Annotated in this window: 430 protein-coding genes, 4 tRNA genes and 2 riboswitches; of the genes, 226 read left to right on the top strand and 208 right to left on the bottom strand. The window is 57.3% G+C overall.

Annotated features, from left to right (window positions below):
* Positions 1–266: 266 nt before the first annotated feature.
* Positions 267–1,028: an NAD kinase gene (locus tag AC2FH2_RS04810; RefSeq protein WP_142632779.1), complete on the top strand. Its 762-nt coding sequence runs from the start codon at positions 267–269 to the stop codon at positions 1,026–1,028.
* Between the two features lie 262 nt (positions 1,029–1,290).
* On the opposite strand, the gene AC2FH2_RS04805 is transcribed toward AC2FH2_RS04810, so the two are convergent.
* The 3 genes from AC2FH2_RS04805 to AC2FH2_RS04795 all read right to left on the bottom strand — a co-directional run bounded on the left by AC2FH2_RS04805 (position 1,291) and on the right by AC2FH2_RS04795 (position 7,232).
* Positions 1,291–2,730 carry an amidase family protein gene (locus AC2FH2_RS04805; RefSeq protein ID WP_496693339.1) on the bottom strand — a complete coding sequence of 480 codons (1,440 nt, stop codon included), beginning with the start codon at positions 2,728–2,730 and terminating at the stop codon, positions 1,291–1,293.
* A 73-nt stretch (positions 2,731–2,803) separates the two neighbouring features.
* Complete coding sequence (gene prpE / locus AC2FH2_RS04800) at positions 2,804–4,693, bottom strand: propionate-CoA ligase PrpE (protein ID WP_496823039.1); 1,890 nt, start codon at positions 4,691–4,693, stop codon at positions 2,804–2,806.
* A gap of 265 nt (positions 4,694–4,958) precedes the next feature.
* A complete protein-coding gene (locus tag AC2FH2_RS04795; RefSeq protein WP_282027863.1) occupies positions 4,959–7,232 on the bottom strand; it encodes an NADP-dependent malic enzyme in 2,274 nt (757 codons plus the stop codon).
* A 186-nt stretch (positions 7,233–7,418) separates the two neighbouring features.
* Here AC2FH2_RS04795 and AC2FH2_RS04790 point away from each other — a divergent pair, with 186 nt between their 5' ends.
* The 7 genes from AC2FH2_RS04790 to upp all read left to right on the top strand — a co-directional run bounded on the left by AC2FH2_RS04790 (position 7,419) and on the right by upp (position 13,804).
* Positions 7,419–8,111: a hypothetical protein gene (locus AC2FH2_RS04790; protein ID WP_271948030.1), complete on the top strand. Its 693-nt coding sequence runs from the start codon at positions 7,419–7,421 to the stop codon at positions 8,109–8,111.
* The gene (locus AC2FH2_RS04785) at positions 8,086–9,177 is read left to right on the top strand and encodes a cupin domain-containing protein (RefSeq protein ID WP_142632789.1); all 1,092 of its coding nucleotides are present in this window, start codon (positions 8,086–8,088) and stop codon (positions 9,175–9,177) included. Before AC2FH2_RS04790 ends, AC2FH2_RS04785 begins: the two co-directional genes overlap by 26 nt.
* A gap of 102 nt (positions 9,178–9,279) precedes the next feature.
* The gene (locus AC2FH2_RS04780; RefSeq protein WP_142632791.1) at positions 9,280–9,672 is read left to right on the top strand and encodes a cytidine deaminase; all 393 of its coding nucleotides are present in this window, start codon (positions 9,280–9,282) and stop codon (positions 9,670–9,672) included.
* Between the two features lie 4 nt (positions 9,673–9,676).
* The gene (locus AC2FH2_RS04775; protein ID WP_496823051.1) at positions 9,677–10,984 is read left to right on the top strand and encodes a thymidine phosphorylase; all 1,308 of its coding nucleotides are present in this window, start codon (positions 9,677–9,679) and stop codon (positions 10,982–10,984) included.
* Positions 10,981–12,192 carry a phosphopentomutase gene (locus tag AC2FH2_RS04770; protein ID WP_281994361.1) on the top strand — a complete coding sequence of 404 codons (1,212 nt, stop codon included), beginning with the start codon at positions 10,981–10,983 and terminating at the stop codon, positions 12,190–12,192. The genes AC2FH2_RS04775 and AC2FH2_RS04770 overlap by 4 nt, the downstream gene beginning before the upstream one ends.
* The gene (locus tag AC2FH2_RS04765) at positions 12,189–13,175 is read left to right on the top strand and encodes an adenosine deaminase (RefSeq protein ID WP_496823036.1); all 987 of its coding nucleotides are present in this window, start codon (positions 12,189–12,191) and stop codon (positions 13,173–13,175) included. Before AC2FH2_RS04770 ends, AC2FH2_RS04765 begins: the two co-directional genes overlap by 4 nt.
* Entirely contained in the window at positions 13,172–13,804 is a 633-nt protein-coding gene (gene upp, locus AC2FH2_RS04760) for a uracil phosphoribosyltransferase (protein WP_496692450.1), read from the top strand. The genes AC2FH2_RS04765 and upp overlap by 4 nt, the downstream gene beginning before the upstream one ends.
* 6 nt (positions 13,805–13,810) lie before the next feature.
* On the opposite strand, the gene AC2FH2_RS04755 is transcribed toward upp, so the two are convergent.
* Positions 13,811–14,824 (bottom strand): hypothetical protein, encoded by a 1,014-nt coding sequence (locus AC2FH2_RS04755; RefSeq protein ID WP_496823035.1) that lies wholly within the window; start codon positions 14,822–14,824, stop codon positions 13,811–13,813.
* Between the two features lie 152 nt (positions 14,825–14,976).
* Between AC2FH2_RS04755 and AC2FH2_RS04750 the strand changes: the two genes are divergently transcribed.
* From AC2FH2_RS04750 to AC2FH2_RS04740, 3 genes are all read left to right on the top strand, one after another.
* A complete protein-coding gene (locus AC2FH2_RS04750) occupies positions 14,977–15,912 on the top strand; it encodes a DMT family transporter (protein ID WP_142632801.1) in 936 nt (311 codons plus the stop codon).
* On the top strand, positions 15,909–16,556 hold the full coding sequence (locus tag AC2FH2_RS04745) for a sulfotransferase family 2 domain-containing protein (RefSeq protein ID WP_496823033.1): 648 nt from the start codon (positions 15,909–15,911) through the stop codon (positions 16,554–16,556). Before AC2FH2_RS04750 ends, AC2FH2_RS04745 begins: the two co-directional genes overlap by 4 nt.
* Before the next feature lie 187 nt (positions 16,557–16,743).
* A complete protein-coding gene (locus AC2FH2_RS04740; RefSeq protein ID WP_496823031.1) occupies positions 16,744–17,472 on the top strand; it encodes a Hint domain-containing protein in 729 nt (242 codons plus the stop codon).
* 67 nt (positions 17,473–17,539) lie between these two features.
* Here AC2FH2_RS04740 and AC2FH2_RS04735 read toward each other — a convergent pair whose 3' ends face one another.
* The 8 genes from AC2FH2_RS04735 to AC2FH2_RS04700 form a co-directional block, all read right to left on the bottom strand.
* The gene (locus AC2FH2_RS04735; RefSeq protein ID WP_496677960.1) at positions 17,540–19,741 is read right to left on the bottom strand and encodes a 3-hydroxyacyl-CoA dehydrogenase NAD-binding domain-containing protein; all 2,202 of its coding nucleotides are present in this window, start codon (positions 19,739–19,741) and stop codon (positions 17,540–17,542) included.
* On the bottom strand, positions 19,734–20,222 hold the full coding sequence (locus AC2FH2_RS04730) for a cupin domain-containing protein (RefSeq protein WP_496693341.1): 489 nt from the start codon (positions 20,220–20,222) through the stop codon (positions 19,734–19,736). The genes AC2FH2_RS04735 and AC2FH2_RS04730 overlap by 8 nt, the downstream gene beginning before the upstream one ends.
* A complete protein-coding gene (locus AC2FH2_RS04725) occupies positions 20,222–21,433 on the bottom strand; it encodes an acetyl-CoA C-acetyltransferase (protein WP_142632809.1) in 1,212 nt (403 codons plus the stop codon). Before AC2FH2_RS04725 ends, AC2FH2_RS04730 begins: the two co-directional genes overlap by 1 nt.
* 10 nt (positions 21,434–21,443) lie before the next feature.
* Entirely contained in the window at positions 21,444–22,082 is a 639-nt protein-coding gene (locus AC2FH2_RS04720) for a glutathione S-transferase family protein (protein ID WP_142632811.1), read from the bottom strand.
* 79 nt (positions 22,083–22,161) lie between these two features.
* Positions 22,162–22,374 carry a hypothetical protein gene (locus AC2FH2_RS04715; RefSeq protein ID WP_142632813.1) on the bottom strand — a complete coding sequence of 71 codons (213 nt, stop codon included), beginning with the start codon at positions 22,372–22,374 and terminating at the stop codon, positions 22,162–22,164.
* 51 nt (positions 22,375–22,425) lie between these two features.
* A complete protein-coding gene (locus tag AC2FH2_RS04710; RefSeq protein WP_496823029.1) occupies positions 22,426–24,207 on the bottom strand; it encodes an acyl-CoA dehydrogenase C-terminal domain-containing protein in 1,782 nt (593 codons plus the stop codon).
* A 48-nt stretch (positions 24,208–24,255) separates the two neighbouring features.
* Positions 24,256–24,657 carry a MerR family transcriptional regulator gene (locus tag AC2FH2_RS04705; protein WP_142632817.1) on the bottom strand — a complete coding sequence of 134 codons (402 nt, stop codon included), beginning with the start codon at positions 24,655–24,657 and terminating at the stop codon, positions 24,256–24,258.
* A 298-nt stretch (positions 24,658–24,955) separates the two neighbouring features.
* Positions 24,956–25,324, bottom strand: coding sequence for a MerR family transcriptional regulator (locus AC2FH2_RS04700; RefSeq protein WP_142632819.1), 369 nt, complete (start codon positions 25,322–25,324; stop codon positions 24,956–24,958).
* A gap of 113 nt (positions 25,325–25,437) precedes the next feature.
* Here AC2FH2_RS04700 and AC2FH2_RS04695 point away from each other — a divergent pair, with 113 nt between their 5' ends.
* Genes AC2FH2_RS04695 through AC2FH2_RS04685 form a run of 3 tightly spaced genes read left to right on the top strand, consistent with a single transcriptional unit; the run spans position 25,438 to position 27,698 of the window.
* On the top strand, positions 25,438–25,857 hold the full coding sequence (locus AC2FH2_RS04695; RefSeq protein WP_496823028.1) for a PaaI family thioesterase: 420 nt from the start codon (positions 25,438–25,440) through the stop codon (positions 25,855–25,857).
* Complete coding sequence (locus tag AC2FH2_RS04690; protein WP_271948008.1) at positions 25,857–26,375, top strand: PaaI family thioesterase; 519 nt, start codon at positions 25,857–25,859, stop codon at positions 26,373–26,375. The genes AC2FH2_RS04695 and AC2FH2_RS04690 overlap by 1 nt, the downstream gene beginning before the upstream one ends.
* Before the next feature lie 6 nt (positions 26,376–26,381).
* On the top strand, positions 26,382–27,698 hold the full coding sequence (locus AC2FH2_RS04685; protein WP_496823026.1) for an MATE family efflux transporter: 1,317 nt from the start codon (positions 26,382–26,384) through the stop codon (positions 27,696–27,698).
* Here the strand turns inward: AC2FH2_RS04685 and arsC are convergent.
* The 4 genes from arsC to AC2FH2_RS04665 are packed head-to-tail and all read right to left on the bottom strand — an operon-like array spanning position 27,695 to position 29,854.
* Positions 27,695–28,036, bottom strand: coding sequence for an arsenate reductase (glutaredoxin) (gene arsC, locus AC2FH2_RS04680; protein ID WP_142632827.1), 342 nt, complete (start codon positions 28,034–28,036; stop codon positions 27,695–27,697). The two genes, AC2FH2_RS04685 and arsC, sit on opposite strands and share 4 nt — an antisense overlap.
* Complete coding sequence (locus AC2FH2_RS04675) at positions 28,033–29,091, bottom strand: quinone-dependent dihydroorotate dehydrogenase (protein WP_496714387.1); 1,059 nt, start codon at positions 29,089–29,091, stop codon at positions 28,033–28,035. The genes arsC and AC2FH2_RS04675 overlap by 4 nt, the downstream gene beginning before the upstream one ends.
* Positions 29,088–29,519 (bottom strand): DUF1330 domain-containing protein, encoded by a 432-nt coding sequence (locus tag AC2FH2_RS04670; protein WP_496693346.1) that lies wholly within the window; start codon positions 29,517–29,519, stop codon positions 29,088–29,090. The genes AC2FH2_RS04675 and AC2FH2_RS04670 overlap by 4 nt, the downstream gene beginning before the upstream one ends.
* Entirely contained in the window at positions 29,516–29,854 is a 339-nt protein-coding gene (locus AC2FH2_RS04665) for a DUF952 domain-containing protein (RefSeq protein ID WP_496693347.1), read from the bottom strand. The genes AC2FH2_RS04670 and AC2FH2_RS04665 overlap by 4 nt, the downstream gene beginning before the upstream one ends.
* A gap of 107 nt (positions 29,855–29,961) precedes the next feature.
* On the opposite strand from AC2FH2_RS04665, the gene AC2FH2_RS04660 reads away from it, so the two are divergent.
* Positions 29,962–31,539 carry a bifunctional metallophosphatase/5'-nucleotidase gene (locus AC2FH2_RS04660; protein WP_271948004.1) on the top strand — a complete coding sequence of 526 codons (1,578 nt, stop codon included), beginning with the start codon at positions 29,962–29,964 and terminating at the stop codon, positions 31,537–31,539.
* Positions 31,540–31,604: 65 nt separating this feature from the next.
* Here the strand turns inward: AC2FH2_RS04660 and AC2FH2_RS04655 are convergent, their stop codons facing one another.
* Positions 31,605–33,263 (bottom strand): tetratricopeptide repeat-containing sulfotransferase family protein, encoded by a 1,659-nt coding sequence (locus AC2FH2_RS04655; protein ID WP_496823024.1) that lies wholly within the window; start codon positions 33,261–33,263, stop codon positions 31,605–31,607.
* A gap of 55 nt (positions 33,264–33,318) precedes the next feature.
* Between AC2FH2_RS04655 and AC2FH2_RS04650 the strand changes: the two genes are divergently transcribed.
* Positions 33,319–33,984, top strand: a complete 666-nt coding sequence (locus tag AC2FH2_RS04650) for an SOS response-associated peptidase (RefSeq protein ID WP_496823022.1) — start codon at positions 33,319–33,321, stop codon at positions 33,982–33,984.
* Between the two features lie 44 nt (positions 33,985–34,028).
* Positions 34,029–35,081, top strand: a complete 1,053-nt coding sequence (gene mnmH, locus AC2FH2_RS04645; protein ID WP_496823020.1) for a tRNA 2-selenouridine(34) synthase MnmH — start codon at positions 34,029–34,031, stop codon at positions 35,079–35,081.
* Here mnmH and selD read toward each other — a convergent pair.
* The 7 genes from selD to AC2FH2_RS04610 are packed head-to-tail and all read right to left on the bottom strand — an operon-like array spanning position 35,072 to position 43,167.
* A complete protein-coding gene (gene selD / locus AC2FH2_RS04640) occupies positions 35,072–37,231 on the bottom strand; it encodes a selenide, water dikinase SelD (RefSeq protein ID WP_496823018.1) in 2,160 nt (719 codons plus the stop codon). The genes mnmH and selD overlap by 10 nt on opposite strands.
* A gap of 5 nt (positions 37,232–37,236) precedes the next feature.
* The gene (locus tag AC2FH2_RS04635; RefSeq protein WP_142632844.1) at positions 37,237–37,623 is read right to left on the bottom strand and encodes a Na+/H+ antiporter subunit G; all 387 of its coding nucleotides are present in this window, start codon (positions 37,621–37,623) and stop codon (positions 37,237–37,239) included.
* 7 nt (positions 37,624–37,630) lie between these two features.
* The gene (locus AC2FH2_RS04630; RefSeq protein ID WP_496688625.1) at positions 37,631–37,900 is read right to left on the bottom strand and encodes a K+/H+ antiporter subunit F; all 270 of its coding nucleotides are present in this window, start codon (positions 37,898–37,900) and stop codon (positions 37,631–37,633) included.
* Positions 37,897–38,397, bottom strand: a complete 501-nt coding sequence (locus AC2FH2_RS04625; RefSeq protein WP_496692434.1) for a Na+/H+ antiporter subunit E — start codon at positions 38,395–38,397, stop codon at positions 37,897–37,899. Before AC2FH2_RS04625 ends, AC2FH2_RS04630 begins: the two co-directional genes overlap by 4 nt.
* Complete coding sequence (locus AC2FH2_RS04620) at positions 38,394–39,938, bottom strand: monovalent cation/H+ antiporter subunit D (RefSeq protein WP_496823016.1); 1,545 nt, start codon at positions 39,936–39,938, stop codon at positions 38,394–38,396. The genes AC2FH2_RS04625 and AC2FH2_RS04620 overlap by 4 nt, the downstream gene beginning before the upstream one ends.
* Positions 39,935–40,294, bottom strand: a complete 360-nt coding sequence (locus tag AC2FH2_RS04615) for a Na+/H+ antiporter subunit C (protein ID WP_142632852.1) — start codon at positions 40,292–40,294, stop codon at positions 39,935–39,937. The genes AC2FH2_RS04620 and AC2FH2_RS04615 overlap by 4 nt, the downstream gene beginning before the upstream one ends.
* A complete protein-coding gene (locus AC2FH2_RS04610; protein WP_496823049.1) occupies positions 40,294–43,167 on the bottom strand; it encodes a monovalent cation/H+ antiporter subunit A in 2,874 nt (957 codons plus the stop codon). Before AC2FH2_RS04610 ends, AC2FH2_RS04615 begins: the two co-directional genes overlap by 1 nt.
* 226 nt (positions 43,168–43,393) lie before the next feature.
* Between AC2FH2_RS04610 and AC2FH2_RS04605 the strand changes: the two genes are divergently transcribed.
* Positions 43,394–43,867 carry a rhodanese-like domain-containing protein gene (locus tag AC2FH2_RS04605; protein WP_496823015.1) on the top strand — a complete coding sequence of 158 codons (474 nt, stop codon included), beginning with the start codon at positions 43,394–43,396 and terminating at the stop codon, positions 43,865–43,867.
* Entirely contained in the window at positions 43,864–44,679 is an 816-nt protein-coding gene (locus AC2FH2_RS04600) for a CE1 family esterase (protein WP_496792372.1), read from the top strand. The genes AC2FH2_RS04605 and AC2FH2_RS04600 overlap by 4 nt, the downstream gene beginning before the upstream one ends.
* On the opposite strand, the gene mdoH is transcribed toward AC2FH2_RS04600, so the two are convergent.
* The 7 genes from mdoH to AC2FH2_RS04565 form a co-directional block, all read right to left on the bottom strand.
* Positions 44,680–46,548, bottom strand: coding sequence for a glucans biosynthesis glucosyltransferase MdoH (gene mdoH / locus AC2FH2_RS04595; protein WP_496823013.1), 1,869 nt, complete (start codon positions 46,546–46,548; stop codon positions 44,680–44,682). It abuts the gene before it with no gap.
* Positions 46,545–48,044, bottom strand: a complete 1,500-nt coding sequence (locus AC2FH2_RS04590) for an OpgD/OpgG family glucan biosynthesis protein (RefSeq protein ID WP_496823012.1) — start codon at positions 48,042–48,044, stop codon at positions 46,545–46,547. The genes mdoH and AC2FH2_RS04590 overlap by 4 nt, the downstream gene beginning before the upstream one ends.
* A complete protein-coding gene (locus tag AC2FH2_RS04585) occupies positions 48,041–49,258 on the bottom strand; it encodes an OpgC family protein (RefSeq protein WP_496823011.1) in 1,218 nt (405 codons plus the stop codon). Before AC2FH2_RS04585 ends, AC2FH2_RS04590 begins: the two co-directional genes overlap by 4 nt.
* A 34-nt stretch (positions 49,259–49,292) precedes the next feature.
* Complete coding sequence (locus tag AC2FH2_RS04580; protein ID WP_271947985.1) at positions 49,293–50,663, bottom strand: tetratricopeptide repeat protein; 1,371 nt, start codon at positions 50,661–50,663, stop codon at positions 49,293–49,295.
* Between the two features lie 181 nt (positions 50,664–50,844).
* Positions 50,845–52,029, bottom strand: coding sequence for a CaiB/BaiF CoA transferase family protein (locus AC2FH2_RS04575; protein WP_142632866.1), 1,185 nt, complete (start codon positions 52,027–52,029; stop codon positions 50,845–50,847).
* Complete coding sequence (locus tag AC2FH2_RS04570) at positions 52,016–53,635, bottom strand: thiamine pyrophosphate-binding protein (RefSeq protein ID WP_496823009.1); 1,620 nt, start codon at positions 53,633–53,635, stop codon at positions 52,016–52,018. The genes AC2FH2_RS04575 and AC2FH2_RS04570 overlap by 14 nt, the downstream gene beginning before the upstream one ends.
* A gap of 77 nt (positions 53,636–53,712) precedes the next feature.
* A complete protein-coding gene (locus AC2FH2_RS04565; RefSeq protein WP_496714375.1) occupies positions 53,713–54,171 on the bottom strand; it encodes a DUF302 domain-containing protein in 459 nt (152 codons plus the stop codon).
* Positions 54,172–54,239: 68 nt separating this feature from the next.
* Between AC2FH2_RS04565 and AC2FH2_RS04560 the strand changes: the two genes are divergently transcribed.
* On the top strand, positions 54,240–54,653 hold the full coding sequence (locus AC2FH2_RS04560; protein WP_496688612.1) for a DUF1636 family protein: 414 nt from the start codon (positions 54,240–54,242) through the stop codon (positions 54,651–54,653).
* On the opposite strand, the gene AC2FH2_RS04555 is transcribed toward AC2FH2_RS04560, so the two are convergent.
* The 9 genes from AC2FH2_RS04555 to cbiE form a co-directional block, all read right to left on the bottom strand.
* Positions 54,650–55,144: a hypothetical protein gene (locus AC2FH2_RS04555; RefSeq protein WP_281994378.1), complete on the bottom strand. Its 495-nt coding sequence runs from the start codon at positions 55,142–55,144 to the stop codon at positions 54,650–54,652. The genes AC2FH2_RS04560 and AC2FH2_RS04555 overlap by 4 nt on opposite strands.
* A 66-nt stretch (positions 55,145–55,210) precedes the next feature.
* The gene (locus AC2FH2_RS04550; protein WP_142632874.1) at positions 55,211–55,909 is read right to left on the bottom strand and encodes a CbtA family protein; all 699 of its coding nucleotides are present in this window, start codon (positions 55,907–55,909) and stop codon (positions 55,211–55,213) included.
* Between the two features lie 4 nt (positions 55,910–55,913).
* Positions 55,914–56,084 carry a CbtB domain-containing protein gene (locus tag AC2FH2_RS04545; protein ID WP_142632876.1) on the bottom strand — a complete coding sequence of 57 codons (171 nt, stop codon included), beginning with the start codon at positions 56,082–56,084 and terminating at the stop codon, positions 55,914–55,916.
* A 37-nt stretch (positions 56,085–56,121) separates the two neighbouring features.
* Positions 56,122–56,330: riboswitch (cobalamin riboswitch) on the bottom strand.
* A 43-nt stretch (positions 56,331–56,373) separates the two neighbouring features.
* Entirely contained in the window at positions 56,374–57,117 is a 744-nt protein-coding gene (cobF, locus tag AC2FH2_RS04540; RefSeq protein ID WP_496823007.1) for a precorrin-6A synthase (deacetylating), read from the bottom strand.
* Positions 57,110–57,838, bottom strand: coding sequence for a uroporphyrinogen-III C-methyltransferase (gene cobA, locus AC2FH2_RS04535; RefSeq protein ID WP_496823005.1), 729 nt, complete (start codon positions 57,836–57,838; stop codon positions 57,110–57,112). Before cobA ends, cobF begins: the two co-directional genes overlap by 8 nt.
* Positions 57,835–59,157 (bottom strand): cobyrinic acid a,c-diamide synthase CobB, encoded by a 1,323-nt coding sequence (locus AC2FH2_RS04530; RefSeq protein WP_496823004.1) that lies wholly within the window; start codon positions 59,155–59,157, stop codon positions 57,835–57,837. Before AC2FH2_RS04530 ends, cobA begins: the two co-directional genes overlap by 4 nt.
* Positions 59,144–59,938 carry a precorrin-4 C(11)-methyltransferase gene (gene cobM / locus AC2FH2_RS04525; protein WP_496823003.1) on the bottom strand — a complete coding sequence of 265 codons (795 nt, stop codon included), beginning with the start codon at positions 59,936–59,938 and terminating at the stop codon, positions 59,144–59,146. Before cobM ends, AC2FH2_RS04530 begins: the two co-directional genes overlap by 14 nt.
* Entirely contained in the window at positions 59,935–60,303 is a 369-nt protein-coding gene (locus AC2FH2_RS04520; RefSeq protein WP_496823048.1) for a cobalamin biosynthesis protein, read from the bottom strand. The genes cobM and AC2FH2_RS04520 overlap by 4 nt, the downstream gene beginning before the upstream one ends.
* On the bottom strand, positions 60,300–61,499 hold the full coding sequence (gene cbiE, locus AC2FH2_RS04515; RefSeq protein ID WP_496823001.1) for a precorrin-6y C5,15-methyltransferase (decarboxylating) subunit CbiE: 1,200 nt from the start codon (positions 61,497–61,499) through the stop codon (positions 60,300–60,302). The genes AC2FH2_RS04520 and cbiE overlap by 4 nt, the downstream gene beginning before the upstream one ends.
* Between cbiE and AC2FH2_RS04510 the strand changes: the two genes are divergently transcribed.
* Complete coding sequence (locus tag AC2FH2_RS04510) at positions 61,498–62,247, top strand: cobalt-precorrin-6A reductase (RefSeq protein WP_496822999.1); 750 nt, start codon at positions 61,498–61,500, stop codon at positions 62,245–62,247. The genes cbiE and AC2FH2_RS04510 overlap by 2 nt on opposite strands.
* On the opposite strand, the gene cobJ is transcribed toward AC2FH2_RS04510, so the two are convergent.
* From cobJ to AC2FH2_RS04470, 8 genes are all read right to left on the bottom strand, one after another.
* The gene (cobJ, locus tag AC2FH2_RS04505) at positions 62,220–62,972 is read right to left on the bottom strand and encodes a precorrin-3B C(17)-methyltransferase (protein WP_496822997.1); all 753 of its coding nucleotides are present in this window, start codon (positions 62,970–62,972) and stop codon (positions 62,220–62,222) included. The two genes, AC2FH2_RS04510 and cobJ, sit on opposite strands and share 28 nt — an antisense overlap.
* Entirely contained in the window at positions 62,969–63,697 is a 729-nt protein-coding gene (locus AC2FH2_RS04500) for a precorrin-2 C(20)-methyltransferase (RefSeq protein WP_142632892.1), read from the bottom strand. The genes cobJ and AC2FH2_RS04500 overlap by 4 nt, the downstream gene beginning before the upstream one ends.
* Entirely contained in the window at positions 63,694–64,323 is a 630-nt protein-coding gene (locus AC2FH2_RS04495) for a precorrin-8X methylmutase (protein ID WP_496822996.1), read from the bottom strand. Before AC2FH2_RS04495 ends, AC2FH2_RS04500 begins: the two co-directional genes overlap by 4 nt.
* On the bottom strand, positions 64,323–65,450 hold the full coding sequence (gene cobG / locus AC2FH2_RS04490) for a precorrin-3B synthase (RefSeq protein ID WP_496822994.1): 1,128 nt from the start codon (positions 65,448–65,450) through the stop codon (positions 64,323–64,325). The genes AC2FH2_RS04495 and cobG overlap by 1 nt, the downstream gene beginning before the upstream one ends.
* Positions 65,447–68,740, bottom strand: coding sequence for a cobaltochelatase subunit CobN (cobN, locus tag AC2FH2_RS04485; protein WP_496822992.1), 3,294 nt, complete (start codon positions 68,738–68,740; stop codon positions 65,447–65,449). Before cobN ends, cobG begins: the two co-directional genes overlap by 4 nt.
* Before the next feature lie 3 nt (positions 68,741–68,743).
* On the bottom strand, positions 68,744–69,799 hold the full coding sequence (cobW, locus tag AC2FH2_RS04480; RefSeq protein WP_142632900.1) for a cobalamin biosynthesis protein CobW: 1,056 nt from the start codon (positions 69,797–69,799) through the stop codon (positions 68,744–68,746).
* Between the two features lie 2 nt (positions 69,800–69,801).
* Positions 69,802–70,176 (bottom strand): DUF1636 family protein, encoded by a 375-nt coding sequence (locus AC2FH2_RS04475; protein WP_496688588.1) that lies wholly within the window; start codon positions 70,174–70,176, stop codon positions 69,802–69,804.
* A 94-nt stretch (positions 70,177–70,270) separates the two neighbouring features.
* Positions 70,271–70,477, bottom strand: a riboswitch (cobalamin riboswitch).
* Between the two features lie 351 nt (positions 70,478–70,828).
* Positions 70,829–70,902: transfer RNA gene (locus AC2FH2_RS04470), tRNA-Cys, on the bottom strand.
* A gap of 228 nt (positions 70,903–71,130) precedes the next feature.
* On the opposite strand from AC2FH2_RS04470, the gene AC2FH2_RS04465 reads away from it, so the two are divergent.
* From AC2FH2_RS04465 to AC2FH2_RS04455, 3 genes are all read left to right on the top strand, one after another.
* Complete coding sequence (locus AC2FH2_RS04465; protein ID WP_496823046.1) at positions 71,131–71,784, top strand: protein-L-isoaspartate O-methyltransferase family protein; 654 nt, start codon at positions 71,131–71,133, stop codon at positions 71,782–71,784.
* Between the two features lie 95 nt (positions 71,785–71,879).
* Entirely contained in the window at positions 71,880–73,298 is a 1,419-nt protein-coding gene (locus AC2FH2_RS04460; protein ID WP_271947946.1) for a TolC family outer membrane protein, read from the top strand.
* Positions 73,299–73,373: 75 nt separating this feature from the next.
* Positions 73,374–74,090, top strand: coding sequence for a hypothetical protein (locus tag AC2FH2_RS04455; protein WP_271947944.1), 717 nt, complete (start codon positions 73,374–73,376; stop codon positions 74,088–74,090).
* Between the two features lie 3 nt (positions 74,091–74,093).
* Here AC2FH2_RS04455 and AC2FH2_RS04450 read toward each other — a convergent pair whose 3' ends face one another.
* The gene (locus AC2FH2_RS04450) at positions 74,094–75,551 is read right to left on the bottom strand and encodes a cobyric acid synthase (protein WP_496822990.1); all 1,458 of its coding nucleotides are present in this window, start codon (positions 75,549–75,551) and stop codon (positions 74,094–74,096) included.
* A 204-nt stretch (positions 75,552–75,755) separates the two neighbouring features.
* A complete protein-coding gene (locus AC2FH2_RS04445) occupies positions 75,756–76,076 on the bottom strand; it encodes a DUF6280 family protein (RefSeq protein ID WP_108785849.1) in 321 nt (106 codons plus the stop codon).
* A gap of 218 nt (positions 76,077–76,294) precedes the next feature.
* On the opposite strand from AC2FH2_RS04445, the gene efp reads away from it, so the two are divergent.
* Positions 76,295–76,858 carry an elongation factor P gene (gene efp, locus AC2FH2_RS04440; protein ID WP_142632922.1) on the top strand — a complete coding sequence of 188 codons (564 nt, stop codon included), beginning with the start codon at positions 76,295–76,297 and terminating at the stop codon, positions 76,856–76,858.
* A gap of 63 nt (positions 76,859–76,921) precedes the next feature.
* Here the strand turns inward: efp and AC2FH2_RS04435 are convergent, their stop codons facing one another.
* Complete coding sequence (locus AC2FH2_RS04435; protein ID WP_271947939.1) at positions 76,922–77,860, bottom strand: ABC transporter transmembrane domain-containing protein; 939 nt, start codon at positions 77,858–77,860, stop codon at positions 76,922–76,924.
* A 106-nt stretch (positions 77,861–77,966) separates the two neighbouring features.
* Positions 77,967–78,704 carry a CAF17-like 4Fe-4S cluster assembly/insertion protein YgfZ gene (gene ygfZ / locus AC2FH2_RS04430; RefSeq protein WP_496822988.1) on the bottom strand — a complete coding sequence of 246 codons (738 nt, stop codon included), beginning with the start codon at positions 78,702–78,704 and terminating at the stop codon, positions 77,967–77,969.
* 73 nt (positions 78,705–78,777) lie between these two features.
* On the opposite strand from ygfZ, the gene AC2FH2_RS04425 reads away from it, so the two are divergent.
* Positions 78,778–79,452: a TIGR04283 family arsenosugar biosynthesis glycosyltransferase gene (locus AC2FH2_RS04425; RefSeq protein WP_496822986.1), complete on the top strand. Its 675-nt coding sequence runs from the start codon at positions 78,778–78,780 to the stop codon at positions 79,450–79,452.
* Positions 79,453–80,290: 838 nt separating this feature from the next.
* Here AC2FH2_RS04425 and AC2FH2_RS04420 read toward each other — a convergent pair.
* On the bottom strand, positions 80,291–81,160 hold the full coding sequence (locus AC2FH2_RS04420; protein WP_142632930.1) for a MurR/RpiR family transcriptional regulator: 870 nt from the start codon (positions 81,158–81,160) through the stop codon (positions 80,291–80,293).
* A gap of 156 nt (positions 81,161–81,316) precedes the next feature.
* On the opposite strand from AC2FH2_RS04420, the gene AC2FH2_RS04415 reads away from it, so the two are divergent.
* The 9 genes from AC2FH2_RS04415 (at position 81,317) to AC2FH2_RS04375 (ending at position 91,801) form a co-directional block, all read left to right on the top strand.
* The gene (locus tag AC2FH2_RS04415) at positions 81,317–82,072 is read left to right on the top strand and encodes an N-formylglutamate amidohydrolase (RefSeq protein ID WP_496688570.1); all 756 of its coding nucleotides are present in this window, start codon (positions 81,317–81,319) and stop codon (positions 82,070–82,072) included.
* 8 nt (positions 82,073–82,080) lie between these two features.
* Complete coding sequence (locus tag AC2FH2_RS04410) at positions 82,081–82,653, top strand: TRAP transporter small permease subunit (RefSeq protein WP_185956598.1); 573 nt, start codon at positions 82,081–82,083, stop codon at positions 82,651–82,653.
* Positions 82,650–83,969 (top strand): TRAP transporter large permease, encoded by a 1,320-nt coding sequence (locus tag AC2FH2_RS04405; RefSeq protein ID WP_496822985.1) that lies wholly within the window; start codon positions 82,650–82,652, stop codon positions 83,967–83,969. Before AC2FH2_RS04410 ends, AC2FH2_RS04405 begins: the two co-directional genes overlap by 4 nt.
* Before the next feature lie 52 nt (positions 83,970–84,021).
* Positions 84,022–85,056, top strand: coding sequence for a TRAP transporter substrate-binding protein (locus AC2FH2_RS04400; RefSeq protein WP_142632938.1), 1,035 nt, complete (start codon positions 84,022–84,024; stop codon positions 85,054–85,056).
* Between the two features lie 146 nt (positions 85,057–85,202).
* Positions 85,203–86,888 carry a Na/Pi cotransporter family protein gene (locus AC2FH2_RS04395; RefSeq protein ID WP_142632940.1) on the top strand — a complete coding sequence of 562 codons (1,686 nt, stop codon included), beginning with the start codon at positions 85,203–85,205 and terminating at the stop codon, positions 86,886–86,888.
* Positions 86,889–86,945: 57 nt separating this feature from the next.
* A complete protein-coding gene (locus tag AC2FH2_RS04390; RefSeq protein ID WP_496822983.1) occupies positions 86,946–88,307 on the top strand; it encodes a glutamine synthetase family protein in 1,362 nt (453 codons plus the stop codon).
* A 130-nt stretch (positions 88,308–88,437) separates the two neighbouring features.
* Positions 88,438–89,820 (top strand): aldehyde dehydrogenase family protein, encoded by a 1,383-nt coding sequence (locus AC2FH2_RS04385; RefSeq protein ID WP_496822981.1) that lies wholly within the window; start codon positions 88,438–88,440, stop codon positions 89,818–89,820.
* The gene (locus tag AC2FH2_RS04380; protein ID WP_271947920.1) at positions 89,817–90,962 is read left to right on the top strand and encodes an iron-containing alcohol dehydrogenase; all 1,146 of its coding nucleotides are present in this window, start codon (positions 89,817–89,819) and stop codon (positions 90,960–90,962) included. The genes AC2FH2_RS04385 and AC2FH2_RS04380 overlap by 4 nt, the downstream gene beginning before the upstream one ends.
* 59 nt (positions 90,963–91,021) lie before the next feature.
* Positions 91,022–91,801 carry an alpha/beta hydrolase gene (locus AC2FH2_RS04375; protein WP_496822979.1) on the top strand — a complete coding sequence of 260 codons (780 nt, stop codon included), beginning with the start codon at positions 91,022–91,024 and terminating at the stop codon, positions 91,799–91,801.
* An 868-nt stretch (positions 91,802–92,669) separates the two neighbouring features.
* Here the strand turns inward: AC2FH2_RS04375 and parE are convergent.
* Both parE and AC2FH2_RS04365 read right to left on the bottom strand, forming a co-directional pair.
* Complete coding sequence (parE, locus tag AC2FH2_RS04370) at positions 92,670–94,628, bottom strand: DNA topoisomerase IV subunit B (RefSeq protein ID WP_496688559.1); 1,959 nt, start codon at positions 94,626–94,628, stop codon at positions 92,670–92,672.
* Between the two features lie 214 nt (positions 94,629–94,842).
* Positions 94,843–95,403 carry an NYN domain-containing protein gene (locus tag AC2FH2_RS04365; protein ID WP_246097118.1) on the bottom strand — a complete coding sequence of 187 codons (561 nt, stop codon included), beginning with the start codon at positions 95,401–95,403 and terminating at the stop codon, positions 94,843–94,845.
* A gap of 265 nt (positions 95,404–95,668) precedes the next feature.
* Here AC2FH2_RS04365 and AC2FH2_RS04360 point away from each other — a divergent pair, with 265 nt between their 5' ends.
* Positions 95,669–96,277, top strand: a complete 609-nt coding sequence (locus AC2FH2_RS04360; protein WP_496713706.1) for a carboxymuconolactone decarboxylase family protein — start codon at positions 95,669–95,671, stop codon at positions 96,275–96,277.
* A gap of 3 nt (positions 96,278–96,280) precedes the next feature.
* Here the strand turns inward: AC2FH2_RS04360 and AC2FH2_RS04355 are convergent, their stop codons facing one another.
* Complete coding sequence (locus AC2FH2_RS04355; RefSeq protein ID WP_496677910.1) at positions 96,281–97,156, bottom strand: alpha/beta fold hydrolase; 876 nt, start codon at positions 97,154–97,156, stop codon at positions 96,281–96,283.
* Positions 97,157–97,266: 110 nt separating this feature from the next.
* Between AC2FH2_RS04355 and ppk2 the strand changes: the two genes are divergently transcribed.
* Together ppk2 and AC2FH2_RS04345 are read left to right on the top strand one after the other, a co-directional pair.
* Complete coding sequence (gene ppk2, locus AC2FH2_RS04350; protein ID WP_142632960.1) at positions 97,267–98,193, top strand: polyphosphate kinase 2; 927 nt, start codon at positions 97,267–97,269, stop codon at positions 98,191–98,193.
* 104 nt (positions 98,194–98,297) lie between these two features.
* Positions 98,298–99,662, top strand: a complete 1,365-nt coding sequence (locus AC2FH2_RS04345; RefSeq protein ID WP_496677908.1) for an MATE family efflux transporter — start codon at positions 98,298–98,300, stop codon at positions 99,660–99,662.
* A gap of 7 nt (positions 99,663–99,669) precedes the next feature.
* Here AC2FH2_RS04345 and AC2FH2_RS04340 read toward each other — a convergent pair whose 3' ends face one another.
* Both AC2FH2_RS04340 and AC2FH2_RS04335 read right to left on the bottom strand, forming a co-directional pair.
* Complete coding sequence (locus AC2FH2_RS04340) at positions 99,670–100,071, bottom strand: hypothetical protein (RefSeq protein WP_281971859.1); 402 nt, start codon at positions 100,069–100,071, stop codon at positions 99,670–99,672.
* A gap of 11 nt (positions 100,072–100,082) precedes the next feature.
* Positions 100,083–101,285, bottom strand: coding sequence for a pyridoxal phosphate-dependent aminotransferase (locus AC2FH2_RS04335; RefSeq protein WP_496822978.1), 1,203 nt, complete (start codon positions 101,283–101,285; stop codon positions 100,083–100,085).
* Positions 101,286–101,377: 92 nt separating this feature from the next.
* Between AC2FH2_RS04335 and AC2FH2_RS04330 the strand changes: the two genes are divergently transcribed.
* The 3 genes from AC2FH2_RS04330 to AC2FH2_RS04320 all read left to right on the top strand — a co-directional run bounded on the left by AC2FH2_RS04330 (position 101,378) and on the right by AC2FH2_RS04320 (position 102,599).
* Positions 101,378–101,767: a helix-turn-helix domain-containing protein gene (locus tag AC2FH2_RS04330; RefSeq protein ID WP_142632968.1), complete on the top strand. Its 390-nt coding sequence runs from the start codon at positions 101,378–101,380 to the stop codon at positions 101,765–101,767.
* A 32-nt stretch (positions 101,768–101,799) separates the two neighbouring features.
* Complete coding sequence (locus AC2FH2_RS04325; protein WP_281971861.1) at positions 101,800–102,024, top strand: succinate dehydrogenase assembly factor 2; 225 nt, start codon at positions 101,800–101,802, stop codon at positions 102,022–102,024.
* Positions 102,025–102,101: 77 nt separating this feature from the next.
* Complete coding sequence (locus AC2FH2_RS04320) at positions 102,102–102,599, top strand: MarR family winged helix-turn-helix transcriptional regulator (protein ID WP_271947897.1); 498 nt, start codon at positions 102,102–102,104, stop codon at positions 102,597–102,599.
* Here AC2FH2_RS04320 and AC2FH2_RS04315 read toward each other — a convergent pair.
* The 3 genes from AC2FH2_RS04315 to AC2FH2_RS04305 are packed head-to-tail and all read right to left on the bottom strand — an operon-like array spanning position 102,593 to position 104,447.
* Positions 102,593–103,321, bottom strand: a complete 729-nt coding sequence (locus tag AC2FH2_RS04315; protein WP_496822976.1) for a DUF1194 domain-containing protein — start codon at positions 103,319–103,321, stop codon at positions 102,593–102,595. The genes AC2FH2_RS04320 and AC2FH2_RS04315 overlap by 7 nt on opposite strands.
* A complete protein-coding gene (locus AC2FH2_RS04310; RefSeq protein WP_496822974.1) occupies positions 103,318–104,022 on the bottom strand; it encodes a DUF1194 domain-containing protein in 705 nt (234 codons plus the stop codon). The genes AC2FH2_RS04315 and AC2FH2_RS04310 overlap by 4 nt, the downstream gene beginning before the upstream one ends.
* On the bottom strand, positions 104,019–104,447 hold the full coding sequence (locus AC2FH2_RS04305) for a VOC family protein (protein ID WP_142632976.1): 429 nt from the start codon (positions 104,445–104,447) through the stop codon (positions 104,019–104,021). The genes AC2FH2_RS04310 and AC2FH2_RS04305 overlap by 4 nt, the downstream gene beginning before the upstream one ends.
* Before the next feature lie 175 nt (positions 104,448–104,622).
* On the opposite strand from AC2FH2_RS04305, the gene thyX reads away from it, so the two are divergent.
* Positions 104,623–105,534: an FAD-dependent thymidylate synthase gene (gene thyX / locus AC2FH2_RS04300; RefSeq protein WP_496822972.1), complete on the top strand. Its 912-nt coding sequence runs from the start codon at positions 104,623–104,625 to the stop codon at positions 105,532–105,534.
* 436 nt (positions 105,535–105,970) lie between these two features.
* Here the strand turns inward: thyX and AC2FH2_RS04295 are convergent, their stop codons facing one another.
* Positions 105,971–106,177 carry a cold-shock protein gene (locus AC2FH2_RS04295; protein WP_142632979.1) on the bottom strand — a complete coding sequence of 69 codons (207 nt, stop codon included), beginning with the start codon at positions 106,175–106,177 and terminating at the stop codon, positions 105,971–105,973.
* Positions 106,178–106,393: 216 nt separating this feature from the next.
* On the opposite strand from AC2FH2_RS04295, the gene AC2FH2_RS04290 reads away from it, so the two are divergent.
* Entirely contained in the window at positions 106,394–106,711 is a 318-nt protein-coding gene (locus AC2FH2_RS04290) for an ArsC/Spx/MgsR family protein (RefSeq protein ID WP_142635075.1), read from the top strand.
* Positions 106,712–106,752: 41 nt separating this feature from the next.
* Positions 106,753–107,121, top strand: a complete 369-nt coding sequence (locus tag AC2FH2_RS04285; protein WP_142632981.1) for a hypothetical protein — start codon at positions 106,753–106,755, stop codon at positions 107,119–107,121.
* Position 107,122: 1 nt separating this feature from the next.
* Here AC2FH2_RS04285 and AC2FH2_RS04280 read toward each other — a convergent pair whose 3' ends face one another.
* The 5 genes from AC2FH2_RS04280 to thrS form a co-directional block, all read right to left on the bottom strand.
* A complete protein-coding gene (locus tag AC2FH2_RS04280) occupies positions 107,123–107,641 on the bottom strand; it encodes a DoxX family membrane protein (RefSeq protein ID WP_281971865.1) in 519 nt (172 codons plus the stop codon).
* Entirely contained in the window at positions 107,638–108,399 is a 762-nt protein-coding gene (locus AC2FH2_RS04275) for an HvfC/BufC N-terminal domain-containing protein (RefSeq protein ID WP_496822970.1), read from the bottom strand. Before AC2FH2_RS04275 ends, AC2FH2_RS04280 begins: the two co-directional genes overlap by 4 nt.
* On the bottom strand, positions 108,396–109,253 hold the full coding sequence (gene bufB, locus AC2FH2_RS04270; RefSeq protein ID WP_496822968.1) for an MNIO family bufferin maturase: 858 nt from the start codon (positions 109,251–109,253) through the stop codon (positions 108,396–108,398). The genes AC2FH2_RS04275 and bufB overlap by 4 nt, the downstream gene beginning before the upstream one ends.
* Before the next feature lie 74 nt (positions 109,254–109,327).
* Entirely contained in the window at positions 109,328–109,630 is a 303-nt protein-coding gene (locus tag AC2FH2_RS04265) for a BufA1 family periplasmic bufferin-type metallophore (RefSeq protein ID WP_142632987.1), read from the bottom strand.
* Positions 109,631–109,851: 221 nt separating this feature from the next.
* A complete protein-coding gene (gene thrS, locus AC2FH2_RS04260) occupies positions 109,852–111,810 on the bottom strand; it encodes a threonine--tRNA ligase (RefSeq protein ID WP_496822967.1) in 1,959 nt (652 codons plus the stop codon).
* 218 nt (positions 111,811–112,028) lie between these two features.
* Between thrS and AC2FH2_RS04255 the strand changes: the two genes are divergently transcribed.
* The 4 genes from AC2FH2_RS04255 to AC2FH2_RS04240 all read left to right on the top strand — a co-directional run bounded on the left by AC2FH2_RS04255 (position 112,029) and on the right by AC2FH2_RS04240 (position 115,202).
* Positions 112,029–112,778, top strand: a complete 750-nt coding sequence (locus AC2FH2_RS04255; protein ID WP_281971870.1) for an alpha/beta fold hydrolase — start codon at positions 112,029–112,031, stop codon at positions 112,776–112,778.
* Entirely contained in the window at positions 112,778–113,758 is a 981-nt protein-coding gene (locus AC2FH2_RS04250) for an alpha/beta hydrolase (protein WP_496822965.1), read from the top strand. The genes AC2FH2_RS04255 and AC2FH2_RS04250 overlap by 1 nt, the downstream gene beginning before the upstream one ends.
* 28 nt (positions 113,759–113,786) lie before the next feature.
* Complete coding sequence (locus AC2FH2_RS04245; protein ID WP_496700637.1) at positions 113,787–114,401, top strand: hypothetical protein; 615 nt, start codon at positions 113,787–113,789, stop codon at positions 114,399–114,401.
* 84 nt (positions 114,402–114,485) lie between these two features.
* Positions 114,486–115,202, top strand: coding sequence for an alpha/beta fold hydrolase (locus AC2FH2_RS04240; protein ID WP_496822963.1), 717 nt, complete (start codon positions 114,486–114,488; stop codon positions 115,200–115,202).
* On the opposite strand, the gene AC2FH2_RS04235 is transcribed toward AC2FH2_RS04240, so the two are convergent.
* Complete coding sequence (locus AC2FH2_RS04235; protein WP_496822961.1) at positions 115,193–115,777, bottom strand: DUF6151 family protein; 585 nt, start codon at positions 115,775–115,777, stop codon at positions 115,193–115,195. The genes AC2FH2_RS04240 and AC2FH2_RS04235 overlap by 10 nt on opposite strands.
* 5 nt (positions 115,778–115,782) lie before the next feature.
* Positions 115,783–117,054 (bottom strand): polyhydroxyalkanoate depolymerase, encoded by a 1,272-nt coding sequence (gene phaZ, locus AC2FH2_RS04230; RefSeq protein ID WP_496688533.1) that lies wholly within the window; start codon positions 117,052–117,054, stop codon positions 115,783–115,785.
* A gap of 111 nt (positions 117,055–117,165) precedes the next feature.
* Between phaZ and AC2FH2_RS04225 the strand changes: the two genes are divergently transcribed.
* The 3 genes from AC2FH2_RS04225 to phaR all read left to right on the top strand — a co-directional run bounded on the left by AC2FH2_RS04225 (position 117,166) and on the right by phaR (position 120,240).
* Positions 117,166–118,968: a PHA/PHB synthase family protein gene (locus AC2FH2_RS04225; protein WP_496822959.1), complete on the top strand. Its 1,803-nt coding sequence runs from the start codon at positions 117,166–117,168 to the stop codon at positions 118,966–118,968.
* 134 nt (positions 118,969–119,102) lie between these two features.
* On the top strand, positions 119,103–119,549 hold the full coding sequence (locus AC2FH2_RS04220) for a phasin family protein (protein WP_142633002.1): 447 nt from the start codon (positions 119,103–119,105) through the stop codon (positions 119,547–119,549).
* A gap of 136 nt (positions 119,550–119,685) precedes the next feature.
* Positions 119,686–120,240, top strand: coding sequence for a polyhydroxyalkanoate synthesis repressor PhaR (gene phaR / locus AC2FH2_RS04215; RefSeq protein ID WP_142633004.1), 555 nt, complete (start codon positions 119,686–119,688; stop codon positions 120,238–120,240).
* 62 nt (positions 120,241–120,302) lie between these two features.
* On the opposite strand, the gene AC2FH2_RS04210 is transcribed toward phaR, so the two are convergent.
* On the bottom strand, positions 120,303–121,517 hold the full coding sequence (locus AC2FH2_RS04210) for a DegT/DnrJ/EryC1/StrS family aminotransferase (protein WP_496822957.1): 1,215 nt from the start codon (positions 121,515–121,517) through the stop codon (positions 120,303–120,305).
* A 212-nt stretch (positions 121,518–121,729) separates the two neighbouring features.
* Between AC2FH2_RS04210 and AC2FH2_RS04205 the strand changes: the two genes are divergently transcribed.
* Positions 121,730–122,707 (top strand): formylglycine-generating enzyme family protein, encoded by a 978-nt coding sequence (locus AC2FH2_RS04205; RefSeq protein WP_496822955.1) that lies wholly within the window; start codon positions 121,730–121,732, stop codon positions 122,705–122,707.
* Positions 122,708–122,728: 21 nt separating this feature from the next.
* Here AC2FH2_RS04205 and AC2FH2_RS04200 read toward each other — a convergent pair whose 3' ends face one another.
* The 6 genes from AC2FH2_RS04200 to AC2FH2_RS04175 form a co-directional block, all read right to left on the bottom strand.
* Positions 122,729–124,033 carry an NAD(P)/FAD-dependent oxidoreductase gene (locus AC2FH2_RS04200; RefSeq protein ID WP_496708592.1) on the bottom strand — a complete coding sequence of 435 codons (1,305 nt, stop codon included), beginning with the start codon at positions 124,031–124,033 and terminating at the stop codon, positions 122,729–122,731.
* 6 nt (positions 124,034–124,039) lie between these two features.
* Positions 124,040–125,398: a glutamine synthetase family protein gene (locus tag AC2FH2_RS04195; RefSeq protein ID WP_496688525.1), complete on the bottom strand. Its 1,359-nt coding sequence runs from the start codon at positions 125,396–125,398 to the stop codon at positions 124,040–124,042.
* On the bottom strand, positions 125,398–126,078 hold the full coding sequence (locus AC2FH2_RS04190; RefSeq protein WP_142633014.1) for a type 1 glutamine amidotransferase: 681 nt from the start codon (positions 126,076–126,078) through the stop codon (positions 125,398–125,400). The genes AC2FH2_RS04195 and AC2FH2_RS04190 overlap by 1 nt, the downstream gene beginning before the upstream one ends.
* Positions 126,079–126,137: 59 nt before the next feature.
* Positions 126,138–127,457 (bottom strand): glutamine synthetase family protein, encoded by a 1,320-nt coding sequence (locus AC2FH2_RS04185; protein WP_496822953.1) that lies wholly within the window; start codon positions 127,455–127,457, stop codon positions 126,138–126,140.
* Between the two features lie 110 nt (positions 127,458–127,567).
* Positions 127,568–129,754, bottom strand: a complete 2,187-nt coding sequence (locus AC2FH2_RS04180) for a molybdopterin cofactor-binding domain-containing protein (RefSeq protein WP_496822952.1) — start codon at positions 129,752–129,754, stop codon at positions 127,568–127,570.
* A 3-nt stretch (positions 129,755–129,757) separates the two neighbouring features.
* The gene (locus AC2FH2_RS04175; protein ID WP_496688520.1) at positions 129,758–130,222 is read right to left on the bottom strand and encodes a (2Fe-2S)-binding protein; all 465 of its coding nucleotides are present in this window, start codon (positions 130,220–130,222) and stop codon (positions 129,758–129,760) included.
* A 139-nt stretch (positions 130,223–130,361) separates the two neighbouring features.
* On the opposite strand from AC2FH2_RS04175, the gene AC2FH2_RS04170 reads away from it, so the two are divergent.
* The 5 genes from AC2FH2_RS04170 (at position 130,362) to AC2FH2_RS04150 (ending at position 134,501) form a co-directional block, all read left to right on the top strand.
* Positions 130,362–130,973, top strand: coding sequence for a TetR/AcrR family transcriptional regulator (locus AC2FH2_RS04170; RefSeq protein WP_496822950.1), 612 nt, complete (start codon positions 130,362–130,364; stop codon positions 130,971–130,973).
* 126 nt (positions 130,974–131,099) lie between these two features.
* Entirely contained in the window at positions 131,100–132,095 is a 996-nt protein-coding gene (dusA, locus tag AC2FH2_RS04165) for a tRNA dihydrouridine(20/20a) synthase DusA (RefSeq protein WP_496688516.1), read from the top strand.
* A 38-nt stretch (positions 132,096–132,133) separates the two neighbouring features.
* Positions 132,134–132,958, top strand: coding sequence for a sulfite exporter TauE/SafE family protein (locus AC2FH2_RS04160; protein ID WP_281971883.1), 825 nt, complete (start codon positions 132,134–132,136; stop codon positions 132,956–132,958).
* A gap of 23 nt (positions 132,959–132,981) precedes the next feature.
* Positions 132,982–133,737: a phytanoyl-CoA dioxygenase family protein gene (locus AC2FH2_RS04155; RefSeq protein WP_246097119.1), complete on the top strand. Its 756-nt coding sequence runs from the start codon at positions 132,982–132,984 to the stop codon at positions 133,735–133,737.
* Positions 133,738–133,772: 35 nt separating this feature from the next.
* Positions 133,773–134,501: a SpoIIAA family protein gene (locus tag AC2FH2_RS04150; protein ID WP_142633029.1), complete on the top strand. Its 729-nt coding sequence runs from the start codon at positions 133,773–133,775 to the stop codon at positions 134,499–134,501.
* A 257-nt stretch (positions 134,502–134,758) separates the two neighbouring features.
* Here the strand turns inward: AC2FH2_RS04150 and AC2FH2_RS04145 are convergent, their stop codons facing one another.
* The 3 genes from AC2FH2_RS04145 to ccmI are packed head-to-tail and all read right to left on the bottom strand — an operon-like array spanning position 134,759 to position 136,693.
* The gene (locus AC2FH2_RS04145) at positions 134,759–134,992 is read right to left on the bottom strand and encodes a DUF1289 domain-containing protein (protein WP_496822948.1); all 234 of its coding nucleotides are present in this window, start codon (positions 134,990–134,992) and stop codon (positions 134,759–134,761) included.
* Between the two features lie 16 nt (positions 134,993–135,008).
* A complete protein-coding gene (ruvX, locus tag AC2FH2_RS04140; RefSeq protein ID WP_271947775.1) occupies positions 135,009–135,473 on the bottom strand; it encodes a Holliday junction resolvase RuvX in 465 nt (154 codons plus the stop codon).
* Positions 135,470–136,693 (bottom strand): c-type cytochrome biogenesis protein CcmI, encoded by a 1,224-nt coding sequence (ccmI, locus tag AC2FH2_RS04135; protein WP_496822947.1) that lies wholly within the window; start codon positions 136,691–136,693, stop codon positions 135,470–135,472. Before ccmI ends, ruvX begins: the two co-directional genes overlap by 4 nt.
* Before the next feature lie 195 nt (positions 136,694–136,888).
* Here ccmI and AC2FH2_RS04130 point away from each other — a divergent pair, with 195 nt between their 5' ends.
* The 4 genes from AC2FH2_RS04130 to AC2FH2_RS04115 all read left to right on the top strand — a co-directional run bounded on the left by AC2FH2_RS04130 (position 136,889) and on the right by AC2FH2_RS04115 (position 142,168).
* The gene (locus tag AC2FH2_RS04130) at positions 136,889–138,133 is read left to right on the top strand and encodes a sarcosine oxidase subunit beta family protein (RefSeq protein ID WP_271947765.1); all 1,245 of its coding nucleotides are present in this window, start codon (positions 136,889–136,891) and stop codon (positions 138,131–138,133) included.
* Between the two features lie 88 nt (positions 138,134–138,221).
* Positions 138,222–138,551, top strand: coding sequence for a sarcosine oxidase subunit delta (locus tag AC2FH2_RS04125; protein WP_142633040.1), 330 nt, complete (start codon positions 138,222–138,224; stop codon positions 138,549–138,551).
* Between the two features lie 43 nt (positions 138,552–138,594).
* Complete coding sequence (locus tag AC2FH2_RS04120) at positions 138,595–141,609, top strand: sarcosine oxidase subunit alpha family protein (RefSeq protein ID WP_496822945.1); 3,015 nt, start codon at positions 138,595–138,597, stop codon at positions 141,607–141,609.
* The gene (locus tag AC2FH2_RS04115) at positions 141,602–142,168 is read left to right on the top strand and encodes a sarcosine oxidase subunit gamma (protein ID WP_281971888.1); all 567 of its coding nucleotides are present in this window, start codon (positions 141,602–141,604) and stop codon (positions 142,166–142,168) included. Before AC2FH2_RS04120 ends, AC2FH2_RS04115 begins: the two co-directional genes overlap by 8 nt.
* A 60-nt stretch (positions 142,169–142,228) precedes the next feature.
* On the opposite strand, the gene AC2FH2_RS04110 is transcribed toward AC2FH2_RS04115, so the two are convergent.
* Entirely contained in the window at positions 142,229–142,624 is a 396-nt protein-coding gene (locus tag AC2FH2_RS04110) for a hypothetical protein (RefSeq protein WP_142633046.1), read from the bottom strand.
* Positions 142,625–142,724: 100 nt separating this feature from the next.
* Complete coding sequence (locus AC2FH2_RS04105) at positions 142,725–143,486, bottom strand: FkbM family methyltransferase (protein WP_281971889.1); 762 nt, start codon at positions 143,484–143,486, stop codon at positions 142,725–142,727.
* Positions 143,487–143,587: 101 nt separating this feature from the next.
* Here AC2FH2_RS04105 and AC2FH2_RS04100 point away from each other — a divergent pair, with 101 nt between their 5' ends.
* The 3 genes from AC2FH2_RS04100 (at position 143,588) to AC2FH2_RS04090 (ending at position 145,735) form a co-directional block, all read left to right on the top strand.
* Positions 143,588–144,187 carry a superoxide dismutase gene (locus tag AC2FH2_RS04100; protein ID WP_142633050.1) on the top strand — a complete coding sequence of 200 codons (600 nt, stop codon included), beginning with the start codon at positions 143,588–143,590 and terminating at the stop codon, positions 144,185–144,187.
* Positions 144,188–144,191: 4 nt separating this feature from the next.
* Positions 144,192–145,073, top strand: coding sequence for a metallophosphoesterase (locus tag AC2FH2_RS04095; protein WP_496822944.1), 882 nt, complete (start codon positions 144,192–144,194; stop codon positions 145,071–145,073).
* 209 nt (positions 145,074–145,282) lie between these two features.
* Entirely contained in the window at positions 145,283–145,735 is a 453-nt protein-coding gene (locus AC2FH2_RS04090; protein WP_496822943.1) for a host attachment family protein, read from the top strand.
* 36 nt (positions 145,736–145,771) lie between these two features.
* Here AC2FH2_RS04090 and AC2FH2_RS04085 read toward each other — a convergent pair whose 3' ends face one another.
* Positions 145,772–146,335 (bottom strand): LOG family protein, encoded by a 564-nt coding sequence (locus AC2FH2_RS04085; protein ID WP_142633054.1) that lies wholly within the window; start codon positions 146,333–146,335, stop codon positions 145,772–145,774.
* Positions 146,336–146,461: 126 nt separating this feature from the next.
* Here AC2FH2_RS04085 and AC2FH2_RS04080 point away from each other — a divergent pair, with 126 nt between their 5' ends.
* The 3 genes from AC2FH2_RS04080 to AC2FH2_RS04070 all read left to right on the top strand — a co-directional run bounded on the left by AC2FH2_RS04080 (position 146,462) and on the right by AC2FH2_RS04070 (position 150,078).
* Positions 146,462–147,739 carry a LysM peptidoglycan-binding domain-containing protein gene (locus AC2FH2_RS04080; RefSeq protein WP_496822941.1) on the top strand — a complete coding sequence of 426 codons (1,278 nt, stop codon included), beginning with the start codon at positions 146,462–146,464 and terminating at the stop codon, positions 147,737–147,739.
* A 77-nt stretch (positions 147,740–147,816) separates the two neighbouring features.
* Positions 147,817–149,622 carry an ABCB family ABC transporter ATP-binding protein/permease gene (locus AC2FH2_RS04075; RefSeq protein ID WP_496822940.1) on the top strand — a complete coding sequence of 602 codons (1,806 nt, stop codon included), beginning with the start codon at positions 147,817–147,819 and terminating at the stop codon, positions 149,620–149,622.
* Between the two features lie 51 nt (positions 149,623–149,673).
* On the top strand, positions 149,674–150,078 hold the full coding sequence (locus AC2FH2_RS04070) for a DUF2147 domain-containing protein (RefSeq protein ID WP_496822939.1): 405 nt from the start codon (positions 149,674–149,676) through the stop codon (positions 150,076–150,078).
* Positions 150,079–150,110: 32 nt separating this feature from the next.
* On the opposite strand, the gene AC2FH2_RS04065 is transcribed toward AC2FH2_RS04070, so the two are convergent.
* Together AC2FH2_RS04065 and AC2FH2_RS04060 are read right to left on the bottom strand one after the other, a co-directional pair.
* Positions 150,111–153,890, bottom strand: a complete 3,780-nt coding sequence (locus AC2FH2_RS04065; protein ID WP_496822937.1) for an efflux RND transporter permease subunit — start codon at positions 153,888–153,890, stop codon at positions 150,111–150,113.
* Positions 153,887–155,119 carry an efflux RND transporter periplasmic adaptor subunit gene (locus tag AC2FH2_RS04060; protein WP_496708580.1) on the bottom strand — a complete coding sequence of 411 codons (1,233 nt, stop codon included), beginning with the start codon at positions 155,117–155,119 and terminating at the stop codon, positions 153,887–153,889. Before AC2FH2_RS04060 ends, AC2FH2_RS04065 begins: the two co-directional genes overlap by 4 nt.
* A gap of 225 nt (positions 155,120–155,344) precedes the next feature.
* Between AC2FH2_RS04060 and AC2FH2_RS04055 the strand changes: the two genes are divergently transcribed.
* The 5 genes from AC2FH2_RS04055 (at position 155,345) to AC2FH2_RS04035 (ending at position 160,620) form a co-directional block, all read left to right on the top strand.
* Positions 155,345–156,016: a hypothetical protein gene (locus AC2FH2_RS04055; RefSeq protein WP_142633066.1), complete on the top strand. Its 672-nt coding sequence runs from the start codon at positions 155,345–155,347 to the stop codon at positions 156,014–156,016.
* A gap of 38 nt (positions 156,017–156,054) precedes the next feature.
* Positions 156,055–157,377 carry a PQQ-like beta-propeller repeat protein gene (locus AC2FH2_RS04050; RefSeq protein WP_142633068.1) on the top strand — a complete coding sequence of 441 codons (1,323 nt, stop codon included), beginning with the start codon at positions 156,055–156,057 and terminating at the stop codon, positions 157,375–157,377.
* Positions 157,378–157,425: 48 nt separating this feature from the next.
* Positions 157,426–158,889 carry a ribosome biogenesis GTPase Der gene (gene der / locus AC2FH2_RS04045; RefSeq protein WP_142633070.1) on the top strand — a complete coding sequence of 488 codons (1,464 nt, stop codon included), beginning with the start codon at positions 157,426–157,428 and terminating at the stop codon, positions 158,887–158,889.
* A 165-nt stretch (positions 158,890–159,054) separates the two neighbouring features.
* Positions 159,055–160,041, top strand: a complete 987-nt coding sequence (locus AC2FH2_RS04040; protein ID WP_496822934.1) for a fatty acid desaturase — start codon at positions 159,055–159,057, stop codon at positions 160,039–160,041.
* Positions 160,042–160,080: 39 nt separating this feature from the next.
* On the top strand, positions 160,081–160,620 hold the full coding sequence (locus tag AC2FH2_RS04035; protein ID WP_496688494.1) for a helix-hairpin-helix domain-containing protein: 540 nt from the start codon (positions 160,081–160,083) through the stop codon (positions 160,618–160,620).
* 57 nt (positions 160,621–160,677) lie between these two features.
* On the opposite strand, the gene serS is transcribed toward AC2FH2_RS04035, so the two are convergent.
* Both serS and AC2FH2_RS04025 read right to left on the bottom strand, forming a co-directional pair.
* Positions 160,678–161,970: a serine--tRNA ligase gene (serS, locus tag AC2FH2_RS04030; RefSeq protein WP_496822932.1), complete on the bottom strand. Its 1,293-nt coding sequence runs from the start codon at positions 161,968–161,970 to the stop codon at positions 160,678–160,680.
* A 72-nt stretch (positions 161,971–162,042) separates the two neighbouring features.
* A complete protein-coding gene (locus tag AC2FH2_RS04025) occupies positions 162,043–163,701 on the bottom strand; it encodes a mechanosensitive ion channel family protein (protein ID WP_496693381.1) in 1,659 nt (552 codons plus the stop codon).
* A gap of 226 nt (positions 163,702–163,927) precedes the next feature.
* On the opposite strand from AC2FH2_RS04025, the gene yajC reads away from it, so the two are divergent.
* The 10 genes from yajC to AC2FH2_RS03975 all read left to right on the top strand — a co-directional run bounded on the left by yajC (position 163,928) and on the right by AC2FH2_RS03975 (position 170,891).
* Positions 163,928–164,215 (top strand): preprotein translocase subunit YajC, encoded by a 288-nt coding sequence (gene yajC, locus AC2FH2_RS04020; protein ID WP_142633080.1) that lies wholly within the window; start codon positions 163,928–163,930, stop codon positions 164,213–164,215.
* A 33-nt stretch (positions 164,216–164,248) separates the two neighbouring features.
* Positions 164,249–165,910, top strand: coding sequence for a protein translocase subunit SecD (gene secD, locus AC2FH2_RS04015; protein WP_496822930.1), 1,662 nt, complete (start codon positions 164,249–164,251; stop codon positions 165,908–165,910).
* Position 165,911: 1 nt separating this feature from the next.
* Positions 165,912–166,886 carry a protein translocase subunit SecF gene (secF, locus tag AC2FH2_RS04010; protein WP_142633084.1) on the top strand — a complete coding sequence of 325 codons (975 nt, stop codon included), beginning with the start codon at positions 165,912–165,914 and terminating at the stop codon, positions 166,884–166,886.
* Positions 166,879–167,625 carry a TSUP family transporter gene (locus AC2FH2_RS04005; RefSeq protein ID WP_496822928.1) on the top strand — a complete coding sequence of 249 codons (747 nt, stop codon included), beginning with the start codon at positions 166,879–166,881 and terminating at the stop codon, positions 167,623–167,625. Before secF ends, AC2FH2_RS04005 begins: the two co-directional genes overlap by 8 nt.
* A gap of 9 nt (positions 167,626–167,634) precedes the next feature.
* Positions 167,635–167,988 (top strand): Mth938-like domain-containing protein, encoded by a 354-nt coding sequence (locus AC2FH2_RS04000; protein ID WP_142635082.1) that lies wholly within the window; start codon positions 167,635–167,637, stop codon positions 167,986–167,988.
* A gap of 113 nt (positions 167,989–168,101) precedes the next feature.
* Positions 168,102–168,716, top strand: a complete 615-nt coding sequence (gene ccmA, locus AC2FH2_RS03995; RefSeq protein ID WP_142633088.1) for a heme ABC exporter ATP-binding protein CcmA — start codon at positions 168,102–168,104, stop codon at positions 168,714–168,716.
* Positions 168,713–169,369: a heme exporter protein CcmB gene (gene ccmB, locus AC2FH2_RS03990; RefSeq protein ID WP_142633090.1), complete on the top strand. Its 657-nt coding sequence runs from the start codon at positions 168,713–168,715 to the stop codon at positions 169,367–169,369. Before ccmA ends, ccmB begins: the two co-directional genes overlap by 4 nt.
* A 61-nt stretch (positions 169,370–169,430) precedes the next feature.
* A complete protein-coding gene (locus AC2FH2_RS03985; RefSeq protein WP_142633092.1) occupies positions 169,431–170,204 on the top strand; it encodes a heme ABC transporter permease in 774 nt (257 codons plus the stop codon).
* The gene (gene ccmD, locus AC2FH2_RS03980; RefSeq protein ID WP_281971899.1) at positions 170,201–170,359 is read left to right on the top strand and encodes a heme exporter protein CcmD; all 159 of its coding nucleotides are present in this window, start codon (positions 170,201–170,203) and stop codon (positions 170,357–170,359) included. Before AC2FH2_RS03985 ends, ccmD begins: the two co-directional genes overlap by 4 nt.
* Complete coding sequence (locus AC2FH2_RS03975) at positions 170,352–170,891, top strand: DsbE family thiol:disulfide interchange protein (protein ID WP_142633094.1); 540 nt, start codon at positions 170,352–170,354, stop codon at positions 170,889–170,891. Before ccmD ends, AC2FH2_RS03975 begins: the two co-directional genes overlap by 8 nt.
* A gap of 199 nt (positions 170,892–171,090) precedes the next feature.
* On the opposite strand, the gene acnA is transcribed toward AC2FH2_RS03975, so the two are convergent.
* Positions 171,091–173,781 carry an aconitate hydratase AcnA gene (gene acnA, locus AC2FH2_RS03970; RefSeq protein ID WP_496822926.1) on the bottom strand — a complete coding sequence of 897 codons (2,691 nt, stop codon included), beginning with the start codon at positions 173,779–173,781 and terminating at the stop codon, positions 171,091–171,093.
* Between the two features lie 227 nt (positions 173,782–174,008).
* Here acnA and AC2FH2_RS03965 point away from each other — a divergent pair, with 227 nt between their 5' ends.
* Positions 174,009–174,710: a DUF1223 domain-containing protein gene (locus tag AC2FH2_RS03965; RefSeq protein WP_496750407.1), complete on the top strand. Its 702-nt coding sequence runs from the start codon at positions 174,009–174,011 to the stop codon at positions 174,708–174,710.
* Here the strand turns inward: AC2FH2_RS03965 and AC2FH2_RS03960 are convergent, their stop codons facing one another.
* The 4 genes from AC2FH2_RS03960 to purB form a co-directional block, all read right to left on the bottom strand.
* Positions 174,711–175,634, bottom strand: coding sequence for a lysophospholipid acyltransferase family protein (locus AC2FH2_RS03960; RefSeq protein WP_282021833.1), 924 nt, complete (start codon positions 175,632–175,634; stop codon positions 174,711–174,713).
* A 106-nt stretch (positions 175,635–175,740) separates the two neighbouring features.
* Positions 175,741–176,832 carry a flagellar motor switch protein FliG gene (locus AC2FH2_RS03955; RefSeq protein ID WP_496822924.1) on the bottom strand — a complete coding sequence of 364 codons (1,092 nt, stop codon included), beginning with the start codon at positions 176,830–176,832 and terminating at the stop codon, positions 175,741–175,743.
* A gap of 69 nt (positions 176,833–176,901) precedes the next feature.
* Positions 176,902–177,447, bottom strand: a complete 546-nt coding sequence (locus AC2FH2_RS03950; RefSeq protein WP_142633104.1) for a tetratricopeptide repeat protein — start codon at positions 177,445–177,447, stop codon at positions 176,902–176,904.
* A 182-nt stretch (positions 177,448–177,629) separates the two neighbouring features.
* Positions 177,630–178,934: an adenylosuccinate lyase gene (gene purB, locus AC2FH2_RS03945; RefSeq protein ID WP_496822922.1), complete on the bottom strand. Its 1,305-nt coding sequence runs from the start codon at positions 178,932–178,934 to the stop codon at positions 177,630–177,632.
* Between the two features lie 89 nt (positions 178,935–179,023).
* Between purB and AC2FH2_RS03940 the strand changes: the two genes are divergently transcribed.
* The 5 genes from AC2FH2_RS03940 to AC2FH2_RS03920 all read left to right on the top strand — a co-directional run bounded on the left by AC2FH2_RS03940 (position 179,024) and on the right by AC2FH2_RS03920 (position 181,481).
* Positions 179,024–179,356: a hypothetical protein gene (locus AC2FH2_RS03940; protein WP_496822921.1), complete on the top strand. Its 333-nt coding sequence runs from the start codon at positions 179,024–179,026 to the stop codon at positions 179,354–179,356.
* Positions 179,353–179,775, top strand: a complete 423-nt coding sequence (locus AC2FH2_RS03935; protein WP_496713757.1) for a DUF6314 family protein — start codon at positions 179,353–179,355, stop codon at positions 179,773–179,775. The genes AC2FH2_RS03940 and AC2FH2_RS03935 overlap by 4 nt, the downstream gene beginning before the upstream one ends.
* Positions 179,776–179,850: 75 nt before the next feature.
* Positions 179,851–180,438, top strand: coding sequence for a biotin transporter BioY (locus AC2FH2_RS03930; protein WP_142633110.1), 588 nt, complete (start codon positions 179,851–179,853; stop codon positions 180,436–180,438).
* Positions 180,439–180,574: 136 nt separating this feature from the next.
* Positions 180,575–181,132, top strand: coding sequence for a hypothetical protein (locus tag AC2FH2_RS03925; RefSeq protein ID WP_271947673.1), 558 nt, complete (start codon positions 180,575–180,577; stop codon positions 181,130–181,132).
* Between the two features lie 10 nt (positions 181,133–181,142).
* Positions 181,143–181,481: a hypothetical protein gene (locus tag AC2FH2_RS03920; RefSeq protein WP_271947672.1), complete on the top strand. Its 339-nt coding sequence runs from the start codon at positions 181,143–181,145 to the stop codon at positions 181,479–181,481.
* A 6-nt stretch (positions 181,482–181,487) separates the two neighbouring features.
* Here AC2FH2_RS03920 and AC2FH2_RS03915 read toward each other — a convergent pair whose 3' ends face one another.
* A complete protein-coding gene (locus AC2FH2_RS03915; protein WP_271947669.1) occupies positions 181,488–182,702 on the bottom strand; it encodes a bifunctional alpha/beta hydrolase/OsmC family protein in 1,215 nt (404 codons plus the stop codon).
* Positions 182,703–182,934: 232 nt separating this feature from the next.
* On the opposite strand from AC2FH2_RS03915, the gene AC2FH2_RS03910 reads away from it, so the two are divergent.
* Positions 182,935–183,117: a hypothetical protein gene (locus AC2FH2_RS03910; protein ID WP_271947667.1), complete on the top strand. Its 183-nt coding sequence runs from the start codon at positions 182,935–182,937 to the stop codon at positions 183,115–183,117.
* Positions 183,118–183,121: 4 nt separating this feature from the next.
* Here the strand turns inward: AC2FH2_RS03910 and dddP are convergent, their stop codons facing one another.
* Positions 183,122–184,465 carry a dimethylsulfonioproprionate lyase DddP gene (gene dddP / locus AC2FH2_RS03905; RefSeq protein WP_496822919.1) on the bottom strand — a complete coding sequence of 448 codons (1,344 nt, stop codon included), beginning with the start codon at positions 184,463–184,465 and terminating at the stop codon, positions 183,122–183,124.
* Positions 184,466–184,587: 122 nt separating this feature from the next.
* Here dddP and AC2FH2_RS03900 point away from each other — a divergent pair, with 122 nt between their 5' ends.
* Entirely contained in the window at positions 184,588–185,331 is a 744-nt protein-coding gene (locus tag AC2FH2_RS03900; protein WP_496693392.1) for a heme-dependent oxidative N-demethylase family protein, read from the top strand.
* A gap of 37 nt (positions 185,332–185,368) precedes the next feature.
* On the opposite strand, the gene AC2FH2_RS03895 is transcribed toward AC2FH2_RS03900, so the two are convergent.
* The 5 genes from AC2FH2_RS03895 to AC2FH2_RS03875 all read right to left on the bottom strand — a co-directional run bounded on the left by AC2FH2_RS03895 (position 185,369) and on the right by AC2FH2_RS03875 (position 189,865).
* On the bottom strand, positions 185,369–186,283 hold the full coding sequence (locus AC2FH2_RS03895) for a hypothetical protein (RefSeq protein WP_496822918.1): 915 nt from the start codon (positions 186,281–186,283) through the stop codon (positions 185,369–185,371).
* Positions 186,284–186,480: 197 nt separating this feature from the next.
* Positions 186,481–187,269 (bottom strand): lytic murein transglycosylase, encoded by a 789-nt coding sequence (locus AC2FH2_RS03890; RefSeq protein WP_496822916.1) that lies wholly within the window; start codon positions 187,267–187,269, stop codon positions 186,481–186,483.
* 65 nt (positions 187,270–187,334) lie between these two features.
* Complete coding sequence (locus AC2FH2_RS03885; protein ID WP_496822915.1) at positions 187,335–187,979, bottom strand: MSMEG_1061 family FMN-dependent PPOX-type flavoprotein; 645 nt, start codon at positions 187,977–187,979, stop codon at positions 187,335–187,337.
* A gap of 105 nt (positions 187,980–188,084) precedes the next feature.
* Positions 188,085–189,491 carry a type I glutamate--ammonia ligase gene (gene glnA / locus AC2FH2_RS03880; protein ID WP_142633127.1) on the bottom strand — a complete coding sequence of 469 codons (1,407 nt, stop codon included), beginning with the start codon at positions 189,489–189,491 and terminating at the stop codon, positions 188,085–188,087.
* A 35-nt stretch (positions 189,492–189,526) separates the two neighbouring features.
* Positions 189,527–189,865, bottom strand: a complete 339-nt coding sequence (locus AC2FH2_RS03875) for a P-II family nitrogen regulator (protein WP_142633129.1) — start codon at positions 189,863–189,865, stop codon at positions 189,527–189,529.
* Positions 189,866–190,034: 169 nt separating this feature from the next.
* Here AC2FH2_RS03875 and AC2FH2_RS03870 point away from each other — a divergent pair, with 169 nt between their 5' ends.
* The 3 genes from AC2FH2_RS03870 to tig all read left to right on the top strand — a co-directional run bounded on the left by AC2FH2_RS03870 (position 190,035) and on the right by tig (position 194,652).
* A complete protein-coding gene (locus AC2FH2_RS03870; RefSeq protein WP_496822913.1) occupies positions 190,035–191,741 on the top strand; it encodes an NAD(P)H-hydrate dehydratase in 1,707 nt (568 codons plus the stop codon).
* Positions 191,742–192,012: 271 nt separating this feature from the next.
* A complete protein-coding gene (locus AC2FH2_RS03865) occupies positions 192,013–193,137 on the top strand; it encodes a porin (protein WP_496705912.1) in 1,125 nt (374 codons plus the stop codon).
* 183 nt (positions 193,138–193,320) lie between these two features.
* On the top strand, positions 193,321–194,652 hold the full coding sequence (gene tig, locus AC2FH2_RS03860) for a trigger factor (RefSeq protein ID WP_142635092.1): 1,332 nt from the start codon (positions 193,321–193,323) through the stop codon (positions 194,650–194,652).
* Positions 194,653–194,749: 97 nt separating this feature from the next.
* Here tig and AC2FH2_RS03855 read toward each other — a convergent pair whose 3' ends face one another.
* From AC2FH2_RS03855 to rpsF, 6 genes are all read right to left on the bottom strand, one after another.
* Entirely contained in the window at positions 194,750–195,607 is an 858-nt protein-coding gene (locus tag AC2FH2_RS03855; RefSeq protein ID WP_142633135.1) for an acyl-homoserine-lactone synthase, read from the bottom strand.
* A gap of 97 nt (positions 195,608–195,704) precedes the next feature.
* A complete protein-coding gene (locus AC2FH2_RS03850; protein WP_185956601.1) occupies positions 195,705–196,406 on the bottom strand; it encodes a helix-turn-helix transcriptional regulator in 702 nt (233 codons plus the stop codon).
* Between the two features lie 191 nt (positions 196,407–196,597).
* Positions 196,598–197,074 carry a transglycosylase SLT domain-containing protein gene (locus AC2FH2_RS03845; protein ID WP_496676153.1) on the bottom strand — a complete coding sequence of 159 codons (477 nt, stop codon included), beginning with the start codon at positions 197,072–197,074 and terminating at the stop codon, positions 196,598–196,600.
* A gap of 152 nt (positions 197,075–197,226) precedes the next feature.
* Positions 197,227–197,847, bottom strand: coding sequence for a 50S ribosomal protein L9 (gene rplI / locus AC2FH2_RS03840; protein WP_142633139.1), 621 nt, complete (start codon positions 197,845–197,847; stop codon positions 197,227–197,229).
* A 12-nt stretch (positions 197,848–197,859) separates the two neighbouring features.
* Positions 197,860–198,087, bottom strand: coding sequence for a 30S ribosomal protein S18 (rpsR, locus tag AC2FH2_RS03835; protein ID WP_005608650.1), 228 nt, complete (start codon positions 198,085–198,087; stop codon positions 197,860–197,862).
* Positions 198,088–198,115: 28 nt separating this feature from the next.
* Entirely contained in the window at positions 198,116–198,469 is a 354-nt protein-coding gene (gene rpsF / locus AC2FH2_RS03830; protein ID WP_142633142.1) for a 30S ribosomal protein S6, read from the bottom strand.
* Positions 198,470–198,754: 285 nt separating this feature from the next.
* Here rpsF and AC2FH2_RS03825 point away from each other — a divergent pair, with 285 nt between their 5' ends.
* A complete protein-coding gene (locus tag AC2FH2_RS03825) occupies positions 198,755–199,273 on the top strand; it encodes a hypothetical protein (protein ID WP_142633144.1) in 519 nt (172 codons plus the stop codon).
* Positions 199,274–199,399: 126 nt separating this feature from the next.
* Positions 199,400–199,972, top strand: a complete 573-nt coding sequence (locus AC2FH2_RS03820) for a YceI family protein (protein WP_281971916.1) — start codon at positions 199,400–199,402, stop codon at positions 199,970–199,972.
* A gap of 58 nt (positions 199,973–200,030) precedes the next feature.
* Here AC2FH2_RS03820 and AC2FH2_RS03815 read toward each other — a convergent pair whose 3' ends face one another.
* Complete coding sequence (locus tag AC2FH2_RS03815; protein WP_496822910.1) at positions 200,031–201,257, bottom strand: cytochrome b/b6 domain-containing protein; 1,227 nt, start codon at positions 201,255–201,257, stop codon at positions 200,031–200,033.
* 171 nt (positions 201,258–201,428) lie between these two features.
* Between AC2FH2_RS03815 and fabD the strand changes: the two genes are divergently transcribed.
* The 7 genes from fabD (at position 201,429) to mltG (ending at position 207,748) form a co-directional block, all read left to right on the top strand.
* Positions 201,429–202,367 (top strand): ACP S-malonyltransferase, encoded by a 939-nt coding sequence (gene fabD / locus AC2FH2_RS03810; protein ID WP_271947631.1) that lies wholly within the window; start codon positions 201,429–201,431, stop codon positions 202,365–202,367.
* Positions 202,368–202,394: 27 nt separating this feature from the next.
* A complete protein-coding gene (gene fabG, locus AC2FH2_RS03805) occupies positions 202,395–203,132 on the top strand; it encodes a 3-oxoacyl-[acyl-carrier-protein] reductase (protein ID WP_496822909.1) in 738 nt (245 codons plus the stop codon).
* 209 nt (positions 203,133–203,341) lie between these two features.
* Positions 203,342–203,575 (top strand): acyl carrier protein, encoded by a 234-nt coding sequence (locus AC2FH2_RS03800; protein ID WP_005982462.1) that lies wholly within the window; start codon positions 203,342–203,344, stop codon positions 203,573–203,575.
* A gap of 138 nt (positions 203,576–203,713) precedes the next feature.
* Positions 203,714–204,253, top strand: coding sequence for a GNAT family N-acetyltransferase (locus AC2FH2_RS03795; RefSeq protein WP_142633154.1), 540 nt, complete (start codon positions 203,714–203,716; stop codon positions 204,251–204,253).
* Positions 204,254–204,373: 120 nt separating this feature from the next.
* Positions 204,374–205,117, top strand: a complete 744-nt coding sequence (locus AC2FH2_RS03790) for a 1-(5-phosphoribosyl)-5-[(5-phosphoribosylamino)methylideneamino]imidazole-4-carboxamide isomerase (protein ID WP_496822907.1) — start codon at positions 204,374–204,376, stop codon at positions 205,115–205,117.
* Positions 205,118–205,321: 204 nt separating this feature from the next.
* On the top strand, positions 205,322–206,587 hold the full coding sequence (fabF, locus tag AC2FH2_RS03785) for a beta-ketoacyl-ACP synthase II (protein WP_496822905.1): 1,266 nt from the start codon (positions 205,322–205,324) through the stop codon (positions 206,585–206,587).
* Positions 206,588–207,748, top strand: coding sequence for an endolytic transglycosylase MltG (gene mltG, locus AC2FH2_RS03780; RefSeq protein ID WP_496701318.1), 1,161 nt, complete (start codon positions 206,588–206,590; stop codon positions 207,746–207,748).
* 33 nt (positions 207,749–207,781) lie between these two features.
* On the opposite strand, the gene AC2FH2_RS03775 is transcribed toward mltG, so the two are convergent.
* Together AC2FH2_RS03775 and AC2FH2_RS03770 are read right to left on the bottom strand one after the other, a co-directional pair.
* Positions 207,782–209,044, bottom strand: a complete 1,263-nt coding sequence (locus AC2FH2_RS03775) for a DEAD/DEAH box helicase (RefSeq protein ID WP_496822903.1) — start codon at positions 209,042–209,044, stop codon at positions 207,782–207,784.
* Positions 209,045–209,361: 317 nt separating this feature from the next.
* Positions 209,362–209,898 carry a winged helix-turn-helix transcriptional regulator gene (locus tag AC2FH2_RS03770; RefSeq protein WP_142633164.1) on the bottom strand — a complete coding sequence of 179 codons (537 nt, stop codon included), beginning with the start codon at positions 209,896–209,898 and terminating at the stop codon, positions 209,362–209,364.
* Between the two features lie 40 nt (positions 209,899–209,938).
* Between AC2FH2_RS03770 and AC2FH2_RS03765 the strand changes: the two genes are divergently transcribed.
* From AC2FH2_RS03765 to AC2FH2_RS03670, 20 genes are all read left to right on the top strand, one after another.
* Entirely contained in the window at positions 209,939–210,316 is a 378-nt protein-coding gene (locus AC2FH2_RS03765) for a VOC family protein (protein WP_271947618.1), read from the top strand.
* A 206-nt stretch (positions 210,317–210,522) separates the two neighbouring features.
* Complete coding sequence (locus AC2FH2_RS03760; protein ID WP_281994458.1) at positions 210,523–210,867, top strand: hypothetical protein; 345 nt, start codon at positions 210,523–210,525, stop codon at positions 210,865–210,867.
* Positions 210,776–212,146 (top strand): DNA-packaging protein, encoded by a 1,371-nt coding sequence (locus tag AC2FH2_RS03755; protein WP_496822901.1) that lies wholly within the window; start codon positions 210,776–210,778, stop codon positions 212,144–212,146. The genes AC2FH2_RS03760 and AC2FH2_RS03755 overlap by 92 nt, the downstream gene beginning before the upstream one ends.
* 119 nt (positions 212,147–212,265) lie before the next feature.
* Positions 212,266–213,078, top strand: coding sequence for a class I SAM-dependent methyltransferase (locus AC2FH2_RS03750; RefSeq protein ID WP_496822900.1), 813 nt, complete (start codon positions 212,266–212,268; stop codon positions 213,076–213,078).
* A gap of 167 nt (positions 213,079–213,245) precedes the next feature.
* Positions 213,246–214,409: a phage portal protein gene (locus tag AC2FH2_RS03745; RefSeq protein WP_496822898.1), complete on the top strand. Its 1,164-nt coding sequence runs from the start codon at positions 213,246–213,248 to the stop codon at positions 214,407–214,409.
* Positions 214,402–214,620: a GTA head formation protein, RCAP_rcc01685 family gene (locus tag AC2FH2_RS03740; protein WP_142633175.1), complete on the top strand. Its 219-nt coding sequence runs from the start codon at positions 214,402–214,404 to the stop codon at positions 214,618–214,620. The genes AC2FH2_RS03745 and AC2FH2_RS03740 overlap by 8 nt, the downstream gene beginning before the upstream one ends.
* A 14-nt stretch (positions 214,621–214,634) precedes the next feature.
* Positions 214,635–215,192, top strand: a complete 558-nt coding sequence (locus AC2FH2_RS03735) for an HK97 family phage prohead protease (RefSeq protein WP_142633177.1) — start codon at positions 214,635–214,637, stop codon at positions 215,190–215,192.
* Positions 215,193–215,227: 35 nt separating this feature from the next.
* A complete protein-coding gene (locus tag AC2FH2_RS03730; protein ID WP_496822896.1) occupies positions 215,228–216,406 on the top strand; it encodes a phage major capsid protein in 1,179 nt (392 codons plus the stop codon).
* Positions 216,407–216,577: 171 nt separating this feature from the next.
* Positions 216,578–217,177 carry a head-tail connector protein gene (locus AC2FH2_RS03725; RefSeq protein ID WP_271947603.1) on the top strand — a complete coding sequence of 200 codons (600 nt, stop codon included), beginning with the start codon at positions 216,578–216,580 and terminating at the stop codon, positions 217,175–217,177.
* The gene (locus tag AC2FH2_RS03720) at positions 217,174–217,512 is read left to right on the top strand and encodes a phage head closure protein (protein ID WP_271947601.1); all 339 of its coding nucleotides are present in this window, start codon (positions 217,174–217,176) and stop codon (positions 217,510–217,512) included. Before AC2FH2_RS03725 ends, AC2FH2_RS03720 begins: the two co-directional genes overlap by 4 nt.
* On the top strand, positions 217,509–217,922 hold the full coding sequence (locus AC2FH2_RS03715; RefSeq protein WP_282027347.1) for a DUF3168 domain-containing protein: 414 nt from the start codon (positions 217,509–217,511) through the stop codon (positions 217,920–217,922). The genes AC2FH2_RS03720 and AC2FH2_RS03715 overlap by 4 nt, the downstream gene beginning before the upstream one ends.
* Positions 217,923–217,942: 20 nt before the next feature.
* On the top strand, positions 217,943–218,356 hold the full coding sequence (locus tag AC2FH2_RS03710) for a phage major tail protein, TP901-1 family (protein WP_142633188.1): 414 nt from the start codon (positions 217,943–217,945) through the stop codon (positions 218,354–218,356).
* Positions 218,357–218,358: 2 nt separating this feature from the next.
* A complete protein-coding gene (locus AC2FH2_RS03705) occupies positions 218,359–218,679 on the top strand; it encodes a gene transfer agent family protein (RefSeq protein WP_142633190.1) in 321 nt (106 codons plus the stop codon).
* Positions 218,676–218,885, top strand: a complete 210-nt coding sequence (locus tag AC2FH2_RS03700; RefSeq protein WP_271947596.1) for a rcc01693 family protein — start codon at positions 218,676–218,678, stop codon at positions 218,883–218,885. The genes AC2FH2_RS03705 and AC2FH2_RS03700 overlap by 4 nt, the downstream gene beginning before the upstream one ends.
* Positions 218,872–219,534 (top strand): RcGTA-type gene transfer agent tail tape measure protein, encoded by a 663-nt coding sequence (locus AC2FH2_RS03695; protein ID WP_271947594.1) that lies wholly within the window; start codon positions 218,872–218,874, stop codon positions 219,532–219,534. Before AC2FH2_RS03700 ends, AC2FH2_RS03695 begins: the two co-directional genes overlap by 14 nt.
* A gap of 15 nt (positions 219,535–219,549) precedes the next feature.
* A complete protein-coding gene (locus tag AC2FH2_RS03690; protein WP_281971926.1) occupies positions 219,550–220,182 on the top strand; it encodes a DUF2460 domain-containing protein in 633 nt (210 codons plus the stop codon).
* Positions 220,182–221,069 carry a phage/gene transfer agent baseplate hub protein gene (locus tag AC2FH2_RS03685; RefSeq protein ID WP_281971927.1) on the top strand — a complete coding sequence of 296 codons (888 nt, stop codon included), beginning with the start codon at positions 220,182–220,184 and terminating at the stop codon, positions 221,067–221,069. The genes AC2FH2_RS03690 and AC2FH2_RS03685 overlap by 1 nt, the downstream gene beginning before the upstream one ends.
* The gene (locus AC2FH2_RS03680) at positions 221,066–221,512 is read left to right on the top strand and encodes a C40 family peptidase (RefSeq protein ID WP_496822893.1); all 447 of its coding nucleotides are present in this window, start codon (positions 221,066–221,068) and stop codon (positions 221,510–221,512) included. The genes AC2FH2_RS03685 and AC2FH2_RS03680 overlap by 4 nt, the downstream gene beginning before the upstream one ends.
* The gene (locus AC2FH2_RS03675) at positions 221,513–225,475 is read left to right on the top strand and encodes a baseplate multidomain protein megatron (protein WP_496822892.1); all 3,963 of its coding nucleotides are present in this window, start codon (positions 221,513–221,515) and stop codon (positions 225,473–225,475) included.
* A gap of 5 nt (positions 225,476–225,480) precedes the next feature.
* A complete protein-coding gene (locus AC2FH2_RS03670; protein ID WP_496688410.1) occupies positions 225,481–225,777 on the top strand; it encodes a DUF7742 family protein in 297 nt (98 codons plus the stop codon).
* Here the strand turns inward: AC2FH2_RS03670 and AC2FH2_RS03665 are convergent.
* On the bottom strand, positions 225,758–226,096 hold the full coding sequence (locus AC2FH2_RS03665) for a TraR/DksA family transcriptional regulator (RefSeq protein WP_496688408.1): 339 nt from the start codon (positions 226,094–226,096) through the stop codon (positions 225,758–225,760). The genes AC2FH2_RS03670 and AC2FH2_RS03665 overlap by 20 nt on opposite strands.
* 84 nt (positions 226,097–226,180) lie before the next feature.
* On the opposite strand from AC2FH2_RS03665, the gene cysE reads away from it, so the two are divergent.
* Entirely contained in the window at positions 226,181–226,990 is an 810-nt protein-coding gene (gene cysE / locus AC2FH2_RS03660) for a serine O-acetyltransferase (protein ID WP_142633207.1), read from the top strand.
* Positions 226,991–227,050: 60 nt separating this feature from the next.
* Here the strand turns inward: cysE and AC2FH2_RS03655 are convergent, their stop codons facing one another.
* From AC2FH2_RS03655 to AC2FH2_RS03635, 5 genes are all read right to left on the bottom strand, one after another.
* The gene (locus AC2FH2_RS03655) at positions 227,051–228,355 is read right to left on the bottom strand and encodes a pyruvate dehydrogenase complex dihydrolipoamide acetyltransferase (protein WP_281994465.1); all 1,305 of its coding nucleotides are present in this window, start codon (positions 228,353–228,355) and stop codon (positions 227,051–227,053) included.
* 15 nt (positions 228,356–228,370) lie between these two features.
* On the bottom strand, positions 228,371–229,741 hold the full coding sequence (locus AC2FH2_RS03650) for a pyruvate dehydrogenase complex E1 component subunit beta (RefSeq protein WP_271947583.1): 1,371 nt from the start codon (positions 229,739–229,741) through the stop codon (positions 228,371–228,373).
* A gap of 15 nt (positions 229,742–229,756) precedes the next feature.
* Positions 229,757–230,746: a pyruvate dehydrogenase (acetyl-transferring) E1 component subunit alpha gene (gene pdhA / locus AC2FH2_RS03645; RefSeq protein ID WP_142633213.1), complete on the bottom strand. Its 990-nt coding sequence runs from the start codon at positions 230,744–230,746 to the stop codon at positions 229,757–229,759.
* Between the two features lie 175 nt (positions 230,747–230,921).
* The gene (locus AC2FH2_RS03640) at positions 230,922–231,221 is read right to left on the bottom strand and encodes an FtsB family cell division protein (RefSeq protein WP_185956602.1); all 300 of its coding nucleotides are present in this window, start codon (positions 231,219–231,221) and stop codon (positions 230,922–230,924) included.
* A gap of 126 nt (positions 231,222–231,347) precedes the next feature.
* Positions 231,348–232,538 (bottom strand): phosphoglycerate kinase, encoded by a 1,191-nt coding sequence (locus AC2FH2_RS03635; protein WP_496693403.1) that lies wholly within the window; start codon positions 232,536–232,538, stop codon positions 231,348–231,350.
* A gap of 133 nt (positions 232,539–232,671) precedes the next feature.
* On the opposite strand from AC2FH2_RS03635, the gene AC2FH2_RS03630 reads away from it, so the two are divergent.
* Together AC2FH2_RS03630 and AC2FH2_RS03625 are read left to right on the top strand one after the other, a co-directional pair.
* On the top strand, positions 232,672–233,178 hold the full coding sequence (locus tag AC2FH2_RS03630) for a peptidylprolyl isomerase (protein WP_271947577.1): 507 nt from the start codon (positions 232,672–232,674) through the stop codon (positions 233,176–233,178).
* Entirely contained in the window at positions 233,171–233,719 is a 549-nt protein-coding gene (locus AC2FH2_RS03625; protein ID WP_142633219.1) for a peptidylprolyl isomerase, read from the top strand. The genes AC2FH2_RS03630 and AC2FH2_RS03625 overlap by 8 nt, the downstream gene beginning before the upstream one ends.
* Before the next feature lie 59 nt (positions 233,720–233,778).
* On the opposite strand, the gene aqpZ is transcribed toward AC2FH2_RS03625, so the two are convergent.
* On the bottom strand, positions 233,779–234,465 hold the full coding sequence (gene aqpZ, locus AC2FH2_RS03620; protein ID WP_271947574.1) for an aquaporin Z: 687 nt from the start codon (positions 234,463–234,465) through the stop codon (positions 233,779–233,781).
* 153 nt (positions 234,466–234,618) lie between these two features.
* Between aqpZ and AC2FH2_RS03615 the strand changes: the two genes are divergently transcribed.
* Positions 234,619–235,416, top strand: coding sequence for a hypothetical protein (locus AC2FH2_RS03615; RefSeq protein ID WP_496822891.1), 798 nt, complete (start codon positions 234,619–234,621; stop codon positions 235,414–235,416).
* 77 nt (positions 235,417–235,493) lie between these two features.
* Here AC2FH2_RS03615 and AC2FH2_RS03610 read toward each other — a convergent pair whose 3' ends face one another.
* The 4 genes from AC2FH2_RS03610 to AC2FH2_RS03595 all read right to left on the bottom strand — a co-directional run bounded on the left by AC2FH2_RS03610 (position 235,494) and on the right by AC2FH2_RS03595 (position 238,883).
* The gene (locus AC2FH2_RS03610) at positions 235,494–235,994 is read right to left on the bottom strand and encodes a bactofilin family protein (RefSeq protein ID WP_271947570.1); all 501 of its coding nucleotides are present in this window, start codon (positions 235,992–235,994) and stop codon (positions 235,494–235,496) included.
* On the bottom strand, positions 235,984–237,309 hold the full coding sequence (locus AC2FH2_RS03605; RefSeq protein WP_281971933.1) for a M23 family metallopeptidase: 1,326 nt from the start codon (positions 237,307–237,309) through the stop codon (positions 235,984–235,986). The genes AC2FH2_RS03610 and AC2FH2_RS03605 overlap by 11 nt, the downstream gene beginning before the upstream one ends.
* Positions 237,310–237,519: 210 nt before the next feature.
* Positions 237,520–238,392, bottom strand: coding sequence for a ferritin-like domain-containing protein (locus tag AC2FH2_RS03600; protein ID WP_496822889.1), 873 nt, complete (start codon positions 238,390–238,392; stop codon positions 237,520–237,522).
* A gap of 29 nt (positions 238,393–238,421) precedes the next feature.
* Positions 238,422–238,883, bottom strand: a complete 462-nt coding sequence (locus AC2FH2_RS03595; RefSeq protein WP_496822887.1) for a peroxiredoxin — start codon at positions 238,881–238,883, stop codon at positions 238,422–238,424.
* A gap of 68 nt (positions 238,884–238,951) precedes the next feature.
* Here AC2FH2_RS03595 and AC2FH2_RS03590 point away from each other — a divergent pair, with 68 nt between their 5' ends.
* From AC2FH2_RS03590 to AC2FH2_RS03575, 4 genes are all read left to right on the top strand, one after another.
* Positions 238,952–242,335 carry a YhdP family protein gene (locus AC2FH2_RS03590; RefSeq protein WP_496822885.1) on the top strand — a complete coding sequence of 1,128 codons (3,384 nt, stop codon included), beginning with the start codon at positions 238,952–238,954 and terminating at the stop codon, positions 242,333–242,335.
* Positions 242,336–242,379: 44 nt separating this feature from the next.
* Positions 242,380–243,426 (top strand): tRNA preQ1(34) S-adenosylmethionine ribosyltransferase-isomerase QueA, encoded by a 1,047-nt coding sequence (gene queA, locus AC2FH2_RS03585; RefSeq protein WP_282027353.1) that lies wholly within the window; start codon positions 242,380–242,382, stop codon positions 243,424–243,426.
* 111 nt (positions 243,427–243,537) lie between these two features.
* Positions 243,538–244,812: an MFS transporter gene (locus AC2FH2_RS03580; protein WP_496822883.1), complete on the top strand. Its 1,275-nt coding sequence runs from the start codon at positions 243,538–243,540 to the stop codon at positions 244,810–244,812.
* A 108-nt stretch (positions 244,813–244,920) separates the two neighbouring features.
* On the top strand, positions 244,921–245,499 hold the full coding sequence (locus tag AC2FH2_RS03575) for a DUF924 family protein (RefSeq protein WP_496822881.1): 579 nt from the start codon (positions 244,921–244,923) through the stop codon (positions 245,497–245,499).
* Here AC2FH2_RS03575 and AC2FH2_RS03570 read toward each other — a convergent pair.
* Entirely contained in the window at positions 245,496–245,930 is a 435-nt protein-coding gene (locus AC2FH2_RS03570) for a hypothetical protein (RefSeq protein ID WP_496822879.1), read from the bottom strand. The genes AC2FH2_RS03575 and AC2FH2_RS03570 overlap by 4 nt on opposite strands.
* A gap of 214 nt (positions 245,931–246,144) precedes the next feature.
* Between AC2FH2_RS03570 and lpdA the strand changes: the two genes are divergently transcribed.
* The gene (lpdA, locus tag AC2FH2_RS03565) at positions 246,145–247,539 is read left to right on the top strand and encodes a dihydrolipoyl dehydrogenase (RefSeq protein ID WP_496822877.1); all 1,395 of its coding nucleotides are present in this window, start codon (positions 246,145–246,147) and stop codon (positions 247,537–247,539) included.
* Between the two features lie 109 nt (positions 247,540–247,648).
* Here lpdA and AC2FH2_RS03560 read toward each other — a convergent pair whose 3' ends face one another.
* Positions 247,649–249,034: a M20/M25/M40 family metallo-hydrolase gene (locus AC2FH2_RS03560; protein WP_496822876.1), complete on the bottom strand. Its 1,386-nt coding sequence runs from the start codon at positions 249,032–249,034 to the stop codon at positions 247,649–247,651.
* Positions 249,035–249,358: 324 nt separating this feature from the next.
* Between AC2FH2_RS03560 and hemA the strand changes: the two genes are divergently transcribed.
* The 4 genes from hemA (at position 249,359) to AC2FH2_RS03540 (ending at position 254,841) form a co-directional block, all read left to right on the top strand.
* The gene (hemA, locus tag AC2FH2_RS03555; protein ID WP_271947553.1) at positions 249,359–250,582 is read left to right on the top strand and encodes a 5-aminolevulinate synthase; all 1,224 of its coding nucleotides are present in this window, start codon (positions 249,359–249,361) and stop codon (positions 250,580–250,582) included.
* 128 nt (positions 250,583–250,710) lie between these two features.
* Positions 250,711–251,922 (top strand): helix-turn-helix domain-containing protein, encoded by a 1,212-nt coding sequence (locus tag AC2FH2_RS03550; RefSeq protein ID WP_142633252.1) that lies wholly within the window; start codon positions 250,711–250,713, stop codon positions 251,920–251,922.
* 70 nt (positions 251,923–251,992) lie between these two features.
* Entirely contained in the window at positions 251,993–253,114 is a 1,122-nt protein-coding gene (gene ispG / locus AC2FH2_RS03545; protein ID WP_142633254.1) for a flavodoxin-dependent (E)-4-hydroxy-3-methylbut-2-enyl-diphosphate synthase, read from the top strand.
* A gap of 305 nt (positions 253,115–253,419) precedes the next feature.
* The gene (locus tag AC2FH2_RS03540) at positions 253,420–254,841 is read left to right on the top strand and encodes a pectate lyase family protein (RefSeq protein WP_142633256.1); all 1,422 of its coding nucleotides are present in this window, start codon (positions 253,420–253,422) and stop codon (positions 254,839–254,841) included.
* 39 nt (positions 254,842–254,880) lie between these two features.
* Here AC2FH2_RS03540 and AC2FH2_RS03535 read toward each other — a convergent pair whose 3' ends face one another.
* Positions 254,881–255,639 (bottom strand): DsbA family protein, encoded by a 759-nt coding sequence (locus tag AC2FH2_RS03535; RefSeq protein ID WP_271947549.1) that lies wholly within the window; start codon positions 255,637–255,639, stop codon positions 254,881–254,883.
* A complete protein-coding gene (locus AC2FH2_RS03530) occupies positions 255,636–257,018 on the bottom strand; it encodes a M48 family metalloprotease (RefSeq protein ID WP_496822874.1) in 1,383 nt (460 codons plus the stop codon). Before AC2FH2_RS03530 ends, AC2FH2_RS03535 begins: the two co-directional genes overlap by 4 nt.
* Between AC2FH2_RS03530 and AC2FH2_RS03525 the strand changes: the two genes are divergently transcribed.
* The 3 genes from AC2FH2_RS03525 (at position 257,017) to AC2FH2_RS03515 (ending at position 262,052) form a co-directional block, all read left to right on the top strand.
* Positions 257,017–258,180 (top strand): pyridoxal phosphate-dependent aminotransferase, encoded by a 1,164-nt coding sequence (locus AC2FH2_RS03525; protein WP_271947547.1) that lies wholly within the window; start codon positions 257,017–257,019, stop codon positions 258,178–258,180. The two genes, AC2FH2_RS03530 and AC2FH2_RS03525, sit on opposite strands and share 2 nt — an antisense overlap.
* Before the next feature lie 66 nt (positions 258,181–258,246).
* Entirely contained in the window at positions 258,247–259,467 is a 1,221-nt protein-coding gene (locus AC2FH2_RS03520) for an N-acetylmuramoyl-L-alanine amidase (protein WP_142633265.1), read from the top strand.
* A gap of 95 nt (positions 259,468–259,562) precedes the next feature.
* Positions 259,563–262,052: a penicillin-binding protein 1A gene (locus tag AC2FH2_RS03515; RefSeq protein WP_496688377.1), complete on the top strand. Its 2,490-nt coding sequence runs from the start codon at positions 259,563–259,565 to the stop codon at positions 262,050–262,052.
* Here AC2FH2_RS03515 and AC2FH2_RS03510 read toward each other — a convergent pair.
* Positions 262,046–262,879: an aminoglycoside phosphotransferase family protein gene (locus AC2FH2_RS03510; protein WP_496688375.1), complete on the bottom strand. Its 834-nt coding sequence runs from the start codon at positions 262,877–262,879 to the stop codon at positions 262,046–262,048. The genes AC2FH2_RS03515 and AC2FH2_RS03510 overlap by 7 nt on opposite strands.
* Positions 262,880–262,956: 77 nt before the next feature.
* On the opposite strand from AC2FH2_RS03510, the gene prfB reads away from it, so the two are divergent.
* The 4 genes from prfB (at position 262,957) to AC2FH2_RS03490 (ending at position 267,089) form a co-directional block, all read left to right on the top strand.
* Complete coding sequence (prfB, locus tag AC2FH2_RS03505; RefSeq protein ID WP_142633271.1) at positions 262,957–264,084, top strand: peptide chain release factor 2; 1,128 nt, start codon at positions 262,957–262,959, stop codon at positions 264,082–264,084.
* 14 nt (positions 264,085–264,098) lie between these two features.
* Positions 264,099–264,791 carry a M50 family metallopeptidase gene (locus AC2FH2_RS03500; RefSeq protein ID WP_496693413.1) on the top strand — a complete coding sequence of 231 codons (693 nt, stop codon included), beginning with the start codon at positions 264,099–264,101 and terminating at the stop codon, positions 264,789–264,791.
* 94 nt (positions 264,792–264,885) lie between these two features.
* Positions 264,886–266,280, top strand: a complete 1,395-nt coding sequence (locus AC2FH2_RS03495; RefSeq protein WP_496822871.1) for an amidase — start codon at positions 264,886–264,888, stop codon at positions 266,278–266,280.
* Positions 266,281–266,309: 29 nt separating this feature from the next.
* A complete protein-coding gene (locus AC2FH2_RS03490) occupies positions 266,310–267,089 on the top strand; it encodes a DUF2189 domain-containing protein (protein WP_496822869.1) in 780 nt (259 codons plus the stop codon).
* Positions 267,090–267,105: 16 nt separating this feature from the next.
* Here AC2FH2_RS03490 and AC2FH2_RS03485 read toward each other — a convergent pair whose 3' ends face one another.
* From AC2FH2_RS03485 to AC2FH2_RS03470, 4 genes are all read right to left on the bottom strand, one after another.
* Positions 267,106–267,849: a helix-turn-helix domain-containing protein gene (locus AC2FH2_RS03485; protein WP_496822867.1), complete on the bottom strand. Its 744-nt coding sequence runs from the start codon at positions 267,847–267,849 to the stop codon at positions 267,106–267,108.
* Between the two features lie 285 nt (positions 267,850–268,134).
* Positions 268,135–268,695, bottom strand: a complete 561-nt coding sequence (gene ilvN / locus AC2FH2_RS03480) for an acetolactate synthase small subunit (protein ID WP_496822865.1) — start codon at positions 268,693–268,695, stop codon at positions 268,135–268,137.
* 6 nt (positions 268,696–268,701) lie between these two features.
* Positions 268,702–269,094 (bottom strand): hypothetical protein, encoded by a 393-nt coding sequence (locus AC2FH2_RS03475; protein WP_496691088.1) that lies wholly within the window; start codon positions 269,092–269,094, stop codon positions 268,702–268,704.
* 8 nt (positions 269,095–269,102) lie between these two features.
* Positions 269,103–270,854, bottom strand: coding sequence for an acetolactate synthase 3 large subunit (locus AC2FH2_RS03470; protein WP_496749575.1), 1,752 nt, complete (start codon positions 270,852–270,854; stop codon positions 269,103–269,105).
* A 422-nt stretch (positions 270,855–271,276) separates the two neighbouring features.
* Here AC2FH2_RS03470 and AC2FH2_RS03465 point away from each other — a divergent pair, with 422 nt between their 5' ends.
* The gene (locus AC2FH2_RS03465; protein ID WP_496688365.1) at positions 271,277–272,122 is read left to right on the top strand and encodes a HalD/BesD family halogenase; all 846 of its coding nucleotides are present in this window, start codon (positions 271,277–271,279) and stop codon (positions 272,120–272,122) included.
* A gap of 75 nt (positions 272,123–272,197) precedes the next feature.
* On the opposite strand, the gene AC2FH2_RS03460 is transcribed toward AC2FH2_RS03465, so the two are convergent.
* Both AC2FH2_RS03460 and AC2FH2_RS03455 read right to left on the bottom strand, forming a co-directional pair.
* Entirely contained in the window at positions 272,198–272,845 is a 648-nt protein-coding gene (locus AC2FH2_RS03460; RefSeq protein ID WP_281994485.1) for a response regulator transcription factor, read from the bottom strand.
* Positions 272,842–274,275, bottom strand: coding sequence for a cache domain-containing protein (locus AC2FH2_RS03455; protein ID WP_282027358.1), 1,434 nt, complete (start codon positions 274,273–274,275; stop codon positions 272,842–272,844). Before AC2FH2_RS03455 ends, AC2FH2_RS03460 begins: the two co-directional genes overlap by 4 nt.
* A gap of 245 nt (positions 274,276–274,520) precedes the next feature.
* On the opposite strand from AC2FH2_RS03455, the gene AC2FH2_RS03450 reads away from it, so the two are divergent.
* The 3 genes from AC2FH2_RS03450 (at position 274,521) to AC2FH2_RS03440 (ending at position 279,021) form a co-directional block, all read left to right on the top strand.
* Positions 274,521–275,603, top strand: coding sequence for a TRAP transporter substrate-binding protein (locus AC2FH2_RS03450; RefSeq protein WP_142633295.1), 1,083 nt, complete (start codon positions 274,521–274,523; stop codon positions 275,601–275,603).
* Positions 275,604–275,722: 119 nt separating this feature from the next.
* A complete protein-coding gene (locus AC2FH2_RS03445) occupies positions 275,723–276,649 on the top strand; it encodes a TRAP transporter small permease subunit (protein ID WP_271947526.1) in 927 nt (308 codons plus the stop codon).
* A gap of 17 nt (positions 276,650–276,666) precedes the next feature.
* On the top strand, positions 276,667–279,021 hold the full coding sequence (locus AC2FH2_RS03440) for a TRAP transporter large permease (RefSeq protein ID WP_281971950.1): 2,355 nt from the start codon (positions 276,667–276,669) through the stop codon (positions 279,019–279,021).
* 135 nt (positions 279,022–279,156) lie between these two features.
* On the opposite strand, the gene AC2FH2_RS03435 is transcribed toward AC2FH2_RS03440, so the two are convergent.
* From AC2FH2_RS03435 to AC2FH2_RS03420, 4 genes are all read right to left on the bottom strand, one after another.
* Positions 279,157–279,546, bottom strand: coding sequence for a VOC family protein (locus AC2FH2_RS03435; protein WP_271947522.1), 390 nt, complete (start codon positions 279,544–279,546; stop codon positions 279,157–279,159).
* A gap of 6 nt (positions 279,547–279,552) precedes the next feature.
* Entirely contained in the window at positions 279,553–280,377 is an 825-nt protein-coding gene (locus AC2FH2_RS03430) for an arginyltransferase (protein ID WP_281971951.1), read from the bottom strand.
* A gap of 75 nt (positions 280,378–280,452) precedes the next feature.
* Complete coding sequence (locus AC2FH2_RS03425; RefSeq protein ID WP_496823045.1) at positions 280,453–280,884, bottom strand: RDD family protein; 432 nt, start codon at positions 280,882–280,884, stop codon at positions 280,453–280,455.
* A gap of 63 nt (positions 280,885–280,947) precedes the next feature.
* The gene (locus AC2FH2_RS03420; RefSeq protein WP_142633305.1) at positions 280,948–281,370 is read right to left on the bottom strand and encodes a DUF2852 domain-containing protein; all 423 of its coding nucleotides are present in this window, start codon (positions 281,368–281,370) and stop codon (positions 280,948–280,950) included.
* 282 nt (positions 281,371–281,652) lie between these two features.
* Here AC2FH2_RS03420 and AC2FH2_RS03415 point away from each other — a divergent pair, with 282 nt between their 5' ends.
* The 4 genes from AC2FH2_RS03415 to AC2FH2_RS03400 are packed head-to-tail and all read left to right on the top strand — an operon-like array spanning position 281,653 to position 286,481.
* The gene (locus tag AC2FH2_RS03415) at positions 281,653–284,442 is read left to right on the top strand and encodes a [protein-PII] uridylyltransferase family protein (RefSeq protein ID WP_496688358.1); all 2,790 of its coding nucleotides are present in this window, start codon (positions 281,653–281,655) and stop codon (positions 284,440–284,442) included.
* Positions 284,429–284,701: a hypothetical protein gene (locus AC2FH2_RS03410; protein ID WP_496822861.1), complete on the top strand. Its 273-nt coding sequence runs from the start codon at positions 284,429–284,431 to the stop codon at positions 284,699–284,701. Before AC2FH2_RS03415 ends, AC2FH2_RS03410 begins: the two co-directional genes overlap by 14 nt.
* A gap of 38 nt (positions 284,702–284,739) precedes the next feature.
* Complete coding sequence (locus tag AC2FH2_RS03405) at positions 284,740–285,942, top strand: RSP_2647 family RNA methyltransferase (protein ID WP_496822859.1); 1,203 nt, start codon at positions 284,740–284,742, stop codon at positions 285,940–285,942.
* Positions 285,939–286,481 carry an RSP_2648 family PIN domain-containing protein gene (locus AC2FH2_RS03400; protein WP_496700506.1) on the top strand — a complete coding sequence of 181 codons (543 nt, stop codon included), beginning with the start codon at positions 285,939–285,941 and terminating at the stop codon, positions 286,479–286,481. The genes AC2FH2_RS03405 and AC2FH2_RS03400 overlap by 4 nt, the downstream gene beginning before the upstream one ends.
* Positions 286,482–286,552: 71 nt before the next feature.
* Here the strand turns inward: AC2FH2_RS03400 and AC2FH2_RS03395 are convergent, their stop codons facing one another.
* Positions 286,553–287,239, bottom strand: a complete 687-nt coding sequence (locus AC2FH2_RS03395) for a M48 family metallopeptidase (protein WP_496695738.1) — start codon at positions 287,237–287,239, stop codon at positions 286,553–286,555.
* A gap of 171 nt (positions 287,240–287,410) precedes the next feature.
* Between AC2FH2_RS03395 and AC2FH2_RS03390 the strand changes: the two genes are divergently transcribed.
* Positions 287,411–288,895: an inorganic phosphate transporter gene (locus tag AC2FH2_RS03390; RefSeq protein ID WP_496691098.1), complete on the top strand. Its 1,485-nt coding sequence runs from the start codon at positions 287,411–287,413 to the stop codon at positions 288,893–288,895.
* A 36-nt stretch (positions 288,896–288,931) separates the two neighbouring features.
* Here the strand turns inward: AC2FH2_RS03390 and AC2FH2_RS03385 are convergent, their stop codons facing one another.
* From AC2FH2_RS03385 to AC2FH2_RS03365, 5 genes are all read right to left on the bottom strand, one after another.
* Complete coding sequence (locus AC2FH2_RS03385; protein WP_281971955.1) at positions 288,932–290,116, bottom strand: vWA domain-containing protein; 1,185 nt, start codon at positions 290,114–290,116, stop codon at positions 288,932–288,934.
* A gap of 3 nt (positions 290,117–290,119) precedes the next feature.
* Positions 290,120–290,290, bottom strand: coding sequence for a hypothetical protein (locus AC2FH2_RS03380; RefSeq protein WP_185956603.1), 171 nt, complete (start codon positions 290,288–290,290; stop codon positions 290,120–290,122).
* 16 nt (positions 290,291–290,306) lie between these two features.
* Positions 290,307–291,659, bottom strand: a complete 1,353-nt coding sequence (locus AC2FH2_RS03375) for a DUF2927 domain-containing protein (RefSeq protein ID WP_496822857.1) — start codon at positions 291,657–291,659, stop codon at positions 290,307–290,309.
* Positions 291,656–292,105: a GNAT family N-acetyltransferase gene (locus AC2FH2_RS03370; RefSeq protein WP_271947502.1), complete on the bottom strand. Its 450-nt coding sequence runs from the start codon at positions 292,103–292,105 to the stop codon at positions 291,656–291,658. The genes AC2FH2_RS03375 and AC2FH2_RS03370 overlap by 4 nt, the downstream gene beginning before the upstream one ends.
* Before the next feature lie 115 nt (positions 292,106–292,220).
* Positions 292,221–293,066, bottom strand: a complete 846-nt coding sequence (locus tag AC2FH2_RS03365) for an AAA family ATPase (protein WP_271948074.1) — start codon at positions 293,064–293,066, stop codon at positions 292,221–292,223.
* Between the two features lie 373 nt (positions 293,067–293,439).
* Here AC2FH2_RS03365 and dksA point away from each other — a divergent pair, with 373 nt between their 5' ends.
* Together dksA and AC2FH2_RS03355 are read left to right on the top strand one after the other, a co-directional pair.
* Complete coding sequence (dksA, locus tag AC2FH2_RS03360; RefSeq protein WP_271947500.1) at positions 293,440–293,862, top strand: RNA polymerase-binding protein DksA; 423 nt, start codon at positions 293,440–293,442, stop codon at positions 293,860–293,862.
* Positions 293,863–293,932: 70 nt separating this feature from the next.
* Positions 293,933–295,084: an FAD-dependent monooxygenase gene (locus AC2FH2_RS03355; RefSeq protein WP_496822855.1), complete on the top strand. Its 1,152-nt coding sequence runs from the start codon at positions 293,933–293,935 to the stop codon at positions 295,082–295,084.
* A 4-nt stretch (positions 295,085–295,088) separates the two neighbouring features.
* Here AC2FH2_RS03355 and xth read toward each other — a convergent pair whose 3' ends face one another.
* Together xth and AC2FH2_RS03345 are read right to left on the bottom strand one after the other, a co-directional pair.
* Positions 295,089–295,868, bottom strand: a complete 780-nt coding sequence (gene xth / locus AC2FH2_RS03350) for an exodeoxyribonuclease III (RefSeq protein ID WP_496822853.1) — start codon at positions 295,866–295,868, stop codon at positions 295,089–295,091.
* Positions 295,869–296,150: 282 nt separating this feature from the next.
* Positions 296,151–296,474, bottom strand: coding sequence for a HesB/IscA family protein (locus tag AC2FH2_RS03345; protein ID WP_142633331.1), 324 nt, complete (start codon positions 296,472–296,474; stop codon positions 296,151–296,153).
* A 75-nt stretch (positions 296,475–296,549) separates the two neighbouring features.
* On the opposite strand from AC2FH2_RS03345, the gene AC2FH2_RS03340 reads away from it, so the two are divergent.
* A complete protein-coding gene (locus AC2FH2_RS03340) occupies positions 296,550–297,722 on the top strand; it encodes a deoxyguanosinetriphosphate triphosphohydrolase (protein ID WP_496688343.1) in 1,173 nt (390 codons plus the stop codon).
* On the opposite strand, the gene AC2FH2_RS03335 is transcribed toward AC2FH2_RS03340, so the two are convergent.
* Complete coding sequence (locus AC2FH2_RS03335) at positions 297,704–298,255, bottom strand: putative pterin-binding protein (protein WP_271947491.1); 552 nt, start codon at positions 298,253–298,255, stop codon at positions 297,704–297,706. The two genes, AC2FH2_RS03340 and AC2FH2_RS03335, sit on opposite strands and share 19 nt — an antisense overlap.
* 131 nt (positions 298,256–298,386) lie before the next feature.
* Here AC2FH2_RS03335 and argS point away from each other — a divergent pair, with 131 nt between their 5' ends.
* From argS to AC2FH2_RS03305, 6 genes are all read left to right on the top strand, one after another.
* The gene (gene argS, locus AC2FH2_RS03330) at positions 298,387–300,132 is read left to right on the top strand and encodes an arginine--tRNA ligase (protein ID WP_496822851.1); all 1,746 of its coding nucleotides are present in this window, start codon (positions 298,387–298,389) and stop codon (positions 300,130–300,132) included.
* A gap of 87 nt (positions 300,133–300,219) precedes the next feature.
* Positions 300,220–301,284 carry an SPOR domain-containing protein gene (locus AC2FH2_RS03325; RefSeq protein WP_281971960.1) on the top strand — a complete coding sequence of 355 codons (1,065 nt, stop codon included), beginning with the start codon at positions 300,220–300,222 and terminating at the stop codon, positions 301,282–301,284.
* The gene (gene nagZ / locus AC2FH2_RS03320) at positions 301,281–302,288 is read left to right on the top strand and encodes a beta-N-acetylhexosaminidase (protein ID WP_496822849.1); all 1,008 of its coding nucleotides are present in this window, start codon (positions 301,281–301,283) and stop codon (positions 302,286–302,288) included. The genes AC2FH2_RS03325 and nagZ overlap by 4 nt, the downstream gene beginning before the upstream one ends.
* Positions 302,278–303,072 carry a segregation and condensation protein A gene (locus AC2FH2_RS03315; protein ID WP_142633343.1) on the top strand — a complete coding sequence of 265 codons (795 nt, stop codon included), beginning with the start codon at positions 302,278–302,280 and terminating at the stop codon, positions 303,070–303,072. Before nagZ ends, AC2FH2_RS03315 begins: the two co-directional genes overlap by 11 nt.
* Positions 303,065–303,712 carry an SMC-Scp complex subunit ScpB gene (gene scpB, locus AC2FH2_RS03310; RefSeq protein ID WP_496749598.1) on the top strand — a complete coding sequence of 216 codons (648 nt, stop codon included), beginning with the start codon at positions 303,065–303,067 and terminating at the stop codon, positions 303,710–303,712. The genes AC2FH2_RS03315 and scpB overlap by 8 nt, the downstream gene beginning before the upstream one ends.
* 64 nt (positions 303,713–303,776) lie before the next feature.
* Positions 303,777–304,019: a hypothetical protein gene (locus AC2FH2_RS03305; RefSeq protein WP_142633348.1), complete on the top strand. Its 243-nt coding sequence runs from the start codon at positions 303,777–303,779 to the stop codon at positions 304,017–304,019.
* Here AC2FH2_RS03305 and AC2FH2_RS03300 read toward each other — a convergent pair whose 3' ends face one another.
* The 8 genes from AC2FH2_RS03300 to AC2FH2_RS03265 form a co-directional block, all read right to left on the bottom strand.
* Complete coding sequence (locus tag AC2FH2_RS03300; protein ID WP_281971964.1) at positions 304,020–305,099, bottom strand: 2'-deoxycytidine 5'-triphosphate deaminase; 1,080 nt, start codon at positions 305,097–305,099, stop codon at positions 304,020–304,022.
* A 61-nt stretch (positions 305,100–305,160) separates the two neighbouring features.
* Positions 305,161–305,237, bottom strand: a tRNA-Pro gene (locus AC2FH2_RS03295).
* A gap of 61 nt (positions 305,238–305,298) precedes the next feature.
* Positions 305,299–305,898, bottom strand: coding sequence for a MerR family transcriptional regulator (locus tag AC2FH2_RS03290; protein ID WP_496822846.1), 600 nt, complete (start codon positions 305,896–305,898; stop codon positions 305,299–305,301).
* 18 nt (positions 305,899–305,916) lie between these two features.
* Positions 305,917–306,219 carry an integration host factor subunit alpha gene (gene ihfA / locus AC2FH2_RS03285; protein ID WP_037316145.1) on the bottom strand — a complete coding sequence of 101 codons (303 nt, stop codon included), beginning with the start codon at positions 306,217–306,219 and terminating at the stop codon, positions 305,917–305,919.
* 96 nt (positions 306,220–306,315) lie between these two features.
* Positions 306,316–307,287: a beta-ketoacyl-ACP synthase III gene (locus AC2FH2_RS03280; RefSeq protein ID WP_281994500.1), complete on the bottom strand. Its 972-nt coding sequence runs from the start codon at positions 307,285–307,287 to the stop codon at positions 306,316–306,318.
* A 21-nt stretch (positions 307,288–307,308) separates the two neighbouring features.
* Positions 307,309–308,397: a phosphate acyltransferase PlsX gene (plsX, locus tag AC2FH2_RS03275; protein ID WP_142633356.1), complete on the bottom strand. Its 1,089-nt coding sequence runs from the start codon at positions 308,395–308,397 to the stop codon at positions 307,309–307,311.
* Positions 308,398–308,419: 22 nt separating this feature from the next.
* Complete coding sequence (rpmF, locus tag AC2FH2_RS03270; protein ID WP_037316137.1) at positions 308,420–308,626, bottom strand: 50S ribosomal protein L32; 207 nt, start codon at positions 308,624–308,626, stop codon at positions 308,420–308,422.
* A gap of 206 nt (positions 308,627–308,832) precedes the next feature.
* Positions 308,833–309,369, bottom strand: a complete 537-nt coding sequence (locus AC2FH2_RS03265; RefSeq protein WP_281994501.1) for a YceD family protein — start codon at positions 309,367–309,369, stop codon at positions 308,833–308,835.
* Positions 309,370–309,454: 85 nt separating this feature from the next.
* On the opposite strand from AC2FH2_RS03265, the gene AC2FH2_RS03260 reads away from it, so the two are divergent.
* The 3 genes from AC2FH2_RS03260 (at position 309,455) to AC2FH2_RS03250 (ending at position 312,614) form a co-directional block, all read left to right on the top strand.
* A complete protein-coding gene (locus tag AC2FH2_RS03260) occupies positions 309,455–309,931 on the top strand; it encodes an outer membrane protein assembly factor BamE (RefSeq protein WP_496822844.1) in 477 nt (158 codons plus the stop codon).
* Between the two features lie 98 nt (positions 309,932–310,029).
* Positions 310,030–310,764: a GNAT family N-acetyltransferase gene (locus AC2FH2_RS03255; protein WP_281994502.1), complete on the top strand. Its 735-nt coding sequence runs from the start codon at positions 310,030–310,032 to the stop codon at positions 310,762–310,764.
* Positions 310,765–310,805: 41 nt separating this feature from the next.
* Entirely contained in the window at positions 310,806–312,614 is a 1,809-nt protein-coding gene (locus AC2FH2_RS03250) for an ABC-F family ATP-binding cassette domain-containing protein (protein ID WP_496822842.1), read from the top strand.
* Between the two features lie 81 nt (positions 312,615–312,695).
* On the opposite strand, the gene AC2FH2_RS03245 is transcribed toward AC2FH2_RS03250, so the two are convergent.
* Positions 312,696–313,451, bottom strand: coding sequence for a 3-hydroxyacyl-CoA dehydrogenase (locus AC2FH2_RS03245; protein ID WP_496822841.1), 756 nt, complete (start codon positions 313,449–313,451; stop codon positions 312,696–312,698).
* Positions 313,452–313,649: 198 nt separating this feature from the next.
* Between AC2FH2_RS03245 and AC2FH2_RS03240 the strand changes: the two genes are divergently transcribed.
* Positions 313,650–314,405 (top strand): hypothetical protein, encoded by a 756-nt coding sequence (locus AC2FH2_RS03240; protein WP_496822840.1) that lies wholly within the window; start codon positions 313,650–313,652, stop codon positions 314,403–314,405.
* 81 nt (positions 314,406–314,486) lie between these two features.
* Here the strand turns inward: AC2FH2_RS03240 and tyrS are convergent, their stop codons facing one another.
* Complete coding sequence (tyrS, locus tag AC2FH2_RS03235) at positions 314,487–315,734, bottom strand: tyrosine--tRNA ligase (protein ID WP_142633369.1); 1,248 nt, start codon at positions 315,732–315,734, stop codon at positions 314,487–314,489.
* Positions 315,735–315,917: 183 nt separating this feature from the next.
* Here tyrS and AC2FH2_RS03230 point away from each other — a divergent pair, with 183 nt between their 5' ends.
* Positions 315,918–317,042: an anhydro-N-acetylmuramic acid kinase gene (locus AC2FH2_RS03230; protein ID WP_496822838.1), complete on the top strand. Its 1,125-nt coding sequence runs from the start codon at positions 315,918–315,920 to the stop codon at positions 317,040–317,042.
* Here the strand turns inward: AC2FH2_RS03230 and AC2FH2_RS03225 are convergent.
* Both AC2FH2_RS03225 and AC2FH2_RS03220 read right to left on the bottom strand, forming a co-directional pair.
* Entirely contained in the window at positions 317,008–317,898 is an 891-nt protein-coding gene (locus AC2FH2_RS03225) for a fatty acid desaturase (protein WP_496822836.1), read from the bottom strand. The two genes, AC2FH2_RS03230 and AC2FH2_RS03225, sit on opposite strands and share 35 nt — an antisense overlap.
* 3 nt (positions 317,899–317,901) lie before the next feature.
* Entirely contained in the window at positions 317,902–318,321 is a 420-nt protein-coding gene (locus AC2FH2_RS03220) for a cupin domain-containing protein (protein WP_496822834.1), read from the bottom strand.
* Between the two features lie 85 nt (positions 318,322–318,406).
* On the opposite strand from AC2FH2_RS03220, the gene AC2FH2_RS03215 reads away from it, so the two are divergent.
* The 6 genes from AC2FH2_RS03215 (at position 318,407) to AC2FH2_RS03190 (ending at position 324,005) form a co-directional block, all read left to right on the top strand.
* Positions 318,407–319,825 carry a protein adenylyltransferase SelO gene (locus AC2FH2_RS03215; RefSeq protein ID WP_496822832.1) on the top strand — a complete coding sequence of 473 codons (1,419 nt, stop codon included), beginning with the start codon at positions 318,407–318,409 and terminating at the stop codon, positions 319,823–319,825.
* 127 nt (positions 319,826–319,952) lie between these two features.
* The gene (locus tag AC2FH2_RS03210; protein WP_496823044.1) at positions 319,953–320,657 is read left to right on the top strand and encodes an endonuclease/exonuclease/phosphatase family protein; all 705 of its coding nucleotides are present in this window, start codon (positions 319,953–319,955) and stop codon (positions 320,655–320,657) included.
* 73 nt (positions 320,658–320,730) lie between these two features.
* Complete coding sequence (locus tag AC2FH2_RS03205) at positions 320,731–321,144, top strand: Fur family transcriptional regulator (protein ID WP_142633379.1); 414 nt, start codon at positions 320,731–320,733, stop codon at positions 321,142–321,144.
* A gap of 136 nt (positions 321,145–321,280) precedes the next feature.
* On the top strand, positions 321,281–322,162 hold the full coding sequence (locus tag AC2FH2_RS03200; RefSeq protein WP_142633381.1) for a DMT family transporter: 882 nt from the start codon (positions 321,281–321,283) through the stop codon (positions 322,160–322,162).
* Between the two features lie 124 nt (positions 322,163–322,286).
* The gene (gene eno / locus AC2FH2_RS03195; RefSeq protein ID WP_496701208.1) at positions 322,287–323,564 is read left to right on the top strand and encodes a phosphopyruvate hydratase; all 1,278 of its coding nucleotides are present in this window, start codon (positions 322,287–322,289) and stop codon (positions 323,562–323,564) included.
* Positions 323,565–323,837: 273 nt separating this feature from the next.
* Entirely contained in the window at positions 323,838–324,005 is a 168-nt protein-coding gene (locus tag AC2FH2_RS03190) for a hypothetical protein (RefSeq protein ID WP_185956604.1), read from the top strand.
* A 51-nt stretch (positions 324,006–324,056) separates the two neighbouring features.
* Here AC2FH2_RS03190 and AC2FH2_RS03185 read toward each other — a convergent pair whose 3' ends face one another.
* The 3 genes from AC2FH2_RS03185 to mazG all read right to left on the bottom strand — a co-directional run bounded on the left by AC2FH2_RS03185 (position 324,057) and on the right by mazG (position 326,365).
* Positions 324,057–324,506 carry a GNAT family N-acetyltransferase gene (locus AC2FH2_RS03185; protein ID WP_142633385.1) on the bottom strand — a complete coding sequence of 150 codons (450 nt, stop codon included), beginning with the start codon at positions 324,504–324,506 and terminating at the stop codon, positions 324,057–324,059.
* Entirely contained in the window at positions 324,503–325,444 is a 942-nt protein-coding gene (locus tag AC2FH2_RS03180; protein WP_496822830.1) for a nucleoside hydrolase, read from the bottom strand. The genes AC2FH2_RS03185 and AC2FH2_RS03180 overlap by 4 nt, the downstream gene beginning before the upstream one ends.
* A gap of 63 nt (positions 325,445–325,507) precedes the next feature.
* A complete protein-coding gene (mazG, locus tag AC2FH2_RS03175; protein WP_496823043.1) occupies positions 325,508–326,365 on the bottom strand; it encodes a nucleoside triphosphate pyrophosphohydrolase in 858 nt (285 codons plus the stop codon).
* A gap of 66 nt (positions 326,366–326,431) precedes the next feature.
* Between mazG and AC2FH2_RS03170 the strand changes: the two genes are divergently transcribed.
* The 4 genes from AC2FH2_RS03170 to AC2FH2_RS03155 all read left to right on the top strand — a co-directional run bounded on the left by AC2FH2_RS03170 (position 326,432) and on the right by AC2FH2_RS03155 (position 330,058).
* A complete protein-coding gene (locus tag AC2FH2_RS03170) occupies positions 326,432–327,595 on the top strand; it encodes a M20 aminoacylase family protein (protein ID WP_142633389.1) in 1,164 nt (387 codons plus the stop codon).
* A 12-nt stretch (positions 327,596–327,607) separates the two neighbouring features.
* Positions 327,608–328,573: an agmatinase gene (gene speB, locus AC2FH2_RS03165; RefSeq protein WP_271947448.1), complete on the top strand. Its 966-nt coding sequence runs from the start codon at positions 327,608–327,610 to the stop codon at positions 328,571–328,573.
* Between the two features lie 63 nt (positions 328,574–328,636).
* The gene (gene speB, locus AC2FH2_RS03160) at positions 328,637–329,584 is read left to right on the top strand and encodes an agmatinase (RefSeq protein ID WP_281971979.1); all 948 of its coding nucleotides are present in this window, start codon (positions 328,637–328,639) and stop codon (positions 329,582–329,584) included.
* A 69-nt stretch (positions 329,585–329,653) separates the two neighbouring features.
* Positions 329,654–330,058, top strand: coding sequence for a DUF1499 domain-containing protein (locus AC2FH2_RS03155; RefSeq protein WP_496712993.1), 405 nt, complete (start codon positions 329,654–329,656; stop codon positions 330,056–330,058).
* On the opposite strand, the gene AC2FH2_RS03150 is transcribed toward AC2FH2_RS03155, so the two are convergent.
* Complete coding sequence (locus tag AC2FH2_RS03150) at positions 329,999–330,286, bottom strand: hypothetical protein (RefSeq protein WP_142633397.1); 288 nt, start codon at positions 330,284–330,286, stop codon at positions 329,999–330,001. The genes AC2FH2_RS03155 and AC2FH2_RS03150 overlap by 60 nt on opposite strands.
* 63 nt (positions 330,287–330,349) lie before the next feature.
* On the opposite strand from AC2FH2_RS03150, the gene prfA reads away from it, so the two are divergent.
* The 3 genes from prfA to AC2FH2_RS03135 all read left to right on the top strand — a co-directional run bounded on the left by prfA (position 330,350) and on the right by AC2FH2_RS03135 (position 333,060).
* Positions 330,350–331,405: a peptide chain release factor 1 gene (gene prfA / locus AC2FH2_RS03145; protein WP_496749623.1), complete on the top strand. Its 1,056-nt coding sequence runs from the start codon at positions 330,350–330,352 to the stop codon at positions 331,403–331,405.
* Entirely contained in the window at positions 331,402–332,247 is an 846-nt protein-coding gene (gene prmC / locus AC2FH2_RS03140; RefSeq protein WP_496788386.1) for a peptide chain release factor N(5)-glutamine methyltransferase, read from the top strand. Before prfA ends, prmC begins: the two co-directional genes overlap by 4 nt.
* Positions 332,248–332,484: 237 nt before the next feature.
* A complete protein-coding gene (locus AC2FH2_RS03135) occupies positions 332,485–333,060 on the top strand; it encodes a DUF4167 domain-containing protein (RefSeq protein ID WP_496691122.1) in 576 nt (191 codons plus the stop codon).
* 59 nt (positions 333,061–333,119) lie between these two features.
* Here AC2FH2_RS03135 and rsmA read toward each other — a convergent pair whose 3' ends face one another.
* The 5 genes from rsmA to lptG all read right to left on the bottom strand — a co-directional run bounded on the left by rsmA (position 333,120) and on the right by lptG (position 339,512).
* Complete coding sequence (gene rsmA, locus AC2FH2_RS03130) at positions 333,120–333,962, bottom strand: 16S rRNA (adenine(1518)-N(6)/adenine(1519)-N(6))-dimethyltransferase RsmA (RefSeq protein ID WP_496822829.1); 843 nt, start codon at positions 333,960–333,962, stop codon at positions 333,120–333,122.
* Positions 333,963–334,046: 84 nt separating this feature from the next.
* Positions 334,047–335,009 (bottom strand): 4-hydroxythreonine-4-phosphate dehydrogenase PdxA, encoded by a 963-nt coding sequence (gene pdxA, locus AC2FH2_RS03125; protein WP_496822827.1) that lies wholly within the window; start codon positions 335,007–335,009, stop codon positions 334,047–334,049.
* On the bottom strand, positions 335,006–336,259 hold the full coding sequence (locus tag AC2FH2_RS03120; protein WP_496822825.1) for a peptidylprolyl isomerase: 1,254 nt from the start codon (positions 336,257–336,259) through the stop codon (positions 335,006–335,008). The genes pdxA and AC2FH2_RS03120 overlap by 4 nt, the downstream gene beginning before the upstream one ends.
* Complete coding sequence (locus AC2FH2_RS03115) at positions 336,250–338,412, bottom strand: LPS-assembly protein LptD (RefSeq protein ID WP_496822824.1); 2,163 nt, start codon at positions 338,410–338,412, stop codon at positions 336,250–336,252. Before AC2FH2_RS03115 ends, AC2FH2_RS03120 begins: the two co-directional genes overlap by 10 nt.
* The gene (gene lptG, locus AC2FH2_RS03110) at positions 338,412–339,512 is read right to left on the bottom strand and encodes an LPS export ABC transporter permease LptG (RefSeq protein WP_142633419.1); all 1,101 of its coding nucleotides are present in this window, start codon (positions 339,510–339,512) and stop codon (positions 338,412–338,414) included. Before lptG ends, AC2FH2_RS03115 begins: the two co-directional genes overlap by 1 nt.
* A gap of 246 nt (positions 339,513–339,758) precedes the next feature.
* Here lptG and AC2FH2_RS03105 point away from each other — a divergent pair, with 246 nt between their 5' ends.
* Genes AC2FH2_RS03105 through AC2FH2_RS03095 form a run of 3 tightly spaced genes read left to right on the top strand, consistent with a single transcriptional unit; the run spans position 339,759 to position 342,764 of the window.
* A complete protein-coding gene (locus tag AC2FH2_RS03105) occupies positions 339,759–341,225 on the top strand; it encodes a leucyl aminopeptidase (RefSeq protein ID WP_496822822.1) in 1,467 nt (488 codons plus the stop codon).
* Positions 341,226–341,229: 4 nt separating this feature from the next.
* On the top strand, positions 341,230–341,688 hold the full coding sequence (locus AC2FH2_RS03100; RefSeq protein ID WP_271947429.1) for a DNA polymerase III subunit chi: 459 nt from the start codon (positions 341,230–341,232) through the stop codon (positions 341,686–341,688).
* A 29-nt stretch (positions 341,689–341,717) separates the two neighbouring features.
* On the top strand, positions 341,718–342,764 hold the full coding sequence (locus AC2FH2_RS03095; RefSeq protein ID WP_142633424.1) for an aldo/keto reductase: 1,047 nt from the start codon (positions 341,718–341,720) through the stop codon (positions 342,762–342,764).
* Between the two features lie 68 nt (positions 342,765–342,832).
* Here the strand turns inward: AC2FH2_RS03095 and AC2FH2_RS03090 are convergent, their stop codons facing one another.
* On the bottom strand, positions 342,833–343,819 hold the full coding sequence (locus AC2FH2_RS03090) for a GlxA family transcriptional regulator (RefSeq protein ID WP_496822820.1): 987 nt from the start codon (positions 343,817–343,819) through the stop codon (positions 342,833–342,835).
* Between the two features lie 131 nt (positions 343,820–343,950).
* Between AC2FH2_RS03090 and bcoG the strand changes: the two genes are divergently transcribed.
* The 4 genes from bcoG to AC2FH2_RS03070 are packed head-to-tail and all read left to right on the top strand — an operon-like array spanning position 343,951 to position 347,648.
* The gene (gene bcoG / locus AC2FH2_RS03085; RefSeq protein WP_142633428.1) at positions 343,951–344,865 is read left to right on the top strand and encodes a 3-dehydrocarnitine:acetyl-CoA trimethylamine transferase BcoG; all 915 of its coding nucleotides are present in this window, start codon (positions 343,951–343,953) and stop codon (positions 344,863–344,865) included.
* A gap of 7 nt (positions 344,866–344,872) precedes the next feature.
* Positions 344,873–345,427, top strand: coding sequence for a lipocalin/fatty acid-binding family protein (locus tag AC2FH2_RS03080; RefSeq protein ID WP_496822818.1), 555 nt, complete (start codon positions 344,873–344,875; stop codon positions 345,425–345,427).
* Positions 345,427–346,893: a carnitine 3-dehydrogenase gene (locus AC2FH2_RS03075; protein ID WP_496822817.1), complete on the top strand. Its 1,467-nt coding sequence runs from the start codon at positions 345,427–345,429 to the stop codon at positions 346,891–346,893. The genes AC2FH2_RS03080 and AC2FH2_RS03075 overlap by 1 nt, the downstream gene beginning before the upstream one ends.
* Positions 346,890–347,648, top strand: coding sequence for an SDR family oxidoreductase (locus AC2FH2_RS03070; protein WP_496675922.1), 759 nt, complete (start codon positions 346,890–346,892; stop codon positions 347,646–347,648). Before AC2FH2_RS03075 ends, AC2FH2_RS03070 begins: the two co-directional genes overlap by 4 nt.
* Before the next feature lies 1 nt (position 347,649).
* On the opposite strand, the gene AC2FH2_RS03065 is transcribed toward AC2FH2_RS03070, so the two are convergent.
* Positions 347,650–347,832, bottom strand: a complete 183-nt coding sequence (locus AC2FH2_RS03065; RefSeq protein ID WP_271947417.1) for a hypothetical protein — start codon at positions 347,830–347,832, stop codon at positions 347,650–347,652.
* Between the two features lie 79 nt (positions 347,833–347,911).
* Positions 347,912–348,781 (bottom strand): helix-turn-helix domain-containing protein, encoded by an 870-nt coding sequence (locus tag AC2FH2_RS03060; RefSeq protein WP_142633438.1) that lies wholly within the window; start codon positions 348,779–348,781, stop codon positions 347,912–347,914.
* A gap of 107 nt (positions 348,782–348,888) precedes the next feature.
* On the opposite strand from AC2FH2_RS03060, the gene AC2FH2_RS03055 reads away from it, so the two are divergent.
* From AC2FH2_RS03055 to AC2FH2_RS03045, 3 genes are read left to right on the top strand one after another with little or no spacing between them, the layout of a single operon-like run.
* A complete protein-coding gene (locus AC2FH2_RS03055; RefSeq protein ID WP_271947413.1) occupies positions 348,889–349,092 on the top strand; it encodes a DUF2061 domain-containing protein in 204 nt (67 codons plus the stop codon).
* The gene (locus tag AC2FH2_RS03050; protein ID WP_496822815.1) at positions 349,085–349,969 is read left to right on the top strand and encodes a fatty acid desaturase; all 885 of its coding nucleotides are present in this window, start codon (positions 349,085–349,087) and stop codon (positions 349,967–349,969) included. The genes AC2FH2_RS03055 and AC2FH2_RS03050 overlap by 8 nt, the downstream gene beginning before the upstream one ends.
* 21 nt (positions 349,970–349,990) lie before the next feature.
* Positions 349,991–350,893 (top strand): EamA family transporter, encoded by a 903-nt coding sequence (locus tag AC2FH2_RS03045; protein WP_496712936.1) that lies wholly within the window; start codon positions 349,991–349,993, stop codon positions 350,891–350,893.
* On the opposite strand, the gene AC2FH2_RS03040 is transcribed toward AC2FH2_RS03045, so the two are convergent.
* From AC2FH2_RS03040 to AC2FH2_RS03030, 3 genes are all read right to left on the bottom strand, one after another.
* Positions 350,890–352,263 (bottom strand): DEAD/DEAH box helicase, encoded by a 1,374-nt coding sequence (locus AC2FH2_RS03040; RefSeq protein ID WP_281994523.1) that lies wholly within the window; start codon positions 352,261–352,263, stop codon positions 350,890–350,892. The genes AC2FH2_RS03045 and AC2FH2_RS03040 overlap by 4 nt on opposite strands.
* Positions 352,264–352,447: 184 nt before the next feature.
* Positions 352,448–353,389, bottom strand: coding sequence for a glycosyltransferase family 2 protein (locus tag AC2FH2_RS03035; RefSeq protein ID WP_281971992.1), 942 nt, complete (start codon positions 353,387–353,389; stop codon positions 352,448–352,450).
* Between the two features lie 18 nt (positions 353,390–353,407).
* Entirely contained in the window at positions 353,408–355,015 is a 1,608-nt protein-coding gene (locus AC2FH2_RS03030) for a peptide chain release factor 3 (RefSeq protein ID WP_281971993.1), read from the bottom strand.
* 109 nt (positions 355,016–355,124) lie between these two features.
* Between AC2FH2_RS03030 and AC2FH2_RS03025 the strand changes: the two genes are divergently transcribed.
* From AC2FH2_RS03025 to AC2FH2_RS02990, 8 genes are all read left to right on the top strand, one after another.
* Positions 355,125–355,487: a nuclear transport factor 2 family protein gene (locus tag AC2FH2_RS03025; RefSeq protein WP_142633450.1), complete on the top strand. Its 363-nt coding sequence runs from the start codon at positions 355,125–355,127 to the stop codon at positions 355,485–355,487.
* Positions 355,488–355,561: 74 nt separating this feature from the next.
* Entirely contained in the window at positions 355,562–356,341 is a 780-nt protein-coding gene (locus tag AC2FH2_RS03020; protein ID WP_496728527.1) for an SDR family oxidoreductase, read from the top strand.
* 2 nt (positions 356,342–356,343) lie between these two features.
* On the top strand, positions 356,344–357,456 hold the full coding sequence (locus tag AC2FH2_RS03015) for a DNA alkylation repair protein (protein ID WP_496728525.1): 1,113 nt from the start codon (positions 356,344–356,346) through the stop codon (positions 357,454–357,456).
* Positions 357,457–357,546: 90 nt separating this feature from the next.
* Entirely contained in the window at positions 357,547–358,593 is a 1,047-nt protein-coding gene (locus AC2FH2_RS03010; RefSeq protein ID WP_496822814.1) for a methyltransferase domain-containing protein, read from the top strand.
* An 80-nt stretch (positions 358,594–358,673) separates the two neighbouring features.
* The gene (locus AC2FH2_RS03005; protein ID WP_496822813.1) at positions 358,674–359,759 is read left to right on the top strand and encodes an ABC transporter ATP-binding protein; all 1,086 of its coding nucleotides are present in this window, start codon (positions 358,674–358,676) and stop codon (positions 359,757–359,759) included.
* A 121-nt stretch (positions 359,760–359,880) separates the two neighbouring features.
* Positions 359,881–360,663 carry a 5'/3'-nucleotidase SurE gene (gene surE / locus AC2FH2_RS03000; RefSeq protein WP_496822812.1) on the top strand — a complete coding sequence of 261 codons (783 nt, stop codon included), beginning with the start codon at positions 359,881–359,883 and terminating at the stop codon, positions 360,661–360,663.
* Positions 360,660–361,310 (top strand): protein-L-isoaspartate(D-aspartate) O-methyltransferase, encoded by a 651-nt coding sequence (locus AC2FH2_RS02995; protein ID WP_496712946.1) that lies wholly within the window; start codon positions 360,660–360,662, stop codon positions 361,308–361,310. The genes surE and AC2FH2_RS02995 overlap by 4 nt, the downstream gene beginning before the upstream one ends.
* Positions 361,311–361,373: 63 nt before the next feature.
* Positions 361,374–362,525 carry a peptidoglycan DD-metalloendopeptidase family protein gene (locus tag AC2FH2_RS02990; protein ID WP_496822811.1) on the top strand — a complete coding sequence of 384 codons (1,152 nt, stop codon included), beginning with the start codon at positions 361,374–361,376 and terminating at the stop codon, positions 362,523–362,525.
* A gap of 63 nt (positions 362,526–362,588) precedes the next feature.
* On the opposite strand, the gene AC2FH2_RS02985 is transcribed toward AC2FH2_RS02990, so the two are convergent.
* Both AC2FH2_RS02985 and AC2FH2_RS02980 read right to left on the bottom strand, forming a co-directional pair.
* Positions 362,589–363,260: a helix-turn-helix transcriptional regulator gene (locus AC2FH2_RS02985; RefSeq protein WP_496822810.1), complete on the bottom strand. Its 672-nt coding sequence runs from the start codon at positions 363,258–363,260 to the stop codon at positions 362,589–362,591.
* 21 nt (positions 363,261–363,281) lie between these two features.
* Positions 363,282–363,587, bottom strand: coding sequence for a hypothetical protein (locus AC2FH2_RS02980; protein ID WP_142633465.1), 306 nt, complete (start codon positions 363,585–363,587; stop codon positions 363,282–363,284).
* Positions 363,588–363,806: 219 nt separating this feature from the next.
* Here AC2FH2_RS02980 and AC2FH2_RS02975 point away from each other — a divergent pair, with 219 nt between their 5' ends.
* From AC2FH2_RS02975 to AC2FH2_RS02960, 4 genes are all read left to right on the top strand, one after another.
* Complete coding sequence (locus tag AC2FH2_RS02975; RefSeq protein ID WP_142633467.1) at positions 363,807–364,022, top strand: twin-arginine translocase TatA/TatE family subunit; 216 nt, start codon at positions 363,807–363,809, stop codon at positions 364,020–364,022.
* 6 nt (positions 364,023–364,028) lie between these two features.
* Positions 364,029–364,487, top strand: coding sequence for a Sec-independent protein translocase protein TatB (gene tatB, locus AC2FH2_RS02970; protein ID WP_281971998.1), 459 nt, complete (start codon positions 364,029–364,031; stop codon positions 364,485–364,487).
* Positions 364,484–365,401 carry a twin-arginine translocase subunit TatC gene (tatC, locus tag AC2FH2_RS02965; protein WP_142633471.1) on the top strand — a complete coding sequence of 306 codons (918 nt, stop codon included), beginning with the start codon at positions 364,484–364,486 and terminating at the stop codon, positions 365,399–365,401. Before tatB ends, tatC begins: the two co-directional genes overlap by 4 nt.
* 117 nt (positions 365,402–365,518) lie before the next feature.
* Complete coding sequence (locus AC2FH2_RS02960) at positions 365,519–366,361, top strand: ATP-binding protein (RefSeq protein ID WP_496693451.1); 843 nt, start codon at positions 365,519–365,521, stop codon at positions 366,359–366,361.
* A 60-nt stretch (positions 366,362–366,421) separates the two neighbouring features.
* Here AC2FH2_RS02960 and AC2FH2_RS02955 read toward each other — a convergent pair whose 3' ends face one another.
* The 10 genes from AC2FH2_RS02955 to alr all read right to left on the bottom strand — a co-directional run bounded on the left by AC2FH2_RS02955 (position 366,422) and on the right by alr (position 376,252).
* Positions 366,422–367,066: an SDR family NAD(P)-dependent oxidoreductase gene (locus tag AC2FH2_RS02955; protein WP_496688285.1), complete on the bottom strand. Its 645-nt coding sequence runs from the start codon at positions 367,064–367,066 to the stop codon at positions 366,422–366,424.
* Positions 367,067–367,108: 42 nt separating this feature from the next.
* Complete coding sequence (locus tag AC2FH2_RS02950; protein WP_496688283.1) at positions 367,109–367,357, bottom strand: hypothetical protein; 249 nt, start codon at positions 367,355–367,357, stop codon at positions 367,109–367,111.
* Between the two features lie 252 nt (positions 367,358–367,609).
* Positions 367,610–369,133, bottom strand: a complete 1,524-nt coding sequence (gene purF, locus AC2FH2_RS02945) for an amidophosphoribosyltransferase (RefSeq protein ID WP_281994533.1) — start codon at positions 369,131–369,133, stop codon at positions 367,610–367,612.
* 616 nt (positions 369,134–369,749) lie between these two features.
* On the bottom strand, positions 369,750–370,355 hold the full coding sequence (locus AC2FH2_RS02940) for a CvpA family protein (RefSeq protein ID WP_142633482.1): 606 nt from the start codon (positions 370,353–370,355) through the stop codon (positions 369,750–369,752).
* A gap of 41 nt (positions 370,356–370,396) precedes the next feature.
* On the bottom strand, positions 370,397–371,758 hold the full coding sequence (radA, locus tag AC2FH2_RS02935) for a DNA repair protein RadA (protein ID WP_142633484.1): 1,362 nt from the start codon (positions 371,756–371,758) through the stop codon (positions 370,397–370,399).
* A 121-nt stretch (positions 371,759–371,879) separates the two neighbouring features.
* A complete protein-coding gene (locus tag AC2FH2_RS02930) occupies positions 371,880–372,659 on the bottom strand; it encodes a DNA repair protein (protein ID WP_142633486.1) in 780 nt (259 codons plus the stop codon).
* A gap of 148 nt (positions 372,660–372,807) precedes the next feature.
* A complete protein-coding gene (locus AC2FH2_RS02925) occupies positions 372,808–373,260 on the bottom strand; it encodes a paraquat-inducible protein A (protein WP_496822807.1) in 453 nt (150 codons plus the stop codon).
* 435 nt (positions 373,261–373,695) lie between these two features.
* Positions 373,696–374,442: an ABC transporter ATP-binding protein gene (locus AC2FH2_RS02920; protein ID WP_496693454.1), complete on the bottom strand. Its 747-nt coding sequence runs from the start codon at positions 374,440–374,442 to the stop codon at positions 373,696–373,698.
* Positions 374,439–375,221, bottom strand: coding sequence for an MlaE family ABC transporter permease (locus AC2FH2_RS02915; RefSeq protein ID WP_142633494.1), 783 nt, complete (start codon positions 375,219–375,221; stop codon positions 374,439–374,441). Before AC2FH2_RS02915 ends, AC2FH2_RS02920 begins: the two co-directional genes overlap by 4 nt.
* On the bottom strand, positions 375,218–376,252 hold the full coding sequence (gene alr, locus AC2FH2_RS02910; RefSeq protein ID WP_282027372.1) for an alanine racemase: 1,035 nt from the start codon (positions 376,250–376,252) through the stop codon (positions 375,218–375,220). The genes AC2FH2_RS02915 and alr overlap by 4 nt, the downstream gene beginning before the upstream one ends.
* A gap of 232 nt (positions 376,253–376,484) precedes the next feature.
* On the opposite strand from alr, the gene AC2FH2_RS02905 reads away from it, so the two are divergent.
* The gene (locus tag AC2FH2_RS02905) at positions 376,485–377,027 is read left to right on the top strand and encodes a GNAT family N-acetyltransferase (protein WP_271947370.1); all 543 of its coding nucleotides are present in this window, start codon (positions 376,485–376,487) and stop codon (positions 377,025–377,027) included.
* A gap of 3 nt (positions 377,028–377,030) precedes the next feature.
* Here the strand turns inward: AC2FH2_RS02905 and AC2FH2_RS02900 are convergent, their stop codons facing one another.
* The 6 genes from AC2FH2_RS02900 to AC2FH2_RS02875 all read right to left on the bottom strand — a co-directional run bounded on the left by AC2FH2_RS02900 (position 377,031) and on the right by AC2FH2_RS02875 (position 382,986).
* Positions 377,031–378,521, bottom strand: coding sequence for a replicative DNA helicase (locus AC2FH2_RS02900; protein ID WP_496822804.1), 1,491 nt, complete (start codon positions 378,519–378,521; stop codon positions 377,031–377,033).
* Positions 378,522–378,746: 225 nt separating this feature from the next.
* Positions 378,747–379,427 (bottom strand): orotate phosphoribosyltransferase, encoded by a 681-nt coding sequence (locus AC2FH2_RS02895; protein WP_142633501.1) that lies wholly within the window; start codon positions 379,425–379,427, stop codon positions 378,747–378,749.
* A gap of 128 nt (positions 379,428–379,555) precedes the next feature.
* Positions 379,556–380,737 (bottom strand): ammonium transporter, encoded by a 1,182-nt coding sequence (locus tag AC2FH2_RS02890; RefSeq protein ID WP_281972005.1) that lies wholly within the window; start codon positions 380,735–380,737, stop codon positions 379,556–379,558.
* Positions 380,738–380,885: 148 nt separating this feature from the next.
* Positions 380,886–381,365 carry a CinA family protein gene (locus AC2FH2_RS02885; protein WP_496822803.1) on the bottom strand — a complete coding sequence of 160 codons (480 nt, stop codon included), beginning with the start codon at positions 381,363–381,365 and terminating at the stop codon, positions 380,886–380,888.
* Entirely contained in the window at positions 381,362–381,859 is a 498-nt protein-coding gene (locus AC2FH2_RS02880) for a phosphatidylglycerophosphatase A family protein (protein ID WP_496822801.1), read from the bottom strand. Before AC2FH2_RS02880 ends, AC2FH2_RS02885 begins: the two co-directional genes overlap by 4 nt.
* Positions 381,856–382,986, bottom strand: coding sequence for a bifunctional 2-C-methyl-D-erythritol 4-phosphate cytidylyltransferase/2-C-methyl-D-erythritol 2,4-cyclodiphosphate synthase (locus AC2FH2_RS02875; RefSeq protein ID WP_496822799.1), 1,131 nt, complete (start codon positions 382,984–382,986; stop codon positions 381,856–381,858). Before AC2FH2_RS02875 ends, AC2FH2_RS02880 begins: the two co-directional genes overlap by 4 nt.
* A 184-nt stretch (positions 382,987–383,170) precedes the next feature.
* Between AC2FH2_RS02875 and dusB the strand changes: the two genes are divergently transcribed.
* The 5 genes from dusB to ntrX all read left to right on the top strand — a co-directional run bounded on the left by dusB (position 383,171) and on the right by ntrX (position 390,422).
* Entirely contained in the window at positions 383,171–384,154 is a 984-nt protein-coding gene (gene dusB / locus AC2FH2_RS02870; RefSeq protein WP_425596233.1) for a tRNA dihydrouridine synthase DusB, read from the top strand.
* A complete protein-coding gene (locus AC2FH2_RS02865; protein WP_142633514.1) occupies positions 384,151–385,218 on the top strand; it encodes a two-component system sensor histidine kinase NtrB in 1,068 nt (355 codons plus the stop codon). The genes dusB and AC2FH2_RS02865 overlap by 4 nt, the downstream gene beginning before the upstream one ends.
* 42 nt (positions 385,219–385,260) lie before the next feature.
* Positions 385,261–386,628, top strand: a complete 1,368-nt coding sequence (locus tag AC2FH2_RS02860; RefSeq protein WP_496822797.1) for a response regulator — start codon at positions 385,261–385,263, stop codon at positions 386,626–386,628.
* A 99-nt stretch (positions 386,629–386,727) separates the two neighbouring features.
* Positions 386,728–389,016, top strand: a complete 2,289-nt coding sequence (locus AC2FH2_RS02855) for a sensor histidine kinase NtrY-like (protein ID WP_496822795.1) — start codon at positions 386,728–386,730, stop codon at positions 389,014–389,016.
* Positions 389,013–390,422: a nitrogen assimilation response regulator NtrX gene (gene ntrX / locus AC2FH2_RS02850; protein WP_142633520.1), complete on the top strand. Its 1,410-nt coding sequence runs from the start codon at positions 389,013–389,015 to the stop codon at positions 390,420–390,422. The genes AC2FH2_RS02855 and ntrX overlap by 4 nt, the downstream gene beginning before the upstream one ends.
* Before the next feature lie 11 nt (positions 390,423–390,433).
* Here the strand turns inward: ntrX and AC2FH2_RS02845 are convergent, their stop codons facing one another.
* On the bottom strand, positions 390,434–390,817 hold the full coding sequence (locus tag AC2FH2_RS02845) for a hypothetical protein (protein WP_282027378.1): 384 nt from the start codon (positions 390,815–390,817) through the stop codon (positions 390,434–390,436).
* 192 nt (positions 390,818–391,009) lie between these two features.
* Here AC2FH2_RS02845 and trkA point away from each other — a divergent pair, with 192 nt between their 5' ends.
* From trkA to hflX, 4 genes are all read left to right on the top strand, one after another.
* Positions 391,010–392,386 (top strand): Trk system potassium transporter TrkA, encoded by a 1,377-nt coding sequence (gene trkA, locus AC2FH2_RS02840; protein WP_142633524.1) that lies wholly within the window; start codon positions 391,010–391,012, stop codon positions 392,384–392,386.
* Complete coding sequence (locus AC2FH2_RS02835; protein ID WP_142633526.1) at positions 392,386–393,924, top strand: TrkH family potassium uptake protein; 1,539 nt, start codon at positions 392,386–392,388, stop codon at positions 393,922–393,924. The genes trkA and AC2FH2_RS02835 overlap by 1 nt, the downstream gene beginning before the upstream one ends.
* Positions 393,925–394,050: 126 nt before the next feature.
* Positions 394,051–394,290, top strand: coding sequence for an RNA chaperone Hfq (hfq, locus tag AC2FH2_RS02830; protein ID WP_010440340.1), 240 nt, complete (start codon positions 394,051–394,053; stop codon positions 394,288–394,290).
* Positions 394,290–395,561 carry a GTPase HflX gene (gene hflX, locus AC2FH2_RS02825; RefSeq protein ID WP_496822793.1) on the top strand — a complete coding sequence of 424 codons (1,272 nt, stop codon included), beginning with the start codon at positions 394,290–394,292 and terminating at the stop codon, positions 395,559–395,561. Before hfq ends, hflX begins: the two co-directional genes overlap by 1 nt.
* A gap of 52 nt (positions 395,562–395,613) precedes the next feature.
* Here hflX and AC2FH2_RS02820 read toward each other — a convergent pair whose 3' ends face one another.
* From AC2FH2_RS02820 to hemB, 4 genes are all read right to left on the bottom strand, one after another.
* Positions 395,614–396,006 (bottom strand): SgcJ/EcaC family oxidoreductase, encoded by a 393-nt coding sequence (locus tag AC2FH2_RS02820; RefSeq protein ID WP_496691158.1) that lies wholly within the window; start codon positions 396,004–396,006, stop codon positions 395,614–395,616.
* A gap of 106 nt (positions 396,007–396,112) precedes the next feature.
* Positions 396,113–398,575, bottom strand: a complete 2,463-nt coding sequence (locus AC2FH2_RS02815) for a penicillin acylase family protein (protein WP_496822791.1) — start codon at positions 398,573–398,575, stop codon at positions 396,113–396,115.
* A gap of 173 nt (positions 398,576–398,748) precedes the next feature.
* A complete protein-coding gene (locus AC2FH2_RS02810; RefSeq protein WP_142633534.1) occupies positions 398,749–399,324 on the bottom strand; it encodes a lipid-binding SYLF domain-containing protein in 576 nt (191 codons plus the stop codon).
* A gap of 141 nt (positions 399,325–399,465) precedes the next feature.
* Positions 399,466–400,464, bottom strand: a complete 999-nt coding sequence (hemB, locus tag AC2FH2_RS02805) for a porphobilinogen synthase (RefSeq protein WP_281972015.1) — start codon at positions 400,462–400,464, stop codon at positions 399,466–399,468.
* 119 nt (positions 400,465–400,583) lie between these two features.
* Here hemB and AC2FH2_RS02800 point away from each other — a divergent pair, with 119 nt between their 5' ends.
* Together AC2FH2_RS02800 and mfd are read left to right on the top strand one after the other, a co-directional pair.
* Positions 400,584–401,111 carry a component of SufBCD complex gene (locus tag AC2FH2_RS02800; protein ID WP_142633539.1) on the top strand — a complete coding sequence of 176 codons (528 nt, stop codon included), beginning with the start codon at positions 400,584–400,586 and terminating at the stop codon, positions 401,109–401,111.
* Positions 401,112–401,129: 18 nt separating this feature from the next.
* Positions 401,130–404,585: a transcription-repair coupling factor gene (mfd, locus tag AC2FH2_RS02795; protein WP_496822789.1), complete on the top strand. Its 3,456-nt coding sequence runs from the start codon at positions 401,130–401,132 to the stop codon at positions 404,583–404,585.
* Here the strand turns inward: mfd and AC2FH2_RS02790 are convergent.
* The 5 genes from AC2FH2_RS02790 to AC2FH2_RS02770 all read right to left on the bottom strand — a co-directional run bounded on the left by AC2FH2_RS02790 (position 404,582) and on the right by AC2FH2_RS02770 (position 410,426).
* Complete coding sequence (locus tag AC2FH2_RS02790; RefSeq protein WP_496675835.1) at positions 404,582–405,250, bottom strand: SH3 domain-containing protein; 669 nt, start codon at positions 405,248–405,250, stop codon at positions 404,582–404,584. The two genes, mfd and AC2FH2_RS02790, sit on opposite strands and share 4 nt — an antisense overlap.
* A complete protein-coding gene (locus AC2FH2_RS02785) occupies positions 405,247–406,911 on the bottom strand; it encodes a hypothetical protein (protein ID WP_496822788.1) in 1,665 nt (554 codons plus the stop codon). The genes AC2FH2_RS02790 and AC2FH2_RS02785 overlap by 4 nt, the downstream gene beginning before the upstream one ends.
* Positions 406,912–406,968: 57 nt before the next feature.
* A complete protein-coding gene (locus AC2FH2_RS02780) occupies positions 406,969–408,177 on the bottom strand; it encodes a multidrug effflux MFS transporter (RefSeq protein ID WP_496693464.1) in 1,209 nt (402 codons plus the stop codon).
* A gap of 75 nt (positions 408,178–408,252) precedes the next feature.
* A complete protein-coding gene (locus AC2FH2_RS02775; RefSeq protein ID WP_142633547.1) occupies positions 408,253–408,912 on the bottom strand; it encodes a DsbA family oxidoreductase in 660 nt (219 codons plus the stop codon).
* Positions 408,909–410,426, bottom strand: coding sequence for a class I adenylate-forming enzyme family protein (locus tag AC2FH2_RS02770; RefSeq protein WP_496822786.1), 1,518 nt, complete (start codon positions 410,424–410,426; stop codon positions 408,909–408,911). The genes AC2FH2_RS02775 and AC2FH2_RS02770 overlap by 4 nt, the downstream gene beginning before the upstream one ends.
* Positions 410,427–410,491: 65 nt before the next feature.
* Between AC2FH2_RS02770 and AC2FH2_RS02765 the strand changes: the two genes are divergently transcribed.
* Entirely contained in the window at positions 410,492–411,115 is a 624-nt protein-coding gene (locus tag AC2FH2_RS02765) for a helix-turn-helix domain-containing protein (protein WP_142633550.1), read from the top strand.
* Here AC2FH2_RS02765 and AC2FH2_RS02760 read toward each other — a convergent pair.
* Positions 411,104–411,340 (bottom strand): hypothetical protein, encoded by a 237-nt coding sequence (locus AC2FH2_RS02760; RefSeq protein WP_142633552.1) that lies wholly within the window; start codon positions 411,338–411,340, stop codon positions 411,104–411,106. The two genes, AC2FH2_RS02765 and AC2FH2_RS02760, sit on opposite strands and share 12 nt — an antisense overlap.
* 368 nt (positions 411,341–411,708) lie before the next feature.
* Here AC2FH2_RS02760 and AC2FH2_RS02755 point away from each other — a divergent pair, with 368 nt between their 5' ends.
* Positions 411,709–411,864 carry a hypothetical protein gene (locus AC2FH2_RS02755; protein ID WP_496822785.1) on the top strand — a complete coding sequence of 52 codons (156 nt, stop codon included), beginning with the start codon at positions 411,709–411,711 and terminating at the stop codon, positions 411,862–411,864.
* Positions 411,865–411,903: 39 nt separating this feature from the next.
* Here AC2FH2_RS02755 and AC2FH2_RS02750 read toward each other — a convergent pair whose 3' ends face one another.
* Positions 411,904–413,730: an extracellular solute-binding protein gene (locus AC2FH2_RS02750; RefSeq protein ID WP_281972021.1), complete on the bottom strand. Its 1,827-nt coding sequence runs from the start codon at positions 413,728–413,730 to the stop codon at positions 411,904–411,906.
* Positions 413,731–414,021: 291 nt separating this feature from the next.
* On the opposite strand from AC2FH2_RS02750, the gene AC2FH2_RS02745 reads away from it, so the two are divergent.
* Both AC2FH2_RS02745 and AC2FH2_RS02740 read left to right on the top strand, forming a co-directional pair.
* Positions 414,022–414,795 (top strand): 3-hydroxybutyrate dehydrogenase, encoded by a 774-nt coding sequence (locus AC2FH2_RS02745; RefSeq protein WP_142633555.1) that lies wholly within the window; start codon positions 414,022–414,024, stop codon positions 414,793–414,795.
* A gap of 18 nt (positions 414,796–414,813) precedes the next feature.
* Positions 414,814–415,839, top strand: a complete 1,026-nt coding sequence (locus tag AC2FH2_RS02740) for a patatin-like phospholipase family protein (RefSeq protein WP_281972022.1) — start codon at positions 414,814–414,816, stop codon at positions 415,837–415,839.
* Here AC2FH2_RS02740 and AC2FH2_RS02735 read toward each other — a convergent pair whose 3' ends face one another.
* The 4 genes from AC2FH2_RS02735 to AC2FH2_RS02720 all read right to left on the bottom strand — a co-directional run bounded on the left by AC2FH2_RS02735 (position 415,840) and on the right by AC2FH2_RS02720 (position 419,063).
* On the bottom strand, positions 415,840–416,517 hold the full coding sequence (locus tag AC2FH2_RS02735; RefSeq protein WP_142633557.1) for a DUF502 domain-containing protein: 678 nt from the start codon (positions 416,515–416,517) through the stop codon (positions 415,840–415,842). It abuts the gene before it with no gap.
* 64 nt (positions 416,518–416,581) lie between these two features.
* Positions 416,582–417,496: a pseudouridine-5'-phosphate glycosidase gene (locus tag AC2FH2_RS02730; protein ID WP_496822784.1), complete on the bottom strand. Its 915-nt coding sequence runs from the start codon at positions 417,494–417,496 to the stop codon at positions 416,582–416,584.
* Complete coding sequence (locus AC2FH2_RS02725) at positions 417,493–418,386, bottom strand: PfkB family carbohydrate kinase (RefSeq protein WP_281972023.1); 894 nt, start codon at positions 418,384–418,386, stop codon at positions 417,493–417,495. The genes AC2FH2_RS02730 and AC2FH2_RS02725 overlap by 4 nt, the downstream gene beginning before the upstream one ends.
* 56 nt (positions 418,387–418,442) lie before the next feature.
* Positions 418,443–419,063, bottom strand: coding sequence for a thiamine phosphate synthase (locus tag AC2FH2_RS02720; protein ID WP_496822782.1), 621 nt, complete (start codon positions 419,061–419,063; stop codon positions 418,443–418,445).
* Positions 419,064–419,216: 153 nt separating this feature from the next.
* Between AC2FH2_RS02720 and AC2FH2_RS02715 the strand changes: the two genes are divergently transcribed.
* The 4 genes from AC2FH2_RS02715 to AC2FH2_RS02700 all read left to right on the top strand — a co-directional run bounded on the left by AC2FH2_RS02715 (position 419,217) and on the right by AC2FH2_RS02700 (position 423,334).
* Positions 419,217–419,960, top strand: coding sequence for an RNA methyltransferase (locus AC2FH2_RS02715; protein ID WP_281972025.1), 744 nt, complete (start codon positions 419,217–419,219; stop codon positions 419,958–419,960).
* 62 nt (positions 419,961–420,022) lie between these two features.
* A complete protein-coding gene (gene ctaA, locus AC2FH2_RS02710) occupies positions 420,023–421,168 on the top strand; it encodes a heme A synthase (RefSeq protein ID WP_496822780.1) in 1,146 nt (381 codons plus the stop codon).
* Positions 421,169–421,173: 5 nt separating this feature from the next.
* Positions 421,174–422,643 carry a carboxypeptidase M32 gene (locus tag AC2FH2_RS02705; RefSeq protein WP_496822778.1) on the top strand — a complete coding sequence of 490 codons (1,470 nt, stop codon included), beginning with the start codon at positions 421,174–421,176 and terminating at the stop codon, positions 422,641–422,643.
* A 196-nt stretch (positions 422,644–422,839) separates the two neighbouring features.
* The gene (locus AC2FH2_RS02700; protein ID WP_271947312.1) at positions 422,840–423,334 is read left to right on the top strand and encodes a hypothetical protein; all 495 of its coding nucleotides are present in this window, start codon (positions 422,840–422,842) and stop codon (positions 423,332–423,334) included.
* A 140-nt stretch (positions 423,335–423,474) separates the two neighbouring features.
* On the opposite strand, the gene gyrA is transcribed toward AC2FH2_RS02700, so the two are convergent.
* Positions 423,475–426,171, bottom strand: coding sequence for a DNA gyrase subunit A (gene gyrA / locus AC2FH2_RS02695; protein WP_496823041.1), 2,697 nt, complete (start codon positions 426,169–426,171; stop codon positions 423,475–423,477).
* Between the two features lie 224 nt (positions 426,172–426,395).
* Here gyrA and AC2FH2_RS02690 point away from each other — a divergent pair, with 224 nt between their 5' ends.
* Positions 426,396–426,665 (top strand): usg protein, encoded by a 270-nt coding sequence (locus AC2FH2_RS02690; protein ID WP_142633572.1) that lies wholly within the window; start codon positions 426,396–426,398, stop codon positions 426,663–426,665.
* A gap of 103 nt (positions 426,666–426,768) precedes the next feature.
* The gene (locus AC2FH2_RS02685; protein WP_496822776.1) at positions 426,769–427,464 is read left to right on the top strand and encodes a lipid-binding SYLF domain-containing protein; all 696 of its coding nucleotides are present in this window, start codon (positions 426,769–426,771) and stop codon (positions 427,462–427,464) included.
* On the opposite strand, the gene AC2FH2_RS02680 is transcribed toward AC2FH2_RS02685, so the two are convergent.
* Positions 427,465–428,418, bottom strand: a complete 954-nt coding sequence (locus AC2FH2_RS02680; RefSeq protein ID WP_496691174.1) for a radical SAM protein — start codon at positions 428,416–428,418, stop codon at positions 427,465–427,467.
* 163 nt (positions 428,419–428,581) lie between these two features.
* Between AC2FH2_RS02680 and zwf the strand changes: the two genes are divergently transcribed.
* The 4 genes from zwf to AC2FH2_RS02660 all read left to right on the top strand — a co-directional run bounded on the left by zwf (position 428,582) and on the right by AC2FH2_RS02660 (position 434,087).
* The gene (gene zwf, locus AC2FH2_RS02675; RefSeq protein ID WP_496822774.1) at positions 428,582–430,030 is read left to right on the top strand and encodes a glucose-6-phosphate dehydrogenase; all 1,449 of its coding nucleotides are present in this window, start codon (positions 428,582–428,584) and stop codon (positions 430,028–430,030) included.
* Positions 430,027–430,698 (top strand): 6-phosphogluconolactonase, encoded by a 672-nt coding sequence (gene pgl, locus AC2FH2_RS02670; protein WP_496822772.1) that lies wholly within the window; start codon positions 430,027–430,029, stop codon positions 430,696–430,698. The genes zwf and pgl overlap by 4 nt, the downstream gene beginning before the upstream one ends.
* 4 nt (positions 430,699–430,702) lie before the next feature.
* On the top strand, positions 430,703–432,316 hold the full coding sequence (gene pgi, locus AC2FH2_RS02665) for a glucose-6-phosphate isomerase (protein ID WP_496822771.1): 1,614 nt from the start codon (positions 430,703–430,705) through the stop codon (positions 432,314–432,316).
* Positions 432,317–432,467: 151 nt separating this feature from the next.
* Positions 432,468–434,087, top strand: coding sequence for a long-chain-fatty-acid--CoA ligase (locus AC2FH2_RS02660; RefSeq protein WP_496822769.1), 1,620 nt, complete (start codon positions 432,468–432,470; stop codon positions 434,085–434,087).
* Between the two features lie 83 nt (positions 434,088–434,170).
* On the opposite strand, the gene AC2FH2_RS02655 is transcribed toward AC2FH2_RS02660, so the two are convergent.
* The 3 genes from AC2FH2_RS02655 to AC2FH2_RS02645 all read right to left on the bottom strand — a co-directional run bounded on the left by AC2FH2_RS02655 (position 434,171) and on the right by AC2FH2_RS02645 (position 436,228).
* A complete protein-coding gene (locus tag AC2FH2_RS02655) occupies positions 434,171–435,634 on the bottom strand; it encodes a flavin-containing monooxygenase (RefSeq protein ID WP_496693476.1) in 1,464 nt (487 codons plus the stop codon).
* A 317-nt stretch (positions 435,635–435,951) separates the two neighbouring features.
* Positions 435,952–436,026 (bottom strand) — tRNA-Asn (locus AC2FH2_RS02650).
* A 127-nt stretch (positions 436,027–436,153) separates the two neighbouring features.
* Positions 436,154–436,228, bottom strand: a tRNA-Asn gene (locus tag AC2FH2_RS02645).

The raw sequence follows: 436,228 nt of genomic DNA, 5'->3' as shown, positions 1-436,228 counted from the left end.
CGCTGACGGCCCAGCTCGGACGTGATCGAGCCGAACAGCTCTGGGTCGCGCTCTGAGAGAGACTGGGTGAAAAAACCGGTATCACGTAGATTGGCGTTCATGGGGGCTCCACAATGCTGGGATTTCTTGCGGATTTCCTATCGGAAACGGGGCATCGGCAAAAGGCTTAAAGCGACGATTTGGCCAACGGTGGCGTCAAGTCTGGTCTATAGGGGAAAGGTATGATTGTTTCGGAACCAAATGTGCAGCACTGGAAACCACAATAGATGATTCAAAGAATCGCTTTTCTTGCCAGCGACGCCAAGGTGGCTCAAACCGCACGCGACAAACTGGTCAGGCGCTATGGCAATGCGGCGCCGCGTGATGCAGGTGTAATTGTCGCGCTGGGTGGGGACGGCTTTATGCTGCACACTTTGCACAACATGCAGCACCTCGATACGCCCGTATATGGCATGAATCGTGGAACAATCGGGTTCCTGATGAACGAGTTCCACGAAGAAGATCTGATGGACCGTCTTTCCGCCGCTGAAGAAGAGGTCATCAACCCGCTGGCGATGCGCGCGATGGATCAGTCCGGAAAGATCCATGAGGCGCTAGCCATCAATGAGGTCTCTTTGCTAAGGGCAGGCCCTCAGGCGGCGCGGCTGAGGATCAGTGTGGACGGTCGCGTGCGCATGGATGAATTGGTTTGCGATGGCGCTTTGCTGTCAACGCCAGCAGGATCGACGGCTTATAACTATTCCGCGCATGGGCCAATCCTGCCGATTGGATCGGATGTTCTAGCCCTGACAGCGATTGCAGCCTTTCGTCCGCGACGCTGGCGGGGCGCGCTGCTGCCCAAAATCGCCCAGGTGCGGTTCGATGTGTTGGACGCGGACAAGCGGCCGGTCATGGCGGATGCGGATTCAAATTCATTTCCGGATATTGATTGGGTCGAAATTCGATCTGAACCGGCGATCCGGCACCGTATCCTGTTCGACCCGGGCCACGGCCTGGAAGAGCGTCTGATTTCGGAGCAGTTCACCTAAATGAAAGGCCAGGTATGAATTAATCGCGCTTGTGTGAACCAGTTCACACGAATCCGATTAACATTAAGGTACTGTGAACTTGCCTGGAGAACACGCCATGGTGGAAGTGAGTGGCCATCAACGGCGGTTTCGAAATGAACGTGCAGTTTATGTGCGGGCGAGGGTAGGTGGTGCTACGCTCGTTATCGGATTTCTAGGCATATTTTAGAAAGCGGACCCCGGGTACAAAACCCCGGGGTCAATTTTTTTGGACAACGTTTATTTAGAAGGACGTCCCCATTTTCTTCCACAATGGCAGGCACATTTGCCCCACCCGGTCTTCTATTGCCGCGGCGGCGTCTACCGCCATATCCTCGCGCCATCTGCGGGCTGCGATCTGGATGTTGATCGGCTGCGGCCCATGCGGCAGCTCGGCCAGCCGCGCCGGAACGCATGCCGCGGGCAGGCCGATGAAGTTCATCGCATAGGAATAGACCGCACAGCCCAGAACTTCATGCACGCCCTCGGCGCCCTCGGTGTCTCGGTCCGGTTTGAAGAACGGCTGTGGCAGGAATGGTGACAGGACCAGAGGATAGTTTTGCATGAACAGAGACCACTCGCGCGCATAGTTGCTGCGCTTGGCCAGCATTTTTATAAGGTCTGTGCCAACTATGGGTGGGAATTCCTGAAAGTAGACCTCGAATATGTCGCGGATTGTTTTTGATCCCGCAGCCTCGATATCGGCTTTCAACAAGGTCAAAACTTCGCCCATCAGGGCGCGGTACCCGCCACGACCAGCTTCAAAGATATCGGGTGGTGCGACCTCTTCCACTACATAGCCTGCTTCGATCAATGCATCGCGTGCCGTATCCAGAGCCTTGTCGACTTCGGGATGCAAATCGTATCCAAAGGTCTGCTTGGTGAAGGCGACCTTGATCGGGCCGGTTTGGTCCTCACCCCGCCACGGCATCGGCACGTGAAACGGATCGCGCGGATCGGGCGCGATCAAGCTGGGCATGGACAGGTGCAGGTCCGCTGCGGAGCGCGTGATCAGACCCTGCACCGACATCGATTGTGCCAATATGCCCCGTTCTGCCGATTGGCTGGGATTCCACGCCGGAACACGACCCAGACCCGGTTTGACGGTAACCGCCCCATTGGCGGCGGCAGGAAATCGCAGACTGCCCCCTATATCGTTGCCATGGGCCAGCGCACCGATCCCAGCCATCACAGCTGCGCCCGCGCCACCAGAAGATCCCCCGGGCGAGATATGACGTCCCCAGGGGTTATGCGTGCGGCCATGCAGTTCGTTGTCTGTGTCAGCACGGAATGAAAATTCGGGCGTGTTGGTGCGACCGATGACGATGGCGCCCGCCTTTTGCAGGTTGGAAACAACCGGCGCATCATCCGGGGCGATCACGTCTTTCAGGGCAACGACCCCATTCGAGGTCGCATGTCCTTTTTGATCGACGTTGATCTTGATGGTGACCGGCACACCATGCAGGGGGCCGGGCTGCTCTCCGTCACCGACCGCCTTGTCCAGATTTCGCGCACGGTCCAGCGCTTGTGAACTCAGATCTTCAACAACCGCATTCAGCGCAGGATTGACCTGTTGCATCCGGTCGATGGAGGCTTTGACGGCCTCTTCCGCGCTGATTTCCCTGTTGCGCGTCAACGCGGTCAGATCGGTGGCGTTCAGACGCCAGATGTCGGTTTCTGTCATGGGGCCTCACTGTCTTGGTCAGACAGTAGAGGCCCGGTGTCAGGTTGCAAGAGGCGGCAGGCGCGCCGATTTTCTACTGGGCGTAGCCGATGGATTTGAGGGCCTCGGTGATCTCGTCCAGAATCGCCGGATCGTCGATGGTGGCGGGCATCTTGTAGTCCTTGCCATCCGCAATCGAGACCATGGTTCCGCGCAATATCTTGCCCGACCGCGTCTTGGGCAGCCGGTCGACAACCACAGCCAGCTTGAAGGCAGCGACCGGTCCGATCTTTTCGCGAACCAACTTGACGACATCCTGAACGACGTCACCATGGTCGCGGTCACAGCCCGCATTCAGACACAGGAAACCAACCGGCATCTGGCCCTTCAGCTGGTCCGACACGCCGATCACGGCGCATTCGGCAACGTCAGGGTGTTCGGCCAGAACCTCTTCCATGCCGCCGGTGGACAGACGATGGCCGGCGACGTTGATCACGTCATCGGTGCGCGCCATGATATAAAGGTAGCCGTCCTCATCGACCATGCCCGCATCGCCGGTTTCATAGTATCCGGGGAAGTGGTTCAGGTACGAGCTTTTGAACCGGTCTTCGGCGTTCCACAGCGTCGGCAGGGTGCCCGGGGGCAGGGGTAGTTTCACCGCAATCGCACCCAGCTCTCCGGGTTTCATCGGGTGGCCACCTTCGTCCAGGATCTGCACATCGTAACCGGGCATCGGCTTGGCAGGTGACCCTAGCTTGGTTGGCAGTTCTTCAATCCCCAGCGGATTGCCCGCGATGGTCCAACCGGTTTCGGTTTGCCACCAATGGTCGATGACCGGAACGTTCAGCGCGTCTTTGGCCCATTCGATCGTGTCGGGATCCGCCCGCTCTCCGGCCAGAAACAGGGCTCGCAGGCAGGAGAGGTCGTATTCAGGGATTAATTCCCCCTTGGGATCTTCACGTTTGACCGCGCGGATTGCGGTGGGAGCAGTGAAGAAACTGCGAACATTATGCTCGGATATCACCCGCCAGAAGGTTCCTGCGTCTGGGGTTCCAACCGGCTTGCCCTCGAACACTATCGTGGTGTTGCCGTGGATCAGCGGCGCGTAGCAGATGTATGAGTGGCCAACGACCCAGCCGACATCCGAGGCCGCCCAGAACACATCGCCGGGGTCTACGTTATAGATGTTCTTCATCGTCCAGTTCAGCGCGACCAGATGACCGGCAGTTGGCCGCACAACCCCTTTGGGCGCTCCGGTCGTGCCCGATGTATACAGGATATAAGCTGGATCATTGCCATCGACAGGAACACATTCCGCAGGCTCAACACCGTACTGGAACCCGTGCCAGTTGAAATCACGCCCCTCGATCAAATGCGCAACCTCTTGTTCGCGCTGGAATATCACGCAGAAATTGGGCTTGTGGCTGGCAAGTTCGATGGCACCGTCAAGCAGCGGTTTATAATGCACCACACGGCCCGGCTCCATCCCGCAAGAAGCGGCGATGATTGCTTTTGGTTTGGCGTCATCAATACGGACCGCCAATTCGTTGCTTGCAAAGCCACCAAACACAACCGAGTGCACCGCACCCAGCCGGGCACAGGCCAACATCGCCTCAAGCGCTTCGGGGATCATCGGCATATAGATGATAACCCTGTCGCCCTTTTCGACACCTTTTGCCCGCAATGCCCCGGCCAAAGTAGCGACCCGATTGCGCAGTTCGACATATGAGATCTCGCGCTTGGTGTGGGTGATTGGGCTGTCATAGATGATGGCCGTCTGTTCACCGCGACCATTCTCGACATGGCGATCAACTGCATTCCAGCAGGTGTTGACCCTGGCATCACAGAACCATTCATAAAGAGGAGCATTGTCGTCAAACAAAGCCTTGCTGGGTGGCCGAACCCAATCAATTCCTTTTGCAGCTTCCATCCAGAATGCCTCTGGATCGGATTTCCAGCTCTGGTAAACGTCCTGATATGCCACTTTGGTCTCCTCCGAAAAATCCCTGCACCGTGTCTAGGGCGGGGTATAGGGGGCAGACAAGCGGTCGAAGTGACGGGGCGTCACTTTATCGCAAAATATTTGCAGATGTATAAGAATTTCCCTGCAAATTTTTGCAAACCTGTCGGCAATTTATGGATTTTGCGCGCCGAATTCACAGTTTTGCAAAACTGCAAATGTATTGGTGCAAATATGAAGGAATCAGTCCGGGCACCTGTTTCGGTGCCCGGAGGGGATCCGTGACCCATTACCCGTAATGAGCGACAGGCGTTCCTGCGATCGCCGCCATGTTCAGTAACCCGCGTGCGGTGATCGAGGGGGTCACGATATGTGCCTTGTTGCCCATACCCATCAGGATCGGGCCAACTTCCAGCGCGTTGGCCTTCATCTTCAGGATGTTGCGCACACCGCTGGCGGCATCTGCGTGGGCAAATATCAGGACGTTGGCGACACCTTCTAGACGTGAATGCGGGAAGATGCGCGACCGCAGTTCAGGGTCAAGCGCTACGTCCAGATTCATCTCACCCTCATATGTGAAATCGCGCGGCTCCGAGTCCAGAATTTCCAAAGCGGCCCGCAGGCGCTTGCCCGAGCCTTCGGCCTGATTGCCGAATTGAGATTGCGAACAGAACGCGATTTTTGGCTCCAACCCGAAACGCCGGACATGACGGGCCGCGCCCAGGGTGGTTTCGGCAAGCTCTGCAGGCGTTGGTAATTGCCGCACATGTGTATCGGCAATGAACAAGGGGCCGTCCTCAAGAACCATCAGAGACAAAGCGCCATGTGCGCGCAGGTCGCCATTGGCCAACACCTGTTCGACATAGCTTAGGTGCCAGCGGTATTCGCCAAAGGTTCCGCAGATCAGGCTGTCGGCCTCGCCACGCTGGACCATGATCGCCCCAATGGCTGTGCTGTTGGTGCGCATGATGGCCTTGGCCAGATCAGGGGTGACACCGCGGCGCTGCATGATCTGGTGATATGAGGTCCAGTAATCATAGTAGCGATTGTCATGTTCAGGGTTCACGATCTGAAAATCCTCGCCGGGACGCACGGTCAGGCCCAGGCGCTCGCATCGCGCTTCGATGACTTCGGGACGTCCGATCAGGATCGGTGTTTCCGTGGTTTCTTCCAGAATGGCCTGAGCGGCGCGCAGCACACGTTCGTCCTCGCCCTCGGCAAATACTATTCGGCGCGACGCAGCTGCTGCGGCCTCGAAAACCGGGCGCATGATCAGGGCGGATTTGAAAACAGTCTGGTTCAGGCGCTCTTTATAGGCCTCCATATCTGGAATCGGACGCCTGGCAACGCCACTGTCCATAGCCGCCCGGGCCACTGACGAGGACACAACAGCGACGAGGCGCGGGTCAAAAGGTTTTGGGATCAGATAGTCAGGTCCGAATGTCAGTTGCTCGCCCTTATAGGCGGCGGCGGCTTCTGCACTGGTCGTTGCCCGGGCCATATCAGCGATACCGTCTACGCAGGCGATCTGCATAGCGTCGTTAATTTCGGTCGCACCAACATCCAGGGCGCCCCGGAAGATGAAAGGAAAGCACAGAACGTTGTTCACCTGATTGGGAAAATCACTGCGACCCGTTGCGATGATCGCATCGGGGGCCACTTCGCGAGCTGCGTCCGGCAGAATCTCGGGCGTCGGGTTGGCCAGCGCGAAGATGATTGGTCTGTTGGCCATTTTCGCGACCATTTCGGGTTTCAGGACATTCGGTCCGCTAAGCCCCAGAAACAGATCGGCATCCCCGATCACGTCATCCAGCGTGCGCAGATCAGTCTTTTGCGCGAATTGGCTCTTGTGCGGGTTCATGTCCTCGGCTCGCCCTTCATAGACAAGCCCGTGAATGTCACACAGCCAGATGTTTTCACGTTTCACACCCAGCTTCACCAGCATGTTCAGGCAGGCGATCCCAGCCGCGCCTCCGCCGGTCGAGACGATTTTGATATCCTCGAACTTTTTCCCGGCAACGTACAGCGCGTTCTTGGCAGCGGCGCCCACGACGATTGCGGTGCCGTGCTGGTCATCGTGAAAAACGGGGATGTTCATCCGCTCGCGGCACAGTTTTTCGACAATAAAACAATCGGGTGCCTTGATGTCTTCAAGGTTGATTGCCCCGAACGTGGGTTCCAGCGCGCAAACGATATCGGCCAGCTTTTCGGGGTCGGATTCGTCAACCTCGATGTCGAAACAGTCGATCCCTGCGAATTTCTTGAACAGAACCGCTTTGCCTTCCATCACCGGCTTAGAAGCCAGAGCGCCTATATTGCCCAGGCCCAGCACTGCTGTTCCGTTCGAGACTACGCCAACAAGATTGCCCCGCGCGGTGTAAAGCTCGGCGTTGGATGGGTCGGCCTTGATTTCCAGGCTGGCCTCGGCGACGCCAGGCGAGTAGGCGCGCGCCAGATCCCGACCGTTGGCCATGGGTTTCGTAGCCCTGATTTCGAGCTTTCCAGGCTTTGGGTGAGCGTGATAATCAAGCGCGGCCTGTCGCAGGTTGGGAGTGTCAGACATAGGCAATTCATCTCCGTTCCGAATTTGGTTGAAGGGTTAAACTATTTCTGGCGCCTTGGCTACGTGACGTCACTTCATAAATGGATTTTTGCCAAACACGGCCGTAGGTTGAATTATGTTCTAATATGGTTACGGTCGCGCATCTTCATATTCGGCACCGCTTCCACAGGAGATCGAAGGCCCAAGATGACCCCGGAAAAACAATCTCAGTCGATACCCGTCACAACCGATACCAAGCGGTCCTTTGGGCTGGACCAGCCGCTGTTTCGTGCAGCGATTGGAGTTGCGTTGCTGATCTTGGTGGTCCTCTGTATCTGGCCGGTGCAGGCGATGTCCCTCAGCCATGAGGGCGGCCCGTTCGAATCCATTTCGGCCGCGGCACTTGTTCTGGCCGGGGGCATTGCGCTTTTCCGGTATCGCGGGATTTCCCGTCTTTATATCGGTCTCGTCTGTTTGCTGCTGGCAGAGCGCGAACTTGCTGCGGATATCTATGCCGTAGATAGCTTGCCATATGGGATTCTGAATGGGCTGGACACGCTGCTTGATATGAACGCGGTTCGCGTCATCCTGGCTGTTTTGGTTCTGGGCGGCTTGCTCTGGCACGGGGTGCCAAACGGGTGGCGTGCGTTCAAGCATCGGGTCCCGTTTCTAATGGTGTTCTTTCTGGCCGGTATGTGTGCGGTGGTTGCACAGGGGTTGGAAGAAGTCAGTGGCGCACTGAAAGACGACCTATCGGACCAGATGATCATGCGTTTGTTTGTGTTGGAAGAAACGCTTGAGATGTTCTTTTCGATTGGCATTTTGGCTTCTGTTCTGATCGGATGGCCCAAAGCCACGACCGAAGAGAACTTGAATGACCAGCAATCAGACCAAAGCTGAGATTCGTCTGCCGACGCAGGAATTACGTGACGACATCCCGTTTTTTACCAAGGTACTGGGGATGCGGATGGATATGATCTATCCGGCTGATGACCCTCGGGTCGCCGTGTTCTCGGGGCATGGATTGCGATTACGGATCGAACAGGATGCACCCGAGGCGCCCGGAATGTTGCGCATTCTGACCGAAAATCCGGATGAGTTTGCGGCTGGCCAGCGCAGTTTGGTCGCGCCGAACGGGACGCGTGTTGAAATTGATGAACTGAACCCGCCGATGGTGATGCCGGATACCGTGCATTCCTTTGTCGTGCGCAGACTCAAGGATCAGGCCCCGTGGGTCATCGGGCGCGCCGGAATGCATTATCGCGATCTGGTACCCGATCGCTTGGGCGGGTCGATCATTGCCAGCCATATCCGCATTCCTGATGGCGGTCCGGTTCCGGACATGGTGCATTTCCACAAGGTCGGGTTTCAGTTGATTTTCTGCATCCATGGCTGGGTCGATGTGGTTTACGAGGATCAGGGCGATAAGATGCGCCTGACCGCCGGCGATTGCTTTATCCAGCCGCCCGAAATCCGCCATCGTGTGTTGGAGGCATCGGACAATGTGCAGGTGATCGAAATTGGTGTTCCTGCCGAACATGTCACCGAAATCGACCACGAAATGCAGTTGCCGACCCCGCAATACCGCCCGGATCGCGAATGGCAGGGCCAGCGCTTTGTCTACAACCGGGCCGAGGGAGCAGAATGGGGGCCGTTCCGTTTGCCGGGCTATATCTGTCGCGACACCACGATTGCCCAGAACACGATGGGTGTCGCAGGCGTTCAGGTGGTGCGTCGGGGGCAGGGTGACACCGCCTGGGCTACACATGATACCGATATTCATTTCACCTTCGTTATGAACGGTGAGTTGACGCTCGAAGGCGAGGGGCGTGACCCCTATCGGCTGGAACAGGGCGATGCCTTTGTCATCCCGCCGGGTATGCGCACACGCCTGTCTGATCCGACCGATGATGTTGAACTGCTTGAGGTCACGCTGCCTGGCGTGTTCAATACGGTTCTGGATTAAGCATTTTGGCTCAGGAATTCTGCGCTCGGGGCTTCAATTCCCCGGGGGCTTTCATTTAGGGTATGACTTTCTGACCAGATGATCAAAAAATAGGGAATCGCCATGAGCTTGAAAGACGCAGCCTTGTCCGTGCGGGAAAACGCCTATGCGCCTTATTCCAATTTCAAGGTCGGCGCGGCGATCCGGTCCCTGTCGGGGCAGATCTACTCCGGTTGCAATGTGGAAAACGTGGCCTATCCCGAAGGCACTTGCGCCGAGGCCGGAGCCATTGCCGCCATGGTTGCTGCTGGCGAGCAGGAACTGACCGAGGTTTACGTGGTCGCGTCGTCTCCTCAGCCAGTACCGCCGTGCGGGGGGTGCCGCCAGAAACTGGCCGAGTTCGGCAAGCGTGACGTCAAGGTGGTATTGGCCAGCTTGGACGGGGCGGAGTTGAAAACCACTATCGGGGATCTGCTGCCAGGCGCATTTGACGCCTCGCATATGGAGGATGTCTGACCCCATGGACGCCCGCTCGATCATCGCAAAGTTGCGCCGCAAGGATATACCCTCCGCCGAGGAACTGCACTGGTTTGCCCAGGGGCTTGCCGATGGTGGGGTCAGTGACGCGCAGGCAGGGGCGTTTGCGATGGCGGTTTGCATGGGTGGGTTGGGCGCGCAGGGCCGTGCCGATCTGACCATTGCGATGCGCGACAGCGGCGATGTCCTGAACTGGGATGTGGAAGGTCCGGTAATCGATAAACACTCGACCGGGGGTGTGGGCGACAGCGTCAGCCTGGTACTGGCCCCCGCACTGGCCGAGCTTGGGGCCTATGTGCCAATGATTTCTGGCCGGGGACTGGGACATACGGGCGGCACGCTGGACAAGCTCGAATCCATCCCCGGTGTGACCACCCAGATCAGCCAGGACCGGCTGGTGCAGGTGCTGAACGAAACGGGGGCAGCCATTGTCGGCGCCACCGGGCAAATCGCGCCAGCGGACAAACGGCTTTACGCCATTCGGGATGTCACGGCGACAGTTGAAAGCCTCGACCTGATCACCGCTTCGATCCTGTCGAAAAAGCTTGCGGCCAGCCCGGATGCGCTGGTGCTGGACGTTAAGGTTGGCAGTGGGGCCTTTATGAAAACCCTTGATGACGGGCGCAATCTGGCACGGGCGCTGACGGAAACCGCCAACGCTGCAGGGTGTCGGACCTCGGCAGTCATAACCGATATGAACCAGCCGCTTGCCTCTGCGCTGGGCAATGCACTTGAGGTGGATGAGGTCATGAAGGTATTGACCCAAGCGCCTGACGCGCCGTTGGCTGTGATCTCTGCCGAACTGGGTGGGGTTCTGTTGGCTGACGCCGGTATGTTTGCCACTTCAGATGAAGGCCGGGACAAAATCGCCAAGGTCATCCGCGATGGCCGTGCCGCAGAACGGTTTGGCCGCATGATGGCCGCAGTTGGGGCACCCATTCACTTTGTCGACGATTGGTCGCGCTATTTGCCCGAAGCCAGCGTGATCCTGGAAGTGCCCGCTCCCGCTGCGGGCTATGTAACCACGATAGACGGAGAGGCGCTGGGCCTTGCGGTTGTCGAATTGGGTGGCGGACGTCAGGTTGAAAGCGATGTGATCGACCCTGCGGTCGGGCTGTCAGATCTGGTGCGACTGGGCGACCGGGTCGAAAAAGGCGTTCCATTGGCTGTCGTCCATGCCGCCCGCGAGGATGCCGCGCGACGTGCGGCTGATGCTGTTCAAAAGGCGATCACGCTTGGAACGGGTAAACCAGTGGTGCCATCCCTTGTCCACGAGAGGATCACGCCATGAGCCGCGCCTTCCTTGTGGTGATGGATTCTGTGGGTATCGGCGGCGCGCCCGATGCTGATCAGTTCTTTAATGGCGACATGCCGGATACTGGGGCAAACACTCTGGCCCATATCGCGCAGGCTTGTGCACAAGGTCAGGCGGAAGAGGGGCGATCCGGGCCTTTGCATCTACCGCATTTGGATGCGCTGGGGTTGGGTGCTGCGGCACGGCTGGCCTCGGGTGCGGAAACGCCGGGTTTGCTGGCCCAGCCGACAGGTCTGTGGGGCTGCGCCTGTGAGGATTCTCCGGGCAAGGACACGCCATCGGGGCATTGGGAGCTAGCAGGGCTGCCTGTGCCGTGGGACTGGCATTACTTTCCCAATACAACACCATCATTTCCGGCTGATCTGAGCAAGGTCGCAGCCGAGGCCGCCGGAACCGAAGGGGTTTTGGGGGATTGCCACGCCTCGGGCACCACGATCATCGCCGAATTGGGGGCCGAGCATATGCGAACCGGTTGGCCGATCTGCTATACCTCGGCCGATAGTGTCTTTCAGATCGCCGCGCATGAAGAAAGTTTCGGCCTAGACCGTCTGCTTGACCTCTGCCGCGCGCTGGCCCCACGTTTGCACCAGATGAAAGTGGGGCGTGTGATCGCACGGCCCTTTGTCGGCTCGCCCGAACAAGGGTTCACCCGCACGACCAACCGCAAGGATTTTGCCATCGTGCCGCCCGCTCCGGTGCTGACGAACTGGTGTCAGGATGCGGGCCGCCGTGTTCATGCAGTGGGCAAGATCGGCGATATCTTTTCCATGCAGGGAATCGACACGCTGCGCAAAGGGTCGGATGCTGACTTGATGGGTCATCTGTCCGATCTGGTCGATGAGGCCGAAGAGGGCAGCCTGACATTCGCTAATTTTGTCGAGTTCGACAGTCTCTATGGCCATCGGCGCGACATCAGCGGCTATGCCCGCGCGCTGGAATGGTTTGACCAAGAGATAGGTGCAATTCTGACCCGGTTGCGCCCCGATGACCTAATGTTGTTGACCGCTGATCACGGCAACGACCCAAGCTGGATCGGCACCGACCACACGCGTGAGCAAGTACCTGTCCTGATTGCAGGGCAGGGTGCGGGGCAGATCGGTCAGGTCAAATTCGCCGACATTGCCGCCAGTATCGCACATCACCTGAATATCCCGGCACAAGGGCCGGGGCGGAGCTTTCTATGACTGTCGCTGACCTACCCAAGATCGAACTGCACTTGCATCACGAAGGTGCCGCGCCGCCTGCCTTCATCCGTCAGCTGGCGCATGAAAAGCGCATCGACCTGAGCGGGATTTTCAAACATGACGGGTCTTATGATTTCCGGGATTTCGCCCATTTCCTCAGCGTATATGAGGCCGCCTGTGAAGTGCTGAAATCGCCCGAGGATTTCCGCCGTCTGACGTTGGCTATTCTTGAAGAAAGCGCGGCGAACGGGGTGGTGTATTCGGAAAGCTTTCTGAGCCCCGATTTCTGTGGCGGTGGCGATTTGGTGGCCTGGCGCGACTATCTAAGTGCCATTCAGGATGCCGCTGATGAAGCCGAGCGGAAATACGATATCACTCTGCGCGGCGTGGTGACCTGTGTCCGGCATTTCGGACCCCAACAGGCCAAGCTCAGTGCATATTGTGCTGCTGAAACTGCGGGCGACTGGATTACCGGGTTCGGTATGGGGGGCAATGAATCCATGGGGGTTCAGGGCGACTATAAGTGGGCGTTTGACTGCGCGCGCGAGGCCGGACTATGCCTGACCACCCATGCCGGAGAGTTCGGTGGGCCGGATAGTGTCCGCGATGCGATCCGTGATCTGGGAGTTGAACGCATCGGCCATGGCGTGCGTGCGATCGAAGAACCCGACCTTGTGCATGAGATCGTTGATCGTGGTGTGACGCTCGAGGTTTGCCCAGGCTCGAACGTGGTTCTGGGCCTGTTTCCTGACTTTGCCAGCCACCCGATTTCCAAGTTGCGCGAGGCAGGTGTCAAGGTCACCGTGTCCACCGACGATCCGCCGTTTTTCCATACCACAATGCGGCGTGAATATGAGATGTTGGCCAAAGCTTTCGGTTGGGAGGCCGAGGATTTTGCCGCCCTGAATGAAACCGCCCTGAATGCGGCTTTTTGCGATGAAGCGACCCGTGCGCGGGTCAAGAAAAGACTGGAGATATCATGAGCGAACACCTGACCGTCGTCGACCACCCGTTGGTGCAGCATAAATTGACGCTCATGCGGGACAAGGTCACTTCGACCGCCGAATTCCGTCAGTTGCTGCGTGAGATCACCTTGCTTCTGGCCTATGAGATCACGCGCGAAATGCCATTGACTACCCGGCACATTGAAACCCCGATGGAAGAGATGGACGCCCCCATCCTGGCAGGTAAGAAACTGGCGCTGGTTTCTATCCTGCGCGCCGGTAACGGAATGCTGGACGGCGTTTTGGAACTGATCCCCTCGGCCCGTGTTGGCTTTGTTGGCCTGTACCGCGATGAAAAGACTTTGAAGCCCGTCCAATATTACTTCAAAGCCCCTGAGGGGTTGAAGGACCGTTTGGTCATTGCTGTCGACCCGATGCTGGCAACCGGCAACAGTTCGGCCGCTGCGATTGATTTGCTGAAAGAGGCGGGCGCGACGGATATCCGTTTCCTCTGCCTGTTGGCTGCCCCCGAAGGTGTTGCCCGCATGAAAGAGGCGCACCCGGATGTTCACATAGTCACCGCCGCACTGGACCGTGAGCTGAACTCAAAAGGCTATATCATGCCGGGTCTGGGCGATGCGGGCGACCGGATGTTCGGGACCAAATAAGCGGGCTTATCCGCCGCATATATTCTGCAGACGGACCCATTCGCGATCTGGCAGTATCTGTTGCAGGGGCTGGCCCGCCATCGGGTCGGCCTCGATCAGGCCCAGCACGGTTTCACCTGTGACGTCCGTCGCATAAGCAAAGGGGACTGAGGGCAAAGCTGCCTCGGCAAAAATTTCCAGCAGGTTCTCGTCGGGTACAGTCGGACGGGGTTCTGATAGAACTTCTTCGGTATAACTGTCGACAATCTGAGGTGTCAGCTCACCGGTTGTCAGCAGGCGGAACGCAGATCTGATGCCAGTACGGTCCAGCAGATCATCCAGTGGGTCCTGTGCCTGCACACGTGCACGTTCCGCAAGGATGTACCCGGCCACGACCGAGGGGTCTTCGTGATCTTCGACCAGAGATCGGTTCAACAGGACAATTCCTCCCGGCAGGGTCAGGCTGGTCTGAACCCCGGCAGGCAGGATAACAACCGCGCGTACGCCGGTTCTTGCCGCCAGATGGTCCAGTGCCTCTTGGGTGCCTTCGGAGGCGCAGGCGCGGCCCGACACGCGTTCAATGCGCTTCAGGATCGTGTCGCCGATGTCGATACGCTTGATTTCGGGCACAACGGATACGACATGTTTTTGCAGTGCCGACGGCAACCACAGAAGCATCAGCGCGGCCACAGCAGCCACAACCCCGGCCACGCTGAACCACCGCAAACGCCCGGGGTGGGGGCGTGACCAGTCGATGGCACGCTGCAGACGGTCAATGGCTTCGATCATCGTGGTTTCGGATTGGGCCAGTTCCAACGTCTCTTGTGGGTCGCCATCCGGGTGGTAAATTGCAGGGAAAACACCGGGGTTCTGGCGCTCTAGCGCAGCCAGCGACCAATGAGTCAGGGCCCGGTCGTTGAAATCCGATATCGTCAGCGTCGCTTCACCAATCGACACAACAACCTCGCGCCGCTGAACATCGGGCGAGGGGCGCCACAGACCGGTGGCTTCGATCCGCTGGAACTGTTTCAGTGCCGTCATCGGGGTGATGTCTGCTCGTTCTTAATTGGAGCCAGCTTAACACGCTAAATTCAACCGGCGCAAACCTGTTGCGCGACGTTCAGGAAATGTGCTGGATACCTAGACGAGCGGAATATTCTGTTACCGCTCTCCATCATGCCGCGGGGAAAATGATGCAGGCGGACACCCAGACTTCACCGGTTTTGGCCTCGGTGCTGATGGTCAGTGCTATGGCAATCATCGGCGTGATTGATAATGTGGTCATCTTGGTGGCCGAAACGATCGGTCTGTGGCAGTTCCATTTCAGCCGGGCACTGCTCATGCTACCGCTGATAATGGGCCTGTCACTGCTTGGGCTGGGCCGCTTGCGCCCGATTAGGCTTGGCCCCGTGATCCTGCGTAGTGTTCTCATCACATTGGCCATGTTGTTCTATTTTGCCTCGCTTGCGCTGATGCCGATTGCGCAGGCGTTGGCGGGTTTGTTCACGTCGCCGATCTTTGTGCTGTTGATTACAACCGTCGCCATGAAGCAACGGATAGGCCCATGGCGTATTCTGGCCGTTGCAGTAGGGTTTGCCGGGATTTTGTGCGTGTTGCAGCCGAATCCCGGCGAGTTTGATGCAAAAACGCTGTTGCCGGTCGCCGGAGGGCTGTTCTACGCGTTCAGTTCAGTCATCACCCGAAGCCACTGCGCGCAGGAAAGCACGACGGCATTGCTGGCGGCTATGGTGACAACCTTGGGAGTGGCCGGAGCGGTAGGGCTGATCGTGTTATCCTTGTTTCCGGGGGTTCCGGTCGCTGGGCCGGAGGGCTTCGTCACCCGTGGCTGGGTCTGGCAAATGGGACCGGCAATTCCTTGGATTATAGTTCAGGCAATAGGGTCGACGATTGCGGTATTCATGCTGATCAAATCCTATCAGATCGGTGAGACCTCTTATGTGGCGGTGTTTGAATACTCGGTGATGATATTTGGACCCTTGTTCGCCTGGAGGGTCTTTGGGCAGAATATCGGTGTTCTGCAGATCCTCGGCATATGCCTGATCGCAACGGCCGGAGTTCTGCTGGCCTGGCGGTCCACGCGTCCCGCCGCTACAGAGGCCGCATCGTGATCATTTCGCGCGGTCGCTCTTATATCTTCGTCCACATTCCCAAAACTGGAGGGACATCTTTGTCGCTGGCTTTGGAACAGCGCGCGATGAAGGATGATATTTTGCTGGGAGATACGCCCAAGGCAAAGAAACGCAATAGGCGGATCAAACAGCTATCGGCGCGTGGCCGCCTTTGGAAACATTCAACCCTCGCCGATATCGAAGGTGTTCTTTCACCGGATGAGTTGTCGGGGATGACAGTCTTTACCCTGGTCCGAAATCCCTGGGATCGGCTTGTCAGCTATTATCACTGGCTCAAGGTGCAAGGCTTTGATCACCCCGCAATCGCGCTGGCCCGCGCCCATTCGTTTGAAGGATTTGTCTGCCACCCTGCGACGCAACAGTCGCTCCGTCAGCATCCGGCGCGGCACTACGTGACGCGAGCCGATGGTATTGAACAATGCCAGGATTTCATCAGGCTCGAAGCGTTTGATCAGGACGCAGAGCCTCTGTTTGACCATTTGGGGTTCCGGATCACGCTGCCGCACCTGAATCGATCAGAGCGGGCGAAAGATTACCGCAGCTATTATTCAGCCGCATCACAGGAGACCATCGCCGAGGCTTGCGCTGAAGATATAGACAGATTCGGATACTCTTTTGATTAGATGACAGAAATATAGTTTCCGTGCGGGACTTAATACCGGGCGATTACAGATCGTTGTTCCGTTTTTAGCGTTATCCAACGGGGTTTGGGACCCAAATCAGGCTCAAATGTGTCAAAATTTGGACGCGTGATCGGTTTGGATGCTAATGAATATCTATTGTTTTTGGTGCCAGCAGGGGGGGAGGCACGTGTTTGAAGTAGTGAGTGACATGGGTATTTCAGATGTTCCGGAAAGCCGGACACAATTCGAAACCAGAGTAGAACTGAACGCGCGCCGTGGCGGCTTGATCCACGGGACCAGGGTTTCAACTGTCGACGGCTGGACGCCGATTGAAGACATTCAGCCTGGTGATCTGATCCGGACAGTCGAGAACGGCTTTAAGGTAGTAAGGCGCATTTCTGTCGATACGATTTCGGTTCCTACTGAAGAAAGTCGGATCGAGTATTTGCCAGTCCGCGTACCCCCAAGTGCCGTCGACAGCCCAGGTACGATTTGGATCATGCCTGAACAGGGTATAGCATTGGAGCATGGCACCGCAGATCTGACTGTTGTGGCAGCACGAAAGTTGAGCGGTTTGTTCCGCATCAAGTCGGACGTCCCGGCATCATCATTCGATGTCAGCGCACTGTTCTTTGACGAGGATGAAGTGGTCTATATGGAAGGCGGCATGCGCGCCTTCTGCCCGTCAGGGCGATTCGGCGGCCACAGCGGCACAAGTGCGGGCTATCAAATTGCCGAAAGCGAAACAGCGGCGGAATTGGTCGAAGATATACGAACTGAGGGCCGCGTGGCAGCCCTTGCCAACCCGTTGGGTGCGCTGCCTGCACCCATCTCACTGGAACAAGTTGTCCCTTTGAGACCCAGCAGGGGTGCGCGTCGCCCGGGTCGTCCGGGTCGGCCTCTCCCAGTGATCTGAACGGCAGGCCAACCAAACACGATAAGCAGGGTGCTGGCGTAAGGTATCTTACGCCAGCACCAACTGTTTAGGCAGCCTTGGCTTCGGGGTTGAAACGCCCGTAGAAGCTTTGGCCTTTATCTGCCATCTCACGCAGCAGCGGCGGGCAGGTAAACCGTTCCCCATATTGTGCGGTCAACTGATCGCAGCGCTCGGCCGCATAAGGGGTGCCGATGATGTCCAGCCAGCTCAGCGGGCCACCTGACCAAGGTGCAAAGCCCCAGCCCAAGATTGCGCCGACGTCACCCTCGCGGATGTCTTCCAGAACGCCTTCTTCCAATGCGCGGACGGCCTCCAGAACCTGAGCGAACATCAGGCGTTCCTGCACTTCGATCAGGTCGGGCTGATCCTCTGCCAGCGGATACTTGTCCTGCAGACCCTTCCAATATTCGACGCGCTTGCCTTTTTCGTCATAGTCGAAGAAGCCCGCGTTTGCCTTGCGGCCCAGACGGCCCTGTTCTTCCATCCAGAAGATCAGATCATCGGACGGGCTTTCAGGATATTCGTTGCCCATCGCGGCCTTGGTCGCGCGTGCGATCTTGGCACCCAGATCAATCGAGGTCTCATCAGTCAGCTGGATCGGCCCGACAGGGAAGCCCAACTGGCGTGCCGCGTTGTCGATCAGAACCGGGCTGACGCCTTCGGTCACCATCCGGGCACCTTCATTGATGTAGGGAATGATGCAGCGGTTGGCGTAGAAGAAGCGGGCATCGTTGACCACGATCGGCGTCTTGCGGATCTGACGCACATAGTCCAGCGCCTTGGCCACTGCGCGATCACCGGTTTCCTTGCCTTTGATGATCTCGACCAAGAACATCTTCTCGACGGGCGAGAAGAAGTGGATGCCGATGAACTGATCCGCACGCACCGAAGCTTTGGCCAGGTCGCTGATCGGCAGGGTCGAGGTGTTCGAGGCAAAGATGCAGTCCTCGGGAATGATCGCCTCGACCTTTTTGGTCATCTCGGCCTTGACGCCCATGTCTTCGAAGACGGCTTCGATGATCAGGTCACAGCCCTTCAGATGATCAAGGTCAGGGGTCGCGGTGATGCGGCCCAGCATGGCCTCTTTCTTTTCAGCCGTAACCTTGCCGCGCTTCATACCTTTGTCCAGGTACGTCTCGGTATAGGCTTTGCCTTTGTCTGCTGCTTCCTGATCGCGGTCGACCAGAACAACTTCCATACCGGCCTGCGCCGACACAAGTGCGATACCCGCACCCATCATGCCAGCGCCCAGAACACCGATCTTCTTGACTGACTGATCCGGTACGCCCGCAGGACGCACGGCGCCTTTTTCCAAGGCTTCCTTGTTCAGGAACAGTGATCGGATCATGGCACCCGAAGACGGGTTCATCAGAACGGAGGTGAACCAACGGGCTTCGATCTTCAGCGCGGTGTCGAAATCAACCAGCGCACCTTCGTAAACAGCGCTTAGCAACGCCTTGGCGGCAGGGAACGCACCCTGAGTTTTGCTATTCACCATTGCCGAGGCGCCGACGAAGTTCATGAAACCGGCAGGGTGGTAAGGCGCGCCACCGGGCATTTTGTAACCCTTGGCATCCCAAGGCTTCACAATGTCCGCATCTTTGGCGTTCAGCACCCAATCTTTTGCCGCGGCAACTGGATCCTCTGCGATCTCATCGATGTAGCCTGCACTTTTCGCCTTTTTGACGTCCAGCATCTTGCCTTCCAGCAACAGCGGAGCGGCTGCAATCGCACCGACCTTGCGGACCATACGGGTGGTGCCACCAGCGCCGGGGAAGATGCCAACCATGATTTCAGGCAGGCCGTATTTCGCCTTTGGGTTCTCAGCTGCAAAGATGCGATGCGTCGACAGCGGTAGTTCCATGCCAATGCCTGCGGCTGTACCGGGCAGGGCGGTTGCAATCGGCTTGCCGCCTTTCTTGGTCTTGGGGTCCATGCCCGCCAGCTCGATCTTGCGCAGCACGCCGTGCATATTCATGGTGCCTTCGAACAGGCCCTTGGCTGGGTTGTCGCCCGCCTGTTCTTTCATCACCGCAAGCAGGTTCAGGTCCATGCCACCGGCGAACGATCCTTCTTTCCCGCTGGTGATAACGATGCCTTTGATCTCGTCATCGGCAAGTGCCTGATCGATGCAATCGCTCAACTGTGCGAAGCCGTCAAAAGACATCACGTTCATGGATTTTCCTGGAACGTCCCAGGTGATAATGGCGACGCCGTCCGCGTCTTTGCTCAGAGTGAAATCAGTCATTGTCATCTCCAATCTGGTCAGCCGCTAGCGGGCTGCCATCTTTCCGGGTGAAGGAGAATCCGTTCTCATCATCCTTCACCATCATGTCTAAGTCGCTGTAATAGCCGGTCTCGTTCGGGGTCCGTGTGCCCACCACCAGAAAGGTCGCAGGCGCATCGGTGTTGTTCACAAGGTGATGGCCGTTGGCTTCACCTGCGGGCCATGCGGCGCAATCGCCGGGCTGCATTTCATGCTCGCCATCGTCGTCGATCAGCGTACAGGTGCCGCTTAGCATGATTGCAAACTCGTCCTGCTCCATATGGTAATGGCGCAGCGAGGACATGCCCTGCGGTTCCAGCCGCACGATGTTCACACCGTACTGGGTTAGCCCGCCCGCATCACCGAGGCGCTGAACAAAACGGCCTGCGGTCGCCTCGGCCAGCTTGCCGGGATAGGCCGAGCCGCCCTGAAACGGAATCTGAGAGAGATCCAGCTTTGGCATCAGACGCGCTCGATGATCGTTGCTGCACCCATGCCGGATGCGATGCAAAGCGTGGCCAGCCCGGTTTCCTTGTCCTGACGTTCAAGCTCATCCAGCAGGGTGCCGATGATCATCGCGCCGGTCGCGCCCAGCGGGTGGCCCATTGCAATCGAGCCGCCATTGACGTTGACCAAAGCCGGATCGACATCGAATGCCTGCTGGAAGCGCAGAACAACCGAGGCAAAGGCTTCGTTCACTTCGAACAGGTCGAGATCGCTGATTTTCATGCCGTTGTCGGCGAGGATTTTCTCGGTCACCGGAACCGGACCGGTCAACATAATGGTGGGGTCGGTGCCAATCTTGGCCGTGGCCTTGATGCGTGCGCGCGGCTTCAGGCCGTATTTCTCGCCGAATTCCTTGTTGCCGATCAGAACTGCCGCCGCACCATCCACGATGCCCGAGCTGTTACCCGCGTGGTGGATATGATTGATCTTTTCCAGATGCGGGTATTTCAGCTTTGCGACGTTGTCGAAGCCGGGCATTTGCTCGCCCATCATCTGGAATGCGGGGTTCAAGCCACCCAGGCTTTGCATGTCCGTGCCGGGGCGCATGTATTCATCATGGTCCAGAATGGTCAGGCCGTTCTGATCCTTAACGGTGATGACCGATTTCGAGAACCGGTTGTCGTCCCACGCAGCTTTTGCACGGCGCTGCGATTCCATCGCCAGCGCATCAGCCTGATCGCGTGTGAACCCGTATTCGGTCGCAATGATATCAGCCGAGATACCCTGCGGAACGAAATAGGTGTTCATCGCCAGTGAAGGGTCAGCCGCAATCGCAGCGCCATCGCTGCCCATCGGAACACGGCCCATCATCTCGACCCCGCCTGCAATATAGGCGTCGCCTGCGCCGCCTTTGACCTGGTTGGCAGCCAGGTTCACAGCTTCCATGCCCGAGGCGCAGAACCGGTTGATCGCCAGCCCGGGGATCGATTCATCCAGATCAGAACCCAGCACTGCGGTTCGTGCCAGACAGCCGCCCTGTTCCATAACCTGGGTTACGTTGCCCCAGATGACGTCCTCTACGGCGTGGCCCTCTAGATTGTTCCGCTCTTTTACGGCGTTCAATGTCAGCGAGGACAGGCGCGCCGAAGTCAGCTCGTGCAGGCTACCATCCTTGCGGCCTTTGCCGCGCGGAGTACGCAGGGCGTCATAGATATATGCGTCGGTCATAGTTTTCTCCTTAAGCTCGATCCGGCACAGAGCCGGGCATCAGGTCGTAGGGGTGTTTCCAGCCAGGCTGCTGGGACAAGCGTGTCAGCCAGGCGTCGATATTTGGCCATTCGGTGCGGTCAAAGCCGAAGGGTTCAGGATAGTAGAGATAGCCACAGCAGCTGAGATCAGCATTGGTTACACCGTCCCCAACGATCCAATCGCGACCGTTCAGATGTGCATCCAGGACTTGATACGCAGCCTTCAGACGACCCTGGTTGAATGCGATCACATCTGGGTTGCGATGTTCTTCCGGCAGAAAGTTGATCAAAAAACGGGTCAGGCCTGCCATCGAGCTGAGTTTGTGATTGTCCCACAGCACCCAGCGCAGTACCTCGTATTTCTCTTCCTGTGTCTTTCCTCCGAACATGCCTGTCTTTTCAGTTATATAAGTCTGAATGGCCCCGGACTGACTGGTGCGGAAGTCGCCATCAATCATGACGGGCGCTTCACCCATTTCGTTGACAGTGGCACGAAATTCGGGAGTGCGTGTCACTCCTTTGAAGAAGTCGACTTCGACGGCTTCCCATTCTAACCCTGATAACTCCAGAGCCAGCGCCGCCTTGTACGAGTTTCCGCTGACGCCGAAACAATGCAGTTTGATGGTCATCATTTGCCTCCCTTGGCACATGAGTCAGTGCGATGTGCTGTATCACGTAGCCCGCCCTTTTTCGGGCGGGTCTGGTTTCTTATCGTTTGCGCTCTTCAAGTTCGGAATTGAAGATACGCAAACGGTGCGTCAGGCTCTCTTCGTCGATGACGCTGTTGAAGTTCTCGAACAGGAATGACAGTGCCTCACCTTCGTCCAGACCAGCCTCGCGCGCGAACCCTCTGAGTTTGCGATAGCCGTCTTCGGTCATGGCGACCGGGAAACGGCGTGTCAGGCGAAATCGTTTTGGCATATCGAGCCTTTCGAATGGCCGGCCCCAAGATGGTCTGGGGCCGGTCAGAGATCAGAAGCTTGCCGCGTCCAGGCCCATGACAGTATCCGCACCGCTCTGGATGCGTGTCAGATGAAGACCGGTGGCTGGCAAGCGACGCGCCATGTAGAACTGGCCGGTGGTAATCTTTGTCTCGTAGAACTCGGTGTCCGAAGTCCCGGCTTCAAGTGCGGCATAAGAAGCTTTTGCCATCTGTGCCCACATCAGGCCCAGGCAGACATGACCGAACATGTGCATGAAGTCATTCGACCCAGCCAGCGCATGGTTGGGGTTCTTGGTGCCGCTTTGCATAAAGTACATGGCAGCGGCCTGCAGATCCTTGGAGGCCGCTTTCAGCGGTTCGATAAACGCCGTATCATAGGCTTCGTTCTGACCTGCGTTTTCCTTGCAGAATTTTTTGACCACTTCGAAAAACGCCATGACGTGTTTGCCGCCATCCTGGGCAAGTTTACGGCCCACAAGGTCAAGCGCCTGAACGCCGTTTGCGCCTTCGTAGATCATCGCGATCCGGGCATCGCGGGTATATTGCGACATGCCCCATTCTTCGATGTAGCCGTGGCCACCATAGACTTGCTGGGCCTTGACCGTCATGTCATAGCCTTCGTCGGTCAGGAACCCTTTGAGGACCGGCGTCAGCAGTGAGATCAGGCCATCGGCGGCATCGTCACCAGAGCGGTGGGCCTTGTCGATCATGGTGGCTCCCCACAGAACAAAGGCACGGGCACCCTCGGTAAAGCTCTTCTGATCCATCAGGCTGCGGCGGATGTCGGGATGCACGATCAGCGGATCGGCTGGACCGTCCGGATTTTTCGCGCCGGTCACATCGCGGCCCTGCAGGCGGTCCTTGGCGTATTCCACCGCGTTCTGATAGGCCGCGTCGGCCTGGGACAGACCCTGCATGGCTACACCCATACGAGCTTCGTTCATCATGGTGAACATCGCGCGCATGCCTTTATGCTCTTCGCCCAAAAGATAGCCGGTTGCCTCGTCATAGTTCATGACGCAGGTCGAGTTGCCGTGGATGCCCATCTTTTCTTCGATGTTGCCGACCGATACGCCGTTGCGTTCACCCAGGCTGCCATCTTCGTTCACCATGAATTTAGGAACGATGAACAGGGATACACCCTTGATGCCTTCGGGGCCGCCCACGATCTTGGCCAGCACCAGGTGAATGATGTTGTCGGCCATGTCGTGTTCACCAGCCGAGATAAAGATCTTCTGACCGGAAATCTTGTAGGAGCCATCCGTTTGCGGTTCAGCCTTGGTGCGCATCAGACCCAGGTCGGTGCCGCAATGCGGTTCGGTCAGGTTCATGGTGCCGGTCCAATCGCAGCTAACCATGTTCGGCAGATAGGTTTCTTTCTGCTCTTGGGTGCCGTGCGCCAGAATGGCCGAGGCTGCGCCGTGGGTCAGACCTTGATACATGGTGAACGCCTGGTTCGAGGCGGAAAACATCTCGGCCACGGCAGAGCCAATGACATAAGGCATGTTCTGGCCGCCGAACTCTTCGGGCATGTCCAGGCCGGTCCAGCCGCCTTCCTTCATCTGATCGAATGCGTCTTTAAAGCCAGTAGGGGTATATACCACACCGTTTTCCAGACGACATCCTTCGGTATCACCGATTGTATTCAGCGGGTGCAGAACATTTGTCGCCACCTTACCGGCTTCTTCTAGGACAGCGCCGGTAAAATCAGGTTCAAGCTCGCTATAACCCGGGATGTCCGATCCCGATACATTGAGCACTTCGTGCAATACGAACTGCATGTCTTTGGTTGGTGCATTGTATACGGGCATTGGGAACTTCCTTAGTTTCGCTTGTCCGGTGGGTGGGTGCCGCCGGGGTTATTCTGCGGCCTTTTTGTCGCTCTTGATCGAGGCGATCACTTTCTCGCCCCATCTCAACTGTTCTTTTAGATCGTCAATGGCCTGGGTCAGCTCTTCACGCCGGGATTCCATATCGGCAAGCCGCTCGCACGCGATCTCATAGGTGCGGGTCATCTGTGTAACCTGCTGATCACCTACGTGATACAAATCAAGAAGCTGGCGAATTTCTTCCAGGCTGAAGCCAAAGCGTTTGCCTCGCAGGATCAGCTTGAGACGCGCCCGGTCGCTTTTGGTGAACAGTCGTTTCTGCCCTTCGCGGATCGGAAACAAAAGTTCCTTTGCCTCGTAAAAACGTAATGTGCGCGGCGTGACATCATAGGTCTCGCACATTTCACGAATGGTCATCAGATCTTCGGTCATGGTTTCTGCACTCTTGTAACTGGCCTTCGTTAAGCTGATTTGCGCAGTCGATGCGCGTCTTACAGCACGTAGATGCCGTTCACGTAACGCGAACGCTGCGTCACAAATAAGTTGACGTAACTTCCGTTCGCGTCAAGGTTTCTACTGCAGGGAATTTCAGGACGTCACGTCAGATCACCTTCCAGATGCAATTTCCCAAACACGGAAAAGCATGCTGAAAGGGTAAAAGAGCCCAGGAAGGGTCTGTTTTTGGCTTTGGCAAATCCGATAGTAAACGCGGTCAGCTGGGCAGCAATGCCTAGTCTAACAATTTCGCGGTCTGGTCACGCATTTGTTCCAAGGCATCTATGGCTTCATCTAACTGTTTTTTCTGATTGTTCAGTTCGACAAGCTGATGTTCGGCCATTTCGATGAAGGCCTTCATCTGTGCCTGATTCCCCTGATCTTCGTAGATCAGCAGCCACTGGCGGATATCTTCCAGAGGAAATCCGTATTTCCGTCCCCGCATGATCAGCGTCATCCGAGCGCATTCCCTAGGCCCGTAAAAGCGAGTTCGGCCTTCGCGGTCAGGCTGCAGAAGTTCGATATATTCATAGTAGCGCAGGGTACGTGGAGTCACGTCAAACTCGGCGCACATCTCTTTGAATGACAAACGGTTGTCGGGCATTCCTGGTCTCCTTCGAAACAGCGTAGGACGTGGCGACTTCAAGCGCAACAGGCGGGCTTGCTCTTTTGCTAGCCTGACGCTCATAAAGGGAGAAACAGAGAGGACACAAGTAGATGGTCGACAAAGCTGCTATAGCACGACAGTTTATTGAGGCCATTCCGCATGCCAAAGCTTTGGGTTTGACACTCACCAAAATGGGTAATGGCGAGGCCGAGATTTCGATGCCCTACAAGGCCGAACTGATCGGTGATCCACGCACGGGTGTGATCCATGGCGGGGCGGTTTTTGCCCTGCTTGACACCTGCTGCGGTTCCGCGGTCATGTGCCATCCTTCTTCGCCCGGCGCCACCGCGACAATAGATCTGCGGATAGACTACATGCGCCCGGCGACGCCAGGACAGAGCATTACGACACATGCTGTCTGTTATCACATCACCAGAAACGTGGCCTTTGTCCGCGCAACTGCGAAGGATGAGGACAAGGACCTGCCCGTGGCAACCGCCACCGGTTCATTCACAGTGGAGAGCCGATGATGTCACGACCTCGGCCCGAAGCCATGCAGCTCATCGAACAGCGTCGCGATGCAGCACTGAAGGCAATCGTGGATGGTGTTCCATATATTCAGTTTCTCGGAATCGAATTTGACCGGCGGGGAAATGAGTTGACCGGGGTACTGAACTTTGACCAAAAGCTGATCGGAAACCCGATGCTTCCGGCGCTTCATGGTGGTGTGACGGCTGCCTTTCTGGAAGTAACCGCGGTTATCACCCTGAGTTGGGAGTATTTCTTTCCCCGGATCGAAAACGGCGAATTGGATGCCAGCACGGTCTTTCAAGATGAAACCATCATGTTTCCAAAAACAGTAGATTTTACCGTTGATTACCTGCGATCGGGCTTGCCACGGGATGCCTATGCGCGTGCCTTTGTTCGCCGATTAGGGCGCCGGTATGCGTCGGTTCGTGTCGAAGCGTGGCAGGACAATCATCAGCGTCCTTTCGCACAGGCCAGCGGGCATTTTCTGATGCCGCAGTCCAAATCGAAAGCTGAGTAGATTTCCATGCAAGACGCCTCGGCACCCATCACGCACAGGCGCGTGCTTAAAATTGCAGCGCCCATCGTGCTGTCGAATGCCACGGTTCCGATCCTTGGGGCCGTGGATACTGGCGTAGTCGGGCAGATGGGTCTGGCTGCGCCGATTGGGGCTGTTGGGATGGGGGCCGTGATTCTGGCCTCGATCTACTGGATATTCGGCTTTCTGAGGATGGGGACCACCGGCCTGGCGGCGCAGGCGCGCGGGGCAGGTGACACTGCAGAAACCGGTGCGCTGCTGATGCGGGGCATATTGCTGGGCAGTGCGGCAGGTATGGTTTTCATATTGGCCCAAGTCCTTTTGTTCAAAGGGGCTTTTGCCCTTTCCCCCGCCAGCCCCGAGGTTGAGGCGCTGACCCGCGACTATTTGCGGATACGCATCTGGGGTGCGCCGGCAACGATTGCGCTGTTCGCCATCACTGGCTGGTTGATTGCGATTGAACGTACGCGTGGGGTCTTTGTCCTGCAGGTCTGGATGAACGGGCTGAATATTCTCCTGGATCTGTGGTTTGTGCTTGGTCTGGGTTGGGGCGTCGAGGGGGTGGCCATCGCGACGCTCATCGCCGAGTGGAGCGGGCTGGCACTGGGTCTCTGGCTGTGCCGCAGTGCTTTTACCGGGAATCAATGGCGTGACTGGCCGCGAATTTTTGATCCCACGCGTCTGCGTCAGATGATGCAGGTGAATGGTGACATCATGGTCCGTTCGGTATTGCTGACCGGCGCCTTTACCACATTCCTCTTCGTCGGATCGGATCTGGGGGATGTTAATCTGGCAGCCAATCAGGTCCTGCTGCAGTTTCTCGAAATTACCGCCTTTGCGCTGGATGGATTCGCCTTTTCCGCCGAGGCTCTGGTCGGCGGCGCCATCGGTGCGCGGGATCGGCATCAGGTGCGCCGAGCCGCGGCCATGGCTTCGCAATGGGGGGTAGGGGGTGCATTTGTACTCGGTGCGGTTTTCTATCTGGCCGGACCAGCGTTGATCGACCTGATGTCAACCGCACCTGAGGTGCGACTAGCCGCACGCGAGTATCTGGTCTGGGCGGCGCTGGCGCCGGTGATCGGAGTGGCAAGCTGGATGTTTGACGGCATCTACATAGGTGCGACCTGGACGCGCGCAATGCGCAATGCGATGATCCATTCGGTTGCGATTTATGTTTTGGCCCTATTCATACTGGTGCCTGCGCTGGGCAATCACGGCCTTTGGGCCGCGCTGATGATCTTGAACATCGCGCGCGCCTGCACGCTGGGATGGCGATACCCCAAGCTTGAGGCTTTGGTCGCCTAAAGAAGGTCCAGAAGGGATTCAGTAGGGCGACCAATGGCTGCGTTGTCCCCTTTGATTGCAAGCGGACGCTCGATCAAAATCGGATGGGCCGCCATTGCTGTGATCAGGTCATCCTGAGCGGTATTCTTGGTTAGGCCCAGTTCCTTGAAAAGCTTTTCGCTAGTCCGCATCAGGTCGATGGCGGGGATATCAAGGCGTGTAAGTACGGCCCGGATTTCGTCTGCCGAAGGCGTGTCCTCAAGGTATTTGCGAATTTCGACCTGCGCTCCGTTTTCCTCAAGCAAAGCGAGCCCTGCGCGAGACTTGGAGCATCTGGGATTGTGCCAGTATTCGATCATATCCAGTCCTGTCTTTTGCTTCCAACGGCCTGCGCAACTGTTTCAAACCCGTCGCGCGCCAGCAAGTCATCCAAGCCTCGCGCGATTTCCGCTGCAAGTGAGATACCACCGAAAACCATCGCGGTGTAGAATTGCACGGCCGAAGCACCGGCGCATATCTTGGCATAGGCCTGTTCTGCTGTGCTGATGCCACCAACGCCGATCAACGGAATCTGACCGTCGGTCAAATGGCTAAACCGGGCAAGAACGCGGGTGGATTTTTCGAACAAAGGCGCGCCGGACAAGCCGCCTGCTTCGTCTCTGTGTGCGCTGCGCAACCCATCGCGCGACAAAGTGGTGTTCGAGGCGATGACCGCATCAACGCCCGATTCATGGGCCACTTCGGCGATATCCCGCAGCTCATCCTCGGTCAGATCGGGGGCGATCTTGAGGAATACTGGTAGAGGGCGCATTAGGGTGTTTCGGGTTTCGATCACGCCGCTCAACAGAGCGCTCAGCGCCGCTTTGCCTTGCAAATCCCGCAGCTTTTCAGTGTTCGGAGATGACACGTTGACCGTAGCGAAATCCAGATGCGCCCCACAATGGGCCAGTACCTTGGCAAAGTCGCCGGGGCGATCATCGCTGTCTTTGTTCGCACCAAGGTTCAGTCCGATCACCGCATCCCTGGGGCGCGCCGCCAGACGACGGGCCATGGCCTCCATCCCTTCGTTGTTAAAGCCAAAGCGGTTGATGGCAGCCTTGTCTTCGGTCAGGCGGAACAGGCGCGGCCTGGGATTGCCGGGCTGCGGGCGTGGGGTAACGGCACCGACTTCGATGAACCCAAACCCGGCGCGGGACAGGGGGCCAAGAACCTCTCCGTTCTTGTCGAACCCTGCGGCCAGACCAACCGGATTGGGCAGATTCAGCCCGGCGATTTTGGTCTGCAAACGCTGTGACGTGACCGGCCCTGGTGCAGGCGCAAGCCCTGCCTTCAGGGCTTTGATCGACAGGGCATGTGCAGTTTCCGGGTCCAAGCGGTGCAGGGCAGCCAGCCCCAGCTTTTCAGTCAGTTTCATCCAAACATTTCTCCGCCTTCGGTCGGCGCGCACCGGATCAGGCGAGAGGTCTTCACCGCAGCCTGACGATGCACGATCGCCTGTTTGTAATCAGGGTCGGATATCATTTCCAGAAAGGCATGCGCCGATGGGTAACGCGCGATAAATACCGCGTCCCATGCCTCATCCTTCGGGCCAATCAACGTATTCTGAAACGCGCCGCGCCAAATGATCTTTGCCCCAAGGCGGGTAATGATCGGCGCGGTTTCTATCCCATAATTTCGATAGGCCTGAGCGCCCGACAGACCGTTTCTGGCCAGTTCGTGCCCCGATGGATATTCGGCCCGGTTGCGGAACCTCACCAGGTTCAGCATCTCAATAGGCTGGTCACGATCCAGTACCTTGAAGGCCTCAAACTGGGCGCGATCCGGGTCGATATACCCCGTCATTTCATGTCGTCCGGGAAGTGATGCGCCTTGCCGTCAAAGGGCAGGGGGCAAGACCAGATAATGTCGGTCATACGGATTTGACGGTAGAGATGCGGAAACAGAGCCTCCCCCCGCGAAACCTCCCATTTCAGGTCCTCGCCCATCGCGTCAGCATCGCAGGCCAACAGCGTCAAACCTTCGGCGCCAGCAAAATGCTTGGCAGCGGTTTCCGCAGCTTGTTCAGCTGTCGAAAAGTGGACAAAACCGTCCGAAACATCAATCGGAGCACCATCCGTGGCGCCATCGGTCTGCAGCGCCGTCCATTCGTTGGCGCGGAAAATCTTGTAAATCAGCATAGAACGGTCATGCCCCGCGCTGCGGCTAGATTCAAGCCGGATTTCCCCCTTTGACTCTTTGCTGAAGGCGGCGCAACATCTTGGCAATTAACAAAGGGAGTTAAAATATGTTCACCCGTTTCCTAGCCTCGGCTGCTGTGCTGGGTTTGACTGCAGGAATGGCCGCCGCCGAATATAAACTGACCATTCTGCACACCAACGACTTTCATTCGCGTATCGAGCCGATCAACAAATATGACAGTGGCTGTAGTTCAGATGACAACGCCGAAGGCAAGTGTTTTGGCGGATCTGCCCGTCTCGTAACAGCAGTGGAAGAAGCCCGCGGACGTGCCGAAAACTCGATCCTGGTAGATGGCGGCGATCAGTTTCAGGGCTCGTTGTTCTATACCTATTACAAGGGCAAGGTCGCGGCCGAGTTCATGAACAAACTGGGCTATAACGCTATGACCGTGGGCAACCACGAATTCGATGATGGCCCGGAAGTCCTGCGCGGCTTTATCGACACGGTTGATTTCCCGGTGCTGATGTCGAACGCGGATTTTTCCGGCGAAGAATTGCTGAGTGGCAAGATCAAAAAGTCTACAGTGATCGAAGTCGGCGGAGAAAAAGTCGGCCTTGTTGGCCTGACGCCGGAAGACACGCATGAACTGGCCTCTCCTGGCCCGAACATCACATTCTCGGACCCGGTTCCCGCGGTTCAGGCCGAAGTGGACAAGCTAACCGCGGAAGGCGTGAACAAGATCATCGTTCTCAGCCATTCGGGATATGCTGTCGACCAGCGTGTTGCACAGGAAACGACCGGCGTTGACGTAATCGTAGGTGGGCATTCCAATACATATTTGTCCAACGTTTCTGACAAGGCTGTTGGCCCCTATCCGACAGTGGTCGATGGCGTGCAGATCATTCAGGCCTATGCCTATGGCAAATTCCTGGGCGAGCTGAATGTCACTTTTGATGACGACGGAAATGTTGTCGCGGCGGCTGGTGAGCCGCTGATCATGGACAACAACGTGGCCGAAGATCAGGCCTCGCTGGACCGTATCGCGGAACTGGCCGCTCCTTTGGACGAAATCCGCAATAAGGTCGTGGCCAGCACGTCTGAGGCGATTGAGGGTGACCGTTCGATCTGTCGTGTTCAGGAATGTCAGATGGGCAATTTGGTCGCTGATGCCATGCTTGCGCGGGTTGCTGATCAGGGCGTTCATATCGCGATTGCGAACTCTGGCGGCTTGCGTGCTTCGATTGACCCTGGCGACGTGACCATGGGTGAAGTTCTGACCGTGCTGCCGTTCCAGAATACGCTTTCAACCTTTGAGATCAGCGGACAAGGCATCGTTGACGCGCTTGAAAACGGCGTGAGCCAGGTAGAAGAGGTCAAGGGCCGCTTTCCGCAGGTTGCCGGTCTGACCTTTGTTTGGGACGCATCGGTGGCACCAAACGAAGGGCGCGTATCAGAGGTCATGGTATCCAACGGCGATGGGCTTACCCCGATTGATCCGGCGGCGACTTACCTTGTCGTTACCAATAACTACGTCAGAAATGGCGGTGACGGGTACAGTATGTTCGAAGGCGACGATAAAAATGCCTATGACTTTGGCCCGGATCTTGCAGATGTCACGGCGGAATACCTAGCCGAAAACGCGCCTTACCAGCCTTATCTGGACGGTCGCATCAAGCAAAAGTAAGGCGACCAGAGCGAAACGAAAAGGGCCGCACCTTGGGATGCGGCCCTATTTCATTCAGCTAACCTTCAGCCTTGATCAATATCGTATTCCGGCCAAAGCCCTGTATCAAAACCCGCAAGCATGGGCTGGATATGTTCCGACACAGATCGCCATCCCCCAATGGATTTGGTTGAGATTTTGTTGCGAACCTGGTCGATACTGGCAGTCCGGACCTGTTTGGTATTCTCTTCCGGATGCATCATCGTCTCGGTCCATTCGAGGTCGCAGAAAGCGGCGACCTGCTTGCTATAGGTTTCGGGGTCCGCGACAAGCTTTTCATATGGAACGGTCAGGATCTTGTCGCCAAAAACAGCATCCCAATGCGCCATATAGCGACGATACAGGTTGGCAGAATGGGCGATGGTTTCAAGATTCGAGGCATAGTTCATGCCCCCCGCAGGGAACCGGCGGATCCATTTCGAAAGACCGACATCGCGCGGATCACGCAGCATGTTTATTATCTTGGCGTTTGGGAATGCCGACAACAGGAAGCCGACCCGCTGAAAATTGTGGGGCATCTTGTCAACAAAAGCGGTTGAGCCATCGGGGATCGGCGGCATCAACTCTCGGAACTCTTTGGCATATTTCGCTGCGGCAGTGGAATCGAAGGTCTTGCGATGTTGTGCGTAGTCGCGCGAAAGATCGGCCCCAACCGTCAGTTCGCCGCAGCCAGCAATGTCTGGCGCTGAGCTCAGCATCATTTCCATGAGCGTTGTGCCAGAGCGCGGCTGGCCCAGAACGAAGATCGGAACCGGCTGATCGGTTTGTTCGGACCAAGGAACTCTTCCCCCTACAGGGAACAGGCCAGTGATACGTTCGAACTTCTGTTCTTCCGCCTCTAAATCATAGGGTTTGACGTTGTGTTGGATGGCATTGGCACGTGCAAATTGCGGCAGTGCTGCGCCAAGACTATCGGTTTTTTGGATCAGGTGGGCCTTGGCAAATTCCAGTTCCGACAGCTCGTGTACGCTTTCGGATATCGCTGCTTCTACCGCCTCCATCAGTTTCGGGGCGTCCTCTTTGCTGGACATTGTCGAAAGCTGAAGAAGGGTGGCAACATGGAAGGGTTCTTTGGCGTAGATGCCCTGCAGAATATTGGCGCATCCCTTTTTGTCGCCACTCTGGTGCAGATTTACGGCTTTTTGAAAGGCTATCTTTTCGTTGTCCGGTGCCAATTCATACGCCTTGGTTATATCGCGTGAGTTGTGCTCGATATAACCGATGCGGCCATAGGCGCGGGCACGAGTCGACAACAGGCTGACATTTTCAGGGTCGCTTTGAAGTTTTTTGGTCACGTGATCAATGATCAGACGCCAGTTCTGTCCTTTCAGCGTAATCTCATCAATGACCCGGTTCAGTTCCTTGCTGGCTGGGAACTTTTCGGCCTTGAGTTCGGCATAATCCAAGGCTTTGGCCATCTGGCCGGTTTGCATAAGAGCATTGGCGAGGTTTTCGACGAATTGCGGATCGTCAGGTTTCATCCGCGCGGCTTCGACAAAATGCGGGATCGACCTTTTATACTGTTTCATCTCGGTCAGAACAAAACCGGAAATGGCATGAAAATCCGAGTCGGTCGGAAACTTTTTTACGCCAAGTTGAGCCTTTTTCAGCGCAGCCTGGAATTTGCCTTCTTCCAGCGCTGCGACAGCTTTGACTTTTAAGGTTTTCGCCGTTTGATTTTGCATATGACCCCGTGAGAACCTGTGCCTGTAGAAAACGATTGTTGAAAGTTCATTACCTATGTGCGGACGGTTTGCAATAACCCTTCCAAATGATGCCATGGCCCAGTTGTTTTCTGCGCGCCCGGCCAATGCTCTGCCTGTTGTCCCGAATTTCAACGTTTGTCCGACATGTCAGGTGCATGTGGTCAGGGCAGGCGAAACCGGGCGTCAGCTGGATGCCTTGCGTTGGGGGTTTTTACCACACTGGTACAAGTCCAAAACCGCTGGGCCATTGTTGATCAATGCCCGCGCCGAAACGCTAGCTGAAAAACCGGCTTTCAGGGCGGCCTGCAGAGAACGCAGATGTCTGATCATTGCCAGCGGGTTTTATGAATGGACCAAAACCGAGAGCGGAGACCGGCTGCCCTGGTATATTTTCAGAAAAGACGGGGCCCCGATTGCTTTTGGCGGGGTATGGCAAGATTGGGGACCCGAGGCCGATAAGAAGGGAACATGCGCAATCGTTACGACACCAGCGAACCGCAATCTGGGCAGAATTCATCACCGCATGCCCCTGATTGTTGAACCCGAAAACTGGCCTTTATGGTTGGGTGAAGTGGGCAAAGGGGCTGCGCGGCTGCTGTCTCCGGGGCAGGAAGATATTCTTGGCTTTCATCGTGTCGATCCGAGCGTCAATTCCAATCGGGCCAGTGGACCGACGCTTGTCGATCCCATCGCAGGTTGACACCGTGCCTTTCCATCCGGTTCAACGCGGGTTAGATCGTTGACATGGTTCTGAAAATCACCAGCCTTCAGCAATTATATGCGCATGAGTTCGACACGACCATAGACGTGCGCAGCCCGGCTGAATTTGCCGAGGATCATTTGCCCGGGTCCATCAACCTGCCAGTTCTGGATAACGACGAACGGGCGCGCGTCGGGACGATTTATGTCCAGGAAAGCCCGTTTCTGGCCCGCAAGCTGGGGGCGGCTCTGGTTTTCAGGAATGCGGCCAACCACATTGAACACAGCCTGTCCCATCACGAAGGGGGGTGGAAACCCCTTGTATATTGCTGGCGCGGTGGGCAGAGATCTGGTTCGTTTACCTGGATGCTACAACAGATTGGCTGGCGGGCCGAGGTTGTCGAGGGCGGCTATCGGGCTTATCGCCGCTTGGTGAGCCGGTATCTGTATGACGATCCGTTGCAGTTTCAATTCGTCCTTCTGGATGGGTATACGGGCACAGCAAAGACCGAGCTGCTTACACACCTTCAGCAACGTGGTGTCCAGGTTCTGGATCTCGAAGGGCTTTCCAATCACCGGGGGTCGTTGCTGGGGGCAATGCCGGGCGGACAACCCAGTCAAAAGGCATTCGAATCCGCGCTGGCCGCAGAACTTTGTGGTTTTGACCCCACCCGTCCCGTCGTAGTCGAAGCGGAATCGTCCAAAATCGGCTCTTTGATCCTGCCGCCGAGGCTTTGGTCCGCCATGTGTGCGGCCGTGCGCATTCAGATTGATGCCCCGATAGAAGCGCGCGCGGAATATCTGGTCTCGGCATATGACGATGTCCTCAGCGATGCCGAGCGGTTGAAAGATCTCCTGTCGCCGCTGAGGTCTCACCGTGGGCATGAGGTGGTGGATGGGTGGTTTGCGCTGATTGACGGCGGTAACAAGTTGGCCCTTACACGGTCACTTATGGAACAGCATTACGACCCGGCTTATGCCAAGTCGGCGCGCGTACACAGCGCCGAAATTGTAGCCTCGATCCAGGTGCCCTCGCTGGCAAGTACCGGTCTGAAAGAGGTCGCTTTGCGGGTCGAACAGGTCCTGGATCATCTCTGAAGTTTTAAACCCGGCGTATCGTCGATCATGCCGATGATTGCTGCCGGATATCCAGCCGCACGTAGGTCTGCACACAGGCCTGGCGCGTCATCGGCTTGGACAGCGGCCAATAGCCCTCCGGCGGTTTGAGGATCGAAAAGAAGATCAGCCTTGGGTCCATTGATGAGTTCAGGCGCGATGGCGCGGTTGTCCTCGAAGATCGTGGACCGAACGCCGCTTGCGCTGAGTTCTACGGCCCCGGCCATCACGGGAACCGCATCCAGAGCAACTACCGCACCGCAGCCCGAGGCACCGCAAATACCCTGCAGATGCCCTACCAGACCAAACCCGGTCACATCGGTCATCGCATGGGCGCTGAACAGAATGCGCGCGGCTTCGCCCTGGGGCTGGACCATGTGGCGGAACGCCTCGGCGACCCAGATGCCATTGGCCAAACCGGCCATTTCGGCGGCCATGATCACGCCGCTGCCAATCGGCTTGGTCAGGATCAAAGCGTCGCCCTTGCGGGCTCCGGACAGGATGATCGGGTCGTTTTCGCACAGGCCGGTCAGAGTGAACCCGATGGTCATCTCATCCCCCATCGAACTGTGGCCTCCGACGATTTCGGCTCCGGTTGCGCGGATGACGTCACTGGCGGTGGCCATGATTTCTGCCATGGTACGTTGTTGCAGTGCGGGTGACATCCGAGGCAGAATAATCGTCGCGGTGGCGGCCTGCGGTGCCGCACCCATCGCCCAGATATCACCCAACGCGTGAATGGCCGTGATCCGTGTCATCAAAACCGGATCATTGGTAAAGCTGCGCAAATGGTCCGAGGTCATCACCTGTCGCGCGCCGCCGGTGAGAAGCAAAGCCGCATCGTCACCTGAAAGCGGTATAACGTCTTGCCGATCGGGGGGCGGCAAATCAGACAGAACACTGCGCAAAGCGCGACGCCCAATCTTTGCGCCGCACCCACCGCACATGGGTTTTTCACCCAGGACTTCTGGCACGCCCAAAGCGTGGTCGCGGGGCAACTCGGCTGCTTTCATCTGCGGCAGATTCCGGAATTTATTCATGAAATTCTGGTCGATATGGTTCTTCCATTTCCACATCAACGGACCACTGAGCGAGGTTCCCAATCGCTCGGCCAATGCGGATTTCCCACCCAGCGATATCAGCTTGAGGTAATCTTTTTGCGGATGATAGGGGCGCATCTTTCCGACACCCAGCGAGGCCCGAAGATTGTCATAAAGAATCGGGGCTTCTCGGACGGCATAGACACCTGCTTTTGGTCTGGGGTTTTCTGACAGATGGGCACAATCGCCGGCTGCGAACACAAAAGGATTGCTGGACTGCAGCCTGCTATTCACCGTGATATATCCATCGTGAAGATCCAGCCCGGACTGCGCCATCCAACCATAGGGTTTGGCCCCCGCCGCCCCCGTCACGAATCCAGCCGCAATCTGGCGCCCGTCCTCCAACCGGATGTGATCCGCATGAATTTCGACGATGGCGGCCTGTTCGATCACGTCGATGCCAAGGTCAGCCATCGCATTGCGAATGATTGAGGCCGCCTTAGCGCCAATCGCGGTCAGGGCCCGAGCATTGTCGATCAGGGTCAATCGGGCGCTGCGGTTTGCGGAACGCAGAGCGTGCGCCATCGCCATGATCAACTCGACACCGGCAACACCACCACCGATCACGGCAACCGAGGCGGCGCCTGCGCCAGATTGGTACTCGGCCCACCTGGCGGCAAAAGACCCTAACGGTTTTGCGGGGACCGCATGGTCGGAAAATCCAGGCAGGGCCGGCATGTCGGATGTAATGCCAACATTAATCGAGGCTACATCATAGGCGACGGGCGGTCGGCCGGGCACATGTACCTCTTGCCGGTCAGGGTCTAACCCTTCGACGGCACCCAATATCACCCGTGCCCCGGCAAAGCGAGCCAGACGCACCAGATCAATATCCAGGTCACCCCGGCGGTAATGACCGGCAACGAAACCGGGCAGCATCCCTGAATAGGGGGCTGAAGGCGTGGGGTTGATGACCGTCAGGCGCGCGCCAAGCAGGGGGTTCATCCCCCATTTTCGCAACACCAGCGCGTGCGTATGACCGCCGCCGATAAGAACCAGATCGCGGGTCAGGGGTAACGGAGGTCTATGCATATGTATCAGGTGTTTCTGTGATCAGGAACGTCTTCGACTTGTTCGACCGCATGTGTGGCCCAGATTTTGTCCTCACCCGCGTCCGGCAGATCCTGGGGCTTTTCATGGCGGTGAATATGCCATTTGGCAATAAACAGGGCCGTGATCGGAGCAGTCAGGAACAGAAACAGCGTGATCAGCAGCTCGTGCAGAGACAGATGATGTTCGATCAATACGGAATGGATGATTGAGGCGATCAGAACGCCACCCACCCCAAGCGTTGTCGCTTTGGTGGGGGCGTGAAGCCTGGACATCGGGTCCTTTAGCTTGATCATCCCGTACGATCCGACAAAACCAAATATGCCTGAAACAACCAGGAAGAAGGCGACCAGAAATTCAAAGATTACCGACATGTCGCCCTCACTCGATGATATTGCCGCGCAGCATAAAGCGCGCGTAGGCCACAGTTGAGACAAAGCCGAGCATTGCAATGATCATCGCGGCCTCAAAAAAGATCTCGGTCCCCAGAAACAGCCCGTAAAGTACCATAAGGGCAATTGTGTTGATCACCATCGTGTCCAGCGCCAGAACCCGGGTGCCCACTCCATCGGCCGTAATGATCCGCCACAGGCACATCATGATGGCTGCGCCGAAACAGGCAAAGGCAAAGTAGATTGCTAGGTCGATCATTCGAAAATCTCCTTTAGCCTGCGCTCGTATCGTTGCTTGATTTGATCGCGTACTTCGTCCGGGTTTGGCGCATCGAGGCAGTGGACCAGCAGGTTGTGACCCTGCGCGGACAGATCGCAACTGACGGTGCCGGGGGTCATGGTGATTGTCCCGGCCAGAACCGTGATCGCCTCGGGTGTGCGCAGTTCCAGCGGAATGCAGACCCAGTTCGGTTCACGGTCGGAATCCCGTTTGAACAGGATGATCCTGGCAACTGTCATGTTGGCGACAACAATGTCCCATAGAACCACCAATATGTATTCGGTGATCATCGGCCAATTCCGAAGAACGGGCCGGTCTGGCCAATACGGCTGTGTGACGAAGGGGATGATAATCCCCAGCACAAGGCCAAACACCAGTGAATTCAGCGATGGTGTGTTTGCCAGCAAAATCCACACGACCGTCAGCAGGAAAGTCAGATGCGGGTGCGGGAATATCCGGTGAAGCAGTTTTTTCATTCTTCCACCCCTAACACGGCCGAGATGTAGTTTTCGGGTGCAAACAACTGTTCCGCTGTGCTGGTAGCGTAGTTCATTGCAGGCCCGGCAAACAATGTCAGCATGACCAGACCGATGATCAAAGCAAATACCGACGTGAAGGCCAACCCGGGCGAAGGTTCTGGGGCTGCCTGAAAGGCGGTCTCGCCGTCAGTTGTATCGGCTTGGTCGGTGGCCAAGCTGGTGTCATGGCTTTTCCAAAAGATCAAAGTTCCGGCGCGGGCCAGTCCTACTATGGTTACAAATGAGCCGATCAATACCACAGCCCAGACCGTATTTGCGTCTGGTGCATCTCGCGCGGCGTCCAGGACCAGCAGTTTGCCAATGAACCCGGACAGGGGCGGCATCCCGGCCAAAGCAATCGCACCAATAAAGAACAGTGCGGAAATCAGTCCGGTCTGTGCCATTGGGTGCTTTGGGGCAATTGCGCCTCCGCGCCGCTCGATCACCAGATCAGCAATCAGGAACAACAGCGCCGTCGCAAGCGTCGAATGGTAGATATAGAACAAAGCGGCAGCAGTGGCCGTTTCGGTGAACAGGGAAATTGCGATCAGCAGCGTGCCCATCGACGCGATGGCACAAAAGGCTACAAGGCGCGCGATGTGTCGTGAGCCCAATATGCCGATTGTACCAACGGCCAGAGTTACCAAAGCGGCAGGTTGCAGCCAGTTGATCACAAGATCATGCGCAACCAATACCTCGGGGCCAAAGCCAAGCGTGTACATGCGCAAGATCGAGTAGGCCCCGACCTTTGTCATGATCGCAAACAGCGCTGCAACTGGCATAGGAGCATTCGCATAGCTGGCCGGTAGCCAGAAATGCAGCGGCAGAACTGCAGCCTTAATGCAGAATACCAGCAGCAACAGGGCAGCACCCACTCTTATCAGAGCGGTGTCTTCGAGCGGAAGCTCGGCAATCCGTACAGCCATATCCGCCATGTTCAGCGTGCCGGTCACTGAATAGAGCGTGCCAAGGGCAAACAAAAACAGCGTTGAGCCCAAAAGGTTGTAGGCGACATATTGCACGCCTGCCTTGAGCCGAACGGCTCCACCGCCGTGCGTCATCAAACCGTAGGACGCGATCAGCAATACCTCGAAGAACACGAACAGGTTAAAGGCGTCACCTGTCAGAAAGGCACCGCATACGCCCATAAGCTGAAAGTGAAATAAGGGATGAAAGTGCTTGCCGCGTGCATCCCATCCGGAGGCAATCGCATAAAGCACTATCGGAAGGGCTAAAAGCGCGGTCAGCAAGACCATCATGGCAGATAACCGATCCAGCACCAGCACGATTCCAAAGGGCGCTGGCCAGTTGCCCAACTCATAGACCAGAATGTCTCCACCTGCGGCCTGTGCGGTGATTGTCAGGGCGATGCCAAGCAGTGCCACGACACCGGCGACCGAGAATATGCGCTGCAAATCAAGGTGGTATCGCAGGACCATGATGATGAACGGAGCCAGAATCGCGGGCAGGACGACTGGCGCAACGATCCAATGGTTCATGCGTCTTCTCCCGGCGCGTCCGTATTGTCATGAGCGGCCATGTCGATGTGGTCATCCTTGGCCGACAGGTAAGCCGAAAGCGAGATCATCACGATCACCGCAGTCATCCCGAATGAAATCACGATGGCGGTCAGCACCAGGGCCTGCGGCAAGGGATCGGTATAGGCGACCTCTTCATATTTGTTCAGAACCGGCGGCGCGTCCAAAGCCAGCCGCCCGGTGGCAAACAAAAAGACGTTCACCGCATAGGTCAGCAGCGACAGGCCCAGAATGACCGGAAAAGTCCGGCGACGCAGGATCAGGAAAATCCCGGCGGCGGTCATCACGCCAACCGCAGAGGCTACGAGCGCTTCCATCAGACCTGCTCCTTTTCTTCTTGTTCTTCTTCAGGCGGATCGTCCCGCAGCGGGTTGATATCCATCGGGAATTCCTGCGCCATGCCGGGCTGCCAGGCCAAGCGGGACAGGCTATCCAGTGCCAGCATCACCGCGCCCAAAACCGCAAGGAACACGCCAGTATCGAACAGCATGGCGGTTGCCCATTCAAACTCTTCCAGCGGCGGCCACGTCAGATATCCGAAATCACTGGTCAGGAAGGGACGTTCATTGAACCATGCGCCAATTCCAGTTGCTGCGGCGATCAGAACGCCCCAGCCGATTGTGCCGTGATAATAGAACCGTTGCCGTTCGATGGCCCAGGTATAGCCGCTGGCCATATATTGCATCAGATAGGCGATGGCGACGACCAGACCGGCGATGAACCCTCCTCCTGGTTGGTTATGGCCGCGGAAAAAGATATAGGCCCCGACCATCAGCGCGATCGGCATCATCACTCTTGTCGCCACGACCATCATCAACGGATGAGAGTCACCCGATTGCGGCCAGTGCGGTTTACGGTTCAGCAAATACCCCCGGACATTGGTTTCCAGAACCGCCTCGGTCAGGGCAAAGATGATCAGGGCGGCAATGCCCAGAACGATGATTTCGCCGAAGGTATCAAAGCCACGGAAATCCACCAGGATCACGTTGACCACATTGGTGCCTCCGCCGCCCTTATACGAGTTGGCCAGATGGAATTCGGAAATGCTCGGGAAACCGAAATCCCGCAGCATCAACGCGTAGATCAACGCACCTGATCCGATGCCTGCCACGACCGAAATTGCCGCATCCCGCCAACGCCGCGCCGCGCTGCTGTCCCAGGGTGTGTCCGTGGGCAGGAAGTTAAGTGACAACAACAGCAGGATCATCGTCACTACCTCGACAGAAATCTGTGTCAGGGCAAGGTCGGGTGCGGACAGATAGTTGAAGGCCATCGAGACGATCAGGCCCACGACCCCGATCAGCACCAAGGATAACAGCCGGTTGCGGTGAAACCACATGATGGCCAGTGTCGCGGCGATCAGGCAGATCCAGCCAATGAACGGAATGATCTGAACGGGTAGGGGCGTGCGTGTTTCAACGCCAATAGATCCGGTGGCGAATGCATAATATCCCAGCCCAACCGTAAAGACGATCAGGATGGCCGCATACCGGCTGAGGACCCCATTATGCAGAGTATCTGTGACCCAGCGGCTGGTTGTCGTAAGCGCAGCGATCACTGCGTCAAAAATGGTTTTCGCCTCGGGTCTGGGCAGGGCATTCCAGATGAACTCACCACGCCGATGCTGTGCCAGAAAGGCTAGGCCACCCAGTGTGGCGAACGCGGACATATACAAGGCAGGCGTAAACCCGTGCCAGAGTTTCAGCGAATAATAGGGCAGCTTCTCGCCCCCGATTACCGCACTTGAAACAACCGCCACCATCGGACCTACGATGGCGTTGGAATAAAGACCGATCAGGACGACAAGCACGACCAGGAAAGCGGGTGCAAGCCAAAGCCCGGCCGGTGGGTCATGTGGATGGGTTGGGTAATCGTCGCGTACTGGACCAAGGAACACGTGACCAACAAAGCGGAACGAATAGGCTGCAGAGAACAAGGCCGCCAGCAGCGCCAGTCCGGGCACAAGATAATGCGAATGCAGCCAGGTTGTGTGGACCGTTTCCTCCAGCATCATCTCCTTGGACAGAAACCCGTTCAGCGGAGGTAGACCGGCCATGGAAAGTGCGGCAATCGTCCCGATGGTGAAGGTGATGGGCATCAAATGGCGCAATCCGCCCAGTCGCTTGATGTCGCGGGTCCCGGCCTCGTGATCCACGATACCGGCGGTCATGAACAGGGCTGCTTTGAACGTCGCATGGTTGATGATGTGGAAGATGGCAGCAACGGCGGCGATCTTGGTTCCAAACCCCAGCAGCATGGTTATCAGGCCCAGATGCGACACGGTCGAAAACGCCAGCAGCGCCTTGAGATCGTCTTTGAACAGGGCGATGCAGGCCCCGATCAGCATGGTTACCAGGCCGGTTGTGGCCACAATGTAGAACCACGCATCAGTACCCGCCAGAACGGGCCACATGCGGGCCATCAGGAACAACCCTGCCTTTACCATCGTGGCCGAGTGCAGATAGGCTGATACTGGCGTAGGGGCGGCCATCGCGTGTGGCAGCCAGAAATGGAAGGGGAACTGTGCCGATTTGGTGAAACACCCCAGCAAAATCAGGACCAGCGCTGGCATGTAATAGGGTGAAGACTGGATCAGCTCTTTGTTCTGGAGAATGACGCTTAGGTCATAAGAGCCAACGATATTGCCCAGGATCAGCATCCCCGCAATCATCGCCAAGCCGCCAGAGCCGGTCACAGCCAGCGCCATACGTGCGCCCTGTCGTCCCTCGGGGAGGTGTTTCCAATATCCGATCAAAAGGAATGAACTAAGCGAGGTAAGTTCCCAGAATATTAGCAAAAGCAGGATATTGTCCGACAGAACGATTCCCACCATCGCGCCCTGAAACAGCAGCAAATAGGTGTAAAACTGCCCCATTGGGTCTTCGCGCGACAGGTAGAACCGGGCGTAGAGGATGATCAGCAAACCGATGCCAAGGATCAGCAGCGCGAACAGAAACCCAAGGCCGTCCAACATGAAATTGGCGTTTAGGCCCAGTGCCGGAATCCAGTCGAACCGGGCGGTAACGACCTCGCCGCGCATCACGGTTGGGATGTGAATCAACAGCCCCATCAGCGCCAGAAAAGTGGTCAACCCAGCGGCCGAGGCTGCTGCGTTTCGTCCAGCCCGGATCAAAAGGGCTGGGAATACAGCTCCGAGGAAGGGAAGGGCCGCGATGAGGAATAGGGACAACTGCGATACTCCGGTCTGGGCGGTCAAAAGTGCTATTGATTTTGTAAGGATAATTCGCGGAGTGTCCAGCGATTGCAAGCCATTCTGCCTGTTCAGGGGCCCCAAGGCAGAGGATGGTACAGGTAAAGCGGCGATGACACGAACTTGAACAGGCAGGTTAATTTCGACGCGGAACTGGATAAGCTGCTGTGATACATAGGACTGCATCGGATCAGGAGGGATTACAGTGGCTGCTGGGGCAAACCGGACACGGCGAAAGGTTCTGCTGTTTGGTGCGGCTGCTGTTCTGGGCGGTTTTGCAATCCGTGAATACCGCCTGATCCCGCAGAGCTATGCGGGCGGTCGGATCAGTGTCGGGGATGCGCATCAGCAAGCTAGGCTGGGAGATATATTTTTGGTGGACATCCGTACCCCACGCGAATGGGATGCCTCGGGCGTGGGCGAAGGCGCGCATCCCCTAGACATGCGTCGCGATGATTTTGATGAGGCGCTGCTGCAGATTGTCAGCGGAGACCACGATGCTCCAATCGCCCTGATCTGCGCGCGCGGTGTGCGCTCGGCCCGGCTGAGCAACCGGCTGTCCGAGGCGGGGTTCGCAAATATCATCGACGTGCCCGAGGGTATGTTAGGCTCAGCAGCAGGGCCAGGCTGGGTTCGCGCAGGCCTGCCGGTTCAACACTATGATGGGAAAGCAGAATGATCCGAAGCTTGTTTCTGTCGGTCGGGATGGCCGTGATCGCGAATGCAGGAATGGCCGCCTGTGTCGATCAGGAAGACATGTGCGAAACTCCGTCGGGTGGGTACCATATCGAACTTCCCGAAACCGAAAACCCACCGCTGGTGGTGTTTCTGCACGGTTATGGCGGGACTGCGACCGGAACGCTGAAGAACCGCAGTATGGTTGATCCTCTGCTTGCTCGCGGATATGCGGTTATGGCACCGGAGGGGTCCGAGCGTAACGGCCGTCAAAGCTGGAATTTCTTCCCGGGTTGGGAGGGGCGTGACGAAACGGCTTTTCTGCGCGAGGTGGTTCAGGATGCGTCGGACCGGTTCGGGGTCGATGATGACCGCGTCGTGTTGGGCGGGTTTTCTGCGGGGGCCTTCATGGTCTACTACCTCGCCTGCGCGGCGCCGGATACGTTTTCGGCCTATGCTCCGGTTTCAGGTGGGTTTTGGCGACCGCATCCCGAGGCCTGTGATGGCCCGGTGCGCATGTTTCACACCCATGGCTGGACCGACAATGTAGTCCCGCTGGAAGGGCGCCTTTTGGGCGGCGGTCGATTCCATCAGGGCGATATCTTTGCCGGTCTGGAAATCTGGCGGGCCGCAAACGAATGCGCCGATACCAAACCCAGCGGATTTTCCACGACCGGGCAATTCATGCGCCGCAGATGGACCGGATGCGCCGATGGCGCGATGTTGGAATTCGCACTTTTCCCCGGTGGTCACAACGTGCCGCAGGGATGGTCGGATATGATGGTAGAGTGGTACGAGGGCCTGCCGGGTGGTTGATCACTCGGCAGGAGTCATGACAGTTTTGCCTTCGACCAGGCGCTTCAATTCATCCCTGTGGAGACGGGCGGACCGGGTGATTGCCGGTTCCTGAACATCTTCTTTCATTCCGACCATGCGCCGCGCCGGTGAGGTTGAAACGCCGCTGAGTGCGGAAAGCGGGATGGCAAAGGCCAGGCTTATGGCAATCGGAGCCAGCCAGATTGACACCAGACCCGATAGGATGCCGGCGCCCAAGGCTATACCGCTGATGGTTTCCAGCGCGTGACATAAGATCAGCGTCCGCAGGCCATAGCTGCCACCATCCCGCGCCTGGGGAGACCAGCCTTTTTGAATACCAAGAATTGTCCGGAAGACGGCGATCATCTGTTGCACCATAAGGATCGGCGCATAGAGGATCGACAGGATGACTTCCGAGATGAATGAGGTCATGAATTTACCTGCGCCACCGAAATCCGCATAGCGCACACCGCTAAGAGGCAGGGCAAGCACGCCAAGTACCTTGGGGGCCAGCAACATGGCATACATGACCAGAATGATCAGCACGTGGCGGGTTTCCGACATCTCGGGCCATTGCGGGAACAGCGGATTGTCGGGGCTGAAATAATGCAGGACCGAGGCATCCTCGCCCTGACCGATCAGCGCCCACATCACCAGCAAGGCAAACCACAGCGGCGACATCAGATATCCGACTGCTCCATGGAACATGTGGAACCGCGACACAGCGCGGAATCCGGTTGAGCCCAGCAACTTCAGGTGTTGCAAATTGCCCTGACACCAGCGCCGGTCACGCAACGCGTGGTCGATCAGCGTTGGTGGGGTTTCTTCATAGGATCCTCGGATGCGCGGTAGGAACCGCACGCCCCATCCGGCGCGACGCATGAGGCCGGCCTCGACGAAATCGTGGCTCATGATCAGTTTTTCCTGACCATTCATTGCGCGCAGTCTTGGCAACCCCGCGCAGTTGGCAAAAGCCTTGGTGCGGATGATCGCGTTATGGCCCCAATAGTTTCCTTCCTGACCACACCAGCGGGCCAGACCTTCGGCGAAGGCGATACCATAAACACCATTGGCAAATTGCTGCATCCGGGCAAAAACCGACTGAGCGCCAATTAACTGAGGGTAACTCTGGATCAGGCCCGCACCGGGGTCGCGCGCCAGAGAATCCGTCAGGCGCAGGATGGCGCGGCCGGTCATCAGGCTGTCGGCATCCAGCACGAGCATCGCATCCCAATCCGCACCCCAACGGCTGACCCAATCTGCGATATTTCCGACCTTGCGGTCTGTGTTCTGTTCTCGCCGGCGGTAATACAGTTCCAGTCCCGGCGCGAGGGTGGTGCGCAACGCTTCGACGCTGGCTTGTTCCTGTGCCGCGATCTCGGGGTCGCGGGTGTCAGAGAGGATGAACATCGCATAGTGGTGCTGACCATCCCGCGCGCGCAGGTCTTCCAGCATCGTGCGGGCGTTGCCCAGCACGTTCCAGGGTACTTCATTATAGACCGGCATAAGAAGCGCGACGCGCAGCGCCTGTGGGCGGCCCTGACGTTTGGGCTGTTCCTGCCGCGACAGGGAAATCATACCCAACAAAACGGTGCAGACCGTGAAAGAGATCCAGAAAAAGTTGAATGAGATCAGAGCCAACAGAATCGCTTCGATCAGATTGATCCCTTCGGCTCCGAACCAGTCGGTCATGACCCAAAGCAAGCCCAGCGTAGCCGCCATCGCAGGCGAGAACGCCAGCGCACGCCAGAATCCCGCAGATGCCTGCCTGCTGCGGGGCGCCTGAGCGTCACGGAACCCAGCGCTGAAATTCTGCTCCGGCATCGCCAGGGGTGCCTCAGGCGGCATGATATGCAGATCGTTGCTCATGATGTCCAACGATACAGCCAGACTTCGGAGGCAGGCTGCTTGTCTTTCAGCAACTGTGCGCGCAGTTCCACATGGTTCCGGTCTCCCGGCTCGAAGGAAAAGGCCAACCGCAGGCCGCCAGTATCGGGGTTGCGCTGTAGGACGCCTTCCGAGGTCTCTGCATGGGGCGAGTCCACAAAGATCGTCATCGCCTCAGGTTCGTCGAATAGCTCGCTGGCCTCAAAGTCGATCACCGCCAGACGGCCCTCGCCAAATGTATTGTCACCCATCGCGGTGTTGATCACGCGTGGCATCGGGGTGCGCTCTGGTTCCTCACCCCAGATAAGGCGGTAGGACAGGTCCACCTGGCTTCCGGCCGCATAGGGCTCCATCGGGCGCCAATAGGCGACGATATTGTCGTAGATTTCCTGATCAGCCGGGATTTCGACCAGAGTGACCGCGCCTTTGCCCCAATCGCCGGTTGGCTCGACCCAGAGGCCGGGGCGTTTGTGGTAACTCGCCTCAAGATCGGCATAATCCGAGAACGCGCGTTTCCGCTGCATCAGGCCAAACCCGCGCGGGTTCATGTCAACAAAGGACGAGAACTGCAGGCGGGTCGGGTTTGCCAAAGGCCGCCACAGGACCTCGCCAGCGCCGTTGCGGATCAACAGCCCGTCGCTGTCATGCACCGCAGGGCGGAAATCGTCGAAACGGCTGTGATTGGTCTGATCGAACAGGAACATCGACGTGCCGGGCGCAATGCCGACATGGGTCAACTCGGTGCGCGGGAAGAGCGTCGCCTCGACCTCCATCACGCAATCAGCGCCTGCCGTGACATTGAACCGATAGGCCCCTGTCACGCTCGGGCTGTCCATCAGGGCGTGAACCACCATATTGCGCTGACCGGGCTTGGGACGTTCCAGCCAGAAACGAATGAATTCGGGAAATTCTTCGCCATCCGGATCGCCGGTTTTCAGCGCCAGCCCCCGGGCCGACAGGCCGTAGACCTCGTGAAGGCCGATCGCCCGGAAGTAACTGGCGCCCTGAAACACACAGAACTCATCGGTTTTTCCGGAGCGGTGCATTTCAGTCCGCAGGCGCAGGCCCGAAAAACCCAGCGTGTCGTCGACGGGCAACTGAGGGACCTCGGTCGACTTGTCAAACATCGACAGATCGAAGGCTACGGGTTTTGCCATGCCGTTTTCGACGGTCGAGACCTGAACCGTACGCGGAAAATAAAGCCCGGGCGTAAAGAAATCTACGTTGAAAGGCGTCTCAGATTCGAACCAAAGCGCACGATCCAGGCGGAACCGGATCGAGCGGTATTGCTCATAGGTCAGGTCCTGCCATTCCTGCGGGACCATCTTGCGCTCGGCAAAGGGCTTTGCGGCCAACTCGCGGGCCAGCGAGATCACGTCACTGCGGTCAAACGGGACCTCTCCGCCCACGGCAAAGGTGGCCGGGGCGAAGGCAAGCGCCGAAGTCGTGGCCAGAAATGCGCGACGTGTGAATTTCATTTCTTTGATTTCCAGGGTTGTGACTTAAACCACGCGGCCAAATAGGCCACGGTGATGATCATGGCAAAGCCAATCATATTAGCGACAAAGACAGTGGCAAAATCCCGCCCAAACAAATCGAGCCCAACGCCGATAAGTCGTGCTGCTGCCATGGAAAATACGAATACGGCAAGTGATTGCTGACCCACTTTGGTGACCAGGGTCAGCACGATTTGCCAAGCTTTGGCGCCTGCGCTCTGACCGGTTGCGATCAGGCGGTGTCCATGCTCGCCAGCAGCGACCCAGCCCAGATAGGCCAGCGACAGGAAATGCATGTAGCGAAACAGACCGAAATCGGTCTTGTCGCGGAATTCCTTCGTGATGGGCCAGACTTTGCGGATTTCATCGGCCAAATCCGGGGCTGCGGCATTCACCCATGTGAACACTTTCCACGACCCGAAAGGCATTGAAAAGATCAGGAACAGCGCCGCTGCCCAAATCAACGTTTTTGACACCGGAGGGGCAGGGATCCAGCCGCGCATGAATGCAAAGCCAGTAAAGAAAAGCAACTGCCAGCCAAAAGGGTTAAAGAACCACTGACGATCCGACCAGGGCTCGGCGGGCAGGTCCAGAACGTCGGTCTGCGCCACGAGCCAGATAGCAACGGATGTGGCTGCAACCGCCCAGAATCCGATGCGGGACAGGCCCATGAACAGCGGCATCATTGCAAGTACCACCAGATACATAGGTAGAATGTCGAAATAATTCGGCACATAGGTCAGGGTGAACAGGCCGACGATCTGCGGAGCAGGATCATTGAAGAAATGCTGCAGGTTCAGGGACGAGATGTAGTTCTTCTCAAACAGGCCTGATTGATTCAGCGCAGCCATCGTCATCGCGACAAAGAAGAACAGGCCGATATGCGCCCAGTAAACCTGCCAGATCCGGTATGATACCCGCGCAGTGCCCATCCACCAGCCCTTGCGCAGGAACGCGCCGCCAAAGGCGATGGCCGAGGCCATGCCCGAACAAAAAACAAAAATCTCGGTTGCATCCGAAAAACCAAACCGGGCAGGGATCCACTTGGCCCAGGGGTCGTTGGGAATATGCGCAATCAGGATGATGAACATCGCAATTCCGCGATAGAAATCCAGACGCGGGTCGCGCGTACTAACAGGGGCGGCCGAGGTGGCTGCCACAGGTGCAAAATCAGAAGCGGGCGATAGAGTCGCCATACGAGTTCTGTCCTTCTTCAGTCTTTTTGTTTTGTTATTCTGCCGGAACGCTTTGTGCGTCTTGGTTATCGCGGGCCGCATCGATCAATGCGCGGCGCGCCATAGCATAATTGTCCTCACCCCCGGCCCGCTTGGCACGGCGGTCGTCTAGAATGCGCTCGACAGCATCCAAACGGCCGGCACGCAGGCCGGAATCAATAGTGATGCGCTCGAATACATCACGTTGGGCGTGGCTACCACCGGCCAGTTGCATTCCGTCCCGTGCATTCGACAGGAAATCAAATGCTTCGCCGTAAAGGCCGTCGCCAAAAGCCTCAAGCCCTTTGGCTGCGGCAATACCGGGATCCGACATCCGGATCGGAGTGTCGCCCTGATTGCGCTGGGCATCTTTCTGGATGCGCTGCAGCATTTTGCCGGTCGCTTCGGTCCGGTTGTCGCCGGTCAGGGCCAGCAGATAGTGAAGATCGGCGAAGATCAGGCAGCCATCTTCGGTCCGGGCGGCGCTGAGGTCGGCCAGTTCCTCCCAGCGGTTTCCAACTTTGACGCCCTCAAGCTCGAGCCGGGACAAAAGCGACGTGGCATTCGATATGTCACGGTAATCGTCGGTTTTGTCCTGCCGGACATACTGGTCATACAGTTCCATAACCTGATCGACCTGGCCCAGGTCCAGATGCATCAGCGCCTTGTGCCACCAGACATGATAGCGAAAGTTGTTGCAATGCGCCCAGGCATCCTCGCGTCCGGCCAGCCAATCAAGACCTTGCTGCGCATTGCCGGTCATCTCGTGCACATGGGCCACTGCGTGCAGACCCCAGGCATCATCCGACACCATCCACAGTGCCTGACGTCCGGCGATTTCGGCTTTTTCATAGGCCCCGGTTTCCTCAAGCGCGAAGGAATGGCACCCCAGAAGATATCCGCGGCCGGCGTGGTCGGGTTCATAAGCAGGCAGGACACGTTCGATCGACCGTCGCATACCAGCGGCATCTCCCAAGACAAACCGTGTTGCATGGCTGAGTTTCATCGCCAGCGAGTCCTGTGGGTGGAGGCGCAGAATTTCTTCAAACTTCTGGATTGCATGTGAGGGCAGGTCGGACAGGTAAAGGGCCAACGCGTCGACATAAAGCCGCTCGCGCTCAGTTACCGGTTGGCGATCCATAGCGGTGTTGGCAGCATTCAACGCTTCCGCTGCAACTGGCATCATCTCGCGCCGACCCAGCAGGACCAGGAACAGACCTTTGATGGCGTGACCAAGCGCGAAATCGGGCTCAAGCTCTAGCACTTTGCCCAGATGCTGGGGTGTGACAGCTGAATGCGCCATGAAACCAAGCAGAACACCATTCCACGCCTCGACACTGGCCGAATGGCAAAGAGTGTTCATCTGTCCGAAAACATCTTGTTTCATGCGCGGGATCCAATCCATTTGCGATTTATTACTTTATTCGATTTAGCAGAGAGTCAGGCGGGGTCGTATCAGTATCGGCCCTGCTCTCGAATTGGTGAAAAGCTGTGTGTGGAAAACGTGAAAAAATCCGCCGATTCAACGGCATGTTTCAGCAATATGCCGCCTAGTAAGGCATTGTGTTTCAATCTTCAAATGGGTTCTTAGCGTTCAGGACTGCTGCAGTGTCCGCTCCGAATTGTGGCGGAGCCGTCCGGTAGGTAACCGGTGTCCGCGACAATTTCAGCGGGTTTCCGATCAGTTTTACCTCGGCCGGGGCAGCCTGCATCGCGATCTGCATTTGCCGCGCCGCGACCTGCTCGGTGTCAAAAACCTGATCCAGGGTCTGGACCGGCCCAACTGGTACTTTGCGTGCCTCAAGTTCTGCGATGACGGTTGTTGTGTCATATGACTGAACCGCAGGGCGCAATAGGGCGTTCAACGCATCCCGGTTTTCCAGCCGCGCCGGATTCGTCGCAAAGCGGACGTCATCCGCCAGATCAGGTTGGTCGATGAATTCGCAGAACCGGCGGAACTGACTGTCATTACCTACAGCAAGGATCACATGGCCATCGGCGGTTTCATAAACGTCATATGGAACAATATTTGGATGACCATTCCCACGGCGTTGTGGCACATTGCCGGATGTCAGATAATTCACGCCTTCATTGATCAGCCACGCAATCTGGGAATCGACCAGAGCCAGATCAATTTGCTGTCCCTCTCCGGTCTGGTCCCGGTGGCGCAATGCTGCCAGAATGCCAACGCAGGCATACATACCGCACATGACATCAGCGATACCAACTCCAACTTTCATCGGCGCCCCTTGGGGATCGCCGGTCAGAGACATGACACCGCCATAGCCCTGCGCCATCAGATCATATCCGGGCTTTGATGCGTTAGGCCCATCCTGCCCGTAGCCTGAGATCGAACAATAGACGAGGCTAGGGAATTCCTGCGAGAGCGATTTGTAATCCAGCCCGTATTTCGCAAGCCCGCCGGGTTTGAAATTCTCGATCAGGATGTCCGCAAACGAGGCCAGCCGCCGAATTTCCGCCTGACCTTCGGGTGTGGTGATGTCGATGGCGACCGATTTCTTGTTGCGGTTGGCTGACATGAAATAGGCACTAAGATCCGATGGAACCCCGTCGGCATCAGCGACATAGGGTGGGCCCCACTGGCGCGTGTCGTCCCCTTTAGTGGCAGGGTTTTCGATCTTGATAACGCTGGCACCCAAATCGCCCAGCAACTGTGTGCAGGTCGGTCCGGCCAGAATGCGGGACAGGTCCAGAACCTTGACGCCCTTCAGCGGCCCTTCAGATCCGGCCATCATATCCTCCGCGGTCAATCTCAGCAGCGATTACGGTGAACCTATCAGACTTGGTTGCCGCTTCCAGAGCATCCCTCAGTTCGGCGCGGGTGCGCACCGTGTGACCATTCCCACCGAAGGCCCGGCCCAAAGCTGCAAAGTCGTGGCGGTCGAAATCGACGCCTACGTTCCCCATTTGCCGCTGACGCTGTTTCAATTCTATCAGGGCAAGGCTGGCGTCAACGAACACCAGGAAAATCGGGTTACCCCCCATCTCGGCAACGGTCGACAGTTCTCCGGCGACCATCAGGAACCCGGCATCACCGGAAAAGCTGATGACCGGGCGCGTGGGTTCGGCCAGCTTCAGCCCGATGGCCATTGGCAGAGCGCAGCCCATGGTGCAGAGCGCCGAAGATTGGATCAGCCCGCGTTCTTCGGAACATCCCCACATCTGGCTGAGAAGGATGCGATGCGCGCCACTGTCAGCGGTGGCCAATGTCTCGGCAGGAAGAACCGCGCGGGTTTCCGCAATTACCGCGGCGGGACCCCATACGTCATCAGTAGGGAAGGCTCGCGCCAGGGCGGCCCGAACCTGTTCGGGTTCGCTGCCGGGCCAGGTGGCGCGGGCAGGGTTGCCCTTTGCAATGGCCTCGAGGGTCGCGCCGGTATCAGCCACCAGGTTCAACCCGGCCTGATGCATGTAGTGATCGTTCGGAACCGCCGAAATGTCGATGACGCGCTTTTCTTCGGGGTCCCAAATCTCGCGCCAGCCTGGGCGCATTTCGATCGGGTCATAGCCCAGACACAACACCAGATCGGCCTGTTCAACCAGCGGCACCAGATGGGTGTCAGCAAGCGGCGACAGGCCCGCGCCGCCAAGGCACAGTGGATGATCCTCGGGAACCACGCCCTTGGCCTTGTAGGTTGTCACAAAAGGAATGCCAAAATGTTCAAGGAACGCCTGCACCACATTGCGCGAGTCGTCATATAGAACATCCAGGCCGATAATCGCGATGGGCCGTTCGGCCTGTGCCACCCAGCGGCGGGCTTTTTCAACGCAATCCCCCTCGGGCGCGACGGCGGCAGGTTTGACAAGACGGCGGCGTTTGACATCGGTCACAGGCGCATCCGCAACCGAAATCGGCACGTCGATATGCACCGGTCCTGGGCGCGGCTGATTGGCCAGCGATACCGCTTTGTCTGCGATAACATCCGCGCCTTTAGCGGTCAGCATGAACGTCCCTTTGGTGATCGAGCGATAGACCCGTGCGTGATCCATGACCTGATGGGTGTATGTCAGCGCCTCATCTGCGTCGACACAGCCGGTCAGCACGATCATTGGCACCCGGTCCTGCAACGCATTGGCGACCACATTGATCCCGTTCATTGCGCCTGGGCCGAGTGTGGCCACCAGAATGGCTGGGGCACCGTCGCGGTGATGCACCGCCTCGGCCATAAAGCCAGCCGCGTTCTCGTGTTTGGTCAGGTGAAAGGTTATTCCCGCCTTTTCCAACGCATCCACTAGGGTCAGCACCTCGCCACCTGGCATGCCAAAAGCGTGGCGGCAGCCAGCCTCATAAAGCCGTTGGGCCAGAATGTCCGCAGCGCGGGGCGACGAGTCCTGCATCAGTAAAGCTCCGAAAACTGTTTCAACGCAGATTGCGGAGGACAGACCCGGACGCAAGGCGCATCACGCCAGTGTGACTATTTGACAGCGGCTTCGGCCACGATCTGAAAGGTGTCATCCAATTCCTGGGCAATGTCCCTCAGGGGGTCTCCTCCCTCATAGATATAGGGCGCGAATACAAAGCTGGGCGTTTTATAGGACAGGGTGGCGGTACCGTCCTCGTTTTCAGTCACGTAAAACCGGATCGGTGCTTCGATCATTGCGCGCACCGAGGTTTCCAGCACGCGCACCGCATAGTCATTGTTGAAGGCGCCGATCACCAGATTGCCTGGGATTGTAATTCCCCGCGCGGCGGCGGCTTTGGTGGGGCCGGCCTGCGTGACCACGATCAGACCGTTTGCCTTAACCGCCGATTTGGTGTCCGAGACCAATTCTTCATAGCTTTTGCCCGTAGGATACACGGCCCATCCCGAGAGCGGTTCGTCGGCCCAGGCGGGCAGGGCCAGCAGGGCGAAGACGGTCCAAAGCAGTTTCATCCAGAGGCCTCCTTTTAAGGTGTCTGCAGGAATCCTGCCAGAAATGTGAGATCGTCGCACTCACAATCTTGTGCGCATTCGGGATTGCGCCGCGCCGCTTAAAGCCGCAGAAACGGGCGCAGGACGAAGGGAAAGGTCTGGATCGGATGCGCCTGATGATCTGCAAAACCTGTGGCACCGCACGTGATCGGGCGGCCGAGGTGCAGGCTGTGCAGGACGCACTGAAAAGGGCCGGATTTACGGATCAGGTCGAAGTGAGCGAACACGCCTGTTTCAGCGGCTGCGCGGAACCCACGGCGCTGGCTATACAGGCGCAGGGGCGCGCATCTTATGTGTTTTCGGGTGTCGATGTGGTGGCGGATGCCGCGGATATCGCTGAAACTTGCCGTACTTACCTGAACAGCCCGCAGGGCTGGATTGAAGACGCCCGACCCTGCGGGCGGCTTCGGATGTGTTTGCGTGCGCGTATTCCGGCGCTTTAGTCGACCTGAACCGTAACCGCAGCACGAACCGGCACGTTATCGACCGAAAGCGGGCTATGGCTGTTGGAATTCAGTGAAACCGAAACCTCGACCTCGCCTTTGGGCAACTGATCAAGATGCATCCAACTGCCGTAAAGCCGGGCGAGCTTTTCTCCGTTGATGTAAACATGCGCGTGCCCTTCGCCTGCCAAGTCTGCGGTCGATGCGTTCTGCGGTGCGAAGGTAAAGTTTTTTGGCATGACATGCAGGTTCCAGCCAGACATAGGATCCTGTGTCAGAGCGATGTCCAGTGTAGGTGCATCTGCGCCTGCCGGTAGGTTCAGGGCCGTGGAATGATCGTGGGCCATGGTCTCAGTGTGTGAGGCTCCGTGAAGAGACGGATCAGAATGGTCGTGGCCATCAAATGTGACGCCATTTGCAGCAGCAATTACAAATCCTGCACCGCCGCCAAAGACCAGACCGATCACGAATAGAGCAAGTGAACGGGTCATTGTATTTCCTTGAAAACATAGAGAAACGCGCCAAGTTTACACCCGGCGCGTTCATTCGAAGTGCGATCAGGCCGTTGCTTCGGAAGGTTGCGCTTCTTTCTGCCAGAAATAGCCAGCGAACGCGCCAACCAGAACCCATGCAACCAGACCGATTCCAAAAGCTCGTGCCGCGAACAATGCGCCAATTTCAGTCGGCACAGGGCCGGTGAAAACATCGGGCTCGGGTGCACCGATAAGATGTGGCACCAACAGAAGTACTGCGGCGATCACATAGCTGATCAGGTTACCTCCAAAGGCGATCAACCACATGGCGACAAGGGCTGCTGCAACCGTTGCGAACCACCAGACCTGACGTGCATAGACATCGGCTGCTGCGACACCCGGCACTTCGGGCGCCAGGGTGAAACCTGGTGCAAGGTGGAAGGCGATAAATCCGGCCAACCCCCAAAGAACGCCGGTCCGGCCATCAATCTGATGCCCTTGACCTTCGGCTACCGACATCAGCGCAACCATCACCAGCGCATAGCCGGTATAGGTCAGCATGGTAAAGATGACACTCAGCGCATCACGCGTCAGTTCAGAGAACATGCGCGGCAGCTCGGGATGAGCCGATACGGTCTCGCCCCCGAAATGCACCAGCTCTCCGGATTCATAAAGCTCGGCATGCAACAATACTGGTTGCACAAATACCAACTGCAGCAAGGCGGCAATCAGCCCCGCTGCAGCACCAGCGAACAACGCGCTGGTCAATATACGACTGAACACGGTCTTAGTGGCAGGGGAAGCCGGTCGCGTGACGCACGTCATGCGCTGCATCATGCAGGGCCGCTGCCTGAACGTGACCGGTCAGCGTGATGAGGCCCAGACCCAGAACCACTGCAAACATGACCGGAACAAAGCCTGTACGCGCGGCGGATGCTGTTTTCGTTTGTGTTGCCATTTTGTATTCTCCTCTGCCGCCGCACCCGACGGCCGGTGTTTCGTTTTTTCGCCTGGCAGGTCTCCTGGCTTGCGGGTCGATGCCTCTGTTCGCCTTCCCCCCGGATAACCGGGAGTGGCTGGTTGAACAGGGGCTCTCCGCTTACAGTCGCGGGGGCGGCTTTGGAGTTGACCACCGAGGCAGTCGCACCAAATTCCCTCTTAGCATCCGGATTTCTCCGGCAGGACCAGACACCCCCATTTAGCCGCTATAGCTGTGGCGGTGCAATCATCATTTGCGACGTATTGTGTCAGATTATGCGCTTTTTCAGCAAATAAATATCCATGATCCAACCATGGTCGGCACGGGCATGGGCGCGGCGGTCCAGAATCTGCTGGGCAACCTCGGCCAAAGGGCCTTTGATCAGGATTTCCTCTTTCATGCCGACATATGCGCCCCACCAAATGTCCAATTCTTCCATGTCCAGGTTTTGGAAGGAACATTCGCCATCCAGCATCACCGCCACGTTTTCTGCGGTTTCCGGCCATCCTTCGTCCCGGATGCGACGACCAGTTGTTACGATATAGGGCGCGCCCAGTTCGTTGATCGGAATCGCATGGGCCGCCGTCAGCGCTTGCAGCGCGGTGATGCCGGGAATCACCCGTGTTTCTGGCTGAGGGGTCAAACGTGCCGCGATTCGCAGCGAACTGTCATACAGCGACGGATCCCCCCAGATCAGCAGCGCCACATGGCGGGCCTTCGGGTGGGCTGCGATGACCTCCTGCCAGCGCAATGCAATCGCATCGTGCCATTCGTCCACTCCGCGTAAATAGCCATCATCGGCACGGCGTTTGGGAATGTCGAAATACGCGATTTGCGGAAGAGTATCCGCGACCTGAGCGATGATCTGCTCGCGCAGCCCTGCCAGATCGGCCTTGTTTTCGCCCTTGCGGGGGATCAGGATCAGGTCCGCCGAACGGATCGCCTGCGCCCCTTGAAATGTCACATGATCCGGGTTGCCGGTGCCAATACCGATCAGCGTCAGGTCAATCATTTTCGAACTCTGCCAGAGGTCCATACAGGATCAGGGCCGGGGCGGTGCCGATCTCGGTTTCCAACTGCTGCGACAAGGCACCGATGGTCGAGCGTTGCAGCTTTTGTTCGGGGCTCGAGACGGATTCGGCCATCAAAGCAGGTGTATCCAGCGAAAGGCCGTGGGAATGTAAGGCCCTGACCAAAAGGGGAAAGGTGCGCTTGCCCATAAACACGACGGTCGTAGCCTGTGGATCAGCCAGTGCTGCCAGGTTCAGATCTTCGGGCAGTTTGCCGCTGACATCGTGGCCGGTGACGAATTGCACGCGCCGCGCGGTCAGTCGCCGGGTCAGAGGAATGCCCGCCGCTGCCGCCGCCGCTACCGCCGAGGGGATGCCGGGGATGATTTCATAGTCGATCCCGGCCTCTTGCAGGGCCACCAGTTCTTCTTCAAGCCGGCCGAACATGCCGCCATCACCGGATTTCAACCGCACAACATGCTGACCGGTTTGTGCATATTCGACCAACAAGCGGCTGACGTGATCCTGCCTGGGCGAGGGGCGCCCGGCGCGTTTGCCGACACCAACCAGATCAGCATCCTCACGCGCGTGGCTCAGGATCGGGCCACTGCTGAGGTCATCAAACAGCACCGCATCGGCTTTCTGCATCCTGTCTACCGCCTTCAGTGTCAGCAATTCCGGGTCGCCGGGGCCTGAACCGATGAAGGACACAAAACCACTCATGCCGAGGCCTCGGCGATCAGATGAAAGAATGTCCCGGTGACATTGTTTCGCACCGATCCGGTTTGCGGGCCTTCCGCGCCTTCGGCGTCGAACACGCGCGCCAGCGGGGCGTCAGGCTGTTCGATGATCGAGGAATAGTGGAACTCATGCCCGCGTAGCGCTGTGCCTTCGGCAAATCCGGCCATTGGGGCCAATAATTCCGCCTTGCGATAACCCAGGTTGAACTTGCGCTTTTCATAGGAGGTCACAAGGCCCAGAAGGCCCGCCATTTCGTGCCGGGCACCCTCTTTGTCGATCAACGCCTGACCCAGCGCCATGTAGCCCCCGCATTCGCCATGCACAGGTCTTGTCTCGGCATGTTTGCGCAGCCCAGTCTGGAAGGTGTTGGCGGCGGCCAATGTGCCTGCGTGCAACTCGGGATACCCACCCGGCAGCCAGACCAGATCGGCATCCGGGGCAGGGGCTTCATTCGCCAGTGGTGAAAACGGTAGGATTTCTGCACCCGCCGTGCGCCAGCCTTCCAGCAAATGCGGATAGGTGAACGAAAACGCAGCATCCCGGGCCAGTGCGATCCGCTGCGCCGGAGGGCGCGGCAGCACGGCTGACGATGGCCTATCTGGGCTTGAGGAAGCCGCCCGCTTGATCGCCTCCAGATCGACATGTTCACGCAGGAACGCAGCATAGCCGACAATGGCGCTTTCCAGATCGGGATGTTCCACCGCCTGGATCAAACCTAAGTGCCGCTCGGGAAGTGTCAGGTCTCCGCGTCGTGGCAGAACGCCCAGAACCGGCAGGCCTGCACGTTCCATACCCAACCGGGTCAGACGCTCGTGGCGCGGGCTGGCGCAGCGGTTCAAAATTACCCCGGCAAAGGGCAGGTCGGGGTTGTACATCCGAAACCCCAGCGCCGTGGCTGCAGCTGATTGCGCCTGACCGCCGACATCCAGAACCAACACCACAGGCCAGCCCATACGCTGCGCGGTTTCCGCGCTAGAACCATGGCCAATCTCACCGGGTTTGGCGACACCGTCGAACAGACCCATCGATCCTTCGGCTACGACGATATCCGCGCCGTCAGCCTGTGCCGATATTGCGTTCAGCAGAGGATCGCCCATCGCCCAGCTGTCCAGATTGAACGAGGCGCGCCCAGCCGCCGCCCGGTGAAAGGCCGGGTCGATATAGTCAGGGCCGCTTTTGAATGGTTGGACGGTCAGGCCATCCTCGGCCAGCGCACGCAGCAGGCCCAGCATCACGGTGGTCTTGCCAGTCCCCGAAGACGGTGCCGAAATCAGAATGCCCGGAGGGTTAGTCATCACCATGGCTCCAGCTTGACCAAGGGCTGTCCGCGCTTTGCGGGCGATACCGGCGGTCGTAATCCTTAGAATACAGGCAGCTTTCGTCAAACCCTTCACCAGCCAGTGCTGGACCCACCATGATCAGCGCCGTGCGTGAGATGCTCTCGTCCAGCGCGTCTTTCAGCGTCGCCAGCGTCGCACGGATGATCCGCTCATCGGGCCAGCTGGCACGGTAGACCACGGCCACCGGGCATTCGGCGCCATAGGCCGGGGTCAGATCGGCGATAACAGTGTCCAGATTGCCGATCGACAGGTGGATGGCCAGCGTCGCCCCGGTACGCGCAAAATTCGCCAACGTCTCGCCCTCGGGCATCGACGATGCGCGTCCCGGTGTCCGGGTCAGGACCACTGATTGCGCAAGTCCGGGCAGGGTCAGTTCCGTGCCCAGTGATGCAGCCGCAGCGGCAAAAGACGGCACGCCGGGGGTCACGCTGACCGGGATGCCCAATTCCTTGAGGCGGCGGATTTGTTCACCCATCGCCGACCAGACCGACAGGTCGCCGGAATGCAGTCGCGCAACATCCAGACCGGCCTGATGTGCGGTCTCGATCTCGGCCATGATTTGATCCAGATCCATCGCCGCCGTGTTCACGATCTTGGCGTCGTCGGGGCAATGGTCCAGAATTTCCTCTGGCACCAGCGAACCCGCATATAGGCAAACCGGGCAAGCGGCGATGATATCGCGCCCCCGTAAGGTCAGCAGGTCGGCGGCACCCGGTCCGGCGCCAATGAAATGAACGGTCATGTCTGTCCTCCGATGGCGATGGCGCAGGTGGCCAGCCGGTCGTCTGAAATCTGTCTGGGTGAGATCAGCCGCGCACCAGTTCCGGCGGCGGCAAGGGCGGATGCTTCGGCGACGCTGCCGGTGCCATAGGTGGCGCGGCTGCGGGTCGAGCAGGTGAGGGTGCGCTGTCCGGCCAGATCGGGGGGGGCAATGAAATGCAAGGGCAGGGCAATGGCCGAGGCAAAATCTGTTAGTGCGGCGTGGCCTTCCTTGTCGGCTACCGTGGCAAGCGCGTCCACAGCGTGACCGGCACTCGCCTGATCATAGGCGGCGCGCAGGCTGTCCACTGTGGCGGCCGAGGAAAATCCGATGCCTGCGACGATCATAACGTGACGCTCCATTGCACCACCGGATAGGCCGATTTCCAACCGCGCCGTGGCCCCAGAGCTGAGGCCTGTGCCAATTCGATCCGCAGCAGCTCACCACCCAGCTTATCCTGCCACTGCGCCAGCAGCGCTTCGCTCTCCAGTGTCACCGCGTTGGCCACCAGCCGCGTGCCGGAGGGCAGGGTTGTATGCAGCCATTGCAACAGCTCACTGCTCAGCCCGCCGCCAATGAACACGACATCGGCTAGGGGCAGGCCGTTCAGCGCATCCGGGGCGGTGCCGTGCACCACCTGCAGCCGGTCCTGACCCAAAGCGTCGGCATTGCGGCGAATACGCTCGGCGCGGTCATCGCGGGGTTCGATCGTTGTGGCGCTGAGCGTTGGATCACACATCAGCCATTCGATGCTGATTGACCCGGTGCCACCGCCAATGTCCCACAGATGCTCGTCCCGCTGCGGGGCCAGCGCCGATAGGGTCAGCGCACGGATAGGGCGCTTGGTTATCTGCCCATCGGTCTCAAAAATCTCATCCGGTTTGCCAGAGGCGCGCGGAAAGGCCTGCCCGCCGCCAGCAACTTCGAGTCCGACGCAGACCGGGTGATCGAACCCACCCAGCAGCGCCTCGGTCAGCGAGACACTGCGCGCCCGTTCGCGCGGGCCACCCAGGGCCTCCATCACATGTAGGTGTGTGTCGGCAAAGCCGGTGTCAGTCAGATAGGTGGCAAGTTCCGTCACGGCCTTACCATCGCGCAACAGCAGAATCGCGCGCAGGCCGGGGGCCAGATGCGGGCGCAGCCGGGTCAGCGGGGCCGCGTGCAGACCAAATGTCTGCGTGCTTTCCAGCGGCCAGCCCAACCGCGCAGCGGCTAGCGAAAACGTCGATTGGCCGGGCAGGGCGGTCCATTCCCCGGCCTCGAAATTCCGCGCGATCACGGATCCGGCGCCGAACCAGAACGGATCGCCCGAGGCCAGAACCACGGTTGATCGCCCGCGAAAACCGGTCAGGATCGGCAGACCATCGGCAAAGGGCACAGGCCATTCCACCTGCTGGGCTCCGAAATCGGGAACCAAGGACAGGTGTCGCGGTGGCCCCATGATGATTTCAGCGCGTTCCAGCACTTGACGGCTTGCGGGGGGCAAGCCATCCAGTCCATCTTCGCCCAAACCCAAAACGGTCAGCCACGGAGCTTCAGACATGTCCAACCTCCTGATATTGGGCGGCACGACCGAGGCCAACGCGCTGGCAAAAGCCATTGCCGACTGGGGTATTCCCGCGACCTACTCCTATGCAGGACGCGTGGACAACCCGCGCCCGCAACCTCTGTCGGTGCGTATTGGCGGGTTCGGTGGGGCCGAAGGGCTGGTGAAATATATCCATGACCACAGCATAAGCCACGTGATCGACGCGACCCATCCTTTTGCCGCCGGGATGAGCCGTAACGCGATTGAGGCCTGCCATGAGGCACAGATTTCGCTGGCCGTGCTGACTCGGCCCGAGTGGACACCGCAGCCCGGCGACATGTGGCAGCGCGTCCCGGATATCGCCGCAGCCGTGGCAGCTTTGTCCGGCGACCCGCAGCGCGTGTTTCTTGCGGTCGGGCGCATGCATCTCGAAGATTTCGTCAGCCAGCCCCAGCACCATTACCTGTTGCGGCTGGTGGATGAACCCGATTTCCTGCCCTTGCCGAATTGCGAGGTTGTCGTGGCGCGCGGACCCTTTGCCGAGGCTGATGACCGGGCGTTGATGCAGCGCCACGGCACGCAGCTGGTGGTATCCAAGAACGCGGGCGGCGCCGGCGCGCGCGCCAAGCTGGACGCCGCGCGGGCTCTGGACATACCGGTGTTGATGATCGACCGTCCAGCCCTGCCGCAGCGGCTGGAACTGTCGAGCGTTCCGCAGGTTCTGGACTGGCTGGCTCATTCCGGGGTGAACCTCGGCGTATAGACGATCGGGTCACCGGCGCGTTCTATCACGCGGGTCAGCGATGAGCCGACGATGACAACGGTCTGCATATCGGCCATATCAGGCGTGGCCTCGACCAAGGTTGAAATCCGGATTGCCTCATCCGCCCGGCTGACAGCGCGGGCGAACAGGATCAGCCGCTCGGGTTCACATTCTTCGCGCAGGATTTCCAGCGTTTTGACAAAGCCTTCGGGGCGGGATTTCGAGCGGGGGTTGTAAAACGCCATCGCGAAATCCGCTTGCGCGGCCAGACGCAGGCGCTTCTCAATCAGAGGCCAAGGTTTGAGGTTGTCACTCAGGTTGATGGTGCAGAAATCATGCCCCAGCGGGGCACCAGCGCGGGCGGAGGCCGCAAGCATCGCAGTGATCCCGGGCAGCACCTCAACCGGTAGGTCGCGCCAGTCACGGGGGCCGTTTTCCAGCGCTTCGAACACCGCTGCTGCCATGGCAAATACGCCCGGATCGCCCGAGGATACGACCACTACACGCTTCCCTTCGGCCGCCATTTGCAACGCATGCTGAGAGCGGTCGATCTCAACCCGGTTGTCGCTGGCATGCAGAGTCAGGCCGGGGCGTTCGGCGATGCGCGCGACGTAAGGAATGTAGCCGACGACATCCGTCGCCTCAGCCAGCGCAGCGGTTACTTCGGGCGTCACCAAAGCCTCGTTTCCTGGCCCGAGTCCTGCGATCTTGACCCAACCGCTCATGGCCGCCGCCCTTGTCCGTGAACGATGATGATCGAGAAATACGGAGTGATCCCCTCGCAATTTTCCGACAATTTGCACACGCGTTGATTGGGCATCTGAGCGTATTCCACGATCCAAGCACGGTCATACAAACCGGCCGTCTTCAGGGCCCGCTTCACTTTGTCGATATTGCGCCCGATCTTCATCACTACCAGCGCGTCGGTTTGGGCCATTCGGTGGGCCAGATCGTCTTCGGGCAATGTGCCGACCAGCACGGTCAATACGTCGTCTCCCCAGGTGATGGGGTCGCCGGTTGCGGTCCACGCGCCGGACATACCGGTGATCGCAGGCACGACTTCAACTTCAGCTTCGCCGCGTAGTCGATTGTAAAGATGCATGAATGATCCGTAGAAGAACGGATCACCCTCGCACAGGACCACCACGTCTTCGCCCTGATCCGACAATGTCTTCAGATGCGCGGCACAATCTTCATAAAACGCCGAGAGCAGCTCATTGTACCGCGGATCACTCAATGGAATTTCTGTGGTCACGGGGTATTCCATCGGGAATTCCACCGCGCCTTCGGGGATCATGCCATTGACGATCTTGCGCGCCTGACCACTGCGACCCGGTTTGCGGAAAAAGGCCACGTGGCGGGCAGTGCGCAGTAGGCGGTCGGCCCGGACGCTCATCAGGTCCGGATCGCCGGGGCCGAGGCCGACACCGTATATCTTGCCCGCGTTCATTCGGCGCGGCTCGCGATGGCGTTGATGGTTGCGACTGTGATGGCACTGCCGCCGAGGCGGCCCTTGACGATGCAGGACGGCACTGGCTGCGCCTCCCACAGAGCGTCTTTAGATTCGACCGCACCGACAAAGCCCACCGGGCAGCCGATGATGGCCGCAGGGCGCGGGCAGTCGGGGTCTTCCAGCATGTTCAGCAGGTGGAACAGGGCGGTGGGCGCATTACCGATGGCCACCACGGCGCCTTGCAGATGCGGGCGCCACAACTCCAGCGCAGCGGCGGACCGGGTGTTGCTCATCTCGGCAGCCAGCAGACGCACACGTTCGTCGTGCAGGGTGCAGATCACCTCGTTATCGGCGGGCAGGCGGAACCGGGTCACACCCTCGCTGACCATGCGGGCGTCGCACAGGATCGGTGCTCCGTCTTCCAACGCGGCACGGGCTGAGCTCACAAAACCGGGTGAGAAATGCACGAACTCTTCCAGCCCCACCATACCTGCCGCGTGGATCATCCGGACGGCGACTTGTTCCTCATCGGCGTCGAACCGTGCCAGATCGGCCTCGGACCGGATGGTGGCAAAGCTTTGTTTGTAGATCGCCGCGCCGTCGGTTTCGTATTCATAGGGCATCAGGAGAAGTCCATGGTCATAAGTGTTTCGGGGCTTAACCCGCGCAGGTTTGGCTGATCTCCCGCGCGGCCTTGTTTGACAAGATCAAATCGACCATCGTGGCCGACCAGGGTGACATCAGCTGGTCCCATGCGCGCGCATCCTTTGGCACAGCCCGAGACATGCAAGTGGCCGGGAATACGCGAGGCAAGCGCGCGGGCGATATCGCGGGTCTCCACCTGCGCCTGCGGGCAGAGCGGGGCGCCGGGGCAGGCGTCAGTGGTCATCAGCGGGTCGGTGCCATCGGTGACGAACGCTGGGGCGGGTATCGCCGCCCCGCCTTCCATCAGGAACAGCCGCCAAGGGGTGACCCGCAGCGCAGAGGCACCGCAGGTCTCAATCAGCCCCGCAAGCCCGCGCGCTGGCAACTGACCGAACGCGGCTCCGTAAAACGCACCCAGTTCCACGATGCCCGGCTCAGGCAGAGCGCCAACATCACCCGGTGCGCTGCCTTGGCATTCTGACGGCAAATCCTGTGTCGCAACCACGCGGGCCATGCGCCGGGCCTCGGGCGTGTGGTGATCCGCGAACCATTCGGCCAGCGCGATCAGGTGGTCGATGGCGATTTTTTCGGTCACGCGACGCCCTGTTTCGGCCCCATCAGCGCGTAGGATCAGCCCCTCGGGGCCTGTCTCCAGCCGGATATCCGCGGAATCCCCGACCAACAGGCGATTTGGTCCGGTGTCGATGGCAAACCCAAACTTGGCTGGTAGCGACGGCAATTCGCCCAACCGGTCGATCAGTTCCTGCGTCAGTCGTGCGGTAAGATCGCCGGATTGGTAGAGCGGTGTCACCAGAATATTGCGCCGCACCTCGATACCCGGTTCCGCATCCAAAAGGTTCAGCGCAGCGAGTTCTTCCAGCAAAGGTTGGTGATCGGCCTCGGCCACACCGCGCAGTTGCAGATTGGCGCGGATGGTCAGGTCAATGGTGCCATTGCCGAACCGGTCGGCAAGTTCGCACAGGCCTAACATCTGCGCTGCCTCAAGGCGCGCCAGCCGCGGCCGAACCCGCACGACCAACCCGTCCCCCGACATCATCGGGCGATGGGCGCCGGGGCACCAGCCCTGAACGATCGGTGCACTCATCCCAACCCCTCCAGATCGGCTCGGATCGAGTTTCGGCGCGTGTTCCACAGGCCAGCCTCGAGCAGAGCACGGAACCGGTCCTGCATGGCCTGATGCGCCTGTGGGTTCTTCTCTTGCAGAAAGGCATCAACCTCGGCGTTACCCAGTGTGGCATCGTGGTAGATGTCAAATAGATGCGGTGCAACGGTTCCCGACAGATGGGCAAAGCTTGCCATATGATCCAGCGTTGCCGCGATCTCGGCGGCGCCGCGGAATCCGTGCCGTTGCATTCCTGCGATCCAGTCAGGATTAGCCGCGCGCGCGTGGACAACGCGGCTGATTTCCTCAGAGAGGGTTCGGGCGCGGGGGGTGTCTGGGTTGGTATTGTCCAGATGGTACAGCTGCGCAGTACCGCCAGTGACTTTCTTGGCGGCGGCAAAACCGGCCTCATGCGTGGCATAGTCATTGGCCAACAGCAGATCGGTTTCGGTCAGGTCCTGAAGGTGAACAAAGCTATCGGCGTGGGCAACGCGTTGGGTAATACCATCGACATCCCGTGCAATTTGCTCGCCCTCAAGCGCAAAGGAACTGGCATCCAGCCAAGCCTGACCGGCCTGTGTGCGCGCTTCGTCCGTATAGATTTCGGATAGCTGCGTCATGTTCAGGCCATAGCTGCCGGGGGCGGGGCCATAGACACGGGCGGCCGGTGCCTGCCCGGCATATGGGTTCCAGTCTGCTGCCTCGTCCCGTTCACACAATGCTCGCACTGCCTGGCCATACAGCGCAGAAAGCGTCGGGAATACATCGCGGAACAGGCCCGAGACACGCAAGGTCACGTCTAGCCGTGGACGGCTGAGATCAGTGATTGGCAGCACCTCGATACCGGAAACCCGCTCCGACCCCTTGTCCCAAACCGGTTTCACACCCAGCAGGTGAAGCGCCATGGCGAATTCTTCACCCGCAGTGCGCATCGTGGCCGAGCCCCAGAGGTCGACAATCAGCCCCTTGGGGTAATCGCCTTCTTCCTGCAGATGCCGCCGCACTAGTTCCTCGGCCAGTTTGACACCTTGGGTATAGGCCGCGCGTGTTGGAACCGAACGCGGATCGGTGGTGTAAAGATTTCGCCCTGTCGGCAGCACGTCCGAGCGCCCGCGATAGGGTGAGCCAGACGGGCCAGCCTCGATCCGTTTCCCGGCCAGTGCGTCCAAAAGTGATTGACGTTCCGCATGCGCCGAAGGCGTGGCATCAAAATTGCCGGTCACTTCGGGGACGCGGCCAAAGACGTGCAAGCCGTCGCCGAACTGGCTTTCTTTGATGTCGCAGACAAATCGGTCGATACGGGTGATCGCTTCGGCGGTACAGGTTGCCTGATTCAGACCCAGATCGCTTTCCAGACCAATGGCCTGCGCCTCATCCCGTATGTCTTCTTGTAGTCGGTCGCGGCGTTTGGGGTCCAGCCCGTCGGCGTTCGAGAATTCGTCCAGCAGGGATTCCAGCCGCACCATACGGTCCGGCGTGTCGCTTGTGCGCATCGGGGGCGGGATATGGCCCAGCGTGACAGCCCCGATCCGGCGTTTGGCCTGTGCGGCCTCGCCGGGGTCATTCACGATAAAGGGGTAGATCACCGGCAGATCGCGGACCAACGCCTCGGGCCAGCAATTTGCCGACAGAGCAACGGATTTACCAGGCAACCACTCCAGCGTGCCATGCGCGCCGATATGGATCAGCGCGTCCGCGCCATGCCCCTTACGCAGCCAGAGATAGAAGGCAACATAGCTGTGGCGCGGGGTGCGCGAAAGATCGTGATAGTCGTCATCGCGCAGCTCGGGCGTGCCGCGTTCCGGTTGCAGCGCGATCAGTGTCTTGCCCCGGTTCAAGGCGGTAAAGTGGAACGCACCATCGGCAAAAACCGGGTCGTCCTCAGGCTTGCCCCAAATGGATTGCAGATCCGTTTGCAACTGTTCCGGCAAGTCTGCCAGCGCGGTCTGATAGGCCGCGAGCGGCCAAGCCAGTCGCGCATCCAAAAGCGTCTCGGCTATCGGTTCGCCGGGTGCTGTATCATAGCCTTCAGCCTGCAGATCGGACAGCATCGCCTCGGCCGAGGCCAACGCATCCAGGCCAACCGCATGGGCCATCTGCCAGTCCTTGCCGGGATAAGTCGACAGCACCAACGCTGGAACCTGATCTGGCTTGGGTTTGTCGCTTAGGCGCAGCCAGCCGTCCACCCGGTCTATGATCGCCTCAACCCGTTCCGGCTCGGGGCGGTGGGCAAAACGGGAATATTCCAGATACGGGTCGCGCTTGCCCGGTTCCTTGAACGAAGCGATGCCCGCCGAAATGCGGCCATCCACCTCGGGCAGGACCACATGCATTGCGAGGTCGGCGGGGGACAGCCCGCGTTCCGCATCGACCCAAGCCTTGCGGCGTGCGGTGGACAAGGCGACCTGAAATACCGGCACATTGGCGGCGTCCAGCGGGGACGTTCCCGAGGCGCCTTTGCCCGAAAAGGAGGTGGCGTTGATGATTGCCGAGGGGGCCAGCGCTACGACCTGTTCGCGCAGCCAGTCAGCGGCGGTAGGGGCTTTGAGCGACGGCGCAAATAGGCCAACAGCCTGAAACCCACGCGCACGCAGACGGTGGATCAGGGCCGCGACCGGGGCAGTGTCTGCCGAGGTCAGATAGGCGCGATAGAAGGTCACGAGGATGCGCTTGGCATCACCGGCGAATGCGATATCCGCCGGGATCACACCGCGATCCGGACACCATACGCCACATTCCGGGATCGTCTTGGCTCCCATCACCGGGCCAGAATAAAGCCCCGCGGCCAGTGCCATTTGCGCCAGCGCAGCCTGCGCTGCGACCTCACCGCCTGTGTCGCAAAGATGCGCCAGCCGCCGCAGGGTTGAAACAGGCAGGGTAGAATAGTCATCCAGGCGCGTATCTTCACGTCCATCCGCCGGCAGGACTGCCACAGCGATGCCTTTGGCGTGGGCCAGTGCCAGAACCTGCTGCAATCCGTAGGACCAGTAGGGCACGCCACCGATCAGGCGGATCAGAATGCCTTTGGCGCCCTCCAGCGTCTGCTCGACATAGGTGTCGACAGAAAGCGGGTGCTTCAGCGCCGTTAGATTGGCCAGCCGCAGGGTCGGCATCCGACCTTCGGGTCCACCCCCACGATGCCAGCCTGCCGCGAAAGCGCCAAGGTCACTGTCGGAAAAGGACAGCACCACCAGATCCGCCGGGCTCTGGCCCAGATCGGTCGGGGTCTCCGTTTCCTCTAACCCGTGGCTTTCGCGGAAGACGACGTGCATGGTTTACTCGGCAGCCTCGGTCACACCCACGAGGATTTCGCGGATTTCAGCCTCTTTGATGTCGTCATGCTCGGCGATGACCACCAGACGCGAGCGACGCTCTTCACCTGGCTCCCACGGGCGGTCGTACTGATGACGCACACGGGCCCCGACTGCCTGCACCAAAAGGCGCATGGGTTTGCCGGTAACAGCGGCATAGCCTTTGACCCGCAGGATGTTCAGTTCATTCGCCAGACGTTCGATATTGGCGACCAGCTGGGCCGGATCGGTCTGTTCCGGCAGCTCGACAATGATGCTTTCGAAATCATCATGCTCGTGATCGTGGTGGCCATCGTGATGGCTGGGACGTGCCTCCATGTCATCTTCGGCAGCGGCCTCAAGCCCCAGCACAACACGTACATCCACAGCGCCTTCGGCCACTTCGACCACGGGCAGCGGGCGCGGAGCCTCTGCCGCGATGATTTCCTTGGCCTTGGCGACCCCCTCGGGGCCAGCAAGATCAGGCTTGGTCAGCAGAATGATGTCGGCGCAGGAGATCTGGTCCTCGAACACCTCGGATAGCGGCGTTTCGTGATCAATCGAGTCATCGGCCAGGCGCTGGGCATCCACCGCAGCGACATTCGGGGCAAAGCGACCGGCGGCCACAGCTTCGGCATCGGCCAGAGCAATTACGCCATCCACGGTGATTTTCGAGCGGATATCCGGCCAGTCGAACGCTTTCAGCAGCGGCTTGGGCAGGGCCAAGCCAGAGGTTTCGATCAGAATGTGATCGGGGCGCGGCTCCAGCGCCATCAGCGCCTCGATGGTCGGGATGAAATCATCTGCCACGGTGCAGCAGATGCATCCATTGGCCAATTCCATGATGTTTTCCGCCGGGCAATCGGGGATCGCGCAGGATTTGAGGATATCGCCATCGACGCCAACATCTCCAAACTCGTTGACCACAATGGCCAGGCGCTTGCCCTGCGGGTTCTGCATCAGATGACGCACTAGCGTGGTCTTTCCCGAGCCCAGAAAGCCAGTGATCACAGTGACGGGCAGTTTTTCGAGATTGCTCATATCTAAGCTCCAATCGGGGGAATGCGGGCCGCACAGTTTTTGCGGAAATGTTCAGGACGTTCGCGCCATTTAACGAGGCCATCTTGGGTCGCGAGATATTTGGTCGCACCTTCAACAATGGTCTCGACATGATCGGTTTCATCGAGATGCTCATAGACAAAGGTCCAACGTTCGGGTCCGCCACGCAGCACAATCGAGCAGCCCTGATCGCAATTTGAAAGGCATTCTACTGCCTTCAAAGTGACGCCATCAGGAAGTTCTGCCTGCTCCAACGCCTTGTGCAACAACGCCCCAGGACGATCTGCATCATTCTCGACGGGCAGGCCGCGGCGGCAGGTCGTGCACACCAGCAGTTCAACAGGTGTGGTCTCGGTCATGTCTCTCATCCCCCCAAATCCTCTTCGCGGGGGACGGGGTTTCATGCGGGCCACGTATTGCGACATGGGCCCGACACCGGATCACCCCGTCCGGTTTCAACTTCGGATGTTGGCAGGTCTCCCGGCTTGCGGATGTCAGAGGCTGGCCTCTGGCAGATGTCCCGCCTTCCCGGCCTGTCTGGCCAGTGGCTTTGGGCACCCTCTCCGGTCACGGTCGCGGGGGCGGCTGCGTTTGACGGATGACCGCTGACGCATTCCCTTTTCATCTGCATGTGCAGACACCAACGGATGGGACATGCGGCACGGGCAGGGGGCTTGTCAAGCGCGGCAGACGCACGGAAATCATCGAGAATGGAAAAGCGACCTGCCAATGCCTGTCAGCGGCATGTTTGGTCAGTCAGATGCAAAATGACGGCAGGCGAGTTTGGGCTTTGCGCCTCGAAGATATCCAGACGAAAGGATTCGCGGGCCCGTTACTTCAAAGGGCATATCGCGTGGATTCGATAGAGCGGTCAAATTTACCGGCCGAGCCAGTGAGTTCACCGCCTTCTGATCAATCCGGTGTCAAGCTTCACTCAGCAGAGCACTGCCGTAGCGAGACGGCATGTCGCAGGCTCGAAAAGCCGAATGCGAAGCAACTGTTTGAAAGTATTGGAGGCGAGTACCGGAATCGAACCGGTGTACACGGATTTGCAATCCGCTGCGTCACCACTCCGCCAACTCGCCTTTTCAAGTAATATCAAATACTTGCCGTGGTGTGACAGGCGTTTTAGCAGCTTTAATCCGGGGCGTCCAGTGGGTTCGGTCTAAATTTGAGGAACTGAAAATTGGATCACCCATTCGGATCACTCTAAAATCTTCACGACAGACGAAAGTTTCCGCTTGCGGGCCGTTGCTGGTTTGCCCGGGATGTGGCACAAACCCATCAACCTTGGGAAATGAATGAGCGATCCAATGACAGATTTCGCAGCCCGCCGCCGCACCATGGTCGATACGCAGGTCCGGCCTTCGGACGTTACCAAGTTCCCGATCATTGATGCCATGCTGTCCGTCAAGCGCGAGAATTTTGTGCCAGACGCGCAACGCGAAGCCGCCTATGTCGAGGGTTTGATAGAACTTGAGGCTGGACGCTACATTCTGGAACCGAGAACACTGGCCAAGATGTTGGATGTGCTGAACATTACCAATGATGAGGTTGTTCTGGATATTGCTCCGGCGCTGGGATATTCGACGGCTGTTGCAGCCCGTATGGCGCAGTTGGTCGTAGCGGTGGAAGCGGATGAAGCGCTAGCTGCCGAAGCGCAAACGCTGCTGATGGAGGCTGACGCGGATAATGTGGTTGTTCACGTGGGGCCGCTGGATGAGGGCGCTGCCGAGCATGGGCCTTATGACGTGGTCATGATCCAGGGCGGTGTAGAAGAGGTTCCGTCTGCATTGATTGACCAGCTTAAGGATCATGGGCGTATCGCCTGCCTGTTCATGGAAGGTGATCTTGGGACCGTCCGTATAGGCCACAAATCAGGCGATCGCGTTACCTGGCGCCAGGCATTCAACGCAAGTGCACCAGTTCTGAAGGCTTTCTCGGCCGAGAGTGCATTTTCGCTATAGTCGGCGGGCAGATATATCTGCTGCCTTGATTAGTTCAACACAAAGACGCAAACTGGCCTGAGGGCTGCGTTATTTTGATTTGAGAGGATTTCGCCATGCGTTTTGCAGCAGGAGGAAAGCTGGTCAGGACTCTGGCAGTGACTGCAGGTATTGCTTTGGGCACGTTGCCTGGACGGGCGGTTTGGGCCGACAACCTGACCGACGCGTTCATCGGAGCATATAATACTAGTGGTTTGCTGGAACAGAACCGGGCGTTGCTGCGGGCTGCGGACGAGGATGTGGCGATCGCGCTATCGGCTTTGCGCCCTATTATCAACTGGACCGTCGCGGTTAGCCAAGACTATACGCGCAGCAGAAACAGTGGTGTTACGAACAGTGTAGATCCTTCGAACTTCTTCTCGGGCCTGACGCTGAGCCAGCTGTTGTATGATGGCGGAGCCTCGATTCTAGGCAAGCAATCAGCGCAGGAAACGGTGCTGTCGACCCGGCAGGCGCTGATCGATATCGAACAGCAGGTCCTGTTCCGCGCGGCGACCGCTTACCTGAGTGTTCTGCTGCAGGAAGAGACCGTATCGATTCGTCAAAACAACGTTGAACTGTCCGCAGAAGAGCTTCGCGCCTCGCAGGATCGTTTCGAAGTTGGGGAAGTTACCCGCACAGACGTCGCATTGTCTCAGGCTCAGCTTGCAAGCTCGCAGGCCGATCTGGCGAATGCGCGCGGCGATCTGAGCACTGCTCAGGCGGAATATGTGAACGCAGTCGGCAAACTGCCGGGCCGTACTGCTGGTCAGCCCAGCCTGCCAAACTTGCCCCGCTCCGAGACCGAGGCTGTCAGCCTGGCCCAACGCAATCACCCGTCCATTCTGTCCGCACAGCACCAAGTGCGGGCTTTTGATCTGGTCGTTCAGCAGCAGCGCGCGGGCCTGGGTCCGAATGTCAGCCTGAACGCTGATGCGGGCGTCACCGAGAGCTATGATGACGACGATTATGTGAATGATGCGAGTATCTCGCTGAACTTCAGCCAGCCGATCTATGCGGGTGGTCGACTCGCGGCAAGCGTGCGCCGCGCAATGGCATCGCGGGACGCGTCGCGTGCCAATCTGCTGAATGTTCAAAAGAACATTACGCAGGGCGTGTCTGATGCCTATGTCCGGTTCCAAACTGCAAGCGCAAGCCTGAGGGCCTCTTCGGAACGTGTACGCGCCTCGGAAGTTGCGTTTGATGGTATCCGCGAAGAGGCAACTTTGGGTGCGCGGACCACTCTGGACGTGCTGGCTGCTCAGCAGGATTTGCTGGACGCGCAGCTTGCCGAAATTGCTTCCAGAACCGAGCGATCTCTGGCGGCTTATCAGTTGCTGCAGGCCCAAGGTTTGCTCACGGCCGAGCGTCTGGGCCTGGCGGTTCAGATTTACGATCCGACCCTTTACTATAATCTGGTGAAGAAAGCCCCCGCGCAGGTCAGCAAGCAGAGCAAAGATCTGGATCGGGTCCTGAAAGCACTGCGTCGGGACTAAACACCCAATACTGCCTGTTGTGAGGTCTGCATTGTTTGGCTACACTCGGACCTGAGGTTAGAGCGGTAGAAAACAATGACAGACAATGTCGTGAACTCCGGGATCGAAGACGTACTGTCATCGGTCAAGCGGCTGGTCAGCGAAGAAGGTCGAAAAGTTCCCGATCTGGTGCGTTCCAAGTCAGAGCGAAAGCCAGGGCGGCTTGTTCTGACTGATGCGCTCAGGGTTGGCGAGCAAACAGGTGTCGAGACGCAGCCTTTCAAGCTGGATGCTGAGTACAGCGCTGAAAAATCGGTGAAACCGATGCTTTTGCGCGCCTGCGATGTTGTTGCGGGTGATGAAGCGGAGTCGGCTACAGAGCATTCACCTGATCCAGTTGCGGAAGAGGGCATAGCCAAAAGTCTAAGTGCCAAAATTGAGGCGCTGGAAGCCGCGATCGCCAGGACCGAAGATCAGTGGGAGCCCGACGGTGACAGCGTAGATGCCTATTCAGGAACGCCAAATCAACCGTTGGAATGGCAACCCCAAGACGAAGCCCCAGATGCAGAGACTGAGACTGTTGAAAAGGCAGTGTTTGTACGGGACCCAGAGGTATCGGCTGCCGCGGATACAACAGGTTCAGAAGCAGATGCTGCCATGTCCCGGCTTGATGACGATGGCTTGCGCTCTTTGATTGCGCAGGTTGTTCGTGAAGAACTGCAGGGCGTACTGGGTGAACGCATTACGCGGAACGTTCGAAAAATGGTTCGCCGCGAAATCTACCGTGCGTTGGCCGAGCAAAAAGCCGAGTAAAAGTCAGCCTTTAATCGGCGTTTCAGCCAGTTCCAGCAAGCGGTCCAGATCCATATGTCTTTCCAGATGGTCGGCCAGACGATCAAGCGTATCTTCGACACCGTCCTCATAGTGCAGGGTGGAAGAGACTCCCAAAAGCTGTAGGTAGTCGGCCCGAAATTGATCGGATGAGAATATACCGTGTAGGTAGCTTCCGCGTATCCGGCCAGTCCGATCAGCTGCGCCTTCTGGGCGGCCCTCGACCTCCAGCCAGGCGCGGGTGCAATCGTTGCCTTCGGTGCGGCCCATATGGATCTCATATCCGGTCAGCGGTTGGTGCCCCGGCAGGGCGCGTGCAGTCCGCAGGGTCACCTTTTTCTCGCCGACCATAACGGTATCCACATCCAACAGCCCCAATCCATCGACTGTACCTGGCCGCCCGTCCACACCATCGGGATCAGCAATGGTGTTACCTAGCATTTGGTAGCCACCGCATAATCCCAACACGTGACCGCCACGTCGCACATGGGCATAAAGGTCGATATCCCAGCCCTGCGCACGAAAATAAGCCAAATCGCCAATGGTTGATTTGCTTCCGGGAAGCAGGACCAGATCGGCGTCGCCGGGCAGCGCGCGGCCAGCGGGCACGATCTCGACCGTGATGCCAGGCTCTGCCGATAGCGGATCAAGATCATCAAAATTGGCCATCCGTTCCAACTGAGGTACTGCAACCTTACAGGAACCGCCACTGTGGGACCGGATATCCATCATATCTTCGGCTGGCAGCTTCCAGGCATCGTCGAACCAAGGCACAACACCGATACAGGCCCAGCCTGTTCGAGCGGCGATGTCATCGCGACCTTCGTCGAATAGGGATACATCGCCCTTAAAGCGATTGATGGCAAAGCCTCGGATCATTGCCAGATCGCCAGCATCCAGCACGGCCTGAGTCCCGACGATCTGAGCAATTACCCCACCTCGGTGAATATCGCCGACAAGTACGACCGGCACACCCGCGGCGCAGGCGAAGCCCATATTGGCAATATCACCCTGACGCAGGTTGGTCTCGGCCGGGCTTCCGGCCCCTTCAACCAACACCAGATCAGCGTCGGTGCAGAGCCGGTCAAAACTCTGGCGCGCGGCTGTCATCAGCTTGGATTTATCCTTGCGGTAATCGCCAGCCTGCATCGTTCCGGCGCGTTTGCCCTGAATGATGATCTGCGCGCCTGTATCTGTTTCAGGCTTCAAAAGGACCGGGTTCATATCCGTATGTGTGGCGCGTCGTGCCGCCAACGCCTGTAGGGCTTGCGCGCGCCCGATCTCGCCACCATTTTCGGTTACTGCGGCGTTATTCGACATGTTCTGCGGTTTGAACGGCGCAACCCGCAGGCCTCGGCGCGTATAGGCGCGTGCCAATCCGGCCACCAGAACCGATTTTCCAACATTGCTGCCTGTGCCCTGAATCATGATGGCGCGAACCATGCCGAGTCTCCTGTAAGCTAACGCGCAGATGACCTGATTTAACGGTGAAGGGAAAGCCCCGGATGACGTGGCATTGTCATCATTTTTCAGTCATCGGGTGAGGGCGCAGTTTCGCACCGGAATTCATATTCGGGGTCTATGCAACAAAAAAACACGCCTCCATCAATAGGAGGCGCGTTTTTTCAAACAGACTCGTGTCTGTGATCAGGCGGCTTCGGCCTGTTGGGCGGCGTTGCGGCGCTCGCTTTCTTCGCGCGAAAGAGCGACCGAAGTACGCACACCGCGACCAACGAAATCCATCAATCCGCTGACAACCCGTTCATTTGGGTCGATACCCGCGCAAGACAGCACTTCGCGCCCATCGCGCGAGCGTGCCCAGCGGGCGATCTGTTCTGGGCCATTGCCATACTTTTTGTCGTCGGCGATAGCATCATCCAGCGCAGCCAAAACGACGGCTGCGAAAAGTTTACGAGCACGGTTGCCTTGCTCATTGTTAAAGGCGGTGCCGTCAACGAAATCTCTCATCTCGTCTTCCTTGTTGTTCTTGCTCTTGCATTTTCGGCGTGACGGTTCTTATGACCTATTAAGTGCGATTCGGATACACCTAATGTGCATAGTTGCGTTGCGTCACGCGCATAGCTTGCTGCGGCTGCAGCACAAGGTGTCGTTGTCTTGTCAGGTGCGGCCACGCCAGATATAGGGTGCGCGACTGACGCATCAACCGTTTGTGAAGGATTTATGTAATGCCCAAGATAAATGGGAACGAAATTCGCCCCGGCAATGTGCTTGAGCATAACGATGGGCTATGGGCCGCTGTCAAAGTTGATCATGTAAAGCCCGGTAAAGGCGGGGCTTTTGCACAGGTCGAACTGCGCAATCTGCGCAATGGTTCCAAACTGAACGAACGTTTCCGCTCAGCTGACAAGGTCGAGCGGGTTCGCCTGGAACAGAAAGACCAGCAGTTTCTATACGAATCCGACGGCATGTTGGTGTTCATGGATTCCGAGACCTATGAGCAGATCGAACTGTCCGCTGATCTGTTGGGTGATCGCCGCCCGTTTCTGCAGGACGGCATGACTATCGTCGTAGAATTTTACGAAAGTGAGGCACTGAACGCCAAACTGCCACAGAAAGTGACGTGCAAGATCGTCGAGACCGAGCCTGTGGTCAAAGGTCAGACCGCTGCGAACTCGTTCAAACCGGCCGTTCTGGACAATGGTGTAAAAGTCATGGTGCCACCGTTTGTGGGCCAAGATGAAATGATCGTGGTGAATACTGAAACCATGGACTATTCGGAACGCGCGTAACTGCACTTCTGCTTTAAGACACCGAGAACCGCGACAGCCCGCGCTGCGCGGTTCTTTCTATTTTTAGTCTTTGACGCGTCGGTATTTTTCTGGGTTCGGGCCAAATAGTTCGAGCATCAGTTCGAATTTGATCCGGTTTGCGCTGACCTGGCGATAATAGGCGATCAGAAAGGCCGTGGGGCCTTGAATACGGCTGAGCCCACTGGTGGCGGCAACAACTGTGCCTACATCGGTTCTGCCCTGAAGGACAAGCCAGCCACCCAGCATCAGAACGCCAACCGTCCCGGCGCCGTTGATCACGCTTAGAAGGAATTTGGCCGAGAGCTTCCAGATGAACATCTTTCGGCGAGTTTCGTAGATTTTGTCGAATTCCGCTTCGATCTCGTGCGCGGCCGCGTCAATCTTTTCTGCTGTCAAACTGTCGGTGGCGCGGCGCAGGATACGAACGCGTTCGGCGACAAAGACGTTCACTTTGCGTTGCGAAACCAGAACGATGATGATCTGCGGCGCGACCATCGAAAAAGCGATCAAACCCAACCCCGGCTGTGTAGACGAGATATAGCCAATCACGCTGATCAGAGTGCCGATTTGGACCACCGGGTCGGAAAAGGCACCGCCTGCGAATTTACCCAGCTCTTCTGCTTCGGCAGAAATGGCGGTAGTCATGGTCCCCTTGCGCATGGTCTCGCCGGTTTCATCCAGATCGGCGGACCGGACCAGCAGCCTTTGCCGGATCAGGCGGATCATATCCTCGCCCAGTGTTCCCGCCCGATAGCCGAGCAGCCATTTCAGCCCCAGGCTCAGCAAGATAACCACCATCATGCCCGCACCAAGCAGGATCATCCGGTCCACAGATACATCGTCCGAGGTCAGGTGGTTGATGATATCGCGCTGAAACTCCAGCGGGACCGCTGCCAGAGCGGCAACCGCAATAGACAGGATGATAAGGATGATCTGCCGGGCGGAACTGGCACGCCAAATTGCTTTATACAGACGAAACATCAACTCACCCGGATCACTGAACCAAACCTAGTTTGGCAGCCTGTGCTGGGCGGATCAAATGGTTCCGGGGCTGGCGGGGCCATGGCCAGGCTGTATTCGAGAAATTTCATTCCGTCAGGCGCACGGTCGCGTCGCCCGCCTGCATATCGCTCTTGGCCCTGTCGAGCCTGAGATATGCGATCCCCTGGCCATCCGCTTGGGTAAACAGGCGCCCCACGGATTTCCCGTCAGCAGTTATTTCGGTTCCGACAGGCGTGGTGCCTGCGACAAGTACCGTGCGCAGCCCTTTACGCAGCTCGGTCTTGTGTTTCATGCGCGCGGTCACTTCCTGACCGACATAACACCCTTTTTTGAAATCAACGCCGTTCAGCAACTCGAACCCTGATTCCAGAATATAACTATCTTCGATCAGTTCGATTCCGGTTTCGGGAATGCAATGGAGCACGCGGATCGCGTTCCAATCGGTTCCGTCCTCGCCTTCCTCATCTTCGGTATATGCGCGCCAGCCCATATCTGAATGGCGCGGATCGGGCAGGGCCCCATCGGGTGCCAGGCCAGTGCCGCGTTGCAGATTCAGGCCGCTGGCTTCGATCGTTAGGTCGGCGCGCAGCTTGTACATGCTCAGACGTTTGATCAACCCGTCGGCAATAACCTCGGCGACGTCCAGCAAGATATCGTCGCCCTCGCGTTTCAGAAAGAAATCGGCCAGATACTTGCCTTGTGGTGTCAGCAGCGCCGTATAGACCAGACCCCGATCAAGCCCGGCAATGTCATTGGTCACCAGCCCCTGCAAGAAGCTGTCAACGTCGGCACCGGTTAGGCGCAGAATGCGGCGATTGGGCATGGCAGAGTCCTCGTCTTTTCCATGGTGCTCGTGATATATGAGAAGTCGCTCATAAGACCAGAGGATATCCGACGTGCCGGCACCGATCAGTATTGTAATTCCAACCCTGAACGCGGCCGAAACCTTGCCTGCTACACTTGGAGCGCTGATGGAGGGGCTGCGCGCAGGGTTGATCCACGAATTGATTGTGACGGACGCAGGCTCTACCGACAAAACCCATGAAATCGCAGAGAATGCTGGGGCCAGGATCGTGACCGGAGAAGCCTCGCGCGGGGGGCAGCTGCGCCGTGGCTGTGCAGCCGCCAAAGCCGATTGGCTGTTGGTACTTCATGCGGATACGGTTTTGCAGGACGGGTGGAGCAATGTTGTGCGGGATCATCTGCCCTCCGGGCGACCTGCGGCGTTCAGACTGGCCTTTGTGGCCGCGGGCTTTGCGCCATCCTGGGTTGCCGGATGGGCCAATCTTCGTAGCCGGATCTTTGGGTTGCCCTATGGTGACCAGGGCTTGCTAGTCCGGCGTTCTGAATATCAAGATGCAGGCGGTTTCCCGGAACAGCCCTTGATGGAAGACGTGGCGCTTGCCAAAGAGTTGCGCCGCATCACGCTGTTGTCCGCCCGCGCCTTTACGAGCGCGGACCGGTATGAACGGGCGGGGTGGTTGCGTCGTGGTGGTCGGAATCTGTGGACTCTGACCCGCTATCTTCTGGGCGCTGATCCCGAGCGGTTGGCGCGGGCGTACCGGCAGTAAGCGTCGTTCTGAGTTCGACAATGGATTTGCCCAGCCGGAACGGGGCGGCGAAACTGACAAGGCACAGTGCAATGATCTGAAGCACCAGAATATGCCCGTTTTCTCGCAAATACTCCCATTCATCCTTAAGCTTGCCGACCTGAGTGACAAGGTCATCGTAACTTTGGGCCAAGATCAAATAGTCGCCTGCGATTGCGGGAACTTTCCTGCGCAGATTGTCGATAGCTTCCTGTGTCGGGTCATCCAGCGTTGTGAACACCAGAAACTGGTCGACGTCGAATGAGTGCACTTTCGATGTCATCGCGCGCATGTCATCGCGCTCTTCCTGGGCCTGCCGTCCAAACAGGAATTGTAGCCCCCTCAGAGGGGCGACTTCGTTTGTTACGGCAATAAACAAGGGCAGGTCAGCGTTGCTTGCGGTTGAGGCTGACAGGAACTCAACTTTTTCGCACAGCGCTCCGATATCCTTGTCATAGGCCGGGTCGCAGAACCGCAATCGAAACCGCGCGGCGTCGCGGTCAAAGGCAAGCGTTGCGGCATAGGCAACGTCAATCTGCCGGTCCAGACGGGAACTGTCCGCTGTATAAAGCCCGGCCATCACCGCAACCAATGCGCCGACCCCGCCCAGAACCACCCAGACCAGATCAGCCAGTTTCCATGCGCGATGCCCGGCTGGTTTACGAAACAGGAATGCTGTGCCAACTGTGCCGATCAGAAAAAACAGAATCAGCAGCGGCAGCTGGTTTTCGGTAATAAATGTCATGGAAACAAAGTGACCAACCGCCGGTCAAGTGGCAACACTCCTCACGGGCAGTTGTAGTTTTGGAACAATCCGAAGCTATGAGCCCGAACTTTGGCCGAATTTCCTAAACAGCTTGGTGCGATCAAAGGCCTGTTCCAGTTCGACCGTGCGATCTTTGACCGAATCCCAAAGCCGTTCCTGAACTTCGGCTATGGCGCATTCCATCAGGGTCAGTATCGCAGCCATCGAATCCCAGGCAGAAGGCACCGAGATGCGCGCCGCGAATGTGTGTTTGGCCAGCCGGTGGATTGGCGAGCGCCACTGATCGGTCAACAGCACGATTTCGGCCCCGCGCTCGTGGCAGAGCTGACCAATCAGCAGGCTCGCATTCTCATAGCGCCGGACATCCAGCGCGATCAGCACATCCCCTTGACGCACGTCCAACAGATCATGGGTCCAGGATGCGGCGACCGGCAACAGGCGGACATCCGGTCGGATCATTTGCAGGTGCAGATACAGGTATTGCGCCAGTGTTCCGGTAATGCGGCCACCGGTGATGAAAATACGCCGGTTCTGATCGCTCAACAGGCTGCAGAAGCTATCGAATTCGTCGGGGTCGATCTCGTCGATTGTGCGCTTCTGGTTGGCCAGAGAACGCTGGGAATAGCGGTTGAGGATATGTTCTTCGGGCAGGTCATTCTGCCAGACATCACGTTTGGCTACTGGCCCCGAGATCATTTCTTTGACCTCACCACGCAGCGCGGCCTGAAATTGAGGATATCCGTCAAAACCGGTCTTTTGCAGCATCCGTGCAACCGTAGTGGTCGAGACTGAGGCGGTACTGGCCAATTCGGTAATACTACCCAGCCCGGCCATCGGGTAATCATCCAGTAGAACGCTGACCAGTTGCCGTTCAGACGGGGTCATCTTGTCCCGATGGGCCAGAAGCCTGTCTGTCACCCGCACTGGCGTGTCCTCCTATTATGCGACCAGACCATAATGTGAATAATTTTTCAGCAAGATCAAGCTTGGAAAAATTTATACAGAAAAAATATTGACAGGATGATGCGGTCTGTGGAAATTTTTCCACAATGTCTCATTTTGGAATCGCAGGACGGTAGATTGGACTTCGGCAAAGTTGTTCATACGGATTTGGCGGGCAATGCGCCTGTGGTCGTGCTGGTGTGCGAACATGCGTCTAATCGTATCCCGGCTTTTCTGGGCGATATGGGGCTAAGCGCTGAAGCACGCGAAAGTCATATTGCCTGGGATCCAGGCGCACTGGTCGTGGCGCAGGCTATGGCCAAACGCATGTCAGCACCTTTGGTCCATGGCGGGGTGTCTCGGCTGGTCTATGACTGCAATCGCCCGCCCGAGGCGGCGGGTGCAATGCCGATCCGCAGCGAGGATTACGAAATCCCGGCGAACATCAACATGTCGCCCGAGCAGCGAGTGGCCAGAATCGAAAACGTGTATCAGCCGTTTTGCGCCGCTTTGTCGGATTTGATCGATCAGCACAGCGCTTCACTTAGGCTGATGGTGACAATCCACAGTTTCACACCGATCTATCTGGGGCAGAAACGGCAGGTCGAACTGGGTATTCTGCACGGTGTGGACAACCAGTTTGCCACAGCGATGATGGCTGACGAAGCTATCGGCAGCCCTTTTATCATCAGGCTGAATGAGCCTTATTCTGCGGCGGATGGAGTAGCTCATACACTGGATACCCAGGCGCTGCCCCACCGCTTGCTGAACGTGATGATCGAGATCCGCAATGACTTGATCCGCACGCCTAAGCAGCAGGCAGAGATGGCCGATTGCCTAGTGCCCTGGATTGCGCGTGTTCTGTCCGGTTTTCAGGAAGGGGCGTCAGCGTGATCAAAGCGATGAGCGCATATGTCCGTATCGTGGATGCGATCAACTATCGGATCGGGCGGGTCATGATGTGGGGCCTGTTTGTCATGATGGGCATCCTGCTGTGGTCTTCGATATCAAAGACCTTCTTCCTACCGTCGCTCTGGACACTTGAAATGGCACAGTTTGCGATGGTGACCTATTACATCATGGGTGGGCCATATTCGATCCAGCTAGGGTCGAATGTGCGCATGGACCTGTTTTATCACAACTGGAGCCCCCAACGAAAAGCGTGGTTCGATGCATTTACCGTGCTTTTGCTGATCCTCTATCTGGGTGTGCTTTTCTATGGCGGGTTGGGATCGACGGCGTATAGCCTTGGTTATTGGGGCGACGAACCCGTTTCCTACTTCACCGGACTGCTGACCGGCAGTGAAGAGATCGGTCGGCTTGAACGTTCGTCGACTGCGTGGCGACCGTATATCTGGCCGGTCAAATCCATCATGGTTTTCGGCTTCTTCCTGATGTTGCTGCAGGCAGTCTCGGAATTTTTCAAAGACATTGCGCGGATCAACGGGCAGGAAATCGGGGTACAGCGGGCATGAGCCAGGAATATATCGCCATCTTCATGTTCGCGTTGATGATGCTGATGCTGTTCACAGGTCAGCGCGTTTTTGGTGCGATCGGTGCGGTTGCGACGATCGCGGCGCTTTCATTGTGGGGAACCGGAGGGCAGGACATCACATTTTCAGCCGCGATGAAGCTGATGAAGTGGTATCCGCTGCTGACCCTGCCAATGTTCATTTTCATGGGCTATGTGCTCAGCGAAAGCAGGCTGGCGGATGACCTGTATCGCATGTTCCATGTCTGGATGGGACCGGTGAATGGCGGGCTTGCCATCGGGACGATTGGTTTGATGGTCTTGGTTTCTGCCATGAATGGCCTCAGCGTGGCCGGGATGGCGATTGGGGCCACCATTGCGCTGCCCGAACTGCTGCGGCGTGGGTATGACAAGACGATGGTGACCGGTGTTATTCAGGCCGGGTCCAGTCTGGGTATCCTTGTACCGCCTTCGGTGGTTCTGGTGCTGTATGCGATGATCGCCCGTCAACCTGTGGGACAGTTATGGCTGGCGGGGATCGTGCCCGGCCTGATGATGGCTGGCATGTTCATTCTTTATATATGGATCCGCTGTCGCATTCAGCCCGAGCTCGGCCCAGCGATGAAAGACGCGCATGAGGTCCCGCGGGCCGAGAAGATCCGTTTGCTCGCCGCTGGAGCGCTGCCGCTGATTATCTTCGCTGCGATGATGGTGCCCTTTGTGAACGGGTGGACGTCACTGGTTGAAAGTTCGGCCATCGGAGCGCTGGCGGCATTGGTGGTTTCGGTGGCCAAACGTCGAATGACCTGGGCGATTTTTGAAACCTGTACCAAGCATACGCTGGCGATATCGTGCATGTTCATGTGGATCATCCTTGCAGCACTTGGTTTTGGCGCGGTTTTCGACGGGCTTGGTGCGGTGAAGGCAATCGACAACTTGTTCACCGACCAGTTGGGCCTGTCACCCTGGATGATCCTGATCTTGATGCAGCTCAGCTTTATTGTCATGGGCACGTTTCTGGACGACACCGCGATGCTGGTGATTGTGGCACCGCTTTATGTACCGCTAGTTGGTGCGCTGGGCTTTGACTTGATTTGGTACGGGGTTCTGTACACGATCACCACACAGATCGCCTATATGACACCGCCCTTCGGCTATAACCTATTTCTGATGCGCGCGATGGCACCGCCAGAAATCACGCTGAGGGATATCTATGGCTCGATCTTTCCGTTCGTCGCCGTGATGGTTCTGGCGCTTACGATTATCATGATCTTCCCGGAACTGGCTCTTTGGCTGCCCGGCTATGTCTATGGAAATTAACAAGAATGCCTTTCGAAGAGGCACGGAGCACTTCAACAGAGAGGAAATTGACATGACGACAAGACGTAAGTTTCTGAAAACCGCCGGGGTTGGGGTCGCAGCCGCACCTCTGGCCGCACCAGCGCTGGCTCAAAGCACGATCACGTGGCGCATGCAGACCTATGCCGGTCCTGCGCTGGCTGCGCATGTGATCGACCCGGCAATCGAAATGTTCAACAAGATTGCCGGTGACCGGATGCAGATCGAGCTGTTCTATGCTGACCAGCTTGTTCCGACAGGCGAACTGTTCCGTGCCATGCAGAAAGGCACCATTGATGCGGTACAGTCCGATGATGACTCGATGGCGTCGCCCACCGATGTCACAGTGTTCGGCGGCTATTTCCCGTTTGCCTCGCGCTATTCCCTGGATGTACCGGTTCTGTTCAATCAGTACGGTCTGAACGAAATCTGGGACGAAGAATACTCGAAAGTCGGGGTCAAGCACATCTCGGCGGGCGCCTGGGACCCGTGCCATTTCGCCACCAAGGATCCAATCAACAGCCTGGCGGACCTGCAAGGCAAACGTGTCTTCACTTTCCCTACAGCGGGTCGCTTCCTCAGCCAGTTCGGTGTGGTACCAGTTACACTGCCATGGGAAGATATCGAGGTCGCCGTACAGACCGGCGAGTTGGACGGCATCGCATGGTCGGGCATCACCGAGGATTACACTGTCGGCTGGGCGGATGTGACCAACTACTTCCTGACCAACAACATCTCAGGCGCCTGGGCCGGGTCTTTCTTTGCCAACATGGATCGCTGGAACGAGTTGCCGGAAGATCTGCAAACCCTGTTCCGTGTTTGCTGTGATCAGTCGCATTACTACCGCCAGTGGTGGTACTGGGGCGGCGAGGCCAGCTTGCGGGTCAATGGCGACAAGATGCAGCTGACCACGATCCCGGATGAGGAATGGGCACAGGTCGAAGGCGCGGCAATCGCATTCTGGGATGAGATTGCGGCAGAATCTGAGATCAAGGCGAGGGTTGTTGAGATATTCAAGCAATACAACGCCGACATGCTCAAGGCCGGACGGCCTTATCGTTACGGATAATAAGCAACTTCCCGACGCGGGTAACTCCTCTCGCGTCGGGATTGGACATCACCTGGCGACACCTCTTATGTTCATATCAATCCCAATAACAGAGATGCGAAACCGGATGCACAGTGCTGCTCACCGGTCGGACGGGGTATGAACACATGGCCATCGCTGGTTTTCTGATCGAGATTTTTGCCGCAACCATGTTGCTGCTTTTCGCCGTTCGCCTGGTTCGTACGGGGATTGAGCGGCGATTTGGCGCGCTATTTCAATCGCTTTTGACCCGACATTCAAACAGTTTTGTCGCCGGTGGCGCGGGTATGGTTCTGGCTACGATCCTGCAAAGTTCAGCCGCCGTGGCGGTTTTGCTGACAGGGTTTGCGGCGGCCGGAATGGTCAGTTTTGGCATCGCCCTGGCGGGGGTTTTGGGGGCCGATCTGGGATCGGCTCTGGTCATTCAGATACTGTCTTATGATTTGGGATGGTTGCAGCCGGTGTTGCTGGCGCTGGGCGGGTGGCTCTACCTCAAATCCGATCGGGCAAATGTTCGCCTGATGGGGCGGATTGTTCTGGGTGTGGCCTTCATTTTGGTATCACTGCAATTTTTGCGCGATGCTGTCGATCCGATCCGCGAAAGCGCCTTTTTGCCGGCCATCGCGGGCTATCTTGAAAGCGACTATTTCAGTGCCTTCATCGTTGGAGCTGTGCTTGCCTTTGTCATGCACAGCTCGGTTGCGACAATCCTGATGTGCGTGACGCTGGTACAGATCGGGGCAATCCCATTCGCGGCGGGTTTGTCGTTGGTATTGGGGGCAAATTTGGGCTCGGCCTTTATTCCGATCTGGCTGACGCGGGACCAGATCGTCTCGGCCCGCCGGATACCGATAGCTAACCTGTTGCTGCGCGGCAGCGCGGCGCTTGTGATGCTGTTTGCTGTCAACGTCACCGGTACCCATGCCGCATTGATGATCAGCGGACCGGGGCAATCGTTGATCTTTGCCCATATCGGTTTCAACCTCGTGGTGTTTCTGCTGGCAACCGGATTCGTCACCCGGATGGAAGCGCCGATGGCTTTGCTCATGCCCGAGACCGACCCTGAATCTGGTGTGGCAGATCAGTTCTCGGGTGCTCTTAATCCGCTAGGCGACCCCAGTGCCACAGGCCCTGATGTTGCGATGTCCTCGGTGCGCCACGAATTGTTGCAGATGGTCACGCAGGTCGAACGCATGTTCCGCCCGGTGCTGGATATCTATGAGCGTGACGACATTGATACCATTGCCGCCCTGTCGCAGCAGGATGAAATGGTAAACGCCCAGTTGACGGAAATCCGACGCTTTGTCGCGCGGTTGCCGCGGCAGAATATGAGCAAGTCTCAGATCAAAGCCGCCCGTGGTCTGGTGGAATACGCTATTCGGCTCGAGGCCGCTGGAGATGTCGTGTCGAACAGAATGACGCGTTCAGCAAAGATTAAACACATGGAAAGGGCCGAGTTTTCCGCCCAGGGGTGGAAAGAACTCAAGGATTTACACGCCACCATTCAGGAAAGTTTTTCGCTGGCGCGACACGTTTTGTTGGTAGATGACGTCGACTGTGCCCGCCGTCTTGTTCTGGACAAGGCCGAGATCAAAAGGATGTCCCGCGACAGCCGCAAGGCGCATCTAAAGAGGCTGGAGCGTGGTCAAACGGAAAGTTTCCAGTCCAGCGATCTGCATCTGGAGGCACTGCGCGCTATGCGCGATCTGCACGGCCATATCGCGGCCATCGCCTATCCGATCCTCTACAAAAGCGGACAGGTTCTGGAAACGCGGCTGGTTATGGAAATGGAGAAAGAAGCGGCCGAAGACTAACGGCCGTCGATGGGAACTGGGGCGCGGTGGGCCCGATTGTGATGAAGGATGAACATGATGGGTCATGATGTTGTGTTGGCGGACCTCAAAACCAAGGTTGAAGCAGGTGAAGTAGACACCGTTCTTGTTTGCATGGTGGACATGCAGGGGCGGCTGATGGGCAAACGGTTTCATGCCGGTCACTTTGTGGCAAGCGCTTGGCAAGAGACCCATTGCTGCAATTATCTGTTGGCGACAGATCTGGAAATGGGCACGCCTGACGGATATGCCTCGACCAGCTGGGAGCGGGGCTATGGCGATTACGTCATGAAACCTGATCTCAGCACTTTGCGCCCGGTGCCGTGGCTTGAGGGCACGGTGATGGTGATGTGCGATGTTCTGGATCACCACACGCATGAAGAGGTCCCGCACGCGCCCCGGTCGATCCTGAAGAAACAGGTCAAACGTCTGAAAGCCATGGGTTACGACGCAATGTGCGCCACCGAGTTGGAGTTCTTTTTGTTTGAGAAGAGCTTTGACCAAATCCGCAAGGAAGGGTTTCGCGATCTGGCGCCGATCTCGGGCTATAATGAGGATTATCATATCCTGCAGACCACCAAGGAAGAGCATGTGATGCGTCCCATCCGCAATCATTTGTGGAACGCGGGCATCCCGGTCGAGAATACGAAGGGCGAGGCCGAGACCGGTCAGGAAGAGTTGAACATCAAATACGCCGCAGCCATGGAAACGGCCGAGTATCACTCGATCGCCAAGAATGCGGTGAAGGAAATCGCCTGGCAGCACGGGCATGCGGCCACGTTCCTGCCGAAATGGCATCATGACAAGGTTGGCAGTTCATCCCATGTGCATCAGTCGCTGTGGTCTGAGGGAAGGCCAATCTTTTTCGACGAAAAAGATCCGCTCGGCATGTCGGCAGTAATGAAAAGCTATATGGCCGGGTTGTTGAAATACGCTGCCGATTATACGTGTTTCATGGCCCCCTACATCAACAGCTACAAGCGTTTCCAAAAAGGAAGTTTTGCGCCGACGCGGATCATCTGGTCGGTCGACAACCGCACCGCCGGTTTCCGACTGTGTGGTGATGGAACCAAATCGGTTCGCGTGGAATGCCGTATTCCGGGCTCGGATATGAACCCGTATCTGGCGATTGCTGGTATGTTGGCGGCGGGTATCGCGGGCATCGAGGAAGGGTTGGAGCTTGATCCACCAACCAAAGGCGATGCGTATCAGAGCGAGTCCGGCATGATCCCCGGGAACCTGCCCGCTGCGCGGGATGCCCTGCTTGGCTCAACCATGTTGCGGGCCGCTATGGGGGACGAAGTTGTTGATCACTATGCGCGCGCCGCCGAGGTGGAAATCGAGGAATTCGAAAGCGTGGTTACTGATTGGGAAATTGCCCGCGGGTTCGAAAGGGCCTGAGGGTGGACGAAGCTGGGGGCCCTGCCTGCCGCTATTGGTGCTTGAGCCAATGGCGCATCAATGACGGCCCCCGAGGTTTGTGTCGGCCAGATAAAGCAGGAGATTCTGCTTTTTAGAGGATGGAGTGGAGATGGGGCAGATGTTGAAATGCATCTCGCCGATCGATGGATCGGTTTATGCTGAGCGCGAAACCTTATCGCGCGAAGCAGCGTTTGAGGTGGCCGCGCGGGCCAGGGAAGCGCAAACAGCCTGGGCAGCACGCCCATTACAAGAGCGAATTGATCTTGTGATGGCGGGTGTCGCCGCTGTTGGTGCGATGAATGACGAAATCGTGCCCGAGTTGGCCCATATGATGGGGCGCCCAGTGCGCTACGGCGGAGAGTTCGGCGGGTTCAACGAGCGCGCCGGCCATATGGCCGAGATCGCGCAGGGTGTACTGGCCGATATTGCGGTGGGCGAGGATGAGATCTTCAGGCGCTATATCAAACGCATTCCGCATGGGGTTGTCTTTGTCGTGGCGCCCTGGAACTACCCGTACATGACTGCGATCAATACGGTGGCCCCGGCGTTGATTGCGGGCAATACCGTGGTGCTGAAACACGCGACCCAGACCTTGTTGGTGGGTGAGCGGATGGCGCAGGCTTTCCATTCGGCAGGTGTTCCTGAGAATGTGTTCCAGAATGTGTTCCTGAGTCATGATGTGACTAACGATTTGATCGCTGGAAATGCGTTTGATTTCGTGAACTTCACTGGCTCGGTCGGTGGTGGTCAGGCGATGGAACGTGCGGCGGCGGGCACATTCACCGGGGTCGGTACCGAGTTGGGCGGCAAGGATCCAGGCTATGTCATGGACGACGCCGATCTGGACGCAGCTGTTGATACGCTGATCGACGGTGCGATGTTCAACGCGGGCCAGTGCTGCTGCGGGATTGAGCGGATTTATGTGCACGAAAGCCTGTATGATGCGTTCGTTGCCAAAGCGGTTGAGATTGTTCAGGGCTATAAGCTGGGCAATCCGCTGGATGCAGAGACGACGATTGGACCGATGGCCAATATACGCTTTGCCGATGAGGTCCGCGCGCAGATTGCCGAGGCAGTTGCGGATGGCGCAGTTACCCATATCGACACTTTCCCCGAGGATGATAGGGGGGCATATCTGACCCCGCAAATCCTGACCAATGTCACACACGACATGCGGGTGATGCGGGATGAGAGTTTCGGCCCCGTAGTTGGTATCATGAAAGTGTCGTCGGATGACGAAGCCATCGCGCTGATGAATGACAGCGAATTTGGCCTGACCGCCAGCCTCTGGACCCGCGACGTGGACCGGGCCGCGCAGGTCGGGGACCAGATTGAAACTGGCACCGTCTTCATGAACCGCGCCGATTATCTGGATCCGGGCCTGTGCTGGACCGGTTGCAAGAATACCGGGCGTGGCGGTGGTCTTTCTGTCATCGGCTATCACAACCTTACCCGCCCCAAATCCTACCATCTGAAGAAGGTGACATCATGAGCCTGTCTGGAAACTGGTCCTATCCGACCGCGATCAAATTCGGCGCTGGCCGCATCAAGGAACTGCCCGAAGCCTGCGCTGCGGCCGGAATGAAACGCCCTCTGCTGGTCACGGACAAGGGGCTGGCTGATCTGCCGATCACCTCGGCGACGCTGGATATTCTTGAGGCTGCGGGTCTGGGGCGTGGCCTGTTTAGCGAAGTGGATCCGAACCCCAATGAGAAGAACCTTGAGGCCGGCGTTGCGGCGTATCGGGCAGGCGACCATGACGGGGTAATCGCATTTGGCGGTGGCTCGGGGCTGGATCTGGGTAAGATGGTGGCCTTCATGGCCGGTCAGACGCGCCCGGTCTGGGATTTCGAAGATATTGGCGATTGGTGGACCCGCGCCGATGCCGATGCCATTGCTCCGATCATTGCGGTTCCGACCACCGCCGGGACGGGGTCAGAGGTGGGGCGCGCCAGCGTCATCACCAATTCGGAAACCCACGCGAAAAAGATCATCTTTCACCCTAAGGTACTGCCAACCGTGGTGATCTGTGACCCGGAACTGACCGTGGGAATGCCGAAATTTATCACCGCTGGTACTGGTCTGGACGCATTTGCGCATTGTGTCGAGGCGTTCTCCAGTCCGCATTACCACCCTATGTCACACGGCATCGCGCTCGAGGGGATGCGGCTGGTCAAGGACTACCTGCCGCGCGCCTATGCCGATGGCACCGATATCGAAGCGCGGGCGCAAATGATGAGCGCGGCAGCGATGGGGGCCACGGCCTTTCAAAAGGGCCTCGGCGCGATCCACGCGATGAGCCACCCGATTGGCGCGGTGTTCAACACCCATCACGGGACGACCAACGCAGTCTGCATGCCCGCGGTGCTAGAGTTCAACGCCCCCGCCATCGCCGACCGGTTCCAGCAGGCCGCGGCCTATCTGGGCATCGATGGAGGCTTTGACGGGTTCCGCGCCTTTGTGCAGGAGTTTAATGACTCGCTGGGTATCCCCCGCAAACTCTCGGATATGAAAGTGACCGATGCGGCAATCCCCGAACTGGTCAAGGGGGCGATCATCGACCCCTCTTGCGGCGGCAATCCGATTGAACTGACCGAGGACAACCTGACAGCGCTGTTCAAAGCGGCGCTGTAAGCCTCTTGCCGATCCGCTCCCTCTTCTCTCATAGTGAAGGCAGGTGAGGGGGCGTTTCCATGACCAAAGAGATTGTTCTGATCCACGGAGCCTTTGCCGGACCGTGGTGTATGGCCGATTATGCGGGGTTCTTCCGCGACCGGGGCTGGACCGTGCACACGCCTGCTCTGCGGTACCATGGCGGCGACCCCAAGGCCGAACCCGATCCGGGCCTGACCGACGTCAGCGTCACCGACTATGCCAACGACATTGCAGAGTTCGTGCAGGGGCTGGACGGCAAGCCGGTGCTGCTGGGTCACGCCATCGCAGGCGTAGTGGCGCAGCAGGTGGCAGCGCGCGGCTTGGCCAGCGCCATCGTTCTGATCAATCCGAACGCGCCATGGGGCACGCTGCCCGAAACCGACGACGAACGCGCCGTTCCGCGTGCGCTGATGGAGGGCGGGGCGTTCTGGAAACAGCCCATGCGGGTTGAGTTCGATCTGATGGCGCCCTTTGCACTCAACAAAATGCCCGAGGCGCAGCAGCATGAGGTGTTCGACCAGCTGGGTGCCGAAAGCGGGCGGGTGATGTTCGAGATGTTCTTTTGGATGTTCGACGACCACCACGCGATGAAGGTGGATATCGACAAGGTCGACTGCCCGGTTCTGATCGTCTCGGGCACCGAGGATCGGGCCGTGAACCCCAACACCTGCCGCGCGTTGGCGAAGCTCTACGGAGACCGCGCGACGTTTCTGCCGGTCGAGAACCACGCGCATTTTCTGTTCATGGAGCCCGGGTGGGAGGGGCCAGTCGGGCAGATTGCGGAGTGGTTGGACGGGGTGTCGGTGATGCCGGGCTGAAGCCCGGCCTACGGATAGTGGAGACGTACTAAACTATTCACACAATGCTTGATGCAAAGCATCAAGCACGCGCTCGACCCGCCCCTTAAGGCGGGCGCGAAGCGTTTTGGGCAGCGCTGAGAACATACAGCTACTTCAGTGATTTCCAGTCCAACTCGCCTCAATGGCCACGATACGATCGTCTTCTGCCAAACCGACATTGAAGGCGTACCCGCCGATTCCGTAAGTGTTTGCAAAAATATGAAACAGTAAGCTTTTGCGCGCCATGTATTGGGATTTGAACTCTGCACCGCTCCATTTGGCGGAAAGGCCTTGCACCGATTGAGTTTCATATCGTGGTTTGTAGCTTTCAGAAAATGATCTGTTTGGCCCTTTTGTCAACACGACCTAGTCAGGTATACCCGACTGGATAGGCGAGCAAATTCAGAACTCAGAGTTACCTAGCACCCATTGAGAAAGAACTAGATTTCTTCCTCAAACATCCAACTCCTCCACAAACCGCGCGTTCTCTTGAATGTATTGGAACCGCAGTTCGGTTTTTTTGCCCATCAGGCGCTCAGCAAGGTCGCAGGTTTCGCCACGTTAGTCCTTTCTGATGTGCGAAAGCGTTTGCCTCATTGGCGTTTGTACACACTCTTTTTTATTAGATACAGCAACAACGCCGCTGGCCACCAAGCAAAGATAAAGATGTACGCTTTGGATTGCGAGATGCCGGTAGTTGGAAATAGGTGAGGAAAGAACAAGACCCAGATTACAGTCAATGCCCAACACGTACTAAAAACTGCTATCGTGCGATTGATTGCTCGGATTTCTTCCTTGGCGTTCATCTTTTTTTATGGGGGAAATCTATTATCGGCTGAAGCTCGTTTCAAACATCCAACTCCTCCACAAACCGTGCGTTCTCCTGAATGTATTGGAACCGCAGTTCGGGTTTTTTGCCCATCAGACGCTCGACTAGGTCGCCGGTCTCGCCAGGTTCGTCCTCGTCGATGGTGACCCGGATCAATTTCCGGGACGCGGGGTCCATGGTGGTTTCTTTCAGGTCCTTGGCGTCCATCTCACCCAGACCCTTAAAGCGTGAGACGTCGATCTTGCCTTTGCCGCCCAGACCTTTCTCCATCCAGGCGTCGCGCTCGGCCTCGTCCAGGCAATAGACGCGTTTGGCCCCTTGGGTCAGGCGGTACAGCGGCGGGCAAGCCAGATACAGGTGGCCTGCATCGATCATCGGGCGCATTTGGGTGAAGAAGAACGTCATCAGCAGCGCCGCGATATGCGCGCCGTCAACATCCGCGTCGGTCATGATGATGATCTTATCATAGCGCAGGTCATCGACGTTGAAACGGGTGCCGAGGCCCACACCCAGCGCCTGGGTCAGATCGTTGATCTCGGCATTGGTGCCCAGCTTGGAACTGGCCGCGCCCAACACGTTCAGGATTTTACCGCGCAGGGGCAGTAGCGCCTGTGTTTTGCGGTTACGGCCCATCTTGGCCGAGCCGCCCGCCGAGTCGCCCTCGACGATGAATAATTCGGTGCCGTCGCGGGTTGAACTGGAACAGTCCACCAGCTTGCCGGGGAGACGAAGTTTCTTAGTGGCGGACTTGCGCTGTGTTTCCTTCTCGGCCCGTCGGCGTAGACGTTCCTCGGACCTCAAAATGAGGAAATCGAGAATGGCGCCGGCGGATTTGTTATCCGCGGCCAGCCAGTTGTCGAAATGGTCACGGACCGAGTTTTCGACCAGCCGCTGTGCTTCGACCGTGGCGAGACGGTCTTTGGTCTGGCCGACGAATTCAGGCTCGCTGATAAAGCAGGACACCAGGGCGCAGCCGCCGGTGACCAGGTCGTCGCGGGTGATCTGCGCGGCCTTTTTGTTGTTGATCAGCTCGCCGTAAGCTTTGATGCCCTTGAGGACAGCGGCCCAGAAGCCTGCCACATGGGTGCCGCCTTCGGGCGTGGGGACGGTGTTACAGTAGGATTGGATGAACCCGTCGCGTGAGGGGGTCCAGTTGATCGCCCATTCGACCTTGCCAGCGGCATTGAATTTTTCCCGAAAGTCCACGGTGCCGGCAAAGGGCTGATCGGCATAGGTGGACGAGCCGTTCATCGTTTCCTTCAGGTAATCCGACAACCCGCCGGGGAAGTGGAACGTCGCCTCGGTGGGGGTTTCGCCGTCGTCGATGGCGGTTTTCCAACGGATTTCGACGCCCGAGAACAGGTAGGCCTTGGAGCGGATGGATTTGAACAGCCGCGCCGGTTTGAACTTGTGGTGGCCAAAGATGTCGGGATCGGCGTGGAAGGTCACCGTGGTGCCGCGCCGGTTGGGCGCTGCGCCAACCTTTTCAACCGGTCCCTGAGGTACTCCGCGCGAGAAGCGTTGTTCGAACAGCTGTTTGTCGCGGGCCACCTGAACAACCATGGAATCCGACAAAGCATTGACCACAGATGCACCAACCCCATGCAGACCGCCCGAGGTCTGATACGCCTTACCCGAGAACTTGCCGCCCGCGTGCAATGTGCACAGGATGACCTCAAGCGCGGATTTGTCGGGGAATTTCGGGTGCGGATCGATCGGAATGCCGCGCCCATTGTCGCGCACGGTCAGGGCGAAATCTGCGTGCAGTTCGACCTCGATCCGGTTGGCATGGCCTGCCACCGCTTCGTCCATCGAGTTGTCGAGGATTTCAGCGACCATATGGTGCAGCGCACGCTCATCCGTGCCGCCGATATACATGCCGGGGCGTTTGCGAACAGGTTCAAGACCTTCGAGCACCTCAATGGATGAGGCGTCATAGGTATTGGTCGCTTCGGGCGTCAACAGATCGTCGGGCATATGGGCTGCTCTTGTTTTTGAGTTTCCCCCATTATGGCAGGTGATGTGGTCCGGGGGAAGAGGGACGCGAGGTGTTGTAGATGGTTTGGGTCTTGGAAGCGCGAGGAGTAGGAGCGATGCTTTGGAATTGGACGTTCTGTGGTGTCTGTCTTTAGCTAAGTACAGACATACAAGCGAATACGTCAGGCAAAGCTACCCGCAAATTGGTGAGGTATCAAAGGGACAACCAAAGCATTCCGTCCTTGTAACCGCCGCGTATTGGTTTTCTGTCGTTTAGAACATCTTGGTAGTCATCAGCCCAATCGCGGAATCGGTCATTCGTAACGATGCTGGCTTGATAATCCCTGGCGGCTTGCAAGACTAATGGGTCTGCTGGTGTTCCTTTTGGAGCGACCATAACGCGATCTCTCGGTAGCCTAAGCTTGGACGCCAGATATTTGTCACTCATGTATCGATCAGAAATTTTGTATCCCACATTCGCATCAAAGACCACTCCGGGCGTTAGCCCTGCTTTGGTCAGTGCGATCGTGACCTCGCGAACGGTCTCGATACTTGGAACATCGTCCTTCCAGTGCATGACGTTTGATCCGTCAACGACTGCCCACTTTCTTGCTTTTTGAAAGCGCTTCAGCCAGTTTTTGAGTAGCAATACCACACTTGCCAATGAGCAGGGCCCAGCCAGCAATACCCAATCGGTGAGCCCGGGTTGCGTCAATGCGACGACGGTGCCTATCCCGGAGAGCACGAAGACAGTACAGAGTATGCGCAATTCCAAAATCTCTTTCGCAAAATTGATAGTCTATGTGACTGAAGCGAATAAAACACCGAAATGAAAATTGTAATATAGTGGGGCCCGGGGCGACGTGGTGTTGGGTTTGGCGCTATGTGCACCCCAAAACGTTGTATAATAATCCCGAACCTTGTGTATCTATCTGGTTCGATGCCCCGAGGTACTAAAAGCTCTGCTTTTTACCTCGCAACGCTCAGTTTTCGCTTCTAGTCTTTTCGCGAAGCTGAACAACAGTAACAAGGCATGCTAAATGAGCTGGATCAATACCATTCCTTTCGAACAAGCTACGGGCAAGCTGCGCAAGCTGTATGAGCGGGTGACCGGCCCCGACAACAATGTCGACAACATCATGATGGCGCATTCCTTGCGGCCGCATTCGATGGAAGGACATATGGCGTTGTACAAGAATGTGCTGCACCATTCGGCCAATCAGATTCCCAAGTGGTTTCTCGAAACTCTGGGTGTCTGGGTCAGTTCTCTGAACAACTGCGGGTACTGTGTCGAGCATCATTTCAACGGGTTGCAAAGGCTGTTAGGCGACGAAGTGCGCGGTAATGCAATCCGTGCCGCGATCGAAGCTGGGACACCTGAAAGCGCACCATTGGAGGCTGCTCAGGTTGCGGCCATGCTGTATGCGCGCAAGCTGACGCAGGCCCCTGCAGAATTGGTGGAAGGTGACATCGCCGCCCTACGCAAGGCGGGGTGGGATGATGGAGAAATCCTCGAGATCAATCAGGTCTGCGCCTATTTCGCCTATGCTAACCGCACCGTTCTGGGGCTGGGATGTTCTACCGATGGTGACATTCTGGGGCTGTCCCCCAATAACTCGGCTGATCCTGCCGATTGGGGGCATAAATAGGCCTCAGCCGTCTGTCCACTCAATGATTGCCTGTGCCATTGCTTCGGGCTTCTGGTGGTGTAACCAGTGATCCGTGCCCGGAATATCGACTCGTGTGAGGTCGGGCGCGAAATCTTCCAGACCGTCTGTCGCCTCGGGCAGCAGCGCTTTGTCATCGGAGCCCCATAGCAAAAGATGTGGGCAACGAACCATCAGCCGCTCGACCGGAAGCCGGGGCAGGTCTGTGCAGGGCTCGCCCGGTTTCGCCACAACCAGCGGAGAGGCCCGATACCAGTTCAGCATGGCATTCAGACGACCGGGACGGGCCCATTCAGTTCGATAGTCCTCCATTCGGGCATCGGACAGCCAGTCCAAGCCCATCCCGTGGCGAAAGAAACTTTCCAAGCGGGTAAAATTGTTCGCGGCAAAGTGTGTTGCGGCATCAGGGGCCCGTAGCGCGTTAATATATTGAGAGGCCGCGGATTGTGCGCCGCCCGATGCCATAGCCCGTTGGAAGGGCACCGGGTGAACGCCGTTTGCGATGATCAGGCGACCGACGAGATCTGGGCGGAACATGGCCAGGCCATAGGCGACCGCGGCGCCCCAGTCATGGCCCAGAACACTGATTGGCGTATCCAGACCTTCGACAAGTGCGATCATATCCGAGACCAGCTCGGACGTGGCATATTGGCCGACACCCTCTGGTGCCCAGCTTTGGCCGTAACCGCGTTGATCAGGGGCAATGCAATGGAAATGAGATGCCAGATGTGGCGCCAGATCGGCCCATGCCCCACCATATTCCGGAAAGCCGTGCAGCATCAGCAAGGGTGGCAGGTCGGATGACCCCCAACGGCGAATATGAAACCTCTGGCCATTCAGGATCTGAAATCGGGTTTCCATGTTTCTTGGCCTTTTCGCCGTATAAGTGAATTTGTTTTGACCCCAATCAAAGCGCGAAAGCTTCGGTTCTGCTAGCCGTTTTTTCGAACAGTGAAAAAAGGAGAATATGAATGGATGCAGCTGCGCAACCCGAGCAAAATCTACCACGCGTAAATGACGAAACACCTGTTGCAGGTGCTGTTTCCGAGCCAAGCCCGGAAAAGATCCGCAAGGCATTCGAAAGCGGAAGATATCCCTATCATCGCAAGATGCCCCGGCGGGTCTATGAGGCCGAGAAGGCCAAACTGCAGGCTGAGTTGCTTAAGGTTCAGCTGTGGGCGCAGGAAACCGGTCAACGGTTCGTATTGCTGTTCGAAGGGCGCGATGCGGCTGGTAAGGGCGGTACAATCAAACGGTTTATGGAACACCTAAACCCCCGTCAGGCGCGCGTGGTCGCCCTTAACAAACCCACCTGGGAAGAAAAGGGCCAATGGTACTATCAGCGCTATGTGCACGAGCTTCCCACCGTTGGTGAAATGGTGTTCTACGACCGCTCTTGGTACAACCGCGCCGGGGTCGAGAGGGTGATGGGGTTCTGTTCTCCGAACGAGTACCTAGAGTTTATGCGCCAGACGCCAGAGCTTGAACGGATGTTGGTGAGGTCGGGAATTCAGCTTTACAAATACTGGTTTTCGGTCACGCAACCCGAACAACAGCGGCGGTTTCAAAGCCGTGAGACCGATCCGTTGAAGCAATGGAAACTATCTCCGATCGACAAGGCAAGCCTTGGCAAATGGGATGACTATACCGAGGCGAAAGAGGCGATGTTCTTTTATACAGACACCGCTGATGCGCCCTGGACCATCGTGAAATCGAATGACAAAAAACGCGCTCGTCTGAACTGTATGCGCCACTTTCTGTCGACACTTGATTACCCGGACAAGGATCACGGCATTGTTGGCGAGCCCGATCCTTTGATCGTGGGTCAGGCGCATCATGTGATCCACCGATCCGAGCATATTCTGGGCAACGCGCTGCATCCTGACGCCCGCTGCTAGGCCTAAGGTTCGGGGCAGGGCACCTGTCCCGGATCCATGTCTCACTCTGAAATTTCTCTGTTCCGGTCTTGTCCCGGCCTTTCGCCGGGCCTATGGCTGGTGGAATGAATAAGGTGATGACATATCAAGGCCATTTCCGTGCCATTGCCGTCCTGGGCCTGCCATTGGTTGGCGGGCATCTGGCGCAGTTCGCAATCGGTCTGACGGACACGATCATGCTTGGCTGGTACGGGGTCGAAGCTTTGGCGGCGGTCACGTTGGCCAGCAGCTTTTACTTTGTCCTGTTCCTGTTCGGGGGCGGGTTCGGTCTGGCCGTTATGCCAATGGTGGCAACAGCCGCTGCCGAAGACGATGAAACCAGCATTCGCCGTTCGACCCGCATGGGGCTCTGGTTGTCGTTGCTATATGCAGCAGTGGTAATGCCATTGCTGTGGTGGTCATACCCGATCTTGATCGCCACAGATCAGGATCCACAGGTGGCGGAAACTGCATCGGAATACCTGCGGGTTGCAGGCTGGGGTCTGTTCCCCGCTCTGGTGGTAATGGTCTTGAAGTCCTACCTTGCGGCGTTGGAGCGAACCCAGGTTGTTTTGTGGATCACTGTTGCTGCTGCGGTGGTGAACGGTCTGACCAACTATGCTTTGATCTTTGGCAACTGGGGTGCGCCTGAACTGGGCGTGATGGGCGCCGCTATCGCTTCGGTCGTGACGCAGACCGTGTCGTTAATTGCGGTTATCATCTATGCTGTAAAAGTTCTGCCCGAGCATAGCCTGTTCCAAAGGTTTTGGCGGCCCGACTGGGAGATGCTGCTGAGCGTTCTGAAGCTAGGCATACCCATCGGGCTGACCCTGCTGGCCGAAGTGTCTCTGTTCGCGATGTCGGCCTTTATGATGGGCTGGATCGGTCAGGTGCCGCTGGCGGCGCATGGGATCGCTCTGAACCTCGCCTCGGCGACATTCATGGTGCATCTGGGCCTGTCCAACGCTGCCACGATCCGGGCGGGCAATGCGCTTGGCCGCAAGGACCGCGCGCATCTGGAAAAAGGTGCCGTCGCCGTGACAGGGATGTCCCTTGTGGTGTCTATCCTGACAATCATCCTGTTCCTGACCTGCGCCGAGCCTCTGATTTCCGTATTTGTGGAACCGCAGGATCCGAAACGCCCCGAGATTCTGGCCATAGGTACCGGGTTGCTGGCCATGGCTGCGTTGTTCCAGCTGGTGGACGGTGCACAGGTGATCGCGCTGGGCCTATTGCGCGGATTGCAGGATGCCAAGGTGCCAATGGTCATGGCGGGGCTAAGCTATTGGGTCGTCGGAATTCCGGCGTCCTACTATTTTGGGTTCATCCGCGGCATGGAGGGCGTCGGTGTCTGGTTGGGCCTTGTGCTGGGTCTTGCCTGTGCCGCCGTACTGTTGATGGCGCGCTTCTGGTTGCGATCAGTGCGTATAATCGCTGAACCGGCAGCGTGAAGGCAAATTAGCCATTGTTCAGCCGGTCGGCTTTCTTCCGAACCAATACGCTGCGCAGATCATGCATCGCCAGTAGTAGCCGGTCCGTAACGTCCTCGAGCTGTTGGTCAGTCGCTTTGGACTGGGCCCACTGTGTGGTTAGGTTCAGATAGTCCACCGCGCGGTGAATATCGTCGATATCGCGCTGCGCCAGAAGATCTTTACGTTCTGCCATCCAGCGCTCGATTTCGGCCTGATCCGCCTCAGTCAGAGCGCGCTGACCCTGCGGCTTCACCTCTCCATTGCGGATGTTGATGACCGCGATCTGGTTCATTTCAATCCGACGTTGGCGGTTTTCCGTGTCGATCCGGAAAACCGCGGCACCGTTTTCGCGTATGCGGAAATAGTACTCAGGCAATTCGGCAGTCATAAGGTCTCCGATCAGGTCAGCGAAGCGCAAAACCTCTGAATGCGCGTGCAGGCTTCGGTCAGCGCTTCATCTGACGTAGCATAGCTGACGCGGAAGTTGGGGGACAACCCAAACGCAGCGCCGAAGACGACTGCAACGTCAGCCTCCTCCAAAAGCGTGGTTGCGAAGGCTTCGTCTGTGTCGATCAAAGTGCCTGCAGGCGTGGTCTTTCCGATCAACCCGGAAATGGAAGGGTAGACGTAAAACGCACCTTCCGGAGTTGGGCAGGTCACTCCTTCGATCTGGTTCAGCATGCTGATGACCAGATCACGGCGGCGTTTGAACGTTTCATTGTTCGGGGCCAGAAAGGACTGTGTACCGTTCAGCGCCTCTACCGCCGCCCATTGGCTGATCGAGCAGGGGTTCGAGGTCGATTGAGACTGAACCTTGCGCATTGCCGCAATCAATTCGGCAGGCCCTGCTGCATAGCCAATCCGCCAGCCAGTCATAGCATAGGCTTTGGATACACCATTGCAGGTCAGGGTGCGGTCATAAAGCCTGGGCTCGACTTCTGCCGGTGTGCAGAACTCAAACCCGTCATAGGCCAGATGCTCGTACATATCATCCGTCATTACCCAAACATGCGGGTGCCTGATCAGGACATCGGTCAAAGCTCTCAATTCCGCACGGCTATACCCTGCACCGGTTGGGTTGGACGGAGAGTTGAAGATGAACCATTTGGTCCTTGGTGTAATTGCTGCCTCAAGCTGTTCAGCGGTTAGTTTGAAACTGTTCTCCAGGGTCGTTTCAACTGTCACAGGCGTTCCCCCGGCCAGAAGAACCATATCGGGATAGCTGACCCAATAAGGTGCAGGTATGACCACCTCATCGCCCGCGTTCATGGTGGCCATCAGCGCGTTATACAGCGTCTGCTTGCCACCGGTTCCGACCGAGATCTGAGCAGGCGAATAGTCCAGTCCATGATCACGTTTCATCTTGGCGCAAACCGCCTGCTTCAGCTCTGGTATGCCATCGGGCGCGGTGTATTTGGTCTTTCCAGCAGCGATGGCCGCCACCGCAGCATCCTTGATGTTTTGGGGCGTGTCGAAATCTGGCTCCCCGGCGCTTAGGCCGATTACGTCTCGTCCGGCTGCCTTTAATTCGGCCGCCTTGGCTGTCATCGCGATTGTTGGAGATGGTTTTACGCGTGACAGTGTCGCAGACAGGAAACTCATGGTCGGCCTCAGTTTGTATGTTTAGCCTGACTGTCATAGGGTGCGCCTGAACGACGATCAAGCGATATAAAACAAGAGATTTGGAGACCCCGATGAACGACGAAAATGACTGGTACGGACCCGACGCGGCGACATTCGGAGACCGGCTGGCAGGGGCGCGTGAAGCAGCGGGGATGACGCAGGCACATCTGGCCCGCAGGCTGGGTGTCAAGAAGTCTACGATTGCCGCCTGGGAAAATGATCTGTCTGAGCCCCGGGCCAACCGACTGTCGATGATGGCAGGCATGATCAACGTTTCGATCATGTGGCTTCTCACCGGCGAGGGCGACGGGATGGACGCCCCTGTCGAGGCTGGAGAAAACGCACCTGACCTTGCCGGAATCGTATCCGAGCTTCGTTCAATCCGAGGCGAGATGCGCGCCAGCGCCGAGCGGGCTGCAAGACTGGAGAAACGTGTGCGCATGATGCTGGAGGCGGAATAGTGGTCGAACCGCGCAATGTCAGGATCAAACGGATGAAAATGCGTTCCATGCGACGCGGCATCAAAGAGATGGATCTGATTCTGGCTGCCTATGCAGACCGCAATCTGGACTCCATGGATGCAACAGGGCTGGATGTTTACGACGCCCTGTTGCACGAGAATGATCAGGACCTGTATCAATGGGTCACCGGTCAGGTCCTGCCACCTGCCCAATTCTCGGACCTTGTTTCCGAAATCGCACAAACCTTTCAAAAATAAAGATTATCCGGCTTAACTGATTTTTCGGCTTTTCGCTTCATTCTGCCTGAAACTGCGCGAATGAATCGGAGGATCGTATGAGTTTGGAAATGCAGGTCTCCGCGCCGGGGGTCAAAGGCTTCATGACCAGCTATCTTGAGGCACTTGCTCTAGTTGAGCGGCTTCATCGTTTGTTGTTGGACGTTATCAAAGATGAGTTTGAACGGGTCGGTGTTCTTGAGATCAACGCGGTTCAAGCGTTGCTTTTGTTCAATATCGGAGATCATGAGGTTACCGCTGGTGAATTGAAAAGCCGCGGCTACTATCAAGGCAGCAATGTCAGCTACAACCTCAAAAAATTGGTCGAGATGGGGTATATGCACCACCAGCGTTGCGAAATAGACCGCCGTTCGGTGCGTGTCCGGTTGACGCCACAGGGCCGGGAAATCCGCGATATCGTCTCCGAGCTGTTTTCGAGACATGCCGAAGGTCTACAATCGCGCGGCGTGCTTGGACAGGAAGGGATCGAAGACATTACCGGAGCATTGCGGCGGGTAGAACGGTATTGGACGGACCAGATCCGCTATATCTACTGATGCTTGGTCGGCCTCTGTCCCGCATCCGATAGGGTCAGGCCTTCAAGTTCGCGGATCAGTTTACGGGTCATTGCTTCTTCGTAATCGTCAAAGCCCAGGGCAACCTCAACAAAGGCGCCGGGGCCAAGGATGACCCATGCTTTGAAATAGGCCAGCAGCTCTCCGACCTGAACATAGCGGGTGCTACCGATGTCAGGGTCGTCGGCACCGATGACCAGTCCATTGATCGTGATACCGTCGTCAGAGAGCGTCTGTTTCGCATTTCTTGGGTGCAGGCCGATATTGTGCTTTCCGTCCCCCGACAGATCCAATGTCCGCTTCCAGCAATCGGGTTTCTGGCCCAAAAGCTCGGCACCGAACAGCATGGCGGACCCGACGGCGGTTCCTTGCGGAGCGCCGCTGCGTTTCACATGGTCGAGCAGGGTGGCTATGCGCTCCAGATCGAGGTCCGATTGTACTGCGGTCCAGCCCAATAACAGGCGTTGGTGGCCGGGTTCGCTCCACTCATAAATCGCGATGTGTACCGGGTTTGCTGTGTTTGAAAGAAAGAGTTGCTTAATCTCGGGCCTGCGCAAAGAACCTGCCAAGCCGCCAAGCTGCAACCGGTATTCCGAGCTGTCGACTGATCCCGACACATCCAGGCCCAAAGCCAAAGCATGGCGGCATTCTGATGCCGCTGAGGTGGCCAATATGCTGACTATCGTTGCAAGCGCACGTATCATCGCTGGCCGGGGCCCGACAATGCACCGACCTGCATACCTTTTAGTTCGCGTTCAAGTTTGCGCCGCATAGCGCGTTCGAAATCCTGGAACCCGTCGGCGATTTCCAGAAACGCGCCGGGGCCGTACAGGACATTGTTTTCAAAGAAGGGAATCAGGTACAGTTCGCCTTCGAAATCAGCGGCATTGATGACCAGGCCATTCACAATCGTATTCTCAAAGGGAAAATGCCGATAGGCGGAATCCGGGCCATATCCATCGTTGTTCGAACCGTCACCTGACAGATCAATGGTTTGAAAAAGACATGTCGGGGCCTGCTGCATCAGCGTCGCCCCAAAGGCCAGCGCATACCCCATCGCCGTGGCCGAGTCGCTGTCTGATCGGACCGATTGCTGTATCGTGGTCGCTGCCACCAGCAAATCGGTCTGCGTGTTGATCATCGTCCAGCCCAGTATGATGTGCTGAACGTCCCGGCCGCTCCATTCATAAACAGCCAGCGCGACCGGCATCGGCGAGGAAAAGAAGGCCTCGGTCACCTCGGGAGCAACCAACGCTGCGGCAAGGCCCTGCCTTTGCAGCGCGTCCTCTTCTGCGCTTACCGATGTTGAAATGTCCATTGCCAGCGCAAGCGCAAGGCGACAGGGCTCGGCCCGCAGGGGGCTGGCTAAAAAGGCTAGGCCCAGTGTGATCAACCAGCGGATCACCAGTGCCCGGTGCTTTCCATGCTGGCCCAGGGTTCGGCCGGTTCCAGCGCATCACCGTTTTGTAGCAACTCTACCGAGATATTGTCGGGTGACCGCACAAACGCCATTCGGCCGTCGCGCGGTGGCCGGTTGATCACGACTCCATTGTCCTGCAGATGCTGACAGGTTTCATAAATATTGTCGACACCATAGGCGAGATGGCCGAAATGGCGGCTGTCGTTGGGCAGATCGTCATCCCCATCCCAGTTATAGGTCAACTCGATTGGTCGATCCTCTTGCCCAGCGGGAGCCATGAAGATCAGGGAAAACCGCCCCTGTTCGCTGTCATAGCGGCGCGTTTCCTTAAGGCCCAGCAACTTGTAAAACGCCATGGATTTGTCCAGGTCCTTCACGCGAACCATGGTGTGGAGGTAAGTGAGCCCCATTGCGGGTTCCTTTCTGTTTCGGTGATGCCCTGCACCTTAGCGCGCGTACATCACGTGTCGAGAGGCCGCACGGACACAATTCTGAAAATGCAAATGTGGGCGCACATATCGCGGTTCCTGTCTTTTGATTGGCGATATATAGTGGCAGGCGACTCATTGCTGGAAAGGAAATTTCATGCCGCTGTCCTCTGACCAACTGGCCGAGATCGAAGCGCAACGGGCGCAATCGCATCCAACACGCCGTGTTGTAGCTGCGGGGATGGAGGAACACCTGTACACGGCGCATCAGGTTCTGGACCACGGTTTTGTGCGCGTGATCGACTATATGGGTGATGACGCTGCGATTTGTCAGGCCGCACGCGTGTCCTATGGCAAGGGCACCAAATCAGTGCAAAATGACGAAGGGTTGATCCGCTATCTGATGCGGCACTGGCACTCGACCCCGTTTGAGATGTGCGAGATAAAGTTGCACGTCAAGTTACCGGTTTTTGTCGCGCGACAGTGGATTCGGCACCGGACAGCGAATGTGAATGAATATTCGGCGCGCTATTCGATTTTGGACCGTGAATTCTATATCCCGGCACCCAAGCACGTGTCCGCGCAGTCCGAGATCAACAATCAGGGTCGCGGCGATACGTTGCAGGGCGAAGAAGCCGCGCGCGTCCTTGAGATTTTGAAAGCTGACAGCGCGCGTTGTTATGACAATTACGAGGCGATGATGGGTCAGGACGGGCAGCAAGGGCTTGCGCGTGAACTGGCGCGGATGAACCTTCCGGCGAATATCTACACGCAATGGTACTGGAAGGTTGACCTGCACAACCTGTTCCACTTCCTGCGTCTTCGCGCGGATCCTCATGCCCAATACGAAATTCGTGTTTACGCCGATGCCATGTGCAAGATCGTCGCTGATTGGGTGCCGGCCGCCTATAAGGCGTTTGAAGATTACCGCCTGGGTGCGGTCAATCTTTCCGCGCAGATGGTCGACAGCCTGCGTCGGATGTTGGCCGGAGAGACGGTCACTCAGGAAAACTCGGGCATGACCGGGCGGGAATGGCGTGAGTTCGAGGCGATCATCAAGGAAAGTTGAGTGCGCTTGCGGTCTGTCTATACGGGGCGTCATGAAATGGTTGCGATCGTTTCATGACACTTTCAGTTTTGATCAAAACCGGTTGTCTGACCCTGTTCCTGCCTCGCGTGGCACAGGCCGAGTCCCCCCATCGTCGATGGTGATTTGCGAACCCACGGCTAAGTTGCACCAAAAATTTGCGCTCCAGTTCACCTCTGAGCGGGCAAGAGCCGGGATGTGCGATCCTGAACAACTGATGGAAGTGTGGACTAAATAATCCGGCAACTGGACGATGGTGGTCACCTGTGCGACCAGTACGTCCTGAATCGTGCCATGTGGAAAAATTGAACCACGCGCCCCGAAAGCAGCAGGGAGCAAGAATAGGCACATCACTTTCGATGGCCAACGGCCTGAAATTGGCCGTTGTCCTGATTTTCGTACCCGCAGTAACGGGATTTTACAGTGGCTTCAAATCTGAAGCCATTTGTCGGCCGTCACGTCCGTCTTCCAGTTCGTAAGCGACCTTCTGATTGTCAGCGAGTCCGGTAAGACCAGATCTTTCAACGGCCGAGATGTGAACAAATACGTCCTTGCCGCCTTCATCAGGGGCAATAAACCCATAGCCTTTGGTGGTATTGAACCATTTCACGGTGCCAGTTGGCATTTCCCGTGTCTCCTTCTACTTGCACGTTGTCCCACAAAATTGGTGGGGGTAGCGATTGACGTAACCGCAACACATCACCGTCTCGTCCACACGACACGGCCCGAATTACGTGTTTCGTCTTTTTCAACATTGCACGGTGAAGTAAAAAATCAAGAAATACCGGAATACACTGGCGAATTTGCCCATTATCAAGATCGAAACAGGAGCAGCCTGAAAATGCGCGTATATGGATTGAAGACTTGCGATACTTGCCGTAAGGCTTTGAAATCGCTTGAGGGTTCGGATTTTATCGATGTTCGCGCGCAAGGTGTGCCGGATGCGGTACTGGCGCAGGCCCTAAAACGTTTCGGCGAGGCTTTGCTCAATACCAGGTCGACAACATGGCGCGGGTTGGATGCAGAGCAGCGCAAAAAAGAGCCGCTGGAACTCTTGCAGGAACACCCAACCTTAATGAAGCGACCGCTTGTTGAGAAAGACGGTGCACTCTATCTGGGCTGGACGGCTGAAACGCAGGCAGCCCTTGGCGTTGGCTGAGTGGGTACTTATGTGGTTGGTCGCAAGCTAGAGGGTTCTAAATGCGTAACGCAGCGATGATTTTAGGGGTAGTTGCCGGTCTGATCGGCATGTTGGTCGGGTTTGTTGGCTATGGATATGTCGAGTTGATCGACAGGTTTGGCGAAATCGACGGGATTGCCGAGCAGGTGGACAATGCGCAGTTGATCCGAACCGCGGCGATCCTTGCGCCTTTATTGGCTATTGCGGGCGGGGCGATGGCACATGCCCGCGCTCTGATTGGTGGCGTGTTGCTGCTGATTTCTGCGGCTGGGATGTATTATGCGTTCGGGTTCAATGTGTTCACCATGTTCCCGGTCGCCTTTGCCGCCGTGGCGGGTCTCCTTGGGCTGGCCGCGGGTAAACCGGACGAGCCCAAGGCACATTTCTGAGTTACTTCAGGCGCAGGATGCGATCGATCGAGATCGGGCCTGCGCCGTTTATCGCGATGACCAGAAACAGGAAAGTCCACATCACGCGCTGATCCATCAAAGTAAGTGCGTTGTCGAACAGGCCTCCCAGTTTGACGCCATGACCGGTCACGTCGACAATGGTCTGGACCCAAACAAACCCAATCATCCCAAGGGCTGCCACCCGGGTCAGCAGGCCGATCAGCAACAAGGCTGGCAGGACAAATTCGGCGGCTGTTCCCAGAAAGATTACGACGCGTTGGAAAAAAGTCATCTGGGTTACGTCATAAAGTACGGCCTCTGCCGCTTTGGGGAAAATCTGCCCAAACGCCCCCGCTGACGGAGAGAAAATCGATCCGTCGATTTTCAGGGTGGCTGAGTTCCAGTAGTAGACAAGCAACACGGCAACAAAGACAAGACGCGCCAGGGTTGGTGTCAGCCAGTTGGCCGAGCTGTCGATCCGTCCCAGGACGTTGTTATGAAGAGAGATCAGGGCAGTCATGTTGCCAGCCTTTCAATAGTCACAGAAGTGATAGCGCCGCCCTGTAACAGCAGCGCCAGAGTGGCCCCAAGATCAAAATCCGGGGTGGTTTCGGTAGTTTTTTCAAATGCCTGTCCGATTGTGTTTCCGGCCTGCATCGCGGCGATCCAACCCGCCCCGCCTTGCGGCAGGGCCTGAGGAACAGGGTCATATTCGCGGCGCGTGATCAGGGTATCTTCAGCACCAGCTTGGGGTTTCGGTGCGCCGTCTTCGGTATTGAACCGCCATATCGAAAAGATGGGCCAGTCCGAGCGCAAGATCTGCATCGAAGGTGCGAATTCCAATCGGGCCCGGAAAAGATCTTCGGGTGGCACGGCTAATGCGTCGTCCGGCGCTGGCACGCTGTCCTCCGCGTGGTAAGATCGGCGAAGGGCCAGTTCCAGTCGCGCCACATCGGGCAGGTACCCGATATGCGACAGCTGATCCATCCCGGCCAGGAAATCCGGAAACGCTTCGCCATAGAACATCATCAACGGCGAGGTTGGTGGGTGGCTGCGCAGAAAAAGCCCGGCCAACCCGTCCATGTTTTGCGAACCCAGCAACTTGGCGATAACCGGGAAGGCCTTATGCATGGCTTCGGTCAGCGAAACGGCAACATTGTTGCGATAAACACTGAAACGCCGTCCCGCCGGCTGATCCGACGCGTCTACAAGGCCCTCAGGCACCGACATGGCTGGATCCAGCAAAGCCAGGTGAAACTCTTCTTGCGACACGCTCATGCTGGAATGCGGTCCAGTGCCGCTTGGGCGCGATCGGCTTCTGCGCACAAGACAGGCCAATCAGGGACGTCGGTATCCCATTCCACAAGAACAGGTTTTGGTCCCGATTGTTCAAGCACATAGTTCAGAAGCGCCCAAACCGGATCAACCACTTCTCGCCCGTGGCTATCGATCAGCAAGGGAAGCCCGTGGTCGTCTTCATCCTCATCATGCCCGCCAAGGTGGATCTCACCGACCTTGTCCAGCGGATAGGCGTCGATATAGCTCTGCGGTGAGAAGTCGAGATTTGTCGCCGATACGAAAACGTTATTCACATCCAGCAAGAGCCCGCATCCGGTGCGGCCCGAAATTTCGCGCAGGAAGTCGGGTTCGGACCACGTGCTTTCATCAAATGCTAGATAGCTTGACGGGTTTTCAAGTAGCATCTGTCGCCCAACGACATTCTGAACTTGGTCGATATGATCGCAAATCCGTGCAAGGGTTGCGTCGGTATAGGGCAGGGGCAACAGATCATTCAGGAAGTGGCTGTCATGTGTCGACCAGGCCAGATGTTCGGAAAAGCTGGCGGGGTTGAGCCAGCCGACGAGGTGTTTCAAACGGGCCAGGTGGTCGGTATCCAGCGGGCCTTCACCGCCGATGGACAGGCCAACGCCGTGGACGGAAATCGGGAAGTGTTCCGACAAGTGCCGCAGCTGTGCCAGCGGGCGGCCACCATCGCCCATGTAATTCTCGGCGTGGATTTCCAGCCATGCGACCGGTTGCGGGTGATCCAGAATCTGCTGGAAATGCTGAGGCTTATAGCCGACGCCTGGTGCCGCAGGCAGCCTGTTCGATCGGATTGTGCTGTCCAGCATCTGGTAACCTCGCGGTCTTGAAAAAAGAGGCGGGCGATACTTGCCCGCCCCTCAGATTTGGCAAAAACTCAGGCTTATGCCGGCAGGTCACGCTCCAGCGGCTCGAGCGATCCCTTGCGGGCAGCGCCGTCAGCTGACTGAGGCAGGTCGATATCGGCGCAGGTGCCGGCATCTACCAGCGTCCAGGCATTGCCCTGATAATCAACAGTCGAGGTGCCCGCGCACGTGGTGCCAGGACCGGCGGCACAATCGTTCTGACCGGCCAGAGAAACGCCATAGCACTTTTCTTTGGCTTGTGCGGATGCGGTTGTGGCCATGCCTGAAACGGCTGCGGCTACGGCGCTTGCGATGACAAGGGATTTAGCGGTGTTCGACATCTCGGTTATCCTTTTGATGACTGCGTATGTCTGTGTTCGACAATGACAAAGGTAATGGGTTGCAGGTCACAGTTGAATTCACGAGCCTGTGTCTCACGAGCCCGTCAATGACTGTCATGACATCTTGCAAACTAATAGTTTGTTTTAGAAGAGATAAAACGCAAATGTTTCAATCCGGCCCCTCAGAGGGGGCCGGATTTTGTGCAATTTGCCGCTGATTGTTACAGCAGGTCGGGCGGCGTAGCGGCCCGCGACAGTTCATTTGTTACAGCCTCAAGCGGCTGCACTTGTGTCTGTTTCTCACCAAGACGACGGACACTGACCGTGCGGTCCTCAACTTCACGGTGACCGACGGCCAGAATGACCGGAACTTTGCCGACCGAGTGTTCACGAACCTTATAGTTGATCTTTTCGTTGCGGATGTCCGCCTCGGCTCGGACACCTGCGGCCTTGAGTGTCTCAACCACTTCCTGCACGTAACCGTCAGCCTCGGAGGTGATCGAAGCGACCACGACCTGACGCGGGGCCAGCCAGAAGGGCAATTTGCCCGCGTGTTCTTCGATCAGGATGCCGATGAACCGTTCGAACGAACCCAGCGTTGCACGATGCAGCATGAAGGGGCGGTGCTTCGATCCGTCCGCGCCAATGAAATTGGCGTCCAGCCGCTCGGGCAGGTTGGGGTCCACCTGAAGGGTGCCGCATTGCCAGGTACGGCCGATCGCGTCGGTCAGGGTGAATTCAAGCTTGGGTCCGTAGAAGGCGCCTTCGCCTTCGAGAAGCTCATAGTCGTATCCTGCGGCCTTGCAGGCGTCACCTAGGGCTTTTTCGACCAGATCCCAGCTATCATCCGACCCGATGCGTTTTTCCGGGCGCGTCGAGAGCTTGATGGTCCAATCATGGAAACCGAGATCGGCATAGACCTTCGACAGAAACGCGATGAATTTTGCGGTTTCAGATTCGATCTGATCTTCGGCGCAGAAAATATGCCCATCGTCCTGGGTAAAGCCGCGCACCCGCATGATACCATGCAGCGCGCCAGAGGGTTCGTACCGCGCGCAAGACCCGAACTCGGCCATGCGCAGAGGCAGATCGCGATAGGATTTCAGACCCTGATTGAACACCTGCACGTGGCAGGGACAATTCATCGGCTTCAGGGCGTTCACGGCCTTTTCACGGGCATGTTCCTCGTCGACTTCGACGATGAACATGTTTTCCTGATACTTGTCCCAGTGGCCCGAGGCTTCCCACAATTTGCGGTCAACAACCTGCGGTGTGTTGACTTCGACATAGCCGTCACGTTCCTGCATGCGGCGCATATAGTCCTGCAGGGTGGTATAGATCTTCCAGCCATTCGGATGCCAGAAGATCTGGCCCGGAGCCTCTTCCTGCATGTGGAACAGGTTCATTTCTCGGCCCAGCTTGCGGTGGTCACGCTTGGCAGCCTCTTCCAGCATGTGCAGGTGCGCTTTTAGCTTTTCCTTGCCGGTAAAAGCCACGCCATAGATGCGTTGCAGCATCGCACGGTCGCTGTCACCACGCCAATAGGCGCCAGCAATGCTCATTAGCTTGAACGCATCGCCCGGAACCTGGCCGGTATGCTGCAGATGCGGACCGCGGCACAGGTCCTGCCAGTCGCCGTGCCAATACATGCGCAGCGGCTCGTCACCTGGGATGGCGTCGATCAGTTCGACCTTATAGGGCTCGTTGTTTTCGGTGTAGAAATCAATCGCGCGCTGACGGTCCCAGACCTGGGTGGTCACGGTGTCGCGTTTGTTGATGATTTCCTTCATCTTTTTCTCAATCGCGCCGAGGTCTTCGGGCGTAAATGGCTCGGCCCGGTCGAAATCGTAGTACCAGCCGTTTTCGATGACGGGGCCGATGGTGACTTTGGTATCGGGCCAGATCTCCTGCACGGCGCGGGCCATGATATGAGCCAGGTCGTGGCGGATCAGTTCGTTTGCCTGATCTTCATCTTTCATGGTGTGCAGGGCGATTTCGGCATCAGATTCAATGGGCCATTGCAGATCCCAATGCTGGCCATTCACCGTGGCTGAGATGGCCTTTTTGGCCAGTGAGGTCGAGATGTCGGCGGCCACCTGCGCAGGGGTTACACCCACGTCATAGGATCGTGCATTGCCGTCAGGAAAAGTGAGAGAGATTGACTGTGCGTCCAAGGCCATGGCTGGCTCTCCTCGTCGGTTTGGCGCCCACTGAACGCCCGGTTGCGGGTTATGTTGTGTTCGCTTCATTTGTCAGGTGGGGGTGGACCTGTCAAGGGCCGGCGCGAGGGGCCAGCCCTTCGCGCTCCCCGAGGTATTTTTGGCCAGATGAAGGGGGATCTGGGAATTGCACTTGGGGGTGGGGCGTGCATGATATCGGAAAAAGAAAAGAGGGTGTCATGGCAGCGACGAATTTTCTGGAAACGGCGCAGGGACGGCGGCTGGCCTATCATAAAAGCGAGGGCATCGGGCCGACCATCGTGTTTCTGGGCGGGCTCAAATCCGATATGGAAGGCACCAAGGCGGTGCATTTGGAGGCCTGGGCGAAGGGGCGTGGCCATTCATTTCTGCGGTTCGACTATTCAGGTCACGGTGAAAGCGGGGGCACGTTCGAAGAAGGATGCATTGGTGACTGGCATGAGGATACGCTGGCCGCGATCACGGAATTGACGGATGGGCCGCTGATTGTTGTCGGCTCGTCCATGGGGGGGTGGCAGGCGCTGCTGTTGGCCAAAGCGCTGCCAGATCGGATTCAGGGAATGGTGACCATCGCTGCTGCGCCGGATTTTACCGAGGACGGGTATTGGGCTTCATTCTCGGAAAACCAGAAACAGGCACTGGAAACTGTTGGCCATGTCGAGCTGCCTTCGGACTATATGGAGCCTTACATCGTGACCAAACGGATGATTGAAGATGGTCGCCAACATTTGGTCCTGCGCAAGCCTCTGCATATGCCTTTTCCCGTGCGGTTTTTGCAAGGTACCGAAGACACAGCGGTTTCAACCGGAACAGCTGTGCGCCTGATTGAACATGCGTTCGGGCCCGATATGCGCCTGTCATTGATCAAGCACGCCGATCATCGCTTTTCGGATGGCCCATGCCTGGGGTTGATCGAACAAGCCGTTCTCGATGTGATGGCAGCCCAATAATGCGGATATTGGGTCGCGTTTTTCTGACATTGATCGTTGCGTTTGGCCTGATCTATTGGTTTGGCCCGCGTGAGAAGGTTGATCTGGCCCCAACATTTGACGCGCGCAAATTCGGTGAAGGGGTGCAGGTCTATTTCGAAAGTGTGGAATCTGCATTCGCCGACATCATTCCGGGGGTCGAAAAGCGAGTTTTTTGGCAAGAGGGCTATAAAGAGCAGCGAACACCTGTTTCGATTCTGTATCTGCACGGGTTTTCTGCATCATCCGAAGAGATCCGACCGGTTCCCGATCTGCTCGCCGAAACGTTGGGCGCCAATCTGGTCTACACGCGGTTGCAGGGTCATGGTCGCGGGGGGGATGCAATGGGTGAGGCGACGGCCTCGGGTTGGATGCAGGATCTTGCCGAAGGGCTGGCTGCTGCACGGGCGGTTGGGGAAAAGGTCGTGGTGATTTCGACATCAACCGGCGGCACGTTGGCAGCTGCGGCCGCACTGAATGAAGAGCTGAGCCAAAACGTTGCAGGGATCGTATTTGTTTCTCCGAATTTCGGCGTTAAAGCGGCCGGAGCATGGATACCCGGATTGCCTTGGGCGCGCATCTGGTTGCCCCTGATGATGGGTGAAACCCGGGGCGTCGCAGGGGTGAACCCGGAAATGAACAAATTCTGGTCGGCGGTCTACCCTTGGCAGGCTGTGGTGCCGATGACAGTGCTGGTGGATGTGGTCTATGCGCTGGATTTTTCAGACGCAAAGGTTCCCGCGTTGTTCTGGTTCTCGAATGAAGATCAGGTCGTGCGTGCCGACCTGACCCACGAGATTGCCAAGGCATGGGGCGCCCCTGCGTCGGTTGAGCTGGTAACAATGGGGCCCGGGGACGATCCTAATTCCCATGTGATCGCCGGGCGGTTGATGTCTCCGGGGCAGACCGACGAAGTGGTGGCTGGTATCCTGAGATGGTTGAAAACCTTGGGGATCGAGTGAGGAAGAAATAATGCGCAGACCAGGCAGTATGTGGAGCCTTGAAACCCTCGGTCGTGTGCGTCTGTCCCGTCATTTTTTCATGCGTGATTTTCTGTATTCGGAAATAAGCAATTTTCACGAAAAGCAGAATTTTCCAGACGATCCCAACCTTGCCATCGAAACCGGAAAGGCGCTTTGTGAAACCCTGCTGGACCCGCTTGAGGAGACCTTTGGCCGGATTGCCGTACGATCCGGCTATCGCTCGGCATCATTGAACCGTTTCGGCAATGAAAACCGGCTGAATTGCGCGCGAAATGATAACCCGCTGGAATGTCACATCTGGGATCGCGCGGTGGGTGATGATCGGATTGCCGGTGCATCGGTCGTGATCCCATGGTTTGCGGATCAATATGAGGCGGGGCGGGATTGGCGGGATTTGGCGTGGTGGATGCACGACCATCTGGATTATTCCGAAATCTGGTTCTTTCCAAAACTCTGTGCTTTCAATCTGGTCTGGAGGCCTGTGCCTCATAAGCGCATCGACAGCTATATCGCGCCGCGGGGCTGCCTTCTGCGCCCAGGAGGCGCGCCTGGCGAGGGTGACCTTGAGCGGCAAAGACGATATGCGGACTTCCCCGCTTTTCGCGGTATCCGCTACCCCTGAACTTTAACTTGCCGAACCATACAAAACCTCTCATCCTGAAACTAATGACGACGATTTGAGTGACTTTTCCAAAGGAGGCGTTGTTTGATCGAGCCGTTGGTTCTTTTGCCCGGTTTGATGTGTGATGCGCGGGTATTTGAGCATCAGATGCGCGCCCTGTCACGTGATCGCGCCGTGACGGTCGCTTCGGTTTCGACTGCTGAACGGATTGAAGAGATCGCGCGGGGCCTATTGGTTCAGTTGCCACAACGCTTTGCATTGGCGGGCCTAAGCCTGGGCGCCGTAGTCGCTTTGGAAATTGTCCGATATGCACCCGAGAGGGTGTCGCGCTTGTGTCTGATGGCTTCGGATGCGCATTCGGAATCGCCTCAGACCGCAGCCGCGCGGGAGGAGCTGTTGGTCGCCGCCAAGATGGGTCGGTTAGAGGAAGTGATGCGTCGGCTGATTGGATCGGATTCGCTGGCCCCGGGGCCTCGACGTATTCCCATTCTTGCTGATGTCATCTCGATGGCGTTAGATTTGGGCCCGCAGGTGTTCGAGCGTCAGATTCGCGCGCTGCAGCGTCGTCCGGACCAGCAGGGCAACCTGCGCCGGATCACGGCCCCGACTTTGGTGCTATGTGGGGCGCATGACACGGTTGTTCCGGTGCGAAGGCATGCGTTCATGGCGGACCTGATCCCAAATGCAGAACTGCACGTCATCAAGGATGCAGGACATTTGCCTACGTTGGAATCGCCTGAAAATGTCACCGAGGCGCTGAAGACCTGGCTCAGAGTGAAGCCTGCGCTGGATTACGCATAGAGCGCTTTACGCTGTTCTTTGCTTAGAATGACCGGGGTTGAGATCGTCTGGCCCGTATTCTGATTAAAGAACGGGGTGTCCCTCCAGCTGCCAGAAAGCCGGGATTTTAGTACCCGCGTAACAATCCCGGCGACAGCGTAACCCAGTCGCTTGTGTTTGTGTTTTCCATCGGCCTGGGGAATGAACCCTTGAGTCGTAACTGGCCCTAAACAGTCCGGATCGGAAACTCGTTTCACATCAAAGCCCGCAAACGGAAATTTTGGAGTATTTGATGTCGTCGCCAGCGGTGCATTGCAGCAGCTGGCATACCAGCGCAGCATCCCCTTGGGGCCAAGGCGCATCGCGGCCAGGTGTTCGATGCCGCCGTCGATCCTGATTTCTTCAGGGGCCATTTGGAAAATGTCCACCGGTTCCGGCGCAGGGTCCGGTTGCCCGAAATATATCTGCGCGGCCCGGCAATCACGGCAAAAGCAGACTACATGCGTGCCGTACTGAACGCCTCTGGCTGTAATGCTGCCAAAGAGTTTTCCACAGTTGCAGGCGAAAGCCGTCTGTTTGGCGACTTTCTTTCCCATCGGCGTTAGGCCACTTTGTTGCGGTTGGCCGCTTTGCGCGAGGGTTTGCGGGCGTTGGCGTTCATAAATTCGATCACCAATGGGCGGATATTGTCGCGCCAGCTGCGGCCGGCGAAGATGCCATAGTGACCTGCGCCAGGTTCGACATGGCTGGCTTTTTTCGAATCCGGCAGCCCTGTACACAGCTCGAGCGCAGCAATGCACTGGCCAGGGGCCGAGATGTCGTCATTCGCACCTTCGACTGTTTTGACAGCAACGTTTGTAATTTTGCCGATATCTACCTTGTGCCCTGCAACAACAAACTCGTTGCGCGCGATTTCGCGGTTTTTGAAGACGCGTTCGACGGTTGAAAGGTAGAACTCGGCGGTCATGTCCATGACGGCGAGGTATTCATCGTAGAATCTGTTATGGGCATCGTGATCCGAAGCCTCGTCCCGCATAACCCTCTGGATCTGCTCGGAAAACGCCTGCGAATGCCGGTCCGAATTCATCGACATGAACGAGGCCAACTGCAGCAGGCCGGGATACACCATGCGCCCGACGCCCTTATACTTGAAGCCGACGCGCTGAATCATGGTTTCTTCCAGCTGCCCCATTGTCACGCGACGTCCAAAATCGGTCACGTCGGTAGGTGTGGCATCCGGGTCAACAGGTCCGCCGATCAATGTCAGCGTGCTGGGTTGGGCTTTGGGTTCGACCTCGGCCAGATAGGCTGTGGCGGCCAGAGTCAGCGGCGCCGGTTGGCAGACGGCTACAACGTGGGTGTCCGGTCCCAATTCTTTCATGAAATCGACAAGGTAAAGTGTATAATCCTCTACATCAAACTTACCTTCGGACACGGGGATATCGCGCGCATTATGCCAGTCAGTGATATAAACTTCGCAATTCACCAAGAGGCTTTTTACGGTGGACCGAAGCAAAGTGGCGTAATGTCCAGACATCGGGGCGACCAACAGCACCTTGCGGGGCTGTTCGGCGCGGCCATTGACACGTATATGTATCAAATCACCAAAAGGGCGTTCGATCACCGGGACAATATCGACCAGATGATCCTTGCCGTCTTCGCAAGTGAATGTACGGATTCCCCAGTCGGGTTTTACAACCATGCGCTGGAACGTCCGCTCAGTCACCTCGCCCCAGGCGGCCATCATGCTGAACGCAGGGTTGGGCACCATCGAAAACAGCGGATAAGAAGCTATGGCACTTGCCGTAGCACCCATCCACTGATTGGTGTTGCGCATCGTTTCCATCAGATCGTAGGTCATCATGTAGCGCATGAAATGGGCCTCCTGAGTGTCAGCCTGATAATTCGGACCATTCGTCGCTTTGCCCCCCGACGCCCACGACGTTATTCTGCATAGCAGCGAGGTTAGGGTGGAATTGTTAAAATGACAACAAGTGAAGATAACGCGCCAGAGCTGTCCGAGGAACACCTTGAACGGATTAGAGAAAATATGACGAAAGTCGAAGAATTGTCGAAAAGGCTGATCGATGTGATGGCTGGCAAAGAGGCACACACTCCCGCGTTGGACGGTCCGAATCAAGATCTTTTCGCAAGAGCAGCAACTTCGTATTTCGCCGAAGCGTGGCAGAATCCCGCCAAGCTTCTGGAACATCAGGTCGCCTTCTGGGGACAATCCGTTATGAACTTTGCTGAGGCTCAGCAGGCGCTGGCCGCCGGCGGGGTCGAGGACAGCGAACCCGGACCCAAGGATAAACGGTTCTCAAACCCTCTTTGGGACACCAACCCCTATTTCCGGTTTATTCGCCAGCAGTATCAGACAAATGCCGATGCAATCGCGCAGGCGGTTGCTTCGGTCGACGATCTGGACGGCAAGGACAAGCAGAGGCTGCATTTCTTTTCGCAACAGATCATTGACTTGATGTCTCCGACGAATTTCCTGGCCTCCAATCCCGACGCGCTGGAAAAGGCGGTCGAGACGGAAGGGCAATCGCTGATCAAAGGGCTAGAGAATCTAGTTGCGGACCTAGAAGCCAATAATGGTGAAATGGTTGTCAGACTGGCGGATGAATCCGCGTTCAAGCTTGGCGAGAATATCGCGACAACTCCGGGCGACGTGGTCTATCGCAACAGGCTTATGGAGTTGATCCAGTACAAACCCACGACCGAGACCGTACACGAGACCCCGATCGTTCTGTTTCCGCCCTGGATCAACAAATACTATATTCTGGACCTTAAGGCGCAGAACAGCCTCATCAAATGGGTGACCGAGCAAGGCTATACCCTGTTTGTTGTAAGTTGGGTTAATGCGGATGCTTCTCATGCCGAGGTCGGTATGGGCGACTATGTCGAAGAGGGATTTCTGACCGCCATCGAGACCGTCAAGTCGATCTGTAAGGTCAAGCAGGTCAATGCGGTGGGATATTGCATTGCCGGCACCGCGTTGAGCTTGACGCTGTCCCTGATGAAGCAGCGTGGCGACAAATCCATCAAATCGGCGACCTTCTTCACCACCTTGACCGATTTCGGTGAACAGGGGGAATTCACGCCGTTCCTACAGAATGACTTTGTCGATGGCATTCAAGAACAAGTGACAAAAGACGGTATCCTAAAAGCATGGGTCATAGGTCGTACCATGTCGTTCCTGCGATCGAATGACCTGATCTACGGCCCTGCCATTCGAAGCTATATGATGGGCGAGACCCCTCCGGCGTTTGATTTGCTCTACTGGAACGGGGATGGCGCAAATCTTCCGGGCAAAATGGCAATCGAGTATTTGCGGGGGCTTTGCCAGAAAAATCAATTTGTGACCGACGGTTTCGATTTGCTTGGGCACAAACTGCATATCCGCGACGTTGATGTTCCTTTGATGGCCATCAGCTGTGAAACCGACCATATCGCCGCCTGGAAAGATTGTTATCGGGGTGTGCAGCAGATGGGGTCACGTTCGAAGACGTTTGTCGTTTCGGAATCCGGTCACATAGCAGGCATCGTGAACCCGCCGAGCAAGAAGAAATACGGCCACTACACCAACCCTGATCTGAATGCGGATGCCGATGCATGGATGAAAGAGGCCGATTTTCATAAAGGGTCCTGGTGGCCGCAGTGGGAAGCTTGGCTGAAGAAGAGATCCGGCAAGCAAATCCCCGCGCGCCAAGTGGGCGATTCGGGATACGCTTCCCTGGCCGAAGCACCAGGAACCTATGTTTTGGTGAAGGCAACAGATTGATTTTTAACAGTTTAGAAAAATATTGCTGCAGTGCAGCAAGAAAAAACTTGCAATGCTGCGATGCAGCAACGATATTGTCCTCAAGCTGATGAAGCCCGGGGTTGGCCCGGATCGGCAAGCAAAGGATTTGGACAATGGCAAAGACTCAAGACTTTACCGCGACCCTGAAAGACATGATGGGTGCATTCCCTGTTGACACCACCGCTCTGGAAGGTGCGTTCAACACCACCGCGACCCTGAACGAAAAGCTGTCGGGCGTTGCTCTGGAAGCGGCTGAGAAATCGGCTGAGATTTCGAACAAATGGACCAAGGAAACCCTGGCCAAACTGTCCGATATGTCGAAAGCGAAATCTGACCCTGCAGATTACGCAAAAGCTGCAACCGACTACGCAAGCGCGTCGGCTGAAGTTGCTGCTGAAAACCTGGCTGCTTTCGCTGAAATCGCGAAAAAAGTTCAGTCGGAAACCGTTGAGCTGCTGATGGCTGCTGGCAAAAACGCTGCAGAAGATGCAACTGCCGTTGTCAAAAAAGCAACCAACGACGTGTCCACTGCTGCGAAAAAAGCAGCTGGCGCCAAGTAAGGTAAGATAGCGAGGCGCACCCACTCCTCCCATTTGGTGCAATCGCGTTGGGCAGGTCGAAAGACCTGCCCTTTCTTTTTGTTCTGCACTCGCATAATCTCTGCTGCAATGCATCATTCCTTGGGGAGGGTAGACGGTGTCAGAACAAGAAAAACCGTTGCTAATCAAACGATATGCCAGCCGTCGGCTGTATAACACTGAAACCAGTGACTATGTCACGCTCGAAGATATTGCGGCATTCATACGTGACGGTCGCGAAGTTCAGATCATAGACCTGAAGACTGGGGATGATCTGACACGGCAATATCTGCTGCAAATCATTGCCGAGCATGAAAGCCGCGGTGAGAATGTCCTGCCGGTGAACGTGCTGAACGATCTTGTGCGCAGCTATATGTTGCCGGGCGGAGGAGTGATGCCGCAATTCCTGCAAAGCTCGTTCGAAATGCTGCGCGAAAGCCAAAGCAAAATGATGGAAAACATGTCTGCGATGAATCCGATGACCCAGATTCCGGGTTTCGAAGCACTGCAAGCGCAGCAAAAGGCATTTCTGAAGGCGATGACCAGCGGCATTTCCGGCAGTTGGTCCGGTCCGGAAACGGATAGCGAGGCCAAACCCCAGTCGAGTGAGGATCTGGACGACATCAAGAAGCAGTTGGCGGAGTTGCAGCAAAAGCTGTCTAAACTGAACTGAATTTGTCCATACAATGAAATAGGCCCGCCGCTGGCGGGCCTTTTCGTTTGAATTCAGCTTGTTCAGGTTCCAAATGCGATTTTCGGGGCGGTAATTTCCCCTACTGAAGCCAACAGAATATCAGCGATCACATCCAGTTCCGCGCCTGTCAGGCGTACAGGCAGGCGCACGTCGCAAGCTTTCATCAGCATGTTTCGCGTTTGTGGCAGCTCGGTCTGTTCCGGCAGGAATTGCCAGTTCCAAAAGGCACGGGCGTTGTCTTCACTCAGGCCGAATACCTGAACTTTCACCCCGCGTGCTTCGGATGCTGCGGCAAAGGCGCGGATATCATCATCGCTTAAGTCAACCAGATTGAACTGGATCGAATCCGGTGCCCGGCGTTCTGGCACCAGCGGGGCAGGCACGTTGATATAGGGCGATGAGTTCAGGCGCTCTGCCACATAGTCGTGGTTTTGCAACCCATCGTGGACACGGCGTGCCAATTCAGGCATCTGGGGACGGATTACTGCAGCGCTCAGGTTGCTCATCCGCAGGTTATACAGCGGCAACTGGTTCTGCCAGCGGCCAAAGGCCTCTTCGAGTTCCGATGAGTTTTCGCCACGCGGACCTTTGTGTTTCTTCCAGTTAGTTTCGTAGGCGCCGGACATGATCACGGCACGCGCCACCAGATCAGCGTCGTCGGTTATCAGAATGCCACCTTCGCCCGCATTGATCATCTTGTAGGACTGAAACGAGAAACAGCCGATCTTGCCAATCGTCCCAATATTGCGGCCATGCCAAGTTGTCCCCAGCGAATGGGCTGCGTCCTCGATCACCGGAATGTCGCGCGCGCTGCACAGAGTCATGATCGCGTCCATATCCGAAGTATGTCCGCGCATATGGCTAATGATCACGGCCTGCACGTTATCCAGTTTGGCGGCAAAGTCATCCATGTCGATGCGATAATTGTCACCCACCTCACACAATACGGGGATGCAATCCGCATGTATGACCGATGAGGGCACCGCCGCAAAGGTAAAGCCCGGTATCAGCACCCGCGCGTCCCGCGGCAAACCCAGCGCCTTGAGCGATAGGAACAGTGCCGCCGAGCAGGACGATACAGCCAGCGCGTATTTCGTGCCCAGCAGTTCCGCGAATTCCGACTCGAGCAGCGCAACCGGAGCGTCCTGCGGCGCAGTGTAGCGGAACAGGTCGCCTGACTGCATCAAGGCATCAATGGCGTCGCGGGCGGCCGCGGGGATGGGTTCGGCGTCATGGACGTTAGGAGGCAGCGTCATATTTGGCATTCCTGAATTCTATCTTTGGGAAAGATAAAGCTAATGAAGTGTCAATCCAAGCCCTTAATCTTCAGGGTGGCGAAATTTCACTATTCTGTCGTAGTCAGAGAGACACAGGTTGGCTTACCCCGCGTAGCAGGAAATTCTTTTGAACCTGCAACTTTGGGGGAAGTAAGGTGGCAATGGATCTTCTTTGACGTTGTTCTCGTATGATGGGTTGGATCACTGCATTGACTATCATTCGTTTGGCCCTTTGGGGCGCGCTTTCAACTTTCGCTTCGGCGGTTCACGCAGATTATCTTCTGTCGGATGGCACTGAAGTTGCGCCGCTTCAGATGTTTCAGGAATGCGATGTTTGCCCTGAGATGTTTGCCTTGCCTATGGGTGAGTTCATGATGGGTGGACCACCGGGAGAATCGAAACGAAACTTTCATTGGGATGAAAAAGGGCGCCGACCCGCGACAGCGGAAGAGCCGTATATCGCGCATCGTGAAGGTCCGGTTCATAGCGTCAGAATAGATCTGTCCTTTGCCATGGGACGTAACGAGGTTACCCGTGATGAGTGGATGGCCTGCGTTGAAGATGGGGGATGTAGCAAATATGTGCCGGAAGATTTTGTAATCGGCGATAGTTTTGAGCGCATAGATCTTACGGGCAATCATCCAGTGAATGATGTGTCTTATTTGGATGCTTTGGCTTACACGGATTGGCTGAACAAAAAACTCGGGATAGATGCCTACCGCTTACCAACGGAAGCCGAATGGGAATATGCCGCCCGTGCCGGAACGCAGACTCCTTTTGCGCAAGGAGAGGAAGTTACGACGGATCAGGCCAATTTCCATGCCAAACCGACAGAAGAGATGATTGGTGAAAAGCGGCCGGATTTAGTGTGGCGCGGTTACCCAGTTCGCGTTGATGAACTTGATGCCTCCAATGCTTGGGGTCTTCGGCATATGTCGGGGAATGTCGGGGAAAGAACGATGTCCTGCTGGACAGCGACGCACCCGGGTTGGTCGACTTCCAGCCAGCACTTAGAGATGGCGAGATCAGTTGATTGTCACAGGCGGGTTGTAAAAGGCGGTTCTTATCCATTTGCTATGGATTTTTCGCGCGCTGCAAGTCGCGGTGGGGCGGGCATTGATTGGCGGTCAAAATTGACGGGCTTTCGTATCCTGAGAGAGTTTAAGTGAGTTTCTCTGACAATCTCGAAATCAGAATCCCAGCCGGTCCCGCAGGGAAAACCATGTCATCGCCAGCACTAGCAACGGGCTGCGTAGGGCTGCGCCGCCCGGAAAGGGCAAGGCGGGCACGCGGGACATGGTGTCGAACCCCTCGGCCTGGCCCTGAATGGCCATCGCCATCAACTGCCCGGCATGGGTGGCCGTGCCGACCCCATGGCCGGAATAGCCCGAGGCCGACAGGATATTGGGCGCAACCCGCGTCAGATAGGGCATCCGCCGCATAGTGATGCCCAGAGTACCGCCCCAGGCATAGTCGATTTTCACATCGCGCAGATGCGGGAAAATCTCGGTCATCGGTTTGCGCACCTTGGAGGCGATATCTGTCGGGAAGCGGTAGCCATAGCTTTCTCCGCCGCCAAATAGCAGGCGGTTGTCGGCGCTGAGGCGGAAGTAATTTACCACAAACTTGGTATCGGCGACGGCGACATCCCGGGTCAGGACGCGGGCGGCATCGGTGCCCAAAGGCTCGGTCGCGGCGATGAAATTGTTGATCGGCATGACGCGCGACGCCACTTTGCCGTTCAGATCGCCGAGATACCCGTTGCAGGCCAATATGACGTGGTTGGCCGTCACCTTTCCCTGTGGGGTTTGCACGATGGCCGGATCGGTCTCGTCGATCCCGGTGACTTCGGTACCCTCAAAGATGCGCACGCCGGCCTTGGCTGCGGCATCAGCCAGCCCCAAGGCAAAGTTCAGCGGGTGCAGATGGGCCGCTCCCATGTCCAGATAACCTCCGCGATAGGTTGGGGATGGGCACAAGCCATGCGCCGCGCCTTCGTCCAGCAGCTCCATATGGTCATAACCATATCGCGCCGACAGATGCGCGGCGTGATCGTGGAGGTCTTGCTGATCCCCGGTGCTGAGGCCCAGAACCGCCACGCCCGGTTTCAGATCACAGTCGATTTTGTGCTTTTCGATCAGCGATTTGACCAGATCCTTGGCATCTTCAGCCAGATCCCACAGCTTGGCGGCATCGTCATCGCCGACCAGGCGTTCAAGGTCTTCCTGATCCATCCGCTGGGCGCTGCCCAGCTGCCCGCCATTGCGGCCTGACGCTCCGAAACCAACGCGATGCGCCTCAAGCAGCACGACGTCGAACCCGGCCTCGGCCAGATGCAGCGCGGCGGACAGTCCGGTATAGCCGCCACCGACCACACAGACATCCGCTTTGGTATCCCCAGCAAGCGCGGGAAAACGGTCGAGCGTGTTGGCCGTCGCGGCATACCAGCTGGCCGGATACTCGGCCTTGCGGTCGTTGGAATAGAGGAGATTCATCGCGGCTTAAACGTTCATGAGCAGGTGCTCACGCTCCCACGGAGAGATGACCTGTAGAAATTCTTCATACTCGGCACGTTTGACAATGCCATAAACGCGGGCAAATTCCGGACCCAGCACCTCGTGCAGGGCGGTGGCCTCGTCGAACAGGTCCAGCGCATTGCCCATGACCTGCGGGATATCACCGTCACCTTCGTAGGCGTCGCCATAAAACTGACGGCGCGGACGTTCCTGCTGTGTCAGGCCGAGATAGCCGCAGGCAAGCGACAAGGCGATGCCCAGATAGGGGTTGCAGTCCATGCCTGCGATACGATTTTCAACGCGCCGCGCCTCGGGGCCGGACAGGGGAACACGGATGCCGGTCGTGCGGTTGTCACGAGCCCATTCCAGATTGATCGGCGCGGCATGGTCTTTCACATAGCGGCGGTACGAGTTCACATAAGGTGCCATGACTGCCAGGCCTGCAGGCAAGTGGTTTTGCAGCCCTGCAATGAAGTTATAGAATGCATCCGTTTCGCCGCCCTGAGGTCCGGAAAAGATATTCTGTCCGGTTTCGATCTCGGTGATCGAGTGGTGGATGTGCATGGCCGATCCGGGCTCATCCGCAATCGGTTTCGCCATGAAGGTCGCAAAGCAGTTGTGTCGCAACGCGGCTTCGCGGATCAGGCGTTTGAAATAGAACACTTCATCTGCCAACTTGACCGGATCACCATGGCGCAGGTTGATTTCAAGCTGTCCGGCGCCGCCTTCCTGGGTGATGCCGTCAATCTCGAATCCCTGATGTTCGGCAAAGTCATAGATGTCGTCGATCACCGGGCCGAATTCATCCACCGCTGTCATCGAATAGGCCTGCCGCGCGGCCGCCGGACGACCCGAACGGCCCATCATCGGTTTGATCCCCTGCGCGGGGTCGACATTGGGGGCGACCAGAAAGAACTCCATCTCTGGCGCGACAATCGGTTTCCAGCCTTTGTCGTGATACATTTTTACGACGCGCTTCAACACGTTGCGTGGGCTGAACGGGATCGGCTCTCCGTCCCGGTCATAGGCGTCGTGGATCACCTGCAGTGTCCAGTCACCCGTCCAAGGAGCAGCGGAAGCAGTCGAAAAGTCAGGCTTAAGGATCATGTCCCGTTCAATGAAGCCGTCCTCTCCGGCGGCTTCGCCCCAGTCCCCGGTGATAGTCTGGTAAAAGATACTATCGGGTAGATGGAAGTAGGACTGGCGTGCAAATTTGGTGGCCGGAACCGCTTTCCCGCGCGCGATGCCGGGCAGGTCAGAGATGATGCACTCGACCTCATCCAATCGGTGACCTTCAAAATAGGTACGGGCTGCCTGTGGCAGTTGTTCTGTCCAATCGGCCATCAGGCCCTCTCTTTCTTCAAAAACTCTGCCATGAACTGTCCGATCTTCGGACTGTCGTCGCGGGTGGGCAGGCGGTCGGCGGCGGCCTGCATCAGATTGTCTGGAACGACTCCTTTGCCGCGTGTGTCCATCAGCCCTTCGATGAAGCTGTCGCCATACTCCGGGTGGGCCTGAACGGTCCAGATCGTGTCGCCATAGGCCAGCATGGCATTCTGGCAAAAGGCGTTCGAACCGGTTACTTGTGCACCGGCGGGCAGCTCTACCACCTGGTCCTGATGCCAGGCATTCAAAGTGACGGTCTGTCCGTCCAAATCGTAGTCCGTCCGCCCCACGGCCCAGCCCTGTTTGAACTTTTCAACTTTCCCGCCAAGGGCTTGCGCAATGACTTGATGACCAAAGCATATGCCGATCAGGGGTTTGCCGCTTTGATGGATGTCGCGGATCAGCGCTTCGAGCTTGCGGATCCAGGCATGGTCCTCATAGGCACCATAGCGCGAGCCGGTGATGATCCATCCATCAGCATCGTCAAAACTTTGCGGAAAGTGATCGTCGACAACCGCATAGGTCACAAACTCAAAGCCGTTGCCATCCAGCAGCGCGCGAAACATGCCGTCATACTCACCGAACTGATCGTGCAATTCGTCAGGGGGGTGGCCGGTTACAAGGATACCGATTTTCATGGGTCACCAAATTTGATCAAATTTATTCTAGCTGAGCAGGACGAAGCGAGCAAGGGGGCTCAAACCGCCTCGAGATAACTTAGCCAATGCTCCTCGGGTGGGCGTTTGTCAAAGCGCAGGATCTCTTGTCGCTTTGTCATGGCGAGATTGCTGATCAGCGGGGCGGGAAAGATGCGCGCAACTTGCGGATCGGTTTCAAGGGCGGTGATGGCTGAAGCCCAGTCGCCAGCGAGTTGCGGCAGGCCGTCGATCTCATATGCGTTGCCCGTGATCGGAGCTGGCGGTTCAGTTCCGTCCTCGATGCCGTTCAGCGCCGCACCGAGAACGGCGCTCAGCATGAGGTAGGGATTGATGTCACCACCAGCAACGCGATGTTCGATCCTGCGGGCAGAGGGCGCGCCGCCGGGAACGCGCAGCGCGGCAGTGCGATTTTCATAAGCCCAGCATGCCTCAGTTGGGGCATGGGCGCCGGGGACAAGCCGGGTGTAGGAGTTCCCGTGCGGTGCAAAAATCAGAGTTGAACCAGGCATTGCAGACAGACATCCGGCTATGGCCGAGCGCAAAAGATCAGTGCCTTCAGGCCCGCCATTGTCAAAGATATTTTGCCCATCCTGGTCGACGACCGAAAAATGGACATGCATCCCATTGCCCGCATCCTGGGCATAGGGTTTGGCCATGAAAGTTGCGGTAAACCCATGTTTGCGTGCAAGGCCACGAGTCAACACCTTGAAAAGCAACGTATCATCTGCGCAGCGCATGGCGTCCTGATGGTTCAGGTTGATTTCAAACTGGCCGATCCCGCTTTCGGAAATGGCGGTTTGAGCCGGGATGCTCATTGCCTCGCATCCGTCATAGAGGTCTGTGAAAAAGGCGTCGAACGCATCCATTTCCGCCATGGACAGGACTGCCTCGTCGACCAGCCGTCGCCCCGTCAAAGGATTGATCGGAGGCACCGGTCGTGCACCTGATGAGTCCAATAGCGTGAATTCCAGCTCGGTCGCCGCAACAACAGACCAGCCACGCTCGGCATAGCGTTGCAGCACCGAGGTCAGAGCATGGCGAGGGTCGCCGGCAAAGGGCGTGCCCTGATCGTCATACAGGGACATCAACACCAGCGCTGTTTCGGTTTCAAGCCAGGGAACTGGGACGGGGCCACGCTCGGTTGGCAGTAATATGCCGTCCGCGTCGCCTGATTCAAACACAAGCGGGCTATCCTCGATATCCGCGCCCCACAGATCAACATTCAATGCCGAAAAGGGCATCCGCACCACACCTTTACTTAGCTTGTCAGCATAAGAAGGAGGCACGCGTTTGCCGCGCAGCTGACCGTTAAGGTCGCATGCCGCTACGCGAAAACTGTGTAGGGCGTTCAGGTCCATCGGCGTCTCCATCACTCTGGTACCCCGAGGTTTAATCGACACAAAGCGCCTTGTCACGAAATTTGATCAAATTATCCCCGCGCCGTTTTTTTCGGCGCGGGGTCGGGACCTTATGCAAAGCTTATGCCGTTCTCGGCCATCGGCAGATCGGCAATCAAGGTCCCGGACATTGCCTTGATTGCGTTCGCGAGCGCGGGGGCCGAGGGAGGCGTGCCGGGTTCGCCCACGCCCGTAGGGGCCTCGGCCGAGGGCAGGATGTGGACGTCGATTGTAGCTATATCGCCGATCCGAAGGGGCTCGTAATCCGGGAAGTTGTATTGATCCACGGAACCGCCGGTCAGTGTGATCTGATCGCGCATCACATGCCCGATGCCATAGCCAATCCCACCTTCCATCTGGGCACGCACCACGTCGGGGTTCACCGCGATACCGCAATCGACAGCACAGATGACCTTTTCGATCTTGATGCCGTCATCCGGATCGCCCGAGATTTCAACCACCTCAGCCACATAAGAACCAAAGGATTTGTGCACCGCAATACCTTGCGCGCGACCGGCAGGGACGTTGCCCCAATCTGCTTTCTCGGCCGCAAGTTTCAGAACTGAGGCCTTGCGCTGTTGGTCTGCATTACCCGCATCCGCCAGATGTGCGAGACGGAACTCAACCGGGTCACGGCCCGCGGCGGTGGCGGCCAAATCCATCATTGTTTCCATCGTATAGGCAGTGTGGGTATGTCCTACCGACCGCCACCATAGGACCGATGTGGCCTTGGGTGTGTCGGTCAGTCCAAGCGCCATCCCCGGAATATCATAGGGGCTGTCTGCGATGCCCTCGATCGAGCTGTGGTCGACGCCGTCATGCACTGCAACCGCCTCGAACGGGGTACCCTTCATGATCGATTGCCCTGCGACCTGATGCTGCCATCCGACGATATTCCCCTCCGCATTCAACCCGACACGGACTTTGTGCCCGAAGGCCGGGCGGTAATACCCGCTGCGAATGTCGTCTTCCCGCGTCCAGACCAGTTTGACCGGGCGCGAGCGGTCAGTGACAACAAAGGCCAACGCGGCCTCAACCTGATAGTCCGCATCCGGTGTTGCGCGACGCCCGAAAGACCCGCCGGCCAGCATCGTTCTGATGTGGATTTTCTCGGGTGGCAGCTGAAAGATTTGCTGATACGCCATGTGCGGGCCGGTTGGCATCTGAGCGCCATCATGCAGAACGATGTCACCCTCTGCTGTCTGTTCGATTGTGCAGTTCAGTGGCTCCATCGGAGCATGGGCGAGAAGCGGGTAGTAAAAAGTTTTTTCTACGACCGTATCCGCCGCGTCGATCGCCGCCGAAACCGTGGCAACATCTGCCTTGTTCACGTTATAGGCGGGCTCGGCATTCAGCGCGTCCATGATCTCGGCCTTGATCTGATCCGAGTGGCGGGTTTCAGCGCCGGACATGTCCCATTCGACCTCAAGCGCGTCACGCGCCTGAATCGCGGCCCAGGTATCTTCGGCATAGACCGCAACGCCCGCCTGATTGGGCAATGCAGCGGCGCTGATATAGCCTTTGATCTCTTTCGAGGCGCTGTCGTCAAAGCTGATGACAACACCACCGCGCGACTCCGAACGTTTGATCATCGCAACCATCTGGTTGGGCAGGTGGACATCCATGGCGTACATCGCCTGTCCGTTGCCTTTGATTGCCGAGTCCTTGCGACGCACGGCCTCGTTTCCGATCAGGCGGAATTCCGAGGGGTCTTTCAGGCGTGGCTCGGTCGGCGCTTCCATCTGCGAAGCGGCTGCCACGAAATCGGCAATCGGTGCAGATTTCTCGCCTGCTTTGACGATGCCTTCCTCAATGGTGATGCCTGATGCATCTACACCCCATCTTTGGGCGGCGGCGTTGATCAGCATCTCACGGGCAGCAGCGCCCGCCTGGCGATATTGCTGCCAGGAGTTCGCCATTGCGGTTGACCCGCCGGTGCCTTGGAAGGGGCCAAACAGCAGATTGTTATAGACTTGGGGGTTAGAGGGCGCGAATTCGTATTCGATCTGGTCCATGGATAAACCGATCTCCTCGGCGATCAGCGTCGGCAGGCCGGTCGCAGGGCCCTGACCCTTTTCGAAATGCTTGACGATGGCGGTCACGGTGCCGTCGGCGTCAATCTTAACAAATGGGTTGAGCTGCGTCGTCTCGGACGAGGCCGCAGCCAGAACGCCATCGGGGCGGGCGCCAACCAGCAAGACGGCTCCGGTTGCAGCAGCGCCTTTCAGAAAACCACGGCGAGAGGTGTTGATGGTCATGGATCAGGCCTCCAGAATTTCGGATGCGCGCTGGATACCGGCGCGGATGCGTTGATAGGTGGCACAGCGACAGGCGTTGCCGGACATGTAGTCGTCGATTTCTTCAACGCTGGGCTTTGGGTTTTCGGACAGCAATCCGACCGCCGACATCACCTGACCGGATTGGCAGTAACCGCATTGAACCACGTCCAATTCGACCCAGGCCTGCTGTACCGCGGCGCCAATATCGTTGTTTCCGACAGCTTCGATCGTGGTGATTTCGGCGTCTTCGACATCCTCAATATACGTCTGGCAAGAACGCACAGGCTCCCCGTCCAGATGCACGGTGCAGGCCCCACAGGACGCGACACCGCAGCCGAACTTGGTTCCTGTCATCTTCAGTTCGTCCCGGATTACCCACAGCAGGGGCGTGCCGGGCTCGGCCTCAACCGTGTGGGTCTGGCCGTTCAGTTTCAATGTCAAAGCCATTGGGGGGATCTCCTGTTGGGCTGGCTACCTGAATCGGTAAACTGGCGGGTTTACCTTAGGCAGGGGGCAGGGCGTTGTAAACCCGAGAGTTTACCTAGCGTTTGACCGGCTCATGTCAAAGGGTCTATAGCTTTGGAGCATGAATGACCTCAGCGCACCGAAAGCATCAAAGCATGCCCAGATCATCGAGGCTGCCGTAGCTGAATTCCAGGAAAAGGGGTTCTCGGCGGCCAGTATGGATCGGATCTCGGCACGGGCCGAGGTCTCCAAGCGCACGTTGTACAAGTATTTCGAAAGTAAGGAAAATCTGTTCCGCTCAATCGTGGTTGAGCTGTCGAACCGCTTCTCTGAGGTGTTGGATATCAGATACGAAAAGGGCCGGGATATCCAAGAGCAACTGACCGATCTGGCCTGGGCCGAGGGACGCATTCTCATGTCACCCGAGGTGATGGCGATGTCGCGTATGGTGATCAGCGAAACCTTGCGCAATCCCGACCTTGCGGTCGCCGCGCAGGACAAATTGGACAAAACTGCCATCTTCTCGGCCATGCTTAAAGATGCGGCAGAGGATGGTCAGCTACGCATCGATAACCCCGACATCGCGGGTCGTGAGTTCATCGGATTGATCAAGAGCAGGGCATTCTGGCCCATGGTTTTTTGCGGGACCGTACTTAGTCAGGACGAAATGTCTGATACCATTCAGCGCAGCGTCGAAATGATGATTTGCCGGTACGGTGTCGACAATCGGTAACGCGGTTGGCAGACACAAGGACGGCCCCTTTCGAATATGCTAAACCCCGGGCTGCCCGATTCGATGGGCAGGAATTTGCGGTTTCGATCCGTCTGATTGGATACCGGGTGCGACGAGGACTCAGCATTGAATGACAAGGTAAGACAAGCCGCACGCCTGAGCGTCGCCCCTATGATGGATTGGACGGACAGGCATTGTCGCTATCTGCATCGGTTGCTGAGCACCGAGGCGCTGCTGTACACTGAAATGGTAACAGCGCCTGCGTTAGTTCGGGGTGGTGCGCTGCATTTGCTGGACCACAACCCGCAGGAGCATCCCGTGGCCCTGCAACTGGGCGGGTCGAACCCTCAGGAATTGGCACAAGCGGCCCGGTTGGGGGCGGATGCTGGTTATGATGAGATCAATCTGAATTGTGGCTGCCCGTCTGATCGAGTGCAATCTGGCACTTTTGGTGCGGTGCTGATGAAATCCCCTGACCGCGTTGCGGATTGTGTTGCCGCAATGCGCGAAGCCGTGGACGTAGATGTCACGGTCAAATGCCGCATTGGAGTCGACGACCAACAGCCCGAAGACATTTTGCCTGAGTTTCTGAGCCAGATCAGGCAAGCGGGATGCTCTCGGGTCACAATTCACGCGCGCAAAGCCTGGCTGCAAGGGCTCAGCCCCAAGGAAAACCGGGATATACCGCCTTTGGATTATGATCTCGTGCATCGGATGAAGGCGGAATTCCCGGATATGCACATCTCTATAAATGGTGGCATTGCTGATCTGGAACAGGCGCGCGGGCATCTGGATGCAGGGCTGGATGGTGTGATGATCGGGCGGGCTGCGTATCATCAGCCGTCAGATGTTCTGTCCACAGCGGATCCTGTGATTTTTGGGGTCGGTCAGGCCGCCGACCCGTTTGCTGTTGTCCGGAAAATGGTGCCTTATATCGAATGCCATCTTGCTGGCGGAGGGCGCTTGCACCAGATTACGCGACATATGCTGGGCCTGTTCGCAGGGCGGCCGGGTGCGCGGGCTTGGCGGCGGACCCTGTCTGAAGGTGCAGTGCATGACGGGGCGGGCCCCGAGGTTATGTTGCAGGCACTGGATCATGTCGCGCCTCTGACCGAGGCCTGAATGGTGGCAATACGGCAAAAGGTCGGTTGGGGGGAATGATGCCCGAAGTAATGTTGCTTGCTCAGATGCTGGTTCTTCTGCTGGTGATCGGAGCGCTGGCAGGCGTTTTGGCGGGTCTGTTGGGTGTCGGCGGAGGCATCGTGCTGGTCCCTGCTTTTTTCTATGCGTTTCAGACCCTTGGGTATGGCGGCCCGCAGTTGATGCAGCTGTGCCTCGCCACCTCACTGGCAACGATTATCGTAACCTCACTGCGGTCGGTTCTGGCACATAACAAAAAGGGTGCCGTTGATTGGGATATCCTGCGCAGTTGGGGTCCGGGCATCGCCATCGGTGCGGTGTTGGGCGTGATGGTGGCATCCGCCCTTCGGACCGAGGCATTGCAGGCCCTGTTCGGTGTATTGGGTATGGTGATTGGCGCCTATCTTGGTCTGGGTAAATCCGAATGGCGGCTTGGAGACGCCATGCCCAAGGGCCTGAAACGCGCTCTCCTGTCGCCCTCGGTCGGCTTCCTATCCGTTCTGATGGGTATCGGCGGCGGCAGCTTTGGCGTGCCGTTAATGAGCTTGTTCAACACGCCAATTCACCGGGCTGTCGCCACGGCGGCCGGGTTTGGCGTGATCATCGCTGTGCCCTCGGTCATGGGGTTCCTGTTTCTCGAAATTGCCCCTGAACACCGCCCGCCCTTTACCATCGGCGCCGTCAATCTGATTGCCTTTGGGATTGTGGTCGCCATGACCATGATCACTGCGCCCTGGGGCGTAAAGTTGGCCCATGCGATGGATCCAAAGCCGCTCAAGCGGATATTCGCGGTCTTCCTGACTCTGGTCGCCCTGAATATGTTGCGCAAGGCGTTGGGTTTTTGAGTTCTTTCGAGGAAAAGGGTTGGGTGAAATTTCCCCACGACCGGGCTATTCTGGACTGGGTATCTTATGCGCTGCCTGCAGCACGCGCTGCTGCGACGGATCCGGAATTCGCGCATTGGATGGACTGTGAAGGGACCTGGTTCATTGGGGTCGACGCGCTGAACAACGACACCGAGGGCAGGGTCCAGGGGTCCCCGGTTCTGACCGGGGCCGTCATGGATTTCATAGTGTCGCGTTATGGGTCGTTGCCGTTGCACAAAGCCCAGGTCTCGGTCATTTACCCCGGCTACCCGTTGCCCCGACGCGGAGAGGGCGAGGCTGCTGCCCAGTATCGAGCAAAGCGGGATGCGGCCCATGTGGATGGTTTACGCCCGTCCGGCCCGGACAGGCGCCGCAGGGTCGAGGAACCGCATGCGTGGATTCTGGGCATTCCATTGACCGATGCCAGCGCGAATGCGTCCCCGATGGTTCTTTGGGAAGGTAGCCACAAGATCATGCAGGCTGCATTTGCGGATGCACTTGAAGACAAGCGCCCGGACACTCTGGATCAGGTGGACATAACAGATGTTTATCAGGCTGCCCGTCGTGAGGTCTTTGATACTTGCCGTCGCATCGTACTGCCCGCACGTCCGGGCGAGGCCTATCTGCTGCACCGCCACTGCCTGCACGGGGTAGCGCCATGGGGCAGCGGGGCTGAGGCTGGGTCGGATGGCCGGATGATCGCCTATTTTCGGCCTGAATGCGCTGGCGGTGTGGCCGAATGGATCAAATCCTCCTAACGTTCTGTCATTATACAGATTTGGAGGATTTTTTGATGATTGCTGTCCACAAAAACTCTGACGGAGCATTGATTGAAATCGAGCTTTCCGGCGAAGTGACAGGTACGGACTATTCCACAACATTGATCCCGGCGATTGAGGCCGCACTGGCCGAACACGATACAGTGCGGTTGTTGGCGATCGTGCAGCCAGAGTTCAAAGGGTACGATCTGAATGCGGTTTGGTCGGATACAAAATTGGGCCTCAGCCACTGGCGCGGCTTTGACCGAATTGGAGTGGTGGCGGATCAGGGTTGGGTTCAGACCAGTATCCGGCTTGCGGCTCCGCTTTTCCCTTGCCCTGTGCAGGTATTCGATCACGCGAATATTGAAGAAGCGCGCCGATGGTTGCGCGAATCTCTGGGCTCTATTCACGTTATGGATCTGGGCGGCCCCTGCGTGCAGGTCAGCCTGATGGGAAAACTCGACCCTGACGAATTCAAAAAGGCCGAAACCGATCTGGACTACATTTTGCAGGAGAAACAGGGGTTTCGCCTGCTGATTGATCTGTCCAAGTTTGACGGATGGCAAGGCCTTACGGCGCTTGCCTCGCATTTTCGGCTGGCCCGGGGGCATATTGGTAATCTGGATCGGGCAGCGGTTGTTGGCGACAAAGCCTGGCAACATCTGGCCCAACGGGTGGCCAGCCACATCCTTGGCACACGCACTCAGTTCTTTCCCGCCGAGGAAATTCAGAACGCCAAAACATGGCTTGCGTCTGGGTAGAAACGCAGCGGCTTGAGCCTGCTGTGACATTTACGTCAGGGCACAGAAATATCAGCGAGGATTTTTCTTGATCGATTGGTCAAAAAAGACGTACACAGATCGAACTCCTCTGCCGAACCACTGCAGAGGATCGATTGTTGAAACGCGCCGCTGTGGGTTGCCACTCACTCACCAGCTGTCAACGAACTTGACCCCCTCGTAGTTCAGACCAGCCCGCAGCGGTGCAGATTCAGCAATCACATCCTTTTGTGGAAATCTCAGGCCTTGTTGAGCCGCCCCGCCCGGCCGCCGCGCCGTTTGGCAAGCAGCGGTTTGCGAGACGGTAGGTCTGCCAAGATATCGGCGCGCTCAGAGCTGTCCATTTTCGACCAGCGAGAGATTTCGTCGATCGTGCGGTAGCAACCGGTACAAATACGCTCGGTCGGGTGCACAACGCAGATCTGGATGCACGGGCTTTCGACCTCGTTCCTTTTCCAAACCATGTTCGACATCAGCGTTTTCCGATCCTTAAAGAAAGCGCATTCTGTCCAGCGCGCCTTGCAGAATATAGCCTGCCGCGACGTGGTCGATAACCTGTCCGCGACGCTTTCGTGTCGTATCCGCCTCAAGCAGTGCCTTTTCTGCCGCAACCGTGCTGAGCCGTTCGTCCCAGAACCCGATCGGAACTTCGGTCAAACGGGACAGGTTTCGGGCAAAGGCACGGGTGGACTGGCAGCGTGGCCCTTCGCTACCATCCATGTTTTTCGGCAGACCCAGTAGGATGCCCCCGATCTCACGGTCGGCTATGATTTCCAGCAGACGGGCAGAATCCAGAGTGAATTTCTTGCGCCTTACGGTCTCCAGCGGGCTAGCGACACCGCGCATCCGGTCCGAGACTGCAACCCCGATAGTCTTTTCTCCCAGATCAAGACCGATCAACGCGCTCATAGGCGCAAGCGAGCCTGCAAATTCCTCAAAAATGTCATGGATCATCGGGTCACCCCAGCCTGAGCTGCTGCCGCACCAAGAATATCCAGTGCGTTGTCATTGTCCGAGAATACGGATTGGGCTTCGGCGTAGATCGCGGTGGCCCGGTCGATGTCGCCAACCACCCCAAGGGCACCGATCAGCCGGGCCCATTCTTCGGGGGAGCCGCCTTCGGTTGCAAGCCTATCTGACAGTTGCTCGACCATGCCAAGGATCATCTCTTGGCGCTCTTGTGCGGTCAGAGATGCAGCGGCCTCGATGTCATCCTCACCGGGGCCTGGGTTCCCTGCTGGTATAGGGGCGGCATTGAACACACCCGCACGAAAGGCCAGATCGTCCATCTGTGCGCGAATGGCCGTTGCCCAAGGGGCATTTGTCGGCGCGCTTCCAAGTGCATCCACCCAGATCCTGTAACCGATATCAGGTCGTCCGACCTGTACCATCATCTGTCCCAGGTAATACAAGGCCGGACCGTGGCGTGGATCACGCTGCAATGACTGTTTCAATGCGTCTTCAGCTTCGGGCGAGATATATCCGTTGGTAGCAAGGATCATCATCTCGGCAAGATGCGAATAGGCATCTGCGGGTGCCGTGTTCCCAGACAGTTCGATCACACGTTGCTGCGCTTTGTAGGCGGCATGGAAGTTACCTGCGTTCGCCTCGTGCTGGGCAAGAAGGATATGTCCTTGTAGGTCATCAGGACGACCGGAAACGGTTTCGCGAAGTTGCCCGAGAAGAGAGGCATAGCTTTCGTCAAGCTGTGGCAGTGGTGCGGGTGGCGTGGCGGCTTCTGCCTCGGCCTGACTGGGGCGCTCTGTGCGCAGAGCATCGGCCATTTCTAGCCGCAATGACAGGGGCTGATCGGGGAGCCCGGCTGCACCAAGCTTCAGATAAATCCAGGATCCTCCGCCTACCAGGATGGCCGCGACAAATATGGATGCCGTAACCGAGATCCATTTGGAAGGCCCTTGCGGTTCAGACAAAGATTGCATCTGCGCATCAGCCGCAAGAATGCGGCGTGAAATTTCCGTGCGAACTCGCTCGGCATCTGCGTCAGCGATGACACCACGGGCCAGGTCTCGATCTACGCTGGCCAACTGTTCACGATAGACCTGCAAGTCATACGCAGTGGATGGTTCGCGCGTATCTCGCCTACGCAGTATCGAAATCCCAAGAAAAACCGCTATCAGGACGGCGGTGGCTATGATGAGGGCCCAGAAGGTCATGATAACTCCAAGATGGCTGTCCTGACTTAGACCTGTGGCGGGGCGGAAAAAAGGGACAAATGGCCGCGAGGGGGCTTCATGTCGCAATAATAAGGGCGATGTCGCAATAGTGCGATATTATGGCGTTGCACGGCAGGGGCCAAAGGCGGTTACGCGGCATACCTGCGCCAATCACCGAACCGGATGGATTCGCTTATGAAACACTATTCAGCCTTTGCTGTGGCGCGCGAAGCGCTGCGCTATCATACCGGATGGGAACGCGCCTGGCGTTCGCCCGAGCCCAAGAAACGCTATGACGCCATCATTGTGGGGGCGGGTGGCCATGGTCTGGCAACCGCCTATTACCTGGGTAAGAACTATGGCATCCAGAATGTCGCTGTGATCGAAAAAGGCTGGTTGGGCGGTGGTAATACCGGTCGGAACACAACCATCATCCGCTCGAACTATCTGCAGGATCCGTCTGCCGCGATCTATGAAAAGGCGCGTAGCCTTTATGAGGATCTGAGCCAGGACCTGAATTATAACGTCATGTTCAGCCCGCGCGGCGTGATGATGCTGGCGCAGACCCAGCATGAAATCCGCGGCTATCAGCGCACGGCTCATGCGAATGCGCTGCAGGGTGTAAAGACTGAATGGATCACACCTGAACGGGTCAAGGAACTGGTGCCAATCATCAATCTCGAAGGCCCGCGCTATCCGGTTCTGGGTGCGCTGTGGCAGGAACGCGGTGGCACCGCCCGTCACGATGCGGTGGCTTGGGGCTATGCGCGCGCTTGTTCCGCTATGGGCATGGATATCATCCAGCAATGCGAAGTGACCGGGGTTCGGTCACAGGATGGTCGTGTTGTCGGTGTTGACACCACCAAAGGTGCGATCGACTGTGACAAGCTGGGCATCGTGGTTGCGGGCCATTCCGGTCAACTGGCCGAAATGGCGGGCTTCCGTCTGCCGCTTGAGGCGATTGCTCTTCAGGCGCTGGTGTCTGAGCCGATCAAACCCTGCATGGACGTGGTCGTGATGGCCAACACGGTGCATGGCTACATGTCGCAATCCGACAAGGGAGAGATGGTGATCGGTGGCGGCACCGACGGGTTCAACAACTACACCCAACGCGGCAGCTTCCACCATATCGAAGAAACTGTGCGCGCGTTGGTCGAGACCTTCCCGATGATCTCACGTCTGAAAATGCTGCGGCAATGGGGCGGGATCGTGGATATGACCGGCGACCGCTCGCCCATCCTGTCAAAAACACCCCTGGGGAACTGTTTCATCAACGGTGGCTGGGGCACCGGTGGCTTCAAGGCCATTCCGGGGTCCGGCTGGGGCATGGCACAGCTGATGGCCACGGGTCATTCACCGCTGACCGAGGCGTTCTCGTTGGATCGTTTCAAAGAAGGCCGCTTCATCGACGAAAGCGTCGCGGCCGGGGTGGCGCACTGATGGAGATTTTTCGGCGAAAAATCTCGCGCACCCGTTACTTAGATTTCGCATGCAGCATGGTCTCGCCTGCTGCCGAGAGGATGAACATATGCTGATCCTGAATTGCCCCTATTGCGGTGTCGATGCCGAAGAAACCGAACTGGCCGCCGGTGGCGAGGCGCATCTGAAGCGTTTCGGTCCGGGCTCATCAGATGGTGATTTCCACGATTACCTGTTCATGCGTGAAAACCCTAAAGGCGTTCATTTCGAACGCTGGCGCCATGCGAATGGATGCGGCAAGTGGTTCCACGCGGCGCGCTGCACGCAAACGCTCGAAGTTTTCGGCACCTACTCTGCCCAGGTGTTTGAGCCGCCCAAAGAAATTCGCGAGGCGATTACCGCCAAGCGCCCTGGCTGGACGTGGAGAGAATACAAATGATCCGCGCCACCACCCGTAATTCCGCCTGCGAAAGGTCCGCATCATGAGCACCCGTCTCGCAAATCAAGGCCGGCTGATTGACCGGTCGAAACAGGTCACATTCTCCTTCAACCGCACTTCGATGCAGGGCTACGAAGGCGACACGCTTGCCTCGGCCTTGCTGGCTAATGATCAGATGATGATGGGCCGGTCGTTCAAGTATCACCGCCCACGTGGTGTTGTCGCCAGTGGTGCGGAAGAACCCAACGCTCTGGTCGGTCTGGGGCAGGGCAATCGGTTCGAGCCGAACCAGCGCGCCACCACGACCGAGCTGTTCAACGGTCTGACCTCGATCTCTCAGAACCACTGGCCGAACCTGGAATTTGATATCGGTGCGATCAATACGCACCTGTCGCGGTTCTTGCCGGCTGGCTTCTATTACAAGATGTTCATTCATCCCAAGCCGTTCTGGAAACATGTCTACGAGCCGTTCATCCGCCAATCTGCCGGTCTGGGCAAAGCCCCCGACAAGGACAGCCGTGATGCGGATACCTATGAGCATTTCTACAACTTCGTCGATGTGTTGGTGATCGGTGGCGGCGTGGCCGGTTTGCAGGCTGCCAAAGTGGCCGCTCAGTCCGGTGCAAAGGTCATGTTGATTGAGCAGACCGCGCATTGGGGTGGCCGTGCCCCAGTTGATGGCGGCACAATCAATGATGAGCCTGTGGATAAGTTTGTGGAACAAATTGTTTCCGAACTTGAAACAATGGGCAACGTCATCTTGCGCAACCGCTGCATGGGTGCAGGGGTCTATGACCATGGCTATGTGCTGGGCTATGAACGCCTGACAGACCACAAGCCTGGTGCACAGGGCCCGCGCCATCGTCTCTGGCGTATTCGGGCGAAACAGGTCGTGACTGCTACCGGTGCGATTGAGCGTCCGTTGTCTTTTGCGGGTAATGATGTGCCGGGTGTCATGCTGGCCTCGGCCATGCGGGATTATGTCGTGAACTGGGGTGTGACACCCGGTGAAAAGGTGATTGTGGCCACCAATAATGACGACGCCTACCGGACTGCGATCACCTTGAAACAGGCCGGTGTCGATATCTTGCGTGTGGTTGACGCAAGGGCTACCTCCGGCCCTCTGGCTGAAGAGGCGCGCCAACTGGGTATCCGCGTCGATGTGGGCAAGGCCATTGCCAAAGTCAAAGGCGGCAAACGCGTCAAGAAAGTTGCCATCTGCAATCAGGACGGCATCGGTGGCGCCCGTGAAGAGGTGGAATGCGATGCGGTTGCGATGTCGGGCGGTTGGTCTCCGGTCGTGCATATGTGGTCGCACTGCGGCGGCAAGCTGATCTGGGACGATGCCAATGCGCATTTCCGGCCGGATCCTGCGCGACCCCCGCTTGGGGCCGATGGCGAAGGGTTCGTCGTAGCCGCCGGGGCATCGAATGGCCCGATGGCGCTGGGCGATGTGCTGGCCGATGCCGATGCAGCCGGTAAGGCCGCAGCCAAAGCGGCTGGATTCAAAACCAAACGCACCAAAGCGCCTGTCGGGGGAACTACGTCAGAGGCACCTATGGCTGCGGTCTGGTTGATGCCTGCGAACGCGGATATTCAACTGCGGATGAAGTCCTGGCTGGACTTCCAAAACGACGTCAAAGTTTCGGACGTGCAACTTGCTGCGCGTGAGGGGTATGAGAGCGTTGAACATACCAAGCGTTACACCACTCTGGGCATGGCAACCGATCAGGGTAAACTGAGTAACATCAACGGATTGGCGATCCTAGCTGATGCGTTGGACTCCGAAATCCCGAAGGTTGGAACAACAACGTTCCGCCCGCCTTACACCCCAATTTCAATGGCATCTATCGGCGGTGAGGCACGTGGTGAGGTGTTCCAGCCAATCCGTCAAACCCCGATGCACAACTGGCACGACAAGAACGGCGCCGATTGGGAGCCGGTCGGCCACTGGCGCCGGACTTATGCCTATGTTCGTCCGGGTGAATCCGTGCATGACGCCGTGAACCGTGAGGTGAAAAATACCCGCGAGAACCTCGGCCTGCTGGATGCCTCGACCTTGGGCAAGCTGATCGTCAAAGGGCCGGACGCAGGCAAGTTCCTGGACATGATGTACACCAACATGATGTCTACTCTGAAGGTCGGCAAATGCCGCTATGGCCTGATGTGTTCCGAGAATGGCTTTCTGATCGACGACGGTGTTGTTGCCAGGATCGACGAAGACACATGGTTGTGCCACACCACCACCGGCGGGGCCGAACGTATCCACGGTCACATGGAAGAATGGCTGCAAACCGAATGGTGGGACTGGAAAGTCTATGTTGCCAACGTGACCGAGCAATATGCGCAGGTCGCCGTTGTTGGCCCCAACGCCCGCAAGGTGCTTGAAAAGCTCGGCGGCATGGATGTGTCGAAAGAGGCGCTGCCCTTCATGGAGTGGCGCGATGGCAAGATCGGCGACTTTGATTGCCGGGCTTATCGCATCTCGTTCTCGGGTGAGCTGTCGTACGAGATCGCCGTCCCTGCATCCCAAGGGCAGGCCTTCTGGGATGCGCTGACAGAGGCAGGCAAGGAATTCGGCGTGATGCCCTATGGCACCGAATGTCTGCACATCCTTCGGGCCGAGAAGGGCTTTATCATGATCGGCGACGAAACCGACGGAACCGTGATCCCGCAGGATCTGGGCCTGCACTGGGCGCTGTCGAAAAAGAAAGAGGATTACCTCGGCAAACGTGCCCATTTGCGCAGCCATATGGCCGATCCCGAGCGTTGGAAACTGGTGGGTCTTGAGACTGTGGATGGTTCTGTCATCCCGGATGGGGCTTACGCAGTGGGAGAGGGCGTCAACGCCAACGGTCAGCGCAACATGATCGGTCGTGTGACCTCAACCTATTATTCGGCCAATCTGGGTAAAGGCATCGCCATGGGCTTGATCAAGCATGGTCCTGACCGCATGGGCGAGATTGTCGAGTTCCCGGGCACCGATGGCAAATCCTACAAAGCAAAGATCGTGGATCCGATCTTCTTCGACAAGGACGGGGAGAAGCAGAATGTCTGAACCCATCAGCGCACTGAACCACGCCAGCTATGAGGGCATCGCCAAGGTTGAAGAATGCGGCCTGCAGGGCATGATCACCCTGCGCGGCGACCTGTCCGACAAGGTTCTGGTGAAGGCCGTCAAAGACGCCACCGGCCAGAAAGTACCCGGCCAGCGCGAGGCATTTGTCGACGGAGACAGCGGTGTTTGCTGGATGTCCACCGACGAATTGCTTGTGCTTGTCCCATATGCCGAGGTCGAGGCCAAACTGGCCGCGATGACCAACGCGCTAAGCGGTGTGCATGCCCTGGCGGTCAACGTCTCGGATGCCCGCGCGGTGTTCAGCATCTCGGGCTCGAACGCTCGCGAAGTTCTGGGCAAACTGGCCCCGGTAGATCTGTCGGCTGACGCCTTCCAACCCGGCCAAATCCGCCGCTCGCGCTTGGCGCAGGTTGCCGGTGCGTTCTGGCTGGATGACGCCGAAACTCTCCGCGTCGTCTGCTTCCGGTCAACCGCAGACTACGTGTTCAAACTGTTGAAGGTCGCAGCGCAGCCGGGCAGTGAGGTCGGGGTTTATTAGGTTCCGAAGCTAGGAAAAGAAGCCCCGGATTTTCCGGGGCTTTTGCGGTTTAACCGAAGCTTAACCATCGATCACTTTGCATTTGCCTTGCCCTGAAGGCTTGTTGACAAAGTTGGCATTCACCCAGTTGCCTCTCAGTTTCACGGTGTTGTCAGAAGGGTCAATGCGGGCCGTGTAATTTACCCGGACTTTTTGGCCGCCAAACTCTGTCAACTCAACGCGCCAATCCAGCTTGTAACGCTTCTTTCTATCAATTTTCAGCTTAGCGGACTGCATTTCGTTGTGCCCGCTGGCTGTTTGCGCACTAACGCCGTCCTTATCAATAACAAAGATATAGCGGGGCGCGACCCACCCGGTTCCGTCGCGGTCGCGAACGGCACAATCGTAAGTAATTGTTTCCGCCGCCGCTGCCTGTGCAAAAACGGTAAAAATGGATGCTAAGAAAAGATATTTCATGGTTCCTCGTTTAATCGGTCTATCCAGAAGGGAAGACACCAAACAACGCGAGAGTTTCAAGCGCATATGCAACTAATGCACGAAAAAAATTCTGCACATTCTATTCACGCAACACAACGGCGCGATACCGCTTCAACTCTTGAGGTTGCAGCAATTCTTCGACCTTTAGTGGGTGCCCGTTTTCGTCTTGAATTTCAGTGTAGAAGGCAAGGCTTTCTAAGAGTTGAGATGTCCGTATAAGCCGGTCTTCCTCGGCCAGAAGGGGCGAGTGGAGCGAAATATACAGGGCCGGGCGATGCTTTTTCAGAAAGGGCAAAAGGCTCGGCAGAACCGCAAATTCCGCCCCTTCGATATCCATCTTGACCAAGGAGACACGGGACAGGTCATTTACGGCCTCGAACTGATCCCACTCGATGGTCAATGCATCTGTCCCATGCACCCCGTCATGCAACAGTGAACTGGTGGAATCCCCGGGTTCACCGCGAACGGATGCCATACGGGCCACGCCGAATTGATCCGACAATGCGACGCCAAATGCCGAAACATTGCGAATGTCGTTCAGGTCCAGATTCCACGCCAGATGCCGAAACGCGGTGGGGTCTGGTTCGAAACACCAGACGTGGCGGGCTTTGCGGGCACCGTACAGCACCGTTGGGCCGATCCATGCCCCGATGTCCAGATAGTCGCTGTCCGGCGTTAGATATCTATCCAGCACGGCAAAAGTCTCGGGCTCCCACGCGCCGGCCGAGGCCTTGCGCCAGAACTTCGAGTGGTAGGGATCCAGCCGGAAAGGCTCGCCATTCAGGCTGCCCGCATAGTATCCGCGGGCGCGGTAAAACATCTTGCGCGCCTGAGTTAGCATCGCGGACCTCCGGGTTTTATGATCTCTGCCCTTGACCTGCGGCACTTGCCAAAGCATTTAACCTTGGGAACCGCAACTTACATTTTAAACAGGGGGCCGAGATGGCTTTTGAACTTCCTGATCTTCCTTATGCACACGACGCGCTGGCAGCCAAGGGCATGTCCGCCGAAACATTGGAATTTCACCACGACCTGCACCACAAGGCCTATGTCGACAACGGCAACAAGCTGATCGCTGGTACCGAGTGGGACGGCAAGTCGCTGGAAGAGATCATCACCGGCACCTACGACGCAAATGCCGTCGCGCAAAACGGCATCTTCAACAACATCAGTCAGCTTTGGAACCACAACCAGTTCTGGGAGATGATGGGCCCCGGCGACAACGCCATGCCTGGCGAGCTGGAAAAGGCGCTGGTCGAATGCTTTGGCTCGGTTGACGAGTTCAAGTCGCAGTTCAGCGCGGCTGGTGCCGGTCAGTTCGGTTCGGGCTGGGCGTGGCTGGTCAAGAATGCGGACGGTTCGCTGGCCGTGACCAAGACCGAAAACGGCGTGAACCCGCTGTGCTTTGGCCAGACTGCTCTGTTGGGCTGCGACGTGTGGGAGCATTCATATTACATAGACTTCCGCAACAAGCGTCCGGTGTACCTGTCGAACTTCCTCGACAATCTGGTGAACTGGGAAAACGTCGCTTCGCGGATGTGATCCAGTGACCCGTAGAGGGTTCATAAAGGGCCTGCTGGCAGTGATGCTGGCAGGCCTTTTTGCTGCCACGTATGGTTTCTTCATCGAACCCGCGCTGCGCCTGCGTGTTCGTAAGTGGCGGATCCGGCGCGCGGACTGGACCGCACCGCCGCTGCGGATCGCGGTGCTGGCTGATCTGCATGTTGGTGAGCCCTATGTGGGGTTGAAAAGAGTCCAGCAGATCGTTCGGCGCACAAACGCTCTGTCACCTGACCTTATCCTGCTGTTGGGGGACTATGCCGCCGGGCACAGGATAAATTTACAACCGGTTAAAATTGCCGATCTGGCGCCGGTGTTGTCCAGGTTGCAGGCAAAGCATGGTGTCTATGCGGTTCTGGGAAATCACGATTGGTGGGATGACCGGTCAGCCCAAAAGCGCAGGGGCGGGCCGAATCTGTACGGCGATGCGCTGAGACGGAATGGTATCCGGGTGCTTTCAAACGAGGCCTTCAAACTGGATGGTGCCGGGATTTGGCTTGCAGGCCTCGAAGATCAGTTGGCGATTTATACGGGCAATGGTCGATACCAAGGGCTGGATGACCTGCCTGCGACGCTTGGGCAGATCACGGATGATGCCCCGGTGGTGATGATGGCGCATGAACCGGATATCTTCCCCAAAGTTCCCGATCGCGTGGCCCTGACCCTGTCAGGTCATACTCATGGAGGGCAGGTACGGCTGTTTGGCTGGTCGCCGGTGGTGCCCTCGAAATTCGGCAATCGCTATGCCTATGGTCACGTGCGCGAAGGCAATCGTGATCTGGTCGTGTCCGGGGGTATCGGATGTTCGATCCTGCCCGTGCGTTTTGGTGTAACGCCCGAAATTACGGTAATCGAACTGTTCTCCTAACCGGTGAAAACTCGCCTATAGCCGCAGTTTCGCGGTCCGGCCGGATTGTAAGACGGCGCGCAGTGCTTACTTTAAGTGTCGCGGAGGAGAGAGCCGCAAATCACTTGAAAAAATTCCAGGCGGCGCAGCGAAAAACAAAGTTGCGCAAATGGTTAGCCGTGCCTGAAACCCGAGGGATGGTCTCAGAAAAACCAAATCAGGAGATCACAATGGTCGCATTAACGCAGGGAACATGGATTGTCATCGCTGACGGGGAAAAGGCGCTGTTTATGGAGAATATCACGGATGCCGAAGACCCCAATCTGGTGGTTGTCTCGGTCGAAGAAAGCGATTTCCCAAACGCTAGGCCCTCTGATCGGGCTGGGCGGCGCTCGGACAATGGCCCAAATCAGAAATCAGCGGTCGAAGAACCCAAGTGGAAATCGCAGGCCAAGTCTCTGTTCGTGCAGGATGTGGCGAATCTGTTGAATCGCAAAGGTTTGAAGGGCGCATATAAAAGCCTAGTTTTGGTCGCCAGCCCCCATGTTCTGGGCCTTCTGCGTCGCCGCCTGCACAGCGAAGTCTTAAGGAAGGTGGTGGCCGAGGTTGATAAGACCCTGACCAACCACCCGCTGAACAAAGTGGAACAGGTTCTGATCAGCCGTCTAAAACCAGCCAGTTGAGTATCCGGCGATCTGCGGACGGACCATACTGCCCGACTAGCCCTTATGCGGGACCAGCATCGCCCTCAGTGTCGACATAGCCGTTTCCGGGCTGTCGACCCACGTTATGAAATCGGCCAGAGATGTGTCCGCAAATCCCTGGCCGATGACCTGCTGCACAAGATCATGAAGGGCATCCCAATATCCATCAACATTCATGACCAGAATGGGTTTGTCGTGCAGACCCAACTGTCGCCATGTCAGGGCTTCGAACAATTCGTCCAGTGAACCCGGACCACCCGGCAGGACAACCACCGCATCGGCATTCATGATCATGACCTTTTTGCGTTCGTGCATCGTTTCGGTGATCACGAACCGGGTCAAGTCTGTCTTGCCAACCTCGCGCTTTAGCAGGTGAACGGGAATCACGCCGAACGTGTCCCCTCCGGCGGCTTGGGCCGCACGCGCGACCTCGCCCATCAGACCCACATCGCCCGCGCCATAGACCAGTCGCCAGCCCTCCTGCGCCAGAAGCTGACCAAAGGAGCGGGCTGCGTCGGAATAGCTGGTTTGGGCGCCATTGCGTGACCCGCAATACACACAGACGGATTTCTGAGACATCGAGAGGCTTCTCCGGGGTTGTATCTGGGGTTTTGACCCGTGATAGCGGTATTGATAGATTGGCTCAACCGTCAGGCAGAATGCGTTGTAGATAAGGCATTTGCGCTGCGGAGTGAAAGGAAGAGTATGGATTCCAATTCGGGAAGCGAGAGCCCCAGATCTTTCACCTGGGGGGTGATCGCCGGTTTGCTGGTTCTGTTGGGCGTCGGCGGTGCATATTTTTCCGGCGCGTTTAACGGCACGTCTCTCGACCCAACAGCGCAGGAAGATGTGGCTGAGGATGCGTCTGAGAACGCGTCCGTTGCCTCGGACACAGAAGAAACCCCGCAGGCCGATGCGACGACTGATACGGATACGGCAGCAGCCGAGGCTCCGACCGAAGAGGCTGACGAGACCGCTGAATCGGCTGAGGAGGTTGCTGAACCGGCTGAGGAAGTTGCCGAAGTTACGCCTCCGGCCTTGGATCAGATCTTTGTTGAGCCTGACGGGAATGCTGTTCTGTCCGGAAATGCAGAACCCGGCGCCAAGGTGCGGGTATTGCTGGACGGTGAGGCAGTTCACAGCTTTACCGTTGATGACAGCGGGCAGTTTGCCGAATTCGTGTCGATCCCGTTTTCCACGGCCGCACGCGGTCTGACACTGGAAACCGATGGGGTCGATCAACCGGTCCGCTCTGATGACTATCTGATTGCGGCTTTGCCCGAACCCGAACCAGAGGTCGCATCGGTTGATACGGCGGAAACCACCCCAGCCGACGAATCCGCAGGCGGCGATGAAACCGAGGCGGGGCAGGTCGCTCAAACCGGCGACACATCTTCTGAAGAAACGGCAGATTCCACGCAAGGACAACAGGTTGCGATCCTGCGATCGGGGGAAGACGGGGTCGAGCTTGTCCAACCTGCGACGCCTCAGAGCACCGAACCTGATCAGGTCGCGTTGGATACGATCGGGTATTCAGACACGGGTGAGGTCGAGCTGACCGGCCGCGTAGCTGATGGTTCCGCGGTACGCGTGTACCTGGACAACCAACTGGTCGCTGATATGCAGCCCACGGATGATGGAAAATGGCGCAGCGAGATCGAAGGCATTGATCCCGGTGTGTATACGTTGCGTGTGGATGAGGTAGCCTCGGACGGCACGGTTAAAAGCCGTCTGGAAACCCCGTTCAAGCGTGAGCCTCTAGAAGTTCTGAGCGTGGCCGAAGTGGACGATGGGCCAGCACCCTCTCAGGAAACACCGGCCATCCGTTCGGTTACAGTACAAAAGGGTGATACGCTTTGGGCTATCTCACGGGAACGATTTGGCGATGGTGTCTTGTATGTCAAACTGTTCGAGGCCAACCGAGGCGCGATCCGCGACCCGGATCTGATCTATCCGGGGCAGGTATTCACCATTCCGGAATAATCCTGTACCTCTGACCTTCCGGGGTCAGGGGCACTCTCTGACCGCAGTTCCGGTACGTGAAGAGACGAGTAGCCCCGATGAATTCCGACAATATCCCAAAATTGGACGCGCGCAGCTCTGGCTGGCGTACAATCCGGAAAGTTGCGCCTTATCTCTGGCCCGAGGATGAGCCCTGGGTTAAGCGCCGCGTTCTGATTGCTATGGGCATGTTGGTTCTGGCCAAGTTGATCGCGGTCTACACCCCGATTTTGTACAAAGGCGCGGTTGATAGCCTGGCGGGCGAGGGCGTTCCCCCCGTAGCGCTGGGTGCTGTTGGGTTGACGGTGGCATATGGTGTCGCGCGCATGATGACTGTTGGTTTGCAGCAGTTGCGGGATGCGGCCTTTGCTCCTGTCGGGCAGCGGGCATTGCGCGCACTGGCATTGGAAACTTTCCAGCATATCCACCAGTTGTCGATGCGCTATCACGTGACGCGGCGCACGGGCGGTCTGAGCCGTATTATCGAGCGCGGCGTAAAGGGGGTCGAGTTCCTCTTGCGTTTCCTGCTGTTTTCCATCGGGCCTTTGATCCTTGAACTGCTGCTTGTTGCGATCATTCTGATGTGGCTGTTTGATGTCTGGTATCTGGTGGTCGTCGCGGCAACGATCGCGCTGTATATCTGGTTCACATTTGCGGTGACCGAGTGGCGCGTGAAACTGCGCCGCGAGATGAATGATCAGGATACCGAGGCGAACCAGCGCGCCATTGACAGCCTGCTGAATTTTGAAACCGTCAAGTATTTCAATGCTGAAACGCGTGAAGCTGAACGGTATGATGTGTCAATGAAAGCCTATGCGGGGGCGGCTCTCAAGACGGCGTATTCTCTGGCGTTTCTAAATTTCGGGCAGTCCTTTCTGATCACCTGCGGATTGATCGGTGTAATGGTCTTGGCAGCCATCGGGGTGCAGGCCGGGACGCTGACCGTGGGCGATTTCGTTATGGTCAACGCCTATATGATCCAGATTACCGTACCGCTGAATTTTTTGGGTACGGTGTATCGGGAAATCCGCCAATCTCTGGTCGATATGGGCCAGATGTTTGACCTGTTGGAACAACCCTCCGAAGTGGTCGACAAGACCGATGCACCGGATCTGGAAGTAACAGGGGGTGAGGTTACCTTGCATGATGTACAATTCGGATATGATGCTGAGCGGGAAATTCTCAAAGGTGTTTCCCTAACCATTCCTGCGGGCCAAACCGTAGCGATTGTGGGTGCGACGGGGTCGGGTAAATCCACCATAGGTCGGTTGCTGTTCCGGTTCTACGATGTCACCGGGGGCGCGCTGAAAATTGATGGGCAGGATGTGCGCGATGTCACGCAGACCAGCCTGCACGCGGCAATCGGAGTGGTGCCACAGGATACCGTGCTGTTTAACGATACCATTCGCTATAACATTGCCTATGGACGCGACGGGGCCACGCAGGAAGATGTCGAAGCCGCCGCCCGGGCTGCCCAGATCCACGATTTCATAGTCACGTTGCCCGAAGGCTATGACACCACAGTCGGTGAGCGCGGGCTAAAGCTGTCGGGTGGGGAAAAGCAGCGGGTCGGTATTGCCAGAACGCTGCTGAAAAACCCGCCGATCCTTTTGCTGGACGAGGCGACATCGGCGCTGGACACAGATACCGAACAAGACATCAAGGATGCTTTGGCCCATGCGGGCGAGGGGCGTACGGTTCTGACGATTGCCCATCGCCTGAGCACAATCGCCGAGGCAGACAGTATTGTAGTGCTAGAGCGTGGCAAAATCCTGGAGCAAGGCACGCATGATGAGTTGCTGAAACGTGAGGGGCGTTATGCCCAGCTTTGGAATCGCCAGCAATCGGATATGCAGGCGGCCTGATAGGCGGCCCAAACTATGTTACACTACAGATCACGCATCTGAGGTATTGTTATGCATAAATATTTCCGCAAGTTCCTTGTGCCAGCCATAGCGGCAGTTGCCACACTTACACCGGTCTATGCGCTTGGAGACCCCATCATCGGAATTTGGAAGACCGAGCCGGACCGGAAGAACCTCGTCTCTGACATCAAAATTACAGCCTGCGGTGACAAGTTCTGTGGTCAGATTTTATCTGCACATGACGCCAGCGGAAAAGCAGTACAGACGCCGAATATCGGAAAGAAACTGTTCTGGGATGTAGGCAGCCAAGGCGGTGGTAAATATGGCGGGGGTGAATTCTGGGTGCCGTTAGTGGATGTTGATGCAGTTCCGCAAATGACGCTGAAGGGTGACACTCTGATGGTCAAAGGGTGTGAACATCACATTTGTGCGCATCAAACCTGGATGCGCGAGTAAAACAGGGCTGGATTGCCCAACCCTGTTGCTTTTTATTCGGCTGCTTTCAGCGGTGAACCGGTCGGTTCTTTCCCGGAACTGTCAGCGCTCGCATCGTCGGTACGCAGCTCATCATCCCACACCATTTCGGTTGCCTGAGCATTCATCGCGGCTTTACCGATGGCCATATCCAGCGCCACCTGGCTGGATTTTCCTGCTGTAGCGCGGGCCAAAATCTTACCCAACCAGATGGCATAGGTTGTCACCCAGACCCGCATAGCCAAAAGCGAAGGCGTCACGATCAGCGTCAGTACCGTCGCGATACCAAGGCCAAAGACAACTGCGGTTGCCAGCTGTTTCCACCACAGCGCTGTGGGGCTGTTGATCGAATACCCGCCGTTGATAAAGTCCAGCGACAGCCCGAACATCATCGGGGTAAGGCCAGCCATCGTGGTGAGTGTGGTCAACAGAACCGGACGAATGCGTGCCTCGGCGGTGCGTATGATCGCCTCGATCCTTGGCATGTACTGGCTATATTCCTGATAGGTGTCGATCAGAACAATGTTGTTGTTCACCACGATCCCCGCCAGTGCCACAATACCCGTTCCTGTCATGATGATCGAGAAGGGCTGTTGCATCACCATCATACCGATCAGAACACCTGTTGTGGACAGTACCACGGCCAGCAGAACCAGGATCGAATTGTAGAACGAGTTGAACTGCGCGAGCAGAATAACGAACATCAGCCCCAACGCGCCCATAAAGGCATTCACAAGAAACGCCCCGGATTCGGCCTGATCCTCCTGATCACCTGTCCATGTCCAGCTGACGGAACTGCCAAAAGGATCGGTTTCCAGCCATTCAGTCAACACAACAATCCGTTCGTTCGGGTTAATCAGACTGGTGCGCGCGTCACCGGATTCGATCAGCGTGCGCAAATCATCGGTGCTTTCTGCCTCGGTCAGCATTATCAGTTCGAACTGAGTCCCATCGGGAAATGCCAATGCGGTAGCTGTGGGGCTTTCATCCTCTGCGAGTTCACGCACCACTGCCAATCTTTGATCGGCCCCATCCGGTCCTGTGACCACAACATTGCTCAGGCCGGGCTCAACATCCGCTTTCACGTCAAAATAACGTTCTTGATCGACACGGTTGATTTCGGCCAGTTTGGCGACTGGTTTGCGCGAGACAAAGTTGGACAGTGGCACCAAACCATCGACCGTGCGGACCTTGAGCGTGTCAAGCGTTGACAAGACACGATCCTGATCAGGCAGGCGAACACGGATTTCGATTTCATCATCCACGTTGTCCGGGCGCATTTCGCCCAGCAAAAGGCCACGCGTAACAAGCTGTACCATCGCACCGACGGTGGCTACGTCTGCGCCAAACCGGCCTGCTTTGGCGACATCAACGTCTATCTGCCAATCGATACCGGGCAGGGGCAGCGTGTCCTCGATCTTAATAAGGCCCGGGGTGGCGTCGAATGCCTCACGTGCGGCCAAAGTGGCTGATGTCAGCTCTTGCCAGCCATCGGCCTTGATCCGCAGATGGACAGGTTTGGAAGAGCCTGGCCCTTGCTCAAGCGGCAAGGTCTCAACGATGATCCCCGGTAGCTGCGCAAGCTCCCTGTTCAACTCTTCCAGAACATAGTCGCCGTCATAGTCTGGCGCCACTGTGTGCCGGTCCAACAATCCTCCGAAAATCGGTTCCGAGACGTTCGGTCTGTCTTCCCAAGGGATGATTTCGAACTGAACCTGACCAACGGTATCCGCCGGGGATTGGCCACCAGGTCCACCGGTGTCCAAACCACCTTCACCAGCGAATGCAAAGACGTTGATAACAGCCGGGTGCGCACTGATAATCTCTTCTGCGGCGAGTACCATCTGGTCCTTTTCGGCCAAAGAGATATTGCCGCGCGCACGGACATAGGCCGTGGCCTGCTCTGGTTCGCTTTCAACGAAGAATTCAACACCGCGGTTGTTTTTCCCAAATGCGGTCATGACTGAAGCTACAGCAAGGCCAATCACCACAATTGATACAATCGGCATGATCGGGTTGCCCACAAGGAATTTCACCACATGCCCAAAGCGTGTGTGTTCGCGGCTGGTCTGCACATGCTCAACCGGGGCGCGTTCGATTTTTGCCGCGCTCAGGGTGACCGACCCGGCAAACGCACCTAGCATGAACAGGATCATACCAAGAACCGAACTACCTGAATCGACCAGGTAATTCGGGTTCAGTGTCTGCATCGCCCCCAGGAAGATCAGGTATAACGACGGGGGAACCATCGCTGCCCGAATCCACCAGGCTGTTCGCGCCCTCAGCCAGTTCGACGACCGGTCAAACACGCGGCTCAGGCGGCCGGAAACGCCGCCCATCACGGGCAGGTAGATCAGTGCAACGATTAACGACGCCGACAGAACAAATATCAGCGTAACTGGCAGCATCCCCATGAATTCGCCCGGAACGCCGGGCCAAAAGAGCATAGGCAAGAAGGCGCATAATGTCGTAGCTGTGGAGGATACGATCGGCCAGAACATCCGTTGTGCGGCTTCGACATAGGCATGCATGGGACCCACGCCCTCGTTGATCCGCTTGTCGGCATATTCAACCACCACGATGGCCCCGTCGACCAGCATTCCGACCGCAAGAATCAAACCGAACATGACGATGTTCGAAATGCTGACCCCCATCACCGCAAGGAATGCAAAGCACAGCAGGAATGAGGTTGGAATCGCAAAACCCACCAGCAGGGCGGCACGGGTCCCAAGCGAGGCCAGAATGACAATCATAACCAGCGCAATAGCGGTAAGAACCGAACCCTCAAGCTGGCTGACCATCGACCCTACGATCCGGCTCTGGTCGTTCGAGGTGCCCAGTTTGATCGCCGCCTGCATCTCGGCTGGCCATTTGGATTGGGCCGCTGCGATAGAGGCTTTGACCTCGTCGACCGTGTCGATCAGGTTATAGCCTTTGCGTTTGACGACCTGCAGTGCCACGGTGGCCTCGCCGTTGAAGCGGGCGGTGCCTTCGCGATCTTCGAAAGTATAGTTGATTTGCGCCAGCTCGCCCATGGTCACGACGCGGTCGCCATTGACCTTGACGGGTAGGTCATACACGTCCTGGGCGGTCTTGAAAGACGAAGGGATCTTGACCGAGAAGGTGCCTTGATCGGTTTCTACCTCACCAGCGGCGATCAGCTGGTTGTTGTTCTGAACAACATTGATCAGCTCGGCGGCGGTAACGTTATACGCTTCCAGCCGCAGCGGGTCGATGATCACTTCTAGCAATTCGTCTCGATTGCCGGCTATCCCTGCCTCAAGCACGGAATCCAATGCTTCCAGATCATCCTGCAAATCTTTGGCGACACGGGCCATTGTTCTTTCAGGAACAGCCCCGGTCAGATTGACAATCACAATCGGGAATTCAGAAAAGTTGATCTCGGTCAGGGTATATTGCTCAGCCCCTTCAGGAAAATCGGCCTGGGCACTGTTCATGGCGTCGCGGACATCGGCCATGATCGCCGTCTTGTCCCATCCAAAATCGAATTCCAGCGCGACACCGGCATAGCCTTCGGCAGCCGTCGACGTCATTTCTTTGAGACCGTCCAGATCAGCCAGCTCGGTTTCCATCGGCTTGACCAGCAGGTTTTCCGAGTCTTCAGCGGAAATGCCGGGGAACTGAACCGAGACGAAAAGCGCAGGGATTTCGATATCCGGCTCACCTTCTTTCGGCAGGCCAACATAGGCGTATCCACCTATGATCAAGGAAATCGCGATAAATGCCAGAACCATTCGGGCTCGGCCAGCGGCCCAGCTTACTATTCCGGTCATTGCACTGCATCCCGATAAGTTGGTTCAACCATCACGCCGCGAGTCACGAATTCTTGCCCGACAATGATGATGTCCGCCGTTTCCGGCAACCCGTCGACCCAGACACCTTCGGAGGTGTCGCGCAACAAAGTGACCGGAAGGAAATCCACAATGTTCCCATTTCCAACGGTCCGTACACCAACTTTGCCATCGTTATTCAGCGTAAGTGCGGACTGAGGCAGCAGATGTGCCTTGGTCCCTTCAGCCGAGATTCGGATGTCCGCAGTCTGACCGTCCCGAATTGTCAGGTCGGGGTTAGGAACGGTAATCTCGACCTCAAAGGTCCGGGTGGTCTCATCGGCCGACCGGCTAAGGAAGGTGACCCGCCCAGAGACCTGAAGCCCCGAGATCAGCTGGGCCGAAGCCTCGGACCCTACGATGATCCGGTTCACATCTGCCTCGGGAACAAACCCGACCAACTTGATTGGGTCCAACTGGATCACAGTCGCACACAGCGACCCTGGTTGCATAAGGCTTCCAAGCTCAGCTGTGTCACTTTCTAACAGACCCTTGAATGGAGCTTCGATCGTCTGGCGTTCGATTTCACGTTCGGCGGCCTCGACTTCGGCTGATGCCGCTTCGATACCGGCGCGTGTTGCTTCCAGCCCGGCTTCGGCGCTTTTGATACCAGCCTGGGCTGTACTCATTTCTGCCTCGCTGGAAATCCTGCGGGTTTCCGACCCAAAACCGGTCTCTGATAGCTTTCGTGCGGCTTTCAAGTTGATTTCGGCTTCGGCTACGCGCGCATGTGCCTCCAGCAGACGCGCTTCGGCTTCGGGCACCCGGCTTTTGGCTTCAAGCTTGGCGGCTGTTGCTTCGGCCAGGCTTGCCGGACGGGTGCCTGGATCCAGCTCACATAACAAATCACCGGCTTCGACAAAACTGCCCTTGCGCTTGGGTTCTGATACGACAGTTGACGTCGTTTCGGCCAGAACTTCTACCTCGCGGTTTGCTCTGGTTTGTCCACGCAGAGTCACTGCACTGTCTACTTCGCGGGCGACAGAGCGCTGTGCAACTACACGGATTACGTGCCGATCCTCTGCGGGAATTTCAGAAGATTCTGCCTCGGACGTAGTGCCCGGGTTTGAATCATCGCGGCCGGCGAATGCTAATAATGCATCCCTTTCGAATACCAAATAGAATAAGGCAACAATCACCAAAAAGGCGTTTACGAATGAAATCAAACGCATACAGGGTCTCTCCCAGAATTCTTTGCCGACTGTCCCTCGGCGCGCATGCTTAGAAATGGGGGCGGGGCCTCATCTTTTCCACACTAAACTGAATAGTTCGGTTCACTTTTTTCTGCAAGGGTATCCGCAGGTGGGGGAATTGTATGAAATCGGACCCTTGGCTTGGCAATGGCAGCGGGGTATGACATTGCCCAATATCACAGAACACAAGCCCGGGGAGCAGGGATGAGCGACGTCGACAGTTTCATTGATGAGGTGACCGAAGAGGTGCGCCGCGACCGTCTGTTCTTGCTTTTGCGCCGTTGGGGTTGGGTTGGCGTAGTGGCGGTTGTTCTGATCGTTGGTGGTGCCGCGTTCAACGAACTACGCAAGGCGCGCGCAACCAGTCAGGCACAGGATCTGGGAGATGCGATTCTGGCCGCTATGGCACAGAATGAGTCCGCCGATCGTGCCGATGATCTTGCCTTGGTACCTGCACCAACACCCGGTGGAGATGCGATTGTAAAGATGCTGCTTTCTGCCTCGCAGACCGAAATCGAGTCCGGGCAGGGCGCTGTTGAGAGTCTGAACGCCATTGCGGTTCAGGGTGATCTGCCTGAAATTTACCGGGCCATCGCGACCTTCAAGGCTTTGCTGCTGCAAAGCGAGACAATGCCGGTAGCAGACCGGCGTCAGCAATTCGAAGCGCTGGCCGTGCCGGGAGCCCCATTGCGGTTGCTGGCAGAGGAGCAACTGGCACTGATCGAAGTGTCCGAAGGTCAAGTCGATGCCGCCATTTCCCGTTTGCAGGCAATGCGGCAGGACGCTGAAATCGGCGTAGATCTGCAGCAACGCGCAACACAGTTGATTGTTGCGCTGGGTGGTGAACCGGAACCGCTGGTCGCACGGCAAAGCTGAACCGGTAGAAAATAAATGACAGGCAAGTTCGGAGTATCATGGTGATTAGTCTCTTCCCCCGTATTGGGTTGCCGGTCGCGGTTGTTTCCCTGACATTGCTGGCGGCTTGTCAGGAGCCCGAGGTCATCTTGCCCGGAGCTCGTGAGGACATCCGACCAACATCCGACAATGAAACGGTTGAGACCCAGGGAGCCAAGCCGATCAGCCTTCCTGCCCAGACGGCCAATGCCAACTGGTCACAAAGCCCGGGAACCGCTGCGTATCGGACGACAAATGCCTCTTTGCGTAATACTCCACAGAAACTGTGGTCAACGTCGATCGGTGATGGAGATTCGCGCAAGCAGCGCATCACGGCCGAGCCGGTCGTTGCAGGTGGTTTGGTCTACACGCTGGATTCCGGAGCGACCGTTTCAGCGGTCTCACCGCAGGGGCAGGTTGCCTGGAGTACAGATCTAATCCCTGGCACCGACGGAGATTCAGATGCAACCGGCGGTGGATTGGCCTATGCTAATGGCGTTCTTTATGTGTCTTCTGGTTTTGGTCGCCTGACCGCTCTGGATGGCAAAACCGGTGCCATTCGTTGGCAAAAGCGCCTGAATGCTACGGGCAGCGGCTCACCTCTGATCAATGATGGCCTGCTGTATCTTGTCGCCGGAGATGAAATCGGATGGACGATTGATACAAAAGATGGGCGCATCCTCTGGCAGGTTCAGGGCACCCCAAGTGTTGGCAATGTGTTGGGCGCGCCTGCGCCGGTGATTGCCTCGGATTTCTCGGTGTTTGCATTTGGCTCGGGCGATATAGCTGCAACGTTCCGCAGAGGTGGAATTCGCCGCTGGAACGCGTCGGTTGCTGGTGGGCGTCGAGGGCGCGCCGCAGCGCAGATCGTTGACGTAACAGGCGGCCCGATGGTGGTCGGCGATACCATCTATATCGGCAACCATTCAGGCCGCACCGTGGCATTCGATTCCACTTCGGGTGAGCGGAGGTGGACCGCGGATGAAGGCGCCGTTGATACGGTTTGGCCGGCTGGAAACAGCATCTTCCTGATTAGTGATCGCAGTCAGTTGGTGCGTCTGGATGCCTCGGATGGCTCGATTGTGTGGGCGCAGGACTTGCCTGGATTCGTCAAGGACAAGCCCGGTCGGCGTGGCGCAATCTATGCGCATTACGGGCCGATCATGGCTGGTGGGCGTATCGTTGTTGCATCGAACGATGGTTATCTAAGGTTCTATAACCCGCTCGACGGCACGCTGGTTCACCGCGTCGAGGTTCCCGGCGGTGCCACTACGGCGCCAGTTGTTGCCGGGCAAACCTTGTACGTCGTTTCGACCAAAGGTGAACTGCACGCTTTCCGTTGACGACAAGATGCGCTAAAGGGCGCGTCTGAGTCTTGAAAGTTGAGTATCATGTCCCTGACCCTCGCTATCGTGGGGCGCCCCAATGTGGGCAAATCCACTTTGTTCAACCGCCTCGTCGGCAAACGACTGGCATTGGTCGACGACCAGCCAGGTGTTACGCGCGATTTGCGCGAAGGCGAAGCGCGTCTGGGCGATCTGCGCTTTACCGTTATTGATACGGCGGGTCTTGAGGATGCGACAGACGACAGCCTTGAAGGCCGGATGCGACGCCTGACCGAGCGCGCCGTGGACATGGCTGATGTGTGCCTGTTCATGATCGACGCGCGTGTGGGGTTGACGCCCACAGATGAGATGTTTGCCGAGATTCTGCGCAAACGATCGAAACACGTGATCCTTGCTGCCAACAAAGCCGAAGGTTCGGCGGCTGATGCCGGTGTGCTCGAAGCTTATAATCTGGGTCTGGGCGAGCCGGTCCGCCTGTCGGGTGAACATGGCGAAGGGATGACCGATCTTTACGCACATCTGATGCCTCTGGCGGATGCTGCTGCGGAAAAAGCGATCGAAGAAGCGCCCGTGACTGATATCGAGCTTGATGAAGACGGCGAAGCCGTAACCCCGTTGATCACCGACGCCAAGCCGTTGCAAGTTGCCGTTGTTGGTCGCCCGAATGCTGGAAAATCCACCCTGATCAACAAGATCGTTGGCGAAGATCGCTTGTTGACCGGACCCGAGGCCGGGATCACACGCGATGCAATCAGCCTGCGGATCGACTGGGCCGACCCCGAGGGTGAAAGCACGCCGATGCGGATCTTCGATACGGCGGGGATGCGCAAAAAAGCCAAGGTACAGGAAAAACTTGAGAAGCTTTCTGTATCGGATGGTTTGCGTGCAGTAAAATTTGCCGAGGTTGTGGTGGTGTTGCTGGATGCGGCGATTCCGTTTGAACAGCAGGATCTGCGCATCGCGGATCTGGCCGAACGCGAGGGCCGAGCCGTCGTTGTCGCCATTAACAAATGGGATATCGAAGAGGACAAGCAGGAAAAACTGCGCGATCTGAAAGAATCGTTCGAACGTCTTCTGCCGCAGTTGCGCGGCGCTCCACTGGTCACGGTTTCCGCCAAAACAGGGCGGGGGCTTGAGCGCCTGCGTGCTGCTATCCTACGCGCCCATGATATCTGGAACCGGCGTGTGCCGACTGCTGCTTTGAACCGTTGGTTGATCGCAATGCTGGAACAGCACCCGCCGCCAGCGCCGCAGGGTCGCCGGATCAAGCTGCGGTATATGACACAGGCCAAAACCCGCCCCCCTGGATTCGTGGTTATGTGTTCGCACCCCGACAAGATGCCTGAAAGCTATAACCGTTATCTGGTCAACGGCCTGCGTGAGAGTTTCGATATGCCCGGGACCCCCATCCGACTGACCTTGCGCGGGCAGGGAGACAAGAACCCTTATAAGGGACGGCGTAAGAAAAACGCAGGTGCCTTGGCCAAACATTTGAAGGGACGCGCGTAACTGCGCCAATCTGTTGCATTTTTCATCTCGGGGCGTGACAGCCCTTTGATGGCGCGCTAGCATTCGCTGGCGCGCTTTTGTTTCCAAGCGTGTCGTTTGTTTGCGGGAAGACCGCACCCATTTTTAGAATCACATTGCAACGGGCCATTGTGGGGAGCCGACGGAATGGATTTGAGAGAATACACACGTCAATACGCGGTTCAGGACAATGGATTGGCCGCGATCAGCTACTTTGGGACTTTCGCGGTTTATTTCTCATCGTTGGCATTAGCCATCATCTATGTGGACCGCTGGTATGTTATGATGCCTGCCGGGGTGGTTTTCGCGTTTTCCGCTGTTCGCCTTTACGTGCTGCAGCACGATTGCGGCCATCATTCGCTATTTGAAACGCGTGCACAGAATGAATGGGCAGGGCATGGGCTGTCCCCGTTCACTTTCGCTCCATTCGAAGTGATGAAGCAAAACCACAACCTGCATCACTCCGGCATCGGCAATCTGGAACATCGTGAGACCGGCGAAATTCATACCATGACCGTGAGGGAATGGAATGCGGCGAACTGGTGGTCGCGGCTGTATTATCGCCTATACCGCAACCCGTTTGTGCTGGTACCGGTCGGAGCATTGTTTACTTATTTCATTCGCTACCGCTGGCCCAAGAATACGGTGCGGTTCGGCGTCAAAGGCGTGCTGCTGCACAACCTGTCGATCCTGATTTTCCTGGGCCTGCTGTATCTGATCGCCGGTGCGACCGGTATTTTGGTTTGGGTGGCCTTTTCCTTCCTTGGCGGGATGTTGGGAGTTTTCCTAGTCTATCTTCAGCATAATTTCGAAGACACATACTGGGACCGTCGCCCAGATCTGGATCCGAAATTGGCCGCGCTGCAGGGGTCGTCGGCGCTGGATTTCGGCTGGTGGTTTGATAATGCGGTGGCCTGCATCACATTGCACGATATACACCACTTCAACGCGCGCATCCCCTCTTACCGGCTGCGGGAATGCCACTATAACCTCCCGTCCGAGTATACGCCGCGCCGGATCAAATTCCCCGAGGCGGTAGCGGCTTTGAATCTGAAACTTTGGGATGAGGACAACAAACGGCTTGTACCTTTCCCTCCTAAGGATCAATCCCGGGGGCTGGCCCGTAGCAGCTAGCCGGTATTCCGGCCCGATGTGAGAAGGAAAGGAACTCTGATGACCGCAGTGACCGATGTAAAGGGTGTAGGCGAGGCGCTTGGGCAAGCGTTGATTGCCAATGGCTTCAAGACCGCAGAAGACCTTGCGAGCGCGAAACCCGCAGAGCTCGTCAAAGTTCCCCGCATTGGTGTGGCACGGGCACCGGTTCTTATTGCGGCGGCGAAAGCAGCCGTTTCAGCCAAAACCACGACTGCGCGCGCAGCAACCAAGCGCCCAGCTGCTCGGAAGGGCGTTACTGCTGCCTCCCGGAAGCGGGCTGAGGAAACCGCCCAGAAGGCTGCTGAAGAGAAAGCCGCTGCTGAAGCCAAAGCGCGAAAAAAGGCCAAGGCAAAAGCCAAGGCTGAGAAAGCTGCCAAAAAGCTGCTGGAAATGGAGGCCGCATTCTCAAAGGCAAAGGACAAGGTGAAAGCCAAAGCCAAAAAGGATAAAAAGTCCAAAAAGGACGACAAGAAAAAAGATCAAAAAAAACAGGACGCCAAAGAGAAAGTGGGCAAGAAGAAGAGTAAGAAAAAAGATAAGAAAAAGACGAAGAAGTAGACCTCCTCCGCCTTTTGATTTTCTCAGGACCGGCGCAGTTGGTTAGCGCCGGTTTTCTTATGCCAGCGTGCCGTCCCGCTGTAAGGTCAGTTTACCGCCAAGATAGGGGGCCAGAACCTTGGGCAAGGTCACAGTACCATCGGCGTTCTGACCATTTTCCAGCACGGCGATCAAGCAACGACCGACAGCCAGGCCGGAGCCGTTCAGTGTATGGACGTATTCCGGTTTGCCACCCGCTTCGGGGCGGAACCGCGCGTTCATGCGGCGGGCCTGAAAATCACCACAAGTCGAGACCGAGCTGATCTCGCGATAGGTATCCTGTCCGGGCAACCATGCCTCGATGTCATAGGTACGGCGCGCGCCAAAGCCCATGTCGCCCGTACACAGGATCACGGTGCGATAGGGTATGCCCAATTTTTCTAGAATACCTTCGGCGCAGCGTAACATGCGCTTTTGTTCCTTATCCGATTTGTCCGGATGGGTGATTGAGACCATCTCGACCTTTTCGAACTGGTGCTGGCGCAGCATCCCACGGGTGTCTCTGCCAGCGCTGCCAGCCTCGGACCGGAAGCACAGGGAATGCGCGGTATAGCGGCGAGGCAGATAGCTTTCGTCGATCAGCGTTTCATTGACGATATTGGTCAGCGACACTTCGGAGGTTGGGATCAGCCACCAGCCTTCACGGGTCTGATAGCTGTCTTCGCCAAACTTCGGCAGTTGCCCGGTGCCCTGCATCATTTCGGACAGAACCAGAACCGGGCCGTTGACCTCGGTCAGTTCGTTTTCGTTGATATGTGTGTCCAGCATGAACTGCGCCAATGCGCGGTGAATGCGGGCTACGCCACCGGACAGCAGCACAAAACGCGAACCGGACAGTTTCGCGGCAGTCTCAAAATCCATACCGGTCTGGACGGCTTCGATCTCAAAATGCTCTTTGGGCGCAAAATCCAGCGTGGGCGGAGTGCCCCAGCGGTTGACTTCGACATTGTCGTTTTCATCCGCGCCTTCGGGCACATCTTCGGCGGGCAGGTTGGCGATGCGGATCAGTTGATCGGTCAGAAGGGCGTCCAGATCCTTGGCCTCGGTCTGCATCCGGGCGATCTCGGCCTTTTTCTCGGCGACCAGCGCGCGCAGGCGCTCGAACTCGACCTCATCGCCACGACCCTTGGCCGCACCAACCTCTTTGGACGCCTTGTTTTGCTCCGCCTGAGCGGTTTCTGCGGCCAATATCTTGGCGCGGCGGCTTTCGTCCAGGCGCAACAGGTCCGACGACACCGGCGCGTCCCCACGGCGCGCAAGGGCGGCGTCGAAGGCGGCTGGGTTTTCGCGTATGGCGCGGATGTCGTGCATGGTTCAGGTCCTTAAATGCGTGAATCACTGCAGCCGCTTATGCACCATCTGAAAGGCGGGGTGTAGCACCGGTTACGACTTATCCGTATCGTCGTGTGTTTCATGCGCCAAATGGCCATCCCAGTCTTCGAGCGGAATTTTTGGTTTTGGCGGATCGGCCATGTAAGACGGCGTCATGATCTGCACATTGTTTTCATTGAACACGGCCACGATGTTGCGATGCAGGTCCGAGCGGATCTTGGGAATGATACTGCCACGGGTCGAATACCCATTGATCTGGTAGTTGATCGCGTAGTCTGCCAGCGCGGTCCACAACACAAACGGCTCGGGTTTGGCCTTGATGCCCTTGGTGCGATTGGCCGCTTCGATCAGCATGGCCTCGACTTTTTCGGATGGTTCCTCATACCCGATTCCCACGGTCGTATGCAGCAACAGCCCGCTGCCGTCGGTTCTTTTTGAGAAATTCACCACGTCCGAGTTCATCAACTGGGCATTTGGAATAGAGATCAACTCGTTCTTGATGGATTTGAGATGCGTCTCCATCAGCTTGATCTGAACCACGTCGCCGATGTGATCCCCGATCTGAATGCGATCCCCGATCGAGGTTGACCGGCGATAGATCACGAACAGACCGGCCAGCATGTTGGACACAACCGAGTTTGCGCCCAGCGACAGCATGGCACCCACCAGAAGGGTCAGACCTTGAAACGCGGCCGAGTCCGACCCCGGAATGTAGGGCACTGCAAACACCAGAGCGATCAGGATAACAACCACGCGGGCGATATTGAACGTTGGGTTCACCCAGTGCTTTTCGAAATCGCCAAGGTCAAAAGTTCCGGCCTCAACCGCGTCAAAGAACACACGCATACCCTTGATAATATACATTGTAACCCATGTGATCAGGCCCAGCATGATCAGGTTCGGGAAATAGCTGATGATTCCCTTAAAGATCAGAAGAACGGGTTCTGTCAGATAGGTTAGCAGCAGTTGAGCGAAATATCGGGTTTCAGCAAAGGAAAGTAGGACAAAGGACAGGTAGTAGTAAAAGCCCAGAAAGAAGATGATCAGCAGTATGAAGTTCAGGCCGTAACGGACCAGTGCCGCAATCGCTTCGGCCTGTACGCTTTTGGCTGTAGCGGTCTCAACATCTTTCAGGTGGCGCTTAACAAACTTCAAGGTCCGCCGTCGGATACTGCGATGCAGCCACAAGATAACCACGACGAACACAACGAAACCAAGGGTCCAGCCCGCCGCTTCTATGGCGCCGGATACGCGGGCCTGATCGGTTCGGTTGGCTCGGTAGGCGATGATCGCCTCTTCGATGGCCTGGCCATGCAAATAGCTGAGAACATCCAGCTTTATTTGATCCAGCGCGGCGTCAGCCTCTGTGACGATGGTGACCTGTACGCCGTCGGCCCGAATGCTGGTCCCCAGCTCTGTGTCTTCAAAAGTAATCGAGACCTCTGTGCTTGTTGAGGCTTCGGCAACTTCGACGATGACCTCCTGCACCCGCTCGACACGTTCCGACGCCGGTAGCGCGCTGGACCCACGCAAGAAAAACAGCATCTCACCGTCGACAATAACCGGTGCTTTGAAGGTCTCGGACTGTTCATCATCCTCGCGGATGTCTTCCACGATATCCTGAGCTGATGCCGCGATTGGCAGGGCCAGTAGCAAGGCCGTCACGATCAGCCGGACAAACATGCCAAAGGATTGAATAAAATGCGTCATCGGACCTCCCTCATTACAACTATATCCGAGCGGGAGCATCTTCATAGAGGGTAACTGACCCGGCGCCCTTAATCCTTGGAAATGCAGAAAGACCGGCAAAGTTATCCATGTTTTTTAAAGAATAAATTCCAAGCGCCTCCTGTCCTTGCAAACAGGCATTTCAAAGAATAGGTTCTCGCCAAATTTGCGGAGCATTTTCGCAGTACCAAACCAAAAGGAATATCCCATGGAAGGTGGCGCAATCGCCCAGTTTCTCCCGCTGATCCTGATTTTTGCGATCATGTATTTCCTGCTGATCCGTCCACAGCAGAAGAAAATGAAGGAACATCAAGCCATGGTCGAGGCCGTGCGCCGGGGCGATCAGGTCGTTACCCAGGGTGGGCTGATTGGTAAAGTGGCCAAGGTCAAAGAAGGCGACAACGAGATCGAAGTCGAAATCGCCGAGGGAGTCAAAGTCCGCGTGGTTAAATCGACCATTTCGCAGGTTCTGAACAAGACTGAGCCGGCGAAGTAACTTCGCGATACAATCCCTTGAAAAGGCAGGGTAATGCTGCAAATTGATACCTGGAAGCGGGTTCTGATCTGGCTTGTCTGCGTGACTGGCTTGCTGATGGCCCTGCCGAATGCGTTTTATACGCGCGTTGAACAATCCAATGACGCCAAGGCGGCGATCGAGCTTGGCGTCGACACCCCTGAAATGCAGGCAGAGGCCGCGCAATGGCCGAACTGGCTGCCGTCGTCGCTGGTCAATCTAGGGCTGGATTTGCGTGGTGGCGCGCATCTTTTGGCCGAAGTTCGGGTGGGTGACGTCTACGAATCCCGCATGGATGCGATGTGGCCGGAAATCCGGGATGCGCTGCGGGATGAACGTGCCACTGTGGGCACCATCCGTCGCCAGGAAGCGGCGCCTGATGAGATTCGCCTTCGCATCAGTCAGCCCGAGGGCATGTCCCGCGCGCTGGAGGTTGTCCGCGGTCTGGCCCGTCAGGTGCAGACCCTCAGCGGTGTAGGGGCCACGGATATCTCGGCCCGCGCCGAAGGTGATACGATCATTGTACAACTTTCTGAGGCCGAGAAGCTGGCCTCAGACGACCGCACCGTGCGTCAATCGCTGGAAATCATTCGCCGCCGGATTGACGAGGTGGGCACCCGCGAGCCGACCATCCAAAGGCAAGGCACCGACCGTATTCTGATCCAGGTGCCAGGTATCGGCAGCGCAGGAGAGTTGAAAGAGATCATCGGCACGACCGCGCAACTGACCTTTAACCCCGTCGTTGGGCGCGGAACCGACCCCGATGCGATAGCGGGCGTTGGCGAAGAGGTGGTGCCGTCGATTGACGAAAATGGCGTCTATTACACGTTGGATGCCGCGCCGGTTGTAACGGGCGAGGAACTGGTCGATGCGCAGCCCGCGTTTGACCAGAATGGCCGCCCGGCGGTGAGTTTCCGCTTTAACACCTCTGGCGCGCGTAAATTTGGTGATTACACGCTGGAAAACATCGGGGCACCCTTCGCCATCGTTCTGGATGACGAAGTGATCTCAGCCCCGGTGATCCAAAGTCATATCCCCGGCGGGTCTGGTATCATCACCGGTAATTTCACCGTCGAGGAAAGTACAAATCTGGCTGTCCTGTTGCGCGCAGGGGCACTGCCCGCCGGGCTGGAGTTTCTGGAAGAAAGAACCATCGGCCCCGAGCTGGGCCAGGACAGTATCGACGCGGGTAAGGTGGCTACCATCGTGGCCTTTGTCGCGGTGCTGACATTCATGGCGCTCAGCTATGGCCTGTTTGGTATCTTCGCCAATATTGCGCTGATCATCAACGTTGGCCTGTTGTTTGGTCTGCTTTCCCTGATTGGGGCGACGTTGACCCTGCCTGGGATCGCGGGGATCGTTCTGACGGTAGGTATGGCGGTGGATGCCAACGTACTGATCTTCGAGCGTATCCGAGAGGAACTGAAATCTGCCAAAGGTCCTGCCCGCGCGATTGAGCTGGGTTATGAAAAAGCGCTGTCGGCCATTCTGGACGCCAACGTGACCACCTTCATTACCGCTGTAATCCTGTTTGCCATGGGCAGCGGGCCAGTGCGCGGGTTCGCAATCACTTTGGGTCTGGGTATTCTGACCTCGGTCTTCACCGCGATCTTCGTGACGCGCCTGATGATCGTGATTTGGTTCGAACGCCGCCGTCCGAAAACGATCGAGGTTTGACATGAGACTGAAACTCGTACCCCAGAATACCTCGTTCGATTTCTTCAGTCGCTGGAAGATCTGGCTGGGTATCTCGGCCTTGATGATGATTGTCGCGTTTACGTCTTTCATGCTGCAGGGCCTGAACTTCGGCATTGATTTCCGTGGAGGGACCACCATTCGGACCCAAAGCGCGCAGGAAATCGATGTCGGCACATATCGTGACGCTATTGCGCCGCTTGGACTTGGCGACGTGACGATCACCGAGATTTTCGATCCGAGCTTCGGGCCAGATCAACATGTCGCGATGATCCGCATTCAGGCGCAGGATGATGCTGAGGCTGTCAATGCGGCCACGATTGAACAAATTGGCGAAGCTCTTGCCGCAGCGGACCCCGGGTTGAAACTGCCCTTCGAAAGCGTCGAATCTGTAGGACCCAAAGTCTCGGGAGAGCTTATCCAGACCGCCGTAATCGCGGTGGTGCTCGCCATTGGGGCGGTGCTTGTCTACATCTGGCTGCGGTTTGAATGGCAGTTTGCGCTGGGGGCTGTCGCTGCGCTGGTGCATGACGTCATCCTGACTATCGGCATCTTTTCCGAACTGCAGATCCGCTTTGATCTGGCGATCATCGCTGCGCTGCTGACCATCGTGGGCTATTCGTTGAATGATACGGTGGTCGTGTTCGACCGGGTGCGCGAGAACTTGCGGAAATACAAGAAAAAGGACCTAAAGGAGGTTCTGAACATTTCGATCAACGAAACGCTCAGCCGGACAGTCATGACCTCTGTCACCACCTTGCTGGCGTTGATTTCGCTCTATGTTCTGGGCGGGGATGTGATCCGCGGGTTTGTCTTTGCTATGATTTGGGGTGTGATCGTAGGTACCTATTCGTCCGTCTTTGTGGCCTCAACCATCCTGTTGTGGCTGGGCGTCAAGCGCGACTGGTCCAAGCCATCAAACACTTCTGGCAACCAGTTTGCCAACATCGATGCCTGAGTATTTTGGCCAGTCCCCCACAGGGCTGGCCATCATAGTTTTTGCTGCCTTTCTTGGCGGTGTAGTGCGCGGCTTTTCCGGATTTGGGACCGCCCTGATATTCCTGCCAATCGCAACCCCATTCCTTGATCCTTTCAAGGCGCTGACCTGCCTGACAATCATGGATATACTGGGCCCGCTGCCCAACCTTCGCCGGGCCTGGCGCGAGGTCGACAGGGGTGATCTGGTCCGTCTGGTGGGAGGGTGCGCACTCGCTCTGCCATTGGGGCTGTGGTTGCTGACCACGGTCGATCCACATGTATTTCGCTATACCGTTAGCCTGTTGGCGTTTGTTATGCTGGCTATTCTGGTGTTCGGTCTGCGCTATCACGGTCATGTCAGTCGCAAAATGGTTTTGGGAATAGGAGGCGCTGGTGGGTTTTTGGGCGGTGTCGCGGGCCTGCCCGGACCGGCCGTTATCTTGTTCTATATGTCTCGACCTCTGCCCGTGGCCGTGATCCGTGCGACGATCCTGTTATACCTGTTCGCCTTTGATTTTCTGCTGCTCGGGTACCTGACTGGCATGGACCGTATCACGCTGCCTGCTGTGATATTGGGTCTGGTTCTGGCGGTCCCCAATCTGGCTGGTAATTGGCTGGGTGGTTGGATGTTCCGGCCCGAGCGGGAAAAGCTTTATCGTGCCGCTGCGTATCTGGCGATAGCGCTTGCAGCCTTGTCGGGCCTACCGCTTTGGGGCTAGATGCCTCCTATGCGTATGAATGAAATCTCTTATGACAATGCGGCCCCTGTTGACGGATATGGTCCTGGGTTTTTCCGCATCGGTGGTCAGGTCTATGACGGGTCGGTGCTGACCGGCCCTGCAGGATCAGCGAAATGGGGCGGGTACGACGACAGGGATGGTCTGTTGAAATTGGCGGGTCAGGTCGATGTGCTGTTTATTGGAACCGGCGCTGAGCTGGCCCATATTCCTTCTGATCTGCGCGCCGCCTTGGAAGATTCGGGGATCGGGGTTGAGATCATGAACTCTCCGTCCGCGTGCCGCACATACAATATCCTGTTATCCGAAGGGCGCCGTATTGCGCTGGCGCTGCTACCGGTCTGATAGGATTCTTTTCCTCTGTCCTTGCGCTTAGATGCCACCCAAATACGTTGCTGTCGGTATGCTGCGGCAAATCCCGCCTTTTGCCTCTGACGGCAATAGGATAAGCGGGATTCATGACATTGACCGTGACCGACCTGTCGATCGCCCGAGGGGGCGTTCCTGTGCTGGAAAATCTCAGCTTTTCGCTGGAGCCCGGAAAGGCGCTTATCCTACGCGGGCCGAACGGGATCGGTAAAACGACGCTGCTGCGAACGCTGGCAGGCCTGCAGCCTCCGCTTGAGGGGCAGATCGACGGGGCTGAGGACCGGATCGCCTATGCCTCACATTCCGACGGACTCAAGCCGACTCTGACCGTGGTGGAAAACCTGTCGTTCTGGGCGCAGGTCTTCGGCAGTCACAGCATTCAACCGGCCTTGGACGCGTTTGCTTTGACTGAGCTGTCGGATCGCCATGCCGGCAATCTGTCGGCAGGCCAGAAACGTCGATTGGGGTTGGCGCGGATGTTGGTCACCGAACGACCCATCTGGATGTTGGATGAGCCCACTGTGTCGCTGGATAAGAATGCAGTGCAGATGTTTGCTGACGCGGTGCGCGCGCATCTGGGGCAGGGTGGGTCTGCCTTGATTGCCACCCATATCGACCTTGGTCTGGACGGAGAGGTCCTGGATGTGGGGCCCTACAAGGCTAAACCGAAACCTGTCGATGATCTCGACGGAGGTTTCCTGTGATCGCCCTGCTTTTACGTGATTTGAAACTGGCCTTCCGTGCGGGCGGAGGGTTTGGCCTTGGCCTGGCGTTTTTTCTTATCGTCACCGTGCTGGTGCCTTTTTCAGTTGGCCCGCAATCCGCGTTGTTGTCCACGATTGCACCTGGCGTGCTATGGCTGGGGGCACTTTTGGCCTGCCTTCTGTCACTTGACCGGCTGCTTGCGCTGGATTGGGAGGACGGCTCGCTCGACCTATTGGCGACCGCGCCCCTGCCGTTAGAAGCGGTCATAACGATCAAGTCTTTGGCGCATTGGCTGACCACGGGCTTGCCACTGGTTCTGGCTGCGCCCTTCCTGGGCGTTCTGCTTAATTTGCCTTTGCCCGGCTTTTTCTGGCTTGTCGTCTCACTTTTGATTGGCACGCCCGCGATGAGCGTCATCGGAACTTTTGGTGCCGCTCTTACGGTCGGCTTGAAACGCGGCGGATTGCTGCTGTCGCTTCTTGTGCTGCCTCTTTATGTACCGACATTGATCTTCGGGGCCGAAGTCGCGCGCCGCGGCGCAACCGGAATGGAAACGCAGACACCCTTGTTGATGCTGGCTGGGATCACTGCGGCGACGATTGCCCTGTTACCTTTTGCCAGCGCCGCCGTGTTGCGCATTAACCTACGGTGACACAGTGTAACTTTGACGGATGTCAATTGAGAATGAACCCGACTCGGACTAGATAAGGCCCATGTCTATCGCAGCCAAAGCCAATACCCTCTGGGAATATGCCAATCCGCGCAAGTTTCTTGCCACCAGTGAACGGGTGATGCCGTTCTTCTGGGGCGCGGCTTTGGTTTGCATCGTCATTGGTCTGGTGTGGGGATTTTTCTTCACACCCGATGATTACAAGCAGGGATCGACCGTCAAGATCATTTACCTGCATGTGCCCGCCGCACTGATGGCGATTAACTGCTGGCTTATGATGCTGGCGACCTCTCTGGTTTGGCTGGTTCGCCGTCATCATGTCAGTGCGCTGGCTGCGCGCGCGGCCGCACCTGTGGGCATCGTGATGACATTGATTGCGTTGGCAACCGGGGCGATTTGGGGGCAGCCCATGTGGGGCACCTGGTGGGCCTGGGATCCACGTCTGACCTCATTCCTGATCCTGTTCCTCTTCTATTTGGGCTATGTCGCCTTGTGGGAGGCGATCGAAGACCCTGATACGGCTGCCGATCTGACCTCGATCCTGTGTCTGGTGGGGTCGGTCTTTGCTATCCTCAGCCGTTATGCGGTGAATTTCTGGAATCAGGGGCTGCATCAGGGCGCTTCTGTCCTGCGGGCTGGTGCCGTGACTGGAGCGGATACCGAAGAGAAGGTCAGCAATATCTATTTCTATCCTCTGCTGCTCTGCATTGTCGGGTTCGTGTTGTTGTTCATCGCCTTGGTACTTTACCGCACGGGTACTGAAATTCGCACGCGTCGGACCAAGACTCTGCTGGCGCGGGAAAGGGCAAACGGATGATCCCTGATCTTGGAAAATATGCCGATACGGTGCTCTGGTCCTATGTGGTTTCCATCGGGCTTTTGCTGGCGCTGGTTCTGGTCAGCGTGATGAGGGGCCGCAGGGCGCAGGCTGAGCTGGAAAAAGTTGAACAAAGGATAAAGCGCAATGGCTAAGATCTCGCCCCTGATGATTGCGCCCCCGCTGATCTTTGGCGCCTTTGCGGTCCTTGCCGGTATTGGCATGTTCCGTGATGACCCAAACGCTTTGCCCTCGGCCCGTGAGGGCCAAACCGCGCCACCGGTTGTATTAACAGATTTTGCAGGCAAGCCACAATTTGACGACGCAACGTTGCGCGATGGACAGATCAAGCTTGTGAATTATTGGGCCAGTTGGTGCGCGCCCTGCCGGGTAGAACACCCAAACCTGCAGGCCCTGTCGGATGAAGGCATTCCTGTCTACGGTATCAATTATAAGGACAAGCTGGAAAATGCCGAGGCATTCCTGAACGAACTTGGTGATCCCTATACGGGTATCGGCCGGGATGAACAGGGACGCATGGCGCTGGACTGGGGCGTTTACGGCGTACCGGAAACCTATGTGGTCGACGGCGACGGAACCATTATCCTGCGCTTTGCTGGGCCGATTACCCAGCGCGTCATCGAAGGAACTATTCGGCCCGCTTTGGAAAAGGCTAAGGCCGATTAACGCGGCAGGGTGAGGGAAGAAACACCAGTCTTCTGAATGATCTGGTCACAATCATCCATCTTGGTGCTGTCACCGTCGCCCCTCTGGTTGGGCAGAACCAAGTGGGAGGTCGGTGAAAAAGCCAGGCACAGTATCCTGGCGCAAATGGAACGTAAAAAGGGCGCCCGACCGGGCGCCCTTTTTAGATTGCTCAGAGATCTTAGTCGGCCTTGGCCAGGTTCCGCAGCACGTAATGCAGCACGCCACCGTTTTCGATATATTCGATTTCGGGCGCGGTATCGATGCGGCACTTAAGGGTTATGGTTTTCTCAGAACCGTCACCGTAGGTGATGGTGCAGGGCACCTCTTGCAGCGGCTGGATCGTATCCAGACCGTGGATCGAGACGGTTTCATCACCCTTCAAGCCCAGCGTCTTGCGCGAGTCGCCACCGGTGAATTCGAACGGTACAACGCCCATGCCAACCAGGTTCGAGCGGTGGATACGCTCAAAACTTTCGGCGATTACCGCTTTGACACCCAGCAGAGCCGTGCCTTTGGCCGCCCAGTCGCGCGACGATCCGGCGCCGTATTGCTCGCCACCGAATACAACCAGCGGCGTGCCCTGTTCCTGATAGGCCATCGACGCGTCATAGATTGAAGTCTGCTCTCCATCGGGGCCTTTGGTATAGCCGCCTTCAACCGCGTCCAGCATCTCGTTCTTGATGCGGATATTGGCAAAGGTGCCGCGCATCATGACCTCGTGGTTGCCACGGCGCGACCCATAAGAGTTGAACTCGCGCGGTTGCACCTGACGGTCGGTCAGATACTTGCCAGCCGGTGTTGTCGTGGCAAACGAGCCTGCAGGCGAGATGTGGTCAGTGGTGACCATATCGCCCAGAATGGCCAGAACCTTGGCGTCTTCGATGTTCGAAATTGTGCCCGGCTCGGTCCCCATGCCCTGGAAGTAGGGCGGGTTCTGGATATAGGTCGAGGTCGGTGGCCAGTCATAGGTTTCGGCATCGGTGGTATCGACCGCTTGCCATTTCTCGTCGCCTTTGAAGACGTCTGCATATTTCGACAGGAACGCCTCACGGGTGACCGTCTGTTCGACCAATTCCGCCACTTCTTGCTGGGTTGGCCAGATGTCTTTCATGAAGACATCATTGCCGTCCTTGTCCTGACCGATCGGTTCTGAGGTCAGGTCGATATCCATCGTACCGGCCAGCGCATAGACCACGACCAGCGGCGGTGAGGCCAGGTAGTTGGCGCGAACATCCGGACTGATGCGGCCCTCGAAGTTGCGGTTACCCGACAAGACCGACGTGGCAACCAGATCGCCCTCGGCAATCGCCTCAGAGAGCTCTTTCTGGATTGGACCCGAGTTGCCGATACAGGTGGTGCAGCCGTAGCCGACGAGGTTGAAGCCGATCTTGTCCAGATCTTCCTGCAGGCCAGCGGCCTCAAGATAAGCAGAAACAACCTGCGATCCCGGTGCGAGCGAAGTTTTGACCCAAGGCTGACGGTTCAGACCCAAGGCTGCGGCCTTGCGGGCCACAAGACCAGCGCCGATCATGACATACGGGTTCGAGGTGTTGGTGCAGGAGGTGATCGAGGCGATCACAACCTTGCCCGATTCCAGGGTATAGTCTTCGCCTTTGACGGCGACTTCCTTGCCCATGGGTCGCTTGAACGTCTCGGCCATTTCCCTGGTGAACGCCGCCTTGGCACCGGTCAGAGCAACATAATCCTGTGGGCGCTTCGGGCCCGAGATCGCGGGAACGATGGTGCGCATGTCCAGCGACAGGGTGTCGGTGTAGATCGGCGCGTAATCTGCGTCGCGCCAGAAGCCGTTTTCCTTGGCATAGGCTTCGACCAGCGCAATGCGATCTTCGTCACGGCCGGTGTTACGCAGATAGCGCAGCGTTTCACCGTCAATCGGGAAGAAACCACATGTCGCGCCGTATTCCGGGGCCATGTTGGCGATGGTTGCCCGGTCGGCCAGCGGCAGACGGTCCAGACCTTCGCCGAAGAATTCGACGAATTTGCCCACAACACCCTTTGCGCGCAGCATTTCGACGACCTTCAGAACCAGATCGGTGCCGGTGGTGCCTTCAACCAGATCTCCGGTCAGCTCAAAGCCGACAACCTCGGGGATCAGCATCGAGATCGGCTGACCCAGCATAGCGGCTTCGGCCTCGATCCCACCAACGCCCCAGCCCAGAACGGCCATGCCGTTGACCATGGTGGTGTGGCTGTCGGTGCCGACCAGCGTGTCGGGATAGGCAACCTCGTTGCCATCCTGATCCGTGTCGGTCCAAACGGTCTGCGCCAGATATTCCAGGTTCACCTGGTGACAGATCCCGGTTCCGGGGGGCACAACGCGGAAGTTGTTGAAGGCACCCTGACCCCATTTCAGGAACTGATACCGTTCCATGTTGCGTTCGTATTCGCGGTCAACGTTCATCTGGAACGCGCGCGGGTTGCCGAATTCGTCAATCATGACCGAGTGGTCGATGACCAGATCAACCGGGTTCAGCGGGTTGATCTTCTGAGCGTCACCGCCCAGAGCCTTGATACCATCGCGCATGGCGGCCAGATCGACCACCGCCGGAACGCCGGTGAAATCCTGCATCAACACGCGGGCAGGGCGATAGGCGATCTCGCGGGGGTTCTTGCCACCTTTGGCGCCCCATTCGGCAAACGCCTTGATGTCGTCGACCGAGACGGAAAATCCGTCATCTTCGAACCGCAACATGTTTTCCAACACCACCTTCAGGGCGGCGGGCAGTTTCGAGAAATCACCCAGGCCGGCCTCTTGCGCGGCGGGGATCGAGTAATACGATATGGACTTGCCATTCACGCTCAGGCTGCGGCGTGTCTTGGCGGTATCCTGTCCGACTTTGATGGGCATCTGTGGCCTCCCTCTCAAATGACGTGGAATATGGGATTCGCTGAGGGCTATCTGCATCACCCAAGCGCGCGGTTCAAGGTCCAACAGACCAGGTGCGGCAATTTTTGTATACCATTGCACACATTTTTGCGAAAACCTTGTGTCACCGGTCTCAAGAAACCTTGATTGGTGCTTGATCAGCATTCCGTCTAAACCAGTAATGCACCCCATGAAACCCGAGAGCAAACATGTTCAAATCTGCAACCGCAACCGCGTTGGCGTCCCTGTTTCTGGCTACTTCGGCCATTGCAGAAAGCGGACCCGTAGTGGTGGAGCTGTTCACCTCGCAGGGATGTTCGTCCTGCCCCCCGGCTGACCGGATCATGCAGGATCTGGCCAATCGGGATGACGTCATCGGGTTGGCGCTGCATGTGGATTATTGGGACTATATCGGATGGGAGGATGAATATGCCGACCCCACCCATACTGAGCGTCAGCGCAGCTATGCCGGAAATTCCGGGCGTACGGTGATCTATACGCCTCAGATGGTAGTGAATGGTCAGCAGGATATTGTAGGGGCAGATACGGCAAAGCTGGATTACCTGATCGGCGACCATTCCAAGGCCGCTCCGCTGGCGTCGGTTTCGGCCTCACGTACAGGAGATAACGTAACTGTCGACGTTTCCTCAATCAGTTTGCCACCGGATCAGGTCTATGACATCCGGGTGGTGCAATACACGCCAATGCGCCATGCTTCGATCCGGCGCGGAGAGTTGGCCGGACAAGAACTGGATTATGCCAATGTGGTCGAGGCCTGGACAGTAGCCGGGCAATGGGACGGGACAGCGCCTAAGACCTATAAGGTATCTTTGACGTCAGGTCTACCGGCCGTTGTGTTGGTGCAAGGGGTTGGCCATGGGCCAATTATTGCGGCAGCACGCGTTCGCTGATCAGGGCATGTCTTTGGCTTGGACGCCTAGCCCGTTCCAGGTTTTCCAGCGACGATGAATCCAGAACCACTGACCCATATGCTGTCGGACAACCGCCTCGAGGTCATCATTGGTGAACTGGGTCATCGTCTTTGGATCCGTATGTGGGACCGGTTCGTGCAGGATGATTTCGAAATCAACCCCATTGGGCTGACGCACCGCATAGCACGGAATCAGGACGGCTTTGTATTTCATTGCCAGTTCAGCATTCAAAACCGACGTCACGGCCGGTTTGCCGAAAAAAGTCAGCTCTTCCCCGCCATGTGCGTGCAGGTCTGACACAATAGCGATGATCCCGCCTTTTTTGAGTGTCCGCACCATTTCGACCATCCCGCGACGGCCTTGTTCGAACATCGGGGCGCCGGTTTTGTAGAACGCATCGACATACATGTCGTTGAAGTAGGGGTTCGCCATTCGACGGTAGAGGCAGCCAATAGGCTGACCGCTGCGTTCTTGAAGGGCAATACGCGCGGCCAGGTAATGGCCGAAATGAGCAGTGATCATCATCACAGGTCGCCCCTCTGCCAAGGCGGAATCAAAGGCAGCAAGGCCCGTACCCGTGACTTTGGCAAAGCGTTGGCGTTCTGTGAAATCCTCGGGCGAGAAGTGCTCCATGATCGCGCGCCCGGCGTTGTCAGGAACGGCCTTGCAGATGCGTTTCACTTCGGATTCAGTCAGGTCCGGGCAGGTGAGTTTCAGATTGCTGCGTACTCTTTTCGAGAACCCGACCAACGGTGCAAGGTTTCTCGCTATGGCGCCCATTGTGGCAATGCGTGTCTCATAGGGCAGCAACCGTAACGCTTTGATAACGCCTTTCAGGAACATGCCGGATACATAGTATTTGCCAAGCTCGGACCTGTTTAGTTCAGACTTTTCAACGGGCATCAGAAGGTCTCGGCGTCTGTTGTGAATTGCCGGGTCAGACATACAAGCCGATCGCGGTAACCACAAGCTTTCTGCTCGGCCAGAAATTTTGGCGCGCTTTCTCTCTTTATTCGTCGCCGTCATCATCCCGGAGCGTGATGGTTCCCTCATCGACAAGTGTCCGGATGGCGCCAATGATCTGGGTCATCGCCTCCTCTGCAGCGGGTTGTTTGATTTTTCCGACCTCATCCATTTCTTCGCGCAGGTTTTCGGCCATACGCGACGACATGTTGGACAACAGGTAGTCAACCGATGCCCTGTCTCCTTCCGTTTCTGCACCGGCGAGCGCTGTAACCAGGACGGGTTGTTCCACACCGCGTAGAATGGCCGGTACATCACGGGGCAGAATGCGGGACGGGATATGGGCGAAGGTGAAAATGGATTGGCGAACTATGGTGGCAAAATCGGCGTCCTCTTCTTCTAATGCACTCAGCAGGCCGTCCCGGGTCGAGGCAGCGGACTGATTCAGTATCGCGCCAACGCGGGCACCCGGTCCGTCGGCAAACGCTGTGGCCGGGCGCTGATCCATCTGAGCCGCCAGCGACCACCCGATCCGCTCGACGGACTCTGGGCTGACATTTGCAGTTTTCGAAACCGCATAGGTAATACGCCGAGCAACTGGGCCGGGAAGGTGCCCTAGCAGTTGCGCAGCTTTGGCGGTTTCAAGTTTCGATAGCATCACGGCCGCAATCTCGGTGCTTTCGGCCTGCGCCATTTCGGCCAGATCTTCTGTAGGGATCTCTCGCAATCGCTGCCAAGGATCGCCGATCTGGCGTATGCCGGCCACTTTACGCAAACGCGCCGCAGTGGCCGGGGCGATTTTGCCGTTCACCACATCCAAAGCGCCCGCCAGACCATGTGGAAAGGACAGGCCAACACTGTCCAGCGCATCTGCAAATTCACCGGCAACTGCGTACAAGGTAACCCGGTCGACAAGGCCCATTTTGCCCAGTTGGTGGGTTAGCTTTTCCTGTAAATCGTCGGGGAGCTCTTCCAGCGGAATGTCCGCCCCATCATTCAGCAAGAGACGCACAACCACCGCCGCCTTTTGTCGGCTGCTGAGGCTGCGGGCCACCAAGCGAAGGTCGTCATCGTTATCTTTGGCCAGCGGGGCAAAGACCCCCGGCGCCACCTGTACCAATGTGTTTGTGTTCTGCATCTGCCTGCGGTGCCAAAGTTCCTGTTCCACAGGCAGATTACAGAGAGTCGGGTAAAGAAAGGTTGAAGTTTAGTAGTTGTAGGTCAGTCCGGTGCGGATCGCCTCGCGCAGGGAAACCTCTGCCCACGTTCCTTCGCCGCCACGTGCTTTGATTTCACGCCACTGCGCAATCGCCAGATCAGTTTTGCCCTCGGCGACAAAGCCTTGCGCCATATAGGAACGTGCCAGGATATTGTCGGGATTTGCGTTAATTGCACCTTCATAAAACAGGTTCGCCAGTTCCAGCTTGCCCATCTTCCGATAGGTAAATCCCCAATAGGTCATGACGCGATCGTCATTCTGGTCCATCACGCGCAGCACGCCTTGGGCGTTTTTGAACTGCCCGTCATAGGCCAGTTCACGCACGGCGTGGTACAGCTGATCCTGAGTGAAATTGGTGTTGCTGGGCTTTACGCATTTGCCCGCGGCCTCATCATAGACCCGTCCGAACAGACATTTCTTGGTGGTGTTTGTTGTTTTTGGCGGCGTCGATCCCCCGCCGCCACCTGCGGCATGAACCATGGGGGCAAATGTAAGGGCCTGAATTGCAATAACCGAAGCTAGGATGAGGCGCATAATTGGTCTCCGTTCGTAGGGCTGCTCAGAATAAGCATAGCGCGTTCTATACAAAAGCTAACAACTGATCGCGCGAATTTATTCACAAGTTAGAAAGCGGGAATGATTCTGCTGTGATCAAGCAAAGAAAAACCCGCACAAAAATTTTGTGCGGGTCAGTATTGCAGAGTCTTTACGAAAATTTACTCGCCAAACACCCGGGCAAAGATCGTATCGACATGTTTGGTGTGATAGCCGAGGTCGAATTTCTCTTCGATCTCTTCCTTGCTTAGCGCGGAGGTCACGTCAGTATCCGCCAGCAGTTCTTCTTTGAAGTCTGTGCGGTGTTCCCAGACCTTCAACGCGTTGCGTTGAACCATAGCATAAGCCTCTTCCCGGCTGACCCCTGCCTGCGTCAGCGCCAGCAGAACCCGCTGGCTCATCACTAGACCGGGGAACTTGTTCATGTTCTCCATCATGTTCTCGGGGAAGATCAGCATTTTGTCGATCACGCCCGTCAGTCGAGCCAGAGCAAAATCCAGTGTGATCGTGGCGTCCGGCCCAATCATGCGCTCCACCGAGGAGTGCGAGATGTCACGTTCGTGCCAGAGCGCCACATTCTCCATCGCCGGGATCACCGCCGCGCGCACCATGCGCGCCAGCCCGGTCAGGTTCTCGGTCAGTACAGGGTTCTTCTTGTGCGGCATCGCCGACGACCCTTTCTGCCCCATCGAGAAGAACTCGGCCCCCTCAAGAACCTCGGTCCGCTGCATATGACGGATTTCAATGGCGACGTTTTCGATGCTGCTGGCGATCACGCCCAACGTGGCAAAGAACGCGGCATGGCGGTCGCGAGGGATGACCTGCGTGCTGATCGGTTCGGGCACCAGTCCCAGCTTGTCGCAGACATGCTCTTCGACCTGAGGGTCGATATTGGCAAAGGTGCCGACCGCGCCGCTGATCGCACCTGTTGCAATCTCGGCCCGTGCGTCGCGCATGCGGGACAGGTTGCGATCCATCTCGGCATAGAAGCGCGCGAATGTCAGGCCCATTGTGGTGGGCTCGGCGTGGATGCCGTGGCTGCGGCCGATGCGGACAGTGTCCTTATGTTCGATCGCGCGGCGTTTCAGAGCGGCCAGCAAACCTTCGAGGTCGGCGATCAGGATGTCGGCAGCACGGGTCAGCTGAACGTTGAAACAGGTATCCAGCACGTCCGAGCTGGTCATGCCCTGATGCACGAAACGCGCCTCATCACTGCCGACATGCTCGGCCAAATGGGTCAGAAAAGCGATGACATCGTGTTTGGTGACGGCCTCAATCTCATCAATGCGGGCCACATCGAATTCCACATCCTTGGCCTTCCACACGGCCTCGGCGTTTTCACGCGGGATCACGCCCAGATCGGCCATGGCGTCACAGGCATGGGCCTCGATCTCGTACCAGATGCGGAACTTCGTCTCGGGCGACCAGATGGCGACCATGTCGGGGCGGGAATAACGTGGAATCATTGGCAGCGGCACCTTTTTATGATTTGGCAGAGGTCGTTGCGGCGCGGTTTAAACCCAGCCGCCCTACGGAACAAGGCGCGAGTGCGGTGATGAGACGGTTTGCCCTGATTTTATCCCTTTGGCCTGGTGTTGCGGCAGCGACAGAGTTCTGGCCGCTGACGGGTGATGAAATTGCCGAAGCCTTGTCGGGCAAAAAACTAACTTATGGCGACGGCATCTGGCAAACATTCGACCAAAGCGGGGTGACCCATTATTTTTCGGGTCGTCCCAGCACCGGAAAGTGGGCCGTGCAGGGCGAACAGTATTGCTCGGTTTGGCCGCCTTCGGATATCTGGGCGTGTTATGATGTTCTGCAAAGCGGTGTCATCATTCGATTTATTGACGGCGCAGGCGAGATCACAGACGGGTATTATCCCGAATGACCTTTCCAAACGAACTGACCGACTTCGAAGGAGGCTGGAGCCTGTCACGCACCATTCGGGATGCGCGGGCCGGGCAGGTGGTTTTGGCCGATGGCTCTGCGCGATTCACCAGGTCCAAAGACGGTCTGATCTATGACGAGACGGTAACTCTGCGCATTCCGGGCCAGCCCGAGATGATGGGAACGCGCCGATACCTGTGGCAAGACAAGGGCGAAAGCGTTGCGGTGCATTTTGATGACGGGCGTTATTTCCACGCTCTCAAGCTGGGCCAGGCGCAGGCTGCGGATCACCATAATTGCCCGCCGGACAGCTATGACGCAGTCTATGATTTCTCGGGCTGGCCCTGTTGGAGGGTCCGTTGGACCGTGTCCGGCCCCCGGAAATCATACGAAATGAATACGGAATACATGCTGCGGTAGCGTAATCATCTTGCAGATGCGGCGCTGACAGGGCATTCCTGTTGCAGAATCTCGGTCCGTTTAGGGAGAAACAACATGAATGCGAACGTATTGGCCAATGCATTTGGCCCACGTGAAGGGACGGCGCTGCGCGTCAAACAGGTGGTTTTGGTTGCTTTGGGCATCGTTGCCTTGGCCGTCGCCGCCAAGATCAAAGTGCCGATGTGGCCGGTTCCAATCACCATGGGTACATTTGCGGTTCTGACCATCGGCACCGCCTATGGCGCACGGCTGGGTCTGGTAACCATGATGGGCTATCTGCTGATCGGCGCGCTGGGCTTTGACGTGTTCGCGGGCTCTTCGGCTGAAAAATTCGGCCTTACTTACATGATGGGTGGCACAGGCGGCTACCTAGTCGGATATGTGCTGGCAACCCTGATGCTGGGTACGCTGGCCGCGCGCGGCTGGGACCGTTCGGTCGTGAAAATGGCGCTGGCGCTGGTACTGGCCAACGTTCTGATCTATGTCCCCGGCCTGCTGTGGCTGGGCCAGCTCTATGGCTGGGACCAGCCGATCCTGGCATGGGGCCTGACACCATTCCTGGTGGGTGATGCGATCAAGCTCGCGCTGGCCGCGCTGCTGATCCCCGGCCTGTGGAAGCTGGTGGGCGACGCCCGCACCTAAACCACAGTCAACCTGGTTGACATGAACCGCGCCCGGAGCGATCCCGGCGCGGTTTTTTGTTGCGCCAACAAGAGGCTGGACAAAACCGGTCCACACAGTTCAAGCTGTAGCAATAGAAACAACAGGTTATTCAGATATGCCTAATCTATTGAGGGCTGTAACCCTTTCCTGCGCGGTTGTTTGCGCCGGGGCAGGGAGTGCAAAAGCCGAAACACCGATCACCTATACTGATGAAGGGCGCGCCTTGTTCAGCTTTGCGGTACCAGATTTTTGGTCGGTTCGTACTGGCGGCCCGCGTGAGGTCGATGACACCGAGCTGAACGATCCCCGTGCGGTTGCCCGAGTCATGGGGATCAAACCGGTAACGGATGACAACGTATGGATTGGATTTGTCTCGCCATCTGGTGTGTCATCCATCGACGGTGGCCTGCGATACCTTCAGGATATCGACAAGTTTCTAGTCAAAGATCCGATCGTTTCGGAAACAGTCGCAACCCAGATCGGAGGTCTGCCAGCGCGGGTTATCCGCGGTACCGGCACCCGTGATCGGCGGGGGATAAATTTTACGGCCACAGTGATTGACTTGCCGCGTGATCGCGTGGCTGTCGCAGTGGCCGTATTAAGAGACGGCGCCGATCCTGGCTATGTGGACGACCTGAATGCCGTATTCGCGTCATTCCGGTCGCTTCAGTGAGGAGGTTTGGATGACTCGAAAGCTGATGAAACGGTCGATCGCCGCGCTGGTATTCGGTTTGACCAGTATCACCTTGTCTGCCTGCGACGGCGTGACGGTTGGTGTGGGATACGGCTATGATCCGTTCTATGACTCGATGCTTTGGAACGACTACTATCACGACGTTGATGTGGACATTGATGTAAATCGTCCACCGCAGGGTAAGCCTCCGGTCAAACCCAAACCTCCGGTCACCAAGCCCCCGGCGCGCCCACGCCCCCCTGTCGCCAAGCCCCCCGCACGTCCACCGGTTGCCCGGCCACCAGTTGCCCGGCCGCCTATTCACCGCCCGTCACCGCGGCGGCGCTGATGCGGATCAGGACAGCAATTCCGTCGTGATTTTCGCTGTTCCTTCAAGTGTCCTGTGAACAGGGCACTTGTCGGCGATTTCAAGCAGACGTGCGCGCTGATCCTGATCCAAGGGGCCCTCGAGCCGGATTTTGCGGCGGAACAGATCGACCTTGTTGTCAGTGATCAGACCCGCATCCTGTGCGTGGACCTTGTTATGGCAAACATCGACAGTGATGCCTGTTAGTGGCCAGCCCTTGCGCCGCGCATACATCCGGATTGTCATCGAAGTACAGGCTCCCAGACCCGATGACACAAAGCCATAGGGCGACATACCGCGGTCGGTGCCTCCATATGAGGCCGGTTCGTCCGCAACAGCATGATGCTTGGGGCCGGACTGAATGTCTTGCTGGAATCCGTTGGGATCGGCCTCTGTCACCCGCACTACGCCTTCGGGCGCACCCGGTGGTGGGGCAGGCGGGCGCAGCACCACATAGCGCGTAACCCAAGCCGCTATTACATCTGCAGCATATTCCGCATCTGCCGCGCGTGTAATCAGGTGATCAGCGTCGTCCAGCGTCACAAAGCTTTTGGGATGTTTGGCTGCCAGAAAGATCGCGCTTGCATTGTCAATACTAACCGTTTCGTCGCGTGGCGCATGAAGTATCAGCAGCGCGGCCTTCAGATCCGCAATCGCAGGGGTTAGCGCGGATTGGGCGATATCTTCGACGAACGCTTTGCCAATACGGAACGGGCGACCACCCAAAGTGACCTCGGCCGATCCCTTTTGTTGGATTTCCGACAGTGCGGCGTCGAAATGGTGCGAGACATGCCCTGGATCGGCAGGCGCGCCCAGCGTAACAACGGCCTTAACACTCGAAATACCAGCTCGGGCGCGCAGAACCGCTGCCCCTCCGAGAGAATGCCCGATCAGCAGAGACGGGGACATGTTCCGTCCAGCCAGATACCGTGAGGCGGCGATCAGGTCCTCAACATTCGAGGTGAAAGTGGTGTTTGCAAATTCGCCGTCTGAATGACCCAAGCCTGTGAAATCAAACCGCAATACCGCGATACCCATCGCTGCCAGACGGGCTGCGATCCTGCGCGCGGCCGGGATATCTTTTGAACAGGTAAAGCAATGGGCAAACAATGCCGTAGCAAGGACAGGCCCGTCCGGCAGGTCGAGGCGTGCAGCCAGTTGGTGGCCGTCGTGACCGGCAAAGGTGATGCGTTCGGTGGGCATGGCAGTTCCTTACGTCATGAGGTGCCTCAATATTGTGGCCGCCAGCGAGGGGTCTCAACCCCTATGTAAGAAGCGTCACGGGAAGGTGAGACTGGGTCAGGTGCCGGCGGAGTTCTGGTGCGATAGGTTGAATCAACTTTTGTGATGCGTTCCCAATCAAACATTCACTTTAATAAAGCGAACGCCACCCTCATCTTGAGCCTGTCGAACACAACCAGCCACGGAGGCAACAATGGTACATCTCACTTCTCAGCCACATGGCACAAATCTTCGAGTAGATTTACTGATCGCTATCGCCGTAACTGCGGTCGTCAGTTTTGCCGCGGGTCAGAACTGGACACAGCCGACATCTTTTGCCAGCGCAGAAATCGAGGACTGGCATGGGAACGTCAAACGGTCAAACTGGCCGAACTGAGGGGTCAGGCCAGCCCCATAAGCTGTGGGTCAAAGGGATAGGTGGACAGGTTTTCATACCCATCCTCAGTGATCAGAACCTGATCTTCGAGTTTGATTGAGAAATCTGCACCTATCTCGCCAACCGCGGCTTCGACGCACAGAACCATGCCCGGTTCCAGTTGGTAATCGTAGGCACCTGCAACGGCCTTGTCCGGATAGGCGACCAGAGGCCACTCGTCACACAGGCCAACGCCGTGCATCAGGCAACCGTATTTCTGATCCTGAAACTTGTCATCCAGTCTGTGACTGTTGGCGGTCAGTTCAGGGATCGTAACACCGGGTCTCAGCATCTCCATATTGGTCATGATATGCTCATGCGCGTGCTGCATGGCATAGACCATATCCGGGCGGGGTTTTTCGTCCCCGATCCACCAGGTGCGCGAGATATCGATGCAGATGCCGTAAGACCCGATCAGATCGGTATCGAAGGCGATGATTTCATTCTTTTGCGTGATCCGGGGACCACATTCCTGAAACCAAGGGTTGGTGCGTTGGCCTGAGGCCAGCAGGCGGGTTTCGATCCATTCCCCGCCGCGCCGGATGTTTTCGGCATGCAGAATGGCCCAGATGTCGTCTTCCGAGGTTCTTCCGTCTCCGACATTAGCGCGGGCAAATGCCTCCATCTCGGCCACCGCGGTCTCGCAGGCGTGGTTGGCACATCGCATCGCCAGAATTTCGTCCGGGCCTTTCACGGCGCGGGACTTTTCAGTGACTTCCTCGCCTTCCATGATCTCGAACCCCTGGGCCTCAAGGGCGCGCAAACCGTGCAGCATGATCTTGTCCACAGCCAGCCGCTTGTTACCGCCGCCATGCGCATCAATCAGCGCCCGCACTTCGTTCGAGAGTACATCCGCGGCAACATCGACCTTGTCGCCGCGATCGAAATAGAACAGGTCGGCGCCCGAACGTTGTTCCTTCACTAATGGGTTGAATTTGCTTAGAAAAGGTGAGTTTTTATAATCCCAGATCACCATATACCCGTCGGCACATAACAGCACCGCGCGGAAGGGGTTATGCGTGTTCCAGAGCTGCATGTTGGTGCTGTCTGTGGCGTATCGAATGTTCAGAGGATCAAACATCAACAAGCCACCATAGCCACGATCAACGATGGTCTTGGTCAGACGTTTCCACCTAAACTCACGCATCCTCTCAAGGTTCGGCAAGGACAGCCCGGCGGCTTCCCATTCGGCGAAGGCCAGCTGTGTGGGGCCGATCTCGATCCGGTCCAAATCATTGGGCGTGCCGTCCCCAAGCGCTGTGCCTTTGGTGGGGTCGATCTTGCGGATATCTCTATGGTGACGGTTCATAGTAGCCCTCCCTGCCTGTCTATCGAGCGTGAAGAAGCATTCTTTCAGCGTCTTGATAATTTGCGACCGCCATCCGTCGCTTTTTGACCGACAAGTCGAAGTGCCGATGTTAGGTCGGGTTCATGACGACCATTTTGCAGACCTCTACTCCCTATGATCCTTTGAAACCCCGCCCGCTGCCGGGTATTCAGCCCGCCAGTATGGAAACTTGGTTGCATCAGGACGAAGCGTTCGCGGCCCAGATGGAATATCGGGAAGCGTTGCTGAAAGAGCGTCACGCTGATGTTCTTGCGCTGGCGCTCGAAGCCGAACCAGCCGCACAAGAAGTCTTGGACCTGGTGTTGCAATATGCGTACCCCGGATGCTCAGACCTCGTCACGAGAGCCGATGGGCAGAAGGTCCAGATTGATCGGCAGGCCCCAATGGAAACCCTTTGCAGACTGGTGCAGGAGGATATCTGTATCTTGCAAAAGCAAGGGGACGAACATGTTTTGACTGGCGCGGTTTTGTGTTTTCCAGCCAGTTGGCGACTGTCAGAAAAATTCATGCGTCCCCTGATCGACATCCATGTACCGGTCAACAGCTACGACGAAAGCATCGCGCGCCGTGTCCAGCGGTTGTTTGATGGAATTCAGCCCGATAAGCCGCTCTGGCGGTTTAATGCGCTGTGGTATGAGGATGCCGATCTGCATCAGCCTCGAAGCGCTACAGAACCGCGCGAGGTCAGTTCACCCGGAGCCGCGTGCTATTTGCGCAGCGAGAGGCAAACATTGTTGCGGCTGCCGAAAACGCGGGCTGTGGTTTTTTCGATCCACACCTATGTTCTTGAGGCTGGAAGCCTTCGCCAAAAAGAAAACCCCACCTGACGGCGGGGCTTCCTAGGAGGGTCTTATTGGAATTAGTCTACATGCCTAAAGCAGTTGCCACACCGGCAAAGGCACCGCTGGTGCTGAGCGCTGATATTGCAACCGAATAGGCAAGTACCTGAGTATTCAGGCGGAAATCTTCACCTCGGATCAGGTTGACGGCAGCCATCGAGGCCGCGATCGGGACCGACACGCTGGCCACGGCACCCGTAAGTCCCCAACTGGTAAGTCGCAGGATATCATTGGGTTTCTCGTGGTCGAGGGGGGGAGTGTCGGTCCGATCATCCGGTTTCTGCTCGATCGGTTCTGTCCGAAAAGCAATGCTAAGCAACTGCTCGTCTGACAGCTGGATTGGCCGCGCATGTGAGGTCTGCGTTTGGTTTCTTGGCTCATCCAGATCTTCTGTCTCCGTTAATTCAAGACCTGCAAACGGCCCGGAAACGGATTCGAAAATTTGTTTTCTGTCCCGCTGTTTAACGGGCGCCAGAGTGTCAAAAGCACTCATGAATTGTTCCATGGTCAGGACTGTATTCGGAGACAGCCATTCCACGCGCTGAGTCGCACAGATATCAACCATGCGATACAGGATCACAACAAGCATAAGCTCCGAGATCTCGCTGTCGTCCAGCAAGGCGGATACAGGGGTAATTGTGACCGTCAACCGGTTTTCGGGCAGGGTCACCCGGGGTTTCGAGACGGTTCTCAGACCGGCCGCACGGTCCCGCCGTTCAAACCGGTCTTCTGTTTCAGCCAGTTGGGTATCCAGCGTAAGGCGCACGAGGTACTGACTTGAGACGATGCTCGCCTCGGTCGTGTTCAAGATCGTTTTGCGCTCAATAAGATGGCCGTAATCTTCCAGGGTCGCCGCCACGATGGCACCAAACCGCTCGATCGCGCCATTGGTCTTGCCTGTGAACTGCAGGCCGCCGTGATAGCTGTGCTTCGGAGTCACTGCGCATTCCTTTGTGCATTCCGTCAGATGACTCAAATTATCAACAGATAAGGGAAAGAATTGGGCGGAAATGGAAAAAAATGAGAAATCGGCAAGATTGATTACGCATTGGAAACCTAGGCATTTTAAGGGCTATTTAGCGTCTGTGGCGACAATGTGTCTGAATTGCGGTCGCCCTACATGACAGACCGACACAATCATCCGTCGATTCGAGCAGCCATGATTGCGATGGATTCTTGGTACATCGTCGCGGCATTCCACTGTTGAATGACCGCAAAATTCGGTTGGCCCGGTTGATATCCGCGTCCGGGCTTCCAGCCCTTTTTACGCAGGAAATTAGCGGTCGAGGCCAGCGCATCGGTCATGTTGTAGAAATCGACCTGACCGTCACCGGTGGCATCAACACCGTATTCCAAGGCATTGCCCGGCAGAAACTGTGTATGTCCCAGTTCACCGTGTTTGGCACCAACGGTGTTGGTCGTAATGCTGCCTTGATCAACCAGCTTCAGTGCTCCGATAGCGTGGGGGATGAAGAACTCGGATCGGCGACAATCATAGGCCAAAGTGGTTATTGCTGACACAACCTGACTGTCACCCATGAAATTCCCAAATCCTGTTTCCATTCCGTGAATAGCGATCAGAACGCCCGCTGGCACCCCATACTGGCGCTCGAGCGTCGCATAGAACTGAGGGTTCCTGGCTTTGCGCTTACGGCCCTGCGCTACGATGGTATCCGCGCCGCGGATCTGCATGAATTTATCCAGCGAATACCTAAAGCTCTTTTGGTTTCGGTCCGCGGCAATGGTTCTGGTGGCGTATTGGCTTTGGCTCAGCGCTTGCAGACCTTTCTTTTTCACACCAGCGCGCCGGGCCTGTTTGGCGAAATCCTGTTTCCAAGCCTCAAATCCGTTCCCGGTGTTGCCGCAGGGGGCCGCCGCCGCAAAACCTGGGAGAGAAAATGCCAGAATAAGAGCAAACCGAAACATCGTGTAATCCGATCCAATGAAATGACATAAGCAGCCTAGGCAGGTAAGCCGCGCCCGAAAAGGGGTTAATACAAGTCGAGTTCCCCGGTGCCCTTCAAGCTTTCGAACCACTCATCCGGCGTTTTGTCGATTTTAGCATGCTTGACCATCATAGCATTCATATTGGGGAGATCAGACGAATCCGGCCAGTTTTCAGGGTTCCACAGATCCGAGCGTATGACGCATTTGGGGCAATGTGCGAAAGCGGTCTCGACATGAATCAGAAGGGCCAGCTTAGGGGCGTGATCCTTCACCGCCAGACTGTTCAGCAGATCGGGGTCAGTACATATGCGTGCGGTTCCCCGGATGCGCAGAGTCTCCATCTTGCCGGGCACAAAGAAGATCACGCTGACGCGCGGGTCCAGGAGAATAGTGTGAAACGTATCGGTCCGCTTGTTTCCGGGTCGGTCGGGAATGGCGATCAGATTATCCGAGACCACCCGAACAAACCCTTCGGGATCCCCACGAGGAGAGATATCCAGATAACCACCCGGATTGGCCGAAGCGATCAGGCAGAAGGTCGACTTGGCAATAAAGTCGCGGCACATGCCGTCCAGCGCGGCTTGTTCCTTGGCGATGATCTGGGGAAGGGGCGCGCCGGTGATGCGTTCCAGTTCCTCTTTCGAAGTGACGAAATCCGAGAACGGGGCGAATGCGGTTTCGGCTGACATGCGATCTCTCCTAACCGGGGTAATGGCAAGTGTGAAAGATCGGGCCAAACGAAACAAGGGGCGCCCGATGGACGCCCCTATAGAATTTTCATCGAAAATGCTGGATTAGCAGCTGTAATACATGCCGTATTCAACCGGATGCGGCGTGTGTTCGTAGGTTTCGACTTCGTCCATCTTCAGTGCGATGTAGCCGTCGATCTGGTCTTTGGTGAACACGTCGCCCTGCAGCAGGAAGTCGTGATCCGATGCCAGAGCTTCCAGAGCCTCACGCAGCGAGCCGCAAACGGTCGGGATGTCGGCCAGTTCTTCGGCAGGCAGATCGTAGAGGTTCTTGTCCATGGCTTCGCCCGGATCGATCTTGTTCTTGATGCCGTCCAGACCGGCCATCAGCAGAGCGGCAAACGCCAGATAGGGGTTCGCTGCCGGATCGGGGAAGCGGGCCTCGACGCGCTTGGCTTTCGGGCTTTCAGTCCACGGAATACGGACACAACCCGAACGGTTACGAGCCGAGTAAGCACGCAGGACGGGGGCTTCAAATCCGGGGATCAGTCGCTTGTAGCTGTTGGTCGCCGGGTTGGTGAAGGCATTCAATGTCTTGGCGTGCTTCAGGATACCACCGATGAAGAACAGTGCCTCGTCCGATAGATCAGCATACTTGTCGCCAGCAAACAGAGGCTTGCCGTCCTTCCAGATCGACATGTTCACATGCATGCCGGTACCGTTGTCGCCTGCGATTGGCTTCGGCATGAAGGTCGCCGATTTGCCGTAGGCATGCGCCACGTTATGGATGATGTATTTGAACTTCTGCAGCTCATCTGCCTGTTTGGTCAGGCTGTCAAAGATCAGGCCCAGCTCGTGCTGGCACGACGCAACCTCGTGGTGATGCTTGTCTACCTTCATACCCAGACGCTTCATGGTCGACAGCATTTCCGAACGCAGATCCTGGGCTTCGTCGATCGGGTTGACCGGGAAGTAACCGCCCTTAACCCCCGGGCGGTGGCCCATGTTGCCCATCTCGTATTCGGTGTCGGTGTTCCAGGATGCATCAGTTGCATCAACTTCGTAGGATACTTTGTTGATGCTGTTGGAAAAACGAACGTCGTCGAACAGGAAGAATTCGGCTTCTGGGCCCATATAGGCCACGTCGCCGATACCGGTTGCTTTCAAGTAGGCTTCGGCTTTCTGGGCGGTGCCGCGCGGGTCACGCTCATAAGCTTCACCGGTGTCGGGCTCGACAACTGAGCAATGCACGCAGATGGTTTTCTCTGCGTAGAACGGATCGACATAGGCGCTGTTGGTATCGACCATCAGTTTCATGTCCGAGGCTTCGATGGACTTCCAGCCAGCGATGGAAGAGCCATCGAACATGAAGCCTTCTTCAAGGAAGTCTTCATCTACCTGATCGGCCACCAGGGTGACGTGCTGCAGTTTGCCGCGCGGGTCAGTGAAGCGGACGTCGACATATTCGGCGCCTTCGTCCTTGATTAGCTGAAGAACTGCGTCCTTGCTCATTCTCTTGATTCCTCTGAATTGAAGATTTGGTCTTGTTACAGTGCGTCCGAACCGGTTTCGCCGGTACGGATGCGAATTGCTTGTTCGACGGGTGAGACAAAGATCTTGCCGTCGCCGATCTTGTCGGTTTTGGCGGCGGAAACGATGGCTTCGATGGCGGCATCGACCAGATCGTCGTCCAGCACAACCTCGACCTTCACCTTGGGCAGAAAGTCGACCACATATTCCGCGCCGCGGTAAAGTTCAGTGTGACCTTTCTGACGGCCAAACCCCTTGACCTCGATCACGCTGAGGCCCTGGACTCCGACGTCCTGCAGCGCCTCTTTCACTTCGTCCAGTTTGAACGGCTTGATGATCGCTTCGATCTTCTTCATACCGGGCTCCCTTTAACTCTTGTCAGGATGGCACTGACCACGTCTAAGATCGGGCGGCAATGTGAATGAGAAAATGGCGATGCCGGGTTGCATGGAAATTGGGTGGCCGGTGAAATTTTGAACAGTTTGCACAAAAAATAGTCAAAATTGAATCGCACGAGGGTTCAGCATGACAGATTTACTGACTGCAGCACAGATGCGGGCGATCGAACAAGCGGCCATTGAGTCCGGTGAGGTGACCGGTCTTGAGCTGATGGAACGGGCTGGGCAGGGTGTTGTCGAGGCGATTTTCGAGGAGTGGCCAGAGTTGGACAGGCGAGGGGCCAGCCCCTCGCGTTCCCTGACGTATCCGCGGCCAGATGAAGAGGATCCGTTGCGGGCAGTTGTCTTGTGTGGGCCAGGAAACAACGGTGGGGACGGGTTCGTCGTGGCCAGGCTTTTGCGGGAGCAAGGGTGGGAGGTCGCGGTGTTTCTGTATGGCGACCTAGAGAAGCTGCCGCCGGATGCGCGGGTGAATTATGAGCGGTGGCTGGAGCTGGGTGAAGTTTCTAAGCTTACCCTGCCGACACCGACCAAACGTGAAGTTTCCAAGTTGGAGAAACACGCAGCCCGACCGTCAAGTTCGCAAGGCCCTGATTTGATATTGGATGCTTTGTTTGGAACAGGGCTAATACGTCAGATTGGTGGATTGAAACCTGCTCTTTCCAAGCTTCAGATAGGTTCAGAGGCGGATGCCGATCCGTGGTGGCCGCGCGTCGTTTCGGTCGACATTCCGTCTGGTCTTTGCGCTGATAGCGGTAGGATTCTGGGGGACGAAGGTGTAATTGTTGGCGCCCACCTAACAGTGACGTTTCATAGCAAAAAGCGTGGACATCTTCTGGACGTAGGGGCCCAGTTCTGTGGAAAGACCGTCATAGTTGACATTGGGTTGTCTTCGCCAAGCGATCTCGGTTCGATCTCGCGCAAGTCTTTGGCTGATCTGCATAGCGAGCGACGTTTGAGGAGAGTGCTGTCTCAATTGGTAGATGAAAGTGGATTGCCACAGAATCTCAGCAAGGCTTCGTTTGAGCACAAATACTCGCACGGCCACGCCTTGATCATGACCGGAGGCCCCGGCAAAACCGGTGCTGCGCGGCTGGCAGCGCGGGGGGCGCTGCGGATTGGGGCGGGGTTGGTGACTCTGGGCGTGCCTCCTGCGGCTCAGATGGAGGTTTCGGTGCAAGTGACGGCGGTCATGTTGCAGCGGGTCGAGAGCGCGGATGGTCTGTCGAAAATCCTAGAGGATGAGCGGCTGAATGCTCTGTGTCTCGGCCCCGGTCTAGGGCTGGACCGTGCGCGCGATCTGGTGCCGGTTGCGTTGGCTGCGGAGCGCGCAACGGTTCTGGATGCTGACGCACTGACGGCTTTCGCGGATGATCCTGCAGCCCTGTTTGGGATGCTGCATGAAAACTGTGTTCTCACCCCGCATGGCGGCGAGTTTGCGCTGTTGTTCCCGGACATTGCGGAAAAACTGAAGGCGGTTCCCATCAAGGGTCCGGCCTATTCCAAAGTGGACGCCACCCGAGAGGCTGCCGGGCGGGCAGGGTGCGTGGTTCTGTTCAAGGGACCCGATACCGTGATTGCGGATCCGAACGGCCGATGCTCAGTGAATTCGGCCGTTTATGAACGTGCGGCGCCCTGGTTGGCGACAGCCGGGGCCGGGGACGTGTTGGCGGGGTTTATCACCGGGTTGCTGGCGCGGCGGTTCTCGCCCTTGCAGGCCGCGGAAACTGCGGCATGGCTGCATGTGGAATGTGCGCGATCTTTCGGGCCGGGGTTGATCGCTGAAGATTTGCCCGAACAGTTGCCACGGGTTTTGCGGGAAGTGGGTTCTTAATCGTCTCGGCGAAAATCCGCCGCTGCAGTATTCGATGTCCCAAAATGAGCGTATGATGAAATTCAGGTCAGGCGTCAGTATTGCGGCAAGCGGTCTGGGTGACTTGGATGACATATATTCTATCGTTTTGAAGTAGATCAAATTAACACCCTTCAGCTGCGGTTATATTCGCACAAGATGCGCGAGCTGAATGGGCCCGAGACAGGGGATCATAGAGAAATCGCGCACAAGCGAGCAGTGCCCGTAAATGGATCCATTATGGTGAATGACTATGACCCAGAAAGTATCAATAAGCACGATTGCGACCTGCCTGACCGCTGCATCGGCCATCCCAGCAGCGGCGGAGCTTAGATATAACAACAACAGCGGCGGTTATGTTGAGCTGTATGGCCAGTTTAACCCCGTAATTGTCTCAGTTGACGACGGGGATGAGACGGAAACCCGTTTGCTGGACAATGATCTGTCCAACAGCCGTGTAGGGCTGTTTTTGATGCAACCCTACGGTAGCAATGAGTTTACCTTCCGTTTCGAATCCGGTCTGGGCCTGCCGAGCACGGGGAGCGCCAACCAGGAAGGGACAAATGCCGATGGTTGGAACCGTGAAGATATTCGGCACGTCGATTTTGCGTTGAAGGGTGGCTATGGTAAATTTTCTGCCGGGCAGGGTAGCATGGCCTCGGATGGAGCGGCCGAATCCGATCTATCCTATGTTGGCACGGCGCTCTATTCGTTCACCAATGATGAGAATGGCGCCTTCTTTTATCGTGAGTCTGATGGAATGCTAAGCGGCATTACCGTTGGTGACACATCTGATAACTTCGATGGTTCAAGGCGCGGGCGCATTCGCTATGACACGCCAGATTTCAACGGGTTTTCGGCAGCGATAGCCTATGGTCAGAACATCCTGTCCAGCAGCGATGACGATGATTACTACGATGTGTCGGTGTCCTATGGAAATACCTTATCCAACGGGGTGGAGATTGCTGCATCCCTTGCCTACGCCGTGCGCGATTACGATAGCGGATCCGGGGAGAGAAAAGACACAATCGGGTCCGCCTCGGTTCTGCTGCCCAGTGGTTTCAGCGTAACCGCAGCTTTGGGTACAAGAGATGACACTTCCAGCGGTGCCAGTGACCCGAATTATTGGTATGCGAAGCTTGCGTATGAAGACGATTGGGTGTCATGGGGTAAGACTGGTATCGGCATCGACTATTTCGACGGATCTGATTTCTCGATCGACGGCTCAAGTACGAAGGCCTGGGGTATTGCTGTCGTACAGCGCATCGACAGTATCAATACCGATGCCTACTTGAAATACCGTAACCATGATTTCGATGACACCACGAGTTTCGATGACAACGAGGCTTGGGTGCTGGGTGCGCGCTGGAAGTTCTGATCCCGCGAACAATTCCTCAAGAACGCTCCGGCCAGGTCCGGGGCGTTTTTTTGGTCAAATCGGCGGCAAAACAAGGCTGATCCGGGCTTTGCCCCTTGCACGCGGGCGGCTGGGCAAATAGAAGGCCTCAAATTTGCCCGGCGCGCCGTTTTGCGCGCCCCGAATCCTATGGGGACTACCATAATGCAGGTTACCGAGACGCTGAACGAAGGTCTGAAACGCGGCTATAACATTGTCGTATCCGCAGCTGAGCTGGACGACAAAGTTAACGAGAAACTGGTCGAAGCACAGCCTGAAGTCGAGATGAAGGGCTTCCGCAAAGGCAAGGTACCGATGGCACTGTTGAAAAAGCAGTTCGGTCAGCGTCTGCTTGGCGAGGCGATGCAAGAAAGCATCGACGGTGCAATGAACCAGCATTTCGAAGACAGCGGTGAGCGTCCGGCACTTCAGCCTCAGGTGAAGATGACCAATGAGGATTGGAAAGAAGGCGACGACGTACATGTCGAGATGTCTTATGAGGCCCTGCCTGCCATCCCTGAGGTCGACCTGAAATCGGTTGAATTGGAAAAGCTGGTTGTCAAAGCCGATGACGCGGCCGTTGAAGAAGCGCTGGGCAACCTGGCCGAAACCGCGCAGGATTTCAAATCCCGCCGCAAAGGCTCGAAAGCCAAGGACGGCGACCAGATTGTGTTCGATTTTGTCGGCAAGGTTGATGGCGAAGAGTTCGAGGGCGGATCCGCTGAAGACTATCCGCTGGTTCTGGGTTCCAATAGCTTCATCCCCGGTTTCGAAGAGCAGCTGGTTGGCGTAAAGGCCGAGGAAGAAAAAGACGTAAACGTCACCTTCCCCGAAGAGTACGGTGCCGAGCATCTGGCCGGCAAAGACGCTGTGTTTACCTGCACCGTCAAGGATGTGAAAGAACCCGTCGCCGCCGAGATCAACGATGAGCTGGCCACCAAATTTGGTGCAGAAGACTTGGAAGCGCTGAAAGGCCAGATTTCAGAACGTCTGGAAGCGGAATATAGCGGTGCTTCGCGGGCGGTGATGAAGCGTGCTCTGCTGGACGCATTGGACGTGAAGGTTTCGTTTGATCTGCCACCGTCGCTGGTAGATGCCGAGGCCAAGCAGATCGCACACCAGCTGTGGCACGAAGAAAACCCGGAAGTGGAAGGCCACGACCACGAAGAGATCGAACCGACTGACGAGCACAACAAGCTGGCCGAACGCCGCGTGCGTCTTGGCCTGTTGCTGGCCGAGCTGGGCCAGAAGGCCGAAGTTGAAGTCACCGATGCCGAGATGACCCAAGCGATCATGAACCAGGCGCGCCAATACCCTGGTCAGGAACGCCAGTTCTTTGAGTTCGTGCAGCAGAACGCTCAGATGCAGCAGCAACTGCGCGCGCCGATCTTCGAAGACAAAGTCATCGACTATATCGTCGAGCTGGCCCAGGTTGCGGATAAAGAAGTCAGCAAAGACGACCTGCAGAAAGCCGTAGAGGCATTGGAAGAGGAGTAATCCTCTTCTGCCCATAGAATTCTTATGGGCACAAAAAACGGAGCCGTCTGAAAAAGACGGCTCCGTGTGGGTGGCTTTATGCTATGAGGTGAGGGGGTCAGGCCTCATGAGCAAAAGCACGGGGGGTCCTTAGCAGAGCAGTTTTCTGCTCTGGGGTGAACCGATCCGAAACTGCTTCGATCAGGTTCAATACAGCTTCGGCTTCGGCTTTTGTGGTTGCCGAATTCATCTGTTCGACAAAGTATTTTTCCATCTGGCTTAGTGGCTGGTGGTCGTAATTCGCCACACCTGTATCTGCCGGTGTTTTGTTTCTGGCATACAGATCTATTGCCTGCTCGTCCGTCAGGAATACATCGTGAGCGATGTTCGCATATTCCCGAATTCCGGAAATTCTCTCATCTGAGCAGTCCATCAAAGCGGCCATGGCTACGACTTTACCCATGGGCTTAGCACTGCCGAGGTAGTCATAAGGCGCGTTACCGGACCTTTGCAGAACGCGGTTCATAACTGGATCAATCACCGCGATCGAGTCAAGAACGCCAGCCGCTTTGGCATATTCGAAAGAGCCAATCATAACTTCGCTGGTCACATAGGATACAGAATTTTCACCGCGCCCTCGGCCCAGTTTTTTAGTATCGACACAGAACCGGGTGGCTTCCCAGACTTGCGCGCTCCGAATTGGAGGTTCTCCATCCAGGATCGAATGGAAAACATCGGACAGCATATGCGGTCCTTTGGTTTGCAGTAGTCTCATGCACCCGACAACGTCCCCCTCGTCGTCGATGCTGACTACATGTGCTGGATGCAGATCATCGAAGTGGTCGCGCTCGCGCCCATCCTCAATATTGACCTCCCAACCAAGGCGATCGCCGAAAACACGAGCGCGCAGTTTGAACATGTCATCCAAGACATCTTTGAACTTATGTTGATTAATACCATCAATAACGATGATCATTTCCATCCCCCTACAGTCTGGTTACCGTGGGGATTAGGTTAACCAAGAAATAAGCGCAGACTATTAGGGATTTCCCGTAGAAGTGCTTTTTTTTTGATTAACCAGGGGCAATTAGACCCAGGCCGATCGCACGACCAATAGCCTGTGAGGTGGTCAGTGCGCCCAACTTTTCACGCCCGGACCGCATATGAACTTCGACGGTACGGTGTGAAATAGACAAAATATCACCGATATCTTGTTGCGACTTTCCGTCAGCTACCCATTGGAGGATTTCCTGTTCGCGTGTGGACAGCGTGGGCAGGTAAAGAGCTTTGGCCAGCAAGCCGGATTGCATAACAGTATCGTGGGCTTGAACGGCAGCAAGTTGCAGATCACCCATGACATGTTTCTTTAGCTTATCCCATTCGGAATCCGAACAGTCCCGGGTAACGTTTAACAGTCCGCATTCACCATAAGGTCCACGAACAGGAACTGTTAACCCTCTGGAACTAATGCCAAAATCATGGGCGTCACGGAACACCGCGTTGAACTTCTCGTCCTGATCAAAGCGTCCCCAATCAACGGGCGCAATGCTTAGGACAGATTGATAAAGCGTCGGATCGAAGTGATGAAAGCCCTGGCTGCCATAGTGGATTTTCCACTCATCAGGATAGTTTGCATAGCCCTGCACATCACCTTTCACAGGGTTAAAGGTGGCATAAGACGCATAGTCGAAGCCAAGCTCTTCGCAGACGGCGTTTATAACGTCAGCGGCCGACTTCTCTGTGTGGTCGACCGCGGCCAAATCTATAAGTTTCACCTGTCCAACCCTTGTGGCGGCATATCTCTCCCCCAAGACATGCCAGACTTGTCCTTAGGGGTATACGTTGCGTCAACCACAGGGCATTGTGCAAGCAAATTGTTCGCCTTGTGTAGTCATATTGCGATGTAATGGCAACAGAATGGTCCGAAACAGCATGTCTCAGATGATTCGTTTCGGGGTAAATCCGGTTATTCCGGACGTAGCCCTGTTTCGACCAGCATCCCACGTGCCTTGGCTTCGGGATAGAACCCTTTTGCGTAAAGGAATATGGCGCGTTGCTGGTCGCCGTCGGACAATAGCCAAGCGCCCCGCAGATATTTCCCGGCAAATTCGAGATTTGTGTCTGCATCCAAAAGGCCTTTGGCGTTTCCAGTATATCCCATTGAACGAGCTGTGGCCGGCAGGATTTGCAGCAAGCCATAATAGGGCCGATTCACAGCCCAAGGTCGGTGGGTGCTTTCGCGAATTGCTAGCTTGTGCACCAGTTCGCGCGGCACTTCGTAGTGGTCGGCCCATTTGTTTATGGAGGCCCGCAGTTCCGGTGTTTCGTTGGGATAGAGCGGAGGATCAAACGTGTTCTGGGTTGGGGTATCGGGCCCTCCGCACGCCGCAAAGGGTGCAATTAACAATAATGCCAATACACTGCGGCGCAGAAGAAATGTCATTGATCGTCTCCGAATAGTTATTATGCGATGATAGGAAACCTATTGATGACCGCAAGCAAAGGCCGGGGCCCAAGCTGGATTTCGCCGGGCGGAGGCATAAAAAAGGCCGCACAGATCGTGCGGCCTTTCTTGTTCAATTCGAAACCCGAGGATCAGGCTTTAGCTTCGTCTTCTTCGGCCGAAGCATCCTGAGCAACCAGATCGTCGTCGTCGGAAGCGGCGGACCCGATATCGTCGAACAGCTCGGCGATTTCGAATTCTGCGGCGGCTTCTTCTTCGGCGGCCAGTTCCTGAATCGATTTGCCAGATGCCTGTAGTTCGGCTTCTTCTTGCGAACGAGCAACGTTCATTTCGATTTTCACTTCAACCTCGGGGTGCAGTTTAACTGCGACTGTGTGCAGACCCAGGTCCTTGATCGGTGCGATCAAGGCAATCTGCTTCTTGTCGACAGTGAAACCTGCTTCGGTAGCGGCGTCTGCGGCGTCACGCGGGGTGACCGATCCGTACAGTGCGCCGGCATCCGAGGCCGAGCGAATCACGATGAATTGCTGTCCGTCCAGCTTTTCAGCCAGCGCTTCAGATTCTTTCTTGGATTCCAGGTTGCGGGCTTCAAGCTGCGCTTTCTGGGCTTCGAACGACGCGATGTTGGCGTCCGATGCGCTCAGCGCTTTGCCCTGAGGCAACAGGAAGTTGCGGGCATAACCGGACTTGACGTCAACGACGTCGCCCATCTGACCCAGTTTCGCAACGCGTTCCAGCAGGATAACTTGCATGTCAGTATCTCCTTACTTAACGGCGTAGGGCAGCAGGGCGAGGAAGCGGGCGCGCTTGATAGCACGGGCCAGTTCACGCTGCTTTTTCGCCGAAACGGCGGTGATGCGCGAAGGTACAATCTTGCCACGCTCAGAGATGTAACGCTGCAGCAGACGAGTGTCTTTATAGTCGATCTTCGGCGCGTTCTCACCCGAGAACGGGCAGACCTTGCGGCGGCGGAAAAATGGTTTTGCGGCCATGGTTTAGTGTCCTTTCTTCAGGCGTTAATCAACGGCGCTCGCGGCGGCCTTCGCGCTCGTCGCGCTTCTGCATCTGGACCGAAGGGCCCTCGTTGTGCTCGTCGACCTTGATGGTCAGAACGCGCATAACGTCGTCATGCAGGCGCATCAGGCGTTCCATTTCCTGAACGGCGCCAGCGGGAGCGTCGGTCTTGAGGAAGGAATAGTGACCCTTGCGGTTCTTGTTGATCTTGTAGGCCATCGTCTTGACGCCCCAGTACTCGCTGTCGATGACGTTGCCGCCATTGTCAGCCAGAACGGTGCCGAAATGTTCGACGAGGCTTTCTGCCTGCGCGTTGGACAAATCCTGACGCGCGATCATTACATGCTCATATAGTGGCATGTGCACTCCTGTTTCTATCAAGGCGCATTTCATAGGCGGGGCCGTTTCGTCCTTCGCGACCCTGCCACGAGAGGCTGCGCGATTCATGTCGTTTGCGAAGGATGGCCCGATATACACGTTTGTACGCTGGGGGCAAGGCCTGCCACAGATGCCTTTGTGAAGTCGCGCTATTTCCTCTGCGCTGCCCAATTCCTGACGCTTTTCGGCTCAAAGTTGTTTTGTATACCGGAAATTAACCGGACTGACAAAAGTTGGAACGGCAACCTGAGAAACAGGGTACTGAAAATGACCGCGATTAACACAAATACCTTCGAGAAATCCGCCACAGGCGTAAGTTTTGAAAAGTCAGTGCCGGTGCTCATTAGCTTTGCACCAAATTGGAAAGCTCGGATGGTTCTGGCCCGTGTGGCTGGTGCGCTACTGATAGTTTCTGCCTTTTCCATGTGGTTGATGCCCAGCACGGCAATGGCCGCTGAAGTCTGGCCGATCAAATTGGCGGCTTCTCTGATGTTCCTTCTGGTAGGTGTCAGCCTTCTGACCATCGAAGTTCTGGACGCGCGTCCTGATGCGTATTTTGACCCGATCCGCCGCGAGGTCCGGGTATTGCAAAAAAATGAAAATGGCCGCCCGCAAACAGTTTTGCGCCGGAGCTATGACAGCCTGGGTGGTGCCCGTTTCATTGAAGACCAGATCGAGTTGTTCGATGTGGACGGCAGCCTGTTGATGAAATTGCCGCTTGAATCGGCGGATGTCAGCCGAGCGCTCAAAGGTCAACTTAGCGGAAGTGTAACAATTTTCGCCTGAGTTTTATTCTGTTCAAATAAGAACAGATATTGTGAAATAATATTACTTGTGTGCTGCCCTAGGGCAGCACATTTTCGTTGTCGAGCAACCCAAGAGGTTTGCATCTACAAAATTGCGGAGATTATCATGAAATCCACCCTTCTTGCAGCAGCGCTCGCGGTTTCGGCCACAACGGCATTTGCCGGCGCCGAAAAATACGTCCTGGACTCAAGCCACAGCCAAGTTCTTTTCAGCTATAACCACCTTGGCTTCTCGACCACCCATGGCATGTTCTCGGGGTTTGAAGGCGAGATCATGTTCGATCAGGAAAACCCGGCTGCATCCAGTGTTACAGTATCCATGCCAGTGGTTGAGATGATTACCGGTTGGAAGCCACGTGAAGACCACTTTATGTCCGAGGATTTCTTTGGTGTGACCGAAGGAGAAATGGTGACCTTTACCTCTACTGGTATCGAAGTCACGGGCGAAAACACTGCCAACATCACTGGCGATCTGACTATGAACGGCGTGACCAAATCGGTTGTTCTGGATGCCAAGCTGAACCAAGTGGGTGAACATCCTATGGCAGGAAAGCCCTGGGCCGGTTTCGACGCCACCACCACCTTGGTGCGTAGTGAGTTCGACCTTGGTCAGTTCGCGCCATTCGTAAGTGACGAAGTCGAACTTCAGATTTCAGTCGAAGCCCAGAAGGCCGACTAATACCATTGCAACGAGTTGAAACGAGGCCGCCGGAGTAACCCTTCGGCGGCCCATTTTCTTAGTTGCCACGTTTTGCTGAAAGATCAACTGATACTGTAACAGCAAAACCCAGCGAATCCTCGGTCGACTGCGAAGTGCCGATGTCGAAATCCAGCCGGTTCAGATCAAGCTGTCCTGATATAGCTGCGCTGTCATCCTGAAGGTCGAGAGTAAATGGCAACACTACGTCCACACTCTTGTCGCGAATGGTCAACGCGCCGCGCGCTTCGTACCCGTCCTCAGTTTTGAAGAGATCAGCTTTGAATTGAGCGGTTGGAAATTGCGCACTGTCGAAGAAATCAGCACCCATTGCCTGATCTGTGACTGTCCCGAGCTTGAGCGACGTTATCGCGATTGTGACATCTGCTGATCCGGCTAAGCCCGGCGTGGGCGGATCTTCGAAAGCGATTGCAGCGGTCCAATCGGAAAAGCTGCCGGTTACCGGGCTGCCCAGCTGGGTGATGGTAATGCTTAGATTGCCTTCCTGGACGTTCCAGTCGGACTGTACCTGGGTCAGTTCTGCGACCTCTGTGCTAGCTGTAGATTGGTGGTCAAACGCGCCGATTGACCATCCTCCGACCAGAACGGCACCCCAAATGGCCAAAGAGGCCAATGCGGGCGTCATTGAATGGCTTTGCTCTGGCGGTTCCGGTGCATCCGAGGCGCCCGGCATCATTCGACGCAGCGTGCTGTCTTTGTCGATAATGTGGTGTTTTAGCGCCCCGGCGACGTGCAGCGCGACTGACCCGGCCAGTGTCCAGACGAACAGCCAATGCAGGCTTCCGGTCAGCTCTGCCAGAAACTCGGATTTTGGTATAAGGGGTAGGTCCTGTCCGAAGGGCCACAAAATCGGAGCGAAACCTTCGGCGGCAGCGTGATGGGTCCAACCGGTCAGTGGGGCCAGAACCAAAGATGCGTAAAGCAGCCAATGCACGGTTTCAGCTGCAAAGGCCTCGGGCTTGTTCTCGGCGTTCAATAGGCCGGGTTTGGTCTGCGTTATCGCCCACAAGATACGCGCGAGCGCGACGAAGAAAACAGTGACCCCGACGGTTTTATGGAGAGAAAAGAGGCTGGCGGCGCGTGCAATGTCATCTTCGGTTGTGGCTATAGCAGGATCATAAATCGCATGAGCCAATCCGTTGGCGACCCACCCCAGAGGGAATGCGGTGAAGATAAGTAACGCGGTCAGCCAGTGAAAAGTTTTGGTTACGCTTCCATAGCTTGAGAAGGTGTTTGACGAAGGCATCTGAGGCTCCGGAAGGTGGATCGTATGCAACAACCTACCGCTACAAGCCTAGGACACAATAGCAAGGGATGCACAGAGCCGGTGCCAAAGTGCAGAGATCAGGCAAAGCTTGTGCCGCGCGGTCTGTCGGTTTACACCCCGCGGCAACCTAACGTCATCCAAGAGGTTGCAATGACACGCGCATTTGTTTTCCCGGGGCAAGGTGCCCAGACTATCGGTATGGGTAAGGCTCTGGCCGAGGCCTATCCGGCTGCACAGGCTGTATTCGACGAGGTGGACGAGGCGCTCGGGGAAAAGCTGAGCGATCTGATCTGGGAAGGTGATATTGCGGACCTGACCCTAACCCAGAACGCGCAGCCAGCGCTAATGGCGACCTCGATGGCTGCGATGCGAGCCCTGGAGGCCAATGGGATTTCGATTGCGGATGCTGGTTTTGTCGCTGGGCATTCGCTGGGGGAATACTCCGCGCTCGCTGCGGCAGGGGCATTGTCGGTCGCTGATACGGCGCGCCTTTTGCGCACCCGCGGGCAAGCGATGCAGAGTGCGGTTCCCGTTGGAGAGGGCGCAATGGCCGCTATTCTTGGATTGGATCTTGATGCTGTGCGCGCTGTTGCAGACCAAGCTGCCCAGGGTCAAGTTTGTCAGGCTGCCAATGACAATGATCCCACACAAGTCGTGGTATCAGGCGCAAAGGCTGCTGTGGAACGCGCCGCCGAAATCGCCAAAGAAAAAGGCGCCAAGCGCGCGGTCATGTTGCCCGTCAGCGCACCTTTCCACTGTGCATTGATGCAACCTGCAGCTGATGTCATGGCCGAAGCCCTGGCAAATGTCGAAATCAAAGCTCCTGCCGTGCCATTGGTTGCCAATGTGCGGGCCGAGGCTGTCACAGATCCCGATCTGATCCGTGGGTTGCTGATCGAGCAGGTCACAGGTTCGGTTCGCTGGCGCGAAAGCGTACTGTACATGGTTGCGCAAGGCGTGAGTGAAACTTGGGAAATCGGGGCGGGCAAAGCTCTGTCCGGTATGATTCGCAAAATTGACCGTGCGATCGTTGGTAAAGCTGTCGGTACGCCTGATGACGTGCAGAATGTGACTCAGGCCGAATCGTAAGACACCGAGCATCAAGAGGAAGACCGAATGTTTGATTTGACAGGTAAGAATGCACTGATCACCGGTGCATCGGGCGGGATCGGTGGCGAAATTGCGCGAAGTTTGCATGAAGCCGGTGCAACTGTGGCTTTGTCTGGAACGCGAGTTGAGCCGCTACAGGCTCTGGCCGACGAATTGGGTGAACGCGCCCATGTTCTGCCCTGCAACCTGAGTGATGCCGAGGCGGTGACAGCCCTTCCGAAGCAGGCTGCTGAGGCAATGGGATCGGTTGATATCCTGGTGAATAATGCCGGGATCACGCGAGACAATCTGTTCATGCGCATGTCCGATGATGAGTGGCAGAGCGTGATCGACGTCAACCTGACATCTACTGCCCGGCTGTGCAAAGGCGTTTTGAGGGGCATGATGAAAGCGCGCTGGGGCCGGATCATTAATATCTCATCGGTGGTGGGTGCGACAGGGAACCCGGGACAGGCCAACTATGCTGCATCCAAAGCAGGCATGGTGGGCATGACCAAATCGTTGGCCTATGAGGTTGCCAGCCGTGGAATCACCGCCAATGCGGTGGCACCCGGTTTCATTACGACTGCAATGACCGACAAACTGACCGAGGAACAGAAATCTGGGATTTTGACGCAGGTTCCTGCCGGTCGTATGGGTGACCCCTCGGAAATTGCTGCGGCTGTGCTGTATCTTGCAAGTGCCGAAGCCGGATATGTTACCGGAACCACCTTGCATGTGAACGGCGGTATGGCCATGTTGTGAGCGCGGATCGAGGTGGGCGCGAAAGCGTTTGCCTCGGGCGTTGTCTGTGTTATAGGCGGCGCACATATGCAGGGGCTGGCCGGATGGTCAACCTTCTACTTACCCGGTAATCGGGGACCTAAACCGCCCAGAACGGGCACATCAAGGCCAGCCTGAGCGGGCAAGGGCAGAACCGGGCACTATGCCCTGAAATGAAATGAGGAATAGACATGAGCGACGTCGCAGATCGCGTTAAAAAGATCGTTGTTGAGCACTTGGGTGTTGAAGAAGATAAAGTGACCGAAAACGCGTCCTTCATCGACGATCTGGGTGCAGACAGCCTGGACACTGTTGAGCTGGTTATGGCCTTCGAAGAAGAGTTCGGCATCGAGATTCCTGATGACGCAGCCGAAACCATCCAAACGTTTGGCGACGCCGTCAAATTCATCTCTGAAGCGTCTTAAGACCTTCTTTATCCGCTAAAACGGCGCTTCCGGGCAACGGAGGCGCCGTTTTTTTTGCCCAGCCGGAATTCGCGCTTGCCAGATAGCTATTGACCCGCAACCATTTACGCGAGGCAGGAAATTCTGAGCGGGCAGGGCATGCTACGATCCACCCCGATGATAAATACGGCACGTCTGATGCTTTGTGCTATGCGTCCCGACGACTTTAGTCGTTACGCTGAGATTTGGCGGAACCCTTGTGTTGTGCGCCATCTTGGCCGGGAACCGTTATCGCGGGGCGAAGCGTGGGAATCCTTTCTGAGGAATGCCGGCCACTGGCAGATGGCCGGTTTTGGCCAATGGGCCGTCTTTCGACAGTCGAATCGTCAGATGATAGGTCAAGCTGGCTTTTTCTATCGTAACCGAGGGTTAGGCGACGACTTCGACAGCTTTCCCGAGGCCGGATGGCTATTGGCACCAGAAGCCCAGGGGCAGGGATTTGGTCTTGAAGCGGCTCAGGCCGCACATGACTGGTTTGACAGAATAATGCCTGGACCACTGGTTTCCCTGATTGATGCTGAAAACCACGCGTCGCAGAATCTGGCGGCAAAGCTTGGTTATGAGCTCATGGCCGAGCGCGACTATATGGGAAGTCAGGTGAACCTGCTGAAAAGAAACGGGCCGCCCAAACTGGCTTAACCTTTCTCTTTGATCGTGCCGCAAATTGCCTTTGGTTTGCCGAAACTGGAAATTCTCGCCGATAGGGTTGAGGGTATGGTATCCTCTATTGACGTTGCGATTGAGCGGAGGAGCAAGCTCATGAGGATTTACCCTACGATGGAACTGCAGAACGGCCGCTGTGTCACACTGGACAAGGGTCGTCTGGATGAGGCCATGATTTGGCACGTGAATCCCGCAGAAACGGCACGCAGTTGGGCCGATGCTGGAGCCGAGTGGATGCACTTGACCGATTTTGACGCGCTTGAAGGGCGCGATACCAATTCGGAGTTGGTTGAAGAGATCATCCGTTCTGCCGAAATCCCTGTGCAGTTGGCAGGTGGTATGAGATCGCGCGAGCAAGTCGAGCATTGGATCGACAAGGGCGCAGGCCGGATTGTTATCGGCACTATGGCTGCGTGGGATCCAAATCTGGTGAAAGAACTGGCCAAACTCTACCCGGACCAAATCGTTCTGGCCGTGGACGTATGGCAAGGCTCAGTGATGACCGACGGTTGGCGTAGTCAAAGTGCGTTTACACCAGAGGCCTTTATCGAAGCGTTTTCAGAGACGCCGTTTGCGGCAATTCTGGTCACTGATATCGATAGCGACATGGAAGACGTTGAGGCACAGCTGGGCCTGATCTCGGGGCTGGCAGAGACATCTCGCACACCGATCATCGCAAGCGGTGTGGTCCGCACGACAGATGATATCTCGCGGTTGGCTTATATCCCGAATATTTCGGGCGCCTTGGTTGGCCGCGCGCTGTTCAGAAAGACGCTCGAGCTTTCAGATGCGCTGAATGTTGCCAGCACAGCGCACGAACCGGTTGCGGCGTTTCAGTAAGATTTCTTCCAAAACAACAGGTTCCGCCCTTTCATGTCCAGTGAAAGGGCGGGCTTTCATCTGGCCAGGAGCCGCATTGCAAGAGTGTATACTGTAGGTGTTCCGCTCAATCTGCTTGTGTGATGATTGCGCCTTGCTCTTGCCCCCGCACCCCGGCCCGGGGTATGAGCGTTTCTCAAACAGGAAGCAGGCAAGAGGCATTTTATGCGCAGAGTCGTTGTAACCGGTCTTGGGTTGGTCACTCCATTGGCCAGCGGGGTCGAGGAAACATGGTCGCGGTTGCTGGATGGGGAATCCGGTGCAGGCCCGATCACGCAATTTGATGCTGAGGCAAGTGGGGTCACCACAACGTATGCCTGCGAAGTTCCGCGAGGCGACGGCACCGACGGGACATTCAATCCTGACGACTGGATGCCGCCGAAAGAGCAGCGCAAGATCGAAGACTTCATTCTGTACTCGATTGCAGCTGCTGAAATGGCCTGCAAGGATTCCGACTGGCTACCCGAGGATGAAGAGGCGCGTTTGCGCACTGGCGTTCTTATCGGTTCAGGTATCGGTGGGCTGGGTTCCATCGCGGCAACGGCTAACCTGATCCGCGACAAGGGCCCTCGACGGGTGTCGCCTTTCTTTATTCCAGGCGCGCTGATTAACCTGGCCTCGGGTCAGGTGTCGATCCGCCATGGATTCAAAGGCCCGAACCATTCGGTTGTGACTGCATGTTCGACCGGTGCTCACGCTATTGGTGACGCAAGTCGCATTATCCGTGCCGGTGACGCTGACGTAATGGTTGCCGGTGGTGGCGAAGGGTGCATTTGCGAAATCGGTATCGCTGGATTCAACGCTTGCAAGGCGCTGTCGACCAAATACGCGGATAACCCCAAAGCAGCCAGCCGCCCCTATGACGTCGACCGAGACGGTTTTGTCATGGGTGAAGGTTCGGGCATCGTTGTTCTGGAAGAGTACGAACACGCAAAAGCGCGTGGCGCGAAAATCTATGCCGAAGTTCTGGGCTATGGCATGTCCGGTGATGCCTATCATATCACCGCACCCAGTGAGGACGGCGATGGCGCAGAGCGTTCTATGAGCGCAGCGCTACGCAGCGCGGGGCTGGAGCCGAAGGACCTAGACTATATTAACGCGCATGGCACATCGACCATGGCCGATACCATTGAATTGGGTGCGGTCGAGCGTCTTCTGGGCGAGCATTCGGCGAATGTAACGATGAGTTCGACCAAATCGGCCACGGGCCACCTGTTGGGCGCAGCAGGCGCGATCGAAGCCATTTTCTCGATCCTCGCAATCCGCGATCAGGTTGCGCCACCGACGATCAATTTGGACAACCCAGCGGTCGAGACGCAGATTGATCTGGCTCCGAATGCTAAGCGTGAGCGCAAGATTGATGTGGCGCTGTCAAACTCGTTTGGATTTGGCGGCACCAATGCAAGTGTGATCTTCGGAAAGGCCAGCTAAATGTGGCGCGCTTTGGCCTCCAACATGCTGACCATCCTGGTGGTCGGCCTGTTTCTTGCCGGTGGACTGATTTTATGGGGGCAGGCGCGATACAAGAATGCGGGCCCTCTGGAAACTGCGATGTGTTTGCAGGTCGAACGTGGCTCAAACATGACGCAGGTCAGCCGACAGCTGGAGGATCAGGGCGCGATCAGCAGCGCTACTATATTCCGTATGGCGGCGGATTATACCGACAAGGCACCTCAGCTGAAGGCAGGCAGCTTTCTGGTCCGCGAGGGTGCTTCGATGGAGCAGATCATTGATGAGATTACGCGGAGCGGGGCCAGTACCTGCGGATCCGAGATTGAGTACCGGATCGGTGTAACCCGCATACAAACCCGTGTACGCGAATTGAACCCCGCAACATTGGACTTCGATGAAATCGCATCGTTCGATGTGACGGAAGAAGAAGTGCCCGCGGCTTATACCCAAAAGCGCGAAGACTCGGACACACGGTACCGGGTCTCGATTGCTGAGGGTGTTACATCCTGGCAGGTGGTTGAGGGTCTTAAGCAGATCGACGCGTTGACGGGAGATATCCCTGAAATACCGGCCGAAGGGGCGCTGGCACCGGACAGCTATGACATTGTGCGAGGTGCCGATCGGGCGGCAATCCTGCAGTCGATGCAGGATAAGCAGCAACTGCGCATTAACGCCGCCTGGGAAGGGCGGCAGGATGATTTGCCAATCAAAACCCCCGAAGAGATGCTGATTTTGGCGTCAATCATCGAAAAGGAAACTGGTGTTCCGCATGAGCGTGGACAGGTTGCTAGCGTATTTGTAAACCGGCTTGAGCGAGGCATGAAGCTGCAGACGGACCCGACTGTAATCTATGGTGTCACCAAGGGGCAGGGCACGTTGGGCCGAGGCCTGCGCCGCAGCGAACTGCGCCGTGCAACGCCTTGGAACACTTATGTGATTGATGGGCTCCCGCCAACACCTATCGCAAATCCTGGTCTTGCAAGTCTTGAAGCCGCAGTTTCGCCCGAAGCGACTGATTTTGTTTTCTTTGTTGCAGATGGCACCGGCGGACATGCTTTTGCCGAGACACTGGATGAGCATAATCGAAACGTCGCCAAATGGCGTGAGATTGAGGCCGAGCGCCAAAGCACCGGAAACTAAAAAAGGCGCCGCGAATAGCGGCGCCTTTTAGATTTAGGCGGCGGAGGATCGACGCGGTCGCCGACGTTTTGGGCCTCCGGGATTGCCCGACTTGTTAGCTGCTTGCGGCTTTGGACCACGGCGACGGAACCCTCCGCCTTTCCGCGATTTTGCGGGTTCGGCGAACTCGGGCATTGTGCCGCTGGCGACCGGAATCTCAATTTTCATCAGTTTCTGAATCTGCTTCAGTTGATCCAGTTCATCCGGTGCACAGAAAGCGATCGCCTCGCCTTCGCGTCCGGCACGGGCGGTTCGGCCAATGCGGTGGACGTAGTTATCCGGCACTTCGGGTAGGTCGTAGTTGATGACATAGGCAACGCCCGGGATGTCGATGCCGCGAGCGGCCACGTCTGTTGCCACCAAGACATTTATTTCGCCTGCGCGGAAAGCTTTGATCGCCCTGTCACGCTGTCCCTGACTTTTGTTGCCATGGATCGAGGCGGCGTTGAAGCCGTCGGCCACGAGGCCCTTCATCAGCTTCTCGGCGCCATGTTTTGTACGCGAAAACACCAGCGTCAGAGCTTCTTTATCCGCAGATAAAATCTCGCGCAGTTTGCTCGGTTTTTCCGCGCGGCTCAGGAAATGAACCGATTGGGTGATCTTGTCGGCGGCTTTACCCGGAGGGGACACTTGAATGCGTTGCGGGTTTGTCAGGTAGGCCTGGCTGAGTTCTTCCATCTGCTTGGGCATAGTGGCAGAGAACAGCATCGTTTGGCGGGGCGTACCCAACTGCGGTGCAATCCGGCGCAGAGCATGAATAAAGCCCATGTCCAGCATCTGATCGGCTTCGTCCAGTACCAGATGACGTACCGAGCCGAGGTCGACCGCTCTGCGTTCCATCAGGTCGATCAAACGACCAGGGGTGGCAACCAGAATGTCTGTGCCGCGTGCCAGAAACGAAATCTGCCTACTGATGGACTGACCGCCAACAACTGTCGCCACACGCAGCTTCGTATTCGTGGTCAAATTGCGCAGGCTATCTGCGATTTGGTTGACCAGTTCACGGGTCGGGGCAAGGATCAGAGCCTTGGCGGTTTTCGGCGCAGGCTTGCCGGTCTGAGCCAGCAGGTGGTCGATCAGAGGTAGGCCAAAAGCCAGCGTCTTGCCGGTGCCGGTCTGGGCAAGGCCCAGAATATCGTGCCCCTGCAATGCCATGGGGATTGCCTGGTTCTGAATCGGAGTGGGTTGTGAAAAATTGGCGCGTTTCAATGCGTCATTCAGGGCCGGGGCAAGACCCAGCATATCAAAGTCGAACAAATATCATTCCTTTTTTGCCCCTGGCGACTGGATCACCACGGGCGACATAAATCAGCAGCGCAATATGCGATGCCAACAGGGTTACGCTAAGACTCTGGATGCACAGGCGTTTCCTGCGGCATCCGGCCGTCGCATTCAGAACCCTGCGTGAAGGGGAACTATGGGGTGAATCGAGCGCTGTGGAGCAGGTCGGACCTGCCAATGCTCACGCGTCAGCGCTTTGTTAAGGCGCTCATGCAGGTTGCGGGGCGGAATGTCAAGCTGTGCGTTATAGATCACATCCGGCGAAAAGGATCGTTGTGGGCTGTCTGCAACCTTTAAGCAGTGAGATTGACCGCTTGGTTGATCGCAAAACCTGTTCTTACAGCTCGATATGTAGGGAAGGGCATCCGCGCGGCAGTTTCAATGTCCCGTCGGATCCAGTCGAGCGCCTCTAGCTGTTGAAGGGACGACGACAGCGCCCGATCCGTGATCGATACCAAATCCGATTTGATGGCGGAAAAGCGGTGCGGAGTGCCGGTGAGTGCCAGGATCGGGACGGTCCAGGATTTACGGACGAGCTTGAACTTGGTGTCATCCGGAACGGCGTTTACGATTGCGCTGGCCATACTGGCGGCTTCGATCCCCGGCAGGGTTAATCGGAATTCAGGGCGCAATGGGTGCCCGTGGCCCGGATTCCTTTCGATCAGGTCAAGGCGTATGAGATGGTCCAGACTTGCCGCGAAGGCAGTTCTTCCTGCGCTGGTGGCAGCAAGCAGAGCGGCCTGCCTGCCAGGAGTACCGGAATGCATGAGTGCCAGAATATTCAGCGACCAAGCTCGGGAGGTCAGCTTGACAAGCAAATTAATGTCCATAAAGTATAGTTAATATAATTTAGCTCAAAAGGAAAGATTGATGCCCCTTGTTTCTTTGAAAAACACGATCACCCTTGCGATTTCGGTTCGGGACCGCCATGCAAGCGCCGAATGGTTCAGCGACAAATTGGGGTTTGAACTTTCCCATCACATAGACGAGGCGGGTTGGAGTGAGATGCGCACCAATGTGGATGGCGTCACATTGGGTTTAGGAGAGCAGGCCGAGCCCTCACCGGGAAATTGTGTTCCAGTGTTTGAGGTCGCCGATATCTCCACCGCGCGCAGTGCGTTAGAGGATGCAGGGGTGGCATTCGACGGTGCGACGGAAACGATCGAAGGAATGGTCAGCACGGCCACGTTTTATGATCCGGATATGAATGCGCTGATGCTGGCACAGGATTTGACTGGCAGCAGCTAAAGACGCGCGCGGGGAAGAAATTGTTAACCTGCACCGAACGTTCCCTGTTGCGTGGGTGTTGCGCAATTCATTGACTTTTCGAACTTAATTTGGTACGAACTGTGTCATGCTAGAAGAAGTGAGCAACGGCCTCGGGGTAACATCCGGCGGCCGTTTTTCGTTTCTCTCGTGCGGAGAAAACTCACGCATGAGGTCAATACGCAAACATGACATTGATTACCCCGGAAGAGCGGATTTCCCAAACGGCTGACTTGTTGCAGTCACTTGAGACATCCATTCGCGGTCTGCGCAAAGCAGCGGAAGAACTGCGCAGGCAGATCAGTGCCGGGGAGGATGCAGATATTGCTGGTGCAGGTAAGCAACTGGGACAGCTTGAGGGGCTGATCCGAAGTTGCCAAAAAGTGGAGACAAGCTTTGTCGAACAACATCACAGACAAGCCGGAGTTGCTCAAGGGGGCTATGCGCTCGACCTTGATCGGGCACGATCTGAGATCGGGTGCAGGCTGGCTCGCCTCCGCGCCTGTTGCGGTGCAGGACAGATTTCTGAGTGAGATCGGGGAGGGGGGGCTGTGCGCCCTCCCTTTCCTGTTTGAGTTCTGGGCGCTGCCGCATCAATTGCCGCCAGAAGGTGACTGGCGGTCCTGGGTGATCATGGGCGGGCGCGGAGCCGGTAAGACCCGGGCCGGGGCTGAATGGGTGCGGTCTATGGTCGAGGGGTCTTTGCCGTTGGACACGGGTAAGGCGCGCCGGGTGGCTCTGCTTGGCGAGACGTTTGATCAGGTGCGCGACGTGATGATCTTTGGCGATAGTGGGATATTGCAATGCTCACCACCGGATCGTCGACCTATTTGGAAGGCGTCAGAGCGAAAACTAGTCTGGCCAAATGGGGCCGAGGCGCAGGCGTTCTCGGCCCATGATCCTGAGGGGTTGCGCGGGCCACAATTCGATGCGGCCTGGGTTGACGAGCTGGCCAAGTGGAAAAAGGCTGGGGAGACATGGGATATGCTGCAGTTTGCTTTGCGGTTGGGGGATCAGCCCCGGGTCTGTGTGACAACTACGCCGCGCAATGTGAAGGTTTTGAAGGACTTGCTGGCGTCTCCGTCCACGGTGCAGACCCATGCGCCGACCGAGGCGAACCGGGCCAATCTGGCGGAGTCGTTTTTGGACGAAGTGCGCGCGCGGTATACGGGGACGCGGCTGGGGCGGCAGGAGTTGGACGGGGTGTTGCTGTCGGATGCGGAAGGCGCGCTGTGGACCGGTTCGATGCTGGAGGCGGCGCGATGCGCACAGGTTCCTGCGTTGGATCGCATCGTCGTGGCGCTGGACCCGGCGGTGACGTCCGGTTCTGGCGCGGATGCCTGCGGGATCGTGGTTGTTGGCGCGCAGGTGCAGGGGCCGCCCGAGGAGTGGCGCGCTTACGTGCTGGCCGACCGCACAGTGCAAGGCGCGGGTCCGGCTGGCTGGGCGCAGGCGGCGATTGACGCGATGGATGAGTTCGGGGCCGAGCGGCTGGTGGCCGAGGTCAATCAGGGCGGGCAACTAGTCAAGGAGGTGGTGCGGCAGGTGGACCCTCTGGTCCCTTATCGCGCGGTGCGGGCGTCTCGCGGCAAGGTCGCGCGGGCCGAACCTGTAGCGGCTTTGTACGAACAGGGGCGGGTGGCGCATATGGCGGGGCTGGACGCGTTGGAGGAGCAGATGTTCCAGATGACCGCGCGCGGGTTCGAAGGGCAGGGCTCGCCCGACCGGGTCGACGCTCTGGTCTGGGCGTTACATGAGTTGGTTGTGGGGCCTGCGGGGGCGTATCGGCGGCCTAGGGTGCGGAGTTTGTGAGGATAAAAACAGGCGGAGAGTGGCGGTTGAAGAACTGATCGCGGTCCGAAGTGACGTGGCCAGCGATTTATGCTAGGAATACACCCTTTGCGACCACGGGGTCGGGGAGGGATTTCGTAGTGTCTACAAGTGACAAAAACTTCACCGGCTCAATTCCAGACATTTATGATGAATTTCTGGTTCCATTGATTTTCGAATCTTATGCCGCAGACTTGGCAAAGAGAGTCGCTGATACCAAACCCAAAGCTGTTTTGGAGACCGCCGCAGGTAGCGGAGTAGTAACACGTGCGTTGGCCCCGCTGCTGAGCGACGAAATTCGTTATGTGGTTACTGATTTAAATCAACCGATGTTGGACAGAGCGTCAACGCAGCAACCGAAAGCCAATCGAATAGAATGGAAGCAGGCGGATGCGTTGGCGTTGCCCTTTGAGGCAAATACATTTGACGTTGTCTGTTGCCAGTTTGGGGTGATGTTTTTTCCAGACAAAGTAGCTGGTTACAAAGAAGCCCTTCGTGTTTTGAAGAATGGCGGGTGTTTTATCTTCAATGTTTGGGACAGTATCGAAGAGAATGAGTTTGCGCATAGCGTGACGAAGACGGCATCTCGGTTTTTCCCGGAAGATCCCCCAGTGTTTTTAGCAAGAACGCCCCATGGGCACGGCAATATTGATTCAATTGTCGATGATCTTAAGGAAGCTGGTTTTACGGATATCGAAACACTGACCATTTCCGAGCAAAGCCGAGCGAGCAATCCGCAAGCTCCGGCAGTGGCTTACTGCCAGGGGACACCGCTTAGAAATGAGTTGGAAGAACGTGCTGCGGGCTCATTGACTGAAATTACAGACGCCGCCGCCGCCGACATCGAAAAGCTGTTTGGTAAAGGGCCGGTGTCCGGCAAAATTCAGGGGCATGTTTTTCTTGCGAGACCGTAAACGCCAAATTGATTTTTCTACCCACTCTATTCGCTTCTGCGTTGTGAATTTGTAAGAATTCCAACCCGTTGCCCTACCCCCGTACGTTCTATTCCCGAGGCATAAACTTCTCTGCGTCATAACTCCTTTCAACAAGCCGGGCAGAGCGGCGGCAGAAAGGAGCACAGATGGTATTCGATTTCTTGCGTCGTGGAGCGGCAGAGGAAGCGCCCGAAGCAAAGGCAAGCGCAGCCGGACCCGTGGTTGCATGGCAAACCGGTGGGCGCGTGGCGTGGAGCCCTCGGGACGCTGTATCGCTGACGCGGACGGGGTTTTCGGGGAATCCGGTGGGGTTCCGCTCGGTCAAGTTGATTGCCGAGGCGGCGGCGGCGTTGCCGCTGGTGCTGCAGGATCAGGCGCAGCGGTATGAGACGCATCCGATCCTGTCCCTGATGCGTCGCCCGAATGCGGCGCAGGGACGGGCAGAGTTGATGGAGGCCTTGTTCGGGCAGTTGCTGCTGTCGGGCAATGCCTATGTTGAGGCTGTGCAGGCCGAGGAAGGACTGCCGGTTGAGCTGCATGTGCTGCGATCCGATCGGATGAGCGTGGTGCCGGGAGCGGATGGCTGGCCCAAGGCGTATGATTACGCTGTGGGCGGCAAGAAACACCGGTTTGCGGCGGAAAATATCTGTCATATCAAGTCGTTCCACCCGCAAGATGATCATTACGGGTTCTCGCCGATGCAAGCGGCGGCGATGGCGATTGATGTGCATAACAGCGCGTCGCGTTGGTCAAAATCGCTGCTGGACAATGCGGCGCGGCCTTCGGGGGCGCTGGTCTGGAAGGGCGGTGATGGCCATGGAGTTATGGCCGAGGACCAGTTCCGGCGTCTGTCCGATGAGATTGAGCAGAACTATCGCGGGGCGCGGAATGCTGGTCGTCCGATGGTTCTGGAAGGGGGGTTGGATTGGAAGCCGATGGGCTTTTCGCCCTCGGACATGGAGTTTCAGAAGACCAAGGAAGCCGCCGCCCGCGAGATCGCGCTGGCCTTTGGGGTCCCGCCGATGCTGCTGGGGATACAAGGCGACGCGACCTATTCGAACTATCAGGAGGCCAACCGGGCGTTCTATCGCCTGACAGTGCTGCCTCTGGTGACGCGGGTGGCGGCGGCGGTGTCGGAGTGGCTGGCGGGTTTTTCCGGTGAGGAATTGGTGCTGAAGCCCGATCTGGATCAGGTGCCTGCGCTGTCGGCGGAACGGGACGCGCAATGGGCGCGGGTCAATGGGGCCGAATTCCTGAGCGATGCCGAAAAGCGCGCCTTGCTGGGGCTGCCGGAGCGTGCGGATGGCTGAAGGATATCCGCCATTCGATTGCGCGCCAGGCTTGCGGCTGGCCGCGCATGAGCGGGTGGCCGAGATCCAGCATGAACATCTGTGCAGGCGGCTGGATCAGATCGAAGAGATGATGGAGCGGCTGGAGAGGCGATTGTGGCTGACGGTGTATGGCGTGGCAGCGGTGATCCTGGCGCAGGCGTTTCAGTCATTCCTTTCAGTAACACCATGAATTCAGCAGGTTACATGGAGAAGATTATGGATTTGGAGCATAAGTTCGCACGGTTCGGAGAGGGCCTTTCGGTGACCGAGGACGCGGTGATCGAAGGTTATGCCAGCCTGTTTGGACAGGTGGATCAGGGCAGTGACGTGGTGCAGAAAGGTGCGTATCGCGGTTCCCTTGAGGGGCTGGCTACAGCGGGCCAAAGGGTCAAGATGCTGTGGCAGCACGATCCGGCGCAACCCATCGGGGTTTGGGACGAGGTGCGCGAGGACGACCGGGGCCTGTGGGTCAAGGGCCGTCTGCTGAAAAGCACGCAAAAGGGCCGCGAGGCGGCCGAGTTGATCCGGGCGGGCGCAATGGATGGCCTGTCGATTGGCTATCGTACCAAGCGCGCCGTGAAGAATGACAAGGGCCAGCGGGTCCTGACCGAACTGGAGCTGTGGGAGGTGTCGCTGGTGACGTTCCCGATGCTGCCCAGTGCGCGGGTGGCGGCAAAGGGGGTGGACCCCGAGGCCGAGAACACCTGGCGCAGTATTGCCGAGGTGTTTGATCACGCCCGGCAGGAGCTGGCGCGAACCTAGCGCGCCGAAACCTCACCCCCAAAAAGGAAGTGCTGATGAGCAAGACCGAAACCCCGGCCTTGACCGGAGAGGGTGTGCCCCTGGTTCAGGAGGTGAAGCAGGCGATGACTGGCTTCGTGAACGAATTCAAGGGCCTCAAGACTGAAGTTAAGACAAAATTGCAACAGACAGAAGAGCGATTGACCATGCTGGATCGTAAATCAACCATCGCGGCACGCCCGCATCTTGCAGCCTCAATCGAGGACGGCGCACCGCATCAGAAGGCCTTTGATGCCTATGTGCGCTCGGGTGAGGATGACGGCCTGCGTGGGCTTGAGATGGAGGTGAAATCGCTCTCGAGCGCTGTGAACAGTGACGGTGGGTACCTGATTGACCCGCAAACCGCCGAGATCATCAAATCGGTGCTGAAATCTACGGCCTCTATCCGCTCGATTGCTTCGATCGTAAATGTCGAGGCGAACTCGTTCGATGTTTTGATCGACCACACGGATGTCGGTGCGGGCTGGGCGGATGAAAATGCTGCGGCGAGCGAAACCAGCACCCCGTCGATTGACCGGATCTCGATCCCGCTGCACGAGTTGAGCGCACTGCCCAAAGCCTCGCAGCGACTGCTGGATGACAGCGCGTTCGATGTCGAGGGTTGGCTGGCCGGTCGTATCGCGGACAAGTTTGCACGCGCTGAGGCTTCGGCCTTTATCAACGGCGACGGTGCGGACAAACCCAAGGGTATTCTGAACCACGCCAAGGTCGACAACGATGTCTGGGATTGGGGTAACATTGGTTATATCCCCACCGGCATCGATGGCGGTGTCGAGGCGGATGCCATTGTGGACGTGGTTTATGCGCTGGGTGCGCAGTACCGGGTCAACGGGACCTTCGTGATGAACTCGAAAACTGCTGGTCTGATCCGCAAGCTGAAAGACAGCGATGGCCGCTTCTTGTGGTCGGACGGTCTGGCTGCTGGTGAACCGGCACGTCTGATGGGCTATCCGGTGCTGATCGCCGAAGATATGCCGGATGCGGGAACCGACAGTTTCTCGATTGCCTTCGGTGACTTCCAGGCGGGCTATACCATCGCCGAGCGCCCGGACCTGCGCGTATTGCGCGATCCCTTCAGCGCCAAACCGCATGTTCTGTTCTATGCGACCAAGCGCGTCGGCGGCGATGTCAGCGACTTTGCTGCGATCAAACTCGTGAAATTCGGCACCGCCTAAAGCGGGCTGAATCCCGGGGGGCCTTCGCCCCTCGGGGCGGCGGGCGCGGGTCGGGGCGAGACCCCTGCGTTGTCTAGCTGCTCCCCTCCGTCCGAGCAACGTGGGGCGGCGCGTGCCCGTCAATTCCTGAAGTTACGGCCCCGGAGGGGTCCGAGATTGCGGAGTGAATGGATGATGTTGATCGAAGAAACCGCCATCGCGGATGCGGCGCTGCCGGTGGATCAGTTCAAGGCGCATTTGAGGCTGGGAACAGGCTTTACTGGTGCCAGCGTGCAGGATGAAGTGCTCAAGGGCTTCTTAAGGGCGGCGATTGCTGCGATTGAGGCGCGTACCGGGAAGGTACTTATCACGCGTGAGTTTTCCTGGAGCCTTAACAGTTGGCGTGACCCTGCGGGCGAAGTGCTGCCTGTGGCTCCGGTCTCGACCATCAATACGGTCAGTTTGACGGATGCAGCGGGTACTGAAACCGCCGTTTCGTCTGACAGATACAGATTGGATCGCGATAGCCAGCGCCCGCGGATACGCCCTGCCGGGGCTGTCTTGCCCGCTATTTCGACCGGCGGATCCGTGAAGATCGCGTTTATCGCCGGTATTGCCGGGGAATGGTCAAACTTGCCGGCAGATCTTGGGCAGGCGGTTCTGTTGTTGGCCGCGCATTACTATGAATACCGGGATGAGACCACGTTGGGTGCCGGCTGTATGCCCTTTGGCGTGACCAGCCTGATCCAACGCTATCGTGTGGTTCGTTTTGGTGCAGGGGTGACCCAATGAAGGCACCCCGGCTGAATAGAAAACTGTTGCTTGAATCCTCTGTGCGCACCGCTGATGGCGCCGGTGGGTATCTGGAAACATGGGTCGCCTTGGGCTCGGTTTGGGCCGAAGTCACTGCGCGCAGCGGGTCAGAGAGAAATGTTGCAGGGTTGCCGGTTTCGCGTGTCGGCTACCGGATTGTGGTTCGTGGCAAGCCAGAAGGATCGAGCATGCGCCCCTCGCCGGATCAGCGGTTTGCGGAAGGCACACGCCGTTTCGTTATCCGCGCCGTCGCCGAGCGAGACCCGCGCGGCCAGTACCTGATCTGCTTTGCGGATGAGGAGGTGGCGGTATGAGCTATGGCGTTTCAGCCGCGTTGCAGGCGGCAATCTACCAGAAATTGTCGGAAGACACACAGATCAGCACTCTTTCAGGTGGAGCGATCTATGACGCCGTTCCAGCGGGTTCAGTTCCGCAAACCTATGTGACGCTGGGCCCGGAAGAGGTGCGCGATGCCTCGGACCGATCGGGGACCGGTGCCATCCATCGTTTCACGGTGTCCGTCGTGTCCGAAGCTGCCGGGTTCGGTGCAGCAAAAACGCTGGCGGGGGCGATTTGTGACGCCTTGGACAGTGCAGGGCTGACCCTGGATCGAGGCCGATTGGTCGGGCTGTGGTTCGAACGTGCCTCGGCCCGTCGGACCGGAACGGGCGGCGCGATCCGCCAGATCGACCTGAGATTCCGCGCCCGCGTGGAAGACGATTAAGTAATCAACGGAGAGAGTAAATGGCTGCCCAGAACGGAAAAGACCTGTTGGTCAAAGTGGATATGAACGGCTCAGGCCTGTTCGAGACCATTGCAGGGCTGCGTGCCACGCGGGTCAGTTTCAATGCGGAAAGTGTCGATGTCACCAGCCTGGAAAGCCAGGGTGGCTGGCGCGAGCTATTGTCGGGCGCGGGGGTCAAGTCGGCCTCGATCTCGGGCTCGGGCGTATTCAAGGACGCGGGAACGGATGAGCGCGCGCGACAGCTGTTCTTTGACGGTGAGACACCTGGTTTTCAGATCATCATCCCGGATTTCGGGATTGTTGAAGGTGCGTTCCAGGTGACCGGCATCGAATATGCGGGCTCTCACAATGGTGAAGCGACCTATGAAATGAGCATGGCAAGCGCCGGTGCTCTGACCTTTACGGCGCTGTAACGATGGCCAATCCGTGGACGGGAGAGGTGGCGCTGACCATCGATGGAGAGCAACGGGTTCTGAAGCTGACGTTGGGCGCTTTGGCGGAACTGGAACGGGAGTTGGGCACAGGGACACTGGTTGAACTGGTGCAACGGTTCGAAGGCGGCGCCTATTCCAGCGGTGATGTTCTGGCGCTTATCGTCGCCGGGCTGCGGGGGGGCGGGGCCAATGTCACCCGCGCCGATCTGCTGAGTGCCGAGATTGAGGGCGGGCCAATGCACGGCGCGTGTGCTGCGGCCGAGTTGTTGGCAAGGGCCTTCATGGTGCCGGGGCAGGCATGAGCGGGTTCGACTGGCCCGCATTGATGCGGGTCGGATACCTCAGCCTACGCCTGACACCAGATCAATTCTGGAGCCTTACCCCGGCCGAGTTGCGGCTGATGCTGGGGCATGGCGCGGGCATGCCTTCGATGAACAGAATGGGTCTGGACGCGTTGCTGGCGGCCTATCCGGACAAGACAAAAGGAGAGCGTGATGACGGATCGTAACGGGTTGGAAGACCTGCAGGAGCGGGGCGAGGCGCTTGGCGACTCGTTGGGTGATGCGGCATCGATGGCTGCGGCATTTGATGGGCAGATGAAGCGCATCAAAGCAGCCTTTGAGGAAACGGGCAAGGATGTTGCAACGCTGGAGCGTGGCATGTCCGGTGGCCTGCGACGGGCGTTCGATGGTGTCGTGATGGACGGAATGAACCTGTCCGATGCGCTGGACGTGTTGAAGAACTCGATGATCCGCACCGCTTATTCTGCTGCGATCAAACCGGTCACGGATCATTTCGGCGGCCTTCTAGCCAATGGGATCGGAGGTTTTGTGAAGGGCATTCTTCCTTTTGCTGACGGCGGCAGCTTCAGCCAAGGACGGGTGATGCCCTTTGCCAACGGTGGAGTGATCAGCGGTCCAACCACGTTTCCAATGCGTGGGGGCACCGGGCTGATGGGCGAGGCTGGCCCCGAGGCCATCATGCCGCTGGCCCGCGGTACCGATGGGAAATTAGGTGTGCGCATGTCTGGCGGCGGCTCTGCGGTGAACGTGGTGATGAACATCACCACCCCGGACGTGCAGGGTTTTCGTCGAAGCCAAAGCCAGATCGCGGCCCAGATGAGCCGCGCGCTGGGCCGTGGCAATCGCAATAGGTAGATCAGGGAGCAGACCATGAATTTCCACGAAGTGAGATTTCCGGCCAGCCTGAGTTTTGGTTCGGTCGGTGGGCCCGAGAGGCGCACGGATATTGTGACGCTGGCAAACGGGTTCGAAGAGCGCAATACCCCTTGGGCGCATTCGCGGCGGCGCTATGATGCCGGTTTGGGGATGCGGTCCCTGGATGACATCGAAACGTTGATCTCCTTCTTCGAGGCGAGGCAGGGGCAGATGTTTGGATTTCGCTGGAAAGACTGGTCCGATTTCAAATCTGGTGCGGCTACGGGCGAAGTTGCCCAAGGCGACCAGATCATTGCGCAAGGTGATGGTGTAGCGACAGAATTCCAGCTGGTAAAAACCTATTCCTCGGGTGGATTCACTTATGTAAGGCCGGTCGTCAAACCCGTATTGGGAACCGTCCGCGTGGGCGTCGAGCAGGATGAGATGCGTGAAGGTGTCGACTTCGAGGTGGATCTGAACTCGGGGTTGGTCACGTTCTATTCGCCTCCGCCTGAACGGGTTGATATCACCGCCGGCTTTGAATTCGATGTGCCAGTGAGGTTTGACACCGACAAGATCCAGACAAGTGTCGCGAGTTTTCAGGCAGGGGACGTTCCGAACGTGCCAGTGGTCGAGGTGCGTGTCTGATGGCTGGTGACAAACAGGCCCTGCAGGCCCATCTGCAGAGCGGTCTGACAACGACCTGTCGGTGTTGGGCGATTACGCGCACAGACGGTGTTCAGCTTGGCTTTACCGACCATGACCTGAAGCTGAGCTTTGAAGGCCTGGACTTCAATGCAAGTTCGGGTCTGACGGCGGCCGCGATCGAGCAGGCAACGGGGCTGTCCATTGATAACTCGGAAGCAATGGGTGCGTTATCGGATGTCGCAGTAACCGAAGAGGATATCGAATCCGGTCGCTTCGACGGGGCCGAGGTGCGGGCATGGCTTGTGAACTGGGCCGATCCATCGCAGCGAATGTTGCAGTTCCGCGGATCAATTGGTGAATTGCGACGGGCAGGTGGGGCTTTTCATGCCGAACTGCGGGGCCTGACAGATAAGTTGAACCGACCTTTGGGCCGGATTTACCAAAAGCCCTGCACAGCCGTGCTGGGCGACAAGGCGTGCGGGTTCAACACCGATGCCCCGGGATATTCTGACGAAGCCGAAATCGTCGGTTTGACGGGGGGCAGTATTTTGCAGCTGCGAGGGGCGGAAACTCACCTTGAGGCATGGTTTGAACGTGGGCGGCTTGATGTGCTGACAGGCCGTGCGGCTGGGCTGTGGGGGGCGGTCAAGAAGGACCAAAAGACCGACACAGGTCGATCGGTCGTTCTGTGGTCTGCAATCAGCGGAGGATTGGCCGAGGGCGACAAGGTAAGGCTGACCGCGGGTTGTGACAAGCGCATGGCGACCTGTCGTGTGAAGTTCAATAATATCAATAATTTCCAAGGTTTTCCTGACCTGCCTTCCGAAGATTGGGTGATGGCCGTTCCCAAGAACAACGGGGCGAACCGCGGAGGCAGCAGACGATGATCCCGATAAAGCAAAGCATTGTTGATGAGGCCCGAAGCTGGCTTGGTACCCCCTATGTTCATCAAGCTTCTGTCAAAGGGGTCGGAACAGACTGTCTGGGCCTGCTGCGCGGCGTATGGCGGGCGGTGCTTGGGCAAGAACCTGAGGCCGTACCGATCTATAGCATGGATTGGTCTGAACCACAGGGCGAAGAGCGTATGTGGGCCGCAGCACGCCGCCATCTTATCGAGAAAGACCCGGCATGGTTTTCGGTCGGAGACGTGTTGCTGTTTCGTATGCGGGAAAGTGGCGTTGCCAAGCATTTGGGGATTGTCAGCACCTGTCGAGACATCCCTCGGTTCATTCACGCTTATTCCGGACATGGCGTTGTTGAAAGCGCCCTGAGCGACCCGTGGCGACGGCGGGTTGTTTCTTGTTTTGAGTTCCCCACGGAGGATATCTAGATGGCGACGATATTACTGTCTGCGGCGGGTGCCGCAGTTGGCGGAGCCATTGGCGGGACGGTTGCGGGGCTGTCCACGGCAGTTATCGGCCGTGCCATTGGTGCCACTCTTGGGCGTGTCATCGACCAGCGTTTGATGAGCCAGTCGGTCATGGGCAGCGGCAGCGAAGTTGTAGAAACGGGCCGATTGGACCGTTTTCGCCTTACTCAGACGGGCGAGGGCGCCGCTGTCGCCAACATCTTTGGTCGGATGCGTGTCGGGGGGCAGGTTATCTGGGCTTCGGATTTTCTGGAAGCCCGCAGCACCAGCTCTACCACGCAATCGGTTGGGGGTGGCAAGGGATCCCCCAAGCAGCCCGAGGTTACAACGACCACCAACAGCTACAGCTATTCAGTTTCATTAGCGGTCGCGTTGGGCGCGGGGCAAATATCTGACGTTCCGCGTGTCTGGGCGGATGGCGAAGAGATTGAGCGCAGCAGTTTGAATATGCGCGTCTATCCTGGCACCGACGATCAGCTGCCCGATCCGTTGATCGAAGCAATCGAAGGTACTGGAAATGTCCCGGCCTATCGTGGCACCGCCTATATTGTGATCGAAGATTTGAGGCTGGGCGCTTTTGGAAACCGCGTCCCGCAGTTCTCGTTCGAGGTCGTGCGGCAAGAGCAGCCTGGTTTGCCTGATACCGAAAATTCTCTGTCACGTATTGTACGAGGCGTGGCACTAATGCCTGGGACCGGTGAATATGCATTGGCGTCCCAGCAGGTGAATTACACAAAAGGTCGCGGCCGCAGTTGGGCGGCCAATGTGAATTCAACCTCTGGTTTGCCTGATCTCGTGACGTCCACACAAGCCTTGAAAAGTGAACTTCCGGGCTGTGAAGCCGCCTCTTTGGTTGTGTCCTGGTTCGGAAGTGATCTGCGATGCGGTCAATGCAAGATACAACCAAAGGTTCTGCAAAATGGTATCGAAGGCAAAAATATGTCCTGGGGTGTCGCGGGGCTGACAAGGGCAACCGCCCAGATCGTTCGTCAGGAAAATAACGAGCCCGTCTATGGCGCGACACCAGCGGACGCGTCGGTCATTCAAGCGATCCAACACCTTAAGCAAGAGGGGAAGCGGGTCATGTTCTACCCGTTTATCCTGATGGATCAGATCGGTGGAAACGGATTGCCCGATCCGTGGTCAGACGCCAGCGATCAGCCCCACCTTCCCTGGCGCGGTCGCATCACCCTGAGCGTTGCGCCTGGGCGGGACGGGTCTCCGGACCAGATGGCTGAGGCCGATGTTCAGGTGTCCGATTTCTTTGGTCAGGCGCGAGCGGATGATTTTGTTATCGGAAACGGCACGGTTTCCTATTCTGGCCCGCAGGAATGGGGGTTGTGCCGATTTATTCTTCACTACGCTGCCTTGTGTAAGGCGGCAGGTGGGGTGGACTCCTTCTGTATCAGTTCGGAAATGCGCGGTCTTACCCAGATTCGTGGCCTAAACGGATTTCCGGCCGTTGAGCAGCTGCGCGTTTTGGCAGGGCAAGTGCGTAGTATTCTGGGGCCAGACACAAAGATCGGTTATGCGGCGGACTGGAGCGAGTATTTCGGCTACCAGCCAAATGATGGCAGTGGGGATCGCTACTTCCACCTCGATCCGCTTTGGGCGGATGACAACATAGATTTCGTCGGTATCGACAACTACATGCCTCTGTCCGACTGGCGGGACGGTGAAGATCACGTGGATGCGGATGCCGGCGCAAAATCCATCTACGATCTTTCCTATCTGCGTGGGAACATCGAAGGTGGCGAAGGCTATGACTGGTATTATGCCTCGCCCGAAGAAGAGGCGGCACAAATCCGTACGCCGATCGGAGATGGTTCACATAACGAGCCGTGGATCTGGCGTTATAAGGACGTTCGCAACTGGTGGTCACAACCGCATCACGAGCGAATCAATGGTGTGCGTAGCGATAACCCGACTCTTTGGTTGCCAGAGTCCAAGCCCATCTGGTTCACTGAGCTCGGTTGTGCGGCAGTAGACAAAGGCACCAACCAGCCCAACAAGTTTCTAGACCCTAAATCTTCAGAATCCGGGTTGCCGAAATATTCAAACGGGCTTCGGGACGACTTTCTGCAGACGCAATACCTCAGGGCGGTTCTTGGCTATTGGTCGGACGCAGATATCAATCCTGTTTCATCCAGCTATGGCGGCCCGATGGTGGACGTGTCCAATGCCTATGTCTGGGCGTGGGATGCGCGGCCCTATCCGACCTTTCCAAACCTGCGCAGCCAGTGGAGCGATGGGGCCAACTATGCCCGCGGCCATTGGCTTAATGGGCGTTCCGGCTCACGAACGCTGGCCTCTGTTGTGACCGAGCTTTGCCATGCTGCCGGTGTTACCGAGATTGATGTCTCGGGCCTTTACGGTTCCGTTCAGGGCTATGCGGTTGAACAGGTTTCGGATGCCCGTTCGGCATTGCAACCGCTCATGCTGCGGTATGGTTTCGATGCGCTTGAACGCGAAGGAAAACTGATCTTTCAGATGCGGGATGGCGCACGTGCCCTGACCCTGAATGAAGAGCAGTTGGCCATCACTTCGGACATTGACGGACACGTGGAATATCGCCGCGAGGCTGAGGCGGAAATGTCTGGCCGTGTCAGGCTGCGCTTTGTTCAGTCTGATGCTGACCATGAAATAGCCTCGGAAGAGGCTGTGTTGCCTGATGATGAAACCCATTCGGTATCGGTAAATGAGATGCCGTTGTCCATGACGCGGGCCGAGGGGCGTCAAACGGTGGAACGCTGGCTGTGTGAGGCGCGTGTCTCGCGTGAAACGGCTAGGTTTGCATTACCGCCTTCGCTTTTGAATGTCGGGGCAGGGGATGTTGTGCGGCTGGTCAGTGGTGGGCAGGACGCGCGCTATCGCATTGACAGGCTTGAACAGGTCGAAATGCAACTGGCCGAGGCTGTCAGGATCGAGCCCGGCGTTTACACACCGCCAGATGCCCCCGCTGATGAAGTTACGACGAAGCCATTTGTCGCTCCGGTGCCGGTGCTGCCGGTATTCTTGGACCTGCCTCTGATCACCGGTTCCGAAGTGCCGCATGCGCCATATCTTGCGGTTGCAGCAGACCCCTGGCCAGGAAGCGTTGCGGTGTACGCCGCATCAAGCGATGAGGATTACGCGTTGCAACAGGTGATAACAGGGCAGGCCATTTTAGGCTTCACCGAAAGCCCGATGCGAAGGGCCAGTGTCGGACTTTGGGACGAGGGCGATGCCTTACGTGTCAATCTTGTAGATGGCGTCCTGGAGTCCCGTCCACGGTCTGCCTTGTTAAGCGGGGCAAATCTTGCGGCGATTGGCGACGGAACGCCGGACAACTGGGAGGTGTTCCAATTCGCGGATGCGGCTTTGCAATCGACAGGTGCCTACTCCGTGTCCGGGCGGTTGCGCGGTCAGCTGGGGACAGATGCGATTATGCCCGATCTCTGGCCCGAAGGATCAATGTTCGTGTTGTTGGACGAACGTGTCTTCCAGACAGGGTTGTTGCGGTCGGAACGTGGCCTGACCAAACATTATCGCATTGGCCCTGCAACCAGAGGGTATGAAGATCCCTCTTACGAGCATCTGGTCGAGGCCTTTGAAGGCAATGGTTTGCGGCCCTATGCCCCCTCTCATCTTCGCGTGCAGCAATCCAGCTCGAGGGACGTGTTCTCATGGGTGCGGCGGACACGTCTGGATGGCGATGACTGGTCCGGGCTGGATGTGCCGTTGAATGAAGAAACCGAAGCCTACCTTGTTCAGGTTCGGCAGAATGGTAGCCTGATCCGCGAAGAGGTCGTTGCCCAGCCGGATTGGCACTATACGTCATCCATGAAGGCCACGGATACTGTTACAGGGTCTTATGAGGTGTCGGTTTCGCAGATATCTGCGGCTTACGGACCCGGATTGCCTGTCAGGCTGCAGGTCGGATAGGCGCGGTGCGGCCCGTATTGCACGGAGATGTCAGCGCGGCGGCGCGTGTTTTGTTGAACGCGCCGCCCGATCAGCGTGACCGTTTATGCCGACGTATGATTGCCGAAGCTGAAACGGCTGATGGCCATGTAAGTAAAACAGGGCGGCTACACCCGTTGTTCGGCAACGGTTCGTTAATGGCTGCGGCGCGAAACCGGCACCTTGCCGCCGAACCCTCATTCGATGATCTGCAGTATTGCCGGTGTTTTGAGACGGTGCTGCGTCATTTGATCCGGTTCCGCATTAACCAGAAGCACAGCTGACACATCTGGTTGCGGCGAGGTCCAATTCAAGTCGGCCATTTGGAATCGGCTCGCCGCAATCTTCGCAGAATCCGTATTCTTGACTTTCAATCCGCTTCAGCGCGGCCAAAAGGCGTCGGTATTCCAGGTCCCGATTGACTTGGTGCGCCTTGGCCATGGCCTGGTTCTGTAGCGCATCCATCCGGCTCAGACGACCGATAGATTGTTGATCCAGTTCAACAACAGATTGCGCATCTTTCCCGGCCTGCGACTGGCGCTCCAATTCGTCCATCCTGGCACGGATTTTCTCGTTGATTTGCTTCAGGTCAGCCTCATTCATTTTCGTTGCTTTGCCGATCACGGGTTTGCGTTTGGCGTTTTAGCCACTAAATGGCATTCTAGGCGCAGCAAAGGATCAAAAGCCATGTTGGAAAAGCGCAGTCATGTCACACCTGTAGATCCCGTTTGGGATCGCATCACGACCGAGGCTCAGGCCGCGGTCGAGAATGAACCACTGATGGGTGGATTGGTGCACGCCTGTATTCTGCATCATCGCAGCCTGACCAGAGCATTGTCCTATCGCGTTTCCGCTAAACTATGCTCGAACGAAATGTCGATGATGGTTCTGCGCGAGATCGTGGACGAAGCTTATGCTGACGATCCCCATTTGATTGAGGCCGCCCGCGCAGACCTGATGGCGGTCTACGAGAGGGACCCGGCCTGCCACCGTCTTCTGCAACCGATTCTGTATTTCAAGGGTTATCAAGCGATGCAGGCCTACCGCGTCGCCCATTGGCTATGGCTCAAGGGGCGATATGATCTGGCCTATTTCTTCCAGATGCGGTCCTCCGAAATCTTCGGCATCGACATTCACCCGGCTGCCAAAATCGGTAAGGGGATCATGATCGACCATGCTCATTCCATCGTGATCGGTGAAACGGCCATCGTTGGCGACAATGTTTCGATGTTGCATTCGGTCACGCTGGGCGGGACCGGAAAAGAAGAGGAGCAACGTCACCCCAAGATTGGTGATGGCGTTTTGATCGGCGCCGGCGCCAAAGTCTTGGGCAATATCAAAGTGGGCCATTGTAGCCGGATTGCCGCCGGTTCGGTGGTGCTGCAAGAGGTGCCACCATGCAAAACTGTTGCCGGTATTCCGGCCAAGATCGTCGGTGAAGCAGGATGTGACCAGCCCTCGATCTCGATGGATCATATGCTGGGCAAAGATCACTAGATCTGAAGGTTCTTAAAGAAAAAGGCCGCCCAGTAGAGGCGGCCTTTTTTTAGCCAGATATCAGGCTAGCATGACCATCGGGTTTTCCAGATTGTCGACGATCGCCTGCAGCAGCTGCGCACCGAGGGCACCGTCGATGACCCGGTGATCGACCGACATCGTAACCGACATGACTGTTGCAACCGTCAGTTCGCCATCGTCACCAACAACTGGTTTCTTTGCGCCAGTGCCGACGGCCAGAATGCCCGCATGCGGTGGGTTCACGATAGCGTCGAAATTGTCGATGCCGAACATGCCCAAGTTCGAGACCGCAAATGTGCCGCCCTGATACTCATGCGGGGCCAGCTTGCGTTCGCGGGCACGGGCAGCCAGGTCCTTCATCTCGGTTGAAAGCGCTGACAGCGACTTGGTGTCGGCGTCTTGCAGGACCGGCGTGAACAGGCCACCTTCGATCGCGACGGCAACGGCCACGTCCGAGGGTTTCAGCTGCAGAACCCGATCTCCCGCCCAGACGGCGTTGCATTCGGGCACCTGTTGCAGCGCATTGGCCAGGGCCTTGATGATGAAGTCATTGACGCTGAGTTTGAGGCCGCGGGCCTCAAGTTGCTTATTCAACTGACCGCGGAATTTCAGCAGTGCATCCAGCTTGATATCCCGGCGTAGATAGAAATGCGGGATTGTTTGTTTGGCCTCGGTCAAGCGCGCGGCGATGGTTTTGCGCATCCCGTCCAGCTTAACCTCTTCGTAATCGCGGGATTCGTACATCCGCATGACCATATCCGTCGAGGGGCCGGTTGGCGCGGCTGTGGAGGCTGGTGCTAATGCGGCCTGTACAGGGGCAGCCGCCACAGCAGGGGCTGCGGTTGCGCTTTCGACATCCGCCTTGACGATACGCCCATGTGGGCCGGATCCACTGATTTGCGCTAGGTCGAGACCTTTTTGCGCAGCGATGCGACGAGCCAGGGGCGAGGCGAAGATACGACCGCCATCTGCCTTGACCGGCGCTGCCGGGGCGGGGACGGGCGCTTCGGACGCCGCTGGAGCGGAGGCCTCGTTGCCCGTGGCGGCTGGCGCCGCCGCCGGAGCCGCTGCAGGCGTTGCACTGATATCATCAGCGCTTTCGCCTTCTTCCAGCAAAACCGCGATGGCGGTGTTGACCTTGACCCCTTCGGTTCCTTCAGGGATCAGGATTTTGCCGATTGTGCCTTCGTCAACGGCCTCGAACTCCATCGTGGCCTTGTCGGTTTCGATTTCGGCGAGCAGATCTCCGGAGGAGACTGTGTCGCCCTCTTTGACCAGCCATTTGGCAAGCGTGCCTTCCTCCATGGTCGGCGACAGGGCGGGCATCAGAATTTCGGTGGGCATCTGTCTGTTGCTCCCTTACCGGTAGGTCACTTGTTTGACGGCTGCGATCACCTCGTCGGTGGTCACCAGCGCCAGTTTTTCGAGGTTCGCTGCATAGGGCATCGGAACATCCTTGCCGGTGCAGTTGATGACAGGCGCGTCGAGGTAATCAAACGCTTCCTGCATCACCACCGATGAAATGTAGCTGCCGACCGAGCCTTGCGGCCAGCCTTCTTCGACGGTCACAAGACGGTTGGTTTTCATCACCGAATTGATGATTGCGCCTGTGTCCATCGGGCGGATGGTGCGCAGGTCGATCACTTCGGCGCTGATGCCGTCCTCGGCCAGTTTATCGGCGGCTTCCAGTGCGAACTGCATGCCGATCCCAAAGCTGACGATGGTCACGTCTGTGCCCTCGCGCCAGATGCGGGCCTTGCCCAACGGAATGCTCAGGTCATCCACCTGCGGTACTTCGAATGAACGACCATAGAGGATTTCGTTTTCCAGGAAGATCACCGGGTTCGGGTCACGGATCGCGGATTTCAGCAAGCCTTTGGCGTCGGCCGCTGAATAGGGCATGACGACCTTGAGGCCGGGGATCTGCATATACCAGGCTGCATAGTCCTGGCTGTGCTGGGCTGCCACGCGGGCGGCGGCACCGTTCGGACCCCGGAACACGATGGGACAGCCCATCTGACCGCCGGACATATAGAGCGTTTTCGCGGCCGAGTTGATGATTTGGTCAATCGCCTGCATGGCGAAGTTGAAGGTCATGAACTCGACAATCGGTTTCAACCCGCCAAAGGCCGAACCAACTGCGATCCCGGCAAAACCATGTTCGGTGATCGGGGTGTCGATTACGCGCTTAGCGCCAAATTCATCCAGCAAACCTTGCGAGATTTTATAAGCGCCCTGATACTCCGCGACTTCTTCACCCATGAGGTAGACGTCACCGTCATTGCGCATTTCTTCGGCCATGGCGTCGCGCAGGGCTTCACGCACGGTTTCGGACTTCATCTCGGCATCAGCTGGCCAATCTGGGGACAGATCTACCTTAGGTGCGGCTGGGGCAGAGACAGGAGTAGGGGCCTCAACCGCAGCAGGGGCGGCTTCGGTCGTCGCTGCGGCTGCGGGTGCAGCCGCGGGCAGGGCGGAGGCGTCTTCGCCTTCTTCGACGAGGATGGCGATAGGGGTATTTACTTTGACCCCTTCGGTGCCTTCAGCGATCAGGATCTTGCCCATGATCCCTTCATCAACGGCTTCAAACTCCATCGTGGCCTTATCTGTTTCGATTTCGGCCATGATATCGCCGCTTGATACGGTGTCGCCTTCCTTGACCAGCCATTTGGCCAGGGTGCCCTCTTCCATCGTGGGGGAAAGGGCGGGCATGAGAATTTCGGTTGCCATGTCTTAATCGTCCTCTCAGGCGTAGATATCTGTCCAAAGCTCGTCCAGCGACGGCTCGGGGCTTTCTTTCGAGAATTCAGCGGCTTGATTGACGATCTCCTTGATCTCTTTGTCGATCGCCTTCAGGTCATCCTCGGTCGCGTGTTTGCCGGAAAGCAGCAGCTCGCGGACATGTTCGATCGGGTCGCTTTGTTCGCGCACCTTCTGAACCTCTTCGCGGGTGCGGTACTTGGCCGGGTCGGACATCGAGTGTCCGCGATAGCGATAGGTTTTGATTTCCAGAATGTACGGACCTTTGCCCGCGCGGCAATGAGCGACAGCCTTTTCGCTGGCCTCTTTGACCGCTAGCACATCCATGCCGTTGACGATCTCGCCAGGGATGCCGAACGCCTCGCCCCGATGGTAGATGTCTTTGGTCGAAGTCGAACGTGCCTGGGACGTCCCCATGGCGTATTGGTTGTTCTCGATCACAAAGATCACCGGCAGTTCCCAGATCGCGGCCATGTTGAAGGTCTCATAGACCTGCCCCTGGTTTGCGGCGCCGTCCCCGAAATAGGTGAAGGTGACGCGGCCGTTTTCCTGATACTTGTCGGCAAAGGCCAGACCGGCACCCAGAGGAACCTGCGCCCCGACGATGCCGTGACCGCCATAGAAATGCTTCTCTTTCGAGAACATATGCATCGAACCGCCTTTGCCCTTGGACAATCCGCCCTCGCGCCCGGTCAGTTCTGCCATTACGCCGCCCGGATCCATGCCGCAGGCCAGCATATGCCCATGATCGCGATAAGAGGTGATCCGCTTGTCACCTTCTTCGGCGGCTGCTTCCAGTCCCACAACAACTGCCTCTTGACCGATATACAGGTGGCAGAAACCACCGATCAGACCCATGCCGTATAGCTGGCCAGCCTTTTCTTCGAATCGGCGGATCAGCAACATTTCACGGTAATAGGTCTTGAGTTCTTCCGCAGAAACGTTTGGTTTCTTTGTGGTTTTTCGCGCAGCCATTGTGGCGATCTCCCCCTCTCGGCAAGATAGTTTAGCGTTAAACTATCTAATAGAACATTTGAGGCTTTCTGGCGAGTGGAAATATTGCGCTGTGGTTTGACACGCGGAAAACCGTTCAGGTAGGGACGTATGCGTTACCACAGCAAGGATTTCCGACGAAGAATTTTGGTCCCGCTCAGCGGATGACAATCTCATCCGAGCGGATCATACCAAGGATCGAGCGCGCCTGCTGATCCAGTAAATCGAGGTCAAGATAGGTGTCTGAAAGCCTGCGGGTCAGATTTTCCATTTCGGCGATTTCGGTGCTCAACGCTGCAAGGTCGCGCGACAGAGCATCCCGTTCCGCTGCAATCTCGACCCGTCGAAACAGGCCATAGTCTCCCTGGACGGCAGCAAAGGTGAAATACACACCCAGCATGAAAGCCACCGAGAAAAAAGCAACTGAGCCCAAACCGGGCCGATGGGAACGGGACACTCTGTTTACCGCCGTATGAAGTCTGCCTCAATGTCGTGCCATTATGCTTGGCATCTGACTGCACTATGTCACAGGTGATTCGGCTTGTGAATCCCCCGATTCGCAAAATTACCCGTGCAGCTGAATTTATTGTTCCAGCGCGGCGACACCGGGCAAGGTTTTACCTTCCATCCATTCCAGGAATGCGCCGCCTGCTGTCGAGATATAGGTGAAATCCCGCGCCGCGCCGGACGCGTTCAGGGCGGCTACGGTATCACCACCGCCCGCGACCGAGACCAACTGGCCCGAACGGCTGAGCGCGGCAGCTTTCAGTGCGGCCGCATTCGTTGCGGCATCGAACGGTTCCAGTTCAAAGGCGCCCAAAGGGCCGTTCCAGATCAGGGTTCGGCTTTGGCTGATGATTTCAGTGATAGCGGCGACACTCTTGGGGCCTGCATCCAGGATCATGCCGTCTTCGGGGCATTGGTCTGCGGGCAAAACCTGATGCGGCGCATTGGCCTGGAAGGCTTTTGCGACAACCACGTCACACGGCAAAACGATCTGGCATCCAGAGTTTTCCGCCTTGGCAAGAATCTCTGCGGCAGTGTCTTTCATCGCGGTTTCGGCCAGCGATTTGCCGACACTGATACCTTGTGCCACCAGAAAGGTGTTGGCCATGCCACCGCCGATGATCAGGTGATCCACCTTGTCGATCAGGTTGCCCAGCAGCTCTAGCTTGGTTGACACTTTTGCCCCACCGACCACCGCTGTCACCGGACGCTCGGGCGCGCCAAGGGCGCTTTCAAGTGCTTGCAGCTCGGCCTGCATCAGCCGACCAGCGCAGGCAGGCAGCAGGCGAGCGATAGCTTCGGTTGAGCTGTGGGCGCGGTGCGCAGCGGAAAAGGCGTCGTTGCAATAGACCTCGCCCAGTTTGGCCATGCCAGCAGCCAGATCAGGATCATTCTTGGTTTCAGCAGCATGAAAACGGGTGTTTTCCAACAGCAATACTTGCCCGGCTTGCAGAGTGTCTGCGACAAGCTCGGCCTCGGTGCCGACGCAATCGGCTGCGAACAGAACCTGCGCACCAAAAGCGCTTTCCAATGTGGGGATAAGTTGTTTCAGCGACAGGCTTTCGCGCCGCTCTCCGCCCGGGCGTCCGAAATGGGCCAAAAGGATAGGCTTGCCACCTGCAGCGAGAATATCGCGTACTGTGGGTACGATGCGCTGAATCCGGGTAGCGTCGGTCACGACCCCATCCACCACGGGCACATTGATATCCACGCGCACCAGCACGCGCTTACCGTTCAAGTCCATATCGTCCAGTGTTTTCCAGCCCATCGCGCGATCCTCGTGTTTGGCAACCGATCTAGGCGGTTCTTTTCCTGCATTTTGCCCTCAGGTCAATGCGTCACTTGGCTTTCGCGTGCGTGGCGCATAGGTATTTGCGCAAGATAAACGACAGGAGGGCCACATGGCCGAGATCAAGGATCCCGAAAACACAATCATCATCGAGCTGAAGGGCGGCAATGTCGTCATCGAGCTGCTGCCAGATGTGGCCCCGCAGCATAGCGCTCGGATGAAGGAACTGGCGCGCAGCGGTGAATATGACAACGTGGCATTTCACCGTGTGATCGACGGTTTCATGGCGCAAACCGGTGACGTGCAGCACGGCGATATGGAAGACGGATTCAACCTGCGCAGTGCAGGCACAGGCGGGTCATCGCTGCCGAATGTTCCGGCAGAGTTTTCAAAACTGCCGCATGATCGCGGCACGTTAGGCGCGGCTCGGTCGCAGAATCCGGACTCGGCCAATTCGCAGTTTTTCATCAACTTTAGCGACAACCATTTCCTGAACGGCCAATACACGGTCTATGGCCGTGTTATCGACGGGATGGAGCATGTGGACGCCATCGTTCGGGGCGAGCCGCCCGCAAGCCCGGATCGTATGATCAGCGTCAAGGTGGCTGCCGATGTATAAGCTGGCCGCCGCATTTGTCCTGCTGGCCGGTCCTGCACTGGCCACGGGCCTTGAGATCGAGATTGAGGGCGAGGGGGCCAATGGCACCGTAACCGTTGATCTGTTTGACGATATTGCCCCCAAGCATGTTGAACAAATTAGCGCCCTTGCCGCTGCTGGTCAGTATGATGGCGTGGTGTTTCACCGCGTGATCGACGGCTTCATGGCTCAGACCGGTGACGTTGAACACGGTCGGGTGGGTGGCGATATGCGTCGTGCCGGTACTGGTGGTTCGGATCGGCCGGATCTGCCAGCTGAGTTCTCGGACTATAACTTTGATCGTGGTGTTATTGGCATGGCGCGGGCGCAGGATCCCGACAGTGCCAACTCGCAATTCTTCATAATGTTTGAACCTGGGCCGTTCCTGAACGGTCAATATACGGTTGTCGGTCAGGTTACTGACGGTATGGACGTTGTTGATGCGATCAAGCGAGGCGAAGGCCCGAACGGAGCCGTAATCGGCCAGCCGGATGCGATGAAAAAGGTCACCGTGACCGAATAGATAAAAGGACCCCGGTGCCTGGTCAGGTGCCGGGGTCTTTTTGTAAGCGTGCGCTTGGGTCAGTCGTCAGACATGGCCTTCCAGATCAGCGCACCAATCGCGCCACCAATCAGCGGGGCAACCCAGAACAACCATAGCTGAGCCAGCGCCGGCCCATCGGCAAACAGGGCAACACCGGTTGACCGTGCCGGGTTGACAGATGTGTTGGTCACCGGGATCGAGATCAGGTGGATCAGCGTCAGCGCCAGACCGATGGCAATCGGCGCGAACCCTGCCGGAGCACCGCTTGAGGTCGCGCCCAGAATGATCAGGATGAAAAATGCCGTCAGCACGATCTCGATCACCAAGGCGGACATCATCGAATAGCCCATGGGTGAAGCCTCGCCATAGCCATTGGAAGCAAAGCCTCCAACCCCGGCGAAATCTGGTGCGCCGCTGACGATCAGGTACAGAACAGCCGCTGCTGCAATGGCTCCGATAACCTGAGCAATCCAATAGGGCAGCAGATCCTTAGCCGGGAACCGTCCGCCGATCATTAAACCCAGACTGACTGCCGGATTGAAATGCCCGCCTGAAATGTGGCCAACGGCAAATGCCATAGTCAGCACTGTTAGGCCAAAGGCGAAAGATACGCCCAACCAGCCGATACCGACATCCGCGACGCCAGCCGCTAAAACAGCGCTGCCGCAACCGCCAAGCACCAACCAGAATGTACCGAAAAATTCAGCCATGAGTTTTGTTGACATGAAATGTCCTCCGAAAACCAACGGGCTGTAGTGTAATCCAAAACACAGAAATATCGAAGCTACTCATCACACATAGAAATTCGGCGGAGAATGAAGGGGTATTTGAGCGCGCTTGCCACGTCAAAAGTGGGCAGATAGACCTATGGGTGTGGCATGGAAATATGGGTTCAGCCTACGATGACGTCAAAGACGAATAAGCCGGTTAAGGCCAAGTTATTGCCGGATGATCCGTTCTTCCCGCTCATTCAGGATGCTTATCGCGTTTTTAAACGTCCAAAGCCAAGCAATATCGAGGTCTGCGAAGGGTGCTGCATGGAACCGGATATCGAGGCTGATTTCTTTCACCCGCCCATTCAGGAACTGCCGTTGCACTATCTTCAGGACTGGTATTTTGCAGCGAGTGATCCGGGAGGGATTGCCAAGAATACCTGGGCCTATCTTTTGCCGCGTGTGCTAGAGGTCTTGGCCTGTGGCGAAGAGGTAAGCTCTGTCGGGATCGAAGTCAGCCTGAGCCGGTATCCGACGGGACAGGCCCGGAACTGGTCGTCGGAGGAGTGGCGTGTCCTGGACGATTTCCAGAAACGTTTTCTTCTGAAGGCGATCGAAGGGGGCTCAGAAGAATGTCTGGACGATACGCTATGCATGTTTCGCCTCGGGGGTTGGCCAATGGATGGCCTTTTGGCGCAAGTAGCCGCAGTTAAAACGGCGACTTTGGCAGAACGGTTCTGGCAGGACTGGTGTTACGGGTATGCACCCTCGGTTTGGATCACGGCCTTCTGGGAAAGCCCGGACGGCACGGCTGCATTTGATTTTTACACGTCTGAAGTCATGTATCGAAGAATGCAGCAGCTTGCCTTTGATGATGGCACGCCACCAGAATTGTCCGAAAAGGCGCTAATGGTCGCAGAAGTGATCGAGGCCAATGCGACCTGGAACCAACCTGATCAGTGAAAGCCTTTCGGTCAGAATTGCAAAAGAAAACGCCGCAGGCTGTCCCGCGGCGTTTGTTTCCTGTCAGTCCGTCAGGATTACTGTTTGACGTCAGCAGCCGGGTTAGCGCCCGGTTTTCCGCTGCGGCCAGGGTTCAGAGGATCGTCCTGACGCTGAACGGAGCCTTCGAAATGCGCACCGCTTTCGATGGCGATTGTCTTGTGAATGATGTCGCCTTCGACCCGTGCGGTCGAGGTCAGGCGCACTTTCAGGCCACGCACGCGGCCAACGATACGGCCGTTGATGACAACGTCATCTGCAGTGACTTCGCCCTTGATGGTCGCCGTTTCACCGATGGTCAGCAGATGCGCACGAATGTCACCTTCCACCGTACCTTCGACCTGAATGTCACCCGAGGTTTTCAGGTTTCCGGTGATGTGCAGATCCGAAGACAGCACCGATGCGGGTGGCTTGGGTTTGGGCGCGGTGCTGGCCTTGGTTTCCGTCGGTGCAGGGGTTGCCGGAGTGGCCGGAGCGGCAGGCTTGGCGGCCTCTGGGGCATTGGTTCCGGGCTCGTTGATTTTGCTCTTAGAAAACATTTCTTGCAGCCTTGATGTAAGTCATTGGGTTAACAGGTTTTCCGTTTACGCGGACCTCATAGTGCAGGTGCGTTCCGGTCGACCGTCCGGTGTTACCCATATCAGCAATATGATCCCCGCGCGAGACCCTTTGGCCAACCTTAACCCGTAACTTGGTGTTATGAGCGTAAAGTGTCTCAATTCCAAAGGCGTGCCGGATTTTGACCAGACGCCCGAAACCCGATTGCCAGCCCGCATGGGTGACAACGCCGTCGGCGGTCGCAAAGATATCAGTTCCATGTGCACCGGCGAAATCGGAACCGTTATGCATGCGACGACCGCCCGTTTTAGGGTCACGGCGCGTGCCAAAGCCACTGGTAAAGCGGACAGCCGCTTTTACCGGGCTGGCAAACGGGGCCTTTTCTGCTGCGATACGATAGAGGTTCAGCTGGTCCATCTGTTGCAACAGAGTGTTCGCGCGGATCTCGTCGGGGGTCAGGTCCTCACCGCGCGTGCTGAAGGAAATTGGGGTGAGGGGGCCACCCATGCCGCTATAGCCACGCCGTACTTCTTCAATGATACGGTCAGTTGGCATACCTGCCTGTCGGAACATCTTGTCGAGCGGTTCGACCGAGATGATCATTGCTTCTTCTAGCTGACGGAAAATTTCGTCGCTGCGTTCCTGCATCAGCCGGATCTCAAGCTCGAGATCGTCCCGCTGATCCAGTGCGTTCCGGGCGTCGGCTGCGATCTGATCACGCTCTTGCGCGGTGCGGGTCAGAGCAACGGTCATAAATTCCATCTGTTCGGGGCTGGCAGTGTTTGCCAACGTGAGCCCATCATCAGAATCTGATTGTTGCAGCGCCGCAAGCTCCTGACGGGCAGATTCCCGTTGTTTCATGGTGGTGCGCAGGGTGGACTGGATTACCTCGATCCCCGTTTCCAACTCACGGCGGCTGTTTTCGGACGCCAGCAGCTCGGATTGCATCGCAGAGATCTGCTCAAGCGCGGCGTTGAACCGGTCCTGAGCCATCAGAGCCTCATGAGCGCGCACGTCACGCTCTGCTGACAGGATATTCAGCCGCTCCTGATATGTCGCCTGATCGCGCTTGGCCTGTTCCCGGAAGTTGCCTGATCCGATGCTGTCCATCAACAGGATTGCCGTAGTGACCGCAGTCCAGCCAACAAACAGGGCAACACCAGCAACTGCAAAGATTTGTGTCTCTGAGCTGAGCCGGATGAACCGTGTGTCATTGTCAGATTTCAGAAAGACCCGGCGTTCCGGGAAGTGCTGCTCAAGCAGCGAATGTAGTTTGATTGCCAGACGTGTTCGCACGCGCCTTACCTCTCGATCCCCAAATTCGGGATCGGTTGTGAGTGGTCTCCGTCCCTTGGGGCAACTGAATAGAGGGGACGTCCGATTTGGGCAAGTTTGTTAACTAGTTCACACGACAAACAGGGTTAATCCCGCCAATTCTCGGCGAGAAATTGCCGATTACATCAACTGGAGGATGTTTCAAAGACCGCTATGACCGTGCATGCCGACCTAGCAGGCAGAGCCGGGCGGCGGCAGGCCTTCGGTCAGCGGCCAATAGAAATCCGGCGGTAATCCGGCTTCGGCCCGCTTTTCTTCGTTGAAGGGCGGTTTAAGAACGCCATGAAAATAGCGCCGGACCAGATCGTGAAAGATACCCTTTGGGTCAGCGTTCTCGCGTCCGCAAAGGAAATGGAACCACTTGGACCCGTAAGCAACATGCCCGACTTCTTCGGCGTAGATCACCTCGAGCGCGGCAATGGCCTGTTCAGCCTTTGCCTTGCGGAAGATGTCAATCATGCCGGGGGTCACATCCAGACCCCGCGCCTCAAGCACCATCGGTACTACGGCCAAACGGCCCATCAAATCTTCTGCTGTATCTTCGGCAGCGCGCCACATACCCGCATGGGCGGGCAGGGCGCCGTAATGACTGCCCATCTGTTCCAGGCAATCGCAGACCATTTCGAAGTGGCGCGATTCCTCTTCGGCGCATTTGACCCAGTCGTCGTAGAAACCGATAGGCATAGGGACATGGCCAAATCGGGCGATGATATCCCAATGCAGATCAACCGCGTTCAGTTCGATATGGGCGACCGCGTGTAGCAGGGCGATGCGCCCAGCCTCGGAGCCGGGGCGGCGCCTTGGGACATCCCGGGGGGACAGCAAATCTGGTTTGTCCGGTCGGGCGGGTTTCAAAGGCGGTGTTGCGGTGCCCACTTCAATCGCAGGAGCGTCCCCTGATCGCGCCGCAAACCAAGCTGCGGCATGGCGCTTGGACAGGGCGGTCTTTTCGCGCCCGTCTGCTGTGGTCAGAACTTCGGTCGCCATTTGGGTCAGTGTTTTCGACACCGGGATATCTCCGCTTTCAAGATTTGTTCGGGTCATAATCCGGATGACGACCGCGGTGAAGAGGGTTACAGCGCGCGCACGGCTTCCAGTACCTCTTCCACATGGCCGGGCACTTTGACCTTTCGCCAGATGCGAGCGATCTTACCGTCGGCGTCAATCAGAAAGGTTGAACGCTCGATCCCCATCGACTTGCGCCCGTACATGTTCTTCTCGACCCACACACCGTAATCCTCGCAAACGGTCGAGCCTTCGTCGGACAAAAGTGGCGTCGTAAGACCGTGTTTGGCGACGAATTTGTCATGCTTAGCCACCGTGTCGCGCGAGATGCCGAAAACCAGGGCGCCGGCATCAGCAAAGGCTTGAAGTTGTTCCGAGAAACCGATGGATTCCTTGGTGCAGCCCGGCGTATCATCAAGGGGATAGAAAAACAAAACGACGGCGCTGCCTTGCAGGTCTGACAGCGTAACCTCACCACCGCCGTCGCGGGGCAAAGTGAAACCGGGGGCGATGTCTGTAACGTCGGGCATTGGAAACTCCGCTAAAGGTTTTTAAGTGCTGCCTGACATCATGGTGCGGTGCAAGCAGGTAATAGGGCGTGGGTCGGAATTTGGCGCGGCAAGAAGATACACAAGAAGGCCCGGACGGGAAACCCCGCCGCCGTCGGTCACGCCGCCGCATCGCTGCGTGGGGGATCGTCGGAACCTTCCTGTTGCTTTGCCTGCTGGCCTTTGGCGGCTGGTTCTTTCTGATTGGCAAACAACTGCACGCGCCCGACTGGATGCGGGCGCAGGCCGAAAAACGGCTGGATGAAAGCCTTGGAGGGATCAAGATCCGCTTTGGCGACGCCAGCTTTATCGTCAACGAAAACTGGCTGCCACGTTTGCGACTGACGGATGTGACCATAAGCGACGCGGCGGGACAACAGATCGCGCAAGTGGCGGATATGCGCACACGGTTGTCGATGCGGTGGCTGCTACGGGGGAAAATCCGGCCGCGCACGATTACCCTGCGCGATGCCCAAATCGCATTGACCCGCGGATTGGACGGGGCGCTTTCGTTGACAGTCGGTTCTGGCAGTGCACCGGTTCAGCGGGCGCGGACATTGATCGAGTTGATCGAGGAATCTGACGATGTCTTTTTGTCACCGCTGCTGTCGGGGCTGCGGTCGGTCGAGCTTGAGTCGTTGACGCTGGACTATCAGGATTTGCGCCTGTCGCGCGCCTGGGTTTTCGACGGCGGACATATTTCGATCATCCGTACCGGTGACGAAATGCGCATGTCCACCGGGTTCTCTGTTCTGACAGGGCGCGATTATGCCAGTTCGATTGAGGTAAATTATACCAGCGTACTTGGAACGCCCCAGGCAAGCTTTGGCTTTGCGATAACCGACCTGCCTGCCGAAGATATTGCAAGTCAAAGCCTAGCCTTGTCATGGTTGCAGGTCCTTGACGCTCCGATCTCGGGCGCGGTGCGCGGCAGTGTTGATGGCAACGCGGCGCTGGGGCCGTTATTTGCGACCCTGAACCTTGCGGCAGGCGCGGTGCAAGCCAACCAAGAGACAAAACCGATTCCGTTTGAATCCGCCAGGGCTTATTTCAGCTATGACCCAAGTCGGCAGGAGCTGGATTTCGACGAGGTTTCTGTAGTCTCCGCCTGGGGGTCCGTTCAGGCCGAGGGAAGGGCCTTTTTGAGAGGTATCGAGAATGGACTGCTGGAAAGCCTGACCTCTCAACTCCGTCTCAGCAGCATCGACATCAACCCGGCTGGTCTGTTTCCGGAACCCCTCAAGTTGGCGCGTGCCGACCTTGATCTGAAGATGAAGCTGGCCCCGTTCGAGTTGCGCCTCGGACAGATGACGGTTGAAGACGAAAACCTAACGCTGCGTGCTAGCGGTAATCTGAATGGTGAAGCCGAAGGTTGGTCGGGGTACCTTGAGGCTCATCTGGACGAGTTGGAGTCAGGCCAGTTGCTGAGATACTGGCCCCAATTACTTGCCGAAAAGCCGCGTAAATGGGTGTCCGACAATTTATATGAAGGCCGGCTCTCGGATGTCGATTTTGCATTGCGGTTGAAGCCGGACACCAAGCCGGACATTTACTTGGACTTCGGGTTCGACGACGCCAAAGTCCGCTTTGCCAAAACTTTACCGCCGGTCCATGACGCTCAGGGGCAGGCCAGCCTGATCAACCAACGGTTTACGGTGACAGCCGAGAAAGCGGTTGTCATTGCCGATCAGGGCGGCCCGATAGACGGGTCAGGAACATCCTTCATTATTCCGGATACGTCGATCAAAAAGCTTTCGCCGGCGATTGTGCGCGTCAAGGCCAAGGGCTCGGCAACGGCCGCCTTGTCTTTGATGGATCGTCCCCCTCTGCAGCTGATGACAAAGGCAAATTTGCCCGTGGATGTGGCCTCTGGCGATGTGGAACTGTCAGGCACCTTATCTCTGCCGATGAAGAAGGGGCTGAAGTTCGATGAAACCCAGTTTCACTTTACTGGTAAGATTGGTGATGTGCACAGTGATCGCTTGGTCAAAGGTTTTGTCGTCAGCGCGCCTCAGTTGACTATTTCAGGTGACCAATCCGCTGTCGAAGTCGGCGGCGACGGATATTTCGGCGACGTGCCCCTGCAGGCAACCTGGCGCCAGCCTATTGGGGGTCGAGAACCGAAACCCAGTGAACTGAAAGGGCAGATCGAGATTTCGCCCCGGTTGGTGACCGAGCTGCGTGCCGGGTTACCAAAGGGTATGCTGACTGGAAAAGGCGTTGCCGAAATAACCTTGGGCATCGGTGCTGGCCGCCCCCCGAAACTGACGGCGACATCGGATCTGGAAGGCGTAGTGCTGTCTATCCCCGAGCTCGGGTGGCGCAAAGGCGCTGGTACCAAGGGGTCGATCGATGTCGAGGCAACGCTGGGCGATCAGATGCGCGTGGATACACTTCGGCTGGATGCGGCGGGGTTGAGAAGCCTGGCCTCCATTAATTTCAAAAATGGTGCTTTCGATCGTGTAGAGTTCAGCTCATTCGAATTGGGGAACTGGCTTGCGGTTCCGGCGGAGCTGATTTCACGGGGGTCAGCCTTGCCCGACATCAGGGTTTTAGGGGGCGTGATGAATCTGGGGGGCGCGACCTTTGGATCCTCCGAAGGTGGTGGCGGTGGTTCCGGGCAGGGGCCCGAGCTGGATGTAGTGTTGGATCGCCTCCAGATTACAGAGACGATCGCCCTGACCGGGTTCAAGGGAAAATTTGCGACAACTGGCGGTGTCAGCGGCGCGTTCACGGCGAATGTAAACGGCGGTGCTGCTGTGCGCGGGCAGGTGACCCCGCGCGGAGGGCGCAGTGCAGTCAATCTAATCTCTGGTGATGCAGGCGACGTTCTGAGATCGGCCAAAATGATAACCCAGGCGCGCGGTGGCAAACTGGACCTGCAACTGGAACCGGTCGGCGGGGCCGGGAACTTCGATGTTATCATGAAGATCGTGAACACCCGAATTCATGACGCCCCGGCCATGGCTGCCTTGCTGAACGCAATCAGCCTTGTTGGGCTTGTGGATGAAATGGCTGGGCAAGGCATCTTTTTCTCGAGCATCGAAAGCCGAATGCGGATTACTCCGACCGAAATCAAGGTTCTCAGCGGCAGCGCCGTCGGTCCTTCGATGGGATTGTCCTTCGACGGGACAATCGACACGGTTAGCGAAATGCTGAACTTGCGTGGCGCGATTTCCCCAATCTATCTGGTGAATGCGATTGGAAGTGTCTTCACCAAAAAAGGTGAAGGTGTGATCGCGTTCAATTATACTCTGACCGGCCCTTTGAAATCACCCTCTGTCTCGGTCAACCCTCTGTCAGGGCTTGCGCCATTGTTCTTGCGCAACCTTCTAAGGGAGCCCGCGCCGAAGGTTCAGGATGGGCCAAATGCACAGAAAGCCAAGCCGGATGAGCCCAAGCGCACATTTGGATCGCCGCCAAAAGACAACTGAACAGGGATATAGCCGAATCTGATACGACCCTGTAAGGCGCGCCCATGAAACTCAGCGATTTCGATTTCCACCTGCCCGAGAATTTGATTGCCACCCGGCCTGCCAACCCGCGGTCTTCGGCGCGTTTGCTTGTGGCCGAGGGCGATGCAATCTCGGATGCGCACGTCTTTGACCTGCCAGACTGGCTGCGACCCGGTGACCGGCTGGTGTTGAATGATACGCGGGTCATCCCGGCACGCCTCAGCGGGCGGCGTCATCGCGACAGTGCGCAAGGGCCGGTGTCTGCGTCGATCGAAGCGACGTTGCTTGATCCGCAGGCAGACGGCACCTGGGCCGCGTTGATCAAACCGCTCAAGAAGGTCAAGACAGGTGAGGTTATCCGGTTTTCGGATCAACTGAGCGCTGAGTTGGATAGGGTGGCGGACGGACAGGCCTTTCTGCGGTTTAACCTTACCGGGCAGGATTTTGATGCTGCGCTGGAACAGGCCGGCGCCATGCCGCTGCCGCCCTATATTGCCGCGAAGCGCCCTGCCGATGCGCAGGACAAGACGGATTACCAGACGATCTGGGCGCGCAACTCCGGGGCCGTGGCCGCGCCCACCGCGTCGCTGCATTTTGACGAAGCGCTGATGCAGGCGCTTACCGCGCGCGGCGTTTCTGTTTCCTACGTTACGCTTCATGTCGGTGCCGGAACGTTTCTGCCAGTCAAGGTCGAGGATGTGACGACCCATAAGATGCATGCAGAATGGGGCAGGGTCAGTGCGGAAGCCGTCAGTGAAATTCGTGAAACCAAAGCCATAGGTGGCCGTGTCATTCCGGTGGGCACAACCGCGCTGCGATTGATCGAAAGCGCCGCCCGCAGTGGGCAGATCGTACCCTGGGAGGGCGATACCGACATCTTCATCTATCCGGGCTTTCAGTTTTACGTCACGGATGCGCTGATCACCAATTTCCATCTGCCGAAATCCACGCTGCTGATGTTGGTTTCAGCTTTGATGGGGCAGGATCGGATGCAAGAGGTTTATGAGCACGCGATTGCGCAGAACTATCGGTTCTTTTCATATGGGGATGGGTCGCTTTTGATCCCTTGAGCGGCGTGTTGTCGGGATCGTTGCGTTTCGATGTCGTAGACAAGCTGGTTCAAAGCCGTTTTTGATATAAAAACGAATCTCTAGTTCAGGTTAGCAATCTCGGAGGCCTCTATGCTTCAGGTCATTACCAGCGCGTGGTCACTTCTTCTTGGCATGGGCCTGCTTATGATTGGCAATGGCCTACAGGGCACAATCCTGGGCGTTCGAGGCGAGATCGAAGGGTTTTCGACCCTTCAGATGTCTGTTGTGATGTCAGCTTATTTCGTAGGTTTCCTCGGAGGTTCTCGCCTTGCACCGGAGATGATCCGGCGGGTGGGGCATGTGCGGGTCTTTGCTGCGCTCGCTTCTTTTATTTCGGCCGTGATGATCATGTATCCGATGTTGACCGAGCCAGTCGCGTGGGCTTTGGGGCGTGTCGTGATCGGGTTTTGTTTCTCGGGAGTGTATGTCACCGCCGAAAGCTGGCTGAACAACGCGGCCAATAACGAGAACCGGGGCCAGGCGCTTTCGCTTTATATGATCGTACAGATGACTGGGATCATCACCGCTCAGGGGCTTATGCTGGTTGGCGATCCTGCTGGTTACGAAACCTTTGTGATCGCATCCATTCTGGTTTCGGTTTCCTTTGCTCCGATTCTGCTGTCGATTTCACCGACACCGGCATTTGACACGACCAAGCCCATGACATTGCGTGAACTGATGGGGAAGTCGCCGTTGGGCTGCGTGGGCATGTTCCTGCTGGGCGGAGTGTTCTCGGCCCAGTTTGGTATGGCGGCGGTCTATGGCGCACGCGCTGGGCTGACACTGGTTGAGATTTCGACCTTCGTGGCGGCGTTCTATGTCGGGGCAATTCTGCTGCAATATCCGCTGGGGTGGTTCTCGGACCGGATGGATCGCCGGTTCCTGATCATGCTGGCGGGCATCATTGGCGCATGTGGAGCGGCCACCGCGATGATGTTCGGGGCGACCTCATTTCCGTTCCTTCTGGCCTCGGCCTTTGTGATTGGCGGCATGTCTAACCCGCTCTATTCGCTGCTGATTGCGCATACGAATGACTTTCTTGAGCATGAGGATATGGCGGCGGCCTCTGGTGGTCTGGTCTTCATCAATGGAATGGGCGCCATCGCTGGCCCGCTGATTACCGGGTGGTTGATGGGCGATGACGTGTTCGGACCTTCGGGCTTTTTCCTGATCATCTTTGCACTGCTCGCGGCCACTGCGGTCTATGCGATGTATCGCATGACACAGCGTGCGGCGATCCCTGTGGATGAGACGGGCACAATGTCTCCGCTGTACCCAACGGCCTCGCCGGTGGCCTTCGAATTGGCGCAAGAGGTGGCCATCGAAGCGGCCGAAGCTGATCAGGAAACGCAAGATGTAGCCTAGGACACGAAATTATGTCGCAAGTGTTGCAATTTTTTACTGTCACAAATCTGTAAAACAGCCTTAAATGACGTTACGTCCCTGGGGAGGGCAAAACGACGGAGCAAGGCAATGGTAGGGCCTGAAGACGTATTGAGTTTTTGGTTGGATCAAGTTGGTCCAGAAGGTTGGTATATTGAGGACGAAGCGCTAGACGCAGAAATCCGCGAAAAATTTCTATCTACATGGGAAATAGCCAGTGAGGGGAAGTTCTCTCTGTGGCTGACATACCCCAGCGGGGCATTGGCCTATATTATTCTTATGGATCAGTTCCCTAGGAACATGTTCCGCGGCAGCGGCAAGGCGTTCGCGACTGACAGGGCGGCCTTGTCGGCAGCGAAATGCGCCATCGACAAGGGCTGGGATCTGAAGATTGATGAGCCCGCGCGGCAGTTCTTTTATCTGCCTCTGATGCATTCGGAAAATCTGTGCGATCAAGAGCGGTGCGTGCGCCTGATGTGCCAGAATATCGACGGCGCCAAGTCATCCAATCTGCTGCACGCAAGGGCGCATCGAGAGGTGATCCGCAAATTCGGTCGTTTCCCATATCGAAACGAAGCCTTGTCGCGGCCCATGACTGAACACGAAACCGCCTATGTAAACATGGGTGGATACGGGTCCACAGTCCGAGAGCTTCAGGCCGCAGGCTAGCTTTCGACTGAACACCCTTTGATTGCGATAATACGGTCGGCCACAGTGTCGGCCGTTTTTTCTATTGCAGTGCTGATAAGGACGTCGGGCGTTTCGGCGACCGCCGCGATACGCGACTGCGTCGCCTGCAACGTATCTTCGATTTGGTTCAAACGATCGAGCGTTTGCGAGACCCGTTGGGCCGTAGCCGTATCGGCAATCGCATCAGTGGCCTGGAGTGTCGCCAGATCCGCGCGAAGTGCGGCCAATTCGCCGCGCACCCCTTGAACCTCTTCGCGCAAGGGGGCAACGATCTGAACCTTCTGTGAAAAATCAGACATCAGGGATTGCGCCGTTGTAGTCAGCTTCCAGCCCAGAAACAAACACAAGGCCAGCAGGATAAGCGTGGCGTTTATCAGGGCCAGGACCAGATCTTTCAGCGTTTTAGCCATGTTATGCCTTTCGAAAAATTGGTTTTAAATGCGGGCAACTGTGCCACTTAGCTATCTTCTAGCGTTTCGATCCGGTGCGGTATAGGCTCGAACCTCTGCAACCGGCCCGGGTTTACCTGGCGTAGCTTTTGTCGCGGGGACTAGGTGTTGAAGGGTGGCTGGTATTAGTTTAATGGTAAACTAATTTTCAAATGACCTGCTCCGAGAGGGAAACATGGCAGCACAATCTTTTGATCTGATCGTAATCGGCGCGGGTCCCGGCGGCTATGTCGCTGCCATACGCGCAGCACAGCTTGGTCTGAAAACAGCGGTGGTCGAACGCGAACATCTCGGGGGGATATGTCTAAACTGGGGCTGCATCCCGACCAAGGCGCTGCTGCGGTCTTCCGAAGTGTTTCACCTGATGGAGCGTGCAAAGGATTTCGGGCTGAAGGCCGAGAAGATCGGATATGATCTGGATGCTGTGGTCAAACGGTCCCGCGGTGTTGCCGGGCAGCTTTCGGGCGGCATCGGTCACCTGCTGAAAAAGAACAAAGTGACGGTTGTCATGGGCGAGGCGACGATCCCTGCGAAAGGCAAAGTGTCCGTTAAAACCGACAAGGGCAGTGAAGAGCTGACCGCCAAGAACATTGTTCTGGCGACCGGAGCCCGCGCCCGCGAACTGCCCGGGCTGGAAGCGGATGGTGATCTGGTCTGGACTTACAAACACGCGCTGCAGCCGCCGCGGATGCCCAAGAAACTGCTGGTCATCGGATCGGGTGCAATCGGGATCGAGTTCGCAAGCTTCTACAATACGCTCGGTGCGGATACGACCGTGGTCGAGGTCATGGACCGGGTTCTGCCCGTGGAAGATGCCGAGATCAGCGCATTTGCCAAGAAGGCCTTTGTCAAACAGGGCATGAAGATCATGGAAAAGGCGATGGTCAAACAGTTGGACCGCGCTAAGGGTAAAGTCACCGCGCATATCGAGGTGAAGGGAAAGGTTGAAAAGCACGACTTTGACACTGTGATTTCTGCCGTGGGCATCGTCGGCAATATCGAAAATCTGGGGCTTGAGGCTTTGGGTGTCAAAATCGACCGGACCCATGTTGTGACTGACGAATTCTGTCGCACCGGTGTCGATGGCCTATACGCCATCGGTGACATTGCCGGAGCGCCATGGCTGGCGCATAAAGCAAGCCATGAGGGTGTCATGGTGGCCGATCTGATCGCCGGGAAACATGCCCATCCGGTCAAACCCGAAAGCATCGCGGGCTGCACCTATTGCCATCCGCAGGTTGCGTCGGTCGGCTATTCCGAGGCAAAGGCGAAAGAGCTTGGCTATGACATCAAGGTCGGCCGTTTTCCCTTCATCGGCAACGGCAAGGCAATCGCGCTTGGAGAGCCCGAAGGGCTGGTCAAAACAGTCTTCGACGCCAAAACCGGAGAGCTGTTGGGCGCCCACATGATTGGTGCGGAAGTCACTGAGTTAATTCAGGGGTATGTGGTCGGGCGCCAGCTTGAAACCACCGAAGAGGATCTGATGAACACAGTGTTCCCGCATCCGACTTTGTCCGAGATGATGCATGAAAGCGTTTTGGACGCTTACGGGCGCGTGATCCATATGTAACTCAGGGCAGGGGGTGCCCCTGCCGATCTGCGGGACGTTACCAAAAGTATCTTTGGCCAGATGAAGCAGCGAGCCAAGCTTCATCTGGCCTTTTGATTCCCGGATTTGCTTATCGGGTCAGCGCGTCGAGAATGCGTGCCCAGGACCGGATGCCCTTGTGAAAGCTTTTGACGTCATATTTCTCATTCGGTGAGTGAATGGCGTCGTCATCATTGGCAAAGCCCACCAGCATGGAATCCATGCCCAGCTCCGTGTTGAAATAGCCGACCACAGGGATCGATCCGCCCATTCCGGTAAAGACAGCCTCGCGCCCCCATTCATCGGACAATGCGCCTCGGGCGGCTTCGAATTCGGGGCGGTTGATATTCATGACGGATGCGGGCGAGCCTTCAAGATCGTTGTCCCACTGTACTTTCGCGTCGGGTGACAGGCGGTCTTCTACATGCTTGCGAATCTGGTCGCGCAAGGCGTCAGGGTTCATGTCACCCACCAGACGGCAGGTGATCTTGCAATGCGCCTGTGAGGGAATGACCGTCTTCGAACCGGCGCCGTTATAACCGCCCCAAAGCCCGTTTACCTCAAGCGTCGGGCGCGCCCATTGTTGCTGCAATGTCGAATATCCTTTTTCGCCATGTGGCTGAGAATACCCCACCGAGTTCAGATAATCCGCCTCATCGAACCCGCAGTTTTCCCATTGGCGCAACTGTTCGGCCGGGACCTCATGAACCCCGTCATAAAAGCCTTCGACAGCGACGCGACCAGTTTCGTCGTCATAGAACGAGGCAACGATCTTGGACAGCTCTCGCAGCGGGTTTAGCCCCGGTCCGCCGTAATGGCCCGAGTGCAGGTCGATCCGCGGACCGATGATGGTGAATTCGTCCTTGAGCATCCCGCGCAGCTGGGACGCGATTGATGGCACCCCACGCGACACCATCGAAGTGTCGCATACCAATGCCAGATCCGCTTTCAAATCGGCCACGTTTTCACGCAGGAACGGGACCAGCGACGGCGAACCGGATTCTTCTTCGCCTTCGAAGAAGAAGGTGATGCGGCAGGGCAGGGTGCCATGGACGGCCTTCCATGCGCGGCACGCTTCGACGAAGGTCATCAACTGTCCCTTATCGTCCGAAGAGCCCCGACCCCGGATAACTGGCCCATTTTCGGTTTCTTCAATGGCCGGATCGAACGGATCCCGGTTCCACTGGTTCAGCGGGTCAACGGGTTGAACGTCATAATGGCCGTAGAACAGAACATGGGGCGCGCTGTTGTCCTCGCCTATGTGGCCCACCACCATGGGGTGTCCGGTGGTCTCACGTTTTTCAGCCTGAATTCCTATGCTCTGCAGATCAGATACCAGCCAGTCAGCTGCCTGGTTGACCTGTTGGTCAAAGGCCGGATCGGTGGAAATTGACGGAATGCGGAGCAGTTCCATCAGGCGGTCGATTGAGGTTGGCAAATCGGCGTCGATGCGGTTCAGAACAGCGTCCAGCGACATAAGAGGGCTCCTGCTTGATTTGGATTTTCCGGAACCCTATCAGCGCCACTTTTGCCGTCTAGCCCGCAAGGACAGGAATCTGGTATAATATCGGAAACCCGGATGAGATAATGTGCTGTGCCTGCGTCGTTTCCTCGCGTCCAGGGGGCGTAACTTTACTTGTCGGTCAGGGTCAGAGCGGATATTTGATGCAAATCAAATAAGCGTTCACTGTGCTTGCGGTATCAAGCAGGCAGTGGGAAATGCTCTGGTGCAGATTCGTATCCTGCGCAGAAGAAGACGTTCGGTCGCCGTAATATCGGTCGGGCAACTAAGGAGAAACCGGTGGATTATACTGCTCAGCTTGATTCAGCGATCGCAAGGCTGCATGACGAAGGACGGTACCGGACCTTCATTGATATCGAACGTCGCAATGGTCATTTCCCGCATGCGGTGCGCACGCGCCTCGATGGATCGCAGCAAGATATCACCGTCTGGTGCGGCAACGACTATCTTGGCATGGGGCAACACCCTGTGGTGCTGGAGGCTATGCACGAGGCCGTGGATGCCGCAGGCGCCGGATCAGGTGGAACCCGCAACATTTCGGGCACCACGGTTTACCACAAACGGCTTGAGGCCGAGCTGGCCGATCTGCACGGCAAAGAAGCTGCGTTGCTGTTCACCAGCGCCTATATCGCAAATGACGCGACACTCAGCACTTTGCCGAAACTGTTTCCTGGTCTGATCATTTATTCTGACGCATTGAACCATGCTTCGATGATCGAAGGGGTGCGCCGCAACGGCGGGTCCAAGCGCATCTTCCGCCACAATGACGTCGCCCATCTGCGCGAACTGCTTGAAGCGGATGATCCCGCAACGCCCAAACTGATCGCTTTTGAGTCGGTGTATTCGATGGACGGCGATTTTGGCCCTATTGAAGAGATATGTGATCTGGCCGATGAATTCGGTGCGCTGACCTATATTGATGAGGTCCACGCCGTTGGCATGTACGGACCGCGCGGCGGTGGCGTGACCGAGCGTGATCGTCTTGCCCATCGGATTGACATCATCAACGGCACATTGGCCAAAGCCTATGGCGTCATGGGGGGCTATATCGCGGCCAGCACTAAAATGTGCGACGCTGTGCGGTCTTATGCTCCGGGCTTCATCTTTACGACGTCCCTGCCACCTGCCGTTGCTGCGGGTGCCGCAGCTTCGGTTGCCTACCTCAAAACTGCGTCCGAATTGCGAGAGCAGCATCAGACGCAAGCAAAGATCCTCAAGCTTCGACTCAAGGGGATGGGCCTGCCACTGATTGATCACGGCAGCCACATTGTGCCCGTGATTGTCGGCAACCCCGTGCACACGAAGAAACTCAGCGATATGCTGCTGGATGACCATGGAATCTACGTTCAGCCCATCAATTTCCCCACTGTTCCGCGTGGAACAGAACGCCTGCGTTTCACACCGTCCCCGGTTCATGGACCTGACGAAATGAACCGTTTGATCCAGGCGATGGACGAACTTTGGTCACATTGTGCGCTAAATCGCGCCGAACTTGCCGGTTAACCTAACGCTAAAGTGTGCAATTCGTATGCCGCGTGCTAAAATTACGCTAACAAAACTACGGCGCGAATCATTCTTTTAATGATTCGACCACGGCGTGAAACACGCACAGGCAGAATGGGGCAGCAGGGATGATTGGGCGCAGATCACAGCGCGGATCCGAAGGCGACACTGACGTCAGGCCCAAGGGCTTTGACGACTATGAGGTGCGGCTGGGTGACATGATGCGTGGTGAACGCGCAACAATGGGCAAATCCCTACTGGATGTGCAGCGCGAACTGCGGATCAAAGCCAACTACATTGCAGCCATAGAAGATGCCGACCCGGACGCCTTCGATACGCCCGGATTTATCGCTGGGTATGTGCGCTCTTACGCCCGCTATCTGGGGATGAACCCCGACGAAACTTTCTTTGCGTTTTGTAAGGAAAGCGGGTTTGAGGTCGCGCATGGCATGTCGGCCGAGGCGTCAGTGGTTCGAAAGACCTCGGGCAGCTTGCCGGCTCGCGGTCCGATGGGGCGCGATCCGTTTATCTCGCCAAACACTCCCTATATTCCCGGACGGGAATCGTTGGTCAGCCAGATAGAGCCGCGTGCCATCGGGTCGTCTCTGGTTCTGTTGGCTGTGATCGGCGGTATTGGATATGGCGGATGGTCCGTCCTGAACCGGATTCAGCAAGTGCAGGTAAGCCCGGTTGAACAGGCTCCGGTTGTCTTGTCTGATTTGGACCCGCTTGAGGCGGCGCGTGGCACCACCGAAGATCAAGTCGCGCTGATCGACACCCCCTCGGCTGAGGCTCTGGATAGGCTGTATCGCCCACAGGCCCTGGATTTGCCGGTGCTCGTTGCCCGTGATGCACCAATTTCTACATTGGACCCGCGTACCGTTGGCACCTTCCAGCCGCCTGAGCCGCCCAAGGTTGAGGTTGCCGAAGTCCATACGGTTCTTCGCCCGGCATTGCCGCAGGTGGTTGAACAGATTGATACGACCCTGAAAATCGTCGCCGTTGATCCGGCGTGGATGCGGGTCACCGCTGCGGATGGAAGTATCATCTTCGAGGGTACGCTTGGAACCGTCGAACAGGGCAGTACATTCGAGGTACCGCTGACAGAAGAACCGCCTAACCTACGTGCAGGTGCCGCCGGATCTGTCTATTTCTCGATGAATGGTGACCATTTCGGCCCGGTCGGAGCACCAGGAACTGTCGCTAAAGGTGTCGTACTGTCCAAGGATGCGGTTTCCGAACGCTATACGGTAGCTGATCTTGAGGCCGAGCAAAACGTCGCCCTCAAGCAACTGGTGGCGGAACTTCAGGCGCAAAGCTCTGCCGCACCGACAGAATGATCTGGCCATTGCAGTGGCCAGTTAGGCTGACTATTTAAAGACCAACTCAGACAGTCTTGGACCCGTCCACATGTCCCTTAATCACGTGCGCCCATGGCGCAATATCTACCGCCGCAAATCTCGTCAGATCATGGTTGGAAACGTCCCCGTCGGAGGTGACGCTCCGATTGCGGTGCAGACGATGACCAACACGCTGACGACGGATGTGGCGGCGACTGTGGCTCAGGTGCAGGCCGCCGCAGAGGCGGGTGCGGATATCGTGCGCGTTTCGGTCCCGGATGAGGCCTCGTCCAAGGCGCTGAAAGAGATCGTGCGCGAAAGTCCGGTACCTATCGTGGCGGATATCCACTTTCACTATCGCCGTGGGATCGAGGCTGCCGAGGCAGGCGCAGCATGCTTGCGGATCAACCCTGGCAACATTGGGAATGAAAGTCGGGTGAAAGAGGTCATTCAGGCCGCGCGTGACCATAATTGCTCGATCCGGATCGGGGTGAATGCGGGAAGCTTGGAAAAGCATCTGCTCGAGAAATACGGCGAGCCTTGCCCCGAAGCGATGGTTGAAAGCGGGCTAGAGCATATCCGTATTCTTCAGGACAACGATTTCCACGAATTCAAGATCAGCGTGAAAGCCAGCGATGTCTTCCTGTCGGCAGCTGCCTATCAGGGCATCGCCGAGGCCACGGACGCCCCCATCCATCTGGGTATTACCGAGGCCGGAGGACTGGTTTCGGGCACCATCAAATCGGCGATTGGTCTGGGCAATCTATTGTGGATGGGCATTGGCGACACGATCCGCGTCAGCCTGTCTGCGGATCCTGTCGAAGAGGTCAAGGTAGGGTTCGAGATTCTGAAATCTTTGGGCTTGCGCCATCGCGGGGTTAATATCATCTCATGCCCCTCTTGTGCGCGGCAGGGGTTCGATGTGATCAAAACAGTCGAGGCGTTGGAACAGCGTCTTGAACATATCAAAACACCAATGAGCCTTTCAATCATCGGCTGTGTCGTGAACGGCCCGGGCGAAGCGCTGATGACCGATGTCGGCTTTACCGGCGGCGGCGCCGGATCGGGTATGGTGTATCTGGCGGGCAAGGCCAGCCACAAGATGTCCAACGATCAGATGGTCGACCACATTGTTGAAGAGGTCGAGAAGAAGGCCGCTGAATTGGACGCTGCGCAGGAAGCCGCTGAGTAATTTTCCAGCTTGATTGGCCGTTGAATGACCAGTTCGGCAGGCATGCAGGGTCAATTCATAGGGCCTGCATGTTATTGGCCGCGTGTATCTGGTGGACCCCAATCCCAGACACCTCATTGAAAACGCGACGCTGTTGGTCCACATTATTGTGAGGAATGAGATTTTCATTCCCGCTTAGATTTGTTGTTTTTGTTTCATGGGTTTCTTAGTCGTATGCCAGTAAGCGATCGTTTGAAGATTAGATTGTCTCCTGCCTCTTCGGCCCTCGGTCTTTGCGGTCCGGACTCTAACAGGGGGCTTATGCAATGCGCCGTAACTTGAAAGCCTTCGGCCTGGGTGCAGTGATCGCCGGGTGTTCGGGTTTCATGGTGGCAGATAGCGTAGTGGCCGATCAGCCCGCATTTCCCGGTGCGGTGGGATATGGGCAGAACGCTACGGGTTGGCGTGGCGGCGAAGTGTTTCATATCACAACCTTGGACGATACCGGCCCGGGCAGCCTGCGTGAGTGCGTCGAAAATGACGGCTCCGGACGGGTTTGCGTTTTCGATATTTCAGGGACGATCACTGTAGACACCCAGATGAAAGTGGCTTCGAACACCTATATCTCCGGACAGACCGCGCCGGGACAGGGGGTGCAGATCAAACTTGGCAAGGTTCTGGATTCACCCCTGATGATTTTTGAGGCGCAGGACGTTTTGCTGCGGAACCTCAAATTTCGGCCTGGACCCAGTTACAAGCCCTCGTCGAACGTGGACGGGCTTTCCATAGAGAGCAGTTCGAATATCTACGTTGACCGTGTCTCGATCCAATTTGCCACGGATGAGAATCTGGGCGTTGGAACGGAAAACCTGCCAAGCGAAGATATCACGATAGCCCGCAGCATCTCAGCCCTGGCTCTGGATAAGTCCACCCATACAAAGGGAAAGCATTCAAAAGGTGCTCTGCTGTGTTCCGATGATGGAACGGCAAGGCAATGTGGGCGGGTCACCCTGTATCAAAACCTGTTTGCCCATAACCGCGACAGAAATCCAGACATCCAGTCGTCACCATCTGGGCAAGTCGACATTATTAACAACGTGTTCTACGACGCGACCTCGCAATTCGGTGAGTTCTGGAACCATTACGGCGACACATGGATCGCCTATGTGGGAAACGTCGTCCTGCCGGGCCCCAGTACACGGAACAGGCCGCCCCCCGCCGCATTCGAGGTGTTCCCTTATGGCGCAGACAAAGGGTTCAGCATCTCGGTTTTCGAACAAGATAACCTGCATCTGGACAGCCGTATTGAGCTGCTATGCGACAGATCAGTGAAGGGCAAGATTGCGGATGATGCGGCGGTCGAATTCCTTGTGGCTGAACCTCACCAGCCGCTGTCGGTTGAACCTGCCGAGGTGAGCACGACATACGAAACCGTTCTTGGAACCGTGGGGGCCCGGCACGGGGATGACCAAGCTTTGGACAGTCTGGATGCGATGGTGATCGAAAACGTCCGCGGCTGTGATGGACATCGGATAAACGATCCGGGCGAGGTGGGCGGTTGGCCGGATTTGCCCATTGTTCACGCGGCAGTTGATACTGACCGGGACGGAATGTCTGATACTTGGGAAACAGGGCGGACTGGCCTGGACCCGAATGATCCCTCAGATGTCTGGGCGGACCGGGACGGCGATGGCTGGTCTAATCTAGAGGAATATCTAAGCCACCTTGCTGGCGACCCGATGCCCTGACGGAATGGCCGGCTCCTGTTGCGGAACCGGCCTGCCAAATCAGCCTTGCTCGGCGCGAACGGCATTCGCAATTTGCTGCATCTGATCTGCTTTCAGGTACCCGCGCAGCATTTCGGTGCCCAGCACAAACGAAGGCGTGCCCGAAATCTGCATCCGCTGCGCCAATTCACGGGTCTTTTGGATTTCCTCGGTGACCTGTTCGCTGTCCATTGCCGCCAGAATCGCGTCACTGTCTAAACCCAGCCCGTCCGAGATACGGCGCAAAGTAACCGGCGACGGTTCCCCGGTGAATTCGAGTAGGGCATCGTGAACCTGTTTATAGGCATCGTCCCCGGCAACATGTTTGGCGGCAACGGCAAAGCGGGATGAGATCATCGACGCGTCTCCGAGGATCGGAAACTCTTTGATCACAAGCCGAATATTGCCATCTTCGGCCAGCAGGCTGGCCACTTCGGGAACCGCACGGCGGCAATATCCGCAGCGATAGTCCATGAACTCGACCAGAGTAATATCTCCGTCCGGATTGCCGCCCACCCAGCTGTACCCGTCGTTGAAAAGCTCATCAGCATTGCTGGCGACAAGCTCTTTATCCGCCTGCGCTTCTTCCACGGCGTTGCGTTGTTCCAGAATGTTGATCGCTTCGATGATGACTTCGGGGTTTTCCAGGAGGTATTCGCGTACCTGCTCTCCGAATTGTTGTTTTTCGGCGTCGGTCAGCTGGCTCAGGTCCAGGGCCTGCGCCGATCCTGCGATCAGGGAAAGCCCCAGAAGGGCTGGTGCAGCGTGTCTGAGGATCATTTCCGTTTCCTTTTCGAATTACTCTTGTTTGCTTGTTCAAACGCAATCAACACATCTTGGGCCCGTTGCCAACCCGGTGATCCGACCGGCAACTGCGCAACCGCGCGTTTCGCGTGAATACCGGCGTCATCCAAACGGCCCTGCAGGGCATATCTTTCGGCTGTAACCGCCGATGCCATGCCAGTATTGCCTGTTTTGGCATAAGCTGCACCCAGGTCTTGCATCAATCTTGCGTTACGAAAATCTCTGGCCCGTGCTTTTTCAAGAATGGCCAAGGCTTCCAATGTCTTACCTTGAACCAACAGGGACCGCCCGAATCCGGCTAGGATAAGTGGGTTATTCGGCGCCAATTCAACGGCTTTGCCATATGCTGCTACCGCATCAGCCACTTGACGGTTTTCAAGCATGATCTGGCCTTTGAGGTCATAGTAATAGGGGTCATTGGGCCGGATTGCCAAAGCACCATCAATCGCAGCGCGCGCTTTGGTCAGATCACGGTTTTGATGGTGGGCTGCTGCCTCGCGCATCAGTCGTATGTCCTGGGCGGTTTCTTCTTTGGCGCGCTGCATCGTCCATGTGGGCGAGCGGATGAAGGCCGAAAGCTTACCTTTCGCCCTTGCGAACCAGTAATCGGCATTCTGGCTGGGTTTGGCTTTATCGCCGAACTCTTCCAGAAACGCCTCGGCGGCGCGCAGCCTCTCGCGGCTGGTGGGGTGTGATCGCATGTATGGGTCCTGGTTGACCGTGTTTAACAGCTCTTGCCCCGCGAATTTACGGTGCAGAGACACCATGCCACTGGGCGAGATGCCGGCCCAACGTAAATAGCTTGCTGCGCTGCGATCCGCCGAGGACTCTTCAGCGCGGGTGTGGCCAAGAAAGCTGCGCAGGGCTGCCGAATTAGTACCGGCTGCAATTCCGAATGCGGCCTCGCCGCCGCCAGCAGCTGCAGCAATCAGTGCCAAAGCCGTCCCAAGCCCGGCTTTTTGCCGTGCTGCATTCAGGTTTTCGTAACGGCGCGATAAGTGCCCGTTGGCGATATGGGCCGCCTCATGTGCGATAACCGCTTGCAACATCTCGGGGCTTTCAACTGAAAGAATTAGCCCATAGTTCAGATAGATCGCATTGTAATCCAGAACGAAGGCATTGAACGTGCTGTCATTGACCACCAGTATCTGGACCCGGTTGGTATTCAGACCGGCGGCGCGCAGAACGGGAAAGGCCAACTCTCGCAGACCGTGTTCAATATCTGGATCACGGATCAGGCTTTGGGCCTGAACAGCGCCTACGAGCCAAGTCACTGCAAACAGCAACAGGGCTGGGATTGACGCCAGCCTGGATACGCGTTCAAAAGCCATGATTGCAACATGGGAGATGGCCATGCGAAACTCAACCCGGTCCGGGGTCGATCCGTTCATCGTGATGGACGTGATGGAGGCTGCCCGCAAAGCCGAAGAAGCTGGCCGCCACATCATCCACATGGAGGTCGGCCAGCCTGGAACCGGCGCACCCAAAGGGGCGACCGAGGCATTGGCTAAGGCAATGGAGCAAGGCCCGCTGGGATATACCGTTGCATTGGGTCTGCCAGCACTGCGCCGCCGGATCGCGCAGATGTATGGCGAGTGGTATAATGTCGATCTCAATCCCGAACGGGTGGTGGTAACCCCCGGTTCGTCAGGCGGATTTCTGCTGGCGTTCACCGCGCTGTTCGACAGCGGGGATCGCGTGGGTATTGGGGCCCCCGGCTATCCGTCATATCGGCAGATATTGCGGGCCCTGGGGCTGGTCGCGGTTGATCTGCCCACCGCTCCGGAACACCGCCTGCAGCCGGTGCCAGCCGATTTCGCAGGGCTAAATTTGCAGGGACTGATGGTGGCCTCGCCCGCCAACCCGACAGGCACCATGCTGGATCGCTCCGCAATGGGGACGCTGATCGAGGCCGCTCAGGGGCAGGGTGCGTCTTTCATCAGTGATGAGATTTACCACGGTCTGGAATACGAAGCCAAAGCCGTCACCGCGCTGGAGCTGACAGATGAGTGCTATGTGATCAACTCATTCTCCAAGTATTTCTCTATGACAGGTTGGCGCGTTGGCTGGATGGTTGTGCCTGAGGATCATGTGCGCGTCGTCGAGCGGATTGCGCAGAACATGTTTATCTGCGCGCCTCACGCCAGCCAGGTGGCAGCGCTGGCGGCGATGGATTGTGATGAGGAATTGCAGGCCAATCTTAATGTCTATCGGCGGAACCGCGCGCTGATGCTCGACGGTCTGCCCAAAGCCGGTTTCACCAATATCGCGCCACCTGATGGGGCATTCTATGTCTACGCCGATGTGTCTGACCTGACCGACGACAGCCGTGCCTTTGCGGCTGAGATTTTGGATAAGGTCGGCGTGGCGGTCACTCCGGGGCTGGATTTCGATCCTCAGCGCGGGCACGGCACCATCCGTTTTTCCTATGCACGTTCGACTGGGGATATCGAAGAGGGGCTGCGGCGGCTTCAGCGTTTCATGGCTGATCGGGGCTTGATTTCTGCCCAAGCCTAAAGCGTTCACATCCAAGTGCGGGTCGGGTAGGCTGCGCTTCAATCGATCTCGGGAAAACTTGAGGCCATGAGCAGAATTATCTACGCCATCGCGCTGATCTGGGCGCTAGGCAGTACCGCCGTTGCGCAGGATTTCAGCGCACTCGCCCGTGTTTTGCCAGACCAAAGTTCGATTGTTGATGACGGGCGGTCCGGTGTAAGCATCCAGCTTGGGCTTAGCCAGGGGGTGCCTTATCGCGTTTTTACCCTGCGCGACCCGTATCGGATGATCCTGGATTTCCAGGAGGTAGACTGGACCGGTCTTGATCGTGACCGCTTTCTACAGACTGGTCGTATCAGTGGTGTGCAGTTCGGCTCTTACGTACCGGGCTGGTCCCGCATGGTGCTAGAGTTGGGCGCGCCTCTGATGGTCGAGACGGCGGATATGCGAGTGGACTCTGCGACTGGGGCCGCGCATTTGACGCTTGGGCTGCAAGGGACAGATTTCGACAGTTTCGCAGCCAGCGCTGGCACGCCCCGGCAAACCGGCTGGGATTTGCCGGAACCGGCGGTAACATCTGTCACGCCAAGGGGGCAGGGCAACGGAACTTTGCGTGTCATGTTGGATCCCGGGCATGGAGGAATTGATCCCGGCGCCGAAGTTGACGGTGATGATGAGAAAACGCTGATGCTGACCTTTGCCCGAGAGCTGCGCGAGATGCTATTGCGCACGGGCGGATACGAGGTTGAGATGACGCGGACCGATGATCAGTTCGTTTCTCTTGAACGTCGTATTGCATTGGCACACCGTGCAGGTGCAGATGTGTTCATCTCTATACATGCCGACATTCTGACAGAAGGGCGGGCTCATGGCGCGGCCGTTTATACGCTGTCTCAAGATGCCTCGGATGTGGCAAGCCACAAACTGGCCGAGCGGCACGACCGCAGTGATTTGATTTCGGGCGTCGATCTGAGCGGTGCGGATGATCAGGTTGCAGATGTTCTGCTGGACCTTGCGCGTCAGGAAACCAGGCCGCGTACGGATGCGTTGGCACAAATGCTGGCGAATGGAATGACGCAACAGGGCGGTCCGATGAACAACAAGCCAATTCGCACCGCCTCATTTTCGGTTCTGAAGGCAGCGGATATTCCTTCCGTTCTGATTGAGCTTGGCTTCCTTTCCAGCCCTAGAGATTTGAAAAATATACGAAATCAGGAATGGCGCATGGGAATGGCGCGCGGTATTCGGGATGGGCTAGAGAAATGGCGCCAGGACGATATGGTAAAACGATCCCTGATTGGACAGTGACCCCGTGGCGCAAACCGGCTATTATTGGCCATGGTGTTTTGACCCTGCACAGGTGCGACACTATATAGGCGGCACCGCGAGCAAAAGGCAGTAACGTGATCCGTTTCATTCTTTCGATTTTCGGGGCGATATTCAGCCTCGTGACCTTGGGTATTTTTATGGCTGCGCTGGTTATCGGCGCGGTGTTCTGGATGTATGGGCGCGACCTGCCCAGTCACGAATCCCTGGCGCAGTACAAGCCGCCCACGATCAGCCGGATTTATTCCGGCGAGGGTCAGCTGATCGACGAATTTGCGCAGGAACGCCGTCTGTTCACCCCGTCAGAAGAAATCCCCGAACTGGTTAAGCAGGCCTTTATTTCGGCCGAAGACAAGAATTTCTATAACCATAAGGGCTATGATCCGCGCGGGATTATTGCCGCTGGTGTCGAGGCAGTGAAATCCAAGGGCGAGAATGTACGGGGTGCATCGACGATCACACAGCAGGTAATGAAGAACTTCCTGTTGTCGGGGGACCGTCGGGCCGAGCGCAAGATCAAAGAGATCATCCTGGCCACACGGCTTGAGAATACGCTGGATAAGGAACAGATCCTAGAACTGTACATGAACGAGATTTTTCTGGGCCAGAACTCGTATGGTGTAACCGCAGCAGCGCAAACCTATTTCAACAAGACCCTTCAGGAATTGGCTCCGCATGAGGCCGCCACTTTGGCGGCTATGCCCAAGGCGCCGTCGGATTATCACCCGGTTCGGCAGAAAGAACGCCTTGTGAACCGGCGCAATTACGTGCTGCGCGAGATGAACCAAAACGGTTATATCGACACGGCGACCTATGAGGCCGAGGTCGAGATGCCTTTGCGGTCTGTCCAGAATGGTGATTTCGAAAGTTTCCGCACCGCCTTGCCGCCGCGGGATTACTTCACCGACGAAATCCGCCGCCAGCTGAGCGAAGATTTCGGCGAGGGCGAGTTCTTTACAGGTGGTTTTACTGTCCGCGCCTCTGTGGACGAGGAAATGCAAGTCAAAGCCGCGCACGCCCTGCGCGAGGCGCTGCAGAAATACGACCGGTCTCGTGGAAAATGGCACGGGACTGACGAAGTGATCGCCGAAGAAATTCTGGCGGATGAGGTGCAGTGGCGTGAGGCCTTGGCGATTCTGGAAATCCCCCGTGATGTGGTTCTGCCTACGCAGTGGTATCCCGCCGTAGTACTGGATGTCGGTGAGCAGGCCCTGACCGTCGGCATTGAAAATGGTCCGGCTGACGGCATCATCCCGCGCTCGGACATCAAGTGGATGCAGGGCAGCTTCTTCGACAACTTCAAACGCGGTGACGTCATTCTGGTGATGGCCGGGGAAGAAGGCCAATGGTCCGCCCGTCAGGTCCCCGAGGTTCAGGGCGGCTTTGTTGCGATGGACGTGAACTCGGGCCGAGTTTTGGCGATGCAGGGCGGATTCTCGTATCAGGATTCTGTGTTCAACCGTGCCACGCAGGCGCAGCGTCAACCCGGGTCAAGCTTTAAGCCTTTCGTCTATGCCGCTGCGTTGGACAGCGGGTATAGCCCTGCGACCATTGTGGTCGACGCTCCGATCGAAGTGAACACACCGCAGGGCCTGTGGCGACCCAAGAATTCGACCAACAAATTCTACGGGCCGACGCCATTGCGTACCGGGATTGAACAATCGCGGAACCTGATGACCATCCGTCTGGCGCAAGAAGTCACGATGCCCGTGGTTGCCGGATACGCGGAACGCTTTGGCGTTTATGACCGGATGGGTGCTTTCCTGGCCAACTCGCTGGGGTCCGAAGAGACGACGCTGTACAAGATGGTTGCGGCCTATGCGATGTTCGCAAATGGCGGCGAGCGGGTTGAACCCACTCTGGTTGACCGTATTCAGGATCGGTTCGGCAAGACAATCTATCGCCACGATGACCGCCAGTGCCTGGATTGTAATTCGGCCTGGCTGGAACCTGATGAATCCCCCACGATCGAGACAAACCGCAGTCAGGTCATGGATGCGATTACCGCCTATCAGCTGACGTCGATGATGAAAGGTGTCGTAGATCGCGGCACGGCATCCAGCGTTATCAATCTGCCTGTGCCCACCGCTGGGAAGACCGGAACAACCAACGAATCCAAAGACGCCTGGTTCATCGGCTTTACCTCGAACATTGTTGCAGGCTGCTATATCGGCTATGACCGCCCCCGCCCGATGGGCCGGGGCGCGTATGGCGGCACTTTGTGTGGACCTGTGTTCCAAAGCTTCATGGAAACCGCAGTCGAGAAATACGGTGGAGGCCCGTTCGAGGTGCCCCCAGGTGGTCACTTTATCAAAATCGACCGGTTCAGCGGCGCGCGCTTGCCATCTGATGCGTCCGGAGACTTTGTCGTGGCCGAGTATTTCCGCGATGGCGCCGACGGCTTTATCGACCGCATCTATGACGGTGGTTTTGCGATGGGTTCCGATCTGCCGCTGTTTGAAGAGGTCAACAGCTCGGGTCGTCAGGTGACCACGTCGACCGGCGACACCATCACCGTTGGCCCAAATGCCAGCCAAGGCGATTTGCAGGGCGGCGGGCTTTACTGATCCGCCGCGCGCAACAATAGGTTCAAGAGCGTTGCCTCGGGCGCAGCTGAAACTATCCCATGGCCGCGCCACATGATGGATAGCGCACATTTTGCAGCGGCCCATTGGGCAAGACGTTTCCGCGACACACCTAACGCTCCGGAGTAAAGCTGGAGGCAGCGTTCGATCTGGTCGCGGCTGCGAACCAGATCGGGCATACCTTTGGGATGCCGCAGTGCGTTTGCAAGTTCAAAAGCAGGATCGCCCAGATACCCCTTTGCATCAATTACCTGTGCCCCTGAAGGCGTTTGAATTACGTTATCGGTGTGAAGGTCACCATGCAGCGGCACCACCTGCGGTTGGCTCGTCAGAAGGTTTGATGCCAGTTCCGTTGCGCGGATCACATCGCGTTGTAGTGCATCAGGGCAATCGCGGGCAAACGTGCAATCAAACAGTGGATTGAATACCTCGTGCAATGGTCGCAGCTCGTCGAACGCAACCGTGGGCTTTTGGTGAAGGCGGAGGGCCATCTCCGAGAAAACCTGCAGCGCGCTTTCAGCGTTTCCGTCACGCGCGATGTCACCCAGTGTCGGACCCTCCAACCACTCCATCAATACGGCTTTGCCCGCTTCGGCATAAATGGCAACCGCGCCACGATCCTGCCAAAGCGACAAAAGCCTGGTCGAAGCAGCTTCGTTCCCGCGATCTGCGCGGTGGTATAGCTTTAGCGCGGCCGGCCCATAATCCCGCGCGTGAACTTTCCAGACTAACGCATGCTGGGCTTCGGCGATCAGAGTGGCACGGCATAATCCCCAGCAATCCATGATATCACCCGGAACAATATGCATTCAGGTCTCCGCTGTCTTGTGGTGGCCCCACGCTCTTGCTATCACGCAGGCCTGATTGAGCAAGTTGGGACGTAACCATGCGCGCCGAAACCCAGAATACCGTGGCGGAAATTGAAAAGTCGCTAGAGCTGCTGGCGCAGCGCATGGACTATGAAACCGCACCCCATCGCCTTGAGGAATTCAATGCCCGGGTTGAGGATCCAAACCTGTGGGACAACCCCGAGAATGCGCAAAAACTGATGCGAGAGCGGCAGATGCTGGTCGATGCTATTGAAATCTATGAATCCATCAAAACCGACCTCAGCGACAATATGGAATTGATCGAACTGGGCGAGATGGAAGAGGACGAAGAAGTCGTCACCGACGCTGAAGAGGCGATCAGAAAGCTAAAAGCCAAAGCCGCCAAAAAAGAGCTTGAGGCGCTGCTGGACGGAGAGGCCGACGGCAACGACACCTTCCTCGAGATCAATTCGGGCGCAGGCGGCACCGAAAGCTGCGACTGGGCTTCGATGCTGGCGCGGATGTATGTCCGCTGGGCCGAGAAAAAGGGCTATACGGTCGAGCTGCAATCCGAGACCTCGGGCGAAGAGGCGGGTATTAAATCCGCGGCGTACAAAATTTCTGGCCACAACGCCTATGGCTGGCTGAAATCGGAAAGCGGCGTGCATCGGCTGGTGCGAATTTCACCTTATGACTCGGCGGCCAAACGGCATACCTCGTTCAGTTCGGTCTGGGTTTACCCGGTGGTGGACGACAATATCGAGATCGAGGTCAACCCGTCCGAGATTCGCATCGACACCTACCGGTCCTCGGGGGCCGGGGGTCAGCACGTGAACACGACAGACTCGGCCGTGCGGATCACGCATATCCCGACCGGGATCGTTGTTACATCATCCGTGAAATCCCAGCACCAGAACCGTGATATTGCGATGAAAGCGCTGAAATCCCGCCTGTACCAGCAAGAGCTGGACCGCCGCAATGCTGACATCAACGCAGCCCACGAGGCCAAGGGCGATGCGGGCTGGGGCAACCAGATCCGGTCGTATGTTCTGCAGCCTTACCAAATGGTGAAGGACCTGAGGACCAACCATGAAACCTCGGATACCAAGGGGGTTTTGGATGGGGATCTTGACGGGTTCATGGCCGCCACGCTGGCCTTGAACGTGGCCGGAAAAAGCCGTTCCGAAGCGCAGGGCGAAGGCTGATAGCAGCGCGTTCGATGCCCATGATGAAGCTGATCAAAGGACATTGGCAACTGATTGCGCTTGTCGCTTTGGTGTTTGTGTTCTGGTCTACGCCGATTGTGGTGCCTCTGAAGATACTCATCGTTTTCCTGCACGAGCTGTCGCACGCGATAACCGTCGTCCTAACCGGTGGTTCGGTCGAGAGCTTCTCGATCTCACCGCAGCAGGGTGGTCTTGTCACAGCGCGTGGTGGGCAAAGATTCTTCAGCCTGTCCGCCGGTTATCTCGGGTCGCTGGCGCTAGGGATGGGGTTGTTGCTGATAGCATTGCGCACGCATTGGGACCGGGCGGTGCTGGGTGGATTTGGCGGCGTGATGCTGTTGGTAACAGCGCTTTATGTTCGCGATCCCTTTGCCATGGCGTTTTGTGCAGGTGTTGGGGCGGTAATGATCGGCATGGCGTTCTATCTAAGTCGGCCGATCTGTGATCTGGCTTTACGCGTGATCGGGCTGACCAGCGTGATCTATGTGCCTTATGATATCTTTGATGACACGATCCGGCGCTCGGGTGTCCGCTCGGATGCCTACATGCTGGCCCAAGAATTCGGCGGCACGACCATGATGTGGGGCGGGATCTGGCTTGTGTTAAGCGTCCTTTCCATCCTTTTGTGCGTAAAACACTTTCTTGGGCACGACAGCAATTTGCATTTTGAGTCTCGATCCAAGTGACCTCGGGTAGTCTTTGGTGAAAAGATGCATTCAAACTGAGGGTTTAAATGAGGATACGCTCCGGCTAGGCTGACCAAAAAGGTGGAGCCCAGGGATGGATCTAGGCCAAATAACAGCAGCCGAATTGTTGAGTGCATTGTCCTCTGGGCGTTTATCGGCGGCTGAGCTGATGCAACTGACGCTAGAGCGGATCGGCGCAGTGAACGAGCGCCTGAATGCAATCGTGGCGGTGCGTGATCCTGATGATTTGATGGCCGAGGCCCGTGCTGTTGATGCCGGACCAAACCGTGGTCCGCTGCATGGTCTGCCGATTGCCGTCAAAGACTTGGTGAATGTTGCGGGCGTCGTTTCGTCCCAAGGATCACCAATCCTGAATGGGTTCATTCCGGAAACAGACGATCTGTTAGCCCAGCGGATGAAAGAGGCCGGGGCAATCCTGATCGGTAAAACCAATACTCCGGAATTCGGGTTGGGCTCACATACGTTCAACCCAGTATATGGCGTCACATGCAACCCATATGACCCCGAGCGTACTTGCGGCGGTTCATCCGGTGGAGCAGCAGTCGCGCTGGCGTCTGGCATGGTGGCGCTGGCCGATGGGTCTGACATGATGGGCAGCCTGCGCAACCCTGCGGCATGGAACAACGTCTATGGCTTCAGGCCCAGTTGGGGGCGGGTGCCAAACGAACCCGACGGTGACGGATACTTGCACCAGCTTTCTACATTGGGCCCGATGGCGCGGAGCCCCGAAGATATTGGTCTATTGCTTGATGTGATCAGCGGCACTCATCCGTCTCAACCTTTGGGTCATCCGGGGGAAACCGTGTCTCCGGTCCAACCCGCAGATCTGACCGGAATGCGTATCGGGTGGTTGGATGACTGGGGCGGAGCCTTTCCATTCGAACCTGGTATCCGCGAGATTTGCCGTGACGCGCTCGAGGTGTTCACTCAACTCGGGGCCAAGGTCGAACCCCTCACACCACCCTTTGACGCAGACCAGATGTGGAATAGCTGGATTACATTGCGTTCGTGGAGCGTGGCCGCCGGTCTTGCGTCTCTGACAGAACACCGCGCGTCACTGAAGGATACTGCGCAATGGGAACTGGACCGTGGTCTGGCGCTGACAGCGATGCAGGTCCATCGTGCCAGTGTTGTGCGAACCGAGTGGTTCCGACGTGCGACCGAAGTTTTCCAGGACTATGATGCGCTTATCCTGCCGTCGGCCCAGGTCTGGCCATTCGACTTGCAGCTTGCATTTCCCACCGAAATCAACGGCACCCGGATGGATACCTATCACCGTTGGATGCAGGTCGTGGTGCCGGTCAGCCTGATCGGACTGCCTTGCCTCTCGGTTCCTGTTGGATTTGGATCCGAAGGCTTGCCGATGGGAATGCAGATCTTTGGTCCGCGCGGAGCGGACTCTCGCATTTTGTCCATCGGATCTGCTTATCATTCTGCCACCAGTTGGCCGCAAAAACGACCCGCCTGAAAATCGACCGGATACGAAGGATAAAAGCCATGGACAAACAGTTTGGTGTTCCGAACATGGGGCGGGTAGATGTCGAAATGCTGCACGAGGCCCTAAGGCGAGGCTGGAGCGATTTTCGCCGCGCTCCGCTCTTTGGGCTGCTCTTTTCCGGGTTCTATGTATTGATGGGCTGGCTGATGGTTTGGGTCACTCTCACGACCGGAACGACCTATTGGCTGATTTTGGCCGCAATCGGTTTCCCGATGCTGGGCCCCTTTGCCATGGTGGGGCTGTATGAGGTATCGCGGCGCATTCAAGAGGGTGAAGGTTTGGATTCTCGGGCCATATTTGGCGTAATCCTGAGTCAAAGCCGCCGTCAGTTACCTTCGATCTGCGCCATCATCGTTGTGATGTTTCTGTTCTGGTTCTTTCTTGGCCACATGATCTTTGCCCTTTTTATGGGGCTATCGACCATGACCAATGTGTCTTCGTCCCTTGAGGTGTTCCTTACATCAAACGGGTTGACGATGTTGGCGGTTGGAACAGCTGTTGGCGCGATTTTTGTGACCATCCTCTACATGATCACGGTGCTTTCAATTCCGATGCTTTTGGACCGAGAGCTGGATTTTGTGACCGCAATGATTGCCAGCTATAGCTATGTGGCCGCAAACCTCAGATTGATGCTGGGGTGGGGCGCGCTGATTGCGGTTCTGACGTTTGCCGCAATGATTCCCTGGTTTTTCGGCTTGTTGATCGTACTGCCGCTATTGGGGCACGCCAGTTGGCACCTATACTGGCTGATCTCTCAGGGCGGGGAAAGCGCGGGTTAACGCGCCAGGATCGTCGTCAAGCGCGGGCCATGGCTTCTGGTCGGCGTGCAATGCGCGCGGCGGCCAGGACTGTCGAGGTGTCGTCCCCTAAATGTCTGAGCAATATCCGCCGTGTCGTCGTTGCGGTAGCTGTAGCTTTTGACAGGCAAATTGCGACACCGCGCCAACAGTTTGTTTGATTTTCAATTCCACGTGTCACCAGATAGATCCTGCTTTTCTGAGACGCACGACAGGACATGAGCATATAAATCTGCCGCCCGGCACAGGCCACGATACCTTGTACTTCGCGCTCTGCGACTGATGCTCCGGGTGTCTCGGAAATTGGTTCAAACCCTCTGACCAAAGTACATTGCGGTAACCTTCTGGCGTGAAAAAGCCTGTGTCTCAGGGGTTTTGTGCCATCAAGTTCTGTCTCGGTCGCATAATAGAACCCGCCGGGAAACAGAATTTCAGTCAGGGTGGCTGGGGTGGATCCTAGAAACTCAGTCAGGGCGACGGCAGCCGGGTGCTTGGACGGTTGGTCAATCTGATCCAAGGGATGGAGCAAAATCCGAGCATCAACATCAAAAAAGCGGCATATTCGGTCAAGGACATCGGGTCGGGGAAAGCTTTCGCCGCCAAGATAGCGATTGAACTGAGTTCGGTTCACTCCAAGCTGGCGGCACAGCTCAGAAACTGAATTATATTGTCCAGCAAGAGTTCGCAGATTGGCGCCGAACATCCTGCGTAGGTCGTCGGGGCTGCGGCTGTCGTTCGTCATTTTCGTCCCGGTACTAGTGTGTATTCCGAATAACCGCGACACAACTGGCCAACAAACCAGGCGCTGTCTGAAATCGTACAGATGACCCAGCGGACGCATCCCAACGCCGCGCTACCCTTGAAGGCTAACGCGATGATGCACAGACGCAATAGGTTAATTCTGATTTAGCTTAAACTTTTTAGGCAAATGTGACGTTGATGTTCACGTTTGGCGTATTGTGATCTTGCAAATTGGGTATTGCCGATACCCCGCCGCCAACTGGATGCGCCGGCGGGGCAGTTTTGGTCAATCGCCGCGCAACAGGGCTGCAACGCCGGTCCGGGCGATTTCGATCAGACCCAGCGGGCGCATCAGATCGGCAAAGGCGTCGATCTTGTCAGGTGCGCCGGTGATCTCAAAAATGAACGAATTCAACGTGCTGTCCACGACATTGGCACGGAAAATATCGGCCAGACGCAGCGCCTCGACCCGCTTGTCGCCGTCGCCGACCACCTTGATGATGGCCAATTCCCGCTCGACCGACGCGCCTTCGACCGTCAGGTCATGCACGTCGCGTACCGATACGATCCGGCCCAGCTGCGCCTTGATCTGTTCGATCACCTGCGGTGTGCCGGTGGTGACGATGGTGATGCGGCTGAGGTGGCCGGTGTGGTCGACCTCGGCCACGGTCAGGCTTTCGATGTTATAACCACGGCCCGAGAACAGGCCGATGACGCGGGCTAGAACCCCCGGTTCATTCTCGACCAGAACTGCGATGGTATGGCGTTCCTGTATGTCGGAAAACGTGGGTCGTAGGTTATAGGCCGAATGGCGGGTGGAGCCTTTTTTGATATGTAGGGCAGACATGCTGAGCTAGTCCTCTTCGTAGCGAAGGTTCGATACACCTTCGGCATTCTCCAGAATTTTCCAAATTGCGCCACGCAGTGCATCCACCTTGGGGGCTGCGTGGTATTTCTTGAACATCTTTCTCACATGCTCGGTCTTTGGTGAGAACTGAACCAGATGGCCATCACCATAGTTTGAGCAGCCGAAAACCAGGGCAAACGGCTCGTCGTGATCAATTTCGTGATACCATCCCCAGTCCTCGGCACAGGCGAAGGAAACCTCAAACCCGGATGCGGCAAGCTCTTTACTCAGAAAGATGCTGAGTTCCTTGCCAAACACATCAGGATTAATGAAATCATCAGCTTCTTCGTTCAACTCGTCCGGCGTAGGCTGGAAGCGCGTTGCGTCAAAACTGATCATCTGCGCTGTCATACCAGAACCGAACCTTTGCTATCGATCACGCCCTGCGTCTCGGCCTCGCCCAGCAGCATCTCGTTGTGGGCCTTGCCCGACGGGATCATGGGGAAGCAGTTCTCGTGCTTTTCGACCAGACAGTCGAAGATCACGGGGCCGTCATAGTTGATCATCTCCATGATCGCATCGTCCAGATCGGCGGGGTCAGAACACAAGATACCCTTGGCGCCAAACGCCTCGGCGAGCTTGACGAAATCAGGCAGCGCTTCGGACCAGGAATGCGAATACCGTTCGCCATGCAGCAGTTCCTGCCACTGGCGCACCATGCCCAAGCGTTCGTTGTTCAGGATGAACTGCTTTACCGGCAGACGATACTGCGTAGCGGTGCCCATTTCCTGCATGTTCATCAGCCACGAGGCCTCACCGGCCACGTTGATCACCAGCGCGTCGGGATGTGCCATCTGAACACCGATAGAGGCCGGGAATCCGTAACCCATCGTGCCCAGACCACCTGAGGTCATCCAGCGGTTGGGATCTTCGAAGCCAAGGTATTGTGCGGCCCACATCTGGTGTTGGCCAACCTCGGTCGTGATGTAACGGTCATGTTTTTTGGTCAGTTCTTCAAGGCGTTGCAGCGCGTATTGCGGTTTGATGGTCTTTTCGCTGTTGGTATAGGCAAGGCAGTTCACCTTGCGCCATTCGCCGATCTGTTCCTGCCATTTCGCAATAGCTGCGGTGTTGGTCTTGCGACCGCGCGATTTCCAGACCTTGAGGATGTCCTCAAGCACGTGGGCCACATCGCCAACAATCGGGATATCAACGCGGATCACCTTGTTGATCGAAGACGGGTCGATGTCGATATGCGCTTTTTTGGAATCGGGCGAGAACGCGTCGATCCGTCCAGTGATGCGGTCATCAAAACGAGCGCCAATATTGATCATCAGATCACAATCATGCATCGCCAGATTGGCCTCATACAACCCGTGCATGCCCAGCATGCCCAGCCAATTCCTGCCAGACGCCGGATAGGCGCCCAGGCCCATCAAGGTCGAAGTGATCGGGAAATCTGTTGCGTCTACCAGTTCCCGCAGCAACTGGCTGGCTGCCGGGCCCGAATTGATGACTCCACCGCCAGTGTAAAACACTGGCTTTTTCGCGGTCTCAATCGCAGCAACCAGCTCGGTGATCTCTTCCAGATCGCCTTTCAGAACCGGCTGATAATGCGAGGTCGAAGGCTTCGGCGCGCTATATTCGCCCGAGGCGAACTGAACGTCCTTGGGAATGTCGACAAGCACCGGGCCGGGGCGACCCGAGGTGGCGACATGGAATGCCTCGTGCATCGTGTCGGACAGCGAGTCCGTATCCTTGACCAGCCAGTTATGCTTGGTGCAGGGGCGGGTAATGCCAACGGTATCGGCCTCTTGGAACGCGTCCGAGCCGATCATGAAGGTCGGAACCTGTCCGGTCAGAACAACAATCGGGATCGAGTCCAGAAGCGCATCTGTCAGCCCGGTCACCGCATTGGTAGCGCCGGGGCCCGAGGTCACAAGCGCAACGCCGGGCTTGCCGGTCGAGCGGGCATAGCCTTCGGCGGCGTGAACCGCTCCTTGTTCGTGACGCACCAGAATGTGGCGAATGTCGTTTTGCAGAAAGATCTCGTCATAGATCGGTAGCACGGCGCCACCGGGGTATCCGAATACCGTGTCCACGCCCTGATCCTTGAGGGCCTGAACTACCATCTTTGCGCCGGTCATCTCACGTGTCATCTGCTTTGCTCCGTTCGCGACATGTGTCTTGCGTTTCGCATAAAAAAAGCCCCCGAGATTTTCGGAGGCGCATGGGTTCGATTATGGTTTACCGTTACCGGCCCATGCGCGTGGTTCCTACGATTACGACTAGCGTTCTCATCGCCAGAGGCTCCTTTTTGCGTGGGTTGGACATTATGGGCGGTGGAAAGGGGCGTCAACAGGCAATTGCACCAATTTTCTAACTTCTGGGTGGTATTTTGCGACATTTTATTGCGCATTTTGACGCATGTTCGGAACTTTCGGGATTTTCACCCCTTTGCAATGCTTTACGAGTGGCACGGAAGTGTCGAAATGCGTCATGCCGATGTCCGAAACGGGCATGATCGTGATTTTAGGCTGAGTCACGCTGGACTTAATTGCAGTGGCGAGGGAGGCCGAACATGTTGCAGGATCTGGTTGATCTCGGGCGATACCCGATAGACCGCCCCGGTTCATGGGCATATGAGCAGCTGATAGGTGATCTGAGGCGCGAGCTGGATCGGGACGGCTGTGCTGTTCTTCCAGGTTTCGTACACGAGGATGGCGTGGCGCGTTTGCTGAAAGAAGCTGATAAGACTGCCGTTGGAGCACATAGGTCATTTAGCCGAACGAATGCGTATTTCACCAAAGACGACCCGGCATTGGCGCCAAGCCATCCGGTGCGTCGATTCTATGATCGGTCGAATGCCTTTGTGCCGGCGGACAGTTTTTCCAAATCCGGACCGCTGCGACGTATATATGAGTTCGCTGGTTTTTTACCTTTCATTCGAACGGCATTGAACGAGTCCGAAGACCGGTTCTTTCGCTACGATGATCCTTTGGCTGATGTCATCATCAACGTGGTCGAAGAAGGGCAGGGGTTTCCCTGGCATTTTGACACCAACAACTACACCGTGACGCTGGCCATTCAGAATGGAGAATTCGGCGGTGAATTCGAATATGCCCCCAACCTACGAAGCGCCGATGATGAGAATTTCGCGGCCGTTTCTGCGGTTCTGGACGGTGATCGGACACCGGTGCACCAGTTGGTGTTGAACCCAGGGGATTTGCAGATTTTCAAAGGGCGCTATTCCTTGCACCGGGTCGCTCCCGTGAAAGGAGAGCGCAGACGATATGTCGGGATCTTTTCTTTTGTCGAAACCGAAGGCATGTGCGGTGGGGTGGAACGGACCCGTCAGTTATATGGGCGTGTTCTTCAGCATCACCATGACAAGGAAGGTGTCCGGCGCGACGCCCTTCTGGATTGACGGTAACTAAGAGTGCTCTCGCCCGTTGCCGCCTGCCTGCGGCGGCTGGGCCGGGCAGCGCGTGCTGCGCTGCGGTCAGAACCCTGGGCTGGTGCCCTGTAGAACGCCGTGCTCCAGCGCATAGCGGGTCAGGCCGGCCGTTGAGGATATGCCCAATTTTCGTTTGATGTTCTTGCGATGGGTCTCGACCGTTCGCACTGAGATATCAAGCGTATGGGCGACTTCCTTGTTCGATTTCCCTTGTGCCAGCTCCAGCAAGATCGTCTGCTCGCGCCCGGTCAAAGCCTCGCGCGTTGTGTCGCCTTTGGGTTTGAGGGAACCGCTTGCGCCCGTGCACAAATATTGTTCACCCCGCATGACGGCATCGATGGCCTTTTTGATTTCATCCGTTGGGACGTCCTTGAGCACGTACCCTTTTGCACCATGGCTGAGAGCAGTCGAAATATATTCGGGGCTGTCATGCATGGACAGGATCAGAATGCAGGTGTCCGGTATGCGTTCAAGGATGATCTCGGTTGCGCTCAGGCCACTTAGCCCGGGCATGTTCAGGTCCATCAGGATGACGTCAGGCTTCAGATCGGCAACCTGGTCAACCGCTTTCTTTCCGCTGCTGAGTGTCCCGACCACGGTGATGTCGTCATAGCTTTCGAGGATCGACTGGATCCCCTCGGCCACCATTGGATGATCGTCGACAATCAGGACCCGGATCGTCTGGTCGCTCATGTACCGGCCTTTCGGTTCGGAGTTGCGTCTTCCTGTGGCGGCAACAGGTGGCTGAGTGGCAGGCTGACCTCGATCACTGTGCCGCTGCGGTGGCCGCGTGATGACAGAATACGCAGCGATCCGTCAAGTTGCTCGATCCGTTCCTGCATATTGCGCAACCCAATCCCGGTACTGCCCCGACCCGGAGAGTTGCGCAAACCGCGGCCATTGTCGGTTATTCGCATGGTTGCGCCTTTCTTGTGCCCGCGCAGATCGATGGTGACATGGGTGGCACCGGAATGGCGTTCGATATTGGTCAGGGCCTCTTGGGCAATGCGATAGAGGGCGATCTTGCTATCCTGATCCAGCCGGTTGCGGAAAACAACGGTCGAGAAATCGGTCTCGATCCCGGTTCTCTCGCGGAAATCATCTGTCAGAGCCTCAAGCGCGGGGCCGAGGCCCAAATCGTCCAGCACGCCGGGGCGCAAGTCGCGACTGATGCGGCGGACCTCGCTGATGGCGGTTCCCAGATGCTCGATCCCCTTGTCCAGTGGATCATGCGCGCCCACATCATCGCCGCGCGACAGGCGACGGCGGGCGTTGTCCAACGCAAAGCGCACGCCCACAAGGATCTGACTGATCCCGTCATGAAGCTCGCGTGCCACACGGCCGCGCTCTTCCTCTTGCGCGTCGAATACCCGCTGGGTCAGCTGTTTCAGTTTGGCATCGGCCAGACGTCTTTCGCGGATGTTGAGCAACATGCCTGAGGCAAAGACAATCAGAACAGCGGCCAGAACAATGGCACCGATATACATGAAGGTACGCTGCACGCGCGCTTCAACCTCGGCCCGTGCGCTGGCAACTGCGGCAACAATGTCATCGATGAATACCCCGGTGCCCACGACCCAGCGCCAATCCTGAAGGCCGACGACATAGGCGATCATCTGCGCTTCTTCCCCGGTCGAGGGCTTTTGCCACATAAAGCTGTGCCAACCCGCACCCTGACGAGCAAGGCGAATGAACTCATTCACCACCGGTGTGCCGTCGCTGTCGGTCAGACCCTCCCAATTTCGGTTGATGAACTCAGTCTGACGGGGGCTTACGAGATTGGTGCCGTCATAGTCATAGACGAAAAAGAACCCGTCCTGCCCATAGATCATGGCCGACAGGATTTGCGCGACCTGAGTTTTGGCGGCGGCGTCATCCGGAGCCGCGCGCCCGTAGATATAGGCAAACCCATTGCGCGCCTGAGTCACATAGTTGCGCAGCTCTTCCTTCTTGGCCTGAATCAAAGAGCGTTCCAGTGCTTCAATTTCGCGCTCGGCAGTGGCGCGCGCCTCATAGGCAACCATCACCGCAATCGCGGCCACCGCCACGACCAGCGGGATCGCCGCCACCAGCGACAGCTTTTGAGCATAGGTCAACGAGACCAGTTGTCGAAGTCTTTGCATGGACGAATCGATACGCAAGCCACAGCAAAATTGCAAAAAGATTGGGCGTCTGGCGGGAAAACGGCATCAAAAATCCCTGTTTTGCTATGATTGGGCCGTTATTGCCTGTGCAATTCGCGCAGAAAGCCGCGTTTCTACGCAGTAGTAGGTATTCCCTTTCACTTCCTTGTGACTAGTCTTGCCGCTGTTGAATACGACAGGCCCGGACAATCCGGGTCATGATTATGAAGGGGAGGATCACTCATATGGACCGTCGTTCATTTCTGAAAACATCCGCACTGGGCGGCTCGGCTGCTGCAGCGACCACGCTGGCGGCACCGGCCTATGCACAGGGCAAGCGCACGCTGACCATGGTCACATCCTGGGGCCGTGGCCTTGCAGGTGTGTTCGACAGCGCGCAGCGTTGCGCCGACAGCATCACCACCATGTCGGACGGCAACCTGAACGTTGAGATCAAAGCAGCCGGTGAGCTGGTTGGCGCGTTCGAAGTGTTTGACGCGGTATCATCCGGTCAGGCCGACATGTACCACGCGGCAGACTATTATTTTGTGGGTCAGCATCCGGGCTATGCATTCTTTACCGCTGTTCCGTTTGGTATGACCGCCCAGGAACTGGTGAACTGGTACTACCATGCCGGTGGTATGGAACTGCATGACGAGCTGGGCGAAATCTTTGGCCTGAAATCCTTCCTGGCTGGTAACACCGGTGCGCAGGCAGGTGGCTGGTACTCGAAAGAGATCAACAGCCCCGAAGATTTCAACGGCCTGAAGTTCCGCATGCCGGGGCTGGGCGGTAAAGCTCTGGGTAAACTGGGCGCATCCGTGCAGAACATTCCGGGCTCCGAAGTGTATCAGGCGCTGTCATCCGGCGCGATCGACGGAACCGAGTGGATCGGTCCGTGGGCTGACGAAAAAGCCGGTTTCCAGGAAATCACCAAGACATACTACACCGCGGGCTTCCATGAGCCGGGTGCGGGTCTTTCGCTGGCAACCAACCGCGAGGTCTATGACAGCCTGTCTGCCTCGCAGCAGAAGATCATCGAGATCGCCGCAGGTGAATGCCATCAGTGGAACCTGGCGCAATTCCTGGCCAACAACGGCGCGGCGCTGCAGCGTCTGCAGGCTGGTGGCGTCAAGGTCATGGAGTTCCCGGACAGCGTTTGGGACGCGTTTGGTGCCGCAAGCCAGGAAGTCCTGGACGAGAACATGGGCGACGAGCTGTTCAAGCGCATCCACGACAGCGCGATGGAATCCATGGCCGCGTCTTCGGCCTGGAACAATCTGTCGTCGGGTGTCTACACCTCGCAGCGCGACCGCGTTCGCGGCTAAGTCACTTCGATCTTTGAAATCGGTTCCCCCGCATGTCGGGGGAGCCATTCCCGTTGCGCATCTGACGGTCGGACAAACTGTAACTCTCAAATGTGCAACTGACGCGACCTGGGGACAACATGCAGGACGAAAACGGTATCTCGTTCTTCGGCGCCCTGTGGAATGGACTGATATGGTTCATTCAGAACATTGCCGAAGCCTTCATTAATTTCGGATACGCCATCACGCATCCGCAACTCTGGCTAGACTGGTCGGACAAAGAAGCAGTCATGCGCTTTGTCTATTACGGCGGGTCGGTCGAGTTCTTCTTTGTGGTTTTCACGCTGTTTCTGGTGTTGACGGCCATTGGTCTTTACTACCGCAACTTCATGTGGGCGATGGTGCGCGGGCTTGAAGGCTTTGCCAACACGACGGGGCGTTTCTTCGCCTGGGCAGGCCTTTTGATGGTGGTTCAGCAGATCATCATCGTGTTCATGCAGCGGGTCTTTACCCGCCCGGATATGTCTTTTGGGCTGGGTATCCCGTTTCAGATGGATATCAGCTGGTTCGCGGAAGAGCTGAAACTGTATAACGCCATGGTCGTGTGCCTGTGCTGCACCTACACCTTTGTACAGGGCGGCCATGTCCGCGTTGACCTGATCTATGCCGGCATCAGCCACCGCGCCAAACGTGTGGTCGACATGTGTGGTGCCATACTGTTCATGATGCCGATGGCGGTGCTGACCTGGATGTATGGCTGGTACTTCATGTGGCGGCATCTGATCGTGCCGAAGCCCTCGGCCAGTGATACTTTGGACCGGCTGGTGGCCAAGTCCCGCGCGCTGCGCTGGAACGTGGAAACCATCGGGTTCAGCCCCAACGGATTCAACGGCTATTTCCTGTTCAAGATCTTGCTGATCGCCTTCGCAGCGATGGTGTTCCTGCACGCGATTGCATTCCTGTACCGCTCGTATCTGGAATATGTGGAAGGCCCGGAAAGTGTTGGAAAATACCTCGACAAGGACAGCCTTGGCGAGGGTGAAGAAGCCTACGAAGGCGCGCATTAGGGACGGAGAACCAGACAATGCTATTCGGACTTGATGGCGTCGAGATAGGCCTCATTATCGTATTTTTCTGCCTCTTCGGAGGTATTCTATCCGGTTTTCCGGTGGCCTTCGCCATCGGCGGGGCAGGAGTGATCTCATTCGGCATCATCGCCGCATTGGACAGCGCAGGTTTGCTGATTCACCAGGCGATCGACACCGGCTCTGCGGCGTATCAGGATCTGGTCAGCACGGGGGTTAAACCCGATACCATATCAGTGTTCCGCTTCCCGGACTTACCAAGGATTGCCGAGCCTGTTTTTGTCTCGGGCTGGGAAACCGCGCTGGACCGCAACGTGTCGTTCATCGTGAACCGCATGAACGAGCGTGTTCTGGCCGGTCAGTCCATTGAAACCCTTCTGGCGGTTTTGATGTTCGTGCTGATGGGTATCACGCTTGAACGGTCGAAGATCGCCAATGATCTGCTGACCACAATGGCGCGCGTCTTTGGACCGTTGCCGGGTGGTCTGGCCGTTTCGATTGTGGTCGTGGGGGCGTTTCTTGCGGCCTCAACCGGGATCGTGGGCGCGACCGTTGTAACCATGGGCTTGCTGGCGCTGCCAACCATGCTGCGCAACAACTATTCGCCTGAATTGGCGACGGGTGTCATTGCGGCTTCGGGTACGCTGGGGCAGATCATCCCGCCCTCGATCGTGATTGTTCTGCTGGGAACGCTGGCCGGTGACTTGTATTCGACGGCTCAAGAGACCCGCGCGGTTGACGCAGGATGCACGGACGCACTGACCTATCTGGGTGAGCCTGCGGTTGTCTCGGTCGGTACTTTGTTCCAGGCCGCCTTGCTGCCAGGGATCATGTTGGCGCTGCTATATGCGCTTTATGCCTTTGGCTATGCGCTGCTCAACCCGCATAAGGCGCCTGCGGTGCCCATGACCGGCGGCAGCGGAGAGCCCATTACCCGTTCAGAAGGTTTCACCTGGTTGCTGGGTGCGCCTGTCGCGCTGATCGTGGGTACAGTTCTGCTGGGCAATCTGGGGGTTATCGGCAGCCAGAACGTCTCGGTCTCGGCTTTCTCTGATATCGGGCAGGGCGCATCGCTGCGGACCAACGTTTCCGAAACCTGCAAAGCCTCGATGATTGAGCTGCATGGTCAATCCGCCTGGGATCAGGCCGTGGCCGAGCAAACGGCCATTGATGACGCAGGTGGTGCCGCAGAATCGACCCGTCTGACCGAGGAAGAACTGGCCACCGCGCAGCAAGAGAAGATTGCCAACGCCGCTCCGATTGGAACGGGTGTTGCGGTGATGGTTCTGTTGCTGGGTCTGACCATTGTGCTGGGTCGGGGCATTGCGCCGTCACGGTCGCCACAGCCGCTGATCCTTGGGTCCATTGGTCTGATCCTGATGTTGCTTGTCGATATTCTGTTCGTGTCGCCAACAACGTCGTCAGGGTTGACCTTTGTGATGCTGGCGTTGCCCTTTGCCTTGGCCATCTATGGCTGCAAAGAGGCTGCGGCGCGCTGTGCCACCAATGATCTGATCCGGGTGGTCTTTCCTCCGCTGGTTCTGATCATCGCGGTGCTGGGGTCGATCCTGGGTGGGGTGACCAACCCAACACCGGCGGCGGCATTGGGCGCGGGTGGTGCGATCATGCTGGCGGCCTATCGCAAGCTGCAAGATCAGGAGCGGTCCGGCAAGGTCATCATCTGGGCCACCTTCGCCGTGGTCATTGCCCTGTTGATGGGGGTCAATTTTGATCTGCGCATCAATCAGAGCAGCGCCTCGGCCGAAACCTGGATTGCCTTCATCATAGCCTATGCGGCCTATCTGTATGCCCTGTTTGGTTTGCTGTTCGGCTGCTGGGTTCTGTACTCCAGCGGCGTGCTGACCCCGGTGGTGCGGGAAACCGCCAAGGTGACCTCAATGGTGTTCACCATTTTGATCGGGTCACAGCTGTTGAATCTGGTGGTGATCTCGTTCGGCGGTGAGCACTATATCCAGCAGTTCCTCAAGAGCTTTGATAATGAATTCACGGTTTTCCTGATCGTGATGCTGGTGCTGTTCTTCCTTGGGTTCGTGCTGGATTTCCTGGAGATCATTTACATCGTGATCCCGATTGTAGGCCCGGTAATCTATGGCGGGTCTTTTGATCCGAAATGGGTGACGATCATGGTGGCGGTGAACCTGCAGACCTCGTTCCTGACACCACCTTTTGGATTTGCGCTGTTCTATCTGCGCGGGGTCGCGCCGAAAGAAGTGACCACCGGCCATATCTATCGTGGGATTGTACCGTTTGTGCTGATCCAGGTGGTAGGTATCGGAATCCTTTGGTTCTTCCCTGCGATTGTGACCATCGTGCCGGATCTGATCCCGAATTGATCAAAGATCATGTGTTCAAATGAAAAGGGGGCCAGCTGGCCCCCTTTGCTTTGTTTGTAGGTAGAAGGGGCCAGCCCCTTCTTGGCCTGCGGTCAATTCAACCCCGAGGTATTTTTGGCCAGATGAAGATGCGGATCAGGTGAATTGGATCAGATCCCATCTGTTTCCGAACGGGTCCTGCCAGACTGCTACGGTTCCATATGGTTCATGGCGCGGGGCTTCTTCGAAATGGACGCCTTTGGCCAGCATGGCCTTATAGTCGCGGTCGAAATTGTCTGTTTCCAGAAAGAAGCCGACCCGACCACCTGTCTGGTTGCCGATTGCGGTTCTCTGATCTGCATCGGCGGCTCTGGCGAGAAGAAGTGAGCCCCCGGTGGATCCATGTGGGGTTACGCGGACCCATCTTTTTCCAGCGCCCAAGTCGATGTCCTGCGTCAGGGAAAAGCTGAGTGTATGCGTGAAAAAGGCGATGGCATCATCGTAATCCGGCACGACAAGCGTAACGGCGTGGAGGCTTTGTCGCATCAGGTTTCAGCCTTTGGTCGGGTGACGATCAGGCAGTTGGATGCTGGCAACCTGTTCGGCGATGGGGGCGGTGGACAGCGGGTGGTGGCCGTCATGTGCAATGTCACAGGGATCCTTGACCCGTTTCCATTCGCCCTGACTGTACACTTCCAGCCCTGCAAAGCGGGATTTGTATCCCATTTTCGGGCTGCCAGGCACCCAGTAGCCAAGATAAATATAGGGCAGACCCGCCTCGCGTGCGATGTCGATGTGATCCAGGATCATGTACGTGCCCAGTGAATTCTGGGGCTGATCCGGGCTATAGAATGAATAGACCATGCTCAGCCCGTCATCCAAGACATCGGTCAAACTGACAGCGATCAGATTACCGGATTCGGGGTCTGAGTATTCGACCACTCGACTGCGTATGGGGGTCTCTTCGATCATGGCTGCAAATTCGAAGACGTCCATATCCGCCATGCCGCCATCCGCATGTCGGGTGTCAAGATAGGTGCGGAACAGGTCATACTGTTCGTCGGTAGCCCATGGGGAATTCGCCCGGCGTCGCAGATATGAGTTCCGCCTGACCGCGCGTTTCTGGCTTTTGCTGGGTTGAAAGGCCGAAACGTCAATCCGCGCGGACAAACACGCGGCGCAATCGGTGCAGGAAGGGCGGTATAGGACGTTCTGAGACCGTCGAAACCCTTGCTGGGAAAGGGAGTCATTCAGTTGATTTGCGCCTTCGCCCTGCAGCGCTGTGAACAGCTTACGCTCCATCTTGCCCTCAAGATAAGGGCAAGGCTGAGGGGCCGTAACGTAGAATTGCGGCGCGATTGGCAGCGTGTGTCGCATGAATGTCCTATGGTTCCTGAAACGGGATGATAACAACCGTTCCCGGAGCCGCCAAGTGATTCACGCGACAGTCTTTTAAGCGCGACGGTTAATCATAACCGTGCCGAGAAGGGTGTCGGTCAGGCCCTGGCCGCGCGCGCCGGTCAGCATCATGATGAATGAAATGATTTGCAGCACCGGAAATGCCATGCTGACAAAATAACCGGCTGTATGTGCGACCGCTTTACCTGTGTCCATTCGTTCACCAAAAGCGTCGCGCAGTTCGACCCCCATGAAACGCATACCCAGAGTGGCCGAGCCGTTGGCGATTGTGACGACGCGATAGACAAAACTGACCACCGCATAAATCAGGGCGAGTATCAGTACGCCGAGCCCGAGGGTCAGGACGATGGCGACGGTACAAAGCAGTGAAATAAAGGCGATATCGAACAGCCAGGCCAGGAACCGTTTGGTCGTGACGGACTGGTAAAACTCGGGCTGTCGGTTCGGGTCTGGCAAGGAGTGCATACGGGTCATTCCGGTAGATGTTTCAAATACCCTGTCCCGATTGTCGGAACAGGGCAAGGTCGATCAGGCGTTATCGCCGGTTTCATCGCTTTCGCGGTTCTCGCGGACGCGTTCATCCATGAACTGGTCGAATTCGGCCTTGTCTTTCGCTTCGCGCAGGCGATGCAGGAACGCTTCGAATTCCTGTTGCTCACGCTCCAGCCGAGCCAGAGTGTCGGACTTGTAGGCGTCGAATGCGCTGTTGCCCGAGGGTTTCATTGCGCTCATGTGGCTGTGCCAGGATTTGCGACGGCTGCAGGATTTGTTGAACATACGTTTGCTCCAGATCATGTAGGCCAGAAGGGCCAGGCCGACGGGCCAGAAAAAGATAAAGCCAAGGACCATGGCTGCGATCCAGGCCCCTTTGCCTTTATCGTCAAGCCAGGCTTCTGCGCGGCTGAGCCATCCCGGGTTTTCAGGGACGGCGTGTTCGGTCAATGCGGTCATTGGTGCTCTCCGGGTTAGATGTAAATTGCTTTCACATTGAATAGATGGGGGCACCAAACCCAGTTACAAGAGGTCAATGTGAAAATGATTTACATTTCTGAATTTCGGATGGTTGACCTGACATCTGAACAAGCGCAATTTCAGTCTAACGCACCACGGTTTCTTTCAAACATTGGCTGGGTTGTCTGCTGCGGCGCTGTTTTGAGTTAAGCGCCAAATTGTTGCAATGTCGGGTCAGATATTTGGCCACAGAAATACTGAAACCACGTCATCGGAGATGAAATGACAGGACTTCTTGCCGTCAACCGTGTACCGCGCGCCTTTGATCCTTCACTTGGTTCCGAAGCGCGCGATGCAGTGGGTGGCATTACACCTGAGCAGGGGGAACTGATCGCAGGGGCTGCGGGCTCCAGCCCCTATCTCAAAGGCCTGATTGATCTGGAAGCTGACTGGCTACCGCAAGCTTTGGCGCAACCGGACGCGATGCTTGCATCCATTATGGAAACCGCAAGGGCCTTGCCTGCGGATCAACTCAGGCCGGGGCTGAGGCAGGCCAAGAGGCGTTTAGCGCTGTTGACCGCCCTAGCGGATCTGGCAGGGGCCTGGCCGTTGGAAAAAGTTACAGGGGCACTAACCGATTTCGGGGCCATGGTAGCGGATGTTGCCGCCAAGGCCGAGATTGCAACCTTGATCCGGCGAGGTAAATTGCCGGGGATGACCGAAGATGATATCGCCTCTGCCGCGGGAATGATCATATTGGCCATGGGCAAGATGGGTGCGCATGAGTTGAACTACAGCTCTGATATCGACCTGATCGTTTTGTTTGACGAAACGCGCTATGATCCGGACGATTTCTATGATGCGCGGCAAGGGATGGTCCGGGCGACACGGAATTTCTGCGCCACACTCAGTGACAAGACAGCGGATGGATATGTATTTCGCACGGATCTAAGGCTGCGGCCTGACCCTGCGGTGACGCCAGTTTGTCTGGCTGCGGAAGCTGCCGAACGGTACTATGAAAGTCTGGGCCGCACTTGGGAGCGCGCCGCATATATCAAAGCGCGTCCCTGCGCTGGCGATATCGCTGCGGGGCAGCGTTTCCTGGATACGCTCCGCCCCTTCATCTGGCGAAGGCATCTGGACTTCGCGGCTATTCAGGATGCCCATGACATGCGCTTGCGTATCCGCGAAAACAAAGGGACAGGCGGTGCGCTGACCATTCCGGGTCATGATATGAAACTAGGGCAAGGCGGGATACGCGAGATTGAATTCTTCACTCAGACCCGACAGTTGATTGCCGGAGGTCGCGATACGGACCTGCGCGTGCGTGGCACTGTACCGGGTTTGGCGGCTTTGGCCGGCAAAGGGTGGGTGCCCGAGGACGTGGCTGAAAAGCTTACCGATCACTACCGCGCGCATCGCGAAGTCGAACACCGCATTCAGATGATCCATGATGCGCAGACCCATAAGATTCCGCAATCCTCGGACGGGATTGAGCGGATTGCATGCCTGATGGGGATTGATAGCGCCGATCTGACTGCGGATCTGAAACGGCGACTGACCGAGGTTCATGAGTTGACCGAAGGTTTTTTCGCCCCCGGCCCGACAGCCCGTGCACCTTTGCCAGAAGTTGAATTTGACGAAAGCATATTGGCGCGCTGGACGACCTACCCATCACTGCGTTCTCAGCGCGGGGCGCGGATTTTCGAACGGCTGAAACCCGAGCTGCTGACGCGTCTTGCCAAAACCGCCCAACCGGATGAGGCGCTGCTGGCACTGGACGGCTTCCTTCGCGGGTTGCCTGCGGGCGTGCAGCTGTTTTCTCTGTTCGAGGCCAACCCGCAGCTTATCGACCTGCTTGTCGATATAGTAGGCACGTCGCATGCATTGGCCGCGCATTTGTCGCACAACGCCTCGGTCTTTGATGCGGTGATTGGCGGCAGCTTCTTTGACGACTGGCCGGGCCGGACGGTGCTGCAGGGCGAATTGGAGCGAGAACTCTCGCAGGAGCAGGACTACGAAAGCCAGCTTGATCTGGCGCGGCGCTGGTGCAAGGAATGGCATTTCCGGATCGGCGTTCACCATCTGCGCGGGTTGATCGACGGCGTGCAGGCCGGGCAGCAATATGCCGAACTTGCAAGCGCGGTGATCGCTGCGATCCTGCCATGTGTTGTGGACCAGTTCACCAGCAAACACGGGCCCGCACCTGGTCGCGGTGCCGCTGTGTTGGGCATGGGATCCCTGGGGGCAGGGCGGATCAACTCGCAATCTGACCTTGATATGATCGTGATCTACGACCCGCTGGATCAGGACATGTCCGAGGGCCCACGGCCTCTTGCCACGCGGACCTACTATGCCCGGTTCACGCAGGCACTGATCACGGCGCTGTCGGCTCCAATGTCGCAGGGGCGACTTTATGAGGTCGACATGCGGCTGCGCCCCTCGGGCAATCAGGGGCCGGTGGCGACCAGTTGGGCCAGCTTCACGAACTATCAGCAGAATGAGGCATGGGTGTGGGAACACCTAGCCCTGACGCGCGCAAATCCCGTCGCCGGTGAGCCCTCTCTGGCCGACGATATCGAGGGCTTTCGAACAGAGCTTGTTTCGCGCTCCCGCGATCAGGCGCAGGTTTTGCGCGAAGTTGCCGAAATGCGCGCGCGTCTGGCAGCCGCGAAAACCCCCGCCGGTATTTGGGATGCCAAGAATGGGGCCGGACGCATGATGGACATAGAGCTGATGGCCGAAACAGGCGCTTTACTGTCCGGTGTTGCAAAGCGCGATGTACATGCCGGGTTGGACGGTGCAGTCGCAGCCGCGCTTTTGGATGTCGCTCAGGCGCAAACGTTGAAGGATTGCTACGATCTATGCTGGTCTGTGCAATGCGCAGCTCGACTGTTGTCAGGTAAGGTTATCGAGGCCGATAAAATCGGAGAGGGCGGTTCCGCCTTCCTGTGTCGGGCCACCGGGTATGAGCAGGTAGAACAGTTGCAGGCCGCGTTGCAGGAAAGCTACGATATCGCCGCCGAAATTATCGGCCGCGTGATTCAGGAGGATAAAGATGCCGCGCAATGACGATCCGAACGATCACAAAGGCCTGATCCGCGAGGCCTATCGCATCGATGGCATCACATTGCCCGAATGTCGCAGTATCTTTCTGGACTGGGCGTTGAGCCTTCCGGAGGGGCGTGATCAGAGGCAAGCACTGTCTGACCTGCACGCCATCTATGCTAAAGATGAGGCCGATCACCCAATGACACAGGTGCTGACCGAAGGGTTGCAATCAGCTCAGGAGCCGAAACGGCGCGGTGGTTGGCGGTCTCGCAACCGCTAGGGCTTTCCCCTCGGCGCGTTCGCGACTATGAGGTCGCCATGACCCAAACTGCAGACCGTCCCCGTATCCGCCTGAAACCCAAAGCCAATGCGCGCGGCCTGCGCCATGGCTTCCCGTGGGTCTATGCCAATGACATTGTCACCGACCGTCGCACGCGCAAAATCCCTGCTGGCGCGCTGGCCGTGCTCGAGGATGAAAATCGCGCGCCGATCGCGCTGGTGGCAGTCAATCCTGAATCGAAAATCATGTGCCGTGTGCTGGACCGCGATCCTGACGCCGAGCTGACGGCTGATTGGTTCGAAACCCGTCTGCGCCGCGCGCTTGATATGCGCGAACGCCTGTTTGACTCGCCCTTTTACCGCCTGATCCATGCCGAGGCGGATGGCTTTCCGGGTGTCATCATCGACCGGTTCGGTGAGGCGTGTGTGATCCAGCCCAACGCTGCCTGGGCCGAAGCGCATCTGGATATGTTGACCGATGCACTGACCGCCGTGACCGGCGTGACGACCGTGCTGAAAAACGCCTCGGGCCGGACACGCGGTCTGGAAGGGTTGGATGATGTCAACCTGACCTTGCGCGGCACTGTCCCGGATGCGCCTTTGCCCGTGTTGATGAACGGTGCAACCTATATGGCGGATTTGACGGGCGGTCAGAAAACAGGCCTGTTCTATGACCAACGCCCCAATCACGCCTTTGCTGCGCAGCTGGTTCAACCCAAGGCACAGGTACTGGATGTCTTCAGCCATGTCGGAGGGTTCGGGTTGGCGATGTTGGCGGGTGGCGCCGGACAGGCGCTGTCGGTCGACGGGTCGGCCGCGGCATTGGAGTTGGCCGCAAAAGGGGCCGAGGCTTCTGGCTTTGCCGATCAATTCAACACGCGCCAAGGCGATGCCTTTGATGTGTTGGCTCAGTTGAACGACGAAGGCGCTAAATTCGACGTCGTTATCTGTGATCCTCCCGCCTTTGCACCATCAAGGCAGGCGCTGGATGCAGGGCTGCGGGCTTATGAACGCATTGCGCGATTGGCCGCCACACTGGTCAAGCCGGGCGGATATCTGGGCTTATGCTCTTGCTCGCACGCTGCTGATCTGGGCCGCTTCCGCGACGCCTCATCCCGTGGTATCGGGCGCGCCGGGCGCTCAGCCCAACTGATCCATACGGGCTTTGCCGGGCCCGATCACCCGCAACTGCCGCAGCTGGCTGAAAGCGGTTACCTGAAGGCCGTGTTCTACCGGTTATGAAGGCTGTACTCGATACCTGCGTCATCTATCCAACGGTGATGCGTGAGATGCTGTTGGGCACCGCCCGACTAGGTCATTTCACCCCTATATGGTCGGCGCGCATCCTCGAGGAATGGGCCCGCGCCGCACGCAAGCTGGGCCCCGAGGGCGAGGCGCAGGCCCGTGCCGAGATTGCCCTGACGCAGGTCAAATGGCCCAAGGCAGAACGCCCAGCCAATGACGGTCTGCAGGCTCGGCTCTGGCTGCCGGACGCAGCAGATATCCACGTTTTGGCCACTGCAGTAGCCGCGTCAGCGGATATCATCGTCACGGTCAACGCCAAGGATTTCCCCAGAAATATTCTTGCAGAAGAAGGGCTTGAGCGGCGTGACCCTGACAGTCTGCTGTATGGTTTCTGGTATAACGACCCGCAAGGGCTGGACCAGCTTGCACAGCAGGTACTGGCCGAAGCAAACCGTCTGTCAGGCGATACATGGACTTTGCGTGGATTGATGAAAAAAGCCCGCTTGCCGCGTCTGGGCAAAGCGCTCGCCAGCTAAGTGGGATCCCTGCTTCATCTGGCTAAAATTACCTCGGAGAGCGCGAGAGGCTGGCCTCTCGCCGCCGAGCCTCAGCCACGCGCCCAACGCTGCTCAAGCACTTCCAGCGCCGCAATACGCTCATCCGTTTTGGGATGGCTCATCAACCAGGCGGGTACAACGCCTGCGCGTTGCTGCGTCAAATCCTCAAGCTTGTGAAACAGAGACTTTTGCGGGCCGATGCCGATCCCGGCTTTGGTTAGCAGGGCGGCGGCATATTCATCTGCTTCATATTCATCCCCACGTGACAGGCGCGACGCCAAAAGCGCAGTCAGCGCGTTTGCAATCATCGCACCGATGAATGGGACGAACCGGCTCAGAAGCAGCATCAAGGCTGTCCGCAACGCATTCTGTCCAGAAAAATCAATCATCCGTCGACGTGCATGACCCAAGGCCACATGCCCCAGTTCATGCGCGATGACGCTCGCCATCTCTTCGGCGGAAACCTCGCCATTGAGGAACTTGCGATAAAACCCGCGTGTGATGAATATTCGTCCATCCGGAGCCGCAAGCCCGTTCACCGGGTCGATTTCATATATATAGACCGGAACCCTCTCGATCCCCAGCGCCGCCGCCAGCCGGTCAGTCATACGCTTGAGGGCGGGATCGGCCAGTTCGGTCGATTTCAGGTCAAGCTCGCGATGGGTGCGCCAGACCGAGATCCGGTACATCACCACGGCATACAGAACCGCCAGAAGAATCGGAGTAATTCGGAGCATGGTTCTGATATGGGGATAAGCAGACACAAGGGCAAGGCATCAGCGTTTCCGTGGGCCTGAAAGGTCTCCTAGCTGCCATGACGCAGTGGAAACTGGGTTCTTTCGGATTCTAACTGTTGAAAAACGCCGCCTGCCGCCTTATCCGCACGGGAACTCGTCGGAGAATACACAATGTCCAACAATGACCACGAAGCCCGTCACCTGGAAACGCTTGACCGCGACCTTAGACGCTTTTCTCGGCTAGAAGTGGCAACCTCCCAGGTGGGTCGCCCATTTGTCGGGTCTGGCATCGCGCTTTCTTTTATCGTTGTCGCAGGTCTTGTGGCAGCCTTCCTGTTCGGACAAGGCAACAACACGCTGATCGTAGTGCTTGCGGCAATGTTTGGGGCTTATATGGCGCTGAATATCGGGGCCAATGATGTTGCCAACAATATGGGACCGGCGGTCGGGGCCAATGCGCTGACCATGGGAGGCGCCATCGCGATTGCTGCCATATTCGAAAGCGCCGGCGCGCTGATCGCTGGAGGCGACGTTGTTTCCACGATCGCGAAGGGCATTATCGCTCCTGAAAGCATGGGAACGCAGACTGTATTCATCTGGGCAATGATGGCGGCTTTGTTGTCTTCGGCGCTTTGGGTCAACCTGGCGACCTGGGTCGGAGCGCCTGTGTCCACGACCCACTCGGTTGTCGGAGGCGTCATGGGGGCGGGGATCGCCGCAGCCGGTTTTGGCGCAGTAAGCTGGGGGACGATGAGCAAGATCGCGGCCAGCTGGGTTATCTCGCCGATGCTTGGCGGTCTGGTCGCCGCAGGATTTCTCTGGTTCATCAAGTCGCGGATTATCTATCAGGACGACAAGATCGCCGCGGCCCGGAAATGGGTGCCGATGCTGGTTGGTATCATGGCAGCGGCTTTTGCCAGCTATCTGGCGCTGAAGGGGCTCAAGAAGATCGTCAAGATCGACCTCGGCACGGCTTTGTTGATCGGAGCCGCCTGTGGTGGGCTGGTCTGGGCCGTGATGATTCCGGTTATTCGGCGTCAATCCGAAGGTCTGGAGAACCGCAATAAATCCCTCAAAGTATTGTTCGGCATCCCTCTGATCGTATCCGCCGCATTGCTGAGCTTTGCACATGGGGCCAATGATGTGGCCAATGCCGTTGGGCCTTTGGCAGCCATCGTGCAAGCCTCTGCCTCGGGTGATTTCACCCAGGCGATTAGTATTCCCTATTGGGTCATGATCATCGGCGCCTTTGGCATTTCGTTTGGCCTGTTCCTGTTTGGGCCAAAACTGATCCGAATGGTTGGCAGCCAAATAACCAAACTTAACCCGATGCGTGCCTATTGCGTTGCGCTGTCCGCAGCCATCACCGTTATCGTGGCCAGTTGGCTGGGTCTTCCCGTAAGCTCGACCCATATTGCAGTGGGTGCCGTCTTTGGTGTCGGCTTCTTCCGTGAATGGGATGCTGAAAGACGGCTGCGTAAAGCCCGCATTACAGTGCCTGAGCGGACGGTTCTGGCACCGGAAGAACGCCGCCGGCGCAAGCTGGTGCGCCGCTCGCACTTTATGACGATCATAGCAGCCTGGATTATTACCGTGCCCGCGGCGGCTGTGTTGTCGGGTGTTCTGTTTCTGGGCATTCAGGCCATCGCCGGGTAATCCCGGCCTTGGCAGAACCTGATCCGCGGGCTGGCGTTATCGCGTCAGCTCGCGCATTCCTTTTTCCAGCCCGGCCAGAGTCATCGGCACCATCCGATCCTGAAAAATCTCGCGGATCATTCCGATTGAGTGGGTATATTCCCAATACTTCTCAGGCACTGGGTTAATCCACAGGTTCGATGCCCATTGGTCGCGTGCCCGCTGCAGCCAGATCTGGCCAGCCTCCTGGTTCCAATGTTCATTGGCACCGCCGGGATAGGCGACCTCATAAGGGCTCATCGAGGCGTCGCCGACGAAGATGCATTTGTAATCGGGACCATAGGTGCGCAGCACCTCATGGGTCGGCGTCTGCTGGTCCCAGCGGCGGATGTTGTCACGCCAGACACCTTCGTACAGGCAGTTGTGGAAGTAGTAATATTCCAGATGCTTGAATTCGGTTCTTGCGGCCGAGAACAGCTCTTCCACCACTTTGATATGTGGGTCCATTGAGCCTCCGACGTCCAGAAACAACAGCACCTTGACGGCATTGTGCCGTTCGGGCCGGGTTTTGACGTCTAGATATCCATGCTCGGCTGTGGCGCGGATGGTGCCGTCCAGATCAAGCTCTTCCGCCGCACCCTCGCGGGCCCAGCGGCGCAGGCGCTTCAACGCGACTTTGATGTTGCGCGTGCCCAGCTCGACCGTATCGTCCAGGTTCTTGAACTCGCGCTTGTCCCAAACCTTGACCGCACGCTGATGGCGGCTTTCCTTCTGGCCGATCCGTACACCTTCCGGGTTGTACCCGTAGGCTCCGAAGGGCGACGTTCCAGCCGTACCGATCCACTTGTTGCCACCTTGATGGCGGCCTTGCTGATCCTTGAGCCGCTCTTTCAGCGTCTCCATCAGCTTGTCGAACCCGCCAAGGGCCTCGATCTCGGCTTTTTCCTCTTCGCTGAGGTGCTTCTCCGCCATCTTCGCCAGCCATTCGGCAGGGATGTCGACGGCTTCGAGGACCTGTTCGAACCCGATCTGTTCCAGCCCTTCAAAGCTGGCGGCAAAAGCGCGGTCGAACTTGTCGATATTGCGTTCATCCTTCACCATCGACACGCGGGCGAGGTAATAGAACGCCTCGACATCATAGGTTGCCAGTCCCTTTTTCATACCCTCCAGAAAGGTCAGATACTCCCGCAGAGATACGGGGATACCGGCTTTGCGAAGGTTTTCGAAAAAGGGAACAAACATGGGCTACACCACAAAGCGAACCAGAACCAAGGACAGGATTAGCCCGACCAGCGCAAAGGCGATTCCATATCCGGCTGCATATTGCGCGATATCGGCGCCGCTGCCGTTGCGTTTGCGCGCGGTCAGCGCCCCAAGGAGCGCACCCAGCACCGCCAGTCCCAGAACCACTATCATGCGTTAATCGCCCCCGTTAATTGACTGGTCCTTCTGCGACGTCCTGCATAAGCGACCGGGCCACTACATCCGAACCAAAGCCGTATCGTGCCCATCTCAGACTGTCCAGTCTGACGGAACGTGCCTCTGCGGAACGGCCGACTTCATTCAGGACCTCGGCTTTCAGCAACAATAACGTTGCAAGCTGCGAGGCGTTCTCGGCCCGTGTCATCACGTTAATAGCGTCGTCGATTTCGGGCAGGAACTTTGGCCCATTGCCTTGCGAAAGCGCAAAGGCGCCCAGTTGGGTCGTGATGTAGGATCGATGCAATTCCGTGCCCGGTGTAGCGCGCAGAAACTGCAGGGCAATATCATATTGGCGCAACGCATCATGCGGATCATCGAACTGTTCCATTCGGCCCATCAGGTAATGAGGGTAAGCGCGCCGGTGATCGGTCCAACCTTGTTCCTTGCCAATTCGGGCTGCCTTGCGGGCCTGCCTCATGCGCGATTGCTGGCTGCGACTGGATTGCAAGGATTTCTGAATTGCTGAAATCCAGGCTCGTGGAGTTTCCGACATGGGCTGTACCGGCACCGCATCACCGCGCGGATTCAGACGCGAGAGAATTTCGGGTATGGCCGTTTCGACCTGTTCACGTGTCATACCGCTGTGCAGTTGGGATGAATATGCGGCCTTCAGGATCAACATGTCGAACCCGGTCAGAACCGTGTGGATATTGTCATCGTTGAATACCGAGTCCGGAAGGCGATACAGGTCATTCAGCGGGCCAAGCGCCTGTGCAATCTCTTCGTGCAGGCAGTCACGTTTTTCCTGCGGACTTGCATCAGCGGGAATGAAGATGCCCAGTCGCTGACGGCTGCTCAGTTTGGTCCAGCTGCTTTTCTGTTTGAACCGGTCCCGGCGGTACTCCTCAAGGCTTGAGGCATTGGGCACCACGAAACATGCAGCCTGAGGCAGGATGGCCTGAATCTCTTTTTGACTGACCGCCGCGATCGTGATGTTGGCCTGACCGTCCTTGATCTGTTTGATGTCTATCCCGGCCTCGGTGCGCAGACGGGTCAGCAGGCGGCCCAGATCCTTTTGAAGCGAGGCCGTCGCAGCCCCTTTCAACCGCACCGTGATCGGGGTTTCGAACCGGGTAAAAACAGGCAGTTCCGTACCCCCTTCCAGTGCGAAATGCAGAGAGATGAAATCCGCTGCCATGTTTTCATTCGACCGCGCCGGAGGCGAGGGATATGCACGCGTAAAGGACTTGGCGGGGGGCAGGGGTGGTTCGACGTCCACAATCTCGGGTGGGCTTTCGGCAGGCTCAATCGTGGCACATGCGGTCAGGACAAAGCTGATCAAGATTGCGACCCATCGCGTCATGGGCGCTGATACTTGATGAAAGGTGTCTGTTTGCCGATCCTGTCATAGAGCTTTCGCGCGGTATGGTTGAAATCCTGCGTCAGCCAATAGACAGACGGTGCACCTTGCCGGTCCGCTTCTTCGTAAACGGCCTGAATCAAAGCGCGACCGACCCCCATGCCGCGCGCCTCGGGGCGGGCGAATAGGTCCTGCAAGTAGCACACGCTTTCTTCCTTCCAGGCATGGCGGTGGAACAGAAAGTGGGTCAAACCCACAAGCCCTCCGTCGGCCTGCGCGACGAAACAAGAAAAATCGTTCGGATCATCGCCCAGCAGTCGCGAGAATGTGCTGTCATAGACGGAATCCGGAACCGTCGTTTCATAAAACGCCAGATAGTCCCGCCACATATCCGCCCAGTCCTCGCGATCAGTCGGATGCAAGGCTCGAATTGTTACTGTTTCTGGCATTGCTGAGTCCCGTTGGGTCTGATGGTAAATTGCCCGGACAAGCCGGGCAACCCGAGACCAATGCTTGCATCCGAGACTTGCTAAGGCAAGCGGCGATCACCGAGGGTTTACCGGCTCAGCGTTTGTTGCGGGCCATGAATGCCAGGCGTTCGAACAGGTGCACGTCTTGTTCATTCTTAAGCAGCGCACCGTGCAGTTTGGGCAGGGCATTGGCGCCATCGCGCTTGAGATCTTCGGCGGTCAGGTCCTCGGCCAGCAGCAGCTTGAGCCAGTCCAGCACCTCTGAGGTTGATGGCTTTTTCTTCAGGCCCTGAGTTTCGCGAATCTCATAGAACTGGGTCAGAGCCGTTGTCAAAAGCGCATCTTTGATGCCGGGATGATGGACCTCGACGATGCGGCGCATCGTGGCCTCATCAGGGAACCGGATATAGTGAAAGAAACACCGGCGCAGGAAGGCGTCGGGCAGTTCCTTTTCATTGTTCGATGTGATGATGACGATCGGACGGTTCTTGGCGCGGATCGTTTCGCTGGTCTCGTAGACGTGAAACTCCATCTTATCGAGCTCTTGCAGCAGATCGTTCGGAAACTCGATATCGGCCTTGTCGATCTCGTCGATCAACAACACGACCTTTTCATCGGTTTCAAAGGCCTGCCACAATTTACCCTTGCGGATATAGTTCGACACGTCGTGCACGCGCTCTTCACCCAACTGGCTGTCGCGCAGACGACTGACGGCATCGTATTCATACAGCCCCTGCTGCGCGCGGGTGGTGGATTTCACGTTCCACTCGATCATCCGCAGCCCCAACGCTCCGGCCACCTGCTTGGCCAACTCGGTCTTGCCAGTTCCCGGCTCACCTTTGACCAGCAAGGGACGTTCCAGCGTCACGGCGGCATTTACCGCAATGGTCAGATCGTCTGTGGCGACGTATTCGGCTGTTCCTTGGAAACGTGCGGTCATTGGCCCCTCATCAAGTGTCGCGCGAAATGCGCCCTTGGGGTTACCGCGCAGCAGAAATTTTGACAAGCCAGGTCGCTGCGTCGCATGAAGGGAAATTGCCAAGTAACTACAATGCTTTTGGTTGATTCGTGCGCTAACCTCCGGTGCCGTCTTTTTGGCGTTGCCCTGAAATGGTCAGTTAATTTTCACAGAAAAACAAGGTTTTGTTGTTTGGTTGGACGTATTTAGATCACGCGCAATGGCGCGGCGCCGGGGCGACGTTTGCATAGTGACAATTACTGCGCTGTCAGATAAACGCTCCGCAGAAGGGGATTGCCGCATGTCAGGTAATGAGAGAGTGACCGGCGTTGCAGGCCACACCGAGGGAGCAAAAATGAAGCAGGAAGTTTTTCTGCCTGAAGATTACCGTCCAGCTGAAGACGAACCATTTATGAATGACAGGCAGCTAGAGTATTTTCGTCGCAAGCTGCTGGATTGGAAAAACGAACTAATGGCTGGCAGCCGCGATACGATCGAAGGGCTGCAGGACAATACCCGTAACATTCCGGATGTCGCTGACCGCGCAAGCGAAGAAACCGATCGCGCGCTGGAACTGCGCACCCGCGATCGTCAGCGCAAACTGGTGGCCAAGATCGACTCAGCCCTGCGCCGCATCGACGAAGGCGAGTACGGCTATTGCGAGATGACCGGTGATCCGATCTCGTTGAAACGTTTGGATGCGCGCCCAATCGCGACCATGACGCTTGAGGCGCAGGAACGGCATGAGCGTCGCGAAAAGGTCCACCGCGACGATTGATCGCTGGGAAAATCTGATAACATAGACGCCGGGGCCTTTTGCTCCGGCGTATTTGCGTTAAGCCGGTGACATGAACATCAGCGGATCGAAATTCGGCATAGTCGGAGGTGGCATTGGCGGCCTCGCGGCTGCTTTGACCCTGCGACAGCGCGGCGCCGTGGTGACCGTGTTTGAGCAGGCACCAGAATTGACCGAGGTTGGCGCGGGCCTTCAGATCAGCGCCAACGGGATGGCTGTGCTGCGTGCGCTGAAGGTTGTTGCGGACACGCCCGAGGCTGGGCTTTTGTCCCATGGAACGGTCCTTCGTGATTACCGGGCAGGGCGGCTGGTCTGCAAAATCGTGCCACCCTCTGCCGGGCCTACCTATTATTACCATCGCGCTGACCTGCTTGATCTTCTCTACAAAGCGGCGGTTCAAAAAGGGGTAGAGTTTCACCTTGGTGCGCGTGTGGAACGGGTGCGAAAGCACCCGTCCGAGGCCGAAATCATCCTCGATACGGGGGCGAGATTTCGGGTTGATTGTGCAGTCGCGGCGGACGGCGGCCAAAGTGCAATTCGTGCTGACCTGACTGGCAGGGAAACACCGAAATTTACACATCAGGTTGCCTGGCGCGCGACGATTCGATGGGACCGGCGCAACAAGAACCCTTGCGCGGTGCTAACCATGGGGCCGGGACGGCATGTAGTGACGTATCCTTTGCGCGATCAGACCCTGATGAACATCGTGGCAATCGAAGAGAGGTCTGACTGGCAGGAAGAAGGCTGGCGTCTGCGCGGTGATCCAGAAGAGCTGAGGGCGCGATTTGCAGGTTTTGGCGGCTTGGTCAAAGAGATTTTGCAAGAGGTTCAGGACCCGAATATCTGGGCATTGTTCCTGCGCCCTGTTGCTGAATGCTGGCAGAATGGGCGTGTGGCGCTTTTGGGCGACGCAGCTCATCCAACGCTGCCTTTCATGGCCCAAGGTGCTTGCCTTGCACTAGAAGATGCCTGGACTCTGGGGCGGTCTTTCGAAGAACAATCCGGCGTTTCGCAAGCACTGGCCGCCTATGAAGCGACCCGTCGCCAGCGGGCAACTCGGGTGGTCGCTGCCGCTGGAGCCAACGCGCGCAACTTCCATCTACGTGGCCCTATGCGTGTCGGGGCGCAACTGGCGTTGATGGCAGTTGGATCGCGGTTGGGCCGAAAATATGATTGGATCTATGAGTTCGATGCCACGGCTTAGCCGATTACAGATCTAGATCTATCCAAACCGGAACATGATCTGAAGGTTTTTCGTGCCCCCGAATTTCGGAATCGATTTTGCAATCGCGCAAAAGGTCAGCGGCCTGAGGGGTCAGAAGGAAATGATCAATACGAATCCCGTCATTTCGGTTCCACGCACCCGCTTGATAATCCCAGAATGAATAATGTTCCGGACCTTGCGTGCCTGCGCGAAAGGCCTCGGTGAAGCCGAGATTCAGAATTTTCCGAAATGCGGCCCGGCTTTCAGGGCGAAACAATGCGTCTTCGCGCCAGGCATCGGGACGCGCTGCGTCTTCGGCCTGGGGAATGATGTTGTAATCACCTGCCATCAGAGCGGGTTCTTCACTGTTCATCAGGTCGCGGGACCGATGATAGAGTCGCTCCATCCAGGCAAGTTTGTAGTCGTATTTTGGCCCCGGGGTGGGGTTGCCGTTTGGCAGATAGAGCCCGCAGATACGCAGTGCCTGTTTGCCGACGACCGTGGCCTCGATCCAGCGGGCCTGTTCATCTTCATCATCACCGGGCAAACCCCGCGAGACGTCCTCGAGCGGTAGCGTCGACAGAATGGCAACGCCGTTAAAGCTTTTCTGACCGTGCGTTTCCACGTTGTACCCGCGCGCCTCAAAGATCTCTCTGGGGAAGTTATCGTCGACTGACTTGATCTCTTGCAGCAGCACAACATCGGGCTGGGCATCATCCAGCCAACGCGGCAATGCTTCGGACCGCGCCTTGATGCCGTTGATGTTGAATGTGGCGATTTTCATGCGCGGCCCTCCGACAGTCCTTGGCAACCTATCGCCCAGAACGGGCCCAACGGCAAGGCGGAGAACAGGTTTGCGAGGCGCTGCCTCGCGCTCCGAGGTATTTTTGGCCAGATGAAGAAACGGACCGTTAACCAGAATCTCCGAAAACCAGCTGGCGGTACAGGCGGAGGCGCCGATGACCGCGCCAGGTGAAGCTCTCCGGTCTAGAAATCGGAGAGCGGATCCCTGCTTCATCTGGCTAGAAATACCTTGGGGGTGTGGGGGTGAAACCCCCACGGGTGATCACATTGAAAACGAAGTGCCGCAGCCGCAGGAGGAGGTGGCGTTTGGGTTTTCGATCACAAAGCGTGCGCCGATCAGTTCTTGTGTGAAATCAATCACCGCATTTTCAAGAAACGGCAGTGAGATTGCGTCGACAATGACCTTCTGCCCCTTACCCTCAAGAACCAAATCGTCGTCTTTGGGTTTGTCCAATGCAATTTCGTACTGAAAGCCCGAACACCCGCCGCCTTCGACAGCGACACGCAGGGCTTGACCCTGATCGGCTGCGCCGATCTCGGCAAGGCGGTCAAAGGCGCGTTCTGTAACTGTCGGGGGCAGATTCATGCCAAACTCCAAAGGTTTATTTCTTAACCACTCTACCATATAGAAAGCCCAAGGACAGGCGACAAGGACAGACCGTTGGACAGAGCATGTTTTGCCTCGAATCCCGACCGCGCAAGAGGGCGGTTGGTGCCAGAGGAAGAAAGCAGTTTCCGGTCATGCTTTCAGCGCGACCGGGACCGGATCATTCATGCCAGCGCCTTTCGGCGGCTCAAGCACAAGACCCAAGTTTTTGTTGAGCACGAAGGGGATAGTTATCGAACGCGGTTGACCCATTCCATCGAGGTCGCGCAGGTGGCGCGGACGATTGCCGGGGCTTTGGGTTTGAATCCAGAACTGACCGAAGCGGTGGCTCTGGCCCATGATCTTGGCCACACGCCGTTCGGACATACTGGCGAGGATGCCTTGCATGAGATCATGCAGCCGTATGGCGGGTTCGATCATAACGCGCAGGCCATTCGGATCGTCACCCGGCTCGAGCGTCATTATGCCGAGTTCGATGGGTGCAACCTTACGTGGGAAACCCTGGAAGGCATTGCAAAACATAACGGACCGGTGGAAGGGGAACTGCCCTGGGCGCTGGCGGAGTGCAATGCGGCGTTTAATCTTGAACTGCACACGCACGCAAGCGCAGAGGCGCAGGTGGCGGCCTTGTCTGACGACATCGCCTATAACAATCATGACCTGTTGGACGGGCTGAGGGCGGAGTTGTTCAGCGACGAGGACATTCAGCGACTGCCGATCGTGGGCGACTGTTATTCGGAGGTGGATCGCAAGTACCCGGGCCTCGACCCCTATCGCCGTCGGCATGAGGCGTTGCGGCGGGTGTTTGGGGTTATGGTGTCGGACGTGATCGACACGTCTCGGGCTCTGATCGCAGGGTCCGGTGCCCAGAGCGTCGAAGAGATCCGGCATCTTGGCTATCCGGTCATTCAGTTCTCAACAGGCCTTTGGGCGCAACTGAAGGAAATTCGCGCTTTCCTGTTTTCGCGGATGTACAGGGCGCCGTCGGTGATGACGGTGCGCGCCGAGGTCAGCAAAGTGGTCGAGGATTTGTTTCCAATCTACCTTGGCGATCCGAAGCAAATGCCCGCGCGCTGGCACGCGGACATTGAAGAGGCTGAGGATGAGACTGCCTTAGCCCGGATCGTATCGGACTATATTGCCGGGATGACCGACAGGTTTGCGCTACAGGATCATGCCAGACTGACTGGCCACCCGATACCGGCGGATCACTCGACCCCGATATAGGCCAAAGCCCAGACTTGTTGGCCCGTCTGATCCTGCGCCGCCTCAGCGTCGTCGGTGGGTGGGAAGACGATCATCGTTGGGCCATACCCTCCGATCCCCATGGGGGCGCCGTCGGCGTGGGTGGCGAGGATAGGCTGATAGGTCGAGATACTATGCCAGGGAATTTCGGCTTGATACCCGTCCATTGCCATCGGTTTGGCCGTCTTACCTTCGGCACCGGCTATGACCATCACATCCGACAAAAGCGGGCCGCTAAAGGTGATGTCGCGCTGGTTGTCCTCGGTGCCGTAGGGAATTGTGATCTCGACCTGATCCAAACTATCCAGCAATGTCGCGTCAAAGCCAGCTGCCCCGTCATGGGTGACCTCCAGATATCCCAGCAAGCCGCCGTCCTCTGCACCGCGTGCGGGCAGGTTGGTTTTCTCAACCGAGCCGCCGAGCGTTATCAGCACATGGCCTTGCGGGGCGGGCATTTCTGCAAAAGCGGGCAGGGCGGTCGACAAGAGCAGGCACAGGGGCAGGGCAAGGCGCATAGGAATCTCCGTTTAGATAGATATGACCGACCTTAGCGGCGGCGGCTCTTATTCCAAGCGCATTCTGGCGCCGTCCATTGACCTTGCTGCACCGCGTGGTAAACCGCCGGGCAAGCAAAAGGACATTCGAAATGAACCTGTTTTCCGAGATCCGCAGCCTCGTGCTGGACGCGCTGGCACAGATGCAGTCCGAAGGCGCGCTGCCCGAAGGGCTGAGCTTTGACAACGTGGCCGTTGAACCGCCGCGCGATGCGGCGCATGGCGACATGGCGACGAATGCGGCTATGGTGCTGGCAAAGCCCACCAAGATGAAACCGCGCGACATTGCCGATGCGCTGGCCGGAAAGCTGGCCGAGGATAACCGGATCACCAGTGCCGAGGTTGCCGGGCCGGGGTTCTTGAACCTGCGGTTGGCGCCATCGGTCTGGCAGAGTGTACTGGCTGCGGTGCTGCAACAGGGCACGGACTATGGCCGCTCGACCATGGGGCATGGGCAGAAGGTCAACGTGGAATACGTCTCGGCCAACCCGACCGGCCCCTTGCATGTGGGTCATACGCGGGGCGCGGTGTTCGGAGATGCGCTGGCAAGCCTGTTGGCCTATTCCGGCCATAACGTGACCCGTGAATACTACATCAATGATGGCGGCGCGCAGGTGGATGTTCTGGCACGCTCGGCTTACGAACGGTATCGCGAGGCAAACGGGCTGAGCCTCGAGATTGCCGAAGGCCTGTATCCTGGCGACTATCTGATCCCGATTGGTGAGGCGCTGAAAGAGAAATACGGTGACAGCCTGATCGACAAACCGGAAAGCGACTGGCTGGAAGAACTGCGCGAGTTTTCGACAGACGCGATGATGGACCTGATCCGCGCCGACCTGAAGGCGCTGGGCGTTGAGATGGATGTGTTCTTCTCGGAAAAGTCGCTCTATGGCACGGGTCGGATTGAAGCTGCGTTGCAATCCCTGACCGACAAGGGCCTGATCTATGAGGGCGTGCTGGAGCCGCCCAAGGGCAAAAAGCCCGAAGATTGGGAACCACGTGAGCAGACCCTGTTCAAATCGACCGAGCATGGCGACGACGTGGATCGCCCGGTCAAGAAATCGGACGGGAGCTGGACCTATTTTGCCCCGGATATCGCCTATCACTATGACAAAGTGACCCGTGGGTTTGACGCGTTGATCGATGTGTTCGGCGCTGACCACGGTGGCTATGTCAAACGGATGAAGGCCGCAGTATCGGCTCTGTCCGATGGCAAGGTACCGCTGGATATCAAGCTAACCCAGTTGGTGAAACTGTGGAAGAACGGCGAGCCGTTCAAGATGTCCAAGCGGGCAGGGAACTTCGTCACATTGCGTGATGTGGTCGATCAGGTTGGCCCGGATGTGACCCGCTTCGTGATGCTGACCCGCAAGAATGACGCTGCCCTGGATTTTGACTTTGACAAGGTGTTGGAACAAAGCCGCGAGAACCCCGTTTTCTACGTCCAATATGCCCATGCCCGCGTGATGAGTGTTCTGCGCCGTGCAGCTGAGGCCGGGATCGACGCGCAGGACCCAACGCTGAAAAGCGCCGATCTAGGCAAGATCGACCATGCCTCTGAGCTGACTGTTGCCAAGAAGCTGGCCGAATGGCCGCGTCTGGTTGAGATCGCCGCGCGCACCAATGAGCCGCACCGGGTTGCCTTCTATCTGTATGAACTTGCAGGGGATTTCCACGCGCTTTGGAACAAGGGCAACGATGAGACCCAGCTGCGGTTTATTCAGGATGGCGATGTTGCCACAAGCCAGTCAAAAATCGCACTGGCCCGGTCCGTTTCTGTTGTGATTTCAGCAGGCTTGGGTATTCTTGGCGTTACCCCGGCGCAGGAGATGCGGTGAACAACACCGTCCGAACCGCCGGTACGAGGTAGGCAAGAAATGACCCGCGCGCCTTATTTTCGGCGCTAAACGGGCGGTGAGGCGGACATGGCAAGTTACGATTACCCGGGGCAAATGCGCCCCGAGCAGATGCATTATACGAATCAAGCTCATCCTCAGGATGGGTATGACCTCCCTAATGACTTGCACGGATATGACGAAACGCCCCATCCCGCGGGTTTGGGTCGTATTGTTAGTGCTCTAGGTGCCGTTGCATCATTGGCGCTGGTCGCTGGCATCGGTGTTTGGGGTTACAATTTGGTAATGCGCGATGTGAGTGGCGTGCCGGTTGTTCGGGCCTTAGATGGACCAATGCGTATTCAGCCGGATAGCCCGGGTGGCACCCCTGCGGATCATCAGGGTTTGGCCGTGAACACGGTTGCGGCAGTGGGCACAGCAGCGCCGCCTGCTGATCGGCTGATCCTTGCACCGCGCCCGGTTTCCCTGACAGATGAAGATACTCCGGTGGCACCGTTGCAACCGACACCTGCCGTACATGTGGTCCAGGAAAACGTCTCTGACCGGACGGCCACACAGATGCGCCAGGGCGCGGTTGATGCACTGGTTGCTGAACTGGCGGGAGAGGCGGAAAATTCCGATCAGGTTGGCGAGCAAAGTTTTCAGTTGGCCTCTTTGACCATCCCCGAGGAAGAGCCTGCTATTGATCCGGCTGATCTGGCTGCATCGCAACCGGACCCAGAACTGGCGGCTTTGCCTGGTGTGCGCCGGTCGCTGCGCCCGGTCCTGCGCCCCGCTGGCGGTGTGCGCAGCGCAATTACGTCAAACAGCACTACCGAAGACGCGATCAACGCGGCGGTCAAAGCTGCGGTCGGCTTGGATGTAGATCCTGAAACTCTGACCAAGGGCACCCGTATGGCCCAGCTTGGCGCCTATGAAAATTCGGACGTCGCGCGCTCGGAATGGGATCGCATGAATGGACGATTCGGGGATTATATGGATGGAAAACAGCGTGTTATACAGAAAACCTCAAGCGGTGGGCGGACTTTCTATCGTCTTCGGGTTCTGGGGTTTGACGATCTGAGCGACTCGCGCCAATTCTGTGCCGCTTTGCAGGCCGAAGGCGCTGATTGCATTCCGGTTGCCGCGCGGTGAATTTCGGCGCAGTCATTACCGACGCTGAAGGTCTGCGCCTGACGCCTGATGAGAAAAAACTGTTCCGAGAGATGAACCCATTCGGGTTCATTCTGTTTGCCCGTAATATCGAGTCTGCGGATCAGGTGCGCGCCCTATGCGACGATTTCCGCGAGGCTGTGGGGCGAAACTGCCCGATCACTGTTGATCAAGAGGGTGGACGCGTGCAACGACTGCGCACACCGCTGGCACGGGAATGGATGCCGCCGCTGGATCACGTGGCCCAGAGCGGAGAGCAGGCCGAACGTGCCATGTATCTGCGCTATCGTCTGATTGCGAATGAACTGTTCGAGCTTGGGATCGACAGCAACTGCGCCCCCATGGTGGATCTGGCCCGGAACGAGACGCATCCGTTCCTTAGAAACCGCTGCTATGGGTCTGATCCCAAAATGGTTTCCCGGATCGGTCGTGCGGTTGCCGAGGGGCATTTGGATGGCGGTGTATTGCCGGTGCTCAAACACATGCCGGGTCATGGTTTGTCCACGCTGGACAGCCATCATGACCTTCCCCATGTCGATCTGACGCAAGAGGACCTGACCGAGGCCGATTTCGGCCCGTTTCGGGATTTGAACGATCTGCCGATGGGGATGACGGCGCATCTGGTCTATGACCGGATTGACCCTCAACCTGCTACGATTTCTCGGACCATGATCAGCCTGATCCGCAAAACGATCGGGTTTGGCGGGCTGATCATGACGGATGATATCTCGATGAAGGCCCTCAGCGGAAATCCAGAAGAGATTGCCAATCAGGCGCTAGCTGCAGGGTGCGATGTGGTTTTGTACTGCAACGGCTCTTTTGATGCCCGTGCTAAGGTGCTGAGCACCGCCGGAAAGATGTCCGAACAGGCACAGAAACGCGCTGAACGCGCGTTGGCGATGCGCAAAGCCCCGCAGGAACTTGACATCCAAGCCGCCGAAGCCGAACTTTCTCGCCTAATGGGCGGGCAGGTGTATGTCGGATAATCTTTTTAGCGAAGACCCCGTCTCGGTCGCGGATCGCCTTGCGGCAGAGGCATTGATCGTAGATGTCGACGGGTTCGAAGGCCCGCTCGATGTTCTGCTGATGCTGTCCCGCACGCAAAAGGTAGATCTGCGCAAAATATCGGTTCTGGCGCTGGCGCAGCAATACTTGTCCTTTGTTGAAAAGGCACGGGCGCTGCGGATCGAACTGGCCGCCGACTATCTGGTGATGGCGGCGTGGCTGGCCTTTCTGAAATCGCGCTTGCTGCTGCCTCCGGATCCGAATGACGAAGGCCCCTCTGGCGAAGAACTGGCCGCGCATCTGGCATTTCAGCTCGAGCGGCTTCAGGCCATGCGTGATGCCGCCGCCCGTTTGATGGGGCGCGATCAGCTGGGGCGCGATTTCTTCAAACGCGGGCAGGGCGAGGATGTCACGCGCATCCGCACCGTGACCTATTCCGCCACTCTGCTGGACCTGATGCAGGGCTATGCCCGCATTCGCACCCGTGATGAATTCCGCCCCTTTGTCATGGACCGTGACGCCGTATTCACGATGGAACAGGCGCTGGAACGTATGCGCCCGCTGATCGGCTTTGCCGGGGCCTGGACGGATATGGAGACCTATCTGCCCGAGGGCTGGGATGCCGACCCGGTGCGCAGGCGGTCCGCGACGGCGGCTACTTTTGCGGCCTCACTTGAGTTGGTGAAAGAAGGACATATGGAAATACAGCAGAGCGAAACTTTTGCTCCGATACAGCTACGCAAGAGGACCCAATCCCGTGACTGACGCGCCTCAGGAAGAAGGTACCGGCACCCTGTTCGAAGCTCCGCCTATGGCCGAGCAGGAACGCATGGTTGAGGCCGTGTTATTCGCCAGCGCCGAGCCGGTGACGATCGCCGATCTAGAAGTGCGGATGCCCCATGGCAGCGACGCGTCACAGGCGGTGGATATGCTTAAGAAACGCTATGAAGGGCGTGGTGTTCGTGTGGTTCAGGTTGGTGAATCCTGGGCCATTCGCACTGCCCCAGACTTAGGTTTTCTGATGCAAAAAGAAACGGTTGAAACCCGCAAACTCAGCCGGGCCGCGATCGAAACGCTGGCGATCGTGGCATATCACCAACCCTGTACACGTGCCGAGATCGAAGAAATTCGTGGCGTATCGGTCTCGCGCGGGACCATCGACCAACTTTTGGAGATGGAGTGGATCAGACTGGGTCGTCGTCGCATGACGCCGGGCCGTCCGGTGACTTTCGTGGTGACTCCGCAGTTTCTGGATCACTTTGGGCTGGAGAACGCCCGCGATTTGCCGGGGTTGAAAGAATTGCGCGCTGCCGGTTTGCTGGAGAACAGACCGCCTCCGGGAACGATCCCACTGGGAGAGGGGCAGGAAGACGAAGATCAAACCGAACTGTTCGAGGATGAGTGATCACGCGGCCCTTTTGTTGCCGCACAAATCGACTATTTAGAAGCCTGGAAATCGGAGTTGAGCAATGAATGCCAATCGTATCATTGACATGATTGTGCGACAGGTCATGCGGCGGCTTGTCACCAAAGGGGTGGACAAGGGGTTCGACATGGCTAGCCGGGTGGGCCAGAAGTCGGGGCAAGAGCAGCCGCCGCACGAGAGCTCAGGTGCCTCTGATCAGCTGCAGGCGGACGGTAACCGCCAGCGTCAAAACATGCGTCAAGCCCAGCGAGTGGCCAATCAGATGCGCCGGTTTATCCGGTTCTGATCAGGTTACCGCTTTGAAGTGCTTGGACAGTTTCAATCCTTGTCCCTGATAGTTCGAGGCGATGCCCGCACCATAAAGCTGCGTGGGCATTTCTGACATCCGCTCGTACACCAGCCGCCCGACGACTTGGCCGTGCTCCAACACAAATGGGGCCTCGTGACAGCGGACTTCCAACACTCCGCGTGATCCTTCGCCACCTGCGGCGGCATGGCCAAAACCGGGATCGAAGAAACCGGCATAATGCACCCGGAATTCCCCGACCATCGCCAGATAGGGGGCCATTTCAGCCGCATACATCGGCGGGATATGCACCGCCTCGCGGCTGACCAGAATGTAAAACGCACCGGGGTCGAGGATGATGCGCCCATCGGTGGTACGCACCTCTTCCCAATATTCCTGAGGGTCGTATTCGCCAATCCGGTCCAGATCAATGACACCGGTATGAGGCTTGGCGCGGTAGCCCACCAAATCGGTGTCGGGAAGCCGCAGGTCCACCGAGAACCCGAGCCCGTCCTGAATGACAGCGGGGCCATCGACCAGCGGGGATTCGGCGTGCAGGGCGCTTAGATCGGTATCGCTCAGCACGGCCTGTCCCTCCCGGAACCTGATCTGGTTCAGCCGCATTCCCGGACGCACCAGAACCGAGAATGAGCGGGGGCAGATCTCGGCATACAAAGGGCCGGTATAGCCTGCAGGCACCCGGTCAAACTCGGTCCCGCCATCGGTGATCGTGCGCGTCAGAAGATCCAGCCGCCCAGTCGAGCTTTTTGCATTGGCGGCCGCGCTCAGCCCCTGGGGCAGGGCCAGCGATTCCATCAACGGCACTAGATAGACACAGCCCTTTTCCAGCACGGCACCTTCAGAGATATCGATGCGGTGCATCTCAAATTCCGACAAACGTTCGGCTACGGTGCGACCTTCGCCTGCCAGAAACGAGGCACGTACCCGGTAAGCTACTGTACCTAAACGCAAATCAAGGCTGGCGGGTTGAATCTGGGCGGGGATGACCTCTGGGCTTGCGGTAATCTCACCGCGCGCGATCATCGCCTCTATCTGCTGGTTCGGGCATACGCCGGTCATTCCGATCCCCCCTGATGCCAGAGCGGGATCTGGCCTGTGTGCCATAAACGTCGGTGTGATTTGGTCGGGCTAGCAGGACTCGAACCTGCGACCTTCCGTCCCCCAGACGGACGCGCTACCAGGCTGCGCCATAGCCCGACGTTGAGGTGTTCATAAAGACTTTCCCGGCGGGGGCAAGAGGAAATCATCGCCTTTTTTCTTATCCCGCCGATCGGTTTTCTATTCGGTTCAACACGCTGCGCAGCTCTTGCGCGATGGGCGCTATCTGGCTGAGCAACTGGTCATCGAATACGTCTCGGGTCCAGGCCAATGTCGCGATCCCACCCAACAAGGGCGAGGCGTCGGGATAAGACGGCTGGGCTTGGGCCGCAGGCTCAGCTTTTGGCGGAGCGGGGGCAGGGGTCGGTTCGGGTTTTTGCGCGTCGCCAAGATCCAGATGTATCTGCTCTTGCGGGGGGGCTGGCTTGGCCGTGAATGGCACAACGACATTTGCATCGGGTGCGGGTTCTAGATTCGCCATTTCATCCAGGCCCTGGGACACTGAAGAAACATGCGCCACGCCCTGTTCACGCAAGATGCGCTGTACGCCTTTGATGGTGATCCCATCCTCATGCAAAAGCTTCTTGATGCCGCCCAGCAGGCGCATATCGTTGGGGCGATAATATCGGCGCCCACCGGCCCGTTTTACCGGTTTCACCTGATTGAAGCGGCTTTCCCAGAATCGCAGAACATGCGGCTGCACACCCAACCAGTCCGCAACTTCACTGATGGTGCGAAAGGCGTCTGGGGACTTGCTCATATTCGTGCCGTCCTGATCTTATTTGCGGTTCCCTGCGGCGACGCGATCTTTCATCAGATGCGACGGGCGGAAGGTGAGAACACGGCGAGGCTGAATTGGAACTTCTTCGCCTGTCTTGGGATTGCGGCCGATACGAGCTGTCTTGTCCCGAACACTGAACGTTCCAAAAGACGAGATCTTCACCTGTTCACCGCGCACCAATGCGTCGGACATATGGTTCAGAACGCTCTCGACCAGTTGCGCGCTTTCATTGCGTGAAAGGCCAACTTCACGAAATACGGCCTCGCTCAGATCCATTCGGGTCAGTGTTTTGTCGCTCATGCCAATTCCCCTGTTGCTATCAGAGCATAGGGTCAGGGCAAATTCGCTGTCAATATCAATGAATTGCGGGCGAGTGTGTAAGCTGAATTGCGCTTGTTACCACCGCAAGAGGACTGAGCCCCAGGCCAATCCACCTCCGATTGCCTCTGTGACCAGCAGATCACCCTGTTTGAACTGCCCACGCTGTTTCGCAACAGACATTGCCAGGGGAATAGATGCGGCCGAGGTATTTCCGTGGTCTTGCAGGGTAACGACAACGTGTTCCATAGGAACGCCCAATTTCTTGGCTGTGCCCTGAATGATTCTAATGTTTGCCTGATGCGGTACGATCCAATCCACATCTTCATGGCTTAGCCCAGCCTTCTCGAGGCAGGTTTCTGCGGTAGAGGTCAGACGTTCAACTGCCTGCCGAAACAGCTGGTTTCCTTTCATCCGCAGATAGCCTGTGGACTGGGTCGAGACGCCTCCATCCACATAGAGCAGGTCCTTATAGCGCCCGTCCGAGTTCAGGTCGGTTGCCAGAATGCCCCGATCGTCCGAGGTTCCCGCGCCCTCATGCTGTTCAAGGATTATCGCTCCGGCGCCGTCGCCGAACAACACGCAGGTCGACCGGTCGGTCCAGTCCATGATACGAGAGAACGTCTCGGCGCCGATGACCAGCACGCGTTTGGCCTGGCCTGACACGATCAGCGCATTGGCATTGGTCATGGCATAGACGAATCCGGCGCAAACCGCCTGTACGTCAAAGGCGAAGCCTTTGGTCATGCCAAGCTGCGATTGAACCATTGTTGCGGCAGAGGGAAACGTCAGGTCAGCGGTCGATGTTGCAAGAATAATCGCATCAATATCATCTGCCTCCAGACCCGCATCGACCAGTGCGGCACTGGCAGCCTTTGTAGCCATAATCGAAGTGGTTTCGTCTTCCGCTGCAAAATGCCGGCGTTCGATCCCGGAACGTGTCCGTATCCACTCATCAGACGTATCGAGCGTTTCTTCGAACTCGGAATTCGGGACGATGCGCTCTGGCAAATAGTGCCCGACACCAACTATAATTGAACGGCCTGCCATGCTGGGGTACTGCCTTTTTTGTTATTCACCGGCCTTCGACGGCGTGTCTGCGGCATCTTGTGCAAGCTCGGCTGTCGATGCAACCCGTGCTGCCAATTTTTCGGCGAAGCCGGACTCGGCCAGGGTAAAGGCCAGCTTTACAGCGGCTGACACGCCGGTTGAGTCTGCACCACCATGTGATTTGACGACGGTTCCGTTCAGGCCAAGGAAAACCCCACCATTCACGCGCCGAGGATCAATTCGTTTCTTCAAACGCTGCAAAGATGTGATTGCAAGGATCGAGGCTAGTCGTGAGAGCGGAGAATATTTGAACGCCTCGCGCAGAAGATCTCCGATCAGGCTGGCTGTGCCTTCTCCGGTCTTGATGGCGACGTTGCCTGTAAACCCGTCTGTTATAATGACATCGGCTTTGTCTCCCGGGATGTCGCTGCCTTCGACAAAACCCACAAAGTCAAAGCTGGCCTGATCCGCAAAATCCGAGATCATGCCATGCGCTTCTTTTAGCTCGGCGCGCCCTTTATGTTCCTCGGTGCCCACATTCAAAAGGCCGATCCGGGGACGTTCCAACGCCATGCCGTTTCGGGCATAAGAGGCACCCATCAAAGCATATTGCAGCAGGTCCTTGGCGTCCGCGCGCACATCGGCGCCTACGTCCAACATTACATTGAAACCCTGCGGATTGCGCGAGGGCCACAAAATAGCGATTGCCGGGCGGTTTACCCCCGGCAGCTTACGTAGACGCATCATCGACAGGGCCATCAATGCGCCGGTATTGCCACAGGAGACCGCGCCATGGGCTTCACCCTGACGTACCGACTCCAGTGTGGACCACATCGAGGTTTGCTTGCCGTGTCGGACGACCTGGCTGGGCTTGTCCTCCATCGTGACCACATCGGGACAATCACGAAAAACGACGCGCCCGTTCAGGACACGCCGTTTTGCGACAAGTTTGCGCAACATGGCCTCAGGCCCGTGCAAGATGAACGCGATATCGGGGTTCTTATCCGCCGATTTGGCGATCCCCGCCACAACAGCAGCGGGCCCCGAATCTCCGCCCATTGCGTCAACCGAGATGGTAATCCGTCCGGCGTGCGTGGGCTGTTCTGTCATGCTTGGCCTGCGCTTTTAGGGCTTAGGCCGCGTCTTCGTCCAGGTCGATTTCGTCGGCCTGAGCGACGACTTCGCGGTCATCATAGTGGCCGCAGGACGCGCAGACGTGGTGCGGGCGCTTCAGCTCACCACAGTTGGCGCATTCGTTCGGGTTTGCAGCAACCAGAGCGTCGTGCGCGCGGCGGTTGTTGCGACGCGACTTGGAAACTTTGTTCTGTTGGACAGCCATGGTCTCAACCTTTGTCTACTAAGGGCCGGCAGATTCGCTGCGGGCCAGGTTTCATTCTTCGTTTTTCTCGTGGTTTGACGCGCGTTTAGGGGACGGGCCCCGCGATGTCCAACCCAAATTCCGATGAGCGCGCGAAAATACTGCGATTCTCAGCATGTTCAAGCGATTTTTCTGAGCGCCTGCTATGACAGGATTTCAGGCCCGTGTCACTCGTCTTTTTTCAGTGCATCGCGCAGCCCGGCCAAGCCCGCAAAGGGTTTGACATCTTCATCCGTTATTGCCTGTTTGCCGGGTTCGGTAAAGCCCGCCTGTTCCAATTCGGCACCTTCTTTCCGGGGATACTGGGGGAGGGCAAGCGCCAGCGCTTCGGACATGACCTCGGTCAGAACGATTTCGGTCCCTAGCGGCTCAGATTCGTCACCCTCCGGGATTTCGAACTCTTCCTCGTCAGGGTTTGTCCAATCTGACAGAAACATCCGGGTCACCGGAATGTCGATCCGCGTGGTAACCGGTGTCAGCGTCACGACACAGGGTTGAATCACGGTTGCCCCCAGTTTTCCTGAAAGCGCCCAATCACGCTTTCCATGCGCACGCACCTCGCCGACAAAACTCAGCTTACGCAGCCCAAGCAGGCTCAACTCGTTCTTTAAGACATCCAACTCCTGTGCGTCAGGGCGAATTTCAAAGGGCGTCGGTGCGTTCTGAGGCAGGTCGGCGACCCGTAAAGATGTCTGGTTGCTCATACGTGGCCCTTTCGTGTGTTGAACCGGGGTGGCGGTTTGATGTAATCGGATAGGGGCCGCACGGTCCCAAGGCAAGAGGGTGTGAATGTTGAAAGTTATGAGCAGGTTGAAACCAGCGTCCAGAACGCTCGTATTTGCGGCCTGTCTGACCGCTGCTGGTGCGTGTGCTCCGGTCTTCAAGAAACACGGATATGTCCCCACAGCCGAGGACCTGGCCGAAATTCAAGTGGGTGTCGATACACGTGAAAGCGTACTCGAATCCGTTGGCGCGCCCAGTACTTCAGGCGTTGTTCGCGATTCCGGCTTTTATTATGTGACATCACGCGTTCGTCATTATGGTCCGAAACGACCGAAAATCGTCTCGCGCGAGCTTGTGGCGATCAGCTTCGATGACCGGGGTGTTGTGCGCAATATTGAACGCTTTGGCCTTGAGGATGGAGCCGTCGTGACGTTGGATCGTCGTATTACCGAATCCTCAGTTCAGAACCGTGGGTTCCTGCGGCAGCTGCTCGGCAATATCGGCAACTTCAACCCGGCAAACATTCCTGGCGCGACCAACTAATTCATAGTCACGTCTTGTCAACTTCACAGGGCGGTCACAAATCCTGTGTTATTGACCCTGCAAGACGAAACAGGTCAGCAACCCAGGAGGATGCGACCATGGCACTATTGCTCGGCAAGGGCCGGTACCGTGCGCGTCAGGCGCAAACACCGCAGGATGTTGCGGCGGCACAGTGTCTTCGAACATTGGCTTTCGGGACTGATCAGCCTGATCAGGATGAGTTCGACAGCCGTTGTACGCATATTCTGGTCGAGGATATGCGTGCCAACGGTAAACTCGTGTGCTGCTTTCGCATGTTGATGATGGAGCGCGGGGCCGAGATTGGCCAAAGCTATTCCGCCCAGTTCTATGACCTCTCGGCACTTGAAGGGTTTAAGGGGCGTATGGTCGAGATGGGGCGCTTTTGCGTGCATCCTGGTCGAAACGATCCAGACATTCTGCGTGTTGCCTGGGGGGCGATGACTGCATTTGTCGATCAGAATAATGTTGAGATGCTGTTTGGCTGCTCATCGTTTGCGGGTACAGAAACGGCGGAATATCTTGATGCTTTTGCGATGTTGAAACATCGCCATCTGGCCCCGAAACGCTGGTTGCCACGGGTCAAGGCCCCAGATGTTTTCCGGTTCGCTGCGAGATTGCGTCGGCGCCCGGATGCCAAAAAAGCCATGATGCGCATGCCCCCTTTGCTGCGTACTTACCTGATGATGGGCGGCTGGGTCAGTGACCACGCAGTCGTTGACCGTCACATGAACACTTTGCATGTCTTTACCGGCCTCGAAATCTGCGCCATTCCGCCCGCACGTAAACGTTTGCTGCGGGCCGTTGCCGGGTAATCGCCGTTGACGGCTCGACGCTGCGGGGGTAGCTGGCGGGCATGGCAAGAATTCCTTTATTGCAGATGTCCGGCATTTCCCTGACTTTCGGGGGCGATCCGGTTTTTTCAAACCTTGATCTGGTGGTTCAACCAGGCGACCGCGTCGCTCTGGTTGGGCGGAACGGATCCGGCAAGTCAACCTTGATGAAAGTGATGGCCGGTTTGGTAGAACCGGACAAGGGCGAGATTGTAATTCCCCCGGGTAAGTCAGTCGGTTACATGGAGCAAGACCCCGGAATGGAAGGGTTTGCTACGCTCGGCGACTATGCCTCCAGCGGGTTAGAGCCGGGTGAGCTTTACAAAGTCGAACGCGCAGGCGAAGGGCTGAAATTCGACCCAGCGCGCGCTGTTGAGACGGCCTCGGGCGGTGAACGCCGCCGTGCCGCGCTGGCCAAGCTGATGGGCGAAGCCCCTGATTTGATGCTGCTGGACGAGCCGACCAACCATCTTGACATCGAAGCCATCGCCTGGCTCGAGCGTGAGCTGGGATCGACACGGACGGCCTATGTGCTGATCTCACACGACCGTGCCTTTCTGCGCGCCTTGACCCGCGCGACGCTATGGATCGATCGTGGGGCGGTCCGACGGCAGGAGCAGGGGTTTACGGCATTCGAGGCTTGGCGCGACAAGATCTGGGAGGAAGAGGACCAGCAACGTCATAAGCTGAACCGTCTGATCAAGTCCGAGGCGCGATGGGCCGTCGAGGGCATCAGCGCCCGTCGCAAGCGCAACCAGGGTCGGGTCCGCGCCTTGCAGGACCTTCGATCTGAAAAAGCCGCACAGATAAAACGTCAGGGTTCGGCCGCGATGACCCTTGAGGCTGGACCGAAATCAGGGCGAAAAGTGTTTGAGGCCAAAGGCCTATCCAAGTCTTTTGGTGATCATCAGATCGTGCGCAACTTTGACCTGTTGGTACAGCGGGGCGACCGCGTGGCCTTTGTTGGCCCAAACGGCGTCGGCAAGACAACATTGCTGAAAATGCTGTTGGGACAAGAGAACCCGGATGAGGGTTCGGTCACGCTGGGCACCAATCTTGAGATTGCGGTTTTCGACCAGACCCGCGCGCAGCTGGACCCCGAAATGAGCCTTTGGGACAGCCTGACTGGTGACCCCGAGATGCGTGTTTCCGGCAAGGCGGATCAGGTGATGGTCGGCGGCCAACCCAAGCATGTGGTCGGCTACCTTAAGGAGTTTCTGTTTGACGAGGGGCAGGCCAGAGCAGCCGTTAAGTCACTGTCCGGTGGGGAAAAAGCCCGTCTGCTGCTGGCAAAGCTGATGGCCAAACAGTCGAACCTGCTGGTATTGGACGAACCGACCAACGATCTGGATGTGGAAACACTGGATCTGTTGCAGGAACTGCTGGACGATTATGACGGTACCGTTTTGCTGGTCAGCCACGACCGCGATTTCTTGGACCGTGTGGCCGCAACGACCATCGCGATGGAGGGTAACGGCCGTGCAACCGTCTATGCCGGGGGGTGGTCGGACTACCTCGCTCAGCGCGGCGAGGTGTCTGATAAGAAAGAAGTAAAAACAAAAACTTCCAAGCCAAAGGTAAAGCAAGAAGCGCAGCCGAAACTGGGGCTATCATTTTCAGAGAAACACCGTCTTGAGAAATTGCCTGCCGAGATTGAGCGGCTTGAGGCGGAAATCGGAAAGCTTGAAGAGCTGATGTCCGATCCTGAGCTTTTCAGCCGTGAACCTGTTAAGTTTCAGAAAGCGACCGAGGCTTTGGTCGAGCGGCAAGAAAAGCTGGCCGCAGCCGAGGAAGAGTGGCTGATCCTCGAGGAAAAGGCCGAGGGCGCCTAGATCAGCTTTCGCGCTGTGGCCGGCTATCCGACCACAGTTCATTTGAGTGAGCCGTTTTCATCGGTAGGTGATCAGCCACGCTCAGCGCATTCGCAGCGCGCCGTCGATACGGATGACCTCGCCGTTCAGATAACCCATTTCGACGATGAACCCGGCCAGTCGCCCGTATTCGCGGGGGTCGCCAAGGCGCACAGGGTTGGGAACGTCAGAGGCCAGTTGTTGCTGCACCTCTTCGGGCAGACCGGCCAGCATCGGAGTCATAAAGATTCCGGGTGCGATGGTCATCACGCGGATTCCGGACGAGGCCAGATCCCGTGCCATGGGCAGGGTCATACCTACCACACCGCCTTTCGAAGCGGCATAGGCAGCCTGACCCTTTTGCCCATCAAAGGCGGCAATTGAAGCCGTGTTGATGATAACCCCACGCGCGCCATCCGGTTCTGGGTCGTTCTTTGCCATTTCCGCGGCTGCAAGGCGTGAAACGTTGAATGTACCCACTAGGTTGATGTCGATCGTGCGCTGAAATGCATCAAACGGATGCGGGCCATCCCTGCCTACGGTTTTCATGCCAACCGCGATCCCGGCGCAATTCACTGCCGCGTTGATCGCTCCCATCTTCTCGCGGGCATGGGCGATGGCCGCGGCCACGGATGTTTCATCGGTTACATCCGTCTGGGCGAAATGCCCGCCAATTTCTGTTGCGACCTGGCTGCCTCGGTCCGCATCCCGGTCCAGAATGGTTACCTGTGCATTGTTTTCTGCAAAAAAGCGGGCCGTTGCCTCACCCAGCCCCGAGGCGCCTCCGGTGACAATGGCTGCGGTGGTCGACAGGTGCATCTGGATCTCCTTCCAAAAGATATGAACATACGTTCATTTAATATCAGCCAAGGGACAGTGTCCATAGGGGGGGCGTCGGGCAGGCGGCCTTTCCTCAAGGCTTTCTCAGGTCAGCTTCAGGCGTTCTTAATGTTGAAATCTCAAATCGACACTGAACGCAATTGAGCGTCTGGGTGGCGCATTTGAGGAGGACAAACTATGCGAATTGGAACCAAATCAGGGCTTTCCGCTTTGGTTGCCGCTCCGTTTCTGGGGATTATGGCGGCTGGAAGTGCGGCCGCTGCACCAGAGGTCTGCAACTGGAAAACGGCGCGGGATGCTGCAAACAGCGGCGATTATGCGACCATGTGTGAGTGCACGCAGGTAACCCCCAGCTTTCTGGAGCGCTTGCAGAAACGAGCGGATTTCGAAACCACATTGCGAAACACATCCGCGCAATGCCCGGGGTTGGCCGCCTTGTTGACCGACTTTCCGACAGCATCAATCGTAAGCGCGGCAAATGCGGGCGAAGACCGCAGTTCGGACCCAAGCAGTCCGGTCACGCCGGTTGGCGGCGGTGGAACAGGGTCCGGCGGGTCGGGCGGTAACGGTCCCGGCAACGGCGGCGGCGATGATCCGGGTGGCGATAACCCGGGCGATGATCCGGGTAACGGTGGTGGGGATGATCCCGGTGACGACAACCCAGGTGATGATCCCGGCAATGGTGGTGGCGATGGCCCCGGCAAACCCGGAAATGGCAATGGTCCCAGCAAAGGGGGTAATGGTCCGGGTAAAGGCGGTAACGGCCCCGGAAATGGCAATGGAAACGCTGGGAACCCTGGCAATGGCGGGGGCAATAATGGCGGCTCTGGCCCCGGCACCGGAAACGGTGGAGGTAACAACGGCCACGGCGGAGGCCACGGCAATGGCGGCGGCGGCCATGGAAACGGCGGAGGCAAAGGGGGCAAGCGATAAGCCTACAAGTGACGGATTTGCTCATGCCGAAACAGAAACGGCCACCCAATTAGGTGGCCGTTTTTCTTTCAGAGGTCTTAGTTATCCCAACTGAACCAGCGCGTGCCTCTTCTTGCCCGCACTCAGTTTGATGGGCGAGGACAAGGCGCCTGCGTCGATCATCAGTCCCGCGTCTGTTAATGAAGCGTCGTCCAGTTTGGCGCCGTTTTCTGCAATCAGGCGCTTGGCCTCTTTGCCAGATTTCGCCAAGCCAGACTGTACGATCAGTTGCACGATGGATATCGGCAAGTCTGCTTCGCCGACCGTTAGGGTCGGCAGATCGTCCCCGACGCCACCTTTTTCGAACACTTCGCGAGCGGTGGCCTCGGCGTTTGCCGCAGCCTCGGCCCCGTGCAGCAAGGAGGTGACCTCGTTTGCCAGGCGGATCTTGGCCTCGTTGATCTCGGACCCCTGCAATGCGCCAAGGCGGTCACACTCATCCACAGGCAGTTCGGTGTACAGCTTCAGGAACCGGCCGACATCCGCGTCGGTGGTGTTGCGCCAAAACTGCCAGAACTCATAGGGTGAGCGCATCTCGGCATTCAGCCAGACCGCACCGTCTTGCGATTTGCCCATCTTCTTGCCATCGCTGGTGGTCAGCAGGGGTGAGGTCAGGCCATAAATCTCGTTATCCAACACGCGACGGGTCAGGTCGATACCGTTGACGATATTGCCCCACTGATCGCTACCGCCAAGCTGTAGGACACAGCCATAGCGACGGTTCAGTTCAAGGAAGTCATAGGCCTGCAGGATCATGTAATTGAATTCGAGGAAGGACAGCGATTGCTCGCGGTCCAGCCGGGATTTCACCGATTCAAAGGCCAACATCCGGTTGACCGAGAAATGCCGGCCGATGTCGCGCAGGAAGTCGAGGTAATTTAGGTCGTCCAGCCACTCTTCGTTGTTCAGCATCAGTGCTGCGTTTTCTGCGCCGCTATCATAGTCGATATAGGCGGCAAACACCTTTCTGATGCCTGCGATATTGGCGTTGATCTGGTCCGGGCCCAGCAGGGGGCGCTCATCTGACCGGAAGGACGGATCGCCCACCTTCGTGGTGCCGCCGCCCATCAGGGTGATCGGCTTATGACCTGTTTTCTGGAACCAGCGAAGCATCATGATCTGGATCAGGCTGCCCACATGTAGGGACTTTGCCGTTGCATCAAACCCGATATACGCCGACTGACACCCGCTGATCAGCGCCTCGTCAAGGCCCTGATAATCGGTGCAGTCAGCCAGAAAGCCGCGCTCGATCATCGTGGCGATGAAATCCGATTTGGGGTGGTAGGTCATATCGTGCCCTTTGGGTTAATGTTGCGGGGCAGTGTATAGGCGGTGGGGCTGACAAGGAAAAGGCACCTTGTCCAAGAAAAACACGCGGCTTATGTGATCTGGCTTGCCTTGGGTTTGCGTTAACGTGCAGGTTGTGGACAACGCGACGACAGAACGGGCGCGAACAGGCGAAAGAGGGCTGGCGTGGGTCGGGCAATTAGCAAATCAGGCGTATTGACTGCATTGGGTGCAATGTCGGGGACCTCGCTGGATGGCGTGGACGCGGCGGTGATCAAAACGGACGGTTACAGAATTCTTGGCTTTGGGCCCACCGGATACCGCGCCTATTCAGATGCGGAGCGGAAAACGCTTCGTGCTGCATTGGGACAGTGGCATGGCCCCGAGGTGGATGCCGCGGCGGAATTGGTTACGCTTGCCCATGCCGAAATACTGGCGGACTTCGACAAGATTGATCTGATCGGGCTTCATGGTCAGACCCTAGCGCATGAACCAAGCGGGCGCGGCACGTTGCAGGTGGGTGACGGCGATGGCCTGACGCAGGCCTTGGGTGTCCCCGTCGTTTGGGATTTCCGCAGCGATGATGTGGCGATGGGGGGCGAGGGCGCTCCGCTTGCGCCCTTTTTCCACTTTGCCTGTGCCAAGTGGATTGAGGCCAACCAACCGCTTTGTTTTCTGAACCTGGGTGGGGTCGGGAACCTGACCTATGTAGATCCCAGGTTTGATGGCCCTGAAATACCAGGTGCGCTGTTGGCTTTTGACACCGGTCCGGCCAACGCACCGGTTGATGATCTGATGCAGGAACGTCTGGGTCTGCCCATGGATCGCGACGGCGCGGTTGCGCGCGGCGGTAGGGTCGAGGCCGGAGCACTTGAACTGTTTCTGGCAGAGCCTTTCTTTAACAGGATGCCGCCGAAATCGCTGGACCGGAACGACTTTGCCGAGATGATCCGCCTGGTTCAGGAATTATCAGATGCTGATGCAGTTGCCACGCTTACCGGCATGTGCGCCGCCGGAGTTGCGCAAGGGATCGAGCATTGCCCGGAACCGCCGTCGCGTGTGTTGGTGACAGGAGGGGGACGGCATAACCCGGTCCTGATGGAGATGCTGCGCGTTTCGCTGGATTGTCCGGTGGAGCCGGTCGAAGCGGTTGGTCTGGATGGGGATATGCTGGAAGCACAAGCCTTTGCCTATCTTGCTGTCCGTGTCGCGCGCGGGCTGCCGACCTCTTGCCCCGGCACCACAGGGGTCAAGGCGCTAGTCGGGGGCGGGATGGTCAGCGTTCCATCGAGCGAACGTAGTCTGACGTAAATTCTGAATACCCCTCAGAAGTCGATTTCAGATGTGCTTTGGTCCAGTCATGCAGCGTTGGCAGCTGGTGAAACGGAACGTTTGGAAAGGCGTGGTGTTCTGCGTGATAGGGCATGTTCCAGGCCAGAAATCGGACCAATCGGTTGGTGAACGTAGTGCGCGAGTTTTCAAGCATATTCGCCACCGACGGGCAGAGGCCGTGTTCCGCAAGCAGGTACAGCCGAAGAACAGGCTGTGCCACCAAGACCGGCAACAGCCATAAGCTGACCACCAAAGGTGACACCAGCAGGCTTGCCGCGGCCAGCGCGTAAATGGCCAGCAGGACAAGGGCCTCAATCCGCATGGCCTTATGTAGGCGATACGGCAAATAGGGCGCCTCGATCCGGCCCATTGCGTTACTGATCAGAACGCTCATCATCCCAGACCAATAAGGCCAACCACTCAGATAGATCATCAGGCCGGGCCAGCTGTCGGGGCGCGGTTTGCCAACCAGCTCTGGATCTTTGTCCGGGTGGTTGGTCCATTTGTGATGCGCAAGGTGATAGTATCGAAACCAGGTAAAGGGCAGGGAGATTGGGATTGAGACAAGATGCCCAACCGCGTCATTCATCCAGCCGGTCCTAAACGGCGTTTTGTGGGTGCATTCATGGCTGAGGGTGAACAGAAACACCAGCAGCACGCCTTGCGGCAGGATCAGCAGCGGCCAGAGCGGGATTTGCACGGCGATGCCTGTGCTGGTTGCGCTCAGCACCAATAGATACAGCACCAAGTGCCTCAGACCCGCCGCGTCAGACCGCATCTGCAGCCGGTCTTTGGCCTCGGCCGGGAGTGATGCGATGAGGGCGCGGTGATCCATCGGTCAGCCTCGGGGGATGTCGAACCCTGGAGCGGCGAGCTCGAACCCGTCAAACTCAAACCCCGGGGACACGGTGCAAGAGACCAGCGTGTAGGCCCCGGTGCTGCGCGCGGCCTGCCAGTGATCCTTGGGCACGATCAGTTGTGGCGCGCCTTGCGACAGGTCCGGGGTCAGCAAGTGATCAGTCGCCGGACCAGCGCCGGTTGCGCTGACGGACAGCACCAAGGGCGCCCCCGCGTGGTAAAGCCAGATCTCGGTCGCATCGACGCGGTGCCAATGGCTGGCCTCGCCTTGGGCCAGCAGAAAATAGATACAGGTCCCGGTGGCGCGGCCGTGGTTATCAGCGCGCCAGGTTTCACGGAACCAGCCGCCTTCGGGGTGGCGTTGCAGATTCAGATGTTGAATGATCTCTTGTGCGGTCATGGGGCCTCGGTAGTTTCAGGGCGATTATGCACGGGATTGGACGATCCGCTATGGTATTCGTCCCGATCAGGAATATGTTTGGAACATGACTCTGATGATCCCCTTCGACAACAGTTACGCCCGTTTGCCAAACAGCTTTTATGCGCGGCAAGCGCCGGTGCCGGTTCGTGCGCCTCGCTTGATTGCTTTCAACTCCGATCTTGCGCAGATTCTGAGAATCACGCCCGGCGAGGTGCATGAAATGGCCGAGGCCTTTTCCGGCAACGCCCTGCCAGAGGGGGCAGAACCGATTGCACAGCTCTATTCAGGGCATCAGTTCGGAAATTATAACCCCCAGCTTGGGGACGGGCGCGCGGTTTTGCTGGGCGAGACAGTTGGGACGGATGGCGTTCGACGGGATATCCAGTTGAAGGGATCAGGCCCGACGCCGTTTTCCCGACAGGGTGACGGACGTGCATGGCTGGGTCCGGTGCTGCGCGAGTATGTGGTGTCCGAGGCGATGCACGCACTGGGCATCCCGACCACAAGGGCGCTGGCCGCCGTTGAGACTGGCGAGGCCATTTTTCGAGAAGGTCCAATGCCTGGTGCGATCCTGACCCGTGTCGCACAAAGCCACCTGCGCGTAGGTAGCTTTCAGATCTTCGCCGCGCGTGGACAGTTGGACAGTCTGCGTCGACTGACAGATTATGCCATCCAGCGACATTACCCGCAGGCCGACGGCCCGATGGGTCTTTTGCGCGCTGTTGTCGACGCACAATCGCAGTTGATTGCCGCATGGATGAGTGTGGGATTCATCCATGGGGTGATGAATACTGACAACTGCTCGATCTCAGGCGAAACCATTGATTACGGCCCTTGCGCCTTCATGGATAACTATCATCCCAATACCGTCTACAGCTCGATCGACCGCATGGGTCGCTATGCCTATTCCAACCAGCCCGAAATCGCCGTTTGGAATGCAGCGCAGCTGGCGACCGCGCTGATCCAGCAGTTCGAGGATAAAGAGGCCGCCGTTGCTGAGGCTACCGAGATCGTCCATGCGATGCCCGACCTGATACAGCAGCACTGGCTTACAAAGTTCCGGGCCAAGATCGGTCTTGTGACGCAGGAAGACGGCGATCTTGAGATGATCTCGGACTTGCTGAATTGCATGGCGCAGAACCAGGCGGATTTCACCAATACCTTCCGGGCGCTGGGCGGCGATCAGGCGCGGGATCAATTCACCGATCCGCAGGCCTTTGATCAATGGGCAGACGGTTGGCGGTCGCGGCTGTCTCGTGAAAAAAAACCTGCTGAGGTGATTAACAAGGCCAATCCGGCCTTTATCCCGCGCAACCACCGGGTCGAACAGATGATCCAGGCGGCGGTGCAGGGGGATTTTGACCCATTCCACCGGCTGAACAATGTGCTGTCCCGGCCCTATGAGGATCAACCCGGCGCTTTGGATCTGACACGGCCACCGGCACAGGATGAGGTTGTTCAGGCGACCTTCTGCGGTACATGAGTTCCTCACACCTGTTTTCGCAGTCAGCTACGTCGGTGTTTCGCCATGCGCTTGCTTTGGTGAAGCCGGCTTGCAATCAACGATGAGCAGCGCAATCCTGCGATCTCAAACGGACTTTCAGGAACCCATGTCTCAGACCGCAATCCTGCGCATCGCCAGCTATAATATTCAGAAATGTGTCGGACTGGATCTGCGTCGACAGCCCCAGAGGATTCTTCAGGTCATCGAAAGCCTGCAGGCAGATATTGTCGTCTTGCAAGAGGCCGACAAACGATTGCCTCCGCGCCCTGCGGCCCTGCCGCATTTCATGCTGGACGAAGCGGGATGGCAGATCGTTGATTTGGGTGGGGCTGGCAGCTTGGGGTGGCATGGGAATGCAGTGATCTGGCGGGGTGATGCGATCCGTGTCCGGCAGACCGGGCATCACGAATTACCGGGGCTGGAACCGCGTGGGGCTGTCAGGGTCGAGTTTGACACACCAATCGGTCCGCTTCGGGTGATGGGCATGCATCTGGGGCTCTTGCCCGCCTCACGCCGTCAGCAAATCACCCACCTCAGACGGTGCGATGCGAATCTAGAGGATTTGCCAACTGTCTGGGCGGGGGATTTCAATGAATGGTCCCGACAGCCGGTTCTGGATCACCTGGTCCCGGATATGCACTTTCTTCCACCTTTTCCCAGCTTTCCAGCGGCACAGCCGCTGAGCGCGCTGGATCGGATCGCGCTCGGCGCGGGGCTTGAGGCTGTTTTGCATGGCGTGCATTCGGTGCGACCCGCGCATATCGCCTCGGATCACTTGCCAATCTGGGCCGATCTACGCCTTGTAGCTTAGCCGGTAAATCCCCTGTAGCGCCGATCACGCATACGGTTTAATACAGAGAACCGAATATATGCCGAGGGTCCCTATGTCCGACACGATCATCGCCCGTTGCGAAGCCAAAGGCCTGCGTATGACAGGACAGCGCCGCACGATTGCACAGGTGCTGCAACAAAGCGATGATCATCCCGATGTCGAAGAGCTCTATTCGCGCGCCTCGCAGGTTGATTCTGGTATTTCCATCGCCACCGTCTATCGGACCGTCAAACTGTTCGAAGAGGCCGGGATTCTAGAGCGTCTGGAATTCGGTGATGGTCGCGCGCGGTACGAGGATGCCGAACGGGACCATCATGATCACTTGATCGACATGCAGTCAGGTGAAGTCATCGAATTTGTAGACCCTGAGATCGAAGCGCTACAGGAAAAGATTGCAGCTAAGCTGGGCTACAAGCTGAAAGGGCACCGGCTGGAACTGTATGGCGTTCCGCTAGACCACGACTGATCCATCACAAAAAACGAACGGCCTGCGCACGGGAATTCATGATTCTCAGGCGGATATTGCTTGCCTGACCGCCCGGCATCGGCTTTTGCTTGGATATGACCGGCTGAACGCGCCGCAATATTCTACGGACAAAACTATGAACAACGTGAACGGCATTTTGCTGGTCGTCGGCGCAATGGCGGCCTTTGCACTTGAAGATATGTTCATCAAACATCTGTCGGTCACAGTGCCAACAGGACAGATCATGGTTCTTTTGGGCCTTTCCTGTGGTCTGGTCTTTGTTGGTATGGCGGTGTTCACCCGCAAACGCATCTTTGATGCTGCCGCGTGGCAGACTTTGCCCCTGATACGTGCGCTCTGCGAGGGGTTCGGGGCCGTGGCTTTTGTGACCGCGCTGTCTCTGGTCGATTTGTCAACGGTTGCCGCGGTGTTTCAGGCAATGCCTTTGGTCGTTACAATGGGGGCGGCGTTGTTCCTGGGCGAGCAGGTTGGATGGCGGCGATGGAGCGCAATCGGCGTTGGTTTCATCGGTGTTCTCTTGATCATCCGACCGGGGTTGGACGGGTTCCAGCCAGAAACCCTTTTCGTCGTGGCCAGCGTTGTGGCTATTGCCGCCCGCGATCTGATCACACGCAGGCTGGATGTGCGTGTGGCCTCGGCAGTAGTTGCGATGCAGGCCTATGGGGCGGTTACCATTGCCGGTTTTGTGCTGATCTCAATGGCCGGCCAGCCGGTCGTTGCACTGAACCAGGCGCAATTCGGGCCGTTCCTGGGCGCGATTGGATTTGGTGTTCTGGGGTATTACGGGATTGTCAGCGCAATGCGGATTGGCGATGCTTCGGCCCTGACCCCGTTCCGATACACCCGGCTGGTGTTTTCTATTGCGGCCGGAATGCTGATGTTCGGGGAACGCCCGGATATGATGACGGTTGCCGGTGCATCGCTGATCCTGGGGTCGGGGCTCTATACCTTCCTGCGCGAACGAAGCCTGGCGCGGTCACTGGCTGTCGCGGCCTGACGGATCGTCGCAGGTTTGCGCAAACAGGCTCTCAGATCTGTGTTAGCGATAACATGAGTGGTTTACTTTTTGCCCTATACTGATATGAGGCTGGCAACTGATTGCAGCCACAGGGACGGGCCTCATGAGCACCATCATCGACATCCATGCACGCGAAATTCTGGACAGCCGGGGCAACCCGACCGTCGAAGTGGACGTGATCCTGGAAGACGGCACCATGGGCCGTGCCGCCGTCCCGTCAGGTGCCTCGACCGGCGCCTATGAGGCGGTCGAAAAGCGTGATGGTGACAAATCGCGCTATATGGGCAAGGGCGTGCTCGAAGCGGTTGCCGCCGTAAATGGTGAGATCGCCGAAGAACTGGTTGGGTTCGACGCGACCGAGCAGGTGGCGATCGACCAGACTATGATCGAACTGGACGGCACCGAGAACAAAGGACGTCTGGGCGCAAACGCCATTCTGGGCGTTTCGCTGGCAACGGCCAAGGCGGCAGCGGATTTCACCACACAGCCGCTGTTTCGCTATGTCGGCGGCACCTCGGCCCGTATCCTGCCCGTGCCGATGATGAACATCATCAACGGTGGCGAACATGCCGACAACCCGATCGACATTCAGGAATTTATGATCATGCCGACCTCGGCGGCGAATATCCGCGACGCGGTGCGCATGGGGTCCGAGGTGTTCCACACTTTGAAGAAAGAGCTGTCGTCGGCAGGTCTTGCCACAGGTGTCGGCGACGAGGGCGGCTTTGCCCCCAACATCGCCAGCACGCGCGAGGCACTGGATTTCATTCTGAAATCCATCGAAAAGGCGGGCTACAAGCCGGGTGAGGAAATCCATCTGGCTTTGGACTGCGCCGCGACCGAGTATTACAAAGACGGCAAATACGTCCTGTCCGGTGAGGGCAAGAGCCTGACCTCGGAAGAAAATGCCGACTATCTGGCCGCTCTGGTCAAAGACTATCCGATCATCTCAATCGAAGACGGCATGTCTGAGGATGATTGGGACGGCTGGAAAGCCCTGACCGACGCCATCGGCGACAAGGTGCAACTGGTGGGCGACGATCTGTTCGTCACCAACCCCACGCGACTGGCGGAAGGGATTGAACGCGGCTGTGCCAACTCGATGCTGGTCAAGGTGAACCAGATCGGATCGCTGACCGAGACGCTGCGCGCCGTCGATATGGCCCATCGCGCACGCTATACCAATGTGATGTCGCACCGCTCGGGCGAGACCGAAGATGCCACGATTGCCGATCTGGCAGTGGCCACGAATTGCGGTCAGATCAAAACCGGATCACTGGCGCGGTCAGATCGGTTGGCCAAGTATAATCAACTGATCCGTATCGAAGAATCTCTGGGTGAGATTGCCGAATACGCAGGGGCCTCAATCCTCAAGCGCTGAAACCTGTAAGCCTGAATTTTGATTGCCTGGCCTGTGGAAATGGGCCGGGTTTTTTTGTGTTGGATTGTAGGTTTTGCCCATGTCTAAATCTCAAACCGGCACTTTAGCATGATTGCGTCAGAAGAAACTTGGGAGGTTATGAATAGTATTATCTAGATATATTAATGACTTATATATGGGTCCTGCGCTGGCGATCCTTATGTGTGAACTTTTTCCTTTTTGTTCTGTAGTGCGCATTCGTATCATATTGAAATAACAGATAAGGGGAACACTATGAATGGTTCGAAACTTCTTCTGGTAGCGTCTGCACTCAGCACTGTATTTCTGGTTGCTTGCTCAGAGCCTGGAACATATCCGATCACCGGTACGGCAGTGTCCCCTGACGATCCGGTGGCAAACCTTGAAGCACCGGTTTACATCCGTCGCGGTGAGGCCCGGTAGGGTCTTCAATCTTTCGCGGGTGGCCTTGTTGTTCAGCCACACAGAAATGGATCAAAGGGTTTTGCTCATCAGCATATAGCGGTCACGAGGCTTGAAACCTGTGCGTAGATACAGTTTCTGTGCCGTCTCGTTTGTACGATCGACTTCAAGATGCAAGGCTGTGAGCCCCGCGCTCGCCAACGCCTTGGGCAAATCCAGCAAGACTTCAGACGCAATTCCGCGCCCTCGCACGGCAGGACGAATATAGATCTCATCCACGAATCCATCCATGCCGCCGAATTCAACCGACCACCCAAAGGTCAGGATGACATAGCCCAAGGGTGCGCGACCGGGGCCAATCAGGTAGATGCACCCAAAAGGTATTCCCTCGAGAAGAGGGGCAAGCGCATTGCGCGTCTGATCGGCATCCTGGGTAATGCCTTCTTCGGCGTGAAAGGCGGCGACCAGACCAACCAGACGTTCCAGATCCTCGGGGCGGGCAAGGCGAAGTGCGGCGCTCATAGTCGGGCCAGCCGATCCGTGAGCAGATCAAAAAACCCGCCAGCGTCAATTTCTCCGATGAACAGGGCGTTGGGTTTTCTGTCGGTAACACCCCACCAATCGGCAACTGTCATGCCCAAGGTCAGCTTTGATTGGGTCTCGACCTCGACATTCACCAGCCGCCCGGTAAACAGTTCGGGCTTGATAAGATAGGCTGTCACGCAAGGGTCGTGTAGCGGAGCACCTTCCGAGCCGTATTTGTTTTTGTCGAACCTTTCAAAGAAATCGGTCATCTCGGCCACCGCGACACCGGCCTTGTTTCCAATTCTACGGAAGGCATCGTTGCGCGTCTTGGTCACCAGAGCTTTATGCGTGACATCAAGCGACATCACCACAATGGGACTTCCAGATTTGAACACAATATCAGCGGCTTCTGGATCGACGTAAATGTTAAATTCGGCGGTTGGGGTGATGTTTCCAACTTCGAAATATGCCCCTCCCATCAAAACGATCTCTTGAACCCGGTCAACGATGTCAGGCGCTTTGCGGAACGCTGTGGCGATGTTGGTCAATGGCCCAAGGGGACAGAGCGTAACGGAGCCTGGTTCATGCGCGCGCAACGTGTCGATGATGAAATCGACGGCATGTCCTTCGGACAGCGGCATCTGCGGATCCGGCAGAACCGGCCCATCCAAGCCAGTTTTGCCATGCACATGCTCCGCTGTGATAAGGGGGCGCTCTAACGGGCGGTCGCATCCGGCATAGACGGGGGTCTGGGTATGGCCAGCCAGTTCACAGACAATACGCGCGTTTTTGGCGGTCAGCTCTAAGGGTACGTTGCCAGCGACTGCGGTAATGCCCAAAACCTCAATTTCGTCGGGGCTGGCAAGCGCCAGCAGAATGGCGACGGCATCGTCCTGTCCCGGATCGGTGTCTATAATGATTTTGCGAGCGGGCATGATCGTCTCCGGAGGTCGTGAAGGTGGGACACTCGCAAGTGTCCGAGAGCTTGTCTAGCGGTTTTACATTCCGGCCTCGGCCTTTGCCGGCGGGAGTTTGCCATTGGCCCGATGTTCCTCGATCTTCACCTCGTCCCAAAGCGCGTCCATCTCTTCCAGCGTGCTTTCTGTTGGGGTTTTTCCCCGTGCAGCCAGGCGCGACTCGACCTGCTCGAACCGGCGGGTGAACTTGGCGTTGGTCCGACGCAGGGCGGTTTCGGGCTCGACCCCAAGATGGCGGCCCAGATTGACCATAACGAATAGCAGATCGCCGAACTCATCCTCTAACGCATCCGCATCCATGCGGTCGCGTGCCTCTTCCAGCTCGGCAGCCTCTTCGGTAATCTTGGCCAGCACATGGCTGGCATCGGGCCAGTCGAATCCAACACGAGCGGCACGTTTCTGCAATTTGAGAGCACGCAGCAGGGCGGGCAGGTTGGCGGCGACACCGTCCAACGTGCCTTGTTGTTCTTTACCAGCACGTTCGACTGCTTTGATGGCTTCCCAGTCCAGTGTTTGCTGCTCTGCCGATTTGTCGCGGGATTCGTCGCCAAAGACATGCGGGTGCCGGGCGACCATCTTGTCCGACATGGTGCGCACCACGTCCTGAAAGGTGAAATGCCCGGCTTCTTCGGCCATTTGTGCATGAAAGACAGACTGGAACAGCAGATCCCCAAGTTCGCCCTTCAGCTCATCATAAGCCTCACGTTCGATGGCATCAGCGACCTCATAAGCCTCTTCGATCGTATAAGGAGCGACCGTGCCGAAATCCTGCTCAATATCCCATGGGCAGCCAGTTTGAGGGTCGCGCAGTCGGCGCATGATCTCTAACAAGCGTTCGATGCCAGCATCGCTGTCATGGATCAGAGGATTTTCGGCCATTGCGAACCCTTTCGTTCCGGTGTCAGATGCATCCATTCCGCAGTCACGATCAGGAGTCCACCCCAGATGCCCGTCGTCAACCGAATTGCCGATTTCTCTGCCGATATGGCCGCATGGCGCCAGCATCTGCATACGATCCCCGAGCTTGCATTCGAATGCCACGAAACCGCGGCCTTTGTCGCTGATCGACTCCGTGAGTTCGATGTGGATGAGGTGCACCAAGGGATCGCCACTACTGGGATCGTTGCGATCATCAATGGCCAGGGTGAGGGGCCGACGATAGGTCTGCGCGCTGATATGGACGCTTTGCCTATCCCCGAGGAAACAGGGGTCGCGTACCAATCAACCAAGCCCGGAAACATGCATGCCTGCGGTCATGACGGGCACACCACGATGTTGTTGGGCGCGGCGCGCTATTTGGCGGAAACCCGAAATTTCCGTGGACGCGTGGCGCTGATCTTTCAACCGGCCGAAGAAGAGGGTGGTGGCGCGGGCGTCATGGTCGAAGAGGGGATCATGGACCGGTTCGACATTTCCCAAATCTATGCATTGCACAATGCGCCTGGAATTCCCGAAGGATCCTTTCAGACAACCCCCGGGCCGATCATGGCTGCTGTTGATACGTTCGAAGTTCACATTCAGGGCCTTGGTGGCCATGGTGCCATGCCGCATGAAACCCGGGATCCGGTGATGGCGGCCTGCGGTATCGCCCAGGCGATTCAGACCATCGTCAGTCGTAACAACTATGCTTTGGACAGTCTGGTGATCTCGGTCACGCAAATCCATACCGGCACCGTGAACAACGTGATCCCCGATACCGCCTTTATCAACGGCACTGTGCGCACTTTTGATCCGACTGTGCAGAAAATGGTGATGGAGCGGATGGAACAGATCGTACAAGGACAAGCCCAATCCTATGGTGTCGAAGCGCGGCTGGACTATGAGGTCAACTATCCTGCAACAATCAATGACGCCGACAAGACTGGTTTTGCCGCAGAAATCGCGCGTGATGTTGCCGGTGCAGATCGCGTGATGACCAATGTCGACGCGATGATGGGGGCCGAGGATTTTTCATACATGCTGCAGTCGCGCCCCGGCGCTTACCTGTTTCTGGGGCAAGGCGAGGGGGCCGGATTGCATCATCCGAAATACAACTTCAACGACGACATCGCGCCGGTTGGGGCGTCTTTCTTTGCGCGGATCGTCGAAAAGGCCCAGCCTTTGGGCTGACAGGAGAAAGACATGGCACTGGAAGATTCAAAGAATTTCGTCGATGAGGCGTTTACCAATCCTGAACTGAAAGGCGTCTCGTACGAGAATACTTTCGGGGGGGCGATGTCATTTTTGCGCCGCTTGTATACCAAGGATCTGACCGGGATCGATATCGCCGTAACCGGCGTGCCATTTGATCAGGCGGTGACGAACCGCCCCGGTACGCGTCTTGGGCCACGCGCCATCCGCGAGGCCAGCACGTTGCAATCCCCGGATGAGCCTTATGGCTGGCCGTTTGATGCGCTAAGCGAATTGGCAATCGTGGATTATGGGGACATGGCTTATGACTACGCCAATATACCTGCCTTTCCGGACACATTGACGGACCACATTCGCACAATTCTCAACGCTGACGTGGCCTCGGTGACGCTTGGTGGGGACCACTATATCAGCTTTCCGATCCTGAAGGCCTATGCCGAGAAATACGGGCCAATGTCCTTGCTGCAATTTGATGCGCATACGGATACATGGGCTGACGACGACATGTCCCGCGTGGATCATGGGACCATGTTCTACAAGGCGGTCAAATCAGGGATAGTGGACCCCAAGCGTTCCGTTCAGGTGGGTATTCGTACGACGAACGAAGATACTTTGGGGGTCAACATCATTGACGCTCGGGAGGTGTACGAGTCCGGTCCCGCCGCCGTGGCGCAAAAGATCAAAGGCATTCTTGGTGACAACCCGGTTTACCTGAGCTTCGATATCGACGGTCTGGACCCGGCCTTTGCGCCTGGCACGGGAACGCCGGTCTGGGGTGGACTGAGTTCGATTCAGGCTCAGATCATCCTGCGCGACATTGCTGGGATTAACATCAAAGGCGGGGACGTGGTCGAGGTTTCGCCGCCCTATGACACCTCAGGTGCGACAGCGATTGCAGGCGCACATGTGGCGACGCAAATCATTTGCCTGCTGGGATGGAACAAGCTGAATCCTTAACCTTTGGTTAGCCATCTTTCCGGTATCAGGTTAGCAGCAGGGCAGGACGGAAGACATAACGGCATGACACAATTCAACCAACCAATCAGCGGTAACGATCTGGCGCGTTTTTCCGGCCCAAACACGTTTATGCGCCTGCCGCAGGCGGATACGTTGGCCGGATTGGATGTGGCCGTAATAGGCATCCCGATGGACATTGGCACCTCTTGGCGGTCGGGGACACGGTTCGGACCGAAACAGATCCGCAGCGAAAGTGCGATGCTGCGGCCTTACAATATGGCCACCTTTGCGGCCCCCTTCGACAGCCTGCAAATCGCCGACATCGGCGATCTGGCGATCAACACCTTTTCGCTGTCCGACAGCCTGAGGATCATCAAGGAAAGCTATGACGCGATTCTGGCGCAGGGTGTGACACCTGTGGCGATGGGGGGCGATCACTCGATCACCTTGCCGATCCTGCGGGCCATAGCCGCGAAACACGGGCCTGTGGCGCTGGTGCATGTGGATGCTCATGCGGATGTGAATGATGAGATGTTTGGGGAAAAGGAAACCCACGGCACCGTTTTCCGGCGCGCCTATGAAGAAGGGCTGATCGTGCCGGACAAAACCTTTCAGATCGGCATCCGAGGCTCTGGCTATGCGGCATCGGACTTTACCGAGGCCAAAGGGTGGGGCTTTCGCCAATACCCCGCATGGGAGCTTTGGCAGCAGAACCTGACGGTCATGGGCGCGCAGATACGCAATGAGATCGGGGATCATCCGGTCTATATCACCTATGACATTGACAGTCTGGACCCGTCTTTCGCCCCCGGAACCGGCACGCCCGAGATCGCCGGGTTAACCACACCGCAAGCGTTGCAACTGATCCATGCCCTGGGCGGGACAAATGTGGTTGGGTGTGATCTGGTCGAGGTTTCTCCGCCGTATGATCCCTCTGGCAATACGGCGCTGACCGCTGCCAATCTGCTGTTTGAACTGCTGTGCATATTGCCCGGAGTGACGTCACGGTAGGGATCACGGCAGTCTCTTGTTTGCTATGCGGAACTGCATATGGTTCCGCAATCTAACAGAGTGGAAAAGATGAAAATGGCGCTGTGGCTGATTGCTGGTCTGATTGTCCTTGTGGGGGCGTATATACGGCTTGCGCCATCTGATCCCGCCATCTGGCACAATACCCCCGTCGGCGACGCGAACAGGGACCTCCGTGGTGGCGTCGTGCGAGTACTTGAAACGGGGCCGGACGGGTTGGCGCAGTTGAACGAAATCGCTGCGTCCGCTCCGCGTACAAAGGTTCTGGCCGGGTCAATTGATGACGGGATGGTCACCTATATCACCCGTACCAAAGTGATAGGTTTTCCAGATTACACAACCGCCCAGCAGAACGGCGATACACTGCGCATCTATGGCAGGTTGCGCTTTGGTCGCTCAGATTTTGGGGTAAACCGAAACCGCGTTGATGGCTGGCTCGCGCGGATGCAGCCCTGAGGACAGGCATCCTTCCTGTACCTCGCGCCACATCGGAACGTTCAGTGACATCTGACATTGTGCAGTGAAAATGCGACCGTCGACCTGCAGGCAGATCATCTCACCCAATTCAACGCGTGACCCGGATTTGTCAGTGCAATAGCAGTCCTGTACCTTGCCGCCGGGACCGACGACATCGGCCATCACGGGCGTCGCAAAAAGCGATAGAACCAGAACCAACCGTCTCATGCGGGGCAGCTTAGCATACGGACAGCCCTTGACCATAGCCCCGGATTAAGAGACACCGCCCGGATGATCCCCGAAGAACGCCTTGAACAGATAACTCAGCGATTCCAATACCTCGAAGCAGCCATGGCAGATGGTGCTTTGGGCGGCGATATTGCTGTGCTGGCCAAGGAATATTCGGACCTCAAGCCCGTGGTCGATCAGATCATGGCATGGCGCCAGCTGGTCACTGACCTTGCCGAGGCCGAGGCGATGCTGGCCGATCCCGATATGAGGGAACTGGCCGAAGAGGAAATCCCCGACCTGCAGGCCCAAATTCCCGGTGCCGAACACGCCCTGCAACTGGCCTTGTTGCCTAGGGATGCAGCCGATGCGCGCCCGGCCATGCTGGAAATCCGTCCTGGAACCGGCGGTGATGAGGCCGCGCTTTTTGCGGGCGATCTGCTGCGCATGTATCAGCGGTATTCCGAAGCGCGCGGCTGGAAATTCGAGATCCTCGAAGAGCAGGCGTCGGATCTGGGCGGCATCAAAGAGGTGGTTGCCCATATTAAGGGCGACAACGTCTTTGCCCGTTTGAAATACGAATCCGGTGTTCACCGGGTGCAGCGGGTGCCAGAAACCGAAAGTGGCGGGCGCATTCATACATCGGCAGCGACCGTGGCGGTGCTGCCCGAGGCCGAGGATGTCGATATTCAGATCGACGCCAATGATATCCGTATCGACACGATGCGCAGCTCGGGTGCGGGTGGGCAGCACGTGAACACCACCGATTCGGCCGTGCGGATTACACACTTGCCCACCGGGCTTGTGGTGACCAGCTCCGAGAAATCCCAACACCGCAATCGCGAGATCGCGATGCAGGTTCTGAAGACCCGACTCTATGATCAGGAGCGTCAGCGGATTGACAGCGAACGCTCGGCAGATCGGGCGAACCAGGTCGGGTCTGGCGACCGGTCGGAACGGATCAGGACCTATAATTTCCCGCAAGGCCGCATGACGGACCACAGGATCAATCTGACGCTGTACAAGTTGGATCAGGTGATGCAGGGCGATCTGGATGAGGTAATCGACGCATTGACCGCGGATGATCAGGCGCGTCTCCTGGCCGAGATGGCGCAATGACCGGCGGCCAGACAGCGGCTCAGGCCATGGTGGCCGCTACGGCAAGATTGCGTGCGGCTGGTGTGGCTGATCCGGCGCGGGATGCGCGGGTTCTACTCGCCCACGCCGCCCGGATCGAAGCAAGTCGCGTGACACTGATTACACCCGAAGAGCTTTTACCGGATATTGCTGAGCGATACGAGCAACTGATCTCGCTTCGGGCCATTCGTGTGCCCGTTTCTCATCTGTTGGGGGAACGTGAGTTTTACGGCCGTCGGTTCAAAGTTAGCCGGGACGTGCTGGATCCACGCCCGGAAACAGAGGTTCTGATCGAGGCCGCGCTTAGCGAACCCTTTGACTATGTCCTCGATCTGGGGGTTGGATCGGGGTGCATCCTGATCACATTGCTGTCCGAACGCACCAGTGCATCGGGTATTGGTGTGGATCTGAGTGAGGCGGCCTGCCTACAGGCCAGTGCAAATGCCGTGCAACACGATGTTCAGAACCGGATCGAAATTAAGCAATCCGATTGGTTTGGAGACATTGAAGCTAAATTTGACCTGATTGTTTCAAACCCGCCCTATATTTCCCTTCCGGAAATGGACACCCTGGCACCTGAAGTGCGGGACCATGAGCCGCGGATGGCATTGACAGACGAAGGTGACGGCTTGGGGGCCTACCGCAGGATTGCTGCCGCCGCCCCGGATTTTCTATTGCCCCATGGTCGGTTACTTGTCGAAATCGGACCCGAGCAAGGGCAAAGCGTCGCGTCTTTGTTTGACGCAACAGGATTGACAGACGTACGGATCATTCCCGATCTGGATGGTCGCGACCGCGTCGTTTTCGCCAGAATGCCTTCATGACGGAACGTTCTGAGGCCGAAATGCGCCGATTGATATAAAAAAGGTACAAAAATTGGGACAAACCTCTTGTCTGCACGCTCTGGACGTGTTTACTCAGGTGTAGTCAGAGAGGTTGACGCTGTTACAGCGGGCCCCTGACGCCAAGCCCAAAAAAGCCGACATCGTGTCATAGCTAAGCCCTTGAGCAGTGCAAGACGCGAACTGATCGGCAGCGAACGACAAGGCTGACTAAAGTAGATGAGATCTTCCAAATCCCGCTCTCGGGCAAAGAATAACCGCAATCGTCCTTCTGGCGGCAACGTCGTAAACCGAGTTTTCGACAGTTCGGGCCCAGAGGGCAAAGTGCGTGGCACGCCGCAACAGATTATTGATAAATATAATCAGCTTGCACGCGATGCTCAGTTGTCTAACGACCGTGTAGCTGCCGAAAACTTTCAGCAGCACGCCGAACATTACCTGCGTTTGCTTAGCGAAGCCCAGCGTGAAATGGATGCACGCCGTGAGGAGCAAGAGCGTCAGAATCGCGAACGCCAGGCTGAACGAGATCGTGAGCGTGCCGAGCGTCAGGAACGCGAAACCGTCCGCCAGTCGGATCCCGCTGAGGCACCTCAACCTGATGTGATGGGGTTTGCCGCTGACGCAGCTGCTCCGGAATCCGGGCTTGTAGAAACGCCTGAAAGCAAAAGCCCTGAAGAGGCCGAGAAAAAAGAAAAACCGGCCCGTCGGCCTCGGGCGCGCAAGCCCAAAGCCGCACCTGCTGCGACTGAGGACGCGCCCTCCGGCAACGGTGATACGCCTGAAGCGGCAGAGTAAATCAGCCAGTATAGAAAAGAAAAACCCTGCGGTCTGTTAGGCCGCAGGGTTTTTTTGTTTCAGGATCTTTTGACTTCGCGGGCCAATGCGCAGAACGCTTCTAAAGGCACTTGTTCCGCACGTTCAGTGGGTTTGATCCCGGCGGCTATCAGGCGGTCTTCGATATCGGGTGCGACGCCTTTCAGTGAAGCCCGCAGCATCTTGCGGCGCTGATTAAATGCGGCGGCAACCACGCGGGACAGTGTGGCAGGATCAGCCGGATAGCGCGGTTGCGACAGGGCGATCAGGTGGACCACGGCGCTTGAGACCTTGGGGGGCGGGGTGAACGCTCCGGGTGGCAGTGACATGGCGATGCGCGCGTCGGCCCGCCATTGGGCAAGGATGGCTAAGCGACCATAGGCTTTTCCGCCGGGTTGGGCGACGATCCGTTCCGCCACTTCGCGCTGAAACATCAGGGTCAGGCTTTGCCAGAACGGAGGCCATTGCGGCGGGGTCAGCCAGCGGACCAGCAACTCGGTGCCGACGTTATAGGGCAGGTTCGCCGCCACACGGATCGGTGGTGTGAGATGCACAAGCGGATCAATCTCAAGCGCGTCACCGTTGATGACCTCAAGCCTACCGGGATAGGCGGCGGCGATGTCGTTTAGGGCAGCGATACAGCGTGTGTCTTTTTCAACTGCGATAACCTTGCGCGCACCTTCTGAAAGTAGCCCACGGGTCAGCCCGCCGGGGCCGGGGCCGATTTCCAGAACATCGCATTCCGCAAGATCTCCGGCCTGCCGCGCGATCTTGGCGGTCAGGTTCAGGTCCAGCAAAAAGTTCTGGCCTAGCGACTTGCGAGCCGAGAGTTGATGCGAGGCGATAACCTCGCGGAGAGGGGGAAGGTTGTCGATAGTGCTCATGATCCGATCACCGTGGCGCGGTTTGATAGGAGAGCGCCAGAGAATTTTTACCTCTGGCCGGGATATTTACAGCCCGCTGAAGGATCAAGAGCTTTGTGCCATCTGCTGGGCAAGTTTCAGCGCTTCGATCAGGCTGGTCGGGTTTGCAAGGCCTTGCCCCGCAATGTCCAGTGCAGTCCCGTGATCGGGTGAGGTTCGGATAAATGGAAGGCCTAGTGTGACGTTCACACCGCGATCGAAATCCAGCGTCTTGATCGGAATCAGAGCCTGATCGTGATACATGGCGATGGCGGCGTCATAGCGCGCGCGCGCTGCGGCGTGGAACAATGTATCCGCGGGGTGCGGGCCGGTTACGGTATACTCTTTGCGGGGCAGCTCCGCGATCAGCGGCGCAATCCAGTCCAGTTCTTCTTGTCCCATCTTGCCGCCTTCACCGGCATGCGGGTTGAGGCCCGCGACGGTTATCCGCGGGGTGGCAATACCGAACTGTGATTGTAGTCCCTGGGCGGTGATTTCGATGGTTTCCCGCAAAAGCTCGGGCGTAAGCTCGCAAGGAACGCGTGAGAGCGGGATGTGGATGGTTGCTGGTACAACGCGCAGCTGGTCGCTCGCCAGCATCATCACAACACGTTGGGACCCAGCCAAGGCGCCCAGAAATTCAGTATGGCCGGGGAATGAGAAACCTGCCCCGTCGATAAGTGCTTTCTTGTGGATCGGTGCGGTACATAGCGCCGATGCAGAACCGGACTGAACCAGCGCCACGCCGGTTTCAATGGCAGTTACAACTGATCTGGCGTTGGCTGGATTAGGGTGCCCAGGCCGGTTAAGGGCTGGAAAGTCCAGTTGCAGTACGGGCAGGGCAGAGCCACAAATCTCGACCGCCTGAGAGGCGTCGCTGATCTGTACCGACGGTGTCTCGGGCGGCAAATGCGCGGCATCGCCAATATAGAAGAAAGGGCAGGTGGTTCTAAGGCTGGCCCAGGCTTTTGCGGCGATCTCGGGCCCAATTCCGGCCGGATCGCCGCAGCTGAGCGCGATTGGCTTCATTGTTCAACAATAGTTGCGTCGGCACGCATTTGCCCCAACAGGCTTTCTGCAAGTGTTTGCAGCCTTTGCTGAGTCAGAGCATTGGCGACATCTGCACGCGTTGTCTCTTCGCCAAGGTTGCGGGTACGTGTGCACAACATCACAAAAGCCAGTGTTTGGCCGTTGTTGCGGGTCAACGTGGTTGAAACTTCGTTCAGGTCCAGTTTGGCCAGTTCCAATGCGATATCGCGCGGGATTTCCGACGGTTTGCTGACATTCCGCTCTAAGACTTCTGCTGGCTTGTTTTTCACGATACCGTACAGATCATCGCAAGTGTCTATTTCTTCTTTCAGCTTTTCGGCTGCGGCCAGTGTTTCCGCACTACGACCACCGGGCATGTAATAGACAGCATAGTCGATCTCGGAATAGGTGGGCGTACTCGCAGCGGTCTCACGCAAACCGCGCATCTGAAACAGTGCAACGGCATTGGGCAGCGGAATGGGCTGGGTGACGTCACCATTTTTGAGCCCGATGATGACCGGCTGCAGCGCCGGGGGCAGATCGGTCAAGTTCAACCAGTCAAGGCGCCCCCCATTGGTGCGAGTTCCGGCCGCCGAGTACTGTGTTGCGGCGGTTGAAAAGGAATCATAGCCCTCGATCAAGGCGATCTCTTCGGCCAGCAGTTGAACCTGTGGCAGGTTTTGTTGGTTCACAGGAATAATGATTTCCGAAAGAAGGACTTGCAGGCCGCCACTTCCAGATTGTCCAAGTGCGCGATTGATCTCGTCTTCCGATGGTCTCGCCTGCGACAGAAAACGCGCGCTGACGAATTCACGCCAGGAAATCTGATCCTTGATGAAATCCCGAACCGTCTCACGGTCAACACCGGCATCCGCCAGAAGCTGCAGGAATTCGTCGCTCGAAAGCTGACCGCGGGCTGCAAATTGGTCTATTCCAACCTGAACGTCTTCGGGGGCGACCACGATTCCAGCGTCGCGCATCGCCTGTTTGCGCAGGCGGTCGTCTATCAGAGCTTTGCGCACGTCTTCCTCGGTTGCGCCGGGAACACCCAGAATCGAGAGGAATTGCAGGCGCTGTTCCAGCTCATACCAGGTCACGATGTCTTGATTGACCTTTATGGCAGGCGAGAACAGGTTCTGCGCCACTGCCTTTACAGGTGCTATGGCAATCGAAACTGCAACCAGTGCCGGAGCAACCAGCCCGATATGGCTGGAACGAAAGAAACGTGAAAAACCTGTTATCAACTGCATCTTCTCTTGTACTGTTTGCCGCCACCTTCGACAGAATATCCTGTCAGAGCTACGGTAAAGCCGAATTCGGTCGAAGGCTCAATACTTGATGACGAGGTATAGCGCCTGCTGACCGACATGTTAACCTGAACACACTCGTTCCGGTACGTGATACCCAACCCATATCTGATCGGTTCAGATTCGCTCAGGTCATACCGCGCCTGAGCACGGGTTTGCCAGTTCTGATCGATGTCGTACCGCCCGCGCAACCAGATCTCAGAAATCTCATCGTCGACATTTTCTGCGGGATCGGGTTCTTGCCAGACATAGCTTCCGCTGAGGGCCGTTGTTTCCTTTTGCCATGCTGCACGCAGCTCGGCCTTGGCAAAGCTGAAATCTCCGTTCACCAAACCTCGCCCGGCCAGAGACCACCCGTTGGGCGTTTCAAGTTGTCCGGCGATCAACACATCGGACGATGTGCCCTGAAGGCCCGATGTAAGGTTAAAGTCGGGATCAGCATCCGCACGAAAGACCTGACCGATCGTGGCACGCGCTTGCCAGCCCCTGGAGCCATAACGCGCCCAATTCATCCCAACAACGCCGCTGACCCCATCTTCGCGCCTGTCCTCGGCAGGGAATCGGGACAGGGATAACAGGTTACCCTGGTCAAACTCCTGAAACGTACTTTCGTCGATAGGAACATCATTGTCGGAGACATGCGTCCACCCGATCTGCGCGATGGGTTCCAGCAACTGGGTTGCGCCCGACGCCTCGTGGCGAGTCATTGGAAGGCGCAGCGTCAGTGCGGCGCGCGGGGTCGTGCGGGTCACCTGATCGGGATAGGCGCTGTCGTGGCGGATATTGAACGTGTCGATTGACGCGCCTACTTGGGCATCTGCACGTAGCCCCCAGCCCAGTATCCAGCTGCGCAGCCATTCGGTATCGAAGGTCGCTCGGGCAACATCGCGCCCGATAACGTCCTCATTGCTCGTTCTTTCATGGGCATGGCCGATGAAAGCCATCCGCACCTCTCCTCCGACAGCTGCCGGGAAGAAGCGTTTGCGATAGTTCAGGTCGAAGATGCGAGAAGGAATCTGATCCTGATCCTCGCTATCTCGCAAGGTTTTATAGTGGTTTAGGCTGGTCCGGAAAGCGGTATCGCGCTTGATCCTTTCCAGGGCAATTTCGCTGCGCAGACGGTCAAAGTCGGGCAGGCCGTAATCAGCCAGATAGGAATCGTCGGACGTGGTTCGAATGTTGAAGGTCAGGCGATAGTCGTCCGGCAGATCAAACCAACCGTTGGTAAAGAAATATCCGCGCGCCTCGTCCCGTTGAAGGTCATCGCGAGTATGCGCGCCTTCGATTTTGATCCGTCCGTTCTTAAAGGCCTGACGATAGCGATAGCCCAGAGTTCTGGTCTTGCCGGAAAGGTAAGGTGTCAGCGTGAGGTCCTTATGATCTCCAAGCTTGAAGAAATAGGGAACCTTTATGCCTGTGCCCAACTGCGAGGTGGTGCGGACCGATGGGACCAAAAAACCAGTCGCCCGGTCCAGCGTTGGATCGGGAAGACGCAGGTAAGGGAAATAGAAGACCGGCACATCCAGCACCCGGAATTGCGCACCTTCGAAATAAAGCTGTCGTTCCAACTGATCATGGGTCACCTTGCGGGCACGGATTTGCCAGAGCGGTGGCCGCCCATCCGTGCAGACATGGCAAGACGTCGCCGAGACTTTGCTGAACTGGGTGTATCTGCCGCCAGCACGTGTCGCCTGCACCGAGGCAATTTGCACCTGTTGGTCGAACACCATTCGGGCGCCGATCAAAAGGCCGTTGAGCAAACCCCGGTCGAGTTCTGCGGAATCCGCCAGAACTGTCGTTCGATTGCCCTGATCAATCCGGATCGGTCCTTCCAGTGTAAGCTCACCGCTTTCGCGGTCGTACAAAATCCGACTGGCCGTCATTTTGACGTCACCCTGAAACGCTTCGACATTGCCCTCTGCGATCAGCACACGCTCTGGGGTTATGAAAATCTTGTCGGCGACAAGTAAGGCTGGTGGCTCTTGCTGGGACGCGTCCGTCGTTTGATCCTGTTCCGGCAAAGTCTGGGCCAGGACACCCGAAGGCAAAGACAATGCAACCGCACCCGAGAGCAATAGCAGAGCGAATTTGCGCATCAGCCATCCTCCGCGTGCAACAGCAGGCCAAGAGAAAGAAGGATGGCTGCAAATGGCGGGGCCCAGGCTGCAACGAAGATAGGCAACTGACCGTTTTCTCCCAATATTTGCGCGAAATTACGGACGAAATAGATGGCGAAGCCCAGTAACACGGCCGTCAGCACCGCAATTCCGGTGCCGCCGAACCGGACATGCCGCATGGTAAAGGCCGCGCCAATCAAGACCATTGCGACCAGAAACAGAGGTCTTGCCAGTTGGACCTGAAACCAGACCTCGTATTGCTTGGTCGAAAAGCCCGCCTCGCGCAGGTCTCGGATCAACTGGGGCAAATCGTAGACAGACATCGAATCCTGGTTGGCCAGCCTGTCCAGAATGCGCTGACGTGTCAGGGTGGTCGGAATCTCCAGACGATCATGCTCTTTCGAGCCAGCTTCGGGATTGATGCCGTTCATAAGCGGCCAGATCTTGGCATCCTGTAAAACCCAAAAACCGTCTTCCAACTTGGCCTGTTTGGCAGAGATTTGGCGTGTCGGCTGACCAATCGCGTCGAATGTTATTATGGTGACGTCCTTCAACAGCAGGGTGTTACCGTTTGACGTTCGGCGCGCGTGGACAACCGATTGGCCCTCTTCTGTAGCTTGCCGTAACCACAAACCCTCACTGCTGATCGAAAGAGCTGAGCTGGTGCGGTTACGGTAGGAATCGGAAAGCCGTTGGAATTCTTCGGAAGTTGCGGCAGCAAACGGGTTAAGCACCGCAACCGCCAAGGCTCCGATCAACAGGGCCAAAGTTACAGGTGCAAGCAGGACGCGAATTCCAGATCGCCCGATCGAGCGCGTCACCACCAATTCCGAGCTGCGCGCCAATCCGATGAACAACGCAATCGTGGACAGGATGATCAGCAGGGGCAGCATCTCACCGATGGCGGCGGGCGTATTCAATAGGGTCAGATACAAAAGCCGGCCAAATGACAGATCGACCTCATCAAAGCGCCGTACCTGTTCAATCAGATCGATCAGAATCATCAGCGTCAAAAAGATACAGCCAATGACCAGAAAGCTCTGGGTGAACCGGCGGGCAAAATATCGATCCAGGATCACAAACGCGCCCCCGGCATCACTGCGTTGCCTGCAGCGGGGGCCTTGAAGTTAAGAGAATCAGCGGTACATGCGCCAGCGCGCAACGGCCTATGCCTGCCCCGATTTGCCAATTCGCCCTCCCGCTCTCCGACCCTGCCGGAACTTTTTCCGCGACTGTAATGCAAATGCCCGGCGGGGAAAACTGCTATCTGGTCAATGCGGTCGCCGCGGGCTAGGTCTTGGGAAACAGATTTTCAGGAGTTCCCAATGAGCAGTCTTGTTCCAATTCAGTTTAAGGTTTTTGACGTGGACGTGATGGCGCAGACCAAAGGGCGCGTCGTGATTATTGTCTCGGATGAAGGCAAGATGAACCCAGCCGCACGCCGCGCCAACCGTCTGACCCGGGGCGCAGTCGCGCGACTTGTCGAAAGCGACCGGTTCGAAAAGGTGAAATCCGGCGATGTAGTCTCTCTTGCCTGGCCAGGCGGAATGGCCGCTGAAGCGCTTGATATTCTTGTGCTTTCGCGCCGTGCCGATGCTGCAGAGGCACGCAAGGCCGGGGCGAAGCTGGCCAAATTGTCTGATCACCAGCCCTTGTTGGTCATGGCCGGAAATCAGGCTCGGACCGAAGAACTGGCATTGGGGATCGTTTTGCGCAGCTATGATTTCGATGCCCATAAAACCCGAGATTCGGATGAAGCCGGATCAGTAACAATCAGTCATCAGAAACATGATGAGGTCGAAGCCGCATTTGTACCGCTGTATGCGATTGCCGATGGCGTTCGGATGACACGGGACCTGACCAATGAACCCGCCAATGTGCTGACAACGACCGAATTCGCGGATCGTTTGTCCGAAATGAAGGCGCTTGGCCTGGACGTCGAAGTGCTCGACGAAGACAAACTGGCCGAATTGGGTATGCGCACCTTGTTAAGCGTCGGGCAGGGCTCGGTCAGCCCGTCGAAGGTTGTGGTGATGCAGTGGAATGGAGGCGACAAGGATGATGCGCCGCTGGCGCTGGTGGGTAAGGGCGTCGTGTTTGACACCGGCGGCATTTCCTTGAAACCCGCTGCAGGCATGGAAGACATGACTATGGACATGGGTGGGGCAGGTGTCGTCGCCGGCACCATGCGGGCGCTGGCCAAGCGCAAGGCCAAAGCCAATGTCGTGGGCCTTGTCGGGCTAGTGGAAAACATGCCTTCGGGCAATGCCACGCGCCCCGGCGATGTCGTCAAGTCGATGAAGGGCGACACGGTCGAGGTCATCAATACCGACGCCGAGGGCCGTTTGGTCCTGTGTGATGTGATGTGGTACGCGCAAGAGCGGTTTGCCCCCGTGGGCATGATCGACCTGGCAACATTGACCGGCGCGATCATCATTGGGCTTGGGCATGAGAATGCCGGTGTCTTTTCGAACAATGACACGTTCTGCAACGCCTTCCTAAAGGCTGCCGGGGCCGAGGATGAGGGCGCATGGCGGATGCCGCTGGGCAAAGCCTATGACGAGCAGCTGAAATCGCGCATCGCCGATATGAAGAATGTCGGTGGACGACCTGCCGGATCCATCACTGCTGCGCAGTTCCTGCAGCGGTTCGTGAAGGACGAAACCCCCTGGATCCATCTGGACATTGCTGGGGTGGCTTCGATTGCAACCGAGACATCCTATGCGCCCAAAGGGGCCACCGGTTGGGGTGTCCGCGCACTGAGCCGGTTCGTGCAGGACAATTTCGAATAATCCAATGGGCGCCGTTTATTTCTATCACCTGACCCGCCAACCGCTGGAAAACACCTTGCCCGTGTTGCTGGACAAGGCGCGGCAGGCCGGGTGGAAGATAGCCGTGCGGGGAACTGATCCCGCACGGATGGATTGGTTGGACGAAAAGCTGTGGCAGGGCCCCGAGGAAGGGTTCCTGCCACATGGCCGCACCGGGGGGCCGCATGACAGGGACCAGCCCATATTGCTGACGACAGGGGCCGAGGCCGCAAATGATCCGGCTTGCGTGATGGCTGTTGATGGTGCCGCGGTTGAACCCGAGGAAGTGAACGCGCTGGAACGCGTGTGCATCCTGTTCGATGGGAATGATGATCAGGCTCTCCAACATGCCCGCGGGCAATGGAAAACACTGACCGGGGCGGGCTGTTCGGCGCAATATTGGTCCGAGGAATCGGGCCGGTGGGAAAAAAAAGCCGAGGCATAGGGCCTCCGCAGATTTCAGGAGAATGAGCGATGGAAATGAAGCCCCTGGGCCGTACTGGAATCATGGTGACAGACCTGTGTCTGGGTACGATGACATTTGGTACGCAGACATCCGAGGCCGACGCGCATACTCAGATGGACATGGCACTTGATGGGGGCATTAATTTTGTCGATGCCGCCGAGATGTATCCGGTGAATCCCATCTCGAAAGAGACGGTGGGCCGGACCGAAGAAATTCTGGGCAACTGGAACGCCGCCAACCCGTCACGGCGTGGTGAATATGTTCTGGCAACCAAGCATTCTGGGGCAGGGTTCGCACATGCGCGCGATGGCGCACCGATTTCACCGCAGACAATCCCCGAGGCGGTCGAAGGTTCCTTGCGCCGACTGCAAACGGATTGCATCGACCTTTATCAGTTTCACTGGCCGAACCGCGGCAGCTATATGTTCCGGCAAAACTGGACCTATGCGCCTTCGGGGCACAATACCGATGAGGTTCTGGACAATATGCACGAGTGCCTTGTTGCCCTGAAGGAACAGGTCAACAAAGGAAATATCCGAGCGTTTGGCCTTTCGAACGAAAGCGCTTGGGGCACCGCTCAGTGGTTGCGGATCGCCGAAGCCACCGGCACGCCCCGCGTGGCATCGGTTCAGAATGAGTATTCTTTGATGTGCCGGCATTTCGACACCGATATGGCCGAGCTGAGCGCGCATGAGGATGTGGGGCTGATGGCCTTTTCACCGCTTGCCGCCGGATTTTTGACCGGGAAATACCAAAACGGCATGGTGCCCGAGGGTTCGCGGATGTCATTGGTGCCTGAGGTGGGTGGACGTCATCGCAGACGGGCATTTGAGGCGGTTGCGGCCTATCTAGAGATCGCTGACCGCCACGATCTGGACCCGGTCCATATGGCGCTGGCCTGGTGCCGGACGCGGCCCTTCATGATGTCGGCCATTTTCGGCGCGACAACGGTGGCGCAGCTTGGGCATATTCTCGACGGTAAGGAACTTCGCCTTTCTGGGGAAATTCTGACTGAAATCACCGAAGCGCATCGCGCGCATCCTATGCCGTTTTAGGGACGCTGGCCTCGTCTCCGCAGGCGGAGCCTCCCCCGAGGTATTTCAGCCAGATGAAGCAGATCCGCTTAGTGATGGCTGGGTTGTGCCCTGTCTTGCCTCAGGTCCCGGGCCGAAAGGCCGTGCGCTGTGCGAAAGGCACGGGAAAAGCTGGATTGCGAGGCGAAACCCGTCGCCAGAGCCACATCCATCAGTGACATATCGGTGTCCGTCACCAATCTGCGCGCCTCGGCCAGTCGGAGCTGCAGGTAATGGTCCTGCGGCGTGGTGTTCAGGCGCAGGCGGAATTGCTGTTGCAGGGTGCGTGAACTGGTGCCCAGGGTTTCGGCGATATCTGCCAATGGCATAGGGTCGTCCAGTGCGGATTGCATCAGCGTATTGGCTTTGGCGGTCAAAGCTGTGTGGCGGTGCGGCGCACCGGTGCGGCTTTGTGGTTTTGTGGGATCAGGCGCACCGTCATAGAGGAACAGACCCGAGACGCGGGCGGCAAATCCGGCGCCATGGCGGGCGGCGATGATATGCAGCATCATCTCGACCGCTGGGATCGCCCCGCCCGAGGTCAGGCGGCCTTCAGAAACGGTAAACCGGTCAGGGCGCACGTCCACTTCGGGGAAGCGAGCAGAGAAGTTCTCCAAATCTTCCCAATGGGTGGTGGCGGCGTGGCCGTCCAGCAGGCCTGCCTCGGCCAGCAGCCAAGGACCGCCATCAATACCTGCCATTGTGGCGCCGGTCTTGGCGATGCGGCGTAGGCCGGCCAGCAGGCTGGGTGTGGCATGGCGGGCCAGTTGGAACCCGGCAACGACAATCATCAGATCGCAGGATTGCAGCCGGGCCAAAGGTACACCCGGAACCGAAAGCGCACTGGTCAGCATGGCCGGTTCAGCAGTGGCTGTCACATAATCCCAGTCAAAGGCCGGACGATCCGCCAACCGATTGGCGGCACGCATTGGATCAACGGCCGACGCAAAGCTGAGCGTGTTGCATTCGTCCAGCACCAGCACAGCCGTTTTCAGGGCACGATGTTCGGGCTGCAATATGTTTTTTGCGGATTTCATCAAGTTCGATTCGCATTCTGACAAGTGTTTGACCAAAGCTGCGGCAAACTCGGGGGCGAAAGCAAATCGGAATCCGTGGAGAAGCCTGGGGAAAACTCAGGGTTAACCGGGTATAAGCTGGGGAGAACGCCATGCCTTTGGAAATGAACCGCGAAGTCTTCATTACATGCGCCGTCACAGGCTCGGGTGGGACGCAGGATCGCAGCCCGCATGTGCCGCGTTCGCCAAAGCAGATCGCCGACAGCGCGATAGCTGCAGCCAAGGCAGGGGCAGCGGTGGTGCATTGCCATGTGCGCGACCCTGAGACCGGAGCGCCTTCGCGTGATCTGGCACTGTATCGTGAGGTCACAGATCGCATTCGCGATGCCGAGGTCGACGCCGTGCTGAACCTGACTGCTGGCATGGGTGGCGACATGGTGTTTGGCGGTATCGAAAACCCGCTGCCGCTGGCCGAGGCGGGAACTGATTTGGTTGGCGCGACCGAGCGTGTGGCCCATGTGGCCGAATGCCTGCCGGAAATCTGCACCCTCGACTGCGGCACCATGAATTTTGCCGAGGCCGATTATGTGATGACCAACACGCCGGGTGCGTTGCGCGCGATGGGCCAGATGATGACCGATCTGGGTGTAAAGCCGGAGATTGAGGCCTTTGATACCGGCCATCTTTGGTTCGCCAAGCAGTTGGTGAAAGAGGGCGTTTTGGAACCGAACGCTCTGGTTCAGCTGTGCATGGGCGTGCCGTGGGGCGCGCCGGACGATCTGAACACCTTCATGGCGATGGTGAACAACGTGCCGGACGACTGGACCTTCAGCGCCTTTTCACTGGGTCGGAACGAGATGGCCTATGTGGCCGCCTCGGTTCTGGCGGGCGGCAATGTACGGGTCGGGTTGGAGGACAACCTGTGGCTGGACAAAGGCGTGCTGGCCGAGAACTGGCAACTGGTTGAACGCGCGGGCAGCATCATCGAGAACATGGGTGCGCGCGTGATTGGCCCCGCAGAAGTGCGTGAGAAGCTGGGCTTGGTGAAGCGGGCGCCGAAAAGCTAGGCGCGCCATGTTCCGCCGAGTTCTTTCATGGGTAGTTGGATGCTTGCTCGTTGGATTGATTCCAACGTGTGGCTTGGTAGACAATGAGGGCTTTCGAGCACGTCAATTTAATATTCAACCCGTCGAAGCGGTGAACTGGTCGATCTTTGACGAACCGTATTTTGAGGTTGCTGCGTCCAGACGCAAAAGCAAGGGCAAGCAGCGGCTTTTTGTGAGGCTTGAGGGACAGCCATACCCTAGCTATCAATTGCGTGACCCGGACCGGACCGAATGTTTTGGGTACATCGCAGGAGCAAGTGATTGCTTTGAAAACCACCTGAGCGTGCCTACCCGGCGATCCGAGTCTGCACTTGAATATGACATCACTGCCGCAAGCCCCTCAAAGTTTCACATCATCTACGTGGGTGACGGGGAGCAGATGGTTGTATTGGCCCGCCCAGATAGGTCGTTTGCAGTTGTACTGAGCAGAGATTTAACGATCACACAAAATCAACTGACGATTGCGCGTGACGTACTGAGCGAAAATGGGTTTGACCCTCAAGAGTTGAAAGTAGTGAAGTGATGACAAAAACAGCAGCAATCATTGGCGGCGGAGTTATCGGCGGCGGATGGGCCGCGCGGTTCCTGCTGAACGGTTGGAACGTTCGGGTATTCGACCCGGACCCGGAAGCCGAGCGTAAGATCGGAGAAGTTTTGGACAATGCGCGCCGCTCGCTACCGGGGCTGAGCGACGTCCCGTTGCCGCCTGAAGGTGCGTTGTCATTCCATAACGATATGGCCGATGCAGTGCAGGGTGCTGCTTGGATTCAGGAAAGCGTGCCGGAACGGCTGGACCTGAAGTTGAAGGTTTACAAGGGCTTGCAAGAGGCTTGTGATCCGGGAGCGATCATCGGGTCCTCAACCAGCGGGTTCAAGCCGTCAGAGTTACAGGAGGGCGCGCTGCGCCCCGAACAGATCGTGGTGACGCACCCGTTCAACCCGGTCTACCTGCTGCCGCTGATCGAACTGGTGCCAACTGGTGCGAACCCGCAGGAGATGATCGAACGGGCGCAAGAGGTCCTGAAATCGGTCGGGTTCTTCCCGCTGCACGTCAAGAAAGAGATCGACGCACATATCGCTGATCGGTTCCTTGAGGCCGTCTGGCGCGAGGCGCTGTGGCTTGTCAAGGACGGCGTCGCCACGACCGAGGAAATCGACGAGGCGATCCGTATGGGGTTTGGCATCCGTTGGGGGCAGATGGGTCTGTTCGAAACCTATCGTGTCGCCGGCGGCGAGGCTGGGATGCGGCATTTCATGGCGCAGTTCGGCCCGGCACTGAAATGGCCCTGGACCAAGCTGATGGATGTGCCCGAATTCACTGACGAGCTTGTGGATCTGATTGCGGATCAGTCGGATGCGCAATCAGGCATGCATTCGATCCGCGAGCTGGAGCGTATCCGCGACAACAACCTCGTGGGGATGATGCGCGCACTCAAGGCGCAGAACTGGGGCGCGGGGGCGGTGCTGAACCAGCATGATGCTCTGCTGAAACCGGGTGCGCTGCCATCATTGGAGCAAGCGGATCTGAGCCAACCGATCCTGACTCTGTCTCGTGCCGTGCCTTTGGATTGGACCGATTACAACGGTCATATGAACGAAGCCAAATACCTTGAGGCCTTCGCCGCCGCCACCGACCGGTTCATGGAGATCATCGGCTGCGATATGGAATATATCTCGTCCGGGGGCAGCTATTTCACTGCGGAAAACCACATTCGTTACATGAATGAGGTCCATGCGGGCGCAAAGATTGAGGTGCGCACCCAGATGCTGTTGGGGCAGGGCAAGAAACTGCACGTGTTCCACAGCATGTATAGCGGTGAGACGCTGCTGGCGACCGGGGAGAGCTTTTTGCTGCATGTCAGCCTGGAAACACGCCGCCCCAGCCCGCCATCGCCCAGCATTGAGGCCGCTATGGCCCGCATCGCCGAAGCGCAGGCCGGATTGCCTTATCCCGAAGGGGCCGGGGTTGCGATCCGGAAACCCTCATGACCTGCCGGGTGTTGGTGACGGCTGGCGCTTCGGGTGTTGGTCGGGCTATGGCAGAGGCGTTTGATGCGGCCGGGTATGATGTCTGGATCACAGATATTGATCGGGCGGCGCTAGATGGCGTGCCGGATCATTGGACAGCCCACCATGCTGACGTGTCGGATGAGGGTGATATGCATGCCGTGTTCGCCGCGATTTCTGATGCGGGTGGTCTGGATTCGCTCTGCGCCAATGCGGGAATTGCCGGGCCAACCAGCGCAATCGAGGATATCGACCTGAATGATTGGCGTAGCTGCGTAGCGGTCAATCTGGAGGGGGCGTTTCTGGCGGCCAAATACGCCGCGCCGCTGATGAAATCCGCCCGGGCGGGCAGCATCATCCTGACCTCATCCACTGCGGGGCAATATGGCTATCCCTTTCGTGCGCCCTATGCCGCGGCCAAATGGGCGGTGATCGGATTGATGAAAACACTGGCGATGGAGCTTGGCCCTCACGGCGTCCGCGCCAATGCGATTTGTCCCGGCGCGGTGGAGGGCCCAAGGATGGAAGGCGTTCTGGCACGCGAGGCGGCGACCAAAGGCATGAGCCGGGACGAGGTCTATCAGGGCTATGCCTCGGGCACGTCCATGGGTCGTTTCGTCGAAGCGCAGGACATCGCCAATATGGCTGTCTTTCTGGCCTCTGGCGCGGCGCGGTTGGTGTCGGGTCAGGTGATCGCGGTGGATGGTCACACGGTCAATCCCGACCCGAAACTGTAACCTAGCCCTGGTTGGGGCCTCGGATCTGGCGGATGGTCTGACGAACGGCTTGCCAATCGCGGGCTTGCTTAGCGTTCCCGGCGGCCTCGCATTCGCGCATTTTCATCGCGGCTTCTGCCTCGGCCTGGTCACCGTGCGCCGTGTACAAAGCCCGTGCATATTGGGCTGTTTTCAGTGCGTCCATTCCTGTGGTCCTCCGTCTGTGGTCGGAATGCCCGAAAGTTCGCGCCCGGCGACGATACCACAGGTTGTACGGGGATGCATCACATGTCGCGGGAAATCGCTGCTCTGAGCTGTTGCAGGTGCTCTGGAAAGTCCCGTGCGGTCACGACCGCCTCGCGAACCAGAGTGTCGAAATGGCGGCTGAAAATTTCAATCCGGTCGCGATCGCGAAAGGCCATGTAATGGCTTCCTGCGTAAAACACGCAAAGAAGTGGACCGAAAATCGTTACGGGAGCCGAATATAGCCGTTTGGCATCGAACAGATAGATACGCAGCCGTGGGTAGAGCTGTTCACACAACTCCAAAAGGTGGTCAATCTGATCCAGCCGCTTGCGAAGGCTAAGGCCTTGATAATAGCCGGTTGCATGCGCAAAGCTGTCGATTTCGTACATCGGCATTGCGATCTCATAATCGGACTGGGCGCTGCGCATCCAGGTCAGTCGATCTTCGGACGCACCTATGGCCTGATCTGCCGTGCGCCCCAGATGCGGTGCGTATTCCCATTCCAGAACGGTGCGGGTCTTGAGCATGTCGGGCAAGGTCGCAGGAACATATCTGATTTTGTAACCCGCTGCCTCTTGGTGCCACTCGAATATGCGCTCGTCTACCAGGGCGCGGGGGGCCTCAGTCATGCTCAGTGACAAAGCCAGCAACTCGGCCGCGCTTTCCGGCCGGTCAGACAGGCTCAGCAACCAGTCCGCCGAAACACCCAATGCCGTCGCGCAGCTTCCGACAACATGGGCATTCGGCAACCGTGCCCCGTGATCGGTCAACAGTTGCGATACGGTTGAGCGGTCAACACCGATCTGGCGCGCGAGGGCGCTTCGGCTGATTTGGCGTTCTTCCATTGCGCGGGCCAGGCGCAAACGGAATTGAGCCGCACGGTCGCGTTTGTCTATTTTATCCTGCATGTGGTGATAAATATCATGTTTGATGAGTTTTGTTAATCATATTCAGAATGTTCAACCTAATCGATGGGCCGTAATTCTTAAGCCATAACAATATTATGGGTGACGGAATGGAAACACGGCGCAGATCGGTCGTGAAAGCGGTTGTGTGGAACATGATGGGCCTGATCATCATGTCGGTGATCGGGTTGATCGCCACAGGATCCGCCGCGATTGGCGGAACACTGGCCGTGGTGAACACAGCAATCGGTCTGACGCTCTATGTGATTTATGAGAGGGTCTGGGCGGGCATTTCCTGGGGCCGCAATGCTTGAGCGTTCGGGCCCGGAATGGGGCACTTTCACGCTGATGCTGGCCTGTTATGCTGCCTGGCTGGCCGTGATCTTCTTCCTGCCCATCTGGTTAGCGGTTCCAGTGATGGGCGCGGTGGCCGCGTTACATTCATCATTAACGCATGAGGCGCTGCACGGGCATCCTTTTCGCACCAGATGGATGAATGAGGCGCTGATGGCGCTGCCTTTGAGCTTGTTCATCCCATATCAGCGGTTCCGAGACTTACATCTGGCCCATCATCGGGATGCAACGCTGACCGATCCCTATGATGATCCTGAATCAAACTATCTGGACCCAAAAGTTTGGTCGGGGCTAGGCCATTGGCACAGGCGGTTGTTATCGGTGAACAATACTCTGCTGGGGCGGATCGTTTTGGGCCCTGCAATCGGACAGGTTGCCTTTGTCAGGGACGAGTTGCGAGGGGCCGCGCGTGGCGAATGGGACATATTGCGCGCATGGGCTTTGCATATGGCAGGCGTGGTTGCGGTTATCTGGATCGTGACCTTGTCGCCCATGCCGGTCTGGGCCTATGTCCTGTCCGCGTATTTGGGGCTTGGCCTTGTCAAAATACGCACTTTTCTGGAACACCGTGCGCATGAAGATGTGGGGGCAAGAACCGTTATCATCGAAGATCGCGGGATACTGTCTTTTCTGTTTTTGAACAACAATTTACATGTAGTTCATCATCTGAACCCGCGTACCCCCTGGTATCAACTTCCGAAGATCTACCAGCAGGGTAAAGAGGGCTATCTGGCCACGAATAAGGCCTATGTATACCCTTCATATGCCGATGTTTTCCGGGCGTATTTCTGGAAGGTAAAAGACCCGGTGGCGCATCCGCTCTGGCCAAAGGGTTGATTTGCGGCCACAAAAGGCGGCATGAGCCTCTGGATACCTGTCACTATCGCCGCCGCAACGTTTCAGACGGTGCGGTTCATGCTGCAAAAATCGCTGAGCAGTGTAAAGCTGACGGCCGCCGGGGCGACATTTGCCCGGTTTGCCTATTCAATCCCGCTGGTTCTAATCGCTCTGATCGTGGCGCTGCAGTTGACGGGGTATTCCTTGCCACCGTTGACCGCCCGGTTCTGGGTGTTTGCCACTATTGGAGGAACGGCTCAGATCCTTGCCACGATCTGTGTCGTCGCCTTGTTCAAACAGCGCAATTTTGCTGTCGGCATAACTTTTAAGAAAACCGAAGTAATCCAGACCGCCATCGTTGGTTTTCTGGTCCTGGGCGATCAGGTCTCGTCCTGGTCGCTTGGTGCGATCTTTCTGGGGCTGACGGCTGTGTTGCTGCTGTCGAAAAGTCCCGGTGGAGACGGGGCGTGGTGGCGACATCTGACGAACCGGGCCTCGCGGCTTGGCCTGGGATCAGGTGTGCTGTTTGCGTTTTCCTCGGTCAGTTATCGGGGTGCCTCGCTTGAACTGGGCGAGATTGATGCGTGGTTTCGGGCACTTGTGACGCTGGCAGTCGTTGTCTCGCTCCAGTTCGTCAGCATGGGCCTGTGGCTGTTGTGGCGAGACAGGGCCGAGCTGCGCGCCGTGTGGCAGACACGCCGAACAGGCGTATTTGTCGGACTGACCAGCCTGTGCGGATCGTTCTGCTGGTTCTTGGCATTCACCTTGCAAAACGCCGCCTACGTCAAGGCTCTGGGGCAGGTCGAGCTGATCCTCAGCCTGTTCGCGTCGATCTTGTTTTTCCGCGAAACCATTACCCGGCGCGAGATCGCCGGGATGACGTTATTGGGCGCATCAATTCTGGCGTTGGTTTTGTCTATTTAACCCGTGCGGCGTTCGTCGAAGCTGAGCGCGATAAAGCTGGGCAGGTGATCGCCCATTCCCACGACCGAAGGACCGTTGTCAGCGCGCCGTCCACGGCCTCTGACTTCTTTATCCTTCTTGCGATCTTCTCTTTTATCGTCGCTTTTGGGGGCCTCTGTTGGCCGGACTTCTGTTGGCCGGGCCTTTTTCTCGGGCTTTGGCCTCTCGGGTTTCGGCTCTTCCTTTACCGGATTGTCCAAGCGAGGAATTTCTTTTTGAATCAGCTTCTCGATCGCGGCCAATGCTTTTTCATCGCGTCCCGAACAGATAGTGATCGCTTTGCCTTCGCGTCCGGCGCGACCTGTACGGCCGATCCGGTGCACATAATCCTCGGGGTGGCCGGGGACGTCGAAATTGATCACATGACTGACCGAGGGCACATCCAATCCGCGCGCTGCAACGTCCGAGGCGACAAGCAGGCGTAGTGTTCCGTCACGGAAACCGTCCAGTGTTTTCGTCCGTTGTGACTGATCGAGATCGCCATGGATCGCGGCAGCATCATAGCCGTATTTCTTCAGCGATTTCGCACAGATATCCACATCGGTCTTACGATTGCAGAAGATGATCGCGTTGGTGCATTTTTCGCCCTCGGAGTCGATCAGCGAACGCAGGACCTGGCGCTTGGCGCTGGCCTCGCGGTCACGGCGACCACCTTTGAACATGACCACACTTTGCTCGATGGTTTCCGAGGCCGTTGCCTGACGGGCAACTTCGATCCGGGTTGGGGCCGACAGGAATGTATCGGTGATCCGCTCAATCTCGGGCGCCATGGTGGCTGAGAAGAACAGCGTTTGGCGTGTGAACGGCGTCAGCGAAAAAATGCGTTCGATATCGGGGATAAAGCCCATATCCAACATTCGGTCGGCCTCATCCACCACCATGATCTGGACGCCGGTCAACAGCAGTTTGCCGCGTTCGAAATGGTCCAGCAGACGACCCGGTGTAGCGATCAGAACGTCGACGCCACGGTCGATCAGCGCATCTTGCTCCTTAAAGCTGACGCCGCCGATCAACAGCGCTTTGGTCAGTTTCAAGTGCTTTGAGTAGGTATCGAAATTCTCGGCCACTTGCGCGGCCAGTTCCCGCGTCGGGCACAGCACCAGCGACCGCGGCATGCGCGCACGTGCGCGGCCACGGGCCAGCAATGTGATCATCGGTAGCGTGAAGCTGGCGGTTTTGCCTGTACCGGTCTGGGCGATACCCAGAACGTCCTTGCCCTCAAGCGCGGGTGGGATTGCGCCTTCCTGGATCGGTGTTGGCGTTTCGTATCCGGCTTCCTCAATGGCTTTGAGGACCTTCGGGTTCAGGTTCAGTTCGTTAAACTTTGTCATGTATGTCCGGTTGTTGCGGACACTAAAACCTGGCCCGCGCGTAAAGAAAGTGCCGGGCCCGGATGGCCATGCGATATTTTGTGCATTTCGGCTTGGCGGGACATAACAAAATCACGGGGCAGGGTCAAATGAAGTCACTTTTATGCTGCGACACCGGCTGACCATGCGGATTTATCGCAACAATTCAGGTACTTCCGGGGAAATGTTTCGCGACTTTTCCATCCAAATCCAGCGGATGGTACTTAATCAGCCCAAACTTTTCGAGGCGGGTGCGAACTTCTTGGTCGGCACCACTGATTTCATCATAGAAAACCCGCAGGCCGTGAGCCCCATCTTCTTTTTCGATCCAGCTCAGTAATTCATTCATGTTCATCCCGCCTTGTTCGCGCGGAACATTGGGTGACATGCCTGGCTGATACGAGCCCTTTTCGAACCGGAACCGATAATGGGCTAGCCAATGATCCCAGTCAGGTGCATGACGGTGGCATAGATCAACCTGGGGCAGCTCGACCTTGGTCGGGAGGATTTCGCCATCCTGAAACAGATTGTGAATCCGGAAATTGATCTTAGGTAAGCCTTTGCGAACAAACAGCTTACCCTGAACATGGCTGAGGAATCCAGCAAGAACAAATCCGCCAAAATTCGGATATAGTGCCTGAACGATCCCATCACGGCCCTGACCAGCGGGGATATAGGCTTTGTACAGGTCTTCGGTTCCGCCCACGGGCTCGATCGGACGAACGCGCACCGCTGGGATATGTTGCGGAATCTCCGCTAATATCGCGCCAAGGTCGGATTGCGGCCAGAGGAACTCGTCCAGATCAATATGGGCAAGCCAGTCGACCTCAGCCTTTCTGTAAGTAAAGCTGGCATTTGCGGTTTGCCGGACCTGATGTTTGTCGGGCCTCTCGCGCTTTCGGTTCGCCCAGTACCCTTCGTCGCAGTTGCGTATTTCGATCCGTGGGTGGCGGTTCAGGGCGTTGAACGCAGCCGGGCAGGGCTCGTCCAGATACAGATACATCCGGTCGGCCCCGAGATCGAGGTGATAGGCCGCAAACCGAAGTATGTCCGGGGCCGAGCCCCGGATCGTTGATACAATGCCCCAGCTTGGGACATTATCCGGCATATGAAGCTCGTGACCCTGTCACGCCATCATCTCTTTGGTGGCGGTCAGGTTCAGGTCGGGATAGTCCCGCACGACCCGGTCGATGTCCCACTGCAGGCGAGTCAAATAGACGATGTCGCCGTCATGATCATGAGCGATGTGCTGCTTGTTGGCATTGACGAATTTCTCGACCTCAGCTTTTTCACCGCTGACCCAGCGGGCGGAGGTGAACTGAGACGCCTCGAACCGTACCGGCAGGCCGTATTCCATCTCAATCCGGCTGGCCAGAACCTCGAATTGCAGCGCGCCAACGACGCCGACGATAAAGCCCGATCCGATCGACGGTTTGAACACCTTGGCCGCGCCTTCCTCGGCGAATTGCATCAGGGCTTTTTCCAGATGCTTGGCTTTCATTGGATCGCCTGGTCGCACGGTCTGCAGCAGTTCCGGCGCAAAGGAAGGGATGCCGGTTACCCGGATCGCTTCGCCCTCGGTCAGCGTATCGCCGATGCGCAGCTGGCCGTGGTTTGGGATGCCGATGATGTCTCCGGCCCAGGCCTCTTCGGCCAGTTCCCGGTCGGATGCAAGAAACAGCACAGGGTTCGAGATTGCCATCGGCTTTTTCGATCGAACATGGGTCAGCTTCATGCCGCGTTTGAAATGGCCCGAGGCCATGCGCACAAATGCCACCCGGTCGCGGTGCTTGGGGTCCATGTTTGCCTGAACCTTGAAGACAAATCCGGACACTTTCTTTTCTTCCGGTGCGATCTGGCGGGGTTCCGCGGACTGTACCTGTGGCTGTGGACCATAGGCGCCGATGCCTTCCATCAGTTCCTTGACGCCGAACGAGTTGATCGCCGAGCCGAACCAGATCGGGGTCATGTGGCCTTCCAATACCGCTTGGGGGTCAAGCGCGGGCAGCAATTCGCGTGCCATCTCAACCTCTTCCAGCAGCTTCTCAAGCAGGTGCTCGGGCACATGTTCAGCCAGCTTGGGGTCGTCCAACCCGTTGATCTGGATGCTTTCGGCCACTTTGTTACGGTCAGCGCGGTCCATCAGCTCCAGCCGGTCGCGCAGCATGTCGTAACAGCCGATAAAGTCGCGGCCTACTCCAATCGGCCAGGCAGCGGGCGTGACGTCGATGGCCAGCATTTCCTGAATTTCGTCGATGATCTCGAACGTATCGCGGCTTTCGCGGTCCATCTTGTTACAGAAGGTCAGGATCGGCAGGTCGCGCAGGCGGCAGACCTCAAACAGTTTCTGGGTCTGGCTTTCCACACCTTTCGCGCCGTCGATCACCATCACGGCCGCGTCCACAGCGGTCAGAGTGCGATAGGTATCTTCCGAGAAATCGCTGTGGCCGGGCGTGTCCACCAGATTGAACCGGAAGTTTCCATAGTCGAAGGACATGGCCGAGGCTGAGACCGAGATCCCGCGATCCTTCTCCATCTGCATGAAATCCGAACGTGTCCGCCGTGCCTCACCCTTGGCGCGTACCTGACCGGCCATCTGGATGGCGCCGCCATACAGCAGGAACTTTTCCGTCAGGGTCGTCTTGCCCGCATCCGGGTGCGAGATGATGGCAAATGTCCGACGCCGGGCGATCTCGGGCGGCAAGGTGGGTTGGTTCGTGGCGGTATCAAGCATAGTCGCGCGTATAGGCGGGGAATTCTGCCGAAGCAAGACAAAGAGGCTGGTTCGAATCGTCTGCCTGTGGCAATAAGAACATATAGTGAACAAATAATGGAGAGGATCAATGAATTTGAAAGAAATCGCCGATGAGCTGGTGGCGGGATGCCGGGAAAACCGGGCCAAGGCCAATCTGGATAAGCTGTATGCGGCAGATGCCGTTTCGGTTGAGGCCGTCGATGCATCCGGTATGGGACGCGAGGCGCATGGGCGCGACGCGATCCGTGGCAAGCACGATTGGTGGGAGAGTTCGACCGAAGTGACGGGCGGAAACGTCAGTGACCCGATGGTGCATGGCGAAGACCGTTTTGCCGTGATCTTTGAGGTGCAGGGCAAGTTCAAGGAAAGCGGTGAGAGCTTCGATATGCGCGAAGTTGCGCTGTATCACGTCGCGGATGGCAAGATCGTACGGGAAGAGTTCTTCTACTAACCCCTTGTCATCAATCTGTCTTCCCTGTCTGCTGGGTGCTAGACATGCGGATAATCACAGATGGGGAGGAACAGATGGATCTGGGAATTCGAGGAAAGCGCGCGCTGGTTTGTGCCAGCAGCAAAGGGTTGGGTCTGGGCTGCGCCGAGGCTCTGGCGGCGGCTGGTGTGAATCTGGTGATGAACGCGCGAGGGGCCGACGCGTTAGAGGCTGAAGCCGCGCGTTTGCGCTCGGAATTTGGTGTCGATGTGCAGAGTGTTGCGTGTGATGTGACCTCAGAGGAGGGGCAGGCACAAGTGATTGCTGCCGCGCAGGCCGTTGATATTCTTGTGACAAATGCCGGTGGTCCGCCTCCGGGTCTGTGGTCGGATTGGCAGCGTGACGACTTCATCAAGGCGTTGGATGCCAACATGCTGACCCCGATTGCCTTCATGAAGGCCCTGTTGCCCGGCATGATGGATAAGGGCTGGGGCCGGGTGGTGAACATCACCTCGCAATCCGTACGTGCGCCGATTGCCGTTCTTGGCCTGTCTAATGCCGCACGGACCGGGCTAACCGGATATGTGGCCGGAACGTCCAGGCAGGTCGCGCCGCATGGTGTGACAATCAATAACCTGTTGCCGGGGATACATGCGACGGATCGGGCGGATTCTCTGGACGGTGGTGTGGCTGCGCAGCAAGGCATTTCCGTTGACGAGGCACGCGCGCAGCGTGAGGCAACCATCCCCACGCGCCGCTATGGCTCGCGGCAGGAGTTTGGGGCAACCTGCGCGTTTCTGTGTTCGCAGCATGCGGGCTTTATCGTCGGCCAGAACATCCTGTTGGATGGTGGCGCGACCAATCTGACGATGTGACCATGGCGCAAGGGTTTTCACTGAAGGATCAGTTGTTTAATGCAGAAAAGACCGGCTATCTGGCGGCGCTTTTTGCCAAGGCTGATCCAGGGTTCGATGCACAGGCGTTTCAAACGCAGGTGATGTCACGCCTTCTCGAGCTTGAGTTGAAAGAGCGGATGGCGTGGATCGCCGAATGCCTGCAGCAACAGGTTCCGGGTGAGCTGCCAACTGTCGCTCCGACCCTTTTACGAGCCTTGCCGCCGCCGCTGGATCCGAACAAGACCGACGACGATTTTGGCGATTTCATCTTTGCGCCGCTGGGGGATTGGGTCGTGAATGTCGGCCTTGATCACCCCGACCTCGCGCTGGACGTGCTGGCTGAACTGACGCAGAGGTTTTCGATGGAATGGGCCATTCGCCCATTTCTCAATCGCCACCCCGAACACGTCATGGAGCGGCTGGAGGATTGGTGCGGACATGACAGCTATCACGTGCGGCGTCTGGTGTCCGAAGGAACCCGCCCGCGTTTGCCATGGGGGCAGGCGGTGGGGCTGGAATTAACAGATCCGCTGCCTCTGCTGGATCGGCTACATCAGGACCAAACGCGCTATGTGACGCGGTCGGTGGCCAACCATCTGAACGACATCTCCAAAAAAGACCCGGATCTGGTACTGGACCGCCTGCAGGGCTGGTCTCGTTCACAGCGTCAAGACGCGGACGAGCTGCGGTGGATGACCTCTCATACCCTGCGCGGTCTGGTTAAGGCCGGGCACCCACGCGCGATGAAGATGCTGGGATATGACCCTGATGCCGATATACAGGTCTCGGTTATGGTAAATGGGCAGGCAAAGATTGGTGGCGCGCTTGAGTTTGATGTTTCATTGGCTGGTGAGGCGAACCAACCCGTTTTGATTGATTATATCATCCATTTTCAAAGACCTGGCGGCAAAAAATCGGCCAAAGTTCACAAGCTGAAACAGGCCGCGCTAAGGAATGGAAACCTGACCTTGAGCAAAAAGCACAAGCTCAAAGGCGATGCGACCACGTTCAGGCTTGTTCCCGGCGCACATCTTCTGGAGATTCAGGTGAATGGCCGGGTGCGCGCGGATCTGGATTTTGAGCTGCTGGGCTAGCTCAACCTTTCGTCAGATTGCTCGGCTTTTGATTGCACGGTGCGCGGTGCTGGGTTAGCTCAACATCAGTCAGATCAGGGGATGACAGCGATGAAGCATGAATCGGTGCAGAACTATTATGGCGAGGTCCTGCAAAGCAGCGCGGACCTGCAGACCAACGCGTGTTGTACGCCCGACGATATGCCGGATCATCTGAAAAAGATCCTCGCCAAGGTCCATGATGACGTGCTGACCCGCTATTACGGCTGCGGGCTGATCGCGCCGCTGGATCTGGAAGGGATGAGGATCCTTGATCTTGGCTGTGGCGCGGGTCGGGATGTATACGCCCTGTCTGCCATGGTGGGCGAGAAAGGGCGCGTGGTCGGCGTGGATATGACGCCCGAGCAGTTGGATATCGCCCGCGCGCATCAGGATTATCACGCCGAAACCTTTGGATATGCCCAAAGCAACGTGGAATTCCATCACGGCTACATCGAAAAGCTGGATGAACTGGACTTAAAGGCGGGGTCTTTCGATATCATCGTTTCGAACTGCGTGATCAACCTGGCCACCGATAAGGAGGCAGTTCTGTGCGGCGCGCACCGCCTGCTTAAGGACGGCGGAGAGATGTATTTCTCGGACGTTTATGCGGATCGTCGCGTACCGCAGGCAATGGCCGAGGATGAGGTTCTGTATGGCGAGTGTCTGTCCGGTGCGCTGTACTGGAATGACTTTCTGTCGATGTCTCGCAAAGCCGGTTTCGGCGACCCGCGTCGAGTCACGCACCGCCCCTTGACCATCGAAAACCCGGTTCTTGAGGACCGCGTGGCACCGCTCAAATTCCTGTCAGCCACCTATCGTCTGTTCAAGTTACCTGCGTTGGAACCCGCCTGCGAAGATTATGGTCAGGCCGTGATCTATATGGGCACTGTGCCCAATGCGGCGCACATATTTGAGCTGGATGACCACCACGCAATCGCGACGGATAAGGTGTTTCCGGTGTGCGGCAACACATGGATGATGCTCAAAGACACGCGGTTTGCGCGGCACTTTGAGTTCATCGGTGATTTCTCAACCCATTACGGCATCTTCGAAGGCTGCGGTGGTGAAAGCCCATTTGAGGCGACCGGGCAGGCCGAAACGGGCGGCTGCTGCTGATCCCTTGCACCCAAAGGGAGGGGTTGCTATCCCCGCCCAAGCCCGATTGATTTGATCGGGTAAGGCTACGGGGTCCATCGGTGACAGTAAACGCAACTCCTCCGCGTCTGGAAATTCGCAATCTGGTCGCCCGGTACGAAGGTCGGGTGGTGGTTGATGACGTCTCGCTGACCGTGCAAGCGGGGCAGGTGACATGCCTGTTGGGGCCGTCAGGGTGCGGCAAGTCGACGACGCTGCGGATGATTGCCGGTGTCGAGATGCAAGAGACAGGCCAGATCTATGTCGATGGCAAGCTGATCTGCGATACGGTGTTCCGTGTCCCGCCTGAGCGGCGCGAGATTGGCCTGATGTTTCAGGACTTTGCCCTGTTCCCGCATCTTAGCGTAGCTGACAATGTTGCCTTTGGCCTGAAGGGTAGCAAAGATGAAAAACGCGCACGCGTGGATGAGTTGCTGGCCAAAGTCGACCTGATGCGTTTCGCAGACAGCTTTCCACATCACTTGTCGGGCGGTGAGCAACAGCGGGTGGCTCTGGCGCGCGCATTGGCCCCACGCCCCCGGATCATGTTGATGGATGAGCCGTTTTCGGGGCTCGATAACCGGTTACGCGATGGAATTCGGGACGAAACTCTGGCGATCCTCAAGGAAGAGGACGCCGCTGTCCTGTTGGTTACCCATGAACCCGAAGAAGCAATGCGTATGGCCGATGAGATCGCCCTGATGCGCCGTGGCAGAATCGTTCAACAGGGTGCGCCTTACAACGTCTACACCCGTCCTGCGGACAAAGCTGCAGTTGCATTCTTTAGCGATATAAATGTGTTAGGCGCGCAAGTTAACGGAGCTTTGGCTGATACCCCATTTGGTCAGTTTCTCGCTCCGGGCGTGCCGGATGGCACGAATGTCGAGATTGTGTTTCGGCCTCAGCACATGCGTTTGGATTTCGACCGCAACGGCAAGGGCCCATTGCCGACAGCAACAGACGGCGTTGCCGCGCGTGGCGTGGTGGAACGGGCGCGTTTTCTGGGCAACGAAAGCTTGATTGAATTCCGTATGGACTATGATGATTCAATCTTGAAAGCGACCGTTCCCAACGTGTTTGTCCCGCAAGCGGGGCGGGTCATGTGGCTGACCATTCGCCGCGATCGGTGCTTTGTATTCCCCAAATAGGGTCTAAAACTGCAGTTTAGGCGCAAGTGGTGCGTGAAAGCCTCAGATTGCACCTGCGGGTTGCTTGCCGCAGTGCGGGGCTGGGTCTATCAAGGAAAAAACGCTGCGGTGGATGGGGCATATGCGTATTCTTTTAACCAATGATGACGGTATCAATGCGCCGGGACTTATCGCACTCGAGGCGATTGCTGCCGATCTGGCCGGACCGGGCGGAGAAGTCTGGGTCGTTGCGCCCGCTTTCGAGCAATCCGGCGTGGGGCATTGCATCAGCTACACGCACCCGATGATGGTTGCCAAGCTGGGAGAACGCCGTTTTGCTGCGGAAGGATCACCAGCTGATTGTGTCTTGGCTGGTTTGCACGATGTGATGAAGGACGCGCCACCCGACCTGGTATTATCTGGTGTGAATCGTGGGAACAACTCGGCCGAGAATACGCTGTATTCTGGCACAGTCGGGGGCGCGATGGAGGCGGCCCTGCAGGGGGTTCCGGCTATTGCCCTGTCTCAATATTTCGGTCCGCGCAATTTGGGGCTGGATGACCCGTTCGAATCCGCGACCCGATTTGGTGCTGAACTGGTACGTAAGATACTGGGCGCGGCGCCGGCAGAACAAGGCGATTACCGTTTGTTTTACAACGTCAATTTCCCCCCAGTGCCTGCGAATGAAGTACTGGGCACCCGGATTGCCCCTCAGGGTTATCGGCGTGACACACATTTCTCGGTCGAGCCGCACAGCTCACCTTCGGGGCGGCGGTTTCTGTGGATCAAGGGCGGGTATCAACACAACCCGACTGCACCTGGGACGGATGCTGCCGTCAATCTGGCAGGCTATATCTCGGTCACACCAATGCGTGCGGATCTGACGGCGCATGACGCGCTGGAAGCGTTAAAGTCGATCGAATGAGCGGACTGGACCCTGAAACAACCATGCAGTTCCTGTTTGCCCTGCGCTCGCGCGGGGTGACGGATGCACGCGTGCTGGCAGCAATGGAGCAGATAGATCGCGGCAGATTTGTCAAAGGCCTGTTTGCAGAACGCGCCTATGAGGATACGCCGCTGCCGATTACGTGCGGCCAGACGATCAGCCAACCGTCTGTCGTTGGGCTGATGACGCAGGCGCTGGAAGTACGTCCGCGTGATACCGTGCTCGAGATCGGGACGGGATCGGGCTATCAGGCCGCGATCCTGTCGAAACTGGCACGCCGGGTATATACGGTCGAGCGTCATAAGCGACTTGTGCGCGAAACCGGCCAGTTGTTCCGTGATTTGGGGCTGACGAATGTGACGGCAATGTTGTCGGATGGTTCGTTTGGTTTGCCCGAGCAAGCCCCGTTTGATCGTATCATCGTGACCGCAGCTGCCGAGGACCCGCCCGGGCCGCTCTTGGCGCAGCTCAAAATCGGCGGTATCATGGTCTTGCCGGTGGGGCAGTCGGATACGGTCCAGACGTTGATCAGGGTCCGACGCACCGAATCCGGTTTGGACTATGACGAATTGTTGCCTGTCCGTTTTGTGCCCTTGTTAGAAGGGCTTGGGAAGGATGGAGCTTAAAGGAATATTCTGCAAAATGCGCCGGAACCCCGATGAACAAGGGCAGGTGTCGAGGACAATAAAATGAGAGCAGTTTCCAAATCAGCAATGCGCCGCTGTGCGTTAGGAGTGGCTAGCCTTGCAATCCTGGCTGGGTGCGAAGGGCCGCTGGACTATGATCTTCGCGGACAGGTAGGCGGTTTTTCCACCGCCGAAGCAGCACAGTCGGCGACGACCAACCGGCCCGCACCGGATGCCAGGGGTGTCATCACATATCCGACCTATCAAGTGGCGATTGCTCGCCGCGGCGACACTGTCAGAGACTTGGCCGCAAGGGTTGGCTTGCCTGAAGGAGAGCTGGCGCGTTTCAATGGTCTAATGCCTACAGATACCCTGCGCGAGGGCGAAGTTGTGGCACTGCCCCAGACGGTCGGTTCCGCAAGCTCTGTCGATATTGCGACGATAGCTGGTACGGCAATCGACGAGGCCCCCGCAAATGGCTCGGTCCGTACATCAACGCTTGAGCCCGCAAAACCTGCGGCGGCACCGGCACCAACCGGTCCCGAACCGATCCGCCACAAGGTGAAACGTGGTGAAACGGCATTTACAATTTCACGCCTCTATGACGTTCCCGTTGAGGCGCTGTCAGACTGGAATGGATTGGATTCCGATTTTACCGTCCGCGAAGGCCAGTTCCTTCTGATCCCGGTGAAAAGCCAATCCGCACCGCGCAAAGCTGCTGTGCCTGCAACGAATGTGACACAGCCCGGCCAGGGGTCTCCGACACCGACGCCGCCCAGTGCTACGCAGCCTTTGCCCGACGAAACCATTTCCCCGGCCACTCCGGCGCCTGATGTGACCGCCGAGGCACCAACAAACCAAAGTAATTCGGCGCTTGGGCTTCCTGTGAACGGTACGATTATCCGCACCTATCAAAAGGGAAAGAACGAGGGGATCGACATCGCAGCGGCCGCAGGATCGCCTGTAATGGCGGCAGAGGCGGGAACTGTTGCGGCGATCACTGCTGATGCAGATCAGGTTCCGATCATCGTTGTTAAACACAACAGTGATCTGCTGACCGTCTATGCCAATGTGGCAGATATCACGGTCAAGAAAGGGGAGCGCGTGCGACGAGGGCAGAAGATTGCCTCGCTGCGGAGCGGGGACAACGCCTATGTCCATTTCGAAGTGCGCAAAGGCTTCGAATCTGTAGATCCAGAGCCCTATCTGAAATGATAAGAATGGCCCCGTCAGGGCCATGCCGCTGGCAGGGATAATCCCAACCCGATGACGGCAGGGTTAAGCGTATGGGTCGTAATCGCTCAGACGCTTTCCCGGCTCGTCTGCAAAAATCTCGGGCAGGGGAAGGACGGTTTCGATCAGGTCAATTCGGAAGACCCGGAAACCATCGCGGAGTTCACACCAGGAAGTCAGCGTCCAGACTCGTCCCCAATACTCCATATGCAATGGCCGAATGGTGCGCTCGGTCAACACGCCGTCGATCCTGCGGTAACTCAGACGTAATTTTTGTCGTGATTTGATGGCGGCGCGGATCGGGGCCATATGCGCCAGCCCGCGTGCGGCATCGGCAAAGGGGTATACCGCAAATTTCCAGCTGTCAGCCTCGGCAATCACCTGTGTCGGCAGCACGGCGTCGATCTTTTCAGCCAAAGACTCGGCGGCGGTTTTCAAGTCGGGGTCGGCGGCCTCGGCCACGATTGCCATGCCAAGGTTCAGCGCTTCCAGTTCGGCCGGGGTCAGATTCAGCGGGGGCAGGGTGATCTGCTCACGCACCATATAGCCCACGCCGCGCTCACCTTCGACCGGAACGCCCGAGGCGGCCAGCGTATCCATGTCGCGATAGATCGTGCGGACCGACACCTCGAGCCGATCCGCAATGTCCTGCGCACGGTGCAAGCCACCGTCGCGCAGGATCTGAATAATGTCGAACAGACGATCAGTACGGCGCATGACACGCCGCTCTGACCGGGGTTATGCGGTCATGTTCCATAGCACGTTCTCGTGGCGCATCTGCATGCCTTCGGGGTTGATCGCTGCGATCAGTGCGGGCGCAAAACCCTGCTGCGGGAACTGCGCAGCTGCGTCCTGTGCGGCCTTCATATCGGTCCAGATCACGTAGTCAGTCCAGCGCCCGTCTTCGCCTTGACTGAGTTGACGATGGGCAAACCCCGGAGCTGCGCGTACAAAGGCTTCGGACGCTTGGCTGAGTTTTACAAACTCTTCCGGGGTTGTCCCGTTGGCGAGGGTGAAGGTGACGATTTCTGCAACATGGGTCATGTGAATCTCCGTTGACCAGGTTTCGATACCGCCTACCTAGCCCCTATCAACTGACACAAACCTGTCAGTTGATCAATCCGAGGCCGTAAAAAACATCGGATCGGATCAAATTTGAACGCAGATTTGAACCAACTCACTTTTGCAGGCGGGCCAGCGGGCGTAGACACGGACCCAGATCACATTTCCGGCGTACGGCGCCGACGTTATAGGAGAAGAGAGATGCTCAACAATATTGGCCTTCCCGGCATTCTGCTGATCGCAGTTGTGGTTCTGGTGCTATTCGGCCGTGGCAAAATCAGCTCGTTGATGGGCGAAGTGGGCAAAGGCATTACGTCATTCAAGAAGGGCGTCAAAGAAGGCGCAGAGGAACTGGATCAGGACGCATCCGAGCTGGCCAAAGACGTCACGCCCGAGACCGACAAAGACAAGGTCTGATCCGGTATGTTTGATCTGGGCTGGACCGAGCTTCTGGTCATCGGCGTCGTTGCCCTGATCGTTGTGGGGCCAAAGGATCTGCCGGTTTTGTTCCGTAATGTCGGTCGTTTTGTCGGCAAGGCCCGTGGCATGGCGCGCGAATTCAGCAGTGCCATGAACGATGCGGCGGATCAGGCGGGTGTGAATGACATCAAAAAAGGTCTCAACGCGGCCACCAACCCTGTAGGCAGCGCCATGGATGGTGTGAAAGAAGCCGCGCAGGACCTGGCCAAAAGTATCGACCCCACCAAGTTTGACCCCGATAGCGAGACCGGTAAGCTGGCCGCCGAACGGGCCGAACAGGCCAAGAAGATCCAGGCCTCGACCGCACGCGCTGCGGCCGAGCGGAAGGCGAAAGAAGCCGCCGACGCGCTGGCCAAGGCTGAAGAGGCCGAAGCCGCGCTGAAAACCGAAGGCAAATCATGACCGACACAGACGAGATCGAAGACAGCTCGGCCCCATTGATCGAGCATCTGGCGGAACTGCGCACGCGGTTGATCCGCGCGGTCATTGCCTTTGTAATTGGCATTGTCCTGGCCTTTACGGTCGCGGAACCTATCCTGCAATTCCTGGTCCAACCAATCGAGGCAACGCTGCGCGATCTGGGCGATCCGTCTCCGACTTTGCAATATACCTCGCCACAGGAATATCTGTTTACGCTGTTCCGAATTTCGATGGTGTTTGGGTTTGCGCTGGCCTTCCCGGTGATCTCCTATCAACTCTGGCGCTTTGTGGCGCCCGGTCTGTACAGGTCCGAGAAGGGCGCTTTCCTGCCATTCCTGGTCGCCTCGCCGTTCATGTTCCTGCTTGGGGCATCTTTTGCACAATTCGTGGTAACGCCGCTGGCCATGCAGTTCTTTTTGGGCTTTGCGGATGTCAGTTCGATTTTTGCCAATCTGTTGTCGGCGACTACCGGAGATGTTCCAGAAGAGATCGTGGTTGTGCCCGAAACCACCGAGGGCGTGAAGATCACGTTCTTCGGCAAGGTGAATGAATCGCTGGATATCACGCTGAAATTCATCCTTGCCTTTGGCCTGTGTTTCCAGCTGCCGGTTCTGCTGACCTTGATGGGTAAGGCCGGTCTGGTCAGCGCCGAAGGTTTGGGCAGTGTCCGCAAATACGCCATGGTGGGCATTCTAGTGCTGGCCGCCCTTGTGACGCCGCCGGATGTGATCACTCAGATCATCCTGTTTGTCGTGGTCTATGGCCTCTATGAGGTGTCGATTTTCCTTGTCGCCCGAGTTGAGAGAAAGCGCGAGGCCGAGCTGCGCGCAGAAGGCTACTATGACGACGAAGAAGAGGCGGATGCCGATATCATCCACGAAGAAGACGGCAAATAAAGCTGCGATCAAGCTATGAACAGGCGCGCCCATCCCGGCGCGCCTTTTTCATGCGCCGCTCTTGTCGCGCCGGGCGGAACATGGTTTGAGACCCTCCAAACACGACCGGAGGCCCCAATGGATACACAAGCCCTGAACCGTATTGCCGACGCGCTGGATCGCATGGCCCCGGCGCCTTTGGCCGCGCCCGATTTTGCCGCAGCTCCGGCTTTTGTCTGGCATGTCGAACCCGACCGCCTGGAACCGGTTAAGCAGGTCAATCGGGTCGATTTGGATCTCTTGGTGGGTATCAACCGGTCTCGCGATACACTTTTGGACAATACACGCCGCTTTGCCGCTGGATTTAAGGCCAACAATGCACTGCTCTGGGGTGCGCGCGGTATGGGCAAATCCAGCCTTGTCAAAGCGGTCCACGGCACCTTGCAGAACGAACATCCCGATCTGAAACTGGTTGAGCTGCAGCGCGAGGATATGGGCTCGGTCGCGCGTCTGCTGAACCATCTACGCGCCGCGCCGCATCGGTTCATCCTGTATTGTGATGACCTGTCCTTCAGCCACGATGATCAGCACTACAAATCGCTCAAGGCAGTGCTGGACGGTGGCATCGAAGGTCGCCCGGAAAATGTGGTGTTCTACGCCACCTCAAACCGCCGCCACCTGATGCCGCGGGATATGATCGAAAATGAACGTTCCAGCGCCATCAACCCGTCTGAGGCCGTAGAAGAGAAGGTCTCACTGTCGGACCGGTTCGGGCTATGGCTGGGTTTCCATCCTTGCGATCAGGACGAATACCTTGCCATGATCGACCGCTATTGTGCTTCTTACGGCGTCTCGGTCGACGCAAACTCCCTGCGCGCCGAAGCGATCGAATGGCAGGCCACACGTGGTGCGCGCTCGGGCCGTGTTGCATGGCAATTCTTCGTCGATCTGGCCGGAAGAAACGGTGTTCACATCGCGTAATCCGCCGGCTTCATCTGGCTAAAAATACCTCCGCCGGAGGCATGGCCCAATGGGCCATTCCTATAACAGAGCCAGAATGCGCGCCGCTTCATCTGCGGTGCTGGTCAATGCCTCCCGATCCTCACCGGGATGAAACCGGGCACGCACGGCAGTTGGCATGGCAGCCGGTTCCACGATGCTCACACGCGGCCCGGTGCGCTCAGTTTCCAGCGCCCAGCTACGGGCCAGAGCCATCTGCGCCGCCTTGGTGGCACCGTAGATGCCATAGAATTTCTCACCCGCCTTCGGATCATCGAAAAACACCGCATGGCCGGCCTCACCCAGCAAAGGCGCAACATAGGGGATCAGGACCGACGTGGCGGTTGCGTTGGTGTTAATGGCTTTGGTCCATTCCTTGGGGTCAATGAAATGGGTCGGCGTCAGGGCCGAAGTGTGAACCGCAGTATGCAGCCACAGGTCCACCTTGCCCCAGCGATCATGGATGCCACGACACAGAGTGGCCATCGCATTCGGGTCGGCAATATCCATCGGAGCCAGGGTGGCTGAACCGCCCTTTGCTTTGATGCGGTCGTCCAGTTCTTCCAACCCGCCGGTGGTACGGGCGACAGCGACGATGTGGTACTCTGGTGCCAGCGCCTCGGCCAGGGCAGCGCCCAGCCCGCGTGAGGCCCCGGTGATGAGGGCGATTTTAGTCTGATCGGTCATGACTGCGGTTTGAACCCAAGCGTGCAGCGCGTCAAGACAGGATTAGCTGCCTGGGATCGCTATGCGCGTCGTCTGACCGCTTTGTCGCAGCATGATGCCCTCGGCATCAATGGCCACAATAGTACCTGAAGACACACGGCTGCCCAGCTTGACCTCTTTGACCCGGCCAGAAGACATCCGCATCAGCGCGCGCATATCGGCTTTTGGCCCAAACACCCCAAGCAGGGTGACAGAGTTTTTGCTAAGCGCGCCCTGTTGCGTGGCCGCGCTTGTGACGGTTTTGTTTGACATAGAGTGCGGTTGCGGCGCGCGGCCCCAACCCCTTTTGATGAGTGGTTGGAGGCGGGCTATCAAACGCAATAAGGGAACAAAAGGTCTGGTGAATTGTCCGTTCCGTCACTTTCAAAAGGCAATCGGTGAACCCATTGCGATTGCATTTCCTTCGCCAAAAAGTTGTGCGCGGAAACTAAGCGAATTTACACCGATGCAGGTCGGAAACCGCCCGGCTTGGACCGGGCAGAGAGCTACCGATTCGCCGGAAACTTATCCCGAAGCCAGCTTCGCCGCATTCCAGGATCCGCCGGGCACCTGCATGTCTTCACGTTTCTTACTAACGCGTGAGCTGCTTTCGAGCGTATCCAGATAGTCTTTGCTGACGCTTCCGGTGATGTATTTTCCGTCAAAACACGAACAGTCGAACGCTTCGATTTCTGGATTTCCTTCCTTGGCGGCCCAGATCAGATCGTCCAGATGCTGATAGATCAGGGCGTCTGCACCGAGCTCTTGCCGGATTTCCTCGACCTCTTTGCCATGGGCAATCAGCTCATGTTTGGTGGGCATGTCGATGCCATAGACATTGGGGTATTTCACCGGCGGTGAGGCGCTGGCAATGTAGACCTTCTTGGCTCCAGCCTCGCGGCACATTTGCACAATCTTCTTGATCGTGTTCCCGCGGACGATGGAATCATCGATCAACAGAACATTGTGGCCGTCAAACTCCAGCGGAACCGCATTCAGTTTGCGGCGCACGGATTTCTGACGTTCGGCCTGACCGGGCATGATGAACGTTCGTCCGACATAGCGGTTCTTTACCAGACCTTCGCGATAGGGAATGCCGGTGATCTTGGCCGCCTCAAGCGCGACGGGGCGGGCGCTGTCTGGGACCGGGATGATCCGATCAATCTCAAGCCCTGATTCCTGGATCTGTTTGGCCAGCGTCTGCCCCATACGCATCTGCGTTTTATAGACAGAGACGCCGTCCAACAGAGAATCCGGACGCGCCAGATAGACATATTCAAAGATACAGGGTGTCAGCTTGCCTTCGACCGCCTGGAATTCGTGCATGTTGCCGTCCAGGTCGATCAGGATCGCTTCGCCAGGGCGCAGGTCGCGCATCTTGTTGAAGCCGTTGATGCCAAAGGCCACATCTTCCGAGGCAAACGCAAAGTCGTCGCCACCGCTTTCGGTTTCGCGGATGGCCACCGAGAGCGGGCGAATTCCGTGCGGGTCGCGGAAGGCCAGCATTCCGACACCTGCAATCAGGCAGATCACCGAATAAGCGCCCTGTACCCGTTCCATCGTCATCTTCACACCGGCAAAGATATTGCGAATGGGCTCGGCGTTGCCATTGACCTTGATTGCGTCAGCGACCTTGTCCGCCAGAACGTTCAGCAGAATTTCCGAATCTGACGTTGTGCGCAGGTGGCGGCTGTATTTTCCGGTGACCTTCTCACGCTGTGCGGCAGTGTTGGTGATATTGCCATTATGAACCAGGTAGATGCCATACGGGGCATTCACGAAGAACGGCTGCGCCTCGGCCGCGCTGAGCGACCCGGCGGTCGGATAGCGCACATGGCCAATGCCGACCTTTCCAAGCAGGGTATCGGCGTCCTGTGCGTTAAACACGTCCTTGACCAGCCCGTTGGCTTTCTTTTCGCGGAAGAACTCTCCGGTATAAGTGACGATACCCGATGCATCCTGACCCCGGTGCTGTAGCATCAGAAGCCCGTCATAGATTTCCGCAAACACATCATGTGTTCTGCTTGCGATCCCCAAAATCCCACACATGTACGGGCTCCAAATTACTATGACGATTTAAGTTGTGGCGGTGTTCGGAACATCAGCATGGCGGTGTCTTTGCCTGATACTTCCCATAGATCTTGGGATGCAGACGCGCCCTGGTCGCAAGCGGCAGGCGCGAAAGAAAACAGATACAGCAAGATCGGCAGCTCCGATTCCATGTCAGTTCGGACTTCACATAAAGCCTTACGGAGGCTGTGTCATCAAAGGATCACATTTGCGATTTGACGCAGGTGGAATTTGCCACAATGGCCGAACAAAAGGTGACAGGTTTCGCAGCTTGTGCTGTCATAGAGGAAACAATCCGAAACAATAGTTTCTTCAAGCCAAGCGGATTTCAGACATGTGGCAAAACAATCAAGGTCAGAAAAAGCAAGAACCGGTAAAACGCCGGTGCCACCGATGCCGTGGAATGGGGCGCGCACCCTGTCAGATTTGCGGAGGCGCAGGTGAAGTGATCAAAAGTCGGGACATTTTTGGCAAGCCCGTCATGTCCCGTTGCGAAGGGTGCTTTGGGCTGAAAAACATCAGATGCACCGTTTGCGCCGGAGAAGGGTTTGTCTAAGTCGAATTGAAAAAGCCCGGCTTTGACCGGGCTTTTGCTTTATTCCGCTGCAGGTGCTTCAGGGGCGGCAGGTGCGTCGGATGGATCGGCGCTTTCACCACAGCTGGCTACCAGTTCTTCATATTGGGATGTTACCCACCCCAGCGCGGCTTCGGGGTTTTGCTCTTCGATTTTGTCGCTGAATTGTTCGAACACTTTGGCTGACCGGCTTTCGTCGACGATGGTGTAGGATTGACCCGTCATGACTGTGTCATAGACGAAGAAGGCAATCGCCACCAAAAGGATGCCGCGCGCGATTCCAAAGAAAAACCCAAGTGCCTGATCCAAGCCGCCCAGCGCAGACCGTTGCACAAGAGATGAGAACAGTGGGGTAAATATACTAACCACGATCAGGGCAATGGCAAACACGCCAGCGAACCCGGTGATAACCGACAATTCACAACTGTCGCGCAGGAAATCTCCGACAACGGGGATTTCTTTGACCAGTGGAACGGCCTGTGGTGCGAAAATGAATGCCAAAACTGCCGCCGCAACCCATCCCGCGATCGCGAGAATTTCCCGCAACAGGCCACGGGAATAGGCCAGCAGACCCGATATAACGATGATCAGGGCAACTACCCCGTCAATTATTGTAAAACCTTCCATGGCCCTCGCCCGTAATTTTTTCTGCCCCTCAAGGCGTTACCTTAACCTGCTCCGAAGGTTTCGCCAACAAACCCTACCAAATCAGAGGGCCGGGTGAGTGTCAGACCTGCCACAGTACCGGTTTTCCCGCCTGCCGGAGCTATGGCGGATGTGAAACCAAGTTTTTGGGCTTCTTTCAACCTGTTTTCTGTCTGAGGGGCCGGTCTAAGTGCCCCGGACAACGAGATTTCTCCGAAAACGACGGTGTCCGTTGGCAGGGCTGTGTCCTCGCGCGCGCTGAGTAGCGCGGCAGCAACGGCAAGGTCCGCGGCTGGCTCGGTGATTTTAAGCCCGCCAGCGACGTTGAGATAGACATCAAGCCCGGCAAAGGGGATGCCGCAACGGGCTTCGAGCACGGCAAGGATCATTGCCAGCCGTCCGCTGTCCCAGCCGACGACGGTTCGGCGAGGCTGAGAGTGGGGGGATGGGGCAACCAGCGCCTGAAGCTCGACCAGAACCGGCCGTGTCCCTTCGATACCAGCAAATACGGCCGATCCGGGGCTAGGCTTGCCGCGTTCAGATAGAAACAGGGCCGACGGGTTTGTGACTTGTGCCAGACCCTTGCCTGTCATCTCGAACACGCCAATCTCATCGGCTGGACCAAACCGGTTCTTGACCGCGCGCAGAATGCGGAACTGATGCCCGCGTTCACCTTCGAAATAAAGAACGGTATCGACCATGTGTTCAACCACGCGGGGGCCAGCGATCTGGCCATCTTTGGTGACATGGCCAACCATGATGATTGAAACTCCGTGTCGTTTCGCAAACGTGGTCAATTCATGTGCTGCGGCGCGGACTTGTGACACTGAACCCGGTGCGCTGTCGACGTTGTCGGCCCACATGGTTTGAATTGAGTCGATGATTGCGAGACCGGGTTTCTCGGCTTCCAGCGTGGTGAGGATGTTACGCAGGTTGGTTTCGGCGGCCAGTTGCACGGGCGCATCTTCAAGCCCTAACCTGCGCGCGCGCATCCTAACCTGCGCGCTGGCTTCCTCGCCCGAGACGTAAATGGTTTTCACACCTGCACGCGAGAACCGGGCCGCGGCCTGCAGCAAAAGGGTGGATTTGCCGATGCCCGGATCCCCACCTACCAGCAAGGCCGAGGCGGGGACGAGTCCGCCTCCCAACACGCGATCCAGCTCCTCGACCCCGCAGAGCGTGCGGGGAGGGGGCGTTTCCTCGGTCGACAGGTCCGTGAGTGTGATAGACTGGCCGCGCTTACCACCGAGGGATTTTTTGGCCGGGCCAGCCGAAAGGGGTACGTCTTGCGTGATGGAATTCCATTCACCGCAACCGTCACAGCGCCCGGACCACCGTGAATGAGTGGCACCGCAGGCCGAGCATGAAAAAGTTGTCTTTGCCATGGCGCCCTTGGTGCCCGAGGAATGGCGGTTCTTCAAGCCCTCGTGGGCCTTCATCTCCGCCGGTAGCGCGCCATATCCTCAGGCCCGTTTGGGCCATTGTCCAAAGCGGGCGCCGTCGCGCCTATTCGGCGGCGCGAGGTGGCGACATAGCTATGACGCTCGACGGCTTCGATGCACCGTCCTTGGGCTGCTGCAGTTGCGCCGACAGTTCCGGCAACAGTTCGAAAAGTTCGTCGCGCAGGCGGGTTAGCTGAGAACGAGCGATGGATTCCTCGATTTCAACATCATGGGTCCACTGGCGCAGCTCGTGCTGAATGGTTTGTGCCTCTTCCAGCCGTTGCTGAAACAGTTCGATCTCTTCCTGGCGTTGCTGCAGGAATGTGCGGGCACGGGCGATGCGGGTATCCCCGTAAGTTTCGGCCAGTTCTTGGCTTATCTGGCTCATTTGCGCGGCCAACTCCAGAATCTCTGGTTCGAGCGATTGCAGGTTGGGATGTTGGCGCAGGAAGGCCATCCGCTCTTTGACCGCATCAAATTCGGACGACAGGATAAATGCCCCGCTGCGGTCCTGCGCATGGGCCAGCTGATAGGCATGGGCGATGTCGTGCATGTTCAGCGCAAATTTACGGTGCGCGTTTTCCAGCGCCATCATCCGGGCATTCGCAGGAAGGTAGAAGGCCAGCATCAGGATCAGAGCGGTCAGGCCAATCTGAACATAGATCCCGGCGTCGATGATGGTACCGCCTGCCAGTCCGGCTTGCATGGAAAGCCATGGCAGCACGCCCAGGGCGGATAGCATAGTGGTTGCGACGGCCAGAAAAGCCGCGGAACAAATCAGAAAAAATGTCAGTCGTAAAAATGCGTTTTGAAACTGTAATGTTAACGTGTGGAGTGCGGTCATGTTCGACGATCTCCTTCTCAAACCGATACATATCGGTCCGAAGCGGACAAAGGTTGAACACAATTTTTGATCCGCTACGGACCGATCACTACAAGAAACTGGCTGCTCGAAATATTAAGATGATACTCAGATAAGCGTTTTCAATCAATTAGGTCTGATGATTTCGTGATCTGGATGTCATCTCGGTAATAATACCCAAGCCGATTGAGGCCAGAATACAGGCCGTAAACAGGTAAAGCCCCCATGCGGTTTCGATGGTCGCGTAAGAGATGCCTTTGGCCAGCGTGATATAGAGCGCGATCAGGAAGATGTCGGCCATCGCCACCTTACCGAGAATATTCAGCGCAGGTTGAACGCGCGCATCCAGCAGGTCCCATTGGATCAGGGCGGTGCCGATGGTTTTCAGATAGGGGGCAAAAAGGGCGAAGACGGTGACGATCAGCGCGAGGAAGATATCGGATTTCCAAAGGGACTGGAGCCCGGTGATGACACTGATTTCAGAAAGGCCAAAGATGGGCAGGAACCCCGCACGCATCAGCGGGGCGAACCACGCGATGGGGTAGAGGATCAGCAGGGAGAGGGTGACGAGGCGGAGGGTCATTTGCTCCATCGAAGTTCAAGCGGGAACATAATTTTAGGGCTTAAGTGTTTTTTGGTTGAGCTTTCTTCTTCGAATTCCCTCGTTTTAGCTGAAAAAACTCCCAGAACATATAAAAAACAGTAAGTGGAAGGACGACTATTAGGGCAAAATCGGCTTGCCTAGAAAAAGCAGAATCATAGTACCAGTCGGGATAAAGAAACTTCCAAACTATAACCGGCGAGATACTGGCGATCAAACGAAGTGGAACCGAATAGTAGGTCACAAACTCTTTTGCCAGTAATAGAAACGTTTTCAAGTTCTTGTTCCTCCGAATATTCTGGTTGTTCAGTTTTTGTATTGCGAGAGGTTCTCCAAAGAATGAAGCATGAGAAACTAAATCGATAAAGCAAGTTTCCGTGGAAACTGATTACATTCCTTGATGCGTCCCTTGCGCGATCACCGCACCGCCTCAATCGGCCCCTCTGCGCTCCCGCTGATGAACTGTTCCACATAGGGATCACCTGAGGCGTCCATCTGCCCGACGGGGCCGGTCCATTGGATCACACCTCCGTGCAGCATGGCGACGTTATCGGCAATCGCGCGGACCGAGCTCATGTCGTGGGTGATGGTCATCGCGGTGGCGCCCATTTCGGTCACGATCTCGCGGATCAGGTCGTTGATGACACCGGACATGATGGGATCAAGGCCGGTGGTGGGCTCATCGAAGAAAATGATCTCGGGCTCGGCGGCGATGGCGCGGGCCAGGCCCACGCGTTTTTGCATACCGCCCGACAGTTCGGCCGGGAAACGATCGGCCACATCCGCCTTCAGACCCACGCGGCGCAGTTTCTCGATGGCGATCTCGCGCGCCTCGTCCACGGGACGTTTGAGCGAACCGCGCAGCAGGCGGAAGGCGACGTTTTGCCAGACGGGCAGCGAGTCGAACAGCGCTCCGCCCTGAAACAGCATTCCAAACCGGGCCAAAAAGGCATCGCGGTCGCCTTTGGTGGCATCTTTGCCGTCCACATAGATCGTGCCGCTGTCAGGTTTGATCAGGCCAAGAACGCATTTCAGAGCCACCGATTTGCCGGTGCCCGACCCGCCGATGATGACCATCGAGGTGCCCTTGGGGATCTCGATATTGACGCCTTTGAGGACCTGATTGGACCCAAAGGCTTTATGTACATTCTCCATCCGGATCATATCGAGAAGAACACCCCTGTGAGAACGAAGTTTGCAGCCAGAATCATGATTGCGGCAGCCTCGACCGAAGATTTGGTCGCAGCGCCTACGCCCTGCGCGCCCCGGCCCGAATTCATGCCGTAGTAACAGCCCATGGTCGCCGTGATCAGGCCAAAGGCCGCGCCCTTGGTAAGCGAAGAGACGATGTCATGAAATTCGAGGAAATTCATGGTGTTTTGCAGGTAGGCCGCGGCGTTGAAGCCCAGGCTTTGGGTCGCCACGATATATCCGCCCGCAATGCCGATCACATCGCCAACAGCAACAAGAATCGGCACGGTAATAACGGCGGCCAGCACCCGCGGCGCGGTGAGGTACTTCATCGGATGCGTGGACAAAGTTACAAGCGCGTCGATCTGCTCGGTCACTTTCATGGTCGCGATTTCGGCGGCGATGGACGATGTGACCCGCGCTGCAATCATCAGACCACCCAGAACAGGCCCAAGCTCGCGCACCATGCCGATCGCTACGATTTGTGGCACCACAGCTTCGGCATTGAAACGCGCACCACCTGCATAGATCTGAAGCGCCAATGCACCGCCGGTAAATATCGCCGTCAGGCCAACCACCGGCAGGGACATCCAACCGATATTCATCAGAGCGACCGCAAATTCGCGCGGATAATAGGGGGGGCGGAAAATATGTGAAATCGCGTCTACAAAGAACAGAGCGACCTTGCCGAAATTTGCAAGCAAAGACAGGGCTGTACGTCCCAACCCGCCCAGCATTGAAAGAGGGTTCATTCGATATAGCCCCGAGAGTAGCGCGCGCCTAGAGATGTCAGAATTTCATACCCGATGGTGCCGGCGGCCTCGGCCAGATCATCTACTGTCTGGTGACCGTTGAGAATACGCAGGCGTTCCGGATCCTCGGGCAGATCCGTTACGTCGATGGTGATCAGATCCATTGAGATCCGGCCAACGACAGGGCAGGGCCTGTCCGCCACAAAGGCATCAATGCCGCCTCCGATAGCGCGGTGAAGCCCGTCTGCATACCCGGCCGCAACCGTGGCGATACGGGATTTGCGCCGCGCGACCCAGCTATTGCCGTATCCCACGCTTTCGCCGGGCTCGACCTCGCGCACCTGAATGACCGGAAGGTCGACGGTGACGACGGGTTTCGCATCGGCAAAGGGTTGTCCGCCATACATCCCGATACCGGGACGGCAAAGGTCGAAGTGATAATCGCTGCCCAGAAGGATACCGCCGGTGGCCGCAAGCGATCTGGGGGCCGCACTTCCATCAGTCAATTCGTGGAACACCCGCAGTTGGTGGCGATTCATCGGGTTGTCAGGTTCATCCGCACAGGCGAGATGCGACATCACCAGCGACGGATTAAGCGGCTCGATCTCTGTGCGCAACGCGGCCCAGTCCGCAGGCTCAATCCCCAAGCGATTCATGCCGGTATCCAACTGGATTCCAAAGGCGTGTTCAGGCAAGGCCTGACGATGGCGGCGGAACTGTTCGGGCGAATTCAGCAATGGCGTCAAATTGTGTTGGAGCAGTTGGTCGCTGTCGCCTTCCATATGCCCGGAAAAAACACTTATCGTTGCGTCGGGTCCGACAGCCTCGCGCACGGCGGCACCTTCTTCGGCAGCCGCGACAAAGAAATTTCTGACACCTTCTTCAGCAAGTGCGGCAGAGACAGGACCAGCGCCCAGGCCATAGGCGTCGGCCTTGACCACGGCACCCGTTTCACAGGACGTCTTTGCATCAAGCGCCTGCCAGTTGCTGGCCAGTGTATAAAGATTGATCGTTAAGCGTGCAGTACTCATGCGTCTGTTCATGACATTGGATCGCGTCAGGTCAAGGGGGGTCGCAGCGATAATTGACCTGTACGTTGCGCATAACGGCACCTTGAGGCCGGGAAGCGGGTTGAAACAGCGTAAATCTGCGTATTGAACATCTGAGGGCGCCAAATCACTATTGTGCGCACATCGTGGTCAACCATGATCGGGTCAAGGTGATCGTTCACTAATACCCAAGGGGGCCTGTTGGGATGAAAACATGATTGAACTCTCGTTTGGGTACAAAAACCAGAGCAGTAGGTTGCCTGATTTCTTTTATGATGTGTTCTCTGCTTCAGAGGGGGGCGAGGAAGGACGGGCCATTCAATCTTTGATCAGGGAATTGCTGAAAACCGAGCCCGATCAGGATCTGCAGGGATGTGTTGCAACTGATGGGGGCGATCTTCTGGGATGTATCATGTTCTCACGCCTGACCTTTGATCAGGATCCGCGACGGGTGTTTCTGATGTCGCCCGTGGCCGTGCGGACGGATCGGCAACGGGGTGGGATCGGGCAGAAGCTGATCACCTTTGGTCTGGACCAACTGCGGGCCCAAGGCGTCGATTTTGCAATAACCTACGGAGATCCGTCGTATTACGGCAAAACCGGTTTCCTGCCCATTTCTGAGGCATTCGCGCAGCCGCCAATGCCGCTTAGCCAGCCGATCGGATGGCTAGGGCAATCTCTGTCCGGTTCACAGGCTGATCCAATGGTGGGGCCGTCACGCTGTGTCAGTGCATTTGACCGGCCCGACCTTTGGTGACGGTCAGTAGCCTTCGATCTGACCGTCCTGCTGCCAGGGTTTGACGAGGTTCCCGAAGCGGGTGAACTGTGCTTCGAAGGACAGCTCGACCGTACCGATGGGGCCGTGGCGCTGTTTGCCAACGATAACTTCGGCCTTGGCGTGCAGGCGTTCCATGGCCTGCTTCCACTCTTCCATCTTCTCCAACTCATGATCGCCGGGCTTTTCCCGTTCTTTGTAGTATTCCTCGCGGAACACGAACATCACCACGTCGGCATCCTGTTCGATCGAGCCTGATTCCCGCAGGTCGGACAGTTGAGGGCGCTTGTCGTCTCGGTTTTCAACCTGCCGGGATAGCTGAGACAATGCGATGACCGGGATGTTGAGTTCCTTGGCAATGGCTTTCATACCCATCGAAATCTCAGCGATTTCGTTGACGCGGTTTTCGGCCATGCCGCGGCACAACTGCAGATAGTCGATCACCAGCAGGTCCAATCCATGGGTCCGCTTCAACCGCCGTGCACGCGCGGCGAGCTGTGAAATCGGTAGTGCCGGGGTGTCGTCAATGAACAGCGGGCAGGCTTCCAACTCCTTGGCTGCATCAACAAAGCGGCGAAACTCACCCTCGGTCATGTCACCCTGGCGGATCTTGTGGCTCGAGATTTCCGAGGCTTCGGCCAGAACCCGGCCCGCCAACTGCTCGGCGCTCATTTCCAAGGAAAAGAACCCGACCACACCGCCGTCAATCGCACCTTCGGTGCCGTCCGGTTTCAGCCCGCGCTTATAGGCTTTGGCAACGTTGAACGCCACGTTGGTCGCCAGCGATGTTTTCCCCATCGACGGACGCCCGGCCAGAATAATCAGGTCAGACGGGTGCAGGCCACCCAACTGCTTGTCCAAATCGGTCAGACCGGTGGAAATCCCGGCCATGCCACCACCGCGCTGATAGGCTTCGTTGGTGACGTTGACGGCCTCGGTGACCGCCTTGAGGAAGGATTGAAACCCCTGTTCGGTCTGGCCCTGTTCAGACAGCTGATACAGCTGCTGTTCGGCCTCGACGATCTGTTCCTTGGGCTCGCTGCTGACATCAACCCGCGCCGCCTTGTCCGAGATATCGCGGCCCAGCCGGATCAGCTCGCGCCGGATGGCCAGGTCATAGATCATCTGGGCATAGTCTTGCACAGCAAAGGCACTGATCGACGCGCCCGCCAGTTTGACCAGATAGGCGGGACCACCCAGTTCCTTCAGGCCTTCATCCTCGGCCATGAAAGATTTCAGCGTGACGGGCGAGGCCAGCGCGTTCTTGGCGATACGGGTCGCGGCGACCTCGTAAATACGCGCATGGACCGGATCATAGAAATGCTCGGCCCCGATGATCGAGGCGACCCGGTCATACAGATCATTATTGGTCAGGATCGCACCCAGAAGCTGTTGTTCAGCCTCAATAGAATGCGGCATGGTATCGGCGTTTTGGATCTGTGCCGCTGCCTGCTCGATGCTGCTTATCTCGTTCATTTTGTCCCCGCTGCCCGTCCCGAGGTTCTATACGCGAAACGCCATTGCAAGCTATCTGGAAATACCTGTGGCTAACTGGGGGTAAGGCCTAGGGATAACTTTCCAGACAGTTTGGACGCTGTGGTGTGCTTGGCCTATTATGTAGGAAAGCGGGGAAAAGTCACCAGATATCGTATATGCTCAGCCGATTCTTTGGCGCTTATCCCCAATCCATCCACAACAGGTTTAGGAGGGTTTATTGGCCTCTTGCCAGCCGCGCGGGTCGTTCAGGAAGGCTTCGACACCGTCAAGTGTTTCCGTATCAAAGGCTTTCTGCGCTTTGGCCTCGGCCAGAACATCCCACCAGGTGCACAGCGAATGCAGCTTCACCCCATGATCGCCCAGAGTTTTCTCGGTTTCCGGAAAGATGCCATAATAGAAGATCACCGCCGTATGCCCGCAGGTCGCGCCGGTTTCGCGGATCGCATCAACGAAGGACAGTTTGGATCCGCCATCGGTGGTCAGATCCTCAACCAGCAACACACGCTCGCCCTCGTTCATCGCGCCTTCGATCCGGGCGTTGCGGCCATAGCCTTTGGGCTTTTTACGCACATATGTCATCGGCAGGGCCATGCGTTCAGCGACCATCGCGGCAAAGGGAATGCCCGCAGTTTCGCCGCCAGCGATATTATCGAACGCTTCAAAGCCCGCATCCCGCATCACTGTAACGGTCAGGAAATCCATCAGAGTAGACCGGATGCGCGGGTACGAGATCAGCTTTCGGCAGTCGATATAGGTCGGGCTGGGCAGTCCGCTGGCCAATGTGAATGGCTCGCGCGAATTGAAGTGAACGGCCTTGATTTCCAGTAGCATCCGCGCGGTCAGACGGGCGATTTCGGTGCTGTCGGGAAAGGAACTGGGGATCATGGCGGGACCTCTGAGCTGAAAAACCTTCGGGGCTGATAGCCTGCTGCTGCCGTCAGAGTCGAGGGGGCAGGCAAAAGAAAAGCGGGCCCAAATGGGGCCCGCTGTAAGCTTTCATAATGGCTTGGTGATTAGCTTGACATGTCGTAGGCACGTTCGCCATGCACCGACAAGTCAAGGCCATTGGTCTCAGTCTCGGCATCCACACGCAGCGGCGTGACGGCTGAGACCAGCTTGATCAGCACAAAGGTCACCACAGCGGTAAAGACGCCCACGATTGCCAGCCCGCCAAGCTGCGCGGTCCAAGTACCCAGACCGAACAAGGCGATCATGATCGTGCCAAAGATGCCGCCAACGCCATGCACTGCAAACACGTCCAGCGTGTCGTCGATTTTCAAAATGTTGCGCATGACATAGACCGCTTCCTGACACAGGATACCTGCGACGCCGCCGATGATCAGCGCCTGAACCGGGCCGACGAAACCCGAAGCTGGGGTAATCGAGGCGAGACCGGCGATGGTTCCGGTCACAAGACCCACCATCGAGGCTTTGCCAAAGCGAATTTTCTCCCACAAGGCCCAGGTCAGGGATGCAGTGGCCGCCGAAAGATGCGTCACGGTCATCGCCATCGCCGCACCACCATCTGCCGCCAGTTGCGAGCCGCCGTTGAACCCAAACCAGCCGACCCACAGCATTGCGGCGCCGATCATGACATAGCCAGGATTATGCGGAGGCGTCGTGCGGTTGCGGCGCGGGCCGAGTGCAACGGCAATGATCAAAGCGGCCAGACCTGCCGTTTCATGCACCACGATGCCACCGGCGAAATCTCGCACACCAATCTCGCCAAAAATGCCGCCATCGCTCAGCATTCCGCCGCCCCATATCCAATGGACCACGGGCGCATAACACAGCAGCATCCACAGGGCCGAGAAGGTCAGAACAAAGCCAAAGCCAACCCGTTCGACATAAGCACCGACGATCAGGGCGGGGGTGATAATGGCAAAGGTCATCTGGAAGGCAAAGAACAGAATTTCGGGCAGGGTGCCGGCCAGGCTGTCGGCATCTACACCATTCAGAAAGGCCTTGTCCAACCCGCCCCAAATCCCGCTTTCACCGGGGCCGAAGGCGATGGAATATCCTGCGACCAGCCAGAGAATGCTCATCAAGCAGGCGATGCTAAAGCAGTGCATGAACACGCTCAGCACGTTGCGGGCGCGTACAAGGCCGCCATAGAAGAGGGCCAGGCCCGGAAGTGTCATGAACAGGACCAGTGCGGTTGCTACTATGATCCAGGCGGTATCGGCTCCATTCATCAGCCACTCTCCTTTTCAGAATGCGTGGCGGGGCTTGAAGCGGATTGCGACTGGGGAAAAAAGAGGCAGAGCCCAAAAAAGCAGCCTATTTCAGGGGCCTTTTTTGAAGAGTTGATTAATTGGGCGTCAAATTGTCGAGCATGCCCGATTATTGGGCAGTGCTGAAAAGTGCCTTTGACAGCAGTGCCAGCGCGTGATCCCGCGCAGCGCGGCGCACCCGATCGCGGCCCAATGCGCCGAATTCGACGGTTTCTGTCATGGGTGGGATGCCGTCACCGGCCACACCAAAACATACCCGGCCTTCGGGTTTAAACTCGGATCCGCCCGGGCCTGCAATGCCGGTAACCGACACTGCCAGTTGCGCCTGTGAATTCTGCAAGGCACCCTCGGCCATTTCGCGCGCGACCTGTTCAGAAACCGCGCCATGGGCATCCAATGATTCCTTGCGGACACCCAACATTTGCTGTTTGGCAGTATTTGTGTAGGTCACAAAACCGCGCTCAACGACCGCAGAGCTGCCGGGGATATCCGTCAGCGCCGCTGCAACCATCCCGCCAGTGCAGCTTTCGGCGGTGGCGATCATCACCCCTTTCGCCTTGGCGCGCTCCAGCAGGTCGGAAACGGTCACAGCCCCAGAACTCCGTGCGTGAACCCGGCGGCCAGCATGATGCCTATGGCTGCGAAAACGCCGGCAATGACATCGTCCAGCATGACACCCATGGGATCGTTGCGCCGGTCGGCCCACCCTACGGGACCAGGCTTCAGAATGTCGAACAGGCGGAACAGAAGGAACCCGGTCACCCAACCCGGCCACAGCGCGGTGATGTCGATCCCGTGCGCCCAACTGGGATAGGATATCGCCCAAAGTGCGAGGAACTGACCTGCGACCTCGTCAATCACAATCTCGGAAGGGTCGTGGTCTTCTTGCCCGGCGGTCATCACCCGCGTGGCCCACAGACCGCCGAAAAACACCGCGACTGTCGCGACCGCCAGTAAGGGGAAGCCGCCCAGAGTATGCAGAACCCATACCAAGGGCAGGGCAACCAAAGACCCCCAGGTGCCGGGGGCGGGTCGCAGATATCCGACGCCACAAACAGTGCCAATCAGTTGTGCAACGGTCATGATTTCACCAAACAAGCTGTTGCAATAGAAGCAATTCCTTCACCACGCCCGGTAAAACCCAAACGCTCGGAGGTTGTGGCCTTGACCGAAATCTGATCCTGGCGCAATTCCATGATCTTCGCCATCTCTGCCCGCATGGCCGCGGCGTGAGGCCCGACCTTGGGGTATTCGCAGACCAGCGTGCAGTCGACATTCGAGATACGATATCCCATCTGCCCGGCCAACTCGACCGCGTGGCGCAGGAAAATTTCGCTTGCCGCGCCTTTCCATTGGGGATCTGAGGGCGGAAAGTGCTGTCCGATATCCCCTTGTGCCAATGCTCCGTAAATCGCATCGGTGACTGCGTGCATACCGACATCCGCATCAGAATGGCCTTGAAGCGATCGGTTATGCGGAACTTTGATACCGCACAGGATTACGTGATCCCCGTCACCAAAACGATGCACGTCGTAGCCGTTCCCCAGCCTTACATCCATATCCGTTCCCAATATGCGTTCCGCCCTGGCAAAATCCTCGGGTCGGGTGATTTTCAGGTTGTCCGTATCGCCCGGCACGATGCAGACGTCCAGCCCGGCGGCGCGCGCGACTTCCACGTCATCCGCTGAACCTCCGGGATGCGCGGTGTGAGCAGCGACGATTGCGTCATAGTGAAAGCCTTGCGGGGTTTGCGCTGCATGCAACCCGGATCGATCCTGAGTGCCTGTGACCATAGTGTCGCTTGCTGTCCACAAGGCGTCCGTCACCGCAAGGCCAGGTGCTGCACCGGGGAAATTGTCCAGAGCGGCCAGAACGGCATCAATGATCTCGGTGCTGACACAAGGACGTGCGACATCGTGGATCAAGACGCGGGCCACATTCATCCCGTTCAACGCCGACAACCCGCTGCGCACCGATCCTGCTCTGTCTGACTCGCCTTCCGCGAGGATCAGATCGGCGCTTTCAAATTCTTCCCAGGCGGGGGCATCCTCCTTCGACAGCACAAGGACGATGTGATCGACTTGCCCGCGGAATCGGTCGATGGTCCAGTCGGCCACTCGACGACCTGCCAGATGGCGCCACTGTTTTGGCGTGCCGCCTCCGGCGCGTTGACCGCGTCCTGCGGCGACAATGATAGCTGCGGTCGTCATGTGTCGTGCTCTCCGACGAGTTAAGGGCAATGTTTAGGGTGCGGTGAAAGCAGAGGCAATCACTCGGTTTCATCTGCTTAAAAAATAGGCAAACGATGATTTTGCATGCTTGTTCATGGCGGTTTTGTTGTTCATATGCACTCAATTCGATATCAAAGCTGCAACTGCTCAAGGATTAAGCACGTTGACTCTGCGACTTGCCGACAAAGATTTGAACCCGCCCGTACTACTGGCGCCCATGGCCGGAATCACTGATCGTCCGTTTCGCGATCTGGTGATGCGCTTTGGGGCCGGGATGGTCGTCAGTGAGATGGTGGCCAGCCAGGAAATGGTGCAGGCCAAACCCGGTGTGCGCGAACGGGCCGAGCTGTCTGCGGATGTGGAAAACACTGCTGTCCAGCTTGCCGGACGCGAGGCGTATTGGATGGCCGAGGCGGCCCGCCAGGTCGCTGATCGGGGTGCGCGCGTGATTGATATCAATATGGGCTGCCCGGCCAAGAAGGTGACAAATGGATATTCGGGCTCGGCCCTACTGAAGACACCTGACCACGCGCTGACATTGATCGACGCCGTTGTCAGCGCCGTGGACGTGCCCGTGACGCTGAAAACCCGGTTGGGATGGGATGACAAATTGCTGAACGCGCCCGATGTGGCAAGGCGGGCGCAGGATGCTGGGATACGAATGGTCACGATCCATGGCCGCACACGTTGCCAGTTCTACAAAGGGCATGCCGATTGGAGCGCAATCCGGGCGGTCAAAGAAGCGGTCTCGATTCCGGTGATTGCGAATGGTGACATTGTTGATTCTGGCGCTGCACGCATAGCGCTGGATCAGTCCGCCGCCGATGGGGTCATGGTTGGGCGTGGGGCGCAGGGTAAACCGTGGCTACTGGCGCAGATGGGGCATGAGCTATACGGGGCAGAGGCGCCATTCATTCCCGCTGGTAGTGATCTGATCGACATGGTTCGTGCCCATTATCAGGCCATGCTGGGGTTTTATGGTTTGGATCTGGGCCTGCGCGTCGCTCGCAAGCATCTCGGCTGGTATATGGATGAGGCTGGAACACCGGCCCCGTTGCGCCGGGCGGTGCTGACTTCGCGCAACACGGACGAGGTGATGCACCTGTTGAGTGCTGCACTTGGCAGTGATGCAGAGGTGGCGGCATGACCTCGGATCACAGCATCTGGACCTCGCTACCGGTTCCTGCCTTTGTCATAGATGCAGGTGACCGGATCGCAGACATAAACTCCGCCGGTGAAGGGTTCCTGAACGCCTCGCGCAAATCCGTGATCGGGCATCCCGTCTGGGATCAGATTGCCGTGGACGCTCCATTAGAAGAAGCGTTTCTGAGAGCGCGTCAGCAAGGTACGCCACTATTTGTGAACGATGTGGATGTGGGGTCAGGCAACCGCGCGCCGTTGCAATGTGCGCTTCAGATCGCGCCGCTTGTCGGACATCCGGGGTCAATGATCATGATCATCACGCCGCGTGAACTTGCTGGGCGTATGACCCGTGGAAACACGGTGAAATCTGCTGCGCAATCGGCGATCGGCATGGCCGAGATGCTTGCGCATGAAATTAAGAACCCTCTGGCAGGAATTACCGGCGCTGCACAGCTTCTCAGCATGAATATCTCGCAGCAAGACCTTGAATTAACAGATCTTATTGTCGAAGAGAGTCGTCGTATCGTAAAACTGTTGGAGCAGGTTGAACAATTTGGAAATCTCTCTGAGCCCGATTTCAAACCGGTCAACATACATGACGTGCTGGATCGGGCACGGCGGTCGGCCCTGTTGGGTTTCGGTGCCCATATGACGATCATCGAGGATTACGACCCGTCGTTGCCACTTGCTTATGGCGACCCGGATCAGTTTCTGCAGGTCATCTTGAATTTGTTAAAGAATGCCTCGGAAGCCGCTGACCCTGAAGGGGGAACCATACGTTTAAGAACGTATTTTGAACATTCTTTCCGCCTGCGGCGCAGCGACGGGTCAGGTCATTCTCTGCCACTGCAAATCGAAGTGACCGATGACGGCCCCGGTCTGCCGGAGAAGATTCGGGGCGAGATATTCGACCCGTTTGTGTCGGGCAAGGAAAACGGCACCGGCCTGGGGCTGGCGCTGGTCAGCAAGATCATTTCGGACCACGACGGCTGGATTTCGGCCGAGTCGGTTCCGGGACGAACGGAATTTCGCATCTCTCTGAGGCGCGCGCCGCGTGACGCGAAATAGTCAATAAATCGCCGGAAAGAGCAAGAATAAGGAAAGCACCTGATGGATGGAACAGTACTGGTTGCAGATGACGACCGCACAATTCGGACCGTTCTGACACAGGCCCTGACACGCGCTGGGTGTAAGGTGCATGCAACCTCGTCGTTGACCACTTTGATGCGTTGGGTGGCCGAGGGCAAAGGTGACGTGGTCATATCCGATGTAGTTATGCCGGATGGCAATGGGCTCGAGATGTTGCCAAAAATCGCTCAGGACCGACCGGGATTACCGGTCATCGTGATTTCGGCGCAAAACACGATCATGACGGCCATCCAGGCAGCCGAGGCGGAAGCTTATGACTATCTGCCGAAACCCTTCGACCTGCCGGATTTGATGAAGCGTACCGCGCGCGCGCTGGAACAGAAACAGCGCACGCAGTCAGATGCCGGTAACACGTCCCAAGAGCGTCCGGAAGAGCTGCCTCTGGTGGGGCGGACACCAGTGATGCAGGCGCTGTATCGCTTGGTGGCGCGGGTGATGAATACCGATCTGTCGGTCATGATTTCGGGCGAGAGTGGAACGGGCAAGTCGTTGATCGCCAAAGCGATACATGATTTTTCCGATCGCAGGACGCTGCCATTTGTAACGGCCGCTGCCACCGACCTGCGGGATCTTGAAGGCCCGGCGCGCGTCATGGCACGGGTGCGGGGCGGTACGCTGCTTATCGACGAGATCGCGGATATTGATGACGAATTGCAGGCGCGTCTCGTTCGGATGATGGACACTCCAGGCGATCATGTTCCTCGGTTCATGGCTACGAGCCAATCGGACCTGACCGAAGCCATGGAGAACGGGCGCGTCCGGCAAGACCTGTATTATCGCCTTTGCGGTGCGACAGTGCATGTTCCGGCCCTTCGCGAAAGGGTCGATGATATCACCTTGCTTGCGGATCATTTCCTGGCGCGTGAAGAACGCGAACATGGCGCGAAACGCTGGTTCAGTCCGGATGCGGTCGAGCTGGTACGGCGCTATTCCTGGCCCGGAAATGTACGGCAGCTTGAAAATGCGGTCCGTCGATTGAGCCTGACCAGCCGCGCCGATGAAATCTCCAAAACCGAGGTCGAGTCGGTGCTGGGCAGCCAACCCGAAGCCGAGCCAGTGCTGGGCAATGGAGAACGCGAAAAGCTCTCGGCTTCGGTCGAACGCCACCTGCGCCGCTATTTCGATCTACATGGAAATATGTTGCCACCTCCGGGTCTGTATCAGCGTATTTTGCGTGAGGTTGAGGCGCCTTTGATTGAACTGGCCCTGGATGCGACCGGGGGAAATCAGGCAAAATGTGCTGATCTTCTAGGGATTAACCGGAATACGCTGCGCAAAAAGATAACAGAGCTCGATATTCAGGTGACACGGCGGCGCAAACTGATGTAATATCGCCACACAAAGCGTGGCATCCGGGTTTCGACCGGGCAACGACCACGACATATGGCGGTAAGTCGCGCAAGCGGCACATCAGGATGAGGGCAGACGGTGGCAACCCGAGCACAGAGCGGGCTGATTTTATCAGTCAATCGGTGGCGAAAATCCCGAAGGCTGCGCAATTTTGGAACTTTGGGTCTGGTTTTGCTGGGCCCGGTGCTGGCTTTGACTACCTATCTGGTCATTGGTCCATTCGATCTGGGGGCAACCGCGCCCTCATTGCGCCTGATCCTGCTTGCGGATCTGGTCTATGTTCTCGTGGTTGCGGCGCTGGTTCTGGGTCAGGTAGGCAACCTGATTGCAGCGCGCCGGGCCAAATCCGCGGGGTCCCGTTTGCACCTGCGACTGATCGGAGCTTTCACGCTGTTGGCTCTGGTGCCGACTGTCACGGTTGCAATCTTTGCCGGTCTGACGGTGAATATTGGTCTTGAGGGTTGGTTTTCCGACCGCGTAAGGCAGGTTGTCGGATCCTCGCTTACTGCTGCGGAAGCTTATGAACAGGAACACCGAGAGGGCCTGACCCAGGACGCCGTCGTATTGGCGCTTTTTCTGGACAATGCCCGGACGCGCGATTTCTATATTTCCGATGCTGAACTGCGAGAGGTTCTGGCGCAAGGGCAGGCGCAAATCCAGCGCGGTCTGCGTGAGGCCTATGTCATTGATGGAAATGGCGAAATCCGATCCCGGGGGGATCGCTCTTATCTTTTCAACTTCGAAAAGCCGACCTCCGAACAGATGGCCCAAGCGACTGAGAATGAATTGCTGATCATTGCCGATTGGCAAAACAGTGAATTTCGGGCGCTTGTGCCTTTGAAGGCTTATCTTGATCGGTATCTCTATGTCAGCCGGGAAGTGGACGGGCAGTTGCTGACGCTGCTGGACGATACCAAGGAAACAGTTCAGTTCTATCAACAGCTTGAAAGTGAACGCGGACGGGTATTGTTTGAATTCGGCCTGCTTTATCTGGGTTTTGCCGTGATCCTGATCCTGGCTGCAGTGTCGCTGGGAATGTGGTTCGCCGAGCGTCTCTCGCGCCCGGTTGGACGCCTGACCACCGCTGCGCAGCGTGTCGGGGCAGGCGATCTGGGCGTTCAGGTTATCGAAGAAGCCACCGATGACGAAATTGCGATGCTGGGCCGTTATTTCAATCAGATGACCCGACAGTTGAAAGGGCAGCGCGATACCCTTTTGGAGAACACACGGCAGATCGAACGCCGGCGTCGGCTGTTCGATTCGGTTTTGACCTCGGTCACATCTGGTGTTGTTGGTGTCGACCCCGATGGTTGTGTGACGTTTGTGAATCGATCCGCCGAACGCCTGTTGGATTGGTCCCGTGGAGAGGAACATCTTGCCATTGGAATTGCGGTGCCCGAATTCATGCCTTTGTTCGAAAGTCTCAAGGACAGCGGGCAAGAGGCTGTGCAGGGTGAAATCAAGGTCACGCGAAAAGGCCATTTGGAAAACCTGTTGGTCCGCATGGCGATCCGCCGCGGCGAAGATGGCGGGCTTGAAGGATATGTGGTTGCCTTTGACGACGTGACCGATCTGGTCAGTGCACAGCGAATGGCAGCCTGGGGTGATGTGGCGCGCCGCATCGCGCATGAGATCAAGAACCCCTTGACCCCGATCCAGCTCAGCGCCGAGCGGATCAAACGAAAGTTTTCGTCCAAACTGGATGAGAATGATTGCGATATCCTTGTATCCATGACCGATGTGATCGTTCGCCAGACGAATGACCTGCGGCGGATCGTGGATGAATTTTCAAAGTTTGCGCGCATGCCGGAACCGGATCGGCACGAAGAGAATCTGGTGGGGTTGGTGCGCGAGGCTGTTCTTTTACAGCAAGCCGGTCAGCCGGATGTCGAAATCGAAGCGATGCTTCCAGATCAGCCGATTTCAGGTGATGTAGACGCAACAATGCTGAATCAGGCGCTTACCAACCTGATCAAGAATGCAGGCGAAGCGATTGAAACGCTGAAACAAAAAGGGGCACCTGAGAACCTCAAGCCTCAGATCAAGGTTACTGTGATCGGTGACGATGCGGGCACGGTAATTACCATTGCCGACAACGGTATCGGCTTGCCGGAAGATCGTGCGCGGCTGTTTGAGCCTTACGTGACCACACGCGACGAGGGCACCGGGCTGGGGCTGCCGATCGTCAAAAAGATTATCGAAGAACATGGCGGGGTGCTGACACTTGAGGACGCCCCCGTATTTGACGGACAGGACCATTTTGGCGCAATGGCCGTGATCCGTTTGCCCGTGAGCAATATTTCCTCAAATTCAGCGCCGAAAAAGCAGGCAATTGATACAAACAAACTGAAAGCAGGCCAAAGATGAGCGACATTCTGATTGTAGATGACGAGCGTGATATTCGCGAGCTTGTGTCCGATATTCTCGAGGACGAAGGCTATTCCACCCGGCTGGCTGGCAACTCGGACGAGTGTATGGCAGCCATCAATTCCGAACCCCCGGGGCTTTTGATCCTGGATATCTGGCTGAAAGACAGCCGGATGGACGGGATTGATATTCTGAAGACTGTAAAGCGCGACAACCCAGACATTCCGGTGGTGATCATTTCGGGCCACGGGAATATCGAAATCGCTGTCGCTGCGATCAAGCAGGGGGCGTATGACTTTATTGAAAAGCCCTTTAACATCGACCAGCTGATGGTTGTGATCCGCCGCGCGATGGAAACCTCGCGCCTGCGCCGCGAAAACGCCTCGCTAAAGCGGAAAGAGGTCACAAGCTCGGATATGATCGGCAAATCGGCCTCGTTCCGGGCAATGCAGAGCCAACTGGACAAGGTTACCAAGTCCAACGGGCGTGTGATGCTGACAGGCCCTGCCGGTTCAGGAAAGGAAATCGCCGCGCGCTATATCCATGCAGAATCGAACCGGGCAAATGCGCCCTTCGTGACCGTGAACTGTGCCGGGATCGAGCCGGAGCGCGTTGAAGAGGTTCTGTTCGGCCGTGAAACTACCGAACGCGGGGTTGAGGCAGGCCTGTTGGAAGAGGCCCATGGTGGCGTCGTCTACTTTGATGAAGTGGCAGATATGCCCATGGGAACCCAGTCAAAAATCCTGCGGGTTCTGGTTGATCAACAGTTTCAACGGGTTGGAGGTACCGACAAGGTTCGGGTCGACCTGCGGGTGATCTCTTCGACCAATCGTGACCTTGATGCAGAAATCGCCGCTGATCGTTTTCGGGAAGAACTTTACCATCGTCTGAATGTTGTGCCTATTTCGGTGCCTTCGCTAGAAGACCGGCGCGAGGATATTCCGGTTCTTGCCGAGTTTTTTATTGAAATGTGCAATGAATCCCAAGGCCTGCCGGTGCGCGAGATTTCAGACGAAGCTGTCGCGTTGCTGCAGACCATGACCTGGCCGGGCAATGTGCGTCAGCTTAAGAACCTGATCGAACGGGTGCTCATTCTGGGTGACGGTACGGGCCCGATCGAAGCGCGTGAGCTGCCAAACGAAGAAGAAAAAGCCGATGAATCGGGACGCGTCGTTCTGTCCGGGGCATTGGCGACCTTGCCGTTGCGCGAAGCTCGCGAGGCGTTCGAGCGTGAATATCTGCTGACCCAGATCAACCGGTTCGGGGGCAATATCAGCCGCACTGCCAGCTTTGTCGGCATGGAACGCAGCGCGCTTCATCGTAAGTTGAAATCTCTGGGCGTTGTGACCTCGAACAAATCGGGCGCGCGGGTCGCGCAACTGGACGAGGCTGAACCGGCGGAGTGATCCGCCGGCCTTTACCCTGCCTGACCTGGGGTAATGATCTGAAACGTTCCGTTGTCGAATTTGACGAAACATGAATCTGTGCTGAGCGGTGGCAGCTGTGTTGTTGGGACCGCAGCAACACGCGACTTTACGCCCTGCTTGCAAGGCGGAAGGCTGACCGGGCGATAGCCTTTCTGCGCCATGCATTGTGCTTCCAGCTTGTTGCGCAGCCCTTTGTTCACATCGACCGTATAGATCTGACCGGGCTGCCACCAGCCTCCGGTGCGATGACACCTTCCCCGACCATCGCAGTAGGTGCGACCTGGCCAATAGGTTGGTGCCCCTTGTCGCACCTGATTGGCAACAGGGGCGTCTTTGAGGGACTGAACCTGACATCCGGTCGTTTCCGACTGCATTTGCGAAACTGTCTCGCCCTCTTGATAATACAGGGAAAGCGGCCCACACGCAGTTAGCAACAGAGTCAAAGAAATCGTGAGAGCTATTGTTTTCATACGCTTACCTTGCCTCAGCTTTGCTTGTGTTACAAACTAATTGACCGTCTGGGGGGCATCTGTCATTCAAAGATTTCAGGCAGAAGGGCCAATAGCATGAAGGTCATCATTTGCGGTGCGGGTCAGGTTGGCTGGCAGATTGCACGGCATCTTTCGGGCGAGTTGAACGACGTTACTGTGGTTGACAACAATCCTGATCTGGTGCGACGGGCGACCGAAACCTTGGATGTTCAGGGGATTGCGGGATTTGCAAGCTATCCGGATGTTCTGAACCGAGCGGGCGCGCGCGATGCGGATATGATTATTGCTGCCACCCATTCGGACGAGGTGAACATGGTCACCTGTCAGATGGCACATTCGGTTTTCTCCATTCAGCGCAAAATCGCCCGGCTTCGGTCGAAATCCTATCTCGAGGCGATTCATTCGGATCTGTATCGCCGCGATCACCTGCCGATTGATGTGGTGATCAGCCCCGAGCGCGAGGTTGCCGCCGCGGCGATGCGCCGGTTGTCTGCCCCATCCGCATTTGACACCGAGATGTTCATGGACGGCAAAGCGCAGTTGCTTGGCATACGCATCGCCGAGGATTGCCCGATCGTGAACACGCCATTGCGGCAACTGACCGATCTGTTTTCGACGCTCAGCTCTATCGTGGTGGGTGTCCGGCGCGAGGGTACGCTGTTTGCCCCGGAATCCGAGGACCAGCTGTTTGTCGGTGACGAATGCTATGTCTTTAGCAATGTCAAAGACGTGGACCGGACGATGGAGGTTTTCGGCAAGGCGCAAAAACGGCAGGACCGGGTGGTGATTGTCGGCGGCGGCAATGTTGGTCTTGAAGTTGCTCGGACATTGGAAGAACGTGAAAGCCGCGTGCGTGCCAAGATAATAGAACGAGACCGCCACTGTGCGGAAGTGGCAGCCGAAGCGCTTGAGCGAACGATTGTCCTTCACGGTGATGGTCTGGACGCGGCGCTGCTGCGCGAAGCTGGCATCGAACGCGCGGATGCAATGTTGGCCGTCACGGATGATGACCGTGTAAATATGCTGGTTGCCGTGCGTGCCAAGGCCGAAGGCTGTGCTCTGGCGATTGCACTGATCAATGATCCCAGCATGGTTGCCCTGATGGGGCCGCTGGGTATCGACGCCTATATCAACCCCCGCGCCACCACCGTCAGTTCGATTCTGCGCCATATTCGGCACGGACGCGTGCGGCAGGTTTATTCCATCGGAGATGCAGAGGCCGAAGTGATCGAGGCCGAAGTACTTTCAACCTCTCCTATGGCCGGGCAGAGGCTGCGCGACATTGATTTCCCCGAAGGTGTGCTGGTTGGTGCCGTACGCAAAGGCGATGAGATGTTGCGCCCCACCGGTAGTCTCAGGATTGAAGAAAAGGATGTGGTGGCGATTTTTGCCTTGGCCAAAGACGTCCCCGAGGTGGAACGGCTGATGCAGGTCTCGATCGATTTCTTCTGATGGCGCATGCACGGAAAAAACAGGTTAGCCTCATTCGGCGATTGCCGCTGTTTCTTCTGCTCTGGGGTATTTTTGCCGCCGCTATGTGGATGCCTGCCATATTTGCGCTGGTGCTGGATGATCACGAAACGTCCCGGTCGTTCTTCTATTCCGGGTTGCTGGGGTTGTTCGTGGTCGGGATCATCTCGCTGGCAACATCCAACAGAATGCCGCGCCGAGGGACATTGGGCCAGTTGGCGGTCTTGTTAGGCTGTTTCACCGTATTGCCCTTGTTTCTTGCGATCCCTCTGCATGATGCGTTGGGTAATACGAGCTTTCTGAATGCCTATTTCGACATGGTCAGCGCATTGACCACTACCGGGGCTGATTTGTTTCCTGATCCTGACCGGTTGTCGGCGCCGTTACACCTTTGGCGGGCTCAGGTCGGATGGATGGGCGGGCTTTTGATGTGGATTTCAGCGGCCGCGATCCTCGCGCCGTTGTCGCTGGGCGGGTTCGAGGTGACAGCCCGTGGTCAACCCGGTCGCCCGGTTTCAGGCGTGGCGCAAAGCGAGATGGTAGACCCACGCGGGCGTCTTATCCGCGTCACGCTGACTTTGACGCCGGTTTATGTCGGGCTGACCGCTGTCATTTGGCTGTTGCTCGTGATCGCAGGAGAGCAGGGCCTGACCGCCATCTGTCATGCGATGTCGACCATGGCCACATCGGGTATCTCACCGGTTGGTGGGCTTGAGGGAGCGCAGGCTGGCGTAACCGGTGAGGCCATCCTGTTTCTGTTCCTGTTCTTCGCTTTGTCGCGGCTTACCTTTTCCTCGGACACAGCTACCTCAGGATATTCGCGGCTGGATAAGGACCCCGAGTTCCGGATCGGGCTCATGATCGTTGCAGGCGTAGCGGCGCTGCTTTTCTTCAGGGTTCTTGCCGGCGTCAGCGAAATTGGCGGCCAGATGGAACCTCTTCAGGCGTTGAGCGTAATTTGGGGCATGATTTTTACGGTCTTGTCATTTCTGACAACCGCGGGGTTCGAAAGTGCAAACTGGGATGATGCCCAGCAAATTTCCGGTCTGGGCACCCCGGGATTGATCCTGATGGGGCTTGCGCTGATCGGCGGTGGAGTTGCAACAACGGCGGGCGGGGTAAAGCTGTTGCGGGTTTTCGCTCTGTACCTTAACGGCGCGCGCGAAATTGACCGTTTGATTTATCCGTCTTCGGTCAGCGGAGTGGGTGGCGGAAACCGTCGCATCCAAAGCGATGGGGCCTTTATCGCTTGGATATTTTTCATGATGTTTGCCCTGACAGCCGCTGTGTTCAATGTGTTGCTTGCTGCCATGGGTACGGGGTTCGAACACGCTATGGTGCTGAGCGTTGCCGCGCTGAGCACGACAGGGCCGTTGATCGAATTGGCAACCGATGTTCCTATCCGATTGATCGACCTTTCGGGCGGTGCCAAGCTGACCATGTGTGCCGCTATGGTGATCGGCAGATTGGAAACGCTGGCGATTATTGCCTTGATCACACCCGCTCTATTGAGGGGTTAAGAAACAATAACCATGCTAGTGACTGATTTTTCATCTGGAATATCGGTTAACGACACTCCATACTCCGCCGGAGGGAGCGCGTTGGTCCGCAGCGCGTAGCAAGAACAATGGCGAGATTATAAGAATATGGCTTCGGACAGACAGAATCTGCAGGACGCGTTCCTGAATAATGTACGGAAAGCAAAAGTCCCGGTCACAATTTTCCTGATCAACGGTGTGAAATTGCAGGGTGTGATCACCTGGTTCGACAACTTCTGCGTATTGTTGCGCCGCGACGGACAGTCGCAGCTGGTCTACAAACACGCGATTTCGACCATCATGCCATCGCAGCCGATCAGCCTGTATGAGGGCGAAGACGCCTCTTGATGGAACATGAAAGGGTGCGCACCCGAGCGTGGGTGCTGCATCCGGAAATCAAATCAGATGAACAGCGCCGCGTTCCAGGACCGGCGCTGGCAGAAGCGGTGGCCCTGGCCGCTGCATTGCCCGACCTTGATGTGATCGGATCCGAAGTTGTGCGCTTACCTCGGGCGCAGGCCGGTTTTCTGTTCGGTAGCGGCAAGATCGAGGAACTGGCCGAACGGTTGCACGAGAACGAAGTCGAGCTGGTTTTGATCGACGGATCGGTTACGCCCGTTCAGCAACGCAATCTTGAAAAGGCGTGGAAGGTCAAGATCCTCGACCGGACCGGGCTGATCCTCGAAATCTTCAGCGACCGTGCGCGCACCCGTGAGGGCGTATTGCAGGTGGAAATGGCCGCGCTGAGTTACCAGCGGACCCGGCTGGTGCGTGCCTGGACCCACCTGGAACGGCAGCGGGGCGGATTGGGCTTTGTGGGTGGCCCGGGTGAGACCCAGATCGAAGCGGACCGCCGGGCCATTGATGAACAACTGGTGCGCTTGCGTCGTCAGATGCAGAAGGTGGTCAAGACCCGCACGCTGCATCGCGCCGCGCGGGCCAAGGTGCCATATCCGATTGTGGCGTTGGTAGGTTATACCAACGCGGGCAAATCAACCCTGTTCAACCGCCTGACCGGGGCCGATGTCATGGCCAAGGACATGTTGTTTGCCACCTTGGACCCCACCATGCGCCGGGTCGAACTGCCTGACGGTCCCGAAGTGATCCTGTCGGACACGGTGGGGTTCATTTCGAACCTGCCCACCGAGTTGGTCGCCTCATTCCGGGCCACGCTGGAGGAAGTGTTGGGCGCTGATATCGTGGTTCACGTACGCGATATCAGCCACGATGAATCTGAGGCGCAGGCGAAGGATGTCGAAACTATCCTGACTTCACTGGGTATTGACGATACGCGGCCCCGGATTGAGGTCTGGAACAAGATCGACCTGCTGTCCCCGGATGAGCGCGAAGCAGCGATGGCGCGGGCAGAGCGGGATCAGGGGATTTTCGCGATTTCAGCCGTCACCGGCGAAGGGATCGCCCCGCTTTTGGCGGAAATTGCCGTCACGCTACAGGGCGTACGTTCTGAGGCAACGCTGGAACTGGGATTTGCCGAAGGCAACAAGCGCGCGTGGTTGTTCCGCCAGGAAGTCGTGCAGTCCGAAAAGCAGACCGAAGATGGCTTTGTGATCGACGTGCTGTGGACAGAGAAACAAGCTTCGCAATACGCAGCGCTTTGAACCCTGACTGGGGAAGAACTTTCCTATACCCATCGAACAAAGTGGTCCGTGATCAGCCGTCAATCTGGCGCTGAAAATCCTCGGCATCGAACCAACCCAAAGAGTTCTGGACCTGGTTGGTGTCGGTCATTTCCCATTCTTCCCAGCCCCGCGTCACGACGTGATTGCCGGTTTTGGAATGGTGCCCTTCAAGGGTCCAGACAAATATTGCGTGGCTTCCCGCCCAGCGAAACATGTCGCAGCGGACCTCAAGATCGGGGAAATCAGTGTAAAACCCGCGCGCCATTTCCGCCACCGCAGCGCGGCCAATGATCGGTTCTCCACGGTTGATCGTGATCTGTCCGTCGGGCGCATAGAAACTGGCAACAGCCTCGGGGTCGCCCGAGCTCCAGGCGATCGCATAATCTCGCGCGAGATTGTTCAGCTTATCCCGGATACTGGCCATTTGGTCCCCCGCACACAAATCCTAGGCCTATGGATCGTATGCCAAACGCCATTCTGCGTCCACGCGATGGAAAATAAACGGGCGAGGTCTTGCCGAAGCACGGAACTTAGCGGGGGATAAGGGTGGTCACTCCGACGGCGGCTGCATGTGCCAGGTCGAGGTCCAGGGACATCGGGATGTATTCACCCCGACGCCAAAGCTGGGCCTGATCGTCATAGTAGCGCGACAGGAAGTGACCTGACTGGCCCGTAGCCGTGATAAAGACCGAGCTGTCGGGATCCGCAAAATCATATACGCCGCGATAGCCTGCACCGTGCACGTTCTGAAACGGATCGGGGCCTTCGCCCGATGTTCTGCCGCGCAGCAGGGTGTTGTCGCCACCACTGGTGGACTGTCGGATATTCACAAAGAATCGCAACACCGGAACCGATCCCAGAACCGGGTGGTCATGTGTCGCTTGGTGCGCGTCACCCCAGCGTAGAGATTCCAGTGATCCTCCGTATTTTTCGGAAATCCAGATCAGCGCATCGTCCAGCGCCATGCGCGCCATATCGGTGCAGGTCTCTGTCGGCGCGCTCTGACGCACATTACACCAGGCCGAAGCTCCGTCGATGTCGCGATAGACACGTTCGATGAACAGTGGTTCGACATGTTTGTATTCAGCCGCCAGGGGGCCAAGCTCATCTGCGATCAACCGGATTTGCAGCGCCCGAACCCAAGCAGCATAGATCAGGGGTTCTGGCAGGTGTTCATTCATCTCACCATTCCACTCGGCCAAAAGGTTCAGCGCGATCTGGCGCTGGCGTTCCTGGGTACCTTCGGGGGCAGAGGCGCCGGTGTACCACAGATCAGCCCCGATCAGCGGAAGCAGAGAGCGCGCGGTAAAGCTGACCGTGTCCAGCTGTGCCTCGATAAAGCTGTCGCGCGTGTGTACCTCGCGCGATTGCATCAGCCGTTCCCAGCGATGGATGCGCTGCGTATCCCCCCATTCATACGAGACATGTTCGGGAAATGGCCGGTCGATGATCTTGTTGTTTGTGTTGCCCAGAATGCCGCCCGCAGGTGCGACGAATTCGGGGTTGTCAGCATAGGGCAGGCGGCCTTGCCACCGGTTTTCGGCCAGCCAGCCAGGCGTCGGAATACGCCCCCGGCTTTGGTTCTTTGCGGCACGTTGCGGCATTGCGCCGATCAGCTTCATGCCGATGGTGTCCTTGTCGACCAATGACAGGTTCTGAGATGGCGCCATGAACAGCTCGGCTGCGGTGATGGCTTGTCGGACAGTGTCCGCATTCATCAGCGCCATCGAGGCTGACATGGATGTGTCCTGTGCGCTCAGGGCTGTCCAGGACAGCGAGGCGACATGACCCGGCGGCGTGATCGTCCCAAGATCGTAATGGGTGCCCGGCAGAACCGGTCCGTTCTCGGTCCAACGCAGGGTCAGTGTGATCGGAGCCTCGTCTTTGATCTCGATGATCGAAGGGCGGCTGCGAAAGGTCTTGTATCCTTCGGGGGTCAGGTATTCCTCGGGGTTTTCTGGGTTCAACTGCTCGATATGGATGTCCTGATCATCCAGATAGGATGAGGTCAAACCCCAGCCCAGCCGATCACTGCGTCCAGTCATCACCGCCGGGATGCCGGGGATCGTGGCACCGATCACGCCGCCTTTGGCCAGTTCCAGACGGGCCAGATACCAGATACCCGGCGCTGTGAAACCCAAATGCGGGTCATTGGCCAGAAGCGTCCCTCCGCTGGCAGATCTTGTGGGCGCGGCAGACCATGCGTTCGATGCTCCGGCCAATCCGCGCTCTGGAAAGGGCGAGATGGGCGTGTCCGGCATCGACGATCCGGCCGCATATCTGGGCAGGTTGGGAAACAGGGCGGCGTATTCGGGCAGAGCGGCGATTCCCGGCCCGGGAACATCAGGCAGAATATCCGCCAGTCGGGTCTGGTCATCCAGCATAAGCGATGTGCGCGCGCGCAGCACTTCATCCTCAAGATGGCCAGAAAGTTGCAGGCTCATGAGTTTGATGATGGCCAGGCTGTCGCCCGGTTGCCAGGGCGATACAGGCGCATTGAACAAAAACATCTCTGGCGCACCACGGCCCAATGCGTTTTCGTTAATCTCGGCCAGTCGTGCATTCACCCCGGCAGCATAAGCGCGCAGGGCCTCTTTGGTATAGTCGTCCTGGGCTTGTACCGACCGGTGTGCAAGCCCGTACAGATCAAACCGCCGCAACAGCTTGTCGATATGAACAGTGCGAGCGCCAAAGACTTCGGACAATCGGCCCTGCGCTGTCCGGCGCAGAACAGTCATCTGCCAGAGGCGATCCTGTGCATGGGCATAGCCAAGCCCAAAGAAGACATCCGGGTCTGATGCGCCCAGAATATGGGGAACATTCGCAGTATCCCTGACAACCTCAACCGGCGCAGTCAGGCCATCAACTTTAACGGTCTGATCGTAATCCGGCAGTGACTGGCTGGCCAGAAAATACACCAGCATCACAGCCGCCAATGTCAGCAGAACAAGACCCGAGGCGATACGCACAAGCCAGCGAAAGACAATTCCCATCAGCGGTCACATTTCCGTTCACTCTATGATTGTGCAGACACTAGAGGATGGCTGGACGGATCGAAAGAGGAACCGCATGAGAACATGCGTGTTTACCGCGGTTTGAATGAAAAACCCCGCCTCGGGCCTGATGCCGAAAGCGGGGTGTCTTGAGGGGGGAGGGTAGTCCGGTATCAGGGAATGATGCGGGTGTATTTCGTGCCTTCGACCGTCGCGCCGAACTTTAGCCCTGCCTGTCCGAAGACCGCCGCCAGAACCGGCGAACGCAGGGTGGTGGTGTCGGTCGACAGAGAATCGCCCGTCGCATCGACCACGTAGCCAACTTCGGCCCCGGCGGTCCATCCGCTGGAACGGCGGAAATCGTTCAACGCGTCCTGTGTCATGAAGAACAGGACATGCGCATATTGTTGGGCACCGATTTGCAGGCCGGCGGTTCCCGAAATTGCGGAATAGTAATCAACTGTCGCGCCCTGAATGCGTAGCGCGCCTGTGCCGTAGGCACCGCCAAAGACGATTAGTCCGGCATCGGTTATCAGAGGCATGACCAGCATGCCGTTGGCCTTGTTCGCGATTTCGAGCGTGTTGGGGTAGGTGGCGTACATCTGGTTCAATGTCGCATCCACACGGGCGTCAATCGTCGCTGCGTTGGAACTGCCGACTCCATTGCCGCAGGCGGCGGTCACTGACAGACCGGCCATGCCAAAAGCAAAGCCACGACGGCTTAATCGAGTAGGTTTGGAACTGCTCATGTTTTTTATCTCTGTATAAATGCCTGATTGTCGGGTGCTCCCGATCTTGTCCGCAAGAATACGCCGATTGTCGCCTCGTGTCACGGGAAAGCTGCCGGGTGACCAAAGATAGTCGGCGAAAAATCGCGGAAACGCGGGGGATTAGCCCTGCAGGATCCGGGCGGCCTGAGGCGCGAAATAGGTCAGGATCCCGTCGCATCCCGCGCGTTTGAACGCCAGCAGACTTTCGAGCATGACCTTCTCTCCGTCGATCCAGCCGTTCTGAGCCGCGGCTTGTATCATCGCGTATTCGCCCGAGACTTGATAGGCATAGGTTGGCGCACCGAACGTGTCCTTGACCCGGCGGCAGATGTCCAAATAGGGCATGCCGGGTTTGATCATGACCATGTCTGCGCCTTCGGTCAGGTCACGCTCGATCATGCGCAGCGCCTCGTCCGAGTTTCCGGGGTCCATCTGATAGGTCTTTTTGTCCCCCGTCAGCGCGCCCGAGGCGCCCACTGCATCTCGGAACGGTCCGTAGAACGCACTCGCATATTTGGCCGCATAGCTGAGGATCATCACGTTGTGATGGTCTGCGCCTTCCAGGGCGCGCCGCATTTCACCGATCCGGCCATCCATCATATCTGACGGTCCGATGATGTCGGCGCCCGCATCTGCTTGCGCCAGCGTCATCTTTACAAGCGCCTCGATCGTTTGATCGTTTATGATCTCACCATCGACCACATATCCGTCATGGCCGTTGATATTGTATGGGTCCAGCGCCACGTCCGTCATCACCGCGATATTGGGTGCGGCTTTCTTGATGGCGCGAATGGCTCGGTTGGACAGGTTATCGGGGTTCCAGGCTTCGGCGCAATCTTCGGTCTTTAGGGAGGCGTCGGTGTAGGGAAAGATGCAGATTGCCGGGATACCCAGGGCCTGCGCTTCGACCGCAGCCTGTGCGATCAGATCGACCGAGCGGCGCATGACACCAGGCATCGAGGGGACAGGCTCTTCAATACCTTCGCCGTCTCGGACGAAAACCGGCCAGATCAGATCATCGGTGGTCAGTGTATTCTCGCGGACCAGCGCCCGCACCGCCTGTGATTGGCGTGTTCGACGAAAACGGGCCAGAGGATAGGGGGCAATGGTCGGTTTCATGACGCGCTCTCCTTGTAAATTCCAGCATTGGGTGGCATGAATTCCGTGTAGTCTCAAGGGTAACGATGGACGCGTCTTTGCGAAGAAGGTCCCTGAAGACGGAAATTAAGGGCTGACGCGTGGACTTATACTCTTCGATTTTTGAACTCATCGACATGCGCAGCTTTTCGAATCTCTGGTATTGGATCGGGCTTGCGGTGTTGTGGTCATCGGCCAGCCACTGGGCCATGGGCGTGCCGTATGACCTTGTTGTGCGCGCAAGACGGGTAGGTGGGCAATCGGAACAGGATTTGATGGATATCGTCCGCATTAACGGAAACCGATTGCTCTATATATTGGATGTATCCGGCCTCGCGATATTAGCGTTTAGTTGTTTTCTGTTCACGGGCCTCGCCACTTTGGGGTTCTATTACGGTGTCGAATTCGCGCAGGCCGTGTTTTTGTTGCTGTTTCCGATTTGTCTTGTCGTGCTGATCAATGTATCAGCCGCACGGAAACTGCGCCGGGAAACACCCAGTCTGGAGTATATTTCCAAGATTCTTACGCGCTGCCGGATCTATACCCAGATAGTTGGTATGATTTCGATCTTGATCACTTCGCTTTGGGGTATGTACCAGAATTTTTCCATCGGCGTCCCGGGTTGGTAAAATCAGAAAGGCTTGGCGATGACGGGTCCGAACCAAGTAATCGTTGGCGGCGCCCCCGAAGGGTTTGACGCACAGCTTGTCCTGAATGAGCTGGCGCGCTCGGGCGGGCCGGTGTGCCATGTTGCGCGTGATGACAAACGGCTAGAGGCGATGCGCGCGGCGCTTGCCTTTTTTGCGCCTGACATGCCGGTATATGTGTTCCCAGGTTGGGATTGTCTGCCATATGATCGGGTATCGCCCAATGCGGATATCTCGGCAGCGCGTGTGGCCACCCTTGCCGCACTTGTGCACCAGATGCCGCAGCAATACGTGCTGTTGACAACTCTGAACGCCGCAACCCAACGCGTGCCCGCCCGTGCAGTGCTGCGAGAGGCGGCGTTTACCGCCCGTGTCGATCACCGCATTGATGAAACCGCGTTGCGGAATTTCCTCGTGCGCATGGGCTTCACGCAAAGCCCCACGGTGATGGAGCCCGGCGACTATGCCGTTCGAGGGGGCATCATCGACATTTTCCCGCCCGGCGAATCCGGGCCGGTGCGGCTGGACCTGTTCGGGGATGTTCTGGATGGAGCACGTCGGTTTGATCCGGTGTCGCAACGTACGACCGAAAAGCTGGCTGTTGTGGAGCTGGCGCCAGTGTCCGAGGTCATTCTAGATGACGCCGCCATCACCCGGTTTCGGCAGAATTATCGCATCGAGTTTGGGGCGGCGGGCACCGATGATCCCCTGTACGAGGCCGTCAGCGCAGGCCGCAAGCATCAAGGCATCGAGCATTGGTTGCCGTTCTTTCACGAAAAGCTTGAAACGCTGTTTGATTATCTGCCTGGTGCCACAATCTCGCTGGATGATCAGGTCACGCCTGCTCGTTTGGCACGTTGGGAAACCATTGCGGATCAATACGAAACGCGGCGGCTCGCGCTTGAGAACCGGTCGCGCATGGACACGGTGTATAAACCGACACCACCGGGCCTGCTTTATCTGGATGACACTGCTTGGGAACAAGCTGTCGGCGATAGGCGCGTTCTGCAATTCAATGCATTGCCTCAGGCCCTTGGGCCCGGGGTGATCGATGCTGGTGGTCGGATCGGGCGCAACTTTGCCCCGGAACGCCAGCAGGAAAGCATCAGCTTGTTCGGAGCACTGGCCAGCCATATCGCCGACAAAATGGCCAAGGGGCCGGTTCTGATTGCCTCTTATTCCGAAGGGGCCCGCGAACGTCTGACTGGGCTGATCGAGGATGAAGGCCTTGCCGAGGCGATCCCCGTGCCCGACGGTACGCGCATCGGCAAAAGCGGGCTGCATCTGGCCGTCTGGGCGCTGGAGCACGGGTTCGAAACGCCCGACCTGACCGTGATCGCCGAACAGGATGTGTTGGGCGACCGGCTGATCCGGCAGCCCAAAAAGCGCCGCAAGGCCGAGAATTTCCTGACCGAAACTCAATCCCTTAGCCCGGGTGATTTGGTTGTCCATGTGGATCATGGCATCGGGCGTTATCTGGGGATGGAAGTCGTGACGGCGGCCGGTGCCGCCCATGAATGTCTGCTGCTGGAATACGCAGAACAATCCAAACTGTACCTGCCAGTCGAAAATATCGAACTGCTGTCGCGATACGGTCATGATGAGGGTCTGCTGGACCGATTGGGTGGCGGCGCGTGGCAGGCCAAGAAGGCCAAGCTGAAAGAACGTATCCGCGAGATGGCGGATAAGCTGATCCGCATCGCTGCCGAACGGGCCTTGCGCAAGGCCCCGATCATGGACCCGCCTCCGCACGCGTGGGAGGAGTTCAGTGCGCGCTTTCCCTATCAGGAAACTGACGATCAGCTGCGCGCAATCGGTGAGGTCATGGAAGACATGCATTCCGGCGCGCCGATGGATCGTCTGATTTGTGGCGACGTGGGCTTTGGCAAGACCGAGGTCGCAATGCGTGCCGCTTTTGTTGCCGCAATGTCGGGCGTGCAAGTGGCGGTGATCGCACCGACAACGCTGTTGGCGCGTCAGCACGCGGCCAGCTTCAAGGATCGCTTCCGGGGCTTCCCGCTTGAGGTGCGGCAGCTGTCCCGCTTCATCTCGGCCAAAGAGGCGCAACAGACCCGTGATGGGTTGGCGCGCGGCACAGTGGATATTGTAATCGGCACCCATGCCTTGCTGGCAAAAGCGATACGGTTCAACAATCTGGGTCTGCTGATCATCGACGAAGAACAGCATTTCGGTGTTGGCCACAAGGAGCGTCTGAAACAGCTGCGTAGCGATATCCATGTCCTGACCCTGACCGCGACGCCGATTCCACGAACGCTGCAACTGTCCCTGACCGGCGTGCGTGACCTGTCGATCATCGGCACACCTCCCATCGACCGGCTGGCGATCCGCACCTATGTCAGTGAGTTCGACGCGGTCACGATCCGCGAAGCCCTGCTGCGTGAACATTACCGTGGCGGGCAGAGTTTCTATGTCGTCCCGCGCATCTCAGACCTACCCGAGATAGAGGAATTCCTGAAAGAGCAACTGCCCGAGCTGACTTATATGGTGGCGCATGGGCAGATGGCCGCGGGGGAACTCGACGATCGGATGAATGCGTTCTACGACGGCAAATACGATGTTTTGCTGGCCACCACGATTGTGGAAAGCGGGCTGGATATCCCGACTGCAAATACGATGGTTGTGCACCGGGCCGATATGTTCGGGCTGGCGCAGCTCTATCAGATCCGCGGCAGGGTCGGGCGGTCGAAAACCCGCGCCTATGCCTATCTGACCACAAAACCGCGCACCCGTCTGACTGCCACGGCCGAAAAACGCCTGCGCGTTCTGGGCTCGCTCGACACGCTGGGGGCGGGGTTCACGTTGGCGTCTCAGGACCTTGATATTCGAGGGGCGGGTAACCTGTTGGGAGAGGAACAGTCGGGCCAAATGCGCGATGTGGGCTATGAACTCTACCAGTCGATGCTGGAAGAGGCGATTGCCAAGATCAAAGCCGGTGAGATGGAAGGCCTGTCGGATGCAGATGACCAATGGGCGCCGCAGATCAATCTTGGCGTCCCTGTCCTGATCCCAGAGGATTATGTGCCCGATCTGGATGTCCGCCTAGGCCTGTATCGCCGTTTGTCGTCGCTGTCGACCAAGGTGGAATTGGAAGGCTTCGCGGCTGAATTAATAGACCGCTTTGGCACGCTGCCGAAAGAGGTCAACACCCTGATGCTGGTCGTGCGCATCAAGGCGATGTGCAAACGGGCAGGGATTGCCAAGCTAGATGGCGGGCCCAAAGGCGCGACGATCCAGTTTCACAACGACAAATTTGCCTCGCCTCAGGGGCTGGTCGAGTTCATCCAGAACCAGCGCGGGTTGGCCAAGGTCAAGGATAACAAGATCGTCGTGCACCGCGATTGGAAGAAGGACAGCGACAAGATCAAGGGGGCCTTTGCCATCGCCCGCGATCTGGCGGAAAAACTTGTGGCCGAAAAGAAAAAGGCCAAAGCCTAGTCACCGCTGACAAAGGTGCACAACTGCCAGTCGCCCGCGTCGGATTGCGCCAATGCAGCCCGGAACCCGGTCATGGGCCACAGGAAATCGCTATGCATATAGCCCTGGCCGCCGTCTGTCAGCAGAACCCTCTGGTACTGCGCGATGGGGGAGAAGTCGCGGATGATGACGACCTCATAGCTGATGAGGTCCAGTATCGCCGCGCCTCGGTTTGGTGCGTTGCGCAGAGTTACATCCTGAGCGGTCACAAAATAGGCCAACGCCGGATCCAGCGAAGCGGGTAGGGTGAGCTGCCATTGGTGGGGCATCCAGAACTCGCCGTCTTCGTTGAAATAGCCAGGCTGTGTCAGGGTGTTTTCCAGATCGGACCAAAAGGTTTCAACAACCTTTTCGCTGTCATCATCATCTTGCTCTGACGTTGCCGGTCCGGGAGTAAGATACTCGCGCAGCTCGTCCGGGCCGCCATTGCCGCCGTGGCTAAGGTAAATATCCGGGCAGGCAACAGACAGCACGCCTTCGATGTCGCGCTCGGCTACCATGTTCAGCAGGTTTGCCCGGAACGAGACGAGGGTGGCATCCCGCTCGGCCTCGTCGATGGGCGGAAAGGACTGTCGATCCGCCAGCGCCGGGCTGCAGAGCAAAGCGAATAGCAGGGCGTATCTCATTCGGCGGCCCTCATGGCGGCTTGGGCACAGAAACAGGACGCCCCAACAGCCCGGTCCGCACGGGCCAGAGCCAGATCGAGCCGTTGTTTGATCTGCACGATCTCAACCGTCTCACCGCGCGCCTTCAGGCAGTCATGCAGGCCCTTGAGGCTCCAGACATTGTCAGGATGGACAGAGGCTCGGCTGAGCGTATCGCCCACCCCCAAATCCTCGCGGTATATGGCCTCGGCTTCGGCGGTATGCCCTTGTTCGAACAGCAATGCACCCAACGCGTGACGAGTGGGCTGCATCCATCCCCATGGCTCGTCATAGGGCAATGTGTCGTCCAGTTCGACCGAGCGGCGCAGATGGGCGTAGGCCGCATCGTAGTTTTCCATGCGATACTCGATTTCGCCACGCAGCATTTCGCGGGCAATGTCCAGCAGGTCGATCACGCGGTTATTGTGCAGCAATCGCGATTCTGGCACGCGGGCCTTGGCAGCGAGGAACAACTGCTCTTCGGCTTCGGCTTCGCTGACCTGCCCAGTGGCAGCAAAAGCAATGGCCCGGGCATAATGCGTGGTTGCCGTGAGAGTGCAGTACAGATCGGGGTCCGAGGGCAGCTCAAGCGCCATTGCCTCTTCCCAACGGCCAAACCGGATGAGGATATGCGGCCCCATTGACATGTAACTTTCGAAGAAATCCGCCATGGGGGGGCTTTCTATGCGCAGCATGTCTTCGGGGGTGGTGTCCCACAATCCCTGATTGGCCCGCAGAGCAGGTTCCATCTGTCCCAGAAATAGGGCGCCATATATGACAAAGTGATAATTGTGCTGGCGGTAGCCGGTGTAGATGTTGAACGCGCCTTCGCGTTCGTAATATTTCAGGTCGGCCTCAACGGCTTTTTGGTTCCAGTGGACGACGTTCTGGTAGTGGCCGCACAGCACGTCGATATGGGTTGGCATATGCACCAGATGCCCCGCATCGGGCACCAGCGTCCGCAGGATGTCCCCGGCCTTCAGCGCCTTTTCCGGGGTGGGCGACATTTCCATCAGGTGAACATACAAGTGCAGCAGACCGGGGTGGGTCATCGCTGCCGGGTCATTCGCCATCGCCGCTTCCAGCGCTTGTTGCGCTTCGACAGTGGCGGCCCCCTTTGCGGGTTGGCCTGACTGCAGGTCCCACATTTGCCAGGGGGTGAGATTCAAAAGCGCTTCGACATAGATCGTGCGCAGGTCCAGATGAGCGGGCTGCGATGCAAACGCTGCGCGCATGGCATCGGCAAAATCGTGATCCCAGTTGTGCATGTCGTCAATGGCTTCGCGCTGGGGATAGCGGGCGGGAAGCGCGCGGATCAGCGCTTGTTCAACCGGCGTACATTCGCCCGCAAGAGACATGGCCAGCTGCGTCGCATCATAGGCCAGCGCCAGCGCCTTTTGCCGGCCCGCGTCATCGTGCAGGTCCCAGGGCATGTTGTAATTCGGCCCCGCCGCATAGGCGACGCCCCAATGGGCCATGGCGCAGTTCGGGTCATGCTCTAGCGCGCGCTGAAAACAGACGACGGCCTCTTCGTGGTTATAGCCATAGGTCCAGACCAGCCCCCGGTCGAACCACAGTTGCGCATCGGGCGAAGAGGTGCTTACCGGACAGGAATGGGTGCCCAGATCGTAGTAGTCGCTCATTGAAAATCTCCCCTCGAAACAAGGGGAGGATAACGTGTTTCACGCGCTCTGCACAGATCAGGCGGGCAATCTGTCTTCTATCCGGCCCATATACAGCATCAGGCCGAACCCCATCGTGCACATGGTCAGGACACCTATTGCCAAGGGAAGGATCGATCCGTCAAACAACTGTCCCAAGGGGGCTGCCACTGCAGCGGCCAGAACGGTTGATACCGCGCCTATGACTGACGCTGCCATGCCCGCAATATGGCCCATCGGCTCCATCGCGATGGCATTCAGGTTGCCCATCGTCATACCGGCCATGAAGAACACGGCAGTCTGCCAACTGACGAAAAGCGCAAATGAGGCGCCATCAGAAAGGTCCAGACCATTCATTAACATGACAAAACATGTAAAGACGATCTGTGCGCCCAAAGTCCAGGTTACAATCCGGCGCATCCCCAATCGGATGACCAAAGTCGCGTTCAATAAACTGGCCGAGCCAGCCATCAGAGCAACGAAACCAAACCAGAATGGGAAACTGTCTGCTCTGTCGTAGATGATGTCATAAACAGGTTGTACCATCGTCAGCATGGTGAACAGCATCCCAAGGCAAAGCGTTTGCACCATGATCGAAACCCGCACAGTCGGGTGTGTAAACATCTGCCGCGCGGCATCAATCATAAGCGGCAGGCGCAGGGGACGGCGATTTTCGGGTGCCAGAGGTTCGCTCAGACGTAGGCCCATCCAAGTGATGGTGATCAAAGAGAACAACATGAACGAAGCGAAGATGCCACGCCACCCGGCCAGAGCGATCACCCCGGCACCCATCATGGGCGCGATGGCGGGAACCAGCGTAAAGATCATCATGGCAATCGAGACGATGCGGGCCATCTCGCGGCCGGAATAAAGGTCACGGATAATGGCCATGGCCACCACGCGTGGGGCCGCGCTGCCAATGCCTTGAAAGATGCGCGCAATCAACAGCATCTCAAGCGAGGAGGTGGCCCAGGCAACTGCGGCAGACAGGATATACAGCGCAGAGCCGACGTAAATTACCGGCTTGCGCCCGAATGCATCCGACAGAGGGCCGGTGAAAAAGGTGCCGATCCCCATGCCCAGCACAAATGAGGTCAGGATCAACTGCGCCTTGTTTGCATCACCTGGGCTGAGTTGCGCGCTGATCTGCGGCAGGGCGGGCAGCATCGAGTCGATAGAAAACGCGATTGTCGCAAACATCATTGCGATCAAAGCGACAAATTCTCCGCGCGGCATGCGATTACTCATGGGGCTCTCCTGACCCGTTCGCGCTATCACAGCGGATTGGGCACGGCCAGTGATCAGAATGCACAGGAGGCTGTGCTATTTTGCAGGGGAAGCCTCGATTTGAGACATGATTTCACCGATCACGCGTTCCCACATTTCCGGTGGTTGCGCGCCGGGGACAGCATGTTGGTTGGCAACGATAAAAGTCGGTACCGACGTCACACCCATCTGCCGGGAATGCGCGTCGCGGTTGCTGATGTCGGTGCGGTCGGCGTCGGATTTCAGCAGCTTCATGACGACGGCGGCGTCCATCCCCTGACTGTCGGCAATATCCGCCAGAACCTCGTGGTCACCGATATCGCGACCCTGTACAAAATAGGCCTGAAACAGGGCATCAACTATAGCGTTCTGCTTGTTTTCGATCCCGGCCCAGTGGATCAGCCGATGAGCGTCCAGCGTGTTCGGGGTGCGCTTCATCCCCTCAAAGTCGATGCCCAACCCTGCGTTTTCGGCATGCTCGACCACCGGGGCATACGCACGGATGGCTCCGTCTTTTCCGCCGAATTTGCGCTCCAAGTATTCGCGCCGATCCATGCCTTCGACCGGCATATCGGGGTTCAGCTGAAAGGGGTGCCATTCAATGATGAATGGATGATCCGGAGTTGCAGCCAACGCTTTGTCCAGATGAGTCTTGCCAATATAGCACCAGGGGCAGATCGGGTCAGACATGATGTCGAGCTTGACGGTCTGGGTCATGTATTGGTCGCCTTGAAATAGGCCGGCAGCGCCCGGCGCAAAAGTTTGCCATTGCCGCCTGTTGGCAGCTGAGGCAGATGGATAAAGGCGCGCGGTTGCTTATAGCGCGCCAGATTTGTCTCGACATAGGCGCGCAGGGCGTCCTCGTCCAGCTTTTCCGGCCCGGTATAGAATGCCACTATGACAAAACTGTCCTGCTTGACCTCAACGGCGGCCGCGCCGACCTGCGAGATGCCGGGATATCGGGACAATGTGGCCTCGACCTCGATCGGTGAGACCCGGTAGCCGCCTGCATTCATCATATCATCGTCTCGGCCAAGATAGGTGATCTGACCATCAACTGCCATTGCACCCTGATCGCCGGTCAGAAACCACTCGCCCTGCATCCTGGCCAGCGCTTCGTCCGGCGCGTTGAGATAGGTCAGCATTAGGCCGGGGTCTGATCGGTGGATGGCGATGGTCCCTTCTTTCCCCTGTGGAACCGGCCCGTCTGGACCCAAAATTGCCACACGTCGCCCGGGTTGTGGTTGCCCCAGTGCATCGCCACGTGCCGGATAGGCTGGGCTTGAAGAGATGAAGGTCGAGCATTCGGACATTCCAAAAGCTTCATACAACTCGTGCCCGGTGATCCGTGTCCATTTCTGGTGCAGATGCCGTGAGAGTTTTTCGCCAGCGCAAAGACCGTGCCTCAGATCGGGAAGGTGCAGATCGTTTGCTTCGTTCAAAATTTTCCGAAACACGCCAGGAGCTGCAGCAAATATCGTGGCACGGTGATTGCGCAGCATATCGGGTAGGTTCGACAGATCGGTGCCGGGTTCCGGTATCAGCGCTGTCGCGCCAATGGTCCAGGGATCCATCAGTCCTGTCCCCAACGTATAGGTCCAGTTGAACGCACCTGCATGGCACAATCGATCCGTTTCCTGCAGGCCGTACCACCCATCCACCATCATCTGCCGCGCCCAAATTGCACGATGGGCATGTGCAACGGCCCGTGGCTTGCCCGAGGTGCCAGACGTATAGACCACATAAGCCATGTCTTCGGGGTCGCCCATCCGAAACTCGGACAGAGGTAGATCGCGCATCTCGCGCAGTTGGCTCAAAGATATTTGGTTCGGGTGATCCGCGCTGGCGATATCGGGATCGCGCAATATGGCGGCGGGCTTCAGATCTTGGATGATCTTTGCCGTTTCTGGCTGCGTCAGCTGTGACGATGTCGGCACGGGTACAATGCCGACCGCGATTGCACCCAGATAGGTTATTGGGAAATCAACCGTGTTCCCCAAACGCATCAAGACCAGATCGCCCGGTTTCAAACCGGCCCGCAGCAGACCTGTACCGGTTGCAAGGATCGCGCGTTTCAACGCAGCAAAGCTCCAGTTCTGTGCCGACGTTGCGCCAAGTACGCACAAGGCAATCTTGTCGCCATTGCGATCTGCTTGACGCAACACATGCGCGGCCAGATTGAAGGGGGTGGGGCAGGCCTTGGGCGGGCCTTGATCGAACAGGGAAAGCATGGCGTCTGGCTAACGCGGCAACTGCTGCGTTGCAAGCGGGACAGGCTGGCCCTATAGAGTGGCGCATGAGAACCAAAGAGCAGACATCTCTGATCCGAATTGCCCGAAACTCGGGCGAGCATACAGAGGTTGAACCGCTGGACCTTGGCGTCCGTGTGCGTGAATTGCGCAAGGCGCGAAACTGGACTTTGGAACAAGCGGCCAATCAGGCGGGATTGGCGCGTTCAACGCTCAGCAAAATCGAAAACGGGCAGATGTCGCCTACATACGATGCGCTGAAGAAACTGGCGATCGGGCTGGAAATCTCTGTTCCGCAGCTGTTCACGCCGCCACAGCGCGAGCAGGTGATCGGGCGTATGGCCGTGACCCGGATGGGACAAGGTACCAGCCACGCAACCACAACATACGAGCACGAATTGCTGGCTGAAACGCTTACGAAAAAGCAGATGCTGCCCTATCGCGCCCGTGTACGTGCCCGGTCGATGGATGAGTTTGACGGGTGGGTCCGCCACGATGGCGAAGAATTCCTGTACGTGCTGACGGGTGTCGTTCGCCTGTATACTGAGTTCTACGAACCCGTCGAAATGCGCCGCGGTGACAGCGCCTATTACGACGGCAGCATGGGGCATAATGTCGTTTCGGTCAGTGAAGAAGACGCGATGATCCTGTGGGTGACGTCACTTACCTAGATGTTTGGTGACTTCACGGGTTAGCGCTTCGGTGAACAGGAAATCCTCAAGCTCTTCATGTGCCTCGTTCACCGTCAGATGATGGCGTTCGGCCAGATAAGCCTCGAATTGCGCACGGTCGCGCCCGACCGCATCCATGTCTCGGTCGCGCAAATTGGGAAACCGCCGTTTTGCACGGGCGTACATTTCATTCCAATCTTGCGTCAGATCGTTCCACTTAAACATCAATTGGGCTTTCTGTTTGTCTGGCTACAGATCTGCTCGGCCCTGAATTCAGGGTACGAATGGTGTTTGCAGGTAGGGCTATGGCAAAATGTCGCACCTTGAGCGTGCGAAGTTTAAATCAGTTAGGCCCGCCACAGGAAATCTGAGACGGGCCTACGGACCAAATAGTTTTGAGTGAGTGGAGGCTGGTCCGAAAATACTGTTCCTGATGTTGTAACACAGCTATGTGTCGGTAATGTTTGGCGTAATTCAAATTGGATACATTTGTACTAGTCGCAGGCTATATCTTTCGAACCCGTTACGTAAAGCCCCTTGTTGAAATTTTTCAAATTTGTCTGAAACTAGGGATCGCATCAATTTATAGCGGAATGCCCACAGCATTTACCTGCATGTCGTGGTACTGCGGGTCTGTGCCAGAATCCGCCGAAGGATATGAGACCCACACAGCAAACGCCGAACGGGTCTTATTGCATCACATCTGCGCGGTTGCGATCCTCTGGAACGAGATTGGCACGGACAGTTAGCAATTAGGAAAGGACGGGGCCGCCTCTTTTGAGGCGCTGCTATTCCTCGTACCACCAGACCTGCGGCATGTATTCCGGCCCGTCACCGTATATGGGCAGGGTTTCCGGCTGTTTCAGCTCACGCGCATGTGCAATCCGGCCGACGTCAAAGCTCCAGATCGGGATGACATACCGGCCAGCGGTTAGAACGCGATCCAGCGCGCGGGTCGCAGACACGAAATCTTCGTGGCTTTCAGAGGCCAGCATCGTATCGATCAAACCGTCCACTGCTGGCGACTGAACCCCCATCAGGTTACGTGTTCCTGCCGTGTCAGCATTTTCACTGCCCCAATACAGGCGTTGTTCGTTACCCGGCGACAGGGAAAGAGCCCGGCGAAATGGGGTCATGTCAAAATCATGCGCATCCATCCGAGAGGTGTATTGTGCGTCGTCGATTTTTTCGACTGTAAGCTCGATGCCAAGCCGTTCAAGCGTACGCGCATAGATTTCGGCGATCGTTCCGACATTCTGGACAACGTTGAGGCTGCCCTGGCTGATGACCATGTCAACGATGAACGCTTCGCCATCTGCGTTTCGCAACACGCCATCCTGAACTGTCCAGCCAGCCTCTTGCAGAAGCTTGGTTGCCTTGCGCAGATTGGCCCTGTTGCGTTCCGAACCGTCACCTACCGGCAGCTCGTAACCTTCCAGCGTACCGGGCAACAGTGTATCGGCGTACGGCTGCAGCAGTTCAGCCACCTGACCGGTGGCAGTACCGGGTTGCATCGCCAGATCCGAGCCCGAGAAATACGAGGTTATCCGCGGTTGCGCGCTTCCGGTGACGGTGTCGTTGATGAATTCGAAATTGAAAGCCAGAGTCAGAGCCTCGCGCACGCGCCAATCATCGAAGGGTGGCTTGCGCGTATTCATGACAAATCCGGTCATGCCCGAAGGCTTGCGATGCGGGATTTCGGTTTTCAGCACATCGCCGCGCTGTACCGCGGGGAAGTCATACTGGTTGTTCCACTTATCGGCGTTAAACTCGCGCACGGCTGAGAGCTCGCCTGCTTTGAAGGCCTCGAATGCGACTGTGCCATCCCCGTAGAACTCGATCCGCATCTCATCCAGATTCATGGTGCCGCGCCGAAACGGAATGTCAGCGCCCCAGTAATCCGGATTGCGACGCAGGTTCACATACCGTCCGGCTTCGTACCCGTCGATGACATATGGTCCAGACCCCAAGGGGATGTCTTGCAGCGGCGCGTCGGCAAAGTCTTTACCCTCCCACTGTGCCTTCTGAAGGATCGGGCGCATCCCGGCGATCAACGCAAGCTCGCGGTCGGGGTCGTTAAACGTGATGCGGACGGAACGCGGTCCGGTTTGTTCGATACTGTCGATCTTTCCCCAAAGGCCGCGATATCTCAGATGCCCTTCGGTTCCCAAAGTCTCATATGACCATATGACATCCTCGACAGTGACCGGTGATCCATCCGAGAATCGGGCATTCTCTCGCAGGGTAAATTCGACCCAGGATCGGTCTGGAGCCGTCTCAACTGATTCGGCTAACAACCCGTAAAGAGTGAAAGGCTCGTCCCAGGAACGCCCCATCAGGCTTTCATGGGTCCAAAATCGCAACTGCCAGGGTGACGTGCCTTTTTGCACAAACGGGTTAAGGCTGTTATAGCCGCCGGTATTTCCAAATACGACTTTGCCGCCTTTGGGTGCATCAGCGTTGACATAGGGTAGCGACACAAAATCCGGTGGTAGGGCAGGGTCGCCATACATAGCTATGCCATGGGTCGATTCTGCATGGGCTGCTGCAACGGCAAAAACACTAACGATTCCCGCGATCATAGGGCGAACGGGGCGAAGGAAATCGGGGCTCATTTTGGAAACAATCCTGCTCTGGCCTTATTTTGTTGGGATTCACCGTAGCCATGATTTTTCATATTATCAAACTTTTAGCTTGGACGAAGGCGTAGAATTGCTTATAAAGGGCGTACTGCTCGATAGGTTTCTTGCCTGTATGAAACCTGCCTCAATAACTTAACGCCCGCTTCGTGCGGGCGTTTTTTTTGTGCGATTTTCGCTGATACAGCGCCCCCAATCTTTCCCCGTTTTCTTTGCAGGTGCAGCATGGCACTGTGCCGTCAACACGGAATCTGACGGAGAACAGCCATGAGTCTTTCGGGCAAAACAGCAATCATCACAGGATCGAATTCAGGCATCGGGCTAGGCATCGCCCGCGAGCTGGCCAAGGCCGGGGCAGATGTGGTGCTGAATTCGTTTACTGACCGCGACGAAGATCATGCTCTGGCCGCAGAGATCGGGCAGGAAACCGGAACCAACGCGCGCTATATCAAAGCGGACATGTCCAAGGGTGACGAGTGTCGGGCGCTGATCGAAAAGGCTGGAGCCTGCGATATCCTGGTCAACAATGCCGGCATTCAGCATGTGGCGCCGATTGATCAGTTTCCAACCGACAAATGGGACGCGATCATTGCGATCAACATGAACTCGGCCTTTCACACCACTGCCGCCGCGTTGCCGATGATGCGCAAGGCGGGCTGGGGACGGGTGGTGAATATTGCATCGGCCCATGGGTTGACGGCATCGCCTTTCAAAGCCGCCTATATCGCGGCCAAGCACGGTGTTGTCGGGATGACCAAAACCGTAGCCCTCGAGACCGCACAAGAGCCGATTACCTGTAATGCGATTTGCCCGGGATATGTGCTGACGCCGCTGGTCGAAGAGCAGATACCCAATACGATGAAAGAATACGATATGAGCCGTGAGGATGTCGTGAAGAATGTCCTGCTAAAGCGGCAACCTTCGAAAGAATTCGCTACGGTCGAACAACTGGGCGGTACGACGATCTTTCTGTGCTCGGATGCGGCGGCGCAGATCACCGGCACGACGATTTCAGTTGATGGCGGGTGGACCGCGCTCTGAGCCTTGGGGAGTAGGGCAGTGATACGTATCAATCTGGCTTTGCAGGGCGGCGGCGCGCACGGAGCGTTCACTTGGGGTGTGCTGGATCGTCTGCTGGACGAAGATGATATCGAAGTCGCGGCCATCACCGGAACATCGGCAGGTGCACTGAACGGTGCGGCCTATAAGTCTGGCATGGTACGGGGCGGCCGGGAGGGCGCGCGCGCCAATCTTGATGCGCTCTGGGCTCGTATGGGGGCCGTCGACGATACGAACCTGACCAACTGGATGCGTGCGTTTGAGCCCTCACATATCGCACAGTCCATCGAAAATTCGCTGCCGTTTGCTGTAGGCGACGCCTGGTCGCGATTGGTTTCGCCTTATGCCTATGGGCCGTTCTACCGTAACCCCTTGCAGCCCGTGGTTGAGCGCTTTGATTTCGATGAAATATGCGCTGCCGAAGGTCCGCGTCTGTATGTCTGCGCGACATGCGTGCGCAGCGGAAAGATACGGGTGTTCACAGGGAATGAGCTGTCGACTGAGGCCATCCTTGCTTCCGCCTGTTTGCCAACCCTGTTTCAGGCGGTCGAGATATTCGATCCAAAATCGGGCCGGACCGAGGCTTACTGGGATGGCGGATATACCGGTAATCCAGCTCTGTATCCCTTGTTCAATTCCGATCTGCCCGAGGACGTGGTGATCGTGAACATCAACCCTCTGGAACGGGAAGAAATCCCCAAGACGCCGCAGCAGATCCAGAACCGGATCAATGAGATTGGCTTTAACTCATCGCTGTTTCGGGAACTGAGGGCCATAAGCTTCGTTCAGCGCTTGCTGGAGGATGGCAAGCTGAAAGCGGGCGAAATGAGCCGTGTTCTGGTTCACATGATTGCCGATGACGCGTTGATGAATGACCTCTCGGTCGCGACCAAGACAGTGCCCAACCCTGTGGTCCTGCATAAGCTCAAAGAAGCTGGCCGCAATGCAGCTGATCAGTTTTTGACAGATCACAAGGCCGATTTGGGTGCACGCAGCACGGTCAATCTGCCGGAAATGTTTGGATAGTCACTCTGGTGGCTGGGTCGGGTCTTTGTCGTTCGGGTAAACAAGACCGGCCGAAATCACCAGCTTGGCGGCATCTTCGATCGACATGTCCAAAAGGATGACGTCCTCGATCGGAAAGAACAGCAAGAACCCCGATGTCGGGTTGGGTGTCGTCGGAATGAACACGCTGTACAGATCGCCACCCGCTTCTGCACGTTCGTTGACTTCTCCCTTGGCGGTGGTCGAGACGAACCCGATGGCCCAGATGCCACGGCGCGGATATTGAACCAGACAGGCTTTTTCAAATGACCGTTCAGTCTGGGCAAAGACGGTCTCGGAAATCTGCTTGATGCCTGAATAGATGGACCGGATGACCGGCATCCTGTTCACCAGGCTTTCGGTGAACGAGATAAAGGATCGGCCCAGGATGCCCTTGGCAACCCAGCCAACCACGACGGTGAACACCAGAAAAAAGATGACACCTACACCGCGCAGGTTGATGCCTACATATTGTTCAGGCTGGAATTGGTGGGGAACCAGCGGCAGAACCGCACTGTCGATCCAGCCGACAACAGACCAGATCAGCCAGATCGTCAACCACACCGGCGCAATAACGACGATGCCCGTCAGAAAGGACGCGCGCAGCCGTGAGAACAGGCCGGGCTGTCGGTTGGGTTCTTCGTCAAAAGGAGTGTTCATTACGGTCCTGAGTGGCTTGCGAATTTAGTTAAGCAGTCCTTGGCCTTGGTACAATAGCTATATGTTAATCCGCCTTGGCGGACAGGGCGCGGGCGATCCCGGCTGCCAGGCGGGCATTGTTGCGGACCAATGCGATATTGGCGGTCAGGGAACGACCTTCGGTCTGCTCATAAATCCGTTGCAACAGGTAGGGAGTGACCCCTTTACCGCTGATCCGATGCGCATCTGCATCCGCCTGTGCCGAGGCGATGATCGGGGCCAGTTCCTCGGATGGGATCTGATCGGCCTCCGGGATCGGATTGGCGACAAGTTGGCCGCCGGGCAGGCCAAGCGCGCGTCTGGTCGCATGTGCGTGCGCGATGTCTTCCGCACTGTCCATGCGCAGAGGGGCTGCCAGCGGGGATTTTGCCGACCAGAAGGCCGGAAATTCGTCCTGGCCATAGGCAATGACCGGAACGCCCAGTGTTTCCAGAACCTCAAGCGTCTTGGCCAGATCGAGGATGGCTTTGGCGCCTGCGGCAACAACCGTGACCGGGGTATGGGCCAATTCGTGCAGGTCAGCAGAGATATCGAACGAGGTTTCAGCCCCTTGGTGGACGCCTCCAATACCGCCGGTGGCGAAAACGTCGATCCCGGCGTGATGGGCGGCGATCATGGTTGCGGCGACCGTTGTTGCACCGGTGCCACCGGTTGCCATGCAGGCGGCCATATCGGCACGGGACAGTTTGGCGACCCCATGCGCTTGGCCCAGTGCTTTCAACTCTTCGGCTTCCAGACCGACGTGAAGCGTACCATTGATCACCGCCATGGTCGCTGGCACAGCGCCCGCCTCTCGAATGTCTTGTTCAACCTGTGCCGCAACCTCGATGTTCTGCGGGTAGGGCATACCGTGGGTGATGATCGTGCTTTCCAGCGCAACGATAGGTTGGCCTGCGTCTTTTGCGGCGCGGACCTCGGCAGAATATTGAATGTTGATCACAGTGGGGTTTCTCCGGAAACGTAAGTTGCGGCGGCATGCAAGGCACGTGACAGGGCCTCATCGCTTGGGGCACCGGTGGCCTCGGATGCGATATGCGCCGCCATGAATGTATCACCCGCGCCGGTCACACGGGTGACCAGAACGGATGGGGGTTTTTGGGTCAAGATTTCCTCAGCGCTGGCAACGGTTGCCGAACTGCCGCCATCAGTCACCAGCACGCGCAGCGCGCCGCGATCCAGCAGCCCCTTGGCGGCGCTTGCCGAATCCGCGAATTCGCGCTGGCACAGGATGCCAGCCTCTTCGAGGTTCACATAAAGCGTCGCGCGGGCATGTTTGAGGAAAGGCAGCAGGCGATCGGCCTTGCCGGGTGAGGCCGGTGCCACGCGCAGGTCGGCTCCGGCGAAGGCTGGGCTTTGCGCGATTTCTTCCAAAAGCGACAGCGTCAGGTTGCCATCCAAAGCAACAGGACCATCAAATGGCATGGTCTCTGTGCCTAATGGGCCTTGCATCAGGGGTTTCAGAATTTTTGCCCCTGCAGCCTCAAGTGAATGGGCGTCCGCAATCGCGGCAATCAATCCATTGGCGCCCTCGACAGCCATATATCGGTCGGTCGGCAGGTCCTGCGAGCGATAGATGTGATCCGTTACCATCCCCAGCCGGGCGCAAGCATTGACCAACTCGTCGCCTTCGGGATCGCGACCAATGGCGGTCAGCAGGGTGGGCGTCATGCCAAAGCGCACCAGCGTCATGGCAATGTTCATTGCCACGCCTCCGGGCAGGCGGGTGATCCTGCCGGGAACATCCGACCCCTGCCGCATGGCGCTAGCAGAACGTCCGATCACGTCCCACAGGACAGAACCGATACAAAGAATTTCGCTGTTCTGAGTCATGTCGACGTCATGCCGCAGCCCCGGCGTGGGTGCAAGGGTTAACGCTCACATCCTGCTCAGCCCATGGCGGTGATCAGGTCGTTCAGTGCAGCGGATGGGTCATCCTGTGACCAGATCTCATCCCCGATGCCAAAGAAATCGGTGCAGGGGCTGAGGTCACGGATCAATTCGGGGGTCAGGCCGCCTTCTGCCACAACCGGCACTTCGATCATCTCGGACCACCACTGGAACAGATCGAGCTCGGCCACGGTTCCGTCACCCAAAGAGGACGTACCAACCGGGCCAAAGGCCACATAATCCGCCCCGGCCTCACCAGCCGACATGCCGTCATGGCTGGAGGTGCCGCAGAAGCAGCCGACAATGGCATCGGCACCCAATTCCTTACGCACATACCGGACCGAGCGCGCGCCATCATCCAGATGCACCCCATCCAGACCCAGACGCTGCGCCAACAGGACGTGGTTGGAAATCACCAGCGCCACGTCCCGCGTATGTGCCACCTCGCGGCAGGCATCAGCGGCACGGGCAATCGTATCCTCGTCATTTCCCGCAAGGGCCAGACGGATGCAGGCGATTTCGGTGCTGTCCAGAACGCGGGCCAGTTGGTCGGGGAACGTGCTCAACGTGATGGTCGGCGGGGTGATCAGGTAAATCTGCGGCTGCTCGGGGGTGTCCATCGGCGCGTCCTTAGCTTTAAGTCTTTTGCGCGGTTTAGCGGATTGCGGGCCGGAAGCAAACTTTTATGCCTGTTTCAGGCAGAATTGGCGCCGCCAATGGCTTGCCCTGCGTTGGCGCGACGATTACAGCAGGCGCAGTTTTCGGAGACAACCATGCCCAGCGACAAATCCCAGCCCTCATTTGTGCTCGTGCGCCCGCAGATGGGTGAAAATATCGGTGCCGCCGCGCGGGCGATGTGGAATTTCGGGCTGGACCGGATGCGGATCGTGGCCCCACGTGATGGCTGGCCAAACCCCAAGGCGGTGGCCATGTCCAGTGGGGCGGGCCGTCTGCTGGATGAGGCGCAGCTGTTTGACGATCTGGCTGGCGCGCTGTCTGACAGTACCTATGTCTTTGCTACTACGGCCCGCCAGCGCGGGTTGACCAAGCCGGTCTTCAGCCCCGAACGCGCTATGCAGATCGCGGCCGAAAAGGTCGCTGCGGGCGAAAAAGTCGCCGTGCTGTTCGGCCCGGAACGGGCTGGGCTTGAGAATGAGGATATCGCCAAGGCCAATGCCATCATCTCGGTCCCGGTGAATCCGGAGTATGCCTCATTGAACCTTGGACAATGCGTGTTGCTGACCGCCTATGAGTGGATGCGCCAGACAGGCGACGTCGTGCATGAGGCAACCGATCTGGGCAAAGGCGACTGGGCCACAGGCATCGAGGTCGAAAAGCTGGTCGAACATTATGAAGACCGGCTGGAAGAGGCGGGGTTCTTTTACCCCCCTGAAAAAGCCGAAAGCATGAAGACCAATCTGCGCAATCTGTGGTCACGGATGCGGATGACGCGGGCGGATGTGCAGATGTTGCACGGGGTCATGCGTCAGATGGTCCGTTGGAAAGACAAAGGGTAAGGCTGGACCTCGTCCCATGGTGGTCCTAGCTTGCAACGAAATTCAAGACACATGAGGAACGCATGAGCGGCAAGCGCAGCATCTTCGAAGAGGTCTCAGACTCTGAAAAACAACAAGCGATTCAACCTGGTATGATTGACCGGGGCCGCGGTGGTGCGCGTAAGGCTATCCGGGCCTGGCTGATGATCCTGTTTGCGCTTGTGGTTGTGATGATTGCGGTGGGTGGGCTGACCCGCCTGACCGATAGCGGGCTGTCGATCACCGAATGGCGCCCGCTCACCGGGGCTGTCCCGCCGATGACCGAAACCGACTGGCAGGCCGAGTTCGACAAGTACAAGCAAATCGACCAGTGGCGCATCCAGAACCAGTGGATGGAGCTTGCGGATTTCAAATCCATCTATTGGTGGGAATGGGGCCACCGCCAGCTGGGCCGCGTGATCGGGCTGGTCTGGGCGCTTGGCTTCTTTGGGTTCCATATTGCGCGCAAGATACCCACCGGCTGGACCGGCAAGCTGGTGATCCCCGGTGCCTTGGGTGGGGTACAGGGCGCCGTTGGCTGGTGGATGGTCGCGTCCGGCGTGACGCAGGGCGAGGGGATGATCGCCGTTGCCAGCTATCGCCTGGCGATCCATCTGGGTCTGGCCTTTGTGATCTTGGGTTTCCTCGCCTGGTATATGTTCGAACTTGGCCGGGAAGAGCGTGACCTGATGCAGGCCCGCCGCGCGAAAGAGGCCAAACTGTTTTCCCTGTCTACCGGCCTGATGCATTTCGCATTCCTGCAGATCCTCATCGGCGCACTTGTCGCAGGTATCGACGCTGGGCGGTCTTATACCGACTGGCCATTGATCGGCGGGCAGATTTTCCCGCCGGACGCGGCGATACTGGAACCGATGTGGCGGAACTTTTTCGAAAGCCCCGGGCTTGTGCAGTTCATCCATCGTTGCGCGGGTTATCTGCTGTTGATCTTTGCCATCGTTGTCTGGCGGCGTGGCAATTCCAGTGCGCATCCGCAAACGCGCTTTGCCTTCAACATGATGTTCGCTGCCTTGTCGCTGCAGGTGGTTGTCGGGATCATGACCGTGATCTACGCGGCCCCCTGGCAGATCGCCATTTTCCATCAGTTCATGGCCGTGATCGTGTGGACTCTGATCCTGCGTGCGCGCTTCCTGACAGCCTATCCCATCGCAACTTCGATCCGCGGAGCCTGACCCAGATGACTGCCTATGATAAACTGATGGCCTTCCAACGTGAAACTTCAGCCCTTGGTCAGATTGCCGGGCGTCTGGGATGGGATCAGGAAACAGTGATGCCGCGCGGCGCAGCACCGCAGCGCGCAGAAGAAATGGCCGCGATCGAATCTGTTTTGCATGCCCGACGGTCTGATCCGCGTGTGGCAGAGTGGCTGGAGCAGGCCGACCCGCAGGACGATGTCGCGCGCGCGCAACTGCGCGAGATCCGCCGGTTCTATGAGCGGACCGTGAAAGTGCCCGCCGATTTGGCCAAGACCATCGCACGCGTTACCTCAGCCGCGCAGGGCACATGGGCACAGGCGCGCGCCGATGAGGATGTGGCGGCCTTTTTGCCCGTGTTGGAAGAGGTTGTGGCGCTCAAACGTCAGGAAGGTCAGGCCCTGGCACAGGGCGGTGATGTCTATGACGCCATGGTCGAAGATTACGAGCCCTATACGACCGGCACTCAGATCGCTGCGATCTTTGACCAGATGCGTCCGCGTCTGGTGGCATTGCGAGCAGCCGTACTGGATCAGCCCGGACCGGCCGCCCTGACTGGGACGTTTGACTCAGCGACCCAGATGCGCCTGTCACAGAAGCTGGCCACCGGATTCGGTTACGACCTGAACACTGGCCGGGTCGACAAGGCCGTTCACCCGTTCAGCTCGGGCAGCGGATTGGACGTGCGGATCACCACGCGCACCAGCGAGACCGATCCGTTCAACTGTTTCTATTCAACCATTCACGAGGTCGGCCACGCCGCCTATGAACAGGGCATCGACCCGGCCTACCTTTTGACCCCGCTGGGGCAGGGCGTGTCGATGGGCGTGCACGAAAGCCAGAGCCGGATTTACGAAAACCAACTGGGTCGATCACGCGCCTATACTGGCTGGCTGTTTGGCCAGATGGTCGAGGCTTTTGGCAGTTTCGGCGTCGCCGATGCCGATGCGTTCTATGCCACGGTCAACCGGGTCCATAACGGCTATATCCGCACCGAGGCGGATGAGGTGCAGTACAACCTGCACATCATGCTGCGCTTTGATCTTGAGCGTGCGTTGATGAGCGGTGATCTGCAGGTCAGAGACCTTGAGGGTGCATGGAACGACCGGTTCAAGGCGGATTTCGGCTATGCGGTCGATAGGCCGTCGAACGGATGCTTGCAGGATGTCCATTGGTCCGTCGGTCTGTTCGGGTATTTCCCGACCTACTCGCTGGGCAATGTCTATGCCGGATGCCTGAACCAGGCTCTGCGATCCGCGCTGCCCGATCTGGATACTCAACTGGCCAAGGGTGACACGTCGGGCGCCACCGGTTGGCTGCGCGAAAACCTCCAACGCCACGGCGGCCTTTTCGCCCCACGCGAGATCATCCAACGCGCCAGTGGCATGGAACCGGGTCCAGAACCACTGTTGGAGTATCTGGAGCAAAAGTTTGGATCGTTGTACGGGTTGTGATAGTGGGCCTAACTGGGCCTGACCAGACAACGCACTCAATCGTACACCCAATTCGTGATAGGAGACGAAAGCTTGCTCTGAGCCCAAACCTGCCGAGAAAGCGCCAACCTGCTTATAAGTTGACACTTGTCAAGGATCGAGACTTTTAGTTCACCTACTCTGACAATGGATTGTCCACTACTTAGGCGCTTCCGACATGAACGGATTTATCCAAATTGGTATAGCAATCAGTATTATAGTTTGGGCAGTTCCCTCAACTGCCCAGAGGGCGAATCCCCATTTGATCTACGAAGAGAATTGCGCGTCTTGTCACCTGCCGCATGCAGGAGATTTTGTCTCCGAAAAATTGATTGTGTCAGAAAGCGGCATTGTCGGAAAAGCTTCTGGTCGTCCCGTCATTGATTATCTGAAGGCAGGACACGGCGAGTTGTCAGACGAAGAAATCAATGTGCTGATAGAACAGTTTGAGTTCATCCAAGAATCTGGCCGTCTATTCCAAGAAAAATGCATTATTTGCCACGACAACGCCGCCGAATTTGCGCGCCAAAAGTTGATCTTGCGCGATGACATAGTTACGGGCCGGTACACAGACAGAGATGTCGCAGAGTTTTTGTTGCAGCACGGACGGCTTGATGCTTCTGAGGCACAAAAGATGGTTGAGGTCCTTATGCGCCAACTTCAGGTAAAATAAAGAGCATCAAAATACCACGCGATGCAGGTCGGTACTTAGCCTTAATTCGGGCATTAGGTCTATGCATTGATAGGCAGTTTTGTCCGCACACCAAACACCCAGAAACATCGCCGAGGCCAGAGAGCCTCGGCTTTCATTGCTTACTCTTCCGTCTCGTCCTCATCACCCTGATCTGCGATCCAGGCAACGGATACGACCTCTTCGCCTTTGCCGGTGTTGAACACCTTCACGCCACCTGCTGACCGCGAGCGGAATGAGATGCCTTCGATCGGGACCCGGATCGACTGACCCTTGGACGTGGCCAGCATGATCTGATCTTCGATATCGACGGGGAACGAGGCCACAAGTGCCCCGCCGCGCATCGCCTTATCCATCGCCGCAACACCCATGCCACCGCGCCCGCGAACGGGGTAGTCGTGGCTGGAGCTCAGCTTGCCTGCACCGCCCGTGGTGATCGTCAGGATCATGTTTTCGGCAGCGGACATTTCGGCATAGCGTTCCTGCGTGATCGTGCCGGGGGTTGCTTCATCCTCATCCGTCTCACCGTCATCGGCGATGCCTGCCACTGCGCGGCGCATCTTGAGATAGGCGGCGCGTTCATCCGGATCAGCTTCGAAGTGGCGGATCACCGACATCGAGACGACACGGTCGCCACCGCTCAGCCTTATACCCCGAACACCGGTAGATTCGCGTGAGTTGAACACGCGCACATCAGTGGTGCGGAACCGGATTGCGCGGCCCGAATTGGTGATCAGCATCACATCTTCGTCTTCAGAGCAGATGCGTGCATTCACCAGTTCGATGCCTTCGGGCAATTTCATCGCAATCTTGCCGTTGCGGCGGACATTGGTGAAATCCGACAGTCGGTTCCGGCGCACATCGCCTGCGCTGGTGGCAAAGATGATCTGTAGGTTTTCCCATTCTTCGTCCGGCACATCCACGGGCATGATCGCCGCGATGGAAACCCCGGTCGGAATCGGCAGGATGTTGACAATGGCTTTGCCCTTGCCAGTGCGCCCGGATTGCGGCAGACGCCAGGTTTTGAGCTTGTAGACCATCCCGTCAGTGGTGAAGAACAACAACTGTGTATGCGTGTTCGCCACGAAGAGGTTGGTAACGACGTCCTCTTCCTTAGTCTGCATTCCCGACAGGCCCTTGCCACCACGTTTTTGCGCCCGGAAATCGGCCAGCGGAGTACGCTTGATGTAGCCGCCCGACGTGACGGTCACGACCATATCCTCACGCTCGATCAGGTCCTCATCTTCCATGTCGCCGGACCAATCGACGATCTCGGTGCGACGGGGCACGGCAAACTGTTCACGAACGCTGCGCAGCTCATCTCCGATGATCGACATGATGCGCTCTCGCGAGGACAGAATATCGAGGTATTCCTGAATCTTACCCGCAAGTTCTTCCAGTTCGTCCGTAACCTCTTTGACACCGATCTGGGTCAATCGCTGCAGGCGCAGGTCGAGGATCGCGCGGGCCTGAACTTCGGTCAGGTTATAGGTGCCGTCGTCGTTCATCATGGACAGAGGGTCGTCGATCAGGCGCAGATAGCTTTCGATCTCAGCCGCGGGCCAGCGGCGGGTCATCAGCTTTTCACGCGCTTGCGCGGCGTCAGCGGATGACCGGATGGTTGCAACCACCTCATCCACATTCGAAACTGCAACGGCCAAACCGCACAGGATGTGACTGCGTTCGCGGGCCTTGCGCAGGTCGTAAGCCGTACGGCGCGCAACAACGTCTTCGCGGAAATCGATAAAGCTGGTCAGAAAGCGGCGCAGAGTCAGTTGCTCGGGCCGGCCACCATTCAGCGCCAGCATGTTGCAGCCAAACGAGGTCTGCATCGGCGAGAAACGGAAAAGCTGGTTCAAAACAACTTCGGGCGTGGCGTCACGTTTGAGTTCGACCACCACACGTACGCCGTTACGGTCGGATTCGTCCTGAACGTGGCTGACGCCTTCAATCCTCTTCTCACGCACGGCCTCGGCGATCTTTTCGATCATCGAAGCCTTGTTCACCTGATAGGGGATCTCGTCCACAACGATGGCGTAGCGGTCCTTGCGGATTTCCTCGACGCGGGTCTTGGAGCGGATTATGACGCTGCCGCGCCCTTCCAAATAGGCTTTGCGCGCGCCGGACCGGCCCAGCATTACGCCGCCGGTCGGGAAGTCGGGGCCTGGAACATACTCGATCAGCTGCTCGGACGTCAGATCGGGATCGTCGATCAGGGCGAGGGTGGCGTCGACCACCTCACCAAGATTGTGCGGCGGGATATTGGTCGCCATGCCCACGGCAATGCCGCCAGCGCCGTTGACCAGCATGTTCGGGAACCGTGCGGGCAGGACTGTCGGCTCTCTGTCTTTGCCGTCATAGTTGTCCTGAAAATCGACGGTGTCTTTCTCGATATCCGCCAGCAGAGAGGCGGCGGGCTTGTCCATCCGCACTTCGGTATAGCGCATGGCCGCCGGGTTATCGCCGTCCATCGAGCCAAAGTTGCCCTGACCATCCAGCAGCGGCAGCGACATCGAGAAATCCTGAGCCATCCGCACCAACGCGTCATAGATCGCGCTGTCGCCGTGTGGGTGGTATTTACCCATTACGTCGCCGACCGGACGGGCCGATTTGCGATAGGATTTGTCATGGGTGTTTCCGGTCTCGTGCATCGCGTAAAGGATGCGCCGATGCACCGGTTTTAACCCATCGCGCAGATCAGGAATCGCACGGCTAACAATGACCGACATCGCATAGTCCAGATAGGACGTGCGCATTTCGGATTCGATGGAGACCGTCGGGCCACCGTAAACGGGGCGTTCTGGCGGGTTTTCATCCATATTTTCAGGAACTTCTGGCGTATCGCTCACGTAAACTGCCCGTTCTGTATGCAGACTCTATATCTTGTGGATACACCTTATCAGACCCGGTACATAAGGTGCAAGCAAGCAACCATTTTGCAAGTGAGAAACTCCGGTAACATCACGGTAACATATTGTTAACTAAGGATTAGGGTGTTTTCGTGATACAATAGGGGGACCTTGCAATTAATATTGAGGTCGAAATGGAGCGCAGCGAAACGGAATTGATGCTTAAAGGATATGGGCTGACAACGGCGGAATTATTCTACCACATGCCCGACTATATCCATGTTCTGAACACCTTCATCTGGCAGGAATACGATCTGGCGCCGGATCATCCGAAACTGTTCGAGTTCATTGATTTCTGGCAGCGAGAGATCGAAGGCCCCTTACATTCTGTAAAATTCACGCACCGTAAGATGATCGCGCCCGGAGAGTGGCGCAACCAAGTTGGCGAGTTTCGGGTGAATTAGCCACCCTGGCAGATTATTGGCTGTGTAACGAAAGGGCGTGTTCCATTTGATTTTCTTAGGCTAGGGTCGTGTCCAAACCATTGATCAGCTAAGGAAATGCCGCATGCCCAGAATGTTGCTGTTTGTCGCCGCCGTTTTGCTTGGTGGGCCAGTCGCCGCTGAGGGAGTTTTGGACAAGATCAAAAAAGGCGCGGCAAACGCGGCTGACGTTGTCGGGCAAGGGGCCGAAACCGTTGGCGAGACAATCGATAAAGGCGCGAAAGCTGTTGAGGGTACGGTCGACTCGACCACCGAATTGCTAAGCAATGAGGCCACTCCGGAAGAGACGCGCGCCAAGCTGGACACATTGGCCACGCAGATTCTGGATCAGTTGCTGGCCGAAAATCCCGAAGCGCGTGCGCTGTACGAGGTCTGTGCCGGCTATGCCGTGTTCGACTCGCGCAAGGTTACGGTGTTTCCAGTCTCGGCTGGGTATGGGCGGGGTGTGGCGGTGTCAATGGACACCGACCAGCACACATATATGAACATGGGAACAGGCGGCGTGGGTGGCGCGATCGGCATCGGCGGCTTTGAATCCAAGTTTGTGATCATGTTCGAAACAGCTGCTGATCTGGATAAGTTCATCACTCAAGGCTATGACGCGACCGCCGAAACCGGTGCCATGTACGGCGACGAAAACACGACGGAAACCGTGCGATTCACCGACGGTCGGTCCTTTTTTGAACTGTCCAAGACAGGGTGGCGCGTGGCAGCGGGCGCGTCGGGTACAAAATTCTGGAAATCGCCGGAACTGAACTGATCAACCCGAGCAGCTGGCCCCACCCAGGACGCAGAATTTGGCACAATGCGGATGGTTAAGGTGCACGTCCGCTTCCGCCTCGGCCAGCGTATGCCCCATCTCGAATTCCGGCTCATAAGGCAGCAACGTGCAGGCCAGAACGGCAGGTTTTTCAGCGCCCTTGCGTTTGACCACCATCCGGGCACTGGCGCACATCACAGTCGCGGGTGATTTGTCCAAGATACCCCAGCAGGCGGTGGTAATTTCCGGCACTTCGACGGTTTCGTCCATTTCAGGGAAAAGGACCGTTCGCGCAGGGTCATGCGCGTCGATGCCAAACCCGTGGCGGTTGAATAACGTAGCATATCCCTGACGGCTTTTTTCATCGTCCTCGCCCCATACGGTTCTGCCGGCAACAGCCATCCGGAATCCGCCATCGCGTAGCCACTTCATACCTTCCACGGTTTTGTCAAAACTGCCTTTGCCACGTTCCTTATCGTGCAGGTCGGCACGATAATGGTCGAGCGATACCCGCAGCGTCAGTTTCCCAGCGTAGTCGCGCTGAAGTTCAGTCAATCCCTCGCGCATCTTCTGGCGCATCATTGGCCGCATCGCGTTGGTCAGGATCAACACCTCATAGCCGCGTTCCAGCGCCGCGCGTGCCATCTCGATCATGTCGGGGTTCATGAACGGCTCACCACCGGTAAAGCCAATCTCACGCACGGGCCAGTTTCTGTCTTCGATCTGGTCCAGATAGTCCCGCACTTCACCCGCCGAGATATAGACCAACGCATCATTGGTCGGGCTGCTTTCGATATAGCAGTTCACACATTCGATGTTGCACAGAGTCCCGGTATTGAACCAGAGCGTCTCGGGGTTGGTCAACGCCACCGAGGCACGAGTCTGGCCATCCGCTGTCACCAATTTGTTTTGAAACTTGCCGATATTGACGATCTGAGGGGCGTTGTCTTTCATTCCGGTTTCCGGTTCTTTTCTGTTGTCACCTTGAATTAGAGGTTTCAGACCGTTTCGCAAAGTGAGACATGGGTGAACTGACAGAGAATTGATGTCGCGGAAATCCGCAAAAATGGTTGCGCTAACATTGGACATTGAGCATAGGGCAAGGTAAGGAAAACACATGGTTTCTCGCGTCATACCTGTAGACCCCTTTGATCTGGTCATTTTTGGCGGAACCGGCGATCTGGCGCAGGGTAAAATCCTGCCCGCTCTGTTTCGCCGGTTTTGTGCTGGCCAGTGGGCTGAAGGCGCGCAAGTAATCGGGGCGGCCCGAACGGATTATGACCGTGACAAGTTCCGCAATTTGGTCCGCAACTCGCTTGAGGCACATGCCGGACGACACAGTCAGGACACCGCTGCGCTGAACGCGTTTTTGCAGCGGGTTGATTATGTGACATTGGATGCTGTTGCGGATCATGGCTGGGCCGAGCTTGCGCAGAAACTTCAGCCGGATCGGGTTCGGGCGTTCTATTTTTCGGTGGGGCCGCGGTTGTTTGGCCCTCTGGCGGAACGGATCGAGGTGTATGATCTGACAACGCCGCAGACGAGGATCGTGGTTGAAAAACCCTTTGGCCATGATCTGGAAAGTGCGCGAGCTTTGAATGCCACGCTGGCCGCGCATTTCAGGGAAAGTCAAATCTATCGAATCGACCACTATCTGGGCAAGGAAACCGTCCAAAACCTGATGGCTGTTCGGTTCGGCAACATGTTGTTCGAACCACTTTGGAACAGCCAGTATGTCGACCATATCCAGATCACCGTAGCCGAATCCGTCGGAATTAACGGCCGTGAAGAGTATTACGAGCGCGCAGGCGCAATGCGCGACATGATGCAGAACCACCTGATGCAGCTTTTGTGCCTGATCGCCATGGAACCTCCGGCCAAGTTCGACCCGGATGCGGTGCGTGATGAAAAGCTCAAGGTCATTCGCGCTCTGGACCCGGTAAAGCCACATCATATCGTGCGGGGGCAGTTTGAGGGCGAAAGTTCAAGTTACCGCAAAGCGGTTGGAAATCCGCGCTCGACCACGGAAAGCTATGTAGCGCTACGGGCGCATATCAGCAACTGGCGATGGGCAGGAACACCGTTCTACTTGCGCACGGGCAAGCGCCTTGTGGCCCGGTCTTCGGTGATCAATGTGATGTTCAAAGACGCGCCGCACTCGATCTTTGGAGCGGATGCCGGGCGTCATGCGAATGCGCTATCGATCCGCCTGCAGCCAAATGAGGGCATCACGCTGAAAGTGACGATCAAAGAGCCCGGGCAAGGAGGTATGCGTTTGGTCGACGTGCCCCTGGATATGAGCTTTGCCGAGGCATTGGGCGCCGAGAACCAGGACCCGCCAGACGCCTATGAACGTCTGGTGATGGATGTGATCCGAGGCAATCAGACGCTGTTCATGCGCGGTGATGAGGTCGAGGCCGCCTGGGCTTGGACAGACCCGATCATCGCAGGATGGCAGGCGCGTGGCGACGTGCCGAAACCTTATGAGAGCGGCAGCACTGGGCCGGGCGACGCCGAGCTGCTGATGAAACGGGACGGTCGCCGTTGGCAAGGGATAAACCCATGAAAATTCAGGAATACGCCGACCGGGATATGCTAGCCATCGACGTGGCCAATGCTATCGCCGGAGATCTTGAGGCGGCGCTGCTGCATCACGATCTGGTCTCTTTTGCTGTGCCGGGCGGTACCACACCCGGGCCGGTCTTTGACGGATTGTGTGCCGCTGATTTGGATTGGGATCGGGTCCGAATTCTGCCAACGGATGAACGGTGCGTATCCAGCGACAGCGATCGCGCAAATGCGCGGCTGATCCAAGAGCGTTTGCTGACCAATCGCGCCTCGGTCGCGCAATATATGCCGCTGTATCTGGATGGCAAAGATCCGGAATCGGTGCTGCCCGAAATTGAGAGCTTGATTGCGCCCGTGCTGCCTCTTTCGGTTCTCATGCTGGGTATGGGCGAAGATATGCACACCGCCTCGCTGTTTCCGGGGATGGACGGGTTGGCCGCCGCATTGGACGGGCATGCGCCGACGTTGGCCGTGGCCCGGCCCGAAGTTCAGCCTGAGGCGCGGATTACATTAACGGCTCCGGTCTTGGATGGCGCATTGTCTAAGCATCTGGTGATTTTCGGGGAAGCCAAACGCAAGGCGCTGGACCGAGCCATGTCCCTGCATCCCAAAGAGGCACCGATTGCTGCTGTGTTGGGCGGCATGACGGTCCATTGGGCGGAGTAGAGTTATGAACCTGGATACTCTCAAGGCATTTGCGTCAGATGGCGGTCGTTCCATTTTGGACTTGTTCGAACAAGACGTGGATCGGGCACAGGTTTTCTCGACCTCAACGGGCGATATGCTGTTTGACTATTCAAAGACGCAGATTGACACGGATATTCGCGCGGCCCTGATCCGCCTATGCGACGAGGCGGGGCTTGCCGACAGGCGCGACGCGATGTTTGCGGGTGCCAAGATCAATGAAACCGAAGAACGCTCGGTTCTGCATACGGCATTGCGGAATCTGGATGGCGGTCCGGTCGACGTGGATGGTCTGGATGTCATGCCTGGCGTTCTGGATACGCTGCAGCGGATGCGTGTCTTTGCCGAAGAGGTGCGCGGTGGCGCGGTGGCCGGGGCAGGGGGCAGCTTTACCGATGTGGTGAATATCGGAATTGGTGGGTCTGATCTGGGACCGGTTATGGCCACGCATGCACTGGCTCCGTATCACGACGGGCCGCGGCTGCACTATGTCTCGAATGTAGACGGGGCACATATTTCCGATGTTCTACGGCAGCTGGATCCGACGCGGACACTTGTGATTGTCGCGTCCAAGACGTTCACGACCATTGAAACCATGACCAATGTCCGCACCGCGCGCGCCTGGATGGTCGATGGCGGCGGGGAGCCGGCCCGACAGTTTGCTGCGGTTTCCAGTGCTTTGGACAAGACTCAGGCCTTTGGCATTCCCGAACAGCGCGTGTTTGGTTTCGCCGATTGGGTCGGCGGACGTTATTCGGTTTGGGGGCCTGTGGGCCTGCCGGTGATGATTGCCGTAGGCTCGACGGCCTTTGATGCGTTTTTGCGCGGTGGACAGGCAATGGACGTGCATTTTCGCGCAGCCGATTGGTCCGAGAATATGCCTGTGATGTTGGCTTTGACCGGTGTCTGGCATCGGCAGGTTCTGGGATATGCCAGCAGGGCCGTGCTGCCATACGATCAGCGTCTCCTGCGCTTGCCCGCATATTTTCAGCAGCTCGAGATGGAGTCGAATGGCAAATCCGTTGCCATGGACGGCAGTGCGCTGACCATTCCTTCGGGTCCGGTGGTCTGGGGTGAGCCTGGTACCAATGGTCAGCATGCGTTTTATCAGCTGATCCATCAGGGCACAGACGTTATCCCTTGCGAATTCATGGTCGCTGCCGAGGGACATGAACCTGAGCTGACCCACCATCACCGGCTGCTGCTGGCCAACTGTCTGGCCCAGTCCGAGGCGCTGATGCGCGGCCGATCGCTGGACGAGGCGCGGCAGCGCATGGCCGACAAAGGGTTGACGGGTGAAGAATGCGAACGTCAGGCCCGACATCGGGTGTTTGCTGGCAATCGTCCCTCGACCACGCTGATGTACCCCAAGCTAACGCCTTTTGTTCTGGGTCAGGTCATTGCCCTGTACGAGCATCGCGTATTCGTCGAAGGGGTCCTGTTGGGGATCAACTCTTTTGACCAGTGGGGCGTTGAACTGGGCAAGGAACTGGCGACTTCACTGGGGCCAATCGTGGACGGTGCAGAAGGTACCGAGACCAAAGACGGGTCAACCGCCGCCCTTGTTGCCTATGCCATGTTGCACCGGGAAACCGAATAAAAGCCAGCTTTACAGCCCTGGCATGACGCATTCTTCTATTGTCAGACAATTAAATGCTTGGCAGGGTTTCTTTTGACCGCGCCGATTGCAGAAGATGCGTGGCAAACAAGAAGGTGCTGCAAAAAGCGGCCCCGACACAGGGAGGATGTCCATGCTGGGACAAATGATGACGCAACCGTTGCTGATCTCGTCACTGATCGAGCATGCCGATCGCTATCATGGCCAAACCGAGATATATTCTGTCGAAACTGACGGCAGCTTGACTGAAACGAACTGGTCGCAAGTCGCCGCGAACGCACGAAAATTAGGTTCTGCACTGTTAGGTCTTGGGCTGGAACCGCACGCTCGGATAGCGACATTGGCATGGAACAACCGCCGCCATCTGGAAATCTACTATGGCACTTCGGGTGCTGGATTCGTCTGCCACACCGTAAACCCCAGGCTGTTTCCAGAGCAGCTGACCTATATCATCAATCATGCGCAGGACCGGGTTCTGTTTTTCGACGCCACATTCATCCCGCTTGTCGCCGCTTTGAAGGACCAACTGACAGAGGTGCAGCATTTCGTGTTAATGGGTCCGCGGAATGATGACGCAATCTCGCAGGTTCCAGGGGTGCAGTTCTATGATGAGCTGATCGAAACCGGTAATTCCGGCTTTCAATGGCCGAGGCTGGACGAAAACACAGCCTCAAGCCTTTGTTACACTTCGGGCACAACCGGCAACCCCAAAGGGGTGCTCTATTCCCATCGCTCGACAGTTTTGCACAGTTTTGGGTCCAACACGCGTGACGTGATCGGGTTTTCGGCGATGGATGTGGTACTGCCAGTTGTACCGATGTTCCATGTGAATGCTTGGGGATCGCCGTACGCTTGCGCGATGTCGGGGTCTCGGATGGTATTACCGGGACCAGATTTGCATGGCGAGGCATTGGTCAATTTGATTGACAGCTATGGGGTGACACTGGCCATGGGCGTGCCGACGATCTGGCAGGGTCTGCTGGCCTCTGCAAAGAAGTCGGGCAGTCAACTGTCCAGTCTTGAGCGCACAGTTATTGGTGGGGCCGCATGTCCGCCGTCGATGATCGAGACGTTCCGCGAAACCTATGGTGTCGATACAGTCCACGCCTGGGGGATGAGCGAGATGAGCCCGCTGGGAACCGCGAACCAGCCCTTGGCGAAACATGGAAAACTGCCCAAAGAAGAGCAGTATGGGCTTCGGGAAAGTCAGGGCCGTCCTTGTTATGGGGTCGAATTGAAAATCGTTGATGATTTCGGCAATGAGCTTCCGCGTGACGGTGAAACACAGGGAGACCTGATGGTGCGCGGATACTGGGTATTGGACAGCTATTTCATGATGCAGGATCAGGGTCTGCTGCAAGACGGTTGGTTTGCCACTGGCGACGTGGCGACACTGGACCCGGACGGGTATATGACGATCCGAGATCGCTCAAAGGACATCATCAAATCCGGCGGTGAATGGATCAGTTCGGTCGAGCTCGAAAATATCGCGGTGGCACATCCAAAGCTGGCAGGCGCAGCCGTTGTGGGTGTGCCGCATCCGAAATGGGACGAACGGCCCGTTCTTGTGGCGGTGAAAGCCGAGGGGGCAAACCCAAGCGAAGAAGAATTGCTGGCGTTTTTTGGTGGTAAGATCGCCAAGTGGCAGATCCCGGACAGGGTAGTCTTTGTGGACGCGCTGCCACTGAACGCGACTGGCAAGATCCTGAAACGCAACCTGCGGGAAGACTTCAAAGATGTGCTGAGTACCTAGCGCAAGATCACTGGCCTGGCAGACACAAGCGAGATGGTTTGCCGGGTTTTCTGACTTCGCGGCGAACGTAGATCTATAGCCCCTCAGCCTTCTGAAGTTCCACGCCTGAAATCTGCCAGTTTGGGCTTCCTCGTGCGCCTGAAATACTCGAATGAACTGCCGGGCCAGTTGGTGGTTATCCGCTCGCCATCTTTGTAATAGCTGCGCTCGATCCGCGCCCACTGACTTTTGGCAAGACGCTGTTGCATCTCGTCATCGAAACGCAATGCCGCCTCAGGTTTTACTTCGATCGTGCCGTGATCGGCCGCCTTGATAAGTTGGATGACAAAACCGATTTGCGCTTCGATCATGGCCAGTACCGTCGTGTGGCCAAGGTTTGTGTTTGGTCCGTAAATAATGTGCAGATTAGGGAATTTGGGAACCGAGATGCCAAGATAGGCCCGCGCACCACCTTCATCCCAAACATCGCGCAACAAGATACCATCACGTCCCTTGATATCAATAGCTTGCAGGAAGGGGTTGGATTGGAACCCAGTGCCAAGAATGACCACATCATGGTTGCGTTCGGTACCGTCTGTGGTCTTGATCCCGTCTTTGGTGAAACAGTCGATTCCGTCCGTCACTAACTCAACCTTGTCCTGGTTTAAAGTCTGATAGTAGCTGTCCGAGACCAAAAGGCGACGCGCGCCGGGCGGGTATTTTGGTCGAAGCTCCTCGCGGAGTTTTGGGTCCGATATCGTCTTTTCCAGATGCCGGTTCAGTATGTTCTGCATCAGCATCTCGTGCAGTTTCGATCCTTTCATGACTGGAAAGATCTTGAACTCATTCTCGGCCCAAAGGCGGAAGCGATAAAGTTTTTGAAGGAAAGGCATCGAACGCATCAGCGACTTGAAGCTCTCGCCATAGGTCTTGTTGCCTTTGGGCATGACCCAATTTGCCGTGCGTTGATAAACTGTCAAACTGCGTGCCTGTTTAGCGATCTCTGGGATGAACTGCAGCGCGCTGGCTGCATTTCCAATCACGGCAACTGATTTGTCCTTCAGGTCGATATCATGGCGCCATTCGGCAGAATGGAATATGGTTCCCCCGAAGAGTTTCATCCCCGGTATCCCAATACGGTTGGGAAAGTGCAACTGACCAACCGAGCAAACCACGTGGCGGCAGAGATAGGTTTCATCTCCATTGCCCTTGGTCGTTACAGTCCACATTTCACTTGTCGGATCGAAGCTTGCTGAAGTGACGGCGCAGCCAAGGCGTAAATGCGCGATCACTCCGAATGTTTCCGCACAATCCCGGATGTAATCCAGAATCTCTTTCTGTCCCGACCATTTTCGGCTCCAGTTCGGCGTTTTGCTGAAAGAGTAAGAATACAAATGCGAGGGCACATCGCATTCCGCACCGGGATAGGTGTTATGCTGCCAAGTGCCCCCAAATTCAGTGGCCTTGTCGAGTATTGCGAAGCTGTCGATTCCCGCTTGTCTGAGCTGGTAGCCCATACCAATGCCGCCAAAGCCAGCACCTATGATCAAACAGTTCACCTGCTTCATGATACTTCCTTATGCTCGTATGTCCGTTTCGCGACTTACCAGTGGCGTTTCTGATCTGCCTGGTTTGGCTTTGGGACAAGCGTGACCGGCATAAAATCTTCTTTCAATCTATCTCAAGTTCACCTGAGCCTGCTAATAACTTGGGCCCAGACTAAGTCCTTCAATGCAAATGTAATTGGGAACTTATCCCTCAACTTTGAGTTGAATGGAATGAAAAAATTAGAGGATGAACCTTTGAAACCGTTTATCATCTGCCTTGAGTTATGGCGCACGGCCTGAGGCAGGGTGTTTCTATAGTCGTGAAAATTTTGGAAGATTGGCTCCGGCGGTAGGGATCGAACCTACGACCAATTGATTAACAGTCAACTGCTCTACCGCTGAGCTACGCCGGAACGGTTCGCGCCGTATAGCAACCCGACTCTTCGGCGTCCAGAGGGGGGCGTGAGTTTTTTCGTCGAAAAAACATGCGCACAGCGAAGGCGGGCATCCATGATAATTTGCGGTGTGTTTTGGGGAAATTGGCTCCGGCGGTAGGGATCGAACCTACGACCAATTGATTAACAGTCAACTGCTCTACCGCTGAGCTACGCCGGA

This window comes from Ruegeria sp. YTSA105, assembly GCF_059610225.1.
This window is presented reverse-complemented; position numbering and strand designations above follow the sequence as displayed.

What these genes read in the sequence shown, in the direction of transcription:
- AC2FH2_RS03245 (WP_496822841.1), bottom strand. Translation starts at nt 313,451, where the DNA reads ATGCACCTGTCGACCACCGCAGCCATTGTCACCGGAGGCGCCTCGGGG.
- AC2FH2_RS03925 (WP_271947673.1), top strand. Translation starts at nt 180,575, where the DNA reads ATGCCTAATCTATTGAGGGCTGTAACCCTTTCCTGCGCGGTTGTTTGC.
- AC2FH2_RS04265 (WP_142632987.1), bottom strand. Translation starts at nt 109,630, where the DNA reads ATGTCGAACACCGCTAAATCCCTTGTCATCGCAAGCGCCGTAGCCGCA.
- AC2FH2_RS03885 (WP_496822915.1), bottom strand. Translation starts at nt 187,979, where the DNA reads ATGTCAGCCGAAACCGCATTCGCCCCGTTCTCGGATTTCGTCACTTCG.
- AC2FH2_RS03530 (WP_496822874.1), bottom strand. Translation starts at nt 257,018, where the DNA reads ATGGCCATCTCCCATGTTGCAATCATGGCTTTTGAACGCGTATCCAGG.
- bcoG (WP_142633428.1), top strand. Translation starts at nt 343,951, where the DNA reads ATGCCTTTGGAAATGAACCGCGAAGTCTTCATTACATGCGCCGTCACA.
- AC2FH2_RS04170 (WP_496822950.1), top strand. Translation starts at nt 130,362, where the DNA reads ATGAATGACCTCAGCGCACCGAAAGCATCAAAGCATGCCCAGATCATC.
- plsX (WP_142633356.1), bottom strand. Translation starts at nt 308,397, where the DNA reads ATGACAGAACAGCCCACGCACGCCGGACGGATTACCATCTCGGTTGAC.
- AC2FH2_RS03940 (WP_496822921.1), top strand. Translation starts at nt 179,024, where the DNA reads ATGAGACGGTTTGCCCTGATTTTATCCCTTTGGCCTGGTGTTGCGGCA.
- ccmI (WP_496822947.1), bottom strand. Translation starts at nt 136,693, where the DNA reads ATGACCTTCTGGGCCCTCATCATAGCCACCGCCGTCCTGATAGCGGTT.
- AC2FH2_RS02835 (WP_142633526.1), top strand. Translation starts at nt 392,386, where the DNA reads ATGGCGCATGCACGGAAAAAACAGGTTAGCCTCATTCGGCGATTGCCG.
- AC2FH2_RS03335 (WP_271947491.1), bottom strand. Translation starts at nt 298,255, where the DNA reads ATGCGCCTTGCCCTGCCCCTGTGCCTGCTCTTGTCGACCGCCCTGCCC.
- AC2FH2_RS03950 (WP_142633104.1), bottom strand. Translation starts at nt 177,447, where the DNA reads ATGCGCCTCATCCTAGCTTCGGTTATTGCAATTCAGGCCCTTACATTT.
- AC2FH2_RS03800 (WP_005982462.1), top strand. Translation starts at nt 203,342, where the DNA reads ATGAGCGACGTCGCAGATCGCGTTAAAAAGATCGTTGTTGAGCACTTG.
- AC2FH2_RS04325 (WP_281971861.1), top strand. Translation starts at nt 101,800, where the DNA reads ATGAAAATGCGTTCCATGCGACGCGGCATCAAAGAGATGGATCTGATT.
- efp (WP_142632922.1), top strand. Translation starts at nt 76,295, where the DNA reads ATGCCCAAGATAAATGGGAACGAAATTCGCCCCGGCAATGTGCTTGAG.
- AC2FH2_RS03490 (WP_496822869.1), top strand. Translation starts at nt 266,310, where the DNA reads ATGGACAAACAGTTTGGTGTTCCGAACATGGGGCGGGTAGATGTCGAA.
- AC2FH2_RS04075 (WP_496822940.1), top strand. Translation starts at nt 147,817, where the DNA reads ATGAATTCCGACAATATCCCAAAATTGGACGCGCGCAGCTCTGGCTGG.
- AC2FH2_RS03030 (WP_281971993.1), bottom strand. Translation starts at nt 355,015, where the DNA reads ATGCTTGATACCGCCACGAACCAACCCACCTTGCCGCCCGAGATCGCC.
- AC2FH2_RS03535 (WP_271947549.1), bottom strand. Translation starts at nt 255,639, where the DNA reads ATGATCCTCAGACACGCTGCACCAGCCCTTCTGGGGCTTTCCCTGATC.
- AC2FH2_RS04495 (WP_496822996.1), bottom strand. Translation starts at nt 64,323, where the DNA reads ATGCCCTATGAATACGAAACCGACGGCGCGGCGATCTACAAACAAAGC.
- AC2FH2_RS03575 (WP_496822881.1), top strand. Translation starts at nt 244,921, where the DNA reads ATGGTAGGGCCTGAAGACGTATTGAGTTTTTGGTTGGATCAAGTTGGT.
- pdxA (WP_496822827.1), bottom strand. Translation starts at nt 335,009, where the DNA reads ATGAAGCCAATCGCGCTCAGCTGCGGCGATCCGGCCGGAATTGGGCCC.
- AC2FH2_RS03685 (WP_281971927.1), top strand. Translation starts at nt 220,182, where the DNA reads ATGGCTGGTGACAAACAGGCCCTGCAGGCCCATCTGCAGAGCGGTCTG.
- AC2FH2_RS03170 (WP_142633389.1), top strand. Translation starts at nt 326,432, where the DNA reads ATGCCCGTCGTCAACCGAATTGCCGATTTCTCTGCCGATATGGCCGCA.
- AC2FH2_RS03365 (WP_271948074.1), bottom strand. Translation starts at nt 293,066, where the DNA reads ATGACCGCACGTTTCCAAGGAACAGCCGAATACGTCGCCACAGACGAT.
- AC2FH2_RS02705 (WP_496822778.1), top strand. Translation starts at nt 421,174, where the DNA reads ATGACTGCCTATGATAAACTGATGGCCTTCCAACGTGAAACTTCAGCC.
- AC2FH2_RS04235 (WP_496822961.1), bottom strand. Translation starts at nt 115,777, where the DNA reads ATGGGAAAGAAAGTCGCCAAACAGACGGCTTTCGCCTGCAACTGTGGA.
- AC2FH2_RS03280 (WP_281994500.1), bottom strand. Translation starts at nt 307,287, where the DNA reads ATGGCAGGCCGTTCAATTATAGTTGGTGTCGGGCACTATTTGCCAGAG.
- AC2FH2_RS04455 (WP_271947944.1), top strand. Translation starts at nt 73,374, where the DNA reads ATGACAGACAATGTCGTGAACTCCGGGATCGAAGACGTACTGTCATCG.
- AC2FH2_RS04390 (WP_496822983.1), top strand. Translation starts at nt 86,946, where the DNA reads ATGGGTCATGATGTTGTGTTGGCGGACCTCAAAACCAAGGTTGAAGCA.
- cobW (WP_142632900.1), bottom strand. Translation starts at nt 69,799, where the DNA reads ATGAGCAATCTCGAAAAACTGCCCGTCACTGTGATCACTGGCTTTCTG.
- AC2FH2_RS02985 (WP_496822810.1), bottom strand. Translation starts at nt 363,260, where the DNA reads ATGCGCCGTACTGATCGTCTGTTCGACATTATTCAGATCCTGCGCGAC.
- AC2FH2_RS03190 (WP_185956604.1), top strand. Translation starts at nt 323,838, where the DNA reads ATGAATGGTTCGAAACTTCTTCTGGTAGCGTCTGCACTCAGCACTGTA.
- AC2FH2_RS03105 (WP_496822822.1), top strand. Translation starts at nt 339,759, where the DNA reads ATGAGCAGTCTTGTTCCAATTCAGTTTAAGGTTTTTGACGTGGACGTG.
- AC2FH2_RS03550 (WP_142633252.1), top strand. Translation starts at nt 250,711, where the DNA reads ATGATTGGGCGCAGATCACAGCGCGGATCCGAAGGCGACACTGACGTC.
- tyrS (WP_142633369.1), bottom strand. Translation starts at nt 315,734, where the DNA reads ATGACCTACCACCCCAAATCGGATTTCATCGCCACGATGATCGAGCGC.
- AC2FH2_RS03215 (WP_496822832.1), top strand. Translation starts at nt 318,407, where the DNA reads ATGACTCTGATGATCCCCTTCGACAACAGTTACGCCCGTTTGCCAAAC.
- dddP (WP_496822919.1), bottom strand. Translation starts at nt 184,465, where the DNA reads ATGAACCGTCACCATAGAGATATCCGCAAGATCGACCCCACCAAAGGC.
- rsmA (WP_496822829.1), bottom strand. Translation starts at nt 333,962, where the DNA reads ATGAGCACTATCGACAACCTTCCCCCTCTCCGCGAGGTTATCGCCTCG.
- AC2FH2_RS04185 (WP_496822953.1), bottom strand. Translation starts at nt 127,457, where the DNA reads ATGGACCTGAACGCCCTACACAGTTTTCGCGTAGCGGCATGCGACCTT.
- AC2FH2_RS03355 (WP_496822855.1), top strand. Translation starts at nt 293,933, where the DNA reads ATGAACATCAGCGGATCGAAATTCGGCATAGTCGGAGGTGGCATTGGC.
- AC2FH2_RS02700 (WP_271947312.1), top strand. Translation starts at nt 422,840, where the DNA reads ATGAACGGATTTATCCAAATTGGTATAGCAATCAGTATTATAGTTTGG.
- AC2FH2_RS03635 (WP_496693403.1), bottom strand. Translation starts at nt 232,538, where the DNA reads ATGGGCTGGAAAACACTGGACGATATGGACTTGAACGGTAAGCGCGTG.
- AC2FH2_RS03570 (WP_496822879.1), bottom strand. Translation starts at nt 245,930, where the DNA reads ATGGCTAAAACGCTGAAAGATCTGGTCCTGGCCCTGATAAACGCCACG.
- AC2FH2_RS03250 (WP_496822842.1), top strand. Translation starts at nt 310,806, where the DNA reads ATGGCAAGAATTCCTTTATTGCAGATGTCCGGCATTTCCCTGACTTTC.
- AC2FH2_RS02900 (WP_496822804.1), bottom strand. Translation starts at nt 378,521, where the DNA reads ATGAACGAGATAAGCAGCATCGAGCAGGCAGCGGCACAGATCCAAAAC.
- mazG (WP_496823043.1), bottom strand. Translation starts at nt 326,365, where the DNA reads ATGGCCGAAAATCCTCTGATCCATGACAGCGATGCTGGCATCGAACGC.
- selD (WP_496823018.1), bottom strand. Translation starts at nt 37,231, where the DNA reads ATGCATAGACCTCCGTTACCCCTGACCCGCGATCTGGTTCTTATCGGC.
- radA (WP_142633484.1), bottom strand. Translation starts at nt 371,758, where the DNA reads ATGGCAAAGACAACTTTTTCATGCTCGGCCTGCGGTGCCACTCATTCA.
- rpsF (WP_142633142.1), bottom strand. Translation starts at nt 198,469, where the DNA reads ATGCCACTATATGAGCATGTAATGATCGCGCGTCAGGATTTGTCCAAC.
- AC2FH2_RS04385 (WP_496822981.1), top strand. Translation starts at nt 88,438, where the DNA reads ATGGGGCAGATGTTGAAATGCATCTCGCCGATCGATGGATCGGTTTAT.
- AC2FH2_RS02995 (WP_496712946.1), top strand. Translation starts at nt 360,660, where the DNA reads ATGAGCGGACTGGACCCTGAAACAACCATGCAGTTCCTGTTTGCCCTG.
- AC2FH2_RS04110 (WP_142633046.1), bottom strand. Translation starts at nt 142,624, where the DNA reads ATGAAATATCTTTTCTTAGCATCCATTTTTACCGTTTTTGCACAGGCA.
- AC2FH2_RS03200 (WP_142633381.1), top strand. Translation starts at nt 321,281, where the DNA reads ATGAACAACGTGAACGGCATTTTGCTGGTCGTCGGCGCAATGGCGGCC.
- AC2FH2_RS03690 (WP_281971926.1), top strand. Translation starts at nt 219,550, where the DNA reads ATGAATTTCCACGAAGTGAGATTTCCGGCCAGCCTGAGTTTTGGTTCG.
- fabD (WP_271947631.1), top strand. Translation starts at nt 201,429, where the DNA reads ATGACACGCGCATTTGTTTTCCCGGGGCAAGGTGCCCAGACTATCGGT.
- AC2FH2_RS04125 (WP_142633040.1), top strand. Translation starts at nt 138,222, where the DNA reads ATGCTGATCCTGAATTGCCCCTATTGCGGTGTCGATGCCGAAGAAACC.
- AC2FH2_RS02955 (WP_496688285.1), bottom strand. Translation starts at nt 367,066, where the DNA reads ATGACCGATCAGACTAAAATCGCCCTCATCACCGGGGCCTCACGCGGG.
- AC2FH2_RS04790 (WP_271948030.1), top strand. Translation starts at nt 7,419, where the DNA reads ATGACCCCGGAAAAACAATCTCAGTCGATACCCGTCACAACCGATACC.
- AC2FH2_RS03185 (WP_142633385.1), bottom strand. Translation starts at nt 324,506, where the DNA reads ATGAGCGCCGCACTTCGCCTTGCCCGCCCCGAGGATCTGGAACGTCTG.
- AC2FH2_RS04690 (WP_271948008.1), top strand. Translation starts at nt 25,857, where the DNA reads ATGTCACGACCTCGGCCCGAAGCCATGCAGCTCATCGAACAGCGTCGC.
- AC2FH2_RS04695 (WP_496823028.1), top strand. Translation starts at nt 25,438, where the DNA reads ATGGTCGACAAAGCTGCTATAGCACGACAGTTTATTGAGGCCATTCCG.
- AC2FH2_RS02715 (WP_281972025.1), top strand. Translation starts at nt 419,217, where the DNA reads ATGCCCAGCGACAAATCCCAGCCCTCATTTGTGCTCGTGCGCCCGCAG.
- cobA (WP_496823005.1), bottom strand. Translation starts at nt 57,838, where the DNA reads ATGAGTGGTTTTGTGTCCTTCATCGGTTCAGGCCCCGGCGACCCGGAA.
- AC2FH2_RS03730 (WP_496822896.1), top strand. Translation starts at nt 215,228, where the DNA reads ATGAGCAAGACCGAAACCCCGGCCTTGACCGGAGAGGGTGTGCCCCTG.
- AC2FH2_RS04795 (WP_282027863.1), bottom strand. Translation starts at nt 7,232, where the DNA reads ATGTCTGACACTCCCAACCTGCGACAGGCCGCGCTTGATTATCACGCT.
- AC2FH2_RS03265 (WP_281994501.1), bottom strand. Translation starts at nt 309,369, where the DNA reads ATGAGCAACCAGACATCTTTACGGGTCGCCGACCTGCCTCAGAACGCA.
- AC2FH2_RS03710 (WP_142633188.1), top strand. Translation starts at nt 217,943, where the DNA reads ATGGCTGCCCAGAACGGAAAAGACCTGTTGGTCAAAGTGGATATGAAC.
- AC2FH2_RS03045 (WP_496712936.1), top strand. Translation starts at nt 349,991, where the DNA reads ATGAGCCTCTGGATACCTGTCACTATCGCCGCCGCAACGTTTCAGACG.
- AC2FH2_RS03815 (WP_496822910.1), bottom strand. Translation starts at nt 201,257, where the DNA reads ATGCCTTCGTCAAACACCTTCTCAAGCTATGGAAGCGTAACCAAAACT.
- AC2FH2_RS04405 (WP_496822985.1), top strand. Translation starts at nt 82,650, where the DNA reads ATGAGCCAGGAATATATCGCCATCTTCATGTTCGCGTTGATGATGCTG.
- mltG (WP_496701318.1), top strand. Translation starts at nt 206,588, where the DNA reads ATGTGGCGCGCTTTGGCCTCCAACATGCTGACCATCCTGGTGGTCGGC.
- AC2FH2_RS03890 (WP_496822916.1), bottom strand. Translation starts at nt 187,269, where the DNA reads ATGTTTCGGTTTGCTCTTATTCTGGCATTTTCTCTCCCAGGTTTTGCG.
- ihfA (WP_037316145.1), bottom strand. Translation starts at nt 306,219, where the DNA reads ATGAGCGACAAAACACTGACCCGAATGGATCTGAGCGAGGCCGTATTT.
- AC2FH2_RS03225 (WP_496822836.1), bottom strand. Translation starts at nt 317,898, where the DNA reads ATGGATCACCGCGCCCTCATCGCATCACTCCCGGCCGAGGCCAAAGAC.
- cobM (WP_496823003.1), bottom strand. Translation starts at nt 59,938, where the DNA reads ATGACCGTTCATTTCATTGGCGCCGGACCGGGTGCCGCCGACCTGCTG.
- AC2FH2_RS03935 (WP_496713757.1), top strand. Translation starts at nt 179,353, where the DNA reads ATGACCTTTCCAAACGAACTGACCGACTTCGAAGGAGGCTGGAGCCTG.
- AC2FH2_RS04465 (WP_496823046.1), top strand. Translation starts at nt 71,131, where the DNA reads ATGACAGATTTCGCAGCCCGCCGCCGCACCATGGTCGATACGCAGGTC.
- AC2FH2_RS03875 (WP_142633129.1), bottom strand. Translation starts at nt 189,865, where the DNA reads ATGAAGAAGATCGAAGCGATCATCAAGCCGTTCAAACTGGACGAAGTG.
- alr (WP_282027372.1), bottom strand. Translation starts at nt 376,252, where the DNA reads ATGAGTACTGCACGCTTAACGATCAATCTTTATACACTGGCCAGCAAC.
- AC2FH2_RS04590 (WP_496823012.1), bottom strand. Translation starts at nt 48,044, where the DNA reads ATGAAATTCACACGTCGCGCATTTCTGGCCACGACTTCGGCGCTTGCC.
- AC2FH2_RS04050 (WP_142633068.1), top strand. Translation starts at nt 156,055, where the DNA reads ATGGTGATTAGTCTCTTCCCCCGTATTGGGTTGCCGGTCGCGGTTGTT.
- AC2FH2_RS03290 (WP_496822846.1), bottom strand. Translation starts at nt 305,898, where the DNA reads ATGAGCAAGTCCCCAGACGCCTTTCGCACCATCAGTGAAGTTGCGGAC.
- AC2FH2_RS03560 (WP_496822876.1), bottom strand. Translation starts at nt 249,034, where the DNA reads ATGTCGCTGGACGCTGTTCTGAACCGCATCGACGCCGATTTGCCAACC.
- AC2FH2_RS04775 (WP_496823051.1), top strand. Translation starts at nt 9,677, where the DNA reads ATGGACGCCCGCTCGATCATCGCAAAGTTGCGCCGCAAGGATATACCC.
- AC2FH2_RS04200 (WP_496708592.1), bottom strand. Translation starts at nt 124,033, where the DNA reads ATGAATCTCCTCTATTCCAACGACCGCAAGGCCGAGTATCCGGCCAGC.
- AC2FH2_RS04160 (WP_281971883.1), top strand. Translation starts at nt 132,134, where the DNA reads ATGCCCGAAGTAATGTTGCTTGCTCAGATGCTGGTTCTTCTGCTGGTG.
- AC2FH2_RS02790 (WP_496675835.1), bottom strand. Translation starts at nt 405,250, where the DNA reads ATGAGATACGCCCTGCTATTCGCTTTGCTCTGCAGCCCGGCGCTGGCG.
- AC2FH2_RS03445 (WP_271947526.1), top strand. Translation starts at nt 275,723, where the DNA reads ATGCAGGACGAAAACGGTATCTCGTTCTTCGGCGCCCTGTGGAATGGA.
- ctaA (WP_496822780.1), top strand. Translation starts at nt 420,023, where the DNA reads ATGAGCGGCAAGCGCAGCATCTTCGAAGAGGTCTCAGACTCTGAAAAA.
- fabF (WP_496822905.1), top strand. Translation starts at nt 205,322, where the DNA reads ATGCGCAGAGTCGTTGTAACCGGTCTTGGGTTGGTCACTCCATTGGCC.
- AC2FH2_RS02890 (WP_281972005.1), bottom strand. Translation starts at nt 380,737, where the DNA reads ATGAATGGAGCCGATACCGCCTGGATCATAGTAGCAACCGCACTGGTC.
- AC2FH2_RS02725 (WP_281972023.1), bottom strand. Translation starts at nt 418,386, where the DNA reads ATGACTCAGAACAGCGAAATTCTTTGTATCGGTTCTGTCCTGTGGGAC.
- AC2FH2_RS02815 (WP_496822791.1), bottom strand. Translation starts at nt 398,575, where the DNA reads ATGGGAATTGTCTTTCGCTGGCTTGTGCGTATCGCCTCGGGTCTTGTT.
- AC2FH2_RS03975 (WP_142633094.1), top strand. Translation starts at nt 170,352, where the DNA reads ATGGCTAAGATCTCGCCCCTGATGATTGCGCCCCCGCTGATCTTTGGC.
- AC2FH2_RS04065 (WP_496822937.1), bottom strand. Translation starts at nt 153,890, where the DNA reads ATGACCGGAATAGTAAGCTGGGCCGCTGGCCGAGCCCGAATGGTTCTG.
- AC2FH2_RS03205 (WP_142633379.1), top strand. Translation starts at nt 320,731, where the DNA reads ATGTCCGACACGATCATCGCCCGTTGCGAAGCCAAAGGCCTGCGTATG.
- AC2FH2_RS04130 (WP_271947765.1), top strand. Translation starts at nt 136,889, where the DNA reads ATGAAACACTATTCAGCCTTTGCTGTGGCGCGCGAAGCGCTGCGCTAT.
- AC2FH2_RS02660 (WP_496822769.1), top strand. Translation starts at nt 432,468, where the DNA reads ATGCTGGGACAAATGATGACGCAACCGTTGCTGATCTCGTCACTGATC.
- AC2FH2_RS02920 (WP_496693454.1), bottom strand. Translation starts at nt 374,442, where the DNA reads ATGATCCGGATGGAGAATGTACATAAAGCCTTTGGGTCCAATCAGGTC.
- AC2FH2_RS03035 (WP_281971992.1), bottom strand. Translation starts at nt 353,389, where the DNA reads ATGCCGGATAATGTCCCAAGCTGGGGCATTGTATCAACGATCCGGGGC.
- AC2FH2_RS03210 (WP_496823044.1), top strand. Translation starts at nt 319,953, where the DNA reads ATGTCTCAGACCGCAATCCTGCGCATCGCCAGCTATAATATTCAGAAA.
- AC2FH2_RS03705 (WP_142633190.1), top strand. Translation starts at nt 218,359, where the DNA reads ATGGCCAATCCGTGGACGGGAGAGGTGGCGCTGACCATCGATGGAGAG.
- AC2FH2_RS04450 (WP_496822990.1), bottom strand. Translation starts at nt 75,551, where the DNA reads ATGGTTCGCGCCATCATGATTCAGGGCACAGGCAGCAATGTTGGAAAA.
- AC2FH2_RS03600 (WP_496822889.1), bottom strand. Translation starts at nt 238,392, where the DNA reads ATGACCCGAACAAATCTTGAAAGCGGAGATATCCCGGTGTCGAAAACA.
- AC2FH2_RS03010 (WP_496822814.1), top strand. Translation starts at nt 357,547, where the DNA reads ATGAAGCATGAATCGGTGCAGAACTATTATGGCGAGGTCCTGCAAAGC.
- AC2FH2_RS03765 (WP_271947618.1), top strand. Translation starts at nt 209,939, where the DNA reads ATGCCCCTTGTTTCTTTGAAAAACACGATCACCCTTGCGATTTCGGTT.
- ygfZ (WP_496822988.1), bottom strand. Translation starts at nt 78,704, where the DNA reads ATGCCCAATCGCCGCATTCTGCGCCTAACCGGTGCCGACGTTGACAGC.
- AC2FH2_RS03455 (WP_282027358.1), bottom strand. Translation starts at nt 274,275, where the DNA reads ATGCAAAGACTTCGACAACTGGTCTCGTTGACCTATGCTCAAAAGCTG.
- AC2FH2_RS04570 (WP_496823009.1), bottom strand. Translation starts at nt 53,635, where the DNA reads ATGCAGGACTCGTCGCCCCGCGCTGCGGACATTCTGGCCCAACGGCTT.
- pdhA (WP_142633213.1), bottom strand. Translation starts at nt 230,746, where the DNA reads ATGGCTGCGCGAAAAACCACAAAGAAACCAAACGTTTCTGCGGAAGAA.
- AC2FH2_RS04580 (WP_271947985.1), bottom strand. Translation starts at nt 50,663, where the DNA reads ATGAAACAAGATGTTTTCGGACAGATGAACACTCTTTGCCATTCGGCC.
- AC2FH2_RS04445 (WP_108785849.1), bottom strand. Translation starts at nt 76,076, where the DNA reads ATGAGAGATTTCGTTGACGGCACCGCCTTTAACAATGAGCAAGGCAAC.
- AC2FH2_RS02875 (WP_496822799.1), bottom strand. Translation starts at nt 382,986, where the DNA reads ATGACGACCGCAGCTATCATTGTCGCCGCAGGACGCGGTCAACGCGCC.
- AC2FH2_RS03845 (WP_496676153.1), bottom strand. Translation starts at nt 197,074, where the DNA reads ATGACATTTCTTCTGCGCCGCAGTGTATTGGCATTATTGTTAATTGCA.
- AC2FH2_RS04715 (WP_142632813.1), bottom strand. Translation starts at nt 22,374, where the DNA reads ATGCCAAAACGATTTCGCCTGACACGCCGTTTCCCGGTCGCCATGACC.
- AC2FH2_RS04805 (WP_496693339.1), bottom strand. Translation starts at nt 2,730, where the DNA reads ATGACAGAAACCGACATCTGGCGTCTGAACGCCACCGATCTGACCGCG.
- AC2FH2_RS04410 (WP_185956598.1), top strand. Translation starts at nt 82,081, where the DNA reads ATGAGCGCATATGTCCGTATCGTGGATGCGATCAACTATCGGATCGGG.
- AC2FH2_RS02905 (WP_271947370.1), top strand. Translation starts at nt 376,485, where the DNA reads ATGATTGAACTCTCGTTTGGGTACAAAAACCAGAGCAGTAGGTTGCCT.
- aqpZ (WP_271947574.1), bottom strand. Translation starts at nt 234,465, where the DNA reads ATGTCAACAAAACTCATGGCTGAATTTTTCGGTACATTCTGGTTGGTG.
- AC2FH2_RS03865 (WP_496705912.1), top strand. Translation starts at nt 192,013, where the DNA reads ATGACCCAGAAAGTATCAATAAGCACGATTGCGACCTGCCTGACCGCT.
- AC2FH2_RS04565 (WP_496714375.1), bottom strand. Translation starts at nt 54,171, where the DNA reads ATGAAACTGCTTTGGACCGTCTTCGCCCTGCTGGCCCTGCCCGCCTGG.
- AC2FH2_RS04575 (WP_142632866.1), bottom strand. Translation starts at nt 52,029, where the DNA reads ATGGCCGGATCTGAAGGGCCGCTGAAGGGCGTCAAGGTTCTGGACCTG.
- AC2FH2_RS03695 (WP_271947594.1), top strand. Translation starts at nt 218,872, where the DNA reads ATGACGGATCGTAACGGGTTGGAAGACCTGCAGGAGCGGGGCGAGGCG.
- AC2FH2_RS02690 (WP_142633572.1), top strand. Translation starts at nt 426,396, where the DNA reads ATGGAGCGCAGCGAAACGGAATTGATGCTTAAAGGATATGGGCTGACA.
- AC2FH2_RS04725 (WP_142632809.1), bottom strand. Translation starts at nt 21,433, where the DNA reads ATGACCGACGCATATATCTATGACGCCCTGCGTACTCCGCGCGGCAAA.
- AC2FH2_RS04295 (WP_142632979.1), bottom strand. Translation starts at nt 106,177, where the DNA reads ATGCCAACTGGCACCGTGAAATGGTTCAATACCACCAAAGGCTATGGG.
- AC2FH2_RS04090 (WP_496822943.1), top strand. Translation starts at nt 145,283, where the DNA reads ATGGTCGCATTAACGCAGGGAACATGGATTGTCATCGCTGACGGGGAA.
- AC2FH2_RS03315 (WP_142633343.1), top strand. Translation starts at nt 302,278, where the DNA reads ATGTCGGATAATCTTTTTAGCGAAGACCCCGTCTCGGTCGCGGATCGC.
- AC2FH2_RS03460 (WP_281994485.1), bottom strand. Translation starts at nt 272,845, where the DNA reads ATGAGCGACCAGACGATCCGGGTCCTGATTGTCGACGATCATCCAATG.
- rpmF (WP_037316137.1), bottom strand. Translation starts at nt 308,626, where the DNA reads ATGGCTGTCCAACAGAACAAAGTTTCCAAGTCGCGTCGCAACAACCGC.
- AC2FH2_RS03220 (WP_496822834.1), bottom strand. Translation starts at nt 318,321, where the DNA reads ATGACCGCACAAGAGATCATTCAACATCTGAATCTGCAACGCCACCCC.
- purB (WP_496822922.1), bottom strand. Translation starts at nt 178,934, where the DNA reads ATGATTCCACGTTATTCCCGCCCCGACATGGTCGCCATCTGGTCGCCC.
- AC2FH2_RS04765 (WP_496823036.1), top strand. Translation starts at nt 12,189, where the DNA reads ATGACTGTCGCTGACCTACCCAAGATCGAACTGCACTTGCATCACGAA.
- AC2FH2_RS04655 (WP_496823024.1), bottom strand. Translation starts at nt 33,263, where the DNA reads ATGCAAAATCAAACGGCGAAAACCTTAAAAGTCAAAGCTGTCGCAGCG.
- AC2FH2_RS04080 (WP_496822941.1), top strand. Translation starts at nt 146,462, where the DNA reads ATGGATTCCAATTCGGGAAGCGAGAGCCCCAGATCTTTCACCTGGGGG.
- AC2FH2_RS04510 (WP_496822999.1), top strand. Translation starts at nt 61,498, where the DNA reads ATGTCCAACCTCCTGATATTGGGCGGCACGACCGAGGCCAACGCGCTG.
- AC2FH2_RS04675 (WP_496714387.1), bottom strand. Translation starts at nt 29,091, where the DNA reads ATGAAACTGACTGAAAAGCTGGGGCTGGCTGCCCTGCACCGCTTGGAC.
- AC2FH2_RS03440 (WP_281971950.1), top strand. Translation starts at nt 276,667, where the DNA reads ATGCTATTCGGACTTGATGGCGTCGAGATAGGCCTCATTATCGTATTT.
- hemB (WP_281972015.1), bottom strand. Translation starts at nt 400,464, where the DNA reads ATGAAACCGACCATTGCCCCCTATCCTCTGGCCCGTTTTCGTCGAACA.
- pgi (WP_496822771.1), top strand. Translation starts at nt 430,703, where the DNA reads ATGAACCTGGATACTCTCAAGGCATTTGCGTCAGATGGCGGTCGTTCC.
- AC2FH2_RS03665 (WP_496688408.1), bottom strand. Translation starts at nt 226,096, where the DNA reads ATGAATGAGGCTGACCTGAAGCAAATCAACGAGAAAATCCGTGCCAGG.
- AC2FH2_RS04175 (WP_496688520.1), bottom strand. Translation starts at nt 130,222, where the DNA reads ATGGCTTTGACATTGAAACTGAACGGCCAGACCCACACGGTTGAGGCC.
- AC2FH2_RS04105 (WP_281971889.1), bottom strand. Translation starts at nt 143,486, where the DNA reads ATGCTAACTCAGGCGCGCAAGATGTTTTACCGCGCCCGCGGATACTAT.
- AC2FH2_RS04665 (WP_496693347.1), bottom strand. Translation starts at nt 29,854, where the DNA reads ATGCTGATTTACAAGATTTTCCGCGCCAACGAATGGACGGCGCTGCAG.
- AC2FH2_RS04460 (WP_271947946.1), top strand. Translation starts at nt 71,880, where the DNA reads ATGCGTTTTGCAGCAGGAGGAAAGCTGGTCAGGACTCTGGCAGTGACT.
- hflX (WP_496822793.1), top strand. Translation starts at nt 394,290, where the DNA reads ATGGAACATGAAAGGGTGCGCACCCGAGCGTGGGTGCTGCATCCGGAA.
- AC2FH2_RS04395 (WP_142632940.1), top strand. Translation starts at nt 85,203, where the DNA reads ATGGCCATCGCTGGTTTTCTGATCGAGATTTTTGCCGCAACCATGTTG.
- AC2FH2_RS04630 (WP_496688625.1), bottom strand. Translation starts at nt 37,900, where the DNA reads ATGATCGACCTAGCAATCTACTTTGCCTTTGCCTGTTTCGGCGCAGCC.
- AC2FH2_RS02685 (WP_496822776.1), top strand. Translation starts at nt 426,769, where the DNA reads ATGCCCAGAATGTTGCTGTTTGTCGCCGCCGTTTTGCTTGGTGGGCCA.
- AC2FH2_RS02930 (WP_142633486.1), bottom strand. Translation starts at nt 372,659, where the DNA reads ATGACCGCACTCCACACGTTAACATTACAGTTTCAAAACGCATTTTTA.
- AC2FH2_RS03260 (WP_496822844.1), top strand. Translation starts at nt 309,455, where the DNA reads ATGTTGAAAGTTATGAGCAGGTTGAAACCAGCGTCCAGAACGCTCGTA.
- AC2FH2_RS02785 (WP_496822788.1), bottom strand. Translation starts at nt 406,911, where the DNA reads ATGAGCGACTACTACGATCTGGGCACCCATTCCTGTCCGGTAAGCACC.
- cbiE (WP_496823001.1), bottom strand. Translation starts at nt 61,499, where the DNA reads ATGTCTGAAGCTCCGTGGCTGACCGTTTTGGGTTTGGGCGAAGATGGA.
- AC2FH2_RS02765 (WP_142633550.1), top strand. Translation starts at nt 410,492, where the DNA reads ATGAGAACCAAAGAGCAGACATCTCTGATCCGAATTGCCCGAAACTCG.
- AC2FH2_RS04400 (WP_142632938.1), top strand. Translation starts at nt 84,022, where the DNA reads ATGACGACAAGACGTAAGTTTCTGAAAACCGCCGGGGTTGGGGTCGCA.
- AC2FH2_RS04025 (WP_496693381.1), bottom strand. Translation starts at nt 163,701, where the DNA reads ATGACGCATTTTATTCAATCCTTTGGCATGTTTGTCCGGCTGATCGTG.
- secD (WP_496822930.1), top strand. Translation starts at nt 164,249, where the DNA reads ATGCTGCAAATTGATACCTGGAAGCGGGTTCTGATCTGGCTTGTCTGC.
- argS (WP_496822851.1), top strand. Translation starts at nt 298,387, where the DNA reads ATGAACCTGTTTTCCGAGATCCGCAGCCTCGTGCTGGACGCGCTGGCA.
- AC2FH2_RS02770 (WP_496822786.1), bottom strand. Translation starts at nt 410,426, where the DNA reads ATGCTTTCCCTGTTCGATCAAGGCCCGCCCAAGGCCTGCCCCACCCCC.
- AC2FH2_RS04255 (WP_281971870.1), top strand. Translation starts at nt 112,029, where the DNA reads ATGGCAGCGACGAATTTTCTGGAAACGGCGCAGGGACGGCGGCTGGCC.
- AC2FH2_RS02775 (WP_142633547.1), bottom strand. Translation starts at nt 408,912, where the DNA reads ATGACCCAGACCGTCAAGCTCGACATCATGTCTGACCCGATCTGCCCC.
- upp (WP_496692450.1), top strand. Translation starts at nt 13,172, where the DNA reads ATGAGCGAACACCTGACCGTCGTCGACCACCCGTTGGTGCAGCATAAA.
- AC2FH2_RS03580 (WP_496822883.1), top strand. Translation starts at nt 243,538, where the DNA reads ATGCTTCAGGTCATTACCAGCGCGTGGTCACTTCTTCTTGGCATGGGC.
- AC2FH2_RS04635 (WP_142632844.1), bottom strand. Translation starts at nt 37,623, where the DNA reads ATGTCGGTAATCTTTGAATTTCTGGTCGCCTTCTTCCTGGTTGTTTCA.
- AC2FH2_RS04315 (WP_496822976.1), bottom strand. Translation starts at nt 103,321, where the DNA reads ATGATACGTGCGCTTGCAACGATAGTCAGCATATTGGCCACCTCAGCG.
- AC2FH2_RS02925 (WP_496822807.1), bottom strand. Translation starts at nt 373,260, where the DNA reads ATGACCCTCCGCCTCGTCACCCTCTCCCTGCTGATCCTCTACCCCATC.
- speB (WP_281971979.1), top strand. Translation starts at nt 328,637, where the DNA reads ATGACACAATTCAACCAACCAATCAGCGGTAACGATCTGGCGCGTTTT.
- AC2FH2_RS03375 (WP_496822857.1), bottom strand. Translation starts at nt 291,659, where the DNA reads ATGACGCGATGGGTCGCAATCTTGATCAGCTTTGTCCTGACCGCATGT.
- AC2FH2_RS03345 (WP_142633331.1), bottom strand. Translation starts at nt 296,474, where the DNA reads ATGAATCTGCCCCCGACAGTTACAGAACGCGCCTTTGACCGCCTTGCC.
- AC2FH2_RS04720 (WP_142632811.1), bottom strand. Translation starts at nt 22,082, where the DNA reads ATGACCATCAAACTGCATTGTTTCGGCGTCAGCGGAAACTCGTACAAG.
- bufB (WP_496822968.1), bottom strand. Translation starts at nt 109,253, where the DNA reads ATGCTGGACAGCACAATCCGATCGAACAGGCTGCCTGCGGCACCAGGC.
- AC2FH2_RS03650 (WP_271947583.1), bottom strand. Translation starts at nt 229,741, where the DNA reads ATGGCAACCGAAATTCTCATGCCCGCCCTTTCCCCCACGATGGAAGAG.
- AC2FH2_RS02950 (WP_496688283.1), bottom strand. Translation starts at nt 367,357, where the DNA reads ATGTCAAACAAAACCGTCACAAGCGCGGCCACGCAACAGGGCGCGCTT.
- AC2FH2_RS03155 (WP_496712993.1), top strand. Translation starts at nt 329,654, where the DNA reads ATGAAAATGGCGCTGTGGCTGATTGCTGGTCTGATTGTCCTTGTGGGG.
- AC2FH2_RS03475 (WP_496691088.1), bottom strand. Translation starts at nt 269,094, where the DNA reads ATGATCAGTTTTGACGCAACGCGCTTCCAGCCTACGCCGGACGAGTTG.
- AC2FH2_RS03240 (WP_496822840.1), top strand. Translation starts at nt 313,650, where the DNA reads ATGCGAATTGGAACCAAATCAGGGCTTTCCGCTTTGGTTGCCGCTCCG.
- AC2FH2_RS03900 (WP_496693392.1), top strand. Translation starts at nt 184,588, where the DNA reads ATGACGACCATTTTGCAGACCTCTACTCCCTATGATCCTTTGAAACCC.
- AC2FH2_RS04360 (WP_496713706.1), top strand. Translation starts at nt 95,669, where the DNA reads ATGAGCTGGATCAATACCATTCCTTTCGAACAAGCTACGGGCAAGCTG.
- AC2FH2_RS03755 (WP_496822901.1), top strand. Translation starts at nt 210,776, where the DNA reads ATGCGCTCGACCTTGATCGGGCACGATCTGAGATCGGGTGCAGGCTGG.
- ccmA (WP_142633088.1), top strand. Translation starts at nt 168,102, where the DNA reads ATGACATTGACCGTGACCGACCTGTCGATCGCCCGAGGGGGCGTTCCT.
- AC2FH2_RS03870 (WP_496822913.1), top strand. Translation starts at nt 190,035, where the DNA reads ATGACAGATTTACTGACTGCAGCACAGATGCGGGCGATCGAACAAGCG.
- phaZ (WP_496688533.1), bottom strand. Translation starts at nt 117,054, where the DNA reads ATGCGCTACATGATGACCTACGATCTGATGGAAACGATGCGCAACACC.
- AC2FH2_RS02680 (WP_496691174.1), bottom strand. Translation starts at nt 428,418, where the DNA reads ATGAAAGACAACGCCCCTCAGATCGTCAATATCGGCAAGTTTCAAAAC.
- AC2FH2_RS04035 (WP_496688494.1), top strand. Translation starts at nt 160,081, where the DNA reads ATGACCGCAGTGACCGATGTAAAGGGTGTAGGCGAGGCGCTTGGGCAA.
- fabG (WP_496822909.1), top strand. Translation starts at nt 202,395, where the DNA reads ATGTTTGATTTGACAGGTAAGAATGCACTGATCACCGGTGCATCGGGC.
- AC2FH2_RS03680 (WP_496822893.1), top strand. Translation starts at nt 221,066, where the DNA reads ATGATCCCGATAAAGCAAAGCATTGTTGATGAGGCCCGAAGCTGGCTT.
- AC2FH2_RS03965 (WP_496750407.1), top strand. Translation starts at nt 174,009, where the DNA reads ATGTTCAAATCTGCAACCGCAACCGCGTTGGCGTCCCTGTTTCTGGCT.
- AC2FH2_RS03820 (WP_281971916.1), top strand. Translation starts at nt 199,400, where the DNA reads ATGAAATCCACCCTTCTTGCAGCAGCGCTCGCGGTTTCGGCCACAACG.
- AC2FH2_RS02860 (WP_496822797.1), top strand. Translation starts at nt 385,261, where the DNA reads ATGGATGGAACAGTACTGGTTGCAGATGACGACCGCACAATTCGGACC.
- prfA (WP_496749623.1), top strand. Translation starts at nt 330,350, where the DNA reads ATGATCCCCGAAGAACGCCTTGAACAGATAACTCAGCGATTCCAATAC.
- AC2FH2_RS03020 (WP_496728527.1), top strand. Translation starts at nt 355,562, where the DNA reads ATGGATCTGGGAATTCGAGGAAAGCGCGCGCTGGTTTGTGCCAGCAGC.
- AC2FH2_RS03700 (WP_271947596.1), top strand. Translation starts at nt 218,676, where the DNA reads ATGAGCGGGTTCGACTGGCCCGCATTGATGCGGGTCGGATACCTCAGC.
- AC2FH2_RS03065 (WP_271947417.1), bottom strand. Translation starts at nt 347,832, where the DNA reads ATGGACGCACTGAAAACAGCCCAATATGCACGGGCTTTGTACACGGCG.
- AC2FH2_RS03960 (WP_282021833.1), bottom strand. Translation starts at nt 175,634, where the DNA reads ATGCCCGTTGAAAAGTCTGAACTAAACAGGTCCGAGCTTGGCAAATAC.
- AC2FH2_RS03390 (WP_496691098.1), top strand. Translation starts at nt 287,411, where the DNA reads ATGTCCAACAATGACCACGAAGCCCGTCACCTGGAAACGCTTGACCGC.
- AC2FH2_RS03060 (WP_142633438.1), bottom strand. Translation starts at nt 348,781, where the DNA reads ATGCAGGATAAAATAGACAAACGCGACCGTGCGGCTCAATTCCGTTTG.
- der (WP_142633070.1), top strand. Translation starts at nt 157,426, where the DNA reads ATGTCCCTGACCCTCGCTATCGTGGGGCGCCCCAATGTGGGCAAATCC.
- AC2FH2_RS04115 (WP_281971888.1), top strand. Translation starts at nt 141,602, where the DNA reads ATGTCTGAACCCATCAGCGCACTGAACCACGCCAGCTATGAGGGCATC.
- AC2FH2_RS04810 (WP_142632779.1), top strand. Translation starts at nt 267, where the DNA reads ATGATTCAAAGAATCGCTTTTCTTGCCAGCGACGCCAAGGTGGCTCAA.
- AC2FH2_RS02940 (WP_142633482.1), bottom strand. Translation starts at nt 370,355, where the DNA reads ATGGAAGGTTTTACAATAATTGACGGGGTAGTTGCCCTGATCATCGTT.
- AC2FH2_RS04730 (WP_496693341.1), bottom strand. Translation starts at nt 20,222, where the DNA reads ATGCCAAAGCTGGATCTCTCTCAGATTCCGTTTCAGGGCGGCTCGGCC.
- queA (WP_282027353.1), top strand. Translation starts at nt 242,380, where the DNA reads ATGAAACTCAGCGATTTCGATTTCCACCTGCCCGAGAATTTGATTGCC.
- AC2FH2_RS03095 (WP_142633424.1), top strand. Translation starts at nt 341,718, where the DNA reads ATGGAAATGAAGCCCCTGGGCCGTACTGGAATCATGGTGACAGACCTG.
- AC2FH2_RS03255 (WP_281994502.1), top strand. Translation starts at nt 310,030, where the DNA reads ATGGCACTATTGCTCGGCAAGGGCCGGTACCGTGCGCGTCAGGCGCAA.
- AC2FH2_RS03675 (WP_496822892.1), top strand. Translation starts at nt 221,513, where the DNA reads ATGGCGACGATATTACTGTCTGCGGCGGGTGCCGCAGTTGGCGGAGCC.
- AC2FH2_RS03955 (WP_496822924.1), bottom strand. Translation starts at nt 176,832, where the DNA reads ATGCAGAACACAAACACATTGGTACAGGTGGCGCCGGGGGTCTTTGCC.
- AC2FH2_RS03410 (WP_496822861.1), top strand. Translation starts at nt 284,429, where the DNA reads ATGCCGCGCAATGACGATCCGAACGATCACAAAGGCCTGATCCGCGAG.
- AC2FH2_RS03450 (WP_142633295.1), top strand. Translation starts at nt 274,521, where the DNA reads ATGGACCGTCGTTCATTTCTGAAAACATCCGCACTGGGCGGCTCGGCT.
- AC2FH2_RS04225 (WP_496822959.1), top strand. Translation starts at nt 117,166, where the DNA reads ATGACAACAAGTGAAGATAACGCGCCAGAGCTGTCCGAGGAACACCTT.
- AC2FH2_RS03915 (WP_271947669.1), bottom strand. Translation starts at nt 182,702, where the DNA reads ATGCCCACCGAACGCATCACCTTTGCCGGTCACGACGGCCACCAACTG.
- tatB (WP_281971998.1), top strand. Translation starts at nt 364,029, where the DNA reads ATGTTTGATCTGGGCTGGACCGAGCTTCTGGTCATCGGCGTCGTTGCC.
- AC2FH2_RS02720 (WP_496822782.1), bottom strand. Translation starts at nt 419,063, where the DNA reads ATGGACACCCCCGAGCAGCCGCAGATTTACCTGATCACCCCGCCGACC.
- prfB (WP_142633271.1), top strand. Translation starts at nt 262,957, where the DNA reads ATGCGCGCCGAAACCCAGAATACCGTGGCGGAAATTGAAAAGTCGCTA.
- ntrX (WP_142633520.1), top strand. Translation starts at nt 389,013, where the DNA reads ATGAGCGACATTCTGATTGTAGATGACGAGCGTGATATTCGCGAGCTT.
- AC2FH2_RS04210 (WP_496822957.1), bottom strand. Translation starts at nt 121,517, where the DNA reads ATGACGCTGCCTCCTAACGTCCATGACGCCGAACCCATCCCCGCGGCC.
- AC2FH2_RS04180 (WP_496822952.1), bottom strand. Translation starts at nt 129,754, where the DNA reads ATGACCATCAACACCTCTCGCCGTGGTTTTCTGAAAGGCGCTGCTGCA.
- AC2FH2_RS03395 (WP_496695738.1), bottom strand. Translation starts at nt 287,239, where the DNA reads ATGCTCCGAATTACTCCGATTCTTCTGGCGGTTCTGTATGCCGTGGTG.
- AC2FH2_RS04085 (WP_142633054.1), bottom strand. Translation starts at nt 146,335, where the DNA reads ATGTCTCAGAAATCCGTCTGTGTGTATTGCGGGTCACGCAATGGCGCC.
- AC2FH2_RS03300 (WP_281971964.1), bottom strand. Translation starts at nt 305,099, where the DNA reads ATGACCGGCGTATGCCCGAACCAGCAGATAGAGGCGATGATCGCGCGC.
- rplI (WP_142633139.1), bottom strand. Translation starts at nt 197,847, where the DNA reads ATGCAAGTTATCCTGCTGGAACGCGTTGCGAAACTGGGTCAGATGGGC.
- pgl (WP_496822772.1), top strand. Translation starts at nt 430,027, where the DNA reads ATGAAAATTCAGGAATACGCCGACCGGGATATGCTAGCCATCGACGTG.
- AC2FH2_RS03435 (WP_271947522.1), bottom strand. Translation starts at nt 279,546, where the DNA reads ATGCGACAAAGCCTCCACGCCGTTACGCTTGTCGTGCCGGATTACGAT.
- AC2FH2_RS04250 (WP_496822965.1), top strand. Translation starts at nt 112,778, where the DNA reads ATGCGGATATTGGGTCGCGTTTTTCTGACATTGATCGTTGCGTTTGGC.
- AC2FH2_RS02735 (WP_142633557.1), bottom strand. Translation starts at nt 416,517, where the DNA reads ATGAACACTCCTTTTGACGAAGAACCCAACCGACAGCCCGGCCTGTTC.
- AC2FH2_RS03425 (WP_496823045.1), bottom strand. Translation starts at nt 280,884, where the DNA reads ATGCACTCCTTGCCAGACCCGAACCGACAGCCCGAGTTTTACCAGTCC.
- AC2FH2_RS04555 (WP_281994378.1), bottom strand. Translation starts at nt 55,144, where the DNA reads ATGACCCGTTCACTTGCTCTATTCGTGATCGGTCTGGTCTTTGGCGGC.
- AC2FH2_RS03015 (WP_496728525.1), top strand. Translation starts at nt 356,344, where the DNA reads ATGGCGCAAGGGTTTTCACTGAAGGATCAGTTGTTTAATGCAGAAAAG.
- AC2FH2_RS03415 (WP_496688358.1), top strand. Translation starts at nt 281,653, where the DNA reads ATGACAGGACTTCTTGCCGTCAACCGTGTACCGCGCGCCTTTGATCCT.
- AC2FH2_RS04320 (WP_271947897.1), top strand. Translation starts at nt 102,102, where the DNA reads ATGAGTTTGGAAATGCAGGTCTCCGCGCCGGGGGTCAAAGGCTTCATG.
- mdoH (WP_496823013.1), bottom strand. Translation starts at nt 46,548, where the DNA reads ATGAGCAACGATCTGCATATCATGCCGCCTGAGGCACCCCTGGCGATG.
- AC2FH2_RS04100 (WP_142633050.1), top strand. Translation starts at nt 143,588, where the DNA reads ATGGCTTTTGAACTTCCTGATCTTCCTTATGCACACGACGCGCTGGCA.
- AC2FH2_RS02915 (WP_142633494.1), bottom strand. Translation starts at nt 375,221, where the DNA reads ATGAACCCTCTTTCAATGCTGGGCGGGTTGGGACGTACAGCCCTGTCT.
- surE (WP_496822812.1), top strand. Translation starts at nt 359,881, where the DNA reads ATGCGTATTCTTTTAACCAATGATGACGGTATCAATGCGCCGGGACTT.
- AC2FH2_RS04435 (WP_271947939.1), bottom strand. Translation starts at nt 77,860, where the DNA reads ATGTTTCGTCTGTATAAAGCAATTTGGCGTGCCAGTTCCGCCCGGCAG.
- AC2FH2_RS02755 (WP_496822785.1), top strand. Translation starts at nt 411,709, where the DNA reads ATGCCCACAGCATTTACCTGCATGTCGTGGTACTGCGGGTCTGTGCCA.
- AC2FH2_RS03495 (WP_496822871.1), top strand. Translation starts at nt 264,886, where the DNA reads ATGGATCTAGGCCAAATAACAGCAGCCGAATTGTTGAGTGCATTGTCC.
- AC2FH2_RS04700 (WP_142632819.1), bottom strand. Translation starts at nt 25,324, where the DNA reads ATGCCCGACAACCGTTTGTCATTCAAAGAGATGTGCGCCGAGTTTGAC.
- AC2FH2_RS03735 (WP_142633177.1), top strand. Translation starts at nt 214,635, where the DNA reads ATGGAGAAGATTATGGATTTGGAGCATAAGTTCGCACGGTTCGGAGAG.
- AC2FH2_RS04650 (WP_496823022.1), top strand. Translation starts at nt 33,319, where the DNA reads ATGTGCGGACGGTTTGCAATAACCCTTCCAAATGATGCCATGGCCCAG.
- AC2FH2_RS03715 (WP_282027347.1), top strand. Translation starts at nt 217,509, where the DNA reads ATGAGCTATGGCGTTTCAGCCGCGTTGCAGGCGGCAATCTACCAGAAA.
- AC2FH2_RS03100 (WP_271947429.1), top strand. Translation starts at nt 341,230, where the DNA reads ATGGGCGCCGTTTATTTCTATCACCTGACCCGCCAACCGCTGGAAAAC.
- AC2FH2_RS03180 (WP_496822830.1), bottom strand. Translation starts at nt 325,444, where the DNA reads ATGCCCGCTCGCAAAATCATTATAGACACCGATCCGGGACAGGACGAT.
- AC2FH2_RS04670 (WP_496693346.1), bottom strand. Translation starts at nt 29,519, where the DNA reads ATGACGGGGTATATCGACCCGGATCGCGCCCAGTTTGAGGCCTTCAAG.
- AC2FH2_RS04770 (WP_281994361.1), top strand. Translation starts at nt 10,981, where the DNA reads ATGAGCCGCGCCTTCCTTGTGGTGATGGATTCTGTGGGTATCGGCGGC.
- AC2FH2_RS03420 (WP_142633305.1), bottom strand. Translation starts at nt 281,370, where the DNA reads ATGACCGCATTGACCGAACACGCCGTCCCTGAAAACCCGGGATGGCTC.
- AC2FH2_RS02655 (WP_496693476.1), bottom strand. Translation starts at nt 435,634, where the DNA reads ATGAAGCAGGTGAACTGTTTGATCATAGGTGCTGGCTTTGGCGGCATT.
- AC2FH2_RS04585 (WP_496823011.1), bottom strand. Translation starts at nt 49,258, where the DNA reads ATGGCGACTCTATCGCCCGCTTCTGATTTTGCACCTGTGGCAGCCACC.
- AC2FH2_RS03790 (WP_496822907.1), top strand. Translation starts at nt 204,374, where the DNA reads ATGAGGATTTACCCTACGATGGAACTGCAGAACGGCCGCTGTGTCACA.
- AC2FH2_RS03855 (WP_142633135.1), bottom strand. Translation starts at nt 195,607, where the DNA reads ATGATCATCGTTATTGATGGTATTAATCAACATAAGTTCAAAGATGTC.
- AC2FH2_RS03465 (WP_496688365.1), top strand. Translation starts at nt 271,277, where the DNA reads ATGTTGCAGGATCTGGTTGATCTCGGGCGATACCCGATAGACCGCCCC.
- AC2FH2_RS02750 (WP_281972021.1), bottom strand. Translation starts at nt 413,730, where the DNA reads ATGAGCCCCGATTTCCTTCGCCCCGTTCGCCCTATGATCGCGGGAATC.
- AC2FH2_RS04330 (WP_142632968.1), top strand. Translation starts at nt 101,378, where the DNA reads ATGAACGACGAAAATGACTGGTACGGACCCGACGCGGCGACATTCGGA.
- AC2FH2_RS04285 (WP_142632981.1), top strand. Translation starts at nt 106,753, where the DNA reads ATGCGTAACGCAGCGATGATTTTAGGGGTAGTTGCCGGTCTGATCGGC.
- AC2FH2_RS03380 (WP_185956603.1), bottom strand. Translation starts at nt 290,290, where the DNA reads ATGATAGTGGTTCTGGGACTGGCGGTGCTGGGTGCGCTCCTTGGGGCG.
- glnA (WP_142633127.1), bottom strand. Translation starts at nt 189,491, where the DNA reads ATGAGCAAGGACGCAGTTCTTCAGCTAATCAAGGACGAAGGCGCCGAA.
- zwf (WP_496822774.1), top strand. Translation starts at nt 428,582, where the DNA reads ATGGTTTCTCGCGTCATACCTGTAGACCCCTTTGATCTGGTCATTTTT.
- AC2FH2_RS04600 (WP_496792372.1), top strand. Translation starts at nt 43,864, where the DNA reads ATGATCCGAAGCTTGTTTCTGTCGGTCGGGATGGCCGTGATCGCGAAT.
- cysE (WP_142633207.1), top strand. Translation starts at nt 226,181, where the DNA reads ATGTTGGAAAAGCGCAGTCATGTCACACCTGTAGATCCCGTTTGGGAT.
- AC2FH2_RS03920 (WP_271947672.1), top strand. Translation starts at nt 181,143, where the DNA reads ATGACTCGAAAGCTGATGAAACGGTCGATCGCCGCGCTGGTATTCGGT.
- AC2FH2_RS03080 (WP_496822818.1), top strand. Translation starts at nt 344,873, where the DNA reads ATGTTCCGCCGAGTTCTTTCATGGGTAGTTGGATGCTTGCTCGTTGGA.
- AC2FH2_RS04120 (WP_496822945.1), top strand. Translation starts at nt 138,595, where the DNA reads ATGAGCACCCGTCTCGCAAATCAAGGCCGGCTGATTGACCGGTCGAAA.
- AC2FH2_RS04755 (WP_496823035.1), bottom strand. Translation starts at nt 14,824, where the DNA reads ATGACGGCACTGAAACAGTTCCAGCGGATCGAAGCCACCGGTCTGTGG.
- AC2FH2_RS02960 (WP_496693451.1), top strand. Translation starts at nt 365,519, where the DNA reads ATGGATACACAAGCCCTGAACCGTATTGCCGACGCGCTGGATCGCATG.
- AC2FH2_RS03630 (WP_271947577.1), top strand. Translation starts at nt 232,672, where the DNA reads ATGGCCGAGATCAAGGATCCCGAAAACACAATCATCATCGAGCTGAAG.
- cobN (WP_496822992.1), bottom strand. Translation starts at nt 68,740, where the DNA reads ATGCACGTCGTCTTCCGCGAAAGCCACGGGTTAGAGGAAACGGAGACC.
- AC2FH2_RS02980 (WP_142633465.1), bottom strand. Translation starts at nt 363,587, where the DNA reads ATGACCCATGTTGCAGAAATCGTCACCTTCACCCTCGCCAACGGGACA.
- AC2FH2_RS03540 (WP_142633256.1), top strand. Translation starts at nt 253,420, where the DNA reads ATGCGCCGTAACTTGAAAGCCTTCGGCCTGGGTGCAGTGATCGCCGGG.
- AC2FH2_RS04195 (WP_496688525.1), bottom strand. Translation starts at nt 125,398, where the DNA reads ATGGCCGATTGGACAGAACAACTGCCACAGGCAGCCCGTACCTATTTT.
- AC2FH2_RS04355 (WP_496677910.1), bottom strand. Translation starts at nt 97,156, where the DNA reads ATGGAAACCCGATTTCAGATCCTGAATGGCCAGAGGTTTCATATTCGC.
- AC2FH2_RS02810 (WP_142633534.1), bottom strand. Translation starts at nt 399,324, where the DNA reads ATGAGCAGTTCCAAACCTACTCGATTAAGCCGTCGTGGCTTTGCTTTT.
- AC2FH2_RS04750 (WP_142632801.1), top strand. Translation starts at nt 14,977, where the DNA reads ATGCAGGCGGACACCCAGACTTCACCGGTTTTGGCCTCGGTGCTGATG.
- AC2FH2_RS03055 (WP_271947413.1), top strand. Translation starts at nt 348,889, where the DNA reads ATGGAAACACGGCGCAGATCGGTCGTGAAAGCGGTTGTGTGGAACATG.
- AC2FH2_RS03070 (WP_496675922.1), top strand. Translation starts at nt 346,890, where the DNA reads ATGACCTGCCGGGTGTTGGTGACGGCTGGCGCTTCGGGTGTTGGTCGG.
- AC2FH2_RS04375 (WP_496822979.1), top strand. Translation starts at nt 91,022, where the DNA reads ATGACCAAAGAGATTGTTCTGATCCACGGAGCCTTTGCCGGACCGTGG.
- AC2FH2_RS04150 (WP_142633029.1), top strand. Translation starts at nt 133,773, where the DNA reads ATGATTGCTGTCCACAAAAACTCTGACGGAGCATTGATTGAAATCGAG.
- AC2FH2_RS04145 (WP_496822948.1), bottom strand. Translation starts at nt 134,992, where the DNA reads ATGTCGAACATGGTTTGGAAAAGGAACGAGGTCGAAAGCCCGTGCATC.
- prmC (WP_496788386.1), top strand. Translation starts at nt 331,402, where the DNA reads ATGACCGGCGGCCAGACAGCGGCTCAGGCCATGGTGGCCGCTACGGCA.
- AC2FH2_RS03525 (WP_271947547.1), top strand. Translation starts at nt 257,017, where the DNA reads ATGCGAAACTCAACCCGGTCCGGGGTCGATCCGTTCATCGTGATGGAC.
- AC2FH2_RS04705 (WP_142632817.1), bottom strand. Translation starts at nt 24,657, where the DNA reads ATGACCGAAGATCTGATGACCATTCGTGAAATGTGCGAGACCTATGAT.
- AC2FH2_RS04380 (WP_271947920.1), top strand. Translation starts at nt 89,817, where the DNA reads ATGAGCCTGTCTGGAAACTGGTCCTATCCGACCGCGATCAAATTCGGC.
- AC2FH2_RS03610 (WP_271947570.1), bottom strand. Translation starts at nt 235,994, where the DNA reads ATGTTTTCTAAGAGCAAAATCAACGAGCCCGGAACCAATGCCCCAGAG.
- AC2FH2_RS02975 (WP_142633467.1), top strand. Translation starts at nt 363,807, where the DNA reads ATGCTCAACAATATTGGCCTTCCCGGCATTCTGCTGATCGCAGTTGTG.
- AC2FH2_RS04530 (WP_496823004.1), bottom strand. Translation starts at nt 59,157, where the DNA reads ATGGTGATGACTAACCCTCCGGGCATTCTGATTTCGGCACCGTCTTCG.
- serS (WP_496822932.1), bottom strand. Translation starts at nt 161,970, where the DNA reads ATGCACGACATCCGCGCCATACGCGAAAACCCAGCCGCCTTCGACGCC.
- trkA (WP_142633524.1), top strand. Translation starts at nt 391,010, where the DNA reads ATGAAGGTCATCATTTGCGGTGCGGGTCAGGTTGGCTGGCAGATTGCA.
- AC2FH2_RS04340 (WP_281971859.1), bottom strand. Translation starts at nt 100,071, where the DNA reads ATGACTGCCGAATTGCCTGAGTACTATTTCCGCATACGCGAAAACGGT.
- AC2FH2_RS04615 (WP_142632852.1), bottom strand. Translation starts at nt 40,294, where the DNA reads ATGGAAGCGCTCGTAGCCTCTGCGGTTGGCGTGATGACCGCCGCCGGG.
- AC2FH2_RS03615 (WP_496822891.1), top strand. Translation starts at nt 234,619, where the DNA reads ATGGAAATATGGGTTCAGCCTACGATGACGTCAAAGACGAATAAGCCG.
- gyrA (WP_496823041.1), bottom strand. Translation starts at nt 426,171, where the DNA reads ATGGATGAAAACCCGCCAGAACGCCCCGTTTACGGTGGCCCGACGGTC.
- dksA (WP_271947500.1), top strand. Translation starts at nt 293,440, where the DNA reads ATGAAGCAGGAAGTTTTTCTGCCTGAAGATTACCGTCCAGCTGAAGAC.
- AC2FH2_RS03040 (WP_281994523.1), bottom strand. Translation starts at nt 352,263, where the DNA reads ATGACAAAGTTTAACGAACTGAACCTGAACCCGAAGGTCCTCAAAGCC.
- ruvX (WP_271947775.1), bottom strand. Translation starts at nt 135,473, where the DNA reads ATGATCCATGACATTTTTGAGGAATTTGCAGGCTCGCTTGCGCCTATG.
- AC2FH2_RS03745 (WP_496822898.1), top strand. Translation starts at nt 213,246, where the DNA reads ATGGTATTCGATTTCTTGCGTCGTGGAGCGGCAGAGGAAGCGCCCGAA.
- AC2FH2_RS02895 (WP_142633501.1), bottom strand. Translation starts at nt 379,427, where the DNA reads ATGATCCCCAGTTCCTTTCCCGACAGCACCGAAATCGCCCGTCTGACC.
- AC2FH2_RS03910 (WP_271947667.1), top strand. Translation starts at nt 182,935, where the DNA reads ATGGTACATCTCACTTCTCAGCCACATGGCACAAATCTTCGAGTAGAT.
- AC2FH2_RS03655 (WP_281994465.1), bottom strand. Translation starts at nt 228,355, where the DNA reads ATGCCCACCGAAATTCTGATGCCCGCCCTGTCGCCGACCATGGAGGAA.
- AC2FH2_RS04290 (WP_142635075.1), top strand. Translation starts at nt 106,394, where the DNA reads ATGCGCGTATATGGATTGAAGACTTGCGATACTTGCCGTAAGGCTTTG.
- AC2FH2_RS03090 (WP_496822820.1), bottom strand. Translation starts at nt 343,819, where the DNA reads ATGAAATCCGCAAAAAACATATTGCAGCCCGAACATCGTGCCCTGAAA.
- AC2FH2_RS03120 (WP_496822825.1), bottom strand. Translation starts at nt 336,259, where the DNA reads ATGCAGTTGATAACAGGTTTTTCACGTTTCTTTCGTTCCAGCCATATC.
- AC2FH2_RS04205 (WP_496822955.1), top strand. Translation starts at nt 121,730, where the DNA reads ATGGGTTGGATCACTGCATTGACTATCATTCGTTTGGCCCTTTGGGGC.
- AC2FH2_RS03595 (WP_496822887.1), bottom strand. Translation starts at nt 238,883, where the DNA reads ATGCCCGACGTTACAGACATCGCCCCCGGTTTCACTTTGCCCCGCGAC.
- AC2FH2_RS04055 (WP_142633066.1), top strand. Translation starts at nt 155,345, where the DNA reads ATGAGCGACGTCGACAGTTTCATTGATGAGGTGACCGAAGAGGTGCGC.
- xth (WP_496822853.1), bottom strand. Translation starts at nt 295,868, where the DNA reads ATGAAAATCGCCACATTCAACATCAACGGCATCAAGGCGCGGTCCGAA.
- cobJ (WP_496822997.1), bottom strand. Translation starts at nt 62,972, where the DNA reads ATGAGCGGTTGGGTCAAGATCGCAGGACTCGGGCCAGGAAACGAGGCT.
- AC2FH2_RS03025 (WP_142633450.1), top strand. Translation starts at nt 355,125, where the DNA reads ATGAATTTGAAAGAAATCGCCGATGAGCTGGTGGCGGGATGCCGGGAA.
- rpsR (WP_005608650.1), bottom strand. Translation starts at nt 198,087, where the DNA reads ATGGCCGCAAAACCATTTTTCCGCCGCCGCAAGGTCTGCCCGTTCTCG.
- purF (WP_281994533.1), bottom strand. Translation starts at nt 369,133, where the DNA reads ATGTGTGGGATTTTGGGGATCGCAAGCAGAACACATGATGTGTTTGCG.
- AC2FH2_RS04280 (WP_281971865.1), bottom strand. Translation starts at nt 107,641, where the DNA reads ATGACTGCCCTGATCTCTCTTCATAACAACGTCCTGGGACGGATCGAC.
- tatC (WP_142633471.1), top strand. Translation starts at nt 364,484, where the DNA reads ATGACCGACACAGACGAGATCGAAGACAGCTCGGCCCCATTGATCGAG.
- AC2FH2_RS03985 (WP_142633092.1), top strand. Translation starts at nt 169,431, where the DNA reads ATGTCTATCGCAGCCAAAGCCAATACCCTCTGGGAATATGCCAATCCG.
- AC2FH2_RS02865 (WP_142633514.1), top strand. Translation starts at nt 384,151, where the DNA reads ATGACCTCGGATCACAGCATCTGGACCTCGCTACCGGTTCCTGCCTTT.
- AC2FH2_RS03385 (WP_281971955.1), bottom strand. Translation starts at nt 290,116, where the DNA reads ATGTTTGTTCCCTTTTTCGAAAACCTTCGCAAAGCCGGTATCCCCGTA.
- AC2FH2_RS03625 (WP_142633219.1), top strand. Translation starts at nt 233,171, where the DNA reads ATGTATAAGCTGGCCGCCGCATTTGTCCTGCTGGCCGGTCCTGCACTG.
- AC2FH2_RS04220 (WP_142633002.1), top strand. Translation starts at nt 119,103, where the DNA reads ATGGCAAAGACTCAAGACTTTACCGCGACCCTGAAAGACATGATGGGT.
- thrS (WP_496822967.1), bottom strand. Translation starts at nt 111,810, where the DNA reads ATGGCCTTGGACGCACAGTCAATCTCTCTCACTTTTCCTGACGGCAAT.
- AC2FH2_RS03135 (WP_496691122.1), top strand. Translation starts at nt 332,485, where the DNA reads ATGAGATCTTCCAAATCCCGCTCTCGGGCAAAGAATAACCGCAATCGT.
- AC2FH2_RS03430 (WP_281971951.1), bottom strand. Translation starts at nt 280,377, where the DNA reads ATGCGACACACGCTGCCAATCGCGCCGCAATTCTACGTTACGGCCCCT.
- AC2FH2_RS03400 (WP_496700506.1), top strand. Translation starts at nt 285,939, where the DNA reads ATGAAGGCTGTACTCGATACCTGCGTCATCTATCCAACGGTGATGCGT.
- AC2FH2_RS04190 (WP_142633014.1), bottom strand. Translation starts at nt 126,078, where the DNA reads ATGAAAATCGGTATCCTTGTAACCGGCCACCCCCCTGACGAATTGCAC.
- AC2FH2_RS04475 (WP_496688588.1), bottom strand. Translation starts at nt 70,176, where the DNA reads ATGACCGAGACCACACCTGTTGAACTGCTGGTGTGCACGACCTGCCGC.
- AC2FH2_RS02745 (WP_142633555.1), top strand. Translation starts at nt 414,022, where the DNA reads ATGAGTCTTTCGGGCAAAACAGCAATCATCACAGGATCGAATTCAGGC.
- AC2FH2_RS04040 (WP_496822934.1), top strand. Translation starts at nt 159,055, where the DNA reads ATGGATTTGAGAGAATACACACGTCAATACGCGGTTCAGGACAATGGA.
- mfd (WP_496822789.1), top strand. Translation starts at nt 401,130, where the DNA reads ATGACGGGTCCGAACCAAGTAATCGTTGGCGGCGCCCCCGAAGGGTTT.
- AC2FH2_RS04520 (WP_496823048.1), bottom strand. Translation starts at nt 60,303, where the DNA reads ATGATCGTCGCAGGCATCGGATTTTCCTCGGCCGCCACAGTGGACAGC.
- acnA (WP_496822926.1), bottom strand. Translation starts at nt 173,781, where the DNA reads ATGCCCATCAAAGTCGGACAGGATACCGCCAAGACACGCCGCAGCCTG.
- AC2FH2_RS03760 (WP_281994458.1), top strand. Translation starts at nt 210,523, where the DNA reads ATGACATTGATTACCCCGGAAGAGCGGATTTCCCAAACGGCTGACTTG.
- AC2FH2_RS03485 (WP_496822867.1), bottom strand. Translation starts at nt 267,849, where the DNA reads ATGACGAACGACAGCCGCAGCCCCGACGACCTACGCAGGATGTTCGGC.
- AC2FH2_RS03115 (WP_496822824.1), bottom strand. Translation starts at nt 338,412, where the DNA reads ATGCGCAAATTCGCTCTGCTATTGCTCTCGGGTGCGGTTGCATTGTCT.
- AC2FH2_RS04785 (WP_142632789.1), top strand. Translation starts at nt 8,086, where the DNA reads ATGACCAGCAATCAGACCAAAGCTGAGATTCGTCTGCCGACGCAGGAA.
- AC2FH2_RS03150 (WP_142633397.1), bottom strand. Translation starts at nt 330,286, where the DNA reads ATGAGACGGTTGGTTCTGGTTCTATCGCTTTTTGCGACGCCCGTGATG.
- AC2FH2_RS04345 (WP_496677908.1), top strand. Translation starts at nt 98,298, where the DNA reads ATGAATAAGGTGATGACATATCAAGGCCATTTCCGTGCCATTGCCGTC.
- AC2FH2_RS03720 (WP_271947601.1), top strand. Translation starts at nt 217,174, where the DNA reads ATGAAGGCACCCCGGCTGAATAGAAAACTGTTGCTTGAATCCTCTGTG.
- AC2FH2_RS03405 (WP_496822859.1), top strand. Translation starts at nt 284,740, where the DNA reads ATGACCCAAACTGCAGACCGTCCCCGTATCCGCCTGAAACCCAAAGCC.
- AC2FH2_RS04070 (WP_496822939.1), top strand. Translation starts at nt 149,674, where the DNA reads ATGCATAAATATTTCCGCAAGTTCCTTGTGCCAGCCATAGCGGCAGTT.
- AC2FH2_RS03770 (WP_142633164.1), bottom strand. Translation starts at nt 209,898, where the DNA reads ATGGACATTAATTTGCTTGTCAAGCTGACCTCCCGAGCTTGGTCGCTG.
- AC2FH2_RS03740 (WP_142633175.1), top strand. Translation starts at nt 214,402, where the DNA reads ATGGCTGAAGGATATCCGCCATTCGATTGCGCGCCAGGCTTGCGGCTG.
- AC2FH2_RS04305 (WP_142632976.1), bottom strand. Translation starts at nt 104,447, where the DNA reads ATGGGGCTCACTTACCTCCACACCATGGTTCGCGTGAAGGACCTGGAC.
- AC2FH2_RS02760 (WP_142633552.1), bottom strand. Translation starts at nt 411,340, where the DNA reads ATGTTTAAGTGGAACGATCTGACGCAAGATTGGAATGAAATGTACGCC.
- parE (WP_496688559.1), bottom strand. Translation starts at nt 94,628, where the DNA reads ATGCCCGACGATCTGTTGACGCCCGAAGCGACCAATACCTATGACGCC.
- eno (WP_496701208.1), top strand. Translation starts at nt 322,287, where the DNA reads ATGAGCACCATCATCGACATCCATGCACGCGAAATTCTGGACAGCCGG.
- AC2FH2_RS03930 (WP_142633110.1), top strand. Translation starts at nt 179,851, where the DNA reads ATGAATGCGAACGTATTGGCCAATGCATTTGGCCCACGTGAAGGGACG.
- AC2FH2_RS03305 (WP_142633348.1), top strand. Translation starts at nt 303,777, where the DNA reads ATGAATGCCAATCGTATCATTGACATGATTGTGCGACAGGTCATGCGG.
- AC2FH2_RS04000 (WP_142635082.1), top strand. Translation starts at nt 167,635, where the DNA reads ATGCGTATGAATGAAATCTCTTATGACAATGCGGCCCCTGTTGACGGA.
- AC2FH2_RS03470 (WP_496749575.1), bottom strand. Translation starts at nt 270,854, where the DNA reads ATGACACGTGAGATGACCGGCGCAAAGATGGTAGTTCAGGCCCTCAAG.
- AC2FH2_RS04245 (WP_496700637.1), top strand. Translation starts at nt 113,787, where the DNA reads ATGTGGAGCCTTGAAACCCTCGGTCGTGTGCGTCTGTCCCGTCATTTT.
- AC2FH2_RS02880 (WP_496822801.1), bottom strand. Translation starts at nt 381,859, where the DNA reads ATGACCGTTGCACAACTGATTGGCACTGTTTGTGGCGTCGGATATCTG.
- AC2FH2_RS03825 (WP_142633144.1), top strand. Translation starts at nt 198,755, where the DNA reads ATGACCGCGATTAACACAAATACCTTCGAGAAATCCGCCACAGGCGTA.
- AC2FH2_RS04335 (WP_496822978.1), bottom strand. Translation starts at nt 101,285, where the DNA reads ATGAGTTTCCTGTCTGCGACACTGTCACGCGTAAAACCATCTCCAACA.
- AC2FH2_RS03510 (WP_496688375.1), bottom strand. Translation starts at nt 262,879, where the DNA reads ATGCATATTGTTCCGGGTGATATCATGGATTGCTGGGGATTATGCCGT.
- AC2FH2_RS04545 (WP_142632876.1), bottom strand. Translation starts at nt 56,084, where the DNA reads ATGGCAACACAAACGAAAACAGCATCCGCCGCGCGTACAGGCTTTGTT.
- yajC (WP_142633080.1), top strand. Translation starts at nt 163,928, where the DNA reads ATGGAAGGTGGCGCAATCGCCCAGTTTCTCCCGCTGATCCTGATTTTT.
- AC2FH2_RS04620 (WP_496823016.1), bottom strand. Translation starts at nt 39,938, where the DNA reads ATGAACCATTGGATCGTTGCGCCAGTCGTCCTGCCCGCGATTCTGGCT.
- AC2FH2_RS03325 (WP_281971960.1), top strand. Translation starts at nt 300,220, where the DNA reads ATGGCAAGTTACGATTACCCGGGGCAAATGCGCCCCGAGCAGATGCAT.
- AC2FH2_RS04660 (WP_271948004.1), top strand. Translation starts at nt 29,962, where the DNA reads ATGTTCACCCGTTTCCTAGCCTCGGCTGCTGTGCTGGGTTTGACTGCA.
- AC2FH2_RS04500 (WP_142632892.1), bottom strand. Translation starts at nt 63,697, where the DNA reads ATGAACGCGGGCAAGATATACGGTGTCGGCCTCGGCCCCGGCGATCCG.
- lpdA (WP_496822877.1), top strand. Translation starts at nt 246,145, where the DNA reads ATGGCAGCACAATCTTTTGATCTGATCGTAATCGGCGCGGGTCCCGGC.
- arsC (WP_142632827.1), bottom strand. Translation starts at nt 28,036, where the DNA reads ATGATCGAATACTGGCACAATCCCAGATGCTCCAAGTCTCGCGCAGGG.
- AC2FH2_RS02990 (WP_496822811.1), top strand. Translation starts at nt 361,374, where the DNA reads ATGAGAGCAGTTTCCAAATCAGCAATGCGCCGCTGTGCGTTAGGAGTG.
- AC2FH2_RS04060 (WP_496708580.1), bottom strand. Translation starts at nt 155,119, where the DNA reads ATGCGTTTGATTTCATTCGTAAACGCCTTTTTGGTGATTGTTGCCTTA.
- AC2FH2_RS03520 (WP_142633265.1), top strand. Translation starts at nt 258,247, where the DNA reads ATGAGCAGAATTATCTACGCCATCGCGCTGATCTGGGCGCTAGGCAGT.
- AC2FH2_RS02820 (WP_496691158.1), bottom strand. Translation starts at nt 396,006, where the DNA reads ATGGCCAGTATCCGGGATAAGCTGAACAATCTCGCGCGAGATTATGCG.
- AC2FH2_RS04625 (WP_496692434.1), bottom strand. Translation starts at nt 38,397, where the DNA reads ATGAAAAAACTGCTTCACCGGATATTCCCGCACCCGCATCTGACTTTC.
- mnmH (WP_496823020.1), top strand. Translation starts at nt 34,029, where the DNA reads ATGGTTCTGAAAATCACCAGCCTTCAGCAATTATATGCGCATGAGTTC.
- thyX (WP_496822972.1), top strand. Translation starts at nt 104,623, where the DNA reads ATGCCGCTGTCCTCTGACCAACTGGCCGAGATCGAAGCGCAACGGGCG.
- AC2FH2_RS04685 (WP_496823026.1), top strand. Translation starts at nt 26,382, where the DNA reads ATGCAAGACGCCTCGGCACCCATCACGCACAGGCGCGTGCTTAAAATT.
- AC2FH2_RS04735 (WP_496677960.1), bottom strand. Translation starts at nt 19,741, where the DNA reads ATGACTGATTTCACTCTGAGCAAAGACGCGGACGGCGTCGCCATTATC.
- AC2FH2_RS02780 (WP_496693464.1), bottom strand. Translation starts at nt 408,177, where the DNA reads ATGAGTAATCGCATGCCGCGCGGAGAATTTGTCGCTTTGATCGCAATG.
- AC2FH2_RS03370 (WP_271947502.1), bottom strand. Translation starts at nt 292,105, where the DNA reads ATGCCAGAAACAGTAACAATTCGAGCCTTGCATCCGACTGATCGCGAG.
- AC2FH2_RS03500 (WP_496693413.1), top strand. Translation starts at nt 264,099, where the DNA reads ATGCCCATGATGAAGCTGATCAAAGGACATTGGCAACTGATTGCGCTT.
- secF (WP_142633084.1), top strand. Translation starts at nt 165,912, where the DNA reads ATGAGACTGAAACTCGTACCCCAGAATACCTCGTTCGATTTCTTCAGT.
- ccmD (WP_281971899.1), top strand. Translation starts at nt 170,201, where the DNA reads ATGATCCCTGATCTTGGAAAATATGCCGATACGGTGCTCTGGTCCTAT.
- AC2FH2_RS04275 (WP_496822970.1), bottom strand. Translation starts at nt 108,399, where the DNA reads ATGAGCGTGTCGCAAGAAGAGTTTCACCTGGCTTTGCTGGATCCAGCC.
- cobF (WP_496823007.1), bottom strand. Translation starts at nt 57,117, where the DNA reads ATGATTGACCTGACGCTGATCGGTATTGGCACCGGCAACCCGGATCAT.
- ppk2 (WP_142632960.1), top strand. Translation starts at nt 97,267, where the DNA reads ATGGATGCAGCTGCGCAACCCGAGCAAAATCTACCACGCGTAAATGAC.
- ispG (WP_142633254.1), top strand. Translation starts at nt 251,993, where the DNA reads ATGTCCCTTAATCACGTGCGCCCATGGCGCAATATCTACCGCCGCAAA.
- AC2FH2_RS04780 (WP_142632791.1), top strand. Translation starts at nt 9,280, where the DNA reads ATGAGCTTGAAAGACGCAGCCTTGTCCGTGCGGGAAAACGCCTATGCG.
- ilvN (WP_496822865.1), bottom strand. Translation starts at nt 268,695, where the DNA reads ATGTCTGCCCTACATATCAAAAAAGGCTCCACCCGCCATTCGGCCTAT.
- AC2FH2_RS04005 (WP_496822928.1), top strand. Translation starts at nt 166,879, where the DNA reads ATGCCTGAGTATTTTGGCCAGTCCCCCACAGGGCTGGCCATCATAGTT.
- hfq (WP_010440340.1), top strand. Translation starts at nt 394,051, where the DNA reads ATGGCTTCGGACAGACAGAATCTGCAGGACGCGTTCCTGAATAATGTA.
- speB (WP_271947448.1), top strand. Translation starts at nt 327,608, where the DNA reads ATGGCACTGGAAGATTCAAAGAATTTCGTCGATGAGGCGTTTACCAAT.
- AC2FH2_RS03795 (WP_142633154.1), top strand. Translation starts at nt 203,714, where the DNA reads ATGCTACGATCCACCCCGATGATAAATACGGCACGTCTGATGCTTTGT.
- AC2FH2_RS03075 (WP_496822817.1), top strand. Translation starts at nt 345,427, where the DNA reads ATGACAAAAACAGCAGCAATCATTGGCGGCGGAGTTATCGGCGGCGGA.
- AC2FH2_RS03725 (WP_271947603.1), top strand. Translation starts at nt 216,578, where the DNA reads ATGATGTTGATCGAAGAAACCGCCATCGCGGATGCGGCGCTGCCGGTG.
- AC2FH2_RS03050 (WP_496822815.1), top strand. Translation starts at nt 349,085, where the DNA reads ATGCTTGAGCGTTCGGGCCCGGAATGGGGCACTTTCACGCTGATGCTG.
- tig (WP_142635092.1), top strand. Translation starts at nt 193,321, where the DNA reads ATGCAGGTTACCGAGACGCTGAACGAAGGTCTGAAACGCGGCTATAAC.
- cobG (WP_496822994.1), bottom strand. Translation starts at nt 65,450, where the DNA reads ATGAGTGCACCGATCGTTCAGGGCTGGTGCCCCGGCGCCCATCGCCCG.
- AC2FH2_RS04710 (WP_496823029.1), bottom strand. Translation starts at nt 24,207, where the DNA reads ATGCCCGTATACAATGCACCAACCAAAGACATGCAGTTCGTATTGCAC.
- AC2FH2_RS02845 (WP_282027378.1), bottom strand. Translation starts at nt 390,817, where the DNA reads ATGCAGTCGGAAACGACCGGATGTCAGGTTCAGTCCCTCAAAGACGCC.